Below are 461,373 nucleotides of genomic sequence, written 5' to 3'. Positions count from 1 at the left end.
TGCGGCCCTTCAGCGCGGCCTTGATCGGGCCCACCTTGGCGTTGCCCACGGCCACGCCGATCGACAGGCTGGTTGCCGGCACCGGGTGCGGCACGCTGGTCAAACGCAGGTTGGTGCCTGCATCGATGATGTCGCCGGCCGCGGTGAGCGCCCAGCCGATCACTTCGCCCACCGCGCCCAGCCGGATCAGGTCCAGCAGTTCGGTGCGGCTGATGAAACCATCCACATGCAGGGGCGCGGTCTGATCGAGTTGGCCGACACCGACCAGACGCAGATCGGCCTTCGCCGCGATCGCACGCACCCGGCGCACCGCTTCGATCCCGAGCAGCGTTTCGCGTTCTTCCTGCGAGGACAGAAACACCGGCAGCGGCATCGGGTAGTGCTGCGCGCCGGTCAGGTCGGCCAGGCGGGCCACTGCATCGAACGGGCTGGCCGAGCCGTCCGGGGAAATATTGCCCACCAGCGACACCAGCTGATGATTGCGCGTCTGCATCGCGGGAATGCGCTCCACCGCCGCGCGCATGGCGCGACCGGTACCGATGCCGATGATGCTCGGGGTGTCGCTGCGCAGGGTGGATTCCAGCAGCGCCGCGGCGCGTTCGGCGACACCGGTGACCAAGTGCGGGTCGGCCGGATCGGTGGGCGCGACCTCGCAATAGCGCATGCCGAAACGGTCCTGCAGCTGCGCGGCCAGATCCATGCAGGCGGCGATCGGATGTTCCAGCCGGAAGGTGATCAACCGCTGGCTCAGGCACAACGACACCAGGCGTTGCGCGGTGGCGCGCGAGACTTTGAGCTTGCGTGCGATCTCGTCCTGGGTGTTGCCGGCGATGTAGTACAGCCAGCCCGCTCTGGCTGCGGCATCGAGTCGGCTGGTGTCGTTATCGGGGTTGGCCATCGTCACATCTGTCTGCGTGGAAGTCTGAGCCTAACGTAGTGCCCAGGCGCTTGGTGCCGATGGCGCCCAGTGCGGCGGCCACGGCCGGCATGTCTGCAAACACCTGCGATGCGCCTGCGGCTGCAAGCAGTGTGGCGGCCGCCGCAGTTGCGCGGTGATGGCCGCCGCCGGTGAATCCCCAGACCTGCATCCCGGCCGCGCAGGCGGCCTGCACGCCGCTGGGGCTGTCTTCGATCACCAGGCAGGATGCAGGTGCCGCGTGCATGCGTGCGGCGGCGAGCAAGAACAGGTCCGGCGCAGGCTTGCCGCGGGCGACCAGCTCGGCGGTGTAGAGGTGGGCGCCGAAATGACCCGCCAGGCCGGTGACCTGCAGGCACAGGCGCACCCGTTCCAGATGGCTGGACGACGCAACGCAGCGTGGTGTCGGCACTGCGTCCAGCAGCGCGGCCACGCCCGGCATCGGCTGCAGTTCCGCGCCGAAGCGTGCCAGCAAGGCAGCAGTGAGGTCGCGTTCGAAGGTATCCGGCAACGTGCGCCCCAGCGTCTGCACATGCGCGCGCACACTGCCCAGGCTGCGCCCGAGGAAGTGCTGCTGGACGCCGTCGATATCGATGTCCACGCCGTGTTGCTGCAGCGCCTGGGCCAGGACTGCACATGCCAACGGCTCGCTGTCGACCAGCACACCGTCGCAGTCGAAGATCAGCAGGTCGGGCGGAGCGTGCATGGTGAGGTCCCTGGAGCGATCCGGAACCGAGTGTAGCAATTCGGGCAAATGCCGCCGTGCTGGGCAAAGTTGCGACGGGTGCGCACGCGGCCGCTGCAGCCGGCATGCGGCGGTCGCGCAGTGTCCGATCGCCGGCCGCCGACGCGTCCGGCATGCATGCCGCGTTGCCGCAAACCGGCCACTGGCATAGTCTTCGCGCATGAACCCAGGCCCCACTGCCCAGGCGACCGTGGCGACGTCCCCGTCTTCCGACCCGGCCATCCCCGAATACGTCCTGCACCTCGAACGCGCGGCCAGCTACCTTCCCAAGGAGCAGCTGCCGATCCTGCGCCGTGCCTGGGAAGTCGGCGCCACGGCGCACGCCGGCCAGACCCGCAAGTCGGGCGAGCCTTACATCACCCATCCGGTGGCCGTGGCCGGCGTCCTCGCCGAGCTGGGCCTGGACATGGAATCGCTGATTGCCGCGATCCTGCACGACACCATCGAAGATACCCCGCTGACGCGCGAAGAACTGGCGGCGGAATTCGGCGAGGCGGTGGCCGAGCTGGTCGATGGCGTCACCAAGCTGGACAAGCTCAAGTTCCGCGACCGCCAGGAAGCGGCAGCAGAAAGCTTCCGCAAAATGCTGCTGGCGATGTCGCGCGACCTGCGCGTGATCATGATCAAGCTGGCCGACCGCCTGCACAACATGCGCACGCTGGGCGCGCAGAGCACCGAAGCGCGCGGCCGCATTGCGCGAGAAACGCTGGAGATCTATGCGCCCATCGCGCAGCGGTTAGGCATGAGCCTGATCAAGTCCGAACTGCAAAACCTGGGCTTCCGCGCGCTGTATCCATGGCGTCACGCCATCATCGAAAAACATATCCGCAGCCAGCCGGTGGTGCGGCGCGAATCGATGGCGCAGGTGGAGGTACAGCTGTCGCAGCGGCTGGCCAAGGAAGGGCTGGAGCACCGCCTGGTCAGCCGCATCAAGACGCCGTGGAGCATCTATTCCAAGATGCATGAAGAGAACAAGTCCTTCGACCAGGTGATGGACGTGTTCGGCTTTCGCCTGGTGGTGCGCACGGTGGCCGATTGCTATCACGCCCTCGGCGCGGTGCATGCCACCTTCAAGCCGCTGGATGGGCGCTTCCGAGATTTCATTGCGATCCCCAAGGCCAACGGATATCAATCCTTGCATACGGTGCTATTCGGACCGTACGGCTCGCCGATCGAGGTGCAGATCCGTACCGAAGAGATGGACCTGATTGCCGAACGCGGCGTGGCCGCGCACTGGACCTACAAGGTGGGCTCGGCCTCGCCCAACAGCGCGCAGAGCCGCGCGCACGACTGGATCGTGGAGCTGATCGACTCGCAGCGCGCCGCCGGTTCGTCGCTGGAGTTTCTGGACAACGTCAAGGTGGATCTGTTCCCGGACGAGGTCTACCTGTTTACGCCCAAGGGCAAGATCCTGGCGCTGCCGCGAAATTCCACCGCGCTGGACTTTGCCTATGCGGTGCATACCGATGTCGGCAACCGCGCGGTTGCCTCGCGCGTGGACAAGAAGTTGGTGCCCCTGCGCACCAAGCTGGTCAGCGGGCAGGCGGTGGAGATCATCACCGCGCGTTCGGCCACGCCCAAGCCGCAGTGGCTGGAGTTCGTGGTCAGCAGCAAGGCGCGCACCGCGATCCGCCACCAGCTCAAGCAGCTCGAACACGAAGACGCCGTACAGCTCGGCCATCGCATGCTCGACCGCGCGCTGGAAGCAATGGACAGCTCGCTCGAACGCCTGCCCAAGGGCCGGCTGGACGCCTTCCTCAACGAACACCGTTACCCACGCCTGGAAGCGCTGCTGGCCGATGTGGCGCTGGGCAACTGGATGCCCACCCAGGCCGCACAGGCCTTGATGGCGTACGCGGAACTGCGCGGTGGCGGGCACTCCAAGCACTCGCACGAAAAGATCCTGATCGACGGCAGCGAGCGCGGCGTGATCAGTTTCGCCAACTGTTGTCAGCCGATTCCCGGTGACGAAATCATGGGCTATCACACCGCCGGCAAGGGCATCGTGGTGCACCGTCTGGATTGCCCTAACCTGGCCGAGCTGCGCAAATCGCCCGAGCGCTGGGTGCCGATCGATTGGGACTCCAACGTCACCGGCGATTACGACACCGCGCTGGTGGTGGAAGTGGAAAACCGTACCGGCGTGCTGGCGCAGTTGGCCGCGGCGATCGCGCAAAGCAAGTCCAACATCGAACGTGTGGACTACCTGGACCGCGATTTCAATGCGGCCGTGCTGCGCTTCAACATCCAGGTCCGCGACCGCCGCCATCTGGCTGAAGTGATGCGCCGGCTGCGGCGCCTGCACGTGGTGCAGAGCGTGGGGCGGCAGTAAGGGCGGCTAACAAGACCTGGCGAGCAGTCGGCAGGTGGGGTAGGCGGCGCGGAAGAGCCGCAGTCTACGAGTGGTTCATGCCGCACCGAGCACCCGCCGCGCCGTCTGGCGGCGAGCCCGCGTTTTGCCAGCTGCTCAAGACCTGGGCGTCAGTCGGTCACTGGGCGCGCTGCGGTGAGGATGTGGCAGCCCAAGCGCGTTGCCCGGCTCAGGCGATCAAGCGGCGCAGCGCCGGATTGTCGTTGTCCTGCTTCCACACCAGATGCAGTTCCACCGGCGTGGCCGGCGTCTCATCGCGCAGCGGCAGATACACGATGCCGGCGTAGCGCAGGCCGCTCGCACCTTCGGGCACCAGTGCCATGCCCATGCCGCCGCGCACCAGCGCCAGTACCGAGTGGATCTGGCTGACGTATTGCACCGAACGCGGCGCGATGCCGCGGCTGCCGAACAACTGCGCCAGCAGATCGTAGAAATAGCGCGCCTCATCCGGGGCGTAATTGACCAGCGGCTGCCCGTGGAAATCCTGCAGGCGCAGGCTCTCGTGTTGCGCCAGCGGCGCGTCTTCCGGCAAGGCGGCGATCAACGGTTCGCGCGCCACGCAGCGGCTGTGCAGGCCCTGGCGCTGGATCGGCGGGCGCAGCAGGCCGATATCCAGCCGGCCTGCGTCCAGCGCATCCAGTTGCGCCAGGCTGACCATCTCCTTGAGTTGCAGATCCACATCTGGCGCTTGCCTGCGCCACCGGGCAATCGCTTCGGGCAGGAAGCGGTAACTGGCGCCGGCGGTGAACCCCACCGACACGCTGCCGGCATCGCCGGTGCCGATGCGGCGTGCGCGCAGGCCGGCGTTCTCGGCCATGCGCAGGATCGCGCGTGCTTCGGCCAGCAGGCTGCGCCCGGCCTGGGTCAGCCGCACATGCCGGCTGTTGCGCTCCAACAACGTGGTGCCGACGCTGTGCTCCAGCAGCTGGATCTGCCGGCTGAGCGGCGGCTGCGTCATGTTCAGGCGCTCGGCGGCGCGACGGAAATGCAGTTCGTCGGCGACGGCGACAAAGCAACGCAGTTGCTGCAGATCGAACATGGTGAGCGGGCCTCGCATGACAAAACAGATGAATTGGATGCTGCACCCGCAACATCCCGCTGCGGCCAGCGCGAATGAATAGGCGGCGCTGTGCGAAAAACGACGCTGGCGGACGCCACTACCCATAATTACGCAGTGGCGAAAAAGCGTTGCAAAGCAGCCATTTGCGGCGCACTACATCGATCTGTGGCGCGATTGATTCAACTTGCGTATCAAACGATACGGCCTTTGGTTTGGACCAGCAACGATCCGCGTTTCTAGGATCAACCGCATCCCCCGCCCAGGAGCGTTTGTCCGATGAGCAGCAGATACACCCCGTCCGAAATGGCCCAAGCGCTTGGCGCCGGGCTGTTGTCGTTTCCGGTGACCCATTTCGATGCCCACTTCGCCTTCGACGAACCCGCCTACCGCAACAATCTGGACTGGCTGTCCTCGCATCCGGCCGCCGGCCTGTTTGCTGCCGGCGGCACTGGCGAGCTGTTTTCGCTGACGCTGGATGAAGTGAACCGCGCCGTGCGCGCGGCGGTGATCCAGACCGCTGGCCGCATGCCGGTCATCGCACCGGCCGGCTACGGCACCGCCATCGCCATGGAGATGGCGCAAGCCGCCGAGCGCAACGATGCCGACGGCATCCTGCTGTTTCCGCCGTACCTCACCGAGTGCGATGCCGACGGCGTGGCCGACCATGTCGAGCGCGTCTGCAAGGCGACCAAGCTGGGCGTGATCGTCTACGGCCGCGCCAACGCCAAGCTCGACGACGTGACGCTGGCGCGGGTGGCCGAGCGTTGCCCCAACCTGGTGGGCTACAAGGATGGCATCGGCGATGTGGACCGCATGACCCGCATCTACGCACGGCTGGGCGACCGGTTGTTGTACGTGGGCGGCCTGCCGACCGCGGAAACCTTCGCGCTGCCGTATCTGGAAATGGGCGTCACCACCTACTCGTCGGCCATCTTCAATTTCCTGCCGGAGTGGGCGCTGGCGTTCTATGCGGCGGTGCGCGCCCGCGACCACGCCACCATCTACCGCGAGCTCAACGACTTCGTCCTGCCGTACACCGTGCTGCGCAATCGCCGCGCCGGGTATGCGGTGTCGATCGTCAAGGCCGGCATGCGCGCGGTCGGCCGCCCGGCCGGTCCGGTACGCACGCCATTGGCCGACCTCAACGAGGACGAATTCGCCCAGCTCAAGCAATTGATCGGAGGACGCCGCTGATGCATGCCATCCAGGGTGAATCGTTGATCGGCCAGCGCAGCGTGCCCGGCGCCGGTGCGGTGTTTCAGGGGCTGGATGCGGCCAGCGGCGAAGCGCTGCAGCCGGTGTTCGCCTCGGCCAGCGCACAGGATCTGGATCAGGCCTGCGCGCTGGCGCACGCGGCGTTCGATTCCTATCGCGACACCTCGCTGGAAGTGCGCGCCGCCTTTCTGGAGACCATTGCCGAGCAGATCCTGGCGCTGGGCGATGCATTGATCGAACGCGCCATGCAGGAAAGCGGTTTACCGCGCCCGCGCCTGGAAGGCGAGCGCGGACGTACCGTGGGCCAGCTGCGCCTGTTCGCCAGCGTGGTGCGCGAAGGCAGCTGGTTGGAGGCGCGCATCGACCCGGCGCTGCCGCAGCGCACGCCGTTGCCGCGTGCAGATCTGCGTCAGCGGCATATCGCGTTGGGGCCGGTGGCGGTGTTCGGTGCCAGCAATTTCCCGCTCGCGTTCTCCGTAGCCGGCGGCGATACCGCCTCGGCACTGGCGGCCGGCTGCACGGTGGTGGTCAAGGCGCACAGCGCGCATCCGGGCACGTCGGAATTGGTGGGCCGTGCAATCCAGGCGGCGGTGGCGCAGTGCGGCCTGCCCGAAGGCGTGTTCTCGCTGCTGTTCGACGCCGGCATCGAGATCGGCGCGCAGCTGGTGGCCGATGCGCGCATCAAGGCGGTGGGGTTCACCGGCTCGCGCGCTGGCGGCATGGCCCTGGTCAAGATTGCCGCCGCACGTCGCGAGCCGATTCCGGTGTATGCGGAGATGAGCGCGATCAATCCGGTGTATCTGCTGCCGCAGGCGCTGCAGGCACGCGCATCGGATCTGGGGAAGGCATTCGTGGGTTCGCTCACCTTGGGCGCCGGGCAGTTCTGCACCAACCCCGGCCTGCTGCTGGCGATCGATTCGCCGGCGCTGGATGCGTTTATCGCGTCGGCGACACAAGCGCTGCAGGCGGTGTCGCCGGCAGCCATGCTCACTGCAGGCATTGGCAAAGCCTATGCGCAGGGCGTGCAGCGTCTGGCCGGGCATCCGCAGGTCGCCACGTTGGCACGCGGCGCCGCGCCGGAAGCAGGGCGTTGCCCGGCGGCGTTGTTCGGCACCGACGCCGATGCCTTCCTGGCCGATGAAGCATCGCAGGCCGAAGTGTTCGGCGCTTCGTCGCTGCTGGTGCGTTGCAAGGACATCGATCAGCTGCGCGCGCTGAGCGAGCACCTGGAAGGCCAGCTCACCGCTACCTTGCACATGGACGACGGCGATATCGCGCTGGCGGCCGCATTGCTGCCGGTACTGGAGCGCAAGGCCGGCCGCATCCTGGTCAACGACTGGCCCACCGGCGTGGAGGTCTGCCACGCGATGGTGCACGGCGGCCCGTTCCCGGCCACCTCCGACAGCCGCAGCACCTCGGTCGGCACGCTGGCGATCGACCGCTTCCTGCGCCCGGTTTGCTATCAGGATCTGCCGGCCGCACTGCTGCCCGCTGCGGTTGCACACGGCAACCCGCTCGGGCTGTGGCGACGCGTCGATGGCGCGCTGGGGCACGACTGACAGCGACGGCGGCGACGATGCCTGAGGCGTGCCGGAGGAGGGTCCGGTACGCCATCTGCAGGCGCAACTTGGAGTACCGAAGCGCAGTGCGCTTCCATCGTCATAGGTGAGGAACGATGATGGCTATCGATTCAAAGATAGTCGGTTCAACGACGGTTCCGCGCAGGCGTTATCTGATCTTGCTGATGTTGTTCGTGGTGACCACGATCAACTATGCCGATCGCGCCACCTTGTCCATCGCCGGTTCCGCGGTTCAGGATGCGCTGGGCATCGACGCGCTGCAGATGGGTTTCATTTTTTCCGCGTTCGGTTGGGCGTATGTGGCCGGGCAGATTCCCGGCGGCTGGTTGCTCGATCGCTTCGGCTCGCGGCGCGTGTATGGCCTGTCGCTGCTGATCTGGTCGCTGTTCACCGCCTTGCAGGGCTTTATCGACTGGGTGCCGGTCACCTGGGCGGTCACCACCTTGTTCGTGCTGCGCTTTCTGGTCGGCATTGCCGAAGCGCCGTCGTTCCCGGGCAATAGCCGCATCGTGGCTGCCTGGTTTCCCACCGCCGAGCGCGGGCTGGCCGCGTCGATCTTCAATTCCGCGCAGTACTTCGCCACGGTGGCATTTGCGCCGCTGATGGGCTGGCTGGTGCACGCCTGGGGTTGGGAACATGTGTTTCTGGTGATGGGCGCGGCGGGCGTATTGCTGGCGCTGGTATGGCGCAAGACCATCTATGCCCCACGCGAACATCCGCGCCTGTCTGCGCAGGAGCTGGACTACATCCAGCGCAACGGCGCGCTGGTGGATATGGAGCAGGGCAACAAGCCCGGTAGCCAACCCAAAGGCACGCAATGGCATTACGCCAAGCAGTTGTTGTGCAACCGCATGCTGCTGGGCGTGTATATCGGCCAGTACTGCATCACCACGCTGACGTACTTCTTCCTGACCTGGTTCCCGGTGTATCTGGTCAAGGAGCGCGGCATGTCGATCCTTGAGGCCGGCTTTGTGGCCTCGTTGCCGGCGGTGTGCGGCTTCATCGGTGGCGTGCTGGGTGGCTATGTGTCCGACCGCATGGTGCGGCGTGGGTATTCGCTCACCGTCTCGCGCAAGACACCGATCGTGGTCGGCATGTTGATGTCGGTGACGATGATCGGGTGTAACTACGTGCAGGCCGAATGGATGGTGGTCGGGCTGATGGCGCTGGCCTTCTTCGGCAAGGGCATCGGCGCACTCGGCTGGGCGGTGGTGGCCGACACCTCGCCCAAGGAAATCGCCGGCCTGTCCGGTGGCCTGTTCAACACCTTCGGCAACATCGCCGGCATCACCACGCCGATCGTCATCGGCTACATCGTGTCCACCACCGGCACCTTCGAATGGGCGCTGGTGTTCGTCGGGCTCAATGCCTTGCTGGCGGTGGTGTCCTACCTGGTGGTGGTGGGCGAGATCAAGCGCGTGGAACTCAAGGCGCCGCCCGGCGGCCCGTCCATGCCCGTGCCCGCACCGCTGTGACCGCCTTCGGAGACTTTCGATGAATATCCATACCGCACCTGCAAGTATCGGCGCCACGCCGCGCATCACCGACATCCGCGTGGTGCCGGTCGCCGGCCAGGACAGCATGCTGCTGAACCTCAGTGGCGCACACGCGCCGTACTTCACCCGCAATGTATTGGTGCTGCGCGATTCGTCTGGACGCACCGGCGTGGGCGAAGTGCCTGGCGGCGCGGCCATCGCCGGCTTGTTGCACGAGGCGGCGCCGCTCGTTCGCGACCGCTCCATCGCCGAGTATCAGCGCATCCTCAACCAGGTGCGCACTGCCTTTGCGGACCGCGACAGCGCCGGCCGTGGCCTGCAGACCTTCGATCTGCGCATCATCCACGCGGTGACCGCCATCGAATCGGCGTTGCTGGATCTGTTGGGGCAGTTCCTCGATCAACCGGTCGCCGCCTTACTCGGCGAAGGCCAGCAACGCGATGCGGTGGATGTGCTGGGCTATCTGTTTTTCATCGGCGACCGGCGCAAGACCGCGTTCGATTATCGCGACGGCAGCGGTGCTCGCGATGACTGGGAGGCGGTGCGCGACCAGGAAGCCTTGACGCCGGCTTCGGTGGTGCGCCTGGCCGAAGCAGCCTACGAAAAATACGGCTTTCGCGACTTCAAGCTCAAAGGCGGCGTATTGCGCGGCGAAGATGAGATCGAGGCCATTGTCGCGTTGCACAGACGTTTCCCGCAGGCGCGCATCACCCTGGACCCCAATGGCGCATGGTCGCTGGAGCAAGCCATCGCCCTATGCCGCGATATGCACGGCGTGATGGCCTATGCCGAAGACCCGTGCGGTGCGCAGGATGGCTATTCCGGCCGCGAGATCATGGCCGAATTCCGCCGTGCTACCGGCTTGCCGACCGCCACCAACATGATCGCCACCGACTGGCGACAGATGGGCCACGCCATCCAGCTGCAATCGGTAGATATCCCGCTGGCCGACCCGCATTTCTGGACGCTGCAAGGCGCGGTGCGGGTGGCGCAGCTATGCCGCGACTGGGGTCTGACCTGGGGCTCGCATTCCAACAATCACTTCGATATTTCGCTGGCGATGTTCACCCACGTCGCCGCAGCAGCGCCGGGGCGGGTCACCGCGATCGACACGCACTGGATCTGGCAGGACGGCCAACGCCTGACCCATCACCCATTGCAGATCGTCGGCGGCCAGATCCAGGTACCGGCAAAGCCCGGTTTGGGTATCGAACTCGATATGGATGCCCTGGATGCGGCGCATCGCACTTACCAAAGTCTGAGCCTGGGTGCGCGCGATGATGCCACCGCGATGCAGGCCTTGATTCCCAACTGGAGCTTCGACAACAAGCGGCCGTGCCTGGTGCGCTAACCGTGCGGTGGCTGCCGCCGAATGCACGGCATGCAGTGGCCGAGTCGAAGAGGTCTGGCAGGTGGAGAGCGGGACGATGAAAAACGTGATGGCACTCGGCAGCGCAGCGCTGCTGGCGGTCGGTGCGGGCGGAGCTGCGCGTGCGCAGGAACCGGACGCGGGATTCTGGAATGGTGCAACGGCCGAGGTCACTGCGCTCAACTTCTATTACAACCGCGACTTCCGCAGTGGCGAAGGGCAGGGCAAGCGCGCCGAATGGGCGCAGGGGTTCGTGGTGGATGCCAAGAGCGGCTATACGCATGGCCCGATCGGCGCCGGGCTGGATCTGCTCGGCATCGGCGATTTCAAGCTCGATGGCGTGCGCGCCGAAGGCGGCACCGGCCTGCTGCCCAACAACGACGATGGCAGCGCGCAACACGCGCTGACGCGGGTGGCGCCCACGCTCAAGCTGCGCGCCTCGCAAACCGAGTTGAAGTGGGGCAGCTTCATTCCCAACGAGCCGCTGGTGCGCGCCAGCATCACCCGCATCATGCCGGAGACGTTTCAAGGCGTGACGCTGGAATCCAAAGACGTACCCAAGCTCGACCTGTTGCTCGCGCGTTTCACCAGCGCCTGGTACCGCGATGGCGATTCGCGCGTGCCCATCACCTTGACCAACAAGAATCGCCGTTTTCTGGGTACGCCCGATTCGGATGCGTTGGATCTTGTCTCGGCCACCTACAGCGTTGCGCCCGGCACGCAGCTGCGCTATCAGGGCGCGGTGATGGAAGACATCTACCGGCAGCAGCTCTACAACGTCATCCAGACGCAAAAATTCGGCAAGGATCAGTTACGCGTAGACCTGCGTTATTTCCGCACCGATGACGTGGGCCAGTCGCGTGCCGGGCCGATCGACAACCGCATGTTCAGCAGCATGGTGTCCTGGCGCACCGGTGGGCAGGAATTCGGCGCCGGCTATCAACGCCTGTCCGGCCCCAGCGCGATGCCCTGGCCGGGCGGCACCGACGGTAATGTCTTCAACTGGACTTTCATCAACGACTTTCTCGAACGCGGCGAGCGCAGCTGGCAGCTGCGTTACAGCATCGATGGCAAGAGCATCGGCATCCCCGGGCTCAGCGTCATGGCGCGCTACATCAGCGGCGACCATGCACAGCCGGCCACCTACGCCGGCGAAGGCCGCGAGTGGGCCCGCGACGTCTTGACCACCTATCAGTTCCAGAACGAGCGCTTCAAGCATGTGAGCGTCATCTGGTTCAACGGCACCTTCCGCTCCAATTACCAACGCAATGTCGATGAAAACCGCTTGATCCTGCAGTACCGCCGTCAGTTCGACAGCCCCGACCGGTAATGCATTCCACCCCACGCTTGCAAGGTAGCCCCACGATGTCCGCAACCCCGCAACCCACCCGCTGGCTCAGCATCCGTGCGCATGCGCGCGACAACGTCGCCATCGTCGTCAACGATGACGGTGCGCCGGCCGGTGCCACCTTTCCGGATGGGCTCACCGCCATCGAACACATTCCCCAGGGCCACAAGATGGCGCTGCGCGACTTGCCCGCCGGCGCCCCGGTGATCCGCCTGGGCGCGGTGATCGGCACCGCCAATGCCGCGATCGCACGCGGCGCCTGGGTCAGCGAGCAACTGCTGGCGATGCCGGAGGCCCCCGAGCTGGCCACGCTGGATCTGGCGCTGCATCCGGCGCCAGAGCCCGAGCCGCTGGAGGGCTACACCTTCCAGGGTTACCGCAACCGCGATGGCAGCGTGGGCACGCGCAACATCCTGGGCATCATGACCAGCGTGCAGTGCGTGGTGGGCGTGCTCGGCCATGCGGTGGAACGCATCCGCACCGAGCTGCTGCCCAAGTATCCCAATGTCGACGACGTGGTGGCGGTCAATCACGTCTACGGCTGCGGCGTGGCGATCACCGCGCCCGAGGCCATCATCCCCATCCGCACGCTGCGCAACATCGCGCGCAGCCCCAACTTCGGCGGGCAGGCGCTGATCGTGGGCCTGGGCTGCGAAAAACTTGCGCCCGAGCGCCTGCTGCCGGACGACGCCAGCGCCGACGACAGCGGCGTCTACCGCCTGCAGGAAGCCAGCCTTGGCTTTGCCGACATGGTGGGCTCGATCATGGCCATGGCCGAAGAACGCCTGCGCCATCTGGACCTGCGCCGCCGCGAAACGGTGCCGGCCAGCGAACTGGTGGTGGGCATGCAGTGCGGTGGCAGCGATGCATTTTCCGGCGTCACCGCCAACCCGGGCCTGGGCGTGGCGACCGACCTGCTGGTGCGCGCCGGCGCCACGGTGATGTTCTCGGAAAACACCGAAGTGCGCGACGGCATCCACCTGCTGGTGCCACGCGCCGCCAATGCCGACGTGGCCAAGGCGCTGGTGCGCGAGATGGCCTGGTACGACGCCTACCTGGCGCGCGGGCAGGCCGATCGCAGCGCCAACACCACGCCCGGCAACAAGAAGGGCGGGCTGGCCAACATCGTGGAAAAGGCGATGGGCTCGATCGCCAAGTCCGGCTCCTCGCCGATCAACGGCGTGGTGACACCCGGCGAGCGCGTCAAAGGACGCGGACTGCAGTACTGCGCCACCCCGGCCAGCGATTTCGTCTGCGGCACGCTGCAGGTGGCCGCCGGCATGAACCTGCATGTATTCACCACCGGCCGCGGAACGCCGTACGGCCTGGGCATGGTGCCGGTGATCAAGGTGGCTACCCGCAGCGAACTGGCGCAGCGCTGGTCCGACCTGATGGACATCGACGCCGGCGGCGTGGCCACCGGTGCCAAGACGCTGGAACAACTGGGCTGGGAGCTGTTCCAGCGCTATCTGGACGTTGCCAGCGGCCAGCGCACCTGGACCGAGCACCACCGCCTGCACAACGATCTGGCCTTGTTCAATCCGGCGCCCATCACCTAGCCCGGCTGGGTTGCACGTTTGCGGTAGTGGCGTGGCGGCACTGTGCGACTCTCAGCGTGGCTGTTGCGCTGCGGCGGAGGAGTGGTCCATTTCTGACTCGGTGTCGACCGTGTGGGGCTGCGCGTTCTCGGTATCGTGAGTACCACCGCGTCGTAACGATTGCGCGACTGCGCGCCAGCCTCGTATGTACAGCCCCATCAAAATCATCGCGCGCGCAGGCGAAAGCGAGCAGCAACTGAATCCACCGCAAGATGCCCAACCCATCGAGCAACGCACCACTGCTCGACAACCCCCACCCGCGCGCCGTCACCGCGCAGTCCCCATTCGCCCGTCACTGGCATGCGCCGATACAATGCGCGTTCGTTTTCAGTGTTGACGGAGTCGCCATGTCCCAGATCGTCCATACCGACCAGGCGCCTGCCGCCATCGGCCCTTACTCGCAGGCCGTGCGCGCCGGCAACACGGTGTATTTCTCCGGCCAGATCCCGCTGGACCCGGCCACCGGCGAGATCGTGCCGGGCGACATCGGTGCCCAGGCGCGCCGCGCGTTCGACAACCTCAAGGCCGTGGCCGAAGCCGCCGGTGGCTCGCTCGACAAGATCGTACGCTTGGGCCTTTACCTGACCGACCTGGGCCAGTTCGCCGCGGTCAATGCGGTGATGCAGGACTACTTCCAGGCCCCGTTCCCGGCGCGTTCCACCATTGAAGTCTCCGGCCTGCCCAAGGGCGCCGGTTTCGAAGTCGATGCGGTGATGGTGCTTGAGTGATGGTGCTCGGGTGATCCGGCGCGACTGATCCGACTGGCCGTGCCGCGCGCGAGCGTCGCCACGCCGAGCCTGGCCGTTGCCGGCCAGGTTCCGCTATCCAGCCTGCCCGGCGTCGGCCCCAAAGTGGCCGACAAATTTGCCGCGCGCGGCATCCTGAGCGTGCAGGACCTGTGGCTGCATCTGCCGCTGCGGTATGAAGACCGCACCCGGCTGACCACGATCGCGCAGCTGCAAAGCGGTGTGCCGGCACAGATCGAGGGGCGGGTGGAGGCGGTGGAGCGCGGCTTTCGCTTCCGGCCGGTGCTGCGTGTAGCGATCTCGGACGATTCGCACGGCAGCGTGGTGCTGCGCTTCTTCCATTTTCGCGCCGCGCAGGTTGCGCAGTTTGCAGTGGGCACACGCGTACGTGTGTTCGGCATGCCCAAGCCCGGCCAGAACGGTTGGGAAATTGTCCATCCCAGCTACCGCGTGCTCGCGGCGGACGAAGACGCAGACCTGGGCGACTGCCTGGACCCGGTCTATCCGGTGCTTGAAGGCGTCGGCCCGGCTACGCTGCGCAAACTCATCGGCCAGGCGCTCGAGCGGTTGCCGCCAGAGGCCGCACTGGAATTGCTGCCGCCGCACTGGCTGCAGGACGAACGATTGCCGTCGCTACGCAGTGCATTGCTGACCATGCACCGCCCACCGGTGAACACGGATCCACAGCAACTGCTCGCTGGCGGACACCCCGCACAACAGCGGCTGGCGCTCGAAGAACTGCTCGCGCACCAACTCAGCCTGCGTCGCCAGCGCATCGCCCTGCAACGTTTTCATGCGCCGGTGCTGCCTGGCAATGGCACGCTGGTACGGCGGTTGCGCGCCGCCTTGCCATTCCAGCTCACCGGTGCCCAGCAACGCGTGTTCGAACAGATCGCGCACGACCTGGCGCAGCCCTCGCCGATGCTGCGGCTGGTGCAAGGCGATGTCGGCAGCGGCAAGACAGTGGTCGCTGCCATGGCAGCGATGTTGGCGGTGGAGCAGGGCAAGCAGGTCGCACTGGCGGCGCCCACCGAACTGCTGGCCGAGCAACACCTCACCAACCTGCGCGGCTGGTTGGAGCCGCTGGGCGTGCGCATCGTCTGGCTGGCCGGCAAGGTCACCGGCAAGGCACGTGCGGCGGCGATGGCGGAGGTCGCCTCCGGCCAGGCGCAGGTGGTGGTCGGCACGCATGCCTTGATGCAGGAGGCGGTGGTCTTCCGCGACCTGGCGCTGGCCATCATCGACGAGCAGCACCGCTTCGGCGTGCACCAGCGTCTGGCGCTGCGCGACAAGGGTGCGGCTGCCGGCAGCGTGCCGCATCAGCTGGTGATGACCGCCACGCCGATCCCGCGCACCCTGGCGATGTCGACCTACGCGGATCTGGACGTGTCGGCCATCGACGAGTTGCCGCCCGGCCGCACGCCGGTGCAGACCATCGTCCTGAGCGCAGAACGGCGCCCAGATCTGGTCGAACGCATCCGCGCCGCTTGCGCCGAAGGTCGCCAGGCGTATTGGGTGTGCACGCTCATCGAAGAAAGCGAGGACCCGGGCAAAGCCGCACCGGCCGGCCCGCCGCGCATCGAAGCGCAGGCCGCCGAAGTCACCTTCCAGGCCTTATCGGAGCAGCTACCCGGCGTGCGCGTCGCACTCGTGCATGGCCGCATGAAACCGGCCGAAAAACAAAAGGCCATGCTCGATTTCAAGCAGGGCCGCAGCGATCTGCTGGTCGCCACCACGGTGATCGAAGTCGGTGTGGACGTGCCCAATGCCTCGCTGATGATCATCGAAAACGCCGAGCGCCTTGGCTTGGCGCAGCTGCATCAGCTGCGTGGCCGGGTCGGCCGCGGCGCCGCAGCGTCCAGTTGCGTGCTGCTGTATCAGGCGCCGCTGTCGATGATGGCGCGCCAGCGCCTGGAAACCATGCGCCAGACCAACGATGGTTTCGTGATTGCAGAAAAGGATCTTGAATTGCGCGGTCCCGGCGAATTGCTCGGTACCCGGCAGACCGGCCTGGCCAGCTTTCGCATCGCCGATCTGGCCCGCGACGCCGGCCTGCTGCCGCGCGTGCAGGTGCTGGCCGAGCGCCTGCTCGCCGAAGCGCCGGAGATCGCCGACCGTGTCGTCGCGCGCTGGATCGGTGGCGCGGTGCGGTATGCGGCCGCTTGAGTGGCGGGGATTCGGGAGTCGGGATTGGGGATTCGTCAAAGCGGGGTTGCTGCGACCTGGACGTCCCCGGAATTCGCGCGGCTCGCCGATCCTTGCGAAGATGCGGCAACGAATCCCGAATGCCTGCTCTCCAATCCCATGACAAAAAGAATACCGCTGCTGATCGATACCGACCCGGGCGTGGATGACGCGCTGGCGCTGCTGATGGCGTTCAACGACAACCGCCATGAGGTGGTTGGGCTGACCATCGCTGCCGGCAACGTGGGGCTGGAGCACACCGTGCGCAACGCCTTGAAGGTTTGCGAAATCGCCCGCCGCGCGGATGTGCCGGTGTACGCCGGCTGCCCGCAGCCGCTGCTGCACCCCTCGGTCGATGCAGCGCATGTGCACGGCATTGATGGCTTCGGCGATGTCGGCCTGCCGGCGGCCAAGCGCAGCGCCGAGGCCGAACATGCCGCGCTCGCCATCTTGCGTTTGTCGCACGACTACGCGGGCGAACTGTTGCTGGTCGCCCTGGGCCCGCTGACCAACCTGGCCCTGGCGCTCACCCTGGACCCGACCCTGCCGCAGCGCGTCGGCCGGCTGGTCGTGATGGGTGGGGCGCTGACCGGGCACGGCAACATCACCGCTGCGGCTGAATTCAACATCGGCTTCGACCCGGAGGCCGCACATATCGTGTTCCGCGGCTTTCCGCACTTCGACGTGGCCGACTGGGAAGCCACCATCGCGCACGGCCTGCTGCATCGCGATGTCGAGCAATGGTTGGCGGCCGACAGCGCCCGCGCCCGCTTCTACGAAGAAATCTCGCGCAAGACCCGCTTGTGGTCCGAGGACAGCCGTGGCGAGTACTGGTACGCCGCCGACGCACTGGCGATGGCGTTCGCCCTGCACCCGGAAGGGGCCCAGCGCCTGGAGCAGCGCCCGGTCCATATCGAACTGTCCGGCACCCACACCCGCGGCATGACCCTGGTGGACTGGAACCGGCAAGGTGGCGCGCCCGACAATGCCAACCTGCTGCTGGAGTACGACCGTGGGCAGTTCTACGGTCTGGTGGGGGCGGCATTGGCGGCCCGCTAGGGCCACCTTGCGCCGGGCGAAAGATGGCCGCTATAATGCCCGGCTTATCCAGGCAGCCCGGCGCCAAGTCCATGAAAGATAACGTGCATCCCAACTACAAAGACGTCGTCTTTCACGACGTGACGTCTGATTTCAAGATTCTGACCCGTTCCACCATGGGCTCGAAAGAGACCGTCAAGTGGGAAGACGGCCAGGAATATCCGCTGATCAAGGTGGAAATCTCCTCGGCGTCGCACCCGTTCTATACCGGCAAGCACAAGGTGATCGACACCGGCGGCCGTATCGACAAGTTCCAGAAGCGCTACGCGCGCTGAACTTGCAGGACGGGCTGTACCGACAATGGCCGCGCATTGCGCGGCCATTGTTTTTTGGGCATCCGTGTTTTGTTTGCGTGGTCCCGGCCGCCGCATCTACGACTTCTGTCCAAGCGACGGCCAAAATGCTGCTGTGCGATAATGGCGTGATCCGAGGCGATGCCTTGGACTTCCATCACGTGCCTGCCCATGTGGGATCAGGCGCCTTCCACTGAAGGAGCGTACACAGTGTCCGATCTTGATCAGGTCACGCTCAACGCCGGCGACAAGTCGGTCGTTCTGCCGGTTCTCAAGCCCACGTTGGGCAATGACTGCGTCGATATTTCCAAGCTGACCAAAGAAACCGGTCTGTTCACTTACGACTCGGGCTTCACCGCCACCGCCAGCTGCAAGTCGGCCATCACCTACATCGATGGCGACAACGGCGTGTTGTTGTACCGCGGCTATCCGATCGAACAGCTCGCCGAGAAGTCCAGCTTCCTGGAAGTTTCGTATCTGCTGATGAACGGCGAACTGCCGACGGCGGACGAATTCAAGAAGTTCGACCACGAAGTGACGCATCACACGATGATGCACGAGTCGCTGAAGAACTTCCTCGGCGGTTTCCGTCACGATGCACACCCGATGGCCATGCTGGCCGGCTCGGTCGCCTCGCTGTCGGCGTTCTACCATGACACCCTGGACCTCAACGATCCGGAGCAGCGCCGTCAGGCCGCCATCCGTCTGATCGCCAAGGTGCCGACCCTGGCAGCTGCCGCGTACCGTTATTCGATCGGCTGGCCGATCCGCTACCCGCGCAACAACCTGAACTACGTCGACCGCTTCCTGCACATGATGTTCGAAGTGCCGAGCGAGCCGCTGGAGATCAACCCGGTCGTTGCCAAGGCGCTGGATCTGCTGTTCATCCTGCATGCCGATCACGAACAGAACGCCTCGACCTCGACCGTGCGTCTGGTCGGTTCGACCGGGGCCAATCCGTACGCGTCGGTCGCAGCGGGCATCACCGCGCTGTGGGGCCCGGCACACGGCGGCGCCAACGAAGCGGTGCTGAAGATGCTCGAAGAGATCGGCACTGCCGATAACGTCGAGTCGGCCGTGGCCAAGGCCAAGGACAAGAACTCCTCGTTCCGTCTGATGGGCTTCGGTCACCGCGTCTACAAGAACTTCGACCCGCGCGCCAAGATCATCCGCGAGATGACCCACAAGGTTCTGGGCGAGCTGGGCGTCAACGACCCGCTGCTGGAAGTGGCATTGAAGCTGGAAGAAGCCGCGCTGAAGGACGACTACTTCGTGCAGCGCAAGCTGTATCCGAACGTCGACTTCTACTCGGGCCTGATCTACAAGGCGCTGAATATCCCGGTGGAAATGTTCACCGTGATGTTCGCCATCGCGCGCACCGCCGGTTGGGTGTCGCATTGGCTGGAACAGCAGGTCGACCCGGAAATGAAGATCGGCCGTCCGCGCCAGATCTACACCGGCTACGACAAGCGCGACTACACCGATAGCGCCAAGCGTTAATCGGCTCAAGGTTGTTTGCATAAACGAACGCCCCGCATTGCGGGGCGTTTTTTTTTGCCTGGCGCCGTCATCGAAATTGGGCGTTCGCCAAGACGGACCGGGCATTGATGGGCTGGTGTTGGTACCAGTCATCGCGGCGCTGTCATTGCCCTCTTTGTGATTGCACGAGATGACGGGGCAGTGTGGGAAGCTGCGCGCATGCGCCCAATGCACCGGCATTGTGTGCGCAGCTCAACGGCGTTGCTGGTCATCCGCGCTTTCTTGTTCGGCGAGCACCTGTCGCAATTGTGCAGCCGAGGCGCGTTGCATCGGTTTCTCGTCCAGCTGCGATAGCGGCGCCTGACGCAGCGCGTCGTAGGGCAGTACCGTCAGATCGAACGTCAGTTCCTCAGCACTGAACAGCCAGACCGGAAAATCGCCGCTACGCTCGCGGTCCAGCCGCAGGCGGCGTGTGCGCGCTTCCGCAGGAATGCGGTGTTCTTCCAGGAAGCGCTGCACGGCGTCCGGGTCATCGCTATGCAGCTGCAACTGCACCGGCGCGTTGGCATCGGCGGTGCCGTCCAGCACTGGGCCGGTCAACCGCGGCTGGAACGGGCTCAGAAATTCCAGCGCACGCAAGGCCGCTTCGCGGCGTTGGCGCAAGCGCGTTGCATGGTCTGGCCCGGCGAACAGACGCTGATACTCGCGTAGCGCGTCTTCGATCTCGCGGTTGCATGGCAGCGATGCGTCGTCATGAATACCGAGCCGGCTGGCGGCCTTGAGCTTGGCCTGGTGGAAATCGCGAATACCGCCTTCGGCCATTAGTCTTGCGGCCTCGTGGGCGAGCCGATGACGGCGTTCCCGGGTGCGCGTATCGGCGTGTTGGCGTGCGTGATGCATGACCGGGCTCCCCAGATGAACCTGCGTTCGACTCTACATCAGCCAGATGAAGACATGGCGAACACGGCGTGCACCTCGACGACGAGCTGCATCCTGCTTCCGATCTCGCTCCAATGAGGCGATGGGCAGCAAGGCTCAGCTGCGGGTCGCGTGCCTGGCAGTCAGCTGCCAGGTGCCAGCGTGCACTACCGTCTTTATTCAAACTGCAGTACAGACGCGCGCGGTGCAGTCCATGGCCGCTGACAGCATGGTCGGCAGCGAGTCGTTGCAGGTCGGGCGTGGCTTGGGTTCGCGCCTTACGCATGACGCCGAGGGCGTTAGCGAGGCAAACAAACGGGCAGCGCGTAAGGAGCAAAATTGACACCAACGCTCCAACGCCACCGAGGCGTCGGCCCGCTAGTCAGCGCCGCCCGCGGCAGCGCTCTGCTTGGGCACCCGGAACGCCGCGTCCGTGCCGCGTCCGCCTCACCCGCCCAAGAAAAAAGGGAACCGGACCGGCCACGCCGTTCCGATTCCCCATTTCCGAATCCCGGCTCTTAAAAAATATCGAACGCCTTCTCGTCCTGCTGTTCCTGCAGGCCGTAGTCGTAATCCTGCAGGCGATCCAGGTCTTCGTTCTTGACCCATTCCACCGCGCCATTGATGGTGGCCTGGGTCATGCCCTCGGGCGGGTCGTTGGCGGCGATCGGCTTGTCCTTCAGCGCCACGCGCATGTAGTCGATCCAGATCGGCAGTGCGGCCTTGCCGCCGTACTCGCGATAACCGAGCGAGCGGAAGTCGTCGCGGCCCACCCACACGGTGGTGGCATACGGGCCGCCGAAGCCGGAGAACCAGGCGTCGCGGTGATCGTTGGTCGAGCCGGTCTTGCCGCCCACGTCTTCGCGTCCCAGTACCTTGGCCGCGGTGCCGGTGCCGCGCTGAACCACATCGCGCATCATCGACACCAACTGGTAGGCGGTGCGTGCATCGATGGCGCGCGGCGCGATCTTGGTTTCGGCAATTGCCGCCGGCGCGGTTTCTGCTGGCGTCGGCGCCGCATCGGTCGATGGAGCCGCAGGTGGAGTGGCCGGCGCCTGAGCGCCGAAGTTGAACCCATCCACCACCTGGCTTACCGGCGCGGCCGTGCCGCCCTGCATCGCACAGGTACGGCAGGCCACTGCGGGCACTTCCTTGAACACCACGGTGCCGTCGCGGTCTTTCACTTCGTCCACGATCCAGGTGTCCACGCGCGAACCGCCGTTGGCGAACACCGCGTAGCCACGGGCCACCGATAGCGGCGTCAGCGACGCGGTACCCAGCGACATCGACAGGTTGGGCGGCAACTCGGCCTCCTGGAAACCGAACTGACTGATGTATTTGCGTGCGAAATCGACGCCGATCGCATCCAGCAGACGCACTGACACCAGGTTGCGCGATTGCACCAGTGCCTCGCGCAGCCGCATTGGGCCGCGGAAGCCGCCGCCATCGTTCTGAGGGGACCAGGTCTTGCCGCGACGATCGCGGAACACCACTGGCGCATCCAGCACGATCGAGGCCGGGTTGAAGCCTTTTTCAAACGCCGACGCATACACGAACGGCTTGAAGCTGGAGCCGGGCTGGCGGCGTGCCTGGGTGGCGCGATTGAACTTGTTGCCGGCGAAGCTGAAACCGCCGACCAGGGCGCGCAATGCGCCGCTGTTGGCATCCAGCGACACCAGCGCCGCCTGGCCGCGCGGCAGCTGGTCGATGATCCATTCGCCTTCTTTCTCGCCAGCGCGGATGCGGGTCAGGTCGCCGCGCGTCAGCAGCTTGGCCGGGGTCTTGTTGGTCCAGCGGCTGGCGCTGGCTGGCAGGGTCAACTCGGTCTTGTCGCTCTGCACGACGGTGACGCCGCCGTCTGCATTGGTGCGCGCCACGATGACTGCGCGCAGGCCGCCCTGGGTAAAAGCGCCCGACAGATGCTTGGCCAGGGCCGGCGCATCCGCATCGGCGGCGACATCGAAATGCTGCTCCACACCGTGCCAGCCATGGCGGTGGTCGTACAGGCGCAGGCCTTCGGCAACCGCTGCGTCGGCACCGGTCTGCAGGGTGGAATCGATGGTGGTGGTGACGTGGTAGCCCTTGTTGAGCACATCGCCGCCGTACTTGGCGATCATCTCCTGGCGCACCAGCTCGGCCACGTACGGGGCGTACACCTCGACCGGCGGCTCATGCGGCTTGGCGTGCATTGGCACCGCCTTGGCGGCATCGGCTTCGGCCTGGCTGACGAAGCCCAGGTCGGCCATGCGTTGCAGCACGTAGTAGTCGCGACGTTCCTGGGCACGCTCAGGGTTGCTGATCGGATTTCCGCTGGACGGGAACTTGGGGATGCCGGCCAGCGAGGCCATCTCGTCCAGGCTCAGCTCGCTCATCTTCTTGCCGTAGTAGTACTCGGCGGCGGCACCGACGCCGTAGGCGCGATTGCCGAAGAAGCTCTTGTTGAGATACAGCTCGAAGATCTCGTCCTTGCTCAGTTCACTCTCGATCTTGCGCGCTAGCAGGATCTCGGCGAGCTTGCGGGTGTAGCTGTATTCGGAACTGAGGAAGAACTGCCGCGCCACCTGCTGGGTGATGGTCGAGCCGCCCGGCACGCGCTTGGCGTCGGTACTGGCCAGCAGCCACACCGCGCGGGCGATGCCCTTGTAGTCCACGCCCCCGTGCTCGTAGAAGCGCGCGTCCTCGGTCGCCAGGAAGGCCTGCTTCAGGCGCAGCGGCACGTCCTTCATCTGGATCGGATAGCGCCGGGTCTCGCCGTAGACGGCCATCAGGCGGCCGTCGCTGGAATAGACGTACATCGGCTCCTGCAGCTCGACCTGCTTGAGCGACTGCACGTCCGGCAACTTGGAGGAAATGGCGTAATACAGGCCGCCGGCAGCAATAGCGCCGAGCAGTGCGAGCACAACGAGCGTGGCCAGGATCCAGCCCAGCCAACGGCGAATACGGGGCATGTAAGAGAGATTCCGATTGCAGATTTCTTGGTCACAGAGTATAGATGACGCCGAGTTTGGCTGGGGCCGAACTCTGGGGATCGCAGAAGACAGCACTGGGGTCACGGTCGCGGGGTCATTGCCTTGCGCGTGAAGGGCTTGTCAACTGTTAAAATTTGATTATTAATACGAGGGCGCAGACATGCGTCCAAGTGCCCGTCGGCAGGGGAGTTACCGTGGGGCTTTTACCAAAGAGTCAGTCGCCACTGATTGGTGTCGACATTAGTTCTACTGCCGTGAAGCTCTTGCAGCTGTCGCGCAGCGGGAACCGTTTTCGCGTGGAACATTACGCGGTGGAACCATTGCCGCCGAACGCGGTGGTGGAAAAGAACATCGTCGAAGTGGAGGCGGTGGGTGAAGCCATTCGCCGCGCCATCAATCGCTCCGGCAGCAAGGCCAAGAATGCGGCTGCGGCCGTTGCCGGGTCGGCGGTGATCACCAAGTTGATCCCCATGCCGGCCGATCTGGACGACAGCGATCTGGAAGCCCAGGTCGAACTGGAAGCCACCAATTACATTCCGTACCCGATCGAGGAAGTGAATCTCGATTTCGAGGTGCTTGGCCCGATGCCCAATAGCCCGGACATGGTCCAGGTGCTTCTGGCCGCCTCGCGCTCGGAGAATGTGGAATTGCGCCAGTCGGCGCTGGAACTCGGTGGCCTGACCGCCAAGGTGATGGACGTGGAGGCCTTCGCGGTCGAAAACGCTTTTGCCCTGGTTGCCAGCGAACTGCCGGTGGCCGCCGATGCGGTGGTGGCGCTGGTCGATATCGGCGCGACCATGACCACGCTGAGCGTGTTGCGCTCCGGTCGTAGCCTGTACAGCCGCGAACAGGTGTTCGGCGGCAAGCAGCTCACCGATGAAGTGATGCGCCGCTATGGCCTGACCTACGAAGAAGCCGGCCTGGCCAAGCGCCAGGGGGGGTTGCCGGAGAGCTACGAGGTCGAGGTGCTGGAGCCGTTCAAAGAAGCGACGGTGCAGCAGATCAGCCGTTTGCTGCAGTTCTTCTACGCGGGCAGCGAATTCAATCGCGTCGACTGCATCGTGCTGGCCGGCGGTTGCGCGGCGCTGTCGCGCCTGCCGGAGATGGTCGAAGAACAGCTGGGCGTGACCACCGTGGTCGCCAACCCGCTGGCGCAGATGACGCTGGGGCCGAAGGTTCAGGCCCACGCGCTGGCGCTGGATGCGCCAGCATTGATGATCGCCACCGGCCTGGCCCTGAGGAGCTTTGACTGATGGCAAGAATCAATCTATTGCCCTGGCGCGCCGAGCGCCGGAAGGCGCGCGAGCGTGAGTTCTATTCGATGCTGGGCTTCGCCGCGCTAGGCGGCGTGCTGTTGTCGGCGCTGATCTGGTTCTACTACGACGCGCAGATCAGCGGCCAGACAGAGCGCAATGCGTTCCTGACCGCCGAGATCGACAAGGTCAAGGCGCAGAACGAAGAGATCAAGGAGCTCGACAAGAAGAAGGACCGCCTGCTTGCGCGCAAGAAGGTGATCGAGGAGCTGCAGGCCAACCGCTCGCAGATGGTGCACCTGTTTGATTCTCTGGTTCGCACCATTCCCGATGGCGTGGCGCTGACCAACATCAAGCAGGACGGTGACATCCTGACCCTGGAGGGCCGCTCGCAGTCCAATGCGCGCGTCAGCGCGTACATGCGCAACCTGGAAGGCTCGGGGTGGATGACCAACCCGGATTTGTCGATCATCGAGGCCAAGAGCCAGGACAAGGCCGCCGGCCAGCCTGCCGCTTCGTCGATGGACACCAAGACCTTGCCTTACGTGTTTACGCTGAAGGTCAAGCTGGCCAATCCGAACGAGGCTGACAAGAACGGTGCCACGCCGGCGGTAGTGGATCCGGCCACGCCGGGCGCCACTGCACCGGGTGCCACGCCGGCTGGTACGACGCCTGCTGCCCCGGCAGCTGCGCCCGCGCCTGCAACGCCGCCGAGCACACCTGCAGCTGCACCGCAGGCAGCGCCGGCGCCTGCCAATCGGCCGCAGGAGGGGGCGGCGTCATGAGTAAGAAATCATTCAAGCTCAGCGATCTGGACTTCAACAACATCGGTGGTTGGCCGCAGCAGGCACGCATCGTGTTCTGCGTGGTGGTCGGCCTGTTCATCATGGTGCTGGCCTGGTTTTTGCTCATCAGCAGCAAGCGCGATGAACTCGAAGGGCTGGAAGGTACCGAATCCCAGCTGCGCACCGAGTTCGAGACCCAGCAGGGGCGGGCGGTGAATCTGGAGCCGCTCAAGCAGCAGCTCGCGCAGATGGAACAGGTGCTGCAGCAGATGCTGCGTCAGCTGCCCAGCAAGACCGAAATGCCGGACCTGATCATCGACATCTCGCAGACCGCGCTGTCCAGCGGCCTGTCGAATGAGTTGTTCCAGCCGGGTCCGGAATCGCCGAAGGAGTTTTACGCCGAGAAGCCGATTGCCCTGCGCATGGTGGGCAGTTACCACCAGTTCGGTGCCTTCGTCAGCGGCGTGGCCTCGCTGCCGCGCGTGGTGATCCTGACCATGCACGACATCAACCTCAAGCCCAAGGACGCCAAGGCCGGCATCACGCCGCGCGGTGCGCTGGAGCTGTCAGGCACGGTCAAGACCTATCGTTATCTGGACGATGAGGAAATGGCCGAGCAGGAGAAGGCTGCTGCCGACGCTGCGAAGAAGGGCGGCCAATGACCATGAAATTGCTCAAGATCCTCTCTTGCGTGGCGCTAATTGCAGTATTGCCGGCATGTACGCGCGGCGTGACCAGTACGCCCGGCGATGCACCGAATCTGGAAGCCTGGGTGGCCGAAGTGCGTGCGCGTCCTGCGCCGCCGCTGGAGCCGTTGCCGGTGATGCAGCAGTTCGAGACGTTCGAATACTCGGCGCAGGTGATGCGCGACCCGTTCAGCGATGCCTGGGTCAGTGCGGAAGGCGGCAACGGTACGCGTCCGGATCCGAACCGGCGCAAGGAACCGTTGGAAGCCTTCCCGCTCGACGCCCTCGACATGGTGGGGACCATTGGAGGCGGCTCGGGCCTGATCGCGCTGGTGATGGCACCGGACAAGGTGACATACCGGGTGCGGCCGGGGGTGTATCTGGGACAGAGCGATGGCCGGGTAACCGGGGTCTACGAAGACCGCATCGAGCTGATTGAACTTGTGCCGGACGGTGCGGGTGGATGGCTTGAACGGCCGGCCGCGCTCGCATTGGATGATCAATAAAGTGATAGGGGATAGCACGATGACGTTTTCCAATGCCCAGCGGCTGCGTCCGGTTCGACGCCACGCGATGCTCCAGGCCTGCGCGTTGGGGTTCGCGCTGGCGGTGGCCAGTGGCAGCTCGTTCGCAGCCGCCGCGTTGACCCAGCCTGCGCAGGATCCGGTCAAGGCCGCTCCAGCGAGCCTGGCAGTGTCCAAGATCGATTTCAAACGCGGCGAAGATGGCGCTGGCCGTCTGATCCTGAAGTTCGACGGCCAGGGTGCCAGCCCGGACCTGCGGACCCAGGGCGACAGCGTGCTGGTGGATATCAGCAACGCCCGTCTGCCTGCCGAGCTGCAGCGCCCGCTCAATGTCACCGATTTTGCAACGCCGGTGCAGCGTGTCGAGGTCAAGCCGTCCGGTTCGGGCTCGCAATTGGTGCTGTCGACCAAGGGTGCGTTCGACTCGCTGGCCTACCAGACCGGCAACGAATACGTGGTCGAGATCACCCCGCGCAAGGGCCAGCCGGCGGTCGGCGGCGTGAGCCCGGCAGCGGTGACCCAGGCGGCCGCGCAAATTGCAGCGCGTGGCTACAGCGGCCGCCCGGTGACGTTCAACTTCCAGGACGTGCCGGTGCGCACCGTGCTGCAGCTGATCGCCGAAGAGTCCAACCTCAACATCGTGGCCTCCGACACCGTACAGGGCAATGTGACCCTGCGCCTGATGAACGTGCCGTGGGACCAGGCGCTGGACATCGTTCTGCGCGCCAAGGGCCTGGACAAGCGCCGCGACGGCGGCGTGGTGTGGGTCGCCCCGCAGCCGGAGCTGGCCAAGTTCGAGCAGGACAAGGAAGACGCCCGCATCGCGATCGAGAACCGTGAGGACCTGATCACCGATTACGTGCAGATCAACTATCACAATGCGGGCGCGATCTTTAAGGCGTTGACCGAAGCCAAAGGCATTGGCAGCGGTGGCGGTGGCGGTGGTGGCCAGGGTGGAGGTGCGGGACAGGACAATGGGTTTCTGTCGCCGCGCGGGCGCCTAGTTGCCGACGACCGCACAAATACCCTGATGATCAGCGATATCCCGAAGAAGGTCGCGCAGATGCGCGAGCTGATCTCGCATATCGACCGCCCGGTGGATCAAGTGCTGATTGAAAGCCGGATTGTGATCGCCACGGACACGTTTGCGCGCGACCTAGGTGCCCGGTTCGGTATTGCTGGTCGTCAGCAATATGGTGGAAACACCGGAGTAATTAGCGGTAGCACCACCAATAATGTTTCGATCTTGAATAATGGCATTCACAACGTTCCTGGTGGCCTGAACTTTAACCTTCCCGCTGGCACTTTCACCACTAATACGGCCGGCGCAATCGCATACACGTTACTTGGGCGTAATTTCGCCTTGGATATGGAGTTATCTGCGATGCAAGAGGAGGGGCGAGGCGAGGTGGTTTCAAATCCGCGAATCGTGACCTCGAATCAACGAGAGGGAGTCATTAAGCAAGGGCGGGAAATTGGCTACGTCACGATCAGTGGCGGTGGTGCGAGTGGCCAATCTCAAGCGAATGTGCAGTTTAAAGAGGTGCTCTTGGAGTTGAAGGTGACTCCGACCATTACCAATGACAATCGGGTCTTCTTGAACATGAATGTCAAGAAGGACGAGGTCGCCCGCTTCATTAACTTGCCGCTCTATGGCACGGTTCCAGAGATTAATCGCCGGGAAGTTAATACGGCGGTACTGGTTGGCGATGGCGAAACTGTGGTCATCGGCGGCGTATATGAGTTTACCGATCGCGAAAGTATTGCCAAGGTGCCGTTCCTGGGTGATATCCCCTTCCTTGGAAATCTTTTCAAGAAGCGTGGCCGCAGCAAAGAAAAGGCTGAGCTCTTGGTCTTTGTGACACCGAAGGTGCTGCGGGTTGCGAGCGCAACTCCGTAATCGGATAGAGTCAAGAAAAGGCCGCGAAAGCGGCCTTTTTTATGGCGACGCTGGCTACCCATGGCCGCACAGGGCGTTGGTCGGTGATCAATGTTCTACGGCAGCCGATTGGTGTTGGGCGATCATGACCCGCGCCCGTGCCGCATAGCCGTTCCACTGTATGCGAACTTGGGTCCGCCCGTTCTGACTACACGGTTGACCGAGAGTGCCGTATCGGAAACAGCTCAGGAGAGATTATCGAGAGGACAAGATCTCGAATTTCTTCCGATACTTGCTTGCAAGGACGCAGCAGGCTCAGGTCTTCCGCGTTCGTGACGCAGGGCAGAGGTTCTACAATTACTGAACTTTGACCATCTGCAAGTGAACCAATCGCGTTCGAATCGGTCACACTGGACCTATGAACGCACCGCCGCTACTGCCCCCCGAAGCCGCTGCCGCGCCCGCTGAGGACCGGCTGCATCGTCAATTCACCTCCTTGCGCGAGTCGCTGGCGCAGCGCATCGTCGGTCAGTCGGCGCTGGTCGAGCGGCTGTTGATCGCCTTGCTGGCAGACGGCCATCTGCTGGTCGAAGGCGCGCCCGGGCTGGCCAAGACCACGGCGATCCGTGCGCTGGCTTCGCGACTGGAAGCAGACTTCGCGCGGGTGCAGTTCACCCCGGATCTGTTGCCGGCCGATCTGACCGGTACCGAAATCTGGCGTCCACAGGACAGCCGTTTCGAGTTCATGCCCGGGCCGATCTTCCACCCCATCCTGCTGGCCGATGAAATCAATCGCGCACCGGCCAAGGTGCAGTCGGCGTTGCTGGAGGCAATGGGCGAGCGGCAAGTGACTGTTGGTCGCCACACCTATGCGCTGCCGCAGTTGTTCCTGGTGATGGCGACCCAGAACCCGATCGAGCAGGAAGGCACCTTCCCATTGCCCGAGGCGCAGCTGGATCGGTTCCTGATGCATGTGCGCATCGGTTACCCGCAGGCCGATGCGGAGGCGGAAATCTTGCGCCTGGCACGTGAGGCAGCACGCGACACGCTGGAAAAACATGAGACCGTCCCGGACAAGATTCCGCTGGAAGATGTCTTCGCTGCACGACGCGTGGTGCTGGACGTGCATCTGGCACCGCAGCTGGAGCGCTATCTGATCGAGATCGTGCTGGCCTCGCGCGACCCGCAACGCTACGACCCTGCATTGGCACGGCGCATTGCCTGGGGTGCGAGCCCGCGCGGTTCGATCGCGCTGGAGCGCTGTGCGCGTGCGCGTGCATGGCTGGCCGGGCGCGACTACGTGACCCCGGACGACATTCGCGCCATTGCGCCGGACGTGCTGCGCCACCGCGTGTTGCCCAGCTACGAAGCCACGGCAGAAGGCTGGGACGGCGAACGCCTGGTGGCCGCGTTGCTGGACAAGATTCCGTTGCCCTGATCGGGCAGCGGGTTGCCGAGGTCTGCCGCCCTCTCGCCCGACTCCGATGTCTTCGATGCCGTCTTCCTCCCCTGTGAATCCTGCCTCGTCCGTTGCTGGCGATGGTCTGCGCCCGAGCCTTGCCGAGTTGATCGCATTGCGCGGCACCGCGCTGCATCGCGGGCAGCCCGGGCGTGGCCGGCATGGCCTGGTGGGACCGGTGCCGGCCGCCACCCGCGGGCGCGGGATGGAATACGCCGAGTCGCGCGAATACGTGGCCGGCGACGATGCGCGGCATATCGATTGGCGCGTCACCGCACGTACCGGGCGCGCCCATACCAAGTTGTTTCAGGCCGAGCGTGAACGCTTGAGCCTGATCGTCGCCGACACCTCGCCCGCGCTCTTCTTCGGGACGCGCACGCGCTACAAGTCGGTGCAGGCGGCGCGCGCCGGCGCGGTGGCGGCATGGCTGGCGCAGCGGCAGGGTGATCGGATTGCCGCCTTGCGCGGCACCGCCAGCGAGGCGCCGATCGCGCCGCGGTCGGGCCAGCGTGGCGTGCTGCCGGTGCTGGATGCATTGGCGCGCTGGTACGCGCAACCGCCGTCTGGCGATGCCGGGCTGGATGTGGCGCTGGACCATGCCGCACGCCTGCTGCGTCCCGGTGCGCGGCTGACGGTGCTGGCCGATCCGCGCAGCGCCAGCAAGATTTCGGCGACGCGCTGGTCCGGCCTGGCGTTGCATCACGAGGTGGTGGTGATCGTCCTGGTCGACCCCCTGGAACTGTCGCCGCCGGCGCGTGCGCTGAGTTTCGATGTCCGCGGCGAGCGCATCGCCCTGGACCTGGGGAGCCAGGCTGCGCGCGCGCGTTGGCAGGCCGAGTTTGTTGCGCCGTTGCAACAGCTGGCCACGCTGCTGCAATCGCGCGGCGTGCGGTTGCACCGTCTGTCCACCGACGATGCCAGCGATGCATGGTTGAGCGGCAGCACGCTCATGCGGGGCGCATGACGATGGCACCGCAATCGCTTCCGCTGCGCGATGTCCATCTGCCGCCGTCGCCGTCGTGGTGGCCGCTGGCGCCGGGGTGGTGGTTGGTGATCGCTGCGGTCGTGCTGGTGCTGGCGGGCGCGTGGTTGTGGTGGTGGCGCCGTCGTCGTCGGCAGCGCCGCTGGTTGGCTGCCTTCGATAGCGAACTGCAGCGTGCCACAACCCCCGCGCAGCGCCTGGCGACCTTGTCGATACTGTTGCGCCGCGCGGCGCGCACCGTGGATACGCAGGCCGACCGCTTGCAGGGCGAGGCGTGGTTGCAGTTTCTGGACGGGCGAAAGAGCAAGACGCACGCGTTTTCGCAGGGGCTGGGACGGACATTGCTCGAAGGCGGGTTTCAACGCACACCGGCGGTGGCCGATCTGGATGCCCTGCAGGCATTGGCGCGGCAACGTTTCCTGCAGTTGATGCGAGGCCAGCGATGAACTGGCTGCAGTGGTCGCAATGGCAGGACGCGTTGGCGCACTGCGCGTGGCCATGGGCGTGGTGGTTGATGCCGCTGCCGCTGCTGATGTGGTTCTGGCCGCAGCGCCGTGCCGATACGGCCGCGCTGCGTGTGCCGTATGCCGATCAATTGCATGCGGTTGCCCAGGCACGGCGCGTACCCGCCTTGCGCATGCCGCGCTGGTTGGCCTGGCTGGGGTGGTTTCTGCTGTGCGCGGCGCTGGCGCGTCCGCAGCAACTGGGCGAGGTGATCCAGCCGCCGCGCGAGGCGCGGCAGATGATGCTGGCGGTGGATCTGTCCGGCAGCATGAGCGAGCCGGACATGGTGCTTGGCGGCAATGTGGTCGATCGCTTGACCGCGGCCAAGGCGGTATTGTCGGATTTTCTGGATCGGCGCGACGGCGACCGCGTCGGCCTGCTGGTCTTCGGCCAGCGCGCTTATGCGCTGACACCGCTCACTGCCGACCTCACCTCGGTGCGCGACCAGCTGGCCGACAGCGTGGTGGGATTGGCCGGGCGCGAGACCGCCATCGGCGATGCGATCGCCTTGTCGGTCAAACGGCTGCGCGAGCAGAAACAGGGCCAGCGCGTGGTGGTGTTGCTTACCGACGGCGTCAACACCGCCGGCGTGCTCAACCCGTTGAAGGCGGCCGAACTCGCCAAGGCCGAGGGCGTGCGTGTGCACACCATCGCTTTTGGCGGCAGCGGCGGGTACTCGTTGTTCGGTGTGCCGATCCCGGCCGGTGGCAACGACGACATCGATGAAGCGGGCTTGCGCAAGATTGCCGAGCAGACCGGCGGGCGGTTCTTCCGCGCCCGCGATACCGAAGAGCTTGCGGGCATCTATGCCGAGCTTGATCGGCTAGAGCCGGTGAAGGCGCTCGGCCCGTCGGTGCAGCCGCGCGTGGAGCGTTACTATTGGCCATTGGGCGCTGCCATGCTGGTGGCCTTGCTCGCCTACGTGCTGCCGCGGAGATGGCGATGAACGCGCTGTCTGAAGCAATGACCGCGTTGCATCTATTGCGCCCGGATTGGCTGTGGGCGCTGTTGTTGATCGTGCCGGCCGCGTTGTTGTGGCACCTGCGTCGACGCAGCGCCAATGTGTGGCGTCACAGCGTGGACGCGCATCTGTTGCCGGGCTTGCTGGTGGCCGGTGGCCGGCGCGGCTGGGTGGGCTTCGTGTTGGTCGCGCTGACCTATGCGCTTGCAGTGGTGGCGATGAGTGGGCCGAGCTGGCGGCAGACCGAGCGCCCGGTCTTTCAATCGAGCATGCCGTTGGTGGTGGTATTGGATCTGTCGTCCAGTAGCAATGCGACCGATCTGCCGCCATCGCGCCTGCTGCAGGCGCGCGCCAAACTGGCCACGCTGCTGCGTAAGCGCGCTGGCGGCGAGGTTGCCTTGCTGGCGTATGCGGGGGAGAGCTTCACCGTTGCGCCATTGACCGAAGACGCAACCAACGTTGCGCTGTTTCTGGATGCGTTGTCACCATCGGTAATGCCGGTGGACGGCAAACGTGCCGACAGGGCCATCGATGCAGCGGCCCGGCTGTTGCAGCAGGCCGGCTTTAAACAGGGCGATATCCTGCTGGTCAGCGATAGCGCCGACGGCTCGGCGGAAAGCTCGGCACGTACTGCCCGCGCGCGTGGATTCCATGTTTCTGCACTCGGCGTAGGCAGCCCACGTGGCGCCGCCTACCGCACCGGCAGCGGCGAAATCGCGCAGGCAAAACTGGACGAGGCAAGCCTGCGCGACCTGGCAGGGCAGGGTGGTGGGCGCTACGCCCGCATCGCGCCTGACGACGCGGACCTGCAAGCGCTGGGTGTACTCGATCCCGCGCAGCAGCCGCTGGCCGACGAGACCGCCGAGGCCAACGGCGGCAAGACCTGGCTCGACGAAGGCTACTGGCTGGTGCTGCCGGTGATGCTATTGGCGCTGTTGGCGTTCCGACGCCGCGCAGTGGTGGCGATGGTGGCGCTGATGTGCGTGTTGCCGCTGGCGCAGCCTGCACAGGCGGCCGACGGCACCTTGTGGCAGCGCGCCGATCAGGTGCAGCAGCAGCGCCTGGATGCTGGCGTGCAGGCGTACCGCAAGGGCGATTTTGCCGCTGCGCAAAAGGCATTCGAAGGCGTGCCGACCGACGAAGGGCTGTACAACCTGGGCAATGCGCTGGCACGGCAAGGGCAGTACGACGAGGCGATTGCCGCTTACGATCGTGCGCTCAAGCAACATCCCAAGCAGGCCGATGCGATCGCCAATCGCGCAGCGGTCGACGCAGCGCGCAAGCGCCAGCAGCGCAACGACAAGGATGGCAAAGGCCAGTCCAAGGATCAGAATCAGTCAGGCAAGAACAAGCCCGGTCAGGATTCGTCCGGGCAAGACCAGAAGAACGCGAAAGACGCCGGCAAGGACGGGCAGAACGCCCCAGGCGAGCAAGGCAAGCAGGAGCAACCGCCCGGCGCGCAGGCACCGCAGGACGGCAAGTCGCAGCAGCAACCGTCCAAGGACGGCAAGGGCGAGCAAAGCAAGCAAGACGCGCCACCGCAATCGGCCGATGCAAAGGCGCAGCAGCAGGCCGACGAAGCGCAGCGTCGCAAGATGCAGCAAGCGATGGCGCAGGCCGGCGACAAGGGCGCCGATGCGAAGGGCAAGCCGGAGGACGCCATGGCAAGCGAGACGCCGGAGCAGCGCGAGCAACGCCAGGCGGTGGATGCGTGGTTACGGCGCGTGCCGGACGACCCGGGTAGCCTGCTGCGCACCAAATTCAGGCTGGAATACGAACGCAGACAACGGGACGGACGATGATGGGCACACACCACTTGCGCCGCGGCGCGATCGGCATGCTGGCCTGCATGATGCTGTTCGTTTGCACACCGGTAGGTGCGGTCACGCGCGCCTGGCTGGACCGCGACAGTGCCAATGCCGGCGACGTGGTCATGTTGAATATCGAAACCGATCAGCGCGGCGCCGATCCGGATTACACGCCGTTGCGCAACGATTTTGCACTGGGCGCCAAGAGCGCCAATCAGCAGATGCAGGTGACCAATGGGTCGGTCACGGTGCGCGCGTTGTTCGGCGTGGTGTTGACGCCGCGCAAGAGCGGCGATTTGATCGTGCCTGCGATCCGGGTCGGCAACGAGCGCACCGAGCCGCTGCGGCTGCAGGTGGTGGCCTCGGCGAACGATCCAGCGAGCAACAACAATCGCGGAGGTGGTAGCGGCAATGCCGCTGCCAGTGGGCCAAGCGAGGCGCAGGGCAACGAAGAGGTCTTCGTCCAGACGCAGGTGGACGACCCGCAGCCATACGTGCAGCAAAGTGTGGGCGTGGTGGTGCGGTTGTACTTCGCCAATCAGCTGGCCTCGGGCGAGCTGGATCTGGAAGCGCCCGATGGCGCATCGCTGCAACGCATCGGCGATGACGTCAGTTCGGTCAAGCTGGTCAACGGGCGGCAGTACAACGTGGTGGAGCGGCGTTATCTGCTGGTGCCCGAGCGCAGCGGGCGCTTGCTGTTGCCGTCGGCGCGCTTCAACGGGCGCTCGGTGGGCGGTTTCTTCGATGATTATTTTGGCCGCGGCAATGGCGAGCTGAGTGCGCGCAGCGCCAGCATTCCGCTGCAGGTGCGCGCGCAGCCGGTCAACGCGCCGCAACCGTGGCTGCCATTGCGTAGCCTGCAATTGCGTTATACGGCCACGCCGCAACGCGCAACGGCAGGGGAGGCGACGCAGTTCGTGGTGGAAGCCAGCGCACGTGGCGCCACGCAGGCGCAGTTCCCCGAGTTGCCCACGCCGAGCGTGCCCGATGCGCAAGTGTTCGCCGAGCCGCCGCAATACGAAGAACGTTTTGTGGACGGCTCGCCGCAGTTGCGGTTGACCCGTCGCTATTCGATCGTGCCCAACCGCGCCGGCCCGTTGGTCGTGCCCGGGCTGCAGGTAGCGTGGTGGGACGTTGGCGCAGGTGCGGCGAAGACGGCCTCGGTGCCGGATCTGACCTTGGACGTGGCCGCGGGGAGTGGCGCCTTCGCGGCGCCTGCACCTGCGCCAGCCGACAGCCCGTCGAATACTGCCGCAGCGCCTGCACCCACAGGGGGCACGCTGCGCCTGCAGCCGCCACCCACGCAGCGGCCGTGGGGCTGGATCGCCGCCGCGGCGGGCTTTGCGTTGTTATGGGTCGTGACCCTGGCGTGGGCATTGTTGCGTCGACGCGGTGGCTTACGCCGTGTTCCCGATGTCAACGGCGGCGACGCGCCCGTGCCTGGCCGCCGCGTGACGCATGGCGTGGCCGAGTTGCGCCGTGCGCTGGACAGCGGCGGCATGGACGATGTGGCCACCGTGCTGTGCGGCATGGCCGGCGTTGGCGATATCGACAGCGTGTTGGCAGCGCTGGCAGATCCCGCCCAACGCGCTGCGGTGGCGCGGATGCAGCGCGCCCGCTGGGGCGGCGATGGCGATGTGGCGGGCGCGCGGTCGGCACTGCGCGAGGCTTTTGCCAAGGGACCACGCTGGCGGCACGCGAGCGCTGCAGAACCTGAGGTGCTGGCGCCGTTGTATCCGCCAGCGCCTTGATCGCCTGCGCGGCATCGGCATCGGCAGCGACTGAGGGTCAATAAGCGGCGCCTCCTTGTGCATCGCTGTAGCGCTTGGATCAGCTAACAAGGGCGATGCGGTCGCAACGCGGGCGTGGCTGGCGATGGAAACTCGCTTCTCACTGATCACCCCGGTTCTGAGCGCGTCGCCACATCCATCTGGCAACTGCTCGCTACGTGTTATTGGCCGCGCCTAGTTCCTGGAATATCTGCTGTGTTGCCGAGGGCAAGACGTTGCGGCTGCCATTCGGCTGCAGGTCCCTTGCCCGCTCACCATCGCGGGATACGCTGCAAGTACAACCCTGTAGGCTCCTTGGCGGCATCCATGCCGCCAAAGGTCTCGCGGCGGTAAGCGGGCAAGGGCCAGTCGTGTTGGTCGGCGTGCATGGGAGAGTAATGCATCACGTCGCTCTGCGATCCATGCTGCTCGCTGGCGACACCTCTTTTTACATCAACGTCTGTCTGATGCGAATGCGGCCGCCTACATCGGCAGTCAGCGCGCGCGCTGCGATCAGGTTCTTTCAAGCAAGTACCGACCAACGTCATGGCGCGGTGTCCTTACCGCTTGCGGGACCGTGTGGCGGCATGGATGCCGCCACCGAGCCTCCAGGGACGGATTCACGGCGTGTCCCGGAAGTGGTGAGGGCACCGCGCCCTCGATCAGCCCGGCTTTAGAGCATCGATCTGACTTCAACGCTCACGACCTCAGCCGCAGTGAAATTAGGTGGTCGCAAGTCCCAAGTGCAGTGCCAGGCATAAGGTACAAGTCCCCAATCCCCAATCGCTTGGATGCGAGCATCCACAACCGCGAGCACTCGAAGAACCCACCCACCAACGCATTGCTGCGGTATGCGAATCGCTCCCTGATTCAGGTCGAGCGAAGTATTGGCCGAACATGCCTGGCCTTGCGCGAGATGCATGCTTTGCCGCTTTGCAACGTTCCCACCAACTGCCCTCGCAAGGCACACCTACCCTCGGGCAGCTGCAGCGCGGCGTGGCCGCCGCGATGGCGTTTGTTAAGCTCCAGTCTTTGTGTCCAGATCAAGGCCGACCAGATGACTGCATCCCCAGCCGCACGCCGCCCGGGCCTGCCCCTGCATTGGAAGATGGGCATTGGCTTCGCCGTGGGCCTGTTGTTGGGTCTGGCCGTGTACTACCTGGCCGGTAGCGACGCCGAGTGGGTGCGGCTGGCGACCAAGTACGTGACCACGCCGTTCTCGCAGATCTTCCTCAATCTGATCTTCATGCTGATCGTACCGCTGCTGTTTTCGGCGCTGGTGATGGGCATCTCCGAAATGGGCGACATCCGTGCGCTGGGCCGCGTGGGCTGGCGCACGCTGGGCTACACCGTCGTGCTGTCCGGCATTGCGGTGCTGCTCGGTCTGGTGTTGGTCAACGTGCTCAAGCCCGGTGCGGGCGTGGACCCGCAGCTGGCCAATCAACTCATCCAGGAAAACGCCGACCGCACCCGCGAGATCATTTCCAGCTCCGGCACACAGCCGCAGGGCATGGACATGTTGCTGTCGATCGTGCCCAACAACGTGATTGCTGCCGCGTCCAGCAATGGCGCGATCCTGTCGCTGATGTTCTTCGCTGTGATGTTCGGCGTCGGCATGGTGCTCACCCCCGACGAAAAGGTCGCCACACTCAAGCGCGGCATTGAAGGCATCTTCGAAATTTCGATGACCTTGATCGGGCTGGTGATCCGCCTGGCGCCGTATGCGGTGGCCTGCTTCATGTTCAACCTGGCCGCGCTATTCGGCTTCGATCTGCTGATCCGCCTGGGCGCCTACGTGGGCGTGGTGGTGCTGGCGCTGGGCCTGCACATGGTGGTCAGCTACGGGCTGGCGGTGAAGTTCGCCGGGCGCTCGCCGCTGGGCTTCTTCAAGCAGACCCAGGAGGCCACGATGATGGCCTTCTCCACCGCCTCCAGTAACGCGACCCTGCCTACCGCCTTGCGCGTGGCCGACGAAATGGGCCTGCCGCCGCGCGTGTCGCGCTTCGTGCTGACGGTCGGCGCCACCGCGAACCAGAATGGCACCGCGCTGTTCGAGGGCGTGACGGTGATCTTCCTGGCGCAGTTCTTCAACGTCGACCTGGGCATCGGCCAGCAATTCATGGTGATGCTGGTCTGCATCCTGGGCGGCATCGGCACCGCTGGCGTGCCGTCGGGCTCGCTGCCGGTGGTGGCACTGATCTGCGCAATGGTCGGGGTCAACCCGGTCGGCATCGGCATGATCCTGGGCGTGAACCACTTCCTGGATATGTGCCGCACCGCGCTCAATGTCACCGGCGATCTGGCGCTGACGACCCTGGTGGCCAAGGGCGAGGAATAGGGAATCGGGAATCGTTGAAACGGGCTGGTGCGAGGGTAAGGCCTAAGGCGGGGTCTGGCCGCCTCGCCGATGCAACTTGGCGCGAAGGGGATTCCATCGACCCACCCGCAACGCTGCATTCGATTCCCCAGTCCCGACTCCCGATTCCCGTAACGCGCTGTATGGGAGAATAGGGCTCTCCGCTTCCAGCGGTGTTCCCCTCCGCTTCCATAGACGCCCATGACCCAGCCCACCCGCCGCCAGCTGGCCAACGCCATCCGTTTTCTCGCCGCAGATGCGGTCGAAGCCGCCAAATCCGGCCACCCCGGTATGCCCATGGGCATGGCCGACATCGCCGAAGTGCTGTGGAACGATTATTTCCGGCACAACCCGAACAACCCGCAGTGGTTCAACCGCGACCGGTTCGTGCTGTCCAACGGCCACGGCTCGATGCTGCAGTACGCGCTGCTGCACCTAACCGGTTACGACCTGCCGATCGAGCAGCTCAAGCAGTTCCGCCAGTTGCACAGCAAGACCGCCGGCCACCCCGAGCGCAGCGAAACCCCCGGCGTGGAAACCACCACCGGTCCGCTGGGGCAGGGTTTTGCCAATGCCGTGGGCTTCGCGCTGGCCGAGAAGTTGCTGGCGCAGCGCTACAACCGGCCTGAACTGGAAATCGTCGACCACCGTACCTGGGTGTTCATGGGCGACGGCTGCCTGATGGAAGGCATCTCGCACGAAGCCGCCTCGCTGGCCGGTACCTGGGGCCTGGGCAAGCTGGTGGCGTTCTGGGACAACAACCAGATCTCCATCGACGGCAACACTGCCGGCTGGTTCAGCGACAACACCCCGGCGCGTTTCGAGGCCTATGGCTGGCACGTGATCCGCGATGTGGACGGGCACGATGCCGACAAGATCAAGGCGGCGATCGAAGCGGCGCTGGAAAACAGCGACAAACCGACCCTGATCTGCTGCCGCACCAAGATCGGCTTCGGTGCGCCCACCAAGGCCGGCAAGGAGTCCTCGCACGGCGCGCCGCTGGGCAAGGAAGAGCTGGAAGGCGCGCGCAAAGCGCTGGAGTGGCCGTACGGCCCGTTCGAGATTCCCGAAGAGATTTACGCCGGCTGGCGCGCCGGCGGCACCGGCACGCTGCGTCAGGCCGAGTGGGAGCAGTTGTTCGACAAGTACGGCAAGCAGTACGCGGCCGAAGCAGCCGAACTGACCCGTCGCTCGCACGCCGAGCTGCCGGCCGACTTCATCGCCCAGGCCGATGCCTACATCGCCAAGGCGCAGGAAGACGGGCAGACCATCGCCTCGCGCAAGGCCTCGCAGCTGGCCATCGAAGCCTTCGCACCGTTGCTGCCCGAGTTGATCGGCGGCTCGGCCGATCTGGCGCATTCCAACCTGACCTTGTGGAAGGCCAGCAAGTCGGTGGCTACCGATGACCCGGATGCCAACTACGTGTACTACGGCGTGCGCGAGTTCGGCATGACCGCCATTGCCAACGGCCTAGCGCTGCATGGCGGCTTCATTCCGTTCGATGCCACCTTCCTGGTGTTCAGTGATTACGCCCGCAACGGCGTGCGCATGAGCGCGCTGAACCCGGCACATGCCATCCACGTGTACACGCACGACTCGATCGGCCTGGGCGAAGACGGCCCGACCCATCAGCCGGTGGAGCACTTGGCTTCGCTGCGCTACATCCCCAACAACGATGTGTGGCGCCCGGGCGATGCGGTGGAATCGGCAGTGAGCTGGAAGGCTGCGATCACTCGCAAGGACGGCCCGAGCTGCCTGATCTTCAGCCGCCAGAATCTGCAGCACCAGCCGCGCAGCGCCGAGCAGGTCAAGCTGATCGAGCGCGGTGGCTACGTGCTGGCCGATGCCGAAGGCGGCACGCCCGATGTGATACTGATCGGTACCGGTTCGGAAGTGGGCCTGGCGGTGGAGGCCAAGAAGACGTTGGATGCGGCCGGCTTGAAGACACGCGTGGTGTCGATGCCGTCCACCGACGTGTTTGATCGTCAGGATGCGGCGTATCGCGAATCGGTGTTGCCCAATGCAGTGCGCAAGCGCGTGGCGGTGGAAGCGGGTGTGACCGGCTTCTGGCGCAAGTACGTCGGCCTGGATGGCGATGTGGTCGGTATCGACACCTTCGGCGCCTCGGCCCCGGCCGATCAGCTGTACGAGTACTTCAAGATCACCGCCGAGCACGTGGTGCAGGCAGCGAAGGCGCTGTAACGGCGCGGAGTTGCTTCGGACGAAAAACGCCGGCGAAAGCCGGCGTTTTTTATTGCGGCTGCAACGTGGTGGCATGCGTCGGAAGTGCGGGTTGCCGCCAGGTGATGTTGCCAATCGCGCCTTGCCGATGATGGACGCTGTACGGCGTGCGTGTCGCCAGGATCTGCGGTTTTGCAGAACATCGCTGCAGACATGCCACATCAAACGGTAGCGATAACGGCAGGGAGGCTGACGCTTTGCACAGGCAAACGGTGCCGACGTTTCGCACCTGCCCGGCAGAAGTAAGACCTTACAGTGGCGTTCGCTTGCCCCGGACTCGCTGGCCGGCGGCCTTAGATTGCCTATTTAAAATGTGAATCATTCCCATTAAAATGGTGCGCTGCCGCAGTCTCGCGGCGTGTCCTCCCCTGTTTGCCGCCGCCTCCACGTGGCGGCTTGCCCTCGACTGTCTGTGCCGGAGCTGTGATGAATCGTCCTACCGTAATGCGTCTTCTTCCCATCGCGCTGCGTCCGCGCGCGCTGTCGCATGCGGTGTTCGCCGCGCTGTGCACGTTGTCCGCAGGGCAGGTGATGGCAGAAACGCCGGCCGGCGACGCCGAAGTCACCACGCTGGACCGGCTCAACGTGCAGGGCGAGCAGGTCAAGGGGTATACGGTGGACAAGACCACCGCCGGCACGCGCATGAACCTGTCGCTGCGCGAGATCCCGCAGTCGGTCACGGTGGTCACGCGCGAGCGCATGGACGACCAGAACCTGCAAAGCATCACCGACGTGCTCAACAACGTCTCCGGCATTTCGGTCGCGCAGAGCGACAGCGAGCGGCTGGAGTTCTATGCGCGTGGTTTCTACATCGACAACTACCAGTTCGACGGCATCCCGGCGTACATGGAGCAGGCCTGGAGCTATGGCGATTCGGCGCTGGACGTAGCGTTGTACGACCGCGTGGAAGTGGTGCGTGGTGCGACCGGCCTGCTAACCGGCTCGGGCAACCCGTCGGCGTCGATCAATCTGGTGCGCAAGCACGCAGTGAGCCGCGACTTCACCGGCACCGTGTCGGTGGGTGGCGGCGACTTCAACAAGACCCGCAGCGTGGCCGATGTCACCGTGCCGCTGAGCCCTGAAGGCACCGTGCGCGCACGTGTGGTCGGCGTGTATCAGGACGGCGAATCGGACATGGATCGCTACAACCTGCGCAAGAAGATCGGCTCGGCCATCATCGATGCCGACCTCACCGACAGCACCTTGCTGAGCGTGGGTTACGAATACCAGAAGAAGGAATCGGACGACGTCACCTGGGGCGGCTTCCCGCTGTTCTTCAGCGATGGCACCCGGACCAACTACGACCGTTCGTTCAATCCGGCCGCCGACTGGACGTTCTGGGATACGCGTCTGCAGCGTACCTTCGCCAGTCTGCAGCAGAGCTTTGACAGCGGCTGGATGCTCAAGGCCAATGTGAGCCACGAAAAGACCGAGGCATCCAACCACCTGTTCTATCCGTTCTATACGATCTTCGGTTTCGATCGCGCCACCGGCGGCGGCGTGGTGCCGTATTCGGGCAACTACCAGACCGAGCGCAAGGCCGATGGCGCCGATGTCTATGCGGAAGGCCCGTTCCAGCTGTTCGGGCGCGAGCATCACCTGGTGGCCGGCGCCAGCTACAACCGCCGCGAGTACGTCAACAACGGCACCTTCGATTTCCCGGCGCCGCTGGACAGCTACTTCGGCTGGAATGGCGCGTATCCGGAGCCCAACTGGAGCCCGCGCACGGTGCAGAGCGAAGGCACCATCAAGCAGAAGGCCGCTTACGTGGCTGCACGCTTCTCGCTGGCCGATCCGCTGACATTGCTGGTGGGCGCGCGCTATACCGATTGGCAGATCGATGGCGGCAACTTCGATGCGGCGCAGGGGCTAGTACCGTTCTCCGATAGCCAGACCGAAGTCACCCCGTACGCCGGCCTGGTCTACGACATCGACGACGTGTGGTCGACCTACGTCAGCTACACCGAAATCTTCAACCCGCAGACCTTGCGCGATGCCAATGGCGGCTACCTGGACCCGTTGAGCGGAAAGGGCTACGAAGCGGGCGTCAAGGCCGCGTGGTTCGATGATCAGCTCAATGCTTCGCTTGCCTTGTTCCGCATCGAGCAGGACAACCTGGGCGTACGCACCGGTGGTTTCGTTCCAGGTACCTCCGAGGACGCTTATCAAGCCGCCAACGGTGTGGTCAGCGAAGGCTTCGATTTCGAGGTGTCCGGGCGCCTGACCCAGGGCTGGAATGCCACCTTCGGTGCGTCGCACTACACCGCACGCGACGACAGCGGCACTTCGATCAATACGCATCTGCCGCGCACCACCCTCAAACTGTTCAATAGCTACACCCCGCAAGGTGCGTGGAGCGACCTGACCGTGGGTGGCGGCGTCAACTGGCAGAACCGGTCGTACTACGTGGACCCGGTGTACGGCACGTTCCAGCAGAGTGCCTACGCACTGGTCAGTGCATTCGCCCGCTACCGTCTGTCGCCGCAGTTCTCGGTGCAACTCAACGTCGACAACCTGCTCGACAAGCGCTACTACGCGCAGTTCAACGGCGGTTACGGTGCCTGGGGCGCGTCGCGCAACGGCATGCTGACCTTCAACTACGCGTTCTGATTCCGGACGCTATCGGGCGTTCGTCAGGCTCGGTGTGGTTGATACATGGCACAGGCATCTTGCAGAAGAGGCCTGTGCTTTTTTATGTGCGCTCGACTTGCAGTGGCTTGCAACTATCGTGCAGAAAGGGCGTCAGTTGCGCCGATGCGGGATCACTGCATCTCACGTGCATCAGTTTTGCCGCTTCGAAACAAGGTACTTCTTCGTTGGAATAACGGCCGCAAGACGCCTCGGCCGTTAACGACGCCGCGTGTGCGCTGTAAAACCGGAATGTCGACACCTGCTGCATGACCTGATGGGACGCGCAGCAGGCTGCACCGATGTGCATGATGCTTATTGCAATAGCGGCTGCAGGTGCGGTGCCATCACGCCGGCCACCCAGTCCATGAAGGCGCGCACGCGTTGCGGCAGATGCCGGCGTTGCGCGTGGAGCAGGGTCACCGGCATCGGCTCGGGTGCCAGCTCGGCCAGCACTTCGATCAGTGCCCCGCTGTCCAGGTATGGGCGTAACGGGCTGGCTGGCGCCTGGATGATGCCCAGCCCCGCCAGTGCGGCAGCGAGATAGCCGTCGCCATTGTTCACCGTCACCGGGCCGCGCATCGGCAACAAGTGATAGGCCTGCCCGTCGTAATACTCGAAGCCGGGCGAGCGCTGGCCCAGCGTGGGCACGTAATGCACCAGATCGTGTTGCGCCAGGTCGTCCAGGCACGTTGGCATGCCGCGGCGGGCAAGATACTCGGCGCTGGCGCAGCTGACGATGCGAAACGCGCCCAGCGGACGTGCGACCAGGCTGGTGTCTTCCAGCGTGCCCACACGCAGCACGCAGTCGAACCCCTCGCGCACCACATCCACGCGGCGGTCGGTGCCGCTGATTTCTACCTCCAGCTGTGGGTGCCGCGCCAGAAACGCGGGCAAGGCGGGGATCACGAAGTTGCGCGCGATGCCAGCCGACATGTCCACGCGCAGGCGACCGCGCAGCTGCCCATGTTCGCGCTGAAACATGCTGTGCAATTCGTCCATGTCGTCGAGCAGGTCGCGGCTGCGCTGATAGAACGCCGCGCCGTCGCCGGTGAGTTGCACGCGCCGTGTGGTGCGATGCAGGAGCTGGGTGCCGAGAGAAGCCTCGAGCCGCTGCACGGCGGTCGAGACGCTGGCCTTGGGCAGGCCAAGCGTCTCGGCGGCACGGGTGAAACTGCCCAGCTCGGCCACGCGCAGGAAGGCGCGCAACGATTCCATGGTGTCCATCGATTGGTCGATTATCTTGAACGGTGCAATCAGCGTGAGCCGATTTATGTCACGCAGCAAGCGCAATAGCCTGGGCGGCACCTACTACGGAGCGTGCCGATGTCGACCACCACCACACCCATCACCTTGATCACCGGCGGCAGCCGCGGCCTGGGCCGCAATGCTGCGCTTGCGCTAGCTGCCGCAGGCAACGATATCGTGCTGACCTACCGCAGCCAGGCCGATGAAGCCGCCACCGTAGTGGCCGAGATCCAGACGCTGGGCCGTCGCGCGCAGGCGTTGCCGCTGGATGTTGCGCGGACCGATACCTTCAGCGCGTTCGCTGCGCAGCTGAAGGACGTCCTTGCCGGTTGGGGACGCACGCAGTTCGATGCGCTGGTCAATAACGCCGGCACTGGATTGCATGCAGCCATTGCCGAGACCACGCCTGCGCAGTTCGATGCGCTGGTCGATATCCATCTCAAGGGGCCGTATTTCCTGACGCAGGCGTTGCTGCCGCTGATCGCCGATGGCGGGCGCATCCTCAATGTGTCGAGCGGGCTGGCGCGGTTCGCGCTGCCAGGTGCGTCTGCCTACGCGATGATGAAGGGTGGGGTGGAAGTGTTCACCCGCTATCTTGCAAAGGAATTGGGCGCGCGCGGCATTCGTGCAAATACGCTGGCGCCGGGCGCTATCGAAACCGACTTCAATGGCGGCAGCGTCCGCGACAACGCGCAGGTCAACGCGATGGTGTCCTCGGTCACTGCACTGGGCCGGCCTGGGCTGCCGGACGACATCGGCCCGGTGGTGGCGGCGTTGCTCGCACCCGGTACCGGATGGATCAATGCGCAGCGCATCGAGGTCTCGGGCGGGATGTTGATCTGATCTGATCTGTCAGGCAGTGCGGCGATGCGACTCGACGCATCGCCGCTTGCAAGTCGTTGCAGCGCCCCGAGCGCTTCGCATCGCGCTGCCTATATGTGACGCGTGCTGCGGCGTTGCCTTCGAGCAGCTAACAAAGCTCCTGCGCTCACGGTCAGGCGGGCGCGGTGGATGCCCGGTGCGGCATGGATCACCCCTCCACTCCGGTTCCTGCGCGCCGCCCTTACCTACCTGCGAATGCTCGCTACGGCTTGCTAGCCGCTCTTACTGCAGCGGCTGATCGCCATGCAGGACGGGATAGGGATTCAAGGCCTCGCCCTTCCACCACTGCTTTTCCGGTCCCAGGCGATGGATCTCGAAGTGCAGATGGGGTGCGGCCGGATCGGCATTGCCGGTGCTGCCCACATAGCCGATCACCTGGCCACGCTTGATGGATTGTTTTTCGGCCAGGCCATCGGCGTAGCGTTCCAGATGCGCGTAGTAATAGCAGTACGTGCCGCCTGGCTCGAACTGGTACACGGTCAGGCCGCCACGTTCGCTGTCGAACAGTTTTTCGACCGTGCCGTCTGCCACGGCAAGTACGGGCGTGCCGGCCGGCGCCAGGATGTCGATGGCGTCATGCACGCGGCCTTCGCTGCGTGCATCGGTAAAGGTGTCCTGCAACTTGCTGCGGTCGATGCCCTGCACCGGGATCAGCAGGCCTGTGCCCGCCGATGCCATATCGGCTGCCGCGGCAGCCACAGGCGGTGCGGCTGAAGGTGCTGCCGGACTCGACTCTGCCACTGATGCAGCGGCTGGCAGCGATGCGGCAGATTGTGCAGCGGGCACTGCGGCGGCTGTCTGGCTGGTGGGTGGTGCAGTCACCATCGACGCACTGGCCGACGGCGTGACCGTTGCCTCCGGCGCGCCGCGTTCCAGCCACCAATAGCCGCTCGCCCCGATCGCCACGCCTGCGACCAGAATCATCAGCAGTTTCATGCTTACTCCTGCATCACCACCGGGACCGACGGGCCGACCACGCTGGCCAGATTGACCACGTCCCAGTTGGTCAGACGCACGCACCCATGCGATTCGGTCTTGCCGACATGGCCGGGCTCCGGCGTACCGTGCAAGCCGTAATGCGGCTTGGACAAGTCGATCCACACACGGCCAACCGGATTATTCGGGCCAGACGGCAACGTGGCTTTTTGATCGCCCTTTTTCGCGTCCCAGAACAGCTTGGGGTTGTACTTGAACACGGGGTCGCGCGAGATGCCCAGGATCTTCCAGCGGCCGATCGGCAACGGATCGTGCTTGCTGCCCGACGACACCGGGAACTGCGCGTACACCTTGCCGTCGGCGTCGAACAGGCGCAGCGTCGACTCGGATTTGTCCACGACCAGCTTGGCCGGTTTGGCCAGCGGCGCCACGCCGTCGACGTTGGGCACCTGGATCACGCCACCAGCCTTGCCCAGATCCACGCCGGGGTTGAGCTGGCGCAGCAGCGCCGGGTCGGCATGGAAGCGCTCGCCCAGCGATTCATCCACCGATGTGTAGCCAAGCGAGGGCAGTTTGGCCTGCTCTGCCGGGCCCTTGGGAATCGGCTGGAACGGCCCTGCAACATCGGCGTCGGTCAGCGTGTATTGCACCAGCGCCGGCGTGCTGTCGGCCTGCAACGCCTGCCAGGTCGCGTCATCCAGTTCGCCGGTCACCTTGATGTTGTGCGCAGCCTGGAACCCGGAGACGGCGCGCTTTTGATTCGAGCCACGTTCGCCATCGATCTGGCCCGGCGAAAAATGCGCGCGGTCCAGCAGCACCTGCGCGTGCAGATCCGAGCGTGCGCCGGTGGCGACGGTCTTTGCGGCAGGCGTCGCCGTCGGTGCAGGTGCAGCAGCAGGCGCGGGTTGCGGTGCCTGTGCTAGCGCAGACAGCGAAGCGCTCAACGACAGAGCGAGCAGACAGACGCGAGCGTAAGAGCGAGGGGGCATGTGCAGGTCCGCAAAGAGGCAAGCGCGCACAGTGCCGCAGCTGCCTGCGTTTGCTGCGTGAAATGGCTGCACCCGGACTGACTGAGGCGCGATGGCGCTGCGGTAATCGGTTGCGCGAACCTGCACGACACCGCCGCGTTGCCCGTGGTGTCGTGCAGGTTCGCTTGTGAGACCTCGCACCATTGATCGGAGACCGATCGCCTGCGTCACGCGCAGACAATCGGCCGGTGACTGGTGCGCCCCCGTGCGAGAGCACCCACTTGGTTGCCTACTGCAGTGGCCTGTTGGTCAGTAGGTATAGCCCACTGTCAGCAGGTACACCCGCCCGGTCTGCACATACGCGCCATCGGCGCCGGGATCGTAGGCCATGTAGCCATCGGACTTGCCCTGGGTTTCGTAGAACGTGGCGGCGTTGAGCAGGTTCTTTGCCGACACGCCCACGTCCACATGGTGCGGCAGGTGATAGGTGGCGCTGAAGTCCAGCGACTTGACCGGCTGCAGGTAGTAATTGAGCCGGTCGGTGGTCAGCCCCAGCAATTGCAGGCCGGTGTAGTTGTAGCTCAGGTCTGCGCGCAGATGTGCATCGTCGTAGAACAGATCCAGGTTGTAGATGTGCTCGGGCGCACGCGGCAACCAAGTCTTTTCTGGCTGGTCGGCCCGTTTGCTGTCCGCTTCGCTGCGCTGCAGGGTGAGGTTGGCGGTGACGCCAAGGTTGCTCCAGATGCCAGGCAAATCCTGCAAGCGCTTGCTGCCGGCCAACTCCAGCCCGTACAGCGTGCCGGTGCCACCGTTCTGCGGCATGGTGACCGGGACGCCGTTTTCGAAGGTGGTGCCGGTGGGCACCAATCCTCCGAGCGTGTTGTCGTTGCTGGTTGCCGACTGCGAGGTGTAGATGAAGCCGGTGATGCGCTTATAGTAGGTCGAGGCGCTGAGTACGCCGCCGTTGTGGTCGTAGAACTCGGCCGACAGATCGGCATTGTCGGCCTTGCTCGGCTGCAGATCGGGGTTGGGTTTGGAAATACCGACCACGCGCTGGGTGTCGTCGATGGTGTACACCGTCTCGCCGGAAATCAGGCCAAAGGCCGGGCGGCTGAAACTGCGGCGCAGCGAGGCGCGGTAGACGGTGAGATCGTCGGGCCGATAGTTGATGCTGATGCCGGGCAACACCTGTCCATAGGTGCTGCCGGTGCCGACAAAAGTGCCGCTGTTGCCGTCGCCGCTGGATTGCCAGGAATCGGCCGAGTAGCGGGTCAGTTCGTAGCGTACGCCGGGCAGGATGCTGACCTGGCCAATGTGCAGCGCGGCCATCGCGTAGCCCGAATAGATCGCTTCGGTGCTGGAGGTGGTGTTGGCATTGTAGTCGTTGGCGGTATAGACGCCCGCGCCGTTCGGGTCGTCGATGTATTTGTAGGGCAGGGCTTGCGCGCGCATCCAGTTGCGGTCCAGCAGTTTGAACGGACCTGCGTAGTGCCCGTCGAAGGCGTTGTAGGTCAGGCGGCCGGGAATGGCGCTCAGCGGCGGTCCGCCCGCGGTGGGGAGGGCGTAATTGGGCCCGCCGAAGTACGGCCCGTTGGTGACGAAGTTGCCGTCCTTGTGGAAGAACGGGTGATCGTAGGCGCCGCGGTCGGAATGATCGGCAGACAGGCCGACCTTGACGCTGTCCAGCACATCGCCCTCGACCTGGTAGGTGATATCGGTATGCGCGTTGACGCGGTTGTCGTGGCTGCCGGCATCGTGGCCTTGCACTTTCCACAGCAGCGACGAGTCCAGGTTGTAGAAGAAGTCCTTCAACGCCGCCGAGCTGGGGCCGATGCTGGGGTAGGTCGGGTCGCTGAGGTCGAAGGCGAAGCTGCCCGGGGTGAAGCCATACAGACTGGCCGACACATAGTCCGGCCGGCTGCGCGTACCACGCCCGACCGAGGCGCCGTAGTCGAAACGCAAACGGTCCAGCGTGGTCTGCCCGCCAAGCTGCAGGGTCGCCAGCTTCTCGTCGATGTCGTGGGTGTTGAAGTAGCCGCCGCGCACGGCCGTGGGTTGGTTGCGATAGGTTTCCAGGCGCGCGCTGGATTGATCCTGCTGCCCGGTGACGCCGTAGCTGCCGTAGATGGCGCGCGCATAGAGCGCACTGTTGTCGCCTTGCCAATCCAGCGCGAGGTTGCCGCCATAGCGTTCGATCTGGCTGGTGTACAGGCTGTACTTGTAGCGCGTGCTGATCAGCGGACCGACAGCGCGTAAATCGGTTGCGTTGGCCAGTGCGGGATCGGCCGGCACATATTTGCTGTTGGGCGCCGGTGCCTGCGCCATGTTGTTGTTCTTGCCGTAATAGGCCGATGCGTACAGGCCGAAGGCATGGTCGCTGCCGAATTTCCAGGCGATTTCCTGCTGGAACGTGCCGCCGGTGTCCTTGCCGCCCAGATGCGAGGCCAGCGCATTGAGCTGGCCTTGCGCGGTGCTCTTGGCATAAACGTCCTGGTCGAAATCGAACGCGTTGGGTGTGCGCATGTCGATCGCGCCGCCGATGGCGTCGCCGGGCATGTCGGGTGTGGGCGACTTGGACACCTGGACCGACTGAATGCCGAACGGCGCCAGCATGTTCAAGGAGATCGCGCGCGTCGACGAGTCGGTTTCCGGCATGCCGAAGCCGTTGAGCGTGTACGCGTTGTAGCTGGCGTCCATGCCGCGAATGCTGACGTAGGCGTTCTCGCCGGTGGTGGCCTGGCCCAGATGCATGTCGCTGTAGGACGACAGGCCCGGCAGATGCGCCACGACATCGGCGATGCCGCCGGAGGGGATGGCATCGATCTGCTGCTTGCTCATCACGCTGTTGACGCTGCTGGACAACCGTTGCTCGTTGAGCGAGCCGGGCGTGGCGGCGTGCTTGGCCTGCACGTTGACCGAATCCAACGTGGTGGTGGCCAGTTCCGGCGTCTCGGCCAACACGGGTGCAGACAGCACCAATGCGATGGCGCAGCTCAGGCGGTGAATGGTGCGGGGAGTGTGCATGCGGTGACTCGCGTAGGTGAAAGGGGGCACCTGGCCTTGACGCGGGCGCAGGCGTGCAGCGCCGATGCCTTCCATTGCGGCGGGTCTGTGTGGGGTCTATGCCGTGTACGCCAACGTCATTGGCGCCGATCAGTGACTCAGATCGACGCCCTTGCAGTGCGTTGGCGGCCGCAGCGGATTGCAGCGCGCAGCTGCATCGGCATCCAGGCGCACCTGGTAACCGGTGTCGGCAGGTTCGTGTGCGGGAAAGTCGGTGCTGAGCAACTGCGCACCACTGGCCAGCATGCTGTCGCGCCGGGTGGTGTCGTGCTGCTGCGCTTCTTTCAGGTCTGCATCGGTCCGGGTGCGCACCAGGTAGCCGGCGTTGACGAGCTGCGTGATCGTGTCGGCAGGGCCATCGTTGAGTTCGGTGAATGCGGCATCGTCTTGGCCAGGCACGGCATTGGTGAAACAGACCCGGCCACGCAGCGACGGATGTCCCGGCAGATAGCTTGCCCCGGCCGTACGTTGGTCGAGCAGAAACACGACCTTGCCGCGCGTGGCGGCCAGCGACGGCCAGCCATGCGCAAGCACCGCAGCGTTGAGCGTGCGCGCGCTGCCACGCACCTGGTCGGGGCTGACGTATTCCCCCGCTCGAAAGACCGAGCGCAGTTCGGCATCCAACGCATCCATGGTCTTTGCATCGAACGGCTCGGGCTGCACGCTGGGAAAGCCCAGCTGCACCGGCGCTTGTTTGGTTTCCAGCAGGATGAAGATCGGCACGTGCCCGGGGTGTTGCCTGGACCAAGTGCGCACCTGCTGCAGGCAGGCGACCAGCGGCTGGCAGTTGCTGCGCTGGTCCACGTCCTGCACGTGCATGACCTTGAAGCCAGGCTTGTCCATCACGCCGTCCGGTGCGCTGGGTGGTGCGGGCGGCAGCCCGGCCTTGGCAATCTGCGCGGCAATCGCCGGGTGTGCGTAGCGACCACCCTGAGCGTCGGCGAACACGTCCAGTTCCAGTTGCCTGACGCCGTCGTCCAGTTGTTGCGTCAGCGGCGGATGGCGGTAATCCAGCGCTGCGAACAACGCGGGATTGAGCTGTTTCAGCAGCGTGGCTTCGCTGGGCGCAAACCCGGCGTGGTAGCTGTTGTGGCTGCCGACGTATTGCAGGTCGGTGAGGCGCGGGCCAGCAGCTAGCGCGAGATTGCTGGTGATCAAGGCGGCAACCAGTGCAGCTTGGGGCAATTTGCTTCGCTTGGTGCGTGACTGCTTCGCTTTGTAGTCAATGGAGGAATGAGGTGCGGAAAAAACCAGAACAAAACCCATGCGGCGACGCCAAGAAACAAGGTGGCCGCCATCATCCGGGCGCAGCTTGACGCTCATCTTTCCGCAGTATTGCCGTCGTGCGTCAGTGGCTTCGTGACGCCCAAGCGAATCTGGTTAATCGCTAAATGGATAGTTTCACTGTGGCGTTGTTTGGCGCAGCGCATAGGCCATCAATCGCGCCTGCATCCGCTCGCCAATCGTGCGCGGTGTGTCCAATGCCATGCGCTGCAGACAGGCCACCTCGTCGGGGTTGGCGGTAGCGCGCGATATCACCGCACGGGCCAGCGTCGCCAGCATCGCACTCTTGCTGGTGGTGGCGCGCTTGAGCCATGTCAGTGCGCGTAGCAAGCGTTGTTCGACCGCGGTGAAATCGCTGCCAAGCGGATAATCGGGCAGGCTGCCATCGCGTCGAAATGGCGCCAGCGCCTGTTCAAGTGCGTCGGGCGTGTTGTGTCTTGCGCGGGCGGGCAAGACGGGCGCCGTGCGCAGTTTGCGTGACTGGGTAGCCTGCGCAAGCAGTGCATCCTGAAAGCGCGCATCGCAGATGCCGGCCATTTCCAGCACGCACTCCTGATCGGTCTTGTGGCGCAGATCGGCGATGCCGTATTCGGTGATGTAGATGTCGCGCAGATGGCGGGGAATTGTGGTGTGGCCATAATTCCAGCGCACATTGTTGGCGGCATCGGCGCCGGCATCGTGGGTAGCGCGCAGCATCAAGGTACTGCGCGCCTGCGGCAGGGCATGCGCCATTGCGACAAAGTTGTATTGCCCGCCGACCCCGGAGACCACGCGTCCATCCTCCAGGCCATCGGACACCGCCGCCCCGAGCGCGGTTGCCATCATGCAGGAGTTGAAGAAGCGCGCGTCGCGGCGCTGCAGCCGCTCCAGGGTTTCATTGCCGCCGTACAACTGATTGATTTCGCTGATGCGGCGCATGCCGATGGCGTTGCGGGTGTCGGCATCCAGATCGCGCAGCCATTGATAGAAGTCCGGCGAGCCAAGATAGAACGCGCCATGCAGGAACTCGCCTTCGCGCTCCAGGCATGCATGATCGTCGGCATCCGCGCGGCCATCGGCGATGCGCTGCATCAGCGCTAGATCGTCGTGCACCTTGCGACGGATCACGCCGCTGTCCACCAATTGCTTGAAGCCTTCGTTGAGCATTTCGCTGCACCCATACAGGCCAATCGCAAACGGCTCCAGGCCGCCGCTGGCGCGCACGCTGGGGTGCTGCTCCAGGGTTGGATCCAGTGCCTGCAGCACGCGGCGATAGGTCGCGTTATCGGTATGCCGCAGCACCAGGGCATGACTCAATGCATCGGCCAGCGTGCCGATGCCGATCTGCAAGGTACCGCCATCGCGCACCAGCGTGCTTGCATACAGGCCGATGGCGTAATCGACGGTGGTTACCGGTTGCCGAGGCAGGCCGAACAGCCGCGGCGAAGGGCCGGGCAGGTCGATGACCAGATCGAATAAGGCGTCCTCCACCGCGGCAGCGCCGCCCATCCACGGCAGTTGCGGGTCCACTTCGGCCACCAGCAGCGGGCGTGGCAGGCCCAATGCGTGCACGGCGTCCAGCGTGTCCTGGGTGATATCGTTGTTGCACGACAGCGACAGCCGCGTACCGCCGGGTTCGCGCGCGACTTTCTGCACGATCAGATTCGGCGCGCGCTGCGCCACTGCGGCCGCGGCATGCGTGTAGTTCAGGCTGGTGTAATCGGCTTGCGCCTGCGTGGAGTGCAGCAGGCCGCCGGACTGCATGTAGAACTCTTCCACCTGCACATGCGCCGGCAGCGCGTCGCGCAACATGTCATCGACATAGGCAAGGCGCGGAAAGTCCTCACCGAAGTGACGTGTAATAAACGCAGCCGCAAAGCGCGCCTCGAGCCCCTTGCCCGGTTTGGGCGGATTGAGCGACAACGCGGTGTACAGCGCCAGCGGCCGCGCAGGCGTCGTCTGGACCTGCGCATACAGCGCGTTCAACAGCCGGTGCGGCTTGCCGATGCCCAGCGGAGCACCGACCCGCAACGGGCCGTCGATGCGTTGCAGGATTCGTTGCACAGCGGCTGCGAGGTCGGTGAGATGTTCTGTCATCCGTGCAGGGTAGCCGAGCCGCTGCCGCGCTGCGGTGGAGTGCGTATTCGCAAACGGCGGCGCGGCCGGCAATCCAGGCCCGCCTACCGCTTGACAGGTGATTTGTTTACGTGCGTAATCGCAAGAAATTACAGGTGTAATCGCATGGCGATCAGCGATGCGGAAGCGGTGGTGATGCAGGTGCTCTGGGATCAGGCGCCGCGCACGGCGGACGAGGTCGTTGCCGCGTTGGCGCAGACCCACTGGGCCGAGCCAACCATCAAAACCCTGCTTAATCGCTTGCTCAACAAGGGCGCCATCGCGGCGCAAAAAGAGGGCCGCAAATATCTCTACACGCCGCTGTTGCAGCGCGACCGCTGGGTGCAGCAACAAAGCGAAGGGTTGCTGCAGCGCCTGTTCGGCGGGCGGGTTGCGCCACTGGTGGCGCACTTCAGCGAACGCGGAAGACTCAGCGCCTCCGACGTTGCGGAATTGAAGCGCCTGCTCAAGGAGCTGGACGATGAATCCTGATGCGATGCTATGGCTGCGCGCCACGGCGTACACCACGGTTGCGTTGCTAACGTGCCTGCTGCTGCGCCGTCCGCTGCGTACCTGGCTGGGTGCCACGGCAGCCTACGCCATCTGGGCCAGCGTTCCGCTTGCGCTGCTGGCTGCAGTGATTCCTGGTCCGCCGATGGGGGCGGTGGTCGTGCGGATGCCGGCGTTGGCCGCGATCCGATTTGCATCGGACAGCGCCGCCAGCGCGCCAGATGTGCAGCAGTGGCTTGTTGCGGTGTGGTTGGCGGGCGCCGTGCTGAGCGCGCTCATCCTGTGGCGTGGCCAGCATCGTTTCTTGCGCAGTCTTGGCCCGCTGCATGCAGTGGATAAGACGCTGTGGTTGGCCACGCATGATGTGGGTCTGCCTGCTTCGCTGGGGATCTTGCGGCCGCGGATTGTGCTGCCGATCGATTTCACTACGCGCTACAGCGCCGACGAGCGTGCCTTGATCCTGGCCCACGAGCGATTGCATCTGCGCCGTGGCGATCTGCAGGCCAACCTCTTGGCCACCGTGCTGCTGTGCATCGGCTGGTTCAATCCGCTGCTGCATCTGGCATGGCGTGCATTCCGGCTGGATCAGGAACTGGCCTGCGATGCCGCCGTGCTCGCGCGCCATCCCGGCAAACGTCGCAGCTATGCCGGCGCGATGCTCAAATGCCAGCTAGGCGACCGATGGTCGCCGTTGGCTTGCCACTGGGCCACGACGCATCCGTTGACGCAACGCATTGCCGCGCTGCGTGCGCCGACGCTGCGTGCGCGGCGCGCGCGGTGGAACATGCGCATGGTGATCACGTTTGCAGCCGTCGCCAGTCTTGCCTGTTGGGTCATCCAGCCTGCGCGTCCGAGCGCGACACTGACGCCCGGCAATGCGGTGGATTTCAGTACGATGCGGCCGCCGCGCTATCCAGCCGAAGCGCTGGCTGCAAATCTTGCAAGTCTTGTCGAGCTGCAGATCGACGTCAGCGCGAGCGGTGCGCCCGCCCATGTCGTGATCGTGCACAGCCGGCCGGCCGGGGTGTTCGATCAGGCCGTGCTCGAGGCTGCGCGTCACTGGCACTTCAAGCCTGCAATTGCAGACGGCAAACCAGTGGCGTCCCGGGTGCGTGTCCCGGTCCGGTTCGAGCTGGACACGCTGGAACAGCCCGGTGCATCCCGCGATGAACGCCTCGCGTCGCAATCCAGTCACAGCGATGGCTGCGTGGCCTCCGCAGGATGCGCAAAGCAAGGGGCACCGCAATGAAGGACCGCCTGGCATGGTGCGGCCTCGTCGCTGTCGGTCTGTGCGGATGCGCAACGCAGCACGTGCTGGAGCAGGACCGCAGTCAGCGCGAAGATTCTGTGGATCAACGCATGCTGCCGCCGCAATCGGGTGGTGGTAGTGGTGGTGCGGTCTCCGCCTACACGCTGGCCCAAACGCAGCGGTTCCGCATGCCGCGTGCCTTGCACAACGAGGCGCCGGTGTTGCCGGCCGATTCGCCACGTCAGACCTTGCCACCAGCCACGGTGTGCGCGCATGTGATTCTTGCCGCCGACGGCGCGGTACAACGCGTCGACCCCATGTCCGATCGTGACGAATGTGCGGCCGGGCTACTGCCGGAAAACACCGACCTGCTGCAGGCCGTGCGCACGACCGTGCAGCATTGGCAGTTCGTGCCCGCCGCCCTGTGCATGTATGCACCGGGTGCCGCACAGCCTGCAGCGTTGGACGATTGCAGCGGCGCGACGCAGGCAGAGCCGGTGCCGGTGACGTTGTCGTTCGCGTTCACCTTCGAGGTGCGGCAAGGCAAGGTGAGCGTGCGGACCGGCAAGGTTGCGCAATGAGATGGCGTGATGGCGGCGCTTGATGTGCGCGGTGGCAGTAGTCGCGCAGCAGTGACGAGCAACCATTCGTCATGCAGGCATTGGTGTTGCTCAAGAGATAGCGTGCCAAGCAACCGCTACGTGCAGGCGATAACTCGCGGATCGCGGTGGTGTGTGTCAGCGCAGCACTAGCGCCGGCCACATCAGCAGCCCATCGACTTCGCCACCATGTCGTCCATCAACGTGTCACTCCAACACATGCACGCTGTCGGCAATGCGCTGTACCTCATCCGGGTTGTGGCTGACGTACAGCATCGGCAGACGGATCTCATCGCGGACGCGTTGCAGGTAAGGGATCAACTCTTCGCGGCGCGCCTGGTCCAGCGCAGACAAGGGTTCGTCGAACAACAGGATGGCCGGTTGCGACAGCAATGCGCGGCCGATAGCCACGCGTTGCGCCTCGCCACCGGACAGGTTGCGCGGCCGCCGTTGCAGCAGCGGGGCGATACCGAGCAAGGCCACCACGTCGTCGAATCCGAACGGCGCCGCACCGCGCGCATGCCGGCCGTAGTGCAGGTTGCGCCGTACATCCAGGTGCGGGAACAGCCGCGCATCCTGAAACACATAGCCGATCCTGCGGCGATGCGTCGGCACGTCCACGCCCTGCGCATGATCGAACAGGCAGCGCCCATCGATGCGGATATGCCCGGCCTGCGGCCGCACCAGGCCGGCGATGGCATTGAGCACGCTGGTCTTGCCGGCACCGGAAGGGCCCACCAGCGCCAGCACGCGTGCATCGTCCTGGATACGGATATGCCGTTGAAAATGGCCGCGTTGCAGGTGCAGGTCGAGATCCAGCATCACGCCTCCTCGCGTCGATACTGTCTGCGCACCAACCACTCGGACAGCAGCAGCGCTGCCAGCGAGATCGCGAGCGCCACGCCTGCCAGGCGCCACACGCCTGATTCCATGCCCGGCACCTGCATCAATCCATAGATGGCCGACGACAGCGTCTGCGTTTCGCCGGGGATGTTGGACACGAAGGTGATCGTCGCGCCGAATTCGCCAAGCGCCTTGGCAAACGCCAGCACCACGCCGGCCACCAGCCCGGGCCAGGCCAGCGGCAGGGTAATGCTGAAAAACACCCGCCACGGGCCGGCGCCAAGCGTGGCGGCGGCCGCTTCCAGGCGGCGGTCGGTGGCCTCGATCGACAACCGGATCGCGCGCACCATCAGCGGAAATCCCATCACCGCGCAGGCCAATGCCGCACCGGTCCAGCGGAATGCAAACTGCACGCCCACGTGTTCCAGCAGCCAGCTGCCGATCGGCCCCTGCGTGCCCAGCATCACCAGCAACGCATAGCCGGTGACCACCGGCGGCATCACCAACGGCAGATGCAGCAAGGCATCCAGCAGCGCCTTGCCCGGAAAGCGGCGCCGCGCCAGCAGCCAGCCGCAGGCGATGCCCGGCGGCAGGCTGGCGATGGCGGCAACCAGCGCGACCTTCAGGCTCAGGCCGATCGCGGTGACTTCTTCGGCGGTGAACATCGACAGGCGGTGCGCCTCAATCCTGCAACGAAAAACCGCGACGCACGAAGATCGCCTTGGCCGGCTTGCTGCTCAGCCACTGCACGAACTTGGCGGCCTCCGGCGCGCTGCTGTTCTTCAGGACCGCCACCGGGTACACGATGGCGTCATGGCTGTTTGCGGGGAAGGTGGCGACCACGCGCACCTTGGGCTCGGCGCGTGCATCGGAGCCGTAAACGATGCCCAGCGGCGCTTCGCCGCGCGAGACCAGCATCAGCGCGGCGCGGACGCTCTCCGATTCGGCCAGACGATTGCTCAGGCCATCCCACTGGCCCAGCTTGCGCAGAGAGGCGGCGGCGTACTTGCCGGCCGGCACGCTGCTGGTCTGGCCTACCGCCAGGCGCCCATTCTCGCCGAGCGCCTTGGCGATGGCGCCGGGTGTGCGTGGATCCACGCGCACCTTACTGGCGGCCGGTGCGATCAGCACCAGCGTATTGCCGAGCAGGTTGCGGCGTTGCGCCGGCACGACCAGGCCGCGCTGCTGCAGGTAGTCCATCCATTCCAGATCGGCCGAGAAGAACACGTCCGCCGGTGCGCCTTGTTCGATCTGGCGCGCCAAGGCGGAACTCGCCGCATACGACACCCGCACCGGCGTGCCGGAGGCTTTTTGGTAAGCGGCGGCGGCCTCGTCCATCGACTCCTTTAGGCTGGCGGCGGCAAACACGGTAACCGGCGCAGTCTGCGCCGTGGCCAGGACGGGCAAAGCGAGCATCAACGCACACAGGGCGCGTTGCCAGAAACCGAGAGGACGCATGGGGATTTCCAGACGAGGGGATACGCCGATCATAGCGGCTGTGCCCAAATAGCGTAGCGAACGCCAATGGCGCTACGGAGCCACGCCCTCGCTGCGGCCCGCCTGAAGGTTTGCCTGTAATGCGGGCCGGATCAGTTTCGGCTCGGGCAAGGTGGCATCGCGTGCCTGCCGTTGGGCGACGAAGGTTTCGATATCGACGCCATCGCGCACGTGAATGTTGCTGCGCCGCTGCTCGCCAATGGTGGTCTGATGCGCCACGGCCCGGCCGCCGGGGCCGTAGTCATGGCAGACGAACACGCGGGTGTCGTCGGCAAGTGCATACAGGCGCTGGATCGAGGCATACAGTTGCCGCGCATCGCCGCCAGGAAAGTCACAGCGCGCCGTGCCCGCGTCGGGCATGAACAACGAATCGCCGGGAAACAACGCATCGCCAATCAGATAGGCGACGCTGTCGCTGGTGTGCCCGGGCACCGCGATGACGCGGACCTCGATCCCGCCTAGCTGGAAGCGTTCGTCATCGGCAAACAGATGGTCGAACTGCGAGCCATCCGGGCAAAAGTGCTGCGGCAATGCATAGCGCGGGGCCAGCGTCTGCTGTACCTGGACGATGCCTTCGCCGATCCCGACCCGCGCCTGCGGCCAGTGCTGCTTCAACCACTGCGCAGCCGATAAATGATCGGCATGCGCGTGGGTTTCCAGCAGCCAGTGCAGCTGCCAGCCGCGTTGCACGATGGCATCGGCGATGGCCTGCGCTGCGTGCGTCCCGATGGCGCCGGTGTCGGCTGCATAGTCCAGCGCCGGGTCGATCACCGCGGCCGCGCCGGACGCCAAATCTGCGACCACGTAGGTGAAGGTGCTGCTGTCGGCATGGAAGAACGCAAGAACCTCGGGCTGCATCGCTGTCTCCGCTTAGGGTGTGGTGAGCGCTGCGTTGAGCACGGCAGCCAGTCGGTCGCCTGCCAGCCGCAATTGCGTTTCGGCGATCGGGCGGTAGGTGGCGATGTAGCTGGCCGGTAACACGTGCGCGGCGGGATACACGCCCGGCGTGATGGCGATCTTGCACGACGCTTGCGCCCACGCCGCAGCCGGCGGCGGCAGCGCGGGAGAGACCGCGGTGGCCGCCGGCAATGCCAGCAGGCGTTGCAGATAGGCGTCGTCGCTGAGCTGGCGGTCGTTGAGCATGCCGCTATCCCACAACGCATGCAGGTTGCTGCCCTTGCCGTTGACCTGCAGCTGGAAATCGTTGCCGCCCTTGTCGTGCGCATAACCGGCGTGCATCGGCTGATGGATATCGCCGACGAAATGCACCACAAACTTCAATGCCTGACGACGCGCGTCCAGCGGCTGGCTGCGGTCGGCGAGCACGGCGGTCTGGCGCTCGAGTGCGGCGATCACGCAGTTGCCGTCCGGGCAATCGCGCGGCGGCGCATAGGCGCAGTCGTGTTCGGCGAGGTTGACGTAATGCCACGGGCCCGAGCGCTTGCCCAGATCCGGGTCGTGCTCGCGCAATTCATCGGCCCAGCTCGCGACCCCGTGCAATGTCGGGTCCGGCTCGCCGGCAAGCAGTTGCGCCACCTGCGCGCGGGCCTGCGGGCTCAATTCGGTTTCGGCAATGCGCGCCACCAGACGGTGGCCCTGCGGGCCCCAGGCGAATGCAGTAACGGGCTGGATGGCCGCGGTCAGTGCCACGGCAAGTACAACGAGAGAGGGGGAGAAGGTCTTCATCCCCCGATTGTACGCAACCGTCCGGGACGGTTTGATGGCTGTCGCTGTCGCTGTCGCTGTCACGTCGCCGCGCAGCAGCGCGACGACGGCAACGCGATCAGTAGTAGACCAGGTACGAGATGCCATAGGTCAATGGATCGACCCGCGCCTTGCCAAGCCGCGCGCCGTTGAAATCGACATTGCTGCGGGAATCGGTCCAGCGTGCATCCACGCGCAGCCCGCTACGCTCGTTGAAGATGAAGTCCACACCGACATGCGCAGTGGCGCCGACCGAGTCGCCAAAGCGCAGCTCGCTATTGCCGAATGTTTGCTCGGTGTCTTCGCCTAGGAAGGTGGTGTAGTTGATGCCGATGCCGACAAACGGCGAGACCGTGCCATAGCCATTGATGTGGTACTGCAACAACACGCTGGGCGGCACCGACCAATAGCTGCCTACCTTGCCGACGCCTTCCAGCTCGAGATCATGCTTGCCGGCAACGGCGGCATGCACCTCGATCCCGAGGTTGTTGCGAAGGAAGTATTCGTAGGTGAACGACAGCGCCGGCGCGCCCTTGATCTCGGCGCGTGCGCCGCCGAGGGTGCCACTGTCGGACTTGGGCGAGACATAGCCCGCGCCGTAGCCGGTCGTCCAGTGGCCGGCCGACTGTGCAAGGGCAGGAGTGGCCGAAGCGGCCAATGCGATGGCGAGGGCGGTGCGGATGAACATGCTCATGAAATCCCCGGTAGGTCGGACAGGCGTTCGACGTGACCGACCTGTCCGCAACTCCGGCGGTGGATGCACGTCCCTGGACGTCAAGTGTGCCAGAGATGCACCGCGCTTGCCGCTATGACTCAGCGTTGCTAACAAAACGTAGCGAGCAGGTGTCAGGTGGGTGCGGACGGCGCGGAGTAATCGGAGTGTAGGAGTGTTACGTACCGATTCCGGGCACCGGCCGCGCCTGCTGGCGCTGCACAGTAGGTTTGCTAACTGCTCTCAGAACCGGTAGACGTATGCCGCGCCGTAGACCAGCGGGTCGATGTTGACCGTGCCGATGCGGGTGCCGTCGAGACGCGCTTCGCTGTCGATGTCGATCCAGCGTGCGTTGACGCGCAGCGCACCGCGCTCGCTGAGCTTGAAGTCCAGCCCGGCATGCAGGGCCAGGCCCCACGAATCGTCCAGTTCCAGTTCGCTGCCGGCCAGTGCGCCACGGGTATCGGTGCTGAAGAACCGCGTGTAATTGATGCCGGCGCCGACGAAGGGCGACACCTTGCCCTGGCTGTTGAAGTGGTACTGCAGCGACACTACCGGCGGCAGATGTTTGGTGCTGCCGACGCGGCCCAGCCCGCGCAAGGCGATGTCGTGCTCGAACGGCAGCGCTGCCAGTACCTCGATGCCCAGGTTGTCGGCGATGAAGTATTCGGCCGTAAAGGTCGGTTTGATGTCCTTGCCCACGTCCGCTTCGAGCGTGCCGCCGACCAGGCGGCCATTGTCGGATTTGGGAGCGACCTGGTGCGCGCCGACGGCAACGGTCCAGTCGCCTTTGGATTGCGCCAGTGCGGGGACGCTGGCAAGGCTGGCGGCCAGGCCGGCGAGCAGAAGGGTAGAGCGCATGCGCATAGGGATTCTCGTTGTGTGCAGTGGATGGACGAAGTCTTGTGGGTTTGCGCGGCCGCCGCCTTGATCCTGATCAAACCAGGGCGGCAACCATCCGGTTCATCACGATGCCGGTGCTGCCTCGATGGCAGCGTCGCTGCGCAATGGCAGCAGCGCTGAGCGCCATGGCGCGTGTCGCAGGCAGGCCGCAGGTTGGATGTGCAGTGCGCTACAGGCCTTGTCACCGTTGGCGGGGGAGGTGCGCCGGCGATGACACGCGGCAGGCTGCAAACAGTGGGCTGCATACTCCGAGGCGCCTGCATTTACTTGGTCTTGGCGACTGCCGCTCGCGTGTCCACTTCGGGCATCGCCGAGCTGTGGTGGTTGATGATCAGCCACTTGCCGTCGCGCTTTTCGTATACGAAGGTGTAGCGCGCCTGCACGTTGCTCTTCTTGCCGTCCTTGTCGGTCAGCGTGAAGGTGTACACGCCCGCATCCACCGCGCTGTCGTCATCGAGCACGCGCACGGTGCGGTAATTGACCACGCCCTGGGGCTTTTTGGTCAGGAACATCTCGAAGTACTTTTCGATCTGCGCGCGCGAGGCGCGCACTTCGTTGGATACGGTCGGCAGCAGCACGCCGTCCGGCGCGTACAGATCGGCCACCTTGTGCGGATTGCCGGTCGCCAGCGCGGCGTTCCAGGTATCGAACAGCGCGGCGACTTCGCGTGCTTCACCGTCGACAGGTAGCGAGGCCTTGTCGGTGTAATGCATCACGCCAGCGGCCAGCGCCGGGGTGGCAGCCAGAGCCAAAGCCAGAGAGAACAGGGTGCGACGCATGGGAATCTCCGTGTAGTTGATTGGGTGCCTCAGCAGGCAGGGCCAGTATCGAAATCCACGGAGCGCCGAAATGCTGCTGTTCGGCATATGCGCCAATACGCTTTTCGGCGTAGTTAGTTGAGTTGTAAGTATTTGGAAAGCAAAGCGTATCCGCACAGTTGGTGCGTGGAGTGACGCTTGGATTGAGTGTGTCGAACTGCATGTTGGTTGAGGCACGGACCGTCGGTGCACATGCTCGGCGAGCACGTGGTGCCCATCCAGCAGAGCGCAAGGCTCATTGCTGCATCCGCTGAAGTGGGCAAGGAGGCCACAGATCGGTCAAGAACGCGCGGTGAGCGGCGCCTGATCTTGGACCACGCCGCACGCAACTGCACAGTTGTCTACAGAGGACGCTGTTAGAATGTCATCCCCTTTCCATCCGCCGCGCTGTCGCGGCCGCAGGAGCTTGTGAACATGGCAATCAAGGTTGGCATCAACGGATTCGGTCGCATCGGACGCAACGTGCTGCGCTCTGCGGTGCAGAACTTCGCCAATGACATCGAGATCGTGGCCATCAATGACCTGCTCGAGCCCGACTACCTGGCCTACATGCTGCAGTACGACTCGGTGCACGGCCGCTTCAAGGCCGAGGTATCGGTCGACGGCAACACGCTGATCGTCAACGGCAAGAAGATCCGCCTGACCCAGGAGCGCGACCCGGCCAACCTCAAGTGGGATGCCGTGGGCGCCGACGTGGTGATCGAGTCCACCGGCCTGTTCCTGACCAAGGAAACCGCGCAGAAGCACATCGACGCGGGCGCCAAGAAGGTGATTCTGTCGGCCCCGTCCAAGGACGACACGCCGATGTTCGTCTACGGCGTCAACGACAAGACCTACAAGGGAGAAGCGATCGTCTCCAACGCCTCGTGCACCACCAACTGCCTGGCGCCGTTGGCCAAGGTCATCAACGACAAGTGGGGCATCAAGCGCGGCCTGATGACCACCGTGCATGCGGCCACGGCGACGCAGAAGACTGTGGACGGCCCGTCGAACAAGGACTGGCGCGGCGGCCGCGGCATCCTGGAAAACATCATCCCGTCCTCCACCGGTGCGGCCAAGGCCGTGGGCGTGGTGATTCCCGAGCTCAACAAGAAGCTCACCGGCATGAGCTTCCGTGTGCCGACCTCCGACGTGTCGGTCGTCGACTTGACGGTTGAACTGGAAAAGCCGGCGACCTACGCCGAGATCTGCGCCGAAGTGAAGGCACAGAGCGAAGGCGCACTGAAGGGCATCCTGGGTTACACCGAAGACAAGGTCGTGGCCACCGACTTCCGCGGCGAGACCTGCACCTCGGTGTTCGACGCCGACGCCGGCATCGCGCTGGACTCCACCTTCGTCAAGCTGGTGTCCTGGTACGACAACGAGTGGGGCTACTCCAACAAGTGCCTGGAAATGGTGCGCGTGGTCGCCAAGTAAGGCGACTGACATGCAGAAGGCCCCGCCATGGCGGGGCTTTTTTTTGCGTGTGTTTTCGTGGGTTGGATGGCTGCCAGCCCTGCTGGTCCTTGCAAGACGGTGGACTTTGCACGACCTACATGCGCTAATTCATGCACACGGCGGCCGTTCCCGTGTCGTGTACGAAGGATCGGGGAACTCCATGGATCGAGAGAATCAAGATGAAGAAATTTTTGGCAGGTGCATGCGTACTTGGGATGGTGATGGCGTTCTCGGTACCGTTCGATAGCCTTGCGGCCAAGAAGCAGACCGGTACGCCCGCCTGGATGAATGCCGACGGCGAAGTGATCAAATCGTCCGACGTGGAGGCCGGTTACGGCGAGACCGTCAAGGGCGTCAATGATTACGAGGGCGAGATCACCGGCAAGCCCGCGCCCGACAGCAAGTTCACCCAGCTGAAGATCGGCATGCCGATGAAGCAGGTAACCGATCTGATTGGTCAGCCGAACGACCAGGGTTCCTATGTGACTGGCAAGGCGTTCATTCCGTTCTTCTTCGGTGGCGACCGTTACCGTTATGAGATGGCCTACAAGGGCCAGGGGCGCCTGGTGTTTGCCGGCAAGTCGATGGATACCGGCGGCAACCTGATCTGGATCATTCACAACAAGAACGACAGCGGTTACCGCGAATAATCCTGAAAACGCCCGGTCATCCGGGCGTTCTTTTATGCATGTGATTGGCGTTGTATGGTGAGGTGCGAACCAACGCCCTGATGTCCGTACGTCGCGTGCGGTGCTGCCAATGCGTGGCCGCAGCCTGTATGGTTCGCGCAGCCGGCCGGATGCCGGGGTGGGGGACAGGTGGAATCGATTATCGTGATGGTGGGCCTTGCGGTCCTGGCTCTGCCGGTTGGACTGGTGATAGCGCTGGTGTGGGTAGGCAGACTGCAGCGACGGGTCTGGGAGCTGGAACAGCGGGTCGCCCAGTGGCAGGGCGTTGCGGTGCCGTCGGCCGTGTCACGTGCAGGAGTGCCCGCGCAAGCGGCGCCCAGCTCACCTGTTGATGAGCAGCGCCCCCTGTCCCCGGGCATGCCGACTGAGGCGGTGGCCCCGGTACCGCGCGCCGCCACTTCGTTCCCCCCAGCGTTGCGCAGCAGCGTTGATCCGTTGCCTGCAGCGCGCAGCGTTGCCGGTACTTCCGAGGCCACAGCGAGCAGGCCACCGCCTGCTGCCGCATCGGCGCAGCCAACGCCGCCTCCATCCGCGCCACCGGCACCGAATCCCCCATCCGCGCCAAATGCGATCGAGCGCGCCGCGACTGCGCTGAAGCGCTGGTTCACCGAAGGCAATGTGCCGGTCAAGGTGGGCATGCTGGTGTTGCTGGCCGGCGTGGCGTCGTTGTTGAAGTACGCCAGCGATCAGGGCTGGATGCGCATGCCGATCGAACTGCGCTTGGCCGGCATCAGCGCTCTCGCCTTGGCCGGCCTGGTGTTCGGTTGGAAGCAACGCGAGCAGCGGCCAGGCTTTGCGCTGGCATTGCAGGGTGGTGCCATCGGCGGGTTGTTGTTGACGGTGTTCGCGGCGTTCAAGTTGTACGGCTTGCTGGGCGCAGGCCTGGCGCTGGGCATCAGCGTGGTGCTGATTGCCGGCATGTGCGTACTGGCGGTGATGCAGGACTCGCGCACGCTGGCGGTGTTGGGCGTGCTAGCCGGATTTCTTGCGCCGATCTGGCTGTCCACCGGCAGCGGCAATCATGTCGGGCTGTTTTCGTATTACGCCGTGCTCAACGCCGGCATCGTGGCGATTGCGTGGACGCGGCCGTGGCGGGTGCTCAATCTGCTTGGGTTCGCTTTTACCTTCGGCATCGGCACGCTGTGGGGCGCGCTGCAGTACACACCGGCAAAATTCGCCAGCACCGAGCCATTCCTGTTGCTGTTCTTCGCCATGTACGTCGCCATTCCGGTGCTGCATGCGCGGCGCGGCGACGGCAGTGCGGGCAAGCTCATCGATGGCAGCCTGCTGTTCGGCACGCCCCTGGTCGCCTTCGCGTTGCAGGCGCGCCTGCTGGAAGGCGATCGCCTGCCATTGGCGTTGTGCGCGCTCGCCGTGGCGGCGTTGTATGCCGGCCTGGCGAGTTGGTTGCTGCGCCGTGCCTCCACACGCTTGCTGGGCCAGGCGCACGCGATGCTGGCCGTGGGCTTTGCCACGCTGGCGGTGCCGCTGGCGCTGTCGGCACGGGCCACCGCCAGCGTGTTTGCGCTGGAAGGTGTGGGATTGTTGTGGCTGGGCCTGCGTCAGCAGCGACGCATCCCGCAGATCAGCGGCGTGGCGTTGCAGTTGCTGGCAGCGGTGGGCGTGGCCTTCGGTGTGGATGCGTGGCGCTACGACAGCATGGCGGTGGCCAATGCCACCTGCATGAGCAGCTTGCTGATCGCCATCGCCGGCTGGGCCAGTGCCTGGTTCCTGCGCGATGCAGCTCATCGGCGGAGCGCGCTGGTGGCGTATCTGTGGGGCCTGGGCTGGTGGACGCTGTGCGGGGTGCACGAAATCCTGCGCTTTGCCGATCTGCGTAGCGAGCCGGATCTGCTGCTGGGCTTTGTCGCGCTCAGTGTGTGGCTGGCGGCCGAGGTACAGCGCCGTCGCCCCGCGGCTGCATTGGTGTGGACGGTCATGAGCGGACTGGCGTTGGCTGCGCCGTTGGCGTTGTGGCAGAACCAGGCGCATACGCAGCCGTTCGCGCATTGGGGCGCCGTGGCCTGGCTGGCATTTGCGCTGGCAGGCGCGCGGGCCTTGTGGTGCCTGCGCATGCAGGCCGGCATCGGCGCCTTGGTCGCACAGTTCATCTGGTGGCTGTTGTGGCCGTTGGTGGCGTCGTTGGCTCTGGCCTGGTTGGCCGATGCCTTTGCGCTTGCCAATGGCTGGCGTTGCGCCTTGCTGGCGCTGCCGTGGCTTGCGGTGGCGACGGTGGGTTTGCTGCGCTGGCCGTGGCTGACCTGGCCCCAGGGCGCGCGTTTCGATCCTGCGCGTACCGGGTTGCTGAGCTGCGTGTTCGCGGTGCTGGGTATCGGGTGGCTGCTCGCATTGCTGGATCCGGTCAGCGCCGCGCCGCTGCCCTGGGTGCCCTTGCTCAATCTGGCCGAACTGGCGCAGCTGGCGGTGCTTGCGCTGATCGCTCGCTGGGCATGGTCCACGCACGCACCGGCGATCCTGCAAGGGCGTCGCGTCACTGCGCTCGGCGTGTTGGGCTGGGTAGTAATCACCGGCAGCACCTTGCACAGCGTGCATCACTGGGGCGGTGTGCCGTGGGATACCGCGCTGGTGGGCACGACGCTGTCGCAGACCAGCCTGACTATCGTGTGGAGCGTGCTGGGTGTGCTGGGCTGGGTGGTCGGCTCGCGTCGCGGCCAGCGCGGGCTGTGGCTGGGCGGCGCCTTGCTGATGGGCCTGGTGCTGGCCAAGCTGGTGCTGGTCGATCGCCAGCATCTGGGCAATCTGCTCGGCATCGGCTCGTTCATGGCCTATGGCCTGCTGTGTACGGTGGTGGGATATCTGGCACCGGCGCCTCCGCGTCCGGTGATTGAAGAGCGTGCTGCCGACGGCGATGAAGCGACAAAGGATCCGGCATGAGTGCAAGACGTTGGGGATGGATGCTGTTGGTGCCGCTGATTGCGCAGGCGGCCGATGTGCGGCAGGACTATCGGCAGCAATGGCCGCTGCAGGTGGCTGGCTCCGACGCCGGCCTGTATCAGCTGACCTTGAGCGAGGCGGTCTATCGCAGCGCAGTCGATGCGGGCCTGGGCGATGTCACGGTGATCGATGCGCGTGGCGAAGAAATGCCCACCGCACCGCTGCCGCTCGATGCTGCGCCGGCTGCATCGCGTCGGCAGCGGTTGCCGTTGTTTGCCTTGCCTGAAGGCGCCGCGCCGGCCAATGGCGATCTGCAATTGATTGCCGAGCGCGATGCCAACGGTGCGGTGCGACGACTGGAAGGCCGCTTTGCGACCGGTGCACCGGCAGCGTCCCGGGCTGGTAGCAGCTGGTTGATCGACGCCAGCGCCTTGCGCGATCGCCCGCGCGCGTTGCTGCTGGATTGGGAGGGCAATACGCCGGTGCAGGCGCAGCTGCGGGTAGAGGGCAGCGACGATCTGCGCGACTGGCGCGTGCTGGCCTCCGATGCGACCGTGATGGCCCTGGACAACCAGGCGCAGCGGCTGCAGCAGCGCCGCATTGCGCTGGACGACGGCGCGCGTTACCTGCGCATCGTGCCGCTGTCGGGCACCCTGCCGCCGTTGCGCGCGGTCGACGCGGAAGTGGATGGCGTGGTCGCGCCCACACAGCTGTCTTGGCTTGACTTGCAGGGCACTGCGCACGACACCGGCGTGACCTATGTGGTACCTGGCCGCTTTCCGATCACCCAGCTGGATGTCGGCGGCGGTCTGGCCGAGGCCGTGGAATGGGTCGTGGAAAGCCGCGATGCCGACGACGCGCCATGGCTGCGTCGCGCCGGGCCATGGTTGGCGTATCGGCTTGGCAATGGTGTCTCGCCACCGCAGCTGTTGTCCGCACCGGTGCGCGATCGTCAGTGGCGATTGGTGGCTGCCCAGGGCCGCAGCACGGCTGTACCGACCTTGCGCGCGGGATATCAGCCGGAGCGGTTCATGTTTCTTGCCCAGGGGCAGCCGCCGTATGCACTCGTCGCTGGCAGCGCGCGTTTGCACCGTGGCGACGCGCCACTGGGCTCGATGCTGCAGGCGCTGCGGCAGCAGCGCGGTGCGCAGTGGCAGCCGGTGCAGGCCAGCGTGGCCGCGCAGGCACAGCCGCTTGCCGGCGACGCGGCGCTACAGCCGGCCGCCACCCCGCGCGACTGGAAACAGTGGTTGCTCTGGGCCCTGCTGGTCGGTGGCGCCCTGCTGGTCGGCGGGTTCGCGGTCAGCCTGCTGCGTAAATCCGGCACGGAGCGGCCGCACTAACGCGTCGTCATCGCGCGCTCGCCAGAGGTGTGCAGGTGATGCGGTTTGCCGCTTTGCTGCGAAGGCCGGACAATGGGCATCCCCCGTCGCCAAGGCAGCCGCATTGCCCGTCGTGTTCGACCGACCAGAGTTCGCGCCACCCGCTTTTGCGGCAGCGCCCGCCCAGGCCACCGCCAGGTTGCGGTACGACTTGTCGATCACGAAGACTGATTGCCGGACTCCCGCCGCCGAGGCAGTCGCATTGCCCATGGTCTTCGATCGACTGCCATCCGTGGGGGCCGCAGTTGTAGTGGCGGCATCTTTGAATGGCCCGCCTCGTCAGGGTGGTGCCAGCGTGAGGCCTCCGCGCACAAGCGTGCCCGCACGCGCAGCGTCCAACGCAGGTGTGGCGTCGTGTACCAATCCCCTATCCCGATTTCCTGATCCCCAGACTTAGCGAGCCAAGCCCATGTCCATTGTCCGTATGACCGACCTCGATCTCTCCGGCAAGCGCGTGCTGATCCGCCAGGATCTCAACGTGCCGATCGACAACGGCCAGATCACCTCCGAGCAGCGCATCACCGCCTCGGTGCCCACGCTCAAGCTGGCGCTGGAAAAGGGCGCGGCGGTCATGGTCACCTCGCACCTGGGCCGGCCGAAGGAGGGCAGCTGGAGCGAAGAAGATTCGCTGGCGCCGGTGGCCGCGCGTCTGACCACCTTGCTGGGTGTCGACGTCACGTTGGTGCGCGACTGGGTCGATGGCGTGGACGTCGCGCCGGGCCAGGTGGTGTTGCTGGAAAACTGCCGCATGAATGTCGGTGAGGGCAAGGACGATGAGACCCTGGCGCGCAAGTACGCCGCGCTGTGCGATGTATTCGTCATGGATGCCTTCGGCACCGCGCATCGCGCGCAGGCGTCCACGCATGGGGTGATCCGGTTCGCGCCGGTGGCCGCTGGCGGCCCGCTGCTGATGGCCGAACTCGATGCGCTGGCCAAGGCCCTGGACAACCCGGCCAAGCCGCTGCTGGCGATCGTGGCCGGCAGCAAGGTCTCGACCAAGCTGGAACTGCTCTCCAACCTGGTCAACAAGGTCGACCAGCTGATCGTCGGTGGCGGCATCGCCAATACCTTCATCGCTGCGGCCGGCCATGACGTGGGCAAGTCCTTGAACGAGCCGGACCTGATTCCCACCGCCAACCAGATCGTGGCCGACGCCAAGACCCGCGGCGCCGAGATCCCGCTGCCTACCGACGTGGTCGTCGCCAAGCAGTTCCTGCCCGATGCACAAGCCACGGTGAAGTCGCTCGACGCCGTCGAGGCGGACGATCTGATTCTGGACATCGGCCCGCAGACCGCGCAGCACTATGCCGCGATGATCGCCAATGCCGGCACGGTGGTGTGGAACGGGCCGGTCGGCGTGTTCGAATTCGAGCCCTTCAGCCATGGCACCGAAACCCTGGCACGCGCGATCGCCGCATCCAAGGCGTTCTCCATCGCTGGCGGCGGCGACACCCTGGCGGCGGTGGACAAATACGACATCGCCAGGGACGTCACCTACATCTCCACCGGTGGCGGCGCGTTCCTGGAATTCCTGGAAGGCAAGACCCTGCCGGCGGTGGCCGCGCTCGAGGCTCGCGGCAAGTGAGCGCAGCCACGCTGTTCTTCGACCTGGACGGCACCCTGGTCGATTCGCAGCCGGGCATCGTCGCCAGCATCGTGCATGCCTTCGACAGCGTGGGTCAGCCGCGTCCATCGGCGCAGACCTTGCGCGCCTGGATCGGCCCGCCGCTGCGCGACAGCTTCACCGAATGTTTTCCGCAGGACCCGGCCCTGGTGCAGCGCGCGCTGGGGCTCTACCGCGAGCGCTACGACGCGGTGGGCTGGACCGAGCTGAGCGTGTTCGACGGCATCGGCGAGGTGGTCACCGGCCTGCATCGCGCCGGCCATCGCCTGGCCGTGGTCACCTCCAAGAACGAGCGTTACGCACGACGCATCGTCGAGCATCTGCCGTTCGGCGCCTGCTTCGAGAACGTGATCGGTGCCAGCGAAGATGGCGAACGCCGCTTCAAGCCGGACCTGATCGCCGAAGCATTGCGCCGCCTTGAGATCGACAAGGCCGGCTGCGTGATGATCGGCGACCGTCGCATGGATATCGATGGCGCCAATCACCACCGCATCCATAGCATCGGTGTGTTGTGGGGCTTCGGCGACGAGGCCGAACTGCGCGCTGCAGGCGCCGGCGCGATTGCGCACACGCCTGCGCAACTGGCGCAGTTGATCGACGCGTGAGCGCTGCGCATCGGTTGTGGCGCTCGCTTGGCTGCTGCAGGTGCGCTTCGCAACGTGATTCAACAGACTGCTCTTCACTGCCACCGGGTTAGGGTGGCGACCGCATCGCGTTGCCCATGCAACGCGTGCGTAAACGGACGTACTGTCCCGCACTGTCTGTAAGACATGCCGGAATAGGAGGGTGGCTATGCCGCAATGCCATCCTCGGTACGTGACGTGTGTGTTAAGTTTCGCGGCTTTTACAGGGAGGCCCATCATGAAAGAACGTCAACGCCGCACCAAGATCCTCGCCACCCTCGGACCGGCAACGGACGCGCCCGGTGTGCTGGACGCCTTGTTCAAGGCGGGCGTCAACGTGGTGCGCCTCAACTTCAGCCATGGCGACCCGTCCGGCCAGGCCAAGCGCGCTGCCGAAGTGCGTGCCGCCGCTGCGCGCGCCGGTGCCGAAGTCGGCATCCTGGCCGATCTGCCGGGCCCGAAGATCCGTATCGAACGCTTTGCCGAAGGCAAGATCAAGTTGACCATGGGCGCGCGCTTCGACCTGGTGGCCGATGCCAATGCGCCGGCCGGCGACCAGAACCAGGTGGGCGTGAGCTATCTGGGTCTGCCCCAGGACGTGGTGGCCGGTGACGTGCTGCTGCTCGACGACGGCCTGGTGCAGTTGCAGGTCACCGACGTGCAGGGCGCGCGCATCGTCACCACCGTGCTCAACGATGGCGTGCTGTCCGACCGCAAGGGCTTGAACAAGCAGGGTGGCGGGTTGTCGCTGGGTGCACTGACCGAGCGCGACAAGGAGCTGATCGGCATCGTCGCCAAGATCGGCGTGGACTTCATTGCAGTGTCGTTCTGCCGCAATGCGCAGGACATGCACGACGCGCGTCAGATCGCTCAGCAGCACGGTTGCGATGCGCAGCTGGTGTCCAAGATCGAGCGCACCGAAGCGATCGAGAACCTGGTCGAAATCGTCGAAGCCTCCGACGTGGTGATGGTGGCGCGCGGCGACCTGGGCGTGGAAATCGGCGATGCCGAATTGCCGGGCCTGCAGAAGAAGATCATTCGCGAGTCGCTGGCGCAGAACAAGGTGGTGATCACCGCCACGCAGATGCTGCAGTCGATGGTCGAAAGCCCGATCCCGACCCGCGCCGAAGTGCTGGACGTGGCCAATGCGGTCATCGACGGCACCGACGCGGTGATGCTGTCGGCCGAAACCGCCGCCGGTGCCTACCCGGTGCGTGCGGTGGAAGCAATGGCGCGCATCTGCCTGGGCGCCGAGCACCAGTTCGAATTCGATACCGACTTCGAAGCGGCGCAACGCAACCTGCAGCGCGCCGATCAGGCCATCGCGATGGCGACCATGTTCCTGTCCGAGCACATCGGCCTGGGTGGTGTGGTGGCCTTGACCGAATCCGGCGGCACGCCGCGCTTCCTGTCGCGCTTCCGCTCGAACATGCCGATCTACGCCTTCACCCGTCACGATGGCGCGCGTCGCCAGATGGCGATGATGCGCGGCGTGTTCCCGATCAGCTTCGACAGCCGCGGCCTGACCCCGCGCGAAGCCGCACGTGCGGCGATCCGCCTGCTGGTGGAAAACGAGCGCATGGGCCCGGGTGACCGCGTGGTGTTCACCAGCGGCGAGCACATGGAAATGCATGGCGCCACCAACACGCTGCGTCTGCTGGAAGTGGGCGAAGACGGTCGCGCGACCGGTCTGGGCGAGCTGTAACGCAGTGCCCCGCCATCCGCGTGCGTCGGTTGACGTACGCGGATGGTTGAACGGTACGCATCCTGCACACGGCGGCCTTCGGGTCGCCGTTGTGCTGTGTGGGGGGCGGTGCATCCGGTGCCGTCACGCTTGCCTGCAATGACCTGCGTGCCACGTGGTGGTGCACTGCTGGTACTTTGCTTGTCGCCCCCCACATCACGCATTCCATCGTGCATGGCGCGATTCATCACCCCCGGATCATCGGCGGCATCTGCTTGGCCGCTATCGCGGTCCTGGCGGCAATGCTGCCGGTAATGCGGTTGTGTTGCCGCATGTCTTCGCAGGGGCGCGCTCCGGGCCGATACATGTGTAGCCGCCTTCGATCCACGTGGCAACCGCGATGCCGGCACGTGTTTGACGCACACGATCGCAATGCATTACACGCGCGGCTGCAGTGATCGAGGCCGGTACGCAGGCCTGTCTGTCTGCAACATGGCGGGCCTGCATGCCGAGGTGATCGCCCCAGCTGTTTGTGCACGCGATGCCAATTACGCGGCAGATCGACAGCGCCTGCTGCAGCGCGATGCGAGTGGCGCCACACATCCTGTCACGTCTGCAAGGTGTAATCGGTTGCAGGCATTCCGTGAAGGAATGTGTACGACTTTCGTCGCTATACTTTCGTTCTCCCCCGCAGCTGCCACAGGAACTACATGAGCATCGAACAGCTTGCCGAAACCGCCCAGGCCATGGTCGCCCCGGGCAAGGGCATCATCGCCATCGACGAGTCGACCAGCACGATCGCAAAGCGTTTTGCCAGCGTCGGCATCGAGAACATCGAAGAAAACCGTCGCGCCTATCGCGAACTGCTGCTGACTACGCCCAAGCTGAGCGACTACATCTCCGGCGCCATCCTGTTCGACGAGACCATCCGTCAGAAGACCAAGGACGGCGTGCAGTTCGCCAAGTACATGGCCGAGCACGGCATCATCCCGGGCATCAAGGTGGACAAGGGCGCGCAGCCGCTGGCCGGCATGCCGGGCGAACTGGTCACCGAAGGTCTGGACGGCCTGCGTGCGCGTCTGGAGGAGTACTACACGCTGGGTGCGCGCTTCGCCAAGTGGCGTGCGGTCATCAACATCGGCGAAGACATCCCGTCCGGCACCTGCATCGAGGCCAACTCGCACGCGCTGGCGCGGTATGCCGCGCTGTGCCAGGAGCAGGGTCTGGTGCCGATGGTCGAGCCGGAAGTCATCATGGACGGCAGCCACGACATCGAGACCTGCTACGAAGTGACCGAAGCCACGCTGCGCTCGCTGTTCGGCGCGCTGTATGAGCAGAATGTCGTGCTTGAAGGCACCATCCTGAAGGCCTCGATGGTCATCTCCGGCAAGAGCTGCGAAGAGCAGGCCAGCGTCGAGGAAGTGGCCGAATCCACCGTGATGTGCCTGAAGTCGACCGTGCCGGCGATCCTGCCGGGCATCGTGTTCCTGTCCGGCGGCCAGACCGACGAGCAGTCCACCGCGCACCTCAACGAAATGCACCAGCTCGGCAACCTGCCGTGGCCGTTGAGCTTCTCCTACGGCCGCGCGATGCAGCAGGCCGCATTGAAGCTGTGGGCCAAGGACATGACCGGCAACTTCGCCAAGGCGCAGCAGATCATCTATGAGCGCGCCAAGGAAAACGGCCTGGCCGCACTGGGCAAGTGGAAGGGCTGATCGGTTGATGCCGGTTCAACGGCCGCATCGTCTGTGAGACCAAACGCCGGCAGCAATGCCGGCGTTTTTTATTGCATGTCGACCGAAGATTGGCTGAGTCGATGTGCTGTCCGATTTGAAGCAGTGCACCAGACAACCGCGTAGCCGTCGCGTGTCGGATTGGTCTGCACGTCCGCACTGTGGTTGCTCCGCACGTCCTGCATCTGCCTGACGATGGCCGAGCATGCGTGCCAGCCATCGCTGCGACCTGGCAAGGTGGAGCGCTACGTATCAGGCTCGCTGCACATTGCTGGGTTGGGCCGAGAAGCGAATGCGACTCCATCGTCCAAAACGCAACGAGCGCCTTGCGGCGCTCGTCGGTGCACCTGCTTTGCATACTGCTCAGGCGGCAGCGGTTTCCTGCGTTGCGAGTGCCTGCTGATACGCCTTGTAGGTTGCTTCGTTATAGGCCACCAGCACGATGTGCTTGGGCACCTTGTGCGAGCGTTGCCAGTCGCGGGTTTCGGTCACGGCAATCCGCGCCGCCTGGTACAGCGGGTAACCGTAGATGCCGCAGCTGATGGCCGGAAATGCGATCGAGTGCAGCATCATCTGCTCGGCCAACTTCAACGACTGCCAGTAGCAGTTTGCGAGTTGCTCCGGCTCGTTGTGCTTGCCGTCGCGCCATACCGGTCCCACCGTATGAAACACATGACGGGCCTTCAGATCGAATCCATCGGTAATGCGAATTTCGCCAGTGGGGCAGCGCACGCCCGGACGCACTTGCGGCAATGCCTCGCAGGCCTGCAACAAACGCGGACCTGCGGCGCGGTGGATGGCGCCATCGACGCCGCCACCGCCCAGCAGTGATTCGTTTGCGGCGTTGACGATGACGTCAACGTCGAGTTCGGTGATGTCGCCTTGCCAGACTTCGATTCTCATAGCGTGATAGTTATGGGATTTGCATGATGAGCGCGTGATGGATAGGGCGCTGCGGGACGCCCACGCTACGGGCCATTCATCTCACACGATGCGACCACGTGGCGTGCTGCGCTGGATGATCTGTAGGTTGCCAAACGCGCTGTCTGCAACGCGTCGCGATGGCGATTGGTCCGGCCTATGACAAGTATCGAAGAGGCCTGTTGAGGTGCGTCAACTACGAAGTCACCAGGCAGCAATGCACCGTGGTGACGTACGGCCTTCAGCGCTGAAGCGCGCGATGCCGCAGCGCTCTTTCAGTGTCGACGGTTCAGCGTCGTCGCGAACAGAACTGGCAATCGATTCGCTCGATCCAAACCGGCTTGGCGTGTGCCGGTACGCTCAAAGCCAGCGGCGCACGCGCGTGCAGTAATCGCTGTAAGCGCGGCCGAATTCGGCGCGCAGCCGCGCTTCTTCGAACGGGATGACAAGCCACTGCAAGGCCAGCCACGGCAGCGGCACCAGCGCCACCGCCCACAGCAGGCCCAGTTGCAGACACAGGCCGACATAGCTCAGGACCAATGCCAGATACATCGGGTTGCGGGTGAAGCGATACGGGCCATCCAGCACCAGCCGCGAGGGATGGCCGCTGGGCATGATGGTGGTGCGTCGGCGCGCGAACAGGATGAAGCAGCTCAACGCCAACGCGAGCCCGGCGCAGGCAATCACGCCGCCGGCCAGCTCGATCCACGCCAGCGGCGTCGGGGCGGGCAGCGGCAGTGCGAAGGCCTGCTGCAGCCAGGCACCGGCGCCCAGGGCGAGCGCGAAATGCGCCGGGGAGGTCATCTTCACCAGCCATGGCGCCCTCCCGCCGCGGGTAGCGCTGTGTCCATACGGCCGGTTACTCACGCCTTCTCTCCCTGCAGAACAGCCGCCATCGTAACGTTTCCTTGACATCGGCGGGAGGCCGCGGCGCCGCAGCGCCGTGCAGATCGGGGCGCGCTCCATGGCAAAGGCCGCGCTGGCGGGCGCGGCCTTTGGGAGGAAAGCCTGACGTGCCGTTGTCTGCGATCAGGGCAGGCCAGCCAGCCAATCGTCGTCCGAGCCTTCGTTGATGTCGGCAAACAGTGGGGTGGAGAAGTAGCGCTCCCCGGTGTCGGGCAGCATCGCCAGGATCACCGCGCCGGGCGCGGCGGATTCGGCCACGCGCAGAGCAGTGGCGACAGTGGCGCCGCCGGAGATGCCGGTGAAGATGCCTTCTTCGGCGGCCAGGCGGCGGGCGATGGTGATGGCGTCGGTGTCTTCCACGCTCAGCACCTCGTGCGCGACTTCGCGGTTGAGCACCTCGGGCACGAAGTCCGGGGTCCACCCCTGGATCTTGTGCGGCTTCCAGTCCTGGCCCTGCAGCAGCGCCGCACCGGCCGGTTCGCTGGCGGTGATGCGCACTTCCGGGCGGGCCACGCGCAGCACTTCTCCCACGCCGGTCAGGGTGCCGCCGGTGCCCCAGCCGGTGACGAAATGGTCCAGCCGGTGGCCGGCGAAGTCGCGCAGGATTTCGGCTGCGGTGGTATTGCGGTGATAGGCCGGGTTGGCCGGGTTGGCGAACTGGCTGGCCAGGAACCAGCCATGCTGCTCGGCCAGTTCCTTGGCCTTGCGCACCATGCCGCTGCCGCGCTCGGCCGCCGGGGTCAGAATCACCTTGGCGCCATAGGCGCGCATCAGCTTACGGCGCTCGATGGAGAAGGTTTCCACCATGGTGGCGACGAACTTGTAGCCACGTGCGGCCGCGACCATGGCCAACGCCACGCCGGTGTTGCCGGAGGTGGCTTCGACAATGGTGTCGCCGGGCTTGAGCAGGCCGCGCTGCTCGGCATCGAGGATGATTGCCAATGCCAGGCGGTCCTTGACCGAGCCGCCTGGGTTGAACGACTCCACCTTGACGTACAGGGACACGTTGTCCGGCGCAAGCCGGTGAAGTTTGACCACCGGGGTGCGGCCGATGGTGTCGAGGATGTTGTCGTACAGGGCCATGGGGTCTCCGTCGGATCAGGCTGCGTGGGCCAGTGTGGGCGTGTCGGGCGTTGCGATGAGTGAGTGCGGCAGCGGCACGCTGAGCGGTGCGGCACCAAACCAGTGCAGCGCCGGCGCCAGCGCCGCCACCTCGCCCAGGATCAGCAGCGCGGGCGCCTGCACCTGTAACTCCCGCGCGGTGGTGGCCAGGGTGGCAAGCGTACCGGTGATCACCCGTTGCTGCGGGCGCGAGCCATTTTCCACCAATGCGAATGGAGTGGTGGGCGCGCGGCCGGCCTGCAGCAGGCGCTGCTGGATGCCGTCCAGGCCCGCCACGCCCATGTAAAAGGCCAACGTCTGGCGCTCCTGGCCCAGCGCGTGCCAGTCCAGCGTGTCCAGCGAATCCTTGCAGTGCGCGGTGATCAGGCGCAGCGACTGCGCGTGATCGCGATGGGTGAGCGGGATGCCGGCATAGGCGGCGCAGGCGACGGCGGCGGTAATGCCGGGAATCACCTGAAAGCCGATGCCGAGCGCGCGCAGGAATTCCAGCTCTTCGCCACCACGGCCGAACACGAACGGGTCGCCGCCTTTCAGCCGCACCACTCGACGCCCGGCGCGGGCATGTTCCAGCATCAGCGCGTGGATCTGATCCTGGCGGGTGCTATGGCCTTGCGCAGCCTTGCCGACTTCAACGCGCAGCGCGTCGCGGCGGGCCAGTTGCAGGATCTGTGGGCTGACCAGGCGGTCGTACAACACCACCTCCGCCTGCCGGAGCGCGCGCAAGGCGTGGCGCGTGAGCAGGCCAGGGTCGCCTGGGCCGGCACCGACCAGGGTCACGCTGCCGGGGGAGAGCTGGCCGACGACGGTGCGGGGCGCCGGGGGACGTACAGGGGGCGCCGCTGAAACGGCGGGCGTGGCGTCGTGGGTGAGCAGGTGGCGCGCGCTGGCCGCGGCGCGCAGGGCGTCGTTGAGGTCCGGTGCAGTGCTGGCGGCGATGGTGAGCCAGAGCGGTTGATCGGGCAGGTCCAGCCAGGCCGGATCGAACCGTCCCGCCAGCCAGCGCAGCTGCCCGGCCTGCGCCCATTCGCGTAGTTGCGGGCTCAGTTCCGGCGCGCCCACCAATGGCAGTGCGCCGGCCTGCAGCAATGCGGCGGTGGCGCGTTCGGCATCGGCACCGCCACCGACTACCAGGACGGCACGGCCACGCAGGTCGACAAGGAGCGGGAACGCAGAGGTCACGGACCGGGGCATCGAAAGGGAGGGCCAGACCGTAACGCCGGCTTATAGCTGTCGGAAATGACTTCATGCGTCCTAAAAATAGCGTTCGGTTATAAGCTGGCCCGCCGAACTCCTCTACAGTCGAAGTCTTGTAGCGCCTCGCGCTTTTTTGGACATAAGCCCATGACGCTGACCCAACTTCGCTACCTGGTGGCCATCGCCGATGCCGAGCTGAACATCACGCTGGCGGCGGCGCGCGTGCACGCGACCCAGCCAGGCCTGTCCAAGCAACTCAAGCAGCTGGAAGACGAGCTGGGCTTTCTGTTGTTCGTGCGCAAGGGACGCAGCCTGGACGCGGTGACGCCGGCCGGGGTGGAAGTGATCGAACGCGCACGTGCGGTGCTGTTGGAAGCCAACAACATCCGTACCTACGCCGCCAACCAGCGCCGCGAAAGCCAGGGCCAGCTGACCCTGACCACCACCCACACCCAGGCGCGCTTCGTGCTGCCGCCAGCGGTGGCTCAGATCAAGCACGCCTACCCGCAGGTGAGCGTGCATCTGCAGCAGGCGGCCGAAAGCGCGGCGCTGGATCTGCTCAGCCAGGGCGATGCGGATATCGCCGTGGTCAGCACCGCCGGCGGCGAGCCCAGCGCCGGCATCGCGGTGCCGCTGTACCGCTGGCGACGGCTGGTGGTGGTGCCGCGCGGGCATGCGTTGGATACGCGGGTGGCGCCGGACATGCAGGCGCTGTCCAAGCACCCGTTGATCAGCTACGAATCGTCCACCCGGCCCGGCTCGTCGCTGCAGCGCGCGTTCGCGCAGGTCGGGCTGGAGCCGAGCATTGCGTTGACCGCGCTGGATGCGGACCTGATCAAGACCTATGTGCGCGCCGGGCTTGGCGTCGGACTGGTCGCTGAAATGGCAGTCAATGCCCACGACGACGACCTGCGTGCCTGGCCGGCGCCGGCACCGATCGCCGAGTGCATCGCCTGGGCGGTACTCCCGCGCGACCGTGTGCTGCGCGACTACGCGCTGGACCTGGTGCATGTGCTCGCGCCGCAGATCGACAAGCGTGACCTGCGGCGCGTGCTGGACGGCAACCAGGCACCGAATTGGCCGCTGCCGCCGACCTGGGAATCGCTGACCCAGACCATCACCAGTTGAGCGCCACGCGATGACCGAGCCAGCCCGCCCGCCCCTAGCAGACTCTGGTCGCCCGAACCTGATGGCGGCATGTCCTTGCAACTGTCGGCCAACATCGACGGACGCGAGCACGCGGTACTGACGGTGCTGGCGGACCCGCAGGACGAGTCCCTATGGGTGGCGCTGCAGGCCGGCGCAGCGCCGGTGCAGATTCCGATGGCTGTGTTGCGTCAGGTGCTGGAAGTTGCGGCAGAGGATGTGCATTCGGCGGCGTGGTTTGCGCTGCAGGACGGGGATGCAACCGGAATCGGAGATTAGGGATTCGGGATTCGTAACAGCGGGTTCCGCCATGTCGTCATGGGCCGCGCATTGCGTGCTGTGTCCTGCCCGCTAAGGCGGATGCTATGTTGCGCTGCAGCGCAAGGTCTTCTCAGAATCCTTTTTAAATCAATGGCATGCAGGCGCGGGCCGATGCGCCGCGCTTGCCTCTGTCAGTAATTCTCCCTACACGTGTCAGGGCCGTCTGAGCGGGGTTGCTGGCCTCCATCAAGTTGGACGCGGCGCTGTCGTAAACCTTATAGCAACCATGACGCAACACTTCGGACGTCTAGGGGTGGACGGCGCAGGACCGGCGATTCAGGTATCGCTTCGCTGGTGTGATCCGTGGTGTTGTTGAGGGTTGCTAGCGCTGCCGCATCACTGTTGCGCGAGTTTGCGCACGGCGCGGCTGGCGCACCCGGGTCCCTGGGGAGAGACCTGGCGTGTTTGGTGGCGGATCCGGGTCGGGAGCTCGGGTCCGCCTTTTTTTTGCCCGAACAATCGCAGCACGCGCCCGTGGCCATGCTGGGTCGGCCACGTTTGGTAAACGTCAGATGCGCGAAGCGACGCTGGCGACGTGATATGTGCCAGGTCTACTGCACAGCGCGCGGTCGTACAGCTCCATGCAGCCGCGCTGGACCCCACGCAGGCGTCAGGCCAGCGGAATGCGAACAGAAAAACAGGTGCCGCCTTCCGACCGAGGTCGCACCGTTACCTCGCACCCTAATGTTTCGGCGGTGCGGTGCACGATCCATAGCCCGATGCCCAGGCCGTCGCTACGTGGGTCGGCCTGGCGGAACGCCTGGAAGACCTGCTCGGGCTGTTCAAGATTCAGGCCGATGCCGCTGTCGATGATTTCCACCACCGCATAGCCGGGGCGGCGGCGGGCACCGACCAGCACGCGTCCACGTTCGGTGTATTTGATGGCATTGCCCACCAGGTTGCCGATCAGGGTGGTCAGCAAGGTCGGGTGGCTGCGCACGCGCAGCGAGGTCGGCACATGGCGCAGCGACAGGCACTTGTCGATGGCCGGCTGGCGCCAGACGCCAAGCACCGAATGCAGGATGTCTTCCAACTGCAGCACTTGCAGATCCGGCATGGCGGCCTTGCTTGCGGCCGCCAACGTGGCCAGTTCATCCAGGCTGCGCCCGACTAGGCTGATCGCATCGCGCGCGGTCACCAAGGTCGGGATGGAATCGACGTTGGCGTGCCGACGCATCTTGTCGATGGCATAGGCGGCCGTGCGCAACGGGGTCTTCAGATCGTGCCCGGCAATGGCCATCAGCCTGCTGCGGTAGCGGTCGGACTCTTCGGCAATCAGCAGCGCGCGGCGCAATTCCAGCTGCGCCATGGTCTGGCGTGCAAGCGCGCGCAGCGCCTCGACCTGTTCGTCGGTCAGTTTGCGCGGCTGCCGGTCAAGGACACACACCGTGCCCAGCGGCAGCCCGTCCGGGGTCTTCAACAACGCACCTGCATAGAAGTACAGGGGCGCCTCGCCAGTGACTAACGGGTTGCGCGAAAAGCGGACGTCTTCGCGCGTGTCCGGCACCACCAGCACGTCGCTGTCGAGCAACGCATGCGCGCACATCGACTTGAATAGCGGCGTCTCGCGCTCGCCCATTCCCAGTTCGCTCTTGAACCACTGGCGGTCAGCGTCCACCAGGCTGATCAAGGCGATCGGGGTCTGGCAAATGATGGACGCAAGCCGGGTGATGTCTTCGAAGGCTGCCTCGCGCGGGGTGTCGAGAATGCCGTAGCTGCGCAGCGCCTGCAGGCGAAGCGCTTCGCTGGGCGGTTTGGGGGCGCAGGGAAGTGGCTCAGCCGCTGGATCGGACAGGACAGTACTCATGCGCACAGGGTGAATTGGATGACGTGCAAGCATAGGGCATGGCAGCGCTTTGCATGCGTGCACCATGATTCACACCAGTGGAACTGTGACTGCCGGCCTGGACAATAGGGATCAGGTGATGTGGAAGTGATGGTTCGGTCTGGTTGACGCGAAGCGGGCAGCCAGGAGGAACGGCCGACGTGCCGCATGTCATGCTGGTGCGCCCGCACGCTTGCACCAGTGAGGGTGCGACATCCGGTCGCGTACCGGCCGCCACCATCGCTCCCGTCAACATGGCGGCTTACACTCCGCCAATGCCCTCGCTCCACCGCCATCGCTTGCTGCACGTGCTCGCCTGCCTGGCGGTTGCGCTGATGCTGGTGGCACCGTTGATCAGCCGCTGGAGCCAGGCGCGCGCGATCGAGCCGATGTGCATGAGCGGCCCGGCGCTCGCCACCGGCACGGCTGTGCATGCCGGCCACGTGCCTGCGCAAGCACAAGGCGCAGCGCATCCGGGTCACGCCATGCCCGGCGCCAAGCAACGGGCTGGCGACCATGACGCCGCGCTGCACGGCGAAGCCTGCGACTACTGCATGTTGGCCGCGCGCTTGCTGCCCTGGCTGGCGCTGCTGGTGCTGTGCCTGCTGCAGCGACGCCCGGTGCCGATGCCGTTGCCCGCCACGGTGCGGGTACGGTCGGCCTTGCGCTGGAGTGCCCTCGGAGCGCGTGGGCCACCGTTGTACGCCTGAGCCTTGCCCCGTTGCGGGCGTCCGTTGCGCTGCGGTTTGCCGGCGCCTGATGCGTCGGCGTGGCCGTGCGCACCCGATGGACGACGCGTTCTTTGAATGAAGCCGGTGCCCGCGCTATGCGTGCGGCGCACGGCTGCATTGCCGTGGTGTCGCGGCAAAGGGTTGGTCATGCGTTTGCGGTTGTTGAAAACGATGTGGTACGCGCCGTCGTTGGCGCTGGTGTGCGGCCAGGCCTGCCAGGTGCAGGCGCAAGACGCCGCACTGACGCTGGGCAAGGTGCAGGTGAGCGAGCACGCGCAGCGCACGCCGAGCACGGCGCGCGTGTTGAGTTCGGTGGATGTGATCGGCGGTGCGCTGCTGCACGATCAACACGTGGATTACAGCTGGGAACTGCTGATGCGCGCGCCCGGTGTGCAGGTGACCCCGTTCCGCATGGGGACCGATGCAGGGCGGTTTTCGTTCCGTGGCTTCAACGGCGAGGGGCGGATCAACGCGGTCAAGCTTTTGATCGACGGCATTCCTAGTAACGACAACGCCGGTGGCATGCCGTATCTGGATGCGGTGTTTCCGCAGGACATCAGCGCCATCGAAATCGTACGTGGTACCAACGATGCCCGGTACGGCTTGAATGCCATCGCCGGCAGCGTGGATGTGCTCACCCGCACCGGTGGCAACGATGGCCGCCTCAGCGTGACTGCGGGCAGCTTCGGCGCGCGCGAGGTGCAACTGGGCAAGGGCTTCGAGCAGGGCCCGTGGAGCCAGAACTATGTGCTGGCCTGGCGCGATTCCGATGGCTATCGCGAGCATGCCGATGCGCGCAAACGCAGCGTCGCCGGCAAGTGGTTCTACACCGACCCGGACGGTACCTTCCGCGCCGGGCTGACCACGCGCTACTACGACAACCACGCGCTGGAGGCGGGGTATCTGGATGCGGCCAGCGCGCGTGCGGCGCCGCGCAGTTCGCCGGCCTATGCGCAGGACGATCGCAGCGAGCGTCGTGTGCGTCAGACCGCATTGCATGCCGACGGCACGCTGGGCGCCGATGCGCAGTGGAGCGCCAAGGCCTACCAGAACGACTACCGCAATCAACGCTGGGTGCGTTTTTCTGCCGCCGGCCTGCAGCAGGAGCGTGACACCGATGAAACCCATCGCGGCGTGCTGCTGCGTGGCAACTGGCAGCCCGACTGGGGCGTGTGGAACGCGGCGCTGGAAGCCGGCGCGGATGCGCAATGGCAGGACAACCAGTCCCAGCGCTACCGCACCATCGCGCGCGCGCGTGGCGCGCAATTGCGCGACTGGAACTACGATCTGCGCACCCGCGGTGCCTATGTGCAGGCCGTGCTGAGCCCTGTCGACCGTTTGCAATTGGTGCCGGGGTATCGCATCGACCGGGTCGATGGCACCTTGCACGACGTGATGGCCGGTGTCTGGGCGCCGACCTACGACTACGGCACCATCAAGCAACCCAAGTTCAGCGCCAGCTACCGTGTGGGCGAGCAGAGCAGCGTGTACGCCAACTGGGGACGCACCTTCCAGATCGGCAGCGGCGATGGTGCGTACCGTCGTCAGCCGGGCGATCTCGGGCCGTCGATCAACGATGGCTGGGAAGCCGGTTACAAATTCGCGCCGTCGGCGCTGCTGGATGGGCGGGTGGCGTATTGGGAACAACGGGCCTCCGGCGAAGTGGCAACCATTCTCGGCGTCAACGGCGTGGCCGGCATCGGCGATGTCGCCAATGTCGGCCGGACGCTGCGGCGCGGGTGGGATGCGCAACTGAACCTGCAGCCGGCCGAGCATTGGCGTGCGTGGATGTCGTATGCGCGACAGAAAGCCAGCATCGCCACACCCGATCCCAGTGCGCCGGCAACGCGCGGAAAAGAGATCGAAAACGTGCCGCACTGGTTGGCCACCGCCGGGCTGGAGTGGCAGGTGAGTACAGCGGTGCAGCTCAGCGCCTGGGGCAATGCGCAGGGCGATTATTACCTGGAACGCAGCAATACCCTGGGCCGCACCGGCGGCTATGCCTTGCTCAATCTTGGCGCACGCTGGAACGTGGATGCGCGCAATGCGCTCAGCGTGCAGCTGCGCAACGTCACCGATCGCGCCTATGTGTACGCGTGGTACGACAGCGGCAGTTCCGGCTATTCGCCAGGCGATGGTCGCGCGCTGTCGGTGTCCTGGGACTGGAGTTTCTGATGCACATACCCGCAGGGACTGCCAGCGTCGACGTAGCGCTGCGCGATGGCCGCTGGCGCTTCTACCGTGCCGTGTGGCGCTGGCATTTCTACGCCGGGCTGTTGGTGCTGCCTTTCATCATCTGGCTGGCGCTGACCGGTGCGGCATTTCTCTATCAGGACGCCATCGATCGCACGTTTCACCATGGTTTGAAGGTGGTGCCGGTGGGCGCGGCGCGCGCGTCTGCACAGCAATTGGTGGAGGTGGCGCAGCGCGACGATGGCGGCACCTTGTTCCGCTACACCACGCCCGCCCGTGCCGATGCCAGTGCAGAGATCGGCCTGGTGGACGCGACGGGCACGCGCAAGGTGGTGTATGTGGATCCGTATCGCCTGCGTGTGTTGGGGAGCTTGCCCGAGCACGGCACGCTGGCCTGGACGATTCGGCGGTTGCACAGCCTGGAGTTGATCGGCCCGTTCGCACGGGGGGTGATCGAAATGGCGGCGGGGTGGGCGATCGTGCTGGTGCTCACCGGTGTGTACCTGTGGTGGCCGCGCGGGCGGCGCGGTGGCGTGGTCAGTGTCCGTGGTACGCCCAAGCAGCGGCTGTTCTGGCGCGACCTGCATGCAGTGACTGGTGCCGGTGTGGGCGCGGTCCTGCTGTTTCTGGCGTTGACCGGCATGCCATGGTCGTGGCTGTGGGGCGCACAGGTCAATCGCTGGGCCAACGGGCATGATTTTGGGTATCCGGCCGGGTTGCGTGTGCAGCAGCCGATGTCGGAGCAGCGCCTGTCCGAGACCACCGATCCGGCCTGGTCGTTACGGCAGGCACATCTACCTGAATCCGCTGTGCCAGGGGCTGATGCGGTGGACGCGCGATTGCATGACAGGCAAGCGGGCGGGCTGCAGGCGGCTGCGTTACCTACGGCCGACGCTTATCCCGACCCCCGCTCCGCGCCAGTAGCGTTGGTGCACCAAGGCACGCGCGCCAATGGCGCGCACGCAGTGCCTTCTCGCGCGCAAGGGGCAGGGGTGAGCTTGCATCCCGCTCATGCACAAGACACGGAGCATGCAGAACATCCGGAGCGCGCAGAGCACGCAGAGCGTCCGGAGCATTCAGAACACTCCAGGCAATCGGAGCAATCAGGCCAGTCAGTGCATGCAGCGCATGGTGGTGCCGGCAGTGTCGCTGCGCCTGGGGTGGGCGCGATCGGCCTGGATGCGGCGATGGCGCGGTTCGATGCGCTCGGCATTGCGCCGGGGTATAGCGTATCGCCGCCGCGTGGCGCGCGCGGTGTGTATACCGCCTCGGTGTATCCGGCCGATCTGCAGCAGCAGCGGGTGATCCACCTGGATCAGTACAGCGGTGCGGTGTTGCTGGACATGCGCTATCGCGACTATGGGCCGGTGGGGCGCGCGCTGGAATGGGGCATCAATGTGCACCTGGGGCAGCAATACGGCACTGCCAACCAGTTGATCCTGCTGGTTGCCTGTGCGGCGATCGTGCTGATGTGCGTGAGTGCCGCAGTGATGTGGTGGAAGCGGCGCCCCGTGGGTGGCCTGGGCGTGCCGCCATTGGCCGCCGACCCACGCACCCTGCGCGGGTTGCTGGTGCTGTTGATGCTGTGCGGGTTGCTTTTTCCGCTGGTGGGGTTTTCGTTGCTGCTGATGTGGTTGTTCGATCGCTATTGGACGCAGCGGGTGCAGGCACGTACTGCGGTGTAATGCACGGCTCCGGGTGTGGTTATCGCTGCGAGTGTAGCGATCGCCTCCCTCAGTCGCCACGGCGACAGCGGCGGCTCGCGTAACTGTCGCTCATATCGCGGTGCAGTGGCCTGCGTTGCCGCGCTCTCCGAAAACGAGCGCGTCTTCTTGCGCCCTGCGATTTTGCGGCACGACAACGCTATGCGTTGCGCGTGTTACGGCCATCAGTCCACCAGAAAGATGTTCGCGCGTTGCGCTGTGTGCAACGCGCACAGCTCGCAGACTCCCTACCTCGTCTCCCGCTGACGCTTCACGACCCTCATCAAGCACCGCCCAGCTCAAATGTCCTCGTGAATCCCGCACTCGCGCTTGAGGCCGAAAAAGCGAGTGTCTTCTTCGCGCATGCCCGGTTCCCAGCGGCGGGTGGTGTGGAAGTCGCCGATCGAGACATAGCCCTGTTCCCACAGCGGGTGATAGGGCAGGTCGTGCGCCTGCAGGTACTGCCATACATCGCGGTCGGTCCAGTCGGCGATCGGGCTGATCTTGTAGCGGTCGCCACGCTTCTGCACGATTGGCGTCTGCGCGCGTCCGCCGGACTGGCTGCGGCGCAGGCCGGTGAACCAAGTGCCGACGTTGAGCTCGTCCAGTGCGCGGCGCATCGGTTCGACCTTGCGCAGGTTGTTGTACTGATCGATACCGACCATGCCCTGTTCCCACAACCGGCCATGGCGCGCTTCCATCCAGGCGCGGCTGACGAGCGGGCGATAGACCTTGAGGTTGAGCTTGAGCCGGTCGGTCAAGGCGTCGGCAAAGCGGTAGGTTTCCGGGAACAGATATCCAGTGTCGATCAGGATCACCGCAATGTCCGGGCGCTGCTGGGTGAGCAGATGCAGCGTCACCGCCGATTGCGCCCCGAAGCTGGACGACAGCGCGGCGTCCTGCGGACCATGCTCTAGCGCCCACGCCACGCGTTCGTCGGCACGGCGCGTTTCCAGCTGCGCGTTGAGCGCGTCCAGATCGTCCAACGCGGAAGAGGTGATCGATGCAGCGGGCAGCGCGGTCATGCGAGCAAGTCCAGGTCGAGGTGACGGTGCGTGGGGTAGGGCGGTAGTGCGATCAGGCCGCTGCGGTGCAGGAAATCGCCGAAACCTTCGTCGCTGGCTCGGTCGCGTTCTGCGGCGTAGCGGGCCAGGAGCGGGGCCAGCGCGGCCAGGATCTCCGGTTCGGCGATGTTTTCGCGATACAAGGTGTTCAGCCGTTGGCCGCGACGGTCGCCGCCCAGCATCAGGTTGTAGCGCCCCGGCGCCTTGCCCACCAGGGCGATCTCCGCCAGGTACGGTCGCGAACATCCATTCGGGCAGCCGGATAGACGCAGCACGATGGGGGTGTTGGTCAACCCGTGCTGCTGCAACAGCGGCTGCAGCGCAGCGCTGAAATCCGGCAGATAGCGCTCGGCCTCGGCCATCGCCAGGCCGCACGTCGGCAGCGCCACGCAGGCCATCGCGCCGCGCGCCAATGCGGTGGCGGCATGGTTGCCCGCATCCAGCGCGTACTGCGCCACCAGCGCATCGATCTGTGCACGCTGTTGCGCCGGGACGCCGGCAATGACCAGGTTCTGGTTGGGCGTCATGCGGAACTCGCCGACGTTCAACTGCGCAATCGCACGCAGCCCGCTCAGATGCGCGCCGGTGTCGGTGTCGGCAATGCGTCCGGCCGGCAGCGACAGGGTCAGATGCCACAGGCCATCCTCGCCTGCCACCCAGCCATAGCGGTCGCCGTTGTGCTCGAACGCGAAGTGCTTTGCCGGCTGCAGGGCGAACCCGGCGCGGCGCTGGATCTCGGCCACGATGGTGTCCAGGCCATGATCGTCGATGGTGTACTTGAAGCGCGCGCGCTTGCGCACCGCGCGGTTGCCAAAGTCGCGCTGGGTGGTGACCACGGCAGTGGCAAGGTCCAGCAATTGATCGCGGGTGACAAAGCCAATGACGTTGGCCACGCGCGGCCAGGTGTCCGCATCGCCGTGCGATGCGCCCATGCCGCCACCGATGCTGACGTTGTATCCGACCAGCTCGCCATCGCGCAGGATGGCGATGAAGCCCAGGTCGTTTGCGAATACGTCCACGTCGTTGAGCGGCGGCGCGGCGAAGCCGATCTTGAACTTGCGCGGCAGATACAGATCACCGTAGATCGGCTCCTCCTCGCTGCCGGAACCGGCCACGCGTTCTTCGTCCAGCCAGATTTCATAGTACGCACGCGTGTTCGGCAGCAGATGCTCGGACACGCGCGCGGCATCGGCATACAGCGTGGCATGTGCCTGCGACAGCAAGGGGTTGGCCGCGACCTGTACATTGCGATTGACATCGCCGCAGGCTGCCAGCGTATCGACCAAGGTGGCGTTGATCGCCTGCATGGTCGCCTTGAGTTCGCGCTTGATCACGCCATGGAACTGGAACGCCTGGCGTGTGGTGATGCGCAGTGAGTGGTTGGCGTAACGTGTGGCGATGCCATCCAGCGCCAACCATTGGCGGGGCGAAATCACCCCGCCCGGCGTGCGTGTGCGAATCATGAATTGATACGCCGGCTCGAGCTTTTGCCGACGCCGCTCGTCGCGGATGTCGCGATCGTCCTGTTGGTAGCTGCCGTGGTACTTGATCAGCGTCTGATCGTCCTCGCGCAGCGCTCCGGTGACCGGATCGGCCAGGCTCTGTTCCAGCGATCCGCGCAGACGGCGGCTTTCGGATTTGATGTCTTCGACAGAGTGGCTCATGACGGGATTCGGCATTCGTGATTCGGGGTTGGCAACACGACAACGGAGGCAGTACGACGACAACCCGAAGACTTTCGGAGCCCGCCGTTACGAATCCCCAATCCCGACTCCCCAATCCCGGCCTCAATAAACATCGCGCGCATAGCTTCCCTCCACCTGCACTTGAGTGAGGTAGGCTGCAGCGTCCTCAGGGCTGCGCGCGCCGTGGGTGGTCACGATGTCCAGCAAGGCGGCGTGCACGTCCTTGCCCATGCCGATGGCGCCGCAGACATAGACATGCGCACCACCCTGCAGCCAGGCGTAGACCTCGGCGCCGCGTTCGCGCAGGCGGTGTTGCACGTAGATTTTTTCGGCATGGTCGCGCGAGAACGCCAGATCCAGCGCGTGCAACTCGCCGCGTTGCAAGGCCTGCTGCCACTCGGCCTGATAGAGAAAGTCGGTAGTGAAATGCTGGGCGCCGAAGAACAGCCAGTTGCGGCCCTTGGCGCCGGTTTCGGCGCGTTCCTGCACGAAGCCGCGAAATGGCGCCACGCCGGTGCCCGGGCCGATCATCAGGATGTCGCGGTCTGGGTCGGCGGGCACGCGGAAGCGTGCGTTGGGTTCGATGTAGACCGGTGCGGTGTCGCCTTCGGCGAGTGCGGCGAGAAAGCCGCTGGCCGAACCCAGGTGCGCATGCCCGTGCGCCTGGTAGTTGAGTTCGTCCACCGCCAGGTGCACCTCGTCGCCCACACGCTTGCGGCTGGAGGCGATCGAGTACAGCCGCGGCGTGAGCGGACGCAGCGTGTCCAGCAGGCTGGCGTGGTCCCAATCCGCCGGCCAGCGTCGCAGCACGTCGATCACTTGATGATCGGAGAGCAACGACGCCAGGCCGGCAGTCTGGGTGGGGGTGAGCAGCGCCTGCAGCTCGTCTGCGCGCGCGCGCTCGGCGTGGGCGGTCAGAAACGGCCGCGACAGCTTGGTCAGTTCCCGCCGGGTGGCCAGCCACTCGTTCAAGGCCAGCGTCTGGTCGCCGACGGTGACCGCGGCATGACCATCCAGTCGCAAGGTCTGCAGCAGCGCGTCCACCAGCGCCGGCGGATTGCGATGGACGATGCCCAGCGCATCGCCGGGCTCGTAACTCAGTCCGCTGCCTTCCAGCGAGAATTCCAGGTGCCGCACGCGCTTGCCGGGCTGTGCGTAGACGCGAAAGCCCGGGCCCTTGAAGTCGCGCCCGCTGATGATCTGGTTGGCCAGCAACTCGGCGGCAAACGGGTGCTGGTGCGACCATGCCGGCGCCACCGGGCTGCTGCGCAACGGCGTGACCGTTGCCGAGTGCGGGACGCTCTTGAGCAGCTCGCGCGCATGCGTGAGCGCTTGCGCGCGCCACGGGTCGGCAATGCTGTCGATGTCCAAGTCGGCTTCGCCGCGCGGCTGCACACGGCTGGCGCCGAGTTCGGCCAGGCGGTCGTCGATACGCCGCGCGATGCCGCAGAACTCCGCATAGCTGGAATCGCCCAGCCCCAGCACTGCGTACTTGAGCTCGGGTAGCCTGGGTGCGCGGCGGCCGGCCAGGAATTCGACCAGGCCGATCGCATCGTCCGGCGGATCGCCTTCGCCCTGGGTGCTGATCACCACATACAACAGCCGTTCGCTGGCGAGCTCGCGGGTGGGGTAGGCATCGGCGCGCAGCAGCCGCACGCTCAACCCGGCGGCTTCGGCCTCGGCGGCCAGCTGTTCGGCCTGGCGGCGCGCATTGCCGGTCTGGCTGCCGTACACCACCGTCAGCCGCTGGCTGTCCTGCGCAGCCGCCTGCGGTTGCCCGCCCGGCAGCACCGCCAGCGACCGCGGCGGGTGGCCCTGCGCCAGCCCGGCGGTGTAGCCGGACAGCCACCACAGCGAGGCGGCATCCAGGCCGTCGACCAACCGTTCCAGCGTCGCCTTGCGCTCGTCGGGCAAGGGGCTGGGCGGTAGCGCGGAACTGGCGGCGGTCATTCGGATCCGGGGGCGGCGAGTGGATGAACGATGTTAGGGAAGTGTTCGCCGGTCTAGAAAGGATCACCGGTTATCGGGTTATGCCGGCCGCTTATTTCAAGCAGACATCTGCCCGCCACACACTGCACTGCCTTGGCCTACCATCGGCGGGTCTTGCCCGCCGCCCAGATACCCTGATGACCCTGCCACCGCTGTCACACCTGGACCGGCTCGAAGCCGAAAGCATCCACATCCTGCGCGATGTCGCCGCCGAGTTCCGGGCTCCGGTGATGCTGTATTCGGTCGGCAAGGACAGCTCGGTGCTGCTGCATCTGCTGCTCAAGGCCTTCGCGCCGTCGCCGCCGCCGATTCCGCTGCTGCACGTGGACACGCGCTGGAAATTCCGCGAGATGATCGCCTTCCGCGATCGCCGTGCGGCCGAGACCGGGGTGGACCTGCGCGTGCACATCAACCCCGAGGGCATCGCGCAGGACATCGGCCCGATCACTCACGGCGCCGCGGTGCATACCGACATCATGAAGACCCAGGGACTGAAGCAGGCACTGGAACACGGTGCATTCGATGCCGCGATTGGCGGGGCACGGCGCGACGAAGAAAAATCGCGTGCCAAGGAGCGGGTGTTCTCGTTCCGCAACGCGCGCCATCGCTGGGACCCCAAAAACCAGCGCCCGGAACTATGGAACCTCTACAACGCGCGCACCCAGCCCGGCGAGAGCGTGCGCGTGTTTCCGCTGTCCAACTGGACCGAGCTGGATATCTGGCTGTACATCTACCGCGAAAAGATCCCGGTGGTGCCGCTGTATTTCGCCGCAGCGCGGCCGGTGGTGGAACGCGACGGCGCGTTGATCATGGTCGACGACGACCGCCTGCCACTACGGCCGGGCGAAACCCCGCAACTGCGCTCGGTGCGCTTCCGCACGCTGGGCTGCTACCCGCTGACCGGCGCGATCGACTCCACCGCCGACACGCTGGAAGCGGTGATCGCGGAAATGCTGGTCAGCACCAGCTCCGAGCGCCAGGGCCGCATGATCGATCATGCGCCGGGCGCATCGATGGAACAGAAGAAGCTGGAGGGGTATTTCTGATGGGCCAGGAATCGGGAGTGGGGAATGGGGAATCGGAACAGCAGTTCGCTGCAAACGTCGTGATGACGGAAAACGCCTTTGCGATTCCCGATTCCCGACTCCCGAATCCCGTCGCCATCGGCGCCTACCTGCATCAACACGAATCCAAGCCGCTGCTGCGCTTCATCACCTGCGGCAGCGTGGACGACGGCAAGAGCACGCTGATCGGGCGGTTGCTGTACGACAGCAAGCGTTTGTTCGACGATCAGCTGGCCGCGCTGGAAAGCGACAGCCGGCGGCATGGCACGCAGGGCGAGGGTATCGATTACGCGCTGCTGATGGACGGTCTGGCGGCCGAGCGCGAGCAGGGCATCACCATCGATGTGGCGTACCGCTATTTCGATACCGACCAGCGCAAGTTCATCGTCGCCGATTGCCCCGGCCACGAGCAGTACACGCGCAACATGGCCACCGGTGCGTCCACCGCCGATGTGGCGGTGGTGCTGGTGGATGCACGCAAAGGCGTGCTGGCGCAGACGCGCCGGCACAGCTACATCGTGTCGTTGCTGGGCATTCGCCACGTGGTGCTGGCCGTCAACAAGATGGATCTGGTGGACTACGACGCCGACGTCTTCACCACCATCGCCGAGGGCTACCGCGCGTTGGCGGCGCAGTTGGGCATTGCCGATGTGCAATGCATTCCGCTATCGGCACTCGATGGCGAAAATTTGTCCAGCCCGTCGACGCGGATGCCTTGGTACAGCGGCCCGCATCTGTTGCAGTATCTTGAAGCCGTGCAGGTGGAGGCGCCGGAAGCGGGCAGCGGCTTCCGCCTGCCGGTGCAATGGGTCAATCGCCCCAACTCGCAGTTCCGTGGATACGCCGGCACCATTGCGGCCGGCCAGGTACGTGTGGGCGATGCCGTGGTGGTGGTGCCATCGGGACGGCGTTCGCAGGTGGCTGCGGTGCTGGATGCCAACGGCGAGGCAGCCAGCGCACGCGCGGGGCAGGCGGTGACGCTGACCTTACGCGACGAGATCGATATCAGCCGCGGCGACATCATCGCCGCCATCGACGACCCGCCGGAAGTGGCCGACCAGTTCGCCGCGCATCTGCTGTGGATGGACGATGCCGCACTGCTGCCTGGGCGCCCGTACTGGCTCAAGATCGGCACCCGCACGGTCAACGTGAGCATCAGCGAGATCAAGCACAAGGTCGATGTGAACACGCAGGAGCGGTTGGCCGCCAAACGGCTGGAGCTCAACGAAGTAGGCTACTGCAATCTGGCGCTGGACGAACCCATTGCTTTCGCGCCGTACGCACGCAACCGTGTGCTCGGCGGCTTCATCCTGATCGACCGGCAAAGCAACGCCACGGTGGCTGCCGGCACGCTGGAATTTGCGTTGCGCCGCGCCGGCAACGTGCACTGGCAGCATCTGGATGTGGACAGCAGCGCCCGTGCGCGCATCAAGGGGCAGACGCCGCGCGTGCTGTGGTTCACCGGCCTGTCCGGTGCCGGCAAGTCCACCGTGGCCAATCTGGTCGACAAGCGCCTGCATGCGTTGGGCTATCACACCTTCATCCTGGATGGCGACAACGTGCGCCACGGGCTCAACCGCGATCTGGGCTTCACCGACGAAGATCGCGTGGAAAACATCCGCCGCGTGGCCGAAGTGGCACGCCTGATGGCCGATGCCGGCCTGATCGTGCTGGTGAGTTTCATTTCGCCGTTTCGCGCCGAGCGGCAACTGGCGCGCGAGCGCTTCGATCAGGGCGAGTTTGTCGAGGTGTTTGTGGACGTGCCGCTGGCGGTTGCCGAAGCGCGCGACGTGAAGGGGCTGTACCGCAAGGCGCGAGCCGGGCAGATTCCCAATTTCACCGGGATCGACTCGCCGTACGAGGCACCCGAGACGCCGGAGATCCATCTTCACGCCGATGGTGAGAATGTAGAGGCGCTGGCGCGCCACGTGCTCGAATTTCTGGGGCTGGAGCGCTGAGCGCAGCCATCAGGGCGTTGCATCCAGTTCCCGCAAGTTGTGCGAGGCGTCGGACTTAACCGTAGCGTGATTGCGTGGGTCTGCGTTCCCAGGCTTGTCCGGGCGCTGGATTGCAGCAATGAGGGCCGCGCCGACCAGCGCATCGTGACCCGGACGGCAAGGGTCTTTGGTCATGGTGCAAAGCGCGCCCTTTCTGTCAACGCATGGCGGCGAGGTCGGTAAACTTTCGCGGTACCCCGCCAGGATGTTCTGATGCTTGTTCTGCCCAGCGCGCGCAGTTGCGCCGCGCTCTTGTTGGCCGTGTGGCTGTCTGGTTGTGCCCGCCAGGCCAGTGCGCCGGCCGTTGCCAAGCCCATCCCGGTGGTCGTGCAGCCGGTTGCGGTGCAGCCCTGGAATTCCACCGTGCAATCGATCGCCACCGTGCGCGCGCGCGAATCGGTCGCGCTCACTGCGGCGGTCAGCGACGTGGTCGAGCAGGTGTATTTCGAGAGCGGCGATGAGGTCAAGGCCGGCCAGTTGCTGCTGCGGCTGCGCGGCAATTCGCAGCAGGCCGCGCTGACCGCCGCGCAGGCCACCTTCGAGGAGACCGACCAGCTCTATCGCCGCCAGTTGAGTCTGGTTGGCCAGCAGTTGGTCGCCAAGTCCACCGTCGACACCCAGCGTGCGTTGCGCGATGCGGCGCAGGCGCGGGTGCTGCAGATGCGCGCGGAAATCACCGACCGCGAAGTGCGCGCACCGTTTCCCGGCGTGCTTGGCATCCGCCAGATCAGCCCGGGGTCGTTGATCACCTCGAGCACCGTGATCGCCACGCTGGACGATGTGGCGCGCATGTACGTGGATTTTCAGGTGCCGGAATCGCAGTTCGGCCTGGTCCAGCTCGGCAATACCGTCAACGGCACCGCCGCGGCGTATCCGGGTGCGCGCTTCGACGGCGTGGTTGCCGCAATCGATTCGCGCATCGACGAGACCACCCGCTCGGTGACGGTGCGAGCAGACTTCCCCAACGACGATCGTCGCCTGCGCCCGGGCATGCTGCTGGATGTGCGGCTGTTGCAGCCGGCGCGGCAGGCGGTGGTGATCCCGGAGATTGCGGTGGTGCAGGTGGGCCGCGAGTCGTACGTGTTCCGGGTCAAGCCCGACAGCAGCGTGGAGCGCGCCGATGTGCGCCTGGGCGAGCGGCGCGATGGCAAGGTGGAGGTTCTGGAAGGCGTCAAGGCCGGTGAGCGCATCGTGGTGGACGGCACCGGCAAGCTGCGTCCGGGCCTGAAGGTGGTCGACCAGGCCGCACCTGCGTCGGCAGCGGCGCGCCCGCAGGCCGCACGATGAAACTCTCCGACCTGTCCATTACCCGCCCGGTGATGGCGGTGGTGATGAGCCTGTTGCTGATCGTGCTGGGGGTGATGTCGTTTACCCGCCTGACGCTGCGTGAGCTGCCGGCCATCGACCCGCCCATCGTCTCGGTGGATGTGGAATACACCGGTGCGTCGGCGGCGGTGGTGGAGAGCCGCATCACCCAGGTGCTGGAAGATGCCCTGGCCGGCATCGAAGGCATCGAGACCATCGAGGCGCGCAGCCGCAATGGCTCGTCCGACATCAGTATCGAGTTCGTGCAATCGCGCGATGTGGAAGCGGCCGCCAACGATGTGCGCGATGCGGTCAGCCGCGTGTCCGACCGCATGCCCGACCAGGCGCGCCCGCCGGAAATCTCCAAGGTCGAGGCCGACGCCGACCCCATCCTGTGGCTCAACATGAGCTCCAGCACGATGGACACGTTGCAGCTGTCCGACTACGCCGAACGCTACGTGGTGGACCGCTTCTCCAGCCTGGATGGCGTGGCGCAGGTGCGCATCGGCGGACGCCAGCGTTATGCGATGCGCATCTGGCTGGACCGCGACCAGCTGGCCGCACGCGCGCTCACCGTGGCCGATGTCGAAACGGCGCTGCAGAACGAAAACGTGGAGCTGCCGGCCGGCAGCATCGAATCAGCGCAGCGCGACTTCACCTTGCGCGTGGAGCGCAGCTATCTCAAGCCGGAAGATTTCGCCAAGTTGCCGTTGAGCAAGGGCGAGGGCGGCTATGTGGTGCGGTTGGGCGACGTGGCCAGGGTCGAGCTGACCTCGGCCGAGCGGCGCGCGTATTTCCAGAGCAATGGCGTACCCAACGTGGGCCTGGGCATCGTGCGCAATTCCACCGCCAACGCGCTGGATGTAGCACGCGAGGCGCGTGCGCAGGCCGAAGAAGTGCAGAAGTCGCTGCCGCAGGGCACCAACATTTTCGTCGCCTTCGACACCACCACCTTCATCGATGCGGCGGTGGAGCGCGTGTATCACACGCTGATCGAAGCGGTGGTACTGGTGCTGGTGGTGATCTGGGTATTTCTGGGCAGTGCACGTGCGGCGCTGATTCCGGCGGTCACGGTGCCGGTGTGTCTGATTGCCGCGTTCATTGCGCTGTACGCGTTCGATTTCTCGATCAATCTGCTCACCTTGCTGGCGCTGGTGCTGTGTATCGGCCTGGTGGTGGACGATGCCATCGTGGTGGTGGAAAACATCCAGCGCCGCATCGATCTGGGCGAGCCGCCCTTGGTGGCCGCCAAGCGCGGCACCGGCCAGGTGGCGTTTGCGGTGATCGCCACTACCGCCGTGCTGGTGGCGGTGTTTCTGCCGGTGGGCTTCCTGGAAGGCAATACCGGCCGCTTGTTCCGCGAGCTGGCGGTCGCGCTGGCCGCGGCGGTGGCGATCTCGGCCTTCGTGGCACTGACGCTGACGCCGATGATGTCGTCCAAGCTGCTGCGCTCGCACAGCGAGGCCAAGCCCAATCGATTCCATCTTTGGTTCAACGGACGCATGCAGGCGGTATCCGGCGCGTACGGGCGCTCGCTGGAGCGTCACGTGCACCGCACCTGGATCTTTGCATTGCTCATGCTGCTGGCCTTGGGTGCCAGCGCCTGGTTGATGAGCCGCATCCCCTCCGAGCTGGCGCCGGCCGAAGACCGCGGCAATTTCCAGATCATGATCGACGGGCCCGAGGGCGCCGGCTTCGATTACACGGTGGGGCAGATGCATCAGGTCGAGGACATCCTGCGCCCCTATGTGGGTCCGGACCAACCCATCGTGCGTGCCAATCCGCGCGTGCCCGGCGGGTTTGGCAGCAGCGAGGAAATGCACACCGGCCGGGTCAGCGTGTTCTTGCAGGACTGGGAAAAACGCACACGCCCGACCACCGAGGTGGCCGATGAGCTGCAACAAAAGCTCAATGTGCTCAGCGGCGTGCGCGCACGCACGCAGGTCAGCGGCGGCCTGGTCCGCAGCCGCGGCCAGCCCTTCCAGCTGGTGCTCGGTGGCCCGGACTATGCCGAGATCGCGCAATGGCGCGACCGCATCCTGCAGCGCATGGAAGCCAATCCTGGCCTGGTCGGCCCGGATTCGGACTACAAGGAAACCCGCCCGCAGATGCGCGTCAACATCGACCGCCTGCGTGCGGCCGATCTGGGGGTGCCGGTCACTGCGATCGGTGGCGCGCTTGAGGCGATGATGGGCTCGCGCCGCGTGACCACCTTCGTCGACAACGGCGAGGAATACGACGTAATGCTGCAGGCCGGGCGAGAAGGCCGAATGGCGCCGGAAGACCTCACCGCCATCCGCGTGCGCTCCACCCGTGGCGAACTGATTCCACTTTCGAATCTGGTGACGTTGAGCGAGGTGGCCGAAGCCGGCACCTTGAACCGCTTCAATCGCCTGCGCGCGATCACCATCACCGCTGGTCTGGCGCCGGGTTACCCATTGGGCGATGCCATCGCCTGGGCGCAGCAGGCCGCGCAGGAAGAACTGCCCGAGTACGCGCAGCTGGACTGGAAGGGCGAATCGCGCGAATACCAGCAATCCGGCAGCGCGGTATTGCTGACCTTCGGCATGGCCTTGCTGGTGGTGTATCTGGTGCTGGCCGCACAGTTCGAAAGCTTCGCCCATCCGCTGGTGATCATGCTCACTGTGCCGCTGGCGGTGCTGGGGGCGTTGGTGGGTTTGTGGCTCACCGGCGGCACGCTCAACCTGTTCAGTCAGATCGGTATCGTGATGCTGGTGGGCTTGGCGGCGAAGAACGGCATCCTGATCGTGGAGTTCGCCAATCAGTTGCGCGACGAAGGCCGCAGCGTGCATCAGGCCATCGTCGAATCGGCCTCGGTGCGTTTGCGCCCGATCCTGATGACTTCCATCGCCACCGTGGTCGGCGCGATCCCGCTGGTGGTGGCCGGCGGGCCCGGCTCGGCCAGCCGCGCCACCATCGGCGTGGTGGTGATCTTCGGTGTGTCGCTGTCCACGTTGCTGTCGCTGTACGTGGTGCCGGCGTTCTACAGTTTGATTGCCCCGTACACGAAGTCGCCGGAAGCGGTCGCACGCGCACTGGAAACCCTGGAGGCCGCCACGCCATCAGTGGGCGGGCACGCGTAAGCGCGACCAACCCAGGCTCGCCGCCAGGCGGGCATGGTCGGTGTCTAGCGCTGCATGGGTCACTCGTGCGCTGCGTTTGTGAGAAGGCTCGACGCACATGCGCGTCGAGCCAGGCATTTGCACGCGCGCACTGTGCAGCGGCGCCGAGCCTTCGGGTTCTCCATCCGACATCGACGACCAGCGAAACTGCGGTCAGCCGATCGCCCGCACCTTGAGCGCATGCACATCTCATGCCCCTTCCCATGCGCAACGCTGCGCACGCGTGGCGAGCAACGCTCAGCGCCGCTAAGAGCGCTTGGCGCGCAGTAGGTCAACCTGGACCACGCACGGGGAGAATTTGCGTAGTGTGTCCACTGCCTTTACCGCAGCAGCCAGAGTTGGCATCGACGGCAATGCTGCGCTCGCGCAATGACTTAGGTCACATGACAGTCATGCCCGGCTGTGGTCGACTTCGGCGGTTACCCTGACCGGAATTGCCCATGCGTCGTCTTGCCTGCCTGCTTGCTCCTTCCCTTCTTGCGCTGTGCTGCGGTAACGCACTCGCGCAGACGTCCGGCGAGCCGGTGCCCAATGGCCGCCTGCCGACCTGGGCGGTGCCCGAGCGCTACAGTCTGGCGATCAAGGTCGATCCGGAGCAGGCGCAGTTCAGTGGCCGCACCACCATCCGCGTGCAGCTCAAGCAGGCCTCCGACCATCTGTGGCTGCATGGCAAGGAACTGAAGGTCAGCAAGGCCACGGTCAAGCCGGCCAAGGGCAAGGCGCTCACCGCACGCTATGTCGAGGCCGATGGGCAGACCGGTGTGGTCCGCCTGGATTTCGGACGCACGCTCCAGCCGCAGACACTCACTGTGGATATCACCTACAGCGCGCCGCTCAACCAGCAGCTGCAGGGCCTGTATCAGGTGAAATACCAGGGCAAGGCGTATGCGATGACGCAGATGGAGCCGATCAGTGCGCGCTACGCGTTCCCGGGTTTCGACGAGCCGGCATTCAAAACCCCGTTCGACCTCAGCCTCACGGTCCCCAGCGACGATCAGGCACTGGCCAATACGATCGCTACCTCGACCAAGCCGGCCGGCAAGGGCTGGAAGACAGTGACCTTCGCACCGACAGTGCCACTGCCCACCTACCTGGTTGCCTATGCCGCCGGCCCGTGGGATGTGGTGGACGTTCCGGCGATGCCGGCCACGCCGCAGCGCCCCACCGCCACGCCGCTGCGCGGCATCGCCGCCAAGGGGCAGGGCCCGCGCATCACCCCGGCGCTGGACCAGACCCCGGCGATCATCGCCGCGCTGGAGGATTACTACGCTTTCGGTTATCCGTTCGACAAACTCGATCTGGTCGCCGCCCCGGATTTCAGCGCCGGCGCGATGGAAAACCCCGGCTTTGTGACCTTCCGCGATTGGCTACTGTTGCTGGACAAGGACTCGCCGGCCGAAAATCTGCAGCGCTCCTTCAACACCAACGCGCATGAGCTGGCCCACCAATGGACCGGCGACACCGTGACCATGGAATGGTGGGACGACCTGTGGCTCAACGAGGCTTTTGCCACCTGGATGCAGCAGAAGATCACCATGCAGCTGCACCCGGAATACCGCGCCAACCTGGACCGCATCGGCGGCGCGCAGCACGCGATGAATAACGACAGCCTGGTCAGTGCGCGCAAGATTCGTCAGCCGATCACCGGCAATGGCGATATCGAAACCGCCTTCGATGGCATCACCTACCAGAAGGGCGCGGCAGTGCTGGCGATGTTCGAGGCCTTCGTTGGCGAGGACGTGTTCCGCGAAGGCATGCGCGCCTACATCGCCAAGCACAGGTTCGGCAGCGCCACCGCCGACGATCTGGTCGATGCGATCGCCGAGGCCGCCGGCAAGGGCGAAGACTTCAAGGTGGCATTCCGCAGTTTCTTGAATCAGCCGGGTGTGCCGTACCTGCAGACCCAGGTGGCGCGCGAAGGCGGCAAGACCGTGGTCAAGCTGCAGCAGCAGCGGTATTTGCCGCTGGGTTCGACCGGCTCCACTGCGCAGCAGTGGGGCGTGCCGGTGTGCGTGAAATATGGCAAGGGCAAGAACCAGGTCGGTACCGCCTGCCAGCTGCTGGAAGACGGCAGCGGCAGCATCGTGCTGGACGGCGCCGGCAAGAACACCTGGGTGTTCCCGAACGCGCGTGGTGCCGGCTATTACCGTTTCAGCCTGCCGAAGAAGCAGCTGGCCGCACTCGGCAAGCAGGTCGCCCAGCTCGACGACAACGAGCAGCTGGCCTACGCCGATGCCATCGATGCGGCCTACCGCCACGGCGACGCCGACAGCGATGCGGTGTTGATGGCGATCAAGCAGCTGGCATCGTCTGCATCGTCCGATGTCTCCACAGCGCTGGTGGATCGCTTCGTGTGGATCTGGCGCTATCAGGCCAGCACCGAGGCGCAGCGCGGCGCGTTGCGCAAGGCCGCCGAGCAGGCGTATCTGCCGCGTTTGCGCCAGCTGGGTTACGTGCGACGCAGCGGAGAATCGGTCGACGACACCGCGCTGCGTTCGTCGCTGGCCGGGCTGTTCGGGTTACGCCTGCAGAACGCGGAAGTGCGCAAGGCGCTGCTGGCCCAGGGCGATGCGGTGCTGGCCGGCGGCAACGCGGCGCTGGATTTCTCTGCGGCCAACCCGGATCTGCTCGGCACCGTGCTGGCGGTCACCGTGCAGGAACGCGGCGCGCCCGCCGTGCAGACCTTGATCGAGGCATTGCGCACCCATGCCGACCCCGCGCAGCGCAACGCCATGATCGCCGCACTGGGTGCGGTACAGGACCCGGCGCTACTCAAGCAGGTGCGCGATTTTGCGTTGACCGATGCGATCAAGGTCGGTGAGATGAAGAGCATGCTGATGCGTGGGAACGGCTACGAAAGTTCGCACGCGTCGATGTGGCCGTGGTTCACCGCCAACTTCGACCGCATCGTGCAGCGCAGCGGGTCGTTCGACGGCGGCGGTCTGCCGGCGCTCGGCGCGTCCGGTGGCTGCAGCGTGGAAGAGGCCGACCGTCTGGATGCCTTCTTCCGGCCGCGCTTGGCCAAGCTCAGCGGTGCCGACCGCGGGCTGGCGCAGACCGGCGAAACCATCCGCCTGTGCGCCGCGCTCAAGCAGGCACAGACCGCCAAGCGCTAAGGCGGCCCACAACGCGGCCGCAATGCCGCGATTGGTGCACGGAACCGGCATGTGCCACGCGCACACGCCGGTTCTGGATGCAGCGTCCCCGCACGCATCCCACGAACGCCCGCGACGTGGATCCGCTCTCGGTCAGCACAACCTCGTCGAAGTCCTTACGGTCTGTTGCCTGCGCATGCGCGTTCCGACGTAACTGCACGCCGGTCGCTTCGATGCGGTGACGGCAATAACGCAGCGTTTCGTTGAATTCCTCCGTGCTCGGGATGCGCCTGGCGACAGCTGCCGCACACCACCGGCGTCGGTGCACAGGGCATGCGGCATGCCGTCCCGATGCCCCACGATGGCGCACGATCGCAGATGCTCAGCCGGCACGGTGTCGCGCGCTGACCGCGCACCACGCACGTACGTCGCATCGCGCGGCGCTTTCGGCCAGAATCGACCCACTCCCCACGGCGTTGGGGTTCACGATCCAGCACTCGGGGAGATTGCGTGGAAGCACTCATCAATGGCATCAACGGCATCGTCTGGAGCAAGGCGCTGATCTTCATGTGCCTGGGGGCGGGCGTGTACTTCACCATCCGCACCCGTTTCATGCAGGTACGCGGGTTCGTGGAAATGATCCGTCTCACCGTGGGCGGGCAGAAGTCCGATGCCGGGGTGTCCTCGTTCCAGGCGCTGGCGATGTCGATGGCCGGGCGTATCGGCATCGGCAACATCGCCGGTGTCGCCACCGCCATTGCCTTCGGTGGGCCGGGGGCGATCTTCTGGATGTGGGTGATGGGGTTCCTCGGCGCGTCCACCTCGTACGTGGAATCGACGCTGGCGCAGATCTACAAGATCAAGGATGCCGAAGGCCGCTACCGCGGCGGCCCAGCGTACTACATCGAAAAGGCGATGGGTCTGAAGTGGTACGCGCTCACCTTCGCGGTGGCCACCATCATCGCTACCGGGTTTCTGATGCCGGGCGTCCAGGCCAATGCGATTGCCGACAGCGCCATCAACGCCTGCCGTGGCACCAGCCTGTGCGGTGCGATGGACGGGCAGTGGATGGGCCTGCCGATGCGCGATGCGGCCAAGCTGGGCATCGGCATCCTGGTGGCGTGCATGTTAGCGGTGATCATCTTCGGCGGCGTCAAGCGCATCGCCAACTTCGCCGAAATCGTGGTGCCGTTCATGGCGATGGGCTACATCCTGATGGCGCTGGTCATCATGGTGCTCAACGCCGAGCGCGTGCCGGACATGTTCGCCACCATCTTCAGCAGTGCCTTCGGCAGCCATGCCGCGTTCGGTGCCTTGTTGGGGCTGGCGGTGGAATGGGGTGTCAAGCGCGGCATCTACGCGAACGAAGCCGGGCAGGGCACCGGGCCGCATGCCGCGGCCGCGGCAGAGGTGTCGCATCCGGCCAAGCAGGGGTATGTGCAGGCGTTTGCGATCTACTTCGACACCATGATGGTGTGCACCGCCACCGCGTTCCTGATCCTGACCACCGGCAAGTACAACGTGTACGCGCCCGACGGTGCCAAGCCTGGCCTATATGCCGGCCTGAGCGGGGTGGAAGAAGGCCCGGGCTATGCACAGGCGGCGGTGGAATCGGTGCTACCGGGCTGGGGGGCGGGCTTTGTGGCGCTGGCGCTGTTCTTCTTCGCCTTCACCACCATCATGGCCTATTACTACATGGCCGAAACCAACCTCAGCTACGTCAATGGCAACCGCCGCCGCCCATTCACCGTACTGCTGCTGCGCCTGGGCATCCTGGGCATGGTGATCTTCGGCGCGTTCCATAATGCGCAGCTGGCCTGGGCGCTTGGCGACATCGGCGTCGGCGTCATGGCCTGGCTCAACATCATCGCCATCCTGATCCTGCACAAGCCGGCGTTGCTGGCCTTGAAGGATTACGAACGGCAAAAACGCCAGGGGCTGGATCCGGTCTTCGATCCGGTTCCGCTTGGCATCAAGAACGCGGATTTCTGGACACAACGATGAAACAGCATGATGGACGTGGCGCACGACCGCCACGCGACACCAGCGGCAGCGGCGCTACGCCGCTCAACCCATGGGGCCGTGCGGCGCCACGCGCACCCGCGCCGGCTGCGCCTGCGGCACGTACCGCCGCCGCACCGGCCGCTGCCAACGCAAACACCGCGCGCGAGCTGCGCCTGTACGGCATCAATGCGGTGCAGGCCGTGTTCAAGGCGCGTCCGCAGGCGCTGCGCAAGCTCTACCTGACCGAGGCGCGCATCCCGCAATTCAAGGCCTTGCTGGCCTGGTGCGTCGCACAGCGCATTGGCTACCGCGTGGTGGAAGACGCCGATCTCAGCAAGCTGGCCGCAAGCACGCACCATGAAGGCGTGGTGGCCGAGGTGCTGCGGGTATCGCCGCAGCCGTTGCAGGAGTGGCTGGCGGCGCTGCCGCAAGGCCCGGTGCTGGCGCTGTGGCTGGATGGCGTGGGCAACCCGCATAACTTCGGCGCGATCCTGCGCTCGTCGGCGCACTTTGGAGTGGCGGGCCTGCTGCTGCCGGCCGGCTCCACGCTAGGCCTGTCCGGCGCTGCCGCACGCGTGGCCGAAGGCGGCGCCGAAGCCGTGCCGCTTGTGCAACTACCAGAGGCCCCGCTGGCGATGACGCAACTGCGTCAGACCGGATTTGCGGTGGCCGCCACCCTGGTCGAGGGCGGGCAGGATGTGTTTGCTGCCGCGTTGCCGCAGCGCCTGGTGTACGTCATGGGTGCCGAAAGCGAGGGCATGGACCGTCAGTTCGCACGCGATTGCGATCTGCAGTTGTCCATCCGCGGCAGCGGGCTGGTGGAAAGTCTCAACGTGGCTTCCGCCACCGCTGTCTTCCAAGCCGCGTGGCGCGCACGCGTCAATCCCGGAGAGCTGTGATGCGCCTGTCTGCCTGCTTGCTTGCTGCCATCTGCACGTTGAGTGGCAGCGCGGTTGCTGCTGCATCCAGCGCTCCGCCAACGGCGCCGGAAGTGCGCACCGATCATGGTGTGGTACATGGGCAATGGCAGGACGACGGCAGTGCGGTGTTCCGTGCGATCCCGTTCGCTGCGCCGCCGTTGGGTGCGTTGCGCTGGCGCCCACCGCAACCGGTCGCCGCCTGGTCGCAGGCGCGCGATGCCACGCACGCGGCGACTCCGTGCGTACAGCCAGCGCTGGGCTGGAACAACGCCATGGCCAGCCGTGGCACCGAAGACTGCCTGTATGTGGAAGTGCAGACGCCGGCATTGCAGCCGGCCAAGCCGCTACCGGTGTTCGTGTGGATCCATGGCGGCGCCAATGTGGCCGGCGGTGCGGATGGGCATCTGCCCACCAATCTTGTTGCGCAAAACATGCTGGTGGTGACGCTGCAATACCGGCTGGGCGCGTTGGGCTTCCTGTCGCTGCCGGAACTGCGCGATGGCGACAACGAAGCGGCCGGCAACTACGCATTGCTCGATCAGATTGCCGCACTGCGTTGGGTGCGCGACAACATCGCGCAGTTCGGCGGCGACCCCGCGCGAGTCACGATTGCCGGGCAGTCGGCCGGCGGCCAGGACGTGGGCTTGCTGATGCTCAGCCCGCTCGCGCGTGGCTTGTTTTCTGCCGCGATCGAACAAAGTGGGACCGCCGGTTTCGGGCTGCCGGCGCGCAGCCTGGACGACAATCGCGCCCTGGGCGTTGCCATCGCCAAACGCGCCGGGATCGACGATGCCGCCACGCGGCTGAGCCAATTGCGCGCGTTGCCGGTGGAGCAATTGCTCAAGGCCGGACAGGGCGTGGACGTGCCGGCCCTGGACGACGACGGCTACATCTGGCTGCAAGCCGTCGTCGATGGGCGCGTGCTGCCGCGCGCCCCTGCCGAGCTGCTGGCCGGTGGCGCGCAGGCCAAGGTGCCGCTGTTGATCGGCTACGTGGTGCAGGAGCTCACCTACGGTGGCGATCAGGGCGCACAGGCGCGCCTGCGTCGCGACTATCCCGACCGCGCCGAGGCTGTCTTGCAGGCGCAACGCACGCATGCGGCGCAACGTGCAGAGCGTCAGGGCAACGCGGCGATGCAGCTGTCCACCGATCTCACCTTCCGCTGCCCGGCGGTGACTGTCGCCCAGCGCCAGGCCGCGCTTGGCGTGCCGGTATGGCATTACGTGTTCGACACCGCCGCGCCGGGCGGGCAGGTGACCCACAGCGCCGAGCTGCCGTTCCTGTTCAAGAACCTGCCCATCGGCCAGCCGCCGGTGAGCCTGCAACGCTATTGGGCGGCATTCGTGCAGCGTGGCAATCCCAACGCCAAGGGCTTGCCCGCGTGGCCGGCCTTCGCGCCGAAGCATGCCGCGCTGCAGTTCGATGCGCGTGGCGTGCAGCAGATCAAGGATGCGCGCCCTGCTGTTTGCGCAGATGTGGATTTGCCGTAAGCCGGCGTCCATTGCCCTGGCAATGGAAGCGATGCGTCCCTGCCAGCTGTGAAGCTGGCAAGGACCTCTTGCCACGCAAGCACCCATGCGCAAGCGCTTTTGCCGTGATGGGTGCTCTGTATTGGGCACGTCGATAAGTCCCCACCACTTGGGCGCACAAAGCGGTGGCACGTGTGCACGATAGTGGCGTCATCAGCATATCGATACGTCGATTATCTGCAGCCGAGATGGAAGGCGATGGCGGCGTGCCTACAAGACTCGCGGCACTGCGATGCCATGGCGAGCGCAACAACGGTGCGGCCGATCGATCGGTCGCCGGGGACGAAGCCTCATGCGGGTATGTCCGGGCGCCGAAATGAAACGCCCCGCACGCGGCGAACCGTGCAGGCCGCGCCATCACGTTGCAGGAATGTGCACGACTGGAGCCGGTAGCGCACGCCTGCGGTGAGGGGGTGCGCATCCTAAATCGATGCTGGAAAAATTTCCGCATGCATCGTTAGGTGCTGCCAGGTGTACGGCAAGCGCAGCGCGCCAAGCCGATGTCCGATGCGCAAACGCACTTGGCGACAGGCGGCGCAGTGCCGCTGCGCAACGGTGCGCACGATCGCGCACGTGGAGCTGCGGTCTTCAGCAAGTCCAATTGCTGTCGATCTGTCACCCAAGAGTTCAAGTGCGATAGCAGGGGCCGTCCCTGCAACTTACCGCAGCATCCGCAGCCCCCTCTCCCGATAGAAGAGGGGGAATGTTGTCCTATCGCGAATCGACCGCCACGCTTATTCCTTCTGCAGCCGCACTGCAGCGCCGCCGCTTGCAGCCAGTTTCAGTTGCAGGCTGTCGTCGCGGGTGAGCTTGCGAGTTTCGATGCTGACTTCGGTCGGCGCCTGGCCGTCGGCATAAATTGTTGCGGTCCAGCGGCCCTTGTCCAGGAACGACAACGGCACGTTCAACGTACGCGCCTGCTCGTTGGTCATCGCACCAACATACCAGTCCTTGCCGCTACGCCGCGCCAGTGCGATGTGATCGCCGATGGCGCCCTCCAGGGCGCGGGTTTCGTCCCAGCTTGCCGGGACATCGCGCAGGAACTGCGCTGCGGGCACGTTTTCGTATTGCTGGGGGCTGTCCGCCACCACCGCGAACGGGCTCTCGTAGACGACGAACATCGCCAGCTGCTGCGCACGGGTGGTCATCACCTGCGGCGCGATGTGCTGCATCTTGAACTCGGCCGGGCGTACATTGCGAAAGCCGCCCGGCGTGTAGTCCATCGGCCCGAGCAGCATGCGCGTGAACGGCAGCGTGAGGTTATGCGTGGCGGTGATGCGTGTTGTCCATTTGTTGTACTCGGCGCCGAGCACACCTTCCTGGGTCAGATAGTTGGGATAGGTGCGAGTCAGGCCGGTCGGGTGGTACGCACCGTGCAAGTCGACGAGCAGCTTGTGTTCGGCCGCCTTGCTTAGCAGACGGTGGTAGAAGTCCACCATCTGCTGGTCATCGCGGTCCATGAAGTCGACCTTGATGCCCTTGATGCCGATTTCTTGATACCACGCCAGCGCCTCGTCCATGTGCGCATCGAGTGCGCGCCAGTGCGCCCATAGCCACAATCCCACGTCGCGCTTGCGTGCGTAGGCCACCAGGCCTTGCAGGTCGAGCTGCTCTACCGGGCGGCGAATATCGGCATCGCTGTTGTATTGCCCGTCACCGGTGCTGCCGTAATACCAACCGTCGTCGATCAGCATGTATTGCAGCTTCAACTGCTGCGCATGATCGATGTAACGCTGGATCGTGGCGGTGTTCATGCCGGGCTGTTCCACCCCGCTAGCAAGGTTGCCCGACCACCAGTCCCACGCCGATTTGCCCGCACGCACCCAGCCCGCATCGAACGCCGGCGGTGGATTGAGCGCGGAAATCAGGTTGGATTCGATCAGGCTCACCGGGCTGTCGCCGAGCATGATCACCCGCCACGGCGTTGCGAAATCGCGTCCTTTCGCATCGAGACTGACCGCCAGCTTGGGGTCGTCCAGACGTGGCGATAACTTCGCCGACACGCCCAATCCACCATCGGCACGGCCGGTCAGATACAGGCCTGCGTAGTCGCGCAGATTCGCCTCGCCGATCGCCAGCGTGGTGCCGCGTGCATCGGTCTGGCACACCAGTGGTAACTCCAGCAGATTGTGCGGGCGCAGTTTGGACGCGGCAATCGCGTCGTACTCGCCCTCGTGGCTGGTTCCGAACCGGCCCAGGTTCAAGGTCCAGCAGGGGTAGTCGCGCGGAAACGCAAAGCCGGTGAGTTCGTCGCGGATGCGGACCTCCCCGGCATCGGGCAGTACGTAGCGCAACGCGACGCCATCGTCGTAGGCGCGCAATTCCACCGTGAGCCTGCGCTCTTGTTGATCGGCTAGCTGCACGCGCAACTGACGATAGTGATCGCGCGCCTGCTGGGTCTTGCCAACCGGTAACGTGAACGTGCTGTCGTGCGTGTCGGTGCTGCTGTCCTGCACGGTCATGCCGCGGCCAAGTTTGCCGGCCTTGCCAAGATCCAGCCCGAGCGGTGCATCGTCGAGCACCAACGTGTTGCGGTACAGCACGCGATAGCTGGGGACGCCGCCGTCGCGCAGGGTGAATTCCACTTCGGTACGTGCATCGGGCGATTGCACGCGCAGGCGCTGCGCGGCTGCAGGCGCTGCGATCACACACAGCAATACGTATGCCGCCGGTAGTGCGGACTGGATCAGGTTTCGCATGAGTCCCTCCTCCTGGGAGCACCAACCCTAACGCAGAAAGTGTTGTCGTCGATATCGCCTTGGGGTAACGTTACCTCGCACCATGGCCGCTGAAACAGGGGCGGCAGCCACGGGCGGCATCACTGAATACGACTGCGTCATGTCCGCTGGATATGACGCCGCTTGCGTCGATGTGGTGTGCACCGTTGTGTGGCAGTAGAGCTTGGGAGAGGCCTCTAATGCTGATGGTTCGCAAGGCGTTCCGCCGTGGAGCGCTGTGGTTGTTGTGTGGTTGCCTCGGTTGGACCGCAGTGGAGGCTGCGCCTGCCGAGATGGCCCCGCCAGGCCCTTACGATGTCCGCGTGCTTGCGGGCGGGATGGGATTGGCCAAGAAGTTCGCCGCCGATACGCCGTTGCTCGCCGCCAACGCAGACTGGAGCGTGTCGGGCTGGGTGCGTCCATCGCGTGCAACGACCGGTGCAGCGTTGATTGCCGGCATCGGCGCTCCGCACGATGCTGGCCGCTACTTTGCGATCGATAACGGCAAGCTTGGCTTTGTGCAGGGCGCCGACACCGTGTTGCGCAGCAAGCAGCCGCTGCCACCCGGCACGTGGACGCACATGGCTGCGGTGGCACAAGGTGGCCGTTTGACGCTGTATGCCAATGGGCGCCAGGTCGCCAGTGGTGCAGTGCGTCAAGTGGTGACGACGCCGGTGCTGATGTTCGGTCCGCGCGAGCAACCTGCGGCGTACACGCAGCACTTCGGTGGCGAGATTGCCGACTTCGTCGCGCGATCCGGCGCGTTGGAGACAGCGGCCATTGCGCAGCTCGCAACGCGGGCGCCGGATTCATCGCTACAACGTTTTGAAGACGCATCGCCGGCCTGGCCGGTGCAGGTGAAGCAGATGGCGGGCCAGTTGGCGCCGCAGGCCGCAGCCAGCTTGCCGCGCAGCGCCGCCGCATTCTCCGCACCGGTTGCCAAGCCGGTGCAGGCCGCGCCTGCATTGCAGCCCTTGGACGATGCAGCATGGCGCGTCGGTGCGTGGCAGTTGGCCGCCGCGCCGGAACTTGGGCAAGCCACGGGAGCGACGCTGTCGCGCGGCGATGCGACCGCCGGGAGTGCGGCCTGGCGTGTGGCGACGGTGCCGGGCACGGTGCTCACCACGCTGGTCGATCGCGGCGTGTATCCGGACCCGGATATCGGCCTCAATAACATGGCCATTCCCGAATCGCTGAGCCGGCACGACTGGTGGTACCGCAGCAGTTTCGACCTACCTGCCGCTGCGCAAGGCAAGCGGCTGGAGTTGCTGTTCAACGGCATCAACTATGCCGGCGAAATCTGGGTCAACGGTACCCAGGTCGGACAGACCCGCGGTGCATTCGCACGTGGCCGCTTCGATGTCAGCAAGCAACTGAGAGCCGGCCGCAATGTCGTTGCGGTGCGCGTGTCGCCGCCGCCGCATCCGGGCACTGCGCATGAGCAATCGATGACGGCGGGCGTCGGCGAAAACGGCGGTATGCAAGCACTGGACGGGCCGGCGTTTATCGCCAGCGAAGGCTGGGACTGGATCCCGGCAGTACGCGATCGCAATGCCGGTCTGTGGCAGGACGTGCAGCTGCACGCCACCGGCCCGGTAACGATCGGCGATACCCAGGTGGTGACTGCGCGCCTGGCGCCGGACCACCGCCGTGCCGAACTCGAAGTCACCGTGCCGTTGCACAACGCTAGCGGCGCTGCCGTGCAGGGAACGGTGCAACTGGCCATCGGCGAGGTGCGTATCCAGCGCCAGGTCAACGTGCCTGCTGGCGGCAGCACGCTCAAGCTCACCGCGGCCGACACGCCGCAGCTGGTCATCGCCAATCCGCGTTTGTGGTGGCCCAACGGCTATGGCGAGCCGGCGCTGTATGCGCTGCAGGTTGGCGTCGATGTGGCCGGCACGCGATCGGATGCGCAGCAGCTGCGCTTCGGCATTCGCGAGGTGACCTACGAGTTGTCCCTGTTCGACGATGATGGCGCGCTGCGCCGGGTGCTGGTCGATCTCAACCAGGCGCGGCAACGTGGCGAGCGCATCGTCGATGTACGGCATGAGGCGATCCGTGCGGTACCAGGCGGTAAGGCGCAATCGTTGTATCCGGGCGCATTGGCCTCGCCGGCGGTGCAGCAACTGCAAGACACCGCTTTGGCGCCGCATCTGGTGCTGCGCATCAATGGCGTGCGCATTGCAGTCAAGGGCGGCAACTGGGGCATGGACGACTGGCGCAAGCGCGTATCGCGCGAACGACTGGAGCCGTACTTCCGCTTGCAACGGGACGCGCATTTCAACGTGGTGCGCAACTGGGTGGGGCAGAACACCGAAGCCAGCTTCTTCGATCTTGCCGACGAATACGGCATGTTGGTGCTCAACGACTTCTGGCAGTCCACCCAGAACTACAACATGGAGCCGGCCGATGCAGCCTTATTTTTGGACAACGCGGCCGAGGTGATCAAGCGCTTCCGCAATCATCCGTCCATCGTGTTGTGGTTCGGGCGTAACGAAGGCGTACCTGCTCCCATCCTCAACGAAGGGCTGGACAGACTCATCGCCGAGCTCGATGGCACGCGCTGGTATACCGGCAGTTCCAACGAGGTCAATCTGCAGGGCAGCGGGCCGTACAACTACCGCGAGCCGGTGGCCTATTTCAATGCGTTGGCGCAGGGCTTTTCGGTGGAAGTGGGCACGCCGTCGTTCTCCACGCTGGAGTCATTCAAGGCATCGGTGCCGGCCGCCGGCGACCAGTGGCCGATCAGCGATGCCTGGGCGTACCACGACTGGCATCAGTCCGGTAATGGCGACACCGCCAGCTTCATGCGTTCGCTCACCGACAAGCTGGGCGCACCGGCCAGCCTGGCTGATTTCGAACGCAAGGCGCAGTTGCTCAACTACGACACCCACCGCGCAATTTTCGAAGGCTTCAATGCGCAGTTGTGGACCAAGAATAGCGGGCGTTTGTTGTGGATGAGCCACCCGGCGTGGCCCAGCAACATGTGGCAGATCTACAGCCACGATTACGACACCCACGCCGCTTACTACGGCGTGCGCAATGCGGCGGAGACCTTGCATGTGCAGATGAATCTGCCGGGTCACGAGGTGGTGGTGGTCAATAACGCAGCCCGGCCGGTACGCGGCTTGCGCGTGCGTGCCGAGGTCTACGGCAGCGACGGCACGTTGCTGCAGCAGCGCGAACAGGCGCTGGATGCGGCCGCCGTTGCGGTCTCTGCGCCGGTGCTGCGGTTGGCACCCTTGCTCAAGGACACCAATGGCCTGGGCTTTGTGCGCCTGCAATTGCTCGACCGCGACGCGGTGGTGCGCTCGCGCAACTTCTATTGGGTGGCACGCGACGCCGCCGCCATGCGCGGGCTGGATGCGTTGGCCAAGGTACCGGTGCAACTCACCACGCAAGTACAGGACGCTGCCGAGCCAGTGTTGCGCGTCAGCGTGCGCAATGCATCGCAACAGATGGCACTCAATACCAAGTTGACCCTGGTGGATGCGCAAGGCCAACGCATCCTGCCGGCGTACTACAGCGACAACTATCTGAGCCTGGTGCCAGGCGAGCAGCGCGAGGTGGACATCCGTGGACCGTCTGCGGACACCCTGCGCAACGCCACGTTGCAAGTACGTGGCTGGAATGTCGAACCATCAACCGGCGCTGCCAACGGGCTTCCATAGCGACACCAGCAAGTTGCCACGCCGTGCACGTGCACGGCGTCTGCACTGACGCACCGATCGGCGCGTCAGCCATTCCTGCATTGCCCCCCGGCATTGCCATTCGAAACGGTCGTGGATTGTCGTCATCCCTGGGAGGGGACCATGAACAAGCTGCATCGCAGTACGCGTCACACCCCGCTGGCCGCCGCGCTGGCGGCTGCACTCACACTGGTCGCGGCAACTGCCGCAGCGCAGGAAGCCGGCAACACCGCCGGCGTCACCGAGTTGGACAAGGTCATGGTCAAGGGCGTGCGCGGCGCGCAGGCCGAGGCCATCGAAAACAAGCGCACCGCCGCGCAGATCATCGACTCGATTTCCGCCGAAGACATCGGCAAGCTGCCCGACGTCACCATCACCGATTCGCTGCAGCGCGTGCCTGGCGTGCAGATCCGGCGCTCGGCCGGCGAGGGTTCGCAGCTCAACATCCGCGGCATGCCGCAGGTGCAGACCACGATGAACGGCGAGTTGTATCTGAGCGCCGGTGGCGGCGACCAGTTCGGCCAACCGAACATCGGCCGCGCGCAACCGGATTTTGTCGACATCCCGCCGACGCTGTTCAGCGGTGTGGACGTGATCAAGTCGCCCACCGCCGCCGACCTGGATGGCGGCATCAGCGGCACGGTGTCGCTCAAGACACGCCGCCCATTCGATCTGCCTGAAGGCTGGACCTTCAGTGGCCAGGCCGAGGGTTCCTACGGCGACCGCGTGCAGGAACTCAACGAGCTGTATTCGGGGCTGGCCAGCTTCCGCACCGAGCGCTGGGGCGCCTCGCTGGCGGTGTCGTACTCGGACGCCACGCTGGAAAACAAGCACCCCAGCGTGTATTCCAACGGCGCGCAGAAATCGACCGAACAGAACGTCGGCTTCGACTTCAATGGCGATGGCCGCATCGGCAGCAATACCGACCCGAGCAACCTGCCGCGCGACTATTTCTACAACTGGGTCGCCACCGAACTGGATAACCGCAGCACCGACCGCCAGCGCACCGGCGTCAACGGCTCGTTCCAGTTCAACATCAACGACTCCTGGACGGTGCTGGCCGATGCGGCCTACACCAAGCTTGAAGACCAGGACACCTCGGTGGCCGCGCAGCTGCATACCGGTTGGGCCACCAATCAGTTGCAGCCGGGCTCGGTGGTCGATTCCAACGGCGTGCTCGACTACGGCCAGTTTCGCTATAACCGCTTCCAGGCGCACTCGATGGCCGGCGTGGCCGATTCGGATTCGCTCAACACCAACTTGGAGTTGCGTTTCGATGACGGCGGCCCGTTCCGTGCGTCGTTCCGCTGGGTGCATGGCGATGCGCAGCGCACCTATGACGAAGCGCGCGCGGATGCGGTGGTGACACGTGGCGATCAGATCACGCGGGCCGGCGGCGTCACCCAATGGGCAAACGCCAATGGCCTGCCCACGGTGGACGCTTCGGTGGATTTCCGCGGCACCTACCCCGCGGTCAACCTGGGCACCGATGTCTCTAACCCGGACAACTGGCAGCTGATGTCCACCTGGGCGCAGGGCAACAAGATCGAAGCGACGATGGATGCGTTCCGCGCCGATGGCACCTTCGAGTTTGACGAAGGCGTGGTGCGCGGCTTCCAGTTCGGTATCCGCTATGGCGAGCGCGAGGTCAAGCTGGATACCTATCGCTATCTGTCGCCGGTGTCGACTACCTGCGCAGACCCCAACCGCTCGCTGTATTACTTCAAGGACCCGCTGATTTCCGACACCTGCAGCGGCGTGTCCGAAGCGCGCCTGCTGCCGTTCAATTCCATTCCCGGTTACTGGGCGTACTTCAACGACTTCGATCCGCTCAAGGTCACCGGCCTGGGTAGCCAGGGGCTGCCGGCAATCAACCCGCAGGTCATGAAAGACCCGGTGGCGTATCTCAACAGTCTGTATCCGGGCAACGTGGCTTACCAGCAAGCTGCCGATTCGTACAAGGTCACCGAAAAAAGCACCGCAGCCTATTTCCTGGCAAATCTTGAAGGCGGTACCGGTAGTGCGGTGCCGTGGACGGCCAATATCGGCGCACGCATCGTGCAGACCAAGCTGGCGATCGATCAATACCTGAGCAGCGGCAATGTGTTTATCGGCAATGTTGAATGGAACGGCGTCAGCCCGGCGATTGGCACCAACCGTCTGAATCGCCAATACACCGACGTGTTGCCTACCGCCAACCTGTCGCTGGATATCACCGATGCGCAGAAACTGCGCTTTGCCTACAACAAGGCGGTGGCGCGTCAGGACCTGCCTGATCTCGGTCGCGGTCTGGTGAGCTTCTACGCGGTCAATGGCACACCACCGCGTAACCCCGCGCTGCCCTCCGATGCGGTGCTGTTCCTCAATGGCCGCTCTGGTAACCCGGATCTGGATCCGTATCGCGCCACAAACTATAACGCGTCGTGGGAATGGTATTTCTCCGATGCGTCGTTGGTCAGCGTAGGCGCGTTCCTGATCGACGTGAAGTCGTTCCCCACCACAGTGACCAACATCGAGCCGCAGCCCGATGCCGATGGCGTGGTGCGACTTGGCGGCCCGGTGGAGCGCATCGTCAATGGCGGTGGCGGCAAGATCAAGGGCTTCGAAATCGGCTATCAGCAAGCCTTCGATTTCCTGCCCGGTTGGCTGAGCGGGTTTGGTACCAACATCAATTACACCTTCTCCGATGCCGATACCGACAACACCGATATCGAAGGCAACACGCTTCCAATCGGCGACAACTCCAAGCACCAGGCCAATGCGGTGCTGTGGTATCAAAAGGACAAGTTGCAGGCGCGTGTGGCCTACAACTGGCGCAGCAAGCGCTTCAGTCAGGTCAATAGCGGTGCGTGGGGCGATGAGCTGGCCATCTGGAACGACGACGTCGGCTATCTGGATGCCTCCTTCAGCTACGACGTCAACGATCATCTGACGCTCTACGCCCAGGCCACCAACCTCACCGGTGAAAGCGAGCGGCGCTACGCGCAGTGGACCAACCACTACTACGATCAAAACATCTTCGAGCGTCGTTACTACGCCGGTCTGCGTCTGCGCTTTTGATGTCATGGGCTGATGTGATGTACCGATGTGCGACACGGCGCACCCCCGCGTCGTGTCGCGCATGATCTTCTGTTGTCCCTCTCCAAGCGGTCATTTCGCTTTCTTCCCGTCACCGGCGTGCCGGTGCTGCACGACGCCCGACCGCAACGTCGGGCACCCTCCCATTCGGCTGCATCGTCGGGAAGCGATGCGGCCGTTTTTTTGTGCGTGATGCCACATACATTTGTGCAGTAATGCCTGCTGCTGAAATGCCGTTGCGGGCATTAGCTGGATCTGTGCCCAACCGCAATGTTTGACGATTGCTTATGCCAGTTATGCGGCGTAGTTTCCGCAGGGCGAACTCACCACCTCCGTTCGCAGGCACAGCATCCACGCTGATCGCTCAATCGCTCCCTGGAGATACTCCGCATCTCACGAAGGCAACCGTTGCGACGATAACGTCGATGCGGCCGCATTGGCCTTCAATGAATCTTGGTTCTTAGGTCATGTCTCGGGACACACACAGGCCATTGGCTTGCGTGTCTGTGCAGATATTGCCGACGTTATGCCATGCAAATGCTCTTCGGCGGGACGCCGACGGGGCGTGTTTGGGTGGCTCAAGACATCTCTATCGGGTGCCCTGAAGAGGAAGAAAGCAGGCCAAAGAGGCAGCGCTTCATCGATTTCCGCATAACCACCCTTCGATCAACCAAGGTGAATCTCATGAAATCCAGTAAGGGCATCCGTTGCACCCTCACGCGCAAGGTGGCGTTATCGCTGCTGGCTGTAAATCCGTTAGTCGTCGCGAGCGTCTGTGCGCAGGTTCACGTCGATAATCCTTTTGTCGGCGCAAGTGGGTATATCAATCCCGATTACGCCAAGAAAGTCGACGCATCGATTGCAAAGGTGAAAGGTGTGCCGTTGAAGGCCAAGATGGGCGTGGTGAAGACCTTTCCCACCGCGGTCTGGCTGGATCGCATTGCCGCGATTTCCGGAGGGTCGCAAAATGCCGGGCGGCTCGGTCTGAGAGGCCATCTGGATGCCGCATTGGCACAGAAAAAAGCCAATACGCCGATCACCGCCAGCTTCGTCATCTACGATCTACCGGGCCGCGATTGTCACGCGTTGGCATCCAATGGCGAATTGCCGCTGACCCCGGCGGCGCTGGAGCGCTACAAGAAAGAATATATCGACGTCATTGCGGCGATTTTTGCGGATCCCAAGTACAAGGATATCCGCATCGTCAATGTGATTGAGCCCGATAGCCTGCCGAACCTGGTCACCAATTTGAATGACATGCGTTGCGCGCTGGCCAACTCCACGGGCATTTACGAGGAAGGCATCAAGTACGCGCTGAATAAACTGCATGCTGTTCCAAACACCTACAACTACCTGGATATCGGTCATTCTGGCTGGTTGGGCTGGGATAGCAACCGCGGCCCGTCGATTTCGCTGTATACCCGCGTGGTACAGGGAACAAGCGCGGGGCTGGCAAGCGTGGATGGCTTTGTGACCAATACCGCCAATACCACGCCCTTGAACGAGCCCAATTTGCCCAACCCCGAGTTGAGCGTGAACGGGCAGCCGATCAAATCGTCGAAATACTACGAATGGAACCCGTATTTCGACGAGACCGATTTTACCCAAGCCTTGTACAACGGGTTTGTCGGCGCGGGCTGGCCCAGCACGATCGGTTTCATCATCGATACTGGTCGTAACGGGTGGGGCGGACCGAATCGTCCGGCCGGCGCGTCCGGGAGCGACATCAATACCTACGTCAATACCGGCCGCATTGATCGTCGCCTGCATCGTGGCAACTGGTGCAATCAGAGCGGGGCAGGGATTGGTGCGCTCCCCACCGCAGCGCCGGGACCGCATCTTCATGCGTATGCGTGGGTCAAGCCGCCGGGCGAATCCGATGGCTCCAGCACCCTCATTTCCAACAACGAGGGTAAAGGCTTCGACCGGATGTGCGACCCGACCTACACTACGGCCGATGGCGTGTTGACCGGCGCGCTGGCCGGCGCGCCAATCTCCGGTGCCTGGTTCCACAATCAGTTTGTCGAGCTGGTGAACAACGCGTACCCGGTGATCGCAACCGCAGGCACTGCAGTGGCCACGGCCGCACTGCGTGCACCGGCCGCGGTGCCGAGCGCGACGCGCGGCCTCACTGCCACTGTTGGCAATAGCCAAGTCAAGCTGAGCTGGTCGCCGGTGCCGGGGGCAATCAGCTACACGGTGCAGCGTCGCGCAGGTGTCACGGGTGCATTTACGCCAGTTGGTTCAAGCGTTGCCGCATCGTATGTCGATCGGTCCGTCACCAATGGCGCGGACTACGACTACGTGGTGACAGTGAACAGCATGGCCGGGAGCAGTACGCCATCGGCTGTCGTGCGTGCCAAGCCGGTCGAGTGATGCGGCCGGATGGATACCGGCGAGGCCGGTGTCCATCCGTCGCGGACGGCACAGGTGGCGGCGACGACACCCATCGTTGTGATGACCCGATGGCGCGTTGAACCCATGGCGGCAATCTGGCCGCCATGGTCGTTTGTACTGAGTGCGAAGTCATGTACGTGAAAGCGCGTATTGCGGCAATGCGGTTGCTGCAGGGTGACGAATCTGTGCGCGCTCGCAAGGTTCCTGGCTGATCGCTAGGCGTAGCTTGGTTTGGCGAGCGCGACCATGGCCGCTCGCGTCACGCGTCACCGATTGTGCGAATGCCCATCAGGGCGCACCAAACCACTCCCCAAACAGGATGTCGCTCATGAAGATGCTGTTCTCGCTGAAGAATCTGTTGGCTTCCAAGAAAAGTCTGAAGTCCTACTCCTGGTACATCTGGTACTGAGCACGCCGGCAAGCGCGGCCGAAACCGCCTTGTGTGTCGTGTGATATTGGTCATGCCCGCCCGCGCGAGGCAAGCATTTTGCCGGACGCGGGCGTCACGAGCGCAGAGCGATCCTGATGTCTCTATCCACTAGCGCTGACTTGGGCCGGGCGACTGTTTTCGCGCCGCGTTTGCTGGCGCTGCTGCGCGAGCATAGAGGCAAGGACGTCTTTCGACTGGATGGAGATACCGTCGGTGTTGCCGGCCCTCTAATGACGCATCGTTTGCTCGCTGCGCGTCCTGCGACCGAAGCCGAGCGGCCGACCTTCAAGCCGCTGCAGGGGCGATCGATTGCTCGCACGCACGCGTCCAAGCTGATGCAGGCAATCGGGCGCGATGTGCGCGAGGCATTGAAGCGTCCCATCCCGGTAGACGTGGATCTGACCGGCTCGTGGCCGCATGTGGGGCACGCCTATTTGCGCGATCTGCTGCTGGGTGGCGACCCGCTGCGGTTGCGCATGTTGATGGACCGCATCCTGGAGCTGACGCCCAAGCTGACCTGGGCACTCATCGCGGCCGGTGCAGTGAGACCGCTTGCGCTGCAACCCAACGCGTCGGCACTTGCGGCAGTGACTGCCGCAGCAGACGGCTACGATGCACGTCGCTTCGCCATGGGGTTGTATCGAAGAACCGCCGCGCCGGTGTGCTTCACGATTTCCACCTTGGTCGCCAACGCACTGTGGCTTGGAGCACCGTTCGATCCGGACATTTCCAGCCGCACGATCGTCTACGAGTCGCTGCGTCTGCTGCCGCCATCCTGGAATATCCTGCGCAACGCATCGCCGGAGTATCCGCTACTCGATACCCGTATCGGCGCGCAAGACGATGTATTGGTGCTGCCGCTGCTGAGCCATCGCGACCCTGCGCTGTGGGACGCACCGGATGAATTTCGCCCACAGCGCTGGAATCAGCTGGATCCGGATCATCAGTCTGGGTATTTCCCGTTCGGTCACGTGTCGGAGCGCTGTTGGGGCCGGCACATGGTGATGCCCCTGGCGGAACAGTTGCTGGATATCCTGCGCAATCAGGGAGCGACCGTCAGCCCGCGGCAGCGCCAGGCACAGGTACCGTTGGCTGGATTGCTCGGGGTCTCTCAGGTCGATGTCGTGCGTGGTTAGTGGATGCAGCTTGCTGACCTGCGTGCATGCGGCGGCGAGTGGGCTGCATCGGCGTCGGTAGACAGTGCGAATGACCGTGTCGCCCATCGCAGGCGCACACTTCCACGGCATCCAGGCTCAACCAATTCGCTGCACGCTGGTGCGTCAACGCATCACTCCTTGGGCGGCGCTGCCGTCGAGCCGCGCTTGACCACGGTGTACTTCATCACCTGATGCACGCCCTGTGCGGCATCGCCCTTGCGGCGCTGGCGAATCGCATCTGCCAGCAACGACACTGCCGCGCGTCCCATCGCGGCGACCGGTTGATGCACGGTGGTAAGTTCGGGCCAGATGGTGGTGGCCACCGGCGTGTCGTCGAAGCCGGCCACTGAGACATCCTCGGGCACGCGCAGGCCCAGTCCGTGCGCAACCGCAACTGCGGCGGCCGCCATGTCGTCGTTGCTGCAGAAAATGGCGGTCGGTGGCGTAGGTTGGGCCAGCAGGCTGCGCGCAGCGAGTAGCCCGGAGTGATACGTAAACAGTCCCTCGGCGATCAGGTTCTCTGCAATCGCCAATCCTGCAGCCTGCAGGCTGTCGAGATAGCCGTTGGCGCGCAGCGCACTCGGTGTGTGTTTGGGGTCGCCCTTGATCAGCGCGATGCGGCGGTGCCCAAGTTCGATCAGATGCGCGACGATGGCGCGCGCGGCCTGGTAGTCATCAATGCGGACCGAGCTGATTTGCGCCATCGGTGCGCCGCTGGCCACCGCCACCACCGGGATGCCGCGCGCATCCAGTTCGCTGATGGTCTGGCGCGAATCGCACAACGGCGGTGGCAGGATCACCCCATCCACGCCGGCGGCCAGCAAGCGCTCCGTCGCGGCGCGCTGGCTGCGGATGGCGCCGCACTTTTCCACCAGCACCTGGCTGCCGTTGAGGCTGCTCTGTTCGAGCAGCCCGAGCATGAATTGATTGAGGTAAGCGGCGCTGGGGTTGCTGTACAACACGCCGATGCGCAACAGGCCGCTGGTGCGCAGCGAGCGGCCGGCAAGATTGGGCCGGTAACCCAAGGCCTGCACCGAGGCTTCCACGCGCACCCGCATGTCCTGGCCGACATGCGGGTGCCGGTTGATCACGCGCGAGGCGGTCATCGGCGAGACGCCCGCATGTTTGGCGACGTCCAGCAACGTGGCCGCGGTATTCGCACTACGTTGCCGCTTGACCGCCATCGTGTGTGCTCGTCCTGGAGTAAAAACGCATTCGCAGCGCTGCGTTGCCAGATTACTCGTTCGGCGGTTGCACGGACTTGGCACGGCTGCCGAAATCGCCATCGGCTTCGGCTGCCAGATACGCAAACACGGTGTAGGCGGCAACGTTCTGCGCGAGCGCCTTCGGGTCGATCTTGTCCAGCGTGTCGTCGGCGGTGTGGTGCAGGTCGAAGTAGTCGGTGCCGTCTTGCGCCAGCCACGCCCACGCACCACCCTTGGCCGAGATCGGGCCCACGTCCGGGCCGGGGCCGCCCTTACTCGGCGCATACTCGATGCCCAGCGGTGCCAGCACGCCGGCAATCTGCTTGGTCGCCGCGCGCGAGGCATCCGGCGCTGCAGAGCCGGTGTTGAACGCGTAGATACGGCCCGCACCAAAGTCGCTCTCGGCGCCGATCTGATGCAGCGCCATGTCCTTGGCATCCTTGCCGTGCGCGGCGGCATAGGCCTTGCCGCCGTAGAGCCCTTGTTCTTCGTTGGCGAACGCAATGACGCGGATGGTGCGCTTGGGCGCCTGCTTGAGCTGGCCGATCAGATGCCCGGCGGCCATGGTGATGGCCACGCCAGCGCCATCGTCGATTGCACCGGTGCCCAGATCCCACGAATCCAGATGTCCGCCGATCACCACCATTTCCTTGGGCTTGCTGCGCCCGGTGATCTCGCCGATCACGTTGTACGAGGTCGCGGTGCCATCCCATCCGCAATCCAGCGCCAGCCGGATACGCGTGGTGCCCAACGCGGCCAGACGTGCCAGCTGATTGGCATCGGGTACCGACAAGGCGGCGGCGGGTACCGGCGTCAGGCCTTCGTCGAACCGGGTGATGCCGGTATGCGGCACGCGATGCGAATCGGTGCCTGCCGAGCGCATCACAAAGCCGATCGCGCCCTTGCGAATCGCCTCCGATGGGGCCTTGCTGCGCACCGCGCCGCCGTTGCCGTAGTCCTTGCCGTCGCGCGCCTTGACCATCTGGTAATCGACAAACGCGATCTTGCCGGTCAGCGACCCCGCAGGCGCGGCCTGCAGTGCGGCCAGGTTCTCGAAGCGCACCACCTCACCTTCGACGCTACCGCCCGGGCTGCCGCCCAGGGCGGTGACGGTCAACGGTTGCGCGTGCGCGCCGACGACTGCGGCGTGTTCGCTACGGCGTTCCCACTTGGGGAGGGTCACCGGCTCGGTCCACACCTTGTCGAAGCCCAACGACTGGAATTTGGCTTTGGCCCAGGCCACCGCGCGCGGATCGGCGTCGCCACCGGCAATACGCGGGCCCACTTCGGTGGTGAGCGATTCCACCACTGCAAAGCCGGTGTTGTCGGCCAGGGCCTGCTCGCGCAATTGCGCAGCGGTACGCAGCGCGCTGTCGGCAATGGTGGTCTGTGCCGCAAGCGCGGAGGAACAGGCAAGCAGGGCAGAGATGGCAACAGCGAGGCGACGCATGCAGGGCGGCTCCAACGACAAGGGGGACCCCGAGCTTATCAGCGCGAGGTCCCCCGTCGGCGTGCGAAAAGTCATCCCTGTGCGCGAAGATCGCGGTGGACGGGTGCGAAACGTAATCCCCATGCGCGATGCGCCTGGTGGATGTGTCCGCTTACAGCGTGTTCGGCGGCTTGAGCGTGTCGTTCTTCAGCGAGTCGCGAATCTCGCGCAGCAACAGCACTTCTTCGCTCGGGCCTTTGGGGGCGTCCGGCTTGCGATGAGTGAGGCGGTTGATCAGCTTCACCACCAGGAAGATCGCAAAGGCGATGATCACGAACTGGACAACGGTGTTGATGAAATCGCCATAGCCAATGGCTACGGCCGGAATTTCCTTGCCGGTGGCATCGACGCCCGCTGGCTTGAGCACCCACGCCAACCGCGAGAAGTCCACATTGCCGATGGCCCAGCCGATCGGCGGCATGATGATCTTTTCCACCAGCGCGGTGACGATCTTGCCGAACGCCGCGCCGATGACCACACCGACCGCAAGATCGACGACGTTGCCACGCATCGCGAATTGCTTGAATTCGCTGACCATTCCCATAGTGCACTCCAGAGGCGGACGCGGACCGACTGCCGCTGCGCCGATCCTAGCCCGGCCGATGTCAGCCCGCGATGATGCCGTGGCGTTCGGCCACGTTCTCCAGCCGCGCACTGAACTGGTCGCCCGGCAGCAACGGGCCGACACCTGCCGGCGTGCCCATGAAGATCAGATCGCCCGCGCGCAATGCGTAGAGTTTGGAGAGTTCATGCAAAATCTCCGGCACGTTCCAGATCATCTGATCCAGCAGCGATTGCTGGCGTACCTGTCCGTTGACCTCCAGCGACAGGTTCAAGGCCTCCAGCGCGCCCACTTCGCCGGCATGCACCAGCTCGCTGATCGGTGCGGAATGATCGAACCCCTTGGCGATGTCCCACGGTAGGCCCTTCGCCTTGGCCGCGGCCTGCAGATCGCGACGGGTCAGGTCCAGGCCCACGCCGTAGCCGTAGATCAGCCGTTCGGCTTGCTCCACCGGCAACTCACCTTTTGGTGCATCGCTGCCCAACGCCACCACCAGCTCTACTTCGTGATGCAGCTCGTTGGTGCCGGGCGGGTAGGGGATCTGGTCGCCGTGGCCGACCACGATGGCATCGGCAGGCTTCATGAAAAAGGTCGGCTGGCCGCGCTCGGCCTTGGAGGCCGGTGCGGTCGCGCCCATCTCGCGCGCGTGATCGGCAAAGTTGCGGCCCACGCAATAGATGCGGTGCACCGGAAAGCTGCCGCCACCCACCACCGGAATGCGCGGAATATCGGCAGCGGGAATCACATCGTGGGTCATGCACGCATCCTCGGAACGGGACGCGTGAGTCTAGCCGCTTGGCCGTGTAGGACGGAACCGTCGCTAGTGAAGTGCGTACCAGCACATTGGCTTGCCCGACAGCCAGTCAACCGGTCAGCGACCAAAACGCGAATCGGCATGCCTGCGGGCATGCCGATTCAATGTGTCGACGATTTGAACCTGTAGCGAGACGCGCTGGTGTGCAGCGGGCGCGATGCGCTCAGTGCGACATTGGCAGCGCGGGCTTGCGCACTACGCGGTATTCGGCTTCGACCACGCGCGTTTGCTGCGGCGTGCGGCGGTTGGACTTGCTCAGCAATTTCCAGGCGACGCCGCCCAGAATCATTGCCGCGCCAACGAACACACTGAAGAAAATCAACACCGCAAGAATGGCCAAGCCAGCGAGACCGGCTGCAACGCGCACCAACGGGTGGCGCGGCTTGCGTGGCGCAAACAGGTGGTGGAGGTTGCCGAATTGGAAGATGCGTGCAGGCATGGCGGTGGGCTGCCGGGCAGGAAACAAGCGCGCAGTATCGTTGCCGTTTCATGTCATTGAGTGAAAAGTTCGTTAATTCGAGTGCTGTTTTGTTAAATGCATCACGCTGCGCGTGCTAACCAAGGGCAGCCATACGGGCTGATGCGCGGCTGTTCCCAAACCACGTCACGCGTGGTGTTGCATCGACATGGCGTTTCACTGCGTACGGTGAGGGTGCTCGCACATGCCACAATCGGCGACCGTTCTTCGCACTCGTTGCTCATGTCATCGTCCTTGCCGACCACGCTGGCCACCTTGGCGCAGATTCCCGATGCCGGATTTCTTGAAGTGGAAGCCATCCGGGACGATGGCGCAGAGTCGCTGGTGCTGTATCGCGAAGGTGCGCAGGTCAGGGCGTGGTTGAACGTCTGCCCGCACGCCGGACGCCGGCTGGACTGGGCGCCGGGGCAGTTCCTCAAGACCAAGGACGGCCACCTGGTCTGCGCTGCGCACGGCGCTGCATTCGAGCTCATTGCGGGCGAATGCATCAGCGGCCCGTGTCGCGGTCAATCGCTTGTTGCCGTGCCGATACGCGTCGATGGCGAGCACGTGCTGCTCGGATAAGGCCCGACAATGCCGTCGCGCTGCAACCCGATGGCGGGTGCGCCGCAGCGCTTGCTGCCAGATCGAGGATGCAGAGCCGCAGGTAGATCGGTCAGTAGGCGTGAGGTTATGCGGCATCAGCACGCGCCGATAACTTGCGAACCCGCAACACGCCAACCCTCAGCGCGCAGCCCACCAGAACATCAGATTGATCATCGACACCATCACCACGATATAGATCAGCGATAGCGGTGCGCCCACGCGCCATAGCTCGCGCGGCTGATAGTTGGCCGGGCCGGCCACCATCGAGATCACCGGGTTGGAGGCGGTCATCAGGTTGTTGGACGCCGACAACGCCACGATCAGCGCAAATGCAGTGGGATTGCCGTTGGCCGCCAGCGCCAGGTTGACCGCGATCGGCACCATCACGATGGTCGCGCCGACATGGCTGATCACCAGCGAGAATGCCGTGGTCAACAACGCCAGGCTGATTTCCAGCGCCCACACCGGGACGCCTTCGGGCAGGCGGTCGATGGTGTGGCCGGCCACCCAGGCCGCGGTGCCGCTGCTGTCCATCGCCCAGCCCAGCGGAATCAGCCCGGCCATCATGAAGATGGTCTTCCAGTTGATCGAGGCGTAGGCCTCGTCCATGCGCAGCACGCCGCTGACCAGCATGCAGGCCACGCCGGTCATCAGCGTCAGCGCCACCGGCAGGCGCGAGGTCAACGCGATCAGGATAGTGAAGGCGAAGATCGCCATCGCGATCTTGAACTTGTGCGGGCGTTGCTCGCCTTTGGGGAAGTCGGTAACCGGCACGAAGTCACGGGTTTCCGCCGCCTGCGCCAGGTCCTGCCAGATGCTGTGGAACACCAGCATGTCGCCTGCCCGCAACGGCACGTTGCGCACGTCCTCGCGGATCACCTGCTTGTCGCGGTTGATCGCCAGCAGGCTGATGCCACTCTGCTTGCGCAAGCGTAATTCGCCGGCGCTCTTGCCGATCAACCGTGAGTTGGGCGGAATCACCGCTTCGGAAATACCCGCAAGGCTGGGGTTGAACAGGTCGCCCAGATTGCGCAACCGCGAGGACATGCGCAGGAAGTGGTTCTGCGCAAAGTCTGTCACGTCCTGGCGCTTGCCCATCGCACCGAGCACGCTGCCGACCCAGATGCGCATGTCCGCTGGCGGGGCAAGGCGGGTGTCGTTGCCGGTCTTCAGGGCCAACAACAGCGGCGCGTCGTGAATGGCTTCGGCTTCGCCCAGGGTCATGCCGACCAGCGGGCTCTCGGCGGTCACGCTGAGCTCGAACACATCGCCATCGATGCCGTAGGTCTTGGCGAAATAACTTTCGGTACGCGACGGCGTGACGCCTTCGTTGATCAGGCTTTCCTCTTCGATCAGCTTGCGATCGCCGTAGAAGCGGAAGTACAGCAGTGCGGCAATCAGCAAGGCCACGCCGATCGGCAATGGCGCGAACATCGTCAACGGCTCGATGCTGGCCATGCCCGAGGGCAGGTTGTTGTTGGCCGACACCAGCAGGTCGTTGAGCAGGATCAGTGGCGAATTGCCCACCATGGTGAGCGCGCCGCCCATCACGATGGCCGCGGCGATGGGGAGCAACATGCGTTGCAGGGTGAGTCCGGTGCGCGCGGCCAACCGTGAAGCTACCGGCAGGTACAGGGCCATCACCGATGGGTTCTGCATGAACGATGAGTTCAAGCCGGAGATGGCCAGCGTCATCATCATCAGGCGTTGCTCGCTGCCGTGCGAACGCCGCAGCAGCCAGGTGGCCAACCGGTTCAACGCGCCGGTGCGCTCCAGCCCTGCACCAAGAATGGTGGTGGCGATGATGCTCATCACCGCATTACCGGAAAAACCGCCGAATAGTTCTTCCGGCGCCACCAGCCCGGTGACGCCCAATACCACCAGCACGATCAAGGCCACCACATCGGCGCGGATGCGCTCGAACAAAAACATCGCCATCGTGAAGCCGACCAGCCCGAGGACGAGCTTCATATCGTTGGTCAGCGTCAGCGCGGTATCCATTGGGGGCCGGGAATGGGGAATCGGGAATGGGGAATTGGCAGAGCGAAAATTGCTGACGCTTTTGGTTATCCGGGCGACGCGGGCAGTTGCCCTTGCGATTCCCGATTCCCGATTCCCGATTCCCGGTCGTAGAGCAGATCCCACACGCCGTGCCCAAGCTTCTGGCCGCGGGTTTCAAAGTGGGTCTGCGGGCGCCAGGCGGGGCGTTCGACGTGACCGCGCGGTCCTGCGCGGTTGATCAGCCCTGGTGTGGCGTCGAGCACGTCCCACATCTGTTCGGCGTAGTCGGCCCAGTCGGTGGCGGCGTGCAGGCGGCCGCCATCGCGTAGTTTGCGCACCAGCAACTGCGCAAACGCCGGCTGGATCAGGCGACGCTTGTTATGGCGCTTTTTGCGCCACGGGTCGGGGAAGTAGATACGCACTTCGTCCAGCGCGCCATCGGCGATCTCGTGTTCGAGCACTTCCACCGCATCGTGGTGATACAGACGCACATGCGTGCTGCCGTCATCGTCCAGTGCGTTGAGCAACCGGCCGACGCCGGGTGCGTGCACTTCGACACCGATGTAGTCGCGACTGGGGTCGTGTTGCGCAGCAAAGCGCAACGCGGCGCCATTGCCGAAGCCGATTTCCAGCACTTTGGGAGCAGGACGGCCGAACGCGGCATCCAGGTCGCGCGGCGCACCGGTGTAATCCAGCCCGAAGCGCGGCCACAGCTCATCGAAGGCGCGTTGTTGCGCGGGCGTAAAGCGGCCCTGGCGCAGCACGAAGCTGCGCACCTGACGGCGCCCCTCTTCGATGGTGAAGGGCTTGGGCGGCATCTTCGCGCCGTCGCTGGTAAACGGGTCGGTCATGAAAGGTCAGTCACATCAAAAGACAAAGCCCCTCTCCAACGGGAGAGGGGGCGGGGACGGGCGAAGCGGTGCCGGCTACGATCACGCCCATCGTCGGGCGGCCGCCGTCTGGCGGTTGCGCAATGCAGACGGTCGAACGCAATGCGTCAGCAGACCGCCCACTCATCCAATCACACCATCGACCGGGCTCGATGCAGAGGCATAGCGCTTGCGTGGAATGCGCCCGGCCAGAAACGCCTCGCGCCCGGCTTCGATCGCCTTGCGCATCGCGCTGGCCATCAGGATCGGATCGCGCGCGCCGGCAATGGCGGTATTCATCAACACGCCGTCGCATCCCAACTCCATCGCAATCGCCGCGTCCGATGCCGTGCCCACGCCGGCATCGACAATGATCGGTACCTTGGCGTTTTCGATGATTTCCAGCAGGTTGTATTTGTTCTGGATACCCAGGCCCGAGCCGATCGGCGCGGCGAGCGGCATCACCGCCACGCAACCGATCTCTTCCAGGCGCTTGGCCAGGATCGGGTCGTCGGAGGTATAGACCATCACCTCGAAGCCATCGGCCACCAGTTGCTCGGCGGCCTTGAGCGTCTGCACCACGTCCGGGTACAGCGTGCGCTCGTCACCCAGCACTTCCAACTTGGTGAGGTTGTGGCCGTCGAGCAGCTCGCGGGCCAGCCGGCAGGTGCGCACTGCGTCTTCGGCGGTGTAACAGCCGGCGGTGTTGGGCAGCAACGTGTAGCGATCCGGTGGCAACACATCGAGCAGGCTGGGCGCGTTGGGATCCTGGCCGATGTTCACGCGGCGAATGGCGACGGTCACGATTTCGGCCGCGGCGGCCTCGGTGGCCAGGCGGGTTTCGTCCAGATCCTTGAACTTGCCGGTGCCGGTCAACAGGCGCGAACGGTAGCGTTTGCCGGCGATGACCAGCGCATCAGAGGGGGCGGAATTCGTCATTCGGCAATTATCACCGATCGGGCGCGGATGCGCCGGCCGGGCAGGGCATCAACCGCCGCCCAGTGCATGCACGATCTCCACCACATCGCCCTCGTGCAGTGTGTGCTCGGCATGCCGCCCGCGCGACACGATTTCGCCATTGACCTCCACTGCCACACGCCGCTGTGCCAGCCCTTCCTGCTCGAGCAGGGCTGCCAATGGCAGGTGGTCGGGAAGCGTACGCGGGGTGCCGTTGAGTTGAATGTTCATGTCATCATTGTCGCATCGCGCGCCGTTAGGACGCGCGTTTTTGCGTTATGCGGCGATGCAGCGTGAGCGCGGGCGGCGAGGGTGAAACCATTGCCATTCGCCGGCGTACGTATGCAGCCCGGTCCGGTCCCATCCACTTTCAAGCAGGCACTCCCATGGCTTCAACACTTCGCCCGATCCGCTCCCTGATGGCGGTTGCCATCGCTATCGCGGCCACCCCGGCCATGGCCGAGTCGGCCTTCGACCAGACCGTCTTCTTCGGTGACAGTCTCACCGACAGCGGCTACTACAACCCGTTGCTCCCGGCCGCCTCGCGCGCAGTCACCGGCAAGTTCACCACCAACCCGGGTTGGGTGTGGGCCGAATATGTCGGCGACCACTTCGGCACCAACGCGGCGCCCAATGGCAACGGCCAGACCGGCGACAACTACGCTGCCGGCGGCGCGCGCATCCAGGCCAGTTCGGTCAGCGCGCTGGGCGCCGCACCGTCGGTGACCAGCCAGATCAACACCTACCTCACCGCCAACGGCGGCCGCGCCAACCCCAACGCGCTCTATACCGTTTGGGGCGGCGCCAACGACCTGCTCGCGGCGGCCACCGCGCCGGCCCAGGCGCAGGCCATCATCGGCAGCGCGGTGACCGCTCAGGTCGGCGCCGTGGCGACCTTGCAAAATGCCGGCGCGCGTTACGTCATGGTGCCGACCATTCCGGACATCGGCATCACCCCGCGCTTCCGCGCTGGCGGCGCCGCCGCCATGGCCCAGGGGACTGGTGCCGCAACCGCGTACAACACCGCGTTGTTCAACGGCCTGCAGGCGGCCGGCCTGCGGGTGATCCCGGTCGACACCTTCCACATGCTGCAGGAAATCGTCGCCGCACCAGGCACATTCGGCTTCAGCAACGTCACCAACACCGCGTGCAACCCGGCCGTGCCGCTGCCGGCATGCAACCCGACCAGCCTGGTCGCCGCCAATGCGCAGAACACCTATGTGTTTGCCGACGGCATCCACCCGACCACCGCGGTCCATCAGATCCTTGGCCAGTACGCGATCTCGCTGCTCGAAGCGCCGCGTCTGCAGCAGGTGCTGACCCATTCGGCGCAGGCCGGCGGCCGCGCACGCGCCGACCAGGTGGCCTGGCACCTGGACGGCAAGCCGGACGCCGATGGTCTGCGCTGGTGGGGCAGCGTGCGTGGCGATATGCAACGCTACGACCACGCAGACCTGTACGACGGCATGGCGCCAGCTGGCCTGTTCGGCGTGGATTGGAGTGCCGGCGACCTGGTGTTCGGCGGCTTTGCCGGCTTTGGCCGCATGGATGCGGACTTCGGCAACCGCAACGGCAGCTTCAAGCAGGACGACACGACCCTGGGCGGTTTCTTCGGCTGGTACACCGGCCCGGTATGGGTCAATGCCCAAGTCAGCTACAGCTGGCTGAGCTACGACGTCGACCGCGAAGTGCAGCTTGGGCCAGCCACGCGGGTCCATAGCGGCTCGCCGGACGGCAGCAACCTCACCGCCGCAGTCAACGCCGGCTATTCGCTGGGCGAGGGCAACGTCAAGTACGGCCCCGTGGTCGGCCTGACTTGGCAGAAGCTCAAGCTCGACGGCTACACCGAAAGCAACGAGAGCGCCACCGCGCTCGGGTATGCCGACCAGGACATCGACTCGCTGGTCGGTCGCATCGGCTTCCAGGTGCGTCTGGACGGCGCAGCCGTCAAGCCGTACGTACAGGCGACCTACGACCACGAGTTCAAGGACGGCGGCGAAGCCAGCGCCTGGCTGCAGTCGATGCCGGAAGTGGGCATGTACACCGTCCCGGGCCAGAACTTCGACCGCAACTACGCCACGGTGGTGCTGGGTGCGCGTACCGGCCTGTGGGGCCTGCAGAGCAACGTGGGCCTGAGCACCACCACCGCTCAGCGCAGTGCCCGCGACGCCACCTTGTTCGTAAATTTCAGCGGCAATTTCTGACCACGCCGACTGGTTTGCTAGGACTTGGGTAAGGCACGAGGGCCGGGCAACCGGCCCTCGTCACGTCTGCGCATTGCGCCCAACACCCGCACCCGCCTAAACTCTCTCCCACGCCACGCGGGCGTAGCTCAATGGTAGAGCTGTAGCTTCCCAAGCTACTGACGTGGGTTCGATTCCCATCGCCCGCTCCAGAGCTTCCATCAAGTCTCTAAGTGCCTGACTTGGCTGGATATTTTGGCCGATTGATGATTCCGAGCGATGCCCCTTGAGGTATCAATCGAGGTATCAATCTTGCCCAAGCCTCTGATGATGTCGCGCTCGGCTGGCCTGTATGCGCGCTTCTTTGTTCCTACCGATCTTCGGGCCTTGATTGGCTCGCGTTACCTTGTCCGATCGCTGGGAAACCGTCGTGGGGACCACGCCAGGCTGGCGGCGGCCACGATGGGAATGGCACTATCGATGGCATTCGATGCCATGCGGAAAGGGATGACCGTGGATCTGGAAGAACTGCTGGAAAAGGTTCGCAATGGGGACATCAAAGAGTTGACCCTGAAAGATGTGACGCTGCCGGACGGCACGCGCATCGCGCAGGCGCAGCTGGACAACCCCGCCGATGCCGGGATCTTCGGAGATCTCATGGTGCGGGCGCGCCAGACGGAGCCCACTGAGGTCATGGCGGCGAGGGTGGCCAAGCGTCGGCAACAGTTGCGCGAGGGCAGTCAGCGCATATCCGGCGGCGGCGATGCACCCATGGCGCTCATGCTGTCCAAGGCGATGGCCGATCATTTGAGGGACCTGGCCGGGGCACGTCTGCATCAAAAGACCGTGCTCGAAAGCCGCCACACGCTGCGCCTGTTTGCCGGGATTATCGGCAAGGACGTGCCCGTGGCCTCGCTGACCCAGGATCACGTGCGGGCCTTCTTCGAGGGCGTGCGCTATTGGCCGTCTAATGCGACCAAGCGGCCGGCTTACCGCGACCTGCCGGTGCCCGAGGTCATCAAGCTGGCGAAGAAGAACCAGGAGCCAGAGCCGGCGGCGTGGACCATGGCGAAGCACCGGCAACGGTTGAGCGTGTTCCTGGTGTCGCTGGTCGAGGGCAAGCATCTGGCGTTAAACCCGCTGGCAGGCATCCGGGCGATTTCCACGCCTGACTCGGAAGACACGGGCTCGCCTTTCACGGACGCCGAGTTGAAGGCCATCTTTGACCCGGTAGAGTTCCCGAAGTGGGCGTCGAAGTATCCGCATCGCTGGTTTGGCCCGATCCTCGGGCTTTACTCAGGGGCTCGGGTCAACGAGATCGCGCAGCTACGGCTGGAGGACATCGATACCATCGACGGGGTGCCGGGGTTCTTCGTCCGCAAGATCGGGAAGAAGCAGAGCATCAAGAACAAGCATAGCCGGCGGTTCATCCCGCTGGCTCAGCCGGTGATCGATTGCGGCTTCCTGACCTATGTGGAAGAGGCGCGGCAGGCTGGGGTCGAGCGGTTGTTCCCAGACCTGCCCAACTCGACAGGGCTGGGCTATGGGCGGCAGTTGAGCCGGCAGTTTTCCGTCTACATCAAGCGGCAGGGAGTGGCGGAGAAAGGGCAAGGCTTCCACGGGTTCCGCCACACCATTGCTTCGAAGCTGGACGAGGCCGGGGTTTCGGCTTCGGCGATTGGAGCGCTCACTGGGCACGGGACCGGGCAGACGGTCCTAGAGAAGTTCTACATTGACCGGCGGAGCTTGCCTGACCGAGTGGCGACACTCGCAAAACTACGTGGGCTTGCCGAACTGCCCGTCTATGAGCCCGGGAAGTTTGAAAGAAATCTCAAGCAGACGAACTAGCGGAAAGAGGGAGATCGGATCGGATCGACTCCAACCTAACCTCTTGACCCTGTAGCAGATCGCAAACCGGACATGTGTCCTGTGTTGTGGCCCACTATTTTACATCTACTTCTTCGTAAACTTGGAGGTGCTGGTTCCAGGCTTATCCTCATGTTTGGTCGGCCCCGGAGGCTTGCTCCTCCCTTCTTGCCATTCGTTCACGGACATTTTGAAAGTGCTAGACAGTAATGCCTCTGTTGTGGAGGGCTCCTGAGCAGGTTCTGGCACAGGTTTTGGAGTTGGACAAGATTTCGTTGGGAGAAGAAGGCCATCCTTAATTTTTAGAGTCTTGTATTGCTCGGACAGCCCTTCAGTCCACCCGATTAAGGGTGCCCACTTCATGTCTGGATTGACGTGTGCTTCGTAGAGGTCATATAAATCCTCGGCTGATTTTACGAAGGCGGCGATTGCGCCAGCCGAGCTAAGATTCAACCAGCCAGGTTCCTTTTCTTGCGTTTGGTTGCACCCGTCTCTGAGGACATCAACAAAGTTCAGGTAAGGGTAGTCTTTATAACTTATTGTTCCAGGGCTATCGCCTGCCTCTAGTCTCTCTTCAATAACAGTTAGAGAGCTCACTGGAGAGCAGTAGGCGGCGAACGGTTCATAGATAAGGTAGTGCGCCCAGTAAAGTTTGGTGGCTTCAAGCGCTGCGGCGTCCGGCATTTGGGACGCGGACAGGATGCTAAAGCAGTGCCTTTTCAGTCTGACATACTGGGGTTCTTCAGGGAGTTCTAGCACCTCCGGAGAGATGTGGCCTGCTTTAAAGCTTCCCTTCTTCGACTGACCATTTTTTGCTTGAAATATTGCTGCCCTGGCGAAATCTTCTTTATGGCGAATGATGAGGGCAAAATCTGCGCCAGTTGCGGATTCGCCGATGTTGTTGCCGCTATTCTTATTGTGTCTTCGCCATGTGAGCGTAGACTTGTTCATGGGGGGCATTCCGGCAGCGCATACTCGGCAGCTTTGGCAGAATGATCCAAGTAGGGCTCCGGTAAAGCTCTCTTCATCAACACCGTTCGACACACCGGACTGAAGAAGATGTAATACGGCGAGCTGAAGTGCTCCGCTGAGGTAGTTCTGCGGCGGCTCGCGATCAAAGACTGCTAGTTCTTGAAGAATCCAGTCGCGAATACTTAGGTTCGTCACCACTCGGCTCGCATTTTCCAGTCGGGCTGCCATGGTATCTATATTTGGCCAGAGTGCGGTAATAGCAGGCTCTTCTAAGTGTCCACTCGTCATGCACAGGCCCGAGTTCGCGTGCTTGTTTGATGATTTCTGTCTTCCAATGGCGTGGATGAGTGTATTCGGGTAGGCTGGCCGTCGCTTCCCTAAGCTGGGTCGGATATGGCGCGCGAGTCGAAGGATCCAGCCAACGCGCTATCGCGCCAACAATCTCTGGATTTGCCTCCGCCGCTGCTTTTATGGATTCTTCAATTCGGCGGACATGATATAGGATGTAAAGGCTATGTGCCGTCCATAACTTCTCGGCATCCTTCAATGTCCGGAACCGTAGTGTTGGCTTTGACTCGCCGATTGGCCGTGAAGCCCAGCGATAGTCATTCTGCTGCTCCTTGTTGATTGCTACTCCAATCTTTTTAAGGAACTGCGTTAGCTCGATTTTTGTCATGTTCCGCCCCTGATGTTTACCGAACTTATATCGGCGGCTGACTTAGTCAAGAGGGAGCGGGTCATGAAAAAGAAAAGGGCCGCCATATGGCGGCCTCTTCAGTAGCGGCTTACTGTGCTTCAGTGGGTCAGTTGAGCGTAGATCACAAGCAAGAACATCGGCAGCCCGCTCAGCAGGCCAAACACCCAGAAAGCGCCCATCAGAGTCAGCAGCGTCATGACCCACACTGTCATCAGGCGAACCCCCGTGTGTCCTGAGCCTGGGCGACAAGATTATCGGCTGGGTAAAGGCGTTCCACCTTCCGTGTTTCCCGCAGGGCCATCAGCGGCCCGACGATGAAGCCTAACGGCCCGGGGAGAGCAGGATGCTTGTAAAACTCACCGGGTCAGCTGCACCCAAAGCACGACCAGCACCATAGGGAGTCCGCTGAGCATCGAGCTTACCCAGAAAGCCCCCATGACAGTCAGCGGCGTCATGACCCACCACTGCCACCAGCTGAAGCCACGATCGCGCTGGCGAGCCATGTGAGCCTCGAAAGCGTGGAGGCGCTCTGCTTTTCGCAAACCTCGTCGAGCCATCAGCGGCCCAACGATGAAGCCGAAGGGGCCCAGCAAGAGCAGGCTCAGCGAGAACCACCAGAAAAAGCGGTTGTGCGGAGTCATGACGTTCCTGGGAACAGCGCGCAGCGCGGCGTCCCCGCCAGCCGCCAAGGCGTCGACGGACGTTCCTGCCATCGAATCGGTCTTCATGCTCATTTGGCGTAAGCCCTCCAGGTTCCGGATTCCTTGGCATACCTCAGGTTCTTGCTGACGGGGATCGGCACCTGCCGGCCCTCAATGTTGAGCAAGGCTTGGCCACGGGTGTCGCACCGGTAGCCCTCGGCGTCCTCCGCTTCCACGCAGGCGGAAAGCTCGAAGTTCTGAACGTCGGTGACTTGGCCGGCGCCGCTGTCCTTCAGCAGCCGCACGAAGGCCTCCTTGGCGTTGGCAGATGAGGGCTTGCCGCCGCAGGCGGTCAGGCCCAGGGCCATGGTCAATGCGGCCAAGCCAATCCATGCGTTTTTCATGTCGTTCCTTTTTGCTGGGGAATAGTGATGGGGAAGCCGGGCCAAGCCGGGACCTGCTACTTGTCGCGGTTCCCGTCGGGCTTGAAGCCAGCGATCCAAAGCCTGGAATCTTTGAAAGGGGTCAGCATTCCCGAGGCATCGGGATGCAGATCCGCGGTCTGAATGAACCCAGAGACCCAAGCCACGCGCAGCGACACGTCCACGGCGCGGTCAGCAACCCCTGGCCGGCTGACGTTGACGACGAACGGTCGCGCCGGAGGATTGGGACCGGTGGAGCGCTGTGCGCCCGTGTTGGGCTTGCTGGGAGGCACGCGGATGCCGTTGAGGGTATCCCTGCCTTTCCACAGAGCGGAGGTGTTGAGCTCGGCCGTGTCGCCCAAGTCATCGGTCTCCGTCACGGCGGCATCGAAGCACGTGCGGAAGGTCTCCGTGGTCGAAGCCGTGGGGCTGGTCCAGATGCGGGCTTCTACAGTCCAGCAGGGCAGAGAGACGCCCCATTCCTGGAACGTAAGCGCCACCCGGGGCCATTCCAGCTTTCCGCCCTGCGCCGCTTGGTGGATGTCGCCCTTGAAGAGGTTCGGCAGCTTCCCGGCGCCATTGATGGGCGTATAGATCGAGCCCGTTCCCTGGCTCCCAGCCTTCGTGCCGGAGCTCGGCTGGATGCCAACCATCTGCTTCCCCGAGTTGGCCAAGCTCTTTCCGAGCTGGCGGAAGAAGCCAGACTTCGGGGGCTGGGTGTCCTGGGCGTAGGTGGTAAGCGGCGCGGCAAGCGCCAACGCCAAGGGCGCAGCGAACGCTCCTTGTCCTGTGTGCTTCATGAGGAGCCCCGGTAAGGTCGCCACACTGGCGACGTTTGCCATATTGGCAAATGCAACGCAAACTTGGAACAGTCAGACTGCGGGCTCAGTCAGCAATCGTTCGATCTTTGCCACAGTGCCCGCTCCTATTCCTCCTGCCCGAACATTGGGACGTCGCCTGCGTGAGGCACGTCAGGCCAGGGGGATGACTCAAGCTGAGTTGGGAGCGGTGCTTGGCCTGGAGGACGAGAACTCGGCAGCGCCGCGGATATCGCGATATGAGCGCGGGGATCGGATGCCGGATGAAAAGACTATGGAATCGCTGGCGAAGGCGCTTGATCTACCGGTGGCGTATTTTCATGCCACCTCCGATGTCATTGCTGATGCGATCCTCTTGATTGCGGGCTTACCTGTAGATAAGCAACAGGAAGTTTTATCTAAACTTCGCGAGTGGGTCGCATCAGGAAAAGAGTGACGGAGGAAGCGTGGCACATCGAACGTTTTCAGTAGGAGATAGGGCTGTTGAGCACAACTTGGAACGCTTGGACCATTTGTCGCGTCAAGACTACCCCATGGAAGAGCAGTTGCTTGACGACCTCGTTGTCGCAGTCATCGAGTCCTACGAATTGCTCCCTGAGACTTATAAAAAAGTTATTCGCCTTTCCAGTTGCTATACCCACGGGACTCACTGGGGGACCACCCAAGACCGTCGTGATGCCATTTGGGCGCGGGTTCGAAGCGAGTTGAATGCTGGTTTGGATGTAGTGCATTCTCAGCAAGAAAATTTGGCACTTGGATGCGCCGACCCGCCCCAAACTAAGGGGGAGCGAATCCTCGCATTGATAGAGGAGTTCCGAGCGCAAGGTCCTGATGTGCGGACTGCACGGCAGTTAATATTGGAAGGGGCTGGAACGGACGTAGCAACAGATGCGCGGAAGCTAGTCAAGCTTCTTGACAAAAAGCGAATCTCGAACGGAGACGCTCACTACTTGGAGCTCGGTCGTTTAATCATGCACATTGAGATTGTGGCTCGTCGTCTCCATCACTTCAAATAGCATCCGTTGGATCAAATAGGCCGCTATTCCGAAAGTCCTGGTTCAAGAGTGCCCAGAGAATGATTATTGCTTGTGATACCAGCCGTTCGATGTAAAGGGGGGGCTTGTCTGGGGGAGTCGGCTCTCTTGGTATCAGGGCTGTTGAATGACTGGGGGAGCTAATTCTCCCCCGAGTTATGTGTTGGAAGAATTGAAATTAACTCTTCGTTCTCTTGTTGCTTCTCCTTCCCTTGGTTGTGCCTGACTCACCAAACATATCCTCAGTTGAGGGGCGCTGCATGCGCACAATGCTTTTAGCTTTCTCTGCGTATCTGTGTAGCTGCTCAATCACTGCTACAAGCTCTGGAGAGATCCCTGTCTCCATGGGTGGAGGCGAGACGGGCGGGGGCGTATTGGGCTGCTTGCGATTGTCGTCCGTGTGTAATCGCATCTGGCACGACACTCCGGGGAATATTTCGATCGAAAGTGAGGTTTGCACTTGTCGCGAGATTCCTTGAAATGCCTTAGGTCCTCGAATGGCATTGGTGATCCAGTTGTGTTCAATCCAAGAAATGTCGGAGATCGGAGGGTCAGACCATGAGAAAGATGCTTTTACGTGCTTCTCAACTCCTTTCAGGGCCTTAGTCCAGGCGGCGTCCCAATATTTTCGGCCGGCCAGCCCGGCAATTAGGCCGAACCACACTTGGGCCAGAGGGGCTAGTTTGTCGGACTTCTTGATAAGAAAAGCATGGCTAGTTCCTGGTCCAACGAGAAAGGCAGCGGCTGCAATAATGGCTGCGTGTTGTGAAGCATGGTTGGGCGAAGTCTGGCTGGTCTTTAAAATGAGTGAGACTAAATGCTGAAACGCAATCACGCGTTCCTCGATTGATTCGCTGCGAAGGCCCTGGGGAAGGGCCTCTAATGATACTGGAGTGTGTTCTTTTTTGTCATGGTAAGCACTTGCAGCTGACGCAATGAATTCCGCTAATTCCCAAACATCGGACACAGGCCCGATGTTTGTGGATGCTAGCGACCAAATCGGCACCAGAGCATCGACATTAACGCTGCGTCTTAGGAATCTGGGGTCAGACTCAATTGCTCTTAATCTCTCTGTTGATGCGCGTGTTACCTTATGTGAGTCATAAAACTTATGAGCTCGCGCAATCGCTATAGAGAAGCAAGCTTGCACTCTCGAAAGGGAAATTTTATCAAGGCTAATGTCTTGTTCGCTCTGCGCAAGAAGCTCTCCGAGAACAACGCTGGCCCACCGGTCGTCGCGGAATGAATAGCTTGGACTGTCCTGATTTGAGATCATCTCCCAGTCGTCAAAAGAAAGCACTCGGCCAAATTGGCTCAAGGGAAATGCTTCGGTGGCGTAAACACGAAGCCAAGAGAGAGTCTCGGCAGCACTTTGTGTTTCGAGCACGAATGCTGTAGGGGCTTGATTCTCTATCTCGTCCAGCGCCTCCCAGGAAAATCCCGCGCTTAAAACCTTGCCGGAATTTGGAATCAGCAAAGGTGCGTTATCTTGATTCTTTCCGCGATATAAGCTGGGCCCATTAGTGGAGTCTGGAATTTCATCTCGGCTCAATTGATACCATGCAAATTTTGGGGTATTCATTCAGTGAGCGCCTGGGAATAATGAGTCAATATCAAAAGGCTTATTTTCCGAAAAAGCCTGTTCCAGCTCAGGATTGGTTTTCCCTGAGGTGTAAGCATTCAAGGCGGTCTTTGCTCGGGTGACCGCAGTGTAGGAAAGCGTTGGGTTGTTCATATGTCCGTGCTTTAATTCTTCAATTCCGAACATGTGAACTGCCCTGAATTCACTCCCTTGGATGAGTGCATGGTCATTACGTGTATCTGAGCATCGTTGGAGAAGTCGGTTCCCTCTATAAGGTGGCTACAGGAGGTTGTGCCCAAGTCAGAGGCCAACAATCGCCCAAAGACTTCCTCTGCAGTGCTTCGCTTGCCGCATAGGACCCCAATTCGGTCACCTGCATAAGCCGATACCTGGACGTTCAATATCTCCAGCATCTTCTCGAACTGTGCGTCTCTATCAGGCAATCTATGAAGTTCCGCAGTTGACTTTCCTAGTTTCTTCTCATTGTAGTTCGAAGTGGCTTCAAGAGATTCAGCAGCTGATGAGGGGGCGATGATTCGATCGGCAACGCGCGCAATTCGATGGCCAATTCTGTAATGATTAGAGAGTGTGTATTTTGTGAGGCCTAGTGTCTCCGCTCCATTTAGGCCAGTCTGATGATAAATGCTTTGCTTTATGTCGCCGCAAACGCATATGTTATCTGAAATTTCCGCAAGGCATTCGATTTCCTCAGTCGTCAAGTCTTGCGCCTCGTCTATAAAGACAGAGCTAATCAATTTTTTCGTCGGAATCTTCTTATTCGCTTCCCGTAAGAGTTCTACAGTGGCCTTTCGAGTGGCTTCATCAAAATCTCCCCCGTCAACGATGTCTTTGTTTAGGTAGAGTTTTACATGTTTACGGGCCCATGAGTGGAACGTGCGAACCTGGTCATCTTCAATAAATCCTGTGGCTACTAAGCCGCTTCGCAAGAAGCGACTCAGGGATTTCGTATAAGTCACCACTAACACATTTTTGTCTCCTTGACCCGCGACAAACTGGGCGCGGAGAAGAAGGAGATTGGTTTTTCCAGAGCCAGCCGGCCCTTCAAGCTGGTATCGTCCTTTAGCGGGAAGATTGATGAACTCTAACTGGGTTGGGTCTAGATCATCCTTTGATTTCCACCAGCTCGTGATCATAATTCCTCTCCTTTTGGGCCTGCCGACAGCAGATCCATTTCATGAATTTCATCGCGGCCCTGGTTGGCTTCCCAGACGTCGATGGCGGCTATCGTTATATCTGCTATCTTGTTTGCTAGAATGTTTGCAGAAATTTCTTCTGAGGCACCGATCGTCGCTTCGGTTATGGGTATTCTTGTTAAATCCTCTGGAAGATTTTCAATTGAACATAGCGCTGCTTGGAGCATTACGGCCGCACGTGTAGTGTTGATTTCCGAGCCCCAATCGAATGAAACATTGCACACAATGCTGGGTCCCGAAGCGCAGGCTACCTCGTATACATATATGGCTGAAGACGTTTCCTCAAGTGGATGCATTTTTATACGAATCCGGCTGTTGCCGCTTGAGATAAGTTCTATTTTAGCGGAGTCACACAGGCGTTTCATAAATGTTGTGCGTTCGAATTCGATCCTTCTCTCCGAAGCAGTCAAAGACATCGCGCCTGCGGAGCTCTGTATTTTGCTAAGACGTGCGTGGAGCGCTGATACTCCGTCGGCTGGTGCATCGATATCAAAATCACTCCAGCTTGCTATTTGAAGCCGGACATTGCCGTCCTTCGCGAGGCATCTTGCCGCGAGCGCTTTCTGACGAGCTAGCCTGGCGGGGTCCGCATCTGGAAACGATGGGGTTTTCTCCAAGACCGCTCGAGCGAGTAGCCAGCGATTGCCTTTGTCTACTTCTTCTTGAAAAAGTGGTCGCTTGTTTATCAGGTCGTGCAACACCGCGCCGACTTGATAAATGTTGAGTGCTTTCCATAGGGTTGGAGATGCTTCATCCAGCCTGAATAGATACTCTGGGGAGCTGTATTGTGCGGTAGATATAAAAGGGCGTGTTTCTCCGTGGTCGGTGCCTTGTCCAGAATCATCCTCATCATTTCCAATTTTTCTTGCTACGCCTAGATCTAAAAGCGACAGCTTGGAAAAATCAGGTGAGACATGGATTTTTTCCGGCTTTATGTCTCTGTGCACAATTTCTAGTTTCTCGAGATAGGTTACTGCCGATACAAGTTGTTGTATTAATGTGGATACAGCGCTATCCGGGACAGCGGAAGTCACATCTTTAAGTCTGGGCCATTCCACAAACTCCATCTCCACAAAGGCTGTTCCTTCACTTTCGTCTACAGAATAGACTATGACTAACTGTTCGCATGAGTGGCCGATTAGGCTGCGCTGGAGGTCGAGGCGTCTTCTCGTTGAGTCGGCAATGTCGCCCGATAGGAATTTGGGGTCATAACCCTTAATGGCACGCTTCCCGTGAGGCGTCATCACAGAGTATGTCGCTGCTGACCCCCCTGCTGCGATATAAGTAATAGAGTCATAGCCATCTCTTGAGGCGATATATCGACTCAGTCGTTCTTGGATGTCTTGGCACACCTCGGTAGGCAAGTCCGGCACTTACTGTTCCTTCAGTTCTTCGAGCATAGGCCCAAGGCTAGCAGTTCCCAAGTGCGGTGCGTATCTCAAGTCGTGGAGCCCGCAATTGGTTGAGGTCGGTCACCTGGGGCGACTCGCTACTTCTGAAGGGGTCTACCGCCGTCAGACGATCGGGTTCAGCTAGTCTGGATGTGCCCGAGGCCCTAAGGATAGAACCTGCTCGGATCAGCCAAGCACTGGGCAAACTGCCCCCGCTCATAGCGAGGCAGTTCCACGTTGGGCTGATAGAGCTCCAAGGCGCTGATTTGCTTGCTTCGCGTCACCTGCGGTTTCTTGTGGAGGTAGTGCTGGCGCAAGACCTGGACCCGGTCGCGGGGATCGGTGCTGTGGCCCGTGACCAGGGCAATCTCCTTCTCCGGCACGTCGTTGACGTCGAGCTCGGTTGCCAGCGTATGGCGGAAGGCGTGAAACCCGATGCCCTTCGGAAAGCCCAGGCTCTTCAGGTAGCGCCCGAAGTCCACGACGAACTGCTGGCTGTAACGTGCGTTTGTTTCCCCGGTGGTGCGGTTCACCCCAGCAGAGAGCAGCGGGAACAGGCGAGGGTGGCCGATCGCTTTCATGTCTTCCACGAACTCCAGAAATCCTGCCTCCAACAGCGACTTCGCGATGGGTATGATGCGCATGCACCCACTGCCTTTCATGCTTTGTCGGCTGCGGCGCCTTTTCTTCGGGTCCGCATCCAGATCCTTGTCCACCGTTTTCTGGAAGGCAATGCACCAGATGCCACGTTCCTCGATGATGTCAGTCAACTTCAGTTGGCAGACTTCGTTGACCCTGGCTCCGGTGTATAGGCCGATCATCGGTGCCCACCAATACTGCGGTTTTTTGGCCCAGGGAATGAATGTCGCGGGGTCAAAAATGGCTTGCAGGTCTGCGTCCTCGAACAGGCGGATCGCCTTGTCTGGATCAATGGTGTCGTCCTTCTTGATCTTCCGGAAGGCTTTCATGGGCGAAGACACGATGGCCTGTCCGTTGACCAGATGGTTGAAGAAAGCGACGAGGAACCGGCGATGACGCTCCTCAGTGGCAGGCGCCAGCGGTGGCACGTCCTGCGCTTTCCCCATGGCGATGGCTTCGTCAAAGGTGAGGTCCTTGAGCAGCGGATCCGACACCAGGTTCCTCGGAGCCCAACGCAGCAGCGTCCAGAGCGCTTGGATGTGGTGATAGTCCACTCGAGCCGCGGAGATGTTGCCGCAGGTCAAAAGGAGCAGCTTCAAGGTGCGCTCGGTGGCCAAGACGGTCTTCGGGTCAAGCTGCCGGCGGCGCATGTCTTCCAGGTGGTCCTCGATTTCCTTGGCCAAGGGACGCGACGGCGTGCCCATAGGGAGCTGGGCGGGATAGCGTGTGTTGCTCTTAAGGCCGCTCTTTCGTCCGGTTTCGTCGAGCGCGGCGAGGATGCATTCTTGGAGATTGATGGCCGCTTCCCGGCCGCGGATGATGGCGCGGTCGATGCGGAACCGTCCGATGTGGATGCCTTCCAGATGCAGGAGGCCAAAGGGCGAAGCGATGTAATCGTTGAGTGCTGCGGAGGGTAGAGCGGTCATGGGTCACTTCCATCGGAGATGGAAGTAGGGATATGACACCACCGATATTCGTCAACGGGGGCGATACAAAAATTTGCGGCGGCGGCGCAGTCCTTAGGTGTTGGGATATTCCCAATGGAGTGCTTCCCGGGTCCGCCAATTCGTTATCCGGCGAGAAGCCTTGTAAACCAAGGATTCCAAGGGAATTTGTGTCGATTTATCGCAGTCAATTGCGTACTGTTTGCAGTAAATAAGCTAACTAAATGAGCTTTGATGGTCGGTTCTAAAAATGAATTTAAGTTAAATGTTAGCTTATTATTGTTAGTATTATTTGAATATTGGGGCGGATATAAAGCGAATTAAAACGCTACTGGCTCATCATTGCGTGAAGACGTCATCAGAAACCGGTCCTGGTTACTGTCTCCGATCGCTACCCGTGACGGGGAGAAGGTGCATAACTCGCAAGAAGATTGAGTGGCGTCGGATCGAATCACTTGAACGGCATGCGCCCCGCTGCTCATGCCAGTTTGTCTCAGTCTATGCGACGGCACCGCCTATACTGAGGCCTTGGATGCGAGATCGCCTCGTCTTCGATGCCTCGACACCGTGAGTAGCCCTGTGCCGCCACAACAACGAGCTTGCAGAAGGCGAGCTGATCTGCAAAAATTTGCTTCATAGGACTGCTTATTAGCAGCTGTAATGGATTTACGAGAAGGTGAGATGGGCAACAAAGCAGTAGCGCTAAGTGCAGCAGCACTGGCCGTGGTAGTCGCTGGCATCGTCTGGACACATGAGGCGCGTAAGGTCGAGGTCCCAGCACAGGGCATCTCTCAGCATGAGACCCCCAAGGCGTCAAACGAATCAGTCAAAGATCAGGTCGTGTCCCAATCCGTTGACAGGGGCTCTCATCTGGCGACGGGCTCTCGTGTCAGGCATCCGTTTCCAGAGGTTCCACGAACCCGAGATGGGATGAGCTTTGATAACGACCCGGGCTATGCCGAAAGCAAGGCCGAGCAGAAGTGGCTAGATCGTCATGGCTTTCCCAATGAAAAACAGCTCGACGCCTACATGGGCGCGCCAGAGGCGCTGCTGAAGCAGGCCTCAGAGGCAGGGGATAAAGTCGCACAGACGATCTTAGACGCGCGATTACTCGCTTCTGATCCTATGGCGCAACAACGTCTGGTAGACGCCGGAGCGGAAGGAAACCTCTTTGCTTTAAACATGCTGGCGTCCTTCCAAGGCGGCAGCGCAAGCGGGGACCCTGTTGCGGCGTATGCCGTGTCGCGTGTGGCGGAAATGCGTGGAGATACCCGTGCGTCTGTTACTCGGGAAGTGATGATGTCTAAGTCACTTTCAACAGCGCAAAGAATGCTCGGGGAATCTGAAGCCTTGCGACTCAACGCCGAAATAGACCGGATCTACACTTCGAAGTATGGCAGGGCACCGGTAGTGGATAAACGTCCAATCGGTCAGTAAGTTTTGTTGGTCAATTGTTTTTAAAAGGAGTGGGGCGTAAATGGGGATTATGAAGAAGGTCGGCATCACAGCGATGTCGTTGACGGGACTTATTGGTGTTGCATTCGCGTGCTCGGAACTCCCGATGCCGCCACTGGTGCCAATTCAGGTGCCCTTGACGCAGTTGCCGAAGTTTAGCGACAGCAAGAATCCTGCCAATGCCCTTTTTATGGATAGGCTTGATTCGGCAGCATCCAAGCTGCTGGGTGAGGGAAATTGGGTCACAAACTCCTACAAGGGGTATGTTTCCTACACCGTAAAGATTCTCAACTATACTGGCCGTGGCATGGTCTACATTGAGAAGCCTTGCGGAAAGAAGGCAAAGGAAATGGCCGAGAAGATTGCTCAGCAGACTTCGAGCGGCGGCGGTGGTGGCAGCGGCTCCGCTGGAACCGGTGGTGGTGGTGGTGGTGGACTGCTGATTGGCGGCGGTTGCTACGGCTCTTGCGGCGGCAGAATTCCGACCGGTGACGTGGGTCCCATCGAAACCCTGCCGAGTTGAGATCAGGTCGAGCTTTTCTAAGAACGCCCCAGTTCAAAGCTGGGGCGTTTTTCTTTGTCACCAGGAGATTCTCGTTCTTCAAAGGGTGAGGGGAGCCAGGTGGCGCTGGCGAGGCTGAAAGCGTTTCGTTGGCCTACACGTTAGGGCTCTGTGGGCGTTACCAGACTTTGAGAAGTTCCTCAATGGAATGCTTGAGCAGCGCCGCGGTGGCACCCGAAAATTGATTCCACGCTGCATTGGCGGCGATGCGTCTCACGCAGTGCGACAAGACCGCTGATACTCAAGCCCATGAACAGAGCTGAGCTTCGCCGTCACCTTGAGCGTCTGGATACTGCGGTGCCCGCCCTGCGGGCCTCAAGTCCTGATCGCCGCCACTTCTGGCAAGCCTTTGCGAGCATGACCGCCGCCATCAAGAGCAAGGCAGCGACGAGCGAGGACGTGCAGTTCGTCGGCCGTCGGGCCGAGGAAATCGTGTCCTGGCATGGGCTCGAAAACATGGACGATCACGTCTGAGTCCATTGGTGCCGACCAGCCCATCCCGATGCCTGCGTGCTTCTCCTGCGCAGCGATGCTGCGTGGGACAAGCATGCACAGGTTAGCAGTAGTTCGATCACTGGCTGCAAAGCCCAGCCATTGCCTGCTGACATCAATCGACCCCGTCCATCCGAATACCGTTTAGCCCGCAGGTCTTGTAGGGCATGCATGGTGCTATCTCCACCAGCGCTGGGCCTCTGAAAGGGACCTTAGCTTCGCTGTCCCGACCGCAAGGGCGAGCCTCCTTCTCGACGCTGACGCTCTGTTGCGGCCCTCCGCTGCGCGCCTAAGGCTGCTCACTCCCGGGTGCGGTCGGGCCGGACGCTTCGCCTGTCGGTTCCCACGAGGCGCACAACGCGCTGGTGGAGAAGAACCGATGAAGCGCACCCAAGACCGAGTGGTCCAATACCAAACCAAGCTAGACGAGGAGGGCATCCTGCTCGCCGCCGCGACCATCTTGGAACAGCGCCTTCAACGCCAAGGCCGGATCCATAGCCCCGACCAAGCCGGCAGCTACCTGGTTGCCCGCTGTGCTCACCTGCCGCACGAAGTCTTCGGGGTCGTCTTCCTGGACAACCAGCACCACATCATTTCTACCGAGCACTTGTTCACCGGCACTGTCGACGGCTGCTAAGTCCATAGCCGGGTCGTCGCCAAGCGTGCCCTGGAGCTCAACGCGGTCGCTGTCATCCTCTTCCACAACCACCCGAGTGGCAATCCGGAGCCGAGCGAAGCGGACCGCAAGGTCACCGAACGCCTGCAGCAAGCGCTGGGCCTCCTGGACATTCGGATCATTGACCACCTGATCATCGGTGGCCGGCAGCACACCAGCTTGGCAGCCAGGGGGGGGCATAGCCCGCCCCTTCACCTATGCAGTCAGCCAACGCTAGACTGCGAAGGCAGATCCACATCCATGGAGCAGGAATGAAGGCGTTTCACGTGCGCGGGATCGTGTGGGAGACCGATGGCAAGCATCCTGTATTGCCCGCTGAAGCCACGGTCGAATGCGCGAGCGAAGAAGAAATCGCCGATGCGCTTAGCGATGCTTACGGATGGTTGGTGAGTGACTTTACTGTCGTGGGCAGATCCAGTAGCGGTCGCGGGCCAAGCGCTTAATTCGGATCTAGAGATGCGAGCCATCCTGCTTGTTAGGCTAATGGAACTACTTGGACCCGAGGACCATACAAGCTGCTTCTCTTCGCCTGCGAGGCTCGGGTGGAGCTGCGGAACTTTGATCTCCTGCTCCAAATCTGGTTTGCAAAAAGGCCTCCACGATTGACAAATCAGCACCCGTCTTTAGGATTGCCTTACTGGAAAAGAGCGAAATTGTGACATGAGCGAGGGTAAGGACGGAAACTTTTATAGCCCTCTGCGTTACCCAGGTGGCAAAGGCAGAATGGGGCCTTGGCTCGCAAGGCTGATGCGTGAAAATGGCTTGGAAGGAGGATGCTATGTCGAGCCTTACGCGGGTGGGGCTGGGGCTGCACTTTATTTGCTTCTGCGAGGGCATGCTAAGCGAATTGTGATCAATGACGCAGACCCAGCTATTCACGCTTTCTGGGAGACTTTAGTTGATCGCCCTGACGAATTGATACGCCTCATTTGGGCGCATGCTCCCACGATGGAAACCCGGCGCTGGTCCCAGCAGGTGCTGCGGGATTTAGCGAACCACACAACTGCTGAGGTCGGTTTCGCCGCTTTCTTCTTGAATCGAACCAGTCGGTCGGGAATTCTAAATGGGGGCGTTATTGGGGGGAAAGAGCAAGCCGGCCCTTACAAGTTGGACGCGCGCTATAACCGTCAGAGATTGGTCGCGCGCATTGAAGCGGTTGCGGCTTATTCGGACCGCATCCAAGTGCATGGCCTTGATGCGCTAAAGCTATTCTCAAAAATAAGAAGCAAGCTTCCCAAGAAAACGCTGATTTACATGGATCCACCTTATTACGTTAAAGGGTCTCAGCTTTACCGAAATTGCTATGGGCATGATGACCATGCTTTGGTTGCCCAGGCAGCCAAGCGGCTGGAGCAGCCTCTTGTGATCACCTACGACGACACTTCTGAGATCCGTAAGATTTACAAGGGGATGAAGTCGACGCTTTTCTCGCTTACCTACTCAACGCATCTGGCCCGCCCATTGGCGAGCGAGGTGCTTTTCTACAACAATCTCACTCTTCCAATGCCCCCTACGCTTACGCGTCGCATGGCCCTGAGTGAATGCGCTTAAGAAGGAAATAGGCATGAACGGACTTCTTACTCAAGTTTTGTCGAATACTCCGCTGTCACGGCTGATCGGAAAGCCTAGCCAATCTTTCGTTGGCTACGTCTATCGTATGTCTTACGACGAGTGTTTGATTCAGACAAACGACAAGTTCAAGCATGAAGTCAACGGCTTGCCTCACAATTCATTTCTTGTTGCCGCTGGGTTCGACCCAGAAAAATTTTCCGAGTCTTTTGAGGTTGACCGGGAGGTGGTGTTGTTGCGTGTGCTCGGCCCATCGCCGTTACCTCAGGACGGAGATATGGTTCGAACACGCATCGAGCATCACCAGCGACGTTTGGAAAATGAGCGTTACCCTGGCGATAAAAATGATGGTCTTGACCCCATGACAGCCAACGAGTTGCAATGGGGTGGCATGCGCTGTCGAGTGCTCGGAACCTTCTATACCGGTCCTGACGGACAACTACGGCTGGGGAGTGATCTGGAAAACTTCATGAGCTTGTCAAGGATGCGCGCTTACAAGCCGCGCGCCGAAGCCTTGGAGATGATCGTCAATCACATGAATCCGGAAGTCAAAGCCAAGGCACAAGAAGAGGCTAAGAAATCAGGATTTGAAGAAGCGCCCCGACCGATTGACATTGGTCAAGTTCGTTACACCTCAACCGATCGGTTGCATAGAGGCAAAGACGAGGTGCGTGTCCCAGTGCGTATCCAGCCCGCAGACTTCTTGGCGCGGCGAACAGCAGTATTGGGAATGACCCGAACCGGTAAGTCCAATACGGTAAAAACGAGTGTTTCTGCCGTCGCATTGGCCGCTTTAAAATCGAATATTCATGTGGGACAGTTGATCTTCGATGTCAATGGTGAATACGCAAACGCTAATCATCAGGACGATGGGAGCTCTATCGCAGCGGTTTTTGGCCAGGAGCGCGTGGTGCGTTACCGAGCCATGACCACCCAGGGCTTCGAGGATCTCCGGACCAACTTCTATCAGGAGCCCGCGCAGGCAATTGGTTTGATTCAATCGCTCTTTCGAGCGACTCCCTCGTCCTACTCTGGCCAAGATCTGGAAGCCTTTATGGGCACATCTTTGGAAGAGCCGAGCGCACAGGACAAAGGAGATCACGTGCGGTGGGAGAGGCACGTCGCGGTCTTTCAATGCATTCTCTCAAAGGCAGGTTATCGCGCGCCATCAAACTTCGTCGTCAAAGTCCCGCTTAGCAAGGCCTTGGTCAAGCAGGTAACTGACACAATCGATGGAGTTCATGCCCCGTCTTCCGAGAAATCTTCTCTTGAAGATGCTTGCGTCTGGTTTGAGGCCATACGTTTGGCTAATCGAACCCTGAAAGAACGGCAAAAGGAAGAAAGTAAACCCACGATTGGTTTGGAGTCCTCGACCAAAGGAAAGTCTTGGGTAGATCCCACGCTTGAGGCTCTTTTAAACATGCTTGCGCGTGAGAACACGCGCGGCCAACCATTCGGAGGCTACAGGGCTGTTCAAGCGTATACCCCATACCACTCTGAACGCCGTAGCGCCGATGTAACTGTTGAAATCATTGCCCATCTATCAAAGGGTAAGATTGTTATACTTGATTTGTCCGTCGGGCCGGTTGAAATTCGCGAAGTTTTGTCTGAGCGCATTGCGCGTCAGCTCTTCGAGCGTCAGATGAGCGAACTCAATCAAGGGAAAGTTCCACAAAATGTTGTGCTTTATGTTGAAGAAGCTCACAACTTGATTGGCAAGAAATCCGAACTCACTGCCACTTGGCCGCGCATTGCCAAGGAGGGTGCGAAAGCAAAGATCGCATTTGTCTATGCAACTCAAGAACCATCCTCTGTCCATCCGAACATTCTGGCAAATACAGAGAACTGGTTCGTTACGCACCTAAATAACGATGACGAGCTGCGGACGCTCGGGAAATTTTACGACTTCGGTGATTTTCTGCCGTCGTTGAAGTCTGCTCAAGATGTAGGCTTTGCCCGGATTAAAACCCTCTCAGCGCCCTTTGTGATTCCTACGCAGATCAATCGCTTTACGCCTGAGCAGGTTCGCGAAGAAATGCAGCAGCTCGGTGTGGATGCTGGTCAGCTTGGACTTGGAGTTGTTTGACGATGCCCTACCCAGGTGAACCGGCAGGTAAAGGCGGGCATGCGGACTTTGTTCGCAACCCCGATGTGACCACATTTTTGAAAAGCTGTGCTTACCTTCGACAACCTTCCGAACAGGAAGCCGCAAAAATTGGGGCTTTATTTACTACGGCCCCCAGTAGCCCGGAGCCGTTGCTACCACGCATGGTCATCGCCTCAGATGCCAGTAAAAGTGACACGCCGATAAGTGAGCGGCTGCCCAGCACGCAGATCGGATTTTTAAAGGTTAGCCACGTTCTTGTGAATATGGAGAAGTATGCTGGTCTGGTCCCTGCCGGAGGCCGCTTCGTTGACCCTTTTCGTGCTGCTGAGATCCACAGGGAGGCGCACCCAGTTACTTTTACAATGCCAGGAAGCAATGTTCGTTATAAGGGAAGCAAGGGTGTTAAAGACGGCTTCCGGCATGCACTTTTCGATCACCTGCAGAGAGTGGGGAGTGAAAGTCACCGTGGTCAGACACTGCTGAAAACCTTGCGTGACCTAGAAGTAGGTCACATTATTTTATCCAAGTGTCCAAGTTGCCAGGAAGGAATTTCTTTAGTGTTTGACGGTGCTGCCAACGAGTTTGCCTGTCCGCTCTGCGCGGCTCCGATCTATATTAGTGATTCCCTCCGCCTACACGAAGGGATCAGTGATTTTGGCGACAATAGTTCAGCGATGACCCGCATGATGAATGCAGTGGAGCATCTGATGCTTGCTTCTTTCGTCAAGCAAGTCCAGATAGAAGACGTTTCTCGTCTTTCTGATCTTTCTTTTGTGGTGGATGGGCCTCTAGCAATATTCGGTGAGCCCGCAAAACTTTCCCAGCGCCTTCAACGTTTGATATACCAAGTCAACGAAGAGCTTGCGTGTCGGAATCTTCGGCCCATGCTTGTCTTGGGTCTTCAGAAGACTGGGGGTTTGATGGATCACGCAAAGTTGATTGAAGCGCATATTAGACCTGGATCGTTGCGGGTGGTTGACGATGAGTATCGAAATCAATACATCACTGGTGCTGAGTCGCCGTCTGATAACTTCGGCAATGAGACTTATTACGGTCAAGACTTTCTATTTCGAACTGAAAGTGGGCGGATTTTCAACTTTGCAATACCTTATCCGTTTCAAGACAAGACCTGTGCCAAGGGCGGATCGGGGTTTTCCAAGGCTAAAGTCGAGGCGGTTCGTTATGGGACCTTGATCCAGCAGGCCTGTGACCTCATTAGGCATTTCGAGATGGATTTGTATGAAAGTGCAATCGTTCCCGTTGCACTAGCGCATCGTCACGCCTCGATTAGCCTATCCCCTGGAGGAAAGGTTTTGGATCTGATGGTTCGAGCTGGATTGAAATAATCGCGTTTAATGGTTGGTAGAAAAATTCTACGTGGCTTCTCTAGCGAGGTGCTCTTTTCAGCAGGCGTATTGGCGTAATGAAGACGTGGCGGTAAGATTCTTGGTCAGCTGAGAGGTAGTGGAATGTTGCATATGGAATCGACAACCTCCGGTCGTCCAAAGTCCGGCGAGTTTTTCATCCTTGAGGCGGGCAAGATAAACGGGCCGACCAACGGCGTGGTCTTCGAAAATTTAGACCGGCTGCTTTCGCCACCGCGGTTGATTCTGCTCCCCGAAGGCGGCGGCTTCCCACCACTTCGCGAGACCCCGCGCTTGGTCTACAACCCCAGCAAAGGCCCGCCACCTTTGGACCTAGAACCTGGGTTCAGCGGCTACTGGCTGGTGTCTGAGCGGCTCCAGCAAGTCATGGCAACGGTCGATCCCCACGCGTTTGCGTTCGCAGAAGTGGACTACCGCCTTGCCGACGGTAGTGCTGGTCCGCGACATTTCCTTTGTGACGTGGTCCAACAAATCGACGCGTTGGATGAAGTGGCCTCACAACTCTTTGTTGACACCACAGAGCCGTTCGTTAACGGCAAGTTCTACGATCTGACGGGCGGGGCCAGCGTTACCTTTGACCGCCAGCGTTTGGGCGACGCTCACGTGTTCAAGACCCCTTACACCGGTGCAGTCTTTTGCGATCGGGTGTTCAAGGACGCCGTGACGGCGGCCGGAATGGCGACCGATACTGACGCCGACGGCCTTTGGCTGATCGACGCTTCGGATATCTAGTCGCGCAAGCCCGACGGTTTAGGAAGGAACCCGACCCATGCCTCGCAGCAGGCCTGTTTTCCAAGACCACCACGCCATCGAGCAACAGACGCTGGATCGAAGCCCCTTGCTCAAAGCGTTGTCGAACGCGGGGCATTTCGATATTCACGCGCCGGAGAACCGACTGTTCCTGCCATCGAACCCCGCGTTTGCGCAGACCCTGGGCATCACCCCGCATAGCGGGGGGCCTATCGCTGACTACCAAGTCGGGCTACGGCAGAGGTTATGGCGCTTGGAGCAGACCCCAGACGGAGTGGGAGCGCTAGCGGGCGATGCGGATGCCCTGGAGCGCATCGCCGGGCGTGTAGAAACGCTGCGCGATACCGTCCGTGTGGGCCTCATTCGAGGCGACCTGCACACCAACGCTCCATTGGGGTTGAAGCCTGACGACATCCGTCCAGGCGTCCAGAACTTCTTTCGCAACGAAGTCGCTTATGGGAAAGCCCACGCCGTGCAACTTCATAGTCTGAAGGGCTATGCGGCGGTGGATAACGGCTGGGCGGCGGTGACGCATACAGAAGCCCGTGTGGCGAGCACGCTCCAGCATATCCAGAGCGTCCCCAACCCTTTGACCCGTGGTGGTGCGGTTGAACTTCAGCGGCATGGCCTGTCCCAGGCCATTTCAAATGCCTACCACGGCGGCCGACTCACCATGTCACCCAGTGGCGTGACCTTGGTCGAGCAGACCCTGGGCGAGGAGGCCGCACAGAACCTACGCGTCCCCCGAGGCCAGCTCGGTGGCGTATCCATGGAGCTACTGTTGGGCGAAGCATCGGCCCGCACGTTGGTGCGATCGGGCGGCTTGTTGGCGACCGGCGCAGACGCAGTGCTGACCGCCCGCCGCTCGGCCGAATTGCTGGAACAAGGCAATGCCACCGCCGCGCAGTCCGAGGTCACCCATGCTTTGGCGCGCAATGTCGGCGGCTGGGCCGGTGGCGCGTCCACCGCAGCCGCGATTGGTGGCAGCGGCTTCGTGCCTGCTGCCCTAGTGGTGGGCGATGCGCTGTTGATGAGCAAGGCCTTCGACAAAGGCGCCGATTTGCTGGACAACCGCGCCATCTACCACCAAACGGACAAGGCTGGCGTGGAGTGGCAGTTCAATGGTCGCAACTGGCAGCGCGACGCGGCCATCGACCTCGTCCAGGATGGCCGGCGCACGAGCGGTGAGCAACCCGTGGTCGCCAGCTACGAAAAATCCCAGGAGCTGGGTGCGCTGGCCAACGCCAAGGCCGTGGAGTTGGCGTTGTGCAAGGCTCCACCACCACAGGACCCTTTCAACCTCCCTGCAAGAGCCAGCGACCAAGTGGGACTGGACAACCAGAACTGGCATCGCAATCCCGAGAGCCAGGCATGGGAGCGCCAGGTCAAAACCGCCGTGTTCGGTGCCAACGACCGGGGCAGCTACGAACACCAAACCGCTTCCCCTGAACGCGCGCGACAGCTCAACCAAGAAGCCCTGGGCCGCATCGAAAGCAACATCGCCACTGGGCGCGAAGCCATCGCCGCCGCCTATTTGGAAAACCATGCCGCGCAGCGAGCCCAGGCTTACGGTGTCGAAGTGCCTGCGGCAGTGGAAAGCGTCCTCGCCAAGCAAGGTCACGTGCAGGGACACGACGGCCAGGTCTACCAGCGGAACGAGTCTGGGCAGTGGGCCGGCAAGGATGGCGTCGCCAGTGGCAACCTGGCAATGGAGCTGGAACTGACCGACCGACTGCGGCAGCCCTCAATCGAGCGCTCCCAGGAAACCTTGGCGGCGATCCAGGCACTTCCCGCGCCGACCGCTGCGCAGATGGAGCACAACGAACTGCTGCATCGTTACCGGGCGGCAGGCGTTGATTTGAACGTCAACCCGCAGACCCAGCAGGCCGTGGAGCTGGCCTCGCAGCGGACCATAGACGCCAACGGCATCACCGGGCCGACCATGCAGCAGTTGCAGCGCAATGAGTCGGGGCAATATGGGTATGACAGCCCCATCGCGCACCTCCAGCGCGGCAGCGATGGGATCACTCGCGTGGTAGCCGTCACTAGCAGCGAAGACATCTGGCAGGCGTTGAGTGAGGAGCGGGACCACCGACAGGAATCGGCAACCGTTGCTCGGGTGTCCGAAGCGACGGGAGATGGCGACACCTCGACCTCTGAGTCGTCCAATCCGCAGCAAGTGCTGGATATCCAGGCGCGCATGCAAGCCTCTGTGGCGGCGCAGGCGCGACAAGAACGCGAACAGCAAGATCGTGTTGCGCACGAGCAGCACGTCGCGCAAGTGCGCGAGCACCTCCAGCAGGCACAGCCTGAGCACGAAGACAGGTCACAAAGCGAACAAGCAGTCCAGGCGCAGGCGGTGTTGGAAGGGCAACGCCAAGCAGCGCAGCAACGCGAACAGAAAGAACGCGAGCAACAGGAGCGGCAATCACAGGCCAGCCAGCAGCGCGAACTGCAGGAGCGTGAGGAGAGGGATGTCGAGCAACGTCAGGCGCAAGAGCGCCAGGCCGACAACCAACAGCGGGAGCAACAAGACCGCCAGGCTCAAGAAGCAACGCGAACTGAGGTCCAGGAACGCCAGGCTCAGCAAGCACAGCAGCAAGCCCCCAGCCAGCACGCCTCACAGCAAGCCGACCCTCAGCCGCACGCTCCGAATGCGGCGCTGGCTCAACAAACGCCACTGCCCGAGTTGCCGCAGGAAGACGCGCGTCAGCAGTTTGAAGTCCAGAACCAACAGACAGGCGAACAGCTGGCTCACAACCCACCTGGCCCACTGAAGCAAACCCCTGGTCTAGGTGATGCGCAGCTGCGTCAAGCACAAGAAGCGGAGCGCGCGTTCGAACCGCAATCGTTGCAAAGCCGCGACACCGCGCGCATTCAGGTGCCTCCCTCCGAGGACCGGGAATCGGGCAACGCACCTTTGCAAAGCGCGCAGGCCGATGCGGTGACCCCGGCGCTGTATCACCAGGTGCAAACGCAGCAGGCGGAGATGGAGCAAGCGCCGATCCGCCAGCAAGACGCGGCACGTGAGCAAGAGACAGAGCCGGTTCGCGTCATGGCCCCAACAACGCCTGCGACAGCAGACCCATGGATGGCACCACAGGCCAGGGCGCTTTCAACTCCTGAGCAAGAGACCAAGGCAGAGCAGCCCCGTCCTTCAGACACCTTGATCGCTGCTCATGGTGCGCCGTTGCTGCCACCTCAACACCTCGCGCAAGCACACGAGCAGTCCCCAGAAGCCAGTGCCGTGAGTCGCTCCTCCGTCGGGGCAGCAGACGCAGAAAACCAACGCACTCAATCGACCCCAGCGCAGGACCGCAGCGCCGCGGACCCGGGCGGTGCTCTATTCCTGGAAGAGACCATGCGCTCGCTGCGCCAGCTGCAACAGGAGATTGAGCAGGCTGATCGGGAAGACGAACGCTTCCACCAGGAATGGAAGGCGTATCGCGATCGTGGAGAACCTTATCCCTTCGCTCAAAAGAGGGCGCTAGACCAGGAGGGTGGCAGCATCGATGCATTCAGCGCGCACCAACCAAATGGCCGCTCGCCCAGTGAAGCCGCTGAGCAAACCGATGCCTTTCCACCCCTAGCTCAGCGCTTCGCCGGTCCAGGGGCAGGGGATGCGCCAAACGATTCGTCGCAGACTCAGCGAAAATCCATCACCGGCGACCCGGACGTGGACGAGGTGCTCTACGCGCTTGACAGCAAAAATGAGCTGGCGATCGAGCAAGCGCTAGATCGGGTGGCCAATAGTGCCGCGACGCAGGCTTTGTTGAAGAAGGGCAACGAGTTCCTGGAGGCGCAGGCCCAGCAGGAGGCCCAGGAGCTCGCCGCCACACGCCAAGCGCTGGGGATGGATGTCTCAGCGGAAATCAACACCAGCCGCGGGCCGGTCATGGTGATGACGCTGCCGGAGTTTGCCAAGGGACCGATGCAGAGCGGTCCCCAAGGGGACGGCGGCGGGGGTGGAGACGGCGGTGGCGGCGGGGGAGGAGGCGGTGGTGGTGGTGGAGGGGGCGGCGGTTAGTCAAAATCGCTTCCGTGACCAGCCGAGCTCAGGAAACCTCATGGACAGGCAAGACGCCGCCGCAATGGCGGAAATGATGGCCACGCTGAATGCATCGAACACCTCGTTGCAAGAGACGGTCAAAGTGCTGACGACGTTGGTGGCATCCATGCAGCAGCGCGAACAACGGTTGCGCGAGGTGATCGCCGAACAACTCCAGGTGCTCCAGCACACGGCCAGCAGCGCCGATGCCAAGGTCACTCGGGTATTGGACAACGCACTGCCGAGGCTGACGCAGCTGACCAATCAGGCGTTGACGCAGACGCTGGAACCGGCCGCCAAGCGATTCAACAAAGAAATGGCCACTGCGGATGAGACACTGCAGCAAGCCACTCGGCGTTACGCGCAGGCCCAGCAGTCGTTGGAAACAAAGATTACTCGACGCATGGGCATTGCATCCGCCACGATGCTCGTGGCGGGCGTGCTGGGGCTGGGTGCAGTGGCTTACTCGGTGGGCATCATCAACGAGAAGCGCAGCGAGCTGGTGCAGCTCCGCACCTCAATCGACTATTGGGAGCGGGTGGCGCGCGCTGACCTAGCACCTTGTGGCGAGGGGAGGATCTGCGCCACGCTCGAAAAGAACGGCCCACGTTTCGGCAGTCAGAAGCAATACCGTGCCGTTAGCCTGCGCAGCGCCTCAGACGCGCGCTGATGCTCGTCGACTATGGGCCTGATGCGCCGTCGAGCTCCTGACAACGCCGGGCGTGTTCGCTCAGATGGTCGGGATTGGGGCGGTTCGTCTTTGACTCCGGCTGACGCACAGTCTGGCCTCTGAGAGCAAGGTAGTCAGTGGTAAGCAACGATGGAGCCAACGCGACCTTGTTCTCTGGGGTGACCCAGAGCAGCAGGCAGTCGAAAAGGGTGTGGAGGTCGGCGCGGAGCAACAAGCCGTTGTCCACCCGGTCGGTGTGGTCTCCTCGGTAAGGCAATATATGCGCCGCCTCCAAGACCTCCTTCGCCGAACAGCCAGTGATGGCACAACGGCCGCCATACGCGTCCAGCAACTGGTTCCGGAAAAAAGATTGACCACGGCGCTGGGCTACTGCACGCATGGCCCAGACACGTGCGTCATGGTCTGAATCCAATGGAGGCAGATGCGAAAATGCCGCGTCTTGCCCTTCTGCCTCGGCTGTCGATTGTGCGGTGGCGGCCAACTGCACAGCCTCCCAAACGCCGCCGTCGTTCGGCTGCAAAGTCCAGTGGCCATGGATGCTTGCTCGAAAGGGCTCATACGTCACGCCTCGGGATTTGCCTCGTCTGAAAAGGAGATCACGAGGATGATTGAAGTTCGAGCGCCAATCCTTCCGCGTCTTGTCGTAATGCCGACGATTCGTGTCGTTGACGGTCAGGAAAGACAAGTTCGCTCCCAGGTCGGAGTGATCCTCGCCTGGATAGTGCGCACCAAGCCACTCCCGAATTTCTGAGGTGGAGGAAGGCTTGGCCAGCGCTCCCACGGCCTCAGCCACGTGCCAGTATTTCACGGTAGCTCGGTCGCGCAGGATCACCTCTGTTTCAGGGAGCTCGCCATCGCGCTCAAACGCAAGTTCAAAAGAATTGGCCTCAAGCGATACCACATGGCCGACCAGGCTGAAGTCCGGCTCGAAGTCCTTGGAGGCGCGGGCGGCATTGCCGGCCATGACTTCCGTCGGATTGTCAGAGGTAGCCACCACGACTCGGATTGGCAAGCGTTCCGCGAGGGCCTGCTCGAGATGAGCACGGAAAGTGTGCTTGCCACTGCCCTGCCAATGAGCGGTCTCCATCGCATAGCGGGACATGTCGGGAGAAAAGTTGTGCGACCACAGGCTCAAAATGACTTGGCGCGGATTCTCAGACATGGCGGACGAGTTGAACTGCGGGTCCTTGATCTCAACGCCATATCGGCGAAAGGCATCGCTCATTCGCATAGGGTGTCAGTGTCCTCGGCAATGGGTGCTCAGGCGTGGCGTTATGGGGTCGAGCCAAGCGGGGTGACTACAATCATGCGTTCGTCAATGGCTGGCCCTCGGTCGAACGTGTATTCGAAGCGGTAGCCGTTGCCCTCCACGGTAAAGTTCTTCTTGCCCTTGAACGCTTTAAGCAAGGCTTTATCGTGGTCGCTTGGATACAGCTTGACGAGGTCGTGGATCATCTTGTCTGCGTCTTTGGCGTCTGCGTGGAGCCCATAGCCGCGATCCTTGAACCAATCGTTCCATAGGAATTTCGTGGTGGACACCCTGCCGGTTTCCGGCTCTTCGTTGATAAAGAACTTGACTGTCTCGGCCTCGCCGCCGATACAGCCAAACAGGGCCCCCCAGCCTGAGCTCCCTGGCGTGATCTTGGTTGACTTGCATGAAAGCACTGCCTTGCTGCGCTCGACCTCTTTCTGGAAGGGCGTGACCACTGCACGATCGGCCGGCTGCTGCGTTGGGCTTTCCGGGGGCGGCGATGGCTCGGCCGGCGGCGGAGAGGATTGGGAGCAGGCAGTCAGCAGGAATACGGCACTGGGGAGTAGGCGACGGATCAACATCCGATGTGAGTTCCAGTTGGAGGCGTGGGCCACCATCTTCCCATTGCAAGTCTCTTTCGAACCAGCTGCTTGAACACGTCAGGAGATGGAGCAGGCCCTTGCCGCTTGTGGCGTCCTTGGTTGCAGCGGGCGTGCGCGGCCACCACGTTCTCGGGCATATCCAAGCCGCCGTCTTGTTGAGCAATCAGGTGTTCGGCCGTGCATTGGTAAGGACGGGCCGAGCGGGGGCTTAAGCCCAGTTCGTTAGGCAAGGCGAGCCACATCGGGAGGCCGCAGTAGAAACAGCAACCCGACTGGGCGTGAAAGGCACGGATGCGAAGAGATTTGAGGCGCTTGTTGCTCATAGTAGGCTCCGGAATCAAAAGAAGATTCCCGTGCCTCCTAGTGGAGAACCTCGGGCACCCGGAGCCTAGCGGCTATGCGGGCACAACACCGGGGGGATGCCCCCACTGGCAGACACGTTGTAACCGACCATCGGTGCGGCTGCAACTGTTCGGCGCGCGATGGCAGGGCGGGCGAGCAGGCTCAACGCGTGGTGTGACTTTCTTCAGCGTTCGAGATTTCCATTCGCAACGCGCCGAGGGAGCGCGCTTGGTTACGGATTGCCGCGTCGCTCCGATTTCCTACGTGAGCCAAAAGCGCACCCACCAACTCGGCATCCTCCAGCGATTCTGCTCCTGCAAGGAACACGAGCTCTGCTACCCGTGTGCGTCGCTTGGCTTCTTCGCGGCGTTGCATCTCCTTGGCCTTCACCGCTTGGCGCTGTTGCGCTAAAAGCTCGCGCGCTTGATGCTGAGCTAAGCGTTCCGTGGCGCGTTGGATTTGGTCCCGGTAGTGATTCGTTGCGGTCATGCGTTTCTCCTGCCTTGTGGAAATGAGTCAACCAGGAAAACGGCTTGCGTCAAGCGTTGGGCTAGTCTCGAATTTCGTCCGCCCCGAGAATCGAAAAGGCTGAAAAACAAGGCTTAGAAGAAAGAAGCAAGAGCGCACCTAGGTGTCACTGCGTGACACGTGCGCAAGGGACGATGCCCCTTGAACCCCAAGCGCCAAGGGCGCTTGCGAAAATCCAAAGCCAAGGCATAAACCAAGCAATCCCACTGCTTCGGAGTCGCCGCCTCATGGCCATCTACCACGCCAACGTCAAAACCTTCAGCCGTGCCAAAGGACATTCGTCCATCGCAGCAGCCGCCTACCGCGCCGGTCTGCTGTTGGAGGACGCGCTCACCGGCCTGCGCCACGACTACCGCCGCCGGGACGGCGTCGTCGAAACGCGCTGCATCGCCCCCGAGGACGCGCCCGATTGGGCCCTGGTCCCCGCTGAGCTCTGGCCGGCGGCTGAGGCGGCCGAGCGTCGCAAAGATTCGACGGTTGCCCGGGAGTTCGAGTTCGCGTTGCCGCACGAACTCGATGACCTCCAGCGGTCCGAGCTGGCCGTGGAAGTCACCCGCGCATTGGTCGGGCGCTACGGGTTCGCGGCCCAGGCCAGCATCCACAGCCCAGGCAGCAAGGACGGCCTGAACTGGCACGTCCACGTCCTGGCAACGACGCGGCGCATGGGGCCCGGACGGTCTTACGGACAAAACCAAGGAACTGGACGGCCGGCCGTCGGCACGTGTCGAGGTGCAATGGGTGCGCGAACTCATCGCCTCCACCATCAATGCCCATCTCGAAAAGGCAGCGCTTGAGATTCGGGTGGACCACCGCAGTTTGGAAGCACAGGCAAGTGACGCCTTGGCGCGTGGCGACCTGGCCGCGGCTGCCATCCTGTCCCGCGAGCCCACCAAGCACGTCGGCAAGAACGGCACCGCCCTGGCCCGGCGGGGCCAGCCGTCGGAGCGTTCGGACGAGAACCGTCGGATCGAAGAGGCCAACGAGGAGACCTTCCAAAAGCTCATCGCCGTGTTCGAGCAGGAGGGGCGGGCCATGCCGGTGCCCGACGGTCACAGCCAGGCCCAGGCCGAGCGCGAAGCTCGCCGACCTTCTGATGGGCTGTCCTTGTCGCTCGGGCGCGGGGCAGGGCACATCGAGGTGTCCCGCAGCATGGCGACCATTGCACGTGGGTTGGGACTGATGGAGGCTGAGGAAGCCAAGCCGTCGCGCCAGCCACGTTCGGTCTCCGAGCTCGCGGAGGAGGCTAGCGACAAATGGGGAGTGGCTGTTCAAGCGGATCCCCGCTTGGCTCAGACGCTCCAAGCAACCCAGCGCCTGTTGCAGTGGATTAGGGAACACGTGGCTGCCTTCGCCGAAGAGGCCCGGCTACGCCCGGACCTCAACGAGTTGCTCCGTCGACTGCGGCGCTTCAAGGCAGCGGCCATGAAGTTTGCCCGGCGGCTATTGGCGGTGCGTCGAGCGGAGAAGCTGCACCACATGGCCGAGAACGCGTGGCACGACTTCCTGGCGAACAATCCCGAGCCGGGGACCTCATGGACGCAGGGGGACTGGAAGCAGCGGCGCGGGCGTCGGTTGAGCACCCTCGAAGCCCGAGCCGCAGAGCTGGCCGATGCAAGGGCCCGGGTGACCCCGGAGGAACAAGCCCTCTGCGAGAAAGAGGCGTCGGCCAGCGCGGCGCACCTGGAGGTGTGGAGCCGAGACATGCTCCAGCGCTATCCCGTGGAACTCGACATGGCGATTGAACCCGATCAGCCCCGTCCAAGCCCTCTCATCTCCGTCCCTCCTGCGCCTGACTACGTTCCCAAACCGCCGCGCTTCCACTGAAGCCAAAAAGCCCCGCAATGCGGGGCTCTTTTTGAGATGGCGCTGAATGGTCAGACGATGGCACCGCCTAACTAGGCTGCCTCAGCTTCAGCTTCCGTGCGCATTTCGAACTCAACGTGCACGCCGTCATAGGGTAAGTGAAGGGCGCCGGCCTCGGTTTTATTGATCAGGCCGCAGTTCACCAACGCAGTCGCGTCAGTGTGGACGCCTTTCACGTCACGGTCTACCCGTCGAGCCAGCTCTCTCACGCCAAGCGGGCCGGTGCCAGCAAGAGCCTCCAGCAGACTCCAACGGTTGGCATTCAGTGTTCTCAGAAGATCTTCGCCGCTCGTGAAGGTGAAGCGCGGCACGGCGTCGCCTTTTCCGCGCGCTGCAGCTTTCATCTGCGCTTTCACTTCCTCTATGGTGGCGACTCCAATGGTCAGAATGTTCTTTTCCATGTTGTCCTCACAGTAGGGCCACATCGGCCCAAAAATCATCTGTCAATTGATCGAGGGTGGTGAAGTTGTAAGGCATTTCCACCGCACCTATGTGCTTGTGGTCGCCTTTGCCCGCTTCATTGTCGTAACGCAATACACATGTCCCAGCGACCACGTAAGCTAAACCGTATTTGTAGTTGTGGGCACTACCGCGCACGGGCTTGGGCACAAGCACAATACGTATTTCAGCAAAAGCATCTTCACCCCACTTGACGCGGCGATCTGTCAGCACCTGACTCTTGCTGCTCATGTTGTAATCCTGACAACAATCAATGGTGTTGTCAAGATTACATCACCTACGCCCCGTGTAGGGTTCAGTGAAGCGTTGGGCGCTTCTTGCTGCGCACGGGATCCAGCTGGGAGTCTTTGGGCGTCCGGCCTGCGCGCCATTCGTCTATCGATGGGAGCTCCCGAACGATGACGGCCTCCCGGGTGCGCACCGGTTGGGAGGGACCGGGAGGAGCATGCTCCAAGGATTGGGCGGCAGTGCCTCCGCCTTGCGGCTTTTTCTGGCTGTAGACGATCAGTTCGCCAGCGGACGCCCAGGCATTGCAAACATTGCGTTGGCGCACCAGAGGCTCGTCCGAAAGGGTCTGGCTCATCAATCCAGCGAGCAGCTGGCCAGCGATTTCGAGTTGTTGGGGGTTGGTGGTCATGAAAACTCCTGCGTGTGGGGAAGTCCTCATCCAACCAACAATTCTCAGCTAAGCAAGAGCTCGCTTCGGGCCCCACTTCACAAATTTGAATACGAGGCAAAATTTCAGTTTTGGTATGCCCAATGTTGATAGGTGGGGTCCCATCGCTCTCCTGGTCAGCCGGGAAATAGCGGGCTTTGCGTTGCTGGAGGAGATGCGCCTACCAAGCTTAGGAGACCGGACGGCTACCCTCCCTCCGGGGCCTATCCGGTCCCCAAGAAGTCCAGGGCTCGCAGGCTCAGAGACTTGAAGCGCTGCCGCTCGCTTGGCTATGATCGGGTATCACGCGGGGTATCACAAAAGGTATCATTTTTGGATCACCCCACTCCGGGATAAGCTAGGAAAATCAATTGGTTGGCGTGGGAGGATTCTGTTCCCATCGCCCGCTCCAATGCCCACGGCTTGGGCGCGTTGAGACGGTCAGGCCGTTCTGCCGCGTCACCATCCTGTCTCCGCCAGCCTGATCGTTTTCGCGGCACTGGCAGGTGCTGGCTCGCGCTATGGGCTAACGTTGCTCAATTCTGATCGCAGCGAGACATCGGGGCATGTTGGCATCTTTATCGGATGCAATAGCGGGTCAAGCTGCAATCGCTTTCTGGTTTGTCGCGTTTGCCCTGGCGGCATTGACGCTGGTTCGTCATGCCTCGGGGTGGGCATCGATGATCGTCAAACAGTGCGCAATGGCGAGTGTGGCCGTTGGACTGCCGCTGGCAGTGTGCTTGCCATCCTCGGCGTACGTTCTGAAGCTCGCGGCGATGCTCGCCTTGTCGCTGTGCCTGTTTGCCGTCGGCGTCACGCGTGGGCCGAGGCGATGCCTATGGCTCGGTCTAGGGGCTGCAGCGCTGGCCCATGGCGTCGTGGCATTTCAGTACGTGCTGATGGAGACCGCCAGATAGATGTTCGACGTTACTCCGATGAACTGCTGCGCAGGCATTGAAGAGTGTGCCTTACGGCGCCGGTTTCATTGCCGTTCGGGATCGCCGGTCTAGCGTTCGCAGCGCACGGATGTCCGTGTAATCCGGATGCGATCATGTCTGTTGTTCGTAATCGTTTGCCTGCGCTCGTCGTTGCACTGGGTGCCATCCTCTGTGCGGGCCCCGTCTTCGCAGCCTGCCAGCCAGGGCCGTTTGCTGTTTCGTTGCCTGCACAGCGGCTCGACGAGCGCTTGCAGGAGTTGGCCCACGTCACCGGATGCGCGGTGGAAGTAGATCCGACACTTCTGCAAGGCAAGCACGCCGTTGCCTTATCCGGATCCTTGACCACCGATCAGGTGTTCGTTCAATCGGTGCGCGGCAGCGGCCTGGAAGCAGTGCCAGCCGATGACCATTGGCGCGTCAATCAGGCGCAGCAACTGTACTTTGCCGAGCGGGTGGAGACCTTGCGCAGCGCGATTGCGGATGCGCGCAAGAGCAAATCGATAACGCCCGGACGCGCGAAAAAACTGACGGCGTACCTGTCGAAGATTGCTGTCGATGTCCCCAGGCTTGTGCGCGAGCAAGGTTTTCTCAGTGCGGCGGAGCGGGCGTCTTATGGGCGCATGTTGAAAGATGTCGAGCAGTCGCTAGGAAGGGTCTGAACAACGTGCGGCGTTGCAAGCGAAGAGTTGCTGAGAAGTTGCTTGGGGCGGTGATTGGGTGCGACGACGGTCGGTGGTGCTGCGGTTTTCATCAGGCCGATGCTTGATTTGAGGATGGATAGGCGCATTGCATGTGCAGGCAAGGTCTCTGACATCACGATCCGGATCCGGCCTGATTTCAGGATGGTTGGCGATCGGTACGGCGCACTCCGATGGAAGGCCGCCCAATGTCGCAGGCTTGCCACCAATATGGTCGATCCCAAGCTGGTCTCTATCGCTGCGATGTGTGATGCCAATGACATCGATTGCAGGCTCGCTGCCGCTAGAAAAATGGCGCCATAACTTCGGCTTTTTCTTGTGCAGGGTCAGGAACCTCCTGATTGAGAATGCCTCGCATGACGACCATAGTGACTGCATCATCGAGCGGACACCATGACGACTACTCACTCCCAGCTGGTTGGTGCGCTGATCAAGGCATGCGTCGCGCCGAGTCTGCGCGCGTCGCGTCGATTGCCTATCGCAACGGGCCGGCGGATCCGGCGGGTGTGTGTGGCACGCCGGACGACGCCGGCAAGGTGCTGGAGATGTTCAAGCTCGACGCCGAACAGATTCGCCAGATTGGTTTGATCGGGGTAGAGGAATTGGGTGAGGCAGTTTGTCACGCGTGGTCGATCAACGCCGGACAACTGGACCGGGTGGTGCAGTGGTTCACCGCGCCCAGGGTGGAGTTTGTCGGCAAACACTGCAGCGAGCTGATCCGGGCAGGTCGCATTGGGCCGGTGCTGACCATGGCCCGAGAGCATGCCCTGCTGCGGCATCGCTGAGCGCCAGTAGACCCGGCGAGGGCTGGGCGCTTTACGCTAGGCAGCGCAGGGGCAATACTCGCTGACCCACCAACCTCAGTTTCGTCAATGCGCCAGGTTCCGCCCGCTTCACCCTCTGCCGCCGCCAAGGCCCAGCTGCTGGAAGAGTTGCGCAAGCTTGAGCAGGAAGAGGCACAGCTCAAGTATGCCCAGACCCTAGAAGCGTTCGACCAGGTCGTCGAAGTGCTCACCCGGTTCGGCAGCCGGTTTAATGCGAAGCAGAAATCCCAGATTGCCTCGCTCGCCATGACCGGCAAGTCCAAGGGCCCGCTGTCGTCCACTGGCGAGGTGGTCGCCAAATACTGGCTTCCGCATTCCGGCGAGACCTGGTCTGGCCGTGGCCGCACACCGCGTGCATTCAAGGCCTGGGAAGGCACCAGCTCCTACAAGGAATGGAAGTCCAAGCATCCGGACAAGCGTTTCCCGCTCTATCCGGGCTGATTTTTTGCGTGTTGGGTTGCTTATGGCGGAGTTGATCCGAGTCGCATCGGTTAGCCGCGTAGTCGCTTGTTTGATGCATGCCGCATTTCGTCGGGAGCCACCGCCCGGTAGGACGCCCCTTTTAGGGCTGCGGGCCTTTGAGTTTTGATTGCGCGCTTGGAATGCGCATTGCGCTGAGTCCAGATAGATAATGCAATCAACCGTGCGCAAGCTGCCCGATGTTGGGGCATCAGGCCAGGTGAGTCCCTAAGCGCTGATGATCCGATGTATCGCCGCCTGCCTTCGGTTTTGTTGCCTGATATTTGCAGGCCGCAAGGAAGATGTAACGCTCCCACGAGTCAGTGCATCGCCAATGCGAATCGCGAAGGTCCATTTGCATAAACGCCGCCGGTACGATGCGGGAGCTACCCAGCATCACGCCAAGCGTCTTGTATGTTGTCATCCAACGAGCATCCCCGCACCTAAAAAAGCTCGCCGCCCACCATGTCGGTGGGCGGCGAGCCTGATTGCAGCGCCGCTCAATCCTTATTGATCGTTCTTGCACTCGAAGACCGACACGCTGCGTGGCGGTGCCAGGAATTCGCTGGCGCCGGCCGGCATCATGTCCACTTCCAGTGCTTCATCGGTGGACAGTACCAATTTCCAATGCACCGGTTCGTCGGTGGCTGGCAGGGTGAAGGTAACGCCCTCATGGTAGGCGTTGATGACGATCAGCAAGGTGTCGTCGTTAGCCAGCTCCTTGACGCCGGAGGTCTGCGCCTTGCCTTCCAATAGCAGGCCAACCGAGCGCGCACCTGCGTCTGTCCAATGTGCGTCTTCCATCTCGGTGCCACCGGGATTGAGCCAGGTGAGATCGCGCAGGCCAGCCTCTTCGTTGTATTGCCCATTGAGGAAGCGGCCACGTGACAGGATCGGGTAGCGCTTGCGTAGCTTGGTCAATGCCTTGACGAAGTCGGTGAGCCGACCCTCGGTTGGGTCGTTGTCCCAATCCAGCCACGTGATCTCGTTGTCCTGACAATAGGTGTTGTTGTTGCCACCCTGGGACTGCGCACGTTCGTCGCCGCTGAGCATCATCGGCGTGCCTTGCGACAGCAGCAGTGTCGCAAGCAGATTCTTCATTTGCCGCTCGCGAATCTGCAGGATGTCGGCGTTGTCGGTCTCGCCTTCTTCGCCGTAATTGCAGGAGCCGTCGTTGGACGAGCCGTCGCGGTTGTCTTCGCCGTTGTCGATGTTGTGCTTTTCGTTGTAGCTCACCAGGTCGCGCAGGGTGAAGCCGTCATGCGCGGTGATGAAGTTGACCGAGGCCCAGGGGCGGCGGCCGCGGCGGTCGAACAGATCGGCCGAGCCGGTGAAGCGTGTTGCGAACTCTGCCAGCTTGCCGTCCTCGCCTTTCCAGAACTCGCGCGCGTTGTCGCGGAACTTGTCGTTCCACTCCGACCAGCCCGGCGGGAAATGACCCACCTGGTAGCCGCCCGGCCCACAGTCCCACGGCTCGGCGATGAGCTTGACCTCCGACAGCAGCGGATCCTGGTTGCACGCATCCAGGAATCCACCTCGCTGGTCGAAGCCGCTCGGCTCGCGGCCCAGGATCGTCGCCAGATCGAAGCGGAAGCCGTCCACGTGCATCTCGCCTGCCCAATAGCGCAGCGAATCGTTGACGAACTGGATCACCCGCGAGTTGCTCAGATTGAGCGTGTTGCCGGTACCGGTGTCGTTGATGTAATAGCGCTTGTCTTCGGCAAGGCGATAGTAGCTTGCGTTGTCGATGCCCTTGAACGAGAGCGTCGGCCCCAGTTCACTGCCTTCGGCGGTATGGTTGTAGACCACGTCCAGAATCACTTCCAGGCCCTGCTTGTGCATGGCTTTGACCATGTCGCGGAACTCGTCGCGATGGCCGCTGGAGAGGTAACGCGACTTCAGCGCGAAAAAGCCGATGGTGTTGTAGCCCCAGTAATTGCGCAGTCCCTTGTCCAGCAGATGCTGATCGTCCAGGTACGCATGCACGGGCAAGAGTTCGACGGCGGTGATGCCCAGGTCCTTGATGTACTGCAAGACTTGCGGCTGCGCGAGACCAGCGAAGGTGCCGCGCACGGCCTCGGGCACTTGCGGGTTACGCATGGTATAGCCGCGGACGTGGGTTTCGTAGATGACTGTTTCGTTCCACGGCTTGAGCAGTCGCGCATCGTCGCCCCAATCGTAGGTGTCTTCGACGACCACGCACTTGGGCATGAACGGCGCACTGTCGCGCTCGTCGAAGCTCAGGTCGCCGTCCGGATGACCGACCGTGTAGCCATACAGCTCGTCGGCCCAGATCAGATCGCCTTCGAGCTCGCGTGCGTACGGGTCCAGCAACAGCTTGTTGTGATTGAAGCGGTGGCCTTCGGTCGGCTCATATGGGCCATGTACACGGTAGCCATAGCGCTGGCCCGGCTTGGCATCGGGTAGGTAACCGTGCCAGATCTCATTGGTGTATTCGGGGAGGTCGACGCGTGTTTCGTTGCCCTGTTCGTCGAACAGGCACAGTTCTACACGGGTGGCGTGCGCAGAAAACAACGCGAAATTGGTGCCCTTGCCATCGAAGACGGCGCCGCGGGGAAACGGGCGCCCCTGGCGGATGCGGGAGGGGTTGGCATAGGCCGCGCTTGCTGGACGTCGCATTGAGAGTCTCGGGTGCGCCGGCATGCCGGCATTGAGGGGGCTCAAGCATTGCGGTTTTCGCTGTGCAAGACGCGTTACGGCAACACGGGTGCGGCGTGAGGGGCGTATCGCCAAGTCTTCGCGCTGCGGCTTGCTGCGTCAGAGCGCAGTGGCGGCGTTCGCTTGCTTCAGCTGCGGCACCTCTCGATGGATGGCACGGCGATGCCGTCTGCCATGTCGCTGTCTCTGCATGATACTGTGCGTTGGCGCTGTCAAAGCGTCTGCCCGCGGCTTGAGGGCCGCGTGTGCGCCCTGCTAGCATCGATCCGGTTGGAGCGGCGCCCCCATGCGTTGTTGCAACACCTGCTGAGGCGTCATCGCCTCTCCATCCTCGGGGCCGTCGCATACCAGTTCCATCGTCGCGAGCAGGGCCCAACGCGCCCGCACGCGCGGTTAGCCGGCAGACGTACGGACTTGGGTCACTTCGTCATCAGACTCCGACCATGTCCAGGCCGCGCCGTGTTCCTGCTGCGATGAAAATCGCCATTCTTTCGCGCAACAGCAAACTGTATTCGACCCGGCGGCTCATCGAGGCCGGTCGCAAGCGTGGTCATACGGTGCGTATCCTCGACCCGCTGCGTTGCTACATGCGCATCGCCGCCGATGGCTTCAGCCTGCACTACAAAGGCAAACCGATTACCGGCTTCGATGCGGTGATTCCACGCATCGGCGCCTCGGTGACCCGCTATGCCACCGCCGTGCTGCGCCAGCTCGAATTCATGGGCACTTACACCCCCAATCCTTCGGACGCCATCCTGCGTTCGCGCGACAAGCTACGTGCGCATCAACTGCTGGCGGCGCAGGGCATCGACATGCCGGTCACCGTGTTCGGCGACAACCCGGACGACACCCAGGACCTGCTCTCCATGCTCGGCCCGCCACCGCATGTGGTGAAGTTGAACGAGGGCGCGCAAGGCGCCGGGGTGATCCTGACCGAGAAGGCCAGTGCCTCGCGCGGCGTGGTCGAAGCGCTGCGTGGGCTGTACGCCAATTTCATCGTGCAGGAGTTCATCGGTGAAGCCGAAGGCGCCGACTTGCGTTGCTTCGTGGTCGGCGACCGCGTCGTCGCGGCGATGCGCCGCCAGGCGGCGGAGGGCGACTTCCGGTCCAACCTGCATCTCGGCGGTACCGCCGCGGTCGCTGAGGCGACCGAGCAGGAGCAGCAGGTGGCTGTGCGCTCGGCGCGCGCGCTGGGCCTGGCGGTGGCCGGCGTCGACCTCATCCGCTCCAAACGTGGGCCGTTGGTTCTGGAAGTCAATTCGACACCTGGCCTGGAAGGTGTAGAGGGCGTTTGCGGGGTCGATGTGGCGGCCAACATCATCCAATACCTTGAGCAATCCGCCCGTTGATCGGTAGGCAACTGTTTTTATCGAAAAATTAACAAAAAACTAATCCTTTGCTCGCTAGCCTCTGTCGACCGTAGCTCCGCTCTCGGCAGTGACGGTGATCGGGATGAACTTTTGGCCCAAGTGCGGTGTCGCGCTTGGGCCTTTTTGTTCGGCAACTATTGATCCTTCAGTCGATTCGTGTCTAAAGTCAGCAAATGTTAAGTGAGCTATAAACAAGGATCGATCATGCTCAGGATTTTACGCGGTCTCGCGGTACTGCCGAGTTTCGTCATTGCCAGCGCAATTGCGGCTCCTCCGCAAATTGACCTCAAGAAACCAACTTCCGAGCAAATTGCACAGGTCCGCAACGACCTAGGCAGCGGCAGTAAGTACTCCGAGATCAGTCAGGAAGAGCGCGTTAAAGTACTTGACGCGCTCAGCCGTATCGAGAGCGCCATGCATGACCAAACGGATGCGCAGGCGCTGCCTGCTGGACAAAAAGCAGCTGTCTATAACGACCAAGAACTAATCAACACGATTTTGACGAAGGTGGGTGAGGAAAGCCGGGTAGTCTGCACTCGCGAAAAGGCGACCGGGTCGCACCATACCGTTTCGAACTGCAAGACGGTCGGCGAGCGCCGTCGTTCACGCGACAGCGGCGAACGCAATATGAGCACCATGCAGCGTAGGCACAAGGTCACCGAACCAGGCTTCTAGTCTGCCCCGTCCATAGTTATTGAGGTTTCAGTGCGAATTCTAGTAATTGAAGACAACAGCGATATCGCCGCCAATCTGGGCGACTATCTTGAAGACCGTGGCCACACCGTGGACTTCGCGGCCGATGGCGTCACCGGCCTGCATCTGGCGGTGGTGCACGAGTTCGATGCCATCGTGCTCGATCTCAATCTGCCCGGCATGGACGGCATCGAGGTGTGCCGCAAGCTGCGCAACGAGGCGCGCAAGCAGACGCCGGTCCTGATGCTGACTGCTCGCGACTCGCTGGACAACAAGCTGGCCGGTTTCGACTCCGGTGCCGACGACTACCTGATCAAGCCGTTTGCGCTACAGGAAGTTGAAGTGCGCCTCAATGCGCTGTCGCGTCGTGGCAAGGGGGTGCATACCCGCGTGCTGGAGACCGGCGATCTGGAATACAACCTGGACACGCTGGAAGTGCGCCGCCGCGGCAAGCTGCTGCAGCTCAACCCCACCGCGCTGAAGATCCTGCAGGCGTTGATGGAAGCCTCCCCCGCAGTGGTAACGCGGCAGGAGCTGGAAACCCGCGTCTGGGGCGAAGAACTGCCGGATTCGGATTCGCTGCGCGTGCATATTCATGGCCTGCGCGCGGTGGTCGACAAGCCGTTCGACGTGCCGATGATCCAGACCCGTCACGGCATCGGCTATCGCATCGCTTCGCCTGATGCCTGAAAGCAATAGCAGCGCGCGGCCCGCCCGCAGGCGTGGCCGCTACCGGCGGCGCCTGCGCAGTCGCATCATCCTTTCGTTCGTGTTGTTGGGCTTCTGCCTGACAACACTGTTCGCCTTCGCCACCAACTGGGCGCGTTCGCGCGTGGAAAATCAGTTGGTCGAAGACGTGATGAATCGCAACATCGATGCCTTTGCGCAGCGGTTCTATTCCGATCCGCTGCGTAATCCGGATCTGCCGGTGCAGCAGATGCGCGGGCGCGTGGTCAAGAGCGACAAGTTCGACGCGCTGCGGCTGGAACAGCCGGAGTGGTACCAATTACCGGACGGCATCCACACCATTTCAGGCGTGGACGAAAGCGGCAATGCGTATTCGTACAAGCTGGCGGTGCGCAAGACGCCCAGCGAGTGGTTCTTCCTCGCTTACGACATGACGCAGACGCTGCGGGGCGAGATCCAGCTCAAGCGCACCTTGATGTTGTCGGTGTTGGTGTTCAGCGGGTTTTCGCTGCTGATTGGCTGGTGGTCGGCATCCAAGGTCATGCGCCCGGTATCCGATCTGGCCGCCCGCCTGCGCGCCTACCGTGGCGGCACCAGTGAGCCCAAGCCGCTGGCGGCGCATTTCCCGGACGATGAAGTCGGCCAGCTCGCCGAAGCACTGGACGATTACTCGGCACGCCTGACCGAAGTCGTCCAACGCGACCGCGAATTCAATGCCGATGTCAGTCATGAACTGCGCACGCCGCTGGCGGTGATTCGCGGCGCCACCGAACTGCTGCTCACCAAGCCGAATCTCGACGAAAAGATGCTGCAGCGCCTTCAGCGTATCCAGCGCGCCGAACAGCAATGCAGCGATCTAATCGGCTCGCTGCTGCTGCTCTCGCGCAACGAACGCGGGCAGGGCAGCAGCAACGTGGCCAAGGTGGCCGAACAGCTGATCGATGCGCACCGCGCCCAGCTCGGCGGCAAACCGCTGGAGCTGCTGCTGGAGGGCGAGCGCGACCTGGTCATCGACGCACCCGAATCCGCCTTGTCGGTGGCGCTGGGTAACCTCATCGGCAACGCCGTCAAATACACCCAGGACGGCCAGGTGCGCGTGCGCGTACGCGGCGATTGCGTGGAAGTCATCGACTCCGGCCCCGGCCTGAGCGAAGAGGATGCCGCCAAGCTTTTCCAACGCGGCTACCGCGGCACCCACGCGGGCCACTCGCAAGGCGGCGGCATCGGCCTGTCGATCGTCAGCCGGCTCTGCGACCTTTACGGCTGGCGCGTCAGCGTGCGACCGGGGCAGGAGCGAGGCGTGATCGCGACGTTGGCGTTTCATCGCTAGGCAGTGTCACGCGGCGCTTGGTGTCTGCTTTGGGGTCGTCACTACGATATGCCGCGCGGCTGATGGCACGCGTTAACTCGCGCGGCAGCGATACTGAGCATCAAGCGTGTGAGCCGCTTGCATCAGATGAACTGGCTGATCATCGTTGACCACCACATCGTCTGCGAGTGCCAGACGCTGTTCGCGAGACGCTTGCGCGGCAATCATCTGATGTGCCAATTCCGTCGTGCTGCCATCGCGTCGCATCAGTCTGGCGTGTTGCAACGCGACGGGCGCATCGACCACTAAAATCCGATCCAGCCATGGGTAGGTCGCACGGCCACCGGCTTCGGTGAGTAAGGGAATTGCAACGATGGCATACGGACTTTCAGCCGCCTGTGATGCACGCTTTAGCTCTGTACGGATAGCAGGATGCGTAATCGCTTCGAGCGTTTTGCGTCGAGTTGGATCTGCGAAGACAATGTTGCGTAAAGCCTGCCGGTCCAGGGTGCCGTTCGGCAACAGGATGCCTGGCCCGAAGCAATCCACGATGGCATCAAGAATGGGGCCGGGCGACACGACCTGGCGAGCGACTGCATCGGCATCAAAGACCGGCACCCCCAGCTTCTCGAACTCGGCAGCCAGAGCGCTCTTGCCGGAGGCGATGCCGCCGGTTAAGCCGACGATGAAGTCGCTCATCGTCGTGCCCCGGTCAACGCAGGCCTGCGAAGTGCAGGTAGCCGTCCACCAAATCGTTGCCCCAGAAGAACACCACCCAGCCGGCAATGGCCAAGTAAGGGCCGAACGGGATCGGGGTGGCGCGGTCGCGGCCCTTGGCCGCCAGCCAGACCGAGCCCAGGATGGCGCCGACCAGCGACGAGATCAGGATGATTGGCAGGATGCCCTTCAATCCGCACCACGCACCTAGCGCTGCCAGCAGCTTGAAGTCGCCATGGCCCATGCCTTCCTTGCCAGTGAGTTGCTTGAACAGCCACCACACCGTCCACAGCGAGACATAACCGACCGCCGCGCCCAGCAGAGCGGGCTTGGCCGGCATGTAGAGATTGTCCATCGAGCCGACCAGGCCCAGCCACATCAGTGGCAAGGTCAGCTGGTCCGGCAGCAGCTTGTGACGCAGGTCGATGCCCGACATTGCCACCAGGAAGCAGCTCAGCACGATCGCGCCAAAGCCCTGCCAGCCGAAACCGAAGCGCCAGACGCTGGCTACGCAAAGAATCGAGGTCAACAACTCCACCAGCGGGTACTGGAGGGAGATCGGCTTGCCGCTGTAGCGCGACTTGCCGCGCAGCATCAGCCAGCTAAAGAGCGGGATGTTCTCCCACCACTTGAGCTTGTCGCCGGTGACCGGGTCGTGCGAGGGCTCCACCACGATCCCAGGCGGCGGCGGCTCATACAGCTCCGGCAACTCCAGGATCTCGCGCGCATCGCGCCGCCACTGCCACTCCATGCGCTTAGGCAAGCGCAGGATCACCACATTCAGGAAGCTGCCGATCAGCAGTCCCAGTCCGGCCGCGGCGGGAAAGCCGAGACCGGGATGCTGGTCGAGAAATGCCATTACGTCTTATCCAACCACCGAAGCGAGCTTGAAGATGGGCAGGTACATGCCGATGACCATACCGCCGACGATAGTACCAATGAACACCATGATCAGGGGTTCGATCAGGCTGCTCAGAGCGTCAACTGCGTTGTTGACCTCCTGTTCGAAGTATTCGGCGACCTTGAACAGCATTGCATCCAGCGCGCCAGCCTCTTCGCCGATGGCAGTCATCTGAACCACCATGTGCGGGAACAGGTTGACCTGCTTCATCGCCACGTTGACCGGGTAGCCCACCGAGACATCATCTCGCATACGCAGTACGGCAGCTTCGTAAACTGAGTTGCCGGTTGCGCCGGCCACAATGCTCAACGCTTCGACAAGCGGTACGCCGGCTTTGAACGTCACTGCAGTAGTCCGCGCAAAACGTGCAATGGAGCTGTTGTGCATGATCTGACCGATGATCGGCACTTTGAGGATGACCCGGTCCATTCCATGTTGCATTGAAGGAGAGCGCTTGTAGGCGAATATGAAGCCGGCAACCGCGCCGATTGCGACAAAAAGAATCAGCCACCACCAAGACACCATAAAGCGTGACATGTTCACAATCATCTGGGTAAACGCGGGGAGTTCGGCGCCGAAACCCTTGAACACATCCTCAAATTGAGGCACGACAAAGATGAGTAGGATCGCGCTGACAAGTAGTGCCACTGCGACAACCATCGCCGGATAGAACAAGGCTTTTTTGATCTTGCCCTTAAGTGCCTCAATGTTCTCCTTGTAGGTTGCTATGGTATCCAGCACCGTTTCCAAAACGCCTGCGCCTTCGCCAGCTCTGACGAGATTTCTGTAGAGCTCGTCAAACTGCACCGGATGCCTGCTGACCGCTTCATGCAATGAAGAACCTCCTTCAATATCCGCACGGATTTGCCCGACCATGTTCCGCATACGCGGATTCTTCTGGCCGCTGCCGATGATCTCAAGTGCGCCGACAATAGGGACGCCGGACTTCATCATCGTCGCCATTTGCCGGCTGAAGAAGGATATGTCCTTTGCGGTCACCTTCTTGCCGGCAGTGCCAAAAAGGGGTTTCGGTTTTACCTTCACGAGATTGGGCGTGATCCCTTGCCTACGTAGCTCGGCACGTAGCAAGTTGGCGTTTTTCGCCGTCTGTTCACCCTTCATCTTTACGCCGCGCTTGTCTGTTCCCTCCCAGACAAATGGGCTCGCCTGCTCAAGTTGCGAGGCAGGTTTAGTCTTCACCACACTACGTACTGCTGCCATGTCAGTTCCCCATCCGCCATCCCCAGGCAGATACCGAAGTGATGTTAGCCTTTTATGGAGCGCTTGGCATCCCCAGGGTCGGTCGACTGCAGGGTGCCCCTAAGCGTCACCTTTTGACTCTGCTGGGCCGATCAAGCGTTGTGTCGCAGTTCGGCAATTGAGGTGTTCCCTCCCTCAAAAGATCCGGCATCATTGTCTCAGCGGGCATCTGCAGGGTCGGTGGGGAGAAGTTGGCACGTATCCTGCTTCGATTCATTTGCACGCGGCATTGCAACGCGGCGCCCAACGGGAGTGGCCCGCGGGCAAAGTAATTACACTTAACTCTAGGGGAAACCTTGATGAAGAAGCAAAACGGTTTTACGCTGATCGAACTGATGATCGTGATTGCAATCATCGCAATTCTGGCTGCTATTGCACTGCCGATGTATCAAGACTATGTCGCCAAGTCGCAGGTCACCGCCGGCCTCGCTGAGATCAATCCTGGCAAGACGCAGTACGAAGTGGCACTTAACGAAGGCAAAACCACCGTTGCCGACATCACCGAGTTGGGTCTGAAGTCTCCCTCTGAGCGCTGCACCATTGCGCCGATCACCGCTCTGAGCGCTACTGGCACCATCGAGTGTACTCTGAAGGGCAATACGCAGGTTGTGGGCAAGAAGGTGACATTGACGCGTGCAAATGATGGTACCTGGACCTGCAAGACGGATGCGCTGAAGAAGTACGCGCCTGCCGGTTGCCCGGGTGCTTAATGTTTCCTAGCTGAAGAAGGAAGGCCTCGCTACAAGCGAGGCCTTCCTGTTTTGATGGGCTTTGATATTCATTGTGCTTGTACAGGTTTGATTGATTTTAAGGCCCATCACCTGGTCAAGAGGTGATTTTTCATTGTTTCAGCTACTCGCCGTCCGCTGTTTTGGCGAGCTGTTTACCGACAGGGGCGCGATATGGCGCGGAAAAATGGCTTTTCTCTTATTGAGTTAATGATTGTTATAGCAATCATTGCCGTGTTGGCCGCGATAGCACTGCCTGTATATCAAGGTGCGGTTGCTAAAGCGCAATTGACAGCAGCTTTAGCTGAGCTGCGTCCTGGGAAGACCACTATTGAGGCTGCAGTCCAAGACGGTACAAATCCCTCGGTGATCGATGCGCCCTATATTGGATTATTGTCTTCAACGCGATGTGCTCGCGTAAGTGCAGTCCTAAGCTCTACAGGTGTTGCTGAAATAAGCTGTACTTTGCAGGGTTCTGCATTAGTTTCAGGTATGGATCTTAAATTGAGGCGATCGGCCGACGGTGGTTGGATTTGTGATGGCTCCGCTTTTGATGCAAAGTATCGGCCAGCTGGTTGTTAGAGTTAATGTCGTGTTTAAAGAGTGCGAGCGACAGGGTGCGTGAAAATACTGGGGGCTGAAGTATGAGTGCTGTTTCGTCCGCTAATTTAGTTGGTATTACCGGAATCGCGCGTCGTTTAGTACAAGATGGTGCGCTTGAAGAGACTGTAGCTCGCTCTGCGATGGATCAGGCAGCAGCGGCTAAGGTTCCATTACCTCAATGGTTTTCAGAAAAAAAGTTGGTGTCGGCCTCCCAATTGGCTGCTGCCAACGCGGTCGAATTTGGCATGCCGTTGATGGATGTGTCGGTGTTCGACGCCAACCAGAACGCGGTCAAACTGGTCAGTGAAGAGTTGCTCCAGAAGTATCAGGTGCTGCCGCTGTTCAAGCGCGGCAACCGGTTGTTCGTGGGGGTGAGCAACCCGACCCAGACCAGGGCGCTGGACGACATCAAGTTCCATACCAACCTGGTGGTCGAGCCGATCCTGGTTGATGAGGACCAGATCCGTCGCACGCTGGAGCAATGGCAGGCCAGTAACGCCGCGCTAGGCGCGTCGCTCGGCAACGACGACGACGATATGGGGGACCTAGACGTCTCGGCCGGCGACGAGGACATGGGCGCCGGCGGGGACTCCGGGGTCGATGCGAAGGGTGATGACACGCCGGTGGTCAAGTTCGTCAACAAGGTGCTGGTGGATGCGATCCGGCGGGGAGCCTCCGACATCCATTTCGAGCCCTATGAAGACGACTACCGGGTGCGCTTGCGCATCGACGGCTTGTTGAAGAACGTGGCCAAGGCGCCGGTGAAGCTCAACCAGCGCATCGCTGCACGTCTGAAGGTGATGTCGCAACTAGACATCGCCGAGAAGCGAGTGCCGCAGGACGGGCGCATCAAGCTCAACTTGTCCAAGACCAAGCAGATCGACTTCCGCGTGAGTACCTTGCCGACCCTGTTCGGCGAGAAGGTGGTGCTGCGTATTCTGGATGCAAGTGCGGCCAAGCTCGGTATCGAGAAGCTGGGCTATGAGGCGGACCAGCAGAAGCTGTTTTTGGACGCGATCCACAAGCCGTACGGCATGGTGTTGGTGACGGGGCCAACCGGCTCGGGCAAGACGGTGTCGTTGTATACGGCGCTGGGCATCCTCAATGATGAGACGCGCAATATTTCAACTGCCGAGGATCCGGTCGAAATTCGGTTGCCCGGCGTCAATCAGGTGCAGCAGAACGTCAAGCGGGGCATGACCTTTGCGGCGGCGCTGCGCTCGTTCCTGCGTCAGGACCCGGACATCATCATGGTCGGCGAAATCCGCGACCTGGAGACGGCCGAGATTGCGATCAAGGCGGCGCAGACCGGCCACATGGTGCTGTCGACGCTGCATACCAATGATGCGCCCCAGACCATCGCGCGTTTGATGAACATGGGGATTGCGCCGTACAACATCACCTCGTCGGTGACGCTGGTCATCGCGCAGCGTCTGGCGCGGCGGTTGTGCAACAACTGCAAGCGCAAGTCGACCTTGCCGGAGCATGCGCTGCTGGCAGAAGGGTTTACGCCAGAGCAAGTTGCGAACATCGAGCTCTATGAAGCGGTCGGTTGCGATGAGTGCACCGAAGGCTACAAGGGCCGTACAGGCATTTATCAGGTGATGCCGATGACCGACGAGATCGGTGCGATCGTGCTGGACGGCGGCAATGCCATGCAGATCGCCGAGGCTGCGCAAAAGATCGGTATCCGCGACCTGCGCCAGTCGGCATTGATGAAGGCTGCGCACGGGGTGACCAGCCTGGCCGAGATCAATCGGGTGACGAAAGACTAAGAGTCGGGATTGGGGAATCGGAAAAGCCTGGGACCTGTACGTCCCAGGCTTTTTTGTTTGGACAACAGCGTTAAGAATTGCAGGCTACCGCGAGGTGATACATGAGCCAATCCATCGCGGTGTCTCCTGCAAGAACCATCGAAGCAGCGCCTGCGCTTTTACGATTTCCCAATCCCGATTCCCGACTCTTCTACTCCATCCCCAACTTCTTCAACTTGTAGCGCAGCGCCCGAAACGTGATGCCCAGCTGGGCGGCGGTCCTGGTCTTGTTCCAGCGGTTTTCCTCCAGCGCCTTCTGGATCGCGGCGCGTTCCAGTTGCTCGATGTAGGAGGGCAGGGCAGAGGACGCGGGGTCGATGTCGACCACGGCTTCGCGCGGTTCGACCGCTGCGCTGCCCGGCGTTGCGGCCAGGCGGTGGCCGCCGTGGGCGGGCAGGCGCAGGTCGGTGGCGCTGATCTGGTCGTCTTCGGCCAGGGCCAGGGCGCGTTCGAGGATGTTTTCCAGCTCGCGCACGTTGCCCGGGAAGCCGTAGGTATCCAGTGCGTCCAGGGCTGACTGGGTCAGCAGCGGAATCGGCCGGCCATGGCTGCGTGCAAGGCGCGCAATGATGGCCGCAGCCAGTTGCGGCAGATCGCCACCGCGCTCGCGCAGCGGCGGCACGCGCAGTTCGATCACGTTGATGCGGTAGTAGAGGTCGTGGCGGAAGCGGCCGTCGGAGACCAGGTCGCCGAGGTCCTTATGCGTGGCCGAGAGGATGCGCACGTCTACCAGCGTTTCGCCGGAGGCGCCGACTGGGCGGACCGATTTTTCCTGGATCGCGCGCAGCAATTTGACCTGCATCTGCAGCGGCAACTCGGCCACTTCGTCCAGGAACAACGTGCCGCCGTGTGCAGCCTGGAACAGCCCGGGCTTGTCGGCATGCGCGCCGGTGAAGCTGCCTTTCTTGTGCCCGAAGAACTCGCTTTCCATCAGTTCGGCGGGAATGGCGCCGCAGTTCACCGGCACGAACGGGCCGGCAGCGCGCGCGCCTTGCTCATGGATGGTGCGTGCCACCAGCTCCTTGCCCACGCCGGATTCGCCGACGATATACACCGGCGCCTGGCTGCGCGCGACCTTGCCGATGGTGGCGCGCAGGCTCTCCATCGCGGTCGAATCACCAAGCAGGCGGCTGGCCTGTTCGGGCGGCGGCGGGGGCGGTGCAGGGCGGTCGCGGTTGTTCAATTCCAGCGCGTGCTTGACCAGGCCGCGCAGCACGCTGATGTCCACCGGCTTGCTGACGAAGTCGAATGCGCCGGCCTTCAGCGCCTCCACCGCCAGATCCATGCTGCCGAACGCGGTGATCATGGCCACCGGTGTTTGCGGGTAGTGCTTCGCGATTTCGGTGACCAGTTCGATGCCGTTGCCGTCAGGCAGCCGCATGTCGGTCAGGCACAGATCGTACGGGTTGCTGGCCAGCAGCTCGCGCGCTTCGGCCAGGTTGGCTGCAGTGCTGATGCGCAGGCCCATACGGCCCAGGGTGAGAACAAGCAACTCGCGGATATCACGCTCGTCATCGACAACCAGGGCACTTTTGGGTTCGCTCATGGTGCGCACGATAGCCCAGCGTGATGACAATCGACAATTGTCAGCACTGGTGGGGTGGCGGGGCGGTTCGAGAGACCGGCCGGGGAACGAACCAGCGTTACCGGACGGCAATCAAGACTTCGGCGCACTTCCCAGCCGCATACGAGTTGATTTGCATGCCGCCCCTCTCTTCGATTGATGCGTGTTTTTCACTTGTTTTTAAGCGTTCGATCACCGACATGGTTCTTTCGAACGCATCGGCCATAGACCAGCTGCAGCCTGGACGTTGCCGCATGCCGAACGTATGCCCGCACGCGATGCAGCAGCAGGGAGCCAAGGCCGCATACACACGCAATCGCGAAACGCCCGAATCGGCAAACTCATTTGCCCTGCAAGGAATTGGGCCCCTGCAACGTGATCCGGAAGCACGCTCCACCGCCGGGAACCGGCACATAGTCCAGTTGTGCCTGGTTGGCGCGGCAGAGTTCCTGGGCGATGTACAAGCCGAGTCCGGTGCCATGTTCGGAGGTGGTGTAGAACGGGCGGAACAGTTGGGCGGCCACGGCTTCCGGGATGCCCGGGCCGCGGTCGACGACATCGATTACCGCCATGCGCTCCTGTCGCTCGACGCGCAGCTTGACCCGCGCCGGTTCGTCCATGACGCGGCCGTACTTGAGCGCGTTGTGGACCAGGGCGGTGAGAATCTGGTGCAGGTGCTTGGGGTCGACCAGGGCATGTACCGAGCTGCCCTGGATGCTGGCTTCCAGGATGTCGGTTTCCATCGACAACGTCTGCCGGTACTCGACCACGAAGCGACGCACGAAGGCGGCCAGATCCAGGTTTTCAGGGCTGGCGCGTTCGCGGCGGGCCAGGCCGAGCACGCTTTCGACGATGCCGTTGGTGCGCTGGCACTGCTGGTGGATGATCTGCAGCAGGCGACGGTCGGCATCGCCGATGTCGGGAGACTCTTCCAGCAGCTGCGAGGCGTAGCTGATCGCGGCCAGCGGGTTGCGGATCTCGTGGGCCAGGCTGGCCGAAAAGCGTCCCATCGCAGACAGGGTCAGCGACTCTGCGCGGCGCGAGACCACCGTGGCATCGTCCAGGAATACCAGCACCAGGTCGCTGTCGGCGAGCAGGCGCACGAAGCGCGGCTGCACCTCCGGGCGGTCGGCGCCCAGTTGCAGGGGCGCTTCTTCCTGCCGCCAGCCGCTGCGCCAGCGCTGCAGTCGGCGTGCCAGCTCGGGAGTGAGCGCGGCCAGGGATAGATCGGACGGGGCGTTACGCTGGTCGCCATCGCCGAGCAGCCCCAGCGCTGCCTCGTTAGCCAGCGTGATGCGGTTGTGCGTGTCGACCACCAGCACGCCAGTGCGCATGCGCCGGATGATCAGTTCGTTGATCTCGTAAAGATTGGCGACCTGCGCGCCGCGTTCTTCGGCCAGCACCTGGTTGCTCCGCGCGCGCGAAGCGATCTGCTGGCAGATGTAGGCCACTGCCACATAGCTGGTGGCAAACATCGCCAGTTCCGCCACCGGACGGGTGGCGCCGCCGCCTTCGAGCACGGTCCACAGATATTCGAGCACGATGGCGACGCTGGCCAGCACCGCTACGCTCATGCCGTAGCGCAGCCGCAGCAGGATCGAGGCGGCGGCGACGTTGAACAGCAGCATCATCGCAATGCCGGCGCTGGCACCGGGCAGGGCATGCGTGGCCAGGGTGGCGGCAACGATGTCGGCGATCACCGCACACAGCACGGTGGCGGTCAGCCGGCGCTCGTTACGGCCCCAGAACAGCAGCGGGATGGCCATGCACAGGTAGCCGATCGCCACTGCGGCAGCCAGGCGCGGGTAGCGCGGCTCGGGGATGGCGTCGGACAACGGGCTGAATACCAGCGCGGCAATCAGCCCGGCCACCAATACCCGATACAGCGAGAAAAAGTACAGCTCGCGCTGTGGCGCGGACTGGATCCGGTTGATGAGCGATACGCTGGATGCCAAACCACTTCCCCGCCGGAACAAGCCGCGAGTATAGGCAGGTGTGGCGCCGCGCACCGTGCGTGCGCACATTGTCGGCCGGCGTGCAAGCGCGGTATCGGGCGGTCAATCCCGGCGAATTTTGCGCCGCACGGCGTGGTCGGCCACAATAGGCGGCCCGTTCGCGTCTTTCGACGTGCCGCCCCGGCGGTCTGCGTTGCACGCAGCGGTCGTTTCCTTTTCCCACGGTGACGCATGAATTTCCACGAATACCAGTCAAAACAGCTGCTTGCCGAGTACGGCATCCCCGTTCCGGCCGGCAAGGTCGCGGCGACCCCGGACGAAGCGGTTGAAGTCGCCAATTCCCTGGGCAAGGGCCCCTGGATGGTGAAAGCGCAGATCCACGCGGGCGGCCGCGGTAAGGCTGGCGGCGTCAAGTTCTGCAAGACCACCGACGACGTGAAGGCCGCAGCGGCCAAGATGCTCGGCACCAAGATGTCCACCTACCAGACCGCCGGCGTCGAGCTGCCGATCAACCTGGTGCTGGTGACCACCGCCGGTGAGATCGTCAAGGAGCTGTACCTGTCTATCCTGGTCGACCGCGGCACCAAGACCATCACCTATATCGCCTCGTCCGAAGGCGGCGTGGAGATCGAGCAGGTTGCGGCCGAAACGCCGGAGCTGATCCACGCGCTCAACGTTGATTTCGTCGAAGGCGTGCAGGGCTATCACGGCCGCGATTTCGGCTTCAAGCTCGGGCTCAACGCCAAGCAGGCCGGCCAGTTCGCCAGCATCATGGTGAACCTGTACCGCCTGTTCAACGAAAAGGACCTGGCGCTGGTTGAAATCAACCCGCTGGCGATCCTGGACGACGGCAACCTGTATGCGCTGGACGGCAAGTTCGACAGCGACGACAACGCCGCGTTCCGTCAGAAGCAGCTGATCGCCATGCGCGACAAGACGCAGGAAGACGAGACCGAAGTCACCGCGTCGGAGCTGGACATCAACTACGTCACCATGGACGGCAACATCGGTTGCATGGTCAACGGCGCAGGCTTGGCCATGGCGACCATGGACGTCATCAAGCTCAACGGCGGCGAGCCGGCGAACTTCCTGGACGTGGGCGGCGGTGCCAACAAGCAGCGCGTCATCGAGGCGTTCAAGCTGATCCTGTCCTCGGACAAGGTCGAGGGCATCTTTGTCAACATTTTCGGCGGCATCGTCCGCTGCGACATGATTGCCGAAGGCATCATCGCCGCGGTCAAGGAAGTGGGCGTCAAGGTTCCGGTCGTGGTGCGCCTGGAAGGCACCAATGTGGAAGAAGGCAAGCAGCTGCTGCGCGACAGCGGCATGGCCATCATCCCGGCCGACAACATCAACGACGGTGCCAAGAAGGTCGTCGAAGCTGTCAAGAACGCCGCCTGATTCACGACACCGAAGGAACTATTCATGTCCGTTTTGATTAACAAGAACACCAAGGTGATCGTGCAGGGCTTCACCGGCCAGCAGGGCACCTTCCACGCCACTCAGATGATCGAGTACGGCACCCAGGTCGTCGGCGGCGTGACCCCCGGCAAGGGCGGCACCACGCATATCGACCTGCCGGTGTTCAACACCGTGGCCGATGCCGTGCAGAGCACCGGCGCCGATGCGTCGGTGATCTACGTGCCGCCGCCGTACGCGGCCGATGCGATCCTGGAAGCGGCTGCGGCCGGCATCAAGGTCATCGTCTGCATCACCGAAGGCATCCCGGTGCTGGACATGCTGCGCGTCAAGAACGTGCTGACCCGCTCGCATCCGGACACCGTGCTGATCGGGCCGAACTGCCCCGGCGTGATCACCCCGGCGAGTGCAAGATCGGCATCATGCCGGGCCACATCCACAAGCCGGGCAAGATCGGCATCGTGTCGCGTTCGGGCACCCTGACCTATGAAGCGGTCAAGCAGACCACCGAAGTGGGCCTGGGCCAGAGCACCTGCATCGGCATCGGTGGCGACCCGATCAACGGCCTGAACTTCGTCGACTGCCTCAAGCTGTTCAACGAAGACCCGCAGACCGAAGGCATCATTATGGTTGGCGAAATCGGCGGCGACGCCGAAGAAGCCGGTGCCGAGTACATCAAGCAGTTCGTGAAGAAGCCGGTTGTCGGTTTCATCGCAGGTGCTTCTGCACCGGCCGGCAAGCGCATGGGCCACGCCGGTGCGATCGCATCGGGCGGCAAGGGCACCGCCGAAGGCAAGTTCGCGGCGATGGAAGCCGCTGGCGTCAAGACCGTCCGTTCGCCGGGCGATCTGGGTGCGGCGATTGCTGCGCTGGTGAAGTAAGTACTCGCTGCGCGCAAGCCTGCGAGTCGAGAGAGGCCACCTTCGGGTGGCCTTTTTTTTATGGGGCGTGGTGTTGCCCTCATCCGCCCTTCGGTCACCTTCTCCCGCATGCGTGAGAAGGGAGCAACAGCAACAGCAACAGCAACAGCAACAGCAACAGCAACAGCAACAGCAACAGCAGCGATTCTGCTGATCATGTTCACAAGGAATGTCAGGCTGGTCGTTGCCTGCTTGATCTACGTAGCGTGCCACGGTCATGCCCACGCCGTCGCCGGCTGTGACATCCCCTCTCCCGCTTGCGGGAGAGGGGTAGGGGTGAGGGCGCCTTCCGTGCGGTGATCTCCGACGCCAAAGCGCCATCAATACCGATAGCGCCACCCGGCGCTACAAGCCACCTTGGCCATCCTCCTACCGGGAAGGCCCATGCGCCACGCCGCCAAGACCGGATTCGCCAAGCACCCGCGTTGTGAGATGACCGCAGGCGAGCGCGCGCTTTGGTATCGGTTGCGAGGATCGACGCCTGCTCGGCTTCAAATTCCGGCGTCAGTTTCCCATCGGGCCTTATATCGTCGACTTCGTCTGCCTCGCCCGGGCATTGATTGTCGAAATCGATGGTAGCCAGCACCTGCTACCCGGCGCGGACGCCACGCGCGATGCCTTTCTGCAGCGCGAAGGCTTCCAGGTGCTGCGCTTCTGGAATAATGCAGTTCTTGCCAGCGGCGACGATGTCTGCGAGATGATCGCGCGAGGTTTGCTTGCGGCTCGTTCCTCCCTTCCCGCTTCCGTGCTTCGGAAAACACACGCACAAGGCCGTTGATATGCCCCAGACCCTCCGCATTGCCATGGCCCAGTTCGACTTCCCGGTTGGAGCGGTGGCAAAAAATACCGATCGCATCATCGAGTTCATTGCCATGGCGCGGGACGAGTTCGAGGCCGATATCGTGCTGTTTCCCGAATTGGCGATCAGCGGCTACCCGCCGGAAGACCTGCTGCTGCGTCCCGGTTTTCTCGCCCATTGCGAGGAAGCGCTGGCGCGTATCGCCGTCAGCACGCGCGGGATCGTGGCGGTGATCGGCTGGCCGCAGAGTGCCGGCAGCGTGGTCTACAACGCCGCCAGCGTGTTGCGCGACGGGCGCATCGAGGCGACCTACCGCAAGCGTGAGCTGCCCAACTATGCGGTGTTCGACGAGCGTCGCTATTTCGATGTGGACCCGGATGGCGACAACTGCGTGGTCACGATCAAGGACGTGCAGGTGGGCGTGGTCATTTGCGAAGACTTGTGGTTTGCCGAGCCGCTGGCCAAGACGGTGCAGGCTGGCGCCGAGCTGGTGCTGGTGCCGAATGCCTCGCCGTACGAGCGTGGCAAGCATGCGCAGCGCGATGCGCTATTAGCCGAGCGCACGCGCGAGAGCGGGGCGGCGATTGCCTATCTCAACGTGGTCGGTGGCCAGGACGCACTGGTGTTCGATGGCGCCTCGGTGGTGGCCGATGGCGATGGCACGGTGCATCCGGCCGCAGCTGCCTTTGTCGATCAATGGCTGGTGGTGGACTATGCCGCCGGCGAACGTCGCTTCACCCCGGTGGTCTGGGTGGACGATGGCGACGAAAGCATGGACGCGCTGGCGTGGCGCGCGGTGATGCGGGGGCTGCAGGATTACTGCCGCAAGAATGGCTTCAGCAAGGTGTGGCTGGGGCTGTCCGGCGGCATCGATTCGGCGCTGGTGCTGGCGATGGCGGTCGATGCGCTGGGCGGCGATAACGTCACCGCCGTGCGGCTGCCGTCGCGCTACACCGCCGGCCTGTCCAACGATCTGGCCGAGGAGCAGTGCCGCGCCATGGGCGTGAAGCTGGAAACCATCGCGATCGAGCCGGCGTTCGAAGGCTTGCTCGCCGCGCTGGGGCCGATGTTCGAGGGCACCCAGCCGGATATCACCGAAGAAAATCTGCAGTCGCGCAGCCGTGGCGTGATCCTGATGGCACTGTCCAACAAGTTCGGCGGGCTGTTGCTGACCACCGGCAACAAGAGCGAATACGCTGTGGGCTACGCCACCATTTACGGCGATATGTGCGGTGGCTACGCGCCGCTGAAGGATCTGTACAAGACCGAAGTGTTCGGCCTGGCGAAATGGCGCAATACCGTGGGTGGGGCGCCGGTGATTCCACCGGCAGTGATTTCGCGCCCGCCGTCGGCCGAGCTGCGCGACAACCAGACCGACCAGGATTCGCTGCCGCCCTACGATGTGCTCGACGGCATCCTGTACCGCTATGTCGACCAGGAGCAGTCGCGCGACGAGATCGTCGCCGCCGGTTATGCGGCCGACACCGTCGAGCATGTGCTGCGCCTGGTGCGGATCAACGAATGGAAGCGGCATCAGGCCGCTCCCGGGCCCAAGGTCTCGCGGCGTGCGTTCGGTCGCGAGCGGCGTTACCCGATCACCAATGGCTATACCGGTCAGTAGCGCGAGCGGCTATTCCGGTCGGTCACCTGGCGCATCAGCCGCGGCGGTGGCCGGTGCCCGGGCAAAGCGGGTGAGCAGTTCCAGGGTCGGCTTGGGCCGCGTTAGGTCGTACATCAGGCCGAAGTGGCCTTCCGCACCCTGGATGGTGGTCTGGTCCAGCAATTCGTAGACGTTCACCTCGGACACCACGTCGGCATAGTTGTCGCGCACATTGCGCAGCAACTGCGCCAGGCTGTCGTAGCAGCTGCGGTCGCCTTCCGCGCCGCCGGTGGTGTTGCCGGTGTAGATCTCCGCACAGTTGAGTTCGTTGAAGAACACCGGGGTCTTGTAGGTCTGCGCCGCCGTGCGCAGCTGACCGAGATACAACTCGCTCCAGTAGCCGGCATCCTGGTGGAAGGCGTAGTAATGGAAGCTGATGTGGTCGAAGTCGAAGCCGGCGGCCTTGGCCTTGGCAAGAAACCATAACGAGCCATTGCGGTCGCCCGGGCAGCGCGCGTTGGCGCTGCGGTCGTCGCTATTGCAGGCGGTGATGTTGATGGTGAAGCGCAGACCTGCGCCCAGTTCGTTGGAGGCCTGGCGCATGCCCAGATACATGGTGGTCATTGCAGCGATGCGTGGATCGGCCTCGCTACGGACCAGATCCTGTTCGTTGCCGATCTCCCAGACCTTGATGTCGGCCGCATAGCGACGCGCCAGCTGGTAGCCGATCTCGCGCGACATCGGGTAGACCATCGGGCGCAGGGTGATGCCATATTTGCGTGCCAGCGGGACCAGCGTATCGAGCGTTGCGTAGTCGCGTGGATCAACATCGACGCGGTAGCTGCGCAGATTGCGCGCCGCAAGCAGTTTGAAGCGGGCTTCGGCCTGGGCCATGGGGTAGCCTGGGCGGTTGTCATGGGCGTTGACGCCGTAGACGATCGGCGCCGCGACCGAGCGCGTGGTCACTGCCGCCAACGAGATGACGAACAGACACAGGACGATAAGGCGGGACATGCGGCCTCCTTGGCTGGCGCCGTTGGGAGTCGGATCTTCCTGAGGGGTGAGTATAGGCAGCCCGGCTGGGCGGTTCGGTGATCTGGCGCCAGGTCTGGCAACGTGCTCGCACGTGGCGCAGGCCGGTGCGCTCAGCGGTGCGGGAAAGCGTGGGATGCCGGTGAGCAACTCCGGAATGCCGGGCGGTCGGTTACCCGTTGGATCGGACGCGACCGTCGTTTGGCACCGCAAGGGCCTGCTGCAATCGACACGCTGCCATCTCAGGCGTGTTGCCGCATCGGCAGTGCCGCAATAAAAAGAGAGGGGCCTTGCGGCCCCTTAGATTCAGGACATGGGCAGCTGATGCCTCAGTCGCGGCTCATCTGTGCGTTGCGCTGACCGGTGGCGGCGGACTTCTCGCCGGCAAACGGGTTGAGCTTGCGGATCGCCCACGGATACTTCGGCCAGTTGCCGGTCAGCCACGGATGCTGCGGGCTGTTGAGCTCGAGCACGCGGCGCGCGTCTGCGGCCAGCGTCTTGTTGCCAAGATGCGTGTAGGCCTCGGCCAGCACCGCAACGGCGTCGTACTGATAGGCGCTTTGCGGATAGGTTTCCAGCAGGTAGTTGGCACGCCCTGCCGCGGAGACCCATGCGTTGCGGCGCAGGTAGTACAGCGCGTTATCCAGCTCGTGCTGGGCGAACACGTCGCGCAACTCGATCATCCGCTTGCGCGCGTCGGGCGCGTAACGGCTGTTGGGATACCGGTCGGTGACCGTGTTGAAATCGTTGTAGGCCTGCTGCGGCGAGGACAGATCGCGGCGGCTCGGATCCAGCGACCACACCCGGCGCAGGAACACCGTATCGCGGTTGCTGTTTGCCAGCCCACGCAGGTAGTACAGGTACGAGATATTGCGGTGCGTGGGATAGGTGCGGATGAAGCGGTCGACGCTGGACACCGTATCGTCGTGCTTGCCGGCCTTGTACTGCGCGTAGGCGGTTTCGATCATCGCCTGTTCGGTATACGGGCCGTAAGGGTACTGGGCGATCAGGCGCTTGTAGCTGGCTTCGGCGCCAGCCCAGTTGCCTTTCTCCATCAGGCCGTGGCCTTTGCCATAGAGCTGCTCGACCGGCATGCCCTCATCGGGATTCTTGTCCTTGGCGCCGCGGTGGCAGCCGGTGACGACGAACGCCATGACCAGCATGAGGGCAATCAGGCGCGCAGGCGCGGAAAACGTGGACCGTCGGATCATGGGTCTGGGCAGGACGCGTCAGGAAAACGAAAGCGCGATGATAGCCTAGTGGCCTGTCCGGCGACTGACTCCTGCCGCCCGGACCCCCAAATTCCCGTTTTTGCCTGAGTGCCAGTGTCCATGTCCGACCCATCTGCCGACCCCACCGACCCGTCCATCCGTCAGGCCATCGTGCCCGATAACGCCGCAGGGCGCCGTTTCGACGCGGTGTTGGCCGAGCTGTTCCCCGAATTCTCGCGCTCGCGGCTGTCGGAGTGGATCAAATCCGGCGATGCGCTGCTGGATGGCGAAATGGCGCGTCCGCGCGACACCTTGCGCGGCGGCGAGAGCGTGCAATTGCAGGTGGTGCTGGAAACCCAGACGCATGCGGCCCCGCAGGACATCCCGCTGAGCGTGTTGTACGAAGACGACCAGGTGCTGGTGATCGACAAGCCGGCCGGCCTGGTCGTCCACCCGGGCGCGGGCAATCCGGACGGCACCTTAGTCAATGCGCTGCTGTTCCGCGACCCGGCGTTGTCGGCGGTGCCGCGCGCCGGCGTGGTGCATCGCCTGGACAAGGAGACCAGCGGCGTCATGGTGGTCGCGCGGACCGTGCAGGCGCAGACCGCGCTAGTGGAACAGCTGTCCGCGCGCGATGTGCATCGCCAGTACCTGGCAGTGGTGGTCGGTGCGCTGGTGTCTGGCGGCACCGCCAATGCGCCGATCGACCGCCACCCGCGTGATCGGCTGAAGATGGCGGTGCGCGACGACGGCCGCGATGCGGTCACCCATTACCGGCTGCGCGAGCGCTTCCGTGCACATACCGCCCTGGAATGCCGCCTGGAAACCGGGCGCACCCACCAGATCCGCGTGCATATGGCGCATCTGAAGTCGCCGATCGTCGGCGACCCGTTGTACGGCGGCGCGCTCAAGCTGCCCAAGGGCGCCACCGACGACCTGGTCCACGAACTGCGCACCTTCAAGCGCCAGGCGCTGCATGCCGAAACGCTGGAATTCCTGCATCCGGTCAGCGGCCAGCCGGTACGCGCCACCGCTCCGGTGCCGGCCGATCTGCAGCGGTTGATGACCGCGCTGCGCGAAGACAGCGCACGTGCCGCCGAGTTGGCGCGCCGCTGACATGGCAGTGCCTGCACCGTTCGTGCTGGCGGCGGACTGGCCGGCGCCGCCGCGCATCCAGGCGCTGACCACTTTGCGCTACGGGCTGGGCGGGTCGCTGCCGCCGTTCGACACGCTCAATCTGGGCAACCGCAACAGCCCTGAGGGCGACACGCCCGACCAGGTGGAGCGCAACCGGGCACTGCTGGTCGAGGCATTGGCATTGCCGAGCGCGCCGCACTGGTTGCGGCAGGTGCATGGTGTCGAGGTTGTGCGCTTCGAGGCACCGCCACGTGCGCCCGGCGCGCAGTTCAATGGCGCGGGCGATTACGCGTCGGCTGCGTTCGAGCCCACGGCCGATGCGGCCGTCACCGCAGTGCCTGGCGTGGTGCTGGCGATCCTCACTGCCGATTGCCTGCCCGTAGTGCTGGCGGCGGCCGACGGCAGCGAAGTGGCCGCCGCGCATGCCGGTTGGCGTGGCCTGGCCGACGGCATGCTGGAGCGCAGCGTGGCCGCCATGCGTGCGCCTGCAGCGCACGTGATCGCCTGGCTGGGGCCGGCAGCGGGACCGCAGACGTATGAAATTGGCGAGGACGTCTTCGACGCCTTCGTTGCCGACGATGCATCAGCACAGGCCGCCTTCAGTGCCACGCGGCCAGGGCATTGGCGGGTGGATCTGTATGCATTGGCGCGCCAGCGCCTGCAGCGTGCCGGTGTGCCGGCCAACGCGATCCATGGTGGCGGACTGTGCACCATTTTCGATCCGCATCGCTTTTTTTCGCATCGCCGCGACCGACGCAGCGGACGCATGGCCACGCTGGCCTGGATCGCGCCCTGAGTACGCCACTATTTGCGCAGGTACTGGGCCAGGATGCCTTTGCGCAGCTACCGGCGCCGGTGCGCGCGCTGCATGCGGTGCAGCAGCGGCAAACCTTTGGCGGACGGGCGCAGGTCCAGCGCGGTCGCCATGCGCTGGTGCCGTTGCTGGCGTTGCTGAGCCGCTTGCCGCGCAGTGGCGAGGTGGATGTCGAGGTGGAGTTTTTGGTCGATGCGCACGGCGAGCGCTGGCATCGGCGCTTTGCTGGCTTGCCGATGTACTCGCGGTTGTGGCGGCACGGCGACGCACTGCGCGAGCATCTGGGTGCGGTCCGCTTCGAATTCGCGCTGCGTGCCGACGCCGACGCGTTGTACTGGCAGGCCACGCGCGTATGGGCGTTCGGCGTGATTCCCCTGCCTGCGCGCTGGTTCGAGCAGGTGCGGTGCCGCGAGCATGCCGACACCGGGCGCTACGGGTTTTCCGTCGACGTGCACCTGCCGCTGGTCGGGCCGTTCATTCGCTACGAGGGTTGGCTTGAGCCACGTTGAATCCCCGCACGTCGCTGCGCGCAGTGCGCCGGCCACCATCGTGTTCGATGGGGTGTGCCTGTTGTGCAATGGCTGGGTCAAGTTCCTGCTGCGCCACGATCAGCGCGGGCGTTATCGCTTTGCCGCAATGCAGGGGCACGCCGGGCGTGCGCTGTTGCAGCAGCACGGGCTGGACCCCGACGATCCGCTGTCGTTTTCTGCTGGTGGACGACACCGGTGCATGGACCGACAGCGATGCCATCGTGCGCGTGCTGGCGGGATTGGGAGGCGTTTGGCGCGTTTTTGCCGTGTTGCGCGTGGTGCCGCCTGCCTTGCGCGATAGCGGGTATCGCCTGATCGCACGCAACCGCTATCGCTGGTTCGGCCGTAGCGAGCACTGCATGCTGCCCACGCCCGAGCAGCGCGCGCGGTTTCTGGACTAATCCACGCTGCTGCGCAGTCGCCTCTGCATAGCAGCGCACCTGGGCGCGACTGGCATTACCGGGAATGCCCAGTCGCGCCCAGGTGCACTCCTGCGGTGATCGTGCGATTCGCTGCGCTGGCGGTTAAGCCGCCGCGCTTTTTAGACTTGCGCGCACGACATTCGAGTTGCCGCCGTGGGCCGGCTGCAGGCGAAAGATCGATACCGCATCGGCCAGTTCCACCGCCTGTTCTTCCAGGCTGCGTGCGGCGGCGGTGGCTTCTTCCACCAATGCGGCATTGCGTTGGGTGACCTCGTCCAATTGCGCGACAGTGCGATTGACCTGTTCAATGCCGCTGGATTGCTCGGCGCTGGCCGAGGTGATCTCGCTCATGATGTCGGTGACGTGTTTGACCGAGCCGACGATCTCGCGCATGGTCGCGCCGGCGCGATGCACCAGGCCCGAGCCGAGCTCCACCTTGTCGCTGGAATCGGCGATCAGCGTCTTGATCTCTTTTGCCGCATCCGCCGAGCGCCGCGCCAGTGCGCGCACTTCCGAGGCGACGACCGCAAAGCCGCGGCCCTGTTCTCCGGCACGCGCCGCTTCCACCGCGGCGTTGAGCGCCAGGATATTGGTCTGGAACGCGATGCCGTCGATGACGCCGATGATCTCACCGATCTTGCGTGAGGCAGTGCTGATCTGGCCCATGGTGGCGACCACATCGTCCATCACCTGGCCGCCGCTCTGTGCCACTTCGCCGGTACCTACCACCAGTCGGTTGGCCTGCAATGCGCTGTCGGCGTTCTGCTTCACGGTGGAGGTGAGTTCTTCCATCGAGCTTGCGGTTTCTTCCAGATTCGCCGCCTGCTGCTCGGTACGTTCGGACAGATCGGTATTGCCGGCGGCAATTTCCACCGCCGCTTGGCGGATGGTGTCCGATGCAGTCTGGATGTCGCCGATGATTTCGGTCAGACGGGTGACGGTCTGGTTGGTGTCGTCGCGCAGACGCGCAAAAATACCGTGCGCGTCTCCCTCCACGCGCTGGGTGAGGTCGCCCTCGGCCAGCGCGCCGATCACGCGCGCCAGGGCCGCAAGGTGGGTCTCCACCGAGTCGTAGATGCGGTTGATGCCTTGCGCCAGCGACAGCAGCACGCCGTCCATGCCATCGAGCTGCATGCGGCGGCTGAAATCGCCCGCCGAGGCGGCGTCGATGATCTGGATCAGCGCCTGCTCGGCGTTGACCTGCGCGGTGACATCCACCCACTGCGCGATGGTGCCCAGCTTGGTGCCGTCGGCGGCAATGATTGGGCTGTACACGAAGTCGATCTGGCGGCCGAAGAACGGCGCACGCACGGCCTTGGACGCATTCAACGCGCGCATGCGGTCGATGGCGGCCTGGCTGTCCGGATAGATGTCGCCGATGCTGCCGCCGACGAACCCTTCGGCATGGAAGCTGGGGCGGAAGCTCTGCACATCCGGCTCGATCAGCTTGAGCATCGCCAGCAGTTTGCGGTTGGCGAACAAGACCTGGCCGTCGTCGTCGGCGATGCGGATCATGGTGTCCAGATCGTCGAGCGCCTTGATGACGAACTGCCCATGGCGCAGGCCTTGTTCCATCACGTCGATCCGGATGGCCAGCTTGTCCTGGGTTGCCTGCAACGTCTGCAGCAGCGGTGCGAGCTCACCGGATGCGGCACGCAGGTTCAGTCGCTGAAAGCGGCCTTCTCCCAACGCAGCGACCGCGTTCACTGCTTGCTGCAAGTGGGCACTGTTGCGACGACGTGCCCACCACCACAGACCAACGCTGGCCGCGCCAAGCACCAGCAGTGCCGGGAACAGCTTCGCAAGCGCGCTGCCAACGCCGCCGGGCACAAGCGTGGCGGCGTAGAACGTCAACAAGGCCAGCAGCCCAAATTGTGTGGTAGCGGGTAGCCATGCGGTCCAGGCGGCACGCGCAACGCTTGCGCCTGCCGGTGGGCGGGAAACAGAAGCGGCATCGTGTGAAGGCAACATAGGCTGAGTCCAACTAGGTGATCTGGAATAGGGGGATCGGTGGATGGCAGAAGTGGGCTGCAATGGGGTATCGGCGGCCGAGCCCGAATCATGATGCTGTGAAGGCACCGTTTGTCGGAATGCCTGACGTGGAGCAGTGGAAGGCCGATGTGCCTGATTTGGAAGCGTTTTCAGTTCCAGTGCGCCTGTTTCCAGCGTGTGCCGAAGCCCGGAAACAAGGGTTTTTTTTTGTAAATTCTGCGTGAATTTTCTAGTCCATAAAGTGCGATTAGTCCTGCGCCCCGATGGGTGGCTGGCGGCTTGCTCTCTAGTTTTTGGCGATAACCGTCCTGCCTGCGGTTGGGGCCCGCAGCCGGGCTTCGCGTTGAAGTTCAAGCAGGCATGAACCAACGCCAGGGCAGGCAATGCATCGACCGCTGGCGTCGCAACAGGAACTTGCAAAACAGTGATCCGAAGGACTTCGAAAGAGACCTCATCCGGCACGTTGGTGCGATGCAAATGGCCGCGCTTGTCAGCCACCGTCGGGCACACCTCCTCGGCGGGCGCAACACAGTGAGATCCAGGCGTGCTGCGGGACCGTGGATGCCAACCGCACGCCACATGCTCCCCCAACCGCGCAACGACAATCCGCCCACTCGGGGCAGGCCGCGCCCATAAAAAAACCGGCCGTCTCGCGACGGCCGGTCTGCAGTGTCACTGCACGAACGGGCTGGCGATTACTTCGCCGGCGCCGCCGAGGCATCGTCCGGCAATGCCCAGGCGATGACGCTGTCGCCAGACTTGGTTTCCATGCGGTCGTGCCCGCCCACGGCAGCCACGATGTATTGCTTGCCGTCAATCGTGTAGCTCATCGGTGCGGCTTGCGGGCCGGCTGGCACCCGGGTCTCCCAGACCTGCTTGCCGGTGCGGGTGTCGAAGCCACGCATGAAGTCGTCCAGGCTCGCGCCGATGAAGGTCACGCCGCCGGCAGTGGCCAGCGAGCCGCTGTTGTTGGGCGTGCCGATCTCGAACTTGGTCTTGGACGGGATGCCCATCGGGCCTTGGTCGTAGCCTGTGCCCAGCGGACGGCGCCACAGCACCTGCTGCGTGCGCAGATCCACGCCGGCGATGTAGCCCCACGGCGGAGCGACGCACGGGGTGTTGAGCGGCGACATCCACGGCTCCTTGCGCGCGCCGTAGGCCAGACCCTTCTGCGCCATGTAGCCGGGCGTCTTGCTCTTGCCATCGAACACCGACACCACGCCCAGCTCATTCATCTTTTCGCGGGTGTAAACCTGCAAGGTGTAGGGCAGGCGGTTGCTGTTCATCACCATGATGCCGCGCTGCAGATCGACCGAGACGCCGCCCCAGTTGATGCCGCCGTGGTTGCCGGTGAAGGCCAGCGAGCCTTGCAGGGTCGGCGGGGTGAACATGCCTTCGTAGCGCAGCTGCTTGAACTGGATACGGCACGCCAGCTGATCGAACGGGGTCATGCCCCAGGCATCGGATTCGATGATGGTCTCCACCTCGCGGCTCGGCGCGCCCACGGTATTGGGCATGCCCGGCGAGACCGGCTGCGTGGCTGCCGTCCAGTCGCCATGATCGGTGCCCTGCGGCACGGCCATTTGCTTGACCGGCATGATCGGTGCGCCGGTGGCGCGGTCCAGCACGAACACCTGACCGGACTTGGTGGCCTGGATCACGGCAGGGCGGGTGCCGCCGCCGGCCACCGGCCAATCGACCAGGTTCGGCTGCGGGCCGATGTCGTAATCCCACAGGTCGTGGTTGACGGTACGGAAGTGCCAACGCTCCTTGCCGGTGGCCGCATCCACGGCCACCAACGAGGCGGTGTATTCCTCATCCTGCGGGGTACGGCCCTTGCCGAAGAAGTCGCCGGACGCATTGCCGGTCGGCAGGTAGACCAGGCCTAGCTCGTCGTCTGCAGCCATCAGCGACCACACGTTCGGAGTAGAGCGGGTATAGGTCTGGCCGGCCGGCGGCTCGGGGGTGATCGTCGGGTTGCCCAGATCCCACGCCCAGCGCAGCTGGCCGGTGAGGGCATCGAAGCCGCGCACCACGCCCGACGGCGCATCGCCTTCCTGGCCGTCACGCACCTGGCCGGTGGGCTGGATCACCACACCGCGCATCACCACCGGCGGCGAGGTCGGGCCGACGAAGCCCGGCTTGGTGTTGCCGGTGCCGGCATTGAGATCGACAAAGCCGTTGTTGCCGAAGCTGGTGCACAGCTTGCCGGTCTGTGCATCCAGCGCACCGAGGCGGCCATCGACCATCGGCCAGAAGATCCGCGTCGGGCAGTCGGCGGTGCCTTCCGGCGCCTGGTGATACGACACGCCACGGCAGGTGGTGGCGGCCACACCGGCCATCGCCTTGGGATTGGTCTTCGGATCGAAGCGCCAGCGCTCCTTGCCATTGGCCGCGTCCACCGCGATTACCTTCTGGGTGGGCGTGCAGATGTAGAGCAGGTCGCCGCCCTTGAGCGGGGTGTTCTGGAAGGCGTAGCCCAGCTTGGAGCCGGCCGGTTTGAGATCGCCGGTATGGAATTCCCAGGCAATCTTCAGGTTCTTCACGTTCTCCGGGGTGATCTGCGCGCCGGGTGTGTAGTGATTGGACAGGTTGGAGCCTGCATACGCAGTCCAGTTGCTGGCGTCGTGATTGGCAGCGACGTTGCCGTCCGGACTGGGTACGTTAGCGCGGCTGAAAGCCGTGGCATTGTCGGCCGCCTGCTTGGAGGCGTCGGCCAGCTCCACGTTGCGCGGTACAAACAGCGGCCACAGGATCAGGGCGGCGCCCAGGATCGGCAACACGCCTGCCACCACGACATAGCCGGCGCCGGACAACGGCTGCATGCGTCGACGCGCCACGCCCCAGAACGGCAGCAGCAGCAAACCGAGCACCGAGATCATGGCCAGACGCGGCACCAGGCCCCAGCCATCCAGACCCACTTCCCACAGCGCCCAGGCGATGGTGGCGGCCAGCGTGGCACCAAACAGCCACAGGCCGGCACGTTTGCCCAGCGCCAGCAATGCGCCTGCCAGGAACAGGCCGATGCCTGCCAACAGGTAGTACCAGGAGCCGCCGACAGCCACCAGGCGGCCGCCTTCATAGGCGAGCACCGCACCGAGTACGGCGATCACCACGGCATAGGCCACCAGCAACCAGCTGCCTAGCCCACGTTTTGAGGATTGATCAGTCATTTTGAAGTGTCAGGAAGGACTCGGGGCCGCAGAGGGCGACAAGTCGTGGAGGGAGAGAGGTCGCGCATTGGCACACGCTGCCGGCGACCTTGAATATGAACGCGCAGCCTCTCCCAGGGTCCTCAGCGCTAATCATGTAAATATTTTAGACCCCTGCGCGCCGCCTGTCCGTGACGGAATAGGAACCACCGTTCCAACCTGCGGTTCGGATTGGGCAAATTTGCGTGGAATTCGAGCAGTGCAGTAATTCGAGCAGTGCAGTAAAAGGCCCCGAGATTTTCATCCGATACGCGGTGATACCTGCAGTGATCCACGCAAGAATCGCTGTCGCTGTCGCTGTCGCTGGTGAATTGCTGTGCCTTTCTGCGTTTCTTTGGCTTCGCCCGTCTGTTGCTTTTGACTCGCTCCGTGGCCTTGAAGCAACCCGCGCACCGCAGTCATGCGTGACTGCGGTGCGCCCTTGTTCTAAGCAAGTGAGTTTGGGCGCCGTGCCGCATGGCGAGGAGCGCAGGGCATCGGGGCGGCCATATCGCAGCGGATTACATCAGGCGACAAAAGTTTTGCTGGCGTTAGCCAAAGCGAAAGTTGCACGCTTCCGTAGCGCACGGAAGCCTCTGCCTTTGCCGTCGCCTCAGCGCTTTGACTTAACGCCGCGCCTGAACTTCCAACATGGCTTACAGGCGAACCTGTCCAAGGTCCCTGGTAGCTGTCCCCTCATCCGCCCTCCGGGCGCCTTCTCCCGAAGGAAAAAGGACATGCATGCAGCGAGCCTGGGTACTTGCTCCAGCAGTAAGAAGGATCTGCAAGCAGCAAGGCTGCGCACTCCTCTGGAAGGAGCAGGAGATGCACCCAGCCTCCCGCAGAGAGCAAAACTAAACGTCTGCGAGTGCCTGCAGATAGCGTTGGCGCCAGTGGTTGATGTTGTTCTTGCGCAGATGGTCCATCATCGCCCGCCACCGTTCGATACGCGTCGCAAGCGGCATGCTTGCTGCCGTTGCAATCGCATCGGCCACACCGTCCAGGTCGTGTGGGTTGACTAGCAGCGCTTCCTTCATTTCGTCCGCCGCACCCGCCAGCAACGACAGCACCAGCACACCGGGATTTTCGGGATCCTGTGCCGCGACGAATTCCTTGGCGACCAGGTTCATGCCATCACGCAACGGCGTCACCAGGCCCACCGATGCAGCCCGATAGAAACCGGTCAAGGTTGCGTGACTGAAGTTTTGGTTGACGTAGCGCAACGGAGTCCAGTCCGGCCCCGCATGCCCACCATTGATATGGCCGGCGATCTGTTCCAGCTGCCCGCGCAATTGCCGGTATTCGGTGACATCGCCGCGCGACACCGGAGCAATCTGAAGATAGGTCAGGCTGCCGGACTGGTCCGGATAGCGTTCCAGATAACGCTCGAACCCCTGGAAGCGTTCCGGCAGGCCTTTGGAATAATCCAGCCGGTCCACACCGATCGCCAGCTGACGTCCGCGCAGACTCTCGCGCAGATCGCGCACGGCCTGCTTGCTGACGGATGCCTTTGCCTGAGTGGCGATCAGATCGGTATCGATGCCGATGGGGAACGACGAAGCAGTAAAACGTCGCCCGCCCGGGCCTTCGACCAGATCGCCCTCCAGAATGCGTCCACCACCGAACAGGCGCACATACGCCTTGAAGCGCTCGGCATCGCGTTGGGTCTGGAAGCCGACCAGATCGTAGGCATAGAAGGTGCTGAACAAACGTGCGTGATCGGGCATCGCCTGCACCAGATCGGCCGAGGGCATCGGCACGTGCAGGAAGAAACCCATCTTGCAGCCAACCCCCAGTTCGCGCAGCATCGCGCCGAGCGGGATCATGTGGTAATCGTGGATCCACAAGGTGTCGCTGTCTTTCAGCAGCGGCGCGAGTTTTTCCGCGAACAGACGGTTGACGCGCAGATAGCCTTCGCGTTTGGCGCGGTCGTAATCGACCAGGTCCAGACGGAAATGCAGCAAGGGCCATAACGTGCGATTGGCAAAGCCGTTGTAGTAGGAATCGATGTCGCGCTTGTTGAGGTCCATGGTGACAAAGGTGATGTCGCCTTCGCGCTGCTCGTGCATGCCACCACTGTCGCCGCGCACGGTCTTGCCGCTCCAGCCGAACCACATGCCGCCACGCTCCTTGAGCGCTGCCAACAACCCGACTGCCAGGCCACCGGCACGGTTCTCACCGGGCACGGCAACACGATTGGATACCACCACCAAACGACTCATGACGCCTCCTGCCAGCTCCGCGACAAGCGCATCGCCGCGATGATCAAACCGACATGCGAATAGGTCTGCGGGAAGTTGCCCCACGCTTCGCCGTCTTCAAACGATAGATCTTCCGACAGCAAGCCGAGGTGATTGCGGCGCGAAAGGATGCGCTCGAACAATTCACGTGCCTCGTCTTTGCGGCCGATCGCCGCTAGTGCGTCGATGTACCAGAACGTGCAGATGGTGAAGCTGGTTTCCGGCTCACCGAAGTCATCCGGCGCGATGTAGCGATACAGCGCATCGCCATGCTTGAGCACGCGACCGACTGCCTCGACGGTGCGGACGAAGCGGCTGTCGCCAGCATCCACGATGCCGATGTCGGCCAACAGCAATAGCGACGCATCCAGGCGATGGCCGCCCAGCGTGTCGGTGAAATGGCCGTGTTCTTCGCTCCAGGCGTCGGCCAGCACGCGATCGCGAATGCTGTCCGCGCGCTGTCGCCAATACACGCTGCGCTCGGGCAACGCCAGGCTGTCGGCGATCTTGGACAGGCGATCGCATGCGGCCCAGCACATTGCTGCAGTGTAGGTGTGCACTTCGGCGCGGCCGCGGAACTCCCACAGGCCGGCGTCCGGCACGTTGTGCAACGCGTAAGCACGCTCTCCCAGCGGCTCGAGCCGGCGGAAGGTGTCGGCATCGCCCTGATCCTTCAGGCGCAAGTCGAAGAACAATTGCGTGGAGGCCAACACCACGCTGCCATAGACATCATGCTGTTGCTGGATCCAGGCCAGATTGCCGCGCCGTACCGGGCCCATGCCGCGATAGCCGTCCATCGTGTCGACTTCGTGTTCTTCCAGTTGAGACTCGAAGCCGATGCCGTACAGCGGCTGCAGGGTGCCGTCGCTGGTGGCGATGTTGAAGATGTAGCCGATGAACTGCTCCATCGTGCGCGTGGCGCCCAGCCGGTTGAGCGCGCGCACCACGAAGGCGGCATCGCGCAGCCAGCAATAGCGGTAATCCCAGTTGCGCGGAGTATTGGGCGCCTCGGGAATCGAGGTGGTCATTGCGGCGATGATGGCGCCGCTGTCTTCGTACTGGCATAGCTTGAGCGTGATCGCGCTGCGGATCACCGCCTCCTGCCAATCCAGTGGAATGGACAGATAACGCACCCACTCGCGCCAGTATTCTTCAGTGCGCTCCTGCGCTTCCTGCACATAACCGGTGAGCGAGCGGGTCAGCGATTCGTCAACGCCCAGCACCAGACTCACCGGGTGGCTGAGCACGAACGGCAGACCATCGCGCACGAAGCGCACCGGCACATCGGTGGTCAGGCGCAGCGTGAATTCCGGCAATACCCAGCGGATGTGGTTGCTGCCCCAGGTGGTATCGGGCGTACGGCCACCCCAGTCGGCGAGTGGACGTGCACGTACCACGATGCGCGGGTTGCCAGCGAGCGGGCGAATCTGCCGGATGATGCTGACAGGCCGATAAAAGCGGCCGTTATTGCGCCAGCGCGGTGCGAAGTCGATGACTTCCACCTCGCCGCCGTTGCTATCGCGCAAGACGGTGCGCAGCACGGCGGTGTTGGGCAGGTAATGCTGCTCGCTGCTGACGAAGTCTTCCAGCTCCACGGCGAAGTCGCCGCCTTCGGTCTTGGGCGAGAGCAGGCTGCAGAAGGCCGGGTCGCCGTCGAAGGCGGGCAGGCAGCTCCACACCACGCGTGCCTGCCGATCGACCAACGCACCAAAGCTGCAATTACCGATGACGCCCAGATCCAGATTTGGCTCGGTCATGAGGTGCAAACGATCCTGTGAGTAACGAGAGGAGGCGGGCGCGCCTTAAGGTGCTGCGTTGCGCGCGTTGCGTTGCAGCCACGCGTGCACGGCTGCGGTGCCGTCGACACGAAAGCGTGCGCTGGTCTGTGCGCGGTCGCCGACCAGAATGCTCCAGCCGCCCAGGCGGTTGGCCGCTTCGAAACCGAATTCGTCGGTGAGATCGTCTCCCACGAACACCGGCGCGCGGCCTGCAAATGCGGCGGTCTGCATCAGCTGTTCGACGGCCAGGCCCTTGTTGCTGCCTTCGGGGACGAATTCGACCACATGGTCGCCCGGTTGCAGGCGATAGCCGGAGAGCTGTGCAATTTCATCCTGCGCGAAAGCCAACACGTCAGGGCCGGCGTCCGGTTGCGCGCGCCAATGCAACGCAACGCTGACGCCCTTGTCTTCGACCAACACGCCTGTGTGCTTGTGGGTCAGGGCCGCAGCGCGTTGATGCAGGCCATGCAGAAATTCAGAGGTGTCTTGCGGCATGGCGGCACGCGCGGCGACATCGCTGCGCAGCTCATGACCATGTAAGCCGGCGGCCGGCAGCAGCAATGGCGCGAACAGTGCATCCAGCTGTGCGAGGGGGCGCCCGCTGACCAATGCGATGGCGCCGTTCAGGCGCTCGCTCAGGCGGGCAATGGCCTCGCGGACCTCGGGCAATAGCCGCACGGCCTCAGGGCTGTCGGCAAAATCGATCAGGGTGCCGTCCACGTCCAGAAACAATGCGCAGGCATCGTCCAGCAATGGCGGCGACGGAAGGGGGGAATGCGCGTCTGCCATTGCACTAGTGTGCGCAAACCGGTGTGAGATTCAGGTTATGGAACAGCAGGGATCGGGGCGTCGGGATGAGGGATGCGTCGCAGAGCCTTGCTTGCCAACCCGAATCCCGAATGCCATGGATGTCATCAGCCCATGCCAGTCGGCGCCGCCACTGCCGCTGGCGTTGGGGATGTTGTATCGCAGACAGCGGGAATCGGGGATGCATCGCGCAGCCGCGCCCGCCAATCCAAATCCCCAATCCCAACAACCGCCGATTGGCTGGACCATGGCGTAGCGCGGGCAAGGCGAATCTGGATCCGGGATTGGTAGCGATGCTGCTTTTGCCAATCCCAAATCCCGATTCCCCAATCCCGACTTAAAACGTATACCTCACCCGTCCGTACCAGTATGCGCCGTTGCTGCCGATCGGCGAGAGCACGTCGTAGGGCAGATTGCCGAAGTAGGCGATGTCGTCGATGGAGCGGTCCGAATAGTTGTCCAGGATGTTCTGCCCGCCGATGGCCAGCGTCCATTGCGTGCCCAGGTGGTACTCGGCTTCCAGATCCAGCTGCCATTCGGCGCCATAGGTCTGGCGTGGCACGAAGCCGCCGCCGAAATCGAACACGCGGGTGGCGCTGCCGTAGCGGTTCACGCGCGTCTGCAGGTTCCAGCGCTCGTTGCTCCAGTTGGCGGCCAGCGCGGCACGCGTGCGCGGTGCGGCGTCGGTGAGCGTATTGCTCTCTTCCACGCCAAACAGCACGTAGTCCGGATTCAAGGCCAGCAGCTGCCCAGGCGTTGCGATGATGTTTTCCAGCTCGGTCTTGGCGTAGCTATAGGTGCCGGTCAGCAGCAGATCGCCACCGAAAGCGTACTGGCGCCAGTTGGCGACCAGCTCGGCGCCGCGGGTGCGGGTGTCGGCCGCGTTGAGGAAATAGCTGGCGCTCTGCACGCCGGTGACGCCGAAGTTCTGCTGCACGAAGCTGGTCAATGCGTCGCCGGTGATGTCTTCGGACAAGGCGATGCGGTCGTCGATATCGATCTGGAAAAAATCCAGCGACAGGTCGAAGTGGTCGCCCAGCTTGCTGGTAAAGCCCAGGCTGTAGTTGACCGACTTTTCCGGCTTGAGATCGGTGGCGCCAAGCGCGCGGGCGATCGGGTTGTTGACTGACAGCAGGCGGCCCTGGGTCAGGCGGCCGGCGGCGTCGTATCCGGTGGACGTGGCTTCGTAACCGATCTGGCTGAGCGAGGGCGCGCGCACGTTGTTGGAGATGGCCCCACGCAACGCAAAGGCCGGGGCGAACGCGTAGCGTGCGGCGAGCTTGCCGGTCCATTGGCTGCCGAAATCCTGGTAATGCTCATAGCGGCCGGCCAGGTCGGTGGAGAACTTGTCGCCGAACTGGCTGGACACGTTGGCATAGGCGCTGGCCACGTTGCGCGACAGATCGGCTTCGTCCTGCGGAGTGAGCCCACCGCCGGCCTGCGAGCCGGTGGGGCGATCGGTGAACGGGCCGGCGGCGTAGCTGGCCGGGTCGCCGGCATGGGTGCGGTATTGCTCGCGGCGGAACTCGGCACCGGTGCCGAAGGTATGGGTGGCGCCGGCCACCTCGAATACGCGGGTCAGGTCGAGGTTGCCCACGGTCTGCGCAAACGCAAAATCGCCGGTCTTGAACGCAGTGGTGCTGCCGGGCCCAAGCGAGGCGTTGAGCGAGTTGCGCAGGCGGTAGGTGAAGTCGTTGCGGCCATAGTTGACGCTGGCGTCGTAATCCCAGCTGCCCCACTGCCCGCGCGCGCCGGCCACGATCTGCAGATCGCGGTTTTCGCCTTCGGAAATCGGCCGGTAACCGTTGGGGTAGATCTCGCGCCAGTTGGCGCTGCCGTCGGGGTAACGGAAGTAGTTGGCGCCTTCGGTGTCGCGCTGGTTGTAGGTGCCGAACGCGTAGAACTCGCCGCTGTCGCTGAAGGGAATCTTGGTGTTGAGCCAGGCATTCAAGCCCTTGGTGGCGCCATCGCCGAGCACGTAGTTGCGCCGGCCGGCCAGCGCCAGGTTGGCCGGGGTCTGCTCCTCGAACGATGGAATCTGGTCGAAGCCGGCGCGGTTGGTCGCCTCGCGATTCTTCAACTCCAGGCCGACCTTGAAGAAGCCGCCGTCATCGCCCAACAGCGAACCGACCTTGGCGCTGGCGTAGCTGGTCTGGCCGTCGGTGACGCGGCGATCGATCGGCTCCACGTCGGTGTTGTAGGCGCCGAAGCTGGCCTCCAGCTCGCCGCGTGCGGGGTTGTCGTCCAGGATCACGTTGATGACCCCGGCAATCGCGTCCGAGCCGTATTGCGCGCCGGCGCCGTCGCGCAGCACTTCGATGCGCTTGATCGCGTTGATCGGGATGGAATTGAAGTCCACTGGCGTGGTGCCCTTGCCGATCTTGCTGTCGGTGTTGACCAGCGCCGAGGTGTGACGGCGCTTGCCGTTGACCAGTACCAGCACCTGGTCGGGCGAGAGCCCGCGCAATTGCGCGGCGCGGATGTGGTCGGCGCCGCCGGAGTTGGACTGGCGCGGGAAATTGAACGACGGCAACAGCGCCTGCAGCGCGCTGCCCAACTCGCCATTGACCACGCCGGCCTTGCGGATGTCCTCGGCGGTAAGCACGTCCACTGGCACCGTCGATTCCAGTACGGTGCGATCGCTGGCACGGGTGCCGGTGACGATCACGGTATCCAGGGTGGTGGCGCCGGGGTCGGCTTGCTGGGCCTGCGCGTTGGCGCTGAGCGCGGCGGCGATGGCCAGGCCGATAACCGAAAGGGTGGGGCGGGTCATGCTCTCTCTCCTGCAACTACAAACGCGCAGCGGGGCCGGCGTCCGGCCGGGCTGGTGCGCAAGGGGTCGGACTGTTCCACATTCATCCGGATGGAGAGATATTATCGCGTTGTTCAGGCCTGCGCGAGATGTGGCCATGTGCAGGCGTGCATGAGCTGATGCCATGGCCGCATGAGCGGTGGCGCCACCGGCGCAACACCGCAGCGGTACCGCTCGTACACTTGCAGTATTGCACCGCCGTTTGTAAGCGCCGACTGCGGTGCGTCACGCGTGCAATGCTGTTCTTCACCCCCTGGAACCGTTGGAGAAATCGATGAAGTTGCTGCCATCCGTGTTGATCGCCGCTGTGCTGGCGTTGTCTGCTTGCGCCACCATGCCGGGCACGGCGCCTGGTGCTGCGGCCACCACCGCCAGCATGCAGGGCGATGCGCAGCGCCCGGGCGATGGGCGGGGCTGGATCCGCAGCGAATTGTATTTCGGCGTTGGCGAGGAGACCGGCCCGGCCGATCGCCCGCAGACCCGCACCATCGACGAGACGCAGTGGCGCGCCTTTCTGGACAAGGAAGTGACGCCACGCTTCCCGGACGGGCTGACCGTGTTCGATGCCTACGGCCAGTGGCTGTTCCGCGGCGCCAAGGAGCCCAACCGGCTTGGCACCAAGGTGCTGGTGATTCTGCATGAAGACACCCCGCAGCGGCGCCGCGACATCGAAGCGATCCGGCTGGCCTGGAAGCAGGCCACCGGGCACCAGTCGGTACTGTGGTCGCGGCAGGCGGTGGATGTGTCGTTCTGAACCGGTCAGGGCGCCTGCGCACCATGCCGTGCGGACGATGCGATGGACTGACGTGCTGATCTTGCGGGGCGCGGCCATGCGCGTGATCTTGGGTGCAGCATTCGGCCCGCTGGGGTTTGCCGCAATGGCAGCGGACGGCCGTGTGCAGGTGGCGATCGATGCGACGACGCGCGCAACCGCCAACCTGGTAGGCACGCGTCTGCATGTGGCGCTGTCGCCGGGCGGCAGCGAGCAATGGCTTGACGCGGATGTGGGGGATGGCGAAGGCGGCAGTGGGATCCGGAGCGACGACTACAACTTTGATGGACACCGCGATCTTGCGGTGACTGCGATGCTGAGCCAGGTCAACGAGGCGACGCTGGTGTTCCTGTTCGACCCGGTGCAACGGCGGTTCCATCCATTGGCCGTACCCACGCGCCCTGCCGTGCAGTGCGAAAGCTTCTCGAATCTGACCCCGGACGCCAAGGATCGCAGCCTGAGCAGCTCTTGCCGTGGCGGGCCGATGTGGTACAGCGACCAGTATCGCTACGCCAGCGATGGCCAACTGTATGTGTCTCGCTCGCAGCAGCGGATCGAATCGTCGGACATCCAGTCGCTGCTGGGGCGCAACAGCGATGACGCTTACCCGCTGTCGGTGTGGTCCACCTTCGACGCGCATGGTGGCGTGATTGCCACCGCCATCGGCGAAACGCTGGAATCGCCGATGCCGGTGCCACTGCGGGTGCAAGTCGCTCGCCTGCCCCTGTATTCAACGCCAGCCGCGACCAGCACGCGGCGGTATCTGGTGCAGGGCGATCGCGCCGATGCGCTGGATGTCAGCGCCGATGGCTTGCGCATCAAAGTGCGTTACCGCAGTGCCAAAGCAGGCGACGTGGTGGGCTGGGTGAGCGTGGTCGCCGCCTCCGCGGGCGACGACCAATAAGAGCTGGGTCGATTGGCCGGCGGCTCCAGGGACATCGGCCAGCAAGCGCTGATTCGATTGGCAAGTGGTGCGGCCGATGTATTGAATCGGCCCTGCGGACCCGTTGCGGGGCATCGCAGGTAGTCGCCTTGCCGCTGCCTCGGAGAGGTGATCTGTCGGTTGGATGGCAGTGCTCGCGCGTAGGCCACGCCCCAGTGCTGGCGATGCGCGTGCCGCCTTGTCGCGCTCCGTAGCGCTGAAGCCAGGCGCGTAAGCGCTTGCCGATGGCCCTTCTCCCATCCCATGCGCGCCAACACCCCGTTTCACCGGTTCGCTGTCACCTGTGCCAAGCAGCGGCTACCATCGCCTGTCCCCATGTCTTGCAGACCTCCATGTCCGCTCCCTCTTCGCGTCCTGCGGCTCCGCCGCGCTGGTTCGTCGCCGGCGACCTCAATGGTTTCTTCGGCCTGGTCGTCGACAATCTGTCCATCCTAGGCTTCATCGCGATGGCGCTGGTGGGCATCTTCCAGTTTCCCGCCGAGGTGGTGTTCGGGCGCATGTTCCCGGGTACCGCGTTCGGCGTGCTGGTGGGCAACCTGCTCTACACCTTGATGGCGCGACGGCTGGCTGCACGCACCGGGCGCGACGACGTCACCGCGATGCCGTTGGGCCTGGACGCGCCGACCAGCATCGGCATGGCCTTGTTGGTGCTGGGCCCGGCGTTTGCCGGCTTCAAGGCGCAAGGGCTGGATCCGCAGGCGGCCGCACTGGCCACCTGGAAACTGGGCATGGCCGCACTGGTGGTGATGGGCCTGCTCAAGCTGGTGCTGTCGTTCGTCGGCGAGGCGGTGACGCGCGCGTTGCCGCGCGCCGCCTTGCTCGGGTCGATCGCCGGCATCGCGCTAGTGCTGATGGGCCTGTTGCCGTTGCTGGAAACCTTGCGTTCGCCGGTCGCCGGATTCGTCACCCTGGGCTTGCTGCTGTATGTGCTGTTGGCCAAGGGCCGCCTGCCGACCAAATTGCCGGGCGTACTGGTGGCGTTCGTGATCGGCACGGCGCTGTATTACGGGCTTGGCCTGGCGGGATTGGGTGCGCCGGGCTTCACAGTGCCGGCGTGGACCCCACCGCAGATCGTGCTGCCGTTGCCGAATCTGGGCTTTATCGAAGGATTGCCGGCCACGGTGGCGTACCTGCCGCTGCTGCTGCCGTTCGGCCTGTTGATGGTGGTAGGGGGCATCAATGTCAGCGAGAGCGCGCGCGCAGCCGGCGACGATTACCGCACCCGTGACATCCTGCTGGTGGAAGCACTCGCGACGCTGGTGGCCGGCGTGTGCGGCGGCGTGGCGCAGACCACGCCCTACATCGGCCAGCCCGCATACAAGCACATGGGCGCACGCACCGGCTATACGCTGCTGACGGGTGTGTTCGTCGGTATCGGCGGCATGCTGGGCGTGATTTCGGGTCTGGTGCAATGGCTGCCCCTGGCCGTGCTGGCGCCGATCATCGTGTACGTCTCGATCGACATCACCACACAGGCGTTTCAGGCCACGCCCCGGCAGCATGCCGGCGCGATGGTGCTGGGGTTTCTACCGTCGGTGGCGTACCTGCTGACGATCAAGGCGCCGGGCTGGATCGCCCCGGAGCAACTGGCTGCGTTGACCACGCAATTGGACGGCCATGGCCTGCCGGAACTGGCGGTGATCTTCGCGCTGGGCAATGGGTTCATCATCACCGCGATGCTGTGGATCGCCACCGTGACGGCGATGATCGATGGCCGGCTGCGCCGCGGTGCGGTGTTCTTGCTGGTCGCTGCAGGCTTGACGCTGTTCGGCCTGATCCACTCGGTGGACCCGCGTGGCGGCATCTACCTGCCGTGGTCGCTGCAAGGTCTTGCGCGCGTGATCAGCTGGCAATTCGTCGGCGCCTATGTCGCGCTGGCGTTGACGTTGCTGTTGTTGTCGCTGCTGCCGGCACGCAAGGAGGCCGTGCAATGAAACATCACGCGCATGTGGTTCGGCTGCTGCTTGGCAGCGCGCTGGTGCTGAGCGCCAGCGGTGCGGGAGCGGCGTCATTCGACTGCAAACAGGCCAGTACGCCGGTAGAACAACGCATCTGCGCGGTGCCCGCACTCGGTCTGCTGGACGATCAACTGGACGAAAGCTACCAGGCACTGGTGCAAACGACGCCGCGCGCTGCGGTGACTGGCGTGCGCGAGCAACAAGGCGCCTGGCTGCGCCAGCGCAACGCCTGCGCGCAGGACGCCAAGCCGGACGACTGCCTGCAACGCAGCCTCACCGCCAGAGCCGATGTGCTGGCCAAAGCGCTCACCACACAACAACAGGCGCTGGATCGCATCATCGCCAGCATCCCCGGCAAGCCTGCCGAGGCCGCGAAGCAGCTGCAGGCCTACGACGCACCGCTGGCATCGGCATGGTTGGCGTATCTGCATCAGTTCGTGCCCGCCGCCGGCGTGGATGCCGCGTTGGCCAACGCGCGGTTCGGCAGTGCGCGCAAGGCGCTGCGCAAGGACGACGACTTTGCGGCGTCGTTGCTGGATGACGCTGCCGGCGCGCCTGCAACGTCACAGCAGGAACGCGTGCTCACGCTACTGCGCATGTGGATCGAGCGAGACCGCAGCGGCGATCGGCCCTACGTGCACTGCTTTATTTTCGCGGAGGTGGGTGAGCCCGCGTACGAGGCGTTCGGGCCGCTGTATGGGTCCACGCGCGACTCGTTTGCCCCAGTGTGCGAGCCGCCGGGCGAGTTGTTTGCGCTGGCCAGCTGGAAGCAGCTGGACGATGGCTTCGCGTCCTTGATCGAGGCATTGAGCAAGGACGCCGGCACCATTCGCTATGCAAGCTATGCCGAGTGGAACGTGATTGCGCTGCGCGCCTCGGTGTCGCCGCTGTTGTACCTGCAACCGGCATTGCGCAAGCGCTACGGCGATGATCCGGACAAGGCCATCGCGGCATGGGACGGTGATGACGGCGAATGGCCGGCCGCAGACCGCAAGGCGGTACGCGCATTGTTGCCAAAGGTGCGCGCGGACACCGCTGCGTGGCTGGTACGCGAAAAGAAGCTGCCCGCGACACAGGCCGATCAGGCGGCAGCGGCGATCGTGGCGGCCTGGGTGAGTGCACGGTTGAATTTCGACAATTGAGCGCGGCCTGCGTGTGAGGCGCAGCGCTTCAGAAAGGTACTGTTTCGTACTGCTGCTTGGGCCCGTCGTTGGCGCGGCGGGTGCATGCATCTCCTGCATGCAGGTCGTGCTGATTATGCCTTTGCGCCGCGTGCGCGCATGACACCGCACCGGCTGATAACGCATGCCCGTTTGATGAATACGCGGTGGCCTCACATTGATGGAACCACCGCACCATCTCATGGTCACACCCTGGATGTTGTCGATGTCAGGAGTTCCATGATGCAAAGCAAGTCGTCGCGCTGGCCATGGCTGTTGGCCGTACCGCTCATTGCCGGCGCCGCCTGGTGGCTGTTCCGCGGGCCCTCCGATCCATCTGGCGCGGTACCTACGCCGATCAGCCAGACCGCGAGCGCGGTGGCTGCCGCTGTCGCCCCGTCACCGCCTGCACCCGCCGGGCCGCGTCATCCGGTGCAGACGCCATCGGCCGATGCCGCGGATGCGGCGATTCCCGCGTTGGCACAGAGCGACGCTGCCGCATGGCAGGCGCTGCTGGACCTGGTGCAGCAAGACGAGGCGTTGTCGATCGTGCTGCGCGCGCATTTGATCGAGCGCGTGGTGGTGATGGTCGATAACCTCACCCAACCCAGCATGAGCCGCCGCGCGTCGGTACTGCAGGCGGTACCGGGCGAACTGCAGGTGTCGAGCGTGGCCGATCGCAGCGTGATCGACCAGGCCAACGCCGCGCGCTATGCGCCGTATGTCGCCGCGTTCACCAGCGTGGATGCGCAGGCGCTGGTGAGGAGCTATGTGCGCTTCTACCCTTTGTTTCAGCAGGCCTACGCCAACCTGGGCGCGCCGGACCGGTACTTCAACGACCGCGTGATCGATGTGATCGATCATCTGCTGCGCACGCCGGAGCCTAACCAGCCGATCGCCGTCGTGCGCGATGCGCGTGGCCGCTATCTTTTTGCCGATCCCGCACTGGAAGCTGCGTCGGTCGGGCAGAAGGCACTATTGCGGCTGGGGCCGACCCAGGCGGCCGCAGTGAAGGCGCAGTTGCAGGCCATTCGCGCGGCGCTGTTGCAGTCGCGTTGAGGCTGGCGGTTCGACTGTGTCGCGATCAAGGCCGCATCAGTGCGGCCTTGCAGCTGCGATATCCGGGAACACGCGACGATGCTGAATCACATGGGTGGTCACGACATAACCGACTGTGCAGCGAAGGCGACTTGCACGCATGGGCTGCGCGGTGAGCACGCGCTGCAGCTACCGGCACACGCGCGTTGCGTGCTGCCGGTAGCGTGGCCTACGCGGCGTCCAGCTCCGGATAATGGCGGAAGATGCCGTTGGTGTTGAACGCCACCCGGCGCTCGGATGCGAGATAAGCGGCGATGCGCGGGCGCTCGGTCACGCGCTGCTGCAGGGCTTTCAGCCCCGGCAACTCCCCCGACAGCGTCGCCATGCGCTTGGGGAACATATATTCCAGGCCGCTGACCAGCTGAAACAGCGACAGGTCCACGTAGGAATGGCTGCCAAGCACGTGCAGACCGCCGGCCTGCTGCAGTACCTGCTCGAAGTAGCCCAGGAACTTGGGTAGCCGGTTGTCGCGCAGATCCTGGGCGCGTTTGGCCGCTTCTGCCTTTTGATCTTCGTAGTACAGCCCCACGCCGATCGGGTGATGGGTGTCGTGCACTTCTGCCACCAGGTCTGCGATGGTCAGTTGCAATTGCAGTGCCTGCAGGCGCTGCGCCTCTGCATCCGGTACCAGCTCCAATTGCGGGCCAATGGCATGCAGGATGGCTGCCACCTGCGCGATCACCAGCTCGCCCGCACGCAGAAACGGCGGCGCGAATGGGTGTGCACCAGCGTGCTTGCCTTCGAGGAAGGCGGTCATGACCTCGTCGCCGTCGACGCGCGCCACGTCGGTGTAGCTGGCGCCGGCATCTTCCAGTGCCAGGCGTACGAATTCGCCACGGCCTTGCAGGCCGGTCCAGTAATAGAGCTGATAGTGCATGCGCTGCTCCGCTGTCGAGTGGCGCTGCAGCGTAGGAAGTGGGCGGCTAGGCGGGCGTGATCGGGGTGTCAGCAGTGTGTGACCCGGCGCTGTAGGGCGGCTGCGCCAGCAGCCAGGCCAGCTTGCGCGCACGCGGCTGACGCTTGAGTGCGCACTCCGCACGCGAGGCGGTGGCGCGGTCGGGATAGGGGTGGCTTGCGAGGATGTGCAGCGGCGGATTGGCCCGCGTGTAGCGCGCGCCGGTGCCGCGTACATGCGCCTGGAACCGTCGCTCCAGATCGTTGGTGATCCCAGCGTAATAGCTGCCATTGCGACATTGCAGCAGGTAGAGATACCAGGGCTTTGGTGCATCCATCCGCGCATTATCGCTGTGGAGGCCGTGCTTGTGCTGTCGCGTCTGCTCGGCTCCCCGCAGGCTGGCGTAGCCGCAGCGGCCGCGCAGGCCGATGCGGGGCAGGGCATCGCCAGTGGTGGCGGCGCATTGCAGCAGGCAGTGCCATTGCGGCGCATCGTCTGGCGCTCCGGCGGTCGCGGTGGTCGTCGAGTGACCGGGCGCGCAGCCACCGCAGTGCTCCGTATGCAGGGCCGCACAAGGCGGTCTCGCCGGCGTTGGCCCGCCGCTTGCGTGTCGCTCGAACCTTGAAACCCCGTTTGGCAACCGCATCTGCACGGTATCGCCGGCATCGCCGGCCACCTGTTCAGAGGATTACCCCATGCGGATGGACAAGCTCACCTCGCGGTTCCAGCAGGCATTGGCCGACGCACAGTCGCTGGCCGTAGGCCGCGACCACAACATCATCGAACCGGTGCACGTGCTGGCCGCGCTGCTGGACCAGAGCGGCGGCAGCACGCGCCCGTTGCTGTCGCAAGCCGGCGTCAACGTGCCGTCGCTGCGCGAGCGGCTCGGCGAGGCGCTGGACACGCTGCCCAAGGTATCCGGCCAGGAAGGCAACCTGTCGATCGGCAACGATCTCAATCGCCTGCTCAACCAGACCGACAAACTCGCCCAGCAGCACGGCGATGCCTTCATCGCCAGCGAGTGGTTTGTGCTGGCCGCTGCCGACGATGCCAGCCCGCTGGGCGTGGCACTGCGCGCGGCCGGTGGCGACAAGAAGAAGATCGAGGCGGCCATCGACAAGCTGCGCGGCGGCGAAACCGTGCAATCGGAAAATGCCGAGGAACAGCGCCAGGCGCTGGAGAAATACACCATCGATCTCACTGCGCGCGCCGAGAGCGGCAAGCTCGATCCGGTGATCGGGCGCGATGAAGAAATCCGCCGCACCATCCAGGTGCTGCAGCGGCGCACCAAGAACAACCCGGTGCTGATCGGCGAGCCCGGCGTGGGCAAGACCGCCATTGTCGAAGGCCTGGCCCAGCGCATCATCAACGGTGAGGTGCCCGAAGGCCTGCGCGGCAAGCGCGTGCTGTCGCTGGACATGGGCGCGTTGATTGCCGGTGCCAAGTTCCGTGGCGAGTTCGAAGAACGCCTCAAAGCGGTGCTCAGCGACCTGTCCAAGAACGAAGGCCAGATCATCCTGTTCATCGACGAGCTGCACACCATGGTGGGCGCGGGCAAGGCCGATGGCGCGATGGATGCCGGCAACATGCTCAAGCCGGCGCTGGCGCGCGGCGAGCTGCATTGCATCGGTGCCACCACGCTGGACGAGTACCGCAAGTACATCGAAAAGGACGCGGCGTTGGAGCGTCGCTTCCAAAAAGTCTTTGTGGGCGAGCCGACGGTGGAGGACACCATCGCGATCCTGCGTGGGCTGAAGGAGCGCTACGCGGTGCATCACGGCGTGGAAATCACCGACCCGGCGATCGTGGCGGCGGCCACCTTGTCCAACCGCTACATCACCGACCGCCAGTTGCCGGATAAAGCCATCGACCTGATGGACGAGGCCGCATCGCGCATCCGCATGGAGATCGACTCCAAGCCGGAGGAGCTCGATCGCCTAGAGCGCCGCTTGATTCAGCTCAAGATCCAGCGCGAGATGCTGAAGAAGGAAAAAGACGAGGCCTCGCGGCAGCGTCTGGCCGATCTGGAAACCGATATCGACAAGCTGGAGCGCGAGTTCTCCGACCTCAACGAGGTGTGGAAGTCGGAAAAGGCCGCGCTGCAGGGCACCACCAAGGTCAAGGAGCAGATCGAGCACGCCAAGCTGGAGCTGGAAGCGGCGCAACGGCGCCAGGACTACGCCAAGATGAGCGAGATCCAGTACGGCGTGCTGCCGCAACTGGAAAAGCAGATGCTGCTGGCCAATGAAGTGGAGCACCACGACTTCAAGCTGGTGCAGGACCGCGTGACCGCCGAGGAAATCGCCGAGGTGGTGTCGCGCTGGACCGGTATTCCGGTCAACAAGATGCTCGAGGGCGAGCGCGACAAACTGCTGCGCATGGAAGACGAGTTGCATCACCGTGTGGTCGGCCAGAACGAGGCGATCAAGGTGGTGTCCGATGCAGTACGTCGTTCGCGCGCTGGCCTGTCCGATCCCAATCGCCCGAGCGGATCGTTCCTGTTCCTCGGCCCGACCGGCGTGGGCAAGACCGAGTTGTGCAAGGCGCTGGCGGACTTCCTGTTCGACAGTACCGAAGCGATGATCCGCATCGACATGAGCGAGTTCATGGAGAAGCATTCGGTCTCGCGGCTGATCGGTGCGCCTCCGGGCTATGTGGGCTACGAGGAGGGCGGCTATTTGACCGAGGCGGTGCGGCGGCGCCCGTATTCGTTGATCCTGCTGGACGAGGTGGAAAAGGCGCATGCCGATGTCTTCAACATCCTGCTGCAGGTGCTCGACGACGGCCGCCTGACCGATGGCCAGGGCCGCACCGTGGACTTCCGCAATACCGTCATCGTGATGACCTCCAACCTGGGCTCGCACCAGATCCAGGAACTGTCAGGCGATGACAGCGCCGAGGCCTATACGCAGATGAAGGCGGCGGTGATGGGCGTGGTGCAGGCGCATTTCCGTCCGGAGTTCATCAACCGGCTCGACGACATCGTGGTGTTCCATCCGCTGGACAAGGCGCAGATCAAGTCGATCGCGCGCATCCAGTTGCATGGGCTGGAAAAACGCCTGTCCGAGCGCGGCTTGAAGCTGGACCTGGACGATGCCGCGCTGGAATTGCTCGGCAATGTCGGTTTCGACCCGGTGTATGGCGCGCGCCCGCTCAAGCGTGCGATCCAGTCGCAGGTGGAAAATCCGCTGGCCCAGCAGATTTTGTCCGGCCACTACCTCAGCGGCGACACCGTGCGTGTACGCAGCGAAGGCGGGCGGCTTGCGTTTACCAAGGGCTGAAAGTTGGTCATGGAAATGCGTCGCAGCGGCGCAGACGGTTGATGCATCAAACGGGCACTTTATAGACGGGCACTGCTTAGGGAGTGCCCGTTTACATGTGGGGCACGTACGCGGCGCATCACGTGTGCTTACAACGCGGTGGCATGAGGTCATCACCGCTGCTTTGGAGGAGGACGCGGCGGTCCCGGCTATGGTCGGCCTTCTTTCCGAGAGCGAGCCGCGCCATGACCGATCCGCAGTGGAAACCCGAAACCATCGCCGTACATGGGGGCTATCGTCCCGATCCCACCACGCGCGCGGTGGCGGTGCCGATTTACCAGACCGTGGCCTACGCCTTCGACGACACCCAGCACGGCGCGGATCTGTTCGACCTCAAGGTGCAGGGCAATATCTACAGCCGCATCATGAACCCGACCAACGATGTGCTGGAGCAGCGCGTGGCGGCGCTGGAAGGCGGCATCGGTGCACTGGCGCTGGCGTCGGGGCAGGCGGCGGTGACCTACGCCATCCAGACCATCGCCGAGGTGGGCGACAACATCGTCTCGTCCAGTGCGTTGTATGGCGGTACCTACAATCTGTTCGCGCATACGCTGCCGCAGTTCGGCATCAGCACGCGGTTTGCCGACTATCGCGACCCGCAGGCGTTTGCCGGTCTGATCGACGACCGCACCAAGGCGGTGTTCGTCGAGTCGATCGGCAACCCGCGCGGCAATATCACCGACATTGAAGCCGTGGCGGCGGTGGCGCATGCGCACGGTGTGCCGTTGATCGTGGACAACACCGTGGCCACGCCGTCGCTGCTGCGGCCGATCGACTTCGGCGCCGACATCGTGGTGCATTCGCTGACCAAATACCTCGGCGGGCATGGCAACAGCATCGGCGGGGCGATCGTGGACAGCGGGCGCTTTCCGTGGGCAGAGCACAAGGTACGGTTCCCGCGTCTCAACGAGCCGGACGCGAGCTACCACGGCGTGGTGTATACCGAAGCGTTGGGCGAGGCCGCCTATATCGGCCGCGCACGGGTCGTGCCGTTGCGCAACACCGGTGCGGCGTTGTCGCCGTTCAATGCGTTCCTGATCCTGCAAGGTATCGAAACATTGCCGCTGCGGATGGAGCGCATCAATGCGAATACGTTGGCGATTGCCCGCTACCTGCAGCAGCATGCGCGGGTGGCCTGGGTCAATTACGCCGCGTTGCCAGATCACCCCGAGCATGCGCTGGCGCAGAAGTATCTGGGCGGGCATGGCTCTGGCGTGCTGACTTTCGGGTTGCCCGGCGCGCGCGCGGCGGGGGCACGGTTTCTGGATGCGCTGCAGCTGTTCACGCGGCTGGTCAACATCGGCGATGCCAAATCGCTGGCGACGCACCCGGCGTCCACCACGCATCGCCAGCTCGGTCCGGCCGAGCTGGAGCATGCCGGCGTCAGCGAAGACACCGTGCGGTTGTCGATCGGGATCGAACATATCGATGATCTGCTGGCGGATCTGGAGCAGGCGCTGCAGGGGGCGTGAGATGCACACAAGGCTTCGCTCGCACCCTCATCGGCGCTGTGCGCCACCTTCTCCCCATGGAAAAGGGCAATGTCCCGGCGGGAGAAGGGAACATGCTTTCGATGGGAGAAGGGAACAAGCCCCTCTCCCTGCGGGGCGATGAGGCACGGCTTGCGCGCCATTGGCGCGCGTGCCTCGGAGCGCCCGCGCCGCTGGCGCGGGCTGGGGCGCGGAGCGAGGGGCTGGGGTGAGGGTGCGGCGAGGCACGATGCCTGTCGGTAGCGGCTTCGGCAGGGGCGGCAGCGCGGCCGGGGACTGGCTCCTCGGCTCGGTCAGACATCCTGTCTGACTCGCCGCCGCGGCACCTCCGTGTGCCGCTCTCCGCCGATCCCCAGCCACGCTGCCGCCTCGGCACGTCGCTTCCATGACCTGGAAATCTTCAACACGCCGATGAAGCACGGCTTGAAGCCCCTCTCCCCGCGGGAGAGGGGTTGGGGTGAGGGTACGGGGGGGCGAAGTCCATTCGTATGTGAGAGATGAAGCTCGGTGGCGGACATGCGTGCAACCCAGCATGCTGCTTCCATATATCGCGAGGCTTCGTACCCTCATCCGGCGCTGCACTCCACCTTCTCCCCATGACGGGGGACAATGTCGCGGCGGAGAAGGAACTGGCACCCCTTGTTAGGCGCGTGGCGACGCGCTGCGCCGGTTGCCGCGGACCTCCGAGGCGCCGCCGCCAATCCTGCTACCATGCGCGCCCCTGAGGTGACTGCCGGCTAGCCGGTGGTTTAAACGGGAATCCGGTGCGCGCATCGCCTTGGCGAGGCGCAAGTCCGGAGCTGCCCCCGCAACGGTGGGCGAGACAAGGGTCCGCACGTCACGCCACTGTGCTCTGCATGGGAAGGCGCAGACCCGGGAAGCACACGCTTCCGCTCGCGAGCCCGGAGACCGGCCTAAAGGGATTGACCCGGCACGCGGTGGGCGTGGCCCTGTGCATCTGGTGCTCGCGCATCGGACGCCTGGCCCGTGCTGCCTGCCGACCCCATTGCCCCCGCGCTGGTAGGCGCGGTTCCAGGAGCAGCAGTCGATGTCCGTTTTTTCCGTTTTGCCGCGTCGCGCCGTGCTGGCCGTGGGGTTGTCGCTGTGCGTGGCCAACCTGGCCCAAGCCGAGGCCGCCATCGATCTCGATGAGGTGGTGGTGACCGCCTCGCGGACCGCGCAGACCCAGGACCAGACGCTGGCGCCGGTTACCGTGATCGACCGCGTGCAGATCGAGCGCCGCCAGGTCACCGCATTGCAGGATCTGCTGCGTGGCGAGGCCGGCGTGTCGCTGGCCAACAACGGTGGCCCTGGCAAGGCGACCTCGCTGTTCCTGCGCGGCACCGAGTCGGATCATCTGGTGGTGCTGATCGACGGCGTACGCATCGGCTCGGCCACAGCCGGTGGCGCGGCATTGCAGGATCTGCCGGTCGAGCAGATCGAGCGCATCGAAATCGTGCGCGGGCCGTTTTCCAGCCTGTATGGCTCCGAGGCGCTTGGCGGGGTGATCCAGATCTTTACCCGTCGCCCGCAAGGCAGCTTCGTACCGACGCTAAGCGTGGCGGCCGGCAGCGACCAGGCGCGCCGTTATGGCGCCGGTGTCGCCGGGCGCAGCCAGGGCGATCTGAGCGAGGCCGGCGGCTGGTATTCGGTCAATGCCGTGCATGACGAAACCGATGGCATCAATGCGTATCTGGACACTAGCTCCAGTGCCTACGATCCGGACCGCGACGGTTATCGCAACGATTCGTTGAGCGTGCAGGGCGGCTGGCGCTTCAATCGCCAGTGGGATGCCGATGTGCACGCGTTGCGCGCGCAGAGCCGCAACGAATACGACGGCTCTGCCTTCGGTGGCAATCTGTCCAAGGGCGTGCAGCAGGCCGTGGGCGGGCGCGTGCGCTATGCGCCCAGCGACGCGCTGAAGTTCACCGCCAGCCTGGGCAGCAGCGCCGATCTGAGCGATAGCTATTACGAAGGCGTCTACCTATCGACCTACGACACGCGCCGCAAGCAGGGCTCGCTGCAGGCCGACGTCAACACCGGGCCGGGCCTGCTCACGGTCGGTTTCGACTGGCAGCGCGATGCCATCGCCAGCAGCGACACCTACGATGCCGACAGCCGCATCGACCGCGCCGCCTTTACGCAGTGGCAGCAGAGCTTCGGTCGCCAGTCGCTGCAGGCCAGCCTGCGGCGCAACGACAACAGCCAGTTCGGCGGCAAGACCACCGGCAGCCTGTTGTGGGGCTGGGATTTCGCCGAGCATCTGCGCCTGACCGCGAGCTACGGCACCGCGTTCAAGGCGCCCACCTTCAACGAGTTGTACTACCCCGATTACGGCAACCCGCTGCTGGGGCCGGAGACCTCCAAGAGCGCCGAGCTGGGCCTGCGCGGCAGCTACGACTGGGGCACCTGGACGCTCAATGCCTTCCAGACCCGTATCGACGATCTGATCGCCTACGACGCGTCGCTGGTGGATGCCGCCCATCCGTTCGGGCAACCGAACAACATCGACCAGGCACGCATCCGCGGTGTGGAAGCGGGCTACGACACCGAGCTGGCCGGCTGGACCCTGCGCAGCGTGCTGACCTGGCTGCAGCCGCAGGCCGATGGCGAAGTCAATCACGGCAACTGGTTGCCGCGGCGCGCGCGGCAGAGCGGGCGCATCGATGCCGACCGCAGTTTCGGCGCGTTTGGTGTCGGGGCGAGTCTGTTCGGTTCCGGCAAACGGTACGACGATCTGGCCAACACCGAGCGGCTGGCCGGTTACGGCCTGCTGGATCTGCGCGTGAGCTATGCGATCACTGCGGACTGGAAGGTGCAGTTCACCGCAAACAACGTGTTCGACCGCCAGTACGAGACCGCACGCTGGTATGCCCAGCCGGGGCGCAATTATCTGCTCACCTTCCGCTACCAGGCGCAGTGACGCGCGGGCAGCCGATGCGATGTGCGATGGTGGGATGCATGCGGCCGGTGGCGAGCGGTCGCAACATCGCGCAGTTGCACGGACTGGCGACAGTACGGCGCTGCGCGGTATCAATGAAGATACGGCTGCAATCGTGCCGCCGATGACCCAGCAGCATCGGTAGTCATGCACCACTCGTCCACTGCAGCATCCACCGGTTGCCTGTCTCCACCGCTAGCGCATCTGCGTCCGTCTTCAAAGGAACACCGATGACCCCGCTCTCCCGTCCCGCCGAACGCGCTGTCTTTCTCACCTTGCTGGTGGCGATGACCGCCACCCGCTTTCACCACGTCGGCGACTGGCTGCATCTGCCGGATGCATCGATGGCGGCGTTCTTTCTGGGCGGCTTGGCGGTGCGACGGCATGCGTTTTTCGTGGCCCTGCTGGTGTTGTCGGTGGCGATCGATTGGGCGGCGGTCACGCTGGCCGGCGTCAGCGACTTCTGCATCACCCCTGCCTATGCGGTGCTGCCGTTGGCGTACGGGGTGCTGTGGTACGCCGGGCGTGCGTTTCACGCGCGCCTGCGCCCGGATGCAAGGTCGTTGTGCATGGCGTGGGGGTTGGGCAGCTTGGCCGCGGTGGTGTCGTTCCTGATCTCCAACGGCGCGTTCTACTGGTGGGGTGGGCGCTATGCCGAGCCGCACTGGGCGCAGTATCTGCAGCGCGTAGTGCAATGGGGCCCGTTGTTCGTGCGTAGCACCGCGCTGTATCTGGCGGTTGCGCTTGCCGGCGCGTGGTGCGTGTTGCGCTGGCGCCGAGCGCGCACTGCGGCGCGGTTATCGGCCCCGCTGGAGCGGTCGTGACGGGTGCGCGGCACACTGGCGCGCCGGCACGCGCGCCACTGCAAGGCGCTGCGGCAGGGGGCTGCGGGAGCGCACTGGTGCTGCTGATGGTGTGCACGCGCGGCGAGCATGTCGCCAGTGTGGATGCATTGCCCAGCGCTTCATGGGCGGTGTTCTTTCTGGCCGGTGCCTTGCTGCGCCCCCGGTGGATGTTGCCGCTGCTGTTCGGGGTGGCGTCTGCGCTGGATCTGATCGGCCTTGTGTCCGGCAGCATCAGCGATTGGTGTCTGTCGCCGGCCTATTGGGCGCTGGCGTTGGCGTATGCGGCATTGTGGTTGGGCGGGCGTATGTCTGCCATGCAGCCGCAGCGCGCTGCCTGGCGCGATACCGCTCGCCTGCTGTGCGCCGTGCTGCTCAGCGGCAGCCTGGCGTATCTGCTCTCCAAGGGCGGCTTCTACTTCTTGTCCGGCCGTTATCCGCAGGCCACGCTGGGCGGGTTTGTCGCGCGCGTGCCGGACTATTATCCGCAGGCACTCGGCACGCTGGCAGGCTATGTCGGCTTCGCCTACGCGCTGCTGGCCGTACTGCGTGGCATCGCCGAACGTCACCCGATTGGAGTACGCGCATGAACACCCCCGAGCACGACGACGCGCATTACCGCGAACGCGCACAGCGCAAGAAGGAGCTGGTGGACCGACGCATCGCGCGTGCGGTGATCGACCGTGGCGTGCTGCTGGTCAATACCGGCAACGGCAAGGGCAAGAGTTCGTCCGGCTTCGGCATGCTGGCACGCTCGCTCGGGCACGGCCTGTATTGCGGCGTGGTGCAATTCATCAAGGGCACGTTTTCCACCGGCGAAGAAGCCTTCTTCCGCCGGTTTCCGGACTTGCTCGACTACCACGTGATGGGCGAAGGCTTTACCTGGGAAACCCAGGACCGCGCGCTGGATATCGCCGCCGCGCAGGCGGCCTGGCATCTGGCGCGCGGCATGCTGGCCGATGCGCGCTACGACTTCGTATTGCTGGATGAGCTCAACATCGCCCTGGTCAAGGACTACATCGCGCTGGACGAGGTGCTTGCGGCGGTGGCCGCGCGTCCGCCGGGGCAGCATGTGGTGATCACCGGGCGCGGTGCGCCGGCCGGGTTGATCGAGGTTGCCGATACCGTCACCGAGATGCGCCTGATCAAGCATGCCTTCAACGCCGGCATCAAGGCGCAGCTCGGCATCGAGCTGTAGGCATGACCACGCGCCCGCACTGCCTTGCAGCGGCATCGGCGTGTTGCCTGCACTGCCACAGGGCGTGATGTCATGGCGCTGCTGATTGCCGCTGGGGCCGTGTTGCTGGATCTGCTGCTGGGTGAGGCGCGGCGCGGGCATCCGCTGGTGCTGTTCGGCCACTGGGCCCGGCGCGTGGAGGCACGCCTGTACCGCGACCGTCGTGGCGCAGGCGTGCTTGCATGGTGCGCGGCGGTGGTGCCATGGACGCTCCTGGCCGCAGCGCTGCAAATGCTGCTGTGGTGGTGGTCGGTGTGGGCGGCAACCGCCTTTGCCGCCGTCATGCTTTACCTGGCACTGGGATTGCGCAGCCTGGGCGAACATGCGCAGCCGGTGATCGACGCGTTGCGGGCCCACGATCTGGCAGCGGCACGTGTGGCCGTGGGCCGCATCGTCAGTCGCGACACTGCCGCGCTCGATGCCACCCAGATTGCCGCTGCAGCGACCGAGTCGGTGCTGGAAAACGGCAGCGATGCAGTGTTCGCCGCGCTGTTCTGGGGTGTGCTGCTTGGCGCGCCGGGAGCAGTGTTGTATCGGCTCTCCAATACGCTGGATGCGATGTGGGGCTATCGCACGCCACGTTACGCCAACTTCGGCTGGGCAGCGGCGCGTCTGGACGATGTGTTCAATTGGCTGCCCGCGCGCCTCACCGCCCTGACCTACGCGCTGCTCGGTCGCAGCCTTTCCGCCATGCGCTGCGCCTGGCAGCAGGGACGCGGCTGGAAAAGCCCCAACGCCGGTCCGGTGATGGCGGCCGGTGCCGGTGCGCTGCAGGTGCAGTTGGGTGGGCCGGCACCGTACCACGGCCACTGGCAGACACGGCCACCGCTGGGCGCGGGACTGCCGGCCAGCGCCGGTAGCGTGCGCCGTGCGCTGTTGCTGGTGCGTGCCGGTGTGCTGCTGTGGTTGTTGCTCGGCGCACTGGCATTGGCGCCGCCGCCATGACGGGCCGCACCTCCTTCGCGCGCACGCCACGCGCCGACCATCGGCAGGCTGTCTGCAGTCACGCATCCTCATCCGGAGCCACTCATGCTTGAACACGGAGGCCGCCTGCGCCGCGCCGCGCAGACCTATGACATTGCGCTGTCGCACTGGCTGGATCTGTCCACCGGGGTGAGCCCGTTCGCCTGGCCTGTGCCTATCATCCCGGAGCAGGCGTGGCAGCGTTTGCCGGAAGACGACGATGGCCTGGCCGACAGCGCCGCAGCCTATTACGGCACGCCGCACGTCTTGCCGGTCGCCGGTTCGCAGGCGGCGATTCAGGCCTTGCCGTTGCTGCGCAGCCGCAGCCGTGTGGGCGTGCTGACGCCCGGGTATGCCGAACACGCGCACGCGTGGCGACGTGCCGGCCATACCGTCGTGCCGCTGCCGTCGGGCGCGTTGTTGCAGGCGGCGGAGATCTTCGACGTGGTGGTGCTGATCCATCCCAACAACCCGGGTGCGGAGACCTTCGATGGCGAAGTGCTGCTGCAGCTGCATGCGCGTCTGGCGGCGCGCGGCGGTTGGTTGCTGATCGACGAAGCCTTCATGGATGCCACACCGCACGACAGCGTGTGCGCGCAGTCGCTGCAGCCGGGCTTGATCGTGCTGCGCTCGGTCGGCAAGTTCTTCGGCATGGCCGGTGCTCGGGCCGGGTTCGTGTGCGCGCAGCCGCAGCTGCTGGATGCCCTGCGCGAGCAGCTGGGGCCGTGGACCGTGAGCGGCCCCACCCGTTGGGCGCTGCAGCAGGCACTGGCAGATACGCAGTGGCACGCACAGGCCCGCGAACGCCTGCATGCCGCATCGCAACGGCTTGCGCAGGTGTTGCGCCGCCACGCGATCGCGCCCACCGCAGGCACTGCGTTTTTTCAATGGTGTCGACGCGACGACGCAGCGGCATTGCATGCGGCGCTGGCCCAACGCGGCATCCTGACCCGCCTGTTCGAGACCCCGGCCAGCCTGCGCTTCGGTCTGCCGCCTGATGCGGCTGCCGAAGCGCGCCTGGATGCGGCGTTAGGCGAGGTAGTGGCGTGAGCGCGCGCGTGTTGATGGTGCAGGGCTGCACCTCCGACGCCGGCAAGAGCACGCTGGTGGCCGCGCTGTGCCGCTGGTTGCACCGCCAGGGCGTGGCGGTGGCGCCGTTCAAGCCGCAGAACATGGCGCTGAACTCTGCGGTCACCGTCGACGGTGGCGAGATCGGCCGCGCGCAGGCGGTACAGGCGCAGGCCTGCGGGCTGGAGCCGCACACCGATTTCAACCCGGTGTTGCTCAAACCCAACAGCGACACCGGCGCGCAGGTGATCGTGCATGGACACCCGGCCGCCACGCTGGATGCGGTGGGCTACCACGCCTACAAGGCCACCGCGCTTGCCGCCGTGTTGGCCTCGCACGCGCGGCTGGTCGAGCGTTTCGATGTGGTGCTGGTGGAAGGCGCCGGCAGCCCGGCGGAGATCAATCTGCGCGCCAACGATATCGCCAACATGGGCTATGCCGAGGCCGTGGATTGCGCGGTGATCCTGATCGCCGACATCGACCGCGGCGGCGTGTTCGCGCATCTGGTCGGTACCTTGGCCTTGCTGTCGGAGAGCGAGCGCGCGCGCATTGTCGGGTTTGTCATCAACCGATTTCGCGGCGATCTGGCGCTGCTGCAACCGGGCCTGGACTGGCTGGAACGCGAGACCGGCAAGCCGGTGCTCGGCGTGTTGCCGTATCTGCACGGCCTGCAGCTGGAGGCCGAAGATGCGCTGCCGCGCCAGGCGCTGCACACGCCGCACGCGCAGTTGCGCGTGGTGGTGCCGGTGCTGCCGCGGATCAGCAACCACACCGATCTGGATGCGTTGCGGGCGCATCCGCAGGTGGATGTGCAGCTGGTCGGCCCGGGCCAGACGCCACCGGCCTGCGACCTGATCGTGCTGCCGGGCAGCAAGGCGACGCGTCAGGATCTGCAATGGCTGCGCACGCACGGCTGGGACACCGCCATCGCACGCCACCTGCGCTATGGCGGCAAGCTGCTCGGGATCTGCGGCGGCCTGCAGATGCTGGGCGAGCAGATCCACGACCCCGACGGCATCGAAGGCCCGGCCGGCAGCAGTGCCGGCTTGGGCTGGCTGGCCCTGGACACGCAGTTGCACCCGCACAAGCAATTGCATCGCGTGCACGGGCGCCTGGCGCTGGGCGGTGCGGCGGCCAGTGGCTATGAAATTCACTGCGGTCTCAGCACCGGCGCTGCATTGGCGCGGCCGCTCGTGCACCTGGACGATGGCCGCAGCGATGGCGCCATTTCGCACGACGGCCAGGTGCTGGGTACTTATCTGCACGGCATCTTCGATCACCCGCAAGCACTGGCTGCGTTGCTTGCATGGGCCGGCCTGGTGCAGGCAACGCCGCTGGATCTGGCGGCGTTGCGGCAGGCCTCGCTCGACCGTCTTGCCGATGCGGTGCACACGCATCTGGACACCGCCGCGCTGACGCGGCTTACCCGCAAGGAGCCGGCATGCGGCAGTTGATTCTCGGTGGTGCGCGCTCGGGCAAGAGCGCATTGGCCGAACGCCTCGCCGCCAGCGCGGCGCAGCACGTGTGCTATGTGGCCACCGCGCAGGCGTTCGATGAGGAAATGCAGCAGCGCATTGCCCATCACCGCAGCCAGCGCCCGCCGCACTGGCACTGCGTGGAAGAGCCCGTCGCGTTGGCCGCCACGCTGGCCGCGCTGGCTGCGCCCGACCACTGCGTGTTGGTCGATTGCCTGACGCTGTGGTTGAGCAACCTGCTCGGCCACCCGGATGCGTGCGCGTTTGCGCGCGAACGCGAGGCACTGCTCGCAACGCTGCCGCAGTTGCCCGGGCAGATCGTGCTGGTCAGCAACGAGGTGGGGCAGGGCGTCGTGCCACTGGGCGAACTCACGCGTCGATTTGTCGACGAGGCCGGCCGGTTGCATCAGGCATTGGCGCTACAGTGCGAGCGGGTGGTGTTTGTCGTGGCAGGTTTGCCGATGGTGTTGAAGGGAGAACAGCTGTGAGTAGCGACTGGATCTTTGCCGCATGTGCCGTGCCGGATGCGCGCGCGCGCGCGGCTGCGTTGGCACGGCAGGAACAACTGACCAAGCCGCCTGGCGCCTTGGGCCGGCTGGAGCAGCTGGCTGTACAGCTGGCGGCCTGGCAACGCAACGAACAGCCGACCGTGCAGCGCGTGTGGATTGCGGTGTACGCCGCCGATCATGGCGTTGCCGCCGAGGGCGTGTCGGCGTTTCCGCAGGCGGTCACCGGCGAGATGGTGCGCAACTTCGCACGTGGCGGTGCGGCCATTGCAGTGCTGGCGCGCGAACTGGGCGCGCGCCTGGAAGTGGTGAATCTGGGCGTGGTCAACGACCCCGGCGAGTTGCCGCGCGTGCGTCGCGCCTGGATCGCCCCTTCCAGCGCGAACATCTGTGAGCAGCCGGCGATGACACCGGGCCAGTTGCGCGACGCCCTGGCCGCCGGCGCGCAAAGCATCGCGCAGGCCAAGAGTTGTGACACGCAACTGTTCGTCGGCGGCGAGATGGGCATCGGCAACACCACTGCCGCCGCTGCGCTGGGCTGCGCGCTGTTGTCGCAGTTTCCGCAGGCGATGGCCGGCGCCGGCACCGGCCTGGACGCCGAGGGCATCGCGCACAAGGCGACGGTGATCAGCCGCGCGTTGGCGCTGCACGCCGATGCCGCCACCCCATTGGAACGGCTACGCCAGCTCGGGGGGTTTGAGATCGCCGCCCTGGTCGGCGCGTATATCGCCGCCGCGCAGGCCGGCATTCCGGTGCTGGTGGATGGCTTCATCACCACCGCTGCGGCGCTGGTGGCCACCCGTCTGAATCCCGGCGTGCGCGAATGGCTGTTGTTCGGCCACCGCTCGCAGGAGCGCGGGCATGCCGCGTTGTTGCGCGCCCTGGATGCCGAGCCGCTGCTGCAACTGGATCTGCGCCTGGGCGAAGCCAGCGGCGCGGCGGTGGCAATTCCCTTGCTGCGCAGCGCCTGCGCGTTGCACAACGGCATGGCCACCTTTGCCGAAGCGGGAGTGTCCGACGCATGAGCGCGCAGATCACCTTGTTGCGGCATGGCGACACCGGCCAGCGCAGCTATCGCGGCCAGCTCGACGACCCGCTCACCGAGCTGGGTTGGCAGCAATTGCGCGCAGCCACCGCGGAGGGCGAATGGGATGTGGTGGTGTCGTCCACCTTGCAGCGCTGCAAGGCCTTCGCCACCGAACTGGCCGGCGCGCGTGGGTTGGTGCTGCAACTGGACGCGCGGTTGCGCGAATATCACTTCGGCCGCTGGCAAGGCGTGCCGGTGGCTGATATCGATCGCGACGAAGGCGAGGCGCTCGGCCGCTTCTGGTCCGACCCGCTGCGCTATCCGCCGCCGCAGGCCGAGCCCTTCGAGGCGTTCTGTGCGCGGCTCGCTGCGGCGCTGGATGCGGTGGTCGCCACCTACCCGGCGCGCCGCGTGCTGGTGGTCACCCATGGCGGCGCCATCCGTGCCATGCGGTGCATGGTGGCCGGCGGCGGATTCGGCCGCATGACCGAACTGGCGGTGTCGCACGCCTCGCTGCATCCGCTGGCCTGGCCACCGGCCGACGGCGTCGCCGCAGCGCTGCCGTCGCTGCCGTCGCTGCCGGCAGCATCGTCGCAGTCGGTACAGCACGCGGGATGATCGATGGATTGCTCGCGGCGATCGGCTTCCTGACCCGCATTCCGGTGCCCGGCGCGGTGTTCGCCCGGCCGGGGACGCAAGCGCGTTCGTTGCCCTGGTACCCCGCGGTCGGCCTGCTGCTCGGTGCGCTGCTATGCGGCCTGGCGTGGTGCCTGCGCGACGTCGCGCCGTTGCTGGGCGCGGCGTTGCTGCTGAGCGCATGGACCTGGCTGACCGGCGCCCTGCACCTGGACGGGCTGGCCGACATGACCGACGCCTGGGTCGGCGGCATGGGCGACCGCGCACGCACGCTGGCGATCATGAAGGACCCCGCCAGCGGCCCGATGGCAGTCACCGCAGTGGTGCTGGTGTTGCTGCTCAAATGCGCCGCGCTGGCCAGCCTGCAGGCGCAGGCGCCGGCCACGCTATGGCTGGCGCCGCTACTGGCGCGCAGCGCGCTGGTTGCCGCGTTCCTGAGTACGCCGTATGTGCGCGCCGGCGGGCTTGGCAGCGCGCTGTTGGACGCACCACGGGCGGGCTTGTGGGTGGCGCTGGTCGCCGGTACCGCAGTGTGCAGCGTCGCCGGGCTGGCGATCGCGGCGTTGTGCGTCGGCATCGCCGCACTGATGTTCGCCCTCTGGCGCCACGCCTGCCTGCAGCGTCTTGGCGGCATGACCGGCGATACCTGCGGCGCATTGGTGGAACTGACCGAAACTGCCGTGCTGGTGACGCTGGCGCTGTGGTCGGGTTGAACAGGCAGGCGCTGCAGCTGACCTCATCGTCCTTCCGACTGATGGACCCCGGCCCGCGCATCGCCTGCGCCTGCGCAGCGGCCGTGGGCGCGTGGCCATCGGCATCCGTCAGCGTGCGTCATCTGCTTCGTTCTCCGGCGCAGGTGCAACACCGGCGTCGAATGCGCAAGATCGGGACCGCGCACGCCAACGCATCCGGCGATGCTGATGCCGTCGCCAGGGAGCCATCATCATGCAAACAGCAGACTCAGCCGGGATCAGTTGGCAACGCGGTGTGGAGCGTGTGGTTGCGCATCTGCAAAGCGTCGTACGCAGCGGCGCCGCACTGCCGGATCTGGCCGAACTGGCCGCCATCGCGCATCAGTCGCCGTATCACTTTCATCGAGTCTATCGTGCGCTCACCGGTGAGCCGGTGGGGCAGACGGTTGCGCGGCTGCGGTTGAGCCAGGCCCTGCATCTGCTGGGGCGCAGCGATGTATCGGTGACCGACGTCGCGCTGGCGGTGGGCTATCAGACACCGCAGGCCCTGGCCCGTGCCTGCCGCTCTGCCTTGCAGGCCAGCCCCAGCCTCCTGCGCGCTACACCGGCACTGCGTGCCAACAAGTTGCAGCAGCTGTCCGCGCCACCATCAGGCGCGCAGGTTGCCTCAGCACCGCTGGCGGTCAGCGTGCAGACCCTGGAGCCATTCGAACTGGTGGTGCTGCGCAAGCGCGGCGCGTTCGACGACCTGGATCGCGGCTTCGGCCGGATCGTGGCCTGGGCGGCGCGCGCCGGCCTCGTCGACAGTCTGCAGTGTTTGGCAGGATTGCCGCTGAGCGATCACCGCGACGTCCCCGCGCACATGCATCTGTTCGAATGCGGCGTGGGCTTCGAGGCGGCGGCCACGCCCGCAGCGCCGTTGCAGCTGCGCCGTCTGGATGGCGGCCCGCATGCCGTCCTGCGCCACATCGGCACGTATGCCGGGCTGGAAGATGCACTGGACCAGCTACTGGCCGCCTGGCTGCCCGGCAGCGGTTACCTGCTGCGCGACACACCGCTGCATTACCTGTATCTGGACGACCCGGAAGAAACGCCCGAGGCGATTCTGCGCGCCGATATTCGGGTGCCGGTGGTGGCGATCGAAAAGCGCGGTTAAGATGACTGATGCAGTGCCGCGCGCGTGGCTGAGCTGCGGAGCAGTTGCGCAAGCTGCTGCCTGCGCGCAAACCATGTGCAAGCGCAATGCTGACGTTGTCGCAGAGTCGCCTTCAGTCGATCGGCGGCAGGAACACCTTCTGCGGCGGCGGGTGCATCAAAAACTGCTGATGTGAAATATTCCATGCGTAAGCGCCGGCCAGCGGAAAGGCGAGGCAGTCGCCCGGTGCCAGTGCGGCGACGGGTTGGTTGCGCGCCAGCACGTCCTTGGGCGTGCAGAGCTGGCCGACCAGCGTCACCGGTGTGTCGCTGATCACCGGCGCGTGCGTGCCGCGCAGTACGCGGAACGGATGGTCGTGCGCCTGCGCGGCCGGTGTGCGGAAGTGGTGGGTGCCGCCGCGGGCGATCGCGAACCAGGCGCCGTGGCTGCGCTTGAGGTCCAGGACTTCCATCAGATACCAACCGCAGCTGGCGCTGACATAGCGGCCCGGCTCCAGGCGCAGGCGCAGCGTGCTGCCGTGTTCGTGCAGCAGCGCGGGCAGCCCGGCGCAGAAGCCGGCCCAGTCGAACGAGGAGTCCGGTGCCAGATAATCCACGCCAAAGCCGCCGCCCGCGTTGACCCGCAACGGCCCAAGCGCATAGGTCTGACGCCATTGCTGCACAGTGCGCAAGTACGCAGCAACCAGGTGCAGTTGTGCGCCGGCCTCGCGCTGATGCGACATCAGATGGAAATGAAAGCCCTCCAGCCGCAGCGACGGGCTGACACGCAGCAGGTGCATGGCGGCGTCCAGATCTTGCGGGTCCAGGCCGAAGGGCGAGGGTTGCCCGCCCATCATCAGCCGCGTGCCCTGCGCGCCGGGCACGGCGATGTTCATGCGCAAAAACACCGGGACGCAGCGGCCGGCGCGGGCCGCAATGGCCGCCAGGCGTTGCAGCTCGCGGATGCTTTCCACATGCACGGTGCAGTCGGGCAGGGCAGCGGCCTGGGCCAGCTCGCTGTCGAGTTTCCCTGGCCCCCCGAACAGCAGTGCCGCCTGTGGTTGCTGCGCATGCAGCCAGGCCAATTCGCCGCCGGACGCGCCCTCGAAGCCATCCACATGCGGCGCAAGCGTGTGCAGGATCTGCGGCTCCGCATTGGCTTTGGCCGCATAGAACAGCTCGCACTGCGCCGGCAGCTGCGCGCGCATCCAGGCCGCATGTGCATCCAGTGCGGTCAGATCGTAGAGATATGCGCAAAGCGGGCCGTCGCTGCTTGCCCGCAGCTGCGGAAGCGCGTGGATGACCGCGGCGGTATCGATACGCAGGCTCACGCCGCCACCTGCCGTGCGGTGGCGATGTGGGCAATCGGGTTGGGCAATGGCGTGTAGTCGGATTGGCGATCGGCGCGTTGCAGCAGGCGTGTGCCGAGATTGTTCTTGCCCGGCAGTGGAGCGCCGTCGATCAGGCCTTGCAGCGCAGGCTGCGTACCGTGGCGTTGTTGCCAGCGTGCGGCGAGCTCGCTGACGCACTGCCACAGACGCGCTTCCAGCACGCCATCGCCTTCTGTCAGATGGAAGATGGCTTCCGCCAGGTTGTTCACCAGTGCGCAATACGCCACACGGTTCCAGCCTTGTTCCGGCGTGTAGTACAGCGATTGCCGCGCACGTTCGCCCACGCCGTGCAAACGCACTTCCGGCCAATGGTGGGCCAGCAACTTGGTGCCTTCCAGATCGCGGATCCACACGCGCGTCGGCCAGCCGTCGGCAAACCCGATCACGGTGTTCTGCAGATGCGGTTCCAGCACGATGCCGTGCTGGAACAGCGCGCTCCACACCCCATCCAGCAACAGGCCCGCATAGGCGCGGAACCACAGCAACGTGGCGGTGTGGCGATCCATCTGCGCGTTGCTTCGCATCTGCAAGCGTTGGGCACACACGCTGTTGCCCTGGGCATCGCAGGTGAACAGCGCGGCGGCCACCTGCGGCTGCCAACGTGCGCGTTGCGCAGCGGGAACGGAGTTGCGATACAGGATGCCGAAGCTTTCCGACAACGCACGTGCGGCCTGCGGGTCGGCATCGTGCAGGGCGCGGTCGATCTGCGCGACATCCAGCGATGTGGCCGCAGGTTCCAGCATCACGTCGAAACCCAGTACCTGCGCCGCCAGTGCCTGCCAGCTGGGCGCCAGCAGGTCGGTGAGCGCCACCGCACTTTCCAGTTCGTACCAGGCATTCTTGCGGACGCAGTTGGTCAACCGCACGTGCACGGAACACTTGAGGAAATAATCCAGCTGCGGGTGATACAGCGTCCGCACCGACGAGGTAGGCCGCAATACATCGCCGCGCAGGCCGACCGGCGTGATCCATCCGCGTGATTGCAAGGTGCGCAGCAGCGGGTCGTCGCGCAGGCGTTGCGCCTCCCACGGATGGCAGGGGTAGAGATCGTCGCTACCGGAAAGTTGCCGCAGACTGGCGCGGACATCCCTGCCTTGCACGCGCAGCAGGCGCGGGTCGATGCGGAACCAGAACAGCTGAAATGCCGCACGCGTTTCCGGTGCGCAGGCGAGCACCTGATCGAGCGCGACGCCTTCACGACTTTTCGGTGTGGGATGCAGTGCGTGGCCCCACAGCATCGATTGCTCGGCATCGATCATTGCATCGCCGGTGGGTGCTGTGCGGTGCGCCTGGCGCAGCATCGCCGCGGTGATCGCCACGCTGTTGGCGCTTTGCGCGAGGAGCTCCGGATTGACCGCCTGCGTGCTGCCCAACGCTTGCAGCAGGCAGCGCGCCAGCGCATGCGCGTCCAGTGCGTGCCAGGGTTGCCCGGCGCTCTTGAGAAACGGCGTGGAAGCGAAACGACAGCGGCCCAGGCGGTCAGCGTAGGCGATACGCACGCAGAGCGCGCCGCTATCGCCAAGGTCGATGCGTAGCCAGCGGTGCTCGGCCACGCGCGGCCCGGGGCGGTCAGGCCCGCGGTAATCAAAGTCGGCTGTGCGTTGCGGGATGGCGAACTCGCGCAGGTAGCAGTTGAGCCAGCAACTGCAAGCCTGCGCGTCGGCCATGCTGTCGTACCAGGGGTCATGCATCGTGTGCAGCGACATCGGCAGTTCTCCTTGAAGGAAAGCGCACCGCAACGGTGAGCGCAGTGCCAGCCGCAGCGACGGCGGCGGCCAGGAAGGGGAGGGCGGGGCCGGCCGCCTGGGCCAGCGCACCGGCGGCGGCGCCAGCGGCCACGCCCGCCCACTTGCCGCACGCATCGAAGCGGCCGAACAGGCGGCCGGCACCCTGGCCGCTGGCGACCAGGGCCAGGCTGCGATTGAGCCCGCGCAGGCCGAACAACATGCCGACGCCGAACAGCAGGCGCGCCGCCGCCAGCGCGATGGCGTCGTGCAACAGCGCCTGCCACAGGCAGGCCAGCGCAAACAGCAGCAGCCCCGGAATGAGCCAAGCCTCACCATCGCCGCGCCGCCACCACGGCAACACCACCAGGTACACCAGATGCGGCAGGCTGTAGAGCAGGCCGGCAAGCGCGTCGTGACCGGCACCGCGCGCAAGCGCGTAGGGAATGAAATACGGGAAGGTCACCACCATCGCGAAGCAGAACAGAAACTGCGCGATCAACAACGCCGGCCACAGCGCCGAGGCGGCGGTCGACGGACGCGCTGCCTGCTCGGTGCCCGACGACGACGGCGCTGTAGCGCGTGGACGCGCGGTGGGCTGATCCGCCGGCAACCGCCACGTCAATGCAAACGCCAGTAGGGGCAGCAACGCGAGCGCGCGGTAGAGCGATTGCGCCGGGCCCAAGGCAATCGCCAGCCCCAGCAATGCCGGTGCGCTGACCATCGCCAGCCGCGCCGAATACTGCGTCCAGTCCAGCGCACGCGCCAACGGGCCGGCCTGCGGTTGGCTGGCCAGATAGGCGTTGGCTGCCGCCAGCGAACCGCCGCAGGTGCCTTGCACGATCAGCCCGACCACCAGCCAGCTCAGCGACGGTGCGAAGCCGGCAATCGCAAAGCCCAGCGCCAGCCCCAGTTGCGCGCGCAGCAACGAGCGTTTGCGTCCATAGCGATCGGCCAGCCGCCCCCAGGTGCCCGCCGTTAACGCAGTGCACAAGGTGGGCAACACGTACAGCACGCCGCTCCAGCCGACTGCGGCGGTGGGCGCCAGTTCGGCCAGGACCTGCGGCAGAAACAGCGGCATACCCAGGGCGGTGAAGGCCGCCAGATAGTGGGCGGCCAGCACCGGGCCAAGAATGCGTTTCATCGCTGACCACCGGCATGCCGACATGGCTGCGGGGCTGCATGTGCCTGGGCGAACGCGGTGCCGAACGGATTGGGCGCGCTGTCGCCATAGAACTTGTTGATGTCGGTGGCGCCGGTGAGCTGCTTGCTGAGCAGGCTGCCGGCACTGAGCAGGTATTTCACCGGCAACCGCGGCGTGGCCAGCAGGCGTCGCGCAGGCGCGGTGTCGATACCGTCGGCATCCAGCGTTGCCAGCGTCTGCGCAACCTGCTCCTGCAAGTGCGCCGCCAGCGGCGCGCGCAAGGCCGGCTGCCATTCGGCCAGGCCGTCCAGTACCGCCTGCAGATCCAATTGCAGCACGATGGTGCAAAACATCTGTGCCAGCGCGTGTGTCTGGTCCACCGCGATCCGTGCGTCCTGCAGCGCGCCCAGCGTGTCGATGTCCGGTAGCTGCGCACGTAGATGCGACATCGATATCCGCGCGGCGTCGTTGTCCTTCATCAACAGACGCGTGGGCTGGCCGTGCGCATAGACCAGCACGCTGTTTTGTTGGTTGGCTTCCAGGGCAATGCCGTAGCGCAACCACAGCCGCAGATGCACCGCGAGCAACAACTCGGTGTACTCGCGCCACCAGGCGTGCACGTTTCCGTGTGCGAACCGGTCGGCCAGATGCAGCGCCAGCGGCCGTCCATCGGGCATCGGCGCGCACAGCGCGGCCACCGGGACCAGCGTGGTGTCATCCAAGGGCGGATAGCGCCGTATCAGATAGGCCAGATGCCGGGTGTCGCCGACATGTCCGCCATGCGACTCGTCCACGAATACGCAACGCCCCTGCAATGCGGCATCGTGCGTGTCGATACGCCGTAGCGCGCGCTCCAGCCAATGCCCGTCGTACAGCGTGGAGGGCTTGATCAGGCGCAGGTTCAATGCGCCTAGCGTGCGCATCGGGATCGGCAGCTTGAGATGCAACTGCGGATGCAGCAGCGGCACCAGGGTGCGCACCGACAGGGTAGGGCGCACCTCCAGCCAGGCCTGCGGTGCCCGCAGCGTGCCGGGTGGAAGCGCGAAGCCCGGCTGCTCCAGGCGCTCCCAGACCAGCGGATGCACCGGCCAGGCGATGTGCGTCGCGGCGAGCGCGGGCGGCAGCCCCAGGGTAGCGAAGTCCGGCCATACCGCATCCGGCGGCGCGCTGGTGCAACGGGCCAGCGCACGCGGAACCGCCAACCAGCGCAGCGCGAAGGTGGGCGCAAATTCCGGCGCGTAGTGACGCAGTTCGTCTGCGTCCAGCCCGGCCTTGGCGCGTGCGGTGGGATAGAACGGATGATCGCGGTAGCTGGCCAGCTGGTCGCAGCGGTATGCACGTTCGGCGGCCTCTTCGTGCTCTAGCGCATGCACCAAGGCCGGCACCTGGGCCGCATACGCCTGTCGCGCAAGCGCGCGGTGTGCGACGGCGCAGTCGGCTTCGTCGGCATAGGCACGGTGCAGCTGCTGCGTCTGCGCATCCAGCTCGGCGCTCATGCGTTGCAGCCACGCGCGCGCGCCGTGTTCGACGTGCGCTGCGGCGTCGGTCTGCACGATCCAGCGGTCGCCGCAGGCGCTGATGTCCTGCAGCACGCCGTGTCGATGGATCGGCAACCACAGCGTGCCGTCGGGCAGATGCGCGATGCGCCACCAGCCGTCCACCGGGCTGGGATCGGTCCACGCCGCCAGCACGCTCGCGTCGGGCGCGGCGGACGTGCCCCGGCTGACGATCGCGCGCAGGTCCTCGCGCAGGCAGGCATCGATGATGCGGGTGGCGATGTAGCGCTGGTCGGCGGCGCTGCTCATGGGTGCACCTGCGCGTTGTCGATGCGCCAGTGCAGGCCGGCTTCGGCATGCACTACTGCCTGCTGCAGCGCCTGTGCATCGCTGGCCACGGCGCTCAACACGCCCAGGTAATCCTTGTTGGAATGGCTCAGCTGGATGCGTTCGCCCGGTGTACGCATGCGTCGGTACTGCACATCGCTGTGCGCGTCGTGATGGCGGCGGTCTTCGCTGGCGGCGATCAGCTCGCCGTCGCGCTCGGCTACGTAATAGCGCAGCAGCGCATGCGCGCACGTGCTGCGCAGCTGCGGCAATGGCTGGCCCAGGTGCGGCGCCAGCGCGGCGGAAAACCATTGCCCGCCGAACATGCCATCGAGCAGAAATTCGCGGCGGTCGCCGATGCTGCGGTAGTTGATCTCCACCAGCACCGGGCCATCGGCGGTGAGGATGAATTCGCTATGGCACACCCCGAACCCGACGCCGAAGGCGCGCAGCTGCTGCAGCGCCTGCGCAATCACCGGCGTCTGGACATGTGCATCCCACTGCGCCTCGCATTCGACAAAATGCGGCGGTGGCGACAGCCGTACCTTGAAGCCGCCGATGGCGCGCAGCCTGTCGCCGTCGCCCAACGTTTCCAGGGTGAACAGCGGGCCGTGCAACATGCCTTCCAGCAGCACGGTGCGCTGCGGGTGGCGCTGCCACAGATCGTCCAGATAGCATTGCAATTGCGCAGCGTCGGCGCAGTGGCGCACATCCAGGCTGGCCACGCCTTCGCGCGGTTTGGCGACCACCGGCCACGGAAGATCGGTTGGCACGGCGGCGCCCGGCATCAGCGTGCAGAACCAGGGGCAGGGCAGGCCGCGCGCACGCAAGCGTTGCCGCATTGCGGCCTTGTTCTTGGCGGCGTAGCACACCTGCCAGTCCTTGCCCGGCAGCCCGAGGCCGGCGGCCACCACGGCGGTGCTGGTCTGCAGATGGTCGCTATTGCTGAACACTGCGCGCGGCAGTACGCCGGCGTCGTGCAGTGCATCGAGCACGCCCAGCGGATTGAAGACATCGCATTCGATCACCCGTTGCGGCGCGTGCGCAGGGTGGTCGTGGAAATAGGCCAGGTGATCGAGGCGATGGTCGGTCAACAGCCACACCGGCACGCCTTGCGCGTGCGCGGCCGGCAAGAAGCCGTCGGTGATGGCCGGGTGGCAGACATGGGTGAGGATCACCAACGGTGCAGCGGATGTCGCAGTCATGGCAGCTCTCGTTCGGCAGGACGGTGGGGAAACCGGTACTGAAACGGGCTGCCTGGCGCCGCGATCGGCGTTGGGTGGCCTGCGATGCATCGATCGCAATGCCGCGTGCTGCGGCGCTGAAGCGTGCTTCGTGCACGCCGTATTTCCGGCGACGGCCACGGCAGGGCCGCCATTGCCGTCATGGGCGACCGATGCCCCTGTCACATCGGTCGCATGGTGCCGCTGCTCCATGCAGCGTGGACACTGATAAAACGGTGCAAATCCTGATCTGTGGTACGTGACGCTGACGATCAATCGCAGTGCGCAAGTGGCACGCGCCGGTTGCTACTGCCGACCGCGCGCATTGCGGTTAGAACGTGTACTCCACACCTGCAGTGAAGGTCCGTCCGGGTGCGGCCTGACGGCCCCACGGGCTGGTGTCCACGCCACGGAACCAGTATTGCCGGTCGAACAGATTGTTGATCGCTAGCGACGCACTGAATTTCTGCCCATCGCGTTCGAACAACGTGTGGCTCACCTGCGTGTTCCAGACCATGTAGGCCGGCAACTGGCCCACCGAGGCGATGGCGTTCTCTTGCACGGTGTTGGCCGCATCGCTGAAGGCCTTGCTGAAGTAATAACCGGAGAGCGCGACAGTGGTATGACCGAGTGCGTAGTTGCCGCCCAGGGTGATCTGATTGCGCGAGGTATACGGAACGCGCAAACCGCGGAACGCCCCCGATTCCTGGCTGGCATCCAGATACGCGTAGCCCGCGTTGAGGGTCAGCGCACGCAGCTGTTCCGGGCTCCATTGCAGCTCCACCTCGCCACCTTGATGGCGGGTCTTGCCCAGATTGCGGAACACGCGGGTGGTGTTGTCCAGCTGGATCTGCTGATCGAAATCGATCAGGTAGCCACCGACCTGGATGCGGGTACGGTCATTGGGTTGATAGCGCGTGCCGGCTTCGTAGTTCCATGCCAGCTCGGCATCCAGATTGTTGCCGAAGATGATCTGGGTGACCTGCGGCGCGCGCATCGAACGCTGCCCGTCCGCATAGAAGAACCATTGCGCGTTTGCCTGGAAGCCGACCGTCAGGCCGGGCAGCACATCGCGGGTCTGGTTGAGCGTACTCACCCCGGTAGCGCGGTTGAAATAGCGCGAATCCAGGCGCTCGTAGCGTAACCCGGGCGTGACGGTGATGCGCGCGTCCGGCAGCGTGATCGCATTGCTGACATAGGCGGCCAACGCACGGTCTTCGAACTGCCAGTCGCGCACGCTGGTGAACAAGCCATCGCGCAAGCGTAGATTGCCGACCAGAAAATCGATGTCCTCGCGCACCGCGCGCACGCCTGCGGTCCACTGCTGTTGCACGCCGCCGGCTTCGCCCATGCTCCAGCTCAGACGCGGCTCGCTGCCCACCACGCGGAAGTCGCGCGGTGCGGTCTGGCGCAGTTGCGGCGGCAGGTCCGAGCGCCAGGTTTCGGTGGCGGCCTGGCGCATGCCGACGATGAAGTTACGGCTGCTGCGCGCGCTGAAATTGGTCCAAGACAAGCGGACATCCTTCATTGGCCCCCAGTCGCCGAACAATTGCTCATAGCTCAGTGATGCACGCGTGGTACGGCCGTTGAAGGTGTCCAATGGGCGCGTGGACTGACGCGGGTCGCGCCGGTAATCGTCCGGGCTGAGCGCGCCGGCCAGGTCCATGTCGACCAGATACCGCTGCACGCTGGCCTTGATCAGCTTGGTGTCGTCCAGCCACCATTCCGCACGCACGCGCAGATTGCTGATGTCGGTATCGCTATGCGCACGCCAATACTCGCCGTAGGTGCGATTGGCATCGACCTGCATGCCGAAGTTGTCGGTCAGATAGCCGCCGCTGCTCAGCGCGCTGTCTTGCAGGAACTGGCCCTGGCCACCGGCCGTGACCTTGTGCGCCAGCGTGGTGCTCCACTCGCTGGAGATGTCCTTGCTGACCAGGTTGATCACCCCGCCCACGTTGTTCGGACCGTACTGCACCGCCGCGCCGCCGCGCACGATGTCGATGCGATCGATCTGATTGAGTCCCACTGGAAACAACGACAGGCTGGTCTGCCCATACGGCGCCAGCGCCAGCGGGATGCCGTCTTCGAGTACCTGCACGCGGCCGCTGCGGCTTTCGTACAGGCCGCGCAACATGATCTGCGGCAATGCGCCGGTGCCGGTCTCGTCGAAGATCTTGATGCCAGGTACGCGTTGCAGCGCATCGTCGAGTGAGCGATTGCCGCCATTGCGCAACTGCTCGCGATCGATCACCTGGCGGCTGCCCGCGTAGCGCTGTACGTCGTCCGGTTTGGAACGGCCAAGCAGGCTGCCCTGTACCTGGATCGCATCCAGTGCACGGATCGGTGTCTGGTCATTCACGCCAGCCGACGTCTCGACAGCCGGCGTATCTATGGCAAGCGCCAGCTGCGGCAGACCGCAGCTGGCTGCGGCGATGGCCAGGCTCAGGGTGTGCAAACGGATCGTCGACATCTACGGCGTGCTCCTGCAGGCGGGTAGTGAGGCGGGCGCGTCGAACGTGGCCAGATGGCCACGCAGCGCGCGTTGGATCAGGGCGCGGTCCTCGCCGGCGAGCAGCCAGCGCAGATCCGGTTGTTGCAGCCAGTGCGTGCGTTGCGCATCGGTCCGTGGATTGGGGCAGAACGGCACATCGGCGGCGCGGCAGTGCGCGTGCAGCTGCAGCAGCAATTCCCACACCTGCGCATGCGTGGGCTGCGGACCCAGGCCCAAATCCAGCGCCAGATCCAGCGCGCCTTCCATCACCAGCGCCACGCCGGGCACAGCGAGAATCTCGTCAAGCGCGGCAATGCCGGCGGCGCTTTCGATCATCGGCACGATGCGGATGTCACGATTGGCCTGGGCGATATAGGTGGGCAGGTCGACGTTGCCGAAGCCGGTGACGCGGCCACCGGTGATCCCGCGCTGACCAAGCGGCGGGAAACGCGCCGCGGCGACGGCGCGCGCCATCTGTTGCGCCGACTCGGCACGCGGCACCACGATGCCGCGCGCACCGGCATCCAGCACCCGGCCGATCAGTTTGGCGTCCACCTCCGGCACCCGCACCCACGCCTCGCAGCCGGACAGCTCACAGGCGCGGATCGCATGTTCCAGCGCGTCCGGCGCGCGCAGCACGTGCTCCAGATCCAGCACCACGAACCCGTAGCCGAGGCGGCCCAGCAGCTCGCACAGCTGCACGCTGGGCAATGCATTCAGAACGCCAACCGCATACGCCATAGAAGAGTCCGGCAAGGAAACCGGCGCTCATCCTGCTCTTGATGGGAATGATTATCAAGTGTGTTGGCGGGCAACGTGACGCGTGCCCTGGGTGCGCCGAGGAGGCGGGCGCATCGGATGTTTCAGGTCTGAACCATTCGCTCCCACTCGCGCACGCAGGCTGTTGCGTGTGGCCGGGTTGGAGTCGCGTTTGGGACTGCCGCTTCGCCCACGCGGGACATACGGTCGTGCATCCGCGCGATGGCGCTACAACTGCGCGGCAAGGCGGCGCAACCTGCGAGTGCGTGCGCCGTGCACTCAGGGCCCCACTGCGAGCGCCGACCGGCAGGTGCCGGCCGGCATCCGCTTGTAGCGACTTACGACGCCGGCACGTTCAACGCACGGTAGGGCGGCGTGGACATCACCATCTCGGCCAGCGAATAGGCCAGTTCGCGTTCTGCCAGCACGGCGCCGTCGGCGCCGTGTTCCAGCAGATGCTTGACCTCGGCATCGCTATGCGCGCGTGCCAGCAAGGTCAGCGCCGGGTTGATCGCCCGCAACTTGGCCAGCGCCTCGCCGGCCTCCAGCGGTTGCGGGATCGCCAGGATCGCGATTTTTGCGTTCTCTGGACGCGCCTCGGCCAGTACCCGGTCGGCTGCCGCACTGCCACGGATGCCCGGGATGCCGGCCGCGTGCGCCTTGGCCACGTGGTCGCCGTTGTCGTCGATCACCAGCACCGGCACGCCGCGGCTGCGCAGCAACTGCGCCAGCGCGCTGCCCACGCGTCCGTAGCCGATGACGATCGCATGGCCATCCGCCGGCAATGGCGGGCCGGGCGGTAGTTCCGGTTCCACTGCAGCCGGCGTGTCCTGAATCTGCCGGGCCTGCCAACGGTCCAGCCACGAGAACAGGAACGGGTTGGCCACGATCGATAACAACGCGCCGGCCAGGATCAGATCGCGCCCGGTCTCCGGCAGGATCGCCAGCTGCACGCCCAGCCCGGCCAGGATGAAAGAGAATTCGCCGATCTGCGCCAGGCTGGTGGAAATGGTCAGCGCCGTGCCGGTGGGGTGCCCGAACGCGCGCACGATCACAAACGCCGCCAGCGACTTGCCCAACGTGATGGTCAGGAAGGTGGCCAACACCTGCCAGGGATGCGCGATCAGGATCATCGGGTCGAACAACATGCCCACCGACACGAAGAACAGCACCGCGAACGCGTCGCGCAGCGGTAGCGAATCGCTGGCCGCCTTGTGGCTGAGTTCGGATTCCTTGAGCAACATGCCGGCAAAGAACGCGCCCAGCGCAAACGACACGCCGAACAACTTGGCCGACACGAACGCCACACCCAGCGCGATGCCGAGCACGGCCAGGGTGAACAATTCGCGCGAACCGGTGGCGGCCACTTTTTCCAGCGACCACGGGATCACCCGTCTCCCGATCACCAGCATCGCGGCGACAAAGGCCACCATCTTGAGCAAGGTCAGCCCGAGCGCGGCCAGCAACGAGCCGGACTCGCCTGCGTGCGCCGCTGGTGTGCCGGTACCGAGCGCATCTGCCAGCGCCGGCAGCAACACCAGGGCCAGCACCATCACCAGGTCTTCGACGATCAGCCAGCCCACCGCGATGCGGCCGCGCTGGGTATCCAGCAAGCGGCGTTCTTCCAGGGCGCGCAGCAGCACCACGGTACTGGCCACCGATAGTGCCAGCCCGAATACAAGGCCATGAATCAACGGCCAACCCATGCTCCAGGCCAGTGCCCAGCCGAGCAACGTGGCCACCACGATCTGCGCCAGCGCACCGGGCACCGCGATCCACTTCACTTCCATCAGGTCTTCGAGCGAAAAGTGCAGGCCCACCCCGAACATCAGCAACATCACACCCAGCTCGGACAGCTGGTTGGCCATGGTCTGATCGGCCACGAATCCCGGGGTAAACGGCCCGACGCACACGCCAGCCAACAAGTAGCCGACCAGCGGCGAGAGCTTCACCTTCTGCGCGAGCGTGCCCAGGATGAAGGCGACCGCGAGGCCGACGGCGATGATGTCGATGAGGCTGGTGTCGTGATGCATTCCAATCCGTTGTGAGAGTGTCCGAGGTGATGAAACGGCGTGACCAGCCAAACGAAATGCGCCGGGCAGCGCCTGCGGGCATCGCGAATGAAGTGCTGGAATCCGGCGCGGGGACAGGGCCGCAGGGCGGTCCGGTTGGCCGGGCGCCCATAGTACACAGCGCATGATTAACGCGATGCGACACGTGGCGCATGCTGGCGCGCTGGGCAAGCCGCAGAAGGCTGCCGGCATATCGAACCAGTGGCGCGCAATGCCGAGCGATAGACCGATACGGCCGCAACGTCATCCCAGCGCGCATCAATGCACAGCGGCCACCATCGACAATGGAGTGCGACGGCGCAACAGGGCGAAACAGCGCGAAACAGCGCTCAGAATTGCACCGCCCCATGGCCATGCCGTTATGCAGTCCTCAGGCGGCCGGCGAGTCTGGCGGGTTGGTGGTGCGCATCTTTTGCAGATAGTGGGCCGCAGCAGGCGCGGCGAATTGCTGCACCGCTTTGCTCGTTGCTCGCAACGCGCCATGCGCATGCCGTTGCGCAGGCAATGACGCAAGCGTTGGCGCGTCAACACGCTGCCAGCGATGCGCACGCGCACTGACGCAGCTGCGCCGACGCACGCGGTTGAAGTTTGACGACAAGGCTTCGCGCCAGCGCAAGGCAGGGGCGCGGCGACGCACGACAATTCTCGCGTCGCTTCGTGCAAGCGATCTGCACTCCTTCCCTACGTCCCATCGCGCATCCCGCGATCACGCCCAACGAGCCCAGATCATGCATCTCAGCGACTTCGCAACAGAAAATTTTCGTCAGGACCCGTATCCGACGTATGCACGGCTGCGCGCAGAGGGGCCGCTGGTGGAGGTCGCAGAACGTCGCTTGATGACCGGCCACTACACGGTGGTCGACAGCCTGCTCAGCGACCGGCGCGTCGGCCGCGATTATCTGCAGAGCATCCGTCTGCGTTATGGCGCCGCAGCCGTGGAGATGCCGCTGTTTCAAGGCATGAGTCGCATGTTTCTGCTGGTCAATCCTCCCGTGCACACGCGTCTGCGCGGGCTGATGACCCAGGCATTCAGTGCGCGGCAGATGGAGTCCATGCGCAAGGTGGCCAGCGACACCGCCGAGGCGTTGATTGCGGGGTTTCGCGCACACGGCCACTGCGATGTACTGCGTGATTTCGCCTTTCCGCTCCCCATCCGCATCATCTGCCGCATGCTGGACATCGACCCTGCGGATGCCACCACGGTCGGGCATGCGACCAGCGCGCTGGCCAAGGTGTTCGACCCAATGATGACGCCTGACGAGCTCGAGGCCACCAGCGCAGCGTATCTGCAGCTGGAACGTTACTTTCATGCGGTGATCGAGGCGCGCCGAAGCAGCGACGGCGACGACCTGATCTCACGCTTTATTCGCGCGGAAGATGACGGTCACCGGCTGAGCGGCGACGAGATCGTCTCTAATGTGATCCTGCTGTTTTTTGCCGGCCACGAAACCACCTCCAACATGATCTGCAACGCCCTGGTTGCGCTGCATCGGCATCCCGAGCAGTTGGCGCAGCTGCGAGCCAACCCGGCATTGCTGCCGAATGCAGTGCTCGAATGCCTGCGCTACGACAGCTCGGTGCAGATGGCCACGCGCACGGTGCTACAGGATTTCGAGCTCGCGGGGAGCACGTTGCACGAAGGCGAGATGGTGCATCTGATGTTGGGTGCGGCCAATCACGATCCGGCACAATTCAGCGACCCGCAGGTGCTGGATATCCGCCGGCAACAGGGCCGCGCGCTGTCGTTCGGCGGCGGTATCCACCACTGCCTGGGCAACCGGCTTGCGTTGATCGAGATGGAAGCCGCGCTTGCGGCGTTGCTCACGCAGTTGCCGGCGTTGCGGCTAGACCAGCTTCAGACGCTGACATGGAACGACCGTGCCAATCTCCGCGGCGTGGATGCCTTGCTGGCGTCCTGGTGATGCAGCCTCGCTGCATGGCTTGCCGCAGCCTTCGGTGTGCGCGCATCGACGACCCTGTCCCAAAAAACAAGGCACCACCGAGTGCTCGGTGATGCCTGTTGCGTGCCTGCATCGGGCGCAATCGCGATCGATGCAGGCATCTGGAGCGGCGGAAAACGATGATGCGGTGGTGATGTGCGCCACGCGCAGCGCTCCGGTCTGCGGGCTTTCTCAGAACCGGTAGGTCACCCGGCCATACCAGTAGCGGCCGTTGAATCCGAACGGCGACAACGATGAATACTGCAGGCCGCCGGCGCGGTCGTCGTAGGCCGTGGTCAGCTGCGCCTTGGTCGGGTACTGGTTGGTGATGTTGTCCGCGCCCACGGTGAAGGTGAACTGGTTCCAGGTCTGGCTGGCGGCCAGATTCAACAGCCAGCGCGCGTCGTAGGTCTGGTCCTGGCTGCCATCGGCCGGGTCGCTGATGCGCTTGATCGATCCGTAGCGGGTGGCGTTGAAGTTCAGCGCAAATCCGCCAACCGACCAGTCCGCCGCGGCCATGTACTTGGTACGCGGCGTGGCATCGGTGAGCAGGCCCTGGCTGGCGCGGCCGAAGTTGGGGTTGGACAGCTCCAGGATGGTGGTCTTGTTGTAGTTGGCGCTGGCGCTGAGGTTGAGCTTGCCGTAGTTGCCCAGGTCGGCGAGGTAGCTGTTGATCCAGTCCACGCCGCGCGTGCGGCTGGTGGCGCCGTTGACGAAGAACTGCACCGCCGCCACCTGCCCGATCGGCTGCGCCAGCTGCAATTGATCCGAATACAGGATCTGGTCCCAGATGCGGATCTGGTACACGTCCAGGCTGGAGGTGAAGTTGGCGGTGGGCTGCCACACGCCGCCCAGGCCGTAGTTGGTGGACTTTTCCGGGCTCAGCGGGCGGGCGCCCAAGGCAACGGCCACCGGGTCGGAGGTGCGATAGGTGCCGACCTGCACCAGCTCGCCGTCCTGGATCAACGTCACCACCGAGGCATAGTTCTGCTGGGCCAGCGACGGCGCGCGGAAGCCGTTGGAAATCGTACCGCGCAAGGAGAACGTATCGCTGAAGGCGTAGCGCGCCGACAGCTTGCCCGAGCGCGTGGAGCCGGCATCGCTGTAGTTTTCGAAGCGGCCGGCGATGCCGCCGGACAGCTTGTCAGTGATGTCTGCTTCCAGGTTGGCGTAGACCGCGTTGCTGTGGCGGCCGAACTTGCCGGCCACCGACGGCTCCAGCCCGGAGAACACCTGGGCACCGCCCGGATACGGTGCGCCGTCGTCGGGATTGATGGTGTTGGGGTCGAAGAAGTACGACGCCGGCGAGCCGGCGGTGATCTGGTAACGGTCCTGGCGATGCTCGGCGCCGAAGGCGACATTCACCGGATACGCCAGGCCCCAGTCGAAGGACTTGTTGACGTCGACGTTGATCGTGCCCTGCTCGGTCTCGAATCCGCCGGAATTGAAGTTGGTCGGCGAGGCGCCGGTGGTGTAATACAGATTGGTGTTGATGCTGTTGAGGATGTTGAAGGTCATGTCGTTCTTGCCGTAGGTGGCCGACACGTCCCAATTCCACTCGCTTTCGGTGCTGCCCTTCAGTCCCAGCACGGCCGAGCGGTCGTTGGTGGGGTTGTAGATCTGCGGCAGGAACCCGTTGGGATAGATCGCCTGCACATTGCGCGCGGTGTTGTCGGCCGCGCGGTAATAGCCGTTGGAGGTGACTTCGCGACGGCTCATGCTCAGGTGGCCGTACAGTTCCACATTGGGCGAAAACGCGTAGCCGAATGCGGCCAGCCCCTGATAGAAGTTGGACGCCGGGTCGCCGTGGCGCTGGTACGGCACCCCGCCCGGATTGGGCGTGCCCGGCACGGTGGTGGCGCGGTTGGTGTTTTCGCCGCGATTGGTGCTCATGGTGTTCTGGTAGTTCCACGACAGCCGTACCCAGCCCGGTGCGGTGTCGCCGCCGGTGCCGCCGAAGGCCAGGCCCACCGAACCGTCGATGCCGTTCTGCTCGCCATCGCCCTTGTCCATGATGCCGCCGTTGACCGAGATGCTGTTGTTGCCCGCATCGGCACCGTGCTTGAGCACGATGTTGACCACGCCGGCGATCGCATCGGAGCCGTACTGCGCCGACGCACCGTCGCGCAGCACTTCGATGCGCGCAATCGCCGACATCGGCAGCGAGTTCAGGTCAGCCGGCGCCGAGCCGCGGCCCACGTAGGGGTTGTAGTTGATCAGCGAAGAGGTGTGATAGCGCTTGCCATCGACCAGTACCAGCACCGCATCCGGCGACAGCCCGCGCAGTGTGGCCGGGCGTGCTGCATCGTTACCGTCGGAAATCGCCGGCCGCGGGAAGTTCAGCGACGGCAGCAGCTTGCCCAAAGCGGTGGCGATGTCGGTCGCGCCGGTGGCCTGCAGCGACTGCTCGGTGATGATGTCGATCGGCGATTCGGATTCGGCCACGGTGCGGTCGCTGACGCGCGTACCGGTGACGATCAGGGTGTCCAGGGTCTTCTGCGGCTGGGTCGATTGCGACTGCGCACTGGCAGCGAAGGAACAGACGGTGAGTGCGACTGAAATCGCCAGCGAAAGTGCGTTGGAGGTGTGCATGGGAATCAAGGCTCAAAGGGGATGAAGGACGCAGCGGTGAAATGCGTGTAACGGGGGAAGACAACTGCGTAGGGTGATCGGGCATGCAGGCCGGGTCTTTGCAGATGCAAAGCGGCAGGCGCGGCAATGCCGACGATCTGCAACGCGCCATGCCGCGCGCTGTGCATCCTTGCGGGGCGTCCTTGCGAAAGCGGACAAGCCGAGGGGTTGAGCGCCCGCACTCCCGATTACGAAAGTGCGGGCACATACCGCTGCGGTCGGCAACGCGCTGTCCGGCGTCGCCGTGCCAGGTGAGCGCCGTCGTTACCGACCGGCACCCGCAGTTACCACTTGTAGTTCACGTTGGCGTACACCAGCGCGCCGTTGAAACCGAACGGCGAAGCGCTGCTGTAGGGCAGATAGGTGCGCGTGCCGAGCCCGGCTTCCTGGCGGTCCGGATATTCGTTGAGCACGTTGTCGCCACCGACGGTGAAGTTCCACGCACCCAGCTTGTAGGACGCGGCCAGATCCAGCGTCCACTTCGCTGCATAGGTCTGGTCGCTGCCGGCGTTGGTGCCGAAGGTGCTGAACTCGCCCCAGCGTGTGGCGGTGCCGGTGAACGACCAGTTGCCCGGCGACCAGGTTCCGCCCAGGAAGAACTTGTCGCGTGGCGTGCCTTCGGTGATGCGGCCGAGTTCTGCACGGCCGATACGCACTGCACCCGGGTCGATGGCTTCCAGTGCAGCCGGGTTGGCGGCGATGCGTTCGACTTCGGTCTTGTTGTAGTTGTAGCCGGTGGTCAGCTCTGCGCTGCCACCATCGAGGGCCCAGCGATAGGTGCCGACCGCATCCACACCCTGGGTCTTGGTATCCACGGCATTGGTAAAGTAGCGCCCGCCGCCGATCCCCGGGAAGCCATTGGCCTGCAGATAATTACGCGCTGCGGTAGAGGTCAGGTTCTCCGACAGCACGATGCGGTCGTCGATCTCGATGCGATAGGCATCGACGGTGATGTACAGGTTCTCCACCGGCTGCAACACCACGCCCAACCCGTAGTTCTTGGATTCCTCGGCCTTGAGCGGTTCGGCGCCGAGCGCGATCGCGGCCGGGTTGTCGGTGCGGAAGGTGCCGATCTCGAACGGAATCGCGGTCACCGAGCCGTTGGGCTGCGCCACGTTGAGGAACTGCGTGGCGATCGACTGGAAGTTCTGCTGCTGCAGCGATGGTGCGCGGAAGCCGGTGGAGGCGGTGGCACGCAGCGCCACCTTGTCGGTGAACGCATAGCGCAGCGACAGCTTGCCGGTAGCGGTGTCGCCGAAGTCGCTGTACTTCTCGTAGCGCCCGGCGAGGCCGGCGGAGAACTTCTCGGTCAGATCCGCTTCCAGATCCACATAGGCCGAATGACTGTTGCGATTGTAGTAGCCGGCATCGGACAACTTGAAGCCCGGGAACACCTGCGCGCCGGGAATCAACGCACCGTTGGCGGAGGGAATGCCGCCGTTGGCCGACGATGCTGCATCGCCAGGCGATTGATTGAACTTCTCGCCGCGCCATTCCGCGCCGAAGGCCAGCGTGACCGGGTAGGCCAGGCCCCAATCGAGCGTCTTGGTGAAGTCGGCGTTGAGCACGTTCTGGGTGACTTCCAGCGTACCGGCATGGAAGTCGGTCGGGCTGGCCAGCCCTAAACTGTTGTTCAAGCTGTTACGTACATCGAAGGTGAGATTGTTCTGGCCGTAGTTGTAGCTCAGATCGATGTTCAAGCCGCCTTCGGTGGAGGTCTTCAACCCGCCCACCCACGACACGTCCTTGCTGACGTTGTAGATCTGCGGCAGGAAGCCGTCCGGATAGATTTCCGGGCGGTTGCGGTTGTCGCCGGCAAAACGGAAATAGCCGTTGGACAGCACTTCGCGGCGGCTGACCATGCCGAACGAATAGAAAGTGAGGTAATCGGTGGGGCTGTATTCGCCGTTGAACGAGATGGCGCCCTGGTCGATCTCCGGGTCGCCGTAACGCTGCTCCACGCGGCCGCCGAACGGCAACGCGCGATTGGTCTGGTCCGAATGCCCGGCCTGCGCGGCCAGATGCACCTTGCCGGTGCCGGCGAAGCTGAAACCGGCATCGCCGGACAGCTGGTATTGCTCGCCATCGCCGGCGCTGTATTTACCATAGCGACCATTGACGCTGCCGCCTTCGCCGCTTCCCTTGAGCACGATGTTGATCACGCCAGCAATCGCATCGGAGCCGTATTGCGCCGACGCACCGTCGCGCAGCACTTCGATGCGCTCCACTGCCGCGATCGGGATGGTGTTGAGGTCTGCCGGCGATGACCCGCGGCCTTGGGTGTCGTTGAGGTTGATCAGCGCGGTGCTGTGATAGCGCTTGCCGTTGACCAGCACCAGCACCTGATCGGGCGACAGGCCCCGCAGCTGCGCGGGGCGCACCGCGTCCGAACCGTCGGAGATGGCGGGGCGCGGGAAATTGAGCGAGGGGATCGCGCGTGACAGCGCGGTAGCCAACTCGGTGGTGCCGGTCGATTCCAATGCCTGTGGCGAAATGATGTCGATCGGCGATGCCGATTCGGCCACGGTGCGGTCGGCCACGCGCGTACCGGTCACGATCAGCGTGTCGAGGGTTTTCTGGGTGGGAGCTTGCGACTGCGCAACTGCGGTTGAAGCGGAAAACGACAAGGCAACAACAACAGCGACTGCGAGTGGACTGGACTTGCAATTCATGCGGTAACAACTCCGAGTGGGGAACGGATGCACGCAGTGGGCCCCCTCCCAGGCCGCGTCCATTGCGGCAGCTGCGGTGCGTTCTCAACCATTAACCACGCGTAACCGCATGTCAAATTTTGGTTACGTTGCGCGTGCAACTGTCATCAAGCATGTGCTGATGCCAACGTTGTCATCGTGCACCAAAGTGAGGCGTCGATTGCAGTTACCTATGCCGGGCAACGGATTGCGTTGCCCCATTTTGGGCATCGATACCTGTTATGAAACTTGGGCATCAATAGGTGATCTGTACCGAATCTGCACTGCGTTGCGCAGGACCATGGAAGACCGCCTCGATATTGTTGCCATCCGGATCGAGCACAAATGCTGCGTAATAACTTGGGTGATAGGGGCGTAGACCCGGCGCGCCGTTGTCGCGTCCACCGTTGGCCAGGGCGGCGCGATGGAACGCCTGCACCATCGCAATATCGCGCGCCTGAAAGGCCAGATGGTGGCGGCCGGTCAACACACCCTGCGCCACCGTGTCGCGGTCGGAGACAAACAATTCGTCGGCCCAGAAATGGCGGTCGCCCTCGCCGCCTATGGGAATGCCAAGGACCTCGAGCACGGCTTGATAAAAGCGCTTGCTCGCCGGCAGGTCGTGGACCACCAGATGCAGGTGATCGATCAAGCGGCCCCGACTCAGTTGCGATGCTTCCATTGGCGTGCTCCGGCAATGACAGGAGCGCCGGTCATAGCACGCGCCGGGCGTACGCCTCGTCATCGCGTGGCCTGGTGTGCGTGGGCGCACGAGAGCAAGCGCACCGTACCGTGATCGGCAGGGGCGCAATGCACGCACGACGCAATGCAGGAGCCGCATTCGGCAAGCGGTTGCGCCCGCCTGCGCATCTGCCACACGCGCACAAACGCACAACGCACACGCGCCGGACTGGCCGGGGCGTGTGATCAAACCCTGATGTCGATGCTGTAGCGCTGCGCGGCACCGGCGCAGTCGCTTTGCATCGTCAGCCGTAACCAGCTAGCGGCGTTTGCTGCGTTTACCAACGGTAGTTGATTCGCCCGTAGACATAGGCACCGTTGAAGCCGAACGGCGACAGATTGCTGTACGGAAACTGCCCGCTGGTGGAATTGGCGAAGTTGTTCTCGTCCGGGTACTCATCCAGCAGGTTGTCCGCGCCCAGCGTGAGCGTCCAGCGATCGACCTTGTAGCTTGCCGACGCATCCACCACCCATTTGGCGCCGAAGGTCTGGTCGTTGATTGCCGCTGCCGGTCGTGTGCTGTACTTGCCGTAGCGCGTGGCGCCCAGCGCCAGCGTCCAGTGCTCGGAATTCCAGCTGCTGTTGACCAGGAACTTGTCGCGCGGGAAGCCTTCCTCGATGCGACCGCGCTCGGTGCGGTCGATGCGCTCCAGGCTCAGCCCGTTGGCCGACAATGCGGCCGGGTTGGCCGCCACGCTGCGCACCTCGGTTTCGGAGTAGTTGTAGCCGGCAGTCAGGTCCACGCTGCTGGCGGCCAGCTGCCAGCGGTAGCTGCCCACCACGTCCACGCCGCGCGTGCGCGTATCCACTGCGTTGGTGAAGTAGCGCCCACCGTTGATGCCGAAGATGCCCTGCGATTCGAGCAGGCTGCGCACGCCGGTACCGGTGAGGTTGGACGACAGCACGATACGGTCGTCCACGTCGATCTGGTACGCATCGATGGTGAGGTAGAGCGCATCGGTGGGCTGCAGCACCAGGCCCAGGCTGTAGGACAGCGAGGTTTCCGCATCCAGCGGTTCGGCCCCAAAGGCGCGCGCCACGTTGCTGTCGGCCGGGAAGGTGCGGATCTCGAACGGGTTGGGATTGCCGGCCAGGAAGGTGGTGCTGGTGGACTGGAAATACTGCTGCGCCAGCGACGGCGCGCGGAAGCCCGAGGCCACCGTGCCGCGCAACGCGATCTTTTCGGTGAATGCATAACGGCCGGACAACTTGCCCGAGGCCTGGCTGCCGAAATCGTCATAGTCTTCGTAGCGACCGGCCAGGCCGGCGGAGAACTTGTCGGTGAAGTCGGCTTCCAGGTCGGCGTACAGCGCGTAGCTGTTGCGCGAATACTGGCCCGACACGCTGGGGGCGAATCCGCCATAGCCCTGCGCGCCGCCGGCCAGCGTGCCGGCCTGGAAGTAGGATCCCACTTCACCCGGCGACTGGTTCCATTTTTCGTTGCGGTATTCGGCGCCGAACGCCACCGTCACCGGGTACGCCAGACCCCAGTCGAAACCGCGCTTGACGTCCAGGTTGACGATGTTCTGCGTGGTCTCCAGCGCACCGTCGTAGAACGAGGTGGGCGAGGTCGGCCCCAGGCTGACGTTGAGCGTGTTGCGGGTATGGAAATCGATGCGGTTGTAGCCGTAGTTGTAGCTGGCATCCCAGTCCCAGCTGCCGGCGGTGGAGCCGCGCACACCGGCCACCAGCGAACGGTCCTTGGCGTAGCTCTGGATCTCCGGCAAAAAGCCCTGCGGGTAGATCGACAGGATGTTCTGGATGCTGCCCGGCGCGCGGAAGAACGCGAACGAGGTGATGTCGCGGTTGCTGGCGGTGGCGAAGGCGTAGCCGGTGATGCTGTCGCTGAACTGGTATTCGGTATTGAGCGAGGCGGCCTGCGCATTGACGTCCGGGTCGCCGATCTTGAATGCCTTCTGGCCCACGGCCGGCTGCGAGACGCTGGGCGCGCCGGCATAGCCGCGTGCGCGGTCGGTCGGGTCCTGCTGGTTGAGCTGGGCGGCCACGTGCAGCCAGCCACGGTCGCCGCCGTAGGCCACACCGGTGTCGCCTGACAGCTCGTAGTTGTTGCCGTCGCCGGCCGAATACTGGCCGAAGCCGGCCTGCAGGCTGCCGCCCTTTTCCGCGCCCTTGAGCACGATGTTGACCACGCCGGCGATGGCATCGGAGCCGTATTGCGCCGAGGCGCCGTCGCGCAGTACTTCCACTCGTGCGATTGCCGCCACCGGGATGGTGTTCAGATCCACCGCCGCCGCGCCGCGGCCGATGGTGCCGTTGAGGTTGAGCAGCGAGGAGGTGTGGCGACGCTTGCCGTTGACCAGCACCAGCACCTGGTCCGGCGACAGGCCGCGCAGCTGCGCGGGGCGGATCGCGCTGGTGCCGTCGCTCAGCGCCGGGCGAGGGAAGTTCAACGACGGCAGTGCGCGTGCCAGCGCGGTGGCCAGCTCGGGGGTGCCGGTGGCCTGTAGCGATTCGGCGCTGATGATGTCGATCGGCGACTGCGATTCGGCCACAGTGCGGTCGGACACGCGGGTGCCGGTGACGATCACCGTATCCAGGGTATTGGCGGTGGCCGGCGCAGCGTCCTGCGCCATGGCGGGAGAGGCAAGCAGTGCAGCGACCACGGCGGTCGCAAGGCAGGACAGGGGGATGTTCATGACAACTCCGAAAACGGCAGCCCGAGCGGGGCCAACTAGACTGGGCGGGTGGCGATCACGGCGGTGCGAAGCGCACGTATCTTCCAACCTGAAGGCGCTAATTATTCGTTAACGCTAGAATGGCGTCGCAGGAATGCTGCTCATCTGCTCATTCCTTTTCGTTCTATCGGACTGTCCATCAATGATTTCCCTGCGCAACTTCTCCATGCGACGCGGCGAGCGTCTGCTGCTGTCCAACGTCGACCTGACCATGCATGCCGGCTACCGCGTCGGCGTGGTGGGCCGCAACGGTACCGGTAAGTCCAGCCTGTTCGCCGCGGTGAAGGGCGAGCTGGAGGCCGACAAGGGCGACGTGGACCTGCCCGGCAAGGTGCGTACCGCAAGCGTCTCGCAGGAAACCCCGTCGTTGCCGGACCCGGCACTGTCGTTTGTGCTTGGCGGCGATATCGAAGTCTCCGCGGTGCTGCAGGAAGAAGCCGCCGCCACCGCCCGCGAGGACTGGGAGGCGGTCGCCAACGCGCACCAGAAGATGGCCGAACTCGGCGCTTACGATGCCGAGGCGCGTGCCGGCAAGCTGCTGCACGGCCTGGGCTTCCCGGCCGACACCCATCACCGCGCGGTGTCCTCGTTCTCCGGCGGCTGGCGGGTGCGGTTGAATCTGGCGCGCGCGCTGATGATGCCCAGCGACCTGCTGCTGCTCGACGAACCGACGAACCACTTGGACATGGATGCAGTGCTGTGGCTGGAACAATGGCTGCTCAAGTACCCAGGCACCTTGTTGCTGATTTCGCATGACCGCGAGTTTCTGGACAACGTGGCCACCCACACCCTGCACCTGCATGGCGGCACCGCCAAACTGTATGTCGGCGGCTATACCGATTTCGAGCGCCAGCGCATCGAGCACCTGCGCCAGCAGCAGATCGCGCACGACAAGGAACAGGCCGAGCGCGCGCATCTGCAGAGCTTCATCGACCGTTTCAAGGCACAGGCCAGCAAGGCCACCCAGGCGCAGAGCCGCATGAAGCGGCTGGCCAAGATGGCCGGCACCGAGGCGGTGCGCGCCGAGCGCGAGTTCCGCATCCAGTTCGCCCAGCCAAATCGGCTGCCGTTTTCGTTGATCCGGCTGAATCATGCGGCTTGCGGGTATGCGGCTTCGCCGCGGGAATCGGGAATGGGGAATGGGGATTCGCAAAAGCGCGGGTCCAGCGACGCCATAACTGTGTTGCACGATGTTGGGTTTGGGTTGGAGGCGGGCGACCGGATCGGGTTGTTGGGGCCCAATGGCGCGGGTAAGTCCACGCTGGTCAAGACCCTGGTGGGCGAGCTGGCGCCGTTGTCGGGCGAGCGCAGTGCGCATCCGGACCTGCGCATCGGCTACTTCGCCCAGCACACGGTGGAATCGCTGCACGAGGGCCAGTCGCCGATGGACCACTTCCGCGATCTGTCGCCGGATGGTTCCAATCAGGCGTTCCGCGATTTCCTGGGTAAATGGAATTTCGCCGGCGACCGCGCCTTCGAGGTGGTGGATGGCTTCTCCGGCGGCGAGCGCGCGCGCCTGGCGCTGGCGCTGATCGCCTGGCAGCAGCCCAACGTGCTGCTGCTCGACGAACCGACCAACCACTTGGACCTGGAAATGCGCGAGGCGCTGGCCGAGGCGCTGAGCGATTTCGAAGGCGCCATCGTGATGGTCTCGCACGACCGCCATCTGATCGGCCTGGTCTGCGACAGTTTCTGGCGCGTGGCCGATGGCGTGGTCGAGCCGTTTGATGGCGATCTGGACGAATACGCCGCCTGGCTGCGCAGCCGCCCGGCCGCGCAAGGCACCAAGCAGAAGATGGCCGAAGTGGCGCCCACCCCGCCACCGCCGACCAAGCCGCTGCCACCGAAAAAAGCCGTCAACCCGCACAAGCTGGCCAGCGCCGAAAAGCGCGTCGGCGAGCTGGAAGCTACCCTGGCGGAGCTCGACCGCGAGCTGGCGAACCCGCGCAACTATGCCGACACCGACAAGATGGCGGTGCTGGGCCGCGACCGCGAGGCGACGGCGCAGCAACTGGCTGCGGCCGAGGCGGCGTGGATGGAGTTGATCGAGGGCGCGTAACGCGCAGGCGTTACGCTAGGCACCGAGCCAAACACAGGGACGTAGCGAGCATGATCAGCGCCACCATCAGTCTGGAAGACCATCTGGCCGCACAGCGGCTGCATGCGCGGCACACGGCCAAGGTCTTGATCGTGATCCTGGTGGTCCTGCTCCTGATCGGGGCGGGCATGCTGCAACTGATCGGAGCTGGCGAAATCATCGGCCCGGTGCTGATCGGCGCCGGAGGCGGCGGCTTGATCGGCCTGGCGTTGCTGCACCTGTGGGGCTTGCCACGGAAGATCAAGCGCCTGCATGCCCAGCAGGCCGCGCTGCGGCACACCTACACCTTTGCCTGGGACGAGACCGGGCTGGAGATCACCTGGGCGGACGGGCGGTTGCGCCGGCCCTGGTCCGATTACATCCGCTACCGCGAGAACGAGCGCGTGCTGCTGCTGTATCACAACGACCGCTTGTTCGAGCTGTTCGCCCCACACTGGTTCGCCGATCAAGCGCACTACGAGGCGTTTCGCCGCGTGGCGGTGCAGGGGATCGAGGCGTCCGGACGCCGCTGAGCACAGCGTGTCGCCTCGCAGCCTCCAATCACTTGGCGCGGTCTTCTGCCCTCACTTCGACCGCACGCGCGCCAGCAACGAGGTGCTGGCGTAAGCATCCTGCGGCAACCCCTGGCTGCGCTGAAACGCACGGATGCCCTGGCGCGTCTGCGGCCCCAGCGCACCGTCGACCCCGCCGACGTCGAAGCCCTTGTCGGCCAGCCGTTGCTGCAGTTCGGTAATGGCATCCACGCTGTTGAGTGGTGGATCGTCCTTGGGCCAGGGCTGTGCGATCCCGGCGCCGCCCGCATAGCCATCGGCCAACAACCCCACCGCCAGCGCATAGGCCGTTGAATTGTTGTAGCGGAGAATGCTGCGGAAATTGTCGAACACCAGGAAAGCCGGCCCGCGATAGCCGGTGGGCAGCAGCACCGAGGCCTGTTCCTGCGCCAAGGCCGGCGCAATCGGCTTGCCTGCACACAGCACGCCCTGGCGCTGCCAATCGGCGACGGTCTTCTTGATCGTCATATCGGCCTGCGCGTAGTCGAAGTCGGCGGCCAAGCGCACCTCCTGGCCCCAGGGCAGGCGGCTGTTCCAGTTGCTCTTGTTGAGATAATTCGCGGCAGAGCCCAATGAGTCTGCACTGGAGTGCCAGACGTCGCGCGTGTGATCCCCATCGGCGTCGACGGCATAGTCGCGGTAAGTGCTGGGAATGAATTGCGTTTGCCCCATTGCACCCGCCCATGACCCCACCAGTTGTGACCGGTCGACACCTTTCTCCGTTTGCAGGATCTGCAAGGCGGCGAGCAGCTGCGTATTACCATAGCGCGTACGCCTGCCCGAGTGGGCCAGCGTTGCCAGTGAGCGGATCACGTAGCGGTCCCCGATCTGCGCGCCGTATTGGCTCTCCATACTCCAGATTGCGGTCAGGATGCGTGGATCCACGCCGTATTGTCTCTGTAGCTGCTCGAACAACGTGCGCTTGCTGACCAGCAGTTGCTGGCCCTGCTGAATGCTCGAGGGCGTGACGCGGTCGTCGAGGTATTCCCACAGGTATCGGGTGAACTCAGGTTGCTGCTGATCCAGCGCATGTACGGACGGGTCGGCGGTGACGCCGGCAAACGCGGTGTCCAGTGTGGTGGTCTCGATGCCTGCGGCAAGCGCGCGCTGGCGAAAGTCGACGAGCCATTGTTCAAAGCTTTCGGTCGCCGCAGGATTTTGCTCGGCAGCGTCGGGAGGTGCAGAGGAGGGGGCGGTGACTTGCGCAAAGGCGTGGGTCGCTGTCACGCATGCGCCGGCAAGAAGCCATACACGAAGATGCTGCAAGGGGAGTTTCATGGGCATGCCTCGGACTGACGATGGCGGGCATGCTAGTCGTCAAGGATGCCGAAATAAAGCCATGGCAGCTATTCGTTTTTGTGCTGTATTTCAAAGCGGAATCAATCGCCGCGTGCGGTTGCTCGCTCCGGTCACGTCGACAGTGTGCGCACCAGCCAGCGATGAAAGCCGAGCGCAGGGCCGTCGGCCGGCCGCGAACGTAGATGCGTCAGCCAGTAACGCCCCGCGTCGATCTGGATCGGGAACGGGCACACCAGCCGCCCGGCGTCCAGATCCTGGCGAAACATCGGCAGCGGCAGCAATGCCACACCGCTACCGGCGGCGGCCGCGCTGGCCAGGGTCAACGATGAATCGAACATCGCCCCGCGTGCGGCGACTTCGGCCACACCCGCCGCGCGAAACCATCGTGGCCATTCGTCCACGCGGTAGGAGCGCAATAACGGCAGCTGCGCCAGATCGGCCGGCGTGCGCAGGCCACGCGCCATGCTGGGCGCGCACACCGGCGCAAACGGTGCTTCCATCAGCGCATGGGCGATCTGGCCCTGCCAGTCGCCATCGCCGAAACGGATCGCCAGATCCAGCCCTTCGCCGGCCAGATCGACCCGGTTGTTGTGGGTGGACAGGCGCAATTCGATATCCGGATGCGCGGCATGAAAGGCCGGCAATCGTGGCAGCAGCCAGCCGGTGGCGAAGGTGCCCACCACGCCCACGCTGAGCACCTCGCGATAGCGCCCATCGGCGAAGCGCTCCAGGATGGCGGCGATGCGGTCGAAGGCCTCGCCCAGCACCGGCGCCAACGCTGCACCCTCGTCGGTCAGCGCCACCCCGCGCGGCAGGCGGTGGAACAGGCTGGTGCCCAGTTGTCGCTCCAGCGCCTTGATCTGGTGGCTGAGCGCGGCCTGGCTCACGCACAACTCGTTCGCCGCGCGGGTCAGGTTTTGATGGCGCGCGGCGGCTTCGAAAGCGCGCAGGGCATTGAGCGGGAGGCGGGGGCGGGGCATCGGTAGAGATTAGTTCAATTCATGCCTGTGATCGAAACATCGCGATGGTCGGCTGCGGCGTGCGCATCGATACTGCGGGCTTCCTCAAGGAGGCAAACGCATGTTGAATCGGCGAGAGTTCCTGTACGCAACCGGCGCGGGCATGCTGTTTGCGGCGTCCAGACCCGCGCGGGCACTCAGCCCGGCGGTGAATGCGGACGACCTGCTGCGGGCACAATGGGCGGAAATCGAACGTGGCACCGGTGGTCGCCTGGGCATCAGCCTGCTCGACAGCGCCACCGGCTGGCGCCTCGGGCAGCGCGAGAACGAGCGCTTTCCGATGTGCAGTACCTTCAAATTTGTATTGGCTGCCGCGGTATTGCAGCAGGTGGACCGCGGCAAGCTGTCGTTGGCGCAACCGGTCAAGATCCGTGCCTCGGACATGCTTGAGCATGCCCCGGTCACCAAGGGCCATGTCGGCGGCGCGCTGAGTGTCGGCGACCTGTGCCGGGCCACGATGATCTATAGCGACAACCCGGCCGCCAACCTGTTGTTCCCGCTGGTCGGCGGCCCGCCCGGCGTGACCGCCTTCCTGCGCAGCATCGGCGATGCCAAGACCCGCAGTGACCGCTACGAGCCGGAGATGAACGGGTTCGCCCCCGGCGAGCCGCGCGACACCACCACCCCGGCGGCAATGGCGTCGACGCTGCACACGCTGCTGCTTGGCGATGCGCTGCAGCCTGCCTCGCGCACGCAGCTGACCGACTGGATGATCGACAACCGCACTGGCGACGATTGCCTGCGTGCAGGGTTCACGCGCGACTGGAAGATCGGCGACAAGACCGGCAGCAACGGCACCGACACCCGCAACGACATCGCCATCCTCTGGCCGCCGAAGGGCAGGCCGCCGCTGCTGCTGACCACGTATTTGAACGGTGCCAAGGTCGACGACGCCGCACGCGACGCGGCGCTGAAGGCAGTCGCGGTCGCGGTGCGCGAGAGCATCGTGGACTAAGTGCAACGGCTCGGATTCTCCCGCATGTCACGTCGCGCCTTCGCCCATGACATGTTTCCCGTTTCCCTTCCGCTTCTTGAGGATCGACAATGCAAATCAGGCGGTATCAGTGGTGTGTGGCAGTGGTGCTGCTGCTTGTTTCCGGGCTTGCACTTGCTAGTGCCTGGCAACCAGCGCCTGGTCAGGTGGAGATACCGCTTTGGCCAGGGGCGGTACCAGACGCGGTGCGCCACCCGAATCCCGAATCGGTGGGCACTGGCGAGGGGCGTTTCCCGTGGACAAAGGTGAGCGACGTCAGTCGCCCGACGATGACGGTCTATCCGCCCAAAGGTCATAACACTGGTGCGGCGGTGCTGGTCTTTCCCGGCGGTGGCTATCAGGTCCTGGCGATGGATCTGGAAGGGACGGACATCTGCGACTGGCTGACCGCACGCGGCATCACCTGCGTGCTGTTGAAATACCGCGTACCGAACTCGGGGCCGACCTGGCGCAACGACCGCCGCTATTACCCGAAGGTGCAAACGGCCCTGCAGGATGCACAGCGTGCGCTAGGACTGGTACGCGCGCAGGCGGACCAGTTGGCCGTGGACCCGCACAAGATCGGTGTGCTCGGCTTTTCAGCCGGTGGCCACCTGGTGGCCGCGGTCAGCACCCACTTTGCAACGCGCACGTATCCGCCGGTGGACGCGTCCGACGCGCAGAGTTGCCGACCGGACTTCGCCATTGCCGTCTACCCGGGCCATCTGTGGGCACACGAGGACGAAGATGGCGCCACGCGCGATCCGACCCAGCTGTCGCTGCGGCCGGACATCACCGTCACCGCCCAAACGCCGCCGACCTTTGTGTTGCAGGCGCAGGACGATCACGTGGACGGCGTCAGTCAGTCGCTGGCCTACTACGTGGCGCTCCAGCACGCCGGTGTACCGACAGAAATGCATCTCTATGCCGAAGGTGGGCATGCGTTCGGTCTGCGCGCGGGCACACTGCCGATCGCGCAATGGCCGCATCTGGTGGAAACCTGGTTAGGGACGATCGGCATGCTGGATACGGCCGACGCACGCTGAGCGCAGCGGTGCCCGCGCGTGCTGGCCGAACATCTCAGATGCGCGCCCACCGCATTCCGAGCCGCAAGGCTCAGCCCAGTGGGCCGATCACGACAGGCCTGTCTTGCTGCAGCCGCGCCGGCCCACCCATGGCCGGGTCGCTGACGCTGTCCACACCGGTTTCGATGCGACCGGCCAGCCGTTGGCTTGCGCCGTCGTGTTCGATCCACAAGTCGTACCAGCCGCCGCTGGCTGCCGCCTTCCAGCTGCGTTGCCAGGCCTGGCCGCCGGCAAGCTGCAGTTGCTCGCGCGGTTGCGCCTGCGCATAAGCGGCCGGCTGCAGCGCGACCTGGAGCGGCAGGGCTCCGGCGTTGTGCAGTGACAACGACAGCGCAGCCGGGTCGTCCGCTGCCTGGGTGATGTCGGCCAGCAACAACGCAGCGCTCAGGTCGCCCCGATAGTGACGATGGAATCCGTTCGGGCCGATCAGCCACAGATCGTACCGACCATCATAGGTGGTCCAGTCGCCGTCCAACGTGGCATCGGTACCCACCGTGTAGCGGCGCGGGATCGCCGCCAGGTCGTAGCGGTCGTAGACATGCAGTACCGCCGCCGCGCCACGGTTTTTCATGCGTAGCCGGACCTCGCCACGCTCGGGCAGATGTGCCAGTTGCACGCTCGGCCGATACGGCACGGCGCGCGAACGACGCACGCCGAACGGTTGCGCGGGCGGCTGCAAGGTGGCCGGCAGCGGCGGCAGCGTGTGCTCGCGCAGGGCGGCTGCGCGTGTTGCCGCATCGCCCACATCGGGCAACGATGCGACGAATGGGCGCGCATTGGCGCTGCGGAAGTCGAACGCATTGGTCAGGTCGCCACACACCGCACGCCGCCATGGCGTGATCTCCGTTGCCTGCACGCCAAACCGCCGCTCCAGCAGGCGCAGCACCGAGGTGTGGTCGTACACCTGCGAATCCACCCAGCCGCCACGGCTCCATGGCGAAATGACATACATTGGGACACGCGGGCCAAGCCCGTACGGGCGCCCGCGCAGCGCGAGAAGATCTACTTTCTGCTCGCCCGGTGCAGGCTGGCGATGGTAGTCGTCGTCGGTGGCGATGCTGGAGGCGCCGGCAAAGCCGCCCGCCGCGCGCGGGTCCGGCGACGGCGGCGCAGGCGGCGGTACGTGATCGAAGAAGCCGTCGTTTTCATCGAACATCAGCAGTAATGCCGTGCGGCTCCACACCTGCGGATCGGCGGTGAGCGCATCCAGCACGCGCGCGGTATAGGCCGCGCCTTGGGCGGGGCTGGACGGATCCGGATGCTCGCTGCCGGCCGCATCGGCAATGACGAAACTCACCGACGGCAGCCGGCCGGCCACCACGTCCGTGCGCAACTGCTCCACGCCTCGCGTACTGATGCCACGCGCGCGCAGCTGTGCATCGTGCCCCGTCGCGTTGCGGTAGGCCTGCCGAAACGTCTCGAACCCGGCCAGCGGGTTGTCGGTGAAGTTGTCGGCCATGTCCTGGTAGATCTGCCAGCTCACGCCTGCGCGCTGCAGCTGTTCGACATAGCTGGTCCAGCGATACGGCTCGGCAAAACCGCCCAGTTCCGGAAAGTTGTCGTGCGAGTTGCCGATCACCGGCCCGCCATTGCGCGCCTGCGGGTCGTTGCCGCCGGTCCACAGAAACACGCGATTGGAGTTGGTGCCGGTCTGGATCGAGGCGTGGTACGCATCGCAGATGGTGAACGCATCGGCAAGCGCGTACTGGAAGGGAATGTCCGCACGCCCGTAGTAACCCAGCGCGTGATTGTGCTTGGCCGCCGCCCAGTGCCCGAGCCGGCCATGGTCCCAGGCCTGCTGCGCATCCGGCCAGCTGTGCGGTGTGCCCTTGACGCGCATGAAGCCGAATTGCGCGGCCGTGTCCAATGCAAATGGGGTGAGCCATTGCATGCCGTCTTCGCTGGGCTGCAGCCACACCGTACGCGAAGGCGCGCCTGGCAGTGGCGGGGCCGGAATCGGAAAGCGATCGCCGAATCCGCGCACGCCGGGCAGCGCACCGAAGTAATGGTCGAACGCGCGGTTTTCCTGCATCAGGATCACCACATGCTGCAGATCTTCCATCGTGCCGCTGCGGCGGTCCGGCGCGATGGCCGCGGCACGCGCGATGCTGGGTAACAGTGCGGCCGCGCCGCTGGTCAGGCTGGCTTGCAGCAAACGGCGGCGGGGCAGGTCGATCATGGGTACTCGCGTCGCATCGAAAGGGATGCCCGCACCGGTGTGCGCTACGGGCATCGCACAGCATGGCAGGTTGCCGTTACAGATCCAGCGTCAGCGTCAGCCCGACCGTGCGCGGTGCGGCGATGAAGGCACTGTCGCTGCCGTCCACGCCTTCCAGATAGCGCTTGTCGGTGAGGTTGCTGACAGTGAGCGCCAGTTGCAGCCCCTTGAGCTGCGCCGATAGCTGCGACAACTCCACGCCCAGATTCGCGTTGAAGGTGGTCACCCCATCGAGTGCGGCGCGGTTGGAGGCGTCCAGATAGCGCTTGCCCAGATAACGACCGGACACACCGAAGCGCCATGCCTGCCCGCGCCAGTCCGCCGACACCACCACGGTGTTGCGCGGCTGGCCGATCACCTGCGCGCCGGGCGTGATCTCCAGCGCGGTATCGCGCGCGGCATCGCCGCTGCCCAGGTAATCGGCCTTGTTGTAGGTGTAGGCGCCATTGATGCGCCAGCCGTTGTCCCAACCGTAGCCCAGCGCCGCTTCCACGCCGCGCGCATGCACGCCACCGAAGTTCTCGTACACGCCGTCGGTCTCGCCCAGGTAGTCGATACCGGTGACGAAGTTGGCCGGCACATACACGATGCGGTTGTCGAAGCGGATGTCGTAGAGCGTGACGCTGCCGGTCAATGGCCAGCGGCTCAGGCGCAGGCCGAGTTCGACGTTGTCGGCGGTCTCCGGCTGCACCCGGCTCAGCGCGACCGGGTCGGTTTCGCCGAGCACACCGGAGGGAATCGCGGCGAAGTTCTGCGAATACCCGCCAAAGGCTTCCAGGCCCTGCACCGGGGTGGTCCAGGTCAGGCCGGCCGACAGCAGCGGGTCTGAATGTGAATCCGACTCCACATGCTGCGCATCGCCGATGCGGCGGTCGCGGGTCTGGTCGACGAAGAACTGCTTGAGGCCCACGCGCCAGGCGAGGGCGCCGTAGCGCATCACGTCCTCGACGTAATACATCTGCTCGTCGGTCTGGTAGTCGTCCTTGAACTGCACCCAGTACGGCTGATGATCGAAGCCGATATTGGTGCCGACGTTGAGCAGGCGATGCCAGTCGCGGGTGACGCTACGGTCGTAGCGCTCCAGCCACGCACCGGCGCGCACGGTGTTGTCGATGGCGCCCAGATCCGCGCGCCATTCCACATCGGCCATCGCGCCGGCGCGGTGGTTGTCGTAGTGGCTGTGGCGATACGACTGCACCGGCACCGAGCCGGCCGGATAGCAGGCCGGGTTGGATTCGGCCGGCAGCGCATCGCTGCCGGCGCAACCAGCCAGCATGGTCGCGGCTGCGCCGCCCGGGGTCAGGTAATACAACTTGCCCAGATCGCTGCCGCCATACACGGTGTTGCCGCCGCGCGCCTCCGATTCCGGCGCACCGGCCCCATCGTTGGTGACGTCCACCAGATACGGCGGAATCCAGTCGCCACGGCCTTGCATGCGATGCGCGTAGCCGGTGAGCGTGGCCTTGATGCCGTTGCCGCCGTCGAAGGCGCCGCGCAGGTAGCCAAACGTGTTCTTGCGCAATGCGCGCGAGCCGGAGCGGTAGTTCTGGTCCAGGTAGGGAATGCCGGTGAGCCTGCCTGTCAGCAAGTCGTGTTCGGGATCGCGTGCGAACTGCTCGGGCGTCACGCTGGTGTATTCGGACTCGTCGGCATCGTCGTAGGACAGATAGCCGCTCAAGGTCCACTTGTCCAAGGTGCTGACGAACTTGCCGGCCAGATGATCGCGGCTGGTGTGGCCGCTACCGTCGATCCAGTCGTCGTTGCGCGCCGACGAGCCACTGATCCAGGCACGCGTGTTGCCGCCCAACAGGCCGGTGTCGTAGCGCGCGTAATACTTGCGCGCCTGGTTGTCGCCGATACCGCCGATCACCCGCACACGCTGTTCTTCCAGCGGCTCGCCGGTGAGGTAGTTCAGTGTGCCGCCCAACGCTTCGTTTGAGCGCGAGGCGATATCCGCAGTGCCCTGGCTCACCTCCACCGTTTCCAGGTCCGGCATGTCGATGAAGCGGTTGGCCTTGGAGCCGCCGCCATAAGCCGATCCACCGTTGGGCACGCCATCGACGGTGGTGCCGATCTGCTGGGTATCGCGGTTGCTGACGAAACCACGCATGCTGATCTGCGTGCCCCAATCGGACGAGCCGAATGCATCGGCTTCGGTGACCACCACGCCTGGCAACTCGTTGAGCGCGTCGTTGACACTGCCCAGCACGAACTGGCGGTCCAGCATCTCCTTGCTCACCGTGGTCTTGGAATAGGTCATCGCCTGGCCGACCACCTGCACCTGATCCAGCGTGGAGACTTGCTCGCCATTGCCATTGCCATTGCTGTCTGCAAGCGGCGCGGATGGTGCGGCGCCGTCGGGGACCTGTTGGGCGTATGCGTGAGAGGTCAGCGGCACCAGGAGCAAGGCAAGCGTGGCCGAATGGCGCACGCGCGGGCAGGACATCGAATCCATTGCAATCCAGCAGGCGAAGGAGGGGGTAGCCGCAGCCTGCCGCGCTTGCGTTGCGTGATGATGACCGCGCAACCGATGGGGCTGCGATCACCCCATGGAGGCTACTCCTTGGACCGGTCGCCAGCGCGACGGTTACCGCTGTTCGGTATCGACGCGCCCAGTTGCTCTGGCATGAAGGCCATGGCGGTGGTGCCGGATCCAGACACGCGAAGTCCTTCGCCGCACGGCTTTTTGTCGAAAATGCAGCGACGCCATGACCACCGAATCATCAGCGGCTCTCCAACGCGGTGTCAGGGTTACGCATCCTGCTGCTGAGCAAGCGCGATCACCGCCGGTTCCAGTGCCTTCAGGCCGGCAGCGCGTCCACGCTCGAGTGCGGTGGCAAGCGGTGTTCCTCGGTTGAGCACCTGGTCGAGCGCAACCATCGCGCCGACGCGGTTTGCGCTGGCGCAGTGGATCAGCACGGCACCCTCGGTGCGCGCCTGATCGAGCAGTCGGCCGAACGTCTGTACGCGCGCGTGGTCAAGGTCGCCGGCGTTGGCGATCGGAAGCGTGACATAACGCAGGCCAAGCCGGTCAGCTTCACCTGCCTCTTCGTAGTCCACCGGCTCCTCCGGCGGGCGCAGGTTGATCACCGTGCGCACATCCTTGCTGGCAAGTTCAGCCAATTGAAGCCGCGTCGGTTGGCCGCTGGCGTAGTGGCCTTCGGCGAAAAGCAGAAAGGTGGTCATCGGTAGGTTTCCGGCGGCACGCAGGGGAATGGTGGTTAAAGCCAGCCGAATGCACTGGCAGCACGAAACAACATGTAGAACGCGACAACCACGATCAGACCGGCGAGCACGAGATTGAGGACGCCGTTGCGGTGGGCCAGACGCGCGGCCAGACGCGCGCCAAACAGACTGCCGATCGCCCCGCCGCCGATGAAGACTCCAGCTAAAGACCAGGCAACCAAGCCGGAGCTCGCATAACTCACCGCCGTTGTCAGGCCAAACGCAGCCACCGCCACGAGCGAGGAACCGACCGCGAACAGAATCGGCATGCCGGTCGACGCGATAAGCCCAGGAACCACGAGAAAGCCGCCACCGATCCCAAAGAAGCCCGAGAGCAAGCCAGTGGCCGCACCGGACCCCAGCAGCTTCGGCGCATTGCTACGGTTGAATATCACCGAAGGGTCACCTTCACGGCCGCGCGAGCGCACCATCATGCCGGCCACGGCCAGCATCAGCAGGGCAAACAGGGCGAGCAACCGTTGCCCATCCATCGCCTTGCCCAACATGGCGCCGAACCATGCGCCCACGACGCCGGCTGTCGCAAATGCGGACGCGCAACGCCATTTGACGTTGTGCTTGCGAGCATGATTGGTCAGCCCGATCAGCGCGTTGGCCGCGACAGCGAGTGCACTGGTTCCGATCGCCAGGTGTGGGTTCTGCACACCCACCAGATAGACCATCAGCGGCACCGCCAGGATCGAGCCGCCGCCGCCGACCAGTCCGAGGGTGAACCCGACTGCGACTCCCGAAAGTGCGCCCAGTAGGAATTGCAGGGAAGTCATTGACTGGAGTTCTGGCTGCCGCAGTAAGCGGCGCACAACGCATCGATGACGCTGACAGCCGGGCCCTCGGCAAGCGCGTAGTAGATGGTCTGCGACTCGCGGCGCGTGGTGACAAGGGCCATCTCGCGCAGGACCGCCAGGTGTTGCGAGAGCGCAGACATGCTCAAGCCTGTGATCGGTTGCAGGTCTCCGACCGAGGATTCGCCTTCGACAAGTTGGCACAGCACAAGCAGGCGTGCCGGATGCGCTAGCGCCTTGAGCAACGCTGCCGCCTCATCGGCATAGCGCAACATCTCTTCGGGCGACGGGATCGTCCTTTTTTTCTTCTGTGAACGGCTCATGGCTGCTTATTTTAGAAATCGCTTGAAAATTAGTGTTGAAAAAACTAATTTAGGACAACCTAAATAAAAGAGCAAGCAGATGTGGATGAATCCGCAAGTCGAAAGCTTCTACGATTCAGCAACATCGACCTTCACGCATGTGGTGTATGACCATGACGGCGGGCGTGCGGCCATTGTCGACCCTGTATTGGACTACGACCCAGCCCAGGCACGGACGTCGACCGTATCGGCAGATCGCGTGCTTGCATTCGTGGACGAACACGCGCTGAGCGTGGACTGGATCCTGGAGACCCATGCGCACGCCGATCACCTGACCGCTGCGGCCTACCTCAAGCGCAAGACCGGGGCGCGGGTGGCCATCGGACACGGCATTACCCGCGTGCAGGAGCGCTTCAAGGCACTGTTCGGGCTTGAGCCCGGGTTTGCGACAGATGGCCGGCAATTCGACCAATTGCTCGCCGATGGAGAAACGTTTGCAATCGGCGAACTTCAGGCGCGTGCGATCGCCACGCCAGGCCACACCGATGACAGCCTCACCTATCTCATCGGCGATGCGGCGTTCGTGGGCGACACGGTGTTTGCTCCCGAAACAGGTACCGCACGGGTGGATTTCCCCGGTGGCGATGCGCGCAAGTTGTACCGGTCCATCCAAACGCTATTGGATTTTCCGCCTGACACGCGCCTGTTCTTGTGCCATGACTATCCGTCTGCCGGGCGCCAGGCGCGCGCGCAAAGTTCGCTCCAGGAACAAGCGCAGCGTAATGTGCATGTTGGCGGTGGGACAGACGAAGCAGCATTCGTAAAGATGAGAACGGAGCGCGATGCCACCCTGGCAGCGCCCAAGCTGATTCTTCCGTCCTTGCAGGTGAATATCCGGGCCGGCGAGTTGCCCGCGCCGAGCGCCAATGGCATCCAGTACTTGCGGCTTCCCATGAACCAGTTGGGAGCCGAGGCACCATGACATGGCTGACGACCCTTTCCGGTGGCGTACTGATTGGTCTGTCCGCAACACTTCTGCTTTGGCTCAATGGGCGTATCGCGGGCGTCAGCGGAATTCTGGCCGGATTGCTGTTTCCGAAGACAGGGGAGGTGGCGTGGCGGGCGATGTTCCTGCTTGGCTTGATCGCTGCCGCAGGCCTGTATATGACACTGGTTCCCGGGGCATTGCAGCCACGCACTGATCATCCTCGCCTCGGGCTGGTCGTTGCCGGTGTACTGGTAGGCCTGGGCACCCGCATGGGCAATGGCTGCACCAGCGGTCACGGCGTCTGCGGGCTCAGTCTTTTTTCCCTGCGCTCGCTGGCTGCAGTCCTTACCTTCATGGCGACTGCGATGGCGACAACGTTCGCCGTACGTCACCTCTGGACATGACGATGAAGAAACGTTGGTTTGCCGCCCTGGTGTCGGGCGCGCTGTTCGGGCTGGGGCTGGCAATGTCCGGCATGACCGACGCACGCCGCGTGCTTGGCTTTCTCGACGTGTTCGGCAACTTCGATCCATCGCTGATTCTGGTTCTCGGCAGCGCCGTTGCGACCACCGCAGTGTCGTTCCGCTTCGTTCTACGGCGCGGCGCGCCAATGCTTGCGGAGACGTTTCACCTAGCCAAGGCGCGGCCGGTCGACCGCAGATTGCTGATCGGCGCGGGCCTGTTCGGAATCGGTTGGGGCCTTGCCGGCTATTGCCCGGGACCTGCGCTCGCCGGCCTGGGAACGGGCGCAGTGGAGGCCTTGTGGTTCGTGCCCGCGATGCTTGCGGGAATGCTGATGTATCGCGTCCTCGAGCGCCCATGACACTGCACGATGACGGCTTGGGCACGATGTCCCGCGTGCGTTGTATCGCCAAGCCGGCGCCCCGATGCTGTCGAATCAGCCAAGCGGTGTGAGCCGAGTGGGTGATGCCCTGGCGGCTTGCAAGGCACGCGGTGCATCCGGCCGTGCGGGCGCACCGTCGATATCCTGCCAGCCTGTTCGCAAGTGGCGAGGGCGCCGTATCAGGCGCGCTGCTTGCCGCTCATTCAACCCACGCACATCGGCCGCGTTCCTGACCCTCGCCAGCGTACCTTACCCGGTCAGCGTCGCGCGCTCTATGGCGTCGAGGCTAATTCAGTGCTCTGGAGGGACGTGTTTGCGACCTGTGCTGCGATGATGGGGAGCAAGGGCCGCATCCATCCAAGATGGCTGCGGCCTCAGTGTCCGCGGCCGCTCCCGATGTGTGGTGGAGCTTCGGTCTGCTGGGTTTCCGGCATCAGTTCCAGCGCCGATGGCGTGGTGCGCAGCATCGGGCGGAACGCAATGGGGTGGGTGCGACGGCGCGCAAACCGCAGCAGCCGCGACAGTGTGAAGCCGGCAAGCGCCAGCAGCATCACCGCAAAGTAGACCGGCAAGGCCGCAGGGCCGAACTTCTGTATCGCCCCGCCGGCCAGCGCCGGGCCGATGGCCGCGCCCACACCATGCACCAGCAACAAACTGCTGCAACCGGACAACAGGTCTTCGCGTGGCAGGTAATCGAGCATATGCGCCACCGCAAACGGGTACAGCGAAAATGCCAGCCCGCCGTAGACGAAAAACAGCATCAACAAGAGGGGGGTCTGCGACTGCACCATCGGCACTGCCGCAGTGATAGCGATGGCCGCGGCCAGCACGCTTACCGCGATCAGGCCGATGCGCCGGTCATGCCCGTCGCTGATTCGCCCGATCGGCCATTGCAGCACTGCACCGCCTACGATCGCGGTGAGCATGAACATCGCCACGCCATCGGCATCGAGTCCGATGCGGTTGGCATAGACCGGCAGCAAGCCCCAGAACGCGCCCATCGCCAGACCCGACAACCCGGCCGCGACAGTGGCCACTGGCGCCAGCGCGTACAGCATTTTCAGGGGCAGGCGCGACACCTGCGGCACCTCCGGCGGAATCAAGCGTGTGGTGACCACCGGCATGACCGCAGCGCAGATCAGGATGGCGGTCAGTGTGAACATCGCCGGTGCTTGCGCGTCGCCGGCGGTCAGCAGAATCTGGCCCAACGCCAGCGCCGACAGATTGATCGCCATGTACACCGAAAACACCCGGCTGCGCCGGCGTGCATCCGGCTCGGCGTTGAGCCAGCTTTCGATCACCGTGTACAAACCCACCAATGCGGCGCCGGTGACCAGGCGCAACACGCCCCAGCCCCAGGGATCCAGCCAGATCGGATGCAACAACACTGCGATCGCCGCTAGCGACGCGTAAAAGGCAAACGCGCGGATATGTCCAATACGCCGGATCAACGGCGGTGCGAAGAATGTGCCGAGAAAAAATCCGGCGAAGTAGCCGGACATGATCAGACCCAGCGCCCGCGCATCGAAGCCGGCCTGGCCGCCGCGCACGGCGAGCAGCGTACCGAGCAGCCCGCTGCCGGTCAGCAACAGGGCAACGCCCAGCAACAGGGCAGTCAGCCGCAACATGGATGCGGCCCTCTTGGGGGGAAAGACGCGTCGATCACGTCATCGAGTGTATCAGCCACGCTGGTGCGACTTGAACGATGGAGCTCGCACAACGAAAACGGCTGGTAATGATGAGCAACCTCGCTGCCGATGGAGTGGGTTGCGAATTAATGCCACGTCTGTCGGGACACCGATCGGTGTGCATCTAGAGCGGGAAAAAAACGTAGCCAGCAGTCGTTATGTGGGTGCGGACCGTGCGCAGGAAGCCAGGTGTCTACGCATGGCACCTGAAAGCATCGAGCGCCTGCCGCGCTCGCCTGGTGGTGAGTGCATGAATTTGCTGGCTGCTCTCTATGCCAGGCCCATGCTGGTGAGGGAGAGCTGCTGGAAATGCCGGATCAACTGGTACGGATACGCTGCGCGCTATACACAGGAGGCCTTCCACGCCCTAACTGACGAGCCACCTCAAAGTGTCTCCGCCAGGCTGCCCTTGCGCCAGGGCGCGATTGGATGATTGCGTCGCCCTCCCTGCATCCGTCTAGAATCTGCGCCCTTGCATCGTCTTCAGCGGATCTGTCATGCCCATTTACGCGTTCCAGTGCACCACCTGCGGCCACTCGTTTGACCGCCTGCAGAAGATGGCCGACCCAGACCCGCAGACCTGCCCGTCCTGCGCGGCCGCCACGATCAAGCGCCAGGTCACCGCGCCGTCGTTCCGCTTGTCCGGCAGCGGCTGGTACGAGACCGACTTCAAATCGGCCGGCGAAAAGAAGAAGAACCTCACCGAAAGCAGCAGCGCGGGCGGCGGCGATGCCAAGCCGGCGGCGGCCAGCGACAGCAAGCCCGCCACTGCACCAGCTGCGCCTGCGGCAAAGTCCGCATCCGGGCCGGCGTGAGCGTGTATGCAGGCATTTGCCGGTCGTACGCTGATTGGCACGTCCAGGTCGGCGACGCTTAGCGCGCGTCGAACCGTGCGCGGCAGCCGTCGTTGACCCACACCGCGGAGCGGCGCGGGTCGAAGCCCCAGGTGCGGCCTTCTTCGCAACGGGTGTCGGACAACTGGCGGGTCAGCACCGGGCGGCCGGCGCGCACGTCCCAGTCGCAGCTGCGCAGGCGGCGGTCGTCGCTGCTGCAGGTCACCGAATAGTCGCCACGCGGACGATCGCCGCGGCCGCCGTAGCCGTCATCGTGCTCCCAGCCACCGCCGCCACGGGCCTGCGCAAAGTCGGCGCGGCAGCCGTCGTCCACCCAGATCCGGCCGTTTTCCTGATGCCAGTTGCGGCCCTCCACGCAGGGTGTGCCGGAGAGCTGGCGTACGATCGTCGCGCGCCGCCAGCCCGTATTGCAGATGGCCTGGCGCTGGTCGCGGCTTTCGCAGCGCACGGTGCCGGCGGCGGCATTGCCGGGGCGGTCGCCGCCGCCATTCCAGCCACCACCGCCCCAGCCACCGCGCGCCTCGACGAAGCGACCACGGCAGCCGTTGTCCACCCAGACGCGCCCAGGGTCGCTGCCCCAGTTGCGGCCTTCGATGCAGCGCGTGCCGGAGATGTTTTCCACCAGCGCGGCGCGCCCACGGAACGGGGTATCGCACTCGCGGCGGCGGTTATCGTTGCTGGAGCAGGTGATGCTGGGGCCGTTGAAGCCGCGGTCCTGTGCAGCGGCGGGACGGCTGACCAGGGTGCCGGCAAGGGCGACAAGACTGAAGCCGGAGATCAGCAGGGCGGTGCGCAGCATCGTGACGTCCTTGGTGCGGGAGGGGCGTGGTGCCTATTCAGCCGGGCGCTGACTTAAGCGCCGGTGACCGCCGCCGCATTTGCTCCTGCCGGCCGCCGGCCCCAGAATATCCGGCTTTCCGGCGCTGTCCTGCGTCGGGTTTTCAGCGGAGCTTTCGATGCGTACCCACTTCTGCGGCCTGGTCGACGAGACCATGATCGGCCAAACCGTCACTCTCGCCGGCTGGACCGACGTGGCCCGCAACCTGGGCGGGGTGTGCTTCATCGACCTGCGCGACCACGAAGGCATCGTGCAGGTGACCGTGGAGCCGGAGAACGCCGAGGTGTTCCCGGTGGCCGCCAGCCTTGGCTACGAAGACGTGCTACAGGTCGAAGGCGTGGTGCGGGCGCGGCATGCGGTCAACGACAAGCTGCGCAGCGGCAAGGTCGAAGTGATCGCCACCCGCATCACCATCCTCAACAAGGCCGCACCGCTGCCGTTCCATGCGCATGAAAATCCGGGCGAAGAAACCCGCCTAAAGTACCGCTACCTGGATCTGCGGCGCCCGGAAATGCAGCGCATGCAACGCACCCGCATCAAGCTGGTGCAGGCGCTGCGCCGGCACCTGGATGCGCGCGATTTCCAGGACATCGAAACCCCGATCCTGACCAAGGCCACCCCGGAAGGCGCACGCGACTTCCTGGTGCCGGCGCGTATGCATCCGGGCGAGTTCTACGCCTTGCCGCAGAGTCCGCAGCTGTTCAAGCAGATTTTGATGGTGGCCGGCTTCGACCGTTACTACCAGATCGCGCGCTGCTTCCGCGACGAGGCGCTGCGCGCCGATCGCCAGCTGGAATTCACCCAGCTGGACATGGAGTTCGCCTTCGTGCGCGAGCGCGACGTGCAGGACTTCGTTGAAGACATGATCCGCTCCATCTTCAAGGAAGTGGTGGATGTGGACCTGGCCGCGCAGTTCCCGCGCATGACCTGGGCCGAGGCAATGCGTCGCTACGGCTCGGACAAGCCGGACCTGCGTATCGCGCTGGAATTGATCGATGTGGCCGAGCTGGTCAAGGCGAGCGAATTCCCGGTATTTACCGCCGCCGCCAACGATGCCGACGGCCGTGTCGCCGCGTTGCGCATTCCCGGCGGTGCTGCGCTGTCGCGCAAGCAGATCGACGAGTACGCCGCGCACGCCGCCAAATACGGCTCCAAGGGCCTGGCCTACATCAAGCTGTCGGACACCGGCGAGGTCAGCTCGCCGATCGCCAAGTTCTTCTCCGAAGACGCATTTGCCGCGCTGCTCAAGCACGTAGGTGCGGGCAACGGCGACATCGTGTTCTTCGGTGCCGGTCGCTACAACACCGTGTCCGACTTCATGGGCGCGCTGCGCCTCAAGGCCGGCAAGGACTTCAAGCTGATCGCCGACGGTTGGGCGCCGCTGTGGGTCACCGATTTCCCGATGTTCGAATGGGACGACGAAGCGCAGCGTTACGTCGCGTTGCACCACCCCTTCACCGCACCGGCGGTGGACGATATCGCCGACCTGCGTGCCAACGCCCGCACTGCTGTGTCGCGCGGCTACGACATGGTGCTCAACGGCAATGAAATCGGCGGCGGCTCGATCCGTATCCACCGCCCGGACATGCAGAGCGCGGTGTTCGAGTTGCTGGGCATCGGTGCAGAGGAGGCGCGCGCCAAGTTCGGCTTCCTGCTGGATGCGTTGAACTACGGCGCCCCGCCGCACGGCGGCATCGCGTTCGGTATCGACCGCATCGCCGCGCTGATGGCAGGCACCGAGTCCATCCGCGACGTGATCCCGTTCCCCAAGACTACCGGCGCGCAGGATCTGATGACCGACGCCCCGTCGCCGATCGCCGCCGATCAGCTGGCCGAAGTGCACGTGCAGGTGCGCCCGAAGCAGCTCTGACCCGCGACCAGACACGGCCACGCCCAGCGCGTGGCCGTGTCGCCCACGATTGGCTGGCAGCGACCCTGCCGAAACCTTGGCGACCAATCCGCGCACTGCGCGCAAGCCCTGTCTCGAAAAGCTGGATGCGTCGCCGGTGCGCATCGGGCGCGACCCGTGCAACAAGACCCCGCGCTTTTCTCGGCACCGCTAGCGGTCGTGTAGGAGCTGTACGCCAACGCATGCCTAGCATCCAGACATCTGGATGCGCATCGGCCGCGTCCCAAACCAATGGCGCACTGTGACTTGTCTCGGAACCGGTAGCGCCTGTGCAGCAACTGCGCGTCGGCTCGAACCGCCGGGGCAGCGTGTCTTTCGTCATGCCGCCGACATTCCGACCCATGTGGTGCTCAGACCAGTGGTGCTGCGGCCTGCCCGCCATGCCTGCACACCCATGCCCCAATCGCAGGATGCTCTCCGATTCTCCAATCCCCAATCCCCACCTTGCAGAATCGCCGCCGCATGCGAGAAGCTGCCACGTCCACCTGGCACGAGAGTCCCGCATGACCCGCATCCGCCGCGCCACGCCGGACGATGCCGAAGCGTTGTCGCTTCTGGCCGCGCAGACCTTTACCGAAACCTTCGGGCATCTGTATCCGGAAGAAGACCTGCGTGGTTTTCTGGAAGAGACCTATGCGGTGGAGCGCGCGCGCGTCGTGCTGGCCCATCCGGACTACGCGATCTGGTTGCTGGAACTGGACAACCTGCTCGTCGGCCACGCTGCCGCCGGCCCATGCGGCCTGCCGCACGATGAGGTCCGCCCCCGCGACGGGGAACTCAAGCGCCTGTATCTGCTGAAGGATTACCAGAGCAGTGGCTGGGGCAGCCGACTGTTCGAAACTGCACTGGACTGGCTCGAACGCGACGGCCCACGCACCTTGTGGATCGGCGTGTGGTCGGAGAACTTCGGCGCGCAACGCTTCTACGCCCGCTACGGTTTCGAAAAAGTCGGCGAATACGACTTCCCGGTGGGCAAGATCGTCGACCGCGAGTTCATCCTGCGCCGCAAGCCGATCATGGAGGCCGAGTAAGCGCGACGACCAAACGACTGCATGCGCATCGGACCGGCGCGGCTGATGCCTCTGCTCCGGCCCGGCTGCGCTTGACGCAGACCGGCGCAGCGACCTGCAATCGCGATCGCGCAGGCGTTGCTGCACACCCTCCGCGCGTCAGACATTGGCCTGACGCTCATCTCCCCTCCCGGTAACCACGCCTGTGCCCAGCCAAACGTCGGCCATCCCGGTCATTCCCCGGCGCAGTCCGCGCAAGCACGCGGTCACCGCCACCGCCACCGCCACCGCCGACGTGCTGCTGGTGCACGGGATCTGGAATACCGCGCACTGGCTGTTGCCACTCGCACGCCGGATGCGCGCCGATGGGCTGGCGCCGGCGTTGTTCGGCTATGCCAGCGTGCTTGGTGGGCCGGCGCAGGCGGTGCCGCGCTTGATCGAACGCCTGCGCACCAGCCGCGTGCAATTGCTGGTCTGCCACAGCCTGGGTGGGCTGATGGCCTTGCAGGCCTTGTGCGATGCCCCCGACCTGCCGGTGCGCCGCGTGGTCTGCCTGGGCTCGCCCTTGTGCGGCAGCGCTGCCGCACAAGGGCTGGCCCGGCGTGGCGGCGTCTGGGCGATGGGCCGCAGTGCCACCCTGTTGCAGCAAGGGTTTGCGCGCTGGGACGGGCAGGCGGAGATCGGCCAGGTGGCCGGGTGCGTGCCGCGCGGCGTCGGCCGCTGGCTGGCACCGCTGGCCGATGGGTCTGACGGCACCGTGGCACTGGCCGAGACCCGTCTGCCCGGGCTGCGCGACCATTGCGTGGTGCAGGCCAGCCACAGCGGGCTGTTGCGCTCGCCCGAAGCCGCCGCACAGGCGCTGGCCTTCCTGCGCAGCGGCCGGTTTGCGCCGTGAACATCCGCTGGCGGATGGTGCGGCCCCGGTGAGTGCAAGCAATCAGGTAAAATCCGCGCCCTGTCATCCAAGCCAGTCCGGAACCACCCATGGGTAGAGGTCCCTCGATCGAAGGCCGCAAGAACGCCTCCGACGCCAAGCGCGGCAAGATGTTCACCAAGATCATCCGCGAGATCAGCGTTGCCGCGCGCGCCGGCGGCGGCGATCCGTCCAACAACCCGCGCCTGCGCACCGCCATGGACAAGGGCCTGTCGGCCAACATGTCCAAGGACGTGATCGAACGCGCCATCAAGAAGTCCACCGGCGAGCTGGAAGGTGTGGAATACGAAGAAGTGCGCTACGAGGGCTACGCGCCCGGCGGCGTGGCGGTGATCGTGGATTGCCTGACCGATAACCGCGTGCGCACCGTCGCCGATGTGCGGCATGCCTTCAGCAAATGCGGGGGCAACATGGGCACCGAGGGCTCGGTGGCCTTCATGTTCAAGCGCCTGGGCGTGCTCAGTTTTGCCGCCGGTAGCGACGAAGATACCCTCACCGATGCGGCCATCGAAGCCGGCGCCGACGATGTGGTGGTCTACCCGGAAGACGGCGCCATCGACGTGCTGACCGCCCCGGAGGCTTTCGCTCAGGTCAAGGACGCCCTGGCCGCCGCCGGCCTGGAGCCGGCCCACGCCGAAATCACCTTCCGCGCCGAAAACGACATTGCCGTCGACGGCGACACCGCCGTGCAGGTGCGCAAGCTGCTGGACATACTCGAAGACCTGGACGACGTCCAGGACGTCTATTCGAACGTCGATCAAGCGGCGCTTGGCGCGTAAGCGCCGGGAATTGGGAATGGAGAATCGGGAATCGAAACAGCGGCATCCTGCATTGCTCGGCAGCGTCGAGCACGCTAGGAGGCTGCGTTACCCATTCCCGATTCCCGACTCCCAATTCCCGGCCCCCCAATGACCCGCATCCTGGGCATCGATCCCGGCTCCCAGCGCACCGGGGTCGGCATCATCGACGTCGACGAGGGCGGTCGCAGCCGGCATGTGCATCACGCACCGCTGCTGCTGCTGGGCGAGGGCGATTTTGCACAGCGGCTCAAGCGTCTGCTGCACGGGTTGGGCGAGTTGATCGAGACCTACCGGCCGGATGAAGTGGCGATCGAAAAGGTCTTCATGGGCAAAAGCGCCGACTCGGCGCTCAAGCTCGGCCACGCACGCGGCGCGGCGATCTGCGCGGTCGTCATGCGCGATCTGCCGGTGCACGAGTACGCTGCCACCGAAATCAAGCTTGCGCTGGTCGGCAAGGGCGGGGCAGACAAGGTGCAGGTGCAGCACATGGTCGGCATCATGCTCAACCTGAAAGGCAAGCTGCAGGCCGACGCCGCCGATGCACTGGCGGTCGCCATCACCCACGCCCACGTCCGCGCCACCGCGCAGCGTCTGGGTGTCAATACCCAACAGGCCTGGAGCCGGAAGAAATGAGAATCGGGATTCGGGAATCGGGAATCGGGAATCGCAACAGCAGCAGGGTCGGGAGCAGCGCGTGCTCTTACGATTCCCGATTCCCGATTCCCGATTCCCGGCATCGCCCCGGCGGTGCCCAATGATCGGCCGTCTGCGCGGGATCCTGGCCTACAAACAGCCGCCATGGTTGGTGATCGACGTGGGCGGAGTGGGGTACGAGCTGGAGGCGCCGATGAGCACCTTCTACGATCTGCCCGATGTCGGTCGCGACGTCATCCTGTTCACCCATTACGCGCAAAAGGAAGACAGCGTCGCGCTGTACGGCTTCCTGCGCGAGGGCGAGCGGCGGCTGTTCCGCGACGTGCAAAAAGTCACCGGCATCGGCGCCAAGATCGCGCTGGCCGTGCTGTCCGGGGTGAGCGTGGACGAGTTTGCCCGTCTGATCACCGGTGGCGACATCACCGCGCTCACGCGCATTCCAGGCATCGGCAAGAAGACTGCCGAGCGCATGGTGGTGGAGCTGCGCGACCGCGCGGCCGACTTCAGCAGCGGCGCGCCGATCACCGGCCAGCTGGGGCCCGATGCTGTGTCCGAAGCCACCGTTGCCTTGCAGCAGCTGGGTTACAAGCCAGCCGAGGCCGCGCGCATGGCACGCGAAGCCGGGGCAGAAGGCGACGAAGTCGCCACGGTCATTCGCAAGGCACTCCAGGCCGCGCTGCGTTAAGCGGGCTCGACCTTTCTCATTCTTCACGCCCTTCAGCGATAACCTGCCCACTCAATGTCACAGACCACCACTCCCGCAGCTGGCCACGGCCATGCGCCTGCCAATAGCCATATGGCCTTGGTCATCGGCGCCATCGGCGTCGTCTTCGGCGATATCGGCACCAGTCCGCTGTACACCCTCAAGGAGGCGTTTTCGCCGCACTACGGGTTGACCAGCGACCACGACACCGTGCTGGGCGTGCTGTCGCTGGCGTTCTGGGCGCTGATGGTCACGGTCACGCTCAAGTACGTCACCATCATCATGCGCGCCGACAACGAGGGCGAGGGCGGCATCATGGCGCTGATGGCGCTGACCCAGCGCACCCTCAAGCAGGGCTCGCGCTCGGCCTACGTCGTCGGCATCCTCGGTATCTTCGGCGCCTCGCTGTTCTTCGGCGATGGCGTAATCACCCCTGCTATCTCGGTGATGGGCGCGGTGGAAGGCCTGGAAATCGCAGCGCCCAGCCTGCACCCCTTTATCGTGCCGATCACCGTGGTGGTGCTGCTGATCGTGTTCATGGTGCAGCGCTTCGGCACGGAAACGGTGGGCAAGGTATTCGGGCCGATCACCTGCCTGTGGTTTTTGTCGCTGGGTGCGATCGGCATCTGGAATATCGTCGATGCGCCGGAGGTGATGAAGGCCTTTAATCCCTGGTGGGCGATCCGCTTCTTCATGGAGCACGGTTGGCACGGGGTGTTTATCCTCGGCGCGGTGGTGCTGGCGGTGACCGGCGGTGAAGCGCTGTATGCGGACATGGGCCATTTCGGCGCACGCCCGATCCGCCATGGCTGGTACTTTTTCGTCCTGCCGATGCTGCTGCTCAATTACCTGGGGCAGGGCGCACTGGTGCTCAATCACCCTGCCGCGCTGAAAAATCCCTTTTTCGAGGCGGTGCCCAGCTGGGCGCTGTACCCGATGATCATCCTGGCCACGCTCGCGGCGGTGATCGCCTCGCAGGCGGTGATCACCGGTGCGTATTCGGTGGCCCGCCAGGCCATGCAGCTGGGCTACATCCCACGCATGCTGATCAAGCACACCTCGCGTACCACCATTGGCCAGATCTACGTGCCCGGCATCAACTGGCTGTTGATGGTGATGGTGATCGCGCTGGTGCTGATCTTCCGCAGCTCCACCAATCTGGCCGTGGCCTACGGGATCTCGGTCTCGATGACGATGCTGATCGACACGTTGCTACTGGCTCTGGTGGCGCGTTCGTTGTGGCCGCGCTGGCGCAACTGGGTGCTGCCGCTGTGCGTGGTGTTCTTCCTCATCGAGTTGGCGTTCGTGATCGCCAATGGCGCCAAATTGCTGCAGGGCGCATGGTTTCCGCTGGCCCTGGGCATCGTGGTATTCACCATGATGCGCACCTGGCGGCGCGGCCGCGCGCTACTGCGCGAAGAGATCCGCAAGGACGGTATTCGCATCGACACCTTCCTGCCGGGCCTGATGCTGGTCCCCCCTGCGCGGGTGCCGGGCATGGCGGTGTTCCTGACTGCCGACCCGATGGTCGTGCCGCATGCGTTGATGCACAACCTCAAGCACAACAAGGTGCTGCACGAACGCAACATCTTCCTCAACGTCGATACCTTGCCGATCCCGTACGCGCCGGCCGACAAGCGCCTGCAGATTGAATCGATCGGCGACGAGTTCTACCGTGTGTACGTGCGTTTCGGTTTTATGGAAACGCCTGACGTGCCGCTGGCACTGATGCGCTCCTGCGACCAGGGCGGCATCCATTTCGACCCGATGGACACCACTTTCTTCGCCAGCCGCGAGACCATCGTGGCCAGCGCCAACCGCGGCATGCCGATCTGGCGCGACAAGCTGTTCGCGCTGATGCATCGCAACGCCGCCCCGGCCACCGGCTTCTTCCGCATCCCCGGTAACCGCTTGGTCGAGTTGGGCGCGCAAGTGGAGATCTGAGCGTGGCCGCGCTCAAGTGGATGGTCTACGGGCGCTCGCCGAGCCTGGACACCTTCTGGGACGAGGCGCTGAATCTGGGGCGTGTCCCGGCAACCGAGGCCGCCATCGCAGGAGCGCAGGCGCGGCTCGGTGTAAGCCTGCCGGCTTGGTTGCGTGGGTTGTACGCACGCTACGACGGCGGCGCGGTGCAGATGGCGCGTGGTCAGTCCCTTGAGGAGCCGGACAACTGGCTCCAGGCCGAATGGTTGATCCCGCGTGCCCGCCTGCTTGGCAGCGCGGAGCTGTTTTCTTTCGCCGAGGTCCGTGCTCGCGAGGAGTACCGCAACGATGCGTATGCCGGTCTGGCCGCCGGTGGTGACGACCGCCGCGTGATCGCCATCGCTGCCGATGACCGCACGCCCAGTCGCGCGCTGTGCCTGGACTACTCCGCAGCCGATGGTGAGCCCACCCTGGTCTATGTCGACGCAGGCGACAATCGCCGGCTGGCGGTGTTCGCCAACGTGGACGAGCTGCTGGCGCAACTGGTCGATGTCCACTACTGGTCGCCCGCTTTGCAGGCCAAGCACGACGGAGATGTGGTGCGGTGGCAGCCGCAGCCGCCCGCGTTGACCACGTTCTGGAGCGGCGCCGGGCACTGGAGCGAGCACGCAGCGGCTGCGGACGTCGATGCCTTCGCCTCCGCCGAAGCACGGCTGGGTGTGCGCCTGCCAGCATTACTCAAGCGTCTCTACAGCGTCCAGGACGGCGGAGATACCGGCTGGTGCTGGGTGCTGCGCACCCGTTTTCCGTCCGATCACTACGTGGATTGGGAATGCGTGCTGGTGGATCGTGACCTGACGCCGCTGGCGAGCATCCGCAGCGTGCTGGATCTGGCCGCTGCCTTCGAAGATCCGGACGACTTCAGCGCGGCGGCGTGCCTGCATGCCGGTCTGGATCAGGTGCTGGTGCTGTCGTGCCACAACGTCGATTGCCTGCTGTGCCTGGACTATCGCGCGCGCGGCCCGCAGTGCGAGCCGGACGTGGTGTATTTCGATCGCTGGGAGGGGCTGGTCCCGACCTGGCGCGCGCGGAGCTTCGACGCGTTCTTCAGCGCGCTACGGCAGGCCGATCTTGATGTCTAGATGCTGCGCCGCCTGCGCGCGGCATGCGAAGATGGCGGGATGACCGAGCAGCGCATCATCGCCAGCAGCGCCACCCGCGAAGACGATGCCGCCGATGCGAGCATCCGCCCCAAACGCCTGGCCGATTATCTCGGCCAGCAGCCGGTGCGCGAGCAGATGGACATCTACATCCAGGCTGCCAAGGCGCGCGGCGAGGCGATGGATCATGTGCTGATCTTCGGCCCGCCCGGCCTGGGTAAGACCACGCTCAGCCACGTCATCGCCAACGAGCTGGGCGTCAACCTGCGCTCCACCTCCGGGCCGGTGATCGAAAAGGCCGGCGATCTGGCCGCGCTGCTGACCAACCTTCAGCCGCACGATGTGTTGTTCATCGACGAAATCCATCGGCTGTCGCCGGTGGTGGAAGAAGTGCTGTACCCGGCGATGGAAGATTTCCAGATCGACATCATGATCGGCGACGGCCCGGCCGCGCGCTCGATCAAGATCGATCTGCCGCCGTTCACCCTGATCGGCGCCACTACCCGCGCCGGCCTGCTGACCGCACCGCTACGCGATCGCTTCGGCATCGTGCAGCGGCTGGAGTTCTATTCGCCCGCAGAGCTCACCCGTATCGTGATCCGCTCGGCCGCGATCCTGGGCATCGATTGCACGCCCGAAGGCGCCGCGGAAATCGCGCGACGTGCGCGTGGCACCCCGCGTATCGCCAATCGGCTGCTGCGCCGCGTGCGCGATTACGCCCAGGTCAAGGCCGCCGGCCATATCGATCTGCCGGTGGCGCAGGCCGCCATGCAGATGCTGAAAGTGGATCCGGAAGGCTTCGACGAGCTCGACCGCCGCATGTTGCGCACCATCGTCGAACATTTCGATGGCGGCCCGGTGGGAGTGGAATCGCTGGCCGCCTCGTTGTCGGAAGAGCGCGGCACGCTGGAAGACGTGATCGAGCCCTACCTGATCCAGCAGGGTTTTTTGATCCGCACCGCGCGCGGTCGCATGGTCACGCCCAAGGCCTATCTGCACCTGGGCCTGAAACCGCCGCGCGACCGCGCCCCGGGCATCGGCGAACCGGGAGACCTGTTTTGATGGCGCTTTCTTCGTCGCCAGGCTGGGCCGTCTCGACCAGAAATCCATGCCCATGACCGCCACTCCCGTCATCCCGATTTCCGAATCCCCGCCTGTATTCAGTTGGCCGACACGCGTCTACTGGGAAGATACCGACGCCGGCGGGGTGGTCTACCACGCGCGCTACGTCGCCTTCATGGAACGCGCGCGCACCGAGTGGATGCGCGCGGCCGGTTACGGGCAGGATCTGATGCGCCAGGACCACGGTCTGGTGTTTGTGGTCCGCTCGATGCAACTGGATTTCCTCAAGCCGGCCCGGCTCGACGACGCGTTGTCAGTGTCGGCGGTGCTGCTGAAATGCAGACGGGCCAGCCTGCTGTTTGCACAGTCGGTCCGTCGCGAGGGCGAGGTGCTGCTGACTGCCGAGGTGCGCATTGCCGCACTCGGCACCAGCGACTTCCGCCCGCGCGGCATGGACGATGCGGTGTATGACGTTTTGAAAGCTCTAGAAACCCCAGAATCCGATTACTGAGGAACGAACGGATGTCGATTGCATTGCTCCTGGCCCTGCAGGACACGGTAGTGGAAGCACTACCGCAGGAAGTCACCGCGGCCGCGGCGCAAACCGCCACGGCGGCGCACAACAGCAGCATCAACTATGTTGATCTGATCCTGCGCGCCAGCATCCCGGTCAAGATCATCGTGCTGTTGCTGCTGATCGGCTCGTTCATCAGCTGGGTGATCATTTTCCGCAAGGCGCGTGCGTTCAAGCAGGCCAACCGTGAGGCCGACGAGTTCGAAAACCGTTTCTGGTCCGGTGCCGATCTGGCCAAGCTCTACGCATCGGCAACCGACCGCAACCGCACTGTCGGTGGTCTGGAATCGATGTTCGAAAGCGGCTTCCGCGAGTTCTCGCGGCTGCGCGATCGCCGCCGCCTCGATGCGCGCGTGCAGCTGGAAGGCGCACAGCGCGCCATGCGGACCGCGTTTACCCGTGAGGTCGATCAGCTGGAGCGCAATCTCGAATTGTTGGCCAACATCGGCTCCACCGCACCGTACGTCGGTCTGGTCGGTACCGTATTCGGCATCATGGTGACCATGCACGACATGGTCAGCAGTGGCGAGCAGGCCGGTATCGCGGCCGTGGCGCCAGGCATTTCGGAAGCCTTGTTCGCCACCGCCATCGGTCTGTTCGTGGCGATCCCGGCGGTATGGGCCTACAACCGCTTCACCACCCGTGTGGAACGGCTGTCGGTGCGCTACGAGACCTTCGCCGACGAGTTCAGCTCCATCCTGCAGCGTCAGGCCGGCGCAGACGAGTAATGCGCGTCTCTCGCAAGTTTTCTGGCCTGCGCACGCGCGTTGCAGAAGCCTGCATGGCGCGGCTGGTGGATACGTCCACCGCCGCTGCGCACGCACCGGTCTGCAGGACTTGGACAGGCGAGCCACTCGCGACAAATCGCACACGTGTGTGCGAGGGACTAATTAGGAACGTTTCGCGATGATCTCCGGTATTTCCCGCCGTAAGAAGCGCAAGCTCAAATCCGACATCAACGTCGTGCCGTATATCGACGTGATGCTGGTGCTGCTGATCATCTTCATGGTGACCGCGCCGTTGTTGACCCTGAGCACCGACGTCAGCCTGCCGAGCTCGCGCGCCAAGGCGCTGGAAAGCAAGCAGGACCCGATCGTGGTGGTGGTCGCCGCCGATGGCCAGTTGGCGCTGCAGCTGCCCAAGGGCAAGCCGCAGGCCATGGACGTCAATGCGCTGCAGGCCCAGTTGGCCGCCATCGTGGCGCAGGACAAGGACGCACGTGTCGTGGTGGCCGGCGATCGCGCCGCGCCGTATCAAAAGATTATGGATGCCATCGACGTGCTCAAGCAGGCCAAGGTCGAGAAGGTCGGCCTGATCTCCGACTCCGGCGGCACTGCAGGCAGCGATGCACGCTGACGCATTTCCCACCCAGGGCGCGCGCGAGGATGGCTGGCTGCGGCCGGTCATGCTGGCCTTGGTCGTGCACATTCTGGTCGCGCTGGTGTTCATCGCCGGCTGGCTGTGGTCGCCCGAACGCTCGGTCGAACCGGCTGCGGGCGACCCCAGCATGGAGGCCTCGCTGGACGTCTCTGCCGCCGAGGCGCGCGTCGCCCGTCAGGCGCTGAAGGCTACGCCGGTCGAAGCACCGCCGCCGCCGGCGCCATTGCCCGAGCCTGCCCCGGAAGACAGCGTGCCGCCGCCGCAGCCGATCCCGGAGCCGCGCCCGCAGGATGCGCCCACGCAGCAGCAGGCACAGGCGCAGGAGCGTGTTGCGCAACCGGACAAGGTCGACCAGGACAAGGTCGACGCGCTGGCCATTTCCCAAGAGAAGGCCAAGCAGGAACAGGAAGCCAAGCGGCGCCAGGAGCAGATCGACCTGACCGAGCGCAAACGTCAGGAAGAGGCCGAGCAGAAGCTTCGCTTGGCCAAGCAGCAGGAAGAAGCCGACGCCAAGAAAAAGCAGGCCGCTGCCGAGCAGGCTGCCGACGCCGAGCGCCAGAAAAAGATCGCCGACATCCGCCGGCAGCGCGAGCAGGCCACCAAGGAAGCCGCGCTGGCCGAGCAGAAGCTGCGCCAGGTTGCTGCTGCGCGCGCCCAGCAGGCCTCTGCCGCAGCAGCGACCAGTGCGCAGCCGACTGCAGGGCAGGGGGGCACCAGTACCGACCTGTCGGCCAAGTACGCCGCGGCGATCCAGCAAAAAGTGCTGTCCCAGTGGGTGCGTCCGCCATCGGTGCCGCCGGGGCAGAAGTGCACCATCAACATCCGTCAGCTGCCGGGCGGCAGCGTGATGGAGGCCAAGGTCGCGCCGGGCTGCCCGTACGACGAGGCCGGCCAGCGCTCGATCGAGGCTGCGGTGTTGAGCGCGCAACCCTTGCCGTATCGCGGGTTCGAATCGGTGTTCCAGCGCAATCTGACCTTCGTGTTCACTGCGCAGGACCAGTAAGCGCTGGAGTGATCGCGGTGCGGCAGCTTGCGAGCGCTGCACCGCAGAACGACAGCCGGACCACAACCGGGGCAACTAGGTTGTCGTCTCGTATCCTGCCGGCGTCGATTGGGGCTTGGCGGCGCCGACTGGCTCAGGCCGGGCGGGGTTGCCTCGCCGCTCGACCGCTCGCTCCATTTTCACGTTGTCTCGTTCATGATTGCGAGTATGTTCACTCGCTGATTGGTATCCCTTGCACACTTTTCCTGCCCGATCCGAGCCGTCCATGAAAAAACCGCTGCGTTGGCTAGCTGCCCTGACCGCCCTGTTGTTGCCGCTGAGCGCGCTCGCGCAACAGCAAGGGCTTACCATCGACATCGTCGGCGGTAGCGCCTCGGCGACACCGATCACCGTCGTCCCAATGCCTTACCAGGGCTCCGGCACGGCACCGCAGACCGATGTGTCTGCCGTCGTCGGCGCCGATCTGGATCGCTCCGGCCAGTTTCGCACCTTGCCGGTTGCACAGATCGTCGAAAAGCCCACCCGCGGCACCGAGGTGCAGTTCCAGACCTGGCGCACTCTCAAGCAGAACTACATCGTCGTCGGCCGCGTGATGGATGCGGGCGAGGGCGCATATCGCGTCGAATACGAATTGTTCGATGTGGCCAAGGGCGAGCGCATGCTCGGGCTGGCGATGACAGCGCGCGCCAACGCGATGCGTGATGTTTCGCATCAGATGGCCGATGCGATCTACGAAAAAATCACCGGCGTGCGTGGCGCGTTCTGGACCCGGATTGCCTACGTGACCGCCAGCGGCAAGGGTGGCGCGATGCGCTACGCGCTGATGGTGGCCGATTCGGATGGCTACAACCCGCAGACCATCGTGCGTTCGGCCGAGCCGTTGCTGTCGCCGAACTGGAGCCCGGACGGCAAGAAGCTGGCTTACGTGAGCTTCGAGCGTGGTAACTCCTCGATCTATCTGCAGGACATCGCCACCGGCGCGCGTGAACTGGTCTCCAGCTTCCGCGGCATCAACGGTGCACCGTCGTTCTCGCCGGACGGCCGTCGCCTGGCGCTGGCGCTGTCGCGTAGCGGCAACCCGGAGATCTACGTGATGGATCTGGGCAGCAAGCAGCTGACGCAGCTGACCAACCACTTCGGCATCGATACCGAGCCGACCTGGGCGCCGGATGGCGGCAGCATCTATTTCACCTCCGATCGCGGCGGTCGTCCGCAGATCTACCAGGTGGCTGCCAGCGGCGGCAGTGCTAACCGCGTGACCTTCCAGGGCAATTACAACGCGACTGCCAGCGTGTCGTTCGACGGCAAGAAGATCGCCGTTGCGCAGGGCAGTGGCAACAGCTACCGCATCGCCATGATGGATCGCAGCCTGGGTTCGCCAAGCTGGAGCACGCTCTCGCCGGGTTCGCTGGATGAATCGCCGAGCTTCGCGCCCAATGCCAGCATGGTGTTGTACGCCGCACGTGAGGGTGGCCGGGGCGTGCTTTATGCCGTGTCTGCCGACGCTCGGGTCCGCCAGCGTCTGGTTCTGGCCGATGGTGATGTGAGAGAACCCGCTTGGGGGCCTTACCGAACCGCGCATTAATGTTAATATTTCGCTGCGTTAAACCACTCATTGGCCCAGAGCCTCCATAGGTATCCCATGAACAAGTCCACCCGCGTCTTGCTTGTCTCCCTGTTGTCCGTTGCCGTGCTGGCTGGTTGCTCGAAGAAGGTGAAGGAAACTCCGCCTCCTGCAACCGATACCACCGCCGGTTCCTCCGTTCCCACCGGCCCGGCCACCTCTGGCCTGTACGGCCCGGGCGACCTGGATACCGATGCTTGCCTGCGCCAGCGCGTTGTCTACTTCGACCTGGATCAGGACTCCCTGAAGCCGGAATTCCAGGCCATCATGGCGTGCCACGCCAAGTACCTGCGCGATCGTCCGTCTTCGCGCATCACCCTGCAGGGCAATGCTGACGAGCGCGGTTCGCGCGAGTACAACATGGGCCTGGGCGAGCGCCGCGGCAATGCAGTGTCGTCGTCGCTGCAGGCTGCCGGTGGTTCGGCCAGCCAGCTGACCGTCGTCAGCTACGGTGAAGAGCGTCCGGTCTGCACCGAAACCAGCGAAAGCTGCTGGTCGCAGAACCGCCGCGTCGAAATCGTGTACACGGCTCAGTAAGAAACGATGCGCTTTCGAGTGACATCTCTGTTCGTCGCGGCGGCCCTTGTGGTCGCCGCGCCGGCATACGCCCAGCGAGCCAGTCTCGCTGATCGTGTGGCGATGCTCGAGCAGCAGCAGGCCAACAGTCAGGCCAATAACGATCTCCTCAATCAGCTGCAGCAGGCGCGTTCGGACCTGCAGGGCTTGCGTGCGACCGTTGAACAGCTGCAGCACGACAACGAGCAACTCAAGCAACAGTCCAAGGACCAGTATCTGGACCTGGACGGACGTCTGAACCGGCTGGAAGGTGCAGGTGGCGCAACGCCTCCGCTGCCTTCAGCGACCGGCAGCGTCACCCCAGCCCCGGCTCCGGCCGCGCGGCCTGCAACGGCGGCCACTTCCGAGAAGCCGCCGTCCGTCCATGGCGATGCAGGGACCCTGGCTGTCAGCAACGACGAGCGCACTGCTTATAACGTGGCGTTCGATGCATTGAAAAACGGCAAATACGACGATGCGTCGCAGCTGTTTCTGAGCTTTCTCGAGCTCTATCCCAATGGTGTCTATACCCCCAACGCGCTGTATTGGCTGGGTGAGAGTTATTACGCCACCCGCAATTTTCAGCTGGCCGAGGCGCAGTTCCGCGATCTCGTCAGCCGCTATCCCACGCATGACAAGGCCGCTGGCGGTCTGTTGAAACTCGGCCTGTCGCAGTACGGCGAAGGCAAGAACAACGAAGCCCAGCAAACCTTGCAGCAGGTTGTTTCTCAGTATCCGGGTTCAGACGCAGCACGTGTCGCCCAGGAACGTCTGCAGTCCATCCGTCTCGGCCAGCAACTGCGCTGAGCCGCGCCGCGTCGGTGCCTCTCGGCACGGCGCATACTTTGCCTATGAACGCCGCCGCCGTCCCCAGCGAGATCGTCCAGTCGCCTCTGCCGCGATTGAAGATCACCGAAATCTTCCTGTCCTTGCAGGGCGAAGCCGAAGCTGCTGGCTGGCCAACCGTGTTCGTGCGACTGACCGGCTGCCCGTTGCGCTGCAATTATTGCGATACCGCCTACGCATTTCATGGCGGACAGTGGCATGACATCGACGCAATCGTGGCCGAAGTCGCCAGCCATGGCGTGCGACATGTCTGCGTGACCGGCGGTGAACCGCTGGCGCAAAAGCGTTGCTTGGTACTGCTGCAGAAGCTCTGCGATGCAGGCTTCGACGTGTCGCTGGAAACCTCCGGCGCATTGGATGTCTCCGAGGTCGATACACGCGTCTCGCGTGTAGTCGACATCAAGACGCCCGCTTCCGGGGAAGAGCAGCGCAACCGCTGGGACAACCTGGCATTGCTGACCGCACGCGACCAGATCAAGTTCGTGATCTGCAGTCGCGCCGATTACGAATGGTCGCGCGGGATCGTCGCGGCGCATGCACTGGAGCGTCGGTGCACGGTGTGGTTTTCGCCCAGCAAAGGCGAAGTGCCTCCGCGACAGCTCGCCGACTGGATCGTGTCCGACCGTCTGCCGGTGCGCTTCCAGATGCAGCTGCACAAGATTCTTTGGGACGACGAACCGGGCCGCTGACGGCGCTCAGCAGATTCTGCACAGCCGGCAGGATGGCGTGGGCGTGGCGCTGGAACTTTGCGAGGCGCAGTTTGCCATCGCCAGTCACACAGTTGACCAATGCGTGCCTGCAGTCCGACTTCGGCTGCCGAGCAGTCTCCAGTGCTTGCGTCATGTCGCGTCGGCTGATGAACATATCGAACAGACCGCTCGTCGTCGCGGCCAGGCGCCGACCCTGCTAGCCTTTGCGTCTTCCGTTGTCGATGCCGTCTGAAATGAAAAAAGCTGTCGTTCTGTTGTCCGGAGGTATGGACTCCGCCGCCGTCATTGCGCTCGCGCAGGAGCAGGGCTTTGCCGTGTACGCGCTGAGCGTGCGCTACGGTCAACGTCACACCTCCGAGCTAGATGCGGCCGCGCGGGTTGCGGCAGCCCAGGGCGTCGCTGCGCACAAGGTGGTCGACGTGGATCTACGCAGCATCGGCGGCTCGGCGCTCACCGACGACATCGAGGTGCCGGACGCCGGCGGCGACGGCATCCCGGTCACCTATGTGCCGGCTCGCAACACCATCATGCTGTCGCTGGCGCTCGGCTGGGCCGAGGTGGTCGGGGCTAACGACCTGTTCTGCGGCGTCAATGCAGTCGACTACTCCGGCTATCCGGACTGCCGCCCCGAGTTCGTGCGCGCCTTCGAAGTGCTGGCCAATCTGGCCACCAAGGCTGGCGTGGAAGGCGCCGGTCTGCGCGTGCACGCACCGCTGCAATTCCTCAGCAAGGCTGACATCGTGCGCGAGGGCGTTCGCCTGGGCGTGGATTTCGGCCTCACTGTGTCCTGTTATCGCGCCGATGTGGATGGACGTGCCTGCGGCCACTGCGACGCTTGCCGGCTGCGCGCCGCCGGCTTCGCCGATGCTGGCGTTCAGGACCCCACGCATTACGCGATTTCGTCTTGACGCTTGTGTAGGGTAGAATGCGCACCCCGACGCATAGTCGGGTCAGTGGGCCGTTAGCTCAGTCGGTAGAGCAGAAGACTTTTAATCTTTTGGTCGATGGTTCGAATCCATCACGGCCCACCATCTATATCAAGGCTTTCAGCCAAAAATCCCGCTTCGCAATCTCGCATCCGCACCGCACTTCAGCGCGGACGTGTCGTGCTTTTTCCCTACCATCGCTGGACACGGCGCTGGCGGCGCTGTCCGTTCTGAATTGAGGCAAGCCACTCCTGAGTGCGCCGCATGCGCGTGAGGCGTTGGACTGCTCCCCCACAGTGCCCGGATTGGACATGACGCTACAGGTGCGGCAGTTGCGGCGTTCCGAGCGAACAGTGTCTGGCCGGTGTGCAGCAGGGCAGGCCGATTGCGTGTCGGGCGCCTACGCCCGCACTTACGCGACCTGACTCGCCGCGGTCGTCAGCCCCTGCAGATCCACTTGCCGGTGACCTTGAAGGTCTTTGCGTTGATCGCGCGGGTGTTGACCTGGCCCAGCTGCACCGAGGTGGTTTGCGGAAACGCGTCGCGGCATTGCGCGGCACCGTCGGCCCATTGCTGATTGAACACCTCGGTCCTGCTCGGCCCGGTGTGGGTGAACGATGTCATCTGATCTGTGCGGGAGATGACGTGCAGCGATGTTGCGGCTGCAGTTGTGGCCAAGCTGGAGGAAAGGATGATTCCAAGCGCCAGTATTGCCGTGGGAACGAAGTTTTTGCGCAAGAGCGAAGGCATGGTATGGCCGATTCGAGTGATAAAAAGGAGGGGATTGGTCACTGTCGGCGGGAGGCTACGGCGTGCATAAGACGGCGAGGTGACCGTAGGTTTGCGAATCCAATGGGTTATTCCAGCGTTCAGCGCCTGAGCGCAATCACGTCCGAGGCCGAGGCCGCTGCCGGGCGCCCAAGCGCTGATCCGCCGTGTATTTCGCGGACCTGGGTTGCGGGATGAAGGCAAGGTGCCGGTCTCGCGCCACTGTCGGTGCGTGTGATCTCTGACTCAGCCGCGCCGGCGTACGCGTTGACCGGGTCGCTTTCGCGATCGTCGAGGTCTGTGTCTAATTCGCCAGGAATAAGCCAGGTGGACGAGTTGCCAGTGTGGCCAGCCCAGATGCTGATGGCGGCATGATCGCCCGTTCACGGCAGTCGCTTTATTGTGCGGTCCAGCCTTAGGACCATGACGGGAATGGCCGAGTATCAGGAAGACGCCGCAAAGTCGCGGATTTACGAGGCTTTGCTACAGGCCACGCCGGACCTTCTATACGTATTCGACATCCAGCATCGCTTCGTCTACGCCAATCAGGCGCTGTTGACGATGTGGGGCATGCGTTGGGAAGAAGCGTGTGGCAAGACCTGCTTGGAGCTTGGCTACGAGCCCTGGCATGCGGCGATGCATGATGAGGAGATCGAGCGCGTCATCGCCACGCGTCAGCCGATTCGCGGTGAGGTGCCGTTCCCGCATACGGTCAAAGGGCTGCGCATCTACGATTACATCTTTACGCCGGTGTTCGGGCCGAACGGCGAGGTCGAGGCAATCGCCGGTGCCACGCGAGATATCACCGAACACAAGCAGCACGAACAGCATTTGCAGTTATTGATCAACGAGCTCAACCATCGGGTCAAGAATTCCTTGGTGATGGTGCAGTCGCTGGCACGTCAGTCCTTCAATAATGCCGACAGCCTTGGCGATGCGCAGGAAAAGATCGATGCGCGCTTGCTCGCGCTGTCGCGAGCGCACGATACGTGACCCGTGAGAATTGGATCAGCGCAGATATTCTGGAGCTGACCCGCGATGCGGCCGCCCTGTACGCATCGCGCGACACTCAGCGCTTTACGTTGCTGGGGGAATCCTGCCGGCTCGATCCGCGACGTGCATTGGCGCTGTCGATGGCGTTGCACGAACTGTGCACCAATGCCGTTAAATATGGTGCGCTTTCGTCGTCCGAAGGGTCTGTACAGATTGCCTGGGAACGCCAAACGCGAGACGACCAACAGGTACTTGAGCTGACCTGGCAGGAGGCGGGTGGCCCGGCAGTGCAGCCGCCCACACGCAAGGGTTTTGGGTCGCGCATGTTGGAACGCGGTTTGAAGCACGATCTCAAAGGCGATGTAGAGCTTTCTTTCGCGCCGACAGGCGTGCGGTTTCGGGTGTCGATTCCGCTGCCGGTTGAGCTGGCGGAGGTGCGGCTGTGACGCGCGTGCTGTTGGTCGAGGACGAGTCGTTGGTGGCCATGCTGCTGGAAGACTGCCTGACGGAGTTGGGATACGAAGTCGCCGCGACAGTGGGCGATGTCGATACCGCGCTTGAGGTGGTACAGCAGGGAAACCTCGATCTGGCCGTGCTGGACGTCAACCTGGGTGGCGTACTGTCCTTTCCGATTGCAGAAGAACTCGATACGCGCGGGGTGCCCTATATCTTCGTGACCGGTTATGCGCAAGGCGGCATTCCAGAGAAGTTCCGGCATCGGCATGGCTTACAGAAACCCTTCCAGTTTCGAGATCTGAAAGAGGCGTTGTCGGTGCTGGAAAGAGAAACGAAGGTCGAGTGACCATGCTGCCGCCAGGCCAGGCCAGGCCTGAAGGCGACAGTTATTCCAATCCAGCAATTCCAGCAATCTGCGCTGCAGCCCTTCGCGATAACGCCGAATCGCACGCATGAGCCTTCCAGGCTGTGGATGACCAAGCCGACGTCTTGCGATCGGCAAGGTCCTTTCAGTTCGGAGCGGCGGCGCTAGGCCGCGGTGCCGCAACTCCCCAGGCGGCGCCTGCTATGCGCTGCGGATCTTGCTTAGCAGATGCGCGACCGGTGCTGCCGAGCATGTACCTGCGTGTTGCGCGGCGCCGGCATCGATTCTGAAAATGGCCACCGCATCGGTAAGCTGCACAGCCTGCTCCTCCATCGAGCGCGCCGCGGCCGTGGCTTCTTCCACCAGCGCTGCATTTTGCTGTGTGGTTTCGTCCATATGGGTGATGGTCTGATTGACCTGTTCGATGCCGGCGGATTGCTCCTGCGATGCCGCTGAAATCTCGCCCATGATGTCGGTGACGCGTTGCACGCTTGCGACCACGTCGTCCATGGTCTTGCCGGCGCTGCGCACCAACGCCGAACCATCGGCCACGCGCTGCACTGAGTCGTCGATGAGATCCTTGATCTGTTTGGCCGCACCGGATGAGCGCTGCGCGAGCGTCCGCACTTCGGAGGCGACCACTGCAAAGCCACGGCCTTGCTCGCCGGCACGTGCGGCTTCCACCGCAGCATTCAGGGCCAGGATGTTGGTCTGGAACGCGATGCCATCGATGACGCTGATGATGTCGGCGATCTTCTTGGAGGAGGCTTCGATACCGCTCATGGTCTCGACGACCTTGCCGACAACCTCGCCACCTTGCGCGGCAACGCGCGCGGCCCCGATCGCCAGTTGATTGGCCTGGCGTGCACCCTCGGCATTCTGTTTGACGGTGGAGGTTAGCTCTTCCATCGACGCTGCGGTCTCTTCGAGATTGGCCGCCTGTTGCTCGGTACGTTGCGACAGATCCTGATTGCCGGCCGCGATCTCGCTGGCAGCGGCGTTGATCGATACTGCCGATTGCTGAATGTTGCCGACGATCTGCGCCAACTGACTGGCGGTGGCATTGGCATCGTCACGCATCTGCGCGAACACGCCGCGGAAGTCGCCACTCATGCGCGCGGTGAGATTCCCGGCAGCGATGGACTGCAGCAACGAGGACAACGACTGCAGGTTGCCGTCTGCGGTGGACATCAGGTGATTGAGGCTTTCGACCATGATGCGGAAGTCGAACTGAAAGCGCTCTACGTCGCCGCGCGCGCTGAAATCGCCATTGGCAGCCGAGTGCGCCAGATGCTTGATCTGGTGATTCATCGCCGACAGGTTGAGCTTGACCTGCGACATGGTGTCGCTGAATACCGCCTTTTCGCCGGGCAATGGCTGCATGTCTTCAGACAGCTCGCCCACGGCATAGCGGCCCATGATGCGTGCCAGATCGGTCTGTACCGCAACGTGCGAGGCCACCAGCAGGTTGGTGTCATTGGCCATGCGGCCATAGTCGCCAGGAAATGCCGAGGCATCAATGCGGAAGCTGATCGTGCCGGCGTCGTGATGCCTGGCCATGTCGGTTTGTGCAGCAATCAGGTTGCGCAGCTGCAGCTGCATCTTGTCCATGGCCTGCAGCAGACGGCCGGTTTCATCGTTGGCGGTGGTGTGCACATCGTTGTGCAGATTGCCGGCGGCGATGGCTTCGGCAGTGCGCGTGGCCTGACTCAATGGTTTGGTCAGGCTGCGCGTGATCAACCACGCCAGCAAGGTGCTGATCACCAGCGCCGCAATTCCGCCGGTTGCCAATATCACCTTGCCGCGATGCATGGAGGCCACCGCGACGGCATAGGCCTCTTTGCTGAGGCGGCGCTCCAGGGCGGCGTTGTCGCGGATGGCGGCCTGCTGCTCATTCATCGCAGTGGCGGCAGCACCTTGCAACAGCGCCTGCGCTTCCTGGTTCTGATCGTGCAGGCCGTACTGCAGGATCTGGTTGTTGAACTTGACCGAGACGTCGCGCTTTTCTTCGACCAGCCTGAGGGCGGTTTTTTCCAGACTGCTGCTGGGCATGGCGGCCAATGCGTCATGGGACTGGGTGTAACGGCCGCGGTTGTCTTCGATCATGCGCATTGCGCGGCGGTTGGCGGCATCGCCGGACACCATCACGATGTCGCGCAGCCCGATTGCCACATTGGTGTTGGCGTCGAGCATGTCCGTCGAGAGCCGGATCCGCTCCATGTTGCTGTTGACGATGGTATCGAGTTCGTAACGCGCGTTGGACATCGTGATCAGTCCGGTCGCCACAAGCAGGCCCGACAATAGAATCAAGATGCCGAAAGCCATGCCCAAGCGACGGCCGACATTGAGGCGTTGCAGATAGTCGTTCATAACCGCATCCAGTGATTACAGCTGAAGCGCCGGTGGAAGCGGGGTGCGTCCACTCAAGCGTCTTGCCCAGCTAGCGGCTGGAGATGCGTAGGCTAAAGCTCCGCATTTTGTAATATTTAAAACGGATTCATTGCGCGGAAGAGATTCCCCGACAGGTGTCCATCAGCGCCCGACCGCTTGAGGTTTTCAGGCAGGCAATGTGCGGCTTGGTGAGCTTTTGGCGTGTGTATTGAGCAGGCGGCGTCCAGAGGGGGATCGAGCCTGCGGTACGCATGCCGTATAGCGATATGTGCAGAAATCCGCATCGGCACTGATTGCATGACCTGCTCGTCAGGCGCGCTACTGATGCGTGCTGGATCGAGTGTGTCACCGACAGAACGCTCTCGTGCTGGAGTGCGCATTCCGGGGCATGGTGCTGGACAGCACGTCGCCCAGTCTTGGCGCTGCCCTTGTACGCAATCGCTCAAGCGTCAGCACCGTTGCCGCGATGCCGCCAGATGCGTGTTGCGCCCTTGCCCTGTGGTGCAGGGCACGGGGCACGTCACTCAGCAAGCAGTACGAAAACGTTCGCTGCGGCCTGGTGCAAGAGCAGAACTTCAGCTGCCTGGGGGCGCAGCGCCACGGAGCGGCATCAGCCCTCCAGCGCAGCCAGCACGTCAGCGTGCAGCTGCTGTGCACCCGACTCGCTGTTGAAACGCGCGAACACTTCTTCGCCGGAGAGCAGGCCGACCCGCACGGAATGGCAATAAGAGCCGAAGCTTTCGCCGGCGTTGAATGGATCGCTGATGACGGAGATATGGTTGAGGCGGACCCGGGTGGTGCCAAACTTGATGAACATCTGGAGCTCCTGTGTGAGTGCCGAGTTTCCCACTTTGTGGTGCAGGGCAGAAGCATGGATTGCAGGCGTGCCGCGGAGCGCGTGAGCAAAGCGGCGCACTTCGTCCGCCAAGTGGCTCAACCCACGTCGGCGTAGGCGCACGCGCCTGCAATCGCGCTAGCCTCGCGCACATAGCGAGCCAGCCCGTACACTGCCGTGCCCTGATGCTGAGCCTGCCTGATGTCCGATCCCATCCGTCTCGATAAATGCGTGGCCGCGCAGTTCGGCTGTTCGCGTGGGGAGGCGCAGCAATACATTGAGGGTGGCTGGGTCAGCGTGAACGGGGTGGTTGTCGAAGAACCGCAGGCCCTGGCAACCGCCGCGCAAGTGGAGCTTGCAGCGGACGCGGTGCTGGAACCGGCCGAACCGGCAACCTTGTTGTTGCACAAGCCGGCGGGGATGACCGCCGCCGCTGCAGTGGCACTGGCCAAACCGGCAAGCCGGAGCGAGCTGGACAACGCCGAGTTGCGCGTGCTCAAGCGGCATTTTCTGCGTCTTAATGCGCCGCTGCCGCTGGAAGACGATGCCAGCGGCCTGCTGGTGTTGAGCCAGGACGGCCGGGTACTGCGCAGGCTGACAGCCGATGCCAGCTCGATCGAGCAGGAATTTCTGGTAGAAGTGCGCGGCGAGCTGCGCCCGTATGGCATGGCGCGTCTGGCGCATGGTCTTGTGTATCAGCAGCGCAGTCTGCCGCCGTGCAAGGTCAGCTGGCAGAACGAAGAACGGCTGCGCTTTGCAATCAAGCATGTGCAGCCGGGCCAGTTGCGTTACATGTGCGGTGAAGTGGGGCTGGACGTGGTCAGCCTCCGCAGGCTGCGCGTGGGTCGCGTGTCGCTGGGCAAGCTGGCCATCGGCCAGTGGCGTTATCTGCCGGCGGGCGAGCGCTTCTAAGGATGCGTCTCGCTGCGTAAGCGCGAAGCTCTTGCTGGCAGCGCTGCCGCATGTAGCGGCGATATCGGCCAAGTCGGGCGCTTGGAAACGCGAGGGTGCTTCCAGGCTGGATGCTCGTTCCGAAGCTCTGCCATGTCGCAACTTGAAATCATGAATCTTGTATCAGGCAAGGGCCGACGCAAATCGACCGAGGCCTGACCGGCTGCGCCGCAAGCAGGCGCGCGTGACGCATTTCACGTGCTTGGCGGTTGCCCGGTTCGCTTACTTCTTGTTGCGCTTTTTCTTGGCGCGTGTCACCAGCCAGAACACCACGGCGATGATCCCGATGACCAAGATGGCGAATGCCGGTGACAGAAACGAGTTATCGCCCATGAGAAGCTCCTGAAAGTCGTTGCAGCGAAGCACTGCACTGACGTTAGCCTAGCGAGCGGCCTGCTTGATGGCGTGAAATCGCCTGCATTCGCGCGTCGAGGTGCTTTGCCTCGCTTGAAGGCCAGTCGCACTGTCATGCGACTCGTGAGCATGGATGCAGTAGAAGCCGCTTGCTTTGCACCGGTGGGGCGAATACGACACACACGATGCGTGCGTGCGGGCTGCGCTGTTACCTCAATGAGCGTCCGACCGATGTGGCAACTGCTGCGGTAGTGCGGCCAGTGAGATCAACCAACGCAACGCATGCGATGCAGGACATGCCCTGCATCATCCCTTTGCTCGCTGGGACCAGCTGGCTGCGGAGACTGGCTGGACTGACAAGCAGGCCGGTAACGGTCGCTAGCTGCGTCGACTGCCGCCGCGATATCTCTCGCCTCACCAGATGAAGTCCGCCAGATCCAATAAAGGCAGTGTCCAACAGTTGGTGTACTTGCTCTGGCAGGCAGAAAACGCACGCAGGCAATCAGATCACACCCAAACGAGCGCGTTCATCGCGTTGCGGTGATCTGACCAAATCATCGTCCCGGCGCACCAGCACCACGCGATGGAGTTGAACGCCGGCAGTGTCCCGGCACGGGCGTGCTCAGCGCCCCGCAAGTCGAGCGGCCCAACAGGCCTTGCGTCCGGTGGCTGCAGTTTAAGTGAGACTTTCATCACGTAAATCGGGGGTGCGCTGACAGGGTGTCGGGCTGGTCCCGACAGCCATGCTGCCTCGACTGCGCCGTTTGCAAGCGCAGTCGACGGAATCACTCAATGTTCGATGTGCAACCGACGCCGGCACAGTCGATTTGCACTGTGCTGCCACTCTTGGGCTCGTACTGAAGCGGGTAGCGCTTGCCCAAACCGGGCCGCTATTCAACCCGCTGCTGAGACGTGGTGCGCGTGCTATCGAAGATTCGCTCGACCTTGCAGTGTTGGTATTGACTGGACTGGCTGGGTCGCGTCGTTCAACACCATTGGACAGTTACTCACCGCAGCCATGGCAATGGCTGCGGTGGCTAGCTGTCTCATGCTGTCCCCTGACATAAAACACATCAGCACCAGGCGGGCATTACGCCGCCTCGGTGGAGCTGTGCTTGATCGATCCCCATTGCCGCGGCATCGTGCGACGGCTGGCATTTCATACCGGGATCGTGAGCCGCCCTGCAGGTACGGCCATCCGCGTTACACGCCTGGGGTTGCGGCCACGCGATGCTTCGCCATGACGCTGCGGATTGCAGTAAGCAGTTGTTCGGGCGTGTAGGGCTTTTCCAGGAAGGCCACACCGTCAGGCAGGATCTCTTCCACGTATTCGACTGCCAAACCGGAGGTCAGCAGCACGGGCAGGTTGTACGGTGCATGCGTGGTCTTCAACGCAAGGTCCACGCCGGTCAGACCACCGGGGAAGTGGATATCGGAAAACAGCACATCCACGCGCGGGTCGCTTTCGATCAGGGCAAGTGCTTCTTCAACCGATCCTGCGCTGCGGCAGGTAAAGCCGTAACTTTCCAGGACAAGACAGCTGAGTTGTCTGGTGCCGTCGCCGTCTTCGACGACGAATACAACTGGCCGTTCCCTGTTCTGTGACATGAGTACGTCTCGTAAGGCAGACCACATTCTCAGCGATGCGGCAGTGAACCCCCCGTCAACGCAGACGCAGCCGTATGGTTACCAGCCGAACGGGCCCGGGCCATAGCCGCCAGGTGCGTAGCGCGGGCCGAAAACCGGGCCTTCGCCGCGCCCGACGCTGATGCTGACGCCGATCTGATGCGCCTTGCCATCGTCATCGTAATAGGTCTTGCAGGAGTTCAAATTGACCGCCTGCCAGTTGCTGTTGCCGCCCCGGTTGGAATAGCCCATGCCGGTCTCGACCGCGCCATGCAGTTTGCCCTGGCATTGCTCGGCGCGTTCGGCCGCAATCGAAGCGGCGCTCGGACGAGCAAGGGCCGGACGGGGGCCACTCTTGTCGCCGTAAAACGTACCCGGCGGGTCGGTGCTGTATTCGGGGTCCGAGCGGTACTGCAGTGGCGCTTGCGGGACGCTCAGATCCAGCGCGCGCGCGCTGGCCGCCTCGGCGCTGACATCGCCGGTCTGGGCGAGCGCGCCACCGGCGGAAAATAGAGTGGCCAGGAGAAGCAGGCTGCGTTTCATCGGTTCGACTCTAAGAGGGACTGGCAGCGCGTGCCAGTTCGCCCTGTGAAACTAGCAACGGCTGATTGAATGCGCGCTGTCGATTCCAGCCGATGGTTGTGTCGCGGTAGGCATCGCGCTGGCACGCGCTGTTGCATCAGCCCTGCTCACGCACGATTTCGATCAGCTGCGCGCCATAGCGGGCCAGTTTGCCGCCGCCAATACCGCCCACGCGCGACAACTCATCGATGCTGGTCGGCCGTTGCTCTGCGATATTGCGCAACGTGCTGTCATGGAAGATCACGAACGCCGGCACGTTCTGTTCCTTGGCCAGCTCCGCGCGCAGGCCGCGCAAGGCGTTGAACAACACCAGGTCCTGTGGCTGCACAGGCAGGCCGGTGCGCTGTGCGCCACGATCCCGCTCGCGCCCGGCTGCCGGGTTTTCGCGGCGCATCATCACCTGGCGCTCGCCCTTGAGGACCTGGCGGCTGGCATCGGTCAGACGCAGGCCGCCGTGGCCTTCGCTATCCACTTCAAGCAGGCTGGCCGCAACCAGTTGCCGGAAAACCCCCCGCCAGGTGCGTTCGTCCAGATCGCGGCCGATGCCGTAGGTGCTCAGCTGATCGTGACCGAGCTGTTTGATGCGCTCGTTCTCGCTACCGCGCAGGATATCGATGAGATGACCCACGCCGAAGCGCTGGCCGCTGCGATAAACGCAGCTCAAAGCCTTTTGCGAGGCCACTGTGGCATCCCAGGCCGCGGCCGGGGTCAGGCAGTTGTCGCAGTTGCCGCAGGGCTTCGGATAGGTCTCGCCGAAGCCAGCCAGCAGCACCTGGCGGCGGCATTGCATGGATTCGCAATAGCCGAGCAGGTGATCGAGCTTGGCGCGTTCCAGGCGCTTGCGCTCTTCGGCCGCCTCGCCTTGTTCGATCATCTGCTTGAGCAGCACCACATCGCCCAGGCCGTAGCAGAGCCAGGCTTCGGCGGGGTCGCCATCGCGGCCGGCGCGGCCGGTTTCCTGGTAGTAGCCTTCCAGCGATTTGGGCAGGTCCACATGGGCGACAAAGCGTACGTCCGGCTTGTCGATGCCCATGCCGAAGGCAATGGTGGCAGCCATGATGATGCCGTCCTCGCGCAGGAAGCGACGCTGGTTTTCCGCGCGCACCTCAGCCGGCAGGCCGGCGTGATAGGGCAGGGCATGGAAGCCTTGCGCGCACAGCTGCTGGGCAGTTTCTTCGACCTTGCGCCGTGACATCGCATAGACGATGCCGGCCGAGCCGCGATAACGGGTGAGGAACTCCTGCAGCTGCTTGCGCGCGTTGTCCTTCTGCACCACGGTGTAGCGAATGTTGGGGCGGTCGAACGAGCTGACGAAGTGGCGTGCATCCACCAGATCCAGGCGCTCGGCAATCTCGCGCTGGGTGGGTGGGTCGGCGGTGGCGGTCAAGGCCATGCGCGGGATGTGCGGCCAGCGCTCGTGCAGTACGGTGAGCTGGCGGTATTCGGGGCGGAAGTCGTGGCCCCACTGCGAGACGCAATGCGCTTCGTCGATGGCGAACAGCGCAATGCGGCTGCGTTCCAGCAACGACAGGAAGCGCTGGGTCAGCAGCCGCTCCGGCGCGACGTAGAGCAGATCCAGGTCGCCCGATAGCAGGGCGCGTTCGACGCGCTGCGCGTTCTCAGCATCCAGCGTGGAATTGAGGAATTCGGCGCGCACGCCAAGCTGGCGCAGGGCTTCGACCTGATCCTGCATCAGTGCGATCAACGGCGAGACCACGATGCCGATGCCATCGCGCAATAGCGCTGGCACCTGGTAGCACAGCGATTTGCCGCCGCCGGTGGGCATCAGCACCAGGGCGTCGTTGCCGGCAGCGACGTGTTCGACAATGGCTTGCTGTGGGCCGCGGAAGTCGTCGTAACCGAAGACGCGGCTGAGCAGTTCGTGGGCGGGGGAGGACATCCGCCTAGGATACCGTGCGGGTCAAGTCCTGGTCGGGAGCTGCTGGGCGCTCGTGCGCAATGATGCATCAGGGATTGCCGTGATCCAGATGGGCGGTGGATCAGCGGTGCCTAAGGTAGTGCGAGAAATCACGTGTGCGTTGCGCGAGGCGTCGCCCCGTACCATCACCCCAACCCCTCTCCCGGCGGGAGAGGGGCTCAAACCCGAAACGGCGAAGCCCGAGGGCTTACTGCAGCAGGGAGCGCAGCATCCAGGCGTACTTTTCGTGGGTCTGCAGGCGCTGGGTCAGCAGGTCCACGGTCGGGTCGTCGCCGGCGTCGTCGGCGGTGCCCAGCACCTTGCGGGCGGTGCGGCACACGGCCTCATTGCCGCTGACCAGCTGACGCACCATTTCGCGCCAGTCGGCGCTGTCGCTCAGGCCCGGCTCTTCCGGGATCGAGGTCAGGGCGACGAACTCGCGGTACGAGCCGGGTGCGTTGTAGCCCAGAGCGCGGATGCGCTCGGCCACTTCGTCCAGCGCGGCCCACTGCTCGGTGTACTGGGTTTCGAACATGGTATGCAGCGAATTGAACATCGACCCGGTGACGTTCCAATGGAAGTTGTGGGTCTTCAGATACAAGGTGAAGGCGTCAGCCATGTAGCGGGCCAGACCGTCGGAGATCTGCTTGCGATCGGCGTCCTTGATCCCGATATCGATATGCGGCGCCGACGCGGCAGCGACCGGCAGGGCATCGTTGATGACGACGGGCTTGTTGGCGTTCTTTTTCTTGGACATGGAATGGCCCTTCTGAGGAAGTGGATGTCTGAGGGAACAGATATGGCGTCACAATAGACAGGCTAAAGGATCAAACGTCATTCAATCTTTCACATTTCTCCATCAATGAGCGCTATCGACACCGACCTTGCCACGCTGCTGCGTGAGCGCCGCAATGCCGTGGATGGCGCACTGAGCCGCGATCGGGGCCGTTTGCTTGGCCTATGGTCGCGCTGGCAGGGCAAACCCGGCAACCCGCAGCTGCGCGAGGCGTTCGAACAGGCGTTGGCGACATCGCAGGCCCAGCGGCAGACGCGTGCCGAGCAGCAGCCGGCAATCACGTTGGACACCCAGCTACCGATCGCACGCGACGCCGAGCGCATCATCGGGTTGATCCGCGACCATCAGGTGGTGGTCATCGCCGGCGAAACCGGCTCCGGCAAGACCACCCAGCTGCCCAAGCTGTGCCTGGCCGCCGGGCGCGGCGCCGCGGGCATGATCGGCTGCACCCAGCCGCGCCGGATCGCCGCTCGTGCGGTGGCCGCGCGCGTGGCCGACGAGCTGAAGACGCCGTTGGGCACCATGGTGGGCTTCCAGGTGCGTTTCACCGACCGGGTGAGCGAGCAGTCGCGCATCAAGTTCATGACCGACGGCATCCTGCTGGCCGAGATCGCCAGCGACCGCTGGTTGTCGGCCTACGACACCATCATCGTGGACGAGGCGCACGAGCGCAGCCTCAACATCGACTTCCTGCTCGGCTACCTCAAGCAGCTGCTGAAAAAGCGCTCCGATCTCAAGTTGATCGTGACCTCGGCGACCATCGATACCGAGCGCTTTGCGCAGCATTTCGACAACGCGCCGGTCATCAATGTGGAAGGCCGGACCTTTCCGGTCGAAGTGCGCTATCGCCCGCTCGAAGGCGAAAGCGGCGCCGACGATGCGCAGGAGGCCGGCCGCGACGGCGAGCGTAGCGTCAACGATGCCATCGTGGCGGCGATCGACGAGATCACCCGTATCGATCCGCGCGGCGATGTGCTGATGTTCCTGCCGGGCGAGCGCGAGATCCGCGATGCGCACCATTCGCTGGAACGGCGCAAATACCGCGAAACCGAAGTGGTGCCGCTGTATGCGCGGCTGTCGGCGGCCGACCAGGACCGCGTGTTCAATCCCGGCCCGCGCCGGCGCCTGGTGCTGGCGACCAACGTGGCCGAAACCTCGTTGACGGTGCCGCGCATCCGCTATGTGGTGGACCCGGGCTTCGCGCGGGTCAAGCGCTACAGCCCGCGGCAGAAACTGGACCGCCTGCACATCGAGCCGATCTCGCAGGCCAGCGCCAACCAGCGCATGGGCCGCTGCGGGCGCATTGCCGAGGGCATCTGCTACCGCCTGTATGCCGAAGCGGACTTTGCCGCCCGCCCTGCATTTACCGACCCGGAAATCCGGCGCGCGTCGTTGTCGGGCGTGATCCTGCGCATGCTGCAACTCGGTCTGGGGCGGATCGAAGACTTCCCGTTTCTGGAAGCGCCGGACGAACGCGCGGTGGCCGATGGTTGGCAGCAGCTGCTCGAGCTGGGAGCGATCGATGGCGAGCGCCGCCTGACCGCAACGGGCCGCCAGATGGCGCGCCTGCCGGTGGACGTCAAGCTGGCACGTATGCTGGTGGCCGCGCAGCAGCACGGCTGCCTACGCGAGATGATCGTCATCGCTGCGTTCCTGGGCATCCAGGACCCACGCGAGCGCCCGCCCGAAGCGCGCGAGGCGGCCGACAACGCGCATGCGCTGTTTGCCGATGCACGCTCGGAGTTCGTTGGCATCCTGCGGCTGTGGGAGGCGTACCGGCAGGTGCACGAAGACCTTACTCAGTCCAAGTTGCGCGACTGGTGCAACCGGCATTTCCTGGGCTTCTTGCGCATGCGCGAGTGGCGCGAGCTGCATCGGCAGTTGCGCCTGTTGTGCGAGGAACTCGGCTGGAGTGAAGAGCCGGCCAACGTGATGCTGGCGCCGCTGCTGGCGGGCGCCAGCGCGCCAGCGCGCGCCGATGGACACAATGCCAACCGGCCGACGCGCGGGCAGCTGCATCGCGCTGCGCGGCTGGCGCGCGAAGGCAAGCCAGATCCGACTGCGCCACCCGCGCAATCGGCTGCTGCCGTGTCGAACACACAGGCCGAGCCGGCGGATGTGTCGGCGCGTGCGAGCGAGCGCGAACGCGCTGCCGCGTATCAGGCGCTGCATCGCGCGTTGTTGGCCGGGCTGCCCACGCAGATCGGCCATCGCACCGAAAAGGGCGACTTTCTCGCGGCGCGGCAGCGGCGGTTCGTGCCGTTTCCGGGTTCGGCACTGGCGCGCAAGCCACCGCCGTGGATGCTTGCGGCCACCCTGCTGGACACGCAAAAAGTGTGGGGCATGACCAACGCCGCGATCGAGCCGGAGTGGGCCATCGCCGAGCTGGGGCATCTGCTGGCACGCAAGCATTTCGACCCGCACTGGTCGCGCGCGCAGGGCCAGGTGGTGGCCTCGGAGCAGATCAGCCTGTTCGGGCTGGTGCTGGCGCCGAAGAAGCCGGTGCATTTCGGCAAGATCGATCCAGCCGCAGCGCATGATCTGTTCGTGCGGCAAGGCCTGGTGACGGGCGAGATCAATACGCGGGCCGCGTTCGTGGCCGATAACCTCAAGGTGTTGGAACAGGCGCGCGAGGAAGAGGCCAAGCTGCGTCGTGCCGGCATCGTCGCCGACGAGGACTGGCAGGCGCGCTGGTATCTGGACCGCATCCCGGCCGAGCTGCATTCGGCCAGCGGGCTGGATGCGTGGTGGAAGACCTTGCCGCCGGACAAGCGCCGCAGCCTGCACTGGACCTTGAACGACCTGCTGCCCGGCGAAGGCAGCGAGGCCGATCGTTTCCCGAAGTATTTTCCGCTGGGCGATGCGCGCTTGCCGTTGCAGTACCGCTTCGAGCCGGGTGCCATCGATGACGGCGTCACCCTTGACGTGCCGCTGCATCTGCTCAATGCGCTGGACCCGGCGCGGCTGTCGTGGCTGGCGCCCGGTTTTGTCGCCGACAAGGCATCGGCGCTGATCCGCAGCCTGCCCAAGGTGCAGCGGCGCAATTTTGTGCCGGCGCCGGATTTCGGGCGTGCGTTCTACGAGGCTTACAGCCTGCCGTCGGCCGACGATATCCGTGGCGAGCTGGCGCGCTTTCTGTCCAAGGCCACCGGTGTGCAGGTGGCGGCGCTGGAGTTCGACGAAGAAGCGCTGGACACGCATCTGCTGATGAACCTGCGTCTGCGCGACGACGACGGCAAGGTGCTGGCCGAATCGCGCGATCTGGACGGCCTGCGAGTACGTTTCGGCGAACGCGCCGGGCAGGCGTTTGCCGCGCGTGCCGGGCGTGCACTGGCTGCGGAAGGCCTGCGCGATTTCCCCGCTACGCCGATTCCCGAACAGGTTGCAGGCGAAGCCGGCGTGCCGGCGTACCCGGCATTGGTGGATCAGGGCGACGATGCGGCTTTGCGCATTTTTGCCGACCGCAACGATGCCGCGCAGGCGCATCCACGCGGTGTGCGTCGCCTGCTGGAAATCGCGTTGGCCGACAAGATCAAACACGCGCGTAAGCAATTGCCGGTCTCGCCCAAGACCGGCCTGCTGTATGCGGCGATCGAATCGCAGGAGCGCCTGCGCGGCGATCTGGTCGATGCCGCGCTCAATGCGGTGCTGGCTGATGGACTGGGCGCGATCCGCGACGCGGGCACGTTTGCGCAACGCCGCGACGATGCGACCAAGCGCCTGTTCGGCGAAGCGATGGAGCGCCTGAAACTTGCTGAAAGCATCCTGGGCGCGGTCGCCGAGCTCAAGCCATTACTGGAAGCGCCATTGATGGGCTGGGCACGCGGCAATCTTGACGACATGGAGCGGCAGCTGCGCGCATTGGTGCATGCCGGCTTCCTGCGCGACACGCCGGCCGAGGCGCTGGCCAATTATCCGCGCTATCTCAAGGCGATGATCTTGCGGACCGAGCGTGCTAAGCGCGACCCGGCCCGCGATCAGTCGCGCATGCTCGAGCTCAAGCCGTTTGTGGATGCGCTGGACGATGCGGCCGCGCGTGGTTTGCAACACCGTGCCGACTGGCAGGCGCTGCGCTGGGATCTGGAAGAGTTACGGGTGTCGGTGTTCGCGCAGGAGCTCGGTGCCAGGTCCGGCGTGTCGGCGAAGAAATTGTCGCAACGGGTGGCGGCATTGCGCGGCTGAGCGTGGTTGGCCGATTGCGTGCGGGCTGCTTGCAGCCCGCTGCAGTAGGGTCGGTTCGCACGTGCGTAGCGAGCGATGGGCTAGGCGCTTGGCCGCCGCAATGGCACTGTCGCTCGCCAGCAGCCCCAGACGCGGCATGTAGATCATGTGGCGTAGCCGGGCGATGCGTGGCGTTCGCCGACGCATTGCCAAGCAGTACTGGCCGATACGGGGGTCCCACTGTAGTCGCGAGTGCGGCCACGTGACAGTGGCCGCACCCACAAAGACGCCAGCATCAGAACTTCACGTGCAGGCTCGCCATATAGCGCCGCCCGCTCCGGTAGCGGCCAGCCAGATGGTCTTTGTCGCCGAGATATTGCAGATACTCTTCATCCAGCAGGTTCTGCCCGTCGATCTGCAGCGACCAGTTCGGGCTGAAGGCATAGCCGATGCTGGCGCCCAGTTCGGCGTAGTCGTCCACGCTGGCCGGCGCCGCACCCGCCACATAGCCGCCGGCAAGATAGCTATCGCGCCAGTTGTAGGTCAGCCGTGCGTTGAGCGGGCCTTTTTCGTAGTACGGGCTGAAGGCCACGCTGTTTCGTGACTGGTACGGCAACGCATCGCCAGTGTTGTTTTCGCCGTTGGCATAGGTGTAGTTGGCGGTGAGGCCAAAGCCGCTGTCGCCGAAGGGCTGCTGGAAGGAGATGTTGAAGCCCTTGACCTTGCCGTCGCCGGCATTGCGCGGCCGTTGCACGCTGTAGTCGCAGTAGCCGTCGGCGGTGCAGCCATTGCTGCCGAGCAGTTGCGCCCAGCTCTGTGGTGCGGTGTCGCGCAGCGCATTGTACTGACGCTCCACGCTGGCGCTGGTGTCGATGTAGTTGTCGATCTTCTTGTAGAACACTGACCAGGCCACCACCGATTGCTGCGCGAAGTAGTACTCGGCCGAGAGATTGAAATTCCACGATTCGTACGGCGACAGCTCGGCATTGCCGCCGCTGCCGGTCAGCGTGGTGTCGTTGAGGAAGGTGTTGTTGACCATCTGGTTGTAAGGCGCCCAGGCGATCACCTTGGCCGCGGCAAAGCGGAACACCCAGTCCTCGCTGGTGTCGTAAGACAAGGTCAGCGACGGCAGCAGAAAGTCCTCCTTGCGGGTGCGCGTCTGCCACAGGCTGTCTGCATTGGCCAACGACGGTGTGCCGCTGTAGACAAAGCCGCTGCCTTCGGTCTTGGAGTCGACGTAGCGCACACCGAGGTTGCCGCGCAGGCCGCCGCCGGAGAAATTCAACTGCGCATAGGCGGCGTTATTGGTCTGCTCCAGCGCCCAGCTGTTGTTGAGATAGCTGGCTGCATCCGGCGCGTTGTAATCGACCGGGCTGCTACGGATCCAGTTCAGCACATTGCTGCGCCCGGCCTGCACATGCTGGCCGTGGTCGGGATAAAAATCCTGCAGGTCGGTCAAGCTGATCGTGCCGACGTCCGCCAGCGTGCCCGGGGTCACTCCGCCATAGACGTTGAGCTCGAAACGTTCCTCATGCTTACCGTGACGCACGCCCAGGAGCAGTTGGTTGAACACGCCATCGAACTGCAGATCCAGATCCAGTTGCCCGTAGGTGTCTTTGCTGTCAGTGGAGAAAATGCCGTTGTTGCCGAACCAGCCGCCGGCCGAGCCCCAGTTGGCTGGGTTGCGTGCACCGGCGGGGTCGTCGAACTGGATGCCGCGGCGTGTGTCCCAACGGAAGCCGCCGTTGTAGAACGGCTCGATGAAATATTGCGACAGATCCTTGTTTTCGGATTTGCTCTGGCCCACCTGTCCCTTCACGCCCCAGCCATCACCGCGGAATGCGCCGCGCAGGTCCAGGCCCTTGGTGGTGACTTCCGATTCGCGCACATTGTTGTCGTAGATCACGGTGCCGCCAAGCGGATCGGCATTGGCGCTGGAATGGCCGCTGGTCACTACGCCATTGCGCACATCGCCGAGTTGGTCCACCGCGGCCACCGTGCCGGCGTTCCAGGTCAAAAAGCTGTACATCGACTGGTTGTAGTTGTCGAAATTCTCGTTGATGTACAAGCCGCTCAAATTGAATTCCAGCGCATCGCTGGGCTTGAGTTGCAGGTTGACCACCGCGCTGTCGCGTTCGCGGTCCTGCTGGAACCAGGCGGCATTGATCGAATTGGGTACATCTGCGTCGCCCGGCACCGTGCCCGATGCATTGGCGAACGTGCTGGCAGCCGCATAGCCGAACACTTCCATCCCGCGGCGATCAACACGTTCTTCATAATGCTGCGCGGAAACGACAATGCCGAAGGTGTCTGCCGGGTTTTTCCAGCTATACAGCAGCGCCGCATTGGGTTTGCCCTGGCTGGCTTGATCGCTGTAGCTGTAGCCGATGGAGCCGGCGATCTCGTTGGCTTTCAGATCCAGCGGCTGGCGCGTGTGCATCAGTACCGTGCCGCCAAGGCTGCCTTCGGTCAGCCGCGCTTCGGAGGATTTGAGGATCTCCGCACGGCCCAGAATCTGCGGCGCCAGCAAGGTGTAATCGAATCCGCGGCTGGGTTGCTCGCCATACAACCAGATTGCCTGCGCCACCGGGTGGCCATCCAGAAACGACAGATTCAAGCTGGGGTCGGTGCCGTCGATGCTGACGCGCTCGCCCTGACCGAAGCGACGATCCAGGGTGACGCCGGGAATCTGCGACAGCGCTTCGGCCACGTTAGTGCTGGGGAATTTGCCGATGTCCTCGGCGGTGATCGCTTCGGAAATGCCGGTGTTATTGCGTTTGGTATCCAGCGATTTTTCCAGGCTGGCACGGATGCCGACCACCTGGACGGCATCCAGCTCGGTGGTTTGCTGGCCGGTGCTGTCCTGGGCTTGCGCGGTCATTGCCAACGATAACGCAATCGCACTGCACAGCAGTTTGGTGCTGTATTTCATGATGTCTCTCCTCATCACGCACAGGGATGAATGGCGGGCCTTGGCTCGCCGGATGCGGGGGCTAGCAACCGCACGTTCGGGAAACGCGCGGTGGAACGTTTACGACACGTCAGCGTGGTGTTGCAGATACCAATTGGCCGCACCGAGCACGCCCAGCTGTCCGTGCTCGACCAATTTGACCGGGATGCGTTCGAGCACCCCGCGCATGTTGCCCTTGTCTAAAAAGCGCGTGCCGAATGCGCTGGACGCCAGAAAGTGCCCGATCGTCGGCAGGATGCCGCCGGCCAGATAGATGCCGCCGGCAGCGCCGTAGGCCAGCGCCATGTCGCCGACCGCCTGGCCGAGCAGGGCGCAGAACACCTGCAGCGTTTCGCGCGCCAGCACGTCGTCGTCATGCAATGCCGCTTGCGTGATTGCCGCAGGCTGCTGGTGGCGTTGCGGCGAACCGTGCAGGGCACACACCGCCGCATACAGCCGCAATAGTCCCGGTCCGGACAATACGTATTCAAGCGGCAGATAGTGCCGGTTGCGCAGCAGGATATGCAGCAACTGCTGTTCGTGCGCATGCGTGCTGGCCAATGCCACCTGGCCTGCTTCGGTCGCCAGCACGATCGGGCGCGGCCTGGCATCGATCCACACCGCAGCACCCAATCCGGTACCGGGGCCGACCACCAGAATCGGCCCGGTGCTGCGCGCATGCCGCGGTGTGGGGCCGCTCAGCTGCAGCACCGCACGCGCTTCCATCTGCGGCGCCGCGCAGGCGACGGCTTCGAAGTCGTTGACCAGATGCACATTGCGCAGTTCCAACGCGGCACGCAGGCGGCCAGGCGAGATGCTCCATGGCAGGTTGTTGCTGATGAAGCTGCCATCGTCCAGCGCAACGCCGGCACTGGCGATAACGACCGTCTCGACAGGGCGCGCCTGCGGCAGGAAGTCGGCCAGGATGGCGTCCAGGCCTGCGTACTCGCCGCAGCGATATGTGCGGTAATGCGTCAGTTCGATGGCGTTGTCTGTTCGCAGCACATGCCCAAGACGCACATGCGTGCCGCCGACATCGGCAGCGATAAAGCCGGTCGCCACGGGAACAGCGGGCAGGGCAGAAGCGTGAGCAGAACGCGAGGTCGCAGCCACATGCAGTCCTTTGGTCCGTCTGATCGGCAGATGCCGTCAGCGTGTGACGGCCTGTTTAGGAGTTTGTGACAACGATATCAATGGTTCAGTCGGGTTGGATCGATCTTGGTGGCAGGCTCGAGTGCTAAATTCGGGCTGTAGAGGTCTTCTGTGCGGACTTCGTTGCGCAAAGTGGACAAGACCGCGCACTGGGCGCGTCTGCGGTTGGCACAAATGAGACGCCGCAGCGGGCTCAGCTGGTGCGCATGCCCGCGGTGACTGTGACGACGAGTCCCCGGAGACCTGCCCAATTCGGTTTCAAGACGCACCGTCGGGTACCCGCTTGGCCACCATGCGCGCCGCACGCGGGCCGAAGCGGCGATTGATCAGCGAACAGTTGCCCGTAAAGCCGTTGGCATGCCCAACGTCACCCAGCCTCACTGCCGTTACTGATCAAGCCTGCCCTTAGAAGATGACCGACGGCGAGCCAAGCGACGCGTTGCTCGCACTCACTGCAACGGCAATCACCCTTCAACGCGTCGCAGCGCTACTCGCCATGCCAGGCAATGTGCTGCAGGCGGCATTGTCAGTGGGCGGCGCTTTGGATGGATATTGCTGCTTGCCTAGCACGTACGTCTGGCTGGTGGCGACGAATCCATCCGCATAGGTGGCTTCGACGAAATAGGCGCTCCAACCGATGTCCGGAGTCTGCACTGGCACCGAGACGCTGTCGCCGCGTACAAGCGCAACCGGTGTGGCCTGATAGCGGATGCCGCAGGCGTAGCGGAAGTCGCGCGCTTGCGGGTTGGTGGCCGCCCACAGCCGCAATTGCGTTGGACGTTCCGACGAGCGGAAGTGGATCTGCGGCGCATCGCCTTCGCGCAAGGTGTCGCTCACTTTTGGTAGCGAGCGCTGTTGCTGCAGCCGCGTAATAAACGGCACCAGCGCATCGACAACCGATGTGCGGATGCCGTTGTGTGCGCTGTTGGGCACCATGCGCAAGGCCTTGCTGCCAGGCAACGCGTCATAGAAAAACCGCGTGTTGTCCGGCAGGAAAAAATCATCGCCACTGGCGTTGACGATGTACTTGGGTACCATCAGGCGCTTGCGATAAGGCGTGCGCCGATAACTCAGCGGATCCTGTAGTTGCACCAGTTGCGCGAACGCCGGGGTCTGCAATTGCGCGGTAATTCCCTGCTTGGCATAGGCGTTGAATGCAATCGGCCAGTTGCCGCCGTAGGCCCGATACATGTGGTCCAGCACGGCCGGCATATTGAGGATGTCGATCACGAACGGCACCACGGCGTCCACGCGTGGGTCGGCGATGGTGGCGTGCCAGCTGGCCCAGCCGCGTTTGGACGCACCGGCGAGAATGAAGCGATGGATCTGCAGCGGTGCAAGTTCGCGCTCGGCCAGACTCATGGTGCGCGCGATCGCCGCCGCCATCGGGACATGCAGTGGCATGATCTTGCGCTGCTGCGGCGATTGCAGGAACAGCGACCAGCTGTAGGCGACACTGTCGTCCTCGCGGCGCGGGGCGGCATCGCCACGATACTGCAACGCCTGATTGGGGATGTCGCTCAACGCGATGACCACGGTGCGGCTGCTTTGCGCCAGCGCTGCCAGCGCTTCGGGCGGCAACTCGCTGGCCGGCTGCGCCGCGCTGCCGGCAACCGGGTGACGCGTGCCGTTGGTGGAGATCAGCAACGCGCGTGTCGGCAGCGCATCGGCGGGCACATACATCGCCACGTCATGCTGCCAGGTAGCCGGGGTGACCAGTCCTTCAGGCGACCATGACTGCGACGTCAGCAGATACTCGCGCCGCTCGACCCCGGCGATGCGGCTGGTGGCGCCTCGCGTGTAGACCGGTGGCTGCTGCTCCACCGCATCGCGATAGCAGACCAGGGCCTGATCGAACCCGACCTCTGGCGCCGTGGCGCAGCGTTCGGCAGCGGTGGACGCCAGTGCCGGCCCTGCGATCAAGGCCAGCAGGGCAATTCCGCAACGTGTCATCAGGCGCATCGGCGTTCTCCGTAAGCGGCGCTGGGGGCAGCGCGATCAAGTGCCTGGCCCATGCGGACGCACGCATCGGCCGGTCGTCGGTGGCAAGTCTGGCACGTACAGCGCATGCATTGGTTGCAGTGCCCACGCTGTGCGCCGGCCAAACGAAGTCGACGTCTCTGCGAATGAAGGGTGTTCTGTTGACTCGCTAGCGTGTCGCAGAATCGCGTTTGCATGCGATGGGGTATGTGGGCAAGACCTCATCGCCTATCCGCGCGCTTGGACAAGGGCGCTAGGGTTCCCCCGCTTCGGCGGCAGATTCCCGCAGTCGGCACTGCTTGTACGGGCGAAAACATGGAAGGGCTAAAAAACGCAGCGAGCAGTCGTCAGGTGGGCATTGACTGCATGCTCTACACCGAACGCATACAACTAGCCCATGCCGACTTGGCATCGGCCACGCCCGCCCGACGGCGAGCGCAGTCTTTTTGTTGGCGGGGCTTACTTGATCCGCCGTACCTTGGCTGGCGTGTTGTAGCCCTCGATCTGCAGATACCACACGCCGACCAGGCCGGGCTTGATCTTGACCTTGGGCGTATCCTTGCGCACGCCGGAGAGGCTGGCTGCGTCGGTCTGTTCCCATTCCTGACCATTGGCCAGCATATAGACGCGGCCTTTGGAGAAGCCCTTGAATTCGCCGACGATGCTGCTTTCGATCGGCTCCTTGGTGCCGAAGTCGAAGAAGCCACGGTTCTTGACGATGATTTCCTGGCGGCCGGCTTCCTTTGCCTGTTCGACCACGACCGCGGCTTCCTTGGCCACCTTGCCCTGCAGCCAGTCGTTGAGCGCGGCCAGTTCACTGGCGTCGAGTTTGTCCAGGCCGGCAGCCTTGAACTGTTCGGCGCTCATCTGCGACTGCAGATCGCCGTGGACTGCGCGTTGCGCCAGGGCCGGGGTGGCAGTCAATGCAAGAGACAGGCAGACCAGCAGGGGAATGCGGCGCACGAGCGACATGGAAGCCATCCGACAGGAAAGAGGTGGCTAGTGTAGACGCTGTTTCGTGCCGGCCGACGCCACTCAGTCCACGCTGTCTGCGGTGGCCGATGGCGCCTGCGCAAGGCGGGCGGGGCGGCGGTAGATGAACTCCGGCGGCGATGCGGCTGCCTCGGTGTCGGCGGTTGCGCGCACCTGCGCATGGTCGGGTGAGCGTTCGCACACCGGGTCGAGCGTGGCGGCATTACCGCTGAGCGCCAGCGCCTGGCAGCGGCAACCACCCCAGTCGATCTCGCGCTTGGGGCAACCCTGGCAGACCTCGGGCATCCAGGCGGTCCCCCGAAACCGCACGAAGGCCTCACCGTTGTTCCAGATGTCGGCCAGCGAGCGCTCGCGCAGGTTGTCGAAGCGCATGCCGTCGATGGTTTCGGCCGCGTGGCACGGCAGGACGTCACCGCGGGGGGAAATATTGACAAAACGCTGCCCCCAACCGCCCATGCAGGGCTTGGGTTGGCGTGCGTAGTAATCGGGGGTGACGAAGTCGATCGCCAGACGGTCGCCGAGCTCGCGCCGCGCGGTTTCCACCACTTCGATGGTCGCCATCAGCTGCTCGCGGCTGGGCATCAGCGCAGCACGATTGCGCAGGCCCCAGCCGTAGTACTGGGTATGCGCCACTTCAATGCGCTCGGCCTGCCATTCCAACGCCAACGCAATCATGCCGGGTACGCGTTCGGCATTGTGCCGGTGCAATACTGCATTGATCGTCAGTGGCAGGTCGCGTGCGCGTACGGTCGCGGCAAAATCGCGCTTCTTCGACAGGCTGTTGCGATAGCCGGCAATGCGGTCCGCACCGGCCGGGTCCACGTCCTGCACGCTGAGCTGCACATGTTCCAGCCCGGCGGCCTGCAACTGGTCCAGCATCGGCTCGCCGCCCGCCACGCCGGAGGTGATCAGATTGCTGTATAGCCCGAGTGCGCGCGCATGCGCCACCAGCTCGGGCAGGTCCTTGCGCAACATCGGCTCGCCACCGGAAAAATGCGCCTGCAGCACGCCCATGTCGGCAGCCTGTTGCAGCAGCGAGCGCTAGCCGGCGGTGTCCATCTCCTCGCGCAGCGCGGCCAGGGCAATCGGGTTGGAGCAGTACGGGCACGCCAACGGGCAGCGGTGGGTCAGCTCCAGCAAGACCGATAGCGGCGGAGGTGCAGTCGTCGTCATACCCGCAACAGACGTTTTTGATGCAGGGTGGTGGTGAGTTCGATCACATCCACTTCGATTTCGGCGGCGTCGGCATCGAAGTCTGCGGCCAATTCCTGCGCAATCTGCGCCAGCGACCGCGCGCCATCGAAGCGCTGTGCCACCACCAGCGCAATTTCGTCCAGTTCGACCACACGTTCAGGCGCGAGCAGTACCCACTGGTCGCGTGCGCGGTCGTGCTGCAGGCGCACGCCCGCGCGCAGCGCCGGCTGACTCTCGCGGGTAATCCCGCTCATGCAGCCGCCCGGCGGGTGTCGCGCCCAGGCACGAACGCGTCCGGCCACACGATACCGGGCGTGACATAGGCCACGTGCAAGGCATCCAGCTGCGCCCACAGCACCGAGCATTTGAAATGCAGGGCGGCTTTCACCAGTTCCTGTTTTTCGACCGTATCGGCATGCTGCTTGACGTAGTCGAGTGCGAAATCCGAATCGCGCGGCGCCTCGGTCAGGCGGTGCTCGAAGTACGCCAGCGCCTCGGACGAGACGAAGTCGTAATGCTTGAGCATGCCGGCCACGCGCTGCCCGATGATGTTGGGTGCGAACAGTTCGGTGAGCGAGGAGGCAATCGCCTCAAGCAGGCTTTTTTCGCGGACGAAGTGCAGATACGCCTGCACCGCAAACCGCGTGCCGGGCAGCAAGGCACGCCCGGATTCGACCAGGCCGCGATCCAGGCCCAGCGCGTCGGTCAGATGCAGCCAACGTGCGATGCCGCCATCGGTGGCGCTATTGCCATCGTGGTCGAGGATGCGCTGGCGCCAGATCCGCCGCAGTGCCGGGTCTTCCATGCGCGCCAGGATTGCGGCGTCTTTGAGCGGAATGCAGCGCTGGTATTCGAAGCGATTCAGCGCCCAGGCCTGCACCTGGCCGCGATCGAGCTTGCCGTCGTGCAATAACGCATGAAACGGATGCTGGTCGTGATACAGGCGTGCGCCGATCGCGCGCAGATCCGCTTCCAGTTGGTCGGGGGTGAGCAGGGCGGTCACAGCGTGATCTCCAGGCCGTCGTGGGCAACGTCCCAACCGCTGGCACGCGCGCTGGCGTACTGCGGCGAGTGGATGTCGAGCACGGGATTGGTGGTGTTGATATGGATGAAAATCTTGCGTGCCACGTCTAATGGCGCGAACGCAGCAATGGTGCCGTCTGGGCCGTCGATGCTCATGTGACCCATGCGGTGGCCGGTCTTCTGGCTGACCCCAAGGGTCACCATCTCATCGTCGCGCCACAGCGTGCCGTCGAAGAACACCAGCTCGGCGCCCTGCAGGCGCGCGCGCAACGCGTCGGTCATCGCTGCACAGCCCGGGACGTAGTGCACGCGGTGCTGGCCATCGTCGATGGTGAGCCCCAGGGTTTCTTCGTTGGAGCCGGCCAGGTCGCCGTCGCTGCGCGATTCCATGAACAGTGGCACCTTGCCCGGCACCGAGAAGGGCGTCAGTTGCAGGTCGAGCAGTGGAACCGGCGTGTCCAGTGCAAATGGCTGGCGCGTCACATACTGCGGGTTGATCGCATCGAATATGGGGTTTTGCGCAAGCAGATCCAGAACGCGGCTGCTGGCATGCAGGGTGAACCGCTGGCTTTCGCGCATCGACAATAGCCCGGCGATATGATCAATTTCGCCGCTGGTCAGCAGCACTGCTTCGATCGGCGAATGTCGCAGGCCATGCTGTGGCCACAATGCGGGTGTGGCGAGAATTTGTTGGCGAAAGTCGGGGGAGGCATTGATCAGCACCCAGCGCTCGCCGTCGGCGCTGACCGCGATGCTGGCTTGGGTACGACGTTGGGCACCGTCTGTTTGGTGCCACGCCCGCAGACTTGCGGGTGTGTGGCAATTCCACTGCGGGTGCCCACCGCCGGCCGCCGATCCCAGAACGATGATGCGCATGGAACTGTTACCTACTCTTCCGGCAGCTGCCGGTCATGCATCAAAAGGAAGGGCGGCTGGTGCGCTTGAGACGTGCCGGATCAAAACTCGCCAGAGACGTAGCAGTTGATTTCGGCGCCACAGTTGACTTCACGAACGACAGGCTTCTTCCAGGTCTTCATCGGCTACCTCGCAGTGGGTGGAAAAACGCCGTCGCGGCGTAATGCAGCGATGACGTGGGCCGAGCATAGGCAGCTGGTTTATTCCAATTGTAAAGAGCTTGTAAAAAGCGCTCGCTGCGTCGCAATTAGGACGTGGCAACGAGGCGCTGTTGTCGTAGAGGGGTTCTGAATCAAGACCTTGGCGGGTGAACCGACCATAAGCGCACACCTGCCGCCAAGACCGGTTTGGGCAGGAATTGCGCGTTGTGGAGAAGGTGACGCGCACGTTACCGTAGCCATCAGACCCCAGTGATTGCCGGCCGCCGTGTCCACCGTTGTGACGAGCTCCTCATTCGAACGCCTGCAGGCCCTGTTGCAACGCCCGGCCATCGCGTCGATCGCGCCTGCAATACGCAATGCACTGGCGCAGGCTTGGCAGGATGCACCGTCCGTGGAAGCCGACGCTGTACCTTGGGCACTGCTTGCCGACACGCTGGACGTGCTGGCGTCGCTGGCAGCCGACGAGGCCACCTTGATTGCGGCATTGCTGTACGACCTACCGGCCTTGCGCGGCATGGTTGCGGGATTGCCATGGCAGCCGGTGGAGCGGCGGGTGGCGGTAGAAGGCCTGCTGGATGGCCTGGATGCGGCAGACCAGGTCTGGGCGCTGCATGCCGGGCGCGAGGCTGGGCGAAACAGCGAGGGCTTGCGGCGTCTGCTGTTGTCCATCATCCACGACTTGCGCGTGGTGCCGATCCTGCTGGCGCGGCAGCTCGCGCGTATGCGGGTCGCCGACCGCCTCAGCGAGGAGCAGCGCCGCGCGCTGGCCCAGCTCACCCGCGACATCCATGCGCCCCTGGCCAACCGGCTGGGCATCTGGCAGGTGAAGTGGGAGCTGGAGGACCTGGCTTTCCGGCATCTGGAACCGGACACCTACCGCCGCATCGCACGCGAAGTGGACGAAACCCGGGTGGCGCGCGAGCGCTATATCGAGGCGGTCAAGCGCGCCTTGTCGAGCGCATTGGCCGGGCAGGGCCTGCGCGCAGAGGTCAGCGGGCGACCGAAGCATATCTACAGCATCTGGCGGAAGATGCAGAAAAAGCGGCTGTCGTTCGACCAGTTGTACGACGTGCGCGCGATACGCGTCATGGTCGACGACGTGGCTGCCTGCTACGCGGCCTTGGGTGCGGTGCATTCGCTGTGGGCACCGGTGCCGAGCGAGTTCGACGATTACATCGCCCGGCCCAAGGCCAACGACTACCGGTCGCTGCATACCGCCGTGGTCGGCCCGGAAGGGCGCACGATCGAGATCCAGATCCGCACCCACGAGATGCATGCCCAAGCCGAGCTCGGCGTGGCCGCGCACTGGAAGTACAAGGAAGGCGGAAAGGGCGGCGAAAAAGCCTTCGACCGCAAGATCCTGTGGATGCGCCAATTGCTGGAACAGGTGCAGGAAGGCGACCACGGCGAGCTGGCCGGTGCGCTGGACGCCGAGCTGATCGAAGACCGCGTGTATGCGCTGACGCCCAAGGGCGAGGTGATCGATCTGCCGCAAGGCGCCACCCCTTTGGATTTTGCGTACCACGTGCACACCATGGTCGGCCATCGCTGCCGTGGTGCGCGGGTCAACGACCGCATCGTGCCGCTGACCTACCGGCTGCGCAGCGGCGACCGCGTGGAGATCATGACCGCCAAGGAAGCCGACCCGCGTCGCGACTGGCTGCTGGCGTCCAACGGGTTTCTGGCCAGCGGGCGCTCGCGCGACAAGGTCCGCGCCTGGTTCCACAAGCTCGACCGCGCGCGCAACGTGCAGGCCGGCAAGGACTTGCTCGATCGCGAGCTCAAGCGTCTGGGCCTGCAGCATGCCGACCTGAGCGTGGCGACGCGCAAGTTCCACGCTGAAAACGTCGACGATCTGTATATCCAGGTGGCGCTGGGCGATACCGGGCCGAACCAGGTCAGCCGTGCGGCGCTGGAAGCCGAGCGCGCCGCCTCGCAACCTGCGGTGCCGGCACCACCGCGACCCACCGCGCGTCGCGAAGGCCTGGGCAAATCCAAGTTCACCGTGCAGGGCGTGGGGAATTTGCTGGTGCAACTGGCGAGGTGCTGCCAGCCGGTGGCCGGCGAGCCGATTGCCGGCTACCTCACTCGCGGCCGTGGCATTACCGTGCATCGCACCGACTGTGCAGCGTTGGCGCGGCTGGCGGCCGCCCACCCGCAACGCGTGTTGCCGGTGGAGTGGGGCAAGGCCGGCAGCGGCTATGAAGTGGATGTGCAGGTGCGCGCGGTGGACCGCCGCTGGCTGCTCAAGGACATCACCAACCTGATCGCGCAGGAAGATGCGCACGTGCTGGAAATCAACAGCGACAACGTGCGCGACACCGGCAGGGCGCAGCTGCGGCTGCGGCTCAAGGTCAGCGACTACGACCAGCTGTCTGCGCTGCTCGGCAAGCTGGATGCCTTGCCCGGCGTGAATGAGGTGCGGCGACTGGGCTGAGTGCGATCAAGCCGCGTCGCGCGCTGCTGGCCGGCAATGCCGCTGGTTGGGGGCGCGCGCGGCATCGGCTGATGCTTGGCGTGCTGCGCTCCTGGCGCCGTTTGTGGCTGCAGCGCTACTGCTTATCTCTCCGCCATACCAGGCGTTTTGCGGGCGCTCCACGAGTCACCGATTCACCAGGCTAGACCCGTCCGGGCAACGCACCAGCCCTAGTCAACGGCCGGCTGGGCCAGTCCCGACTTCCGACTCCTCCGGTCCCGCCTCCGCCCACACACTCTTCGCAACACGGCCCGCTACCATACGCTCGTGAACGCGTCCCCGTCAGGTCGCGCCAAGGATGGACGCCACCGCATGTTTCCCCTGCCGCGCTGGGTCAGGTCGCCGCGCCTCTGGGCGCCGTTGCGCAGCCGTGCGCTGTGGCGCGTGGTGCTGGTGCTGGCCGCCTGTCTGCTGTTGAGCGTCATCGCGCTGCGCAAACCGCTGGGTGATTTGCTATGGCCCGATACCCGCAGCCAGCAACTGCTGCAACGTGGCGATGCCGCGTTGTCGCGCGGCAAGCTGAGTGCCGCCGACGGCAGCGGCGCCCGCGAACTGTTCACCGCGGCGCTTGCGTTGGATAACGATCGCGCCGAGGCACGTGCCGGCTTGGCGCGGACCGGTGTTGCCGCCGTAGTGCAGGCACGTGCCGCCATCGCGGCTGGCGATGCCGCCGCTGCGCAGCGCACGCTGGCATTGGCCACTGCACTGGAGGTGCCGCAGGCGCAGATCGCGCCGGTCGCGCTGCGGCTGCGTCAATTGCAGGCGCGCCGCGCTGGGCTGGATGCCTTGCTGGCGCAAGCCGCCGCCGCCCAGCAGCAAGGCCGCCTAGATGGCACACCCGACAGCGCGTTGCCGCTGTATCAGCGCATCCTGACCCTGGCGCCTGACCGCACCGACGCATTGGAAGGGCGCGAAGATGCCCTGACCGATCTGTTGGCGCAGGCGCGTCATGCGCTGGCGCGAGACGCACTCGGCGAGGCGGCGGCCTTGCTCGCCGCAGCCAAGCGCTACGATGCCGGGCATGCCGATGTGCCATTGACCGAAGGGCACTATCACCGTGCGCTGGATCAGCGCCGACAACGCGCCGAGGCATTACTGCGGCGGGGCCGGCTAGCCCCGGCGGCACGCGATTTCAACGCAGTGCTGGCGGCCGAGCCGGACGATGTCGGCGCGCAGCACGGGCTGGAACGGGTGACCAGCGAATACGCCGCACAGGCAGGTCGGCAGGCCGCAGACTTTCAATTCGATGCGGCGATGCAGTCGCTGCAACAGGCGCAAGCGCTGGTGCCGGGCACCGCGGCCATCGCCCAGGCCGAGCAGGCCATCGCCCGCGCCCGCGATGCCCAGCGCGGCCCGGAAACCGGCCTGTCGCGCGGCGTTCGCGAGCGCCGTTTGCGCGCACTGCTGCAACGGGTTGCCGACGCCGAGGCGCGTCAGCAATGGATGACGCCACCGGGTGCCAGCGCATACGACGCAGTGCGCGCGGCACAGGCGCTGGCACCACGCGATCCACGCGTGCTGCAGGCCGCCGCGCGTGTGGTGCCGGCGAGCCAGCGCTGTTTCGAAGACGAACTGCGCAACAACCGGCTGCGTGCCGCGCGCGGCTGCCTGGATGCCTGGCAGGCACTGACACCGAATGGCGATGCGTTGGCCGGCGCGCGCCGACGTCTTGCGCAACGCTGGGTTGCGGTTGGTAGCGAGCGCCTGGGCCAGGAGGATGCAGTGTTTGCGCGACGTGCGCAGGACGAAGCGCGTCAACTGGACCCCGGCTTGCCGGAACTGGCCGAATTCACGCGCCGGGTCAAGGCGGTCGCAGAGCAGCGCTAGGGACTATCTGCGCCAACGGGTGCTTTCTTCTCCATCGGGAGAAGGTGCCCAACGAGGAAAAGAGCGGATGAGGCTACGAACGAGCCTCGCGATCCATGTGCGCATTCGTTGTTGCGGTAAGCAAATACTACGAACTAACGCATCCTGCGCGCCAAGAGATCCATGCAGCCCGCAATACTCTGCGTCGTACGAATGCACCCGTTCGAGCCGCAACAAACCCGTCAGTCACCAGGAGCGTCAGCTCATCCGGCGATAAACAACTCGCGGACGGTTGCGCGCGCTGCGTCCAGCGAGAAGTGTTCGGCCACGTTGCGCAGGCCGTTGTCGGCCAGCGTCTGCCATCGCGCCGCATCCTGATACAGCTGCACGATGGCGTTGGCAAAGGCGTCGGCGGCGTCGGCCACGCAGACATCCTCGCCATCGCGCAGATGCATGCCTTCCACGGCGCAGGTGGTGCCGACCACCGGTTGACCATGCGCCATGCTCAAGTTGATCTTGCCCTTGACCCCGGCGCCGAAGCGCAACGGGGCAACCGCAATACGCGCGCTGTCCATGAACGGCACCAGATCCGGCACATGGCCATGCAGGCGCACGCCGGGGCATTCGTCCGCAAGCAGCTTCAATGCCTCCGGCAGATCCGCACCGATGCAATGAAATTCCACGTCCGGCAGCTGCGCGCGTACCTGCGGGAAAATCGCGCTGATGAACCACTGCACCGCATCCACGTTGGGCGGATGCCGGAAGCCGCCCACGAACACCAGATCGCGGCGTTGCGCGAAGCTGTGGCCGCTGCCGGCGACCTCGTGCAGGTTGGACAGCAGGGCGGTGCGGATCTGCGGCGCATCCGCGCGCAGTTGCGCCTGTTCGGCGGCAGACACCAGCAGGGTGACGTCGGTGGCCGCCATGATCTCCAGCTCGCGTACCCGGGTGCGTTCGGCGCTGCGCAGCAGATTGGCATCGCCGGCGAGCTCGGCGCCGCGGCGCTCGCGCAGGTAGTGCAGGTCGACGGTGTCGAACAGGGTGCGTGCCTGCGGGGCGTACTGCTTCAACAGCGGCAGGCAGGCGTGGGCAACGTGATGGCGCACCAGCAGCACCACCGCAAAACGCGGGCCGTGCGTGCGCAACCAGCTGCCGATACCGTCCAGGAACGGCGCGTACCAGACCTCCACGCCCAGTTGCTGCAGCGCCCGGGTGTGGCGGCCGGCATGTTCGCGCCGGGTCGGCACGAACACCACATGCGCGCCTTCTTCGCGCAACAGCCGGATCAGATTGAATTGCCGCAGCGAGCCGGAATCGCGATCCGGCTGCGGCACGCATTCGTCCAGGATCAGCACCTGGCGTTGCCCGCGATGCAGCTGCGCCGGGCCGGGCACCGTGCCGACCGGCAACTGCGTCGCCAGCGCCTGCTGCCATTTTTCCGCGAAAACGGCCTGATTGCGCACCTGATAGGCCTTCACCCCGGTGCGTGTGTCGGTGCCGTTGCTGGTGCCTTCGTCATGCACCACCACGCTGGCCGGCTGCACCAGGACCTGATGCCCGGCGGCGCGTACCGCAAAGGCCAGGTCGGTGTCTTCGTAATAGGCGGGCATGTAGCGCCGATCCAGCCCACCCAGGGTCGTCAGCAACAGCGCCCGCGGCAGCGCAATCGCCGCGCCCGAGCAGTAGTCCATCGCGCGGACATAGGCATAACGCGGGTCGTCGGCCGACTCGAAGCGGCCGTAGCTCCAGGCGCTGCCGTCGCCGAAGACCACGCCGCCGGATTCCTGCAGGCGCCCGTCCGGGTACACCAGTTGCGCGCCGACCAGGCCGGCGTTCGGATACGCGACAAACGTGTCGATCAGCCGATCCAGCCAGCCGGGCTGCGGGATGGTGTCGTTGTTGAGCAATACCACGTACTCGCCCCGTGCCAGCGCGATCCCGTCGTTGCAGGCAGCGATGAAGCCGCCGTTGCTGGCGCGCAGGTGGTACTGCAGGCCGGCAATCTGCGGCAGCTCCACGGCCGTGGCATCGCTGCTGCCGTCGTCCACCACGATGATCTCCACCTCCAGCTGCGGCGGATGCGCAGCCAGCGCACGCAGACAGGCCAGGGTATGGGCGATGTGGTTGTAGACCGGGATCACCACCGTCACGCGCGGCGCGGCGCTGTGGGGCACCGCAAATGCGGCAAACGGCGCGGCATCGGGCAGCCATAGCGGTGTGCCGAGCGCGACCGGCGGTGCCTGGGTGTGCACGCGAATGCGCTGCCAGGTGGCACGCCACCCGCGTGTGCGCATGCTGGCCACGCTGCGGTGGATCAGGCCGAGCACGCGATTGAACAGATAGCGCGCATCGGCCAGGGACATCGACATTGCGTTGAAACTCCAGCGTAGAGACGGATGAACTGGTGAGCGGGTGGTGCGATGGCGCAGCCGGCGGACAGCCGCAGCCAGTGTAGCGAGGGGCGCTCGCCGCGCCGACACGGGCCACCGTGAGCGCGGACGTTTTGTTAGCCGCGCTTAAGTCGGCAGGACCAGCAAGCCGCAACCGTGACAGCGCTGCGCTAGACTCGCCGGACTCTACATTCTCGCATTCCCGTGCCCCGACGCTACGACCACGACGATTCCGACGACTTTCAGGACGACTCCAACGCGCAAGGCTCCCGCTGGCAACGCAGGCTGATTGTCTGGGGATTTGCTGCGATTGCGCTGGCGCTCGGTTTCCTGATCCCCTACACGGTGTATCTGAACAAGCAGGTCACGCAACGCTTCGGCGAGCTGCGTTGGCAGATCCCGACGCGCGTGTACGGGCGTCCGCTGGTGCTGGTGCCCGGCAATGCGCTGGATGCAGCGACGCTCAAGACCGAACTCGATGCGGCGTCTTACCGCGACGACAGCCAGGCCAAGCTGGCGGGTACGTATCAGCAAGAGGGCAGCCGCTTCACCATCGCCAGCCGTGGCTATAACGATGTGGACGGGCGCGTACCTGCACGACGTATCGAGGTCAGTCTGGCCGGTGGTCGCGTGGCGAGCCTGCGCGATGCGGCCGACCGCAAGACGCTCAAGAGCGCGCGACTGGACCCGGCACGTATCGCCACGTTGTATGGGCAGAAGCAGGAAGAGCGCCGCCTGGTTCGGATGGAGGAAGTGCCGGAACTGCTGGTAACCGGCTTGCAGGCGGTGGAAGACCGCGACTTCAACAGCCATCACGGCATCGATCTGAGCGGCATGGTGCGTGCGGCCTGGATCATGGTGCGCTCCGGCGGCCAGGTCCGTCAGGGCGCCAGCACCTTGACCCAGCAGCTGGCGCGCAGCGGCCTGCTCGGCATCGGCAAGGAACAGACGTTTACGCGCAAATTCAACGAGATTCTGTACGCGGTGATCATGGAGGCGCGCTACGACAAGCGCACCATCCTGGAGGCCTACCTCAATCAGGTCTATCTGGGTCAGCGCGGCGGGCAGGCCATCCACGGCGTGTCTTCGGGGGCGGAACTGTGGTTCGGTCGCGAGCTCAATTCGATGACCACCGAGCAGATCGCGTTGCTGATCGGGTTGGTCAAGGGGCCGTCGTATTACGATCCGCGGCGCAACCCGGAGCGTGCGCTGGATCGGCGCAACTTCGTGCTGGGCAAGCTGCACGAGAATCAGCTGATCGACGATGCCGAGTACAAGCGCGCGCTGGCCGCGCCGCTGGGCGTACCCACCGAACCGGGTCTGGTTGCCGCCAACCGCTTCCCGGCCTATGTGGATCTGGTGCGCCGGCAGCTGGCCCACGATTATCCCGAAGGCGTGCTGCAAGGCGCCGGCATGAGCGTGCTCACCGGCATGTCGCCATCCGCGCAGGCCTACGCCGAAGGCGCGGTGACCGGCACCATCAAGCGGCTGGACAACAAGAAGCGTCCGCCGCTGCAGGCCGGCCTGGTGTTGACCGACGTGCATAACGGCGATGTGCTGGCGGTCGTCGGCAGCCGCGATGTGGCCAAGCCTGGCTTCAATCGCGCAGTCGAAGCGCAGCGGCAGGTGGGCTCGTTGCTCAAGCCATTCGTCTACCTGCTGGCGCTGGCGTCGCCGGACCGCTGGGCGCTGTCCAGTTGGGTCGACGATGCACCGGTGACGGTGCAGCTGAGCCGGGGCAAGACCTGGTCGCCAGGCAATTCCGACAACCGCAGCCATGGCACGGTAAGGCTGATCGATGCGCTGGCGCATTCGTACAACCAAGCCACGGTGCGGGTGGGTATGCAGGTGGGCGCCGATCGCGTCGCGCAATTGATCCAGGTGCTGGCCGGCATCAAGGCCGACCCCAATCCTTCGCTGATCCTGGGTGCCACCGACCAGAGCCCGTACGGCATGGCGCAGCTGTACCAGTTCCTGGCCGCCGGTGGCGAGATCCAGCCGCTACATGCGGTGCGTGGCGTGCTCGACCCGCAGGGCAAGTTGCTCAAGCGCTACGACAAGACCCCGGCACCGGCGCAGGAAGGCGATTCGGTGGCGGCCAACCTGATCAGCGTCGCCCTGCAGCAGGTGGTCAGCGGCGGTACCGCGCGGCAGCTGCTGGGCGACGGTCTTGGGCGCCTTTCGCCGGCCGGCAAGACCGGCACCTCCAACGATGGCCGCGACAGCTGGTATGCCGGCTACACCGGGGACCATCTGGCGGTGATCTGGATGGGGAACGACCAGAACGAAGAGACTGGCCTGTACGGTGCCACCGGCGCGATGCGGGTGTGGTCGAGCATCTTCGCGCGTCTGCCCAGCGCACCGCTGAAGGTGAGCGGCAAGGGCCTGGACTGGCAGTGGGTCGATGCGGCCGGCACCGGCGTCACTGATCCTGCCTGCCCGGGCGCCCGCCAGTTCCCGTTTGTGGTCGGCTTCACCCCGGCGTTTGCACCGTGTGCCGGCAATGCGCCCTCCATCGAAGGCGTGCCGGAGGAAGCATCCGCACCCGCCGAGCAGTCCAGCGGCGGCGGCTGGCGGCGTTTCTTCGGGTTGGAAAAGAAGCCGGAAGAACCCGCACCCGCGCCTACGTCGGCGCCCCCTGCACATTGAGTGGAGTGACCCCATGATCCGATTGCACCGCCTCGTTGCCCTGATCGGCGTGCTCGCCGCCGTCACCGCTTGCGTCAGTGCGCCGCCCGCGCCGCCGCCGACCCCGGTGGATCCGACCACGCCCACACAGCGGCTACTGCTGATCGAGCGCGAAGCCGGTGTCGACGACACCGAGCTGTCGGTGCAACCGTTGCGCGACCCGCAGGTGGACGACCTGCGCGAGAGCGCCAAGGCCAAGCGCCAGGCCGGCGATCTGCCCGGTGCGGCGGCGGCGCTGGATCAGGCGCTGGGGCTGGTGTCCGGCGACCCGGCGATCCTGCAGGAACGTGCCGAAGTGGCCGTGCTGCAGGCGGATTGGCCAGCCGCCGAACGCTTCGCCAAGCAGGCGGTGGAGTTGGGCTCCAAGACTGGTCCGCTGTGCCGTCGCCATTGGGCGACCATCGAGCAGTCACGGCTGGCACGGGGCGAAAAGGAGAACGCCGCCTCGGCCAAGGTGCAGATCGCCGGCTGCACCGTGCCAGGTGTGAAGCGGTACTGAGTGCGCGGAATACCGGCTGCGCCGCCAGCAGCGCGACCGGCCTGGTCGTCTGCGTCCTGTGGGAGGGTAGGTGGCCTCGTAAGCTGGCCTGCTCGTACATCACCTCGATAACGGCGCCCGCCGCTTCCCCCGCGGCGGGTCTGAAGCGTTCGCGTCTTACCCGTTCGTTGTTGCGTGCGTTGGCCCTTTGCCGGTGATGCGCGACTGCGGGCGTGGCATGGGTAACCTGCCTTTTCGGCAAGTCGCGGATGCACAGCGAAGTGAGCCCGCTGACCGGCTCAAGTCGCATCGCAATGCCGATCGCGAGGAAAACCGGCCTTGGATGGAGCAGCTGTAGTGACGAACGCAGCAGCACCTTGGACCACACCGCTGACGCCGCGATCACCGCGCAGTAACTGCATCGCAATTTTATCGAGCCGCTCCGGTAATCGTCGTCAGCCTCGGCTGGCACAGCGCAGCCGTAACACCGATACGTCAGCGTCCCGCGCCCGCACTCGCCCTAGCGCGATGAAGTGTTTACAGACCGTTGCAGCCCCGAGACACGCAGCGTCACCGCGCACGCGCTAGGCTGTCGTGCTTCTTCTTCCGTATCCGTCGGTCTCATGTCCCAACTTGCCACTGCCAGCATCGAGGCGCTCAGCGAGGGCGGGGCGCTTGCGCGTCAGCTCGATGCGTTTGCGCCGCGCGCTGCGCAGTTGCGCCTGACCGGCGCCATCGCCGAGGCGTTCGAGCAGCGCGACGTGTTGCTGGCCGAAGCCGGCACCGGCACCGGCAAGACCTATGCGTATCTGGTGCCGGCACTGCTGTCCGGGCTCAAGACCATCGTCTCGACCGGCACGCGCGCACTGCAGGACCAGTTGTTCCACCGCGACCTGCCGCGCGTGCGCGCCGCACTGGGCGTCGGGCTGCGCAGCGCGTTGTTGAAAGGTCGCGCCAATTACCTGTGCAAATACCGCACCCAGCAGGCGCGTGGCGAGCCACGCTTCGCCACGCCCGAGCAGGTGTCCCAATTCGAGCGCATCGTGGCCTGGAGCGGGCGCACCCAATACGGCGACATGGCTGAAATGGAAGCCTTGCCGGACGATTCGCCGCTGCTGCCGATGGTGACTTCCACCGTCGACAACTGCCTGGGCACCGAATGCCCGTTCTATTCGGAGTGCTTCGTCGTGCAGGCGCGGCAGCGTGCGCAGGCCGCCGATCTGGTGGTGGTCAATCACCATCTGCTGCTGGCCGATCTGGCGCTGAAACAGGAGGGCTTTGGCGAGATCTTGCCTGGCGCGCAGGCGTTTGTGATCGACGAAGCGCACCAGCTACCGGAGCTGGCAGCCAATTTCTTCGGCGAAAGTTTCGGCATGCGGCCGTGGCAGGAGCTGGCGCGCGATTGCATGGTCGAGGCGCGTCTGGTCGCCGGTGCGCAGGCCAGCCTGCAGGAGCCGATTCTCGCCCTGGACGAAGCCTTGCGCGGCTTGCGGGCGGGCATGGAAGGCCTGCCGCCGCGCGGCACGCAATGGCGTGCGCTGGCCAAACCGCAAGTGCGCGAAGGATTCGATGCGGTGCTGTCGGCGTTGGCGCGGTTGGGCGAATCGCTGCTGCCATTGCGCGAGGCCTCACCTGGATTCGACGGCTGCACCGCACGGGCGCAGGAAGCCTTGAATCGCTTGTCGCGCTGGCTGGGCGAAGATGTGCCGGTGGCGGATTTTGCGCAGGATCCGCCGGAAGAAATCGTCGACAACGATGTGCTCTGGTATGAACTGAGCCCGCGTGGGTTCCGCTGCCAACGCACGCCGCTGGACGTGTCCGGGCCGCTACGCGAACACCGCGAAAAATCGCAGGCAGCCTGGGTATTCACCTCGGCCACGCTGGCGGTGAGCGGTGAGTTCGACCACATCGCGCTGCGGTTGGGTTTGAACGACCCGGTGACCTTGCTGCAGCCGAGCCCCTTCGATTGGGCGCGTCAGGCGCTGTGCTACCTGCCGCCGAATCTGCCCGATCCGGCCGCGCGTGGTTTCGGTACCGCGTTGATCGCGGCGTTGACCCCGGTGCTGGATGCCTCCAATGGACGTGCGTTCCTGCTGTTCGCCTCACACCGCGCGCTGCGCGAAGCGGCCGAAGCGTTGCGTGGTGCGCCGTGGCCATTGTTTGTACAGGGCGAAGCGCCGCGCGCAACCCTGCTGCAGCGCTTTCGCGATTCCGGTAACGGCGTGTTGCTGGGGTCGGCCAGTTTCCGCGAAGGCGTGGACGTGGTTGGCGATGCCTTGAGCGTGGTGGTGATCGACAAGCTGCCGTTTGCCGCGCCCGACGACCCCGTGTTCGAGGCGCGCCTGGATGCGATCCGCCGTGAGGGCGGCAATCCGTTCCGCGACGAGCAATTGCCGCAGGCAGTCATCGCGCTCAAGCAGGGCGTGGGTCGGCTGATCCGCAGCGAGACCGACCGCGGCGTGCTGGTGCTGTGCGACCCGCGCTTGGTGAGCAAGAGCTACGGCCGCACCTTCATGAAGTCGCTGCCGCCGTTTGCGCGCACGCGCGAGATCGCCGATGTACGGGCGTTTTTTGGCGTCGCCGCGCCGCTGGGCGACAATGGCGTCCTGGCGTTGCCGCTCGGCGACGGCTGACTTTTCCCTTCTTGCTGCGGCCCTGCCATGAACGTTCTCGCATTCGAAACCTCCACCGAAGCCTGCTCGGTCGCGCTGTACATGGGCGGGCGCGTCATCGAGCGTTTCGAACTGGCGCCACGTCGCCATGCGGAGCTGGCATTGCCGTGGGCCGAGCAGTTGCTGGCCGAGGCCGGCATCACGCGGCGTCAGCTCGATGCGATTGCGGTCAGTCGCGGGCCCGGCGCGTTCACCGGCGTGCGTCTGGCCATCGGCATCGCGCAGGGCATTGCGTTAGGTCTGGATCGACCGGTGCTGGCGGTCTCCACGCTGCAGGTGTTGGCCTTGCGTGCACCTGCAGAGGCTGCGCACGTGCTGGCCTGCATCGATGCGCGCATGGGCGAGGTGTATGCCGGGGTGTTCGCGCGCAACCAGGAGGGGCTGCTGGAACTGGCTCCGGAGCGCGTGTGCACTCCCGATGCGGTGGTCGTGCCGGATGCGGCGCACCGCTTTGCAGGAGTCGGCACCGGGTTCGCTGCCGCCGACAGTTTGCTGCAGCAGCGTTTTGCAGCGCAGTTGAGCAGCATCGATGCCAACGCCTTGCCGCATGCCGCGGACCTGCTCGCGCTGGCGGTGCCGGCGTTGCAGCGTGGCGAGGGCCTGGCGCCAGAGCGTGTAGAGCCGGCGTATCTGCGCGACAACGTCGCACTGACGCTGGTCGAGCAACAGGCCGCGCGCGCAGCCAAGGCGGCCGCAGCCGCGCCATGACCCACGGCGATTTCGAACGCGCGCGATTCCGCGGCTGCTTGCTGGGGCTGGCGGTCGGTGATGCGCTTGGTACCACGCTGGAATTCTGCGCTCCGGGCAGCTTTACCCCAATCGACGACATGTGTGGCGGTGGCCCGTTTGCGCTACGCGCCGGGCAATGGACCGACGACACCTCGATGGCCCTGTGCCTGGCGCACAGCCTGCTGTATCGGCACGGATTCGATGCCGCCGATCAGATGAATCGCTATTGCAACTGGTACCAGCACGGCTACCTCAGCAGCACTGGCAGTTGTTTCGACATCGGCAGCACCGTGCGTCAGGCGCTGGAGCGCTATCTCGATGGTGGCCCGGCTTTCAGTGGCAGCGAGGACCCGCGCGCGGCCGGTAACGGCTCGTTGATGCGGCTGGCGCCGGTGGCGATGTATTACGCGCATTGCCCCGAGGAATTAGGCGCGCGTGCCGCTGACAGCTCGCGCACCACGCATGCCGCCGCCGAAGCGTTGGACGCTTGCCAACTGTTCGCGCTGCAACTGCGCGCTGCGCTGCTCGGCGGCGAGCGTCAGGCAGTGCTGCAGACGCAGTGCGACAGCTTGGTCACGCCCGCAGTGCGCGCCTTGGCAACGCGCGACCACGCGGCGGTGCCGGTGACGCAGATCCGCGGCACTGGCTATGTCGTCGATTCGCTGTCGGCCGCGCTGTGGTGCTTTGCCACCACCGAGACGTTCGCCGATGCGGTGCTGCGCGCGGCGAACCTGGGTGACGATGCCGACACCACCGCGGCCATTTGCGGCCAGCTGGCGGGGGCGTTTTACGGCGTCGACGGCATTCCGGCCGCCTGGCGCAAACGGTTGCAGGACACGGAGGAGATCCTGGCATTGGCAGATCGCCTGTATTCCGCAGCGCAGGGCGCTTGCGAATCGCAACACATCGGCTGACCCGGCGAAGATCAGTCGCCCGCCACCGCAGTCAGCGGTCGTCGTGCAATTCACCGCCGGGCAGGAACAGCCAGGTGCGCGTGACTTCCAGAATGTCCACGTCGTCCTTGGTCCTGGGCAGGGGCGGGAAGGGCTGGGCCAGTTGCACCACGCGCAGTGCGGCATCATCCAGCGCCGGCACGCCGCTGGAGACCAGCACGCGGCTGCTTTCCACGCTGCCATCGCGACGCACCCCCACGCTGATGACCACCTTGCCACCCAGCCGGCGCCGGCGCGCTTCGTCCGGATAATTCAGGTTGCCCACGCGCTCGGCGCGATCCACCCAGGCGCGCAGATAGTTGGCATAGGCGTATTCGCGGGTGCTGGCAGAGACGAACTTTCGGTTCGGGCGCTTGGCGTATTGCTCCGAGCGCAGATGCACTTCGGCCGCAAGCCGGGCCATTTCTGCGTCGCGCTGTACGCGTGGTGCGTCGGCCGGGGTGAGCGGGTCGGTCTGCGGATTGGGTTGTGGCGTCGGCACCGCCTGCTCGCCGCGACGGCTGCTCACCACGCGGGTCTGGGTGGGCTCCGGTGCCTGCACGCTGGTTGCGCGCTGCGCCTGCGGGGCAAGCCCGGTGCGGTCCTGCGGCACCACGCCCGGCTGGCTGTCGCGAGGGCGCTGGGCGGTGTCGTGGTTGCCGCCGCCCTGCTGGTTGGCCTGGGCCAGGAAGTCGGCCTGCTTGGGCGTCAACGGCGTGCTGGTCTGGCTGAAGATCACGTCCAGCGTCGGCACCAGCGGCGCGTCTTCGCTGACCGTGAAGCCCACGCCCAGGATCAGTGCCGCGTGCAGCAACAGCGAGATCACCAGCATCGCGCTCATGCGCTGGCGTTCGTCCATCGCTGCAGGCTGCGCCGCGGCCGAGCTCATTGCGCGGTGCCGGCCTCGATTGCATCGAACAGCAGCCCGGCGATGTTCAAGCCGAACTGCGCATCCAGCTCGCGCACGCAGGTCGGGCTGGTGACGTTGACCTCGGTCAGGTAATCGCCGATGACGTCCAGGCCCACGAAGCGCATGCCGCGCCGGCGCATCTCCGGGCCCACCTGCGCGGCGATCCAGCGGTCACGCTCGGATAGCGGGCGGCCTTCGCCACGTCCGCCGGCGGCCAGGTTGCCGCGGAATTCATCGCCCTGCGGAATTCGCGCCAGGCAGTAGTCCACCGGCTCGCCGTCCACCAGCAGGATGCGCTTGTCGCCGGCGGTGATGTCCGGGATGAAGCGCTGCGCCAGGGTCAGCTTGCGGTTGCCGTCGGTCAGGGTTTCCAGGATCACGTTGAGATTGGGATCGCCGGTGCCGCTGCGGAAGATCGAGCGCCCGCCCATGCCGTCCAACGGCTTGAGCACCGCCTGGCCGTGTTCCAGCACGAAGGCCTTCAGCGCGGCCGCATCGCGGCTGACCAAGGTCGGCGGGCAGCACTGCGGAAACAGCAGCGCCGCCAGTTTCTCGTTGTAGTCGCGCAGACCTTGCGGATCGTTGACGATCTGCGCGCCAGCACGCTGCGCCACGCTCAACACCTGGGTGTCGTAGACGAACTCGGCATCCACCGGCGGGTCCTTGCGCATCAGCACCACCTGGCCGGGTCCGAACGCCAGTTCGGCGAACTCGCCCAGGGTGAACCACCCATCCTTGTCGTCACGCACGCTCAGCGGCGCGACCTGGGCCACCGCGCGGCCTTCGCGCAGGCTGAGCCCGCCCGGACGCACGTAGTGGAGACGATGACCACGGCGCTGGGCTTCCAGCAGCATGGCGAAGGTGGTGTCTTTTGCGATCTTGATGGAGGCGATGGGATCCATCACCACAACGACGTCGAGCGACATGGGGCTAAACCTTTCGAACAAGCTGCCGATGGTAGCTTCAAGCGGTGGGCGATGGCGCGCCTGGTCGGTCGCAGATGCGCGACTTGCCGGTCCGGGCGCACCCAGACGCGGTCGGAACGTCCGCCTGGCGGGGCCCCGGCAACGTACCCTTGACAGTCAATGCGGGTCTTGGGATATACATGCAGTTTCGTAGCGACGTCGGAAGGGATGAAGCGTTGCGCGTCCGGGGATATTTGCATGAGTGAAAACATTGCTGCGGGTGGGGAACTCGCAGGACTGAAGGTGATGGTGATCGATGATTCGAAGACCATTCGCCGCACCGCCGAAACGCTGCTGAAGCGGGAAGGTTGTGAAGTAGTAACAGCGACGGATGGTTTCGAGGCACTGGCCAAAATTGCGGACCAGCAACCTCAGATCATTTTTGTCGACATCATGATGCCGCGCCTGGATGGGTACCAGACGTGCGCGTTGATCAAGGGCAACCAGCTCTTCAAGTCGACGCCGGTCATCATGCTGTCTTCCAAGGATGGCCTGTTCGACAAGGCTCGCGGCCGCATCGTCGGTTCCGAGCAATATCTGACCAAGCCATTCACCCGTGAAGAACTACTGAGCGCGATCCGCACGTACGTCCACGCCTGACCAGGGGGAAAGGCAACATGGCTCGAATTATATTGATCGAGGACTCGCCCACCGATCGGGCAGTCTTCAGTCAATGGCTGGAAAAAGCTGGCCATACGGTCGTCGCCACCGATAATGCCGAAGCGGGACTTGAGCTGATTCGCAGCCAGGCGCCCGATCTGGTGTTGATGGACGTGGTACTGCCCGGCATGAGCGGCTTCCAGGCCACGCGGGCACTTGCACGCGACCAGGCCACCAAGGACATCCCCGTGCTGCTGGTCAGCACCAAGGGCATGGAAACCGACAAGGCATGGGGCTTGCGACAAGGTGCCAGCGACTACATCGTCAAGCCACCGCGCGAAGACGATTTGATCGCACGTATTAAACAACTGGTGCGTTGATGCGTTCTCCATTCGATATTCTCGAAGACTACGAGCGTCGTAGCCTTGCGCATGCCACGCCGCTACCGGAACGCCAGTTCTCGGCCGATATCTGGCGTGGCGTCGGCTATCGCGTCGGTACCCGGCGACTGGTCTCGGATTTCCGCGAAGTGGCGGAAATCGTGCCGATGCCGCCGGTGACGCCGGTGCCCGGCGGGCAGCCTTGGTTGCTGGGCGTGGGAAACCTGCGCGGCAATCTGTTCCCGGTGATCGATCTGAAGCAGTTCCTGGAGGGCCGGCGTACGGTGCTGCAGGAAGGCCAGCGTGTGCTGATCATGCGTCAGAGCGGCGGCGACGTCGCGCTGACCATCGATGAGCTGTACGGCCAGCGCAGCTTCGAACAGTCGCAAGCGGTCGAACCCGGGGAGTTGGCTCAGGGCCGCTACGCCCACTTCATCGATCGTGCCTTCCGCAACGAGACGCAGGACTGGGGTGTGTTCTCCCTGGCGTTGCTGTCGCGCACTCCTGAATTCCGGCAGGCCGCGGCCTAAGCCGCGACCCCGCCACGTCATACAGATCGAGGTCGAACCATGAGTACCGCCCCGGACGCCCGCAAGACCAACAAGCTCGGCAGCGTCAGCACCAGCTTCTGGCTTGGCTTGCTGGTGTTGTCGATGATCGTGTTTGGCGCCAACACCGGCGTCGCGACCTGGCAGGGCAGTCGTCTTGCAGGCGCCGGCACCGGCGCGGCCGACTTGCAGGTGCTCTCGCAGCAGTTAGCCAACTACGGCCGCGAAGCAGTCTCCGGTGACGCCAAGGCGTTTGCCGCCTTCAAGGAGACCAAGGGCCGCATCGATAGCACGGTGAGCGAACTGGATGGCCGCTACGGTCAGGAAGGCTCGGTGGCCAGTTCGATGGCGCAGCTCAAGGCGACCTGGGTACCGCTCAGCAAGAACGCCGACCAGGTCATCGCCAGCGAACCGGCGGTGCTCGGTCTGGCCGGCAACGCCGAACGCTTCTCCGGCAACGTGCCGCAGCTGCAGGCGCAGCTGAATGAAGTGGTGCGTGCGATGACGGTCAGCGGAGCGCCCGCTTCGCAGATCTACAACACGCTGCAGCAGGTGGTGGTCGCCGGCACCATGGCACGCCGGGTGACCGAAATGCGCGCCGGCGGTGCCAATGCCGCCGCCTCGGGCGACGCACTGGCGCGCGACTCGGTGGTGTTCACGCAGATGCTGGAAGGCCTGCGCGCTGGCAACGACGAACTCGGCATCGCTGCGGTGCGCAACCCGGCGGCGCTGTCGGCGCTGGAGCAGTCGCAGGCACAGTGGACGACGATGAAGAAGGACGTCGACGCCATCCTGGCCAGCTCGCGCAACCTGTTTGCGGCGCAGTCCTCGGCCGCGGCGCTGACCGCCGGCTCGGGCAAGATGCTCGACGACAGCAAGAAGCTGTTCGACGCGTTCTCCGCATTCGGTTCGGTGCGCGACACCCGCCTGTTTCCCAACTTCTGGCTGGGCGTGGTGTCCGGTCTGGTCGCCTTGCTGGCCATCATCGGCTTCGTCTGGAGCTCGGTGCGCGTGCGGACCCGCGAGCAGGACGTGCGTTACCAGGCGCAGGTGGAATTCAACAGCCGCAACCAGCAGGCGATCATGCGGTTGCTGGACGAAATCAGCTCGCTGGGTGAAGGCGATCTGACCGTCAAGGCTTCGGTGACCGAGGACATGACCGGCGCGATTGCCGACGCCATCAACTACGCCGTGGACGAGCTGCGCCACCTGGTAACCACCATCAACGACACCTCGGCCAAGGTGGCCGTGTCGACCCAGGAAACCCAGGCCACGGCGATGCAGCTTGCCGACGCCGCCGGCCAGCAGGCCAACCAGATCACCACCGCGTCCGAGCGCATCAGCGAAATCGCTGCCAGCATCGAACAGGTGTCGCGCAACTCCACCGAGTCGGCCGAAGTGGCGCAGCGCTCGGTGGTCATCGCCGCCGAAGGTGCCGGCGTGGTGCGCGAGACGATTCAAGGCATGGACCAGATTCGCGACCAGATCCAGGAAACCTCCAAGCGCATCAAGCGCCTGGGCGAATCGACCCAGGAAATCGGCTCGATCGTGGAACTGATCAACGACATTTCCGAGCAGACCAACATCCTGGCGCTCAATGCCGCGGTACAGGCGGCATCGGCGGGCGAGGCCGGTCGCGGTTTCGCGGTGGTGGCCGACGAAGTGCAGCGCCTGGCTGAACGCACTTCCGGTGCGACGCGCCGGATCGAAGGCCTGGTGCAGACCATTCAGGCCGACACCAACGAGGCGGTCAGCTCGATGGAACAGACCACCTCCGAAGTGGTGTCCGGTGCGCGCCTGGCCGAAGACGCCGGCACCGCGCTGACCGAAATCGAGCGCGTGTCCAACGCACTGAACAACCTGATTAAAAACATCTCCATCGCCGCACACCAGCAGTCGGCGGCGGCGACGGATATCACACAGACCATGGGCGTGATCCGTCAGATCACCAGCCAGACATCGCAGGGTGCGGAACAGACGGCCGAGTCGATCGGCAACCTGGCTCAGCTCGCTGCCGATCTGCGCCGTTCGGTCGCCGACTTCAAGCTGCCGGCGTGACCACGACGCGGAACGGGAAAGGATCAGCAGATGGCGCGTAGTCGCATTACGTCGATGCAGGAAGTGACCGGTGACCGTGCAAGCGGTGAGCCGGTCGTTGTCAGGGGGCTGCAATGAGTGCGCTTCGCGATGCGATGAGCCACGCCGCGCTGGGCTGGGTCAAGCCGGAGCTGGACGAAACGTTGCGCCAGGCGCGCAACGAGATCGAATACTTCGCCGAAGAACCGTCTGACACCAGTCGGATGCGCTTCTGCGCCGGTTACCTGCACCAGGTGCAGGGCACCTTGCGCATGGTCGAGCTGTACGCGCCGGCGATGGTGGCCGAAGAACTGGAGCTGCTCGCCAACGCGGTGCAGGCCGGTGAGGTCAGCGACCGCGACGAAGCCTGCGCCATGCTGATGCGCGGCACCGTGCTGCTGCCCGATTATCTGGAGCGTCTGCAGAACGGCCATCGCGACATCCCGATCGTGCTGCTGCCGCTGCTCAATGAAATCCGCGCCACCCGTGGCCAGCCGGGTCTCAACGAGAGCGTGCTGTTTGCGTTCGATCCGCAGGCCGGCGTCGCTACCGAAGCGGAACTGGATCACGCACGCGGCAGTCTGTCCGGCCGCAACCGCGAATTGCTCGACACTGTCGGCAGTGCGGTCAAGGAAGAATTGCTGCGCGTGAAAGACGCGCTGGATCTGCATCTGCGGACCGGTGGCGACATCGCCGAGCTGCAGAGCCAGGTCAAGGACCTCGGCAGCGTTGCCGACACCCTGGGCATGATGGGGTTGGGCGTGGCGCGCAACGTCGTCGTGCAGCAGCGCGATGCGCTGGCGCGCGTGGTCGACGGCCAGGTGCAGATGGACGAAGGCGTGCTGCTGGATATCGCCGGCGCGCTGTTGTACGTGGATGCGTCGCTGGACGATCAGGTCGCCAGTCTCGGTGCCGATGTGGGCGACGGAAATGAGGCAAGCAACAGCGCCACCTCGTCGGAAGTACGTCGCACGGTGGATGTGCTGGCACAGGAAGCGATCGCCAACTTCGGCGCAGCGCGCGAACATTTCGTTGCCTTCATCGAGACCAATTGGGATCACGCGCGTCTGGCCGATGTGCCGCATCTGCTGGGCGAAGTCGGTGGTGCCTTGCGCATCCTCGAACTGCCGCAGGCGGCCGATTATCTGGAAGGCGTGCGCCGTTACGTCGATCTGGAGCTGATCGGCAAGCAGCGCGTACCCAGCGGCCGCCAGCTGGATACGCTGGCCGACGCGATGGCCAGCCTGGAGTACTACCTGGAAGCCCTGCGCGAGCGCCGCCCCGGCCGCGAGGAAATTCTGGACATCACCCGCAACAGCCTGGAAACGCTGCGCTATTGGCCGCTGCCTTCGGGCCAGCCGTCCGACTTGCCGGTGGGCGCCGACCAGCCGGGCAACGTTGCCGAGGTGCAGCCGGTGGCCGTGTCGCTCGCCCCGCATGCTGGCACGCCGGAAGCGGCGGCCAACGATGCGGCGCCTGTGGCGTCGCTGGAATGGGCCAACGAAACCGTGGTCGAGACGCCGTTCGCGGCCAGCGTGGTGCACGACACCGGCGCTGCGGCCACCGATACGGTGTTCTCGTTCGACCCGGTGGCTGCGGAAGAAACCGTCTCTGGTCAGGCGCACGTGCCCTTTACGGTTGCACCGCTGGAGCTGTCCGACGACGGTGCGCACGCGCCCGGCGATTGGCAGCTGGAGACCACCGAACAAGCTGCACCGATCGGGACGTCGGCGTTCGACCCGGTGTCGGCCGAGCAGGACAGCTTCGCCTCGAGCGAGGCCGCGCAGATCAGCTACACCATGGACCTGAGTGCGCTCGAACAGGAACAGGCTGCCATGCCTGTCGTCGCCGAGGCCACGCCGCTGCAGATCGAGCAAATCGATTTGCTCGATCTGGATCAGACCGCGGCGCCGCTGGATTTCATTGCCGAAAACCAAGCGCGCCGCGCGCAGAGCAGCATCGAAGATGCGTTCTCGCCCCCACCGGCTCCGCCGCAGGAGCTGGACGATCCGTTTGTCGAGTCCGCGCCCGACGACGCACAGGATGTCCCGCCCGTTACTGCGGAGCAGACCGCTCCGCGCGTGCAGCAGGCCACGGTCAGCGAGTTCGAACTGGACGACGCATCGGCCGCCTTCCTGGCACAGCTCGACGCGGCCTCCGCGCAGTTCGATGTGGAGCGTCCGCAGGATGCGCCTGCAGCTAGCGACGCAGCATCCGAGGCTATGCCGGTGCAGGAAGCGAGCGAACCGGTGACGGTCGTTGCTGCCGATTCCGGCATTTTTGGCGGCTTCGGCGATAGCGATATCGACGACGATATCCGCGATGTCTTCCTCGAAGAATTCGATGAAGAACTGGTCAACCTCGGGCAGTTGTTGCCGGTTTGGCGCGCCGCGCCCCATAGCCCGGACAACCTGCGCCCGATCCGCCGTGTCTTTCATACCTTGAAGGGCAGCGGACGTCTGGTCGGTGCCAGCGTGCTCGGCGAATTCAGCTGGAAGATCGAGAGCATGCTCAACCGCGTGCTCGACAACTCGCGCCCGGCCAGCCCTGCGGTCGTGGCGATGGTCGAACTGGCGTACGAAGTGCTGCCGCAATTCAACGCAGCCCTGCGCGACCAGGGCCGCATCAGCGCCGATCTGCCGGAAATCCAGACAGTTGCCGAACGAGTGGCTGCCGGCGAAGAGGTCTATTACGTGCCCGCACCGGTCACCCCGGTGGCGGTCGAGATTGCGGCGATTCCCGCCGTTTCCGGGGCGCTTGTGGCCAGTGGCGGCACGCCGGCATCGGTGGACAGCGTGCTGCGCGAGATCCTGGAAGCCGAAGTCGCCACGCATCTGGAAACGGTCAACGCCTGGTTGCAGGCCGCCCAGGTCGAGCCGCAACTGGCAACCGAAGAACTATTGCGCGCCGTGCACACCATGAGTGGCGCCTTCGCGATGACCGATGTGCCGGAAATCACCTTGGTGACCACGCCGGCCGAGAGTTACGTCAAGCGTCTGCTCGCGGCGTCGCAGACGCCGTCGCAGGAAGGGGTTGATGCGATCACCGCCACTGCTGCGGCGATCGCCACCACGGTTACCGCACTGCGCGCCGATGCGCCGCTGATTCCGTCGTTTGGTCCGTTGACCGAACGCTTGCGTGCCTTGGTGGACACGCTTCCCGAAGCGCAGTGGCCGCCGCAGGTGGCTCTGGACGAGCTGGACGACCTCGACGCTGTCAGCGATGAGGTTGCCGAGAGCGAAGCGGTCGAACTCACCGGCGTGGAAGATCTGTCGCGCTACCTGGACGCCAGCGCACTGCCGGCCGATACCGCCGCACCGACGTATCCGATTGACCAGCCACGGGACGCCAACGCACACCCCGAGGCTCCGATTGCGGTGGACGAGTTGGCCGATGCCGAGGCAGCAGCGTCGCTGCATGCGCTGCAATCGCCTGCAGCGACCGATGAGCACGTCGCAGCGTTGGAACAGGACACTGCAATCGCCGAGTCCGATGCCGCGTCCGGCGATGACGCCGCACCGGTCAGGCAGACAGAACAGGCCGACGCGCTGCACGGCGATGCCGCGCAACATGACCAAGCCGCAGCGCGGGGCACCGACGCGCATGCCGGCTCGATCGATGAGCCGGCGGTCGAAGCCGACGCCTGGGATGCCACCGAGCTGCAACACGCCGGGACAGCGGAAGCAGCATGGCAGCCTGCAGAACACGCCGAAGCTGCGGTAGCCGAAACGCACCTTGCATCCGACGCATCGCCGTCGGCGCACGACGCTGCAGACCACGGTGCGCACGCAGAGGAGCGCGTTGCGGTCGACGAGCTGGCCGAAGCGGAAGCCACGCTGGGCGAAACGCAGACGCTTGCACCAGTGGCCGATACCGGCACGGTCGCAGACGACGCGATTGTCGAAACCATCGACGCATTGGAAGCCGTGCACGTCGATGCGCCGGTCGCCGACGAGGCGCCTGCTGCCATTGCCGAAGACTGGACGCCTGAAACTGCGGCGCTGGACCACGTCTCGACCGATCAGGATGGTCAGTTGGTCGAGCAGGGCGACGGTGACCCCGTCGCCGCATCGTCCGAACATGATACTGGCGCGCAGGATGAGCACGCCGAGCACGGCACCGCCCTGGCGGTGGAGCACGGTGAGTCGGTGCAGGCGCACGCCGCCGATGCGCCGGCGAACGAACAGGATCAGTACGCGGCGCAAGCGGACGAGCATGCAGGGTCGCAAGACCATGCGGACGCGGAGCAGTCGGCCCATTCCGACGCGCAGGCGGGGTACGACGCACCGTCGCAGTCGGACACGCAGGTCGAATCGAGCGATCAGCTGGACGCGCTCGAAAAGGCGCAGCCGGACGAGCAATCGCACGACGACGCGGCGCGTGCCGAGACTGTCGATGACGCCGCGCAGGCGGAAGGCGAGCATGTGGATGCGACGTCCTCGGACGCCACGCTCGCAGAGGTCGAGGACGCCGACGCGCAGCATGCCGAGGCGGTACACGCCGATGACGCAGTGCCGGAGCAGACCATCGAGTCGGTGCAGGCGTTCGAGATGGCGCATGCGGCCGACCAGGTTGAGGAATCGGGCGATCCGCAGTCGGAGACCGCGCCCGAGCTGCATGACCATGTCGCGATGGCCGACGCCGAGGCGCAGCCTGACGACGCGACTGCAACCCACGAGCAGCTTGAGCAGGCAGAACGCGCCGACGCCGCCGAAGCCATGGCCGCCGAGCACGAAACCGCTGAGCACGAAGCCACCGCAGCTGCGGCCTTCAGCGCACCGGTGGAAGACACAGCGCCTGTCGAGACGGCAACCAACGAGGTGGGTGCGGCGTTCGATATCGGCCCGCTCAACTTCGATCAGCTCGATGGCGAACTGGTCGACATCTTTGTCGAAGAGGGCCGCGACCTGCTGGACCATTGCGATGGCCTGATTGCCCGCATGCACGAAGTGCCGGAAGACCGCGAGGTCCTCAACGGACTGCAGCGCGATCTGCACACGCTCAAGGGCGGTGCGCGCATGGCGGGCATCAACGCCATCGGCGACCTCGGGCATGCGATCGAATCGCTGCTCGAAGCGGTGGCGGCCAACCGTACCGATATCGACCGCGATGACGTGCGCTTGTTCGAACGTGGTTTCGACCGGTTGCATCAGTTGCTGACCCGCACCGGCATGCACCGCGCCGTGTCGATGCCGACCGACCTGGTGGAAGCCTTCGAAACCCGTACCCGCGGCCGCAATGCCGCAGAGCCCAGCGACGCCGATGTCCGCGCGATCGCCAAGGCATCGGTGGAACCGGCACCGTTGTCGGCGCCGATCCCGGTCGAAGGCCAGGTCGAGGAAGAACTGATGCCGCGCGCGCAGCAGGAACAGGTGCGCGTGCGTGCCGACCTGCTGGACCGCCTGGTCAACCATGCCGGCGAAGTGGCGATCTACCGCTCGCGCCTGGAACAGCAGATGGGCGCCTTCCGTGGCGCCATGGGCGAACTGGATCGCACCAACGCCCGTCTGCGCGACCAGTTGCGGCGCCTGGATCTGGAAACCGAAGCGCAGATCGTGGCGCGTTATCAGCGTGAGCAGGACCAGGGCGATCGCACCTTCGATCCGCTAGAACTGGACCGCTTCTCGACCTTGCAACAGCTCAGTCGTGCGCTGAACGAATCGGCGGCCGACTTGGGCGGTTTGCAGGGCGTGCTGGAGGATCTGTCGCGTCAGTACGACGGCCTGCTGCAACAGCAGTCGCGCGTTAGCTCCGAGCTGCAGGATGGCCTGATGCGCGCGCGCATGGTGCCGTTCGACGGCTTGGTGCCGCGCCTGCGCCGTGTGGTGCGCCAGGCGGCGACCGATACCGGCAAGCAGGTGCACCTGGTGCTGGAAGGCACCCAGGGCGAACTGGATCGCAACGTGCTCGATCGCATGGTCGCGCCGTTGGAACACATGCTGCGCAACTCGGTTGCGCATGGCCTGGAGACGCCAGAACAGCGTCGCGACGCGGGCAAGCCGGAAGAAGGCAGCATCGCGATCCGTCTACGCCGCGAAGGTTCGGAAATCGTGCTGGAAGTGGCCGATGACGGCGCCGGGCTGGACCGCGAGGCGATCCGTCGCCGCGGCGAACAGCGCGGCCTGATCGAACCCGGCCAGGTGCTCAGCGAGGCCGAACTGGATGGCCTGATCTTCGCCTCTGGCTTCAGCACCTCCGAGCAGGTCAGTCAGCTGGCCGGTCGTGGTGTGGGCATGGACGTGGTGCGCAACGAAGTGCGTCAGCTCGGCGGCTCGGTGGATATCCACTCGGTACGCGGCCAGGGCGTCACCTTCACCTTGCGTCTGCCGCAGACGCTGGCGGTGACCCAGGCGGTGTTCGTGCGCATCGGCGAAACGACGTTTGCGGTGCCGGTGGGTTCGGTCAGCGGTATCGGCCGCATCTCGCGCACCCGTTACGAGTCGGGCGAGGGCGGTTACCACTACGCCGGCGAAGAGTACGTGCTGCACGATCTGGGCTCGCTGGTCGGCCAGCCGGTTGCGCGTGCCGATGGTCAGGCACAGGTGCCGTTGTTGCTGGTACGTGCGGGCGACCTGCGCGCGGCAGTGGCGATCGATCAGGTGCTGGGCAACCGCGAAATCGTGGTCAAGCCGGTGGGTCTGCAGATCGCCTCGGTGCCGGGTATCTATGGCGCCACCATCACCGGCGATGGCCGCGTGGTGGTGATCCTGGACGTGGCGCCGCTGGTGCGTCGTTACCTCAGCCAGCCGGCGCGTCCGACGCTGGAAACCCCGGCCGAAGCGCAACGCCAGGTGCCGTTGGTGATGGTGGTCGACGATTCGCTGACCATGCGCAAGGTCACCAGCCGCGTGCTGGAACGCCACAATCTGGATGTCACCACTGCCCGCGACGGCGTCGAAGCACTGGAACTGCTCGAAGAGCGTGTGCCCGACCTGATGCTGCTGGATATCGAGATGCCGCGCATGGACGGCTACGAGCTGGCCACCGCGATGCGCGCCGACCCGCGCTTCAAGGCGGTGCCAATCGTGATGATCACCTCGCGCAGTGGCGAGAAGCATCGCCAGCGCGCCTTCGAGATCGGCGTGCAGCGCTACCTGGGCAAGCCTTACCAAGAGTTGGATCTGATGCGAAACGTGTATGACCTGCTGGGGATCGCCCGTGTCCGAGACTAATGGTGCAATGGGAACTCCGGTCGCCCTGCTGGGCCGTCCAGGCGAGGCGCGCGAGCGCCTGCGCGAAGCGCTGGGCCTTGCCGGTGCGCAGGTCGTGCTGGAAGACGAACCGTCGGCGGTGGACGTGCAGATGCTGCGCGACGCCGAGCCGGTAGCGGTGCTGGTCGCGTTGGAGCCGGCGATCGAAGACGCGCTGGAAGCGTTGGAGCCGGCCTTCAACATGCCCGGCGTCACGGTGATCTTCGACGAGGCCGAACTCACGGTGCGTCGCGAAGGTTGGGAGGCGCAGCGCTGGGTGCGTCATCTGGCCGCCAAGCTGCACGGCCACGCCGATGTGTTGCCGCCGGGCACCGAAAGCGAGCCCTCGCTGCAACCCGAGCCGGGCCTGACGCTCGCACCGCGCCAACATTCGGATCTGCAACTGGATCAACATCTGGAAGCGGCCGCGCATGCATTCGAAAGCATGCCGGGCGATGCGATGTTTACGCGTGCTGCCGATCATTCCGAGACATCGGCCGCTGCCGACAAGCCCAGCCTGACGCTGGGCGATTCCAGCACCTGGGGCCTGGTCGACGAGGTTGCCGTGGTGGTGCGCCCGCGGACCGAAGTAGACGTGGCAGCACTGTCGACCGGCGGCTTGTCGCTGGTGGATCTGGAACAGAGTGGCGAAGTGACCGGTGCGGTGCTGGTGATGGCCGGGATCGGCGGGCCGGATGCGATCCGCCGCCTGCTGGCTGCGCTGCCGTCGGACTTCCCGCGTGCGGTGCTGGTGCGTATGACCCTCGATGGTGGCCAATACGGCAACCTGGTGCGGCAGATGGGGCGCGTGTCTGCGTTGCCGGTCGAACTGGGCGAGCCGGGACAGGTGGTCGTGGCGGGCAAGGTCTATGTGTTGTCCGACGAACTTGGCGTGCAGCAGCACGCAGGTGCGCTGGCGTTCGTCGCGCATAGCGATCCTGCGGCGCTGATCGCCGCGCTGCCGGCCACCGACAGCGCAGTGCTGATGCTCAGCGGCGCCAACGAGGCGCTGGTGGATGCATCGCTGGCACTGGCCGAGCAGGGCGGTTGGTTGGCCGGTCAGTCCGCCGACGGCTGCTACGACCCGGCCGCTGCGGCGCGTCTGGCCCGACAAGGCATTTTGACCGGCGATCCCGCGCAGTTGGCGCAGGCGTTGGCACAGCGTTGGCCGGCGTAAGCCGGGCGCTTCCTCTCAGATTGGAATGGTGCGATGAGCTACGCCAACAATGACGAAATCCGCGGCGTCCTGATTCAGGCCGGCACCGAGCGCGTGCTGTTGCCGAACGCCACGGTGGCCGAGGTGATGTCGCGTGTCGCAGTCGAAGCGCTGCCGGACATGCCGCGCTGGGTGGTCGGGCGCATTGATTGGTACGGTTGGAAGGTGCCGCTGTTGTCGTTCGCACGCCTCAGCGGCCTGGGCGACGAGCCCACTGCCGTCAACAACAAGGTGATCGTCTTGAAGGCACTGGGCGGCAATCCCGCGCTGCCGTACTTCGCCTTGCTCACTGCCTCGTTCCCGCAACTGATTTCGGTGCCGCGCGACGGCTTGCTGGCCGACGCCTCGGAAGACGCGCTGCCGGACGGCGTGCATATGCGCGTGCTGCTCGGTGAGCAAAGCGCGCTGCTGCCGAATCTGGATGCCATCGAGTCGCAGGTCGCGCAGGCACTTGACTCGGCTGCCGCCGCCTAAAGCAGCCGGTACAGCGCCGCCGCGGCTAGCGGGCTGGTGCATGCGGTGCGCCTCATCGGCGGAACATGCGCGCGGATTCCCGCTTCTGTGTGCTCCCGGAGTCAAGTGGTGCATGCACGCGCTACCTGCGGCGGCGCGCTTGCGATGACGGGAATCCAGGTGATGCGTCTGTGGCAATGCGAACGCGTAAACCCGGCGGATGGTCGGCTCGGCGCCAGCATTGCGGCTTGGGTATCGCGCTGCGCAGCCAGTGCTGATCGATACGATGCGCGGCATCGCGATTGTAGAGTGACGCCATGAGCCTGCCTGCCTTCAAGCCTGCGTGCCATGCAGACGGCGTGATGCTGTCGGATCTGGCCACTGCCGACCCGGCCGCAGTCGCCGACTATCACGCGCGCAACCGTGCCCATCTGGTCGAGGCGATGCCGTTGCGGCCGCCTGCGTTCTACACCGCCGAAGGCTGGCGCCGGTTGTGCCTCGCGTATCGCGCGTCGGTGCCAGGTGAGCGCGAACTGCAGCTGGTGTTATGTGCGGGACAGGACGTGATCGGCACAGTGGGCTTTACCCAGATTCAGCGTGGCGCGTTTCTGGGCTGCCATCTCGGCTATGGGCTGGATGCGTCCCATCAAGGGCGCGGCCTGATGCAATGGGCCGCCACGCAGGGCATTGCGTTCGTGTTCGGGCCACTGGGGTTACATCGGATCATGGCGCAATACGTGCCGGACAATGTGCGCAGCGCGCAGGTGCTGGCTCGGCTGGGCTTTCAGATCGAAGGCCGCGCGCGGCGCTATCTGCAGTTAAACGGTGTCTGGCGCGATCATGTGCTGACCAGCCTGTTGCGCGAGGACTGGGAGTTTGGCGCGGAGTGAGGGGTGTGGCGTCCTGCTGGCGATAGCCGATTCTGGCGGTAGTGCAGGCGACAGCCTGGGGGTGGGCCGACGCGAAAGTGGTGGTTGTCCAGGGGATGTCGGCATAAACCACGTTGATTCCAATTCCCGTGCCTTCAACGCCTGTTTGACGACTGCTCGCTAAGTCCAATTAGCGGCTTGGTTGCGTTGCGTCCACCGTTTCGACGCGCACGCGATCTGTTGGCAGGCGTGGGTCGCGTGCGATTTCCAGCTGCGCGGGCACCTTGCGCTGGCTGTATGCCTTGCGCAGCTGATCGATCCATTGCCGGAACGCGTTCGCCTCGGGATCTGCCGCCCAAACGCGCATGTGCACCGGCCCGTGTTGTCCCGCAGGCAGCGCGTGGGCGAGCCATGCATCCGGCGCATTCGTCAGCGCAAGCAACTGCACCGGCTTGGCTGGTCTGCGCGCATTGTCTTCAGCGCTGGCTGGCGGAGCAGCCACCGTCGATGCCGGCCCGGGAGCCTGCGTTGCGATGTGTTCTTGCACGCGCTGTTGCGCGGCAGGGTCTTTCTGCAAGGGTGCGCGTTTGATCGAGGACGCGCGCGACAGCTGCGCATCCTGAGGCGCCCGGGATACCGCTGCAGCGGCTGGGGCAGAGTGCGCAGGGTTCCCCGCGTCCAATTGCCCGGATGACTGCGTGTCGTCTGCCGGTGTCGCAGCGGCAAACGGAAACGCAGCCGCAGGCTTCGCTGTGTTGCGTGCGGGTGCCGTCATGGCCTTGGCGGCGTCCGGCACAGTAGCGGTGCGATGTGCGGACGAAGACGGTAGCTCTTCGACTGAGGCGCTGACGGAAGGCGCAACCCGTGCAGGTAGCGATGGCAGCAGGAGGTCGGCTGCAGGCGCTGCTGCGATTGGCGCAGGCGCTGAAGGTGCCTCGGGCGGCACCGGAGGAGCTGGAGCGACGACCCTCGACTCCGCAGGTTGCGCTGGCGCTGGCATCGGCGGTGGCGCAAACGCTGGCGGCGGCGCAGGCGCAGGTTGATGCATGCGCTGTTCGATAGTGCCATCAGCATCCGTTGACGCTGACGCCGATATCGGCGCGGGTTCTGGCTGCTGGATCTGGCCCAGCGGCGCCTGAGTGCTTTGGGTCGATCGTGTTTGTTTTTCTGCTTCCGCCTGGGCTTGGTCGGCTGGCGCCGCCGCAGCCGGTGCGGCCTCCATCGCTGCTGTCGGTGGCGCAGTCGCCTGCCATTGCAGGCCGACGCCGACCGCCAAGGTGACCGAGGCCGCCAGCGCCAATGCCGGCATCCAGCGCTGGCGACGCGCGCGACGTGCGGCTGGGGAATGTGTGCGCGTCGTCTCTGTGACATGCGCTGCATCGCCAGTCTGTGTATCTGGCGGGGATGGCATCGGCGCTGGACGCACTGGAGCCGGCGACGCATCACCGGATGTAGCTGTGGAAGACGAACGACTCGTCGCCTGCTCCGCCTCCATCCGCGCAGTGTCGTCGCCCACAGACGTGTCGGCGCGATTGTTCTCCCGCAACGCAGATCCGCCAATACCCGGCGCTGTGCTCGGGACACCGAGCTGCTGTTGTTGCAACCACGCGCGTGTGGCGTCGTGTACCGGCGCACCCAGTACCTGCGCCGCGTCGTCGCCGTCTGCCAGTCGTGCATGGATGGCCGCGCGCTGTGCGGCCTGCGTCTGCTCGACCTGCGCGGCAGCGGCAGCGAAGACGGCGCCCATCGTCGCCGGTGGTTCGAATTGCAAGGTGTCTGCTGTATCTGTCGATGCTGCCTGCGCCGATCCAATCCCGGTGGCATTGCGTGCGCTGTCGGCCTGCGCAGCAGCCTGCGCAAACCACCCTTGCATACGGTCTGGCGGCGCGTAAGGGGGCAACGCGTGCAGCAATGCGGCCAGGCCATCTTCGCCAGCACTAAAGCGCTCGAATAGCGGACTCATTGCGCGGCGTCCAGGCTCAGGCGCAATTTGGCAAACGCATAACGCAGCCGGCTTTTGACCGTTTCAAAGCCTTCGCCGACAACCTGTGCGATGTCTTCGATGGCCAGGCCGGAAAAGAACCGCAGCACGATCACTTCGCGTTGCGCGTCGGGCAGCGCCATCACCGCGCTGCGCACCCGATGTTGCTGCTGGCCCAGCATTGCCAGCTGTTCGGTGGACAGGTCTTCGTCGGGAAGATGCAGATGGGTGTCGTCCAATGGCACCGAGGTGGCAACGTAGGCGCTACGGCGGGTATCGATCCACGCATTGCGCGCGATCTGGAACAGAAAACTGGTGAAGGCCGCTTGCCCGGGGCGGTAGTCGCTGCACCGGGTCATCAGCTTGACCCAGGTCTTCTGCGCCAGATCTTCGGCTTCACTGACATTGCCTTCGCACTGCCACGCCAGGAAATTGAAGAGTGCACGGTTATGCCGTTTGAACAGCTCGGTGGCCGGCTGTTCAACAAAACCATTGGCGACGAGGAGCATGAGCTCCTCGTCGGGAAGTTGCGCAAGATCGGCCGGATGCATGCGCGCAGTATAGGCAACCGCTGCGCGCATCAGTCGGTGGTGGCGACCGGCCTGCTGCTCAGCGCTTCGGCCTGTTGCACCATGCGCAGGAAGTCGGCGCGGTAGCCGAAGCGGTCCTTGCCGATGCTGCCTGCTGCCAAGGCGCGCAGCTGCGGATAATCCCAGCCGTGCAATTGGTTGCCGCCGCGCAGGCGTTGGCCGAACCCAGCGACCGCTGCCGCAAACCGGAATGCGTCGCTGGACGCGTTCAGCGCAACCTGTTGGTCGCCGCGGATGACGGTGTCCAGCAGGCGGCTGCGGTGCGCGTCCGGCAATTTGTAGCGCAGCTTGAGATGGGCAAGTTCGTTGCTGTTGTCTGCGGCAGGGCGTTTGGCTGCGGTGGCATACCGCAGCGGGTCGACCGATGCTTCGCCGCGTGCGGGGGTGATTTCATACAACGCGGTGACGCTGTGGCCTGCGCCGATGTCGCCGGCATCGACCTGGTCGTTGTTGAAGTCCTCGCGGCGCAGTGCGCGGTTTTCGTAGCCGATCAGGCGGTATTCCTGCACGGTGGCCGGGTTGAACTCGACCTGGATCTTGACGTCGCGCGCGATGGTTTCCAGCGTGGCGCCCAGTTCGTGGGTCAAGACCTTGCGCGCTTCCAGCGGCGAGTCGATATAGGCGTAGGCACCGTCGCCGGCGTCGGCCAGCTGTTCCATCAAGGTGTCGTTGTAGTTGCCGGTGCCAAAGCCGAGCGTGGACAACGCCACGCCGGAACGGCGCTTTTCGGCGACCATGCCCTTGAGCGTATCGAAGTCGGTGACGCCCACGTTGAAGTCGCCATCGGTGGCCAGCAGGATGCGGTTGATGCCGTCACGCAGATAGCTCTGCTGCGCCGCCTTGTAGGCCAGTTCGATGCCGCTGGCACCGGCGGTGCCGCCGCCCGATTGCAGGCTGTCGATGGCTTCGACGATGCGCGCCTGTTGGTTGCCGGGCGTGGGCGGCAACACCACGGCGGTGTTGCCGGCGTAAGTCACCAGCGTGATGCGGTCCTGCGCGCGCAGCTGACGTGTCAGCAGCTTGAGCGAGGACTGCAGCAGCGGCAGTTTGTCTGGCGCTCCCATCGAGCCGGAGACGTCGACCAGGAACACCAGGTTGGCTGCCGGCATGGCAGAGGCTGCGACAGCGCGCCCGGTAATGCCGATGCGCAACAGCACGCTGTCGTGATTCCAGGGCGTGGGCGCAAGTTCGGTACGCACGGCAAACGGTTGGCCATCGCGAGGTGCAGGGTCGTCATAGCGGAAGTAGTTGATCATCTCTTCCACGCGCACCGCATCGACTGGCGGCAGACTGCCACTGGTGAGATAGCGCCGCACATTGCTGTAGCTGCCGGTGTCGACATCGATGCTGAAGGTAGACACCGGATTGTCCGCAGCCTGCACGACCGGGTTGTCGCTGAGGGTCTGGTAGGTTTCGCGATTCTCGGCCGGGGCGACCGGCGGAGCCTGCATGATCATGCTGCGGGTCTGTGGTTGTGCCATCAGCGCCGCGGCAGGCGCTTGCCGTGCAAATGCGCCATAGACGCTCTGCGGCGCCGCAGGTGCCGGCGGGCTGGGCGCATAGGCCATTTCAACCGGGCTTGGGTGTATCGGTGCAGGATCCGCCATCACGGGTGGGGGCGCGGGTTGGGATTCGGGTATGGGCGTATATGCGATTTCGGGGGGGCTGGGCGTCGCCGCCGCTGCATCGGGAACGGGCGATGCGGGTGGGTCGCCAACGACGGGTGAGGTGGGTTCGTGCGAGCAGGCGCTCAGCAGCAGGGCGAGCGCGAGAAGGCTTTGACGTGGCATGGGAATCCTTTGCGTGGCGATGACGAAGTAGGTGACAACCAGACAGCCCGAGGTCGCCGTGCACTGCGCCTCTGTAGGTGAAACGGGCCAGCGCGGCAAACGGGGTTAAACGGATGCAGTTTTTTTTCCAAGCGCTGCCGTGGCGCTCAATCGTGGTCAGCGGGCGTGGCTTGGCATGGCCATGCCGATGCGCGTGCGGGTCCGGCGGGGCGACGCGTGGCGGACGTAGCCGCGCTGATGGCTGAAGTGCGTGGAGAACCCGAGACCGCGGCGTCGGAATCCTGCAATCCACCTTCATTCGCGGCCGATGTCTTGGGGGAGGCGACGGGTAGGGGGTGGTCGACAGATCAGATCGCTTGATCACCGCGGCTGGCGATTACACGCAGTGGAGTCGATGTGTTGGGGTTAGCTCGCGGAGGCCTTACCTCTGGACTGCCAGGCAGGCCTTGGCACAAGCCATCAGTGCAGCAGTGGGTGCGCAGGTCCGCCATCGCCGCCATCGCGTGCCCGCCTCCACTGGCCTGCATCGCATCGAAGTCCGTGCAGGGTGTCTGTAGCAACAGCCGCTGGCCGAAGCCGCAACCGGGCGAGAGGTCGCACGCCTGCGCGCACCGGGCCAGCGGGTGTTATGCCTCAATCCGCATCGCGGCGCGGGGGAATGCGGTTTATCCGCGGCCAGCGCTGTCGCATGATGGGAGGCTGCGGCGCAGTGCGCGGCATCTGTTTCCATCATGGAGTTCGCCTGGATGATTCAACGTCGTCATTTCCTCAAGAGCGCCACGCTGGGCGCCATCGCGTCCGGCCTGGCCGGGTGGGGCGCGCGTGCGCAGGCTGCAGTCGCGGGCACGTCGGCAGCACGTCCTGCGGCGTTGCCCAAAGGCCAGGCTCGGGTGATCTCCACCTGGGACTTCGGCATTGCCGCCAATCAGGCTGCATGGAAAGTCCTGAGTGCCGGCGGCATTGCGCTGGACGCGGTGGAAGCGGGCGTGCGTGTGCCCGAAGCGGACCCGACCAATCCCACCGTTGGCCTGGGCGGGTATCCGGATCGCGACGGGCGGGTGACGCTGGATGCCTGCATCATGGATCACCTGGGCAATTGCGGCGCAGTGGCATCGCTGGAAGATGTGGTGCACGCCATCTCGGTGGCGCGTGCAGTGATGGAGAAAACTCCGCACGTGATGCTGGTCGGCGATGGCGCGCGGCAGTTCGCACTGGAGCAGGGTTTCCCGCAAACCAGATTATTGACGCCGAGTTCGGAAGCGGCGTGGAAGGAATGGTTGAAGACCTCCAAGTATTCGCCCGAAGCCAACGTGGAAAACCGCGCATGGCGCGACGCCAAATTGCCCGGCGGCAAAGACAATCACGACACCATCGGCATGTTGGCGCTGGATGCGCACGGCAATCTGTCCGGTGCCTGCACCACCAGTGGCATGGCGTGGAAGATGCACGGCCGGGTGGGCGACAGCCCGATCATCGGTGCCGGCCTGTACGTGGATAACGAAGTGGGCGGCGCGACCTCCACCGGCGTGGGCGAAGAAGTGATCCGCAATGTCGGCAGTTTTGCGGTGGTGGAAATGATGCGCCAGGGCAAGTCGCCGGCCGACGCCTGCCGCGAGGTGGTGATGCGGCTGATCCACCGCAAGCCGGAATTGACGCGCACGTTGCAGGTGGGGTTTCTGGCCATGAACAAGCGTGGCGAGGTGGGCGCGTTTGCGATCCAGAAAGGCTTCAGTTACGCGGTGTGCGATGCGACCCGGCAGGACCTGCTGGTGCCCGGCGAAAGCCACTACACCACCGAGCCCGCTGCGTGAGCGCGCCGGGTCTGGAAGTTGCCGCCGACTCGGTGGGCTCGGCCCTGGCCGCGCAGGACGGCGGTGCGATGCGCGTCGAGCTGTGCGGCGGGTTGGACGGCGGTGGGTTGACGCCCTCGTACGGCACGCTGGCGGTGGTGCGCGAGCGGTTGCAGATTCCGTTGTATGTGTTGATCCGCCCGCGCGTGGGCGACTTTGTGTTCGACGCCTCAGAGGTGGAGGTGATGCGCTGCGATGTGGAGCAGTGCGTGCGGCTTGGATGCGATGGCGTGGTCCTTGGCGCGCTGGACCGGCATGGGCAGGTCGATCTGGCGACGATGCGCGTGTTGATGCAGGCAGCAGGGCCGTTGGGGGTGACGTTCCATCGTGCGATCGATGTCAGTGCCGAACCGTCGCGCGTGCTGGAGGATGCGATCGCGCTGGGTTGCGAGCGGGTGCTGACCTCGGGTGCACGTGCGAGTGCGCTGGAGGGAATCGACACCATCGCCGCATTGGTGCGGCAGGCAGCTGGGCGCATCGGCATCATGCCCGGTGCCGGGCTTTCCGAGCACAACATCCGCACCCTGCGGCAGCACACCGGCGCGCACGAATTCCATGCCTCGGCGCGTGGCATGATCGCGGCCCAGGTGCCGTCGCCGCACCCGTATATCCACGATCTGGGCGGAGACTATCAGCGGACCGATACCGCGCGGGTGCAACGGATGGTGGACGCGTTGCAGCAGGCGTGAAACGCGCGCAACGCCCCGCTCGCCAGGAAGGCGCTGTCTGCGTTGCACAAGCACGCTGAGGGCGATGCTCGATGGGCTGCTCCGCCTGTCGCGTTCGCCATCTACTGCGGGCCTGAAGCTTCCGGGCTTGCTTGCCGTTCGTCCTCAGCGTCGTCGCTGACCTGCTCGGGAATGTGCAGCGTGAAAGCCGGAAAGCGCGCGCGGTCTTGCGGGTGTGCGTTGACGATCAGCTCCCGGGTCTTCCACATCTGGACCGCCTTGGCCAACGTCGCTGCGTCGAACTGGCTTCCTGCGTGATAAACGAACTGCCCGAGATGATCGACGATGCCCAGGTGCGCGCTCTTCTGCGCCTTCCAGTTGCTGACGTTGGTGTAGTGGCGGCTTAGGCCTTCCTCGCTCGGGTCTTCGACTCTAGGGGATGGGCCTGCCATGTCGCTCACCCGCCTCAGGAAATGGGGATCCCTGCTTTCTTCCAGCATCTTCTGCAAGGCCGGAATCTGGCCGAAGGTGGTGGGAGCGCCGGGCAGGCGCTTTTCTGGAAGGTAGGATGGGGCACCTTCCAGAAAGGGATTTCTTTCCTCATCAATGACCGTGCTCAGCATGGTCTGTGCGGTGTCTTCGATGCGTTCGAGCGCAACCGTGCGAGGCGGTTCGGTGGTGGCCGTCGAAGAGATTGCCCTGGCTCGATTGCCGGGAACAGGGGGAGAGGGAACTGGGGCGGTTGGGCCAGTCCGCTCTGGTGCGGCGGGGCGCGCAACCGTGCGATGCCGGTCAAGTTGCTCTTGCAAATGCGAAGGCACCCGAATGATGCAGTTGGCAGGTAATTGGGCGATCAACCGGGGAAGTCTGGAGAGATTGACGCAGCCTCGCAGATCGAGTTCTTCCAGCTGCCTCAGGCGGTGAATGTCATGCGGCAGCGTGGCCAGGTTGCTGCAGTCTTTCAGAATCAGTCGCTTCAGTGGCGCACCGCCGCCGAAAATCGGCGGATAGTCGCGCAGCGCGGTGCAGCCCCGCAAATCAAGCTCCTCCAACTTTGGCAGTTGATGGATGGCCGGGCCAAGGGCGGACAGGGGCGAGTTGCGTATCTTTAGGCTTTTCAGATTTTGCAGGTTGGCGATGGACGCCGGAAGCGATCTGATGCCGGTCCGTTCCAGCCGTAGGCTCTGCAGGTTGACCAAGCCCTGGTGCGCGCCGGATGCATCGGTGCTTGCCAGGCCTTCGGGAAGTTCCGTCAGTTCCGGGCAGGCGCGGATGGAGAGCTCGCGTAATCGGCTGAGACTTGCGATGGATGCAGGCAGCGAGCGAAGCGGATTGTGCGCAAGCGTCAGTGTTTCCAGGCCCGCAAATTGCTGCATGGCGTCCGGAAGCTCCATCAACCCCGCCGCATCGATCGTCATGTGCTGCAGATGAGATAGACGGAATGCCTGGTCGGGAAATTGCGGAAGGGGAACCGAGCGCAGTTCCAGCGCGACCCGACCCGTTTGGCTTGCGTCCTCCAGCATGTCGGCGGTCGCCTTCAGCGCCCGGTTTGTGCGTGTCTCGACCTCCGGGTTGTTGCGATTGGCCTGGCGCCATGCGCTGTGCCAGCGATTTCGGTCTGCGTTGTAGTGTCGTTGCCATTGCGACAGCACGTCGCGGTAAGGCCGAATCGCTGGGGAGCGCCGTAATGGTGACGCGCCCACGCTCGGCGGCACGCGGGGCCGCACCGGCCGCAAGAGTTGCGAATCGGTGGTGACGGAGTGGAAGCGCGAGCGTTCTATGTTGCTGAGCTGTGGCAATTGCGGCATCCGCGAAGCCTGTCCAGTCGCTTGGTTCGTTCGCGCAGCGCTGCCGGAGCCGTCGTAGGGAAGAGGGCGAGCGGATGGGGTTGGCCGGCGAGAGGTCTCGGCAGCGGCAGGCATTGCTGGCGGACGCCCGGAACGGTCGCCAGGCACATATCTGGTTAGGCCGCTAAGCATGCCGGTGGGGCGCTCGGGCGCGGGGTGTGCGGGTGGGACAGTGCGCGCGGGCGCATCGGCACTGGACGCAGTCTGCTCCCGCAGTCCGACAGGCGGGCCCGGCGGGCGTGGTTGATCGACACGTCGCATCGCATTCCTCGTCTTGGCTGTCGCGCAATGACGATGATCGGCATGCAACGCGATTAGCGAATCCCGCGGGGCGAAGCCATCGTCATCATCACGAAGGATCAGCGACGTGGCCGCATGCCGTTGTGCAGCGCTCAGATAGCGCTGCGGGAGCGGGCGCCTGGCAGGGACTGCACTTGCCGAACCGCGTGGGATCGAGCACCACATGCTTGATCCGTCGGCGCTTCCAGGTGTAGCTGACATGCACCAAGCCATCGCGGGTCTGGATCACGGCCGGATACGAAAATTCATCATCGGCGCTGTCTTCCAGCGTCAGCACGCGTTGCCAGTGCACGCCATCGTTGGAGAGCGCAACGGCCAGGGTGCCGCGGCCGTCCCACCAATCCTTGCCGGCAATGGCGGGGTTGTAGACCAGTAACGCACGACCGTCGCGCAGCATCACCGCATCGGTGCCGGAGTTGGGATTTTCCACATCGATCAGCTGCATCGGTTGCCAATGCAGGCCACCATCGTACGAGAAGGTGCTGAAGAGTTTGTTCTGCTGGCTGCGGCCCAACGCCTGCAGGCGACCATCGCCGTGCAGCAGCAGACTGGGCTGGATCGCACCGATCACGCTGGGGTCGTTGAGTGGCATGCCGCGCTGCCAATGCTCACCGTCGTCGTCGCTCCATTCCAGATGCGCGCGCCAACCGCGATCTTCGCTGCTGCTTGGTGCCAGGATGCGCCCGTCGGGCAATTGCACGGGTTTGTTCTTGATCGGCCCGAGAATGCCGTCGGGCAACCGCCGCGGTACGGACCAGTGCGCACCATCGTCGGCTGAAGTTATGCGCAGCCCCCACCATTGCCGCGGGTTGGGGCCAAGCTTGTAATACAGCTGCACCGAACCGGTGGCCGACTGAAACAGCACCGGGTTCCAGGCCGGTACGGTCGCTCCATCCGTGGTGGCGCGCGTACCGTCGGCGATGCGACGCGGTGGCCGCCAGCGCTGTGCATCACGCTCGGTCAGCCAGATGCCGACGTCGGCTGCACCTTCGTGCGCACCCCCGAACCAGGCCGCCAACAGGCGACCGTTGCGGGTCTCCAACAACGTGGAGGCGTGTGCCTGCGGGGTGGGTGAGGGGTCGGCGATGAACTCGCTGAGCACGATCGGCGAAGGCGGCGACGCGGGTGCCTGCGCCTGGGCCGACAAGGCGATGAGGCCGGCAACAAGACCGATCAGCAGGCGCGGTGAATGCATCGTTGTCCAGTCCTGTGCGGATTTTTAAACAGACCTGTCGATCATCTATCAAAGACCATGCCCTGGTAACCCCCAAGCGGCCGTGGTCGCCGACCGCTGCGAGGATCGGCGATGTCATCGCACCCGCTCTCACCGGTGCGCTGGCTGGCGCTGCAGTGGTTCTGGCATCCCAACAGCGATCAGGCGCTCAAAAGCGTGGATCAGCTGTTGGAGATCTGGGAAAACAGCGTGGGTCCGGGCGGCCAGCTGATGCTGGGTATTGCGCCGGACAAACGCGGCTTGCTGGCCGATGCCGACGTTTTACGGCTGCAGGAACCTGGCCAGGCGATCAAGGCGAACTACGGCGCCGACAGAATCTGGCGGCCGGCAATCTCAAGAACGCCCAAGGTTTCGGCGCCGCGGTGGACGGCGACCGCGACACGGTCTGGAGTGCGCCTGCCGGCGCGCATCTTGTAGTGCTGGAGTTGCTCGCCGTGCTCAGACGGCGTTGTCGTCGCGCACTTGTGGCGGCAACAACGTCTGCGGCTTCTTGGCCGACTGGGTCTGGCACAGGAAGGCCATCATGTGCGCCGCTTCGGTGCTGCCCATGGGCTTGCTGTGGATCTGCTCCGCGAACGCGTGCTGGGTGTGCTCCGGGGCAACGGAGATGGACTCTTGGGCAACGGCAACAACAGTGGACGACGACATGCAACGCTCCTGGAACCTGCAATCAGGCCGTCTACGTAGCAACCAACGCGCCTGCGTAACGGTGTTAGCCGGTGATCTTGCCTGGAATCTGTGCCGTCCGATACCACGATGGTACGGACGGTGCAGCGACACCGGAGTCTCTGATATCGGCGGGGGCGGCGCTGTCTGAAGGCCGCGTCGGCCGCTGCCGTTGCGGCAGTTGCCTGGCGGTGGGATGAGCGCGCGGTGCGGGGGGTTTCCATCGGATGCGCGCGCTCTACGTTTTGCTAGCCGCTATCAGTGTTCAGTCCAGGCATGCGTGCGCTCGACTACCCCGCGCTTGGCCAGCACCACGAATCCCTTGGCGTTGGCGTCTTCACAACAGGAGACGGCGATCAGGACATCGGCCATGAGTTGCCGCGCCAAGTCGAGATATTCCGACGCAGTGATCTTGCTTTGCTTCAATGCCGCGCTTGCATGAACGATGAGGTCGCGGACAGTGATGCCCTCAATCTTTTCTAGGAGTATTCCGAACACATCGTTCATCTGTACTAGACCGTACGCGCGTATCACGCAAGAGCCCGCATCCAAAGAGGCGGCCATCTCGTATTCCTTATAGATACTGGCCTTTTCCAACGAGACCAGCTCCTTCGGAAGGTCGGTGCCCTGGACAAGCAAGTGTTTCAAGCGGCCGGGCATCATGTTATCGGGATCCGTGCATAACATCGCTTTGAAGACGAAGTCCCGCCCGCACTTCTCACCAGCACGCTCAAACTCGTTGGCCAGCCGGACGACATAGGCCGATCCGGCCTTACCACTGCCAATCGGCTTCATGTCGTGCAAGGATAAAGGTTCGCCTTCGTAAACCGCTTCCAACTGCACTGGCAGGAAGCCATCCTCGATTTCCATCGCACCAGGTTTCAACGCCTCCAGTCTCTTGATCAGTTCCGGGCGCTGGGATTTGTAGGTGATTGATCTGAGCATCCGAGGACTGAGCGCAACCTCCTGACGAAAGTAACGCGTGTCTCGTACTCGCTCTCTTTCCATTTGCAAATTGTCGAAGGCATTGGATGCCGCTTGCTCTGAAGAGTGCGATCGCGGTGTGGGCTGATCCAGCAGCGAGGCCAGCGTCGGAGACGCGGGCTGCCCCTCGGCGTGCGGTAGAGTTCTGAGCCTGGTTCCGCTGAGAGGGCGTCGCTGGACCGCGAGCGATGCATGGATGTGCGCAAATGCTCTAGCGTGGATGAAGGCTTTACGCTCAAGTTCTTACCTGCGCGGGAGGTCTCGCCGATTCTGCTTGATCTTTTTTCCAGAAGGTTAAGCGCATGATCCGGGACCGGATGGGTGAGCTGGTGATACTCGGGTGTCCGATCAATTGTGGCTTTGTCCTGCTCTATTTCCGAGTACATGGAAGATGTAGAAGCAGAGAGCGTGTCCGGGATTTTTTTCATGGACAGAGACCTGCAGTTGATGCGTTGACGAGACTGGTTCAACAAACGTCGCGCGTGGCCATCCGCTGTGCGTGGTCTGTGGCCAGGGGCGACGTGCAATGCGTGTTATCCAGTCACCAGCTTCCAACTTAGAGCAGCTAACAAAAACGACTGCCCTGCTCTCATGCGGGCGCGGTTTATGCTAGAAATCCGTGTTTACCACGCGCACATCGCGGCTGCTCCGCGCCGTCAGCGTTCACCTGACGTCCGCTCGCCACGTTTTTAGCCACTCCTGAAGCATAATCGAGCTCCGGCTGCGGCCAGCGACGCATGTTGCATCGCGATGCGAACCCATGTAAGGGAGGGCGAGGAGGCGCGCAATGGTGTGACTGCCTCAACTCAGTCTCCGCTCTGCACAGCGTCGAACCGATGAAGGCTTTGAGCCTTCGGATAGCTTCGAACGGCGTTTGGGTGGGTGTGTCGCGCTTGATGTTTGGCAGTGAGAAGCCATCGCGCTGCTGGCAGTGGTACGTCCAGCCACATCTGACAATCGGACTCGATCATAGATGGCGATAGATTCGGTGACGTGTCACTGATCGGGACTCCTGTTGCGGACGCCTTGCTAGCTAGCATGGGTAACCCTGCATTGGCATGGGTATGGGCGTTGTCGCACGATGTGTGCGGTCTGAATCACGTGTTGCACGATGGCCTTTTGCGTGATCCAGCCCACGATGGCATCGTCTATCTCCTCACTGACTGGCCGTGCTGGGTCCGGCTCGATGGTTCGTTTCGAGAACAGCGCTTTCGTGGCACTACAGATTGCCGGGAAAGACGGGCGCACCATCGCCGCACTACAGCCATTGGTGCTTGCTCATGCGTATCCATCAACCCGCTGGACGTGCTGCGCATTCGCTCGAGCCCTCGACCACCGAAACACCGGTTCCCTCGCAAGCGGCGGCAGCTGATCAAGGCTGGCCGCTGGGTTTGAAAGGGTTGCTGGGGCGGCGATTCCAGCGACGCTCCAGCGCCGACGCAGCCCCAAGGCGACATCATGGCGGAGATGCCAATGCCGAAATCCAGGAGGTGGAGGCGCTTTACGACGCATTCGTCGTGGCCAAATATCTTGCCGATCCCCTGCACGGCACCGCAGACAAGACCGCCGAGCTGCTCAATGAAATCCCGAAGCGTGGCGAACCAGAGCACGCGCCGGAAGCCGAGCAATCCACGCATCCGCCCGAGCATCCTCCGGCCGATCATGCGCCGCTGCCGGAGGCCGGGCACCATTGGCAGGGTTCGGCGCCGACAGGAGCGCCCGAACACTCGTCTTCCGATCAGCTGCCGACGCTGGACGGGCAGCACACCACGTCCACTGCCGGTGCGGTGCATGCGGAAGATCCGCACGCCGTCGGTCATGCAGCCAAGGAAAGCGTCCTGCATACACTGGCCGAGGAGGGTGCGCCGGGAGGGACGTTCGAGCTGGCAATGACTCTGGGCATCAGCGGCGTCATGCTACCGCTGTCAAGCCTTGCGATCTATGCCGCTTACAAGGAGACCCGCGAAGTCGCCGAGCAGCGCAGTACATTGCGACGACGCGAACGCCAACTCCAGGCAGAGCGGGAGGCGCTCGCACCGGCAATGGAAACCAGCCCATATGCAGTCGTTGCGAGCGCACACATGCATGCGCTGGACGAGGCAATCGAGACGGTTACCTATCAGCAGCAGCGCAATGCACGCGACGGCGCCATTGCTGTGACTTCGATGGGGTCAGCCAGCGTGATCTTTACCAAGGCAGCCAGCGAGATCGCCATCGAAGGTGGGCTTGCGATCGGCGCCAACAGCACCAATGCCGCAGGTTTGATCAGCCACAGCGCCGCGGCTGCAGGCGCTGCGTCGGTTGCCGGCATTGCCGGCACGTTCGTGCTTGCGCCGCTGGCAAGCGTGGCGGCCACCGCCCTGGGGGCCACGTTCCTGCGCCAATCGCGCAAAGAGAAAACCCGCGTGGTTGTCGATATGGCACGCGTCACAGACTTCCTACAGCGCCTTGAGCCTGGTGACCTGAGCCCAGGCGCGCAACGTTACCAGCACTTTCTGAGCGTCAAACTGGCCCAGCGCAGCGGCTTCGCCGGCAGTTTCAATGACTGGAACAAGGCGTTCGTGGTCGGCGGCGCCACCTACACGGCCAGTACCCTGACCAAGGCCGGAGTCGGCGTGGCGGTGCTGCTTGGTGCCGCCGCCGTGACCGGGCCGGTGGGCACCGGATTGATCGTCGGTGCCGGCCTGTTGGGCGCAGCCACGATGGGAATCGGCGGGCATCAATTCCTACTAGCGCACGGCAAGCAGAAGCGCTATCGCAGGTACCAGGACGAAGACATGTCCGGCGTGGACCGGACACTGCTTGCAGTAGCAGATCTTCTGCACACACCCGATGCGCCCGCGCCAGCGTATCCAGACCTCAAGCGTCGCAATCCGCAGGGCCTAGTGCGTGACGGGCAGCAGGTCGCGTCACAGCGGGTTGCGACAGATCGCGGCGCAGCCGAAGGCATTGCAGTAGACACCATCGCCGAACGCGCTGGCAGTTCTACAGTGCATGACCATGGTGAACCGACCATCGTCGATGGGGCGGCCGCCGACCGAATGGATATCGCGGACGATGCATCCACTGTTGCCGGTGCCTCGGTCGCCAACGCGAGGGCTGCCGCCGTTGCACAGCATGGATTTGAATTACGCAGCGCGCTGTTTGCCTGTGTCGACGGCCAGGAAAAGGCGCTGGAAACGCTGTTGCAGACCTGCGCCGACGGTACGAATAAACGTTACCGCAGCACGCCGCGTTCCAACGAAGAGCGTGCGGCGGCACGTGAAGCGGCGCCGGGCGCCTCACTCAGCAAGCGCGTCAATGCAACGCTGTTTGCAGCGGCCACCTACGGGCGCGCAATGCTGACCGGGAAGGCACGGCAGGCCGGAAAGAAAGCTGCGCGGAGCTATGCAAAACATTCCGACACGCTGACCGAGACAGCGCTTGAGCAGTGGCTGCAGGCGCCCGCATCGCTCAAACCGCAGATCGACTACATGCAATGCTGCCTTGAAATGCAGCAAACGTACCTTGCCGCCAAACTCAAGATGCGTCCACATTTGCCGGTACAGACGATTCGCAGTGCTGCGGCCTCTGCCGCAGAGCCAATGCACGCCGCCGCCGCTGAGCATGCATCGGCAAGCCTAATTGCGCAGTTGCAGGAAACGCGCGAACGCGACGAAATGCAGCTGCGCACCATCAACCTGATGCTGGAGGAGCTGAGTATGGCGGCAGAAGAGGCAGCCAGTTCGGACGCTAGGAAAAACCGCTTTGCAATGAGCAGAATGCCAAGGTTGCAACAGCGCTTGGTCGGCGTGCTGACATCCAATGCAGTGACTGCCCGCCCGGGCAGTGCGGGTTTTGCACATTTCTGCATGAAGCAGGCCCGGAAGCACGCTACGGACATGCGTGGCACCTTGCTGCAGACCGAGGTGCAGGCAGCGCACATCCGTGAGCGCGCCACCAGTGCCACAGTCACTGCCGTGGCCCGATCATCGGATTGACATGCGGCGCGCACGCATCAGGCTTCACTTCGACGGTTGGACCCAGACTTGCTGACGCAGGCCCGACACGCGTGGCGCCGCTACGCTGTCCAGGTCGAACACCACCACGCTGTTATCGCCCTTGCGCTGGAACGGCGCCGGGAAATACAGCGCAGCCTGCGGGCCGATGGACCAGTGGCGGCCCAGATTCACGCCGTTGGCCCAGGCGATGCCTTTGCCGAAGGCGCGCATGTCCAGATAGGTGTCGGTGGGGGTGCCGATGCGCAGGTTGCCGCGGTGGAACGCAGGGCCTTGAACGGCCTTGCGGGTCCAGCCGCGGAGGCTGTCGGGTGAGCGCATCGGCAGCGGGAAGGCCTGCCAGCCGGTGAGCTGTTGGTTGCCCAGCAACACCGGGTCGACCAGGCCGGCGCGGCCATCGGCCATGCGCGGGCCGTAGTTGATGCGGCCGCTGTTTTCGACCAGGACATCCAGGGTGTGTTGGCCAGCCGGAATGTCCACGTCGGTGGCGACCTGCTGCAGCCGGCGTTCGACGCTACCGACCGGCTTCTGATCGACATAGACGCGTGCTACATCGCGCACCTCGCCCAGATACAGCGACCCCTTGCGCGGACCCGTGATGGTGGTGCGGTAGAGGATGTAGCCGTAGTCCTGGCCGAAGTGCTCCATCGGCTGCGGGGTGTCGATGGCGATCGGGGCGGGCAGGTTGTCCCATAGCGATGCGGACTCGCGCAGTTGGGTGTCCGGTAGTGCGGCCATCGCGATCGGTGCCGGCAACGCGGGCGGCTGCGTGCCGGTAACGCGGGCAATGGCATCGCGCATCAGCGCGAACTTGGGCGTGGGATGACCGGCTTCGTCGAGGATGGCGTCGTAATCGTAGCTGGTGGTCTGCGGTGCGTAATGGTCGCTGGGATTGCCCTGGAAATTGGCGCCATTCATGAAGCCGAAGCTGGTGCCGCCGATGAACATGTAGAGATTGGCCGAATGGCCCTGGCGCAGGATCCATTCCAGTTCTTCGGTCTGTTGCTTGGCATCGGTGCTGGCGTGCGGCGTGCCCCAATGATCGAACCAGCCGGCCCAGTATTCACCGACCATGCGCGGTTGCTCGGGGCGGAACTTGATCAGCTTGTCGAACGCGCTCTTGGCTTCGCCTGGCGCAAAATTCACCACTGCCAGGGTGCCGGGTAGCGTGCCGTTGGCAAGCATGTCGGCACCGTCGGAGGTGAACAGCAGCGCCTTGTCGAAGCCTGCCTTGACGAACATGGCGCGGTTGTCGGCCATGTAAGCGTGGTCGTCGTCGTATGAGCCGTATTCGTTCTCCACCTGCACCGCGATGATCGGGCCGCCGTTGTGGTTGAGCAGCGGTTGCACCTGTTTTGCCACCGCATCCAGGTAGGCCTGGCTGGCGGCCAGAAAGCGCGGGTCGCGGCTACGTACGCGGATGTTGTCCTTTCCGAACAGCCACGCCGGATACCCGCCGGCTTCCCATTCGGCGCAGGCGTAGGGGCCGGGGCGCAGGATCACGTTGAGGCCTTGCGCGGCGGCCTCCCTGACGAAGGCGGCGACGTCGTTGTTGGCGGAGAAATCGAACTGGCCTTGCTGCGGTTCGACCAGGTTCCAGAACACGTAGGTTTCCACCGTGTTCAAGCCGAGCGCACGTGCCTTCTGCAGGCGGTCCTTCCAGTACGCGCGTGGAATGCGCTGAAAATGGATGGCGCCGGACAAGATCTGATACGGCTTGCCGTCGCGCACGAACTGCGTGCCCTGGGTGCCGAAGGTGGGCCAGGAATCGGACGTGGCGGCAGCGGCGGGCAGCGCGAGCGCCAGGGCCAGAACCAGGGGAGCAAGAGTGGTACGCAGCATGAGGGTCTCGATGTAGGTGGAGCCGGTGGTGCGGGTGGATGGCAGGCGCCGGTGTTTGTGTTCTGCCCTCATCCGCCCTGCGGGCACCTTCTCCCGCTTGCGGGAGAAGGAGGAGCACTGCCCGCTTGCGGGAGAAGGAAAGCGCGGCGGCCGCTTGTGGGAGAAGGAAGAGCAATCCCCGCCTGCGGAAAGAGATAGCAACGTCCACTGGCGGATCAACAAGCGATCCCTGTTTGCGTAAGCGGGGAAGGGCGTTCCCCATTCGCGCAGCAAGAACCGAACGCGTCGCTCGGGCAAGCGACGCACTGGCATTACGCGAACGACGGTGGCAGATCCTTCTTGTCTGCGCCAAAAGCCGGATTCGGCGTGGGCCCCATTGCAAATTCCAGCGTGCCGCCGGCAGCCAGCTCGGTGTGACGTAGCCAGGCACGGGTGAGCGATTTGCCATTGAAGGTCAGCGACTGCACATAGACGTTCTGCGCGCTGTTGTCCTTGGCCACGATGCGCAGCGTACGGCCGGTGCCGACATCGAGTTCCGCGCGCTTGAACAACGGGCTGCCGACGATGTAGTTGCCGCTGACCGGGTCCACCGCATACAGCCCTAGCGCGCTCAGCACGAACCACGCGCTCATCTGCCCGCAGTCTTCGTTGCCGGACAGGCCGTTGCGCGCGTCGTGGTACTGCTCGCGCAGCAAGCGGCGCACCATCGCCTGGGTTTTATACGGTTGGCCCGCGTAGGCGAACAGATAGGCCACGTGATGGCTGGGCTCGTTGCCGTGCGCGTACTGGCCGACCAGGCCGTCGATATCCGGCGGTGCATCGGCCGGCAGTTCGGAGCTGGTGGAAAACAGTTCGTCCAGCTTGGCGACGAACCCGTCGCTGCCGCCATACAACTCCATGTAGCCGTACAGATCGTGCTGGTTGAGGAAGGTGGCCTGCCAGGCGTTGGATTCGGTGAAGTCGCGCCATTTGGCGATATGGCCCATGCCGCGCGGGTCAAACGGCGTGGCCCAGCTGCCGTCTTCCAGGCGTGCCTGCACGAAGCCGCTGTCGCGGTTGAACACGTTGCGGTAGTTGCGCGAGCGTGCGCGCAGTGCGCGTGCATCGTCGTTGGCGCCGGCGGCCTGCGCCAGGTGCGCGCAGGCCCAGTCGTCGTAGGCGTATTCGAGGGTGCGGCTGACCGCTTCGTCCACCTTGTCGGCGGGGATGTAGCCGAGCGTGCGGTAATACGCCAGCCCGTGGCTGGTGTCGTCCATCGCGCGTTTGCGGTAGGCCGGCCATGCGGCCTTGTAGTCGATGCCGGTAAAGCCCTTGGCGTGCGCTTCGGCGAGCACCACCGCGGAGTGGTAGCCGATCATGCAGCCGGTTTCCACGCCTTGCAGCGGCCAGATGCCCACGCCATCCGGGCATTCGTTGGCGCCGCGGACCAGGCATTGCACCAGGTCGGGCACGCGCTCGGGCTGCACCAGGGTGAGCAGCGGATGCGCGGCGCGATAGGTGTCCCACAACGAGTAGGTGCTGTAGTTGTGGTAGCCGGTGGGTGCGGTGTGGATCTGCAGGTCCATGCCGCGGTAACGGTTGTCCACGTCGCTGAACAGCGTCGGCGCCAACAGGCTGTGATACAGCCCGGTATAGAAGATGCGGCGCTGCGCATCGTCATCGCTGTCGATACGCACGCGGCCCAGTTCCTTTTCCCAGGTTGCCACCGCTTGTGCATGCACGCGCGCGAAGTCGAAGTTCGGTAGCTCTGCGTCGAGGTTGGCCAGCGCGTTGTCGGCGCTGACCGCGGAAATGCCGACCTTGATCAGCAGCGGCGCATCGGCGGCGTCGGGGAAGTGCAGCGCGGCCTTGAGATGCGTGCCATCGCCACTGCGGCTGTCGGCTGCCAGCGGCTGGTCTTCGTTGTACAGCTGCACGCGTGCGAACGGCCGCGACATGCGCATGGCGAAGTAGATGTAGCGCCCCTTGGCCCACTGGTAGACGCGGCGCCCGCCGGTGAGGGTTTGCGCGTCGACCACGCGCAGCTGTGCATCGCTGACGCGGGTGGCAATGCCCGGTTTGTCCTGCATGCCGTGACACAGGTCGAGCAACACGTGCGCCGGCTTGCCCTTGGGGAAGTGGTAACGGTGCAGGCCCGCACGCGCGGTGGCGGTGAGCTCGGCATGTACGCCGCTGTCCTTCAGACGCACGCGGTAATAGCCGGGCGAGGCGGCTTCATCGCTATGGTCGTAACGCGAGCGGTAGCCGGCATCGGGATCATCCAGCGGGCCGGGTACCAGCTTGACTTCGCCGGTGGCCGGTACCAGCAGGAAATCCAGCATGTCACCAATGCCGGTGCCGGAGAGATGGGTGTGCGAAAAGCCCATGATCGAGCCATCAGACTCGTGATAGCCCGAGCACGAATCCCACACCGCGTTGTAGGTGTCCGGGCTCAGCTGCACCATGCCGAACGGCAGCGTGGCGCCGGGGAACGTATGGCCATGACCGCCGGTGCCGATGAAGACATCCACATGCCGGGTGAGGTCGGCGCGCGTGCGTGCATCGGCCGGTAGTGCGTAATTGCCGGCGCGCGCACGCGCCAGGCCAGGCAGGCCCACGCTGCCAAACAATGCTGCGGCGATGGCGCCTTGGAGAAAACCGCGTCGTGTTGCCATGTGTCTGGTCTCGGAGTTTGCGGGCCGATGCCGGGGCACCCTAATCCGCCTGTCGGGCACCCTCTCCCGGCGAGAGAAGGGAAGATCAAGTGCCGTGTCGTTCGCCTGGAAAGCAGGACCTGGCGTTTCGGGCAATCAGCTACTACGCAGCAGTTGGGGTTTGCGATGGTGCAGGTCGATGATCAGCTCGCCGAACAAGGTGTTGGCCCAGGCGAACCAGTCGCGGGTGAACGTGCTGGGGGTGTCCTTGTCGAACGCCTCGTGCATGAAGCCGGTGCCGGCGTGGGTGGTCTTGAGCCACTGCAGGCACTGGCGCAGCTGCGCGTCGTCGTCGCTGACCAGCGCGTATTGCACGATGGACATCGGCCAGATGGTGCCCATGCCGCTGTGCGGGCTGCCCACGCCTTCGGCAGCGGTGCCGCGCGAGAAATACGGGTTGCGCTCGCTCCAGGCCAGCTGGCGCGTGCGCAGGAATACCGGGTCGCGGCGGTCGCAGCAGCCCAGGTACGCCAGGCTGAGCAGGCCGGGGGCGTTGGCGTCGTCGATGAACAACTGATTGCCGAAGCCGTCCACTTCGAAGGCCCAGTACGCTTGTCCGTCGCTGTCGCGTAGTTGGCCGAACTGCCGGGTTGCGGTTTCCACTTCATCGGCCAATGCGGTGCACTCGGCAGCAAACGCGGCGTCGCGATGCAACGCGGTGCTCATCGCCGCCAACTGGCGTAACGAGGCCACCGCGAACAGGTTGGCCGGCACGAACAGCGGAAACACGCAGGCATCGTCGGACGGGCGGAACATCGAGTGGATCATGCCGTTGGGTTTGGTCGGCTGGCCGTAGCCTTCCAATACCAGCGTTTCGGTGGCCAGCGGCGAGGGGCGCTGGAACACGTACGGGCCGCGGTTGTCCTTGCGCTGCTGCTCGCGGAAGGTGCGCACCACCACGTGCATCGCCTCGCGCCAGTCATCGTCGAACGGTGCGGCATCGCCGGTGGCGCGCCAGTATTCGTGCGCGATGCGGATGGGGTAGCACAGCGAGTCGATTTCCCACTTGCGCTCGCCCACACCGGGCTTCATCTCGGTGATGTCGTTGAGCGACCACTTCAGGCGCTGGGTCTGGCCATCGGGCAGGAAGGCGTTGGCGTACGGATCGAGCTTGATGCAGGCGGCCTGGCGCTGGATCAGGCCGTGGAACATGCGCCGCAACGCGGGGTCGCGCTTGGCCAGCGGCACGTACGGGTGCACCTGTGCGGACGAATCGCGCAGCCACATCGCATGGATGTCGCCGGTGATGACGAAGGTGTCCGGCTTGCCGTTACGGGTGCCGGTTTCCACCGTGGTGTCGAGCGTGTTGGGGTAGCAGTTTTCAAACAGCCAGGCCAGTTCCGGGTCGGCGATCTGCGCCTTGATCTGCACGATCTGCTGCTCGACCGCCTTGCTCACGAAGCGGCGCTGGGCTTTGGGCGGGCGCTTGCTGACGAAGGCGCCACCGGCCGTGGACGCGCCGGCAGCAGGCGCGGCCGCAAACGCGGGCAGGGCGCTGGCCAGCAGGCCGGCACCGGCGCCGAGCAGCTGAAGGATGTCGCGGCGGGTATGCATGACCTCAGGACTCCATGGTTTCAATCTGCGATCGCACGACGGTCCTCCCTGCGCTGGCAGCTGCGAGACGGCAGCCTGGGCGATGAGACCTATGCATGACCAATTCCCGATGACCATACAACGTGTGCGTCGAAACTGCATAGTGCGCCCGCACAATTTGTTGCCGTCTGCGTGCCCGCCTGGGCCGTGCATCGGTCTGGCGAAGGGGCTGCTCCGCGTCGGGTGCACCCATGGAGGGCGCCGTGCGCCGGGTGTCGACCCGCAGGTCCGATCGATTCACTCCCGCGGCACGGGGCACAGGGCTTCAATGGATCCTGCGAGCGCCGGCGGGCGTAATCGTGCACATGCCCCGCCGAGGAGACCCTTGCGCAAGCCGTGCACAACGGTCGATTGGGCGATCGACGCGTTGCCTGGTTTCGCTGATGCGCCTTGTCCAGCCAAACGCCGGCATGCATTGCTGGCGTCTGGCTGCGGCAAGGCGCCGATGCATTACTTGGGCAGCGGCGAGCGCCCCTGTATCGTCAATGCCGCTGCATCGCCCGGTGCTCCGGTGCCGGGTTGTCCACCGCCGACGAACACGCGGTACTCGCCGGCTTCCACCGCGCGCTGGCCGCTGCGGTCCACATCGCTGAGTGCACGCGCGTCCAGCGTAAAGGTGAGCTCGCGTTGTTCGCCGGGCTTGAGGTGCACGCGTTGAAAGCCGACCAGGCTGCGCAGCGGCGATTGCGGGCGGTCCGGATACTGCAGATACACCTGCGCCACTTCATCGCCGGCGCGGCTGCCGGTATTGCGCACCGTGGTGGTCACCTGCAGCGGATTGCCGGCTTGCAGCGTTCTGGTGGACAGGCGCGGTGCGTCGTAGGCAAAGCTGGTGTAGCTCAACCCATAGCCGAACGGAAACAGCGGCTCGCCCTTGAAGTAGCGGTAGGTGCGGCCCTTCATGTCGTAGCTGACGTACGCCGGCAGGTCCTTGGTGGAGCGGTAGAACGTTACCGGCAGGCGCCCGCCGGGGTTGTCGTCGCCAGCCAGTGCGCGCGCGATGGCAGTGCCGCCGGACTGGCCCGGATACCACGCCGCCACGATTGCATCGGCGTTGGCCTTGGCCCAGTTCAACGCCACTGCGCTGCCGCTCATCAACACCACCACCAGCGGCTTCCCGGACGCCTTGGCACGCTCCAGCAAGGCTTGCTGTGGGGCGGGCAGGGCGATGTCGTTCCGGTCGCCACCGTCGAAGCCGGGCACATCGATGCGCAGTTCCTCGCCTTCCACATCCGGCGATAAACCGACGAAGGCGACCACGGCATCGGACTGCGCCACCGCCTGCTCGGCTTCTGCCAGTTGCGCGGCGGGCGGTGCCAACCATTCCAGGCGCACGCCCTGGTCCTGACCGCGATGTTCCATTTCCAGGCGGATCTTGCGTGGGCGGGTGTCGTCGAAATGCAGCACGGTTTCCACGCTGCGGCCATCGGCGTTGTGCATGCCGGCCGGCACGTGCTTGTCTTCGGCATTGCCGGCAACCACCAGCTTGTCGTCGATGTAGAGCCGCACCGGATCATGCCCGGTGCAATCGAAGCAGCGCGCCACGCGCACCGCCAATGTGTAGTCGCCGGCGCCTGGCGGCAGCAGTTCGCCGCTCCAGCGCACCGCGTAGCGGTCGGCCGGCACGCCCTTGGCCGGGCTGACCTGATCCCAGTTGAAGCTGACGGTACGGTCCTGCCGCACCACGCGCGCAGTACCGGTCATGTCGACGTTGTCGAAATATTCGCCACGCAAGCCCGGCTTGCCGTCGCTGCGTAACGCAGTTTCCGGAATCATGCCCGGCACGCCGGCGGCCAGCGGCGCGCCTTGCGCGTAGCGCACCTGCTGCGCACCGAAGTGCTGGCGCAGGCCGAGCAGCGGAGTGATCGGTGTGGCGGAGGTACCCTGATAGTTGGCTTCCAGCGCGGCCAATGCATCGGCATTGGGGCCGATCACCGCCAGCCGCGTGCCGGCTTTCAAGGGCAAGGTAGTGGCGGTGTTTTTCAGCAGCACGATCGACTCGGCAGCCGCCTGCAAGGCCAGCGCACGGTGCGCCGCATTGTCCACGTCCTTGGCGCCGAGCCGCGCGTACGGGTCCTTGCGTGGGGCTTCCAGCTCGCCCAGGCGGTAGCGGGCGGCGAACAGCCGCACCAGCGATTGATCGAGCAGGGCTTCGTCCACTTCGCCGCGTTCGATGGCGGTGCCGAGTTCGCGATAGGCATGCCCGCAATTGAGATCGTGGCCGGCCTTGAGCGCTGCAGCCGACGAGCCGGCATTGTCCGGGCGGAAATAGTGGAACTGGGTCATATCGTCCACCGCATCGCAGTCGGACACCACAAAGCCCTTGAAGCCCCAGTCGCCACGCACGCGGCCATTGAGCAGCCAATCGGCCGCACACGCCGGTGTGCCATGCAGGGAGTTGTAGGCGCACATCACCGACCAGGCCTGTCCATCGACCAGTGCCGCGCGGAAGGCGGGCGTGTAGGTCGCTTCCATATCGCGCGGCGACACATCCACATCGAAACCATGCCGACCTGGCTCCGGGCCGCTGTGTACGGCGATGTGCTTGGGCGTGGCAATCGTGCGTGGATGGTTCAGATCATCGCCTTGCAGGCCGCGAATGAAGCCCACTGCCAGCTGCCCGGTGAGGAAGGGATCCTCGCCGTAGGTCTCCATGCCACGGCCCCAACGCGGGTCGCGGAAGATATTGATATTGGGCGACCAGATGGTCAGGCCCGCGTAGCGCTTGTGGTCCTTGCCCGGGCCACCGGCCTGGTTGAACTTGGCGCGCGCCTCGGTCGACACCACCGTGCCCACCTGCTGCATCAACGCGGTATTCCAGCTGGCGGCCAGGCCGATCGCCTGCGGAAACACCGTGGCGTAGCCATTGCGCGCGATGCCGTGCAGGCCTTCGCTCCACCATTCGTAGGCAGGGATGTCCAAACGTGGAATGGCCGGCGCATCGTTCATGGCCTGCGCCACTTTTTCGTCGCGGCTCATTTGCGCCACCAATGCAGCGGCACGCTGTTCGGGCGTGCCGCTGCGGTCGGCGGGCGCGGCGAATGCGATACAGGGCAGGCAAAGGCCCAGTGCCATGGCAAGACGCGAGACAAACACGGAAGACATCGATTCACTCCTGCGCAGCGGAAAGATCCGCCCGGCGTTGTTCTGGTGTTGCCGCAGTGGCTGCGGCGAGCTTGGGTTCCGGCGCGGCGGTGTCATGCGCGCCATTGGTGTAACGGGTGTTGCTGGTACTGCAGCGGGCCCTCATCCGCCCCTGCGGGGCACCTTCTCCCGCGAGCGGGAGAAGGTGCCCAACGCGGGCGAGGCAATGCGCGTGAGAACAAGGGCATGCATTGCCGGACATCACGTCCTTCTCCCGCCTGGCGGGAGAAGGTGCCCGAAGGGCGGATGAGGGCCTTTCTGCCGCTCATTTCGCTGCCGCTGCCTCCGGCGGCTCCGGCGGAGCGCCTGCCAGCGTCGATCCCAAATCGCGTACCTGCAACGCAGACTGCACCTGCGCCAGCGGCAGCTTGCTGGACACATGCAGCGTCAGCGGCTCGCCCGGCAACAGGTCGAAGGCGTTATCGGACACCTTCACCTCCAGGTCGCCGAACGACAGCCACACCTCGCGCGCCAGCGTGTTGCTGGTCAGCGTAAGTGCGTAGCCATCGCCATCGGCGCGCCATTGGCTGTCGATCTTTGCGGTGGGCAACGCGAGCTGCTTGGCCGGTGCGAAGAACACCACTTCACGCGACAGCAGCGTGTCGCCATCAAGCAACTGGAACACGGCGTAGGTCTTCTTCGGATCCGCGCTGCCCAACAATTGCTTGTCGCTGAAGTTGCCGACCTGCAGGCTGCTCAGCGGCTTGACCGTGGCCTTCTGCTCACGCTTGCTCAACACCTTGCCATCCATGCCCATCAACCGCATGCGCCAGCGTGCATTCAAGGCGGTGGTGCGGTCGGAGACCAGCGACACCTCGGTCTGGCCCTTGTCGTTGCGTAGCGCGGCGATCATCTCCGGCGCGTAGAAGCGGCGTGCGTGGTACTGCAGTGCCTTCCAGCGGCCGTAGTAATCCACGCTGGACCACGATGCGCCCGGCCACACATCGTTGAGCTGCCAGTACAGCGAGCCCATCGACTGCGGGCGCGAGGCGCGCAGGTGCGAGGCGGCCAGGTTGATGCCTTCGGCCTGCATCAGTTGGCTCAGGTAGACGAAGCTTTCGAAGTCCTTGGGCTCGCCGAACTCGCGGCGGATGTACAGCATCAGCCGCTTGTTGCCGTTGCCCTTGTCGAACTTCTGATGCGCGCGCATCACCGGCGATTCCGGGTCCATGTCGGCTGCATCGGCAAACACGCGCACGGTGCGCATGTCCGGGAACGACTGCAGGCCGTATTCGGACATGAAGCGCGGGGTGACGTTGAGATATTCGGTGACCGGAAGGGCCGGGCCGCCCCACACCTTCCAGTAATGCATGTCGCCGTCGTTGGCCTGGTCGGCGCCACCGTCGAAGTCGGTGCCCGGCGAGGTGGCCCAGTACGGTACGTCGCTATCGTAGGTGGCCACCACTTCGCGGAACACGGTGCCGAACAGCGTGGTCATGCCGCGTTCGACACGGGTGCGTTCTTCCGGGTCCAGCGATTGCTTGAACTTGACCCGATCGCCCCAGTTTTCCCAGCCGGTCTGCACCTCGTTGTTGCCGCACCACAACACGATGCTGGGATGATCGCGCAGCCGCTTGACCTGTTCGATCGCCTCCTGCCGCGTGTTCTCGCGGAACTCCACGTCGTACGGCGGCACTGCGCCACCGAACATGAAGTCCTGCCAGATCATGATGCCCAGCTCGTCGGCCACCTCGTAGAAGTGGTCGTCCTGGTAATGCCCGCCACCCCACATGCGCAGCATGTTCATGTTGGCATCGCGCGCGTCCTGCAAGGTGCTGCGCATGCGCTCGGCGGTGACGCGCGAGGGAAACGCATCCAGCGGGATCAGGTTGGCGCCCTTGGCGAAGATCGGGATACCGTTGATCACGATCTCCATGCTCTTGCCCCACTTGTCCTTTTCGCGACGCAGCTCCACAGAACGCAGGCCGGTGACGCGCTTGATCTGCTGGCTGTCGCCATCGGCGTCGCGCACGCTGGCCACGAACGTGTAGCGGTCCTGCGCGCCGTAGCCGGCCGGAAACCAGCGCTTGGGCTTGGCGATGCGCACCGCCAGGTCGATGCGGTTCTGGCCCGGGTCGACCACTGCGTCCTGGGCGAACTGGCCTACCTTCTGCCCATCCGGGCCCAGCACATCCAGCGTCACCTGCACCGGCCCGCTGCGGCCTGCCTGCAGTTCCAGCTGCGCCTGCAACTGCGCACTGTCGGCGTCGACGCGTTGTTGGGCGATATGCAGCCCGTCCACGCGCACCGCATCCCACGCTTCCACGCGCACATCCTTCCAGATGCCGGCGTTGACCATGCGCGGGCCCCAGTCCCAGCCGTAGCTATACGGCGCCTTGCGCACATAGGTGGAGCTGTGGCGGCCATCGGGCTCGTCGCCGAATGCCGAATCGTAGGCGCCCGGCAGCGCATACGGTTGCTTGGCCAGCCACGGCTGGATCTTCTTGATCGGCGAGAAGAATTTGATTTCCAGCACGTTGTCGCCGCGCTTGAGCAGCGGCTTGGCGTCCACCCGCCATTGCCGGAACATGTTGTCGGCGCTGAGCAGCTTCTTGCCGTTGAGGGTGACCTCGGCCAGCGTGTCCAGGCCGTCGAACACCAGCTCCACGTGCTCGCGCTTGAGCGTGGCCGCATCCACGTTGAAGCGGGTCTGGTACTGCCAATCGCTCAGGCCGGCCCACTGGATCTTGCCCTCGTTGTCGCGCAGGAACGGGTCCGGCACCACCTTGGCGGCGATCAGATCGGTCTGCACCACGCCCGGCACCTGCGCCGGCATCCAGCTGGCGACCTTGGGATAGGTCTTGGCCTGCTCCTGCCCCGGTACCAGGCGCACCTGCCAGCCGCTGTCCAGGGTCACTGCCGTCGGCGGTGCCGCCCAGGCCTGCGAAAGTGCAAAGGTCAGGGCAAGCCCGAGACGTGCGGGTGTGAGCAGGGACAGTGCGGGGGCCGTGCGGTGCGACAGGGGCATGGGTGAGTCTCCTTGGATGGGTCAGCGCGTGGCGGCGGGGGGCGCCTGCGCGGTGGTTTCAATCAGTTGGACAGCGCCGATGGCATACAGCGGGCCGCGAATCGGCGCGGTGAAGCGCAGGCACAGATCGTGGGTGCCGGTGCGTGCGGGCAGTGGCGTTTCCAGGGTGAATTGTTCGCCCAGGGTGTCGCTCTTGGGCAATTGCACGCTGGCGATCAGTTCGCCGTCGCAGCCCTGGCGCACTTCCAGCTCGCCGCCGCGGGTCTTGGCCGGGTACTGCACTACCTTGGGCTGCTCGTGCGCCAGGCCGAAGTTGTTGGGCAGGCGCGCGGCCTCGATGCGGATCGCCCCAATGTCATCCAGTCGTGCCTGCGGATACAGCCGGCAGGCGTGGAACAGATCGACGTTGTAGACCGGCGTGTCGGCGCCTGTCATTTCCGGCAGCAACGGCAGGCGCAGGCCAAGCGCGCCCTGTGCCACGCAATCGCGCAGGCCTTGCGTGTCCATGCGCAACAGCGAGGCGCGGTCGAAGGTGCGGCTGCGCGTGGCGGCCAACGGCACGCCGTCGGCGGTGAATGCGGTGGCCTTGACCGTGGTCGGCAGGGTGATCGTAAACGGCGCCTCAAAGCGCGGCGATGCGGGAGTGGGGTCGCTGCCGTCCACGGTGTAATGCAGTGCGCCTGCGCCGGTCTGCGTGCCCAACACCACCTTGGCCGGGCTGCCGGCCAGTACCGGGTTGGGGCCGTTTTCCAACGCGATATCGGCTGCAAATGCGCCATCGCTGTAGGCGATGTCCAGTGCCTTGTAGCGCTGCAATTGCGCCGGCAACCGCGCCAGAAAGTTTTTCCAGTCGCGTGCAGGTGGCGGCGACCAGGTCACTTCCGCCACCGCAGACAACCGCGGGAACAGCGCGTGATCCACGTGCCAGCGCGAGGGGATGTATTCGGACCACAACGCACCCTGTGCGCCAAGCACATGCCTGGCCTGATCGGCGCTGAGCTCGGCCGGTACCGGGTCGAACGCGTAGACCTTGGACAACGGCAACACCGTCAGGCGACCGTTGGGCTCGTCGCTGCGCGTGGTCTGCAGGTTGTCCAGATACAGCCAGTCGCCCGGTGCCAGCACCACATCGTGGCCTTGCTTTGCAGCAGTGACCGCGCCTTCGACGCCTCGCCACGACATCACCGACGCACTGGCCGGCACGCCGCCTTCGAGAATCTCGTCCCAGCCGATCATGCGCCGGCTGTGCGCGGTCAGATACTGCGCCAGTTGTTCATTGAACCAGCCTTGCATGGCATGGGCATCCTTGACGCCCAGCTTGCGCATCTGCGCGCGCACTGCAGGCGAGGCTTCCCATTGATCCTTGACCGCCTCATCGCCACCGATGTGGATGTACGTTGAAGGAAACAATGTCAGCACTTCGTCCAGCACATTGGTGATGAAGGTCAGGCTGCGTTCGCTGGTGTTGAACAGGTACGGGTTGACGCCCCAGTCCACGCCCACCTGTGTGCGCACGCCGGGCACGCCCACCTCTTCCGGATAGGCGGCAACGGCCGCCTGCGCATGGCCGGGCATGTCCAGCTCGGGCAATACGGTGATATGCAGGCGCGCCGCATACGCGACGATCTCGCTGATCTGCTCTTGCGTATAAAAGCCGCCGGAACGCTCCGGCGTGCCGTGTCTGCCGGCACCCGGCGGCGTGCGCCAGGCACCGACCTCGGTGAGGTTGGGGTAACGCTTGATCTCGATGCGCCAGCCCTGGTCATCGGTGAGATGCCAGTGCAATACATTGAGCTTGTGCACGGCCATCGCATCGAGCACGTGCTTGACGGTATCCACGTCATGGAAGTGGCGGGCCACGTCCAGATGCTGACCGCGCCAGCCAAAGCGCGGCCAGTCACGAATACTCACGCCGGGCACCGCCACCGCGCCCTTGCGCGCATCCGGGGTCATCAATTGCCAGGCGCTGATCGCGCCATAGAACAGGCCGGCGCCATCGCGTGCGTCGATGCGGATGCCGGTGGAATCCACGTCCAGGCGATAGCCTTCTTTCTGCGTTACCGGTGCCTGCGCACTGCGTTCCAGGCGGATGCTGGCCGGCGAGGGCGTGGTTTCTGCACGCACTTCCAAGGCAAGCCCGCGCGTGCGCTTGAGCAGGCCGGCAAGATACTCGGCACTGCGCCGCGCATCGGCGTCGCCTGCCACGATCGAAATCACCGTGCCGGTGCCGACGGTAAAATTGCCGGCATGACGTTTGGCCTCCACCGGTGCAGGAATGAGCGGCAGCGGCGCAATTGCAGAAGCGGTGTGTGCAGTCGCGCCTGCATTGACGGCCGCCGGTGTTGTGCCTGACTCGCGTTTGCCGCAGCCGGTGAGCACCAGTGCGGTCAACGACAGTGCAAGCAATCGCGACGGTAACCGCATCGATAGCCGCTTGCCGGATAACGGCATGTCCAACAGCAGCGCCCTCGACAACAACATGCGTGGGGTAGGGCTGGTGTTGGAGATCATACAATCACATCCCGAGGTGGCGGAGAGCGTGTCGCTGCGCGGTTGCATGCGCGCAGCCAAGTGGAGCAACACCATATCGCATCAAGACCATCGCCCGGTCATGCCGACGATGGCGATGCGCGGCAGCCACGCACAGTAGCAAAGCCGCCGCAACGCACACAGGCACTGGCGCACGCTTCATCGGCGCGCGCCAGGCCTGCAATAGTTAGATCAGCGCTGTGCAGTCGGCAGCTCGTCCCATACCTTCGGATCTTCCGCACCCAGCACCCAGCAGCTGAAGCCTTCCAGGCCGTACTGCTTGGCCATGTCGTAACGTGCCTTGAAGCTGCGTGCGTCCGGGCGGAACACCCACTCACGCATATCGTCGCGGTAGAAGTAGAACCACGATTCCTGCTCCACCGGATCCCACTGCACGGTGGCGTTCTGTTCGATCGCCAGCGGGAAGGATTCGTCAGCATCGATATATGTCGCGGAAATGTTCGACGCTTCGGTGCCGTCTTCCTTCACCGGGTTGCCGGTGTACCAGCGGTAGCCGTAGGTGGCAATGCCCAGCGACAACTTTTCTTTGGGCACCTGGGTGATCGCGTAATCCAGGTGCTTCTTCATCCACACCATGCCGTCCACCGGGCCCGGTGTGGTCCAGCGGGTGTGCTGGTCGTAGGTCATGATGCTGACCAGGTCCGCGGCCTGGCCCAGCGCCTTCAGGTCATACGCGCCGCGCCAGTATTCCCACATCCACTTGGAGAACTGGCCGCCTTCGGCATGGCCCGGTGCATTGGGCACCACCGCCACCGACATCTTGAAACCGGCCTTGTGCAGCGCATCGGCGGTCTGCTTGACCATCAAGGTGTAGGCGTCGCGATCGGTCCAGGCGATGTTCTCGAAGTCGAACTGGAAGCCGTAGTACTTGTGCTGCTTGCCGTGGATCAGCAGCGATTCGATCATGCGCTTCTTGGCCGCTTCGTCGTGCATCAGCTTGTGGAAGCCGTCGCGCCCGGTGGTCATCGACAGGATCGGCATCACCCGCAGCTTCTTCTGCTTGGCGATGTCGTACAGGTACGTATTGGGCGTGCCGTTGACCAGGCCGTTCTGATCCACGCCGTACCACGTCGGCACCACCACATCGATCTTGTCGACGTTGGCAATGAACGAGTTGGTCGATTTCTGCGTGTTCATCAGATAGAACAACGCCGTCGGGTTTTTGGCCAAAGCCGGGGCGCAGGTCAGTGCCAGCGCAAGCAACATCCAGGTCAATCGCTTACTCATGAAAGACAACATCCGTCAGGGAGTGGGGGAAGAAAGGTCGATGCGGAACACGTAGGCGCTTTCGCCAATTGGCTTGACCGGCAGCCGCAGATGCAGGCCATCGGCGCGTTGTTCGAAGGGAATCTTCTTGCCGTTGGCCAGCAAGGTCACGCCGCGCACGCCATCGGCCGGGGTGAGCGAGCGGATCACCGCTTCGCCATCGGTCGGCCAACCGAGCTCGATCGCGTACAACGCGCCGTCGCGGGTGGTGAAGCGGAAATCTTCTGCCGTGTACGGTTTGGTCTTGACGTCCTGGAAGGTACCGCCCACCACTTCGGTCGGGCCTTCGCCATACACGCGCCACGGCGTGCTGTCGTAGATCGCGCCACCATTGGTCTTGAGCCACTTGCCGATCGCCAGCAGGATGCCGCGCTCGGTGTCGGGGATCGAGCCGTCGGCACGCGGGCCGATGTTGAGCATCAGGTTGCCGTTCTTGGCCACCACGTCGGCCAGCATGTGGATGATGAAGGTGGGCGACTTGTAGGTGTCGTTTTCGATGTAACCCCACGAGGCATTGCTCACCGAGGTATCGGTCTGCCAATGCGTGGGATGGATACCGGTCAGCTGGCCGCGCTCGATATCCAGCGTGCCGGCGCCTTCGGGGAAGGCGCCCAGCTTGTAGTTCACCACCACGCCGCGGTCGGCTTCGGTGCGCGCCGCGCCCTGGTTGTAGTAATACGCCAGCATCGTCGGCAGGCTGCGCCGGAACGTTGGGTGCGCAATCCACCAGTCGAAATAGATCAGATCCGGTTGATAGGTGTCGATCAACTCGGTGGTGCGCGCCAGCCAGTCGTCCAGCCATGCCTGCGATACCGGCGTCCAGTCGTTGGCCACGTCGGCGTCGTCCTTGCCCGGCAGGCGCACCTGCGCCGGGCCGTACAGCGCCGCATAGCGTGGGTCGTTGACGTCAGAGTCGAAGCTGCGCCCGCCATCGAAGAACCAGTTGTGCTCTGCGCGATGCGATGACAGGCCGAAGTGCAGCCCCTGCGCGCGGATGGCGGTGGACAGCTCGCCCAGCAGGTCGCGCTTGGGCCCCATCTTCATCGCGGTCCAGTCCGACAGCTTGGAGTCGTACAGCGCAAACCCGTCGTGGTGTTCGGCCACCGGCACCACATAGCGCGCGCCGGACTCACGGAACAGCTTGGCCCACCCCTTGGGGTCGAACTTGGGCGCGGTGAACTTGGGAATCAGATCCTTGTAACCGCTGGTCGCCTGCGGGCCATAGGTCGCCACGTGATGGGCGAATTCCTTGGAGCCTTGCAGATACATGTTGCGCGAATACCACTCGCTGCCGAACGCCGGCACCGAGAACACGCCCCAATGGATGAAGATGCCGAACTTGGCGTTGTCGTACCACGCCGGCGATTGATACGCCTTCAGCGCTGCCCAGTCGGGGCGGAACGGACCCTTGCGTGCGCCGGCTTCAGCTTCGCGCACCAGGCGCTCGCGTTCGGGCGCGTACTTGGCGGTGGCATCCAGCCACTGCTGGTCGATGACCTCGGGGCTGAGCGTGGTGGCGGTTGCCGCGGTCGGTGATTGCGCGCTGAGCGTGGCGGCAGGCAATACGAGCAGCAGACCGAGCGCGAGCATTCGCGTTCTGGGTGCAGCTCCGGCGTGGCGGCGGGATGGAGCCGCAAACACGCGGCTATCGGTCGTCATGGGAACTGCACTCCTGTTGAGCAAGACGCACCGGCGATGCTGCAACCGTGCGTGGATGGCAAAAGCGGGCCTGGCCATGCTCCCTCAACCGCGAAGGGGCGTGGCCAGTACCACTCCTTGTTACAACATCGAGCTGTGCGCCGCATGCAACGCACAGCTCACAAAAAAGCGCGCCACCGTGGAGGGTCGGTGGCGCGCCGTTGCTACATCAGAACTTGAAGTTCAGCTGGGCCTGGTAGCCGCGGCCGTTCTTGTAGAACGCCGTGGGGGTATCGCGCGTGTTGCTGAAGACCCGGTAGGTGGAATCCAGCAGGTTGGTCGCGCCGAAGGTGATGCCCATGTAGTCGGTGATCTGGTACGACGCGTTCAGATCCAGCTGCTTGTAGGCATCTGCAAAGTCACGCGATTCCAGACGACCGATCTGGGTGAAGTACTTCGAGCGGTAGCTGTAATTCACACGCACGGTCCAATCGCCATGTTCCCAGTACGGGATCACGTTGTAGGTATCGCGCGACAGGTAGGGCAGGTTCAAGCCGGTGCTGGCATCGGATTTGGCAAACGTGTAGTTCGCCTGCAACCCGAAGCCCAGGCCGAACGTCTGCTGGTAGTTGATCGATGCACCCTTGACCTTGGCGTCGGAGGCGTTTGTTGGGGTGGTGACCTGATAATCGCCTGCCTCATTCCCACGGCGATCTGCCGGCCGGAACTCGTTGACAGTTGTGCTCACGATGTAGGAGCTGATGTCGCGGTAGAACACCTCGCCAGACAACATGCTCGACGGTGCGAAATACCACTCGGCCGCCAGGTCGTAGTTGGTGGACTCGTAAGGCTTCAAGTCCGGATTGCCGCCGCTGGCGGTCAGGTTGCCGTTGCCACTGTTGACGGTGAACGACCCCGCCAGATCGGCGTAACGCGGACGTGCCATGACCTTGGCGGCCGAGAAGCGCAGCACGGCATCGTCGGTCACGTCGTAGGCGATATTGAAGCTCGGCAGCGCTTTGCGGTAATCGTGCGTTTCCGCGACACGCGAAAAAGTGACGTTGTTATCTTGGCTCTGCCAATACTCGGACTTGTCGGTCGTATCGAGCAGACGCACGCCCACGTTACCGCGCCATTGGCCCGACTCGAAGTTCAGCTGCGTGTAGACGTTCTGGGTAATTTCTTTAACGTCGAACGAGCCGCCGAAATCGGTGGTATAGGGACCTTGCGGCTGCGAGAGGAGATAACGACGCACAGCACCTAGATCGGCCGTTGGCCACGTCGTCAGATCGCCGCTGGCGCCCAGGCCGTCATACAGGCTGCTCGGCGTGGTGCCGGGGTTGAACTGGCTCAGCGAGATCGGGTCGGTAGTATTGATGCGGTTGCCACGCGCATCCACGCCGTTGTTGTGGTTGATGTACTTGTAGCCGAACTGCAGTTTGTTGAACGGGCCCCAGGTCAGATCACGCGCCGCGTCCCACTGGAAGTATTTTTCTTCGTCCTTGCTTTTTTGGTAGTAAATGCCGCCCGCCTGCATCACGCCGTTTGCAGTTGAGCCTGCCGGCAGACCAGCGGCATTGCCCGGCAGTGTCCAGTTAGACGCACCGCCGTTATCGTAGTTTACCGCGGTGTGCGAGCCGTCGAAGGCGTAGTTATAGCCACCATCCTGCATCAGGAACTTCATCAGGTATTCGGGGTTTTTGCCGCCGGTCGCCTGGGTGTCTCCGACCTGGGTGGTGAACACCCACTTTTCGCCCGACCAGTCGTGGCGCAAGTTCAGGCTCTTGGTGGTGACGGTGCTGTCGCGGTAGTTCGCATCCAGTTGCGCGTATGGCTGATCGTTGACGCCGCCACGGGTGTTGTCCGATACCGTGGCCGAGGTCACCACGCCGTTCTGCACATTGGCCTGGGTGATCTTCTGGCGGTCATCGTTACAGGCCGGGCACACATAGCGCGCCTGGCTGAAGTTGTTGTATTTACCCTTGATGTAGATGCCGGTGAGGTTGAACTCGTTCTGCTCGTCAGGCTTCCACTGCAAGGCACCCTGCAGGCCGCTGCGCTCGCGGGTCTGCTGGAAGAACGCGCTGCTGATGCCGGCCGGCACGCGGGCGGTGGCCACATCGCTGCCGTCGCCGGTGATGGTGGCTGTCGGCGGAATGCCTGCGCCGGTGGTGTAGCCAAAGTATTCGATACCGGCGCGCGCCAGATCCTGCTTGTCGTGGGTGGCGGAGATCAACGCACCGAAGGTTTCGTCGTCGTTCTTCCAGCTCCACAGCGCCGAGCCGCGCGGATTGCCTTCTTCCGAACGATCGTTGTAGTTGTAGCCGACCGAGCCACGGACGGTGTTCTTGGGCAGGTCCAGCGGCTTGCGGGTGTGCACGATCACGGTACCGCCGATCGAGCCTTCGTCGATGCGCGCCTCGGGGGTCTTGTAGACCTCCATCAGGCCGATGATTTCCGGCGACAGCAGCGTGTAGTTGAAGGTACGGCCGCTGGTGTCGGTCGGGTTGCCGCCCCAGTCGCCCGAGGCGATGGTCTGGCCGTTGAGCAGTACGCGGTTCAACGCGGGGTCGGTACCGTTGATGCTGACCTTTTCGCCTTCGCCGAACTGGCGGTCGACGCTGATGCCCGGCAAATGCGACAGCGATTCGGCTGCATTGATGTCCGGGAACTTGCCGATGTCTTCGGCGCTGATTGCATCGACGATGGAGTTGGCCGAGCGCTTGACCGCCTGGCTCTTCTCCAGCGACGCGCGGTAGCCGGTGACGGTGATGGTATCCAACTCGGTGGTGGCCGACGGCGTGGTGCCGGCCGGGGCTTGTTGTTCTTGTCCGGCAGCCATTGCAGAGCCGGAGCAGTACAGAGCGGCGGTGATACAGAGTGCTAACGTCGTGGTGCGGCTGTGCATGGCTAAACCTCGTTGGTTAGTGCTGTGAGCGCGCCGCCTTCAAAGGCGTCACGTGCTCGGCGTGGCCGGCAAAACAACACGCCCTGACCGTCGCGGTGATCGCACTCCTTGGCTCCGCAATGGCAGCAGGTGGCGTCGATTCGCGTGGTAGAGGAGGTGTCCCCCGTGTGGTGAAGCGGTAAAGCGAATGCGACATCGGCGAGTCGAACGTCAGATGACGCGCCACTCGCGAATCTGGGGTAACAGGCGAGGGAAGCGCCGTTCTTCAGTACCGAACAGTTGCTGGCCCCTCCTGCCAGAACCTCGATTTGGACCGAGTCTCGCGTAGCGCTGACAGCGTTGTCAACACATCGTCACAGATCTCTGCTGCGGCTGCGATTGCGCTGCAATGCAGCATTTTTGCGACGTGATCGCGGAAGTCACTGAGCGTTTGCGCACGTATGGAATTGGACGTCCCGTGCGCGATTCAAGCCTTCAATGGCGAGGTGGCGTTCCGCTAGCGTGCGCTTGGCTCTTGTGCGGAAATCCTCGTGATACACGTGGATATTTCGTGGATGATGGGTGGCGCGAGGGATCGCGCTGATTGTGGTCGCCACAGTTGCGTTACAAGCCGATTACTGACAACGTTGTCTACCTGTTACCGTTCGTCGGACAACGGGACATGACGCCAGCCCGCTGCCACTTATCAGGAGAATGCGTGAGCGCAAGCAGCCCAATGGAAGCGGTGGCCTTTCCGCGCCCCGATACCTTCGTTGCCGCAGACGTGGGGGGGACGCATGTGCGCCTGGCGCTGGTCTGCGCAAGCGCCGATGCACGCAAGCCGGTCACGGTGCTGGACTATCGCAAGTACCGCTGCGCCGATTACCCGGGCCTTGCCGAGATCATGTCCGTGTTTTTTGCGGAGATGGGATGCGCGCCGGTGCGTCGCGGCGTGATCGCCAGTGCTGGTTATGCGCTGGAAGACGGCAGCGTGATCACGGCGAATCTGCCGTGGGTGCTGGCGCCGGAACAGATTCGCCGCCAGCTCGGCATGCAGGCGCTGCATTTGGTCAACGATTTCGAAGCGGTCGCTTACGCGGCCAATTACATGAGCGGCAATCAGGTCATGCAGCTGTCCGGTCCCGCTCAGGGTGCAGCCGGCCCGGCGCTGGTCCTCGGCCCCGGGACCGGGCTTGGCGCGGCGGTATGGATTCCCAATGGTGCCAACCCGATGGTGTTGCCGACCGAAGCAGGTCACGCCGCGCTCGCGGCCGCCAGCGATCTGGAAGTGGCCGTGCTGCAGGAACTGCGCCGCACGCGCACCCACGTGGGCACCGAAACCTTGTTGTCCGGCCCGGGCCTGCTGAATCTCTACACCGCGTTGGCTGCGCTGCGTGGCGAGCCCGCGATGCATCACAGTCCAGCCGATGTCACCGCCGCCGCATTGGCCGGCGACGACGCGCTTGCACGCGATGCGCTGCAGGCGTTCTGCGGGTTCATGGGGAGCGTGGTCGGCGACATGATGCTGCTCTATGGCATCCGCAGCGGCGTCTATCTGGCTGGCGGATTCCTGCCGCAGATTGCCGAGTTCATCGCCGCCAGCGACTTTGCCGACCGCCTCCTCGACAAGGGCACGCTGCGTCCTGCCCTGGAACAGGTGCCGGTCAGCATCGTCGAACACGGCCAGCTCGGCGTCATCGGCGCAGCCAGCTGGTTTCTGCAACACGGCCGCTGACCGGCGACACACCGCAACACACACCGTATGTGGGAGCGCACCTGCGCGCGAAGGGCGTTACCGATGGTGCCCCTCGTGATCAGGGGCATTCCTGCACCTCGGTCGGGCATCGTGCGTCTTTTGCAGTCACTCGTGCTGTATCGGGTCTATCGGCGCTTGGATTGCCGCATTCCGTAAAAGCCCATCTGGGCGCGACGGGGCATTACCGGGAAGGCTCCTCGCGCCCAGGTGCGCCCCTGCGGCGGGCTGCTCGCTTTCATAGTCGTTCGGTCACGCGAGGCGAGGCACTACGCTCACCGCGCGTCTGCGAACGCGATGTGCTACCAGGCCGCGAACCTAAAGGTCGCCGAACCGCGCCTGCAATGCCGCGATGGCGGCCAGGCCGGCGGTCTCGGTGCGCAAGATGCGTGGACCCAATTGCAGGCCGGTGAAACCGGCATCCGCTAGCGTGGCGCGGTCGCGTGGCGACCAGCCGCCTTCCGGCCCGATCGCCACGATGAGACCCTGCTCGACATCCGCACGCAGCGTGGACAGGCGATGCTCGCCCTGCGGGTCCAGGGTCAGCCGTCGCACCTGCGGATCGCTGGTCTGCGCTGCCTCTTGCAAGCCAAGCGGCGCTGCGACGGTCGGTACGCGTGCGCGGCCGGATTGTTCGCAGGCCGATACCACCACATTGCGCCAATGCGCGACGCGTTTTTCCATGCGTGCTGCATCAAGCTTGACCTCGGTGCGCTCGGCATTGACCGGCACGATGGCGGTCACGCCCAACTCGGTGGCTTTTTGCAGGATCAGGTCCATCTTTTCGCCGCGTGCGATGCCCTGGAGCAGCGTGATGCGCAAGGGCGATTCGTTGGACAGCATGTCCGCACGCTCGATCAGCGCACGCGCCTCGCGCTTGCCGGCCACGGTAATTCGCGCGTGGTAGTCGCTGCCATCGCCATTGAACAGGATGCAAGCATCGCCCTCGCGCAGGCGCAACACGCGCAGCAGGTGATTGGCGGACTCTTCGGGCAGGGTCACTTCCTGGTCGCAGCGCAGCGGCAACGCAACGTGGGAGCGGGTCAGGCGCATGCGACAGCCTCCTCGATCGCGTGACGGGTGGTCGCGGCAAGCAAGGCCAACTGTGTATCGTCCACACAGTAAGGGGGCATCCAGTACAGCACGTCGCCTAGCGGGCGCAGCACGACGCCGCGTTCCAGCGCCGCGCGATACGCCTTCAACCCAACCCGTGCCGCGGCGGGGAAGGGCGTGCGTTTGTCGCCTCCCTGGGTCAGTTCGAAGGCCACGATCATGCCGGCCTGGCGGACGTCCGCCACCGCGCCGTGCTCGCCGATCTGCGCAGCGAAGGCGCTCATGCGTGCGGCGGTGTGCTGGTTGCGCGCAATCACGTCGTCGTCTGCGAAGATCTGCAACGTCGCCAATGCCGCCGCGCACGCCAGCGGGTTGCCGGTGTAGCTGTGTGAGTGCAGGAACGCGCGCTCGCGCGAATCGTCCAGAAACGCGTCGTATAACTGCTGCGTGGCCAGCACCGCCGACAGCGGCAGGAAGCCGCCAGTCAATCCCTTGGACAGGCACAGCAGATCCGGCATCACCCCGGCCTGTTCGCACGCGAACAGCGTGCCGGTGCGTCCGAAGCCGGTGGCGATCTCGTCGGCGATCAGGAACGCGCCATGCGCATCGCACAATTCCCGCGCGCGGCGCAGATACGCCGGGTGATACATGCGCATGCCGCCGGCGCATTGCACACGTGGTTCCAGGATCAACGCGCAGATTTCGCCGGGCGATTGTTCGAATAGTGCCTGCAGCGCATCGGCTGCCTGCAGTGCGTAGTCTTCCGCACTCTGGCCCGGCTCGGCCAGGTAGGCATCCGGCGAGGGTGCAAACAGCGATTGCAGCAACAAAGGCGCATACACGCGGCGGTACAGCGGAATGTCGCCCACCGACAGCGCGCCGATGGTCTCCCCGTGGTAGCCGTTTTCCAGCGCGATGAAGCGCGTGCGGCGATGCTCGCCCCGGTTGTGGAAATAATGGAAGGCCATCTTCAAGGCCACTTCGACGCCGGCCGAGCCGTTGTCGGCATAGAACACCTTGGACAGCGGCGCGCGGTCGGGCTGGCGCGGCGCAATCGCCAGCAGACGCTCGGCCAGTTGTACCGCCGGCGCATGCGTGAACCCGGCCAGCATCACCTGCTCCAAGGTGCCGGCCTGTTGCGCGATGGCCGCGCCAATGCGTGGCTCGGCATGGCCGAACAGGTTGGTCCACCAACTGCTCACCGCGTCCAGATAACGACGGCCGTCGTGACCGATCAGCCACGCACCCTGGCCACCGGCGATGGGGACCAGCGGAAGCGTGTGCGGATGCTCGCGCATCTGCGTGCACGGGTGCCACAGCACGGCAAGATCGCGTTGCCGCCAATGTTCGGCAGCTTCGGAGGCTGCAGGGTCTGCTAGGATTTCGGGCTCATGAACATGTCGATGCATCTGCCTATTCTATCGGTCCGCTCCGCGGCTGCGTGCCACGCATGAGCCCGCGTCTGCCGACCATCCACAAGATCACCGATCTGGGCGATGGGCCATTCCGTCGCCAGCAACTGGATCTGGAGTTTTCCAACGGGCAGCGCCGCCTCTACGAGCGCCAACTCAGCCAGGGCCACGGCGCCGTCGTCGTGGTGCCGATGCTCGACGCAAGCACCGTGCTGCTTGTGCGCGAATACGCCGCCGGCGTGCATCGCTACGAGCTGGGTCTGGTCAAGGGGCGCATCGATGCCGGCGAGACGCCGGAGCAGGCGGCCGACCGCGAGCTCAAGGAAGAAGCCGGCTACGGCGCGCGCCAGGTGCAGGTGCTGCGCGCGATGACGCTCGCTCCTACTTATATGAGTCACCAATCCTGGTTGGTGCTGGCGCGCGACCTCTACCCCGAGCGCCTGGTCGGCGATGAGCCGGAAGAGATGGAAGTGGTGCCCTGGCCAATCGCACGTCTGGACGAATTGATGCTGCGCGAAGATTTCTCGGAAGGCCGCTCGCTGGCTGCCCTGTTCATTGCGCGCGAGTGGTTGGAGCGCAACCCATGATCCGCATCCCGATGGAACTGCGCGAAACCGTGATCGCCATCGCCCGCGAAGCGGGCGAGGCCATCATGCAGGTGTACGCGCAGGACTTCGCGGTGGAGATCAAGGACGATGCCAGTCCGCTGACCCAGGCCGACCTGGCCGCCAACCGCGTCATCGTCGACGGCCTACGCCGGGTCACGCCCGACGTGCCGGTGCTGTCGGAAGAGTCCGCGCATGTGGCCTGGGAAGATCGCCAGTACTGGACCAGCTACTGGCTGGTCGATCCGCTGGATGGCACCCGCGAGTTCGTCAAACGCAATGGCGAGTTCAGCGTCAACATCGCACTCATCCACATGGGCGCGCCGGTGCTGGGCGTGGTGCAGGCACCGGTCGATGGCCGGGTCTGGTATGCCGCACGCGGCGAGAACGCGTTCCGCCGCGACGGCGACCGCGACGAGATGCTGCACACCCGCACGCCGGCGGCCACCCCTTTGCGGGTTGCCGCCAGCCGCTCGCACCGCGACGCGCGCACTGCGGCCGCGCTGGAGCGCATGGGACAGATCGACGTGGTGGCGCAAGGCTCGTCGTTGAAGTTCTGCCGCATTGCCGAAGGCGACCTGGATGTCTACCCGCGCTTCGGTCCCACCTCCGAATGGGACACCGCGGCGGGCCAATGCGTGCTGCATGCCGCCGGCGGTGTGCTGCTGGCCGGCGGTTCCGGCAAGCCGTTCCGCTACAACCGCCGCGACACCTTGCTCAATGGTGACTTCATCGCGCTGGGCGATCCCAATCTGCCCTGGCGCGATTGGCTGGCCTGAACACGCCCACTGTCATACGCGCATCGCACGGCAGGCACGGCGGATGCGCAGGATCGGCAGCGGCTGGCCGCTACACTGCGGCGGCACCGCGCGTTAGGGCAACCGCCACGCTTCGCTGCCACGGCGATGCCGCAATGCGCTGGCGATGCTGCCTCCAGACGCGTCTTCCACCACTGCTTCAGGAACACACCATGCTCCAGACTCCGCCCGTTGGCGATATCCAAGGCCTGCTGCAGTTGATGGCGCGCCTGCGCGACCGTGAGCATGGTTGTCCCTGGGATGTGGAGCAGAGCTTCGCCACCATTGCGCCATACACCATCGAAGAAGCCTACGAGGTTGCCGACGCGATCGATCGCAACGACCTGCCGGGGCTGCGCGACGAACTGGGCGACCTGTTGCTGCAGGTGGTCTTCCATGCCCAGATGGCATCCGAACAAGGCGCGTTCGACTTCGCCGACGTGGTCGCCACGCTCAGCGACAAGCTGGTGCGCCGCCACCCGCACGTGTTCGCTTCGCAAACGGCGGACGATGCGCAAGCGGTGAGCGCCAGCTGGGACCAGATCAAGCGCGAGGAACGACGCGCCGCAGGACATCAGGACGACTCCGCATTGGCTGGCATCGCGCGTGGGCTGCCCGAGTGGCAGCGCTCCACCAAGTTGCAATTGCGCGCCGCGAAGGTGGGGTTCGACTGGGCCGGCCCGGCGCCGGTGCTGGAAAAACTGCAGGAAGAAATCGAAGAGCTGCGGGTGGAGTTCGCCCGCGGCCCGGTCGCCGACAATCAGGCGCGCCTGGAAGACGAACTGGGCGATGTGCTGTTTGTCTGCGCCAATCTCGCGCGGCATGCCAAGGTCGATGTGGGCGCCGCGCTGCGGCATGCCAATCTGAAATTCGAACGGCGCTTCCGTGCGATGGAAGCGCGCGCGCTCGCGCAGGGCACGACGCTGGATACGTTGTCGCTGAGTGCGCAGGAAGCGCTGTGGCAACAGGTCAAGCGCGACGAATCTGCCGCCGCGCCGCTGGATGCCAGCGTCGCGCCCCAAGTATGAGCGGTGCGCTGACCACGCTGTTGCTGTTCGTTGCCACCGCAGTGGCCGAACTGGTCGGTTGCTACCTTCCTTATCTATGGTTGCGAAAAGGCGGCAGCGTGTGGCTGCTGCTGCCTAGCGCGCTGAGCCTTGCGATCTTCGTGTGGCTGTTGAGCCTGCATCCGGCTGCCAGCGGGCGCGTGTATGCCGCCTACGGCGGGGTCTATATCGCCAGCGCGTTGATGTGGTTGTGGTGGGTGGACCGCATCACCCCGACCCGCTGGGATCTGCTCGGCGCCGCCTGCTGTCTGCTCGGCATGGCGGTCATCATGTTCGCCCCCCGCAACGTCTGAGTCTGGTGGTTGCCTGAGCTGCACACCCTGAGCTGCCTGCTGCCCGACGCGACAAGGGTCGCAAGCGCTCCTGCACTGCAGACCTGCGCCGGCGACGGGCAGTGCGGGTGCATACTGCTGCAAGGATCGACTCGTCATATGCAAGGGGATGCACATGTTTCCGACTTCGTTTTTGGCCATCGCCGTTCTGGTTGCCGGCGTCATCGTGTTATTCAAGACCGTGCGCATGGTGCCGCAGGGATTCCAGTGGACGGTGGAGCGCTTCGGCCGCTATACCCACACCATGAGCCCCGGTCTGCACTTTCTGGTGCCGGTGGTTTACGGCGTGGGCCGCAAGATCAACATGATGGAACAGGTGCTGGACGTGCCCAGCCAGGACGTCATCACCAAGGACAACGCGGTGGTGCGCGTGGACGGCGTGGTGTTCTTCCAGGTGCTGGACGCGGCCAAGGCTGCCTATGAGGTCTCCAATCTGGAGATCGCCAGCATCGCACTGGTGCAGACCAATATTCGCACCGTGATCGGTTCGATGGATCTGGACGAGTCGCTGAGCCAGCGCGAAACCATCAATGCGCAGTTATTGAGCGTGGTCGACCAGGCCACCAACCCGTTGGGCATCAAGGTCACGCGGATCGAAATTCGCGATATCCAGCCGCCGCGCGACCTGATCGACTCGATGGCGCGGCAGATGAAGGCCGAGCGCGAAAAGCGCGCGCAGATTCTGGAAGCCGAAGGCTCGCGTCAATCGGAAATCCTGCGCGCCGACGGCGAGAAGCAGGCTGCCGTGCTCGAAGCCGAAGGCCGCAAGGAAGCTGCCTTCCGCGACGCCGAGGCGCGCGAGCGTCTGGCGCAGGCCGAAGCCCGCGCCACCCAGGTGGTGTCCGATGCGATCGCCAACGGCAGCGTGCAGGCGATCAATTATTTCGTCGCACAAAAATATGTGGAGGCGTTCAAGGCGCTGGCCACCGCGCCCAACCAGAAGTTCGTGCTGATGCCGATGGAGTCCAGCGGCATCATCGGCTCGCTCGCCGGTATTGCCGAGCTGGCCAAGGAAGCCATCGGCAAGCCCGACGCGCCAGCCGTGCGCGTGCCGCCGATGCCGCCACGCGCGGGAGGCTGAGCCATGCGCTGGGACGTCGTGACCTGGGCGGTGCTGGCGTTGCTATTGATCGCCGCCGAGACCCTGGTGCCGGGTGCATTCCTGCTGTGGATGGGGATCGCCGCCGCCGCCGTCTGCGCGCTCGTGCTTGCGTTGCCGGGCATGTCGCTGCTGGTGCAGATCGTGGCGTTCGTGGTGCTCAGCTTCGTTTCGGTGCAGGTCTATCGCACCTGGTTCCGCGGCAAGGGGCGGCAGAGCGATCGCCCCTTGCTCAACAAGCGCGCCGAGCAATTGATCGGCCGCTGCGTGCTGCTCGATCAAGCCATCTATGACGGCCGCGGTCGCGCCAAGGTCGACGATGCGTTCTGGGTGGTTAGTGGTCCGGACCTGCCCGCCGGCACACCGGTGCGCATCGTCGGCGTCGATGGCATGACCTTGGTGGTACAAGCCAGCGGCTGATCGCCGTGGCAGGGCGCGACTCGGTTGCCATGTTGCAGCGCGGCGTGCGTTTGCGGGTTTACGTCGTTGGGGTTGCCACTGCCTCTGCGCACAGACGCAGTTACCCGCAATGATGGTCGGGCGGCGATAATGGGCATCTTTCCCTTGGACCGGCGCCCATGACCCAGAAGACCATCCTCAACGACACCCATCGTGCGCTCGGCGCCAAGATGGTCGACTTCAGCGGTTGGGACATGCCGATCCACTACGGCTCGCAGCTGGACGAACACCATCAGGTGCGTCGCGATGCCGGCATGTTCGACGTCAGCCACATGACCGTAGTCGACCTGCACGGCGCGCGCGTGCGCGACTTCCTGCGCTACCTGCTTGCCAACTCGGTGGACAAGCTGAAGGTGTCCGGTAAGGCGTTGTACAGCTGCATGCTCAATCCACAAGGTGGGGTGATCGACGACCTCATCGTTTATTTCATGGCCGAAGACTTCTTCCGTCTGGTGGTCAACGCCGCCACCCGCGAAAAGGATCTGCACTGGATCGGCGAACAGGCCGCACGCTTCGAGGTGCGCGTGGAAGAACGCAGCGACTTCGCGATGATTGCGGTGCAAGGCCCCAACGCGTGCGCCAAGGTCATCGACCTGCTCGATCCGTCCGACGTCACGGCAACGAGCAAGCTCGGCCGTTTCGCCGCGTTGCAGACGCGCTCGCGCGATGGCATCGACCTGTTTCTTGCGCGCACCGGTTACACCGGCGAAGACGGTTTCGAAATCGTGTTGCCGCAGGACGCGGCAGTCGCATTCTGGACTGCGTTGCTCGCGCAGGGCGTCAAGCCGGCCGGTCTGGGCGCGCGCGACACGCTGCGTCTGGAAGCGGGCATGAATCTGTACGGGCAGGACATGGACGATGCAGTGAGTCCGTACGAAGCAGCATTGGCCTGGACGATCACGCTCGACGAAGGCCGCGACTTCATCGGCCGTGCCGTGCTCGAAACGCAAAAGGCACAGGGCGCACCGCGGCAGATGATCGGCGTGGTGATGGATGAGAAGGGCGTGCTGCGCCACGGCCAGGCCGTGCTCACGGCTGCCGGCCAGGGCGAGATTCTTTCCGGCACGTTCTCGCCCACGCTCGGCAAGGCAATTGCATTCGCACGCGTGCCGGCCGGCAGCATCGACGACCTGCGCGTGGACATCCGCAGCAAGCAGGTGCCGTTACGCGCGGTGAAGTTTCCGTTCGTGCGCGACGGCCAGGCACAGCCCGGCGTCCTTGGCGACTGAGTCGCCCAATGCTGTTGCCAGGCGTCCGGCGCGACCCGGCTTTACCGACGTGCGTGCACCTGTCTTGTCGCGCGGTCTAAACTAACAATCTGTCCCCCAACCCCAGTTTCCCCGGAGCACACCCATGAGCGAGATCCCTGGCGACCTCAAGTTCCTCAAATCCCACGAGTGGGCCCGCGTCGAAAGCAGCGGCCGCGTGACCGTCGGTATTTCCGACCACGCGCAGGGCTTGCTGGGCGACCTGGTCTACGTCGAGCTGCCGAGCGTCGGCGACACCGTGCAGGTCGGCAACGGCGCGGCGGTGGTCGAGTCGGTCAAAGCCGCGTCCGATGTCTATAGCCCGGTCAGCGGCACCGTGGTCGAGGTCAACGGCGCGTTGAACGACAAGCCGGAGACCATCAACGAGGACGCTTATGGCGAGGGCTGGATCTTCGTCGTCGAACTCGAAGACAAGGAGCAGCTCAACGACCTGCTGTCGCCCGACGACTATGCCGAGCTGCTGGAAGACGACGACCACTGAGTCTGTCCTCTCTGCTGGAAACCGATGGCCGCTCCCAGAGCGGCCATTTTTTTGGGCGCGCTATCGCCGACGCGGTTTTGGTGCTCGCACAGGATCGTGAGGGGATGGACGATTGCTTGGCATCTGTACGCGCTGACGGTTGCGCACCTGTGAGGCAGTTGGCGATAGCGTGATGCGATGTACGCAGTGACGTCCACGCCCCACTTATCGCCGCAGCATCATCCGCATGCCCTTGCGTCGGATTTCTGACGTGAGTCGCTCGTGAGGATCTGGCGTGTGCTCGGTGAAAAAAATCGATGCGCGCAAGGTGCGTCGACGACCGATCGGCGTCGTGCGACATGCGCTCGGCGATGCGCAAGTGCGCGTGCATCGCGATCAAACGACGCAATAAGTTTGCGCATTTCTGCTTGTGCGACGCCGGAAGTGGAGTTGGCGGATAAAAAATTTTCAGCTGGCGGACAGGCGGCGGACGATGCCGCAACGCGAAGCGCGCCGTCGCAGCGTTATCGCAATCGACGGCTAGCGGATCTGGAGCGTTTTCAAAAAACAGCGCAAAAGAAGTGCTTTTTCGAAAGTGCTGTTAGAGACGCGTGCGCGGAAAGCCTGTGCAACTGCCCTCGCGCGGTGTGCTTGCCGGACCTCGATGGCGAACGTGGCGATGGTCGACTGAAAAAAAATTGCAAAAGAGTGTTGACAGTAAAAAAAAGCGTGATTAGGTTTCGCCCAGCAGACATTGCTGCGAAAGAGAGTGAGCAGAATCGACATCGAGCCGACACGCTTGTTCAAGACGTCCACCGAAGTACGTGCAATGGTGGAGTCGGGTTCGCTTCTCTCCAGAAAAGCAGTTGTCGTTTTGACTAGGCACCCGTGTCGCCGTTCGATGCGGGTGTTTCTGTATCCGTCCCGTCTCGCAATACCTGCGGACGGTACCCGACGACGGCATGCCGGCGCGGGGTTTGGTTCAACTGGGCGTTTCAACTCCATAGTTCACTGACGAGGAGCCAATTACATGGCCACTAAAAAAGCTGCGAAAAAGAAACCCACCGCCAAAAAGGCAGCGAAGAAGACCGCCGCCAAGAAGGCGACCAAGAAGGTCGCTAAGAAGGCAACCGCCAAAAAGGCAGTGAAGAAGACTGCTGCCAAGAAGGCCGTCAAGAAGACTGCAAAGAAGGCAACCGCCAAGAAGGCAGTGAAGAAGACTGCCAAGAAGGCAACCAAGAAGACTGCCGCCAAGAAGGCAGTGAAGAAGACCGCAAAGAAGGCGACCAAGAAGACTGCCGCCAAGAAGGCCGTCAAGAAGACCGCCAAGAAAGCTGCCAAAAAGGCAGTAGCGAAGAAGGCGACCAAGAAGTCCGCCACCAAGAAGTCGGCTACCAAGAAGCCTGCTGTGAAGAAGGTCGCCAAGAAGAAGCCGGCCACTCGCAAGAAGAAGGCCGCTCCGGTCGCGCTGCCCGCAACTCCGGCGCCGCTGATCTGATCTGTAACACCCGATCGCCGTAAAACATCGAGCTCTCTCCCCGACGCCCAGCGGGGAGGGAGCTTTTTTATTGCACGGCGCCGTGGGCCGTGACTACATCCGATGCGGTGCGCGACTGCCTGCCGCCCTTTAGGCGATGTAGAAAAGGCGGGCCGGTCTGGGTTTGGCGCCTTGGCGGCTACGACAACGGCATTGCCCAACCGGTAGTGGCGGTAAAAGATTGCGCGGTGACCGATGGCGACCGATACGCCGCCCACCGCTGATCGCGGTTAAGGCGGGGATGACGGGATGCCTTGCCGATCGATATTGCTATTGCTGAAGGGTTCCCAGTCACCGCCCGGCCAGTCCGGTTCTCGAGCGATCGCTTTCCCGGATGCAAGGACCGGTCGTCGCCGTCGAACTGCCGTACCCGCATCGCAAGTAAGCGACTGCCAGGCGGCTGGGTTCGATGCGTTTTGGCGAAAGGTGTCGTGGTCCCGCAATGAAACCTGCAGCTGCCGCCGCACAGCGCACACATCTCATTGATCTACTGTCAGGCGCCCGTATCCGACCTGGCACCGTAGCGACAACCAGCGAAGTCCCGCCGATCTACCCAGACGAAGGACGAGCGTGCAGCATTGGCCCAGTCGTTCTGCCCGGCAGCTGCCTGTCGCCGCGCGCGATCCAGTTGCACATCCTGCAACCAGAAACGACACAGGCGGCCAAGGCCGCCTGTGTTGATGCATGCACCGAGTCGGTGCCGACGCGTCTAACTCAGCGCGGCGACGCCACCGACTTGCCGGACGACGCACCCTTGCCAGCCGGGTCAGCCTTCTCTGCCAGCATGTTCTCGCTGCCAAAGTCGCCGTCCACATCGATATCCAGCCAACGCTTGGCCGGCAGACCAAGTGCGCGGTCCAGGATGGTCGGCAGCATGCCGGAGGGCAGGCCGCTCTCGCCGTTCCACATGATGGCGATGCCGACATCGCGCTCGGGTAGCAGCGCGACCAGGCCTCGGTAGCCCTGCACTGCACCTGCATGGAAGATCACTTGATGACCGGCGTAGTCAAATACGCGCCAGCCCAGTGCGTAGCTGGCCGCATCCACGCGCTCATGCCGCCAGCCCGAACGCATTTCGCCAGGCGTGGAGATCAATGGCGCGTGCAATGTCGCCAGCAGCGGCGCAGGCAATACATCGGTGCGGTGGCCGGTGTGTGCGAGCAACCACTGCGCCATGTCGCTGGCGCTGGCATTGACGCCGGCAGCAGGGGCAAGACGGTAGTAGGTCGGCTTGGGCGTCAGCGATACCCAACCGTTGCGGCTGCGCACGTGCGGGCGCGCCCAATGCGGGCTGGCCTGGATGCCGGCCAGACCCATGCTGGCATCGTTCATGCCAAGCGGCTTGAAGATGCGTCGCTCCACCGACTGCTCATAGAAACTGCCGGAGGCGGCAAAGACCACGTCACCCACCAGACTGAAAGCGACGTTTTGATACGCGTAGCAATCGCCGGGCGCACACCGCAGCGGCGCGGCAGCCAGCTTGTGGCTCAGTGAGTAATAGTCGACGTTGGATTCGATATCGCGGTCGTAGGCATTACGGGTCAGGCCGACGCGATGACTGAGCACTTCGGCGACGGTGAGCTGGCGGGTGGCGACGTTGTCGCTCAGCTGGAAGCCGGGCACGTAGTCGACCACCTTACTGTCCCAACGCAACACGCCATCGTTGACCAGCAGGCCCGCCATCGTGCCGGCGAAGGCCTTGGACAGCGACGCCAGGCGGAAGACGGTATGCGCATCGACCGGTTGTGGGTGATTGACGTCGGTCACGCCGTAGCCGCGCGCGCTGAGCACCTTGCCGCCCTGCACGATCGCCATCGCCATGCCGGGTACGCGGTTGCCGTAGGTCAACTGATCGGCCATCGATTCGAATGCCGCCACGTCGAAACCTGCGGCCGGCGCCAACACGCTACTGGCCGGCAGCGCGGTGCGATATGGAAGCGGGGCGGTGGGCGACTGCGCAATGGTCGCCGGCTGCAACGCAGAAGCGGTGGGCGCGGGCGTCTGTGCTGTGGAAGAGAGGGCCAGAGGCAATAACGCCCCAAGCAGCCCGATGGCCAACGGACGGAACCGTCGGCGCCTGCGCATTACTGTCATGGTTGTCCCGCCTGTTCCACTGCTTGCAGCGATTCTAGCGCCGCGCTTCGCAATAGCACAAACTGCCGGAAGATGAATGGGCATCATATTGATCCTATTGACGATTTGGGTTCAGAAATCGGGCCCGGGTAGGGGCCATGGCGACTCCAAGTGGAGTGCATGCAAAGAGGATTGCAAGCGCCATGCCGGGCGGCCCACGCGCGCGTCGCAGCGTCCTGTCCCCGCCGCTGGTGGTGCCGCGCCGCATCGGCTAACTTGCGCGCTACTTCGTCAGGTGCTGCCGCTGCCATGTTTTTTCTGTCGGGCTCGTTCGCACGGGCGGTGTTGACGCCATGACCGGCCACTCTGCGCCGCGTTCGGCGGCGGGCCGTCTACGCGCGGCGCTACGTAGCTCGCCACCGCTGGCGTGGTCGTTCCTGTATTTCTTCTGCCTGCTCAGTGGGTACTACGTGCTACGCCCGGTGCGTGAGGCGATGGGTGCATCGTCGGATGTGGCCGCTTTGTTTCCGGCCGGCATGATCGGTTTCTTCACTGCGCACGGCATGCCGCTCAAGGACTTCACCTTGCAGGTGCTGTTCACCTGCACCTTCCTGATCATGCTGTTGCTGCAGCCGGTGTATGGCGCGGTGGTCAGCCGTTATCCGCGGCGCGTGTTCCTGCCGCTGGTCTACGGCTTCTTCATTGCGACCCTGCTGTTGTTCTACGTGCTGTTCGACACCGGCATGCCGGGGCGCGGTATGGCGTTCTTTCTGTGGCTGACGGTCTTCAACCTGTTTGCCGTGGCGGTGTTCTGGAGCTTCATGGCCGATGTCTTCAGCAATGCCGAAGCGCGCAACTACTACGGCTATATCGGCGCGGCCGGCACCCTGGGCGCATTTGTTGGGCCGATCCTCACCCGCAGCCTGGTCGAGCGCATCGGCATTGCGCACCTGATGCTGGTGTCGGCTGGGTTCCTGACGGTCTGTGTGGTCTGCGTGCTGCGTCTGCGCTTGTGGGCGGTGGCACGCGAGCAGGCGCGCCAATTGGATTCCGGCGAGGTGCCGATGGGTGGCGACGTGCTCGGCGGCCTCAAGCTGATCGTGCGCGAGCCGTTGCTGCGTTGGCTGGCGTTGATGACCTTGTTCGGCGTGGGTGTGGGCACCTTGCTCTACAACGAGCAGGCAGCGCTGGTGCGGCGGCTCTATACCGATGCGGCGGCCAGCACGGCGTATTACGCCAGCATCGACCTGGCGGTGAATGCACTCGCGTTGGTGCTGCAATTGCTGGTGACGCGCGCGCTGCTGTCGCGCTTCGGCATCGCACCGGCATTGTTGATCCCGGGGGTGGCCATCACCTTGGGATATGCAGTGCTGGCGGCCTCGCCATTGCCGCTGATGATCGCCATCGTGCAGGTAATCACGCGCTCCAGCGAGTTCGCACTGGCCAAGCCTGCGCGCGAAACCCTATACACGCGGGTCAGCCGCGAATGGCGCTACAAGGCCGGTGCGGCGATCGATACGGTGGTCTATCGCGGCGGCGACCTGAGCTTTGTGTGGATCCACAAGGTGGTGTCGGGCATGGGGTCCACTGCGGTATTCGGTGTCGGTCTGTTGGCGGCGGTCGGCATGACGCTGGGGACGTTCGGCTTGCTGCGCGAGGCACGCAAGTTGCCTGCAGAGCGCGATGGTGTGGCGGACGGGCGCGCAGCGGAATCGCAAGGCAACTAACGCCTTCCGTTTGGGTGTGTTGTGGCTGCGCTTGGCGCCCGCTTGGCGTCCTTGCCTGGACATCCACGGCGCGATGACGCACACAGTGCGTGCGGCCAATCGCTGATGACCTGTGTCGCCTGCATGGCGTCTATCCCGATGCGAGGCGCGCCATCGGCGGTCATCTGACGGCGGTCATCTTATGATGGCCCGCATGCGTTGCCGCTCACCATGCGCCGGCCATTGCCGCGCCGGTCACGGCAGCCTCCTCGCGAAGCGGCGTGCGTCGTGCCGGACAGACGGAACTGTATCGCGGCTATGCTTGCCGTCACGCCCACACGACTTTCTCGCCATGTCCTTGTTCGCAATCATCGCCGGCATCCTTGTCGGCTTGCTGCATGTCTACGTCCTGGTGCTGGAAATGGCGCTGTGGACGCACCCTTTGGGCCTGAAGACCTTCCGCAACACACGGGAGAAGGCCGAGGCAACACGCGTGCTGGCGGCCAACCAGGGCCTCTACAACGGCTTTCTTGCTGCAGGCCTGCTCTGGGGCGCGCTGGCGGCACGTGTCGATGTGCTGAGCTTCTTCCTGGGCTGCGTGGTGGTGGCGGGCTGTTACGGCGCCTATAGCGTCAACCGTCGCATCTTCTTCGTGCAGGCCTTTCCGGCGTTGATCGCACTCGCGTTGGTGTGGCTGCCGCAGTGAGGCAGCGTCGGTAGCAGGTTCGCCACTCCCAGGAACGGGGCTGTCTGCAATATGGCGTCACCGGTCACTGACCACCCGGCATCGCGTGCGGGCCCAGGTCTGCAAGACATCGACTGAGACTTCGCGATCGGCAGTTCAGGGTTGCTGGCAGCCTAGCCGGGTAATGGACGAGACCCACACACAACGACGGCGGGCTAAAAGCCCGCCGTCGTTATAAATCATCCAGAGCTGAGTCTTACGCCGCCTCGCGCGGCTGCTGTACTTGCCGCTTGTCGTAGAAGCTCGCCGCACGCAGCTCGTGCGGATCGAAATCGTCCACGGTGATGGTGTCCATCATGATCTCGCGCAGTTCTTCCAGCAGCTTGCGCTCGTCCAGCGTGATCACGCCCTCGGCCACGGCTTCGTCCAGCTGCGCCGGGAAATCCAGCGCCTCGATGCCCTTGGTCTTGAGTGCCTTGAGGAACTTGCGCTCCACCGGCTCGGCCATCACCGCCTTGGTCAGGTAGCTGGCGATACGGCCGCCCGGGTTGTTGTCGCATGGGGTCAGGAACACGCCCTGGGCCAACCGGTCGCGTGCTTCGTTGGGCGCCATCAGGATCGATGCCACGCGGTGGCCCAGGCGGTCGCCCGGCGCTTCGGCACGACGGCCCAACGGGAAGATCAGCACCCACATCAACCAGCCGACCGGACGGATCGGGAAGTTGCGCAGGGCAGCCGACAGCGCGGTTTCGATCTTGTGCACGCTGTCGTGGAAGGCCCAGGCCAGCAACGGCTGGTCGGTGGCCGGTGCGCCTTCGTCGTGATAGCGCTTGAGCATCGCGCTGGTCATGTAGATGTGGCTCAGCACATCGCCCAGACGCCCTGACAAGGATTCCTTGAACTTCAACTTGCCGCCCAGCATCAGCATCGACACGTCGGCCATCAATGCCAGGTTGGCCGAGTAACGGTCCAGCTTGCGAAAGAAGCGCCGCGTGTAGGCATCGCCCGGCGCCGCACCGATGCGCGCACCGGTCAGGCCAAACCAGAACGAACGCACGGCATTGGAAATACCGAAGCGGATATGCCCGAACAGACTCTGGTCGAACTCCTCCAGACCGCGGCGCGTATCCGGATCCTGCGCCGCCTTCATTTCCTTCATCACCCACGGATGGCACAGGATCGCGCCCTGGCCGAAGATCAGCAGGCTGCGGGTCATGATGTTGGCGCCTTCCACGGTCACGCCGATCGGTGCGGCCTGCCAGGCGCGGCCGGCAAAGTTGCGCGGCCCCAGGATGATGCCCTTGCCGCCAATCACATCCATCATGTCGCTGACCACTTCGCGGCCCATGGTGGTGCAGTGGTACTTGGCGATCGCCGACGGCACCGACGGCACATCGCCACGGTCGACCGCTGCGGCAGTGGCCTGCGCCAGCGCACTGATCGCATACGCCTTGCCGCCGATGCGCGCCAGCGCTTCTTCCACGCCCTCGAAGCGACCGACCGACAGGCCGAACTGCTTACGGATGCGCGCATACGCACCGGTCACCACCGCCGCATACTTGCCGCCGCCGCTGGCAGTGGAGGGCAGGGTGATCGAACGACCCACTGCCAGACACTCGTTGAGCATGTTCCAGCCCTTGCCCACCATCTCCACGCCGCCGATCAATTGGCTCAGCGGGATGAACACTTCTTCGCCATGGATCGGGCCATTTTGGAACGGCGAATTCAACGGGAAATGACGGCGGCCGATTTCCACGCCAGGTGTCTCGCGCGGCAGCAGCGCCAAGGTAATGCCGATGTCCTTCTTGTCGCCGATCAAGCCGTCCGGATCGTACGCACGGAACGCCAGGCCGATCAGCGAGGCGACCGGTGCCAGGGTGATGTAGCGCTTGTCGAAGGTGAGCTTGACGCCGAGCACATTGGCCCCATTCCACTCGCCCTTGCACACGATGCCGTAATCCGGAATCGAGGTCGCGTCCGAGCCGGCGAACGGACCGGTCAGACCGAAACACGGCACCTCTGCACCGACTGCCAGACGCGGTAGGTAATAGTCTTTCTGTTCCGGGGTGCCGTAATGCAGCAACAGCTCACCCGGCCCGAGCGAGTTCGGCACGCCGACGGTGGAACTGACCACACTGGAGATCGAGGACAGCTTCTGGATCACCTTGTGGTGCGCCAGCGCGCTGAAACCCAGGCCGCCGTACTGCTTAGGAATGATCATGCCGAAGAACTTGTTCTTCTTGATGAAGTCCCACAGCTCCGGCGGAAGGTCGGCGTGGACATGGGTGATTTCCCAGTCGTTGACCATCTTGCACAGCTCTTCCACCGGGCCGTCCAGGAACGCCTGCTCTTCGGCGGTCAGCTGCGCCTTGGGGTAATTGAGCAGCTTCTGCCAATCCGGATCACCGGTGAACAGTTCGCCCTCGAAACCGACCGAGCCGGTTTCCAGCGCGATACGCTCGGTCTGCGACAGCGGTGGCAGGACCTTGCGAAAAAACGCCATCAGCGGCGTGGTCAGCAGCGGCTTGCGCAGGAACGGCAACAGCACCGGAGCGGACACCAGCACCACGAGCGCCGCGGCGACGATGGTGGCAGTGAGATTGGCACCCAGCAGCCAGCACGCCACCAGCACACAGGCGCTGATCGCAACCCAGGTGGCAAGGCGCATGCGGTGATAGGCAGCGATACCCGCCGCCAGGATGACGAGGAGGAACGGTGCAACGATGCTCATGGTCTTGCTCCAGTGACATGCTCGGTAATGTTGGACGCTGCGATGGTGCCAACCGGGGGCAGTGCGTCCAGATAATGCAACACGGTTGCGGTAAACGTGGTGTTGTCGTCGCCAGCCAGCATGTGCGTGGCATCGGGCAAATGCACGTGTTGCGCATGCGGGGCGATCGACAGGAATTCGGCGATGTTGTCCGGCGTGACCAGATCGCTGCGCCCGCCGCTGATCAACAGCATCGGACAACGTACCTGTGCTGCGGCTTCCATCAAGGCGTGCTGCTGCAGCTGCGCATCCTGGCCGGCCAGTTCGTCGACCAGGCGCGGATCCCAGTGCCAATGCCAACGGCCATTCGCGCGCTCACGCAGCAATGCTTGTAACTGATGCGTCGTCTTGCGGGGACGATGCGGCAGATAGGCGGCGATTGCATCGGCCGCCGCATCCAGCGAGGCAAATCCATCCGGGTGCGCGGTCATGAAGCGCAGGACGCGTTCCACGCCCGCGGTATCCCATCGCGGCGTGATGTCGACCAACACGATCGCACGGAACAACCCCGGCCAGCGTGCCTCGGCAAGTAACCCGAACAGGCCGCCCATCGAGGCCGCAACCAGGACCGGCGGCTCGGGCTGCTCGCCTGCCAGCACGATCAAGTCGTCGGTGAACTGCGTGGGCGAATAGGGCAGACCGACCGCATTGAAGCTCGAATCGCCATGGCCGCGCGCATCGTACGAAAGTGCGCGGTAGCCGGCCTGCGCCAGCGTGGTTGCCGTCGCTTCCCATGCATGCCGCGTCTGTCCAAACCCATGCGCCAGCACCACCGTCGGTGCGTGCTGCGCACCCCTTACCGACACGGCCAGTTCCATGTCGCCAGCGCTGACGCGCGACAGAGTCCCAATGGGGGCAAGCGTAGAGGGAGAGGTAACCATACCTAATGGTATGGTTACCGCCCGCCTACTGTCAATACTCCCTCGTATGGACAGTTAAGCCGTTGAATCATCGTAGTTGTCTGTCATTTTTGTGATGCATACTGCAACTGACTCAGGCGTATGGTTAAATCGCGCCATGAACGACACCACTGAATCCAGCCCCACCACATCCCGTGCCAGTTCCGGTCGCGGCAACCGCCTCAGTGCGGACGATTGGGCACAGGCCGCGCTGGACCTGATCGCCGAACAGGGCGTAGGCGCCGTCGCTGTCGAGCCACTGGCGCGCCGCCTCGGCGTCACCAAGGGAAGTTTCTACTGGCATTTCCCCTCGCGCGACGCGTTGTTGCAAGCCGCCCTGGAGCGCTGGGAAATCTTCGAACAGAAGGAAGTGTTCGGCAGTCTGGAAGACGTGCCCGACCCGAGCGCCCGCCTGCGCGCGCTATTTCAACTGGTTGCACACGAAGTCACGCCGCACGTGATCTATAGCGAACTGCTCAAGGCACTCGACCACCCGGCCGTGCGCCCGGTCATCGACCGCGTCTCGCAACGTCGCCTCGACTACCTGATCGCCTCGTTTCGCCAGGCCGGCCTGTCACGCACCGACGCCCAGCACCGCGCCCGTCTGGCCTACGCGGCTTATGTCGGCTTCCTGCAGCTCTCGCTGCAGCTGCAGCAACCCAAGCAGGCCCGCGAAGAATTCGAATCCTACGTCGAACATGTGATTCAGACCTTGATTCCTGGGTAATGCCACCCAGAGCGATCGTTGGACGTATCAACGCGAGAGCCAATAAAACCACTAGAAAAAAGCCGCGATTCTTTCGAATCGCGGCTTTTTGTTTGCGTTACAGCGTATGCAACCTGCCTATCAGAACTTCTGGGTGTAGCGCATGTAATAGAAACGACCCGGAATTTCGTACTGCGAGTCGAAGCTATTGGCAAACGCGGTCGCAGCTTGCGGCGGATCGCGGTCGAAAGCGTTGTTCACGCCAACGGTAACGCGAGCATTCCACGGAGCCTTCCAGTAAGCGGCCAGATCGGTGTAGGTCACGCTCGGCACGTGGTTACGCGGAGCGGCGACCGCACCGATGGTACGGTTCGGATCCGAGCACAGCAGCGCGACGTTGGCCGGGGTGGCGACGTTGGCGCCGGTGCAGTTTTCAACCTGCGAGCTGTAGTAACGCATCGAGGCCGAACCGCCGACATCGCCCAATTCCCAGTTGAGCATCAGGTTGGAGCGGATGCGCCAGTTGTTGTCGCGAGCAGAGCCGCCACGGTACAGGCCAACACGGGTTTCCGGATCCTGCAGCGGCTTTTCGACCACGAACTTGCTCATGTAGGTCGAATCCCACACCACGCTAAAGCTGCCCCATGCGGTGTCCGGCAGGCGGTAGCCCACGGTCAGGTCGTAGCCTTCGGCTTCGATCCTGGCGATGTTGTTGGGCACTGCGAGCAGGTTCGATACTTCACCAGTCGGTTCGCGCTGAATCAGCGAGCAGGCGTTGGTGATGCCGGCCAGGTAGCAGCTGTCCAGGGTCTCCTGCACGGTCTGCGTATCGATGGCATCTTCGATCTCAATGTTCCACCAGTCGAGCGAGACATCCAGACCAGTCACCCAACCCGGGCTGTAGACGAAGCCCAAGGTCTTGGACGTCGAGGTTTCCGGCTGCAGGTTCGGGTTGCCGCCGGTGGCGGTACGCACCTGCGGGTTGGCCTGAGCGTAGGCAGGCACTGCGCCGCACGAGCCCGGGCGGGTGCCGTTGACGGAGCCGTCGCTGAACGAGCCTGCGCACGGGTCGCGCACGTCTTCGAACGTATCGCTCACACCCTGGAACAGCTCATTGATCGACGGGGCACGGAAGCCCTGCGACCAGTTACCACGGATCATCAGGTCCGTGATCGGCTTCCAGCGGAAACCGAACTTGCTGTTGGTGGTGTCGCCGAAGTTGCTGTAATCCGAATAACGCGTGGCCAGGCTGAAGTCGAGCAACTGGGCGCCCGGCAGGTCAGCCAGCAGCGGCACGGCGAGTTCGAGGTAAGCTTCGTCCAGCTTGTAGCCGCCGTTGGTGGCGGTACGCGCATTTCCGGTGGTATCGCCAGAGTTGATCAGCGCGTCCGGATCGTCAAAGCCCGACTCTTCGCGGTGTTCAGCGCCCAAGGAGAATGCAAACGCGCCCCCCTGCAGATCGAACAGTTCGCCGCCGATGTTGCCGAAGTAAGTCTTCTGCTCATATCCGTACAGGTCATGTGCATTGAAACCGGCGTAGCTCAGCATTTCCGGGGTCAACGAACCCGGGCCGCTCAGCATGTTCATCGGGACGCAGCCGTCGATGGTGCTGGCAGCGGTGCCGCAACGTGCAACGCCGCCTGCGTCAACGAAGGACGGGCCAAGTGCATTGCGTAGCGCAGAAATGTTGAACAGACCCGTGGTGCGATCGGTCTGGTCGTTCTTGCCGTAGAACATACCGGCTTCCCAGCTGAAGAAGCGCTGGCCAACTTCGAAGTCACCCTCGAATGCGCCGCTGAAACCGAACGTCTTGACGTTCTGAGTGAAAATGCGGCCGCCGGTCTCTTCAGCACGGTACTGGATGTAGTCGATATCGCGGCCAGTGTTGTTATAGATGTTGCTGGCAGAGATGACGATGTCTGCACCATTGGTGCCAGGTGCGGAGCGACCCAGCACGACCGGCATCGGCGCGAGGATCTGGCTCGATTCACGCTCGTTGTAGGTGACCGTGGTCTTGAAGCGCACGTTGTCGGTGATCGACAGGCCGGCGTCGGCAAACACCGACTTACGTTCCTGCGGGGTCACCAGATAGTTGGCTGGCGCGAAGTTGTAGCTGTCGGCAGCCGTGTAATTGCGCGAGGTCGTACCACCGTTGTTGGTGATGGAGAACCCAGGCGTTCCATTGAAACGCGTTGCGCCGAATGTCGGAGCGCCGGTGGTGGGATCGGTGCCAGTCGGTCCAAAGATGCCGAAACGCCCGCCCGGAATCGTGGTGCTGTTGCCGGTGCCGGCAACGGCGCCGAAGACCGGCACTGCGGAAATCTCGCGATCGCCCGACCACACCGGCTCTTCCTTGACATAGCCAACACCCAACGTGGCGTGCCAACGATCGCCGGTCGAGCCGATGGTGAAGTCGTAGGACTCGCGGCTGCCATCACCCTTGTCGTACTGGCCGAAATAAGCATTCGCTTCGGCGCCATCGAAGTTCTGGCGCAGAATGATGTTGACCACGCCGGAGATGGCGTCGGAGCCGTAGATCGTGGAGGCGCCGTCCTTCAGGACTTCGATGCGCTCGACGGCTGCAGTCGGAATCGTGTTGAGGTCGACTGCGCCGCCCAGGCCCGTACCGCCGACCCAACGACGACCATTAACCAGCACCAGGGTGCGGTTGGAACCGAGGTTACGCAGGTTGACGCGTGTTTCGCCGTTGCCGCCATTGTTGACGTTGCTGTTGAGCGCCGAACCACCCGAGCTGATGTTCTGGATCACGTCGCCAATCGAGGTCAGACCCTGCGATTCGATCTGCTGACGGCTCATGCTGAAGACCGGCTGCGATGTTTCGACGTCGGCGCGCTTGATGCGTGAGCCGGTCACTTCGATCTTGTCAAGGTTAGTGGTGCCGGCTTCCTGAGCGATGGCGGTACCGGTACCGCCCACACCCACGACAAGCGCGAGGACAACTGCATCGCGCAGCTTGTTGGACTTGCAATTCATTAGCTCTCTCTCCAAGTGATCTTGGGTACTGCCAAGGGTTGTTTGCCTGTCGGGGGTTCCGAAGAAGCGGATCCAAAACGTCAGGGTGAACCGATGGTATATGCGTTGCGCCAGGAATTAAAGTCCCGTTAACGAAAAAGAAGGAAGTCGTGAAAAAGTGCCGTTTCAGGCGTTCCTGAACGAAAAACGCCACCGATTATGTGATCGGTGGCGTTCTTGGAATTTCGTTTCAGGTCAGGTGCTTACAGGTCTTGCTCATACCTGACATAAGGGATTGTGCCGTCACTGTTGCTCTCGTTGTTTGGAGCAAACGGGTTCTTGCCGCGGGAGATGACGTTCTCCGCGCCGACTGTCAACTGGCCGCTCCAGGGAGTGCGCCAAGTCAGGCCGAGGCCCAGGCCTTCCCATTTTTCCGGCTGGCCGGGGACATCGACAACGCGGCCGATGACATTGGCGCTGAAGGCACCGTAGCCGCCGCCGACACTAAGGGTTTTGCTGTCCCACTGGTCGGCGATTGCCGGAGAGACATCTGCGAGCGGGACTAGGCGCGCGCGCGCATAGGTTCCGCCAATTGACACAAAGCCTTCGCGGCCGATGTTTTTCTGACCGAAGACAGTCAGATCGTTTTGCTCGACGCGGGTCAGCGGTGCCTTGCCGGCACCGATCAGCCAGGCTGGCAGGGTATCGCGACCGGCACCAGCGGTGACGCCGACGCGGGCATTGCCACGATTGAAGCCCAACGTGCCGGAGACGCGACGGGATGCGGCGGCGCTGTCCTCTTCGTCGTCGCCGATGCCGGCCAGCAGGCAGTGACTGGCGAGGCCGCTGATGTTGGTGCCGCGGCTGCTGTTGCAGAGCAGGCCCAGCGAATCACCCGACGTCAGGCCGAACGCGGCATCCAGCGAATTGCGGCCGAAATGCCAGCGTGCGCCAGCCTTCTGCTCACCGGTGGGCTCCAGGTACAGAAAGGCCTCCACCTTGCCGCTGCCCTTGTTCCACACCGGCAGGATGGTGCTCTCGCGCAGCTGCTGTGATGCCGATTGCGCATGCACGCCCGCAGTCGCCGCAAGGGCAACCAGCAAAGCGAGCGGAAGGCGCAAAAGATGTCGCATACCAGAGTTCAGACCCAGGGGCAGTTGTTAAGTTCCCGAGAGCGGGCGATGAGAATGCTAGGGTGTTTATGATTATTTAACAAGTAGTCACGCTCCCCGGAACGCACCCTGATGCTATCTATTGCAACCGTTCCGGCGCTTGCTGAGACGGCTGCGCCGTGCTGAAAAGTACGGTCAACTCAGTCAACGGAAAGTGATACTCGCGGCCGCAGAACTCGCACCGCACCTCCACCTCGCCGGTCTCTTCGGCGGCTGCGCGGGCCTCTTCTTCGCCCAGCGATTGCAGCATCGAGGCAACCCGCTCGCGTGAGCAAGAGCACCCGAAGCTCAACGGTTTGCCGCCCAGCAGCTGCGGGTCTTCTTCGTGGAACAGGCGGTGCAGCAGGTCTTCGCCGGCCACCGACAACAGCTCGGGCGCGCCGAGGGTGTCGAACAGGGCGCCGATGCGGGTCCAGCCGTCGTTGTCGCCTTCGTCGCCAGGCAGTTTCTGCAGCAGCAGGCCGGCAGCCTGATCCGGGCCGGCCGCCAGCAACAGGCGGGTCGGCAGCTGCTCGGACTGCTGGAAATAGGTTTCGAAGGCTTCGGCCAAATCCGGAGCCTGCATGCCGACCAGGCTCTGGTAGCGCTGTGGTTCGCGCGGGTCCAGACCGGGGTTTTCGATGGTGATCGCTAGCAGCGCGGCTTCGCCGAGCTCGCGCAGGTCGGTGGGCGCGTCGGCGCCCTCGGCCAGTTGCACGATGCCGCGCAAGGTGCCCGCGGCCGTGCATTCGGCAAACAGGGTGCGCAGGGTCTCGTTGCCGCGCAATTGCACCGATAGACGTCCGTCGACCTTGGTATGGCCGGTGAACAGCGCGGCCGCCACGGCCGCTTCGCCCAGCAGCTGGCGTGCGGCAGGCGGATATTCGGCTGCGCCCTGAACGTCGTGCCAGGCCTTGGTCAGACGTACGTGGACACCGCGGACACCGGCGGCAGGCAGCAGGAAACGGGAAAGCTGATCGTGATCGGTCATGGAGACATCGGACGTAAGGGACGCTGGTTGCCGGATAATGCGGCAGGCATCGGGATCGAAGGGCGAAGCGAACTAATGGGGACGGATGCATGGGATGGCAAGCAGGTGGGGTCACCGCGGCGCAGGCACTGGCTGCGTTGGATTCTCGCAGCGCCGCTGCTGTTCGCCGCAGCGAGTGTGCTGCAGGTGCTGGTGCTGCGGGTGGTCGATCCGCCGATCAGCAGCATGATGGTCGGGCGCTATCTGGAGGCCTGGGGCGAGGGGGACGGGAGCTTTTCGCTGCATCAGCAGTGGCGCGATTACGATCAGATCGCCGCCAGCCTTCCGATTTCGGTGGTCGCTGCCGAAGATCAGCAGTTTCCGATGCACCACGGGTTTGACCTGCAGGCCATCGAAAAAGCGCGCGACCACAATGCACGCGGCGGGCGCGTGCGCGGGGCCAGCACGATCAGCCAGCAGGTCGCCAAGAACGTCTTTCTGTGGCAGGGCCGCAGCTGGGTGCGCAAGGGCCTGGAGGCCTGGTACACCGTGTTGATCGAGCTGTTCTGGCCCAAGCAGCGCATTCTGGAGATGTACCTCAACGTGGCCGAGTTTGGTGACGGCGTCTACGGCGCGCAGGCGGCTGCGCGGCAGTTCTGGGGGAAGGATGCGGCGGGCCTGTCGCCGGCCGAATCGGCGCGTCTGGCCGCCGTCCTGCCCTCCCCACGTCGTTACGATGCGCGCCGGCCGGGCGCTTACGTGCAGCGACGCACCGCCTGGATCCAGCGGCAGGCGCGTCAGCTGGGCGGTGCCGCGTATCTGCAGGCACCGTGAGGTGAGCATCATCGACACTGCCCAGTTGCCGGCCTCCACCGAACGCCTCACGGTGGTCATTGCTGCCTTCAACGAAGAAACCAGTATTCCGCTGTTGCATCCGCGCCTGTCTGCGGTGCTGGCGGACTTGCATGGGTTACAGACGCGTGTGTTGTACGTCGACGACGGCAGCACCGACGGCACGTGGGATGTTCTGCAGGCGCTGGTGCAGCACGATGCGCAGGTCAGCGCGATGCGGTTGTCGCGCAATTTTGGCAAGGAAGTAGCGGTGTCGGCAGGTCTGGATCATGTGCTGCCGGGTGCGGTGGTGCTGCTTGATGCTGACGGCCAGGATCCGCCGGAACTGATTCCCGAGTTCGTCGCTCTGTGGCGCGCGGGCTACGACAATATCTTTGGGACGCGCATCTTTCGTGAGGGCGAGAGCTGGCTCAAGCGCGGCGCCGCGCACGCGTTTTATCGGGTAATTCGGCGTTTGTCGCGCACGCCGATTCCAGCCGATACCGGCGATTTCCGATTGCTCTCACCACGCGTCGTGCAGGCCTTGCAGCAGCTGCGCGAACGCCACCGTTTCATGAAGGGACTATTCGGGTGGGTGGGATTTCGTCAGCTGGCAGTGCCGTACCGACGCGCGCCACGCTTGTCCGGGGATAGCAAGTTCACCGTTTGGCGGCTCTGGAATTTTGCGTTGGATGGCATCACCAGCTTTTCCACGGTGCCACTGCGCGCTGCCACCTACCTGGGCCTGATGACGGCGCTGGTGGCATTTGTGTTCGGCGTCTGGGTGGTGGTCAAGGCGGCGCTGATTGGCGATCCGGTGGCTGGCTGGCCGACCATGATGTCGGTGATCCTGTTTCTGGGCGGCATCCAGTTGATTGCACTCGGATTGATCGGCGAGTACCTGGGCCGCTTGTATGACGAGGCCAAGCAGCGCCCGCTGTACCTGGTCGATACCCTTCGCGGCGCGGTGGGAGTAGTCTGCGACGACCAGACCAAGCGCGGAGCGGGCCATGCAGACCGTACGACAGCTGTTGGGGACCAAACAGGTTGAGGTATTCGCAGTTGCGGCCGATGCTGCAGTGATCGAGGCAATCCGGCTGATGGCCGAGAGGGGCATTGGTGCGGTACTGGTGATGGACGGGGAGCGGCTCGTCGGCATCGTGTCCGAGCGCGACTACGCGCGCAAAGTAGTGCTGCGCGATCGCTCGTCGGCCACCACCAGCGTGGCGGAAATCATGAGCTCGCAAGTGGTGACCGTATCGCCGTCGGAGACCGTGGAGCGCTGCATGCAGTTGATGACGGACGGCCGTTTCCGCCACCTTCCGGTGGTCGAAAACGGCCGCGTGCAAAGCGTCATCTCGATCGGCGATCTGGTCAAGGCGGTGATCGAGGCTCAGCAGCAGGATATTGACCAATTGCAGCGCTATATCGCCAGTTGAGCGGTTTTCCGGCCAACGGTTGCTGGCGGGGTGTCGCTCTGCCGGCTGGCTGTTCGTGCAACTGCTGTCACCCATGCACGTCGAGGGCGACCTTGGGCCGGCTACCAAAAACTGAGTGGGCTGTCGTCGGGTGTGCGGACGGCGCGCAGGCCGGTGTGTACGGGTGGTACATGAGCAATCCCGCACCGACCCGCGCCCGCTGGAGGATGCATCGTAGTTTTTGTCAGCTGCGCTGAGCGTTACTCGGCGGCGGCGCGGTCACTGCGCGTACTTGCCACCGCAGTCGCTGTCCTTGCCGGGGCCGGGTTCGAACGTGGCAAGCAGCGCTGCGGGTGGCGCGATGGTGCCCAGGGCAACGGCAATGGCGCCGCGCAGGCCGAGTGCCTTGAAATCCGGGCGGAAGGACGGATCCTTGAAGGTGCCGCCAATCCGCAATGGCGAACGCAGGCTCAGGATGCTGCGATCCTTCGGGCGTGGACGAAGCAGCAGATCGAGCGTTTCGTTTTTGAGGCTGATGTTGCCTTCGCCGACGATGATGGTGTCGGTACTGTCGAAGGCCAGTGCGCGTGATTGCATCAGGCCATCCTGCACGCCAAAGTCGCCGAAGATGCAGCGCACCGGGATCTGGCGGTCCTTGGTGACCAGATATTTCAGCGATTCGGCAATGTCCAGGCCGGCCAGTTCCATGATCAGGTTGCCCACGTGACCGCGGCCCATGCCGACACCGATCGAGCCGTCCGCGGTGCCGAGCATTGCGGCGATCGAATTGCCGCGGCCACGCAGATCCAGTTCGCCGCCGATCGCGCCTGATGCCTGCTTGGCGAGGGTGGCGTCTGGAAAGAGCCGATCCAGCCGGATGCCGCGGATGCCTGCTTTCAGCTGCGTAACGATAACGGGGTTGCGCGCATCCATGCGGATGGTCGAACGGATGTCTCCACCGGCCACGCCGAAATTCAGCGGGTCCAGTTGCAGCAGGCCGTCCTTCAACTTCAGCGTTGCATCCATGTCGTCGAGTGGCCAGGACGGTGCATTGATGCGCTGCGCGCGCCAACGCACCTGTGCATCCATCGCGCGTAGTTTGGACAGGTCGTAGGGCGTGGTCGGCAGGATGCGCGCGCTTGCGGCAAGTTGTGCTGCCTGCTTTTTCTGCTCCGCATTGGCCGACTCGTCGGTGCCGGTCTTGGGTGGCGCGCCGACAAACCCAGCCAGGTCGTCGAAATCGAGCCGCTTGGATGCCAGGTCCGCACGCAGCAACGGGCGCTTGTTGCGCAGGTCCACCTCGGCCGTGCCGGACAGATCGCTGTCGCCGGCGGTGCCGGTAAACCTCTCGTAGCGCCAGACATCGCCATCGCGGCGTAGCCGGCCATCGAGCGTGTACGGTGGCGTCGATGGCATGGCGACGCCGGTCAGCGGGTACAGGTCTTCCATGTCCTGGCCACTAAGTGCCATCTGCAGATCGAAGACGCGGAACTGAAACGGGTTGGTCAGCGTGCCCCGCACATGCGTGCGGGTGGCGCCGGCACTACCGCGCAGATCGATACGGAACGGGTGTTCGCTCTGGCTCAACTCAAGCGGCGAGGCGGTGTCGCCTTTCAGCGTGAAGGGATAGCCCTTCCAGCGGCCCTTGCCGTCGATGCCGATCGGCGCTGCACGTTGATCGCTACGCGGAGGCGCCAGGCTGTTGATGGCGACATCGATATCCGAGCGCGAGGCGTCGTCGATGTATTGCAGCCGGCCCTTGGTGACCAGTAGTCGGCCGAGCCGCGGCATGCTGCCATCGCTATTCCGATCATCGAACACCCAGTTGCCCGGATGCGTGTCGTTGCCCGCTTCCAGCAGGACGCTGGGCTGCTCTAGGCGGATTTCCGGCAGCCGCACCTTGCCGCGTAGCAGGGGCCACAGCTCAACATCGATCTCGGCAGCGTTCATTTCTGCCATTGCGCCGCGCTTGGACCACGTTGCGTTGCCCAACTGCAGGCGCTCGCCGCGAACGGTGGTGGTGCGGCCCAGGTCCACGTGCAGATGCCCCAGATGGAAATCGCGGCCGGTCTTGGCGCTGACGATGCGCTCGACCGGGCCGCGTAGCCAGTTCCAGTCGAATAGCAGCACGAAGACCACCAGGATGGCGGCAACACTGCCAAGCCCGATCAGCCAGCGTCGACGACGAGGCATACCGGAGGCGTGGGGATCGGCGGCACGGGTCACGTTGTTCACGTGCGCATGGTTGGCGATGTGTCGTGCACGGCGCGCGAACACGCCGACGAGGCGGTCATACCACTTGTTCGATCACCGCAACGAAGTGGCAGGCGCTACCGGCCAATACGAACAGATGCCAGATTGCGTGGAAATAGCGTTGGGTGTCGCGTTGGTAAAAATACGTGCCCAGGGTATAGAACAGCCCTCCCGCCAGTAGCCAGCACAGAGACCAGGTATCGACCGAGCGCAGCAGCGGCTGGATCGCCACGATGATCAACCAACCCATGGCCAGGTAAAGGACCGTCGACAGCAAGCGAAAACGGCCGGTGAAGAACAGCTTGAAGATCACCCCGGCGGCGGCGATCGTCCAGATGGCGGCAAATAATCCCCAGCCCCACGTACCACGCAGGTTGATCAGCGTAAATGGCGTGTAGGTGCCGGCGATCAACAGATAGATCGCGCAATGATCCAGCACCTGCAGGCGCGCCTTGGCGCCAGGATGCGGGATGGCGTGGAACAGCGTGGAGGCGACGTAAAGCAATACCAACGTGGCACTGAACACGATGGAGGTAGCCAATTGCCAGCCATCACCATAGATGGCGGCCAGCGTAATCAGCACCGAACCACCGGCCAGGGCAGCAATGGCACCCAGGCCGTGGGTCACGGCACTGGCGATTTCGTCGCGCAGGTCGGTCGAGGGGGAGGCGTCTGCGTTCATTCCAAAAAGGTACCGCAACTGCACGCCAATCGCATCGCCGGCCGCTGCGCTCTCTTGTCGATCCTGGCCGTTCTCAGTCGATGGCCTTGGCGTGCGCATGTTCGCGCGTCGCCGAGAAGCGCACGTCCGGCGCACGTTCCTGCGCCAGCTGCAGGTTGACGCGCGTGGGGGCGAGATAGACCAGCTGGCCGGCCGCATCGATGCCCAGATTGCCGGCGTTCTTTTCGCGGAATTCCTCCAGCTTCTTGGCGTTGTCGCAATGTACCCAGCGTGCGGTGGTGACGCTGACCGGCTCGAAGATGGCATCCACGCCGTATTCGTCCTTGAGCCGGTAGGCCACCACGTCGAACTGCAGCACGCCCACGGCGCCCAGGATCAGGTCGTTGCTCATCAATGGGCGGAAGAACTGCGTGGCGCCCTCCTCGGACAGCTGCGCCAGGCCCTTTTGCAGTTGCTTGAGCTTGAGCGGGTCGCGCAGGCGCGCGCGGCGGAACAGCTCCGGTGCGAAGTTGGGAATGCCGGTGAACGACAGCGATTCGCCTTCGGTGAAGGTGTCGCCGATCGAAATGGTGCCGTGGTTGTGGATGCCGATGACATCGCCCGGCCAGGCTTCGGCGGCGATCTCGCGGTCGCTTGCCATGAAGGTCAGCGCGTTGGCGAGCTTGAGGTCCTTGCCGCTGCGCACGTGCAGCGCCTTCATGCCGGCGGTGAACTTGCCCGAGCACACCCGCATGAACGCCACGCGGTCGCGATGCTGCGGGTCCATGTTGGCCTGGATCTTGAACACGAAGCCGCTGAGCTTGGCCTCGGTGGCCTCGACGCGGCGGCCGGTGGTGTCGCGCGCCTGCGGCGGCGGTGCGTGCTCGATGAAGAAATCCAGCAGGGGCTGCACGCCGAAGTTGTTGACGCCGGAGCCGAAGAACACCGGTGTCTGCCGGCCTGCGCGGTAGGCGTCCACATCGAAGGCGTTGCTGGCGCCTTGCACCAGTTCCAGCTCGTCGCGCAACTCGGCCAGCATCTGCTCGCCGATCTTTTCTGCCAGGCCGGGTGCGTCCAGCGACGGGAAGATGGTCGAATCCTGGCGGGTGAAGTTGCGGCCCTGTTCGTACAGGTGCACCTCGCCGGTGATCAGATGCACCACGCCCTTCAAACGCTGGCCCATGCCGATCGGCCAGGTGACCGGAGCGCACTGGATGCCGAGTATGGTTTCCACTTCATCCAGCAGATCAATCGGGTTCTTGCCCTCGCGATCTAGCTTGTTGATGAAGGTCATGATGGGGGTGTCGCGCAGGCGACAGACTTCCATCAGTTTGATGGTGCGTTCTTCCACGCCCTTGGCCACGTCGATCACCATCAGCGCCGAGTCCACCGCGGTGAGTACGCGATAGGTGTCCTCGCCGAAGTCGGCATGGCCGGGGGTGTCGAGCAGGTTGATCACCTTGCCCTCGTACGGGAATTGCATCACCGAGGAAGTCACCGAGATGCCGCGCTCTTTTTCCAACGCCATCCAGTCCGAGGTGGCATGACGGGCGGCCTTGCGGCCCTTCACCGAGCCGGCCATCTGGATCGCACCGCCGAACAGCAGCAGCTTCTCCGTCAACGTGGTCTTGCCCGCATCGGGGTGGGAAATGATGGCGAAGGTGCGGCGGCGCGCGGCTTCGTTGGAGACTTCGGACATGGGCAGGTCGCGCCCGGTCGGACGCCTGTGGAAACTGAGGAAGCCGGTGATTATAGCGGCTTCGACGCAGCGGGCCCTTGCCGGCCGGCTGTCGGGTGGCATCGGGCCGCCAGGCGCGTTACGGGGCCGGGGAGGGGAAGTGCAGCTCGCCCTGCGGGCCCAGCATTCGAAACGGCACAGACACCAGCTGCAGATCGGCATTGCGCTGCACCGAAAAATGCAGGTGCGCGGCGGTGCTGTAGCCGGTATTGCCGGAGGCGCCCAGCCGCTCGCCGGTGCCGACCCGCTGGCCGGCGCGCACCGCCACGCCATGCGGGGCCAGATGGGCGTAAAGCGCCATACTGCCGTCGGCATGCAGCACGCGCACCAGATTGCCGCCGCCGGCGCCGGGGTCGTCGGCGCTGCTATCGGCGACGTCCTGGCGTATCTCCATGACTAGACCTTCGCGCGCCGCCAACACCGGCGTGCCCTCGGGCAAGGCGAAGTCCACCGCATACCAGTTGGGCAGATCGGCATGGCTGAACTGGCCGCCGAAGCCCTGATCCACCTGCACCGGCGCATCGCGGAACGGTAGCTGATAGCGCACTGGCTGCGGCTGCGGCTGCGCCCGCGGATCGCCGGGCACCACGTCGAGTTTGAGTCCCAGTCCGCCTAGCGTGCGCTGGTTGCTTGCCGGGTAAAGCCGCGCCAGCAAGCGACGCTCGTGCGCAGCCAGCAGCAGCGTGAGCGGCAGCTGCGGCACGGCGCGGTAATCCTCGCTGGCCGGGGCGCTGAGCCGGACCTGCGCGGGCCCGGCCAGTAGATTGGTGACCCACGCCAGATAGACCGGCGCCTGCCACTCCAGTTGCAGGGCCGGGCCGGTGCCGGTTGAGGCAATGGCTGCCTGCGCTGGCGTGGTGGCAGGGGAGGCGGGTGCCGCGCCGTTCCAATGCCAGCGTTGTTGCGCAGCGGCAGGCGGCGTTGCTGCCAGCAGAGCAGCGACCAACACTGGAACACCTGCGGGGAAAAAAGGGCGGAAGACGCGGTGGTGCACGCGATGGGCTTGAGCGAACGGGGGCGCAAGTATGCGTTGCATTACGGTGGCCGGTGGTATCGGATGAAAACATATCTCTCCATCCGTATGAAGCGATTGACATCGTAAAAAGGCAGTGGCATCTTAGCCTCACCATCGAGACCGGCGGAGGGACAGGCCCTTTGATGCCGGGGCAGCCAGCGGAGCACGCAAGTGCCCGCGTTTGGTGCCAAATCCTGCGGGGACCTCCGCGTCCGCCGAAAGATGGTTCGAATCGTGCCTTGCGCACGTCGAACGCGAGCTCCCGCGAAGCTCGATGGCCGATCCACCCCGGATATCGCCATGAGCCTCGTGACTACAGCATCGCCAACGACAACCGATTATTCAGATCTTCCCGCCCGCGACTTCGACGGCGCCATCGCGTTGCGCGGCGACATCGCCGTGTCGCTGCCGATGCGCCATGCCGGCATGCGCGAGGTGCGCCTGCGCTACGAATTGCTCGGCGCTGCCAATGCGCCGGTGGTGTTCGTGGCGGGCGGCATCTCGGCCCATCGGCACCTTGCGGCGAATGCTGTTTTCCCTGAGAAGGGCTGGGTAGATGGCTTGGTCGGCGCGGGCCGTGCGCTCGACCCGGCATCGCGCCGGCTGTTGGCGATCGACTTTCTCGGCGCCGATGGCACGCTGGATGCGCCGATCGATACCGCTGATCAGGCCGATGCGATCGCCGCATTGCTGGATGCGCTGGGGATCGCGCGCCTGCACGGCTTTGTCGGCTATTCGTACGGCGCGCTGGTCGGGCTGCAATTCGCCACCCGCCATGCCGGCCGCGTCGGCACCTTGATTGCGGTGAGCGGGGCGCATCGCGCGCATCCGTATGCCGCGGCGTGGCGGGCGCTGCAGCGCCGCGCGGTGGCACTGGGCCAGCTGCAATGCGCAGAAAATCATGGGCTGGCGCTGGCACGGCAGTTCGCCATGCTGAGCTACCGCACGCCGGAAGAATTCAGTGAGCGCTTCGATGCGCCGCCGGAAGTGATCAACGGCCGCGTGCGTGTGGCCGCCGAAGACTATCTGGATGCCGCCGGTGCGCAATACGTGGCGCGTACGCCGGTGACCGCGTACCTGCGCCTGTCCGAATCCATCGACCTGCATCGCATCGACCCGGCGCTGGTCAAGGTGCCCACCGTGGTGGTGGCGGTGGAGGGTGATCGCCTGGTGCCACTGGCCGACATGGTCAGCCTGGTCGAAGGCTTGGGGCCGCGCGGCAGCCTGCGTGTGCTGCGTTCGCCGTACGGCCACGACGCTTTCCTGAAAGAAATCGATCGCATCGACGCGATCCTCACTACTGCCCTTCGCCTCACCGGAGAAACCGCATGAGCTATCGTGACCCCGCCGACGCCCCCTGTACCGCCGCCACTGCCGCCGTGCGCGCAGGCATCGACCGCGATACCGCCTACGGCGCGGTGACCCCGCCGATCGTGCTGTCGTCGAACTTTTCCTTCGACGGGTTCGGCAACAAGCGCCAATACGACTACACCCGCAGCGGCAATCCCACCCGCGATCTGCTCGGCGAGGCGTTGGCCGAACTGGAAGGCGGTGCAGGTGGCGTCATCACTTCCACCGGCATGGGCGCGATCAACCTGGTGCTTAACGCCGTGCTGCAGCCGGGCGATACGCTGGTGGTGCCGCACGATGCCTACGGCGGCAGCTGGCGGCTGTTCAATGCGCTGGCCAAGAAGGGCCATTTCGCGCTGATCACCGCCGACCTCACCGACCCGCGCTCGCTGGCCGATGCACTGGCGCAGTCGCCCAAGCTGGTGCTGATCGAAACCCCGTCCAATCCACTGCTGCGCATCACCGACCTGCGCTTTGTCATCGAAGCGGCGAAGAAAGTAGGTGCGTTGACCGTGGTCGATAACACCTTCCTGTCGCCAGCGCTGCAGAAGCCGCTGGAATTCGGCGCGGATCTGGTGCTGCATTCCACCACCAAGTACATCAACGGCCATAGCGATGTGGTGGGCGGCGCGGTGGTGGCGCGCGATGCGGAGCTGCATCAGCAGTTGGTGTGGTGGGCCAATGCGCTGGGCCTGACCGGCTCGCCGTTCGATGCCTTCCTCACCCTGCGTGGCCTGCGCACCCTGGATGCGCGCCTGCGTGTGCATCAGGAAAATGCCGATGCGATCGCCGCGCTGCTGGACGGGCATGCGGTGGTCAATCAGGTGTATTTCCCCGGGCTGGCGACCCATCCTGGCCATGCCTTGGCGGCGCGCCAGCAGAAGGGCTTCGGCGCGATGATGAGTTTCGAATTGAACGGTGGCGAAGCGGCGGTACGCGCCTTCGTCGATGGGTTGCGCTACTTCACGCTGGCCGAATCGCTGGGTGGCGTGGAAAGCCTGATCGCCCATCCGGCCTCGATGACGCATGCGGCGATGACCGCCGAAGCGCGTGCGGCGGCCGGCATTTCCGATGGATTGCTGCGCTTGTCGATCGGGATCGAATCGGCCGAAGACTTGCTGATCGACCTGCGCGCCGGGTTGGCGCGCGCCGAAGCGACCCTGACCACCACCAACCGCAAACAGGTCGACGCGTGAGCAGCGTGCAGCCTGTGTCGCGACAGGCGTCCGTGGCGACGGTCGCACCCACGCCACGTCTGGCGTTGCTGGGCACCGGCACCGTGGGCCGGGCTTTCGTGACGCGCTACACGGCGTTGCAGCAGCGTCAGCTGCGCTTGCCGCGTTTCGATTGGCTGGCCAATTCGCGGATCGCCCAGGATTGTGGCGTGAGCGCAGCGCAGGCGTTGCTGCAGGCCAACGCCGCGCCACGTGGTCAGGCGGTCTTGCAGCCGTGGGCCGAAACCGTGGCGCTGCGTGCGGGCGATGTGCTGGTGGATGCCACCGCCAGCGATGTGGTGGCCGATTGGCATGTGGAGTGGTTGGGCCGCGGCGTGCATGTGGTGACTGCCAACAAGCTGGGCCAGGGCACGGCGTTGTCGCGCGCGCAGGCACTGCTTGCCGCCCGCCACGCCACCGGCGCGTATTATGGCGATAGCGCCACCGTGGGCGCCGGGTTGCCGGTGTTGAGCAGCGTGCGCGCACTGGTGGCAGGTGGCGACCATATCCATTCGATCGAGGGTGTGCTGTCCGGATCGTTGGCATGGCTGTTTCATCGCTACGACGGCAGCGGCGCGTTTTCGCAGTGCGTGCGAGAGGCGGTGGCATCGGGTTACACCGAGCCGGACCCGCGGATCGACCTGTCCGGCGAAGATGTGCGGCGCAAGCTGTTGATCCTGGCGCGTGCGGCCGGCTGGCAACTGGAGGCCGAACAGGTGCACGTGCAGTCGCTGGTGCCTGCCAGCCTCACCGGCGTGCCCATCGATGCACTGGATGCACGCCTGGGCGAACTCGATGCCGCCGTGAGCGCGCGCTGGCAACAGGCACGCGCAGCCGGGCGGTGTCTGCGTTTTGTGGGCCGCGTGGACGCGCATGGTGCAAGCGTGGGTCTGCGTGAGCTGGCACTGGATCATCCCCTGGCTGGCGGCGCCGGAACCGACAACCGTGTCGCGATCAGCAGCGACCGTTACCGCGAGCAACCGTTGCTGATCCAGGGCCCGGGTGCCGGCGCGGAAGTGACGGCGGCCGCCTTGTTGGACGACGTGCTGCGGATCGTGGCAGGTTGATGCAATCGTTGGTCGGGAGATGCAGTGCATCTCCTGCAGGTGTACCGATGAGGTGTGCAGGCGTCTTGGTTGGTGGCCGTTAGGCCAACAGATCATCTGCGGGTTGCATGCGCTTTGCCGCGTTGTAATGTTGTCTGTGCACTAACGTGCCCGCTTACTCGCGTAACGGTTATTTGCCAATGAGGGTTGCGGACGATACTGCCGTTGCCTGTCGTGGTCATCTTCTCGCTCTGCGGATGGCCGCAACCGGGAATACCCGGCTGCGGTGCGCATGAGAAATAACGTTGGGCATCGCGTTGCCGTGCGCCGTTGCAGTTACTGCGCGATCGCCTTCAACAGTGCGGCATTGAACCGCGCCGGGTCCTGCACCTGCGGCGAGTGCCCCAGGTCGGCAAATTCGATCAAGGTCGCCTTCGGTATGGCCGCGGCTGCCTGCTTGCCCAGCTTGGCGTAGTCGCCGACGCGTGCCTTGACCTCCGGCGGTGCGGTGTCCTTGCCGATCGCGGTGCGGTCCTTGAGACCGATAAACAGCGTGGTCGGGACCGTCAGTTTGGGCAGCTCATACACGACCGGTTGGTTGAAGACCATGTCGTAGGTCAGCGCCTGATTCCAGGCGACCGCCTGCTTGCCGTTGCCCAGCGACATGCCGGCCTGCATGCGCGCCCAGCGTTCGAATTCAGGCTTCCATTGACCGGCGTAATACACGTCCATCTGATACTTCTTGATGCGCTCGAAACTGATCTTCAGCTCGTTGTCGTACCAGGCATCAACGCTGCGCCACGGAATGCCTTCGGCCTTCCAGTCTTCCAGGCCGATCGGGTCGACCAGCGCCAGATGCTCGGTGGCCTGTGGGTACATCAGCGCGTAGCGGATCGCGAGCATGCCGCCCATCGAATGGCCGACAACCACGGCGCGGTCGATACCCAGGTTTTTCAGCAATGCGTGGGTGTTGTCGGCCAACTGCGCAAACGAGAATTGGTAGGCGGCGGGTTTGCTGGATTTGCAGAAGCCCACCTGGTCCGGCACGATGACGCGGTAGCCGGCCTTGCTTAGCGCGGCGATGCTGGATTCCCAGGTGGCCGCGCAGAAATTCTTGCCATGCAGCAGCACGGCGGTGTGCCCGTTCGGTTTACCGGTGGGTGCGACATCCAGATATGCCATTTCCAACGGCTGCTGCTGCGAGGTGAGCGCGTAGGTCTTGACCGGGTAGGGGTAATCGAAGCCTTCCAGGCGCGGGCCATAGCTGGCCTCCTGGGCCATCAGCGGGCCGCAGGCCAGGGTGAGTCCGAGTGCGCAGGCGAGATGTCGCATCGTGTTCTCCATCCGGGATCTGTGCGGGAAGGCTACACGGCGCACCGTGGTGGAGGCGTGGATCCTGGCGGTTCCGCAGCGGGTGCGTTTTGTCGTGGGCGCTTAGGGTGCGTGCGGGTTGCCCCCATCCGCCCTTCGAGCAGTTTCTTGCTGAAGCGGGGGGAGTGAAGATGCCATCTTTCCGCTTTCAGCTGCTGCGGTTTTAGCGAACGACACTCGTTGCATCGCTACGTTTGGCGCTGCGAGTGAGGCATGCGCCGTGTCGCTGGCGTTCTCAGGGCAGGCTGGCGTGTCGTATGGCCTTCTGCAGGAAACGCAGTGTGACGTGGTGGCATTTTCCGCCAGGCGCGCTGGCAGTTTGCGTGATGCAGCAGCGGCGGTCGAACGGATGCATCAACCCGACGCTTGGCGGTGCGCGTTAGCCAGCGACCCATTGAGCCTGCGCTGGTTCCATTGCGCAGGCCGAGCATGCCGTACGCTCGCGCACTAGCGCAGAGTCCGCATTCCTCTCCTGTGCGCAAACGCATTCCAATCCTGTGCACGGACGGCGCATTGAAGTGCCATCGGCAGACTCAGCACTCGATGACGTTCACCGCCAGTCCGCCGCGGCTGGTTTCCTTGTACTTGTCCTGCATGTCGCGGCCGGTGTCGCGCATGGTCTTGATGACCTTGTCGAGCGAGACCTTGTGCTTGCCATCGCCGCGCATGGCCATGCGGCTGGCGTTGATGGCCTTGACCGCGCCCATGGCATTGCGTTCGATGCAGGGGATCTGCACCAGCCCGCCGATCGGGTCGCAGGTCAGTCCAAGGTTGTGTTCCATGCCGATTTCCGCGGCGTTTTCGATCTGGCCCGGGTTGCCGCCAAGCGCAGCAACCAGACCGCCGGCCGCCATCGAGCAGGCCACGCCCACTTCGCCCTGGCAACCGACTTCGGCACCGGAGATCGAGGCGTTCTCTTTGTAGAGAATGCCGATGGCCGCAGCGGTGAGCAGGAAGTCGAAGATGCGCTGCTCGGACGCGCCGGGGCAGAAGCGGTCGAAGTAATGCAGCACCGCCGGGATGATGCCGGCTGCGCCGTTGGTGGGTGCGGTGACCACGCGGCCGCCGGCTGCGTTTTCTTCGTTGACCGCCAGGGCATACAGGTTGACCCAGTCCAGCGTGGTCAGCGGGTCGCGCATGGCAGCTTCGGGTTTGGACGACAGTTCGCGATACAACGCCGGTGCACGCCGCGACACGTTCAAGCCGCCCGGCAATGTGCCTTCCTGGCGGATGCCGCGCTCCACGCAGGATTGCATCGCCGCCCATAGTTCGCGCAGGCCGTCGCGAATCTCGTCTTCGCTGCGCCAGCTTTTTTCGTTTTCGAACATCAGCGCGGCGATGCTCAAACCGCTGCGTGCGCATTGGGCCAACAGTTCGTCGCCACTGAGGAACGGGTAGGGCAGCGGTGTTTCGTCGGCCACGATGCGGTCGTCGGCGGCATCGTCCTGGTTGACCACGAAGCCGCCACCCACCGAGTAGTAATCGCGGGTGGCGATCACACCTTCGTCGGCATCGTAGGCAGTGAAGCGCATGCCGTTGGTGTGGTACGGCAGCTTCTGTCGCTTGTTCATCGGCAGGTCGCGCTTTTCGTCGAAGCCGATGGTGTGCTGGCCCATGAGGGTGATGCGCTTGCTGGAACGGATGCGCTCCAGCGTGGCGGGAATGATGTCCGGGTCGATCAGGTTGGGGCGGTGGCCTTCCAGGCCGAGCAGCACGGCCTTGTCGGTGCCATGGCCGCGGCCGGTCAGGGCCAGCGAGCCGAACACCTCGGCGCGGATGCGCACCACATCGGGCAGGCGGCCGGCGTCGAGCAGCCAGCGATGCACGAAGCGTTCTGCGGCGCGCATCGGCCCCACGGTATGGGAGGAACTCGGACCGATGCCGATCTTGAACAGGTCGAACGTGCTGACAGCCATGCTTGCCGAAGAGGTGAGCGTAAAGGCGGCTATTCTAGTCGCTCGATGATTGCGGCACGGCTGCAGCGCAGCATGAGACCTGTTCAATGGCCCTGACCCTGTACCAGCGCGACGATTGCCACCTGTGCGACCAGGCCGTGGAGGTGCTGGCACAGGCACGCGCCGGCGAGTTCAGCAGCGTGTTCATTGACGACGATTTGGCGCTAGAGTCCGCTTATGGTGAGCGTGTGCCGGTGTTGCGCGATGCGGATGGGCGCGAGTTGGGCTGGCCATTCGACAGCCGGCGTTTGTGCGAGTGGTTAAACGCCGGCTCGCGATGATGCGGCGTGCGCGCACTCTGTATGCGCCAGAGTTGGATTCCGAAAGGCTGAAAATGACTTCGCGCCGGTCTGGTGCAGAGCGGATGAACGTGGCCTTCGCTGCAGGGCGGACGATCTGCCACTTGGCTGCCGGGTCCTTGCCCGCCCACCATCGCGGGATACGCTGCAAGTACGTCTTTGTAAGCGCTTACGTGCATGCATGCCGCGTACGGTCCCGCGATGCTGGGCGGGCAAGGACCAATCGAGATGGTCGGTGTGCACGGTAAGAGCGGTGCCGGATGCGTCTCGTTCGATCACGAAGCATCGGTTGCACGTCTGACGCACGCCGCGCTACGGACAGCTTTTCAGAAGAGCGCCGACCAACTGTTTGGTGCGGTGTCCTCGCCGGTTGCTGGACCGTGTGGCGGCATGGATGCTGCCACCGAGCCCTCAGGGACGGGTTCACGGCGTGTCCCGCGAGCGGTGAGGGCGCCGCATCCTCGACGCTGTGAGTTTGCTGCACGGCCCTTGCCCGCCCACCATCGCGGGACACGATGCAAGTACGTCCCTGTAAGCTCTTACGCGGCAGCCATGCCGCGTAAGGTCCCGCGACGGTGAGCGGGCAAGGACCAGTCGAGTTGGTCGGTGCGCAAGGTAGGGCGCAGTGCTCGATACGCCTTGTTTCATCATGACGCATCGGCTCGATGTCTGATGGGCGCCGCACCCTCGACTCACTAAGCCTTGACCACATCCAACAAGATGCGGCTAACAGACCGCTCTGGTCGGCCGCCCGTTCAAGGTGTCAGCCGTATTGATTCAATGGCACCACTGCTGCTCGCAGGGCACGCCATCGTGGTCGCCGTCCATTGCGGTATTTGGGCAATGCTGCAACACGTAAGTAGCATCGTCGCAGGAGGTCATCTGCGAGCAATGCGTGCGCCCGCCACAGCTGTAGTGCGGTGTGGAAGCGGGCGTAGTGGACGTTTTGCTTGCCGATGCAGGTGCCGTTACTGCAGGCGAGCCCTGACCTGTCGCGCGGTCTGGAAGCGTCGTGGCTGCCGGTACTCGTGCCGGTGCCGGTACTGCTGGCGAATTTTCAGTGAGCCCAGCGTCTGGAGTGAGCGCGTCCCGGTTGAGATACGCATAGCCGCCAGCGCCTGCCACAAGCAAGAGCAGGATGACTTTGCCAAGCCCGAGGGCGCTAGTCGGCGATGGCGAACGCGCCGCTGCATACGCACGGCGTGGGCCACGCCCCGGTGCATGGGCTCCGCCGCGCATCACGCGCACGGCTTGCCGTCGCCCATCCTTGCCGGGTTCGATCTCGAAGGAAATCAGTTCGCCAATGCGTGGTGCGTCCGCGCTGCGTGGAAACGCGGAGATGTGTACAAACACCTCGTCCCCGGGCTGCGCCGGGGTGATGAAGCCGAAGCCACGATCGGCATTCCAGCGGGTCAACGTCCCGTGTGTACGCATTGCGGCATCCCTGAGTGGATGCCAAAGTCTAGCTGTCTCGCGGTGTCATACGGCCGCCGAGCATAAAAAAGCGGCGGACCCGACGAGGTAGTCCGCCGCTCAGTGGCCGCGTCCGGTTGCGGCCTGTGGCCTTACTTCGCCTTCAACACGACCTTGGTGCTGATCGCGGTTTCGTTGGGAATGGTCTTGGTGTCGGCCCAGTCGCCGCCGCCCACGCCGAAGTCCAGCCGCTTCACGACCGCCTTGCCCGCCAGCACCGGCTGCGCGCCCGGTGTCCAGGTGAAGGTCAGCGTGACCGGCTTGCTGACGCCGCGCAGTTCCAGGGTGCCGTCGGCCGCGTATTGATTTCCGCCCAGCGCACGGAACTTGTCGGCGCGATAGCGCGCGGTGGCGAACTTGGCGACATTGAAAAAGTCCGGGCCTTGCAGAGTCGAATCGCGGTCGTTGTTGCCGCTGATCGCACTCGCCAGCGGAATGCGCACATCGAGCTTGGCCGCTGCCGGATTGGCCGGGTCGAAACTCAGCGTGGTGTCGAAAGCGGGGAACTTGCCGGTGAACACTTCGCCGTCGTACTTGCTGGCAAATACCAGCGACGAGCCGGGCGCCTGGACGTAGTCGGCGGCCAGCACTGGCGCGGTGGCGAAGGTGGCGACCAGCGACGCGGCGACCAGAAGGGGAGAGGCGAACAACTTGGACGACATGGGAAATCCTTAAGGTTTGGAGGATAGCCAGCCGCGCGGCAACATCCGCGCCAGGGTGGCATCACGCTGGAAAAGGTGGTGGTACAGCGCCGCGCCGGCATGCGCCAGCACCACGGCAATCAATAACCAAAAGCCCCACTCGTGAATGGCGTGGGAGGTGGCGCGTAGCTGCTCGTCCGGGCCACTGAGCTTGGGCACCGCGATCAGGCCGAACCAGCGGAACGGGCGCAGGCCGCTGCTGGAGTCGTACAACCAGCCCGACAGCGGCATGGCGAAGATCATGGCGTACAGCAGCCAATGGGTCAGCCCGGCGATCCGTTCCTGCCAGCGCGGGGTGCCCGCCACCGGCGGCGGGGCGCCTGCGTACAGGCGCCACCCCAGCCGCGCGATCACCAGCGCCAGCACGGTCAGGCCTAGCGATTTGTGCGCGGTATAGACCCAGAAGTATTTCGGTGTCTTTGGCAATTCGCCCATGGTCAGGCCGACGATTCCCAGCACCAGAATCAGCAGCGCGATCAACCAATGCAGGGTCTGGCTGACACCGCCCCAGCGCTCGATGTTTTTCAGGCTCATGTTCCCGATTCCTGGTTGGCGGGCGCGTCAGTGGTAGCAGGTTCGGCCTGCGGCGGCATTGCATCATCATCGGCGCGGCCTTCGCGCACGGCTTCTGCTTCGATGCGCAATTCCACGGTGTCGCCGATCATCGATTTCCATGCATCGATCCCGAACTCCGCCCGGCTCAGCGTGGCGGTTGCCGAGAACCCGGCAGTGCGGCGAAACGGCGGCAGCGGGTGGCGCTTGAGCGCGTTGAGGGTGACCTCCAGCGTCACCGGCCGGGTGACGCCGTGCAGGGTCAGGTTGCCGCTGACCTTGGCATGGTTCTCGCCGCTGGCCTCCACGCGCGTGGAGACGAAATGCGCGTCGGGAAAGCGCTCGGCATCGAGTAGGTTGCGTGCCAGGGTGGCCTCGTTCCACTTGGCATCGCCCAGGTCGGCGCGGTGCAACGGCACAGTGACGTCCAGCCGTGCGGACGCCCAGTTGTCCGGGTCGAAGACCAGGCTGCCGGTACTGCCGGACACCGTGCCCAATGCCTTGGAAAAGCCGGCATGTTCGACCGCAAACAGCACCCGGGTGTGCACCGGATCCAGCGCATAGCGCACCGGTGCGGCGGAGGCGGCCAGGCTGGTCAATGCCAGGGCGGGAAGCAGCAGCAGGCGGGCGAGTGGCGTCATGGGCGGATTCTAGACACATCCCGGCGCTGCGCGCGCGGCTTGCACTTGCAACGATCCATTGCGAGCATGCCGGCTGGACGTGGAAAGGATTCCCGCATGCGCGGTCTGTTACTGGGGTTGCTCGTTGCGTTGATGGTGTTGCCGGCCCTGGCTGAGGTGCCTGCCATCCCGCGCTTTCGCATCGTGGGTGCCGCCGAAGGCCTGCCCTCGACCATGATTACCGCAATCGCACAGGATCGTGCGGGTTATTTGTGGATGACCACCACCGATGGCCTGGTTCGGTATGACGGCGCCGAGTTCAAGGTATGGCGTAACGATCCGACCGATCGCTATTCGCTGCGCAGCAATGCCCTGCAGGCGATGTATATCGACGACCAGGATCGTATCTGGCTGGCGCTGGCGGGTGCCGGGCTGGCAATGCTGAGCGCCGATCGCAGCAAATTCACGGCATATCTGCCCGGCGACGTTCCCGCGCTGTCGATGGGAGATATCTATGCCATTGCCGGCCGTGGCGATGAGATCTGGCTTGGCATGTCGACCGGAAATGTCTTGCGCCTGGACGCCAAGGGGAATTTCAGCTCACTCGATCTTGCCAGGATGGAAGACCCGCTAGACCCCAATCCGGTCTATGCCCTGGCCCTGGACGACCGTGAGCGCATGTGGATCGGGACACTCGGCGGTTTGGCGTACTTCGACGGGCTGGCCTTGCACCGTGTGCGACCGGATGGCGACGCCAGCGGCATCAATGCGCTGCAGTGGGTAGGGCAGCGGTTATGGACCTCCTCGGACACCGGGCTGCGATACATGGATGCCTCTGGTGGGTGGCATACGCCCACCTGGGCCTCGATGTTTGCGGCAGGCAATCGGGTCTGGACGGTGGCCGATGCCGGAGATGGTGAATTCTGGCTCGGCACCGAGCAAGGGCTATGGCACACCCGTGCCGGTCATCCACCCACGCCGGTCAACAATGGTGACGAACCGTTGGTTTCCAATCGTCATGTGACCACCATCTGGCGAAGTCCGCACGGAGGGATCTGGGTGCCCCTGCATGGCCGTGGGCTCGCCTACCTGCGCGAGGACTGGCGTCGCACGGCAGCCTTCAAGCAGGTGAACGATCAGGGCAAAGGCATCTCTTGCAGCCTCGCACCGGCCACTCGCTCTGGCGGCCTGTGGCAGTTCGACAGCAGTGGCAGGTTGCTGCGCTACGACACGTCGTCTGGCGCCTTGGTGCAGACCGGAGTGCAGCATCCTGATCTGCGTGAGATGGAAGTCGCATCCACGCTGGAAGACAGTCGCGGGCAGCTCTGGCTCGGTAACGCGCGGCATGTACTGTCGCGTCTGGACATGGCAACTGGGGAGCTGACGCATTTCACCGGGGATGGACCCGCCGAGGCGGTGCTGTGGATCGGGGAGCCTGGCGATGGCACCGTGTGGACTGCGTTCGAGCAAGTGATCCAGCGACGCGACCTAGCCACTGGGCGCGTCCTGGAGACGATCTCCCCAAACGAGCTGCATGGCCTGAAGGAGTTTCCGTACTACCAAATCAGCATGGGGCCGGATGGGCGCGTGTGGATCAGCGCCACCGGCGGCGTGTATGCCTGGCATGCCGACACGCATCGATTCATGCTGGTGCCCGGGCTGGATGTCGACTTTATCCAGCGCTTTGTCGTCAAAGATCGCAAACGTATCTGGCTTTACATGGCCGGTAGCATCGAGCGCTGGGAGCAACGTGATGGCGTCTGGAAACAGGTAAGCCGCATTCGCGCTGCCGAAGGATTTCCCGCCATGGACGCTTACGGCCTCGAGCTGGATGCGCTTGGTCGTGTGTGGATGTCCGGCCCGCGTGGCCTATGGCGCATCGATCCACGGACAACGCCTGCAAAGATCCGCAGTTTCAGTGCGCGTGATGGGTTGACCAGCCAGGAGTTCAGTAGGCACTGTCTGCTGATGTCCAACAACGGTGTGTTGGTGGGTGGGACCGCCGATGGATTCACGCTGCTGATCGATACCAACGCGCCGGACGTTCCCTCGTTTACCCCGCAGATGCGGCTGGAAGCGGTGAGCGTCCAGCACGGCGATCGACGTCGCGCATTGCCGATCGGCGGTGGCTTTTCGCTGGTGCCGAGCGATCGCCAGTTGCGCATCAATATGCGGCTGCTGTCTTTCATCGACCCGATGGCGAACCGTTATCGCACGCGATTGAAAGGCTTTGACAACGATTGGGTCGAGCATGGCGCTGCGGGCATGCGCGAATTTTCATCGCTGCCGCCGGGCAATTATGTGCTTGAGATGCAGGGTGTCGATCCGCTCGGCAATGCTTCGCAGGTGCAATCGTTGCAGTTTTCGGTGCTGCCACCCTGGTGGCGTAGCGATGTCGGCATTGCGTTGATCTGCATGATCGGCCTGCTGCTCAGCGCGTTGCTTGCCGCAGCCTACCGGCATCGCGTACGCATGCGCGCGCAATGGCAAGTGGCACAGCATAAGCGCGAGTTGGCCGAGCAGGCATCGTTGGCCAAGACGCGTTTTCTGGCGACGTTGGGGCATGAGGTGCGCACGCCAATGACCGGTGTGCTGGGAATGAGCGAGTTGCTGCTGCAGACATCGCTGGATGCGCGCCAGCAAGGCTATGCGAGCGCGATCCAGTCGGCCGGCAAGCACTTGCTGCGTTTGGTCAACGATGCACTGGATTTGGCGCGGATCGAAGCCGGCAAGCTGCCGCTGGACAATCGCGATTTCGATCTGCGCCTGCTGATCGGGCAGGCGGTTGAATTGGTCCGTCCCAGCGCCGAGCAGAAGCAGCTGGCGTTCGAGTGCGCACTGGATGACGCGCTGCCGCCGGCACTGCATGGCGATGCCAGCCGGGTGCAGCAGATCCTGCTCAATCTACTCTTCAATGCGGTCAAGTTCACCGAGCGCGGTGGCGTGCAATTACGCGTGTCGGCGTTGCCGCAGAGCCCTGCACAAGGCATTCGGGTGGAGGTGTGCGACACCGGTCCCGGTATGAGCGCCGAGCAACGTGGGCGGCTGTTCCAGCGCTTCGAACAGGCCGAAGGCGCGCTGACCCTGGCCCGGCATGGCGGCAGTGGATTGGGCCTGGCGATCTGCCGCGAGCTCGCCGCGGCAATGGGCGGCGCGGTGAGCGTGGACAGTGAACTGGGGCAGGGCGCGTGCTTTGTGGTGGAGCTGCCGCTGCGTTGGGTGACGACGTTGCCTGCAGCAGCACCGGCTCCGGCACGCGCCGTCGCTGCCCGGGATCAAGCGCCGCTGCAGTTGCTGCTGGTGGAAGATGACCCGACCGTGGCGCAGGTGATCGTGGGGCTGCTGCAGACACGCGGGCACCAGGTTACCCATGTCTTGCACGGGTTGGCCGCCTTGGCAGAGGTGAGCACGCGTCGCTTCGACGCCGGGTTGTGCGACCTGGATCTGCCTGGCCTCGACGGCGCCGCGTTAGTGGCACAAATGCGCGCACGCGGAGTGCGCTTCCCGATCGTGGCGGTAACTGCACGGGCCGATGCCGATGCCGAGCCGCAGGCCATGGTGGCGGGCTGCAATGGGTTCCTGCGCAAGCCGGTTACCGGCGAGCTGTTGGCGAGCGCCCTGGCACGTGTGCTTGCCGACGCTGCGGACTCGCCCGGTGACAGCGCCGTCGGCTAGAACCAGTGTGGTGGAGCAGGTACAGTGCAGTGCGACTGGGGAGTGCGTGCGATCGACGCGTGGCTCGAAAAGAATGACGATGAAACAGGTAGTCCTGTCCGTGCTTGCTGTTATGGCGCATATCAAGTGAGGCAAGGCGTACTTGCTCATGCTCGATGTGGCCCGCACTATGCTGTGACCTGCAGTGAAATTTTTATGTCACGCCTCCGTCTGTGTTCCATTCAGTCGCACCCTTGCTGCACTGTGGTTGGTCCTATTGGTCCTATTGGTCACAGCGGTGCCCGTGCTCGCCTTTGCGGCAGTGCCGACGACGCCTGTGCCAATCCAACTCACTGTGGCCGACGGACTTCCTTCCAACACAGTGAACGACTTTGCCGAGGATCGGAACGGCTATCTATGGCTGGCAACGGCCGATGGTCTGGCCAGATTCGATGGGCGGAGTTACCGCATCTGGCGGATGGAGGACGGGCTCACAGATAATCTTGTCTGGGCGATGGGAGTCGATGCTGACGACGGGCTGTGGGTCGGTTTCGATAATGGTGGCGCGGGTGTTCTGGATGCTAAACAGCGCGCATTCAAACCGTTGGAGAGTACACAGTTTCCTGAGTTAAAACGCGCCACCGTGTGGGCGATTGCGCAGACACCCGACGGCGATCTATGGTTTGGAACTTCAAAAAACGGACTGTATCGGCGGCGACCGGACGGCAGTATGCAGCGTTTCACGTTTGTGGCAGATGATGCGCAGAGTTTGCCGTCTGACCGAGTGACTGCATTGCGGGTTACATCCGCCGGGGCGCTTTGGATCGGAAGCAACGGAGGCCTCGCACGATGGAATGGGATGTCTTTCGATCGTAAGGAGTTGCCAGGAAATAGTCAGTTTTCTAATGGGCTACGCCTTGGCTCCAACGATGACTTATGGGTTGCCGACAGCAATAACGTACTTTATCGACTCAACTCTGGCGGAAATTTTGTTCCGCAACCTTGGGAGCATGCAGGCGACGGCGAGCACGTCGTGGGCATGTTGTTGCGTGATCGACGCGGGCACTATTGGTTGGACACAATGTCCGGTCTGGGAATCTCTGACGGTAGGCAAGTCCAAAATGTGCCTCTCTATAGCTCATCGGCACATGGACTGGTTAAGCCGAGTTGGGGAAGTGCCTACGAGGATCGCGAAGGTGGCTTGTGGTTTGCCAGTCTCAATGGCGGTCTTTGGCATCTACCACCTAATTGGAGCACTTTTTCAGTGTTGTCGTACCACGCGGACGATCCGCAATCGCTGGCCAATCCTCTTGTAAGGGCCACGGCAACATCGGCATCCGGTGGATTGTGGGTTGCTGGTACGCGGGGAGCGCTAGAACGCTTGGATCCTGCTACCGGCAAGCTGGAACGTCACCTTCGTCCTATCTCGGGTATGCGTTGGCCCATGTGCATGCTGGAGAGCAAAAGGGGCTACGTCTGGATTGGGTTGGCGGAATCTCTGGTGCGTTATGATCCACAGACCCGGCAACGAAAGCACTGGTCATTGTCCACGGCGCCCCATGTCGTATCGGACATGGTGACGCCCGACTTTGTAGCAATGGATACGCACAATCAACTTTGGATTTCGCTAACCAAGACGGGTTTGCAGATTCGCGATGAGGACGGCCGGCTTATTCGTGAAATTGAACGGGGTAACCATGGGTTGGATGACTCCAACGTCTATGACCTCAGGCTCGGTCCCGATGGGCAGATGTGGCTTGCCAGCACGACGGGTTTAAGGCGCTGGGATCCGAAAGCTGACACGTTCGTCATGGTTCGAGGTGCGCCTGCTTCAACGAACTATGTATTTCGTTTCACCGACTCGGGCGTTGTCTGGATCGGGTTGATGGGCGAGTTGCGTCGTTACTTATGGGATGGCACCCAACTCAAACATCTGGACACGATTGACGGTAGGCAAGAGTTCCCGATGGTAGCGCCTAACGGACTTGTCGTGGACAGTGCAGGCGTGGCGTGGGTATCGAGCGCGCGCGGTCTGATCAGGGTGGACCCTGCCAGCAAAATGGTGCGGGTCTACGGAGTTCACGATGGGCTCCCCAATCAGCAATTTCAGGAAAATACGCTTGTACAAGCAACGGGCGGGCAGATTCTAGGCGGGACGCCTGATGGCGTTGTGCTGTTTGATCCAAGCCAAATGCGTCCGAATACACGCCAGCCGCCGCTACTGATCGAGCGCGTAGGCCTGCGTCGTGGCGAGCGCGGACTGGATGTCACCGGTGTCGAGCCGCTACAGCTGCAGGACGACGATCGCGATCTGCATATCGTCGCGCGCATGCCGACCTTCACTCATTCGGAGTCAACCAGCTATCGCTTTCGTTTAAGCGGTTACGACCCGGACTGGATCGACGTCGGGCCCAGTGGCGAGCGCTTGTTTTCGCGCCTGCCATCGGGGCATTACATATTGGAAGTGCAGGGGCGGACTGCAGACGGCATCTGGTCGGCGAGCCAGACCTTACGTTTTCAGGTGCTGCCGCCATGGTGGCTGGCGCCATGGGGCTTGGGCCTGCTGGGCCTGCTGAGCGTGTGCGTGGTCGTTGCAGCCATTTTATTGTACCGCCGCCGTCTACGGCGCTTGAATGCCTGGCAGTTGGCGGTGCACAAGCAAGAAGTTGCCGAGCAGGCATCGCTCGCCAAGACGCGTTTTTTGGCAACGCTCGGCCATGAGGTACGCACGCCGATGACCGGGGTGCTGGGCATGAGCGAGTTGCTGCTCAAGACCTCGCTGGACACCAAGCAGCGCAGCTATACCGATTCGATCCGTCGTGCGGGTGCGCATCTGCTGCGGCTGGTCAACGATGCGCTGGATCTGGCGCGCATCGAATCCGGGCGGCTGGAACTGGACCTGGAGCCGTTTTCGGTGCGCCAGCTCGTGGCCGAGGTCCAAGCGCTAATGGCACCGTTGGCGCAGGAGCGCGGCCTGCGCTTCAGCCTGGAAATCGGCCTGCTTGGCGATATCACCGCTAGCGGCGATTCCACCCGCATCCGGCAGATCCTGCTCAATTTGCTCAGCAACGCGATCAAGTTCACCGAGCGCGGCGTGGTGGGCCTGAAGTTGACCACGCTCGGTTCATATCAAGGCCTGCGTTTTGAGGTGGCCGACACGGGTCCGGGCATCAATGCCGAACAGAAGGCACGCCTGTTCCAGCGCTTCGAGCAGGGTGATGGCGCCAGGACCAGCTCGCGCTACGGTGGCAGTGGTCTGGGCTTGGCGATCTGCCAGGAACTGGCCCTGGCGATGGGCGGGCATATCGAGGTGATCAGCCGGCTCGGCGCCGGGACGAAGTTCGTGGTGGATCTGCCGCTGCGCTGGGTAGCCTCGGATGCGCCGCTCGGCGGCGAAGCGGGGCGTGCCGGCGCTGCGGTCGCGCCGCAGTGCATCTTGCTGGTGGAGGACGACCCGACCATCGCCGAGGTCATCGTCGGCCTGCTGCGGGCCCAGGGACATTCGGTGGTACATGCACCGCACGGACTGGCCGCGTTGACCGAAGCCGCCGACAACACCTTCGATCTGGCGTTACTGGATCTGGATCTGCCCGGCCTGGATGGTTTCGCATTGGCGCGACAACTGCGCGTGTTCGGTAACCGGATGCCGCTGATCGCGGTGACCGCGCGCGCCGACGAAGCCGCCGAACCAAATGCGCGGGAAGCCGGGTTCGACTGCTTCCTGCGCAAGCCGCTGACCGGCGAGATGCTCGCCGATACCATTGCCGAGGCGCTGCGCAACACGCGCTGACAGACAGCGCCGATGCCCCGACCTGAGCGGGCATCGATTGGGTGTGATGCAGGGCGTTCGCCGGGCAGCAGCGATGTGAGCCGTGCTTCAAGGCCGTGATGATCTGGCCAGGGGATGAAAGTTCTTCCGGCACAATGTCAGCCTCGCGCCCGGTGCTCGCAGCCACTGGGGCACACGGCGGGTGTGTCAACGATGCTACCGCCTCCCATCCTGGAGACGGGGTGCATGCGCAGCCGTACGCGCAGCGTCGGGCTTGCCCGCATCGCGCGTGGCCCCCACTATGCGCCGACTTGTCGTGAAACTGATCCGGTGCACTTTCTATCCCGCTTGCCCCATCGGCTGCTCGCTGTGCTCTGGGTATGCCTGTGTCTGGCAGTGCTTCCCGTGCAGGCGCGTACGCCAGCGACACCGGTACCGATCCAGCTGACGATCGCAGACGGATTACCGTCGGACACGATCAATGAATTGACCGAGGACAAACAAGGGTATCTGTGGCTTGCCAGCGATGACGGCTTGGCCAGGTTCGATGGCCGCAACTACCGCATCTGGCGGATGGAAGATGGCCTGACCAGCAACGTGGTCTGGACCGTCTGTGTCGACACCAAGGACCGGGTGTGGATGGGCTTCGAAGACGGCGGCGTTGGCTATCTGGAAGCGGACACGCGCACATTCAAGCGGCTGGAAGATCCGCAGTTTCCGGAACTGCGCGATGCCATGGTGTGGACATTGGCAACGGCACCGGATGGCGCTCTGTGGATCGGAACCGCCAAGCAGGGTGTGTACCGCTATCGGCCGGACGGACGCATGCAGCACTTCTCCGCGACCGCCAGTGAGCCCTACCGGCTGCCGTCCGATAGCGTCGTAGGTCTAGAGGCCGCCGCTGACGGCTCGATGTGGATCGGCACCTGGAGCGGGCTTGCGCACTGGGACGGTCAACGCATGCAGCGCGTCCCGCTTCCGGTTGCAGACCAGACCGTCAACAGGCTTTCCAAGGAAGCGGACGGCAAGGTGCTATGGGTTTCCGACTTTGCAGGCAACGCGTTTCGGCTCGATACCGTTGGGGGGGCCATCACGCGCCCGTGGCAGAGCGTTGCGACCAAGCCGCAGGTCAGGAGCGTGCTGCTGCATGATCGACGCGGGCGCTATTGGCTGGACATCGACGCCGGTTTGGGCATCAGCACTGACGGTTCGTCCGTCGACAGGGTGCCGACCTACAGTGCATCGGCGCACGGCCTGGTCAACCGGAACTGGATCACCTCCTATCAGGATCGCGAAGGCGGGCTGTGGTTTGCCAGCCTCGAGGGCGGTCTGTGGCATCTGCCGCCGCGGTGGGACACCTTTGCAGTGTTCTCGCATCACAAGGATGACGCGCAGTCGCTGGCCAACCCGTCGATTACCGCCGCAGCGCCGTCGGCCGCAGGCGGGGTCTGGCTGACAGGCTCGCATGGTGCGCTTGAATACTTCGATCCGGCGACCGGTCGAGTCAAGCTGCATTTGCCCAATATCGATCCGATCCGCGTCCCTGACACCGTGTTCGAAAGCAGGCAGGGGGTGGTCTGGATCGGTGTACAGGGAACGCTGGTGCGGTACGACCCGCGCACACGTCAGGTCAAGCGCTGGCCGCTGTTGCAGAGTGTCGATCCCGCGGCCGACCCCGATATTGCGGGCAGGCCGGGCCGGATGGCCGAAGATGCGCAAGGGCGCATCTGGGTAGCGCTGATGACCCAGGGCATACAGCTGTGGAGCGGCGAGGGGCAACTGCTCAGGACGATCGATTACGGAAGCCACGGCCTGAAGGCGCTGACCGTGCTGGACAAGCGGATTGGACCGGATGGGCAGATCTGGCTGAGCAACAACGCCGGTCTGTGGCGGTGGGACCCGCAGTCCGACCGATTCATCGCGGTTCCCGGCGCTGCTGATCTGCCAACGTACGTGTTCCGCCTGGGAGATGGCGGCATCGTCTGGGCAGGGCTGGTAGGCGAATTGCGGCGATACCTGTGGGATGGCTCGCAGCTCAAGCAGCTGGACACGGTGGGCAAGGAGCAGGAGTTTCCGAAAGTGGCGCCGACCGGCATGGTGGTCGATGCCGGTGGCGTGGCCTGGGTGTCCAGTCATCGTGGACTGATCCGTGTCGATCCCGGCAGCAAGCTGGTCCGCGTGTACAACGTGCACGATGGGCTGCCCAGCTCGCCCATGCAGGTGGCCTCGTTGGTGCAGGCAAGCGGCGGGCAGATATTGGGTGGCACGTCCGATGGCGTTGTGGTGTTCGATCCGTCCACGATGCGCCCCAATTTACGTCGGCCACCGTTGTTGATCGAACGGGTGGGGTTGCGACGTGGCGAGCGTGGGCTGGATGTCACCGGCGTCGTGCCGCTGCAGATACAGGACGGCGACCGCGACTTGCACATCGTGGCGCGTATGCCGACCTTCACCAATCCCGAATCAACCAGTTACCGCTTCCGCCTCAGCGGTTACGATCCGGACTGGATTGATGTCGGGCCCAGTGGCGAGCGCTTGTTTTCGCGCCTGCCATCGGGGCATTACACACTGGAAGTGCAGGGGCGGACTGCGGACGGCATCTGGTCGGCAAGCCAGACACTGCGCTTTCAGGTGTTGCCGCCATGGTGGCTGTCGCCGTGGGGGCTGACTGCGCTCGGTCTGCTGGCAGTGTGCCTGTTCGCCACAATGGTCTTGCTCTATCGCCGTCGTCTGCGCCGGTTGAATGCCTGGCAGTTGGCGGTGCACAAACAGGAACTGGCCGAGCAGGCATCGCTCGCCAAGACGCGTTTTTTGGCAACGCTCGGCCACGAAGTCCGCACGCCGATGACCGGTGTGCTGGGCATGAGCGAGTTGTTGCTCAAGACCTCGCAGGATGCCACGCAACGCAGCTACACCGAATCGATCCGTCGTGCGGGTGCGCATCTGTTGCGGTTGGTCAACGATGCGCTGGATCTTGCGCGCATCGAGTCCGGGCGACTTGAGCTGGATCTGCAGCCGTTCTCGGTGCGTCAACTGGTGGCCGAGGTGGAGGCGTTGATGGCGCCGTTGGCGCAGGAGCGCGGCCTGCGGTTCAGCCTGGAAATCGGTCTGCTTGGCGATATCACCGCCAGCGGCGACCCCACCCGTATCCGGCAGATCCTGCTCAATCTGCTCAGCAACGCGATCAAGTTCACCGAGCGCGGCGTGGTTGGTTTGAAGTTGACCACGCTGGGGACGTATCAGGGCCTGCGCTTCGAAGTCGCAGATACCGGCCCGGGCATCAATGCCGACCAAAAGGCACGCCTGTTTCAGCGCTTCGAGCAGGGCGATGGCGCCAAGACCACCTCGCGCTACGGCGGCAGTGGTCTGGGCTTGGCGATCTGCCAGGAACTGGCCCTGGCGATGGGCGGGCATATCGAAGTCATCAGTCGTCTGGGCGCCGGGACGCGATTTGTCGTGGACCTGCCGCTGCGCTGGGTGGCCTCCAACGCTGCGCTCAGCGGTGAAGTGACGCGTGCCAGCGCGGCCATCGCGCCGCAGCGCATCCTGCTGGTGGAAGACGAACCGACCATTGCCGAGGTCATCGTCGGCCTGCTGCGCTCGCAGGGGCACTCGGTAGTGCATGCGCCGCACGGTTTGGCTGCCCTGACCGAAGCTGCCGACAACACGTTCGACCTGGCGCTGCTGGATCTGGATCTGCCCGGGTTGGACGGGTTCGCACTGGCGCGTCAACTGCGCGTGTTCGGCTACGAGATGCCGCTGATTGCGGTGACCGCGCGTTCCGATGAGGCCGCCGAGCCAACCGCCAAGGAGGCCGGCTTCGACAGTTTCCTGCGCAAGCCGCTGACCGGCGACATGCTGGCTGACACCATCGCCGATGCACTGCGGCGGGGCCGCCCGCGCGAGGACATTTAGAGCTACCGACCGCTCAGGGCGCCGATGCCATGCACGGCGCGCACGCGTGACATGGCACCTGATCGACGGCGTGTGGCGGATTACTCGGCCACCGCTTCCACTTCCTTCGGGTGCGGCCGCGTCTCGGCCAGCTGCCAGAAGATCAGCGTCGACGACAGCGTGATACCGCCCACGCACAGGAAGGTGGCATGCAGCGCCGCAGTGGCGCCGTGCGTATCGCCCAGATGGGTGTCGAAGGCGGCCAGCAGGCTGCCGGCCGCTGCGGCGCCAAAACCGGTCGCCAACATCATCACCATCGACAACAGGCTGTTGCCCGGGCTGGCCTGATCGCGATCCAGGTCGCGCAGGGTAACGGTATTCATCACGGTAAATTGCAGCGAATTGACGCCGCCGAAGCAGGCCAGTTGCAGTAGCCGCAACCACAACGGCTGGCCCACATCGATCAGCGCGAAGCTGGCCATCGCCAGCCCCACCAGCACGGTATTGACCATCAAGGTGTTGCGGTAGCCAAAACGCCCAACCAGCTTCACCGCCGCGCGCTTTGCAGCCATGCCGGCCAGCGCCACTGGCACCATCATCAGCCCGGCATTCATCGGGCTCATCTCCAGGCCCACCTGCAGCAACAGCGGAATCAAGAACGGCATCGACCCACTGCCGACGCGTGCGAACAGGTTGCCCAGGATGCCGATGCGATAACTCGCCACCTTGAACAGCGCCAACGGAAACAGCGCGTTGCCGGTATTGCCCGCATGCAGCCAATAGCCGGCCAGGGCAGCCAGCCCGCCGATTGCCAGCAACATCACAAACGCATGCTGCAGGCCGAGTTCGGATATGCCATCCAGCGCAAGCGACAACGCCACCATGCCGAAGGCCAGCATCAGATAGCCGACCAGATCGAAGCGCCTCTGTGCATCGCCGTAATGGTCCGGCATGATCTTCAGCGCGGCGATGAAGCCGATGATGCCGATCGGCAGGTTGATCAAGAACACCCAGTGCCAGGACGCCACTTCCACCAGCCACCCGCCCAGCGTTGGGCCGATCAACGGGCCGATCAGCGCGGGGATGGCGATAAAGCTCATGGCGCGCAGAAAATCTTCGCGCGCCACCGTCTTGAGTACCGCCAGCCGGCCCACCGGCAACAGCATCGCCCCGCCGATGCCTTGCACGATACGCGCACCCACCAGCTGCGGCAGTTGCTGCGCTGCTGCGCACAGCAACGAGCCCAGCGTGAATACGATGATCGCCGCCAAGAAGGTGCGTCGTGTTCCGAAGCGATCGGCGATCCAGCCCGATGCCGGGATGAACATCGCCACCGCCAGCGCATAGCTGAAAACCACCGACTGCATCTGCAGCGGGCTTTCGTGCAGGCTGCGCGCCATCGACGGCAACGCCGTATTGACGATGGTCGCATCCAGCATCTGCATGAAGATCGCCAGCGACACCAGCCATAACAGCGGCTTGATGGTGGCGTAGGCGCGCAGGACAGGAGCAGAAGGAGGCATCGGGATCGCCATCGGAAGGACAGCGCATTCTCTCAGCGTCGCTGTGCAGAGCGTCTGATCCGCCCGCAATTCTTTTTAGCGCCTTTAACGAGTCTCGCCAAGGCAAGCGGTCCGCACTGCCGAATGGCGCCGCCGCATTACTGCCAAGTCACAGCAGATCACATCGATTCAATAACGTGAAGTTGCCCATGGCACGCAAGGGCTAACACGATAAATACGTTCTGCTTCACGCTGTCGTCCAATGCCGTTGTTATCACGCATTCTCTACAGTTGGGCGATAACCGTGCTGTTGCATGCGCATCATCAAACGGTGATCGACAGCGAATCGCGGCGCTGTCGATCACGCCGTGCATCAGCGCTTGCTCAAGCTCTGCACCGCTTCCACCAGTACGCCGACATGATCCGGATTCATGTCCGGCGACATGCCGTGGCCAAGGTTGAACACGTGGCCCTCGCGCGAGCCGCCGTTGCCTTGCGCGTAGCTGTCCAGGGTCTTGCCGACCTCGGCGCGGATCGCCTCGGGCGAGCCGTACAAGGTGGCCGGGTCCAGGTTGCCCTGCAGGGCGACGCGGCCGCCTGCGCGCTGCGCGGCGTCGGCCAACGAGATGGTCCAGTCCACGCCCACCGCTTCGGCGCCGCTGGCGGCCAGATCGGCCACGTAGGCGCCGTTACCCTTGCCGAACAACACCAGCGGGGTGCGCTCGGCACCGTCGCCGCGCTCCAGCTCACGCGCGATGCGGGTCAGGTAGGGCAGCGAGAATTCGCGGTACATCGCCGGCGACAGTACGCCACCCCAGGTATCGAACACCTGCAGCGCCTGCGCGCCGGCCGCGCGCTGTGCCGACAGATAGGCGATCACCGCATCGGTGACGGTGCTGAGCAGGTGGTGCAGCACATCCGGTGCGTTGAAGGCCATGGCCTTGATGCGCGCGTATTCCTTGCTGCCGCCACCTTCGATCATGTAACAGGCCAGCGTCCACGGGCTGCCGGAAAAGCCGATCAGCGGCACCGCGCCATCGAGCTCGCGGCGGATCAGGCGCACCGCATCCATCACGTAGCGCAGCTCGGTTTCCATGTCCGGCACGCCCAGGCGATGGATGGCGGCGGCATCGCGCACCGGGTGACGAAACTTGGGGCCTTCGCCTTCGACGAAATACAGCTCCAGGCCCATCGCATCGGGGATGGTCAGGATGTCGGAGAACAGGATCGCCGCATCCAGCGGAAACCGCTGCAGTGGCTGCAAGGTGACCTCGCAGGCGATGTCCGGGTTCTTGGCCATGCCCAGGAAACTGCCGGCGCGCGCGCGGGTGGCGCGGTACTCCGGTAAGTAGCGGCCGGCCTGGCGCATCAGCCACACGGGGGTGCGGTCCACGGGCTGGCGGTTGAGGGCGCGCAGCAGGCGATCGTTCTTGAGCATGGGGAGAGATGTCCTCAAAGCGGCGCGTCGGCGCCGCCGGTGATGAGTTGGAAGCCGCGTTTGAGCTGGGTGTCGCGGGCCTTTTCGAAGGCCCGGTCGGCCTCGTCCTGCAGCAGGTACTGGTCGCGTCGCAACTGCGTGCGTCCGCCGATCTGGCCGCTTTCGCGCAGCAGTTCCCAGCCACCGAATAGATCCGGTTGCAGGGTCAGCTGAACGTAGCGGAGCGGCTCGTTACCGCCGGAATCGTGTTGCAGGAGGATGCGCATGCCCCCGATTGTAGCCGGGCAGTGCTGAAAGCTGGGGGCTGCGGGCGTGCTGCGCTGCTTCGTTTGCGAAGGTCCGCCGGGCGCAGTGTGGCTGTCGGAAGGCTCTCGCGCGCTGGCGCGCTCCCGCGTAATCGACGCTCCGCGCCGGAGTGTGCAGACGCTTCGGCGGAGCGCACCCGGGCACGAAGGGGTTTCGCGGGGAGCCCATCGCGCCCAGGTGCGCTCTGCGGAGGCAGGGGCACTGTCAGATCAGTGGGCGCCGGGGTCCGGGGAAGCGATCGACGGTGGTGGTGCTTAGCTGCCTCGCAAGCGAACCTGCCGTGGCTGACTGACCCCACGCTCAGCCGGCCAGGTTCGATTCAACGGGCAGACGTCAGCTGAGTCCGACGGGTTGCAGCCCACCGTCAAGCGGCCAAGGTCAACTTCAACCGGCCAACTCGGCCTCAACTGACCTGCGCAATCTCAGCCCGCCAGGATCTGCAAGACCGCCGCCTCGTCGACATCGGGTACCACCTCGGCCTTGCCGATGCCGCGCCACAACACCAGCCGCAGGCGGCCGGCGATGTTCTTCTTGTCCAGTCGCATGCGCCCCAGCAGGGCCTGCGGGGACAGGCCGGGCGGAATGTCGGTGGGCAGGTCGAAGTCATGCAGCAGCGCGCGCAGCGCTTCGGTGTCCTGCGCATCGCTCATGCCCAGCGCGGCCGACAGCCGCGCGGCCAGCACCATGCCCACCGCGACCGCTTCGCCATGGTTGAGGTTGTCGTTGCCGGGCGCGCCGTAGCCCTGTTCGGTCTCGATCGCATGGCCGAAGGTGTGGCCCAGGTTGAGCAGCGCACGCTCGCCCTTTTCCAGCGGGTCGCGCGCCACGATGTCGGCCTTGTGCTCGCAGCTGCGCGCGATCGCCTGCGCCAGCGCGTCGGCATCGCGCTCCAGCAGCGCGCGGCGTTCGGCATGCAGCCACTGGAAGAACAGCGGGTCACGGATGGCGCCGTACTTGATCACCTCGGCCAGCCCGGCGCGCAGCTCGCGCGCGGGCAGGGTATGCAAGGTGTCGGTATCAGCGATCACTGCGCGTGGCGGATGGAACGCGCCGACCAGGTTCTTGCCCTGCGGGATGTCCACCGCGGTCTTGCCGCCGACCGAGGAGTCCACCATCGCCAGCAGGCTGGTGGGCAGTTGCACGCAGTCCACCCCGCGCATCCAGCACGCCGCCGCGAATCCGGCCAGGTCGCCGACCACGCCGCCGCCGAGCGCGAACACGCAGGCGTCGCGGGTGGCGCCCAGCTCGGCCAATGCCGTGATCGCGGCGCCGAAATTGTCCAGCGTCTTGGAGGCTTCGCCGGCGGCAATCACCAGCTCGCCCAGTTGCAGGTCCGGGCGCGCCTGCAGCAGCGCCTTGCGCACGCCGGCGGCGTACTGCGGGGCCACCTGCGAGTCGCTGAGCAGCAATACGTGGCGGCCACGCACATGGCTGGCCAGGCGCGCGCCATCGGCCAGCAGGCCGGGCGCAATGGTGATGGTGTACGGCTGTGCACCGTCGACATCGACGCTGCGCGAGGAACGGGGAAGTGTCATGCGGGGGGACTCGACATGCGCCATTGCGCGGCCAGGCGCAGCACCAGCTGCGCGGTGGCCTCGGCGGGGGAGAAGTGATCGGTTTCCAGACTGAGGTCGGCGACCTCCTGGTACAGCGGGGTGCGTTGCGCGGCCATCGCATGCAGCACCTGCTCGCGGTCGGCGCGTTGCAACAGCGGTCGGTTGCGGTCGCGCGCCAGCCGGGTGAGCTGTGCCGGCACGCTGACGTGCAGGTACACCACGAAGCCGCGCGCGCGGATGCGCTGGCGGTTGAGCGGATCCAGCACCGCGCCACCGCCGGTGGAAATCAGCTTGTTGTCCTGCTCCAGCAGCGTCTGCAGGGTCTGGACCTCGTGCTGCCGGAACCGCGCTTCGCCGTGCTGTTCGAAAATGGCCGGGATGCTGCTGCCGACCTGCTCGACGATGGCCTGGTCCACGTCGACGAACTCCAGCCCGAAGCGCTCGGCCAGACGGCGGCCGATGCAGCTTTTTCCGGCGCCCATCGGGCCGACCATCACGAGATTGGAAGCGGGGTTCATGCGCAGGGATCGTAGCATTCGGGCCCGCGCATCGGGCCGATCGGCATGGACTGAAACCATTCCGGCGCGGCGACCGCCGGCTGCGCGCAGCAGCATCGACACCCACGCTGCGCGGACAGCGGCTGGGACGACCGCTGAAGATGGAGTGGCTGCACGCAACCCGTGGCGAGTGCTTGGCAGCTAGCGTCAGTGGCGCGAAGACGTCCCAATGCGCGTGACCTGCTTTCAGGCATCGGCGGCAGGTTCTTACAGCGGGCGCAGGCCTGTCGACCGCTGCGCATAGGCGAAGCAGGCCCGATGCGCCCACAATAGGCGTCAATCTTGCTGCCCTCGCACCGTCATGACCGATCTGTACGCAGAAGCCCTTGCCACCTTTACCGCGCTGTACGCCGAGGCGCAGGCCGGCGCCGAACTCGAAGCCAGCGCAATGACCGTGGCCACCGCCAACGTGGACGGCCGGCCGAGCGCGCGCACCGTGCTGCTCAAGGCCTTCGATGCGCGCGGGTTCGTGTTCTACACCCACCTGGATAGCGCGAAGGGCCGCGACCTGCAGACCCATCCGCAGGCCGCCCTGCTGTTTCTGTGGCGCAGCCTGCGCGAGGCCGGCATCCAGGTGCGCATCGAGGGCGGCGTGCAACTGGTCGGCGCGGAGGAATCGGATGCCTACTTCGCCTCGCGCCCGCGCATGAGCCAGATCGGCGCCTGGGCCTCGCTGCAGTCGCAGACGCTGGGCTCGCGTGAGGAGTTCGACGCGGCCATCGCCAAGGTCGAAGCCACCTTCGAAGGCCGCGCGGTGCCGCGCCCGGAGGGCTGGGGCGGGTTCCGGGTGGTGCCGCAGGCATTCGAGTTCTGGTACGGCGCCAAGTTCCGCCTGCACGAGCGCTGGCGTTACGAGGCCGATGCGGCCAGCCACTGGAGCAAGCGGATGCTGTATCCGTGAGCACACAGGCCGGCTGGCGGGTGCGCGCGGCGGTGGGCGCGGATGCGCAGGCCTTGCTGGCCCTGCGCCTGGCATTGTGGCCCGATGCCGACGATGGCCTCGCCGAGCTACAGGCCGCGCTGGCGCAGGCAGACGCCAGCCACCTGCTGGCGGTGGACGACGCGGATGCGGCGCTGGGGTTTGCCGAGGTGTCGGTGCGCCACGACTACGTCAATGGCACCGAGAGCACGCCGGTGGGCTTTCTGGAAGGCTGGTATGTGAGTCCCGCCTGGCGCGGCCGCGGGCTCGGTCGCGCGCTGGTGGCCGCGGCAGTGGCGTGGACGCGGGAGCAGGGCTGCGCGGAGCTGGCCTCCGATGCGCGGCTGGACGACAGCGGCGCCCAGGCGGCGCATGCGGCATGCGGCTTCGAGCCAACTGAACGGGTGGTCTACTACCGCCTGCAGCTGGCCTGACCGGCTGACTTCTGGCCCTTTCTGCCGGTCGCGGACAGTCTGTAGTATGTCCGCCCATTGCACGGCCGCTGCTGCATCACCGCAGCGGCAACTGCATCACCACCGCTGCATGACCAAAGGACAGGACATCGTATGACGCAGTACACCACTGTCGAATTGCACGGCCTGCTGGCCGAGCGCTACCGCGACCAGCCGATCGAGGTCGAGCTGATCGACGGGCTGGAGCCGGCCATCAACCTCACCCTGGCCGACCACGGCGACATGCAGATCCAGGTCGCCGCCTCCGGCTCGCAGGTGTTCGTTTCCACGCTGCTGGCCAATGCCGACCAGGTCAGCGACCGCGCGGCGTTCAACGACGCCTGCCTGCGGCTCAATCCGCTCAATCCCTTGTCCAACCTGGGCCTGGTGCAGGTCGACGGCAAGGATAGCTATGTGGTCTTCGGCGAACTGTCGGCGTCGTCCACGCTCGACCAGATCGACGAGGAAATCCAGACCCTGGCGGCCAATACGCTGGATGCCGCCGAATCTCTCAAGCCGTTCTTTTCCTAAAGGCGTGTTGTCATGAGTATCTTTTCAAAGCTGATCACGCTGCTGCGTGGCACTGCACACGAAACCGGCCAGAAGGCGGTCGACGCCAACGCGCTGCGCATCCTGGACCAGGAAATGCGCGATGCCGGCGCCCAGCTCACGCGCTCGCGCGAGGAGCTGACCAAGCTGATGGCGCAGAGCAAGCTCGCCCAGCAGAAGATCGACGCGCGCGCCGGCAAGATGGCCGAATACACGCGTTATATCGAAGGTGCGCTGGCCAAGAACGACGAGGCACTGGCGCACGACGTGGCGGTCAAGCTGGCGGCGCTGGAAAGCGAGGACGCCGGCGACAAGGCCTCCAAGAGCTCGCTGGACCAGTCGGTGGTGACGCTCAAGGCCACCATCCAGAAGACCGAGAACCAGCTGCGCGGCATGCGCCAGCAGATCGACACCGTCAAGGCCACCGATGCGGTGCAGAAGGCACAGGCGGCGATTGCCGCGCGCCATTCCGGTGCCAGCAGCAAGATGGGCTCGGCACTGGAATCGCTGGAGCGAATCAAGGCGCGTCAGGCCGAGACCTCCGCACGCATCGAATCGGCCGAAGAGCTGGAGGCAGCCAGTGGCGACGGCGATCTGAATCGGCGTCTGGCTGCGGCCGGCCTGATGGAAGGCGAGTCCAACGCCGCCGCAGTGCTGGCACGCTTCAAGAAGCCGGCCCAGCTCGGCCACGACACCGCCGACGGCAGCGCGCCGCTGATCGGCCAAGTGCGCGACGTGCAGCAGGTTCCGCGCAGCGACAGCTGATCCGCCGCACGGCACAGGACGCGCCATGATCATCGTCGGAAAGCTGTTGCGGATAGTGCGGCGCCACGTGCGCCGCGTCAGCTGGGGCATGGTGGCGCTGGCATTGCTGGCGCACATGGGGCTGAGCTGGGTGTTGCTGCTGCTGGCCGGCGAGCAAAAGCTCGTTGGCCTGGACGCGTTTCCGTACTACTACATGACCACCGCCACCACCATCGGCTACGGCGACCTGTCGCCGGGTTCGGTGGCCGGGCGCTATATCGCCGCGTTCGTGCTGATGCCGGGCGCGGTGGCGCTGTTCGCCACGGTGCTGGCCAAGACCAGCGGCGTGCTCATCACCTTCTGGAGGCGCCACCACATGGGCAAGATGGCTTACGCCGATCTGCACGGGCACACCATCCTGATCGGCTGGCAGGGCGCCGCGTCCACACGCTTGCTGGAACTGCTGCTGTCCGATACCGCTACCGACGACGAAGGCGTGGTGCTGATCGCCGAGGGCGTGGCCGAGAACCCGATGCCCGACCATATGCGCTTCATCGCCGCCGAGTCCTACACGCATACCGAGGTCTACCTGCGTGCCGGCATCGCCGGTGCGGCGCGGGTGATCGTCAACCCGCCCTCGGACGACCAGACCCTGGCGGCGGTGTTCGCGCTGATGGCGCATGCGCCGCGTGCGCACGTCGTGGCGCACTTCGATTCGGGCAGCGCCGCGCGGCTGGTCAATTGCCACTATCCGGCGATCGAATGCACGCGGCCCATGACCGCCGAGATCCTGGCCCGCGCGGCGCAGGATCCGGGCAGCGCGGCGATCACGGCCGAACTGCTGTCGGTGGACGATGGCCCGACTCAGTTCAGCCTGGCGGTTCCTGCCGATGTCGACCCGCTGGATTACCGCCTGCTGGCCGCCGATTTCGGCCAGCGCGGCGCCCTGTTGCTGGGCCTGCGCGCGCCCGATGGCGCGCTGCGCTTGAACCCGCCCGCACACACCGCGGTGCCGGCCGGTGCCATGCTGTATTACCTGGCCCAACAGCGCGTGCCCGTGCCTGCCATCGCCTGGCAGGCCCTGCGCGCCGAGCCGGTGTCCCATTCCCCATCGCCACAAGGTGCATGACGATGAGTTTTTTCAGCAAGTTGTTCGGTCAACCACAGCCGCCGCCGTTGCCCGGCTCCGGCACTGGCGCCATCGGTCACGCGCTGCCGCTGGGCTTGCGCGTGGGTGGGCAGCTGGAGATCGATACCACGTTGTACCGCATGGCACCGGAGGCCATGACCGCCGAGTTGCCGGGCGGGCATCAAGGCATTCCGTGCTACGGCCACGTCAATCTGGGCGATGGCTATGCCCTGCATCGTTTCTATCTGGACGACGACGCGTTCCTGCAGGTCACCACGGTTGGCGGCGATCTGGAGGCGATGAAGGCCTTCGTGTATTGCGAGACGGTCAATCCGCCCAGCAAGCAGGCGTTTCAGGAGTTCGTGATGCAGCATCCGCATCTGGGTGCGGCGCAGATCGAGTACGCCGGCAAGCGCTGGCAACGCGCCACGCAGTCCACCGACGATGCCGCGCGCATCCCGCCGATCGCCTACGACGAGGTGCTGTACCGCTATCAGCCGCCGCGCCGCGATGGCGATCTGACCCACTACGCCATGCTCTACAGCCGCGATGTACCGGAGCTGCAGCGCGAGGAATTCCTGCTGGTCACCGGCGAGGATTCCGGCCCCAACGAGTTCTGCGTCACCTATGCGGTCGGCATCGATGTCACCGTCGCCGATCTGGATATCACCTGAGCGTGCGCGCTCGTCTTCCACTTACCCTGGTCCTGTCATGAACCCGATCAACCTGCAGAGTTTTCTCGCGTTTCTTTCCTACTTCGGCACCGGCCTGGGCGTGTTGATCGTGGCGGTGGTGCTGGTAACCCTGGTCACCCCGCACAAGGATTTCACCCTGCTGCGGCAGGGCAACGTGGCTGCGGCCACCGCCCTGGCCGGCAACCTGATCGGTGTGGCATTGCCGCTGCATTCGGCCATCACCCATTCGGTGAGCCTGGTCGATGCGCTGATCTGGGGCGCGGTCGCCTGCGGCATCCAGGTCGTGGCGTATCTGCTGGCCAACCTGGTGGCCGGGCGCATCTCGCGGCAGATCACCGACAACGTCACCGCCGCCGGCATCTTTTCGGCCGGCGTGTCGATCGCGGTCGGGCTGATCAATGCCGCGGCGATCACGCCGTAACGGAGCGCAGGCATGAAGCGATCACGCAATCTCAAGCTCACCCTGATGGCCGCATTGCCGGCCGCCCTCGTCACCGGCTGCGGCTCCGAACCGGAAACCGGCGTGGTACTGCAGTCGGCCTCCGACTGCTACCAGATCAAGCAGGAACAGACCGATATCCAGCAGTGCCTCAAGGCCTATGACGAGGCGGTGACCAAGCACCAGCAGGCCGCGCCGCGCTTCAATACGCGCTACGAGTGCGACGAGCAGTTCGGCAGTTGCACGGCGGTGCAGACGGCGCAGGGCCAGCAGAGCTGGATCCCGCCGATGGGCGGGTTCCTGCTGGGCTACGCGTTGGGCAACATGACCGGTGGTGGCGGCTACCGCTATGGCGGCTCGATTCCGCTGTACCGCGATTACCGCAGCGGCGGGTACTACAAGCCCAACGGCGATCTGGCCAGCAACCGCATCGGCACCGTGCGCGGGCGTAGCGGGGCGATCGATATGCCGAGTCGCGCGATCACCGTGTCCCGCTCGGGTTTCGGCTCCAGTGCGGCGGCACGCAGCTCGTTCGGCAGCGGCGGGCGCAGCTCCGGGTTCGGCGGCTGACATGCAACGCATCGCAATTGCCGAACGCCCGGATTGGCGCGCGCAGGCCGAGTCGCTCGGCTTCCATTTCCACACCATCGATGGCGAGCCGTATTGGGACGAGCGCGCGTATTACGCGTTTTCGTTGCGGCAGATCGAAGACGACATCGAAGCGCCCACGCAAGACCTGCACGACATGGCGATGCAGTTGGTGGACGAGGTGGTCGGCTCCGAGGCGCTGCTGACCAAGCTGGCCATTCCGCCGTTTTACTGGGACTGGATCGCCAACTCCTGGAAGAACCGCGACCCGCATCTGTATGGCCGCATGGACCTGGCGTACTCCGGCAACGGCCCGGCCAAATTGTACGAGCTCAATTACGACACGCCGACCTCGCTGTACGAAGCCGCGTATTTCCAGTGGTTGTGGCTGGAGCAGCAGATCGCCGCCGGCGTGCTGCCCACGGGCACCGATCAGTACAACCTGATCCAGGATGTGTTGTGCGAAACCTTGGGCACGCTGGCGGTGGATGGCGCCCTCGGTGCGCAGATGCATTTTTCGGCCGTGCGCGACTCGCTAGAGGATCGTGCCACCGTGCGCTACCTGCGTGATTGCGCGCACCAGGTTGGTATCGCGACCGAAGAAGTCGCCATCGAAGACATCGGCCTGAGCGCCGAAGGCTGGTTCACCGATGACCAGGACCGCGTGATCCAGACCTTGTTCAAGCTGTATCCGCTGGAATTCATGATGGAGGAACGCTTCGGCCCGGCCTTGATTGCCAACCGCGTGCGCCTGATCGAACCGGCATGGAAATCGGTGTTGAGCAACAAGGGGATCCTGCCGCTGCTGTGGGAGCGCCATGAAGGGCATCCGAATCTGTTGGCAGCCCGCTTTGCACATGCCGGCGAAGCCCCGACGGCAGGCTGGGTGCGCAAGCCGCTGCTGTCGCGCGAGGGCGCCAACATCTCCCTGGTGACCGCGCAGGGCGATGCTGCACAGACAGAGGGCCCATATGTGGACGGCCCGGCGATCCTGCAGGCGCACCACCCGCTGCCGGTATTCGATGGCCGCCACGCGCTGGTGGGTAGCTGGGTGGTGGCCGATCGCCCAGCCGGGCTGGGCATGCGCGATGACGATGGCCCGATCACCCGCGACACCTCGCGCTTCGTACCGCATGTGATCGTGGACTGAGTTCGACGCGTCAGGGCGCTGTTGCCGTATCTACGATGTATGCCACACGGGTCCAGGCAACTGCGGCGTTTGCTTTGCATACGCCGCAGTTGCCCGCAAGCCCTGCGGGCTGTGTAACGCAGCGCAGGTTTTCCACACCCCCTGTGGATGGAACTTGCACAAGGCTGTGGACAACTGCATGCAGGCCCCGGCCCACAACGCTGTCAAGATGGGTGGTGAAAAAATGACCAGTCGGTCGTGGCGATGCCGCCGCCGTGCCGATGGAAGCAATGCCGGCAAGATCGGCAAAGTCATCGCTGGCCTCACGATCATCGATACATCGCATGCGGGGTTGGCATGAGAGGGCGCGCCAGGTCTTCGGTCGAAGCGACGATGCAGGCGATGCCCATCGAACAGCGGCGACATCCGCACGCCACGATCAACAGGGCTTCGGTCTCGCGCTCTCCGTTCCAGAGAAGCGCGCACCACGCCTGACGCCTTAGACCCGCCGCGCCACCACCAGGCTGGCCACCGCCAGCAGCCAGGCCAGCGCGAACACGCTCAGATAGGCGGGCAGGGTGGCCGATGCCAGCAGCGCGGCGAACAATGCGCCGGCCAGCGCCAGCGTGCCGGCCACCGCAATGGCCTCGCTCAGCTGCATCGCCGAGCTGTTGGCCCCTTGCCGCTCGGGTGGCGACAGCGACAGCGTCAGCACCGACAGGCTGGGATACAGCAGTCCCATGCCCAGCCCGGTCAAGGCCCAGCCGGCAATCGCCACCGGCACCGGAAATGCCGGCCACACCGCGCCTGCGCCGATCACGATCCCCACCATCATCAACATTGCTCCAGCCTTGAGCAGGCGCGGTCGCGACCAGCCCGCGCGACTGTGGCCCTGGTACCACGATCCGCTGAACCAGCCCAGCGCGCCGACGCTCAGTGCTACACCGGCCAGTAACGGCGACAGCCCTCTTTCGCGCGACAGCAGCAGCGGCAAGAACGCCTCGAAACCGAAGAACGCCGCTGCAGCGATGCCACGCAGCGCGATCACGCTGGGCAATCCGCGTGCAAGCCGCAACGTGCCGGCCGGCAACAGCTGCCGGGCGCAGTACACCGTGAGCAACAGCGGCGGCAACATCGCGCCCAGCGCGGCCATGCCGTGTAGCTGACCGCCCAGATACACGCCCAGCACGCCCAACGCTGCGCCGATGGCCCAGCCCAGCGACGCAGTCGGCTCGGTGGGGTCTGCGTTGGTCCAGCTTCGCCCGCGCAATGCCGGCCACAGCATCAGCCCGGCCGGGATCGCCAGCAACGGCACCGACAGGAACACCCAACGCCAGCCCACGTGCTGCACGATCAGCCCGCTGATGCTCGGCCCGACCAGGGATGGCACCACCCAGCCCGCAGAAAACGCCGAGAACACCCGCGGCCGCAGGTGTTCCGGATACAGCCGCCCGACCAGGACATACAGCGCTACCGAATAGGCACCGGCACCCAACCCCTGCAGCAGCCGGCCGGCGATCAATAGCGGCATGCTCGGCGCCAGGCCGGCGATCAACAGGCCGATCACGAAGCACAGCAGCCCGGCGCCCAGCGCACCACCGGGGCCGCGACGGTCGCTCCAGCGCCCCGCAGCGGTCATGCCCACCACACTGGTGGCCAGGGTGCCACCGAAGGCCAGCGCGTACAGCGGCAAGCCGTTCAACTCGCGCGCCACGGTGGGCATGGCGGCGGCTACGGCCAGCGACTCGAAGGCGTTGAGTGACACTAGCGCCACCATGCCGAGCGTGGCGGCGCGATACGGCGCTGCCAGGATCGAAGTGGGGTGCGCGTGCAGCGGTGCGGCGGGCAGAGGGGTATCGGTGGGCATCGAACATCCAGAGCGAGTGAACACAGGCGTGACCGTGCTGCTTGCATCGGTCAGGGTCGCGCAGCATCCTGCCTCAACCATGGTTGAGGTCAAGGCAATGCAGCGTGAGTTGTCTGTGGGCGAAGTGGCCAAGCGCAGTGGCGTGGCGGTGTCGGCATTGCATTTCTATGAGCGCAAAGGCCTGATCCGCAGCTTGCGCACCGCGGGCAATCAACGGCGTTACGCGCGCGATGTGTTGCGGCGAATCGCGGTGATTCGTGTCGCGCAACGGCTCGGCGTGCCCTTGCAACAAGTGGCCGAGGCGTTCTCGGTGCTGCCGGACCAGCGCACCCCCACGCGCGCGGAATGGGCACGCATGTCCGCACGCTGGCGCGGGCAGCTGGATGCACGCATCGGTGAACTGCAGGCCTTGCGCGACCAGCTCACCGATTGCATCGGCTGCGGCTGCCTGTCGCTGCGGCGCTGCCGCCTGAGCAATCCGGACGACGCACTGGGCGTGGGCGGTGACGGTGCGTTGCGCTTGGGGAGCCTGACGCCTGGCCAGGGTTGAAGATGTCCGGCACTAGGCCGTTTGGTCCGGCGATCTGCCCAGATGGCGTACGCCGCGTGTGCAGGGTGGAGCTGCGCATTCCTTCCACTTGAGCACTGGTTGCATTACAAGGATGCGTGTCTTGCTGGCGGCGCTAGCGCGAAATCCGATGTTCCGCGATAGAAGTGGTGTTCGCCCGCGTCGTCGGCCACGCTCAAGGCCAGCAGGGTCACTGCTGCGCATCGTGCATTGGCACCACGTGGGTGTGCGCCATCATCATTGCGCAGCCGTCTCGCTCACGCACGTGGCGGGCTAGCCCTTCACTAGCCGAGCGGCACGACCTGGCGCCAACCGGGACCAATGGCAGTGCACGCCCGGCGAGCGCCGCCGTAGGATGAAACTCCCCCCGTCGCAGGACCACAGCATGTTCCCCACCATGCGCCGCTCGTTTGCCGTTGCACTTTCCCTGGCGTGCATTAGCGCGCCCGCTCTGGCCGCGACCGCCGCGCAAGCCGCAGCGCCACCAGGCGGTTTCGACCCACTGGTGCTGTTCGCCCCGTTGCAGCTGCCCGACGCCCCCGATGCCTACCGTAGCGGCGGTGGCGTGCCCGGGCCGCTGTTCTGGCAGAACCGTGCGGATTACCAGCTGCATGCCAGCATCGACCCGGCCAGCCACACGCTCAGTGGCGAGGCGGCGATCCACTACACCAACCACAGCCCGGACACGCTGGACGTGCTGTGGCTGCAGCTGGACCAAAACATGTACCGCGCCGATGCACGCGCCGCCGCCAGTCGCCCATCGCGGCGTACCCAGTTCACCGACGGCATGCAGATCGCCAGCGTGGAGGTTGAGCGCGACGGACACCGGCAGCCCGTGCATTTCGTGGTGGACGACACCCGCATGCGCGTGGACCTGCCGCAGCCGCTGGCCGGGCAGGGCAAGGCGATGACCTTGCACATCCGCTACCGCTACCGCATTCCCGGCACTTGGGGCGGTCGCACCGCCTATAGCGCCAGCAAGCAGGGCGAGATCTACGAAATCGCACAGTGGTACCCGCGCATGGCGGTGTACGACGATCTGCGTGGCTGGGATACGCAACCGTATCTGGGCTCGGAGTTCTATCTGGAGTACGGCGACTTCGATTACGCGGTGACCGTACCGGAGGGATTTCTGGTAGCCGGTTCCGGCGCCTTGACCAACCCGGCCGAGGTGCTCAGCCGCGCCGAGCAGCAACGCCTGCAACAGGCGCGCGACAGCGACCGCACGGTGCTGATCCGCACGCCGGCAGACGTGGCCGCACGCGCGGCGGCACCGGCGGGCACCGGCACGCGCACCTGGCGCTTCCATATGGAGCACACGCGTGACGTGGCGTTTGCCGCGTCGCCCGCGTTTGTCTGGGACGCTGCACGCATCAACCTGCCGGGCGGCAAGCAGTCGCTGGCGATGTCGGTGTACCCGGTGGAGGGGGTAGGTGCGGATAAATGGAATCGCTCCACCGAATACGTCAAGGGCGCGATCGAACATTTTTCGCAGTGGTATCCGTATCCGTGGCCGGCGGCGATCAACCTGGGCGGCTATGGCGCGGGCATGGAATATCCGGGCATTGTGTTCGACGGCTTCGAGGACGGCGGCAAGGACCTGTTCTGGATCACTGCACACGAGATCGGCCACACCTGGTTCCCGATGATCGTCGGCTCCAACGAGCGGCGCCATGCGTTCATGGACGAAGGCTTCAACACCTTCATCGATGTCTATGCGTCGGATGCCTTCAACAAGGGCGAATACGCGCCCAAGCGCGATTCGGAATATGCGCCCAAGGGCGGAAACCCGGTCGATGAAATCCTGCCGTTGCTGGCCGACGTCAAGGCGCCCACCTTGATGGATATCGCCGATGCCACCAGCGAAACCTACCGTCATCCGCTGACGTATTTCAAAGGCGCACTAGGGCTGGTGTTGCTGCGCGAGCAGATTCTGGGACCTGAGCGCTTCGATCCGGCGTTTCGCAAATACATCGCCACCTGGGCCTATAAACACCCCACGCCCTCGGATTTTTTCCGGCTGATGGAAAGCGAAAGCGGCGAAGACCTGAGCTGGTGGTGGCGTGGTTGGTACTTCAACAACTGGCAGCTGGACATGGGCATCGCCCGCGCGCAGTACGTCGATCACGACCCTGCCAAGGGGCTGCAGCTGACCTTGCGCAGCCGGCAGAAGCTGGTGATGCCGGTCACCGTGCGCGTGGATCTGGCCGACGGCAGCCACCTGGACCGTCGCGTACCGGTGGAGAGCTGGCTGCAGAACACCGCCCCGACCTTGACCCTGCCCACCACGCAGAAAGTGCTGCACGTGACGCTGGACCCGGATCACGCGCTGCCGGATGCCGACCGCAGCGACGATCGCGTGGATGTGATCGGCTGACTGTTGCCAGCGGGAGCTTGGCTTGCGCTCCCGCTGGCCCATGCGTTCACTCACCGCGCGCTGCAACCGCAACCCGCGGTGCAATCGATTTCGAAGAGTGCGCCCTTTTTTCTTTGCGCATCCGTCAGCTCTGCACCGGTGTCAACCCTACGACGTCACTTGCCAGCACTGCATGGCGCCCACACGCGTCGCATATCCAAGTCACCCATGGTGTCGTCGATGCACCGTTTGCGCAGTCGTGTGGCGTCAGCATGATTGGGCAAGCTGATTGTGCGATTTTCACCGCGCCCGTTGCGTGTTTTTGCGCAATCCAATGATAACGCTTACAGCCGCGCCGCCATTGAACACTGCATGCGGGCTCAAGCGAGTGCCGTATCGGCTGTAACAGTGCGCGCCCATCACTATGCTGCAACGCACGGTGACAAGCCCTTTGTCGCCTGACTAGGCTGCGCGGCGTGTTAGCGCTATCACTGGCCGGCACGCCATGCAGGGCACGCATTGCGCACCTGTTGCCGACACCATCTTTGTCGGCGATGTCTGCCGCAGGCATGCACTGCATAACGCAGGTCAACGGTCGAAGGGGCGATCGGTGGCATGCGCGCTAGGGGACCTTATTCATTGCAGTGTTGCTCCATCGCCGACCGGGCGATGGTCATGACTTCGCCGTGTCGCATGCCGCGACATCGGCCGTAGGCGGTTGGACTCCACTCCCGAGGACACATCGATGCGTCGTACGTTGAACAGCTTCAAGTCGAAGGCCATGTTCACCTTCGTTGGCGGCCTGTTGGTCGTCAATCCCGCGTTTGCGCAGGACGTCGCGCCGCCGACACCTGCGCCGCAGTCCAGCAGCGATGCCGCCACCACGCTCGATACCGTCAACGTCACCGGTATCCGCAGCAGCCTGGACCAGTCGATGGGCATCAAGCGCGATGCCGCCGGCGTGGTGGATGCGATCAGTGCCGAAGATATCGGCAAGTTTCCGGACACCAATCTGGCCGAATCGTTGCAACGCATCACCGGCATCTCGATCGAACGTCGCGATGGCGAAGGCGCGCAGGTCACCGCCCGCGGCTTTGGGCCCCAATTCAACACGGTCACCCTCAATGGCCGCCTGATTCCCGGTGCCGACGCCTTCGGTGCGCCCGGGCAGACGCCGATCGGCGGCGTGGATGTGGGCACGCGCGCGTTCAACTTCGCCCAGCTCGCCTCCGAAGCCATCACCGGCATCGAGGTGTTCAAGACCAGTCGCGCTACCGCGCCCAGCGGCGGGATCGGCGCCACCATCAACATCCAGACCGACAAGCCGTTCAACCACGAGGGCGTGGTGGCCAATGCCGGCGCCAAGATGGTGTCCGACCGCTCGCAGCCGTTCGGCGATTCGCTGACGCCGGAAGTGTCGGGCATCTTCAGCTATACCAACCCGGACAAGACCTTCGGTATCGGCCTGAGCGCCAGCTACCAGAAGCGTCACGGTGGCTCGGTACAGGCCACCGAAAACCGCTGGAACATCCAGCGCTGGACCGGCACCGACCCGGCCTTGCGCCCGGATACCGTGGTGACCAACGCACCGGCGATCGGCCAGCTGTATGGCCTGCCCAACGACATCCGCTACGCTTTCGCCGACTTCCAGCGCGAGCGCATGAACGGCCAGGCGGTGATGCAGTTCGCACCCACCGATAGCCTCACGCTGACCCTGGATTACACCTATTCGTCCAATGAAATCCGCGAAGAACGCGGCGAGCAGGGCATCTGGCTGCAGCGTGCCAACAGCTTTACCGATCTGACCTTTGACACCGGTCAGACCGTGGCCACGCCGGTGTATCTGCGCGATGTGCCCAACGGCGCCAAGGACTTCGGCATGGAGCAGCAACGCAACGAGCAGAAGTACACGCTCGGTTCGCTTGGCTTCAACGCGGACTGGCAGGTAAGCGACCGCTTTCAGCTGACCTTCGATGCCCACAACTCCAAGACGCAGAGCCTGCCCAACGACCCGATCACCGGCGGCAGCGCGACGTATTTCAGCTTTGCCGGCACCAACAACTGCACCGGTGGTCCGTCGTGTGGCGGCCAGTGGGGGCAAGAGCTGTGGTTCAACAATTCGCTGCCCATCGGCGCGCGCACCTGGTATCCGACGGTGGCCGATTCGCTGGCCGGCACCAATGGCGTGGTCAACCCGGATTTCACCAAGAACAATCTGGGGTCGCAGGTGCAGCGCATCTATTACCAAAAGCAGGTGACCGAGACCAAGGAAGGCCGCCTGGATGGCAAGTTCGACTTCGACGACGGGCGTTTTCAGTTCGGTGTCAGCTCGTCCAACACCACCATGCACCGCCTGACCAGCGACAATAACTCCACGCTGGGCGACTGGGGCGTGGCCAATGCCGGCAACGAACCGGGGATGACCGACTTGCTGCAACCGGTGAGCATCATCGGCATGTTCGACGACTTCAATGCCAACGGTGCGGCACGCAATGCATGGCGCGGAGATGCCAGCCAGTTGGCGTTGTGGGGCGGAAGCCAATACGGCGCCGCCACCCGCTACAACCCGCTGTACAGCGCGGACAATCAGGTCGAAGAAAAGACCCGTGCAGCGTATGTCCAACTGGAACTGACCGGCGATATCTCCGGCATGACCACCAACACCCGTCTTGGCCTGCGTTACGAGCGCACCGATGTGGAATCCACCTCGCAGGTGGCCACGCCGATCGGGCTGCAGTGGCAGTCCAATAACGATTTCCAGTTGCTGCGGTCGAGTGAGCAGCAGCCCTTCAGCGAAAAGACCAGTTACAACTACATCCTGCCCAATCTCGATTTCAGCATCGACATCACCGACCAGCTGAAAGGCCGTGCCTCGTTCGGCCAGACCATTGCGCGGGCACCGTACAACAATCTGCTCGCCGGGCCCACACCCAACACGCCGGCGGGTTCGATCCTGATCAACCCGTCCAACCGCGCCAGCGGCGACTCGCAGACGCCGACGCTGGACCCGCTCGAGTCCGATAACCTCGACCTGGCGCTGGAATGGTATTTCGCCGACGCCAGCTATGTGTCGGCCACGTTCTGGAACAAGCGCGTCAGTAATTTCATCGGCACCACGGTCTCGCGCGAGACCCTGTACGGGTTGACCGACCCTACCTCAGGGCCGGATGCGCAGGCGGCACTGGCGTTCCTGCAAAGCGGTGCGTGTGCTGCACAGGTGGGCGCTGCCGGCAACGACGTGGCGGCGGCCTGTTCTGCCAACGACACCTCGCTGTTTGCGGCAACGGCTTTGCTGCGCAACGCCGCTGCCACCGGCGGATTGGGTGCCTACAACGGCAGTTCGGCGCAAAGCCTGGCGTTGGAAACTGCCTACGACCTCGTCGGCACTGCATCCGACCCGCTGTATCAGTTCGATGTATCGCGGCCGGTGAACCAGAACAAGGCCAACATCCATGGTTGGGAGTTGGGCGGCCAGTACTTCTTCGGCAGCACAGGCTTCGGTATCTACGCCAACTACACCATCGTCGAAGGCGATGTGGCGTTCGACAACAACGTCATCGACCGCGATCAATTCGCGCTGCTGGGCCTGAGCGATACCGCCAACGTCATGCTGATGTTCGAGAAATATGGCTGGAGCGCGCGTCTGGCCTGGAACTGGCGCGACGAGTATCTGATCGCGGCAAATCAGGATGCCTCCAACCGCAACCCGTACTACGTGGAGGCCTATCAACAGATCGATCTCAGCCTCAGCTACGCGTTCAATAAGCAGCTGTCGGTTGGCTTTGAAGCGATCAACCTCACCGGCGAAGACGTGCGCTGGCATGGCCGGTCGGAGAAGCAGATTGTCCGCCTGATCGACCAACAGCCGCGCTATACGCTAGGCGTGCGCTACGCGTTCTAGCGCATCGCACTGGGTGTGACGCTGTGACGGCAGTGCGGCCCGTATGCAGCCGGTGTGTGCCTTGGTGCATGCCGGCTGTTGCACAGGCTCGCTCTGTCTTATCGGCGCTTGCGTGCGGCCGCATCAGCTTGCCGGCGTGTGCCAATAGCCATCTTCCGCCGCAGATCCAGATGCTGTTCGCGTGGTCTTGCAGATACCTCAAAGGCGAGCGCTACCGGCGAGTTGCATCAACGCATCAGAAACCGGGGTGTGGATGGCGCGCCCAAACCCGCGATAGGCCGGCACCTGCAGTCGGCCAGCGCATGCTGCTGTGCCGCTTGCCGGGTTCACGCTTTTTGGCAATGCTCGCGGGCAGCGGCCGCGGCATGTTGTCGCGTAATCGATCCCCCAACCAGTGCAGTGCCCATCGCCGGCCACTGCTGGAGCCTTAGATGTCGCGATATGCAGTGCTCAACAATGTGGCGCATCACGATCTGCGGGTGATTCTGCGATTTGGTGCCGAGTTCGGCGACGCGGTGGGCTTTGTACCGGCCTTCGTCACCGAGTACGCCGAGCTGCAACGCGAATACCCGCTGTTCTTTCGCAAGGATACGGCCACCGGTGCCTATCAGTCGGTCGCGTTGCTGGGGTTTGCGCCCGATGAAAACCTGTTTCTGCAGGACGGCCGCTGGAATGCAGCTTACCTGCCGGGCATCGTCGCCAAGGGGCCATTCCTGATCGGGTTTCAGGAGCAGCGTATCGATGGCGCGTTGGTGCAGGAACCGGTGATTCATGTCGACCTGGAGCACCCGCGGATCAGCCGTGCCGACGGCGAGCCGGTGTTCCTGCCGCAGGGCGGGCACAGTGCGTATCTGGAGCACATCATCAGCGTGTTGCGCGGCATCCGTGATGGCATGGATGCAGGGCAGGCCATGTGCGCGGCATTCGATGCGCTGGACCTGATTCAACCGGTGACGCTGGAAATGGTGCTCGACGACAGCCATGGCATGCACCTGGAAGGGCTGCACAGCGTCGACCGCGAGCGATTGGCCGCGCTGGATGGTGCCGCCTTGCAGCAGCTGCATCATGCCGGGTATCTGGAGGGGGCCTTCTTGATGCTGGCCTCGCAGCACAACCTGCGCCGGTTGATGGGCGAAAAACAGCGCCGGCTCCAGCACACGCAGGCGGCTGCGGCTGCCGCAGCACACGCCTGATCGCATGAGCGCACTGTCATCGATTGCGCCGCTACCCGAGCGCAGCAACTGCCAGCCGGATGCGGCATTGCTGGCCCAGCTGTGCGCGGCCGCCCAGCCGTTGGTGCTGCGCGGCGTGGCGCGCGAGTGGGCGCTGGTGCAGGCAGCGCAGCGCGGTACGTCCCAGGCCATGGCGCAGCTGCGCAGCATGGACACCGGCCGGGCACTACAGTATTCGTACGGCGCTCCGGACATCGGCGGCCGGCCGTTCTATCGCGATGATTGCAGCGACCTCAATTTCGAGGTGCAGCGTGGCAGTTTGAACGCGCTGCTGGATGCGATCCAGGCGCATCTGGACGATCCGCAGCCGCCCACGTATTACCTGGCTTCGTTGCCGATCGATGCGCATCTGCCAGGTTTTGCTGCAGGCAATGCCCTGGATGTCAGCGTAGACGGCAAGGCCGTGCCAGCCAGCATCTGGATCGGCAACCGGGTCATCGCCTCCTGCCATTTCGATGCGCCCAATAATCTGGCGGTGTGCGCGGTAGGCCAGCGGCGCTTTACCTTGTTTGCGCCAGAGCAGGTGACCAATCTGTATCCGGGCCCGCTGGAACCCACGCCAGGCGGCCAGGTGGTGAGCATGGTGGATGTGGCCGCTCCGGATCTTGCGCGGTATCCCCGCATGGCCGATGCGTTGTCGCAGGCGCGCACTGCCGTGCTGGAGCCGGGCGATGCGATTTTCATTCCCAGCATGTGGTGGCATCACGTGCAGTCGCTGCAGCCGTTCAATGTGCTGGTCAATTACTGGTGGAGCACGGCTGCTGCGCAGTTGCCTGCACCAATGCAGGCGCTGTATCACGCGTTGTGGGCCATCCGCGACCGCCCGGCGTCGGAAAAGGCCGCGTGGCGCGCATTGTTCGACTACTACGTGTTCGGCCCTGCCGAGCGTGCCGGCGAGCATCTGCCCGAGCACGCGCGCCAGGTGCTGGGTCCGATCGACCCCACGCTCGCGCGCCAGCTGCGCGCCATGTTGATCGGCAAGCTCAATCGCTGATACACCACCATCGTGTGGTCCCACTTACAGGAGAACGCAGTGAACCAGGCCAGGATCCGCAAGGTTGTCATCGCCGGTGGCGGCACTGCCGGCTGGATCGCAGCCTGTGCGTTGTCGCATCAATTCCGCGACCTGCTGGACATCACCCTGGTCGAGTCCGATCAGATCGCCACGGTGGGGGTGGGCGAGTCCACGGTGCCTCCCATCCGCACCTTTCACCGCTTTTTGAACATCGACGAACAGGAATTTCTGCGTGCAGCGGCTGGCACGTTCAAACTGTCGATCTCGTTCGAGCATTGGCGCCGGCAGGGCGAGCGCTACATCCATCCCTTCGGCATTACCGGCCAGAGCACGCTGGTGTGCGCCTTCCATCATCTGTGGCTGGAAAGTCAACGCCGCGGCATGCCCGGTGCGTTCGCTGATTACTGTCTGGAAACGGTGGCCTCGCGGGCGGACCGCTTCGCGCTGCCGCGCGAGCCGGCGGTCAACTATGCCTACCATCTGGACGCGGCGTTGTACGCGCGTTTCCTGCGCACGCGCAGCGAGGCGCACGGGGTTAAGCGTGTCGAAGGCAAGATTCAGCAGGTGACGCTGCAGCCGGATAGCGGCGATGTGGCCGCGCTGGTGCTGGAGGACGGGCAGGTGCTCGAAGGCGACCTGTTCATCGATTGCACGGGCTTCCGCGGCCTGTTGATCGAGCAGACGCTGCACACCGGCTACGAAGACTGGAGCCACTGGCTGCCGTGCGACCGCGCGGTGGCGGTGCAGACCGAGGCAGTGGGCCCGCCGGTGCCGTACACGCGCGCAATCGCGCATGAGGCGGGCTGGCGCTGGCATATTCCCTTGCAACATCGCGTTGGCAATGGGCTGGTGTTTTCCAGCCAGCACATGTCCGACGACGAGGCGCACGCCAAACTGCTGCGCGACACGGGCGCGACCCCGGTCAAGGACCCGTGGCTGGTGCCGTTCCGCACCGGGCGACGGCGCAAGGCCTGGAACAAGAATGTGGTCTCGCTTGGCCTGGCCAGCGGCTTTATCGAGCCGCTGGAATCCACCAGCATCCATCTGACCATTGCCGCGGTGGTGCGGCTGATCACGCTGTTTCCGGCCAACGGCATCGCGCCGTCGCAAGTCGATATCTTCAACGACATCAGTCGCACCGAGATGGAGCACGTACGCGATTTCGTCACCTTGCACTACCACGCCACGCAGCGCGACGAGCCGCTGTGGCAGCAGTGCCGCGACATGGAACTGCCCGAGTCATTGCGCCTGCGCCTGCGTGCCTGGCGCGAGCGCGCGCATGCCTGGCAAGGCACCGACGAACTGTTTCGCGTGGACTCCTGGACGCACGTCTTGCTGGGGCAAGGCATCGTGCCGCAGCAGCATCATCCGCTGGCCGCCGCGTTGTCGGACGCCGATCTGCGTCGCCTGCTGGACGGCATTGCGCAGCCGCTCCAACGCGCGGTGGAGCAGATGCCCTCGCAGCAGGAGTTCATCAGCGCGTATTGCAAGATGGATGCGCGCGCCTGGGGTTAGGGTTCTGCCGCACCATGCTAAGTCGTGCCAACAAAGTGGGCAGCAGTAGGTGGTGCTACGTGCTGGATGGGCCAACGTCGTTACTGTGCCAGGCAGCGCTGCAACTGCTTGCTGGCGTCTGCCTGTCGCGCCGCATGGATAGCGCAGGTGCGGCTGTCCGCGCCCGGTTCGTTGCAGCCGGCGTGGATGGCGTCGAGTAGCGCATCTGTCTTGCGGCGTTGCTGGTAATCGCA

The 461,373-nt window shown here is 64.3% G+C and carries 348 protein-coding genes, 2 tRNA genes, 4 other RNA genes, 11 pseudogenes and 2 riboswitches (2 of these 367 only partly in view); of the genes and pseudogenes, 204 read left to right on the top strand and 161 right to left on the bottom strand.

From position 1 onward, the window contains the following. Together BJD12_RS07680 and BJD12_RS07675 are read right to left on the bottom strand one after the other, a co-directional pair. A protein-coding gene (locus tag BJD12_RS07680) for a sugar-binding transcriptional regulator (protein ID WP_005996784.1) crosses the window boundary here: on the bottom strand, positions 1 to 898 show its 5' portion. It extends 56 nt beyond the left edge of the window; only the first 898 of its 954 coding nucleotides appear in the window; its start codon is at positions 896 to 898; its stop codon lies off the left edge, out of view. Beyond that, positions 882 to 1,622 carry an HAD family hydrolase gene (locus BJD12_RS07675; RefSeq protein ID WP_005996786.1) on the bottom strand — a complete coding sequence of 247 codons (741 nt, stop codon included), beginning with the start codon at positions 1,620 to 1,622 and terminating at the stop codon, positions 882 to 884. The genes BJD12_RS07680 and BJD12_RS07675 overlap by 17 nt, the downstream gene beginning before the upstream one ends. Positions 1,623 to 1,821: 199 nt before the next feature. Here BJD12_RS07675 and BJD12_RS07670 point away from each other — a divergent pair, with 199 nt between their 5' ends. Then, positions 1,822 to 3,993: a RelA/SpoT family protein gene (locus tag BJD12_RS07670; protein ID WP_005996789.1), complete on the top strand. Its 2,172-nt coding sequence runs from the start codon at positions 1,822 to 1,824 to the stop codon at positions 3,991 to 3,993. A 4-nt stretch (positions 3,994 to 3,997) separates the two neighbouring features. On the opposite strand, the gene BJD12_RS07665 is transcribed toward BJD12_RS07670, so the two are convergent. Continuing rightward, positions 3,998 to 4,072, bottom strand: a non-coding RNA gene (locus BJD12_RS07665) — sX9 sRNA. Between the two features lie 129 nt (positions 4,073 to 4,201). Then, positions 4,202 to 5,071, bottom strand: a complete 870-nt coding sequence (locus BJD12_RS07660; RefSeq protein WP_039425590.1) for a LysR family transcriptional regulator — start codon at positions 5,069 to 5,071, stop codon at positions 4,202 to 4,204. Between the two features lie 297 nt (positions 5,072 to 5,368). Here BJD12_RS07660 and kdgD point away from each other — a divergent pair, with 297 nt between their 5' ends. The 11 genes from kdgD (at position 5,369) to BJD12_RS07600 (ending at position 19,519) form a co-directional block, all read left to right on the top strand. Beyond that, positions 5,369 to 6,286: a 5-dehydro-4-deoxyglucarate dehydratase gene (gene kdgD / locus BJD12_RS07655; protein ID WP_005996792.1), complete on the top strand. Its 918-nt coding sequence runs from the start codon at positions 5,369 to 5,371 to the stop codon at positions 6,284 to 6,286. Then, on the top strand, positions 6,286 to 7,866 hold the full coding sequence (locus BJD12_RS07650) for an aldehyde dehydrogenase (NADP(+)) (protein WP_058564077.1): 1,581 nt from the start codon (positions 6,286 to 6,288) through the stop codon (positions 7,864 to 7,866). Before kdgD ends, BJD12_RS07650 begins: the two co-directional genes overlap by 1 nt. Before the next feature lie 116 nt (positions 7,867 to 7,982). After that, positions 7,983 to 9,362, top strand: coding sequence for an MFS transporter (locus tag BJD12_RS07645; RefSeq protein ID WP_005995860.1), 1,380 nt, complete (start codon positions 7,983 to 7,985; stop codon positions 9,360 to 9,362). Positions 9,363 to 9,381: 19 nt separating this feature from the next. Further along, positions 9,382 to 10,734 carry a glucarate dehydratase gene (gene gudD, locus BJD12_RS07640; RefSeq protein WP_005995858.1) on the top strand — a complete coding sequence of 451 codons (1,353 nt, stop codon included), beginning with the start codon at positions 9,382 to 9,384 and terminating at the stop codon, positions 10,732 to 10,734. A 76-nt stretch (positions 10,735 to 10,810) separates the two neighbouring features. Continuing rightward, positions 10,811 to 12,082, top strand: coding sequence for an OprD family porin (locus BJD12_RS07635; protein WP_005995856.1), 1,272 nt, complete (start codon positions 10,811 to 10,813; stop codon positions 12,080 to 12,082). Between the two features lie 35 nt (positions 12,083 to 12,117). Next, the gene (gene garD / locus BJD12_RS07630) at positions 12,118 to 13,659 is read left to right on the top strand and encodes a galactarate dehydratase (protein ID WP_005995854.1); all 1,542 of its coding nucleotides are present in this window, start codon (positions 12,118 to 12,120) and stop codon (positions 13,657 to 13,659) included. 386 nt (positions 13,660 to 14,045) lie between these two features. Further along, complete coding sequence (locus BJD12_RS07620) at positions 14,046 to 14,426, top strand: RidA family protein (protein WP_005995852.1); 381 nt, start codon at positions 14,046 to 14,048, stop codon at positions 14,424 to 14,426. 39 nt (positions 14,427 to 14,465) lie between these two features. Further along, a complete protein-coding gene (recG, locus tag BJD12_RS07615) occupies positions 14,466 to 16,610 on the top strand; it encodes an ATP-dependent DNA helicase RecG (RefSeq protein ID WP_005995850.1) in 2,145 nt (714 codons plus the stop codon). A gap of 138 nt (positions 16,611 to 16,748) precedes the next feature. Continuing rightward, entirely contained in the window at positions 16,749 to 17,687 is a 939-nt protein-coding gene (locus tag BJD12_RS07610; protein ID WP_005995849.1) for a nucleoside hydrolase, read from the top strand. 71 nt (positions 17,688 to 17,758) lie between these two features. After that, the gene (locus tag BJD12_RS07605) at positions 17,759 to 18,001 is read left to right on the top strand and encodes a type B 50S ribosomal protein L31 (protein ID WP_010364531.1); all 243 of its coding nucleotides are present in this window, start codon (positions 17,759 to 17,761) and stop codon (positions 17,999 to 18,001) included. Between the two features lie 228 nt (positions 18,002 to 18,229). Then, positions 18,230 to 19,519, top strand: coding sequence for a citrate synthase (locus tag BJD12_RS07600; protein WP_039409911.1), 1,290 nt, complete (start codon positions 18,230 to 18,232; stop codon positions 19,517 to 19,519). A 231-nt stretch (positions 19,520 to 19,750) separates the two neighbouring features. Here the strand turns inward: BJD12_RS07600 and BJD12_RS07595 are convergent, their stop codons facing one another. Both BJD12_RS07595 and BJD12_RS07585 read right to left on the bottom strand, forming a co-directional pair. Continuing rightward, complete coding sequence (locus BJD12_RS07595) at positions 19,751 to 20,398, bottom strand: hypothetical protein (RefSeq protein WP_042828428.1); 648 nt, start codon at positions 20,396 to 20,398, stop codon at positions 19,751 to 19,753. 536 nt (positions 20,399 to 20,934) lie between these two features. Continuing rightward, on the bottom strand, positions 20,935 to 23,364 hold the full coding sequence (locus BJD12_RS07585) for a penicillin-binding protein 1A (protein ID WP_005995838.1): 2,430 nt from the start codon (positions 23,362 to 23,364) through the stop codon (positions 20,935 to 20,937). Positions 23,365 to 23,579: 215 nt separating this feature from the next. On the opposite strand from BJD12_RS07585, the gene BJD12_RS07580 reads away from it, so the two are divergent. The 14 genes from BJD12_RS07580 (at position 23,580) to fhuE (ending at position 43,202) form a co-directional block, all read left to right on the top strand. After that, positions 23,580 to 24,638 (top strand): pilus assembly protein PilM, encoded by a 1,059-nt coding sequence (locus BJD12_RS07580; RefSeq protein WP_039423791.1) that lies wholly within the window; start codon positions 23,580 to 23,582, stop codon positions 24,636 to 24,638. Beyond that, positions 24,638 to 25,423 (top strand): PilN domain-containing protein, encoded by a 786-nt coding sequence (locus BJD12_RS07575; RefSeq protein ID WP_005995834.1) that lies wholly within the window; start codon positions 24,638 to 24,640, stop codon positions 25,421 to 25,423. Before BJD12_RS07580 ends, BJD12_RS07575 begins: the two co-directional genes overlap by 1 nt. Further along, complete coding sequence (locus BJD12_RS07570; protein ID WP_005995833.1) at positions 25,420 to 26,085, top strand: type IV pilus inner membrane component PilO; 666 nt, start codon at positions 25,420 to 25,422, stop codon at positions 26,083 to 26,085. Before BJD12_RS07575 ends, BJD12_RS07570 begins: the two co-directional genes overlap by 4 nt. Next, positions 26,082 to 26,615, top strand: coding sequence for a pilus assembly protein PilP (locus tag BJD12_RS07565; protein ID WP_005995831.1), 534 nt, complete (start codon positions 26,082 to 26,084; stop codon positions 26,613 to 26,615). Before BJD12_RS07570 ends, BJD12_RS07565 begins: the two co-directional genes overlap by 4 nt. Positions 26,616 to 26,634: 19 nt before the next feature. Then, positions 26,635 to 28,533 carry a type IV pilus secretin PilQ gene (locus BJD12_RS07560; RefSeq protein ID WP_042828425.1) on the top strand — a complete coding sequence of 633 codons (1,899 nt, stop codon included), beginning with the start codon at positions 26,635 to 26,637 and terminating at the stop codon, positions 28,531 to 28,533. Positions 28,534 to 28,930: 397 nt separating this feature from the next. Then, complete coding sequence (locus BJD12_RS07555; protein ID WP_005995826.1) at positions 28,931 to 29,950, top strand: AAA family ATPase; 1,020 nt, start codon at positions 28,931 to 28,933, stop codon at positions 29,948 to 29,950. 22 nt (positions 29,951 to 29,972) lie between these two features. After that, positions 29,973 to 30,935, top strand: coding sequence for a DUF58 domain-containing protein (locus tag BJD12_RS07550; protein WP_039423803.1), 963 nt, complete (start codon positions 29,973 to 29,975; stop codon positions 30,933 to 30,935). A 2-nt stretch (positions 30,936 to 30,937) separates the two neighbouring features. Further along, complete coding sequence (locus BJD12_RS07545; RefSeq protein WP_039423802.1) at positions 30,938 to 31,399, top strand: DUF4381 domain-containing protein; 462 nt, start codon at positions 30,938 to 30,940, stop codon at positions 31,397 to 31,399. Next, entirely contained in the window at positions 31,396 to 32,403 is a 1,008-nt protein-coding gene (locus tag BJD12_RS07540) for a vWA domain-containing protein (protein ID WP_005995820.1), read from the top strand. The genes BJD12_RS07545 and BJD12_RS07540 overlap by 4 nt, the downstream gene beginning before the upstream one ends. After that, positions 32,400 to 34,220, top strand: a complete 1,821-nt coding sequence (locus tag BJD12_RS07535) for a VWA domain-containing protein (protein WP_042828424.1) — start codon at positions 32,400 to 32,402, stop codon at positions 34,218 to 34,220. The genes BJD12_RS07540 and BJD12_RS07535 overlap by 4 nt, the downstream gene beginning before the upstream one ends. Further along, positions 34,217 to 35,977, top strand: a complete 1,761-nt coding sequence (locus BJD12_RS07530) for a BatD family protein (protein ID WP_005995815.1) — start codon at positions 34,217 to 34,219, stop codon at positions 35,975 to 35,977. Before BJD12_RS07535 ends, BJD12_RS07530 begins: the two co-directional genes overlap by 4 nt. Before the next feature lie 1,075 nt (positions 35,978 to 37,052). After that, entirely contained in the window at positions 37,053 to 38,333 is a 1,281-nt protein-coding gene (locus BJD12_RS07525; protein ID WP_074052521.1) for a dicarboxylate/amino acid:cation symporter, read from the top strand. A gap of 219 nt (positions 38,334 to 38,552) precedes the next feature. After that, positions 38,553 to 40,553: a transketolase gene (tkt, locus tag BJD12_RS07520; protein ID WP_005994199.1), complete on the top strand. Its 2,001-nt coding sequence runs from the start codon at positions 38,553 to 38,555 to the stop codon at positions 40,551 to 40,553. A gap of 465 nt (positions 40,554 to 41,018) precedes the next feature. Continuing rightward, the gene (gene fhuE / locus BJD12_RS07515; protein ID WP_042828206.1) at positions 41,019 to 43,202 is read left to right on the top strand and encodes a ferric-rhodotorulic acid/ferric-coprogen receptor FhuE; all 2,184 of its coding nucleotides are present in this window, start codon (positions 41,019 to 41,021) and stop codon (positions 43,200 to 43,202) included. A gap of 333 nt (positions 43,203 to 43,535) precedes the next feature. Here the strand turns inward: fhuE and BJD12_RS07510 are convergent, their stop codons facing one another. After that, complete coding sequence (locus BJD12_RS07510) at positions 43,536 to 44,513, bottom strand: LysR family transcriptional regulator (RefSeq protein WP_005994195.1); 978 nt, start codon at positions 44,511 to 44,513, stop codon at positions 43,536 to 43,538. Positions 44,514 to 44,546: 33 nt separating this feature from the next. Between BJD12_RS07510 and BJD12_RS07505 the strand changes: the two genes are divergently transcribed. Both BJD12_RS07505 and BJD12_RS07500 read left to right on the top strand, forming a co-directional pair. Beyond that, positions 44,547 to 45,311 carry an SDR family NAD(P)-dependent oxidoreductase gene (locus BJD12_RS07505; RefSeq protein WP_005994193.1) on the top strand — a complete coding sequence of 255 codons (765 nt, stop codon included), beginning with the start codon at positions 44,547 to 44,549 and terminating at the stop codon, positions 45,309 to 45,311. A 182-nt stretch (positions 45,312 to 45,493) separates the two neighbouring features. Beyond that, positions 45,494 to 45,568, top strand: a non-coding RNA gene (locus BJD12_RS07500) — sX9 sRNA. Between the two features lie 4 nt (positions 45,569 to 45,572). On the opposite strand, the gene BJD12_RS07495 is transcribed toward BJD12_RS07500, so the two are convergent. From BJD12_RS07495 to BJD12_RS07475, 5 genes are all read right to left on the bottom strand, one after another. Further along, a complete protein-coding gene (locus BJD12_RS07495; protein WP_042828205.1) occupies positions 45,573 to 46,286 on the bottom strand; it encodes a M23 family metallopeptidase in 714 nt (237 codons plus the stop codon). Between the two features lie 2 nt (positions 46,287 to 46,288). Then, a complete protein-coding gene (locus BJD12_RS07490) occupies positions 46,289 to 47,218 on the bottom strand; it encodes a L,D-transpeptidase family protein (RefSeq protein ID WP_042828213.1) in 930 nt (309 codons plus the stop codon). Positions 47,219 to 47,563: 345 nt separating this feature from the next. Beyond that, positions 47,564 to 50,278: a TonB-dependent receptor gene (locus BJD12_RS07485; RefSeq protein ID WP_042828212.1), complete on the bottom strand. Its 2,715-nt coding sequence runs from the start codon at positions 50,276 to 50,278 to the stop codon at positions 47,564 to 47,566. Between the two features lie 129 nt (positions 50,279 to 50,407). Next, on the bottom strand, positions 50,408 to 51,583 hold the full coding sequence (locus tag BJD12_RS07480) for a phosphatidylinositol-specific phospholipase C1-like protein (RefSeq protein ID WP_005994185.1): 1,176 nt from the start codon (positions 51,581 to 51,583) through the stop codon (positions 50,408 to 50,410). A 135-nt stretch (positions 51,584 to 51,718) separates the two neighbouring features. Next, the gene (locus BJD12_RS07475) at positions 51,719 to 53,677 is read right to left on the bottom strand and encodes an acetyl-CoA hydrolase/transferase C-terminal domain-containing protein (RefSeq protein ID WP_005994183.1); all 1,959 of its coding nucleotides are present in this window, start codon (positions 53,675 to 53,677) and stop codon (positions 51,719 to 51,721) included. 144 nt (positions 53,678 to 53,821) lie between these two features. Between BJD12_RS07475 and BJD12_RS07470 the strand changes: the two genes are divergently transcribed. The 3 genes from BJD12_RS07470 to BJD12_RS07460 are packed head-to-tail and all read left to right on the top strand — an operon-like array spanning position 53,822 to position 56,035. Then, positions 53,822 to 54,187 carry a BlaI/MecI/CopY family transcriptional regulator gene (locus BJD12_RS07470; protein WP_005994179.1) on the top strand — a complete coding sequence of 122 codons (366 nt, stop codon included), beginning with the start codon at positions 53,822 to 53,824 and terminating at the stop codon, positions 54,185 to 54,187. Further along, entirely contained in the window at positions 54,177 to 55,454 is a 1,278-nt protein-coding gene (locus tag BJD12_RS07465; protein ID WP_042828204.1) for a TonB family protein, read from the top strand. Before BJD12_RS07470 ends, BJD12_RS07465 begins: the two co-directional genes overlap by 11 nt. Beyond that, positions 55,451 to 56,035, top strand: a complete 585-nt coding sequence (locus BJD12_RS07460; RefSeq protein ID WP_005994175.1) for a hypothetical protein — start codon at positions 55,451 to 55,453, stop codon at positions 56,033 to 56,035. The genes BJD12_RS07465 and BJD12_RS07460 overlap by 4 nt, the downstream gene beginning before the upstream one ends. 225 nt (positions 56,036 to 56,260) lie before the next feature. Here BJD12_RS07460 and modC read toward each other — a convergent pair whose 3' ends face one another. The 9 genes from modC to BJD12_RS07415 all read right to left on the bottom strand — a co-directional run bounded on the left by modC (position 56,261) and on the right by BJD12_RS07415 (position 62,491). Next, a complete protein-coding gene (gene modC, locus BJD12_RS07455) occupies positions 56,261 to 56,875 on the bottom strand; it encodes a molybdenum ABC transporter ATP-binding protein (protein WP_005994173.1) in 615 nt (204 codons plus the stop codon). After that, the gene (gene modB / locus BJD12_RS07450; RefSeq protein WP_005994171.1) at positions 56,875 to 57,561 is read right to left on the bottom strand and encodes a molybdate ABC transporter permease subunit; all 687 of its coding nucleotides are present in this window, start codon (positions 57,559 to 57,561) and stop codon (positions 56,875 to 56,877) included. Before modB ends, modC begins: the two co-directional genes overlap by 1 nt. 16 nt (positions 57,562 to 57,577) lie before the next feature. After that, positions 57,578 to 58,354: a molybdate ABC transporter substrate-binding protein gene (gene modA, locus BJD12_RS07445; RefSeq protein ID WP_042828202.1), complete on the bottom strand. Its 777-nt coding sequence runs from the start codon at positions 58,352 to 58,354 to the stop codon at positions 57,578 to 57,580. A gap of 72 nt (positions 58,355 to 58,426) precedes the next feature. Continuing rightward, positions 58,427 to 59,251, bottom strand: a complete 825-nt coding sequence (locus BJD12_RS07440) for an MBL fold metallo-hydrolase (RefSeq protein WP_005994167.1) — start codon at positions 59,249 to 59,251, stop codon at positions 58,427 to 58,429. 12 nt (positions 59,252 to 59,263) lie between these two features. Then, on the bottom strand, positions 59,264 to 60,157 hold the full coding sequence (locus BJD12_RS07435) for a S1/P1 nuclease (RefSeq protein WP_425480552.1): 894 nt from the start codon (positions 60,155 to 60,157) through the stop codon (positions 59,264 to 59,266). A gap of 19 nt (positions 60,158 to 60,176) precedes the next feature. Continuing rightward, positions 60,177 to 60,791 carry an OmpW/AlkL family protein gene (locus tag BJD12_RS07430; RefSeq protein ID WP_005994162.1) on the bottom strand — a complete coding sequence of 205 codons (615 nt, stop codon included), beginning with the start codon at positions 60,789 to 60,791 and terminating at the stop codon, positions 60,177 to 60,179. A 126-nt stretch (positions 60,792 to 60,917) separates the two neighbouring features. Further along, positions 60,918 to 60,993: non-coding RNA, sX9 sRNA (locus BJD12_RS07425), on the bottom strand. 59 nt (positions 60,994 to 61,052) lie between these two features. Beyond that, a complete protein-coding gene (locus BJD12_RS07420) occupies positions 61,053 to 61,676 on the bottom strand; it encodes an OmpW/AlkL family protein (protein ID WP_005994160.1) in 624 nt (207 codons plus the stop codon). A gap of 299 nt (positions 61,677 to 61,975) precedes the next feature. After that, a complete protein-coding gene (locus BJD12_RS07415; RefSeq protein WP_005988870.1) occupies positions 61,976 to 62,491 on the bottom strand; it encodes an SgcJ/EcaC family oxidoreductase in 516 nt (171 codons plus the stop codon). 453 nt (positions 62,492 to 62,944) lie between these two features. Here BJD12_RS07415 and gap point away from each other — a divergent pair, with 453 nt between their 5' ends. The 8 genes from gap (at position 62,945) to BJD12_RS07370 (ending at position 74,579) form a co-directional block, all read left to right on the top strand. Next, on the top strand, positions 62,945 to 63,946 hold the full coding sequence (gene gap / locus BJD12_RS07410) for a type I glyceraldehyde-3-phosphate dehydrogenase (protein ID WP_005988872.1): 1,002 nt from the start codon (positions 62,945 to 62,947) through the stop codon (positions 63,944 to 63,946). 242 nt (positions 63,947 to 64,188) lie between these two features. Then, complete coding sequence (locus tag BJD12_RS07405; RefSeq protein ID WP_172797193.1) at positions 64,189 to 64,617, top strand: hypothetical protein; 429 nt, start codon at positions 64,189 to 64,191, stop codon at positions 64,615 to 64,617. Positions 64,618 to 64,803: 186 nt separating this feature from the next. Further along, positions 64,804 to 67,551: a DUF2339 domain-containing protein gene (locus BJD12_RS07400; protein ID WP_172797192.1), complete on the top strand. Its 2,748-nt coding sequence runs from the start codon at positions 64,804 to 64,806 to the stop codon at positions 67,549 to 67,551. After that, positions 67,548 to 68,894 carry a DUF3999 domain-containing protein gene (locus BJD12_RS07395; protein ID WP_042827641.1) on the top strand — a complete coding sequence of 449 codons (1,347 nt, stop codon included), beginning with the start codon at positions 67,548 to 67,550 and terminating at the stop codon, positions 68,892 to 68,894. Before BJD12_RS07400 ends, BJD12_RS07395 begins: the two co-directional genes overlap by 4 nt. Positions 68,895 to 69,342: 448 nt before the next feature. After that, the gene (locus tag BJD12_RS07390; protein WP_042827643.1) at positions 69,343 to 70,518 is read left to right on the top strand and encodes a phosphoglycerate kinase; all 1,176 of its coding nucleotides are present in this window, start codon (positions 69,343 to 69,345) and stop codon (positions 70,516 to 70,518) included. After that, positions 70,515 to 71,162, top strand: coding sequence for an HAD family hydrolase (locus BJD12_RS07385; RefSeq protein WP_005988881.1), 648 nt, complete (start codon positions 70,515 to 70,517; stop codon positions 71,160 to 71,162). Before BJD12_RS07390 ends, BJD12_RS07385 begins: the two co-directional genes overlap by 4 nt. A gap of 256 nt (positions 71,163 to 71,418) precedes the next feature. Then, positions 71,419 to 72,885: a pyruvate kinase gene (pyk, locus tag BJD12_RS07380; RefSeq protein WP_005988883.1), complete on the top strand. Its 1,467-nt coding sequence runs from the start codon at positions 71,419 to 71,421 to the stop codon at positions 72,883 to 72,885. A gap of 689 nt (positions 72,886 to 73,574) precedes the next feature. Beyond that, positions 73,575 to 74,579 carry a class I fructose-bisphosphate aldolase gene (locus BJD12_RS07370; protein WP_005988885.1) on the top strand — a complete coding sequence of 335 codons (1,005 nt, stop codon included), beginning with the start codon at positions 73,575 to 73,577 and terminating at the stop codon, positions 74,577 to 74,579. A 381-nt stretch (positions 74,580 to 74,960) separates the two neighbouring features. Here BJD12_RS07370 and BJD12_RS07365 read toward each other — a convergent pair whose 3' ends face one another. The 4 genes from BJD12_RS07365 to cobA all read right to left on the bottom strand — a co-directional run bounded on the left by BJD12_RS07365 (position 74,961) and on the right by cobA (position 78,725). Next, complete coding sequence (locus BJD12_RS07365; protein ID WP_005988887.1) at positions 74,961 to 75,500, bottom strand: O-acetyl-ADP-ribose deacetylase; 540 nt, start codon at positions 75,498 to 75,500, stop codon at positions 74,961 to 74,963. 378 nt (positions 75,501 to 75,878) lie between these two features. Further along, positions 75,879 to 76,385: a methyltransferase family protein gene (locus BJD12_RS07360; protein WP_042827645.1), complete on the bottom strand. Its 507-nt coding sequence runs from the start codon at positions 76,383 to 76,385 to the stop codon at positions 75,879 to 75,881. A 162-nt stretch (positions 76,386 to 76,547) separates the two neighbouring features. After that, positions 76,548 to 77,507, bottom strand: a complete 960-nt coding sequence (gene cysK / locus BJD12_RS07355; RefSeq protein ID WP_005988889.1) for a cysteine synthase A — start codon at positions 77,505 to 77,507, stop codon at positions 76,548 to 76,550. Positions 77,508 to 77,522: 15 nt separating this feature from the next. Next, on the bottom strand, positions 77,523 to 78,725 hold the full coding sequence (gene cobA, locus BJD12_RS07350) for a uroporphyrinogen-III C-methyltransferase (RefSeq protein ID WP_005988890.1): 1,203 nt from the start codon (positions 78,723 to 78,725) through the stop codon (positions 77,523 to 77,525). Between the two features lie 162 nt (positions 78,726 to 78,887). Here cobA and BJD12_RS07345 point away from each other — a divergent pair, with 162 nt between their 5' ends. Both BJD12_RS07345 and BJD12_RS07340 read left to right on the top strand, forming a co-directional pair. Beyond that, positions 78,888 to 79,868, top strand: a complete 981-nt coding sequence (locus BJD12_RS07345; RefSeq protein WP_005988891.1) for a LysR family transcriptional regulator — start codon at positions 78,888 to 78,890, stop codon at positions 79,866 to 79,868. Positions 79,869 to 79,878: 10 nt separating this feature from the next. After that, a pseudogene (locus tag BJD12_RS07340) lies at positions 79,879 to 80,165 on the top strand (hypothetical protein). Positions 80,166 to 80,817: 652 nt separating this feature from the next. On the opposite strand, the gene BJD12_RS07335 reads toward BJD12_RS07340, so the two are convergent. Next, the gene (locus BJD12_RS07335) at positions 80,818 to 82,014 is read right to left on the bottom strand and encodes a sensor histidine kinase (protein WP_005988893.1); all 1,197 of its coding nucleotides are present in this window, start codon (positions 82,012 to 82,014) and stop codon (positions 80,818 to 80,820) included. A gap of 293 nt (positions 82,015 to 82,307) precedes the next feature. On the opposite strand from BJD12_RS07335, the gene BJD12_RS07330 reads away from it, so the two are divergent. The 3 genes from BJD12_RS07330 (at position 82,308) to BJD12_RS07320 (ending at position 86,641) form a co-directional block, all read left to right on the top strand. Continuing rightward, positions 82,308 to 82,742: a DUF2946 family protein gene (locus tag BJD12_RS07330; protein WP_005988894.1), complete on the top strand. Its 435-nt coding sequence runs from the start codon at positions 82,308 to 82,310 to the stop codon at positions 82,740 to 82,742. A gap of 192 nt (positions 82,743 to 82,934) precedes the next feature. Next, positions 82,935 to 84,938 carry a TonB-dependent receptor gene (locus BJD12_RS07325; protein ID WP_042827653.1) on the top strand — a complete coding sequence of 668 codons (2,004 nt, stop codon included), beginning with the start codon at positions 82,935 to 82,937 and terminating at the stop codon, positions 84,936 to 84,938. Further along, positions 84,938 to 86,641, top strand: coding sequence for a PepSY-associated TM helix domain-containing protein (locus BJD12_RS07320; protein WP_005988896.1), 1,704 nt, complete (start codon positions 84,938 to 84,940; stop codon positions 86,639 to 86,641). The genes BJD12_RS07325 and BJD12_RS07320 overlap by 1 nt, the downstream gene beginning before the upstream one ends. Positions 86,642 to 86,958: 317 nt before the next feature. Here BJD12_RS07320 and BJD12_RS07315 read toward each other — a convergent pair whose 3' ends face one another. The 3 genes from BJD12_RS07315 to BJD12_RS07305 form a co-directional block, all read right to left on the bottom strand. Then, on the bottom strand, positions 86,959 to 87,684 hold the full coding sequence (locus BJD12_RS07315) for a phosphoadenylyl-sulfate reductase (protein WP_005988898.1): 726 nt from the start codon (positions 87,682 to 87,684) through the stop codon (positions 86,959 to 86,961). Beyond that, a complete protein-coding gene (cysI, locus tag BJD12_RS07310) occupies positions 87,681 to 89,387 on the bottom strand; it encodes an assimilatory sulfite reductase (NADPH) hemoprotein subunit (protein WP_005988900.1) in 1,707 nt (568 codons plus the stop codon). Before cysI ends, BJD12_RS07315 begins: the two co-directional genes overlap by 4 nt. A gap of 123 nt (positions 89,388 to 89,510) precedes the next feature. After that, the gene (locus BJD12_RS07305; RefSeq protein WP_005988901.1) at positions 89,511 to 91,358 is read right to left on the bottom strand and encodes an assimilatory sulfite reductase (NADPH) flavoprotein subunit; all 1,848 of its coding nucleotides are present in this window, start codon (positions 91,356 to 91,358) and stop codon (positions 89,511 to 89,513) included. 176 nt (positions 91,359 to 91,534) lie between these two features. Here BJD12_RS07305 and cysD point away from each other — a divergent pair, with 176 nt between their 5' ends. The 8 genes from cysD (at position 91,535) to BJD12_RS07260 (ending at position 106,415) form a co-directional block, all read left to right on the top strand. After that, positions 91,535 to 92,443 (top strand): sulfate adenylyltransferase subunit CysD, encoded by a 909-nt coding sequence (gene cysD / locus BJD12_RS07300; protein WP_005988903.1) that lies wholly within the window; start codon positions 91,535 to 91,537, stop codon positions 92,441 to 92,443. Continuing rightward, positions 92,443 to 94,419: a sulfate adenylyltransferase subunit CysN gene (cysN, locus tag BJD12_RS07295; protein WP_058562319.1), complete on the top strand. Its 1,977-nt coding sequence runs from the start codon at positions 92,443 to 92,445 to the stop codon at positions 94,417 to 94,419. Before cysD ends, cysN begins: the two co-directional genes overlap by 1 nt. A gap of 252 nt (positions 94,420 to 94,671) precedes the next feature. Then, positions 94,672 to 95,745 (top strand): efflux RND transporter periplasmic adaptor subunit, encoded by a 1,074-nt coding sequence (locus BJD12_RS07290; RefSeq protein ID WP_005998201.1) that lies wholly within the window; start codon positions 94,672 to 94,674, stop codon positions 95,743 to 95,745. Next, positions 95,742 to 98,867: an efflux RND transporter permease subunit gene (locus tag BJD12_RS07285; protein ID WP_058562318.1), complete on the top strand. Its 3,126-nt coding sequence runs from the start codon at positions 95,742 to 95,744 to the stop codon at positions 98,865 to 98,867. Before BJD12_RS07290 ends, BJD12_RS07285 begins: the two co-directional genes overlap by 4 nt. Positions 98,868 to 99,346: 479 nt before the next feature. Further along, positions 99,347 to 102,022, top strand: coding sequence for a M1 family metallopeptidase (locus BJD12_RS07280; RefSeq protein WP_005993718.1), 2,676 nt, complete (start codon positions 99,347 to 99,349; stop codon positions 102,020 to 102,022). 489 nt (positions 102,023 to 102,511) lie between these two features. Beyond that, complete coding sequence (locus BJD12_RS07270; protein WP_005993720.1) at positions 102,512 to 104,005, top strand: alanine/glycine:cation symporter family protein; 1,494 nt, start codon at positions 102,512 to 102,514, stop codon at positions 104,003 to 104,005. Next, positions 104,002 to 104,904: a TrmH family RNA methyltransferase gene (locus BJD12_RS07265; RefSeq protein ID WP_042828144.1), complete on the top strand. Its 903-nt coding sequence runs from the start codon at positions 104,002 to 104,004 to the stop codon at positions 104,902 to 104,904. The genes BJD12_RS07270 and BJD12_RS07265 overlap by 4 nt, the downstream gene beginning before the upstream one ends. Further along, positions 104,904 to 106,415 (top strand): carboxylesterase/lipase family protein, encoded by a 1,512-nt coding sequence (locus BJD12_RS07260; RefSeq protein WP_005993724.1) that lies wholly within the window; start codon positions 104,904 to 104,906, stop codon positions 106,413 to 106,415. The genes BJD12_RS07265 and BJD12_RS07260 overlap by 1 nt, the downstream gene beginning before the upstream one ends. Before the next feature lie 773 nt (positions 106,416 to 107,188). Here BJD12_RS07260 and BJD12_RS07255 read toward each other — a convergent pair. Beyond that, a complete protein-coding gene (locus BJD12_RS07255; RefSeq protein WP_005993726.1) occupies positions 107,189 to 109,153 on the bottom strand; it encodes a glycoside hydrolase family 97 protein in 1,965 nt (654 codons plus the stop codon). A 218-nt stretch (positions 109,154 to 109,371) separates the two neighbouring features. Here BJD12_RS07255 and BJD12_RS07250 point away from each other — a divergent pair, with 218 nt between their 5' ends. The 5 genes from BJD12_RS07250 (at position 109,372) to BJD12_RS07235 (ending at position 119,901) form a co-directional block, all read left to right on the top strand. Then, complete coding sequence (locus tag BJD12_RS07250; RefSeq protein ID WP_005993728.1) at positions 109,372 to 112,842, top strand: glycoside hydrolase family 2; 3,471 nt, start codon at positions 109,372 to 109,374, stop codon at positions 112,840 to 112,842. 141 nt (positions 112,843 to 112,983) lie between these two features. Continuing rightward, positions 112,984 to 115,920 (top strand): TonB-dependent receptor, encoded by a 2,937-nt coding sequence (locus BJD12_RS07245; protein WP_005993730.1) that lies wholly within the window; start codon positions 112,984 to 112,986, stop codon positions 115,918 to 115,920. A gap of 702 nt (positions 115,921 to 116,622) precedes the next feature. Beyond that, positions 116,623 to 118,314, top strand: a complete 1,692-nt coding sequence (locus BJD12_RS07240) for a glycoside hydrolase family 6 protein (RefSeq protein ID WP_039421166.1) — start codon at positions 116,623 to 116,625, stop codon at positions 118,312 to 118,314. 340 nt (positions 118,315 to 118,654) lie between these two features. Next, the gene (locus BJD12_RS24925; protein WP_016851134.1) at positions 118,655 to 118,744 is read left to right on the top strand and encodes a tryptorubin family RiPP precursor; all 90 of its coding nucleotides are present in this window, start codon (positions 118,655 to 118,657) and stop codon (positions 118,742 to 118,744) included. A gap of 116 nt (positions 118,745 to 118,860) precedes the next feature. Continuing rightward, complete coding sequence (locus tag BJD12_RS07235; protein WP_005993734.1) at positions 118,861 to 119,901, top strand: cytochrome P450; 1,041 nt, start codon at positions 118,861 to 118,863, stop codon at positions 119,899 to 119,901. A 152-nt stretch (positions 119,902 to 120,053) separates the two neighbouring features. Here BJD12_RS07235 and BJD12_RS07230 read toward each other — a convergent pair whose 3' ends face one another. From BJD12_RS07230 to BJD12_RS07210, 5 genes are all read right to left on the bottom strand, one after another. After that, a complete protein-coding gene (locus BJD12_RS07230; RefSeq protein ID WP_005993735.1) occupies positions 120,054 to 121,106 on the bottom strand; it encodes a LacI family DNA-binding transcriptional regulator in 1,053 nt (350 codons plus the stop codon). 52 nt (positions 121,107 to 121,158) lie between these two features. Continuing rightward, complete coding sequence (locus BJD12_RS07225; protein WP_042828147.1) at positions 121,159 to 122,577, bottom strand: M20/M25/M40 family metallo-hydrolase; 1,419 nt, start codon at positions 122,575 to 122,577, stop codon at positions 121,159 to 121,161. Positions 122,578 to 122,728: 151 nt separating this feature from the next. Continuing rightward, entirely contained in the window at positions 122,729 to 123,160 is a 432-nt protein-coding gene (mscL, locus tag BJD12_RS07220; protein WP_005993737.1) for a large-conductance mechanosensitive channel protein MscL, read from the bottom strand. Between the two features lie 61 nt (positions 123,161 to 123,221). After that, complete coding sequence (locus tag BJD12_RS07215; RefSeq protein ID WP_005993738.1) at positions 123,222 to 123,935, bottom strand: fumarylacetoacetate hydrolase family protein; 714 nt, start codon at positions 123,933 to 123,935, stop codon at positions 123,222 to 123,224. Between the two features lie 220 nt (positions 123,936 to 124,155). Next, the gene (locus BJD12_RS07210) at positions 124,156 to 124,431 is read right to left on the bottom strand and encodes a hypothetical protein (RefSeq protein ID WP_005993739.1); all 276 of its coding nucleotides are present in this window, start codon (positions 124,429 to 124,431) and stop codon (positions 124,156 to 124,158) included. A 261-nt stretch (positions 124,432 to 124,692) separates the two neighbouring features. On the opposite strand from BJD12_RS07210, the gene BJD12_RS07205 reads away from it, so the two are divergent. Then, complete coding sequence (locus BJD12_RS07205; RefSeq protein WP_005993740.1) at positions 124,693 to 125,034, top strand: Rieske (2Fe-2S) protein; 342 nt, start codon at positions 124,693 to 124,695, stop codon at positions 125,032 to 125,034. Between the two features lie 159 nt (positions 125,035 to 125,193). Here BJD12_RS07205 and BJD12_RS07200 read toward each other — a convergent pair whose 3' ends face one another. From BJD12_RS07200 to thiS, 4 genes are all read right to left on the bottom strand, one after another. Then, the gene (locus BJD12_RS07200; protein WP_005993741.1) at positions 125,194 to 127,056 is read right to left on the bottom strand and encodes an SLC13 family permease; all 1,863 of its coding nucleotides are present in this window, start codon (positions 127,054 to 127,056) and stop codon (positions 125,194 to 125,196) included. Between the two features lie 65 nt (positions 127,057 to 127,121). Then, positions 127,122 to 127,907 carry a tRNA (guanosine(46)-N7)-methyltransferase TrmB gene (gene trmB / locus BJD12_RS07195; protein ID WP_005993742.1) on the bottom strand — a complete coding sequence of 262 codons (786 nt, stop codon included), beginning with the start codon at positions 127,905 to 127,907 and terminating at the stop codon, positions 127,122 to 127,124. A 162-nt stretch (positions 127,908 to 128,069) separates the two neighbouring features. Beyond that, positions 128,070 to 128,864 carry a thiazole synthase gene (locus tag BJD12_RS07190; RefSeq protein WP_005993743.1) on the bottom strand — a complete coding sequence of 265 codons (795 nt, stop codon included), beginning with the start codon at positions 128,862 to 128,864 and terminating at the stop codon, positions 128,070 to 128,072. A 48-nt stretch (positions 128,865 to 128,912) separates the two neighbouring features. Next, positions 128,913 to 129,113, bottom strand: a complete 201-nt coding sequence (gene thiS / locus BJD12_RS07185) for a sulfur carrier protein ThiS (protein WP_039421175.1) — start codon at positions 129,111 to 129,113, stop codon at positions 128,913 to 128,915. A gap of 188 nt (positions 129,114 to 129,301) precedes the next feature. Between thiS and BJD12_RS07180 the strand changes: the two genes are divergently transcribed. The 3 genes from BJD12_RS07180 (at position 129,302) to BJD12_RS07170 (ending at position 132,913) form a co-directional block, all read left to right on the top strand. After that, positions 129,302 to 131,086 carry an autotransporter domain-containing esterase gene (locus BJD12_RS07180; protein WP_005993745.1) on the top strand — a complete coding sequence of 595 codons (1,785 nt, stop codon included), beginning with the start codon at positions 129,302 to 129,304 and terminating at the stop codon, positions 131,084 to 131,086. 117 nt (positions 131,087 to 131,203) lie between these two features. Then, positions 131,204 to 131,277 (top strand) — tRNA-Gly (locus BJD12_RS07175). Between the two features lie 67 nt (positions 131,278 to 131,344). Continuing rightward, the gene (locus tag BJD12_RS07170; protein ID WP_005993746.1) at positions 131,345 to 132,913 is read left to right on the top strand and encodes a site-specific integrase; all 1,569 of its coding nucleotides are present in this window, start codon (positions 131,345 to 131,347) and stop codon (positions 132,911 to 132,913) included. Between the two features lie 105 nt (positions 132,914 to 133,018). Here the strand turns inward: BJD12_RS07170 and BJD12_RS24170 are convergent, their stop codons facing one another. The 6 genes and pseudogenes from BJD12_RS24170 to BJD12_RS07150 all read right to left on the bottom strand — a co-directional run bounded on the left by BJD12_RS24170 (position 133,019) and on the right by BJD12_RS07150 (position 136,463). Further along, positions 133,019 to 133,882, bottom strand: coding sequence for a hypothetical protein (locus BJD12_RS24170; RefSeq protein WP_126936632.1), 864 nt, complete (start codon positions 133,880 to 133,882; stop codon positions 133,019 to 133,021). Between the two features lie 163 nt (positions 133,883 to 134,045). Then, positions 134,046 to 134,579, bottom strand: coding sequence for a hypothetical protein (locus tag BJD12_RS24165; RefSeq protein WP_126936631.1), 534 nt, complete (start codon positions 134,577 to 134,579; stop codon positions 134,046 to 134,048). A 119-nt stretch (positions 134,580 to 134,698) separates the two neighbouring features. Next, positions 134,699 to 134,931: pseudogene (locus BJD12_RS07165) on the bottom strand (hypothetical protein); the annotation flags it as partial. 25 nt (positions 134,932 to 134,956) lie between these two features. Beyond that, positions 134,957 to 135,334 carry a hypothetical protein gene (locus BJD12_RS07160; RefSeq protein WP_005993749.1) on the bottom strand — a complete coding sequence of 126 codons (378 nt, stop codon included), beginning with the start codon at positions 135,332 to 135,334 and terminating at the stop codon, positions 134,957 to 134,959. Next, a complete protein-coding gene (locus BJD12_RS07155) occupies positions 135,331 to 135,645 on the bottom strand; it encodes a hypothetical protein (protein ID WP_005993750.1) in 315 nt (104 codons plus the stop codon). The genes BJD12_RS07160 and BJD12_RS07155 overlap by 4 nt, the downstream gene beginning before the upstream one ends. A gap of 56 nt (positions 135,646 to 135,701) precedes the next feature. Beyond that, positions 135,702 to 136,463, bottom strand: coding sequence for a hypothetical protein (locus BJD12_RS07150; protein ID WP_042828151.1), 762 nt, complete (start codon positions 136,461 to 136,463; stop codon positions 135,702 to 135,704). 184 nt (positions 136,464 to 136,647) lie between these two features. Here BJD12_RS07150 and BJD12_RS07145 point away from each other — a divergent pair, with 184 nt between their 5' ends. Both BJD12_RS07145 and BJD12_RS07140 read left to right on the top strand, forming a co-directional pair. Beyond that, on the top strand, positions 136,648 to 136,917 hold the full coding sequence (locus BJD12_RS07145; protein ID WP_005993754.1) for a helix-turn-helix domain-containing protein: 270 nt from the start codon (positions 136,648 to 136,650) through the stop codon (positions 136,915 to 136,917). A 97-nt stretch (positions 136,918 to 137,014) separates the two neighbouring features. Continuing rightward, complete coding sequence (locus BJD12_RS07140) at positions 137,015 to 137,497, top strand: hypothetical protein (RefSeq protein WP_005993756.1); 483 nt, start codon at positions 137,015 to 137,017, stop codon at positions 137,495 to 137,497. A gap of 196 nt (positions 137,498 to 137,693) precedes the next feature. Here BJD12_RS07140 and BJD12_RS24160 read toward each other — a convergent pair whose 3' ends face one another. From BJD12_RS24160 to BJD12_RS07125, 5 genes are all read right to left on the bottom strand, one after another. After that, on the bottom strand, positions 137,694 to 139,097 hold the full coding sequence (locus BJD12_RS24160; RefSeq protein WP_126936630.1) for a hypothetical protein: 1,404 nt from the start codon (positions 139,095 to 139,097) through the stop codon (positions 137,694 to 137,696). Then, positions 139,098 to 139,283: a hypothetical protein gene (locus BJD12_RS24765; protein WP_080553095.1), complete on the bottom strand. Its 186-nt coding sequence runs from the start codon at positions 139,281 to 139,283 to the stop codon at positions 139,098 to 139,100. After that, on the bottom strand, positions 139,262 to 140,251 hold the full coding sequence (locus tag BJD12_RS07135; RefSeq protein WP_005993758.1) for a UvrD-helicase domain-containing protein: 990 nt from the start codon (positions 140,249 to 140,251) through the stop codon (positions 139,262 to 139,264). The genes BJD12_RS24765 and BJD12_RS07135 overlap by 22 nt, the downstream gene beginning before the upstream one ends. Next, positions 140,248 to 141,684, bottom strand: coding sequence for a protein kinase domain-containing protein (locus BJD12_RS07130; protein ID WP_074059344.1), 1,437 nt, complete (start codon positions 141,682 to 141,684; stop codon positions 140,248 to 140,250). The genes BJD12_RS07135 and BJD12_RS07130 overlap by 4 nt, the downstream gene beginning before the upstream one ends. A 182-nt stretch (positions 141,685 to 141,866) precedes the next feature. Further along, the gene (locus BJD12_RS07125) at positions 141,867 to 143,267 is read right to left on the bottom strand and encodes a site-specific integrase (protein ID WP_058563500.1); all 1,401 of its coding nucleotides are present in this window, start codon (positions 143,265 to 143,267) and stop codon (positions 141,867 to 141,869) included. A gap of 948 nt (positions 143,268 to 144,215) precedes the next feature. Between BJD12_RS07125 and BJD12_RS07120 the strand changes: the two genes are divergently transcribed. The 11 genes and pseudogenes from BJD12_RS07120 to BJD12_RS07070 all read left to right on the top strand — a co-directional run bounded on the left by BJD12_RS07120 (position 144,216) and on the right by BJD12_RS07070 (position 156,999). Then, positions 144,216 to 144,722, top strand: a complete 507-nt coding sequence (locus BJD12_RS07120; RefSeq protein ID WP_005991150.1) for a hypothetical protein — start codon at positions 144,216 to 144,218, stop codon at positions 144,720 to 144,722. Positions 144,723 to 144,762: 40 nt separating this feature from the next. Further along, positions 144,763 to 145,263, top strand: coding sequence for a hypothetical protein (locus BJD12_RS24760; protein WP_005991148.1), 501 nt, complete (start codon positions 144,763 to 144,765; stop codon positions 145,261 to 145,263). Between the two features lie 288 nt (positions 145,264 to 145,551). After that, positions 145,552 to 145,776 carry a hypothetical protein gene (locus BJD12_RS07110; protein WP_042827860.1) on the top strand — a complete coding sequence of 75 codons (225 nt, stop codon included), beginning with the start codon at positions 145,552 to 145,554 and terminating at the stop codon, positions 145,774 to 145,776. A 397-nt stretch (positions 145,777 to 146,173) separates the two neighbouring features. Next, a pseudogene (locus tag BJD12_RS07105) lies at positions 146,174 to 146,644 on the top strand (JAB domain-containing protein); the annotation flags it as partial. Positions 146,645 to 146,721: 77 nt separating this feature from the next. Continuing rightward, on the top strand, positions 146,722 to 146,913 hold the full coding sequence (locus BJD12_RS07100) for a hypothetical protein (protein ID WP_058563981.1): 192 nt from the start codon (positions 146,722 to 146,724) through the stop codon (positions 146,911 to 146,913). 217 nt (positions 146,914 to 147,130) lie between these two features. Continuing rightward, positions 147,131 to 148,021, top strand: coding sequence for a DNA adenine methylase (locus BJD12_RS07095; protein ID WP_005994112.1), 891 nt, complete (start codon positions 147,131 to 147,133; stop codon positions 148,019 to 148,021). Positions 148,022 to 148,034: 13 nt separating this feature from the next. After that, positions 148,035 to 150,125 carry an ATP-binding protein gene (locus tag BJD12_RS07090; RefSeq protein ID WP_042828196.1) on the top strand — a complete coding sequence of 697 codons (2,091 nt, stop codon included), beginning with the start codon at positions 148,035 to 148,037 and terminating at the stop codon, positions 150,123 to 150,125. Positions 150,126 to 150,127: 2 nt separating this feature from the next. After that, on the top strand, positions 150,128 to 151,492 hold the full coding sequence (locus tag BJD12_RS07085; protein WP_005994109.1) for a hypothetical protein: 1,365 nt from the start codon (positions 150,128 to 150,130) through the stop codon (positions 151,490 to 151,492). Between the two features lie 132 nt (positions 151,493 to 151,624). Further along, complete coding sequence (locus BJD12_RS07080) at positions 151,625 to 152,263, top strand: DUF1629 domain-containing protein (protein WP_033837116.1); 639 nt, start codon at positions 151,625 to 151,627, stop codon at positions 152,261 to 152,263. Between the two features lie 37 nt (positions 152,264 to 152,300). Then, the gene (locus BJD12_RS24920; protein ID WP_074059342.1) at positions 152,301 to 156,308 is read left to right on the top strand and encodes a hypothetical protein; all 4,008 of its coding nucleotides are present in this window, start codon (positions 152,301 to 152,303) and stop codon (positions 156,306 to 156,308) included. A 64-nt stretch (positions 156,309 to 156,372) separates the two neighbouring features. Next, positions 156,373 to 156,999: a hypothetical protein gene (locus BJD12_RS07070; protein ID WP_206501086.1), complete on the top strand. Its 627-nt coding sequence runs from the start codon at positions 156,373 to 156,375 to the stop codon at positions 156,997 to 156,999. Between the two features lie 10 nt (positions 157,000 to 157,009). On the opposite strand, the gene BJD12_RS24915 is transcribed toward BJD12_RS07070, so the two are convergent. The 4 genes from BJD12_RS24915 to BJD12_RS07050 form a co-directional block, all read right to left on the bottom strand. Further along, positions 157,010 to 158,245, bottom strand: coding sequence for an HNH endonuclease (locus BJD12_RS24915; RefSeq protein ID WP_005988754.1), 1,236 nt, complete (start codon positions 158,243 to 158,245; stop codon positions 157,010 to 157,012). A 47-nt stretch (positions 158,246 to 158,292) separates the two neighbouring features. Continuing rightward, on the bottom strand, positions 158,293 to 158,853 hold the full coding sequence (locus tag BJD12_RS07060; RefSeq protein WP_042827633.1) for a hypothetical protein: 561 nt from the start codon (positions 158,851 to 158,853) through the stop codon (positions 158,293 to 158,295). Beyond that, positions 158,847 to 159,116 (bottom strand): HNH endonuclease, encoded by a 270-nt coding sequence (locus tag BJD12_RS07055; RefSeq protein ID WP_228860984.1) that lies wholly within the window; start codon positions 159,114 to 159,116, stop codon positions 158,847 to 158,849. The genes BJD12_RS07060 and BJD12_RS07055 overlap by 7 nt, the downstream gene beginning before the upstream one ends. A 262-nt stretch (positions 159,117 to 159,378) precedes the next feature. Then, positions 159,379 to 159,705 carry a hypothetical protein gene (locus BJD12_RS07050; protein WP_005988751.1) on the bottom strand — a complete coding sequence of 109 codons (327 nt, stop codon included), beginning with the start codon at positions 159,703 to 159,705 and terminating at the stop codon, positions 159,379 to 159,381. A 266-nt stretch (positions 159,706 to 159,971) separates the two neighbouring features. Here BJD12_RS07050 and BJD12_RS24910 point away from each other — a divergent pair, with 266 nt between their 5' ends. Both BJD12_RS24910 and BJD12_RS24905 read left to right on the top strand, forming a co-directional pair. Further along, positions 159,972 to 160,538: a MobA/MobL family protein gene (locus BJD12_RS24910; RefSeq protein ID WP_229003658.1), complete on the top strand. Its 567-nt coding sequence runs from the start codon at positions 159,972 to 159,974 to the stop codon at positions 160,536 to 160,538. A gap of 214 nt (positions 160,539 to 160,752) precedes the next feature. Next, entirely contained in the window at positions 160,753 to 161,568 is an 816-nt protein-coding gene (locus BJD12_RS24905) for a hypothetical protein (RefSeq protein ID WP_058564027.1), read from the top strand. A 71-nt stretch (positions 161,569 to 161,639) separates the two neighbouring features. Here the strand turns inward: BJD12_RS24905 and BJD12_RS07040 are convergent, their stop codons facing one another. The 3 genes from BJD12_RS07040 to BJD12_RS07030 form a co-directional block, all read right to left on the bottom strand. Beyond that, on the bottom strand, positions 161,640 to 162,008 hold the full coding sequence (locus tag BJD12_RS07040) for an HVO_A0114 family putative DNA-binding protein (RefSeq protein WP_042827975.1): 369 nt from the start codon (positions 162,006 to 162,008) through the stop codon (positions 161,640 to 161,642). A gap of 7 nt (positions 162,009 to 162,015) precedes the next feature. After that, on the bottom strand, positions 162,016 to 162,297 hold the full coding sequence (locus BJD12_RS07035; protein WP_005992221.1) for a toxin-antitoxin system TumE family protein: 282 nt from the start codon (positions 162,295 to 162,297) through the stop codon (positions 162,016 to 162,018). A 64-nt stretch (positions 162,298 to 162,361) separates the two neighbouring features. Further along, positions 162,362 to 162,703 (bottom strand): hypothetical protein, encoded by a 342-nt coding sequence (locus tag BJD12_RS07030; RefSeq protein WP_058562598.1) that lies wholly within the window; start codon positions 162,701 to 162,703, stop codon positions 162,362 to 162,364. Positions 162,704 to 163,287: 584 nt separating this feature from the next. Here BJD12_RS07030 and BJD12_RS07025 point away from each other — a divergent pair. Both BJD12_RS07025 and BJD12_RS07020 read left to right on the top strand, forming a co-directional pair. Continuing rightward, positions 163,288 to 163,638, top strand: a complete 351-nt coding sequence (locus tag BJD12_RS07025; RefSeq protein WP_005992807.1) for a hypothetical protein — start codon at positions 163,288 to 163,290, stop codon at positions 163,636 to 163,638. 134 nt (positions 163,639 to 163,772) lie between these two features. Next, entirely contained in the window at positions 163,773 to 164,318 is a 546-nt protein-coding gene (locus tag BJD12_RS07020) for an STN domain-containing protein (RefSeq protein WP_126936591.1), read from the top strand. Here BJD12_RS07020 and BJD12_RS24155 read toward each other — a convergent pair. Beyond that, positions 164,304 to 164,738: a hypothetical protein gene (locus BJD12_RS24155; protein WP_126936592.1), complete on the bottom strand. Its 435-nt coding sequence runs from the start codon at positions 164,736 to 164,738 to the stop codon at positions 164,304 to 164,306. The two genes, BJD12_RS07020 and BJD12_RS24155, sit on opposite strands and share 15 nt — an antisense overlap. Positions 164,739 to 164,750: 12 nt before the next feature. Between BJD12_RS24155 and BJD12_RS07010 the strand changes: the two are divergent. Both BJD12_RS07010 and BJD12_RS07005 read left to right on the top strand, forming a co-directional pair. Next, positions 164,751 to 165,142: pseudogene (locus BJD12_RS07010) on the top strand (hypothetical protein). A gap of 87 nt (positions 165,143 to 165,229) precedes the next feature. Beyond that, positions 165,230 to 165,622 (top strand): H-NS histone family protein, encoded by a 393-nt coding sequence (locus tag BJD12_RS07005; protein ID WP_005992814.1) that lies wholly within the window; start codon positions 165,230 to 165,232, stop codon positions 165,620 to 165,622. 229 nt (positions 165,623 to 165,851) lie between these two features. Here BJD12_RS07005 and BJD12_RS24150 read toward each other — a convergent pair whose 3' ends face one another. Next, on the bottom strand, positions 165,852 to 166,064 hold the full coding sequence (locus tag BJD12_RS24150; RefSeq protein WP_126936593.1) for a hypothetical protein: 213 nt from the start codon (positions 166,062 to 166,064) through the stop codon (positions 165,852 to 165,854). An 83-nt stretch (positions 166,065 to 166,147) separates the two neighbouring features. Next, positions 166,148 to 168,280, bottom strand: a complete 2,133-nt coding sequence (glgX, locus tag BJD12_RS07000) for a glycogen debranching protein GlgX (RefSeq protein ID WP_005992816.1) — start codon at positions 168,278 to 168,280, stop codon at positions 166,148 to 166,150. A gap of 512 nt (positions 168,281 to 168,792) precedes the next feature. Here glgX and rimK point away from each other — a divergent pair. The 4 genes from rimK to BJD12_RS06980 all read left to right on the top strand — a co-directional run bounded on the left by rimK (position 168,793) and on the right by BJD12_RS06980 (position 172,399). After that, positions 168,793 to 169,668, top strand: a complete 876-nt coding sequence (gene rimK, locus BJD12_RS06995; protein ID WP_005992818.1) for a 30S ribosomal protein S6--L-glutamate ligase — start codon at positions 168,793 to 168,795, stop codon at positions 169,666 to 169,668. Positions 169,669 to 169,869: 201 nt separating this feature from the next. After that, positions 169,870 to 170,364 (top strand): hypothetical protein, encoded by a 495-nt coding sequence (locus tag BJD12_RS06990; protein WP_228862180.1) that lies wholly within the window; start codon positions 169,870 to 169,872, stop codon positions 170,362 to 170,364. Between the two features lie 30 nt (positions 170,365 to 170,394). Further along, on the top strand, positions 170,395 to 171,072 hold the full coding sequence (locus BJD12_RS06985) for a response regulator transcription factor (RefSeq protein WP_003490678.1): 678 nt from the start codon (positions 170,395 to 170,397) through the stop codon (positions 171,070 to 171,072). Beyond that, positions 171,065 to 172,399: a sensor histidine kinase gene (locus BJD12_RS06980; RefSeq protein ID WP_005992823.1), complete on the top strand. Its 1,335-nt coding sequence runs from the start codon at positions 171,065 to 171,067 to the stop codon at positions 172,397 to 172,399. The genes BJD12_RS06985 and BJD12_RS06980 overlap by 8 nt, the downstream gene beginning before the upstream one ends. Before the next feature lie 72 nt (positions 172,400 to 172,471). Here the strand turns inward: BJD12_RS06980 and coaE are convergent, their stop codons facing one another. From coaE to BJD12_RS06965, 3 genes are read right to left on the bottom strand one after another with little or no spacing between them, the layout of a single operon-like run. After that, positions 172,472 to 173,077, bottom strand: a complete 606-nt coding sequence (coaE, locus tag BJD12_RS06975) for a dephospho-CoA kinase (RefSeq protein WP_005992824.1) — start codon at positions 173,075 to 173,077, stop codon at positions 172,472 to 172,474. A gap of 13 nt (positions 173,078 to 173,090) precedes the next feature. Then, a complete protein-coding gene (locus BJD12_RS06970; protein ID WP_005992825.1) occupies positions 173,091 to 173,954 on the bottom strand; it encodes a prepilin peptidase in 864 nt (287 codons plus the stop codon). Positions 173,955 to 173,960: 6 nt separating this feature from the next. Then, positions 173,961 to 175,217 carry a type II secretion system F family protein gene (locus tag BJD12_RS06965; RefSeq protein WP_058562594.1) on the bottom strand — a complete coding sequence of 419 codons (1,257 nt, stop codon included), beginning with the start codon at positions 175,215 to 175,217 and terminating at the stop codon, positions 173,961 to 173,963. A gap of 338 nt (positions 175,218 to 175,555) precedes the next feature. Between BJD12_RS06965 and BJD12_RS06960 the strand changes: the two genes are divergently transcribed. From BJD12_RS06960 to pilB, 3 genes are all read left to right on the top strand, one after another. Then, complete coding sequence (locus BJD12_RS06960; RefSeq protein ID WP_005992828.1) at positions 175,556 to 175,966, top strand: pilin; 411 nt, start codon at positions 175,556 to 175,558, stop codon at positions 175,964 to 175,966. Between the two features lie 192 nt (positions 175,967 to 176,158). Beyond that, entirely contained in the window at positions 176,159 to 176,566 is a 408-nt protein-coding gene (locus BJD12_RS06955; RefSeq protein WP_042828048.1) for a pilin, read from the top strand. 62 nt (positions 176,567 to 176,628) lie between these two features. Continuing rightward, positions 176,629 to 178,362 carry a type IV-A pilus assembly ATPase PilB gene (gene pilB / locus BJD12_RS06950; RefSeq protein ID WP_042828050.1) on the top strand — a complete coding sequence of 578 codons (1,734 nt, stop codon included), beginning with the start codon at positions 176,629 to 176,631 and terminating at the stop codon, positions 178,360 to 178,362. 190 nt (positions 178,363 to 178,552) lie between these two features. Here pilB and BJD12_RS06945 read toward each other — a convergent pair whose 3' ends face one another. The 3 genes from BJD12_RS06945 to BJD12_RS06940 form a co-directional block, all read right to left on the bottom strand. Continuing rightward, the gene (locus BJD12_RS06945; RefSeq protein WP_005992830.1) at positions 178,553 to 179,947 is read right to left on the bottom strand and encodes a sigma-54-dependent transcriptional regulator; all 1,395 of its coding nucleotides are present in this window, start codon (positions 179,945 to 179,947) and stop codon (positions 178,553 to 178,555) included. 97 nt (positions 179,948 to 180,044) lie between these two features. Further along, entirely contained in the window at positions 180,045 to 180,191 is a 147-nt protein-coding gene (locus BJD12_RS24145) for a hypothetical protein (RefSeq protein WP_005992831.1), read from the bottom strand. Between the two features lie 115 nt (positions 180,192 to 180,306). Continuing rightward, complete coding sequence (locus tag BJD12_RS06940; RefSeq protein WP_005992832.1) at positions 180,307 to 181,920, bottom strand: sensor histidine kinase; 1,614 nt, start codon at positions 181,918 to 181,920, stop codon at positions 180,307 to 180,309. 231 nt (positions 181,921 to 182,151) lie between these two features. On the opposite strand from BJD12_RS06940, the gene sucC reads away from it, so the two are divergent. The 4 genes and pseudogenes from sucC to BJD12_RS06920 all read left to right on the top strand — a co-directional run bounded on the left by sucC (position 182,152) and on the right by BJD12_RS06920 (position 186,679). Next, positions 182,152 to 183,321, top strand: a complete 1,170-nt coding sequence (sucC, locus tag BJD12_RS06935) for an ADP-forming succinate--CoA ligase subunit beta (RefSeq protein ID WP_005992833.1) — start codon at positions 182,152 to 182,154, stop codon at positions 183,319 to 183,321. Between the two features lie 24 nt (positions 183,322 to 183,345). Beyond that, positions 183,346 to 184,220, top strand: a pseudogene (gene sucD / locus BJD12_RS06930) (succinate--CoA ligase subunit alpha). Positions 184,221 to 184,643: 423 nt separating this feature from the next. Next, positions 184,644 to 185,037 (top strand): annotated as a pseudogene (locus BJD12_RS06925) (endonuclease domain-containing protein). A 1-nt stretch (position 185,038) separates the two neighbouring features. Next, positions 185,039 to 186,679, top strand: coding sequence for an NAD+ synthase (locus BJD12_RS06920; RefSeq protein ID WP_042828051.1), 1,641 nt, complete (start codon positions 185,039 to 185,041; stop codon positions 186,677 to 186,679). Between the two features lie 9 nt (positions 186,680 to 186,688). Here BJD12_RS06920 and BJD12_RS06915 read toward each other — a convergent pair whose 3' ends face one another. Together BJD12_RS06915 and BJD12_RS06910 are read right to left on the bottom strand one after the other, a co-directional pair. Then, complete coding sequence (locus BJD12_RS06915; RefSeq protein ID WP_005992839.1) at positions 186,689 to 187,672, bottom strand: glycoside hydrolase family protein; 984 nt, start codon at positions 187,670 to 187,672, stop codon at positions 186,689 to 186,691. A 347-nt stretch (positions 187,673 to 188,019) separates the two neighbouring features. Beyond that, positions 188,020 to 188,901 carry an outer membrane protein assembly factor BamD gene (locus tag BJD12_RS06910; RefSeq protein WP_005992845.1) on the bottom strand — a complete coding sequence of 294 codons (882 nt, stop codon included), beginning with the start codon at positions 188,899 to 188,901 and terminating at the stop codon, positions 188,020 to 188,022. A gap of 120 nt (positions 188,902 to 189,021) precedes the next feature. Here BJD12_RS06910 and rluD point away from each other — a divergent pair, with 120 nt between their 5' ends. From rluD to BJD12_RS06890, 4 genes and pseudogenes are all read left to right on the top strand, one after another. After that, entirely contained in the window at positions 189,022 to 190,017 is a 996-nt protein-coding gene (gene rluD, locus BJD12_RS06905; RefSeq protein ID WP_005992848.1) for a 23S rRNA pseudouridine(1911/1915/1917) synthase RluD, read from the top strand. Position 190,018: 1 nt separating this feature from the next. Continuing rightward, positions 190,019 to 190,834 carry a peptidoglycan editing factor PgeF gene (pgeF, locus tag BJD12_RS06900; RefSeq protein WP_042828052.1) on the top strand — a complete coding sequence of 272 codons (816 nt, stop codon included), beginning with the start codon at positions 190,019 to 190,021 and terminating at the stop codon, positions 190,832 to 190,834. Then, a complete protein-coding gene (locus tag BJD12_RS06895) occupies positions 190,831 to 191,361 on the top strand; it encodes a DUF4166 domain-containing protein (RefSeq protein ID WP_042828058.1) in 531 nt (176 codons plus the stop codon). Before pgeF ends, BJD12_RS06895 begins: the two co-directional genes overlap by 4 nt. Then, a pseudogene (locus BJD12_RS06890) lies at positions 191,348 to 191,783 on the top strand (thiol-disulfide oxidoreductase DCC family protein). The gene BJD12_RS06895 and the pseudogene BJD12_RS06890 overlap by 14 nt, the downstream one beginning before the upstream one ends. 123 nt (positions 191,784 to 191,906) lie before the next feature. Here the strand turns inward: BJD12_RS06890 and BJD12_RS06885 are convergent. The 6 genes from BJD12_RS06885 to BJD12_RS06860 form a co-directional block, all read right to left on the bottom strand. Further along, positions 191,907 to 193,775, bottom strand: coding sequence for a methyl-accepting chemotaxis protein (locus tag BJD12_RS06885; protein ID WP_042828053.1), 1,869 nt, complete (start codon positions 193,773 to 193,775; stop codon positions 191,907 to 191,909). Between the two features lie 716 nt (positions 193,776 to 194,491). Beyond that, positions 194,492 to 196,930 (bottom strand): membrane-bound PQQ-dependent dehydrogenase, glucose/quinate/shikimate family, encoded by a 2,439-nt coding sequence (locus BJD12_RS06880; protein ID WP_005992858.1) that lies wholly within the window; start codon positions 196,928 to 196,930, stop codon positions 194,492 to 194,494. Between the two features lie 911 nt (positions 196,931 to 197,841). After that, positions 197,842 to 199,209 (bottom strand): alpha,alpha-trehalose-phosphate synthase (UDP-forming), encoded by a 1,368-nt coding sequence (gene otsA / locus BJD12_RS06875; protein ID WP_039425204.1) that lies wholly within the window; start codon positions 199,207 to 199,209, stop codon positions 197,842 to 197,844. Then, positions 199,206 to 200,984, bottom strand: coding sequence for a glycoside hydrolase family 15 protein (locus BJD12_RS06870; protein WP_005992862.1), 1,779 nt, complete (start codon positions 200,982 to 200,984; stop codon positions 199,206 to 199,208). The genes otsA and BJD12_RS06870 overlap by 4 nt, the downstream gene beginning before the upstream one ends. Positions 200,985 to 201,029: 45 nt before the next feature. Next, positions 201,030 to 201,794 carry a trehalose-phosphatase gene (gene otsB, locus BJD12_RS06865; protein ID WP_042828055.1) on the bottom strand — a complete coding sequence of 255 codons (765 nt, stop codon included), beginning with the start codon at positions 201,792 to 201,794 and terminating at the stop codon, positions 201,030 to 201,032. A gap of 355 nt (positions 201,795 to 202,149) precedes the next feature. Next, positions 202,150 to 204,585 carry a TonB-dependent receptor plug domain-containing protein gene (locus BJD12_RS06860; protein WP_005992866.1) on the bottom strand — a complete coding sequence of 812 codons (2,436 nt, stop codon included), beginning with the start codon at positions 204,583 to 204,585 and terminating at the stop codon, positions 202,150 to 202,152. Between the two features lie 313 nt (positions 204,586 to 204,898). Here BJD12_RS06860 and BJD12_RS06855 point away from each other — a divergent pair, with 313 nt between their 5' ends. The 5 genes from BJD12_RS06855 to BJD12_RS06835 all read left to right on the top strand — a co-directional run bounded on the left by BJD12_RS06855 (position 204,899) and on the right by BJD12_RS06835 (position 210,516). Next, positions 204,899 to 205,378 carry a DUF3574 domain-containing protein gene (locus BJD12_RS06855; RefSeq protein WP_005992868.1) on the top strand — a complete coding sequence of 160 codons (480 nt, stop codon included), beginning with the start codon at positions 204,899 to 204,901 and terminating at the stop codon, positions 205,376 to 205,378. Positions 205,379 to 205,454: 76 nt separating this feature from the next. Further along, positions 205,455 to 206,300, top strand: coding sequence for an XAC2610-related protein (locus tag BJD12_RS06850; protein WP_126936595.1), 846 nt, complete (start codon positions 205,455 to 205,457; stop codon positions 206,298 to 206,300). 371 nt (positions 206,301 to 206,671) lie between these two features. Further along, complete coding sequence (locus BJD12_RS06845; protein ID WP_042828056.1) at positions 206,672 to 208,273, top strand: SulP family inorganic anion transporter; 1,602 nt, start codon at positions 206,672 to 206,674, stop codon at positions 208,271 to 208,273. Beyond that, positions 208,270 to 209,439: a lysozyme inhibitor LprI family protein gene (locus BJD12_RS06840; RefSeq protein WP_005992873.1), complete on the top strand. Its 1,170-nt coding sequence runs from the start codon at positions 208,270 to 208,272 to the stop codon at positions 209,437 to 209,439. The genes BJD12_RS06845 and BJD12_RS06840 overlap by 4 nt, the downstream gene beginning before the upstream one ends. Before the next feature lie 261 nt (positions 209,440 to 209,700). Then, a complete protein-coding gene (locus BJD12_RS06835) occupies positions 209,701 to 210,516 on the top strand; it encodes a DUF3014 domain-containing protein (protein ID WP_042828059.1) in 816 nt (271 codons plus the stop codon). A 208-nt stretch (positions 210,517 to 210,724) separates the two neighbouring features. Here the strand turns inward: BJD12_RS06835 and BJD12_RS06830 are convergent, their stop codons facing one another. Next, complete coding sequence (locus tag BJD12_RS06830) at positions 210,725 to 211,432, bottom strand: glutathione S-transferase (protein WP_005992877.1); 708 nt, start codon at positions 211,430 to 211,432, stop codon at positions 210,725 to 210,727. Positions 211,433 to 211,478: 46 nt separating this feature from the next. Then, positions 211,479 to 211,787, bottom strand: a complete 309-nt coding sequence (locus BJD12_RS06825) for a GIY-YIG nuclease family protein (RefSeq protein ID WP_005992879.1) — start codon at positions 211,785 to 211,787, stop codon at positions 211,479 to 211,481. Between the two features lie 358 nt (positions 211,788 to 212,145). Between BJD12_RS06825 and clpB the strand changes: the two genes are divergently transcribed. The 14 genes from clpB (at position 212,146) to BJD12_RS06755 (ending at position 228,803) form a co-directional block, all read left to right on the top strand. Further along, a complete protein-coding gene (clpB, locus tag BJD12_RS06820) occupies positions 212,146 to 214,731 on the top strand; it encodes an ATP-dependent chaperone ClpB (RefSeq protein WP_039425295.1) in 2,586 nt (861 codons plus the stop codon). Positions 214,732 to 214,955: 224 nt separating this feature from the next. Then, the gene (locus BJD12_RS06815; RefSeq protein ID WP_005992883.1) at positions 214,956 to 216,242 is read left to right on the top strand and encodes an O-acetylhomoserine aminocarboxypropyltransferase/cysteine synthase family protein; all 1,287 of its coding nucleotides are present in this window, start codon (positions 214,956 to 214,958) and stop codon (positions 216,240 to 216,242) included. 725 nt (positions 216,243 to 216,967) lie between these two features. Then, positions 216,968 to 217,192: riboswitch (cobalamin riboswitch) on the top strand. Positions 217,193 to 217,308: 116 nt separating this feature from the next. Next, positions 217,309 to 219,183: a TonB-dependent vitamin B12 receptor gene (btuB, locus tag BJD12_RS06810; protein ID WP_058564024.1), complete on the top strand. Its 1,875-nt coding sequence runs from the start codon at positions 217,309 to 217,311 to the stop codon at positions 219,181 to 219,183. Between the two features lie 248 nt (positions 219,184 to 219,431). Then, positions 219,432 to 220,025, top strand: a complete 594-nt coding sequence (locus BJD12_RS06805) for a hypothetical protein (RefSeq protein ID WP_005989429.1) — start codon at positions 219,432 to 219,434, stop codon at positions 220,023 to 220,025. Between the two features lie 86 nt (positions 220,026 to 220,111). Beyond that, positions 220,112 to 220,633: a hypothetical protein gene (locus BJD12_RS06800; RefSeq protein ID WP_005989428.1), complete on the top strand. Its 522-nt coding sequence runs from the start codon at positions 220,112 to 220,114 to the stop codon at positions 220,631 to 220,633. After that, the gene (gene cobO / locus BJD12_RS06795) at positions 220,630 to 221,241 is read left to right on the top strand and encodes a cob(I)yrinic acid a,c-diamide adenosyltransferase (RefSeq protein ID WP_005989427.1); all 612 of its coding nucleotides are present in this window, start codon (positions 220,630 to 220,632) and stop codon (positions 221,239 to 221,241) included. Before BJD12_RS06800 ends, cobO begins: the two co-directional genes overlap by 4 nt. 72 nt (positions 221,242 to 221,313) lie before the next feature. Then, positions 221,314 to 222,225: an adenosylcobinamide-phosphate synthase CbiB gene (gene cbiB, locus BJD12_RS06790; protein ID WP_005989426.1), complete on the top strand. Its 912-nt coding sequence runs from the start codon at positions 221,314 to 221,316 to the stop codon at positions 222,223 to 222,225. An 84-nt stretch (positions 222,226 to 222,309) separates the two neighbouring features. Beyond that, positions 222,310 to 223,293 carry a threonine-phosphate decarboxylase CobD gene (gene cobD, locus BJD12_RS06785; protein WP_005989425.1) on the top strand — a complete coding sequence of 328 codons (984 nt, stop codon included), beginning with the start codon at positions 222,310 to 222,312 and terminating at the stop codon, positions 223,291 to 223,293. Continuing rightward, on the top strand, positions 223,290 to 224,765 hold the full coding sequence (locus BJD12_RS06780) for a cobyric acid synthase (RefSeq protein WP_005989423.1): 1,476 nt from the start codon (positions 223,290 to 223,292) through the stop codon (positions 224,763 to 224,765). Before cobD ends, BJD12_RS06780 begins: the two co-directional genes overlap by 4 nt. Then, entirely contained in the window at positions 224,753 to 225,274 is a 522-nt protein-coding gene (cobU, locus tag BJD12_RS06775; protein WP_005989420.1) for a bifunctional adenosylcobinamide kinase/adenosylcobinamide-phosphate guanylyltransferase, read from the top strand. Before BJD12_RS06780 ends, cobU begins: the two co-directional genes overlap by 13 nt. Beyond that, on the top strand, positions 225,271 to 226,317 hold the full coding sequence (gene cobT / locus BJD12_RS06770) for a nicotinate-nucleotide--dimethylbenzimidazole phosphoribosyltransferase (protein WP_005989419.1): 1,047 nt from the start codon (positions 225,271 to 225,273) through the stop codon (positions 226,315 to 226,317). Before cobU ends, cobT begins: the two co-directional genes overlap by 4 nt. Beyond that, on the top strand, positions 226,314 to 226,937 hold the full coding sequence (locus tag BJD12_RS06765) for a histidine phosphatase family protein (RefSeq protein ID WP_005989418.1): 624 nt from the start codon (positions 226,314 to 226,316) through the stop codon (positions 226,935 to 226,937). Before cobT ends, BJD12_RS06765 begins: the two co-directional genes overlap by 4 nt. Further along, positions 226,934 to 227,668 (top strand): adenosylcobinamide-GDP ribazoletransferase, encoded by a 735-nt coding sequence (locus BJD12_RS06760; protein WP_005989417.1) that lies wholly within the window; start codon positions 226,934 to 226,936, stop codon positions 227,666 to 227,668. The genes BJD12_RS06765 and BJD12_RS06760 overlap by 4 nt, the downstream gene beginning before the upstream one ends. Positions 227,669 to 227,900: 232 nt before the next feature. Continuing rightward, positions 227,901 to 228,803: an AraC family transcriptional regulator gene (locus BJD12_RS06755; protein WP_080553045.1), complete on the top strand. Its 903-nt coding sequence runs from the start codon at positions 227,901 to 227,903 to the stop codon at positions 228,801 to 228,803. 112 nt (positions 228,804 to 228,915) lie between these two features. Here the strand turns inward: BJD12_RS06755 and BJD12_RS06750 are convergent, their stop codons facing one another. From BJD12_RS06750 to ybaL, 8 genes are all read right to left on the bottom strand, one after another. Further along, entirely contained in the window at positions 228,916 to 230,112 is a 1,197-nt protein-coding gene (locus tag BJD12_RS06750) for a type III PLP-dependent enzyme (RefSeq protein WP_005989414.1), read from the bottom strand. Further along, a complete protein-coding gene (locus BJD12_RS06745) occupies positions 230,109 to 231,878 on the bottom strand; it encodes an IucA/IucC family protein (RefSeq protein WP_005989413.1) in 1,770 nt (589 codons plus the stop codon). Before BJD12_RS06745 ends, BJD12_RS06750 begins: the two co-directional genes overlap by 4 nt. Beyond that, positions 231,856 to 233,040 carry an MFS transporter gene (locus tag BJD12_RS06740; protein WP_039420237.1) on the bottom strand — a complete coding sequence of 395 codons (1,185 nt, stop codon included), beginning with the start codon at positions 233,038 to 233,040 and terminating at the stop codon, positions 231,856 to 231,858. The genes BJD12_RS06745 and BJD12_RS06740 overlap by 23 nt, the downstream gene beginning before the upstream one ends. After that, complete coding sequence (locus BJD12_RS06735) at positions 233,037 to 234,845, bottom strand: IucA/IucC family siderophore biosynthesis protein (RefSeq protein ID WP_005988945.1); 1,809 nt, start codon at positions 234,843 to 234,845, stop codon at positions 233,037 to 233,039. The genes BJD12_RS06740 and BJD12_RS06735 overlap by 4 nt, the downstream gene beginning before the upstream one ends. Then, positions 234,842 to 236,068: an ATP-grasp domain-containing protein gene (locus BJD12_RS06730; RefSeq protein WP_058562853.1), complete on the bottom strand. Its 1,227-nt coding sequence runs from the start codon at positions 236,066 to 236,068 to the stop codon at positions 234,842 to 234,844. Before BJD12_RS06730 ends, BJD12_RS06735 begins: the two co-directional genes overlap by 4 nt. Positions 236,069 to 236,417: 349 nt before the next feature. Next, complete coding sequence (locus BJD12_RS06725; RefSeq protein ID WP_005992348.1) at positions 236,418 to 238,559, bottom strand: TonB-dependent receptor family protein; 2,142 nt, start codon at positions 238,557 to 238,559, stop codon at positions 236,418 to 236,420. Then, complete coding sequence (locus BJD12_RS06720; protein WP_005992347.1) at positions 238,560 to 239,321, bottom strand: HpcH/HpaI aldolase family protein; 762 nt, start codon at positions 239,319 to 239,321, stop codon at positions 238,560 to 238,562. A gap of 356 nt (positions 239,322 to 239,677) precedes the next feature. Further along, positions 239,678 to 241,372 (bottom strand): YbaL family putative K(+) efflux transporter, encoded by a 1,695-nt coding sequence (gene ybaL, locus BJD12_RS06715; RefSeq protein WP_005992344.1) that lies wholly within the window; start codon positions 241,370 to 241,372, stop codon positions 239,678 to 239,680. Between the two features lie 767 nt (positions 241,373 to 242,139). Between ybaL and BJD12_RS06705 the strand changes: the two genes are divergently transcribed. After that, complete coding sequence (locus BJD12_RS06705; protein ID WP_005992343.1) at positions 242,140 to 243,333, top strand: cytochrome P450; 1,194 nt, start codon at positions 242,140 to 242,142, stop codon at positions 243,331 to 243,333. Positions 243,334 to 243,543: 210 nt separating this feature from the next. Here BJD12_RS06705 and BJD12_RS06700 read toward each other — a convergent pair whose 3' ends face one another. The 4 genes from BJD12_RS06700 to BJD12_RS06685 all read right to left on the bottom strand — a co-directional run bounded on the left by BJD12_RS06700 (position 243,544) and on the right by BJD12_RS06685 (position 252,070). Continuing rightward, positions 243,544 to 245,943: a TonB-dependent receptor plug domain-containing protein gene (locus tag BJD12_RS06700; RefSeq protein WP_005992341.1), complete on the bottom strand. Its 2,400-nt coding sequence runs from the start codon at positions 245,941 to 245,943 to the stop codon at positions 243,544 to 243,546. A gap of 323 nt (positions 245,944 to 246,266) precedes the next feature. Next, positions 246,267 to 248,654, bottom strand: coding sequence for a TonB-dependent receptor plug domain-containing protein (locus BJD12_RS06695; RefSeq protein ID WP_042828526.1), 2,388 nt, complete (start codon positions 248,652 to 248,654; stop codon positions 246,267 to 246,269). A gap of 274 nt (positions 248,655 to 248,928) precedes the next feature. Next, positions 248,929 to 249,354: a VOC family protein gene (locus BJD12_RS06690; protein WP_005996313.1), complete on the bottom strand. Its 426-nt coding sequence runs from the start codon at positions 249,352 to 249,354 to the stop codon at positions 248,929 to 248,931. Between the two features lie 337 nt (positions 249,355 to 249,691). Next, complete coding sequence (locus BJD12_RS06685; protein ID WP_074059337.1) at positions 249,692 to 252,070, bottom strand: TonB-dependent receptor plug domain-containing protein; 2,379 nt, start codon at positions 252,068 to 252,070, stop codon at positions 249,692 to 249,694. A 181-nt stretch (positions 252,071 to 252,251) separates the two neighbouring features. Here BJD12_RS06685 and BJD12_RS06680 point away from each other — a divergent pair, with 181 nt between their 5' ends. Both BJD12_RS06680 and BJD12_RS06675 read left to right on the top strand, forming a co-directional pair. Then, positions 252,252 to 254,168: an ABC-F family ATP-binding cassette domain-containing protein gene (locus BJD12_RS06680; protein WP_042828740.1), complete on the top strand. Its 1,917-nt coding sequence runs from the start codon at positions 252,252 to 252,254 to the stop codon at positions 254,166 to 254,168. A gap of 50 nt (positions 254,169 to 254,218) precedes the next feature. Then, on the top strand, positions 254,219 to 254,719 hold the full coding sequence (locus BJD12_RS06675) for a YcxB family protein (RefSeq protein WP_005997822.1): 501 nt from the start codon (positions 254,219 to 254,221) through the stop codon (positions 254,717 to 254,719). A 51-nt stretch (positions 254,720 to 254,770) separates the two neighbouring features. On the opposite strand, the gene BJD12_RS06670 is transcribed toward BJD12_RS06675, so the two are convergent. Both BJD12_RS06670 and ampR read right to left on the bottom strand, forming a co-directional pair. Then, positions 254,771 to 256,036: a lytic murein transglycosylase gene (locus BJD12_RS06670; RefSeq protein ID WP_039420216.1), complete on the bottom strand. Its 1,266-nt coding sequence runs from the start codon at positions 256,034 to 256,036 to the stop codon at positions 254,771 to 254,773. A gap of 131 nt (positions 256,037 to 256,167) precedes the next feature. Then, positions 256,168 to 257,037, bottom strand: a complete 870-nt coding sequence (gene ampR / locus BJD12_RS06665) for a LysR family transcriptional regulator AmpR (protein ID WP_005997824.1) — start codon at positions 257,035 to 257,037, stop codon at positions 256,168 to 256,170. Positions 257,038 to 257,137: 100 nt separating this feature from the next. On the opposite strand from ampR, the gene bla reads away from it, so the two are divergent. Both bla and BJD12_RS06655 read left to right on the top strand, forming a co-directional pair. Then, the gene (bla, locus tag BJD12_RS06660; RefSeq protein WP_005997825.1) at positions 257,138 to 258,031 is read left to right on the top strand and encodes a class A beta-lactamase; all 894 of its coding nucleotides are present in this window, start codon (positions 257,138 to 257,140) and stop codon (positions 258,029 to 258,031) included. Positions 258,032 to 258,147: 116 nt separating this feature from the next. After that, positions 258,148 to 259,095 (top strand): alpha/beta hydrolase, encoded by a 948-nt coding sequence (locus BJD12_RS06655; protein ID WP_042828741.1) that lies wholly within the window; start codon positions 258,148 to 258,150, stop codon positions 259,093 to 259,095. A 70-nt stretch (positions 259,096 to 259,165) separates the two neighbouring features. Here BJD12_RS06655 and BJD12_RS06650 read toward each other — a convergent pair whose 3' ends face one another. The 5 genes from BJD12_RS06650 to BJD12_RS06630 form a co-directional block, all read right to left on the bottom strand. After that, positions 259,166 to 261,313: a phosphocholine-specific phospholipase C gene (locus BJD12_RS06650; protein WP_005997827.1), complete on the bottom strand. Its 2,148-nt coding sequence runs from the start codon at positions 261,311 to 261,313 to the stop codon at positions 259,166 to 259,168. Positions 261,314 to 261,389: 76 nt separating this feature from the next. Next, complete coding sequence (locus tag BJD12_RS06645) at positions 261,390 to 263,807, bottom strand: TonB-dependent receptor domain-containing protein (RefSeq protein ID WP_005997828.1); 2,418 nt, start codon at positions 263,805 to 263,807, stop codon at positions 261,390 to 261,392. 296 nt (positions 263,808 to 264,103) lie between these two features. Next, on the bottom strand, positions 264,104 to 264,538 hold the full coding sequence (locus BJD12_RS06640) for a protein tyrosine phosphatase family protein (protein WP_005997830.1): 435 nt from the start codon (positions 264,536 to 264,538) through the stop codon (positions 264,104 to 264,106). A 35-nt stretch (positions 264,539 to 264,573) separates the two neighbouring features. Continuing rightward, positions 264,574 to 265,359, bottom strand: a complete 786-nt coding sequence (locus BJD12_RS06635; RefSeq protein ID WP_005997831.1) for a sulfite exporter TauE/SafE family protein — start codon at positions 265,357 to 265,359, stop codon at positions 264,574 to 264,576. After that, positions 265,356 to 265,700 (bottom strand): ArsR/SmtB family transcription factor, encoded by a 345-nt coding sequence (locus tag BJD12_RS06630; protein WP_005997832.1) that lies wholly within the window; start codon positions 265,698 to 265,700, stop codon positions 265,356 to 265,358. Before BJD12_RS06630 ends, BJD12_RS06635 begins: the two co-directional genes overlap by 4 nt. Positions 265,701 to 265,785: 85 nt before the next feature. On the opposite strand from BJD12_RS06630, the gene BJD12_RS25315 reads away from it, so the two are divergent. The 3 genes and pseudogenes from BJD12_RS25315 (at position 265,786) to BJD12_RS06615 (ending at position 267,490) form a co-directional block, all read left to right on the top strand. Then, complete coding sequence (locus BJD12_RS25315) at positions 265,786 to 266,661, top strand: MBL fold metallo-hydrolase (RefSeq protein WP_039420205.1); 876 nt, start codon at positions 265,786 to 265,788, stop codon at positions 266,659 to 266,661. Continuing rightward, a pseudogene (locus BJD12_RS06620) lies at positions 266,655 to 267,071 on the top strand (YeeE/YedE family protein); the annotation flags it as partial. The gene BJD12_RS25315 and the pseudogene BJD12_RS06620, both read left to right, overlap by 7 nt. A 2-nt stretch (positions 267,072 to 267,073) precedes the next feature. Continuing rightward, on the top strand, positions 267,074 to 267,490 hold the full coding sequence (locus BJD12_RS06615) for a DUF6691 family protein (RefSeq protein ID WP_039420199.1): 417 nt from the start codon (positions 267,074 to 267,076) through the stop codon (positions 267,488 to 267,490). Between the two features lie 395 nt (positions 267,491 to 267,885). Here the strand turns inward: BJD12_RS06615 and BJD12_RS06610 are convergent, their stop codons facing one another. Further along, positions 267,886 to 269,139, bottom strand: a complete 1,254-nt coding sequence (locus BJD12_RS06610) for an MFS transporter (protein WP_005997839.1) — start codon at positions 269,137 to 269,139, stop codon at positions 267,886 to 267,888. A 557-nt stretch (positions 269,140 to 269,696) separates the two neighbouring features. Between BJD12_RS06610 and BJD12_RS06600 the strand changes: the two genes are divergently transcribed. Next, positions 269,697 to 270,014: an FmdB family zinc ribbon protein gene (locus BJD12_RS06600; RefSeq protein ID WP_005997841.1), complete on the top strand. Its 318-nt coding sequence runs from the start codon at positions 269,697 to 269,699 to the stop codon at positions 270,012 to 270,014. A gap of 58 nt (positions 270,015 to 270,072) precedes the next feature. Here BJD12_RS06600 and BJD12_RS06595 read toward each other — a convergent pair whose 3' ends face one another. Beyond that, positions 270,073 to 270,852, bottom strand: a complete 780-nt coding sequence (locus BJD12_RS06595; protein WP_039420194.1) for a DUF3011 domain-containing protein — start codon at positions 270,850 to 270,852, stop codon at positions 270,073 to 270,075. A 157-nt stretch (positions 270,853 to 271,009) separates the two neighbouring features. On the opposite strand from BJD12_RS06595, the gene aspS reads away from it, so the two are divergent. From aspS to BJD12_RS06500, 19 genes are all read left to right on the top strand, one after another. Beyond that, complete coding sequence (gene aspS, locus BJD12_RS06590) at positions 271,010 to 272,761, top strand: aspartate--tRNA ligase (RefSeq protein WP_005996586.1); 1,752 nt, start codon at positions 271,010 to 271,012, stop codon at positions 272,759 to 272,761. 542 nt (positions 272,762 to 273,303) lie between these two features. Next, a complete protein-coding gene (locus BJD12_RS06585; RefSeq protein ID WP_005996585.1) occupies positions 273,304 to 273,831 on the top strand; it encodes a GNAT family N-acetyltransferase in 528 nt (175 codons plus the stop codon). Positions 273,832 to 274,105: 274 nt separating this feature from the next. Next, positions 274,106 to 274,705 (top strand): alpha/beta hydrolase, encoded by a 600-nt coding sequence (locus BJD12_RS06580; RefSeq protein WP_074059526.1) that lies wholly within the window; start codon positions 274,106 to 274,108, stop codon positions 274,703 to 274,705. Positions 274,706 to 274,794: 89 nt separating this feature from the next. Then, positions 274,795 to 275,523: a YebC/PmpR family DNA-binding transcriptional regulator gene (locus BJD12_RS06575; RefSeq protein ID WP_005996583.1), complete on the top strand. Its 729-nt coding sequence runs from the start codon at positions 274,795 to 274,797 to the stop codon at positions 275,521 to 275,523. Positions 275,524 to 275,652: 129 nt separating this feature from the next. Beyond that, positions 275,653 to 276,177, top strand: coding sequence for a crossover junction endodeoxyribonuclease RuvC (gene ruvC, locus BJD12_RS06570; protein ID WP_005996087.1), 525 nt, complete (start codon positions 275,653 to 275,655; stop codon positions 276,175 to 276,177). A 121-nt stretch (positions 276,178 to 276,298) separates the two neighbouring features. Next, positions 276,299 to 276,883 carry a Holliday junction branch migration protein RuvA gene (ruvA, locus tag BJD12_RS06565; RefSeq protein ID WP_005996088.1) on the top strand — a complete coding sequence of 195 codons (585 nt, stop codon included), beginning with the start codon at positions 276,299 to 276,301 and terminating at the stop codon, positions 276,881 to 276,883. Positions 276,884 to 276,937: 54 nt separating this feature from the next. Beyond that, positions 276,938 to 278,845, top strand: coding sequence for a potassium transporter Kup (locus BJD12_RS06560; protein ID WP_042828484.1), 1,908 nt, complete (start codon positions 276,938 to 276,940; stop codon positions 278,843 to 278,845). Between the two features lie 2 nt (positions 278,846 to 278,847). After that, positions 278,848 to 279,966, top strand: coding sequence for an SMI1/KNR4 family protein (locus BJD12_RS06555; protein WP_005996090.1), 1,119 nt, complete (start codon positions 278,848 to 278,850; stop codon positions 279,964 to 279,966). Between the two features lie 39 nt (positions 279,967 to 280,005). Further along, positions 280,006 to 281,046 (top strand): Holliday junction branch migration DNA helicase RuvB, encoded by a 1,041-nt coding sequence (gene ruvB, locus BJD12_RS06550; protein ID WP_039423468.1) that lies wholly within the window; start codon positions 280,006 to 280,008, stop codon positions 281,044 to 281,046. A 52-nt stretch (positions 281,047 to 281,098) separates the two neighbouring features. Next, positions 281,099 to 281,557: a tol-pal system-associated acyl-CoA thioesterase gene (gene ybgC / locus BJD12_RS06545; protein ID WP_042828485.1), complete on the top strand. Its 459-nt coding sequence runs from the start codon at positions 281,099 to 281,101 to the stop codon at positions 281,555 to 281,557. 11 nt (positions 281,558 to 281,568) lie between these two features. Further along, on the top strand, positions 281,569 to 282,348 hold the full coding sequence (gene tolQ, locus BJD12_RS06540; protein WP_005996093.1) for a protein TolQ: 780 nt from the start codon (positions 281,569 to 281,571) through the stop codon (positions 282,346 to 282,348). A gap of 178 nt (positions 282,349 to 282,526) precedes the next feature. After that, positions 282,527 to 282,976 (top strand): protein TolR, encoded by a 450-nt coding sequence (gene tolR / locus BJD12_RS06535; RefSeq protein ID WP_005996094.1) that lies wholly within the window; start codon positions 282,527 to 282,529, stop codon positions 282,974 to 282,976. Beyond that, positions 282,966 to 284,003 carry a cell envelope integrity protein TolA gene (gene tolA, locus BJD12_RS06530; RefSeq protein ID WP_039423447.1) on the top strand — a complete coding sequence of 346 codons (1,038 nt, stop codon included), beginning with the start codon at positions 282,966 to 282,968 and terminating at the stop codon, positions 284,001 to 284,003. Before tolR ends, tolA begins: the two co-directional genes overlap by 11 nt. Positions 284,004 to 284,268: 265 nt before the next feature. Beyond that, entirely contained in the window at positions 284,269 to 285,588 is a 1,320-nt protein-coding gene (tolB, locus tag BJD12_RS06525) for a Tol-Pal system beta propeller repeat protein TolB (RefSeq protein WP_039423448.1), read from the top strand. Between the two features lie 57 nt (positions 285,589 to 285,645). Next, on the top strand, positions 285,646 to 286,164 hold the full coding sequence (gene pal, locus BJD12_RS06520) for a peptidoglycan-associated lipoprotein Pal (protein WP_039423449.1): 519 nt from the start codon (positions 285,646 to 285,648) through the stop codon (positions 286,162 to 286,164). A gap of 6 nt (positions 286,165 to 286,170) precedes the next feature. Then, positions 286,171 to 286,989: a tol-pal system protein YbgF gene (gene ybgF / locus BJD12_RS06515; RefSeq protein WP_058564025.1), complete on the top strand. Its 819-nt coding sequence runs from the start codon at positions 286,171 to 286,173 to the stop codon at positions 286,987 to 286,989. A gap of 44 nt (positions 286,990 to 287,033) precedes the next feature. Then, positions 287,034 to 287,717 (top strand): 7-carboxy-7-deazaguanine synthase QueE, encoded by a 684-nt coding sequence (gene queE / locus BJD12_RS06510; RefSeq protein ID WP_005988709.1) that lies wholly within the window; start codon positions 287,034 to 287,036, stop codon positions 287,715 to 287,717. Positions 287,718 to 287,971: 254 nt separating this feature from the next. After that, the gene (gene queC, locus BJD12_RS06505) at positions 287,972 to 288,646 is read left to right on the top strand and encodes a 7-cyano-7-deazaguanine synthase QueC (RefSeq protein WP_039423452.1); all 675 of its coding nucleotides are present in this window, start codon (positions 287,972 to 287,974) and stop codon (positions 288,644 to 288,646) included. Positions 288,647 to 288,693: 47 nt separating this feature from the next. Beyond that, positions 288,694 to 288,769, top strand: a tRNA-Lys gene (locus BJD12_RS06500). 333 nt (positions 288,770 to 289,102) lie between these two features. Here BJD12_RS06500 and BJD12_RS06495 read toward each other — a convergent pair. Continuing rightward, on the bottom strand, positions 289,103 to 289,288 hold the full coding sequence (locus BJD12_RS06495; protein WP_005988707.1) for a hypothetical protein: 186 nt from the start codon (positions 289,286 to 289,288) through the stop codon (positions 289,103 to 289,105). A 576-nt stretch (positions 289,289 to 289,864) separates the two neighbouring features. Here BJD12_RS06495 and BJD12_RS06490 point away from each other — a divergent pair. Then, positions 289,865 to 290,871: pseudogene (locus BJD12_RS06490) on the top strand (sensor histidine kinase). A 38-nt stretch (positions 290,872 to 290,909) separates the two neighbouring features. Further along, complete coding sequence (locus BJD12_RS06485; protein ID WP_050812839.1) at positions 290,910 to 291,227, top strand: response regulator; 318 nt, start codon at positions 290,910 to 290,912, stop codon at positions 291,225 to 291,227. 219 nt (positions 291,228 to 291,446) lie between these two features. Here the strand turns inward: BJD12_RS06485 and BJD12_RS06480 are convergent, their stop codons facing one another. Both BJD12_RS06480 and BJD12_RS06475 read right to left on the bottom strand, forming a co-directional pair. Beyond that, the gene (locus tag BJD12_RS06480; RefSeq protein ID WP_005988700.1) at positions 291,447 to 293,615 is read right to left on the bottom strand and encodes a methyl-accepting chemotaxis protein; all 2,169 of its coding nucleotides are present in this window, start codon (positions 293,613 to 293,615) and stop codon (positions 291,447 to 291,449) included. 631 nt (positions 293,616 to 294,246) lie between these two features. Next, on the bottom strand, positions 294,247 to 294,453 hold the full coding sequence (locus BJD12_RS06475; protein ID WP_039423461.1) for a hypothetical protein: 207 nt from the start codon (positions 294,451 to 294,453) through the stop codon (positions 294,247 to 294,249). 219 nt (positions 294,454 to 294,672) lie between these two features. Here BJD12_RS06475 and BJD12_RS06470 point away from each other — a divergent pair, with 219 nt between their 5' ends. Continuing rightward, entirely contained in the window at positions 294,673 to 295,383 is a 711-nt protein-coding gene (locus tag BJD12_RS06470) for an rRNA pseudouridine synthase (RefSeq protein WP_005988696.1), read from the top strand. Between the two features lie 1,596 nt (positions 295,384 to 296,979). On the opposite strand, the gene BJD12_RS06460 is transcribed toward BJD12_RS06470, so the two are convergent. The 4 genes from BJD12_RS06460 to BJD12_RS06445 all read right to left on the bottom strand — a co-directional run bounded on the left by BJD12_RS06460 (position 296,980) and on the right by BJD12_RS06445 (position 300,659). Beyond that, positions 296,980 to 297,384 carry a response regulator gene (locus BJD12_RS06460; protein ID WP_005988692.1) on the bottom strand — a complete coding sequence of 135 codons (405 nt, stop codon included), beginning with the start codon at positions 297,382 to 297,384 and terminating at the stop codon, positions 296,980 to 296,982. 78 nt (positions 297,385 to 297,462) lie between these two features. Further along, positions 297,463 to 297,945 carry a hypothetical protein gene (locus tag BJD12_RS06455; RefSeq protein WP_005988690.1) on the bottom strand — a complete coding sequence of 161 codons (483 nt, stop codon included), beginning with the start codon at positions 297,943 to 297,945 and terminating at the stop codon, positions 297,463 to 297,465. A gap of 136 nt (positions 297,946 to 298,081) precedes the next feature. Next, the gene (gene recQ, locus BJD12_RS06450; protein ID WP_005988688.1) at positions 298,082 to 299,884 is read right to left on the bottom strand and encodes a DNA helicase RecQ; all 1,803 of its coding nucleotides are present in this window, start codon (positions 299,882 to 299,884) and stop codon (positions 298,082 to 298,084) included. 226 nt (positions 299,885 to 300,110) lie between these two features. Next, the gene (locus tag BJD12_RS06445; protein WP_005988683.1) at positions 300,111 to 300,659 is read right to left on the bottom strand and encodes a Dps family protein; all 549 of its coding nucleotides are present in this window, start codon (positions 300,657 to 300,659) and stop codon (positions 300,111 to 300,113) included. 105 nt (positions 300,660 to 300,764) lie between these two features. Between BJD12_RS06445 and hrpA the strand changes: the two genes are divergently transcribed. After that, positions 300,765 to 304,880 (top strand): ATP-dependent RNA helicase HrpA, encoded by a 4,116-nt coding sequence (gene hrpA, locus BJD12_RS06440; protein ID WP_005988682.1) that lies wholly within the window; start codon positions 300,765 to 300,767, stop codon positions 304,878 to 304,880. Between the two features lie 274 nt (positions 304,881 to 305,154). Here hrpA and BJD12_RS06435 read toward each other — a convergent pair whose 3' ends face one another. From BJD12_RS06435 to pqqA, 9 genes and pseudogenes are all read right to left on the bottom strand, one after another. Then, positions 305,155 to 307,791, bottom strand: coding sequence for a TonB-dependent receptor (locus BJD12_RS06435; RefSeq protein WP_005988680.1), 2,637 nt, complete (start codon positions 307,789 to 307,791; stop codon positions 305,155 to 305,157). A 99-nt stretch (positions 307,792 to 307,890) separates the two neighbouring features. Beyond that, the gene (locus tag BJD12_RS06430) at positions 307,891 to 308,922 is read right to left on the bottom strand and encodes a glucokinase family protein (RefSeq protein WP_042827623.1); all 1,032 of its coding nucleotides are present in this window, start codon (positions 308,920 to 308,922) and stop codon (positions 307,891 to 307,893) included. 510 nt (positions 308,923 to 309,432) lie between these two features. Continuing rightward, the gene (locus tag BJD12_RS06425) at positions 309,433 to 310,923 is read right to left on the bottom strand and encodes a PhoPQ-activated pathogenicity-related family protein (protein ID WP_005988676.1); all 1,491 of its coding nucleotides are present in this window, start codon (positions 310,921 to 310,923) and stop codon (positions 309,433 to 309,435) included. 477 nt (positions 310,924 to 311,400) lie between these two features. After that, positions 311,401 to 311,913: a hypothetical protein gene (locus BJD12_RS06420; protein ID WP_005988674.1), complete on the bottom strand. Its 513-nt coding sequence runs from the start codon at positions 311,911 to 311,913 to the stop codon at positions 311,401 to 311,403. 63 nt (positions 311,914 to 311,976) lie between these two features. Then, positions 311,977 to 313,107 (bottom strand): annotated as a pseudogene (pqqE, locus tag BJD12_RS06415) (pyrroloquinoline quinone biosynthesis protein PqqE). Further along, the gene (pqqD, locus tag BJD12_RS06410; RefSeq protein ID WP_005988668.1) at positions 313,104 to 313,382 is read right to left on the bottom strand and encodes a pyrroloquinoline quinone biosynthesis peptide chaperone PqqD; all 279 of its coding nucleotides are present in this window, start codon (positions 313,380 to 313,382) and stop codon (positions 313,104 to 313,106) included. The pseudogene pqqE and the gene pqqD overlap by 4 nt, the downstream one beginning before the upstream one ends. Continuing rightward, positions 313,379 to 314,131 (bottom strand): pyrroloquinoline-quinone synthase PqqC, encoded by a 753-nt coding sequence (pqqC, locus tag BJD12_RS06405; RefSeq protein WP_005988666.1) that lies wholly within the window; start codon positions 314,129 to 314,131, stop codon positions 313,379 to 313,381. Before pqqC ends, pqqD begins: the two co-directional genes overlap by 4 nt. Continuing rightward, entirely contained in the window at positions 314,128 to 315,027 is a 900-nt protein-coding gene (pqqB, locus tag BJD12_RS06400) for a pyrroloquinoline quinone biosynthesis protein PqqB (RefSeq protein ID WP_005988663.1), read from the bottom strand. Before pqqB ends, pqqC begins: the two co-directional genes overlap by 4 nt. Before the next feature lie 80 nt (positions 315,028 to 315,107). After that, positions 315,108 to 315,188 (bottom strand): pyrroloquinoline quinone precursor peptide PqqA, encoded by an 81-nt coding sequence (pqqA, locus tag BJD12_RS06395; protein ID WP_002812057.1) that lies wholly within the window; start codon positions 315,186 to 315,188, stop codon positions 315,108 to 315,110. A gap of 292 nt (positions 315,189 to 315,480) precedes the next feature. Here pqqA and BJD12_RS06390 point away from each other — a divergent pair, with 292 nt between their 5' ends. Further along, the gene (locus BJD12_RS06390) at positions 315,481 to 317,664 is read left to right on the top strand and encodes a RelA/SpoT family protein (protein ID WP_005988661.1); all 2,184 of its coding nucleotides are present in this window, start codon (positions 315,481 to 315,483) and stop codon (positions 317,662 to 317,664) included. Positions 317,665 to 318,015: 351 nt separating this feature from the next. Further along, positions 318,016 to 319,530, top strand: a complete 1,515-nt coding sequence (locus BJD12_RS24540; protein ID WP_005988660.1) for a hypothetical protein — start codon at positions 318,016 to 318,018, stop codon at positions 319,528 to 319,530. Between the two features lie 242 nt (positions 319,531 to 319,772). Here BJD12_RS24540 and BJD12_RS06380 read toward each other — a convergent pair whose 3' ends face one another. After that, positions 319,773 to 321,878, bottom strand: coding sequence for a glycosyltransferase (locus BJD12_RS06380; RefSeq protein WP_005988658.1), 2,106 nt, complete (start codon positions 321,876 to 321,878; stop codon positions 319,773 to 319,775). Positions 321,879 to 322,103: 225 nt separating this feature from the next. Here BJD12_RS06380 and mrcB point away from each other — a divergent pair, with 225 nt between their 5' ends. The 5 genes from mrcB to BJD12_RS06355 all read left to right on the top strand — a co-directional run bounded on the left by mrcB (position 322,104) and on the right by BJD12_RS06355 (position 329,380). Next, positions 322,104 to 324,548 (top strand): penicillin-binding protein 1B, encoded by a 2,445-nt coding sequence (gene mrcB / locus BJD12_RS06375; RefSeq protein WP_005988656.1) that lies wholly within the window; start codon positions 322,104 to 322,106, stop codon positions 324,546 to 324,548. 13 nt (positions 324,549 to 324,561) lie between these two features. Next, positions 324,562 to 325,086, top strand: coding sequence for a tetratricopeptide repeat protein (locus BJD12_RS06370; protein ID WP_005988654.1), 525 nt, complete (start codon positions 324,562 to 324,564; stop codon positions 325,084 to 325,086). 602 nt (positions 325,087 to 325,688) lie between these two features. Then, positions 325,689 to 327,698: a DNA repair helicase YoaA gene (yoaA, locus tag BJD12_RS06365; RefSeq protein ID WP_005988649.1), complete on the top strand. Its 2,010-nt coding sequence runs from the start codon at positions 325,689 to 325,691 to the stop codon at positions 327,696 to 327,698. 27 nt (positions 327,699 to 327,725) lie between these two features. Next, the gene (gene tsaB, locus BJD12_RS06360; protein WP_005988647.1) at positions 327,726 to 328,445 is read left to right on the top strand and encodes a tRNA (adenosine(37)-N6)-threonylcarbamoyltransferase complex dimerization subunit type 1 TsaB; all 720 of its coding nucleotides are present in this window, start codon (positions 327,726 to 327,728) and stop codon (positions 328,443 to 328,445) included. Then, entirely contained in the window at positions 328,442 to 329,380 is a 939-nt protein-coding gene (locus tag BJD12_RS06355) for an ADP-ribosylglycohydrolase family protein (protein ID WP_005988645.1), read from the top strand. Before tsaB ends, BJD12_RS06355 begins: the two co-directional genes overlap by 4 nt. Positions 329,381 to 329,411: 31 nt before the next feature. Here the strand turns inward: BJD12_RS06355 and BJD12_RS06350 are convergent, their stop codons facing one another. Together BJD12_RS06350 and gshB are read right to left on the bottom strand one after the other, a co-directional pair. Continuing rightward, positions 329,412 to 330,287 (bottom strand): energy transducer TonB family protein, encoded by an 876-nt coding sequence (locus tag BJD12_RS06350; RefSeq protein ID WP_005988643.1) that lies wholly within the window; start codon positions 330,285 to 330,287, stop codon positions 329,412 to 329,414. Next, positions 330,284 to 331,234 carry a glutathione synthase gene (gene gshB / locus BJD12_RS06345; RefSeq protein ID WP_005988642.1) on the bottom strand — a complete coding sequence of 317 codons (951 nt, stop codon included), beginning with the start codon at positions 331,232 to 331,234 and terminating at the stop codon, positions 330,284 to 330,286. Before gshB ends, BJD12_RS06350 begins: the two co-directional genes overlap by 4 nt. 237 nt (positions 331,235 to 331,471) lie before the next feature. On the opposite strand from gshB, the gene pilG reads away from it, so the two are divergent. The 8 genes from pilG (at position 331,472) to BJD12_RS06305 (ending at position 344,626) form a co-directional block, all read left to right on the top strand. Continuing rightward, positions 331,472 to 331,873 (top strand): twitching motility response regulator PilG, encoded by a 402-nt coding sequence (gene pilG / locus BJD12_RS06340; RefSeq protein ID WP_005913706.1) that lies wholly within the window; start codon positions 331,472 to 331,474, stop codon positions 331,871 to 331,873. Between the two features lie 17 nt (positions 331,874 to 331,890). Then, a complete protein-coding gene (locus BJD12_RS06335) occupies positions 331,891 to 332,253 on the top strand; it encodes a response regulator (protein ID WP_006450735.1) in 363 nt (120 codons plus the stop codon). After that, positions 332,253 to 332,783, top strand: a complete 531-nt coding sequence (locus tag BJD12_RS06330; RefSeq protein WP_005988637.1) for a chemotaxis protein CheW — start codon at positions 332,253 to 332,255, stop codon at positions 332,781 to 332,783. The genes BJD12_RS06335 and BJD12_RS06330 overlap by 1 nt, the downstream gene beginning before the upstream one ends. A gap of 39 nt (positions 332,784 to 332,822) precedes the next feature. Then, the gene (locus BJD12_RS06325; RefSeq protein ID WP_005988635.1) at positions 332,823 to 334,859 is read left to right on the top strand and encodes a methyl-accepting chemotaxis protein; all 2,037 of its coding nucleotides are present in this window, start codon (positions 332,823 to 332,825) and stop codon (positions 334,857 to 334,859) included. A 113-nt stretch (positions 334,860 to 334,972) separates the two neighbouring features. Continuing rightward, entirely contained in the window at positions 334,973 to 342,049 is a 7,077-nt protein-coding gene (locus BJD12_RS06320; protein ID WP_005988633.1) for a hybrid sensor histidine kinase/response regulator, read from the top strand. 7 nt (positions 342,050 to 342,056) lie between these two features. Further along, positions 342,057 to 343,244: a chemotaxis protein CheB gene (locus tag BJD12_RS06315; RefSeq protein WP_005988631.1), complete on the top strand. Its 1,188-nt coding sequence runs from the start codon at positions 342,057 to 342,059 to the stop codon at positions 343,242 to 343,244. A gap of 33 nt (positions 343,245 to 343,277) precedes the next feature. Continuing rightward, positions 343,278 to 343,757 (top strand): chemotaxis protein CheW, encoded by a 480-nt coding sequence (locus BJD12_RS06310; protein WP_005988629.1) that lies wholly within the window; start codon positions 343,278 to 343,280, stop codon positions 343,755 to 343,757. A gap of 296 nt (positions 343,758 to 344,053) precedes the next feature. Beyond that, positions 344,054 to 344,626: a GNAT family N-acetyltransferase gene (locus tag BJD12_RS06305; RefSeq protein ID WP_005988626.1), complete on the top strand. Its 573-nt coding sequence runs from the start codon at positions 344,054 to 344,056 to the stop codon at positions 344,624 to 344,626. Between the two features lie 169 nt (positions 344,627 to 344,795). Here the strand turns inward: BJD12_RS06305 and BJD12_RS24140 are convergent, their stop codons facing one another. Beyond that, positions 344,796 to 345,182, bottom strand: a complete 387-nt coding sequence (locus BJD12_RS24140; protein WP_126936701.1) for a hypothetical protein — start codon at positions 345,180 to 345,182, stop codon at positions 344,796 to 344,798. Positions 345,183 to 346,199: 1,017 nt separating this feature from the next. On the opposite strand from BJD12_RS24140, the gene BJD12_RS24135 reads away from it, so the two are divergent. After that, positions 346,200 to 346,559: a hypothetical protein gene (locus BJD12_RS24135; protein ID WP_126936599.1), complete on the top strand. Its 360-nt coding sequence runs from the start codon at positions 346,200 to 346,202 to the stop codon at positions 346,557 to 346,559. Positions 346,560 to 346,564: 5 nt separating this feature from the next. Here BJD12_RS24135 and BJD12_RS06295 read toward each other — a convergent pair whose 3' ends face one another. Continuing rightward, on the bottom strand, positions 346,565 to 347,137 hold the full coding sequence (locus BJD12_RS06295) for a sigma-70 family RNA polymerase sigma factor (RefSeq protein ID WP_039423315.1): 573 nt from the start codon (positions 347,135 to 347,137) through the stop codon (positions 346,565 to 346,567). Between the two features lie 29 nt (positions 347,138 to 347,166). Beyond that, a complete protein-coding gene (locus BJD12_RS06290) occupies positions 347,167 to 348,657 on the bottom strand; it encodes a vWA domain-containing protein (protein ID WP_425480538.1) in 1,491 nt (496 codons plus the stop codon). 1,055 nt (positions 348,658 to 349,712) lie between these two features. Here BJD12_RS06290 and BJD12_RS06285 point away from each other — a divergent pair. Beyond that, on the top strand, positions 349,713 to 350,777 hold the full coding sequence (locus BJD12_RS06285) for a glycosylasparaginase (RefSeq protein WP_042827630.1): 1,065 nt from the start codon (positions 349,713 to 349,715) through the stop codon (positions 350,775 to 350,777). Next, positions 350,774 to 351,505 carry a copper homeostasis protein CutC gene (locus BJD12_RS06280; protein WP_005988621.1) on the top strand — a complete coding sequence of 244 codons (732 nt, stop codon included), beginning with the start codon at positions 350,774 to 350,776 and terminating at the stop codon, positions 351,503 to 351,505. The genes BJD12_RS06285 and BJD12_RS06280 overlap by 4 nt, the downstream gene beginning before the upstream one ends. Before the next feature lie 101 nt (positions 351,506 to 351,606). On the opposite strand, the gene xopL is transcribed toward BJD12_RS06280, so the two are convergent. Together xopL and BJD12_RS06270 are read right to left on the bottom strand one after the other, a co-directional pair. Continuing rightward, positions 351,607 to 353,292, bottom strand: coding sequence for a type III secretion system leucine-rich repeat domain-containing effector XopL (xopL, locus tag BJD12_RS06275; RefSeq protein ID WP_039423287.1), 1,686 nt, complete (start codon positions 353,290 to 353,292; stop codon positions 351,607 to 351,609). A gap of 388 nt (positions 353,293 to 353,680) precedes the next feature. Next, a complete protein-coding gene (locus BJD12_RS06270) occupies positions 353,681 to 354,826 on the bottom strand; it encodes a sialidase family protein (protein WP_005988619.1) in 1,146 nt (381 codons plus the stop codon). Between the two features lie 111 nt (positions 354,827 to 354,937). Here BJD12_RS06270 and BJD12_RS06265 point away from each other — a divergent pair, with 111 nt between their 5' ends. After that, complete coding sequence (locus BJD12_RS06265) at positions 354,938 to 355,282, top strand: alpha-L-fucosidase (RefSeq protein WP_039423296.1); 345 nt, start codon at positions 354,938 to 354,940, stop codon at positions 355,280 to 355,282. Positions 355,283 to 355,303: 21 nt separating this feature from the next. On the opposite strand, the gene BJD12_RS06260 is transcribed toward BJD12_RS06265, so the two are convergent. Then, positions 355,304 to 355,513 carry a hypothetical protein gene (locus BJD12_RS06260; protein ID WP_005988617.1) on the bottom strand — a complete coding sequence of 70 codons (210 nt, stop codon included), beginning with the start codon at positions 355,511 to 355,513 and terminating at the stop codon, positions 355,304 to 355,306. 276 nt (positions 355,514 to 355,789) lie between these two features. Next, a complete protein-coding gene (locus tag BJD12_RS06255) occupies positions 355,790 to 356,476 on the bottom strand; it encodes a hypothetical protein (RefSeq protein WP_005988616.1) in 687 nt (228 codons plus the stop codon). Between the two features lie 1,319 nt (positions 356,477 to 357,795). Here BJD12_RS06255 and xopK point away from each other — a divergent pair. Further along, a complete protein-coding gene (gene xopK / locus BJD12_RS06250) occupies positions 357,796 to 360,495 on the top strand; it encodes a type III secretion system effector XopK (protein ID WP_228861307.1) in 2,700 nt (899 codons plus the stop codon). A 24-nt stretch (positions 360,496 to 360,519) separates the two neighbouring features. Here xopK and BJD12_RS06245 read toward each other — a convergent pair whose 3' ends face one another. The 10 genes from BJD12_RS06245 to BJD12_RS06200 all read right to left on the bottom strand — a co-directional run bounded on the left by BJD12_RS06245 (position 360,520) and on the right by BJD12_RS06200 (position 381,115). Next, a complete protein-coding gene (locus BJD12_RS06245) occupies positions 360,520 to 362,355 on the bottom strand; it encodes a glycoside hydrolase family 35 protein (RefSeq protein WP_042827628.1) in 1,836 nt (611 codons plus the stop codon). Positions 362,356 to 362,666: 311 nt separating this feature from the next. After that, entirely contained in the window at positions 362,667 to 365,009 is a 2,343-nt protein-coding gene (locus BJD12_RS06240; RefSeq protein WP_005988613.1) for a GH92 family glycosyl hydrolase, read from the bottom strand. A 135-nt stretch (positions 365,010 to 365,144) separates the two neighbouring features. Then, positions 365,145 to 366,602 carry a glycoside hydrolase family 125 protein gene (locus tag BJD12_RS06235; protein WP_005988612.1) on the bottom strand — a complete coding sequence of 486 codons (1,458 nt, stop codon included), beginning with the start codon at positions 366,600 to 366,602 and terminating at the stop codon, positions 365,145 to 365,147. Between the two features lie 489 nt (positions 366,603 to 367,091). Then, positions 367,092 to 369,746 (bottom strand): glycoside hydrolase family 3 C-terminal domain-containing protein, encoded by a 2,655-nt coding sequence (locus BJD12_RS06230; RefSeq protein WP_042827627.1) that lies wholly within the window; start codon positions 369,744 to 369,746, stop codon positions 367,092 to 367,094. Between the two features lie 4 nt (positions 369,747 to 369,750). Continuing rightward, positions 369,751 to 369,891: a hypothetical protein gene (locus BJD12_RS24130; protein WP_155616364.1), complete on the bottom strand. Its 141-nt coding sequence runs from the start codon at positions 369,889 to 369,891 to the stop codon at positions 369,751 to 369,753. Positions 369,892 to 370,050: 159 nt separating this feature from the next. Beyond that, positions 370,051 to 372,753 (bottom strand): beta-mannosidase, encoded by a 2,703-nt coding sequence (locus BJD12_RS06225; protein WP_005988610.1) that lies wholly within the window; start codon positions 372,751 to 372,753, stop codon positions 370,051 to 370,053. Positions 372,754 to 372,774: 21 nt separating this feature from the next. Then, positions 372,775 to 375,264: a family 20 glycosylhydrolase gene (locus BJD12_RS06220; protein ID WP_042827620.1), complete on the bottom strand. Its 2,490-nt coding sequence runs from the start codon at positions 375,262 to 375,264 to the stop codon at positions 372,775 to 372,777. Between the two features lie 210 nt (positions 375,265 to 375,474). Further along, the gene (locus BJD12_RS06210; RefSeq protein WP_039423304.1) at positions 375,475 to 376,542 is read right to left on the bottom strand and encodes a glycosyl hydrolase family 18 protein; all 1,068 of its coding nucleotides are present in this window, start codon (positions 376,540 to 376,542) and stop codon (positions 375,475 to 375,477) included. A 3-nt stretch (positions 376,543 to 376,545) separates the two neighbouring features. After that, a complete protein-coding gene (locus BJD12_RS06205) occupies positions 376,546 to 378,228 on the bottom strand; it encodes an alpha-L-fucosidase (RefSeq protein ID WP_042827619.1) in 1,683 nt (560 codons plus the stop codon). Between the two features lie 208 nt (positions 378,229 to 378,436). After that, positions 378,437 to 381,115 (bottom strand): TonB-dependent receptor, encoded by a 2,679-nt coding sequence (locus BJD12_RS06200; RefSeq protein WP_042827618.1) that lies wholly within the window; start codon positions 381,113 to 381,115, stop codon positions 378,437 to 378,439. A gap of 715 nt (positions 381,116 to 381,830) precedes the next feature. Here BJD12_RS06200 and BJD12_RS06195 point away from each other — a divergent pair. Further along, positions 381,831 to 382,829 (top strand): glucokinase family protein, encoded by a 999-nt coding sequence (locus BJD12_RS06195; protein WP_005988601.1) that lies wholly within the window; start codon positions 381,831 to 381,833, stop codon positions 382,827 to 382,829. A 336-nt stretch (positions 382,830 to 383,165) separates the two neighbouring features. Here the strand turns inward: BJD12_RS06195 and BJD12_RS06190 are convergent, their stop codons facing one another. Beyond that, on the bottom strand, positions 383,166 to 383,900 hold the full coding sequence (locus BJD12_RS06190) for a 16S rRNA (uracil(1498)-N(3))-methyltransferase (protein ID WP_005988599.1): 735 nt from the start codon (positions 383,898 to 383,900) through the stop codon (positions 383,166 to 383,168). Beyond that, positions 383,891 to 385,309, bottom strand: coding sequence for an adenosylmethionine--8-amino-7-oxononanoate transaminase (gene bioA, locus BJD12_RS06185; protein ID WP_005988597.1), 1,419 nt, complete (start codon positions 385,307 to 385,309; stop codon positions 383,891 to 383,893). The genes BJD12_RS06190 and bioA overlap by 10 nt, the downstream gene beginning before the upstream one ends. Positions 385,310 to 385,350: 41 nt before the next feature. On the opposite strand from bioA, the gene nudE reads away from it, so the two are divergent. The 8 genes and pseudogenes from nudE to gcvH all read left to right on the top strand — a co-directional run bounded on the left by nudE (position 385,351) and on the right by gcvH (position 391,420). Beyond that, the gene (gene nudE / locus BJD12_RS06180) at positions 385,351 to 385,899 is read left to right on the top strand and encodes an ADP compounds hydrolase NudE (protein WP_005988595.1); all 549 of its coding nucleotides are present in this window, start codon (positions 385,351 to 385,353) and stop codon (positions 385,897 to 385,899) included. Continuing rightward, positions 385,896 to 386,696 carry a 3'(2'),5'-bisphosphate nucleotidase CysQ gene (gene cysQ, locus BJD12_RS06175; RefSeq protein WP_005988592.1) on the top strand — a complete coding sequence of 267 codons (801 nt, stop codon included), beginning with the start codon at positions 385,896 to 385,898 and terminating at the stop codon, positions 386,694 to 386,696. The genes nudE and cysQ overlap by 4 nt, the downstream gene beginning before the upstream one ends. 191 nt (positions 386,697 to 386,887) lie before the next feature. Then, positions 386,888 to 387,697: pseudogene (gene mazG / locus BJD12_RS06170) on the top strand (nucleoside triphosphate pyrophosphohydrolase); the annotation flags it as partial. Positions 387,698 to 387,738: 41 nt separating this feature from the next. After that, the gene (locus BJD12_RS06165; RefSeq protein ID WP_005988588.1) at positions 387,739 to 388,074 is read left to right on the top strand and encodes a YnfA family protein; all 336 of its coding nucleotides are present in this window, start codon (positions 387,739 to 387,741) and stop codon (positions 388,072 to 388,074) included. Between the two features lie 154 nt (positions 388,075 to 388,228). Continuing rightward, entirely contained in the window at positions 388,229 to 389,194 is a 966-nt protein-coding gene (locus BJD12_RS06160) for an SPFH domain-containing protein (RefSeq protein WP_042827625.1), read from the top strand. A 3-nt stretch (positions 389,195 to 389,197) separates the two neighbouring features. Further along, entirely contained in the window at positions 389,198 to 389,632 is a 435-nt protein-coding gene (locus BJD12_RS06155; protein WP_005988584.1) for an NfeD family protein, read from the top strand. A gap of 158 nt (positions 389,633 to 389,790) precedes the next feature. Beyond that, positions 389,791 to 390,900 (top strand): glycine cleavage system aminomethyltransferase GcvT, encoded by a 1,110-nt coding sequence (gene gcvT / locus BJD12_RS06150; protein ID WP_005988582.1) that lies wholly within the window; start codon positions 389,791 to 389,793, stop codon positions 390,898 to 390,900. 124 nt (positions 390,901 to 391,024) lie between these two features. Further along, on the top strand, positions 391,025 to 391,420 hold the full coding sequence (gene gcvH, locus BJD12_RS06145; protein ID WP_005988581.1) for a glycine cleavage system protein GcvH: 396 nt from the start codon (positions 391,025 to 391,027) through the stop codon (positions 391,418 to 391,420). A 519-nt stretch (positions 391,421 to 391,939) separates the two neighbouring features. Here gcvH and BJD12_RS24125 read toward each other — a convergent pair. The 3 genes from BJD12_RS24125 to BJD12_RS06130 all read right to left on the bottom strand — a co-directional run bounded on the left by BJD12_RS24125 (position 391,940) and on the right by BJD12_RS06130 (position 395,030). After that, positions 391,940 to 392,206: a hypothetical protein gene (locus tag BJD12_RS24125; RefSeq protein WP_126936601.1), complete on the bottom strand. Its 267-nt coding sequence runs from the start codon at positions 392,204 to 392,206 to the stop codon at positions 391,940 to 391,942. 219 nt (positions 392,207 to 392,425) lie between these two features. Next, positions 392,426 to 392,845, bottom strand: a complete 420-nt coding sequence (locus BJD12_RS24900) for a hypothetical protein (protein ID WP_050812836.1) — start codon at positions 392,843 to 392,845, stop codon at positions 392,426 to 392,428. Positions 392,846 to 393,650: 805 nt separating this feature from the next. Further along, the gene (locus tag BJD12_RS06130) at positions 393,651 to 395,030 is read right to left on the bottom strand and encodes a serine hydrolase domain-containing protein (protein ID WP_058564001.1); all 1,380 of its coding nucleotides are present in this window, start codon (positions 395,028 to 395,030) and stop codon (positions 393,651 to 393,653) included. A gap of 332 nt (positions 395,031 to 395,362) precedes the next feature. On the opposite strand from BJD12_RS06130, the gene BJD12_RS06125 reads away from it, so the two are divergent. Beyond that, complete coding sequence (locus BJD12_RS06125; RefSeq protein ID WP_005988571.1) at positions 395,363 to 396,736, top strand: NTP/NDP exchange transporter; 1,374 nt, start codon at positions 395,363 to 395,365, stop codon at positions 396,734 to 396,736. Positions 396,737 to 397,067: 331 nt separating this feature from the next. After that, positions 397,068 to 397,421 (top strand): DUF1304 domain-containing protein, encoded by a 354-nt coding sequence (locus BJD12_RS06120; protein ID WP_005988569.1) that lies wholly within the window; start codon positions 397,068 to 397,070, stop codon positions 397,419 to 397,421. A 235-nt stretch (positions 397,422 to 397,656) separates the two neighbouring features. On the opposite strand, the gene BJD12_RS06115 is transcribed toward BJD12_RS06120, so the two are convergent. Further along, on the bottom strand, positions 397,657 to 400,131 hold the full coding sequence (locus BJD12_RS06115; protein WP_005988567.1) for an acyl-CoA dehydrogenase: 2,475 nt from the start codon (positions 400,129 to 400,131) through the stop codon (positions 397,657 to 397,659). Beyond that, positions 400,128 to 401,051 (bottom strand): alpha/beta fold hydrolase, encoded by a 924-nt coding sequence (locus tag BJD12_RS06110; protein ID WP_039423324.1) that lies wholly within the window; start codon positions 401,049 to 401,051, stop codon positions 400,128 to 400,130. The genes BJD12_RS06115 and BJD12_RS06110 overlap by 4 nt, the downstream gene beginning before the upstream one ends. Before the next feature lie 136 nt (positions 401,052 to 401,187). Here BJD12_RS06110 and BJD12_RS06105 point away from each other — a divergent pair, with 136 nt between their 5' ends. Then, positions 401,188 to 401,796 carry a TetR/AcrR family transcriptional regulator gene (locus BJD12_RS06105; protein WP_005988563.1) on the top strand — a complete coding sequence of 203 codons (609 nt, stop codon included), beginning with the start codon at positions 401,188 to 401,190 and terminating at the stop codon, positions 401,794 to 401,796. A 120-nt stretch (positions 401,797 to 401,916) separates the two neighbouring features. On the opposite strand, the gene BJD12_RS06100 is transcribed toward BJD12_RS06105, so the two are convergent. From BJD12_RS06100 to hslO, 3 genes are all read right to left on the bottom strand, one after another. Beyond that, on the bottom strand, positions 401,917 to 404,769 hold the full coding sequence (locus BJD12_RS06100) for a TonB-dependent receptor domain-containing protein (protein WP_005988561.1): 2,853 nt from the start codon (positions 404,767 to 404,769) through the stop codon (positions 401,917 to 401,919). A gap of 242 nt (positions 404,770 to 405,011) precedes the next feature. Next, positions 405,012 to 405,848, bottom strand: coding sequence for an XOO1806 family protein (locus BJD12_RS06095; protein WP_042827624.1), 837 nt, complete (start codon positions 405,846 to 405,848; stop codon positions 405,012 to 405,014). 151 nt (positions 405,849 to 405,999) lie between these two features. Next, positions 406,000 to 406,890 (bottom strand): Hsp33 family molecular chaperone HslO, encoded by an 891-nt coding sequence (hslO, locus tag BJD12_RS06090; RefSeq protein WP_005988556.1) that lies wholly within the window; start codon positions 406,888 to 406,890, stop codon positions 406,000 to 406,002. 75 nt (positions 406,891 to 406,965) lie between these two features. Here hslO and mtgA point away from each other — a divergent pair, with 75 nt between their 5' ends. The 3 genes from mtgA to BJD12_RS06075 are packed head-to-tail and all read left to right on the top strand — an operon-like array spanning position 406,966 to position 409,139. Further along, entirely contained in the window at positions 406,966 to 407,703 is a 738-nt protein-coding gene (gene mtgA / locus BJD12_RS06085) for a monofunctional biosynthetic peptidoglycan transglycosylase (protein WP_005988554.1), read from the top strand. A 1-nt stretch (position 407,704) separates the two neighbouring features. After that, entirely contained in the window at positions 407,705 to 408,751 is a 1,047-nt protein-coding gene (locus BJD12_RS06080) for a glycosyltransferase family 2 protein (protein ID WP_005988553.1), read from the top strand. Beyond that, on the top strand, positions 408,711 to 409,139 hold the full coding sequence (locus BJD12_RS06075; protein ID WP_042827617.1) for a CBS domain-containing protein: 429 nt from the start codon (positions 408,711 to 408,713) through the stop codon (positions 409,137 to 409,139). The genes BJD12_RS06080 and BJD12_RS06075 overlap by 41 nt, the downstream gene beginning before the upstream one ends. Positions 409,140 to 409,238: 99 nt before the next feature. Here the strand turns inward: BJD12_RS06075 and BJD12_RS06070 are convergent. The 5 genes from BJD12_RS06070 to BJD12_RS06050 all read right to left on the bottom strand — a co-directional run bounded on the left by BJD12_RS06070 (position 409,239) and on the right by BJD12_RS06050 (position 414,719). Beyond that, positions 409,239 to 409,311: non-coding RNA, sX9 sRNA (locus BJD12_RS06070), on the bottom strand. Between the two features lie 86 nt (positions 409,312 to 409,397). Continuing rightward, positions 409,398 to 411,311 carry an AsmA family protein gene (locus BJD12_RS06065; protein WP_050812838.1) on the bottom strand — a complete coding sequence of 638 codons (1,914 nt, stop codon included), beginning with the start codon at positions 411,309 to 411,311 and terminating at the stop codon, positions 409,398 to 409,400. Positions 411,312 to 411,408: 97 nt separating this feature from the next. Then, a complete protein-coding gene (gene trhA / locus BJD12_RS06060) occupies positions 411,409 to 412,053 on the bottom strand; it encodes a PAQR family membrane homeostasis protein TrhA (RefSeq protein WP_005988548.1) in 645 nt (214 codons plus the stop codon). A gap of 73 nt (positions 412,054 to 412,126) precedes the next feature. Continuing rightward, positions 412,127 to 413,731 (bottom strand): peptide chain release factor 3, encoded by a 1,605-nt coding sequence (locus BJD12_RS06055; RefSeq protein ID WP_005988546.1) that lies wholly within the window; start codon positions 413,729 to 413,731, stop codon positions 412,127 to 412,129. Between the two features lie 118 nt (positions 413,732 to 413,849). Next, positions 413,850 to 414,719 carry a M23 family metallopeptidase gene (locus tag BJD12_RS06050; RefSeq protein ID WP_005988545.1) on the bottom strand — a complete coding sequence of 290 codons (870 nt, stop codon included), beginning with the start codon at positions 414,717 to 414,719 and terminating at the stop codon, positions 413,850 to 413,852. A gap of 174 nt (positions 414,720 to 414,893) precedes the next feature. Then, positions 414,894 to 415,014, top strand: a riboswitch (SAM riboswitch). A 71-nt stretch (positions 415,015 to 415,085) separates the two neighbouring features. On the opposite strand from BJD12_RS06050, the gene metX reads away from it, so the two are divergent. The 3 genes from metX to BJD12_RS06035 are packed head-to-tail and all read left to right on the top strand — an operon-like array spanning position 415,086 to position 418,416. Next, positions 415,086 to 416,117, top strand: a complete 1,032-nt coding sequence (gene metX / locus BJD12_RS06045) for a homoserine O-succinyltransferase MetX (protein ID WP_005988543.1) — start codon at positions 415,086 to 415,088, stop codon at positions 416,115 to 416,117. Beyond that, complete coding sequence (locus BJD12_RS06040) at positions 416,114 to 417,331, top strand: O-succinylhomoserine (thiol)-lyase (protein ID WP_005988542.1); 1,218 nt, start codon at positions 416,114 to 416,116, stop codon at positions 417,329 to 417,331. Before metX ends, BJD12_RS06040 begins: the two co-directional genes overlap by 4 nt. Then, complete coding sequence (locus tag BJD12_RS06035; RefSeq protein ID WP_005988540.1) at positions 417,328 to 418,416, top strand: homoserine dehydrogenase family protein; 1,089 nt, start codon at positions 417,328 to 417,330, stop codon at positions 418,414 to 418,416. The genes BJD12_RS06040 and BJD12_RS06035 overlap by 4 nt, the downstream gene beginning before the upstream one ends. 315 nt (positions 418,417 to 418,731) lie before the next feature. Here BJD12_RS06035 and BJD12_RS06030 read toward each other — a convergent pair whose 3' ends face one another. Further along, the gene (locus tag BJD12_RS06030; RefSeq protein WP_005988538.1) at positions 418,732 to 419,739 is read right to left on the bottom strand and encodes an alpha/beta fold hydrolase; all 1,008 of its coding nucleotides are present in this window, start codon (positions 419,737 to 419,739) and stop codon (positions 418,732 to 418,734) included. A gap of 560 nt (positions 419,740 to 420,299) precedes the next feature. Further along, on the bottom strand, positions 420,300 to 421,682 hold the full coding sequence (locus tag BJD12_RS06025) for an L-serine ammonia-lyase (protein ID WP_005988536.1): 1,383 nt from the start codon (positions 421,680 to 421,682) through the stop codon (positions 420,300 to 420,302). Positions 421,683 to 421,768: 86 nt separating this feature from the next. On the opposite strand from BJD12_RS06025, the gene BJD12_RS06020 reads away from it, so the two are divergent. After that, complete coding sequence (locus BJD12_RS06020; protein ID WP_005988534.1) at positions 421,769 to 422,002, top strand: glutaredoxin family protein; 234 nt, start codon at positions 421,769 to 421,771, stop codon at positions 422,000 to 422,002. 795 nt (positions 422,003 to 422,797) lie between these two features. Here the strand turns inward: BJD12_RS06020 and BJD12_RS06010 are convergent. The 4 genes from BJD12_RS06010 to BJD12_RS05995 form a co-directional block, all read right to left on the bottom strand. After that, complete coding sequence (locus BJD12_RS06010; protein WP_074052492.1) at positions 422,798 to 423,454, bottom strand: cold shock domain-containing protein; 657 nt, start codon at positions 423,452 to 423,454, stop codon at positions 422,798 to 422,800. Between the two features lie 131 nt (positions 423,455 to 423,585). Beyond that, on the bottom strand, positions 423,586 to 424,155 hold the full coding sequence (locus tag BJD12_RS06005; RefSeq protein ID WP_005994429.1) for a YceI family protein: 570 nt from the start codon (positions 424,153 to 424,155) through the stop codon (positions 423,586 to 423,588). A gap of 9 nt (positions 424,156 to 424,164) precedes the next feature. Beyond that, on the bottom strand, positions 424,165 to 424,728 hold the full coding sequence (locus tag BJD12_RS06000) for a cytochrome b (RefSeq protein ID WP_005994430.1): 564 nt from the start codon (positions 424,726 to 424,728) through the stop codon (positions 424,165 to 424,167). After that, complete coding sequence (locus BJD12_RS05995) at positions 424,725 to 425,387, bottom strand: YceI family protein (protein WP_005994431.1); 663 nt, start codon at positions 425,385 to 425,387, stop codon at positions 424,725 to 424,727. Before BJD12_RS05995 ends, BJD12_RS06000 begins: the two co-directional genes overlap by 4 nt. 96 nt (positions 425,388 to 425,483) lie before the next feature. Here BJD12_RS05995 and BJD12_RS05990 point away from each other — a divergent pair, with 96 nt between their 5' ends. From BJD12_RS05990 to BJD12_RS05980, 3 genes are all read left to right on the top strand, one after another. Next, positions 425,484 to 429,041 carry a hybrid sensor histidine kinase/response regulator gene (locus BJD12_RS05990; protein ID WP_005994432.1) on the top strand — a complete coding sequence of 1,186 codons (3,558 nt, stop codon included), beginning with the start codon at positions 425,484 to 425,486 and terminating at the stop codon, positions 429,039 to 429,041. A gap of 247 nt (positions 429,042 to 429,288) precedes the next feature. Beyond that, entirely contained in the window at positions 429,289 to 432,810 is a 3,522-nt protein-coding gene (locus tag BJD12_RS05985; RefSeq protein WP_126936602.1) for a hybrid sensor histidine kinase/response regulator, read from the top strand. Between the two features lie 348 nt (positions 432,811 to 433,158). Continuing rightward, positions 433,159 to 436,704 carry a hybrid sensor histidine kinase/response regulator gene (locus BJD12_RS05980; protein ID WP_058564082.1) on the top strand — a complete coding sequence of 1,182 codons (3,546 nt, stop codon included), beginning with the start codon at positions 433,159 to 433,161 and terminating at the stop codon, positions 436,702 to 436,704. Positions 436,705 to 436,784: 80 nt separating this feature from the next. Here the strand turns inward: BJD12_RS05980 and mdtD are convergent, their stop codons facing one another. The 5 genes from mdtD to BJD12_RS05955 form a co-directional block, all read right to left on the bottom strand. Continuing rightward, the gene (gene mdtD / locus BJD12_RS05975) at positions 436,785 to 438,206 is read right to left on the bottom strand and encodes a multidrug transporter subunit MdtD (RefSeq protein WP_039420763.1); all 1,422 of its coding nucleotides are present in this window, start codon (positions 438,204 to 438,206) and stop codon (positions 436,785 to 436,787) included. Between the two features lie 352 nt (positions 438,207 to 438,558). Next, a complete protein-coding gene (hemE, locus tag BJD12_RS05970; RefSeq protein ID WP_005995034.1) occupies positions 438,559 to 439,623 on the bottom strand; it encodes a uroporphyrinogen decarboxylase in 1,065 nt (354 codons plus the stop codon). Positions 439,624 to 439,637: 14 nt separating this feature from the next. Continuing rightward, positions 439,638 to 439,889: a WGR domain-containing protein gene (locus BJD12_RS05965; RefSeq protein WP_005995035.1), complete on the bottom strand. Its 252-nt coding sequence runs from the start codon at positions 439,887 to 439,889 to the stop codon at positions 439,638 to 439,640. Positions 439,890 to 440,351: 462 nt separating this feature from the next. After that, positions 440,352 to 441,464 (bottom strand): 3-dehydroquinate synthase, encoded by a 1,113-nt coding sequence (aroB, locus tag BJD12_RS05960; protein WP_042828317.1) that lies wholly within the window; start codon positions 441,462 to 441,464, stop codon positions 440,352 to 440,354. Next, positions 441,461 to 442,003, bottom strand: coding sequence for a shikimate kinase (locus BJD12_RS05955; protein WP_005995037.1), 543 nt, complete (start codon positions 442,001 to 442,003; stop codon positions 441,461 to 441,463). Before BJD12_RS05955 ends, aroB begins: the two co-directional genes overlap by 4 nt. A gap of 340 nt (positions 442,004 to 442,343) precedes the next feature. On the opposite strand from BJD12_RS05955, the gene pdxH reads away from it, so the two are divergent. The 10 genes from pdxH (at position 442,344) to BJD12_RS05905 (ending at position 449,047) form a co-directional block, all read left to right on the top strand. Further along, the gene (gene pdxH, locus BJD12_RS05950; protein ID WP_005995039.1) at positions 442,344 to 442,943 is read left to right on the top strand and encodes a pyridoxamine 5'-phosphate oxidase; all 600 of its coding nucleotides are present in this window, start codon (positions 442,344 to 442,346) and stop codon (positions 442,941 to 442,943) included. Continuing rightward, complete coding sequence (gene aac(6') / locus BJD12_RS05945; RefSeq protein ID WP_005995042.1) at positions 442,940 to 443,395, top strand: aminoglycoside 6'-N-acetyltransferase; 456 nt, start codon at positions 442,940 to 442,942, stop codon at positions 443,393 to 443,395. The genes pdxH and aac(6') overlap by 4 nt, the downstream gene beginning before the upstream one ends. A gap of 132 nt (positions 443,396 to 443,527) precedes the next feature. Continuing rightward, on the top strand, positions 443,528 to 443,944 hold the full coding sequence (locus BJD12_RS05940) for a YjfI family protein (RefSeq protein WP_005995044.1): 417 nt from the start codon (positions 443,528 to 443,530) through the stop codon (positions 443,942 to 443,944). Positions 443,945 to 443,956: 12 nt separating this feature from the next. After that, complete coding sequence (locus tag BJD12_RS05935) at positions 443,957 to 444,727, top strand: PspA/IM30 family protein (RefSeq protein WP_005995047.1); 771 nt, start codon at positions 443,957 to 443,959, stop codon at positions 444,725 to 444,727. Positions 444,728 to 444,752: 25 nt separating this feature from the next. Continuing rightward, positions 444,753 to 445,835: a potassium channel family protein gene (locus BJD12_RS05930; RefSeq protein ID WP_005995049.1), complete on the top strand. Its 1,083-nt coding sequence runs from the start codon at positions 444,753 to 444,755 to the stop codon at positions 445,833 to 445,835. Continuing rightward, entirely contained in the window at positions 445,832 to 446,509 is a 678-nt protein-coding gene (locus BJD12_RS05925) for a YjfK family protein (RefSeq protein ID WP_005995051.1), read from the top strand. Before BJD12_RS05930 ends, BJD12_RS05925 begins: the two co-directional genes overlap by 4 nt. 37 nt (positions 446,510 to 446,546) lie before the next feature. Then, the gene (locus BJD12_RS05920) at positions 446,547 to 446,951 is read left to right on the top strand and encodes a DUF350 domain-containing protein (protein WP_005995053.1); all 405 of its coding nucleotides are present in this window, start codon (positions 446,547 to 446,549) and stop codon (positions 446,949 to 446,951) included. 12 nt (positions 446,952 to 446,963) lie between these two features. Next, complete coding sequence (locus tag BJD12_RS05915) at positions 446,964 to 447,539, top strand: DUF1190 domain-containing protein (protein ID WP_005995055.1); 576 nt, start codon at positions 446,964 to 446,966, stop codon at positions 447,537 to 447,539. A gap of 1 nt (position 447,540) precedes the next feature. Next, entirely contained in the window at positions 447,541 to 448,707 is a 1,167-nt protein-coding gene (locus tag BJD12_RS05910; protein ID WP_005995057.1) for a glutathionylspermidine synthase family protein, read from the top strand. Positions 448,708 to 448,861: 154 nt separating this feature from the next. Further along, positions 448,862 to 449,047, top strand: a complete 186-nt coding sequence (locus BJD12_RS05905) for a hypothetical protein (RefSeq protein WP_042828318.1) — start codon at positions 448,862 to 448,864, stop codon at positions 449,045 to 449,047. Positions 449,048 to 449,185: 138 nt separating this feature from the next. On the opposite strand, the gene BJD12_RS05900 is transcribed toward BJD12_RS05905, so the two are convergent. Continuing rightward, positions 449,186 to 450,553 carry an MFS transporter gene (locus BJD12_RS05900; protein ID WP_005995059.1) on the bottom strand — a complete coding sequence of 456 codons (1,368 nt, stop codon included), beginning with the start codon at positions 450,551 to 450,553 and terminating at the stop codon, positions 449,186 to 449,188. Between the two features lie 97 nt (positions 450,554 to 450,650). Between BJD12_RS05900 and soxR the strand changes: the two genes are divergently transcribed. The 6 genes from soxR (at position 450,651) to BJD12_RS05865 (ending at position 461,140) form a co-directional block, all read left to right on the top strand. After that, positions 450,651 to 451,103 (top strand): redox-sensitive transcriptional activator SoxR, encoded by a 453-nt coding sequence (soxR, locus tag BJD12_RS05895; RefSeq protein ID WP_039421679.1) that lies wholly within the window; start codon positions 450,651 to 450,653, stop codon positions 451,101 to 451,103. Between the two features lie 403 nt (positions 451,104 to 451,506). Continuing rightward, positions 451,507 to 453,498: a M1 family metallopeptidase gene (locus BJD12_RS05885; RefSeq protein WP_042828319.1), complete on the top strand. Its 1,992-nt coding sequence runs from the start codon at positions 451,507 to 451,509 to the stop codon at positions 453,496 to 453,498. A 724-nt stretch (positions 453,499 to 454,222) separates the two neighbouring features. Continuing rightward, complete coding sequence (locus BJD12_RS05880) at positions 454,223 to 457,378, top strand: TonB-dependent receptor (protein ID WP_005995065.1); 3,156 nt, start codon at positions 454,223 to 454,225, stop codon at positions 457,376 to 457,378. Positions 457,379 to 457,809: 431 nt separating this feature from the next. Beyond that, positions 457,810 to 458,571 (top strand): SapC family protein, encoded by a 762-nt coding sequence (locus BJD12_RS05875; RefSeq protein ID WP_005995067.1) that lies wholly within the window; start codon positions 457,810 to 457,812, stop codon positions 458,569 to 458,571. A 4-nt stretch (positions 458,572 to 458,575) separates the two neighbouring features. Beyond that, on the top strand, positions 458,576 to 459,604 hold the full coding sequence (locus BJD12_RS05870; RefSeq protein ID WP_005995069.1) for a cupin-like domain-containing protein: 1,029 nt from the start codon (positions 458,576 to 458,578) through the stop codon (positions 459,602 to 459,604). Between the two features lie 39 nt (positions 459,605 to 459,643). Next, the gene (locus tag BJD12_RS05865; protein WP_039421667.1) at positions 459,644 to 461,140 is read left to right on the top strand and encodes a tryptophan halogenase family protein; all 1,497 of its coding nucleotides are present in this window, start codon (positions 459,644 to 459,646) and stop codon (positions 461,138 to 461,140) included. Between the two features lie 80 nt (positions 461,141 to 461,220). On the opposite strand, the gene BJD12_RS23730 is transcribed toward BJD12_RS05865, so the two are convergent. Further along, positions 461,221 to 461,373, bottom strand: the 3' end of a protein-coding gene (locus tag BJD12_RS23730; RefSeq protein WP_126936603.1) for a hypothetical protein. Its footprint extends 1,209 nt past the window's final position; the window shows 153 of its 1,362 coding nt (coding positions 1,210–1,362); its start codon lies beyond the right edge, outside the window — the gene reads right to left on this strand; the stop codon is at positions 461,221 to 461,223.

The organism is Xanthomonas vesicatoria ATCC 35937 (assembly GCF_001908725.1).
Classification (GTDB): domain Bacteria; phylum Pseudomonadota; class Gammaproteobacteria; order Xanthomonadales; family Xanthomonadaceae; genus Xanthomonas; species Xanthomonas vesicatoria.
Note: the sequence above shows the minus strand (reverse complement) of the source record. Positions and strands in the feature narration are given on the sequence as shown.

What these genes read in the sequence shown, in the direction of transcription:
- BJD12_RS07635 (WP_005995856.1), top strand. Translation starts at nt 10,811, where the DNA reads ATGAAAAACGTGATGGCACTCGGCAGCGCAGCGCTGCTGGCGGTCGGT.
- BJD12_RS06805 (WP_005989429.1), top strand. Translation starts at nt 219,432, where the DNA reads ATGACCCCGCTCTCCCGTCCCGCCGAACGCGCTGTCTTTCTCACCTTG.
- BJD12_RS05870 (WP_005995069.1), top strand. Translation starts at nt 458,576, where the DNA reads ATGAGCGCACTGTCATCGATTGCGCCGCTACCCGAGCGCAGCAACTGC.
- BJD12_RS06475 (WP_039423461.1), bottom strand. Translation starts at nt 294,453, where the DNA reads ATGTTCATCAAGTTTGGCACCACCCGGGTCCGCCTCAACCATATCTCC.
- BJD12_RS06240 (WP_005988613.1), bottom strand. Translation starts at nt 365,009, where the DNA reads ATGGCAACACGACGCGGTTTTCTCCAAGGCGCCATCGCCGCAGCATTG.
- BJD12_RS07345 (WP_005988891.1), top strand. Translation starts at nt 78,888, where the DNA reads ATGACGCTGACCCAACTTCGCTACCTGGTGGCCATCGCCGATGCCGAG.
- BJD12_RS05910 (WP_005995057.1), top strand. Translation starts at nt 447,541, where the DNA reads ATGCAACGCATCGCAATTGCCGAACGCCCGGATTGGCGCGCGCAGGCC.
- ybgC (WP_042828485.1), top strand. Translation starts at nt 281,099, where the DNA reads ATGACCGCCACTCCCGTCATCCCGATTTCCGAATCCCCGCCTGTATTC.
- BJD12_RS06235 (WP_005988612.1), bottom strand. Translation starts at nt 366,602, where the DNA reads ATGCATACCCGCCGCGACATCCTTCAGCTGCTCGGCGCCGGTGCCGGC.
- BJD12_RS07325 (WP_042827653.1), top strand. Translation starts at nt 82,935, where the DNA reads ATGTGGTACGCGCCGTCGTTGGCGCTGGTGTGCGGCCAGGCCTGCCAG.
- mscL (WP_005993737.1), bottom strand. Translation starts at nt 123,160, where the DNA reads ATGGGAATGGTCAGCGAATTCAAGCAATTCGCGATGCGTGGCAACGTC.
- BJD12_RS06245 (WP_042827628.1), bottom strand. Translation starts at nt 362,355, where the DNA reads ATGCTGCGTACCACTCTTGCTCCCCTGGTTCTGGCCCTGGCGCTCGCG.
- tolR (WP_005996094.1), top strand. Translation starts at nt 282,527, where the DNA reads ATGATCTCCGGTATTTCCCGCCGTAAGAAGCGCAAGCTCAAATCCGAC.
- BJD12_RS06730 (WP_058562853.1), bottom strand. Translation starts at nt 236,068, where the DNA reads ATGACTGCGACATCCGCTGCACCGTTGGTGATCCTCACCCATGTCTGC.
- BJD12_RS06295 (WP_039423315.1), bottom strand. Translation starts at nt 347,137, where the DNA reads ATGCATCCGGCCGATCTTGCGCAACTTCCCGACGAGGAGCTCATGCTC.
- BJD12_RS07495 (WP_042828205.1), bottom strand. Translation starts at nt 46,286, where the DNA reads ATGAAACTGCTGATGATTCTGGTCGCAGGCGTGGCGATCGGGGCGAGC.
- BJD12_RS07265 (WP_042828144.1), top strand. Translation starts at nt 104,002, where the DNA reads ATGAAACAGCATGATGGACGTGGCGCACGACCGCCACGCGACACCAGC.
- BJD12_RS07230 (WP_005993735.1), bottom strand. Translation starts at nt 121,106, where the DNA reads ATGGCGGTCAAGCGGCAACGTAGTGCGAATACCGCGGCCACGTTGCTG.
- BJD12_RS06870 (WP_005992862.1), bottom strand. Translation starts at nt 200,984, where the DNA reads ATGACCGAGCCAAATCTGGATCTGGGCGTCATCGGTAATTGCAGCTTT.
- BJD12_RS06230 (WP_042827627.1), bottom strand. Translation starts at nt 369,746, where the DNA reads ATGTCTTCCGTGTTTGTCTCGCGTCTTGCCATGGCACTGGGCCTTTGC.
- cobO (WP_005989427.1), top strand. Translation starts at nt 220,630, where the DNA reads ATGAACACCCCCGAGCACGACGACGCGCATTACCGCGAACGCGCACAG.
- BJD12_RS06740 (WP_039420237.1), bottom strand. Translation starts at nt 233,040, where the DNA reads ATGAAACGCATTCTTGGCCCGGTGCTGGCCGCCCACTATCTGGCGGCC.
- BJD12_RS06960 (WP_005992828.1), top strand. Translation starts at nt 175,556, where the DNA reads ATGAAGAAGCAAAACGGTTTTACGCTGATCGAACTGATGATCGTGATT.
- ybgF (WP_058564025.1), top strand. Translation starts at nt 286,171, where the DNA reads ATGCGCTTTCGAGTGACATCTCTGTTCGTCGCGGCGGCCCTTGTGGTC.
- BJD12_RS07595 (WP_042828428.1), bottom strand. Translation starts at nt 20,398, where the DNA reads ATGCATCACGCACGCCAACACGCCGATACGCGCACCCGGGAACGCCGT.
- BJD12_RS06760 (WP_005989417.1), top strand. Translation starts at nt 226,934, where the DNA reads ATGATCGATGGATTGCTCGCGGCGATCGGCTTCCTGACCCGCATTCCG.
- BJD12_RS06670 (WP_039420216.1), bottom strand. Translation starts at nt 256,036, where the DNA reads ATGAAACTCCCCTTGCAGCATCTTCGTGTATGGCTTCTTGCCGGCGCA.
- ampR (WP_005997824.1), bottom strand. Translation starts at nt 257,037, where the DNA reads ATGCCCCGCCCCCGCCTCCCGCTCAATGCCCTGCGCGCTTTCGAAGCC.
- BJD12_RS07250 (WP_005993728.1), top strand. Translation starts at nt 109,372, where the DNA reads ATGCTGATGGTTCGCAAGGCGTTCCGCCGTGGAGCGCTGTGGTTGTTG.
- BJD12_RS05885 (WP_042828319.1), top strand. Translation starts at nt 451,507, where the DNA reads ATGTTCCCCACCATGCGCCGCTCGTTTGCCGTTGCACTTTCCCTGGCG.
- BJD12_RS05995 (WP_005994431.1), bottom strand. Translation starts at nt 425,387, where the DNA reads ATGACGCCACTCGCCCGCCTGCTGCTGCTTCCCGCCCTGGCATTGACC.
- BJD12_RS24765 (WP_080553095.1), bottom strand. Translation starts at nt 139,283, where the DNA reads ATGTTCGGAATTGAAGAATTAAAGCACGGACATATGAACAACCCAACG.
- BJD12_RS07545 (WP_039423802.1), top strand. Translation starts at nt 30,938, where the DNA reads ATGGCACCGCAATCGCTTCCGCTGCGCGATGTCCATCTGCCGCCGTCG.
- BJD12_RS06265 (WP_039423296.1), top strand. Translation starts at nt 354,938, where the DNA reads ATGTCATCGCACCCGCTCTCACCGGTGCGCTGGCTGGCGCTGCAGTGG.
- BJD12_RS07505 (WP_005994193.1), top strand. Translation starts at nt 44,547, where the DNA reads ATGTCGACCACCACCACACCCATCACCTTGATCACCGGCGGCAGCCGC.
- BJD12_RS07485 (WP_042828212.1), bottom strand. Translation starts at nt 50,278, where the DNA reads ATGCACACTCCCCGCACCATTCACCGCCTGAGCTGCGCCATCGCATTG.
- BJD12_RS07210 (WP_005993739.1), bottom strand. Translation starts at nt 124,431, where the DNA reads ATGCCTGCACGCATCTTCCAATTCGGCAACCTCCACCACCTGTTTGCG.
- BJD12_RS06980 (WP_005992823.1), top strand. Translation starts at nt 171,065, where the DNA reads ATGCCTGAAAGCAATAGCAGCGCGCGGCCCGCCCGCAGGCGTGGCCGC.
- BJD12_RS05990 (WP_005994432.1), top strand. Translation starts at nt 425,484, where the DNA reads ATGCGCGGTCTGTTACTGGGGTTGCTCGTTGCGTTGATGGTGTTGCCG.
- BJD12_RS07120 (WP_005991150.1), top strand. Translation starts at nt 144,216, where the DNA reads ATGAGCTTTGATAACGACCCGGGCTATGCCGAAAGCAAGGCCGAGCAG.
- glgX (WP_005992816.1), bottom strand. Translation starts at nt 168,280, where the DNA reads ATGCGACGTCCAGCAAGCGCGGCCTATGCCAACCCCTCCCGCATCCGC.
- BJD12_RS07110 (WP_042827860.1), top strand. Translation starts at nt 145,552, where the DNA reads ATGAACAGAGCTGAGCTTCGCCGTCACCTTGAGCGTCTGGATACTGCG.
- ruvC (WP_005996087.1), top strand. Translation starts at nt 275,653, where the DNA reads ATGACCCGCATCCTGGGCATCGATCCCGGCTCCCAGCGCACCGGGGTC.
- BJD12_RS07050 (WP_005988751.1), bottom strand. Translation starts at nt 159,705, where the DNA reads ATGACCGCAACGAATCACTACCGGGACCAAATCCAACGCGCCACGGAA.
- BJD12_RS06210 (WP_039423304.1), bottom strand. Translation starts at nt 376,542, where the DNA reads ATGTTGTCTTTCATGAGTAAGCGATTGACCTGGATGTTGCTTGCGCTG.
- BJD12_RS07405 (WP_172797193.1), top strand. Translation starts at nt 64,189, where the DNA reads ATGGCGTTCTCGGTACCGTTCGATAGCCTTGCGGCCAAGAAGCAGACC.
- BJD12_RS06330 (WP_005988637.1), top strand. Translation starts at nt 332,253, where the DNA reads ATGCGTTCTCCATTCGATATTCTCGAAGACTACGAGCGTCGTAGCCTT.
- BJD12_RS24915 (WP_005988754.1), bottom strand. Translation starts at nt 158,245, where the DNA reads ATGAGCGATGCCTTTCGCCGATATGGCGTTGAGATCAAGGACCCGCAG.
- BJD12_RS07190 (WP_005993743.1), bottom strand. Translation starts at nt 128,864, where the DNA reads ATGACGAATTCCGCCCCCTCTGATGCGCTGGTCATCGCCGGCAAACGC.
- BJD12_RS06010 (WP_074052492.1), bottom strand. Translation starts at nt 423,454, where the DNA reads ATGCGTACACACGGGACGTTGACCCGCTGGAATGCCGATCGTGGCTTC.
- BJD12_RS06055 (WP_005988546.1), bottom strand. Translation starts at nt 413,731, where the DNA reads ATGTCCGAAGTCTCCAACGAAGCCGCGCGCCGCCGCACCTTCGCCATC.
- BJD12_RS06040 (WP_005988542.1), top strand. Translation starts at nt 416,114, where the DNA reads ATGAGCTATCGTGACCCCGCCGACGCCCCCTGTACCGCCGCCACTGCC.
- BJD12_RS06955 (WP_042828048.1), top strand. Translation starts at nt 176,159, where the DNA reads ATGGCGCGGAAAAATGGCTTTTCTCTTATTGAGTTAATGATTGTTATA.
- BJD12_RS06815 (WP_005992883.1), top strand. Translation starts at nt 214,956, where the DNA reads ATGACCGATCCGCAGTGGAAACCCGAAACCATCGCCGTACATGGGGGC.
- BJD12_RS07280 (WP_005993718.1), top strand. Translation starts at nt 99,347, where the DNA reads ATGCGTCGTCTTGCCTGCCTGCTTGCTCCTTCCCTTCTTGCGCTGTGC.
- BJD12_RS05925 (WP_005995051.1), top strand. Translation starts at nt 445,832, where the DNA reads ATGACGATGAGTTTTTTCAGCAAGTTGTTCGGTCAACCACAGCCGCCG.
- pqqA (WP_002812057.1), bottom strand. Translation starts at nt 315,188, where the DNA reads ATGAAGACCTGGAAGAAGCCTGTCGTTCGTGAAGTCAACTGTGGCGCC.
- aspS (WP_005996586.1), top strand. Translation starts at nt 271,010, where the DNA reads ATGCGTACCCACTTCTGCGGCCTGGTCGACGAGACCATGATCGGCCAA.
- BJD12_RS24170 (WP_126936632.1), bottom strand. Translation starts at nt 133,882, where the DNA reads ATGAACAAGTCTACGCTCACATGGCGAAGACACAATAAGAATAGCGGC.
- BJD12_RS07420 (WP_005994160.1), bottom strand. Translation starts at nt 61,676, where the DNA reads ATGCGCATGCGCTCTACCCTTCTGCTCGCCGGCCTGGCCGCCAGCCTT.
- BJD12_RS06305 (WP_005988626.1), top strand. Translation starts at nt 344,054, where the DNA reads ATGAGCCTGCCTGCCTTCAAGCCTGCGTGCCATGCAGACGGCGTGATG.
- BJD12_RS07575 (WP_005995834.1), top strand. Translation starts at nt 24,638, where the DNA reads ATGGCAAGAATCAATCTATTGCCCTGGCGCGCCGAGCGCCGGAAGGCG.
- BJD12_RS06290 (WP_425480538.1), bottom strand. Translation starts at nt 348,657, where the DNA reads ATGGCACAACCACAGACCCGCAGCATGATCATGCAGGCTCCGCCGGTC.
- BJD12_RS06165 (WP_005988588.1), top strand. Translation starts at nt 387,739, where the DNA reads ATGAGCGGTGCGCTGACCACGCTGTTGCTGTTCGTTGCCACCGCAGTG.
- BJD12_RS06195 (WP_005988601.1), top strand. Translation starts at nt 381,831, where the DNA reads ATGGAAGCGGTGGCCTTTCCGCGCCCCGATACCTTCGTTGCCGCAGAC.
- BJD12_RS07430 (WP_005994162.1), bottom strand. Translation starts at nt 60,791, where the DNA reads ATGAGCATGTTCATCCGCACCGCCCTCGCCATCGCATTGGCCGCTTCG.
- BJD12_RS24145 (WP_005992831.1), bottom strand. Translation starts at nt 180,191, where the DNA reads ATGGCCGATGCGTTCGAAAGAACCATGTCGGTGATCGAACGCTTAAAA.
- BJD12_RS05930 (WP_005995049.1), top strand. Translation starts at nt 444,753, where the DNA reads ATGATCATCGTCGGAAAGCTGTTGCGGATAGTGCGGCGCCACGTGCGC.
- BJD12_RS06850 (WP_126936595.1), top strand. Translation starts at nt 205,455, where the DNA reads ATGCGCGTGATCTTGGGTGCAGCATTCGGCCCGCTGGGGTTTGCCGCA.
- BJD12_RS06835 (WP_042828059.1), top strand. Translation starts at nt 209,701, where the DNA reads ATGCAAAGCAAGTCGTCGCGCTGGCCATGGCTGTTGGCCGTACCGCTC.
- BJD12_RS07160 (WP_005993749.1), bottom strand. Translation starts at nt 135,334, where the DNA reads ATGAGCATGAAGACCGATTCGATGGCAGGAACGTCCGTCGACGCCTTG.
- BJD12_RS06745 (WP_005989413.1), bottom strand. Translation starts at nt 231,878, where the DNA reads ATGTCGCTGCACACGATGCATGACCCCTGGTACGACAGCATGGCCGAC.
- BJD12_RS06335 (WP_006450735.1), top strand. Translation starts at nt 331,891, where the DNA reads ATGGCTCGAATTATATTGATCGAGGACTCGCCCACCGATCGGGCAGTC.
- BJD12_RS06825 (WP_005992879.1), bottom strand. Translation starts at nt 211,787, where the DNA reads ATGGATGCACCAAAGCCCTGGTATCTCTACCTGCTGCAATGTCGCAAT.
- modA (WP_042828202.1), bottom strand. Translation starts at nt 58,354, where the DNA reads ATGCGTCCTCTCGGTTTCTGGCAACGCGCCCTGTGTGCGTTGATGCTC.
- BJD12_RS07440 (WP_005994167.1), bottom strand. Translation starts at nt 59,251, where the DNA reads ATGCAGCCCGAGGTTCTTGCGTTCTTCCATGCCGACAGCAGCACCTTC.
- mtgA (WP_005988554.1), top strand. Translation starts at nt 406,966, where the DNA reads ATGGGGACGGATGCATGGGATGGCAAGCAGGTGGGGTCACCGCGGCGC.
- BJD12_RS06560 (WP_042828484.1), top strand. Translation starts at nt 276,938, where the DNA reads ATGTCACAGACCACCACTCCCGCAGCTGGCCACGGCCATGCGCCTGCC.
- BJD12_RS06675 (WP_005997822.1), top strand. Translation starts at nt 254,219, where the DNA reads ATGATCAGCGCCACCATCAGTCTGGAAGACCATCTGGCCGCACAGCGG.
- BJD12_RS06650 (WP_005997827.1), bottom strand. Translation starts at nt 261,313, where the DNA reads ATGATCGACCTGCCCCGCCGCCGTTTGCTGCAAGCCAGCCTGACCAGC.
- BJD12_RS07335 (WP_005988893.1), bottom strand. Translation starts at nt 82,014, where the DNA reads ATGAGTACTGTCCTGTCCGATCCAGCGGCTGAGCCACTTCCCTGCGCC.
- BJD12_RS07095 (WP_005994112.1), top strand. Translation starts at nt 147,131, where the DNA reads ATGAGCGAGGGTAAGGACGGAAACTTTTATAGCCCTCTGCGTTACCCA.
- cysN (WP_058562319.1), top strand. Translation starts at nt 92,443, where the DNA reads ATGGGCCAGGAATCGGGAGTGGGGAATGGGGAATCGGAACAGCAGTTC.
- cysK (WP_005988889.1), bottom strand. Translation starts at nt 77,507, where the DNA reads ATGGCCCTGTACGACAACATCCTCGACACCATCGGCCGCACCCCGGTG.
- BJD12_RS07170 (WP_005993746.1), top strand. Translation starts at nt 131,345, where the DNA reads ATGCCCCTTGAGGTATCAATCGAGGTATCAATCTTGCCCAAGCCTCTG.
- xopK (WP_228861307.1), top strand. Translation starts at nt 357,796, where the DNA reads ATGCGTATCCATCAACCCGCTGGACGTGCTGCGCATTCGCTCGAGCCC.
- ybaL (WP_005992344.1), bottom strand. Translation starts at nt 241,372, where the DNA reads ATGCATCACGACACCAGCCTCATCGACATCATCGCCGTCGGCCTCGCG.
- BJD12_RS06380 (WP_005988658.1), bottom strand. Translation starts at nt 321,878, where the DNA reads ATGTCGATGTCCCTGGCCGATGCGCGCTATCTGTTCAATCGCGTGCTC.
- BJD12_RS24150 (WP_126936593.1), bottom strand. Translation starts at nt 166,064, where the DNA reads ATGACAACATACAAGACGCTTGGCGTGATGCTGGGTAGCTCCCGCATC.
- BJD12_RS06460 (WP_005988692.1), bottom strand. Translation starts at nt 297,384, where the DNA reads ATGTCACAGAACAGGGAACGGCCAGTTGTATTCGTCGTCGAAGACGGC.
- BJD12_RS07610 (WP_005995849.1), top strand. Translation starts at nt 16,749, where the DNA reads ATGACAAAAAGAATACCGCTGCTGATCGATACCGACCCGGGCGTGGAT.
- BJD12_RS07235 (WP_005993734.1), top strand. Translation starts at nt 118,861, where the DNA reads ATGTCTCTATCCACTAGCGCTGACTTGGGCCGGGCGACTGTTTTCGCG.
- BJD12_RS07480 (WP_005994185.1), bottom strand. Translation starts at nt 51,583, where the DNA reads ATGGGTTTTGTTCTGGTTTTTTCCGCACCTCATTCCTCCATTGACTAC.
- gcvT (WP_005988582.1), top strand. Translation starts at nt 389,791, where the DNA reads ATGACCCAGAAGACCATCCTCAACGACACCCATCGTGCGCTCGGCGCC.
- BJD12_RS24920 (WP_074059342.1), top strand. Translation starts at nt 152,301, where the DNA reads ATGCCTCGCAGCAGGCCTGTTTTCCAAGACCACCACGCCATCGAGCAA.
- BJD12_RS06255 (WP_005988616.1), bottom strand. Translation starts at nt 356,476, where the DNA reads ATGCTCAGATCAATCACCTACAAATCCCAGCGCCCGGAACTGATCAAG.
- gap (WP_005988872.1), top strand. Translation starts at nt 62,945, where the DNA reads ATGGCAATCAAGGTTGGCATCAACGGATTCGGTCGCATCGGACGCAAC.
- BJD12_RS06855 (WP_005992868.1), top strand. Translation starts at nt 204,899, where the DNA reads ATGAAGTTGCTGCCATCCGTGTTGATCGCCGCTGTGCTGGCGTTGTCT.
- cysI (WP_005988900.1), bottom strand. Translation starts at nt 89,387, where the DNA reads ATGAGCCACTCTGTCGAAGACATCAAATCCGAAAGCCGCCGTCTGCGC.
- BJD12_RS07040 (WP_042827975.1), bottom strand. Translation starts at nt 162,008, where the DNA reads ATGGAAAAGAACATTCTGACCATTGGAGTCGCCACCATAGAGGAAGTG.
- BJD12_RS06945 (WP_005992830.1), bottom strand. Translation starts at nt 179,947, where the DNA reads ATGAGCGAACCCAAAAGTGCCCTGGTTGTCGATGACGAGCGTGATATC.
- aroB (WP_042828317.1), bottom strand. Translation starts at nt 441,464, where the DNA reads ATGACACTTCCCCGTTCCTCGCGCAGCGTCGATGTCGACGGTGCACAG.
- hslO (WP_005988556.1), bottom strand. Translation starts at nt 406,890, where the DNA reads ATGACCGATCACGATCAGCTTTCCCGTTTCCTGCTGCCTGCCGCCGGT.
- BJD12_RS06455 (WP_005988690.1), bottom strand. Translation starts at nt 297,945, where the DNA reads ATGAAACGCAGCCTGCTTCTCCTGGCCACTCTATTTTCCGCCGGTGGC.
- BJD12_RS07320 (WP_005988896.1), top strand. Translation starts at nt 84,938, where the DNA reads ATGCACATACCCGCAGGGACTGCCAGCGTCGACGTAGCGCTGCGCGAT.
- BJD12_RS07330 (WP_005988894.1), top strand. Translation starts at nt 82,308, where the DNA reads ATGCCCTCGCTCCACCGCCATCGCTTGCTGCACGTGCTCGCCTGCCTG.
- BJD12_RS07060 (WP_042827633.1), bottom strand. Translation starts at nt 158,853, where the DNA reads ATGTTGATCCGTCGCCTACTCCCCAGTGCCGTATTCCTGCTGACTGCC.
- BJD12_RS24910 (WP_229003658.1), top strand. Translation starts at nt 159,972, where the DNA reads ATGGCCATCTACCACGCCAACGTCAAAACCTTCAGCCGTGCCAAAGGA.
- BJD12_RS06030 (WP_005988538.1), bottom strand. Translation starts at nt 419,739, where the DNA reads ATGGAGAACACGATGCGACATCTCGCCTGCGCACTCGGACTCACCCTG.
- trhA (WP_005988548.1), bottom strand. Translation starts at nt 412,053, where the DNA reads ATGAACGCAGACGCCTCCCCCTCGACCGACCTGCGCGACGAAATCGCC.
- BJD12_RS06690 (WP_005996313.1), bottom strand. Translation starts at nt 249,354, where the DNA reads ATGGAAGCATCGCAACTGAGTCGGGGCCGCTTGATCGATCACCTGCAT.
- BJD12_RS06110 (WP_039423324.1), bottom strand. Translation starts at nt 401,051, where the DNA reads ATGGTTACCTCTCCCTCTACGCTTGCCCCCATTGGGACTCTGTCGCGC.
- BJD12_RS07090 (WP_042828196.1), top strand. Translation starts at nt 148,035, where the DNA reads ATGAACGGACTTCTTACTCAAGTTTTGTCGAATACTCCGCTGTCACGG.
- BJD12_RS06270 (WP_005988619.1), bottom strand. Translation starts at nt 354,826, where the DNA reads ATGCATTCACCGCGCCTGCTGATCGGTCTTGTTGCCGGCCTCATCGCC.
- BJD12_RS06420 (WP_005988674.1), bottom strand. Translation starts at nt 311,913, where the DNA reads ATGTCGCTCGTGCGCCGCATTCCCCTGCTGGTCTGCCTGTCTCTTGCA.
- BJD12_RS07035 (WP_005992221.1), bottom strand. Translation starts at nt 162,297, where the DNA reads ATGAGCAGCAAGAGTCAGGTGCTGACAGATCGCCGCGTCAAGTGGGGT.
- BJD12_RS07400 (WP_172797192.1), top strand. Translation starts at nt 64,804, where the DNA reads ATGGTGGGCCTTGCGGTCCTGGCTCTGCCGGTTGGACTGGTGATAGCG.
- BJD12_RS07145 (WP_005993754.1), top strand. Translation starts at nt 136,648, where the DNA reads ATGACTCAAGCTGAGTTGGGAGCGGTGCTTGGCCTGGAGGACGAGAAC.
- BJD12_RS06615 (WP_039420199.1), top strand. Translation starts at nt 267,074, where the DNA reads ATGAAGAAACGTTGGTTTGCCGCCCTGGTGTCGGGCGCGCTGTTCGGG.
- gcvH (WP_005988581.1), top strand. Translation starts at nt 391,025, where the DNA reads ATGAGCGAGATCCCTGGCGACCTCAAGTTCCTCAAATCCCACGAGTGG.
- BJD12_RS06220 (WP_042827620.1), bottom strand. Translation starts at nt 375,264, where the DNA reads ATGATCTCCAACACCAGCCCTACCCCACGCATGTTGTTGTCGAGGGCG.
- BJD12_RS07370 (WP_005988885.1), top strand. Translation starts at nt 73,575, where the DNA reads ATGAGCATCGAACAGCTTGCCGAAACCGCCCAGGCCATGGTCGCCCCG.
- pyk (WP_005988883.1), top strand. Translation starts at nt 71,419, where the DNA reads ATGAAAGAACGTCAACGCCGCACCAAGATCCTCGCCACCCTCGGACCG.
- BJD12_RS06005 (WP_005994429.1), bottom strand. Translation starts at nt 424,155, where the DNA reads ATGTCGTCCAAGTTGTTCGCCTCTCCCCTTCTGGTCGCCGCGTCGCTG.
- BJD12_RS07660 (WP_039425590.1), bottom strand. Translation starts at nt 5,071, where the DNA reads ATGTTCGATCTGCAGCAACTGCGTTGCTTTGTCGCCGTCGCCGACGAA.
- BJD12_RS24155 (WP_126936592.1), bottom strand. Translation starts at nt 164,738, where the DNA reads ATGATGCAGTCACTATGGTCGTCATGCGAGGCATTCTCAATCAGGAGG.
- BJD12_RS06840 (WP_005992873.1), top strand. Translation starts at nt 208,270, where the DNA reads ATGAAACATCACGCGCATGTGGTTCGGCTGCTGCTTGGCAGCGCGCTG.
- BJD12_RS06705 (WP_005992343.1), top strand. Translation starts at nt 242,140, where the DNA reads ATGCATCTCAGCGACTTCGCAACAGAAAATTTTCGTCAGGACCCGTAT.
- BJD12_RS07460 (WP_005994175.1), top strand. Translation starts at nt 55,451, where the DNA reads ATGAAGGACCGCCTGGCATGGTGCGGCCTCGTCGCTGTCGGTCTGTGC.
- BJD12_RS06445 (WP_005988683.1), bottom strand. Translation starts at nt 300,659, where the DNA reads ATGTCCAAGAAAAAGAACGCCAACAAGCCCGTCGTCATCAACGATGCC.
- pilG (WP_005913706.1), top strand. Translation starts at nt 331,472, where the DNA reads ATGAGTGAAAACATTGCTGCGGGTGGGGAACTCGCAGGACTGAAGGTG.
- BJD12_RS07475 (WP_005994183.1), bottom strand. Translation starts at nt 53,677, where the DNA reads ATGACAGAACATCTCACCGACCTCGCAGCCGCTGTGCAACGAATCCTG.
- BJD12_RS06860 (WP_005992866.1), bottom strand. Translation starts at nt 204,585, where the DNA reads ATGACCCGCCCCACCCTTTCGGTTATCGGCCTGGCCATCGCCGCCGCG.
- BJD12_RS07570 (WP_005995833.1), top strand. Translation starts at nt 25,420, where the DNA reads ATGAGTAAGAAATCATTCAAGCTCAGCGATCTGGACTTCAACAACATC.
- BJD12_RS07290 (WP_005998201.1), top strand. Translation starts at nt 94,672, where the DNA reads ATGCTTGTTCTGCCCAGCGCGCGCAGTTGCGCCGCGCTCTTGTTGGCC.
- BJD12_RS07100 (WP_058563981.1), top strand. Translation starts at nt 146,722, where the DNA reads ATGAAGGCGTTTCACGTGCGCGGGATCGTGTGGGAGACCGATGGCAAG.
- BJD12_RS06000 (WP_005994430.1), bottom strand. Translation starts at nt 424,728, where the DNA reads ATGAGCCTGAAAAACATCGAGCGCTGGGGCGGTGTCAGCCAGACCCTG.
- ruvA (WP_005996088.1), top strand. Translation starts at nt 276,299, where the DNA reads ATGATCGGCCGTCTGCGCGGGATCCTGGCCTACAAACAGCCGCCATGG.
- pgeF (WP_042828052.1), top strand. Translation starts at nt 190,019, where the DNA reads ATGGCAGTGCCTGCACCGTTCGTGCTGGCGGCGGACTGGCCGGCGCCG.
- BJD12_RS07245 (WP_005993730.1), top strand. Translation starts at nt 112,984, where the DNA reads ATGAACAAGCTGCATCGCAGTACGCGTCACACCCCGCTGGCCGCCGCG.
- BJD12_RS05920 (WP_005995053.1), top strand. Translation starts at nt 446,547, where the DNA reads ATGAACCCGATCAACCTGCAGAGTTTTCTCGCGTTTCTTTCCTACTTC.
- metX (WP_005988543.1), top strand. Translation starts at nt 415,086, where the DNA reads ATGAGCCTCGTGACTACAGCATCGCCAACGACAACCGATTATTCAGAT.
- BJD12_RS07080 (WP_033837116.1), top strand. Translation starts at nt 151,625, where the DNA reads ATGGAATCGACAACCTCCGGTCGTCCAAAGTCCGGCGAGTTTTTCATC.
- BJD12_RS06435 (WP_005988680.1), bottom strand. Translation starts at nt 307,791, where the DNA reads ATGAAATACAGCACCAAACTGCTGTGCAGTGCGATTGCGTTATCGTTG.
- BJD12_RS06200 (WP_042827618.1), bottom strand. Translation starts at nt 381,115, where the DNA reads ATGCACAGCCGCACCACGACGTTAGCACTCTGTATCACCGCCGCTCTG.
- BJD12_RS24165 (WP_126936631.1), bottom strand. Translation starts at nt 134,579, where the DNA reads ATGACAAAAATCGAGCTAACGCAGTTCCTTAAAAAGATTGGAGTAGCA.
- ruvB (WP_039423468.1), top strand. Translation starts at nt 280,006, where the DNA reads ATGACCGAGCAGCGCATCATCGCCAGCAGCGCCACCCGCGAAGACGAT.
- btuB (WP_058564024.1), top strand. Translation starts at nt 217,309, where the DNA reads ATGTCCGTTTTTTCCGTTTTGCCGCGTCGCGCCGTGCTGGCCGTGGGG.
- queC (WP_039423452.1), top strand. Translation starts at nt 287,972, where the DNA reads ATGAAAAAAGCTGTCGTTCTGTTGTCCGGAGGTATGGACTCCGCCGCC.
- BJD12_RS06965 (WP_058562594.1), bottom strand. Translation starts at nt 175,217, where the DNA reads ATGGCAGCAGTACGTAGTGTGGTGAAGACTAAACCTGCCTCGCAACTT.
- BJD12_RS06610 (WP_005997839.1), bottom strand. Translation starts at nt 269,139, where the DNA reads ATGTTGCGGCTGACTGCCCTGTTGCTGGGCGTTGCCCTGTTGCTGACC.
- yoaA (WP_005988649.1), top strand. Translation starts at nt 325,689, where the DNA reads ATGTCCCAACTTGCCACTGCCAGCATCGAGGCGCTCAGCGAGGGCGGG.
- BJD12_RS06370 (WP_005988654.1), top strand. Translation starts at nt 324,562, where the DNA reads ATGATCCGATTGCACCGCCTCGTTGCCCTGATCGGCGTGCTCGCCGCC.
- BJD12_RS06680 (WP_042828740.1), top strand. Translation starts at nt 252,252, where the DNA reads ATGATTTCCCTGCGCAACTTCTCCATGCGACGCGGCGAGCGTCTGCTG.
- BJD12_RS06125 (WP_005988571.1), top strand. Translation starts at nt 395,363, where the DNA reads ATGACCGGCCACTCTGCGCCGCGTTCGGCGGCGGGCCGTCTACGCGCG.
- BJD12_RS06480 (WP_005988700.1), bottom strand. Translation starts at nt 293,615, where the DNA reads ATGAACGACTATCTGCAACGCCTCAATGTCGGCCGTCGCTTGGGCATG.
- BJD12_RS06315 (WP_005988631.1), top strand. Translation starts at nt 342,057, where the DNA reads ATGGGAACTCCGGTCGCCCTGCTGGGCCGTCCAGGCGAGGCGCGCGAG.
- xopL (WP_039423287.1), bottom strand. Translation starts at nt 353,292, where the DNA reads ATGCCGCAATTGCCACAGCTCAGCAACATAGAACGCTCGCGCTTCCAC.
- tolA (WP_039423447.1), top strand. Translation starts at nt 282,966, where the DNA reads ATGCACGCTGACGCATTTCCCACCCAGGGCGCGCGCGAGGATGGCTGG.
- BJD12_RS06470 (WP_005988696.1), top strand. Translation starts at nt 294,673, where the DNA reads ATGTCCGATCCCATCCGTCTCGATAAATGCGTGGCCGCGCAGTTCGGC.
- BJD12_RS07070 (WP_206501086.1), top strand. Translation starts at nt 156,373, where the DNA reads ATGGCGGAAATGATGGCCACGCTGAATGCATCGAACACCTCGTTGCAA.
- bla (WP_005997825.1), top strand. Translation starts at nt 257,138, where the DNA reads ATGTTGAATCGGCGAGAGTTCCTGTACGCAACCGGCGCGGGCATGCTG.
- BJD12_RS07260 (WP_005993724.1), top strand. Translation starts at nt 104,904, where the DNA reads ATGCGCCTGTCTGCCTGCTTGCTTGCTGCCATCTGCACGTTGAGTGGC.
- garD (WP_005995854.1), top strand. Translation starts at nt 12,118, where the DNA reads ATGTCCGCAACCCCGCAACCCACCCGCTGGCTCAGCATCCGTGCGCAT.
- BJD12_RS06495 (WP_005988707.1), bottom strand. Translation starts at nt 289,288, where the DNA reads ATGACATCGTTCACCCACACCGGGCCGAGCAGGACCGAGGTGTTCAAT.
- BJD12_RS06205 (WP_042827619.1), bottom strand. Translation starts at nt 378,228, where the DNA reads ATGACGACCGATAGCCGCGTGTTTGCGGCTCCATCCCGCCGCCACGCC.
- BJD12_RS07025 (WP_005992807.1), top strand. Translation starts at nt 163,288, where the DNA reads ATGTTGGCATCTTTATCGGATGCAATAGCGGGTCAAGCTGCAATCGCT.
- BJD12_RS06725 (WP_005992348.1), bottom strand. Translation starts at nt 238,559, where the DNA reads ATGTCGACGATCCGTTTGCACACCCTGAGCCTGGCCATCGCCGCAGCC.
- BJD12_RS06320 (WP_005988633.1), top strand. Translation starts at nt 334,973, where the DNA reads ATGAGTGCGCTTCGCGATGCGATGAGCCACGCCGCGCTGGGCTGGGTC.
- BJD12_RS06735 (WP_005988945.1), bottom strand. Translation starts at nt 234,845, where the DNA reads ATGAGCAGCGCCGCCGACCAGCGCTACATCGCCACCCGCATCATCGAT.
- BJD12_RS06600 (WP_005997841.1), top strand. Translation starts at nt 269,697, where the DNA reads ATGCCCATTTACGCGTTCCAGTGCACCACCTGCGGCCACTCGTTTGAC.
- BJD12_RS06190 (WP_005988599.1), bottom strand. Translation starts at nt 383,900, where the DNA reads ATGCGCCTGACCCGCTCCCACGTTGCGTTGCCGCTGCGCTGCGACCAG.
- BJD12_RS06325 (WP_005988635.1), top strand. Translation starts at nt 332,823, where the DNA reads ATGAGTACCGCCCCGGACGCCCGCAAGACCAACAAGCTCGGCAGCGTC.
- BJD12_RS07555 (WP_005995826.1), top strand. Translation starts at nt 28,931, where the DNA reads ATGAACGCACCGCCGCTACTGCCCCCCGAAGCCGCTGCCGCGCCCGCT.
- BJD12_RS06100 (WP_005988561.1), bottom strand. Translation starts at nt 404,769, where the DNA reads ATGAATTGCAAGTCCAACAAGCTGCGCGATGCAGTTGTCCTCGCGCTT.
- BJD12_RS06025 (WP_005988536.1), bottom strand. Translation starts at nt 421,682, where the DNA reads ATGGCTGTCAGCACGTTCGACCTGTTCAAGATCGGCATCGGTCCGAGT.
- BJD12_RS07285 (WP_058562318.1), top strand. Translation starts at nt 95,742, where the DNA reads ATGAAACTCTCCGACCTGTCCATTACCCGCCCGGTGATGGCGGTGGTG.
- pdxH (WP_005995039.1), top strand. Translation starts at nt 442,344, where the DNA reads ATGACCGATCTGTACGCAGAAGCCCTTGCCACCTTTACCGCGCTGTAC.
- BJD12_RS07200 (WP_005993741.1), bottom strand. Translation starts at nt 127,056, where the DNA reads ATGGATACCGCGCTGACGCTGACCAACGATATGAAGCTCGTCCTCGGG.
- BJD12_RS06155 (WP_005988584.1), top strand. Translation starts at nt 389,198, where the DNA reads ATGCGCTGGGACGTCGTGACCTGGGCGGTGCTGGCGTTGCTATTGATC.
- BJD12_RS07620 (WP_005995852.1), top strand. Translation starts at nt 14,046, where the DNA reads ATGTCCCAGATCGTCCATACCGACCAGGCGCCTGCCGCCATCGGCCCT.
- BJD12_RS06755 (WP_080553045.1), top strand. Translation starts at nt 227,901, where the DNA reads ATGCAAACAGCAGACTCAGCCGGGATCAGTTGGCAACGCGGTGTGGAG.
- thiS (WP_039421175.1), bottom strand. Translation starts at nt 129,113, where the DNA reads ATGAACATTCAACTCAACGGCACCCCGCGTACGCTTCCCGACCACCTG.
- BJD12_RS07415 (WP_005988870.1), bottom strand. Translation starts at nt 62,491, where the DNA reads ATGCGTCGCACCCTGTTCTCTCTGGCTTTGGCTCTGGCTGCCACCCCG.
- BJD12_RS06970 (WP_005992825.1), bottom strand. Translation starts at nt 173,954, where the DNA reads ATGGCATTTCTCGACCAGCATCCCGGTCTCGGCTTTCCCGCCGCGGCC.
- BJD12_RS06115 (WP_005988567.1), bottom strand. Translation starts at nt 400,131, where the DNA reads ATGAGCATCGTTGCACCGTTCCTCCTCGTCATCCTGGCGGCGGGTATC.
- gshB (WP_005988642.1), bottom strand. Translation starts at nt 331,234, where the DNA reads ATGTCGCTCGACGTCGTTGTGGTGATGGATCCCATCGCCTCCATCAAG.
- BJD12_RS07675 (WP_005996786.1), bottom strand. Translation starts at nt 1,622, where the DNA reads ATGCACGCTCCGCCCGACCTGCTGATCTTCGACTGCGACGGTGTGCTG.
- BJD12_RS07395 (WP_042827641.1), top strand. Translation starts at nt 67,548, where the DNA reads ATGAGTGCAAGACGTTGGGGATGGATGCTGTTGGTGCCGCTGATTGCG.
- BJD12_RS24540 (WP_005988660.1), top strand. Translation starts at nt 318,016, where the DNA reads ATGTTTCCCCTGCCGCGCTGGGTCAGGTCGCCGCGCCTCTGGGCGCCG.
- tkt (WP_005994199.1), top strand. Translation starts at nt 38,553, where the DNA reads ATGACCCAGCCCACCCGCCGCCAGCTGGCCAACGCCATCCGTTTTCTC.
- modC (WP_005994173.1), bottom strand. Translation starts at nt 56,875, where the DNA reads ATGCTGGATCTCGACCTGCACCTGCAACGCGGCCATTTTCAACGGCAT.
- clpB (WP_039425295.1), top strand. Translation starts at nt 212,146, where the DNA reads ATGCGGATGGACAAGCTCACCTCGCGGTTCCAGCAGGCATTGGCCGAC.
- trmB (WP_005993742.1), bottom strand. Translation starts at nt 127,907, where the DNA reads ATGACCGACCCGTTTACCAGCGACGGCGCGAAGATGCCGCCCAAGCCC.
- BJD12_RS07155 (WP_005993750.1), bottom strand. Translation starts at nt 135,645, where the DNA reads ATGAAAAACGCATGGATTGGCTTGGCCGCATTGACCATGGCCCTGGGC.
- BJD12_RS07670 (WP_005996789.1), top strand. Translation starts at nt 1,822, where the DNA reads ATGAACCCAGGCCCCACTGCCCAGGCGACCGTGGCGACGTCCCCGTCT.
- mdtD (WP_039420763.1), bottom strand. Translation starts at nt 438,206, where the DNA reads ATGCCTCCTTCTGCTCCTGTCCTGCGCGCCTACGCCACCATCAAGCCG.
- hemE (WP_005995034.1), bottom strand. Translation starts at nt 439,623, where the DNA reads ATGCTCAAGAACGATCGCCTGCTGCGCGCCCTCAACCGCCAGCCCGTG.
- BJD12_RS07565 (WP_005995831.1), top strand. Translation starts at nt 26,082, where the DNA reads ATGACCATGAAATTGCTCAAGATCCTCTCTTGCGTGGCGCTAATTGCA.
- otsB (WP_042828055.1), bottom strand. Translation starts at nt 201,794, where the DNA reads ATGGCAGACGCGCATTCCCCCCTTCCGTCGCCGCCATTGCTGGACGAT.
- BJD12_RS06585 (WP_005996585.1), top strand. Translation starts at nt 273,304, where the DNA reads ATGACCCGCATCCGCCGCGCCACGCCGGACGATGCCGAAGCGTTGTCG.
- coaE (WP_005992824.1), bottom strand. Translation starts at nt 173,077, where the DNA reads ATGAGCGACTTCATCGTCGGCTTAACCGGCGGCATCGCCTCCGGCAAG.
- BJD12_RS06350 (WP_005988643.1), bottom strand. Translation starts at nt 330,287, where the DNA reads ATGAGCTCGGCCGCGGCGCAGCCTGCAGCGATGGACGAACGCCAGCGC.
- BJD12_RS07225 (WP_042828147.1), bottom strand. Translation starts at nt 122,577, where the DNA reads ATGCGTCGCCTCGCTGTTGCCATCTCTGCCCTGCTTGCCTGTTCCTCC.
- pqqD (WP_005988668.1), bottom strand. Translation starts at nt 313,382, where the DNA reads ATGAGCGGGATTACCCGCGAGAGTCAGCCGGCGCTGCGCGCGGGCGTG.
- pqqB (WP_005988663.1), bottom strand. Translation starts at nt 315,027, where the DNA reads ATGCGCATCATCGTTCTGGGATCGGCGGCCGGCGGTGGGCACCCGCAG.
- kdgD (WP_005996792.1), top strand. Translation starts at nt 5,369, where the DNA reads ATGAGCAGCAGATACACCCCGTCCGAAATGGCCCAAGCGCTTGGCGCC.
- BJD12_RS06575 (WP_005996583.1), top strand. Translation starts at nt 274,795, where the DNA reads ATGGGTAGAGGTCCCTCGATCGAAGGCCGCAAGAACGCCTCCGACGCC.
- BJD12_RS06640 (WP_005997830.1), bottom strand. Translation starts at nt 264,538, where the DNA reads ATGACCACCTTTCTGCTTTTCGCCGAAGGCCACTACGCCAGCGGCCAA.
- BJD12_RS06425 (WP_005988676.1), bottom strand. Translation starts at nt 310,923, where the DNA reads ATGCGCCTGATGACACGTTGCGGAATTGCCCTGCTGGCCTTGATCGCA.
- otsA (WP_039425204.1), bottom strand. Translation starts at nt 199,209, where the DNA reads ATGAGTCGTTTGGTGGTGGTATCCAATCGTGTTGCCGTGCCCGGTGAG.
- pilB (WP_042828050.1), top strand. Translation starts at nt 176,629, where the DNA reads ATGAGTGCTGTTTCGTCCGCTAATTTAGTTGGTATTACCGGAATCGCG.
- BJD12_RS07215 (WP_005993738.1), bottom strand. Translation starts at nt 123,935, where the DNA reads ATGACCCACGATGTGATTCCCGCTGCCGATATTCCGCGCATTCCGGTG.
- BJD12_RS07020 (WP_126936591.1), top strand. Translation starts at nt 163,773, where the DNA reads ATGTCTGTTGTTCGTAATCGTTTGCCTGCGCTCGTCGTTGCACTGGGT.
- BJD12_RS24160 (WP_126936630.1), bottom strand. Translation starts at nt 139,097, where the DNA reads ATGAATACCCCAAAATTTGCATGGTATCAATTGAGCCGAGATGAAATT.
- hrpA (WP_005988682.1), top strand. Translation starts at nt 300,765, where the DNA reads ATGAGCGCTATCGACACCGACCTTGCCACGCTGCTGCGTGAGCGCCGC.
- BJD12_RS06020 (WP_005988534.1), top strand. Translation starts at nt 421,769, where the DNA reads ATGGCCCTGACCCTGTACCAGCGCGACGATTGCCACCTGTGCGACCAG.
- bioA (WP_005988597.1), bottom strand. Translation starts at nt 385,309, where the DNA reads ATGCATCGACATGTTCATGAGCCCGAAATCCTAGCAGACCCTGCAGCC.
- BJD12_RS06695 (WP_042828526.1), bottom strand. Translation starts at nt 248,654, where the DNA reads ATGAATTGCAAGTCCAGTCCACTCGCAGTCGCTGTTGTTGTTGCCTTG.
- nudE (WP_005988595.1), top strand. Translation starts at nt 385,351, where the DNA reads ATGAGCCCGCGTCTGCCGACCATCCACAAGATCACCGATCTGGGCGAT.
- BJD12_RS06910 (WP_005992845.1), bottom strand. Translation starts at nt 188,901, where the DNA reads ATGATCCGACGGTCCACGTTTTCCGCGCCTGCGCGCCTGATTGCCCTC.
- BJD12_RS07180 (WP_005993745.1), top strand. Translation starts at nt 129,302, where the DNA reads ATGGCGGTTGCCATCGCTATCGCGGCCACCCCGGCCATGGCCGAGTCG.
- recQ (WP_005988688.1), bottom strand. Translation starts at nt 299,884, where the DNA reads ATGTCCTCCCCCGCCCACGAACTGCTCAGCCGCGTCTTCGGTTACGAC.
- BJD12_RS06310 (WP_005988629.1), top strand. Translation starts at nt 343,278, where the DNA reads ATGAGCTACGCCAACAATGACGAAATCCGCGGCGTCCTGATTCAGGCC.
- BJD12_RS06885 (WP_042828053.1), bottom strand. Translation starts at nt 193,775, where the DNA reads ATGTTGCCTTCACACGATGCCGCTTCTGTTTCCCGCCCACCGGCAGGC.
- soxR (WP_039421679.1), top strand. Translation starts at nt 450,651, where the DNA reads ATGCAGCGTGAGTTGTCTGTGGGCGAAGTGGCCAAGCGCAGTGGCGTG.
- BJD12_RS07240 (WP_039421166.1), top strand. Translation starts at nt 116,623, where the DNA reads ATGAAATCCAGTAAGGGCATCCGTTGCACCCTCACGCGCAAGGTGGCG.
- BJD12_RS06260 (WP_005988617.1), bottom strand. Translation starts at nt 355,513, where the DNA reads ATGTCGTCGTCCACTGTTGTTGCCGTTGCCCAAGAGTCCATCTCCGTT.
- BJD12_RS07605 (WP_010364531.1), top strand. Translation starts at nt 17,759, where the DNA reads ATGAAAGATAACGTGCATCCCAACTACAAAGACGTCGTCTTTCACGAC.
- BJD12_RS06720 (WP_005992347.1), bottom strand. Translation starts at nt 239,321, where the DNA reads ATGGCGTATGCGGTTGGCGTTCTGAATGCATTGCCCAGCGTGCAGCTG.
- BJD12_RS06765 (WP_005989418.1), top strand. Translation starts at nt 226,314, where the DNA reads ATGAGCGCGCAGATCACCTTGTTGCGGCATGGCGACACCGGCCAGCGC.
- tsaB (WP_005988647.1), top strand. Translation starts at nt 327,726, where the DNA reads ATGAACGTTCTCGCATTCGAAACCTCCACCGAAGCCTGCTCGGTCGCG.
- BJD12_RS24130 (WP_155616364.1), bottom strand. Translation starts at nt 369,891, where the DNA reads ATGAGGGCCCGCTGCAGTACCAGCAACACCCGTTACACCAATGGCGCG.
- rluD (WP_005992848.1), top strand. Translation starts at nt 189,022, where the DNA reads ATGTCCGACCCATCTGCCGACCCCACCGACCCGTCCATCCGTCAGGCC.
- BJD12_RS07535 (WP_042828424.1), top strand. Translation starts at nt 32,400, where the DNA reads ATGAACGCGCTGTCTGAAGCAATGACCGCGTTGCATCTATTGCGCCCG.
- BJD12_RS06630 (WP_005997832.1), bottom strand. Translation starts at nt 265,700, where the DNA reads ATGAGCCGTTCACAGAAGAAAAAAAGGACGATCCCGTCGCCCGAAGAG.
- BJD12_RS07525 (WP_074052521.1), top strand. Translation starts at nt 37,053, where the DNA reads ATGACTGCATCCCCAGCCGCACGCCGCCCGGGCCTGCCCCTGCATTGG.
- BJD12_RS07560 (WP_042828425.1), top strand. Translation starts at nt 26,635, where the DNA reads ATGACGTTTTCCAATGCCCAGCGGCTGCGTCCGGTTCGACGCCACGCG.
- BJD12_RS07125 (WP_058563500.1), bottom strand. Translation starts at nt 143,267, where the DNA reads ATGACCGCTCTACCCTCCGCAGCACTCAACGATTACATCGCTTCGCCC.
- BJD12_RS06130 (WP_058564001.1), bottom strand. Translation starts at nt 395,030, where the DNA reads ATGACAGTAATGCGCAGGCGCCGACGGTTCCGTCCGTTGGCCATCGGG.
- BJD12_RS25315 (WP_039420205.1), top strand. Translation starts at nt 265,786, where the DNA reads ATGAATCCGCAAGTCGAAAGCTTCTACGATTCAGCAACATCGACCTTC.
- BJD12_RS07255 (WP_005993726.1), bottom strand. Translation starts at nt 109,153, where the DNA reads ATGCGAAACCTGATCCAGTCCGCACTACCGGCGGCATACGTATTGCTG.
- BJD12_RS06830 (WP_005992877.1), bottom strand. Translation starts at nt 211,432, where the DNA reads ATGCACTATCAGCTCTATTACTGGACCGGCCTGCAAGGCCGTGGCGAA.
- BJD12_RS07470 (WP_005994179.1), top strand. Translation starts at nt 53,822, where the DNA reads ATGGCGATCAGCGATGCGGAAGCGGTGGTGATGCAGGTGCTCTGGGAT.
- rimK (WP_005992818.1), top strand. Translation starts at nt 168,793, where the DNA reads ATGAAAATCGCCATTCTTTCGCGCAACAGCAAACTGTATTCGACCCGG.
- BJD12_RS07365 (WP_005988887.1), bottom strand. Translation starts at nt 75,500, where the DNA reads ATGAGAATCGAAGTCTGGCAAGGCGACATCACCGAACTCGACGTTGAC.
- BJD12_RS06685 (WP_074059337.1), bottom strand. Translation starts at nt 252,070, where the DNA reads ATGAACATCCCCCTGTCCTGCCTTGCGACCGCCGTGGTCGCTGCACTG.
- BJD12_RS07390 (WP_042827643.1), top strand. Translation starts at nt 69,343, where the DNA reads ATGTCCATTGTCCGTATGACCGACCTCGATCTCTCCGGCAAGCGCGTG.
- BJD12_RS07645 (WP_005995860.1), top strand. Translation starts at nt 7,983, where the DNA reads ATGATGGCTATCGATTCAAAGATAGTCGGTTCAACGACGGTTCCGCGC.
- BJD12_RS06915 (WP_005992839.1), bottom strand. Translation starts at nt 187,672, where the DNA reads ATGTCCCGCCTTATCGTCCTGTGTCTGTTCGTCATCTCGTTGGCGGCA.
- BJD12_RS07140 (WP_005993756.1), top strand. Translation starts at nt 137,015, where the DNA reads ATGGAAGAGCAGTTGCTTGACGACCTCGTTGTCGCAGTCATCGAGTCC.
- cbiB (WP_005989426.1), top strand. Translation starts at nt 221,314, where the DNA reads ATGGCGCTGCTGATTGCCGCTGGGGCCGTGTTGCTGGATCTGCTGCTG.
- BJD12_RS06160 (WP_042827625.1), top strand. Translation starts at nt 388,229, where the DNA reads ATGTTTCCGACTTCGTTTTTGGCCATCGCCGTTCTGGTTGCCGGCGTC.
- BJD12_RS06635 (WP_005997831.1), bottom strand. Translation starts at nt 265,359, where the DNA reads ATGACTTCCCTGCAATTCCTACTGGGCGCACTTTCGGGAGTCGCAGTC.
- BJD12_RS06075 (WP_042827617.1), top strand. Translation starts at nt 408,711, where the DNA reads ATGCAGACCGTACGACAGCTGTTGGGGACCAAACAGGTTGAGGTATTC.
- BJD12_RS05940 (WP_005995044.1), top strand. Translation starts at nt 443,528, where the DNA reads ATGACGCAGTACACCACTGTCGAATTGCACGGCCTGCTGGCCGAGCGC.
- BJD12_RS05880 (WP_005995065.1), top strand. Translation starts at nt 454,223, where the DNA reads ATGCGTCGTACGTTGAACAGCTTCAAGTCGAAGGCCATGTTCACCTTC.
- BJD12_RS07650 (WP_058564077.1), top strand. Translation starts at nt 6,286, where the DNA reads ATGCATGCCATCCAGGGTGAATCGTTGATCGGCCAGCGCAGCGTGCCC.
- BJD12_RS06920 (WP_042828051.1), top strand. Translation starts at nt 185,039, where the DNA reads ATGCCCCAGACCCTCCGCATTGCCATGGCCCAGTTCGACTTCCCGGTT.
- BJD12_RS06105 (WP_005988563.1), top strand. Translation starts at nt 401,188, where the DNA reads ATGAACGACACCACTGAATCCAGCCCCACCACATCCCGTGCCAGTTCC.
- BJD12_RS05900 (WP_005995059.1), bottom strand. Translation starts at nt 450,553, where the DNA reads ATGCCCACCGATACCCCTCTGCCCGCCGCACCGCTGCACGCGCACCCC.
- fhuE (WP_042828206.1), top strand. Translation starts at nt 41,019, where the DNA reads ATGAATCGTCCTACCGTAATGCGTCTTCTTCCCATCGCGCTGCGTCCG.
- BJD12_RS07005 (WP_005992814.1), top strand. Translation starts at nt 165,230, where the DNA reads ATGCGCCAGGTTCCGCCCGCTTCACCCTCTGCCGCCGCCAAGGCCCAG.
- BJD12_RS06800 (WP_005989428.1), top strand. Translation starts at nt 220,112, where the DNA reads ATGGTGTGCACGCGCGGCGAGCATGTCGCCAGTGTGGATGCATTGCCC.
- BJD12_RS07150 (WP_042828151.1), bottom strand. Translation starts at nt 136,463, where the DNA reads ATGAAGCACACAGGACAAGGAGCGTTCGCTGCGCCCTTGGCGTTGGCG.
- BJD12_RS05935 (WP_005995047.1), top strand. Translation starts at nt 443,957, where the DNA reads ATGAGTATCTTTTCAAAGCTGATCACGCTGCTGCGTGGCACTGCACAC.
- queE (WP_005988709.1), top strand. Translation starts at nt 287,034, where the DNA reads ATGAACGCCGCCGCCGTCCCCAGCGAGATCGTCCAGTCGCCTCTGCCG.
- pal (WP_039423449.1), top strand. Translation starts at nt 285,646, where the DNA reads ATGAACAAGTCCACCCGCGTCTTGCTTGTCTCCCTGTTGTCCGTTGCC.
- BJD12_RS07585 (WP_005995838.1), bottom strand. Translation starts at nt 23,364, where the DNA reads ATGCCCCGTATTCGCCGTTGGCTGGGCTGGATCCTGGCCACGCTCGTT.
- gudD (WP_005995858.1), top strand. Translation starts at nt 9,382, where the DNA reads ATGAATATCCATACCGCACCTGCAAGTATCGGCGCCACGCCGCGCATC.
- BJD12_RS06595 (WP_039420194.1), bottom strand. Translation starts at nt 270,852, where the DNA reads ATGCTGCGCACCGCCCTGCTGATCTCCGGCTTCAGTCTTGTCGCCCTT.
- BJD12_RS05955 (WP_005995037.1), bottom strand. Translation starts at nt 442,003, where the DNA reads ATGAACCCCGCTTCCAATCTCGTGATGGTCGGCCCGATGGGCGCCGGA.
- BJD12_RS06700 (WP_005992341.1), bottom strand. Translation starts at nt 245,943, where the DNA reads ATGCACACCTCCAACGCACTTTCGCTGGCGATTTCAGTCGCACTCACC.
- BJD12_RS07055 (WP_228860984.1), bottom strand. Translation starts at nt 159,116, where the DNA reads ATGTGGCTCGCCTTGCCTAACGAACTGGGCTTAAGCCCCCGCTCGGCC.
- BJD12_RS07315 (WP_005988898.1), bottom strand. Translation starts at nt 87,684, where the DNA reads ATGACCGCGCTGCCCGCTGCATCGATCACCTCTTCCGCGTTGGACGAT.
- BJD12_RS06485 (WP_050812839.1), top strand. Translation starts at nt 290,910, where the DNA reads ATGCTGCTGGAAGACTGCCTGACGGAGTTGGGATACGAAGTCGCCGCG.
- BJD12_RS07305 (WP_005988901.1), bottom strand. Translation starts at nt 91,358, where the DNA reads ATGACCGCCGCCAGTTCCGCGCTACCGCCCAGCCCCTTGCCCGACGAG.
- BJD12_RS07030 (WP_058562598.1), bottom strand. Translation starts at nt 162,703, where the DNA reads ATGACCACCAACCCCCAACAACTCGAAATCGCTGGCCAGCTGCTCGCT.
- BJD12_RS06645 (WP_005997828.1), bottom strand. Translation starts at nt 263,807, where the DNA reads ATGGATTCGATGTCCTGCCCGCGCGTGCGCCATTCGGCCACGCTTGCC.
- BJD12_RS07540 (WP_005995820.1), top strand. Translation starts at nt 31,396, where the DNA reads ATGAACTGGCTGCAGTGGTCGCAATGGCAGGACGCGTTGGCGCACTGC.
- cobU (WP_005989420.1), top strand. Translation starts at nt 224,753, where the DNA reads ATGCGGCAGTTGATTCTCGGTGGTGCGCGCTCGGGCAAGAGCGCATTG.
- BJD12_RS06285 (WP_042827630.1), top strand. Translation starts at nt 349,713, where the DNA reads ATGATTCAACGTCGTCATTTCCTCAAGAGCGCCACGCTGGGCGCCATC.
- BJD12_RS06845 (WP_042828056.1), top strand. Translation starts at nt 206,672, where the DNA reads ATGTCCGCTCCCTCTTCGCGTCCTGCGGCTCCGCCGCGCTGGTTCGTC.
- cysQ (WP_005988592.1), top strand. Translation starts at nt 385,896, where the DNA reads ATGATCCGCATCCCGATGGAACTGCGCGAAACCGTGATCGCCATCGCC.
- BJD12_RS06120 (WP_005988569.1), top strand. Translation starts at nt 397,068, where the DNA reads ATGTCCTTGTTCGCAATCATCGCCGGCATCCTTGTCGGCTTGCTGCAT.
- BJD12_RS05915 (WP_005995055.1), top strand. Translation starts at nt 446,964, where the DNA reads ATGAAGCGATCACGCAATCTCAAGCTCACCCTGATGGCCGCATTGCCG.
- BJD12_RS06225 (WP_005988610.1), bottom strand. Translation starts at nt 372,753, where the DNA reads ATGCCCCTGTCGCACCGCACGGCCCCCGCACTGTCCCTGCTCACACCC.
- BJD12_RS24760 (WP_005991148.1), top strand. Translation starts at nt 144,763, where the DNA reads ATGGGGATTATGAAGAAGGTCGGCATCACAGCGATGTCGTTGACGGGA.
- sucC (WP_005992833.1), top strand. Translation starts at nt 182,152, where the DNA reads ATGAATTTCCACGAATACCAGTCAAAACAGCTGCTTGCCGAGTACGGC.
- cobD (WP_005989425.1), top strand. Translation starts at nt 222,310, where the DNA reads ATGCTTGAACACGGAGGCCGCCTGCGCCGCGCCGCGCAGACCTATGAC.
- tolQ (WP_005996093.1), top strand. Translation starts at nt 281,569, where the DNA reads ATGTCGATTGCATTGCTCCTGGCCCTGCAGGACACGGTAGTGGAAGCA.
- BJD12_RS07135 (WP_005993758.1), bottom strand. Translation starts at nt 140,251, where the DNA reads ATGATCACGAGCTGGTGGAAATCAAAGGATGATCTAGACCCAACCCAG.
- BJD12_RS05875 (WP_005995067.1), top strand. Translation starts at nt 457,810, where the DNA reads ATGTCGCGATATGCAGTGCTCAACAATGTGGCGCATCACGATCTGCGG.
- BJD12_RS07205 (WP_005993740.1), top strand. Translation starts at nt 124,693, where the DNA reads ATGTCATCGTCCTTGCCGACCACGCTGGCCACCTTGGCGCAGATTCCC.
- BJD12_RS06065 (WP_050812838.1), bottom strand. Translation starts at nt 411,311, where the DNA reads ATGCCTCGTCGTCGACGCTGGCTGATCGGGCTTGGCAGTGTTGCCGCC.
- BJD12_RS07530 (WP_005995815.1), top strand. Translation starts at nt 34,217, where the DNA reads ATGATGGGCACACACCACTTGCGCCGCGGCGCGATCGGCATGCTGGCC.
- BJD12_RS07465 (WP_042828204.1), top strand. Translation starts at nt 54,177, where the DNA reads ATGAATCCTGATGCGATGCTATGGCTGCGCGCCACGGCGTACACCACG.
- modB (WP_005994171.1), bottom strand. Translation starts at nt 57,561, where the DNA reads ATGTTCACCGCCGAAGAAGTCACCGCGATCGGCCTGAGCCTGAAGGTC.
- BJD12_RS07085 (WP_005994109.1), top strand. Translation starts at nt 150,128, where the DNA reads ATGCCCTACCCAGGTGAACCGGCAGGTAAAGGCGGGCATGCGGACTTT.
- tolB (WP_039423448.1), top strand. Translation starts at nt 284,269, where the DNA reads ATGAAAAAACCGCTGCGTTGGCTAGCTGCCCTGACCGCCCTGTTGTTG.
- BJD12_RS24925 (WP_016851134.1), top strand. Translation starts at nt 118,655, where the DNA reads ATGTCGCTCATGAAGATGCTGTTCTCGCTGAAGAATCTGTTGGCTTCC.
- BJD12_RS06355 (WP_005988645.1), top strand. Translation starts at nt 328,442, where the DNA reads ATGACCCACGGCGATTTCGAACGCGCGCGATTCCGCGGCTGCTTGCTG.
- BJD12_RS05965 (WP_005995035.1), bottom strand. Translation starts at nt 439,889, where the DNA reads ATGCGCATCCTCCTGCAACACGATTCCGGCGGTAACGAGCCGCTCCGC.
- cysD (WP_005988903.1), top strand. Translation starts at nt 91,535, where the DNA reads ATGACCCTGCCACCGCTGTCACACCTGGACCGGCTCGAAGCCGAAAGC.